This window comes from Archangium gephyra (genome assembly GCF_049060025.1).
GTDB lineage: Bacteria > Myxococcota > Myxococcia > Myxococcales > Myxococcaceae > Archangium > Archangium gephyra_A.
This window is the reverse complement of sequence record NZ_JBMEQQ010000002.1, coordinates 4,175,361-4,630,748: the sequence shown is the minus strand read 5'-3', so window position 1 is coordinate 4,630,748 and position 455,388 is coordinate 4,175,361. Positions and strand designations below refer to the sequence as shown.

The 455,388-nt window shown below is 69.7% G+C and carries 365 protein-coding genes, 13 tRNA genes, 23 pseudogenes and 1 riboswitch (2 of these 402 running past the window's edge); of the genes and pseudogenes, 198 read left to right on the top strand and 203 right to left on the bottom strand.

The window, feature by feature from the left end:
- Positions 1–1,445, bottom strand: the 5' portion of a protein-coding gene (locus tag ACN28I_RS20135) for a TIGR00730 family Rossman fold protein (RefSeq protein WP_420943591.1). It extends 268 nt beyond the left edge of the window; only the first 1,445 of its 1,713 coding nucleotides appear in the window; its start codon is at positions 1,443–1,445; its stop codon lies off the left edge, out of view.
- 43 nt (positions 1,446–1,488) lie between these two features.
- Complete coding sequence (locus ACN28I_RS20130; protein ID WP_420943590.1) at positions 1,489–2,853, bottom strand: sigma 54-interacting transcriptional regulator; 1,365 nt, start codon at positions 2,851–2,853, stop codon at positions 1,489–1,491.
- A gap of 144 nt (positions 2,854–2,997) precedes the next feature.
- Here ACN28I_RS20130 and ACN28I_RS20125 point away from each other — a divergent pair, with 144 nt between their 5' ends.
- On the top strand, positions 2,998–5,589 hold the full coding sequence (locus ACN28I_RS20125; protein ID WP_420943589.1) for an amidohydrolase family protein: 2,592 nt from the start codon (positions 2,998–3,000) through the stop codon (positions 5,587–5,589).
- A 15-nt stretch (positions 5,590–5,604) separates the two neighbouring features.
- Here ACN28I_RS20125 and ACN28I_RS20120 read toward each other — a convergent pair whose 3' ends face one another.
- On the bottom strand, positions 5,605–6,291 hold the full coding sequence (locus ACN28I_RS20120) for a DUF4240 domain-containing protein (protein WP_420948677.1): 687 nt from the start codon (positions 6,289–6,291) through the stop codon (positions 5,605–5,607).
- Between ACN28I_RS20120 and ACN28I_RS20115 the strand changes: the two genes are divergently transcribed.
- Positions 6,272–6,733 (top strand): hypothetical protein, encoded by a 462-nt coding sequence (locus tag ACN28I_RS20115; protein ID WP_420943588.1) that lies wholly within the window; start codon positions 6,272–6,274, stop codon positions 6,731–6,733. The two genes, ACN28I_RS20120 and ACN28I_RS20115, sit on opposite strands and share 20 nt — an antisense overlap.
- 123 nt (positions 6,734–6,856) lie before the next feature.
- Positions 6,857–9,166 carry a membrane dipeptidase gene (locus tag ACN28I_RS20110; protein WP_420943587.1) on the top strand — a complete coding sequence of 770 codons (2,310 nt, stop codon included), beginning with the start codon at positions 6,857–6,859 and terminating at the stop codon, positions 9,164–9,166.
- Between the two features lie 122 nt (positions 9,167–9,288).
- On the opposite strand, the gene ACN28I_RS20105 is transcribed toward ACN28I_RS20110, so the two are convergent.
- On the bottom strand, positions 9,289–10,857 hold the full coding sequence (locus tag ACN28I_RS20105) for a hypothetical protein (protein ID WP_420943586.1): 1,569 nt from the start codon (positions 10,855–10,857) through the stop codon (positions 9,289–9,291).
- Between the two features lie 442 nt (positions 10,858–11,299).
- Here ACN28I_RS20105 and ACN28I_RS20100 point away from each other — a divergent pair, with 442 nt between their 5' ends.
- Positions 11,300–11,761: a hypothetical protein gene (locus ACN28I_RS20100; RefSeq protein WP_420943585.1), complete on the top strand. Its 462-nt coding sequence runs from the start codon at positions 11,300–11,302 to the stop codon at positions 11,759–11,761.
- Between the two features lie 3 nt (positions 11,762–11,764).
- On the opposite strand, the gene ACN28I_RS20095 is transcribed toward ACN28I_RS20100, so the two are convergent.
- From ACN28I_RS20095 to ACN28I_RS20080, 4 genes are all read right to left on the bottom strand, one after another.
- Positions 11,765–13,657: a hypothetical protein gene (locus tag ACN28I_RS20095; protein WP_420943584.1), complete on the bottom strand. Its 1,893-nt coding sequence runs from the start codon at positions 13,655–13,657 to the stop codon at positions 11,765–11,767.
- A gap of 7 nt (positions 13,658–13,664) precedes the next feature.
- Complete coding sequence (locus tag ACN28I_RS20090; protein ID WP_420943583.1) at positions 13,665–14,360, bottom strand: response regulator transcription factor; 696 nt, start codon at positions 14,358–14,360, stop codon at positions 13,665–13,667.
- Positions 14,357–15,880 carry a sensor histidine kinase gene (locus ACN28I_RS20085; RefSeq protein ID WP_420943582.1) on the bottom strand — a complete coding sequence of 508 codons (1,524 nt, stop codon included), beginning with the start codon at positions 15,878–15,880 and terminating at the stop codon, positions 14,357–14,359. Before ACN28I_RS20085 ends, ACN28I_RS20090 begins: the two co-directional genes overlap by 4 nt.
- 93 nt (positions 15,881–15,973) lie before the next feature.
- Complete coding sequence (locus ACN28I_RS20080; RefSeq protein ID WP_420943581.1) at positions 15,974–16,534, bottom strand: hypothetical protein; 561 nt, start codon at positions 16,532–16,534, stop codon at positions 15,974–15,976.
- Positions 16,535–16,725: 191 nt separating this feature from the next.
- Between ACN28I_RS20080 and ACN28I_RS20075 the strand changes: the two genes are divergently transcribed.
- Positions 16,726–17,727 (top strand): NAD(P)H-dependent glycerol-3-phosphate dehydrogenase, encoded by a 1,002-nt coding sequence (locus tag ACN28I_RS20075; protein WP_420943580.1) that lies wholly within the window; start codon positions 16,726–16,728, stop codon positions 17,725–17,727.
- Between the two features lie 21 nt (positions 17,728–17,748).
- On the opposite strand, the gene ACN28I_RS20070 is transcribed toward ACN28I_RS20075, so the two are convergent.
- Together ACN28I_RS20070 and hflX are read right to left on the bottom strand one after the other, a co-directional pair.
- Positions 17,749–18,183, bottom strand: a complete 435-nt coding sequence (locus tag ACN28I_RS20070; protein WP_420943579.1) for a hypothetical protein — start codon at positions 18,181–18,183, stop codon at positions 17,749–17,751.
- A gap of 60 nt (positions 18,184–18,243) precedes the next feature.
- A complete protein-coding gene (gene hflX, locus ACN28I_RS20065) occupies positions 18,244–20,007 on the bottom strand; it encodes a GTPase HflX (protein ID WP_420943578.1) in 1,764 nt (587 codons plus the stop codon).
- 216 nt (positions 20,008–20,223) lie between these two features.
- Here hflX and proB point away from each other — a divergent pair, with 216 nt between their 5' ends.
- Positions 20,224–21,351 (top strand): glutamate 5-kinase, encoded by a 1,128-nt coding sequence (gene proB, locus ACN28I_RS20060; protein WP_420943577.1) that lies wholly within the window; start codon positions 20,224–20,226, stop codon positions 21,349–21,351.
- A gap of 10 nt (positions 21,352–21,361) precedes the next feature.
- Here the strand turns inward: proB and ACN28I_RS20055 are convergent, their stop codons facing one another.
- Complete coding sequence (locus tag ACN28I_RS20055) at positions 21,362–21,832, bottom strand: hypothetical protein (protein WP_420943576.1); 471 nt, start codon at positions 21,830–21,832, stop codon at positions 21,362–21,364.
- Positions 21,833–22,139: 307 nt separating this feature from the next.
- On the opposite strand from ACN28I_RS20055, the gene ACN28I_RS20050 reads away from it, so the two are divergent.
- The 4 genes from ACN28I_RS20050 (at position 22,140) to ACN28I_RS20035 (ending at position 27,071) form a co-directional block, all read left to right on the top strand.
- Positions 22,140–23,159: a helix-turn-helix transcriptional regulator gene (locus ACN28I_RS20050; RefSeq protein ID WP_420943575.1), complete on the top strand. Its 1,020-nt coding sequence runs from the start codon at positions 22,140–22,142 to the stop codon at positions 23,157–23,159.
- Positions 23,156–24,079 carry a helix-turn-helix transcriptional regulator gene (locus ACN28I_RS20045; protein WP_420943574.1) on the top strand — a complete coding sequence of 308 codons (924 nt, stop codon included), beginning with the start codon at positions 23,156–23,158 and terminating at the stop codon, positions 24,077–24,079. Before ACN28I_RS20050 ends, ACN28I_RS20045 begins: the two co-directional genes overlap by 4 nt.
- A gap of 7 nt (positions 24,080–24,086) precedes the next feature.
- Positions 24,087–25,697: an FHA domain-containing protein gene (locus tag ACN28I_RS20040; RefSeq protein ID WP_420943573.1), complete on the top strand. Its 1,611-nt coding sequence runs from the start codon at positions 24,087–24,089 to the stop codon at positions 25,695–25,697.
- A gap of 105 nt (positions 25,698–25,802) precedes the next feature.
- On the top strand, positions 25,803–27,071 hold the full coding sequence (locus ACN28I_RS20035; RefSeq protein ID WP_420948676.1) for a phospholipase D-like domain-containing protein: 1,269 nt from the start codon (positions 25,803–25,805) through the stop codon (positions 27,069–27,071).
- A gap of 342 nt (positions 27,072–27,413) precedes the next feature.
- Here the strand turns inward: ACN28I_RS20035 and ACN28I_RS20030 are convergent.
- From ACN28I_RS20030 to ACN28I_RS20010, 5 genes and pseudogenes are all read right to left on the bottom strand, one after another.
- Positions 27,414–29,618, bottom strand: a pseudogene (locus tag ACN28I_RS20030) (ABC transporter substrate-binding protein); the annotation flags it as partial.
- Between the two features lie 705 nt (positions 29,619–30,323).
- Positions 30,324–31,391 carry a M48 family metalloprotease gene (locus ACN28I_RS20025; RefSeq protein ID WP_420943572.1) on the bottom strand — a complete coding sequence of 356 codons (1,068 nt, stop codon included), beginning with the start codon at positions 31,389–31,391 and terminating at the stop codon, positions 30,324–30,326.
- Positions 31,391–31,975, bottom strand: coding sequence for an SH3 domain-containing protein (locus tag ACN28I_RS20020; RefSeq protein WP_420943571.1), 585 nt, complete (start codon positions 31,973–31,975; stop codon positions 31,391–31,393). The genes ACN28I_RS20025 and ACN28I_RS20020 overlap by 1 nt, the downstream gene beginning before the upstream one ends.
- Before the next feature lie 2 nt (positions 31,976–31,977).
- A complete protein-coding gene (locus ACN28I_RS20015; RefSeq protein WP_420943570.1) occupies positions 31,978–32,433 on the bottom strand; it encodes an adenylate/guanylate cyclase domain-containing protein in 456 nt (151 codons plus the stop codon).
- Between the two features lie 133 nt (positions 32,434–32,566).
- Positions 32,567–34,231 (bottom strand): annotated as a pseudogene (locus ACN28I_RS20010) (CHASE2 domain-containing protein); the annotation flags it as partial.
- Between the two features lie 313 nt (positions 34,232–34,544).
- On the opposite strand from ACN28I_RS20010, the gene acs reads away from it, so the two are divergent.
- Positions 34,545–36,488 carry an acetate--CoA ligase gene (acs, locus tag ACN28I_RS20005; RefSeq protein WP_420943569.1) on the top strand — a complete coding sequence of 648 codons (1,944 nt, stop codon included), beginning with the start codon at positions 34,545–34,547 and terminating at the stop codon, positions 36,486–36,488.
- Positions 36,489–36,540: 52 nt separating this feature from the next.
- Positions 36,541–36,702: a hypothetical protein gene (locus ACN28I_RS20000; protein ID WP_420943568.1), complete on the top strand. Its 162-nt coding sequence runs from the start codon at positions 36,541–36,543 to the stop codon at positions 36,700–36,702.
- Positions 36,703–36,720: 18 nt separating this feature from the next.
- On the opposite strand, the gene ACN28I_RS19995 is transcribed toward ACN28I_RS20000, so the two are convergent.
- The gene (locus ACN28I_RS19995; RefSeq protein WP_420943567.1) at positions 36,721–37,785 is read right to left on the bottom strand and encodes a DUF2381 family protein; all 1,065 of its coding nucleotides are present in this window, start codon (positions 37,783–37,785) and stop codon (positions 36,721–36,723) included.
- Positions 37,786–37,943: 158 nt separating this feature from the next.
- On the opposite strand from ACN28I_RS19995, the gene ACN28I_RS19990 reads away from it, so the two are divergent.
- The 3 genes from ACN28I_RS19990 (at position 37,944) to ACN28I_RS19980 (ending at position 40,951) form a co-directional block, all read left to right on the top strand.
- The gene (locus ACN28I_RS19990) at positions 37,944–38,744 is read left to right on the top strand and encodes a DUF2381 family protein (RefSeq protein WP_420948675.1); all 801 of its coding nucleotides are present in this window, start codon (positions 37,944–37,946) and stop codon (positions 38,742–38,744) included.
- The gene (locus ACN28I_RS19985) at positions 38,741–40,600 is read left to right on the top strand and encodes a serine/threonine protein kinase (protein ID WP_420943566.1); all 1,860 of its coding nucleotides are present in this window, start codon (positions 38,741–38,743) and stop codon (positions 40,598–40,600) included. Before ACN28I_RS19990 ends, ACN28I_RS19985 begins: the two co-directional genes overlap by 4 nt.
- A gap of 123 nt (positions 40,601–40,723) precedes the next feature.
- Positions 40,724–40,951, top strand: coding sequence for a hypothetical protein (locus ACN28I_RS19980; RefSeq protein ID WP_420943565.1), 228 nt, complete (start codon positions 40,724–40,726; stop codon positions 40,949–40,951).
- A gap of 12 nt (positions 40,952–40,963) precedes the next feature.
- Here ACN28I_RS19980 and ACN28I_RS19975 read toward each other — a convergent pair whose 3' ends face one another.
- Both ACN28I_RS19975 and ACN28I_RS19970 read right to left on the bottom strand, forming a co-directional pair.
- Positions 40,964–42,319, bottom strand: a complete 1,356-nt coding sequence (locus tag ACN28I_RS19975; protein ID WP_420943564.1) for a hypothetical protein — start codon at positions 42,317–42,319, stop codon at positions 40,964–40,966.
- On the bottom strand, positions 42,316–44,421 hold the full coding sequence (locus tag ACN28I_RS19970; protein WP_420943563.1) for a hypothetical protein: 2,106 nt from the start codon (positions 44,419–44,421) through the stop codon (positions 42,316–42,318). The genes ACN28I_RS19975 and ACN28I_RS19970 overlap by 4 nt, the downstream gene beginning before the upstream one ends.
- Positions 44,422–44,665: 244 nt before the next feature.
- Between ACN28I_RS19970 and ligD the strand changes: the two genes are divergently transcribed.
- The 5 genes and pseudogenes from ligD to ACN28I_RS19945 all read left to right on the top strand — a co-directional run bounded on the left by ligD (position 44,666) and on the right by ACN28I_RS19945 (position 52,126).
- Positions 44,666–47,230: a DNA ligase D gene (gene ligD / locus ACN28I_RS19965; protein WP_420943562.1), complete on the top strand. Its 2,565-nt coding sequence runs from the start codon at positions 44,666–44,668 to the stop codon at positions 47,228–47,230.
- A gap of 45 nt (positions 47,231–47,275) precedes the next feature.
- A pseudogene (locus tag ACN28I_RS19960) lies at positions 47,276–47,884 on the top strand (cyclic nucleotide-binding domain-containing protein); the annotation flags it as partial.
- A gap of 76 nt (positions 47,885–47,960) precedes the next feature.
- Positions 47,961–48,425: a Crp/Fnr family transcriptional regulator gene (locus ACN28I_RS19955; RefSeq protein WP_420943561.1), complete on the top strand. Its 465-nt coding sequence runs from the start codon at positions 47,961–47,963 to the stop codon at positions 48,423–48,425.
- Positions 48,426–48,579: 154 nt separating this feature from the next.
- A pseudogene (acnA, locus tag ACN28I_RS19950) lies at positions 48,580–51,313 on the top strand (aconitate hydratase AcnA).
- A 195-nt stretch (positions 51,314–51,508) separates the two neighbouring features.
- A complete protein-coding gene (locus ACN28I_RS19945; protein WP_420943560.1) occupies positions 51,509–52,126 on the top strand; it encodes a TIGR02265 family protein in 618 nt (205 codons plus the stop codon).
- Between the two features lie 7 nt (positions 52,127–52,133).
- On the opposite strand, the gene ACN28I_RS19940 is transcribed toward ACN28I_RS19945, so the two are convergent.
- Complete coding sequence (locus ACN28I_RS19940; protein ID WP_420943559.1) at positions 52,134–52,562, bottom strand: GTP pyrophosphokinase; 429 nt, start codon at positions 52,560–52,562, stop codon at positions 52,134–52,136.
- Positions 52,559–52,936 carry a peptide chain release factor-like protein gene (locus ACN28I_RS19935; protein WP_420943558.1) on the bottom strand — a complete coding sequence of 126 codons (378 nt, stop codon included), beginning with the start codon at positions 52,934–52,936 and terminating at the stop codon, positions 52,559–52,561. Before ACN28I_RS19935 ends, ACN28I_RS19940 begins: the two co-directional genes overlap by 4 nt.
- A gap of 268 nt (positions 52,937–53,204) precedes the next feature.
- On the opposite strand from ACN28I_RS19935, the pseudogene ACN28I_RS19930 reads away from it, so the two are divergent.
- Both ACN28I_RS19930 and ACN28I_RS19925 read left to right on the top strand, forming a co-directional pair.
- Positions 53,205–56,348: pseudogene (locus tag ACN28I_RS19930) on the top strand (RCC1 repeat-containing protein); the annotation flags it as partial.
- Positions 56,317–56,553 (top strand): hypothetical protein, encoded by a 237-nt coding sequence (locus ACN28I_RS19925; RefSeq protein ID WP_420948674.1) that lies wholly within the window; start codon positions 56,317–56,319, stop codon positions 56,551–56,553. The pseudogene ACN28I_RS19930 and the gene ACN28I_RS19925, both read left to right, overlap by 32 nt.
- A 63-nt stretch (positions 56,554–56,616) precedes the next feature.
- Here the strand turns inward: ACN28I_RS19925 and ACN28I_RS19920 are convergent, their stop codons facing one another.
- Positions 56,617–57,015 carry a GerW family sporulation protein gene (locus ACN28I_RS19920; protein ID WP_420943557.1) on the bottom strand — a complete coding sequence of 133 codons (399 nt, stop codon included), beginning with the start codon at positions 57,013–57,015 and terminating at the stop codon, positions 56,617–56,619.
- Between the two features lie 253 nt (positions 57,016–57,268).
- Between ACN28I_RS19920 and ACN28I_RS19915 the strand changes: the two genes are divergently transcribed.
- The 3 genes and pseudogenes from ACN28I_RS19915 to ACN28I_RS19905 all read left to right on the top strand — a co-directional run.
- On the top strand, positions 57,269–57,454 hold the full coding sequence (locus tag ACN28I_RS19915; RefSeq protein ID WP_420943556.1) for a YceI family protein: 186 nt from the start codon (positions 57,269–57,271) through the stop codon (positions 57,452–57,454).
- Positions 57,455–57,606: 152 nt separating this feature from the next.
- Positions 57,607–58,302: a pirin family protein gene (locus ACN28I_RS19910; RefSeq protein ID WP_420948673.1), complete on the top strand. Its 696-nt coding sequence runs from the start codon at positions 57,607–57,609 to the stop codon at positions 58,300–58,302.
- A 174-nt stretch (positions 58,303–58,476) separates the two neighbouring features.
- Positions 58,477–59,055 (top strand): annotated as a pseudogene (locus ACN28I_RS19905) (peptide-methionine (S)-S-oxide reductase); the annotation flags it as partial.
- Between the two features lie 30 nt (positions 59,056–59,085).
- On the opposite strand, the gene ACN28I_RS19900 reads toward ACN28I_RS19905, so the two are convergent.
- On the bottom strand, positions 59,086–60,714 hold the full coding sequence (locus tag ACN28I_RS19900; protein ID WP_420943555.1) for a M4 family metallopeptidase: 1,629 nt from the start codon (positions 60,712–60,714) through the stop codon (positions 59,086–59,088).
- 275 nt (positions 60,715–60,989) lie between these two features.
- On the opposite strand from ACN28I_RS19900, the gene ACN28I_RS19895 reads away from it, so the two are divergent.
- Positions 60,990–61,220 carry a hypothetical protein gene (locus tag ACN28I_RS19895; RefSeq protein ID WP_420943554.1) on the top strand — a complete coding sequence of 77 codons (231 nt, stop codon included), beginning with the start codon at positions 60,990–60,992 and terminating at the stop codon, positions 61,218–61,220.
- 632 nt (positions 61,221–61,852) lie between these two features.
- On the top strand, positions 61,853–62,773 hold the full coding sequence (locus tag ACN28I_RS19890) for an ADP-ribosylglycohydrolase family protein (protein WP_420943553.1): 921 nt from the start codon (positions 61,853–61,855) through the stop codon (positions 62,771–62,773).
- Positions 62,774–62,866: 93 nt separating this feature from the next.
- Here the strand turns inward: ACN28I_RS19890 and ACN28I_RS19885 are convergent, their stop codons facing one another.
- From ACN28I_RS19885 to ACN28I_RS19865, 5 genes are all read right to left on the bottom strand, one after another.
- A complete protein-coding gene (locus ACN28I_RS19885; protein ID WP_420943552.1) occupies positions 62,867–63,556 on the bottom strand; it encodes a molybdopterin cofactor-binding domain-containing protein in 690 nt (229 codons plus the stop codon).
- Positions 63,459–65,105 (bottom strand): molybdopterin cofactor-binding domain-containing protein, encoded by a 1,647-nt coding sequence (locus ACN28I_RS19880; protein WP_420943551.1) that lies wholly within the window; start codon positions 65,103–65,105, stop codon positions 63,459–63,461. Before ACN28I_RS19880 ends, ACN28I_RS19885 begins: the two co-directional genes overlap by 98 nt.
- 2 nt (positions 65,106–65,107) lie before the next feature.
- On the bottom strand, positions 65,108–65,587 hold the full coding sequence (locus ACN28I_RS19875) for a (2Fe-2S)-binding protein (RefSeq protein ID WP_420943550.1): 480 nt from the start codon (positions 65,585–65,587) through the stop codon (positions 65,108–65,110).
- A gap of 106 nt (positions 65,588–65,693) precedes the next feature.
- Positions 65,694–66,050 carry a galactose oxidase early set domain-containing protein gene (locus ACN28I_RS19870; RefSeq protein ID WP_420943549.1) on the bottom strand — a complete coding sequence of 119 codons (357 nt, stop codon included), beginning with the start codon at positions 66,048–66,050 and terminating at the stop codon, positions 65,694–65,696.
- A gap of 224 nt (positions 66,051–66,274) precedes the next feature.
- Positions 66,275–66,598 (bottom strand): hypothetical protein, encoded by a 324-nt coding sequence (locus tag ACN28I_RS19865; protein ID WP_420943548.1) that lies wholly within the window; start codon positions 66,596–66,598, stop codon positions 66,275–66,277.
- Between the two features lie 136 nt (positions 66,599–66,734).
- On the opposite strand from ACN28I_RS19865, the gene ACN28I_RS19860 reads away from it, so the two are divergent.
- Both ACN28I_RS19860 and ACN28I_RS19855 read left to right on the top strand, forming a co-directional pair.
- Entirely contained in the window at positions 66,735–67,004 is a 270-nt protein-coding gene (locus tag ACN28I_RS19860; protein WP_420940706.1) for a helix-turn-helix domain-containing protein, read from the top strand.
- 22 nt (positions 67,005–67,026) lie between these two features.
- Positions 67,027–67,809 carry an IS630 family transposase gene (locus ACN28I_RS19855; protein ID WP_420943547.1) on the top strand — a complete coding sequence of 261 codons (783 nt, stop codon included), beginning with the start codon at positions 67,027–67,029 and terminating at the stop codon, positions 67,807–67,809.
- 276 nt (positions 67,810–68,085) lie between these two features.
- On the opposite strand, the gene ACN28I_RS19850 is transcribed toward ACN28I_RS19855, so the two are convergent.
- Entirely contained in the window at positions 68,086–68,529 is a 444-nt protein-coding gene (locus tag ACN28I_RS19850; RefSeq protein WP_420943546.1) for an acetyltransferase, read from the bottom strand.
- Positions 68,530–69,351: 822 nt separating this feature from the next.
- Between ACN28I_RS19850 and ACN28I_RS19845 the strand changes: the two genes are divergently transcribed.
- Together ACN28I_RS19845 and ACN28I_RS19840 are read left to right on the top strand one after the other, a co-directional pair.
- On the top strand, positions 69,352–71,103 hold the full coding sequence (locus ACN28I_RS19845) for a M28 family peptidase (protein WP_420943545.1): 1,752 nt from the start codon (positions 69,352–69,354) through the stop codon (positions 71,101–71,103).
- 282 nt (positions 71,104–71,385) lie between these two features.
- A complete protein-coding gene (locus ACN28I_RS19840; protein ID WP_420943544.1) occupies positions 71,386–72,501 on the top strand; it encodes a hypothetical protein in 1,116 nt (371 codons plus the stop codon).
- Between the two features lie 332 nt (positions 72,502–72,833).
- On the opposite strand, the gene ACN28I_RS19835 is transcribed toward ACN28I_RS19840, so the two are convergent.
- The gene (locus tag ACN28I_RS19835; RefSeq protein WP_420943543.1) at positions 72,834–74,750 is read right to left on the bottom strand and encodes a LysM peptidoglycan-binding domain-containing protein; all 1,917 of its coding nucleotides are present in this window, start codon (positions 74,748–74,750) and stop codon (positions 72,834–72,836) included.
- A gap of 92 nt (positions 74,751–74,842) precedes the next feature.
- On the opposite strand from ACN28I_RS19835, the gene ACN28I_RS19830 reads away from it, so the two are divergent.
- Positions 74,843–75,844: a hypothetical protein gene (locus ACN28I_RS19830; protein WP_420943542.1), complete on the top strand. Its 1,002-nt coding sequence runs from the start codon at positions 74,843–74,845 to the stop codon at positions 75,842–75,844.
- A gap of 120 nt (positions 75,845–75,964) precedes the next feature.
- Here the strand turns inward: ACN28I_RS19830 and ACN28I_RS19825 are convergent, their stop codons facing one another.
- The 4 genes from ACN28I_RS19825 to ACN28I_RS19810 are packed head-to-tail and all read right to left on the bottom strand — an operon-like array spanning position 75,965 to position 79,673.
- Positions 75,965–76,564 carry a RecQ family zinc-binding domain-containing protein gene (locus tag ACN28I_RS19825; RefSeq protein ID WP_420943541.1) on the bottom strand — a complete coding sequence of 200 codons (600 nt, stop codon included), beginning with the start codon at positions 76,562–76,564 and terminating at the stop codon, positions 75,965–75,967.
- Positions 76,533–77,897, bottom strand: coding sequence for a RecQ family ATP-dependent DNA helicase (locus tag ACN28I_RS19820; protein WP_420943540.1), 1,365 nt, complete (start codon positions 77,895–77,897; stop codon positions 76,533–76,535). The genes ACN28I_RS19825 and ACN28I_RS19820 overlap by 32 nt, the downstream gene beginning before the upstream one ends.
- Before the next feature lie 54 nt (positions 77,898–77,951).
- Positions 77,952–78,713, bottom strand: coding sequence for a hypothetical protein (locus ACN28I_RS19815; RefSeq protein WP_420943539.1), 762 nt, complete (start codon positions 78,711–78,713; stop codon positions 77,952–77,954).
- Positions 78,714–78,773: 60 nt separating this feature from the next.
- Positions 78,774–79,673, bottom strand: coding sequence for a histone deacetylase (locus tag ACN28I_RS19810; protein WP_420943538.1), 900 nt, complete (start codon positions 79,671–79,673; stop codon positions 78,774–78,776).
- Positions 79,674–79,805: 132 nt separating this feature from the next.
- On the opposite strand from ACN28I_RS19810, the gene ACN28I_RS19805 reads away from it, so the two are divergent.
- Together ACN28I_RS19805 and ACN28I_RS19800 are read left to right on the top strand one after the other, a co-directional pair.
- A complete protein-coding gene (locus ACN28I_RS19805) occupies positions 79,806–81,020 on the top strand; it encodes a vWA domain-containing protein (protein ID WP_420943537.1) in 1,215 nt (404 codons plus the stop codon).
- 72 nt (positions 81,021–81,092) lie between these two features.
- The gene (locus ACN28I_RS19800) at positions 81,093–82,418 is read left to right on the top strand and encodes a TolB family protein (RefSeq protein WP_420943536.1); all 1,326 of its coding nucleotides are present in this window, start codon (positions 81,093–81,095) and stop codon (positions 82,416–82,418) included.
- A gap of 22 nt (positions 82,419–82,440) precedes the next feature.
- Here ACN28I_RS19800 and ACN28I_RS19795 read toward each other — a convergent pair whose 3' ends face one another.
- Positions 82,441–83,226, bottom strand: a complete 786-nt coding sequence (locus tag ACN28I_RS19795; protein ID WP_420943535.1) for an alpha/beta fold hydrolase — start codon at positions 83,224–83,226, stop codon at positions 82,441–82,443.
- Between the two features lie 96 nt (positions 83,227–83,322).
- On the opposite strand from ACN28I_RS19795, the gene ACN28I_RS19790 reads away from it, so the two are divergent.
- Positions 83,323–83,829 (top strand): hypothetical protein, encoded by a 507-nt coding sequence (locus ACN28I_RS19790; RefSeq protein WP_420943534.1) that lies wholly within the window; start codon positions 83,323–83,325, stop codon positions 83,827–83,829.
- Positions 83,830–83,845: 16 nt separating this feature from the next.
- Here ACN28I_RS19790 and ACN28I_RS19785 read toward each other — a convergent pair whose 3' ends face one another.
- The 5 genes from ACN28I_RS19785 to ACN28I_RS19765 all read right to left on the bottom strand — a co-directional run bounded on the left by ACN28I_RS19785 (position 83,846) and on the right by ACN28I_RS19765 (position 88,099).
- The gene (locus ACN28I_RS19785) at positions 83,846–85,501 is read right to left on the bottom strand and encodes a hypothetical protein (RefSeq protein ID WP_420943533.1); all 1,656 of its coding nucleotides are present in this window, start codon (positions 85,499–85,501) and stop codon (positions 83,846–83,848) included.
- The gene (locus ACN28I_RS19780; RefSeq protein WP_420943532.1) at positions 85,498–86,319 is read right to left on the bottom strand and encodes an ABC transporter ATP-binding protein; all 822 of its coding nucleotides are present in this window, start codon (positions 86,317–86,319) and stop codon (positions 85,498–85,500) included. The genes ACN28I_RS19785 and ACN28I_RS19780 overlap by 4 nt, the downstream gene beginning before the upstream one ends.
- Before the next feature lie 114 nt (positions 86,320–86,433).
- Positions 86,434–86,811: a response regulator gene (locus ACN28I_RS19775; RefSeq protein WP_043414414.1), complete on the bottom strand. Its 378-nt coding sequence runs from the start codon at positions 86,809–86,811 to the stop codon at positions 86,434–86,436.
- A gap of 96 nt (positions 86,812–86,907) precedes the next feature.
- Positions 86,908–87,852 carry an amidohydrolase family protein gene (locus tag ACN28I_RS19770; protein WP_420943531.1) on the bottom strand — a complete coding sequence of 315 codons (945 nt, stop codon included), beginning with the start codon at positions 87,850–87,852 and terminating at the stop codon, positions 86,908–86,910.
- A 13-nt stretch (positions 87,853–87,865) separates the two neighbouring features.
- On the bottom strand, positions 87,866–88,099 hold the full coding sequence (locus ACN28I_RS19765; RefSeq protein WP_420943530.1) for a hypothetical protein: 234 nt from the start codon (positions 88,097–88,099) through the stop codon (positions 87,866–87,868).
- 376 nt (positions 88,100–88,475) lie between these two features.
- Between ACN28I_RS19765 and ACN28I_RS19760 the strand changes: the two genes are divergently transcribed.
- Positions 88,476–88,745 carry a hypothetical protein gene (locus tag ACN28I_RS19760; protein WP_420943529.1) on the top strand — a complete coding sequence of 90 codons (270 nt, stop codon included), beginning with the start codon at positions 88,476–88,478 and terminating at the stop codon, positions 88,743–88,745.
- On the opposite strand, the gene ACN28I_RS19755 is transcribed toward ACN28I_RS19760, so the two are convergent.
- Together ACN28I_RS19755 and ggt are read right to left on the bottom strand one after the other, a co-directional pair.
- Positions 88,742–89,524, bottom strand: coding sequence for a TatD family hydrolase (locus ACN28I_RS19755; RefSeq protein WP_420943528.1), 783 nt, complete (start codon positions 89,522–89,524; stop codon positions 88,742–88,744). The genes ACN28I_RS19760 and ACN28I_RS19755 overlap by 4 nt on opposite strands.
- 20 nt (positions 89,525–89,544) lie before the next feature.
- Positions 89,545–91,275, bottom strand: a complete 1,731-nt coding sequence (ggt, locus tag ACN28I_RS19750) for a gamma-glutamyltransferase (RefSeq protein ID WP_420943527.1) — start codon at positions 91,273–91,275, stop codon at positions 89,545–89,547.
- 93 nt (positions 91,276–91,368) lie between these two features.
- Here ggt and ACN28I_RS19745 point away from each other — a divergent pair, with 93 nt between their 5' ends.
- The 3 genes and pseudogenes from ACN28I_RS19745 (at position 91,369) to glmS (ending at position 95,118) form a co-directional block, all read left to right on the top strand.
- Positions 91,369–91,701, top strand: a complete 333-nt coding sequence (locus ACN28I_RS19745; RefSeq protein ID WP_420943526.1) for a hypothetical protein — start codon at positions 91,369–91,371, stop codon at positions 91,699–91,701.
- 34 nt (positions 91,702–91,735) lie between these two features.
- Positions 91,736–93,174, top strand: a pseudogene (glmU, locus tag ACN28I_RS19740) (bifunctional UDP-N-acetylglucosamine diphosphorylase/glucosamine-1-phosphate N-acetyltransferase GlmU).
- 108 nt (positions 93,175–93,282) lie between these two features.
- Positions 93,283–95,118 (top strand): glutamine--fructose-6-phosphate transaminase (isomerizing), encoded by a 1,836-nt coding sequence (glmS, locus tag ACN28I_RS19735; RefSeq protein WP_420943525.1) that lies wholly within the window; start codon positions 93,283–93,285, stop codon positions 95,116–95,118.
- Positions 95,119–95,361: 243 nt separating this feature from the next.
- Here glmS and ACN28I_RS19730 read toward each other — a convergent pair whose 3' ends face one another.
- The 3 genes from ACN28I_RS19730 to ACN28I_RS19720 form a co-directional block, all read right to left on the bottom strand.
- Complete coding sequence (locus ACN28I_RS19730; RefSeq protein WP_420948672.1) at positions 95,362–96,342, bottom strand: ribonucleotide-diphosphate reductase subunit beta; 981 nt, start codon at positions 96,340–96,342, stop codon at positions 95,362–95,364.
- A 71-nt stretch (positions 96,343–96,413) separates the two neighbouring features.
- On the bottom strand, positions 96,414–98,783 hold the full coding sequence (locus ACN28I_RS19725) for a ribonucleoside-diphosphate reductase subunit alpha (protein ID WP_420948671.1): 2,370 nt from the start codon (positions 98,781–98,783) through the stop codon (positions 96,414–96,416).
- A 207-nt stretch (positions 98,784–98,990) separates the two neighbouring features.
- Positions 98,991–99,170, bottom strand: a riboswitch (cobalamin riboswitch).
- A gap of 43 nt (positions 99,171–99,213) precedes the next feature.
- The gene (locus ACN28I_RS19720) at positions 99,214–100,182 is read right to left on the bottom strand and encodes a serine/threonine-protein kinase (protein ID WP_420943524.1); all 969 of its coding nucleotides are present in this window, start codon (positions 100,180–100,182) and stop codon (positions 99,214–99,216) included.
- A 215-nt stretch (positions 100,183–100,397) separates the two neighbouring features.
- On the opposite strand from ACN28I_RS19720, the gene ACN28I_RS19715 reads away from it, so the two are divergent.
- On the top strand, positions 100,398–101,156 hold the full coding sequence (locus ACN28I_RS19715; protein WP_420943523.1) for a hypothetical protein: 759 nt from the start codon (positions 100,398–100,400) through the stop codon (positions 101,154–101,156).
- A gap of 109 nt (positions 101,157–101,265) precedes the next feature.
- Positions 101,266–102,357 carry a recombinase RecA gene (gene recA, locus ACN28I_RS19710; protein WP_420943522.1) on the top strand — a complete coding sequence of 364 codons (1,092 nt, stop codon included), beginning with the start codon at positions 101,266–101,268 and terminating at the stop codon, positions 102,355–102,357.
- A 63-nt stretch (positions 102,358–102,420) separates the two neighbouring features.
- On the opposite strand, the gene ACN28I_RS19705 is transcribed toward recA (ACN28I_RS19710), so the two are convergent.
- Positions 102,421–103,179 (bottom strand): hypothetical protein, encoded by a 759-nt coding sequence (locus ACN28I_RS19705; RefSeq protein ID WP_420943521.1) that lies wholly within the window; start codon positions 103,177–103,179, stop codon positions 102,421–102,423.
- 277 nt (positions 103,180–103,456) lie between these two features.
- Between ACN28I_RS19705 and ACN28I_RS19700 the strand changes: the two genes are divergently transcribed.
- Positions 103,457–105,715 (top strand): ATP-binding protein, encoded by a 2,259-nt coding sequence (locus ACN28I_RS19700; RefSeq protein WP_420943520.1) that lies wholly within the window; start codon positions 103,457–103,459, stop codon positions 105,713–105,715.
- 22 nt (positions 105,716–105,737) lie between these two features.
- Here ACN28I_RS19700 and ACN28I_RS19695 read toward each other — a convergent pair whose 3' ends face one another.
- A complete protein-coding gene (locus ACN28I_RS19695; RefSeq protein ID WP_420943519.1) occupies positions 105,738–106,619 on the bottom strand; it encodes a bile acid:sodium symporter family protein in 882 nt (293 codons plus the stop codon).
- A gap of 184 nt (positions 106,620–106,803) precedes the next feature.
- Here ACN28I_RS19695 and ACN28I_RS19690 point away from each other — a divergent pair, with 184 nt between their 5' ends.
- Both ACN28I_RS19690 and ACN28I_RS19685 read left to right on the top strand, forming a co-directional pair.
- A complete protein-coding gene (locus tag ACN28I_RS19690) occupies positions 106,804–109,176 on the top strand; it encodes an arylsulfatase (protein ID WP_420943518.1) in 2,373 nt (790 codons plus the stop codon).
- Between the two features lie 8 nt (positions 109,177–109,184).
- Complete coding sequence (locus tag ACN28I_RS19685; protein WP_420943517.1) at positions 109,185–109,604, top strand: MgtC/SapB family protein; 420 nt, start codon at positions 109,185–109,187, stop codon at positions 109,602–109,604.
- 146 nt (positions 109,605–109,750) lie between these two features.
- Here ACN28I_RS19685 and ACN28I_RS19680 read toward each other — a convergent pair whose 3' ends face one another.
- From ACN28I_RS19680 to ACN28I_RS19610, 15 genes and pseudogenes are all read right to left on the bottom strand, one after another.
- Entirely contained in the window at positions 109,751–110,887 is a 1,137-nt protein-coding gene (locus ACN28I_RS19680; RefSeq protein ID WP_420943516.1) for a peptidoglycan-binding domain-containing protein, read from the bottom strand.
- A gap of 160 nt (positions 110,888–111,047) precedes the next feature.
- Positions 111,048–111,548: a hypothetical protein gene (locus ACN28I_RS19675; RefSeq protein WP_420943515.1), complete on the bottom strand. Its 501-nt coding sequence runs from the start codon at positions 111,546–111,548 to the stop codon at positions 111,048–111,050.
- A gap of 144 nt (positions 111,549–111,692) precedes the next feature.
- A complete protein-coding gene (locus ACN28I_RS19670) occupies positions 111,693–112,655 on the bottom strand; it encodes a hypothetical protein (RefSeq protein ID WP_420943514.1) in 963 nt (320 codons plus the stop codon).
- A gap of 114 nt (positions 112,656–112,769) precedes the next feature.
- On the bottom strand, positions 112,770–113,423 hold the full coding sequence (locus tag ACN28I_RS19665) for a hypothetical protein (RefSeq protein ID WP_420943513.1): 654 nt from the start codon (positions 113,421–113,423) through the stop codon (positions 112,770–112,772).
- Positions 113,420–113,974, bottom strand: coding sequence for a hypothetical protein (locus ACN28I_RS19660; RefSeq protein WP_420943512.1), 555 nt, complete (start codon positions 113,972–113,974; stop codon positions 113,420–113,422). The genes ACN28I_RS19665 and ACN28I_RS19660 overlap by 4 nt, the downstream gene beginning before the upstream one ends.
- Positions 113,975–113,984: 10 nt before the next feature.
- A complete protein-coding gene (locus ACN28I_RS19655; protein WP_420943511.1) occupies positions 113,985–114,989 on the bottom strand; it encodes a hypothetical protein in 1,005 nt (334 codons plus the stop codon).
- Positions 114,928–117,192 carry a glycoside hydrolase family 2 TIM barrel-domain containing protein gene (locus ACN28I_RS19650; protein WP_420943510.1) on the bottom strand — a complete coding sequence of 755 codons (2,265 nt, stop codon included), beginning with the start codon at positions 117,190–117,192 and terminating at the stop codon, positions 114,928–114,930. The genes ACN28I_RS19655 and ACN28I_RS19650 overlap by 62 nt, the downstream gene beginning before the upstream one ends.
- Positions 117,189–118,561: pseudogene (locus ACN28I_RS19645) on the bottom strand (GH1 family beta-glucosidase). The gene ACN28I_RS19650 and the pseudogene ACN28I_RS19645 overlap by 4 nt, the downstream one beginning before the upstream one ends.
- The gene (locus ACN28I_RS19640; protein ID WP_420943509.1) at positions 118,542–119,537 is read right to left on the bottom strand and encodes an ABC transporter ATP-binding protein; all 996 of its coding nucleotides are present in this window, start codon (positions 119,535–119,537) and stop codon (positions 118,542–118,544) included. Before ACN28I_RS19640 ends, ACN28I_RS19645 begins: the two are co-directional and overlap by 20 nt.
- Positions 119,534–121,267: a dipeptide/oligopeptide/nickel ABC transporter permease/ATP-binding protein gene (locus ACN28I_RS19635; protein WP_420943508.1), complete on the bottom strand. Its 1,734-nt coding sequence runs from the start codon at positions 121,265–121,267 to the stop codon at positions 119,534–119,536. Before ACN28I_RS19635 ends, ACN28I_RS19640 begins: the two co-directional genes overlap by 4 nt.
- Positions 121,260–122,045, bottom strand: a complete 786-nt coding sequence (locus ACN28I_RS19630; protein WP_420948670.1) for an ABC transporter permease — start codon at positions 122,043–122,045, stop codon at positions 121,260–121,262. Before ACN28I_RS19630 ends, ACN28I_RS19635 begins: the two co-directional genes overlap by 8 nt.
- Before the next feature lie 197 nt (positions 122,046–122,242).
- Positions 122,243–122,815, bottom strand: coding sequence for an ABC transporter substrate-binding protein (locus ACN28I_RS19625; protein ID WP_420948669.1), 573 nt, complete (start codon positions 122,813–122,815; stop codon positions 122,243–122,245).
- A gap of 28 nt (positions 122,816–122,843) precedes the next feature.
- Positions 122,844–123,899, bottom strand: a pseudogene (locus ACN28I_RS19620) (ABC transporter substrate-binding protein); the annotation flags it as partial.
- Positions 123,896–124,744, bottom strand: a complete 849-nt coding sequence (locus tag ACN28I_RS19615; RefSeq protein ID WP_420943507.1) for a glycoside hydrolase family 16 protein — start codon at positions 124,742–124,744, stop codon at positions 123,896–123,898. The gene ACN28I_RS19615 and the pseudogene ACN28I_RS19620, both read right to left, overlap by 4 nt.
- A complete protein-coding gene (locus tag ACN28I_RS19610) occupies positions 124,741–125,967 on the bottom strand; it encodes an ROK family transcriptional regulator (RefSeq protein WP_420943506.1) in 1,227 nt (408 codons plus the stop codon). Before ACN28I_RS19610 ends, ACN28I_RS19615 begins: the two co-directional genes overlap by 4 nt.
- A gap of 677 nt (positions 125,968–126,644) precedes the next feature.
- Between ACN28I_RS19610 and ACN28I_RS19605 the strand changes: the two genes are divergently transcribed.
- The 7 genes from ACN28I_RS19605 (at position 126,645) to ACN28I_RS19575 (ending at position 134,428) form a co-directional block, all read left to right on the top strand.
- Positions 126,645–128,885, top strand: a complete 2,241-nt coding sequence (locus ACN28I_RS19605) for a di-heme oxidoredictase family protein (RefSeq protein ID WP_420943505.1) — start codon at positions 126,645–126,647, stop codon at positions 128,883–128,885.
- Between the two features lie 100 nt (positions 128,886–128,985).
- Positions 128,986–129,393 carry a hypothetical protein gene (locus ACN28I_RS19600; RefSeq protein WP_420943504.1) on the top strand — a complete coding sequence of 136 codons (408 nt, stop codon included), beginning with the start codon at positions 128,986–128,988 and terminating at the stop codon, positions 129,391–129,393.
- A 193-nt stretch (positions 129,394–129,586) separates the two neighbouring features.
- Positions 129,587–130,003: a hypothetical protein gene (locus ACN28I_RS19595; RefSeq protein ID WP_420943503.1), complete on the top strand. Its 417-nt coding sequence runs from the start codon at positions 129,587–129,589 to the stop codon at positions 130,001–130,003.
- Positions 129,927–131,348, top strand: a complete 1,422-nt coding sequence (locus ACN28I_RS19590) for a hypothetical protein (RefSeq protein WP_420943502.1) — start codon at positions 129,927–129,929, stop codon at positions 131,346–131,348. Before ACN28I_RS19595 ends, ACN28I_RS19590 begins: the two co-directional genes overlap by 77 nt.
- On the top strand, positions 131,345–132,739 hold the full coding sequence (locus ACN28I_RS19585; RefSeq protein WP_420943501.1) for a glycosyltransferase family 39 protein: 1,395 nt from the start codon (positions 131,345–131,347) through the stop codon (positions 132,737–132,739). Before ACN28I_RS19590 ends, ACN28I_RS19585 begins: the two co-directional genes overlap by 4 nt.
- A gap of 169 nt (positions 132,740–132,908) precedes the next feature.
- Complete coding sequence (locus ACN28I_RS19580) at positions 132,909–133,598, top strand: colicin E3/pyocin S6 family cytotoxin (protein ID WP_420943500.1); 690 nt, start codon at positions 132,909–132,911, stop codon at positions 133,596–133,598.
- Between the two features lie 20 nt (positions 133,599–133,618).
- Complete coding sequence (locus tag ACN28I_RS19575) at positions 133,619–134,428, top strand: DUF7683 domain-containing protein (RefSeq protein WP_420943499.1); 810 nt, start codon at positions 133,619–133,621, stop codon at positions 134,426–134,428.
- A gap of 12 nt (positions 134,429–134,440) precedes the next feature.
- On the opposite strand, the gene ACN28I_RS19570 is transcribed toward ACN28I_RS19575, so the two are convergent.
- Entirely contained in the window at positions 134,441–135,697 is a 1,257-nt protein-coding gene (locus tag ACN28I_RS19570; RefSeq protein WP_420943498.1) for a C39 family peptidase, read from the bottom strand.
- A 41-nt stretch (positions 135,698–135,738) separates the two neighbouring features.
- Entirely contained in the window at positions 135,739–137,148 is a 1,410-nt protein-coding gene (locus ACN28I_RS19565; RefSeq protein ID WP_420943497.1) for a M20/M25/M40 family metallo-hydrolase, read from the bottom strand.
- A 46-nt stretch (positions 137,149–137,194) separates the two neighbouring features.
- On the opposite strand from ACN28I_RS19565, the gene ACN28I_RS19560 reads away from it, so the two are divergent.
- The 3 genes from ACN28I_RS19560 to ACN28I_RS19550 are packed head-to-tail and all read left to right on the top strand — an operon-like array spanning position 137,195 to position 141,113.
- A complete protein-coding gene (locus ACN28I_RS19560) occupies positions 137,195–138,220 on the top strand; it encodes a dipeptide epimerase (protein WP_420943496.1) in 1,026 nt (341 codons plus the stop codon).
- On the top strand, positions 138,217–139,419 hold the full coding sequence (locus ACN28I_RS19555; RefSeq protein ID WP_420943495.1) for a DUF819 domain-containing protein: 1,203 nt from the start codon (positions 138,217–138,219) through the stop codon (positions 139,417–139,419). The genes ACN28I_RS19560 and ACN28I_RS19555 overlap by 4 nt, the downstream gene beginning before the upstream one ends.
- Before the next feature lie 26 nt (positions 139,420–139,445).
- Positions 139,446–141,113: an amidohydrolase gene (locus ACN28I_RS19550; protein ID WP_420948668.1), complete on the top strand. Its 1,668-nt coding sequence runs from the start codon at positions 139,446–139,448 to the stop codon at positions 141,111–141,113.
- 41 nt (positions 141,114–141,154) lie between these two features.
- On the opposite strand, the gene ACN28I_RS19545 is transcribed toward ACN28I_RS19550, so the two are convergent.
- Both ACN28I_RS19545 and ACN28I_RS19540 read right to left on the bottom strand, forming a co-directional pair.
- A complete protein-coding gene (locus ACN28I_RS19545; protein WP_420943494.1) occupies positions 141,155–141,343 on the bottom strand; it encodes a double-CXXCG motif protein in 189 nt (62 codons plus the stop codon).
- Between the two features lie 18 nt (positions 141,344–141,361).
- On the bottom strand, positions 141,362–142,726 hold the full coding sequence (locus ACN28I_RS19540; protein WP_420943493.1) for an alanine/glycine:cation symporter family protein: 1,365 nt from the start codon (positions 142,724–142,726) through the stop codon (positions 141,362–141,364).
- 159 nt (positions 142,727–142,885) lie between these two features.
- Between ACN28I_RS19540 and ACN28I_RS19535 the strand changes: the two genes are divergently transcribed.
- The 8 genes and pseudogenes from ACN28I_RS19535 (at position 142,886) to ACN28I_RS19500 (ending at position 156,674) form a co-directional block, all read left to right on the top strand.
- Positions 142,886–144,088 carry a M14 family metallopeptidase gene (locus ACN28I_RS19535; RefSeq protein ID WP_420943492.1) on the top strand — a complete coding sequence of 401 codons (1,203 nt, stop codon included), beginning with the start codon at positions 142,886–142,888 and terminating at the stop codon, positions 144,086–144,088.
- A 60-nt stretch (positions 144,089–144,148) separates the two neighbouring features.
- Complete coding sequence (locus ACN28I_RS19530; protein WP_420943491.1) at positions 144,149–146,602, top strand: TonB-dependent receptor; 2,454 nt, start codon at positions 144,149–144,151, stop codon at positions 146,600–146,602.
- Positions 146,603–147,427: 825 nt separating this feature from the next.
- The gene (locus ACN28I_RS19525) at positions 147,428–148,210 is read left to right on the top strand and encodes a hypothetical protein (protein ID WP_420943490.1); all 783 of its coding nucleotides are present in this window, start codon (positions 147,428–147,430) and stop codon (positions 148,208–148,210) included.
- 116 nt (positions 148,211–148,326) lie between these two features.
- Positions 148,327–150,640, top strand: a pseudogene (locus tag ACN28I_RS19520) (Tex family protein).
- 123 nt (positions 150,641–150,763) lie between these two features.
- A complete protein-coding gene (locus tag ACN28I_RS19515; RefSeq protein WP_420943489.1) occupies positions 150,764–151,897 on the top strand; it encodes an ABC transporter substrate-binding protein in 1,134 nt (377 codons plus the stop codon).
- 8 nt (positions 151,898–151,905) lie between these two features.
- The gene (locus ACN28I_RS19510) at positions 151,906–154,047 is read left to right on the top strand and encodes an ATP-binding protein (RefSeq protein ID WP_420943488.1); all 2,142 of its coding nucleotides are present in this window, start codon (positions 151,906–151,908) and stop codon (positions 154,045–154,047) included.
- Positions 154,044–155,660 (top strand): response regulator, encoded by a 1,617-nt coding sequence (locus tag ACN28I_RS19505; RefSeq protein WP_420943487.1) that lies wholly within the window; start codon positions 154,044–154,046, stop codon positions 155,658–155,660. The genes ACN28I_RS19510 and ACN28I_RS19505 overlap by 4 nt, the downstream gene beginning before the upstream one ends.
- A gap of 9 nt (positions 155,661–155,669) precedes the next feature.
- Entirely contained in the window at positions 155,670–156,674 is a 1,005-nt protein-coding gene (locus ACN28I_RS19500) for an aldo/keto reductase family protein (RefSeq protein WP_420943486.1), read from the top strand.
- Positions 156,675–156,781: 107 nt separating this feature from the next.
- On the opposite strand, the gene ACN28I_RS19495 is transcribed toward ACN28I_RS19500, so the two are convergent.
- From ACN28I_RS19495 to ACN28I_RS19485, 3 genes are all read right to left on the bottom strand, one after another.
- Positions 156,782–158,443 carry a hypothetical protein gene (locus ACN28I_RS19495; protein WP_420943485.1) on the bottom strand — a complete coding sequence of 554 codons (1,662 nt, stop codon included), beginning with the start codon at positions 158,441–158,443 and terminating at the stop codon, positions 156,782–156,784.
- Positions 158,444–158,517: 74 nt separating this feature from the next.
- Entirely contained in the window at positions 158,518–159,648 is a 1,131-nt protein-coding gene (locus ACN28I_RS19490; RefSeq protein ID WP_420943484.1) for a hypothetical protein, read from the bottom strand.
- Positions 159,645–161,474, bottom strand: coding sequence for an HSP90 family protein (locus ACN28I_RS19485; RefSeq protein ID WP_420943483.1), 1,830 nt, complete (start codon positions 161,472–161,474; stop codon positions 159,645–159,647). Before ACN28I_RS19485 ends, ACN28I_RS19490 begins: the two co-directional genes overlap by 4 nt.
- Positions 161,475–161,664: 190 nt before the next feature.
- Here ACN28I_RS19485 and ACN28I_RS19480 point away from each other — a divergent pair, with 190 nt between their 5' ends.
- Positions 161,665–162,489: a metal-dependent hydrolase gene (locus tag ACN28I_RS19480; RefSeq protein WP_420943482.1), complete on the top strand. Its 825-nt coding sequence runs from the start codon at positions 161,665–161,667 to the stop codon at positions 162,487–162,489.
- 675 nt (positions 162,490–163,164) lie between these two features.
- Here the strand turns inward: ACN28I_RS19480 and ACN28I_RS19475 are convergent.
- Entirely contained in the window at positions 163,165–163,308 is a 144-nt protein-coding gene (locus ACN28I_RS19475) for a hypothetical protein (RefSeq protein ID WP_420943481.1), read from the bottom strand.
- A gap of 62 nt (positions 163,309–163,370) precedes the next feature.
- Here ACN28I_RS19475 and ACN28I_RS19470 point away from each other — a divergent pair, with 62 nt between their 5' ends.
- A complete protein-coding gene (locus tag ACN28I_RS19470) occupies positions 163,371–164,006 on the top strand; it encodes an LETM1 domain-containing protein (protein WP_420943480.1) in 636 nt (211 codons plus the stop codon).
- Between the two features lie 34 nt (positions 164,007–164,040).
- On the opposite strand, the gene ACN28I_RS19465 is transcribed toward ACN28I_RS19470, so the two are convergent.
- Positions 164,041–164,946 carry a HEAT repeat domain-containing protein gene (locus tag ACN28I_RS19465; RefSeq protein WP_420943479.1) on the bottom strand — a complete coding sequence of 302 codons (906 nt, stop codon included), beginning with the start codon at positions 164,944–164,946 and terminating at the stop codon, positions 164,041–164,043.
- Positions 164,947–165,064: 118 nt separating this feature from the next.
- A pseudogene (locus ACN28I_RS19460) lies at positions 165,065–165,634 on the bottom strand (HEAT repeat domain-containing protein); the annotation flags it as partial.
- A gap of 305 nt (positions 165,635–165,939) precedes the next feature.
- On the opposite strand from ACN28I_RS19460, the gene ACN28I_RS19455 reads away from it, so the two are divergent.
- The 8 genes from ACN28I_RS19455 (at position 165,940) to rsmB (ending at position 175,635) form a co-directional block, all read left to right on the top strand.
- On the top strand, positions 165,940–166,329 hold the full coding sequence (locus ACN28I_RS19455; protein ID WP_420943478.1) for a hypothetical protein: 390 nt from the start codon (positions 165,940–165,942) through the stop codon (positions 166,327–166,329).
- A gap of 30 nt (positions 166,330–166,359) precedes the next feature.
- Positions 166,360–167,295, top strand: coding sequence for a methionyl-tRNA formyltransferase (gene fmt, locus ACN28I_RS19450; RefSeq protein WP_420943477.1), 936 nt, complete (start codon positions 166,360–166,362; stop codon positions 167,293–167,295).
- Positions 167,296–167,318: 23 nt separating this feature from the next.
- Positions 167,319–168,344: a type II 3-dehydroquinate dehydratase gene (locus ACN28I_RS19445; protein ID WP_420943476.1), complete on the top strand. Its 1,026-nt coding sequence runs from the start codon at positions 167,319–167,321 to the stop codon at positions 168,342–168,344.
- A gap of 151 nt (positions 168,345–168,495) precedes the next feature.
- Positions 168,496–170,622 (top strand): serine/threonine protein kinase, encoded by a 2,127-nt coding sequence (locus ACN28I_RS19440; RefSeq protein WP_420943475.1) that lies wholly within the window; start codon positions 168,496–168,498, stop codon positions 170,620–170,622.
- Positions 170,623–170,707: 85 nt separating this feature from the next.
- Positions 170,708–171,622, top strand: a complete 915-nt coding sequence (locus ACN28I_RS19435; RefSeq protein ID WP_420943474.1) for a DUF2381 family protein — start codon at positions 170,708–170,710, stop codon at positions 171,620–171,622.
- A gap of 120 nt (positions 171,623–171,742) precedes the next feature.
- Positions 171,743–173,617, top strand: a complete 1,875-nt coding sequence (locus ACN28I_RS19430) for a hypothetical protein (RefSeq protein ID WP_420943473.1) — start codon at positions 171,743–171,745, stop codon at positions 173,615–173,617.
- Between the two features lie 22 nt (positions 173,618–173,639).
- Positions 173,640–174,275 carry a hypothetical protein gene (locus ACN28I_RS19425; RefSeq protein ID WP_420943472.1) on the top strand — a complete coding sequence of 212 codons (636 nt, stop codon included), beginning with the start codon at positions 173,640–173,642 and terminating at the stop codon, positions 174,273–174,275.
- 40 nt (positions 174,276–174,315) lie between these two features.
- Entirely contained in the window at positions 174,316–175,635 is a 1,320-nt protein-coding gene (rsmB, locus tag ACN28I_RS19420; protein ID WP_420943471.1) for a 16S rRNA (cytosine(967)-C(5))-methyltransferase RsmB, read from the top strand.
- 3 nt (positions 175,636–175,638) lie between these two features.
- Here the strand turns inward: rsmB and ACN28I_RS19415 are convergent, their stop codons facing one another.
- A complete protein-coding gene (locus tag ACN28I_RS19415) occupies positions 175,639–176,475 on the bottom strand; it encodes a hypothetical protein (RefSeq protein WP_420943470.1) in 837 nt (278 codons plus the stop codon).
- Between the two features lie 212 nt (positions 176,476–176,687).
- On the opposite strand from ACN28I_RS19415, the gene ACN28I_RS19410 reads away from it, so the two are divergent.
- Positions 176,688–177,272, top strand: a complete 585-nt coding sequence (locus tag ACN28I_RS19410) for a TIGR02265 family protein (RefSeq protein ID WP_420943469.1) — start codon at positions 176,688–176,690, stop codon at positions 177,270–177,272.
- Positions 177,273–177,344: 72 nt separating this feature from the next.
- Entirely contained in the window at positions 177,345–178,103 is a 759-nt protein-coding gene (locus ACN28I_RS19405; protein WP_420943468.1) for an alpha/beta fold hydrolase, read from the top strand.
- A gap of 77 nt (positions 178,104–178,180) precedes the next feature.
- On the opposite strand, the gene ACN28I_RS19400 is transcribed toward ACN28I_RS19405, so the two are convergent.
- The gene (locus tag ACN28I_RS19400) at positions 178,181–179,080 is read right to left on the bottom strand and encodes a LysR family transcriptional regulator (protein ID WP_420943467.1); all 900 of its coding nucleotides are present in this window, start codon (positions 179,078–179,080) and stop codon (positions 178,181–178,183) included.
- Positions 179,081–179,244: 164 nt separating this feature from the next.
- On the bottom strand, positions 179,245–179,496 hold the full coding sequence (locus tag ACN28I_RS19395; protein ID WP_420943466.1) for a hypothetical protein: 252 nt from the start codon (positions 179,494–179,496) through the stop codon (positions 179,245–179,247).
- 107 nt (positions 179,497–179,603) lie between these two features.
- Between ACN28I_RS19395 and ACN28I_RS19390 the strand changes: the two genes are divergently transcribed.
- The 3 genes from ACN28I_RS19390 to ACN28I_RS19380 all read left to right on the top strand — a co-directional run bounded on the left by ACN28I_RS19390 (position 179,604) and on the right by ACN28I_RS19380 (position 183,505).
- On the top strand, positions 179,604–180,716 hold the full coding sequence (locus ACN28I_RS19390) for an MJ1255/VC2487 family glycosyltransferase (RefSeq protein WP_420943465.1): 1,113 nt from the start codon (positions 179,604–179,606) through the stop codon (positions 180,714–180,716).
- Positions 180,717–180,947: 231 nt separating this feature from the next.
- Complete coding sequence (locus ACN28I_RS19385) at positions 180,948–182,423, top strand: RAD55 family ATPase (protein WP_420943464.1); 1,476 nt, start codon at positions 180,948–180,950, stop codon at positions 182,421–182,423.
- Entirely contained in the window at positions 182,420–183,505 is a 1,086-nt protein-coding gene (locus tag ACN28I_RS19380) for an ATP-binding protein (protein WP_420943463.1), read from the top strand. Before ACN28I_RS19385 ends, ACN28I_RS19380 begins: the two co-directional genes overlap by 4 nt.
- 42 nt (positions 183,506–183,547) lie before the next feature.
- Here ACN28I_RS19380 and ACN28I_RS19375 read toward each other — a convergent pair whose 3' ends face one another.
- Together ACN28I_RS19375 and ACN28I_RS19370 are read right to left on the bottom strand one after the other, a co-directional pair.
- Positions 183,548–184,585 (bottom strand): SDR family NAD(P)-dependent oxidoreductase, encoded by a 1,038-nt coding sequence (locus ACN28I_RS19375; RefSeq protein WP_420943462.1) that lies wholly within the window; start codon positions 184,583–184,585, stop codon positions 183,548–183,550.
- 22 nt (positions 184,586–184,607) lie between these two features.
- Entirely contained in the window at positions 184,608–185,090 is a 483-nt protein-coding gene (locus ACN28I_RS19370) for a TlpA family protein disulfide reductase (RefSeq protein ID WP_420943461.1), read from the bottom strand.
- A 304-nt stretch (positions 185,091–185,394) separates the two neighbouring features.
- Between ACN28I_RS19370 and ACN28I_RS19365 the strand changes: the two genes are divergently transcribed.
- From ACN28I_RS19365 to ACN28I_RS19325, 9 genes are all read left to right on the top strand, one after another.
- On the top strand, positions 185,395–186,273 hold the full coding sequence (locus ACN28I_RS19365) for a hypothetical protein (protein ID WP_420943460.1): 879 nt from the start codon (positions 185,395–185,397) through the stop codon (positions 186,271–186,273).
- 101 nt (positions 186,274–186,374) lie between these two features.
- Entirely contained in the window at positions 186,375–187,562 is a 1,188-nt protein-coding gene (locus tag ACN28I_RS19360; protein WP_420943459.1) for a hypothetical protein, read from the top strand.
- 232 nt (positions 187,563–187,794) lie between these two features.
- Entirely contained in the window at positions 187,795–188,982 is a 1,188-nt protein-coding gene (locus ACN28I_RS19355; RefSeq protein WP_420943458.1) for a hypothetical protein, read from the top strand.
- Between the two features lie 27 nt (positions 188,983–189,009).
- Positions 189,010–189,798, top strand: a complete 789-nt coding sequence (locus ACN28I_RS19350; protein ID WP_420943457.1) for a protein kinase domain-containing protein — start codon at positions 189,010–189,012, stop codon at positions 189,796–189,798.
- Complete coding sequence (locus tag ACN28I_RS19345; RefSeq protein ID WP_420943456.1) at positions 189,719–190,051, top strand: protein kinase domain-containing protein; 333 nt, start codon at positions 189,719–189,721, stop codon at positions 190,049–190,051. Before ACN28I_RS19350 ends, ACN28I_RS19345 begins: the two co-directional genes overlap by 80 nt.
- A 523-nt stretch (positions 190,052–190,574) precedes the next feature.
- On the top strand, positions 190,575–191,294 hold the full coding sequence (locus ACN28I_RS19340; RefSeq protein ID WP_420943455.1) for a hypothetical protein: 720 nt from the start codon (positions 190,575–190,577) through the stop codon (positions 191,292–191,294).
- Between the two features lie 69 nt (positions 191,295–191,363).
- Positions 191,364–192,770 (top strand): IS66 family transposase, encoded by a 1,407-nt coding sequence (tnpC, locus tag ACN28I_RS19335; protein ID WP_420943454.1) that lies wholly within the window; start codon positions 191,364–191,366, stop codon positions 192,768–192,770.
- Between the two features lie 292 nt (positions 192,771–193,062).
- Positions 193,063–193,989, top strand: coding sequence for a DUF6310 domain-containing protein (locus tag ACN28I_RS19330; RefSeq protein ID WP_420943453.1), 927 nt, complete (start codon positions 193,063–193,065; stop codon positions 193,987–193,989).
- Positions 193,986–194,741, top strand: coding sequence for a DUF5953 family protein (locus ACN28I_RS19325; RefSeq protein WP_420943452.1), 756 nt, complete (start codon positions 193,986–193,988; stop codon positions 194,739–194,741). Before ACN28I_RS19330 ends, ACN28I_RS19325 begins: the two co-directional genes overlap by 4 nt.
- Before the next feature lie 28 nt (positions 194,742–194,769).
- On the opposite strand, the gene ACN28I_RS19320 is transcribed toward ACN28I_RS19325, so the two are convergent.
- On the bottom strand, positions 194,770–198,108 hold the full coding sequence (locus ACN28I_RS19320; protein ID WP_420943451.1) for a hypothetical protein: 3,339 nt from the start codon (positions 198,106–198,108) through the stop codon (positions 194,770–194,772).
- Positions 198,109–198,289: 181 nt separating this feature from the next.
- Between ACN28I_RS19320 and ACN28I_RS19315 the strand changes: the two genes are divergently transcribed.
- Positions 198,290–199,036: a PP2C family protein-serine/threonine phosphatase gene (locus tag ACN28I_RS19315; RefSeq protein WP_420943450.1), complete on the top strand. Its 747-nt coding sequence runs from the start codon at positions 198,290–198,292 to the stop codon at positions 199,034–199,036.
- 26 nt (positions 199,037–199,062) lie between these two features.
- Here ACN28I_RS19315 and ACN28I_RS19310 read toward each other — a convergent pair whose 3' ends face one another.
- A complete protein-coding gene (locus tag ACN28I_RS19310; RefSeq protein ID WP_420943449.1) occupies positions 199,063–200,397 on the bottom strand; it encodes a sigma 54-interacting transcriptional regulator in 1,335 nt (444 codons plus the stop codon).
- Between the two features lie 24 nt (positions 200,398–200,421).
- Between ACN28I_RS19310 and ACN28I_RS19305 the strand changes: the two genes are divergently transcribed.
- A complete protein-coding gene (locus ACN28I_RS19305; protein WP_420943448.1) occupies positions 200,422–201,363 on the top strand; it encodes a serine/threonine-protein kinase in 942 nt (313 codons plus the stop codon).
- 59 nt (positions 201,364–201,422) lie between these two features.
- Here the strand turns inward: ACN28I_RS19305 and ACN28I_RS19300 are convergent, their stop codons facing one another.
- The gene (locus ACN28I_RS19300; RefSeq protein WP_420943447.1) at positions 201,423–201,908 is read right to left on the bottom strand and encodes a hypothetical protein; all 486 of its coding nucleotides are present in this window, start codon (positions 201,906–201,908) and stop codon (positions 201,423–201,425) included.
- Positions 201,909–202,085: 177 nt separating this feature from the next.
- Positions 202,086–203,099 carry a zinc-dependent alcohol dehydrogenase family protein gene (locus ACN28I_RS19295; protein ID WP_420943446.1) on the bottom strand — a complete coding sequence of 338 codons (1,014 nt, stop codon included), beginning with the start codon at positions 203,097–203,099 and terminating at the stop codon, positions 202,086–202,088.
- A gap of 92 nt (positions 203,100–203,191) precedes the next feature.
- Between ACN28I_RS19295 and ACN28I_RS19290 the strand changes: the two genes are divergently transcribed.
- A complete protein-coding gene (locus ACN28I_RS19290) occupies positions 203,192–204,553 on the top strand; it encodes a Caspase domain-containing protein (protein ID WP_420943445.1) in 1,362 nt (453 codons plus the stop codon).
- A gap of 108 nt (positions 204,554–204,661) precedes the next feature.
- On the opposite strand, the gene ACN28I_RS19285 is transcribed toward ACN28I_RS19290, so the two are convergent.
- From ACN28I_RS19285 to ACN28I_RS19275, 3 genes are all read right to left on the bottom strand, one after another.
- Complete coding sequence (locus tag ACN28I_RS19285; RefSeq protein ID WP_420943444.1) at positions 204,662–205,033, bottom strand: DUF2019 domain-containing protein; 372 nt, start codon at positions 205,031–205,033, stop codon at positions 204,662–204,664.
- 51 nt (positions 205,034–205,084) lie between these two features.
- Positions 205,085–205,300 (bottom strand): hypothetical protein, encoded by a 216-nt coding sequence (locus ACN28I_RS19280; protein WP_420943443.1) that lies wholly within the window; start codon positions 205,298–205,300, stop codon positions 205,085–205,087.
- A gap of 134 nt (positions 205,301–205,434) precedes the next feature.
- Positions 205,435–206,196, bottom strand: coding sequence for an SDR family NAD(P)-dependent oxidoreductase (locus tag ACN28I_RS19275; protein ID WP_420943442.1), 762 nt, complete (start codon positions 206,194–206,196; stop codon positions 205,435–205,437).
- Positions 206,197–206,285: 89 nt separating this feature from the next.
- Between ACN28I_RS19275 and ACN28I_RS19270 the strand changes: the two are divergent.
- The 5 genes and pseudogenes from ACN28I_RS19270 to ACN28I_RS19250 all read left to right on the top strand — a co-directional run bounded on the left by ACN28I_RS19270 (position 206,286) and on the right by ACN28I_RS19250 (position 212,322).
- Positions 206,286–207,465, top strand: a pseudogene (locus ACN28I_RS19270) (acyl-CoA dehydrogenase family protein).
- A gap of 207 nt (positions 207,466–207,672) precedes the next feature.
- A complete protein-coding gene (locus ACN28I_RS19265; RefSeq protein ID WP_420943441.1) occupies positions 207,673–208,695 on the top strand; it encodes a DUF6310 domain-containing protein in 1,023 nt (340 codons plus the stop codon).
- Complete coding sequence (locus tag ACN28I_RS19260; RefSeq protein WP_420943440.1) at positions 208,692–209,450, top strand: DUF5953 family protein; 759 nt, start codon at positions 208,692–208,694, stop codon at positions 209,448–209,450. The genes ACN28I_RS19265 and ACN28I_RS19260 overlap by 4 nt, the downstream gene beginning before the upstream one ends.
- Before the next feature lie 91 nt (positions 209,451–209,541).
- Positions 209,542–211,290: a serine/threonine protein kinase gene (locus ACN28I_RS19255; protein ID WP_420943439.1), complete on the top strand. Its 1,749-nt coding sequence runs from the start codon at positions 209,542–209,544 to the stop codon at positions 211,288–211,290.
- 90 nt (positions 211,291–211,380) lie between these two features.
- Entirely contained in the window at positions 211,381–212,322 is a 942-nt protein-coding gene (locus ACN28I_RS19250) for a DUF2381 family protein (protein WP_420943438.1), read from the top strand.
- A gap of 7 nt (positions 212,323–212,329) precedes the next feature.
- Here the strand turns inward: ACN28I_RS19250 and ACN28I_RS19245 are convergent, their stop codons facing one another.
- Positions 212,330–212,452 (bottom strand): hypothetical protein, encoded by a 123-nt coding sequence (locus ACN28I_RS19245; RefSeq protein ID WP_420943437.1) that lies wholly within the window; start codon positions 212,450–212,452, stop codon positions 212,330–212,332.
- Between the two features lie 119 nt (positions 212,453–212,571).
- Here ACN28I_RS19245 and ACN28I_RS19240 point away from each other — a divergent pair, with 119 nt between their 5' ends.
- From ACN28I_RS19240 to ACN28I_RS19220, 5 genes are all read left to right on the top strand, one after another.
- Entirely contained in the window at positions 212,572–213,141 is a 570-nt protein-coding gene (locus ACN28I_RS19240) for a hypothetical protein (RefSeq protein ID WP_420943436.1), read from the top strand.
- Positions 213,142–213,403: 262 nt separating this feature from the next.
- A complete protein-coding gene (locus ACN28I_RS19235; protein ID WP_420943435.1) occupies positions 213,404–214,204 on the top strand; it encodes a hypothetical protein in 801 nt (266 codons plus the stop codon).
- A gap of 319 nt (positions 214,205–214,523) precedes the next feature.
- Entirely contained in the window at positions 214,524–214,889 is a 366-nt protein-coding gene (locus ACN28I_RS19230; RefSeq protein ID WP_420943434.1) for a hypothetical protein, read from the top strand.
- Positions 214,886–217,114, top strand: a complete 2,229-nt coding sequence (locus tag ACN28I_RS19225; protein ID WP_420943433.1) for an ATPase domain-containing protein — start codon at positions 214,886–214,888, stop codon at positions 217,112–217,114. The genes ACN28I_RS19230 and ACN28I_RS19225 overlap by 4 nt, the downstream gene beginning before the upstream one ends.
- A 39-nt stretch (positions 217,115–217,153) precedes the next feature.
- Positions 217,154–219,010: a GAF domain-containing sensor histidine kinase gene (locus ACN28I_RS19220; protein WP_420943432.1), complete on the top strand. Its 1,857-nt coding sequence runs from the start codon at positions 217,154–217,156 to the stop codon at positions 219,008–219,010.
- A gap of 15 nt (positions 219,011–219,025) precedes the next feature.
- Here the strand turns inward: ACN28I_RS19220 and ACN28I_RS19215 are convergent, their stop codons facing one another.
- Both ACN28I_RS19215 and ACN28I_RS19210 read right to left on the bottom strand, forming a co-directional pair.
- Positions 219,026–219,775 carry an endonuclease/exonuclease/phosphatase family protein gene (locus ACN28I_RS19215; protein WP_420943431.1) on the bottom strand — a complete coding sequence of 250 codons (750 nt, stop codon included), beginning with the start codon at positions 219,773–219,775 and terminating at the stop codon, positions 219,026–219,028.
- A gap of 31 nt (positions 219,776–219,806) precedes the next feature.
- Entirely contained in the window at positions 219,807–222,317 is a 2,511-nt protein-coding gene (locus ACN28I_RS19210; RefSeq protein WP_420943430.1) for a DUF7594 domain-containing protein, read from the bottom strand.
- Between the two features lie 252 nt (positions 222,318–222,569).
- Here ACN28I_RS19210 and ACN28I_RS19205 point away from each other — a divergent pair, with 252 nt between their 5' ends.
- Entirely contained in the window at positions 222,570–224,015 is a 1,446-nt protein-coding gene (locus tag ACN28I_RS19205; protein ID WP_420943429.1) for a M20 family metallopeptidase, read from the top strand.
- A gap of 67 nt (positions 224,016–224,082) precedes the next feature.
- On the opposite strand, the gene ACN28I_RS19200 is transcribed toward ACN28I_RS19205, so the two are convergent.
- The gene (locus ACN28I_RS19200) at positions 224,083–224,658 is read right to left on the bottom strand and encodes a hypothetical protein (RefSeq protein WP_420943428.1); all 576 of its coding nucleotides are present in this window, start codon (positions 224,656–224,658) and stop codon (positions 224,083–224,085) included.
- Positions 224,659–224,904: 246 nt separating this feature from the next.
- A complete protein-coding gene (locus ACN28I_RS19195) occupies positions 224,905–225,789 on the bottom strand; it encodes a DUF2058 family protein (protein ID WP_420943427.1) in 885 nt (294 codons plus the stop codon).
- A gap of 101 nt (positions 225,790–225,890) precedes the next feature.
- Between ACN28I_RS19195 and ACN28I_RS19190 the strand changes: the two genes are divergently transcribed.
- Together ACN28I_RS19190 and ACN28I_RS19185 are read left to right on the top strand one after the other, a co-directional pair.
- Entirely contained in the window at positions 225,891–226,931 is a 1,041-nt protein-coding gene (locus tag ACN28I_RS19190; RefSeq protein ID WP_420943426.1) for a hypothetical protein, read from the top strand.
- Between the two features lie 259 nt (positions 226,932–227,190).
- A complete protein-coding gene (locus tag ACN28I_RS19185) occupies positions 227,191–227,424 on the top strand; it encodes a hypothetical protein (RefSeq protein WP_420943425.1) in 234 nt (77 codons plus the stop codon).
- Positions 227,425–227,452: 28 nt separating this feature from the next.
- On the opposite strand, the gene ACN28I_RS19180 is transcribed toward ACN28I_RS19185, so the two are convergent.
- The 3 genes from ACN28I_RS19180 to ACN28I_RS19170 all read right to left on the bottom strand — a co-directional run bounded on the left by ACN28I_RS19180 (position 227,453) and on the right by ACN28I_RS19170 (position 230,700).
- A complete protein-coding gene (locus ACN28I_RS19180; RefSeq protein WP_420948667.1) occupies positions 227,453–228,973 on the bottom strand; it encodes a peptidase M3 in 1,521 nt (506 codons plus the stop codon).
- Between the two features lie 87 nt (positions 228,974–229,060).
- On the bottom strand, positions 229,061–229,336 hold the full coding sequence (locus tag ACN28I_RS19175) for a hypothetical protein (protein ID WP_420943424.1): 276 nt from the start codon (positions 229,334–229,336) through the stop codon (positions 229,061–229,063).
- Positions 229,337–229,518: 182 nt separating this feature from the next.
- Positions 229,519–230,700: a sensor histidine kinase gene (locus tag ACN28I_RS19170; protein ID WP_420943423.1), complete on the bottom strand. Its 1,182-nt coding sequence runs from the start codon at positions 230,698–230,700 to the stop codon at positions 229,519–229,521.
- A 92-nt stretch (positions 230,701–230,792) separates the two neighbouring features.
- Between ACN28I_RS19170 and ACN28I_RS19165 the strand changes: the two genes are divergently transcribed.
- Both ACN28I_RS19165 and ACN28I_RS19160 read left to right on the top strand, forming a co-directional pair.
- Entirely contained in the window at positions 230,793–230,969 is a 177-nt protein-coding gene (locus ACN28I_RS19165; RefSeq protein WP_420943422.1) for a hypothetical protein, read from the top strand.
- Between the two features lie 87 nt (positions 230,970–231,056).
- The gene (locus ACN28I_RS19160) at positions 231,057–231,278 is read left to right on the top strand and encodes a hypothetical protein (RefSeq protein ID WP_420943421.1); all 222 of its coding nucleotides are present in this window, start codon (positions 231,057–231,059) and stop codon (positions 231,276–231,278) included.
- A gap of 315 nt (positions 231,279–231,593) precedes the next feature.
- Here the strand turns inward: ACN28I_RS19160 and ACN28I_RS19155 are convergent, their stop codons facing one another.
- Together ACN28I_RS19155 and ACN28I_RS19150 are read right to left on the bottom strand one after the other, a co-directional pair.
- Positions 231,594–233,363, bottom strand: a complete 1,770-nt coding sequence (locus ACN28I_RS19155) for a DEAD/DEAH box helicase (RefSeq protein ID WP_420943420.1) — start codon at positions 233,361–233,363, stop codon at positions 231,594–231,596.
- 98 nt (positions 233,364–233,461) lie between these two features.
- Positions 233,462–234,028, bottom strand: a complete 567-nt coding sequence (locus ACN28I_RS19150) for a DUF2378 family protein (protein WP_420943419.1) — start codon at positions 234,026–234,028, stop codon at positions 233,462–233,464.
- Between the two features lie 158 nt (positions 234,029–234,186).
- Between ACN28I_RS19150 and ACN28I_RS19145 the strand changes: the two genes are divergently transcribed.
- Complete coding sequence (locus ACN28I_RS19145; protein ID WP_420948666.1) at positions 234,187–236,646, top strand: beta-glucosidase H; 2,460 nt, start codon at positions 234,187–234,189, stop codon at positions 236,644–236,646.
- On the opposite strand, the gene ACN28I_RS19140 is transcribed toward ACN28I_RS19145, so the two are convergent.
- The gene (locus ACN28I_RS19140) at positions 236,631–237,884 is read right to left on the bottom strand and encodes a macrolide family glycosyltransferase (protein WP_420943418.1); all 1,254 of its coding nucleotides are present in this window, start codon (positions 237,882–237,884) and stop codon (positions 236,631–236,633) included. The two genes, ACN28I_RS19145 and ACN28I_RS19140, sit on opposite strands and share 16 nt — an antisense overlap.
- A gap of 237 nt (positions 237,885–238,121) precedes the next feature.
- On the opposite strand from ACN28I_RS19140, the gene ACN28I_RS19135 reads away from it, so the two are divergent.
- The 3 genes from ACN28I_RS19135 (at position 238,122) to ACN28I_RS19125 (ending at position 241,540) form a co-directional block, all read left to right on the top strand.
- Positions 238,122–238,913 carry a phosphate ABC transporter substrate-binding protein gene (locus ACN28I_RS19135; protein WP_420943417.1) on the top strand — a complete coding sequence of 264 codons (792 nt, stop codon included), beginning with the start codon at positions 238,122–238,124 and terminating at the stop codon, positions 238,911–238,913.
- Between the two features lie 5 nt (positions 238,914–238,918).
- Positions 238,919–240,556 carry a methyl-accepting chemotaxis protein gene (locus ACN28I_RS19130; protein ID WP_420943416.1) on the top strand — a complete coding sequence of 546 codons (1,638 nt, stop codon included), beginning with the start codon at positions 238,919–238,921 and terminating at the stop codon, positions 240,554–240,556.
- 132 nt (positions 240,557–240,688) lie between these two features.
- Positions 240,689–241,540, top strand: coding sequence for a glycosyltransferase family 2 protein (locus ACN28I_RS19125; protein ID WP_420943415.1), 852 nt, complete (start codon positions 240,689–240,691; stop codon positions 241,538–241,540).
- 135 nt (positions 241,541–241,675) lie between these two features.
- Here the strand turns inward: ACN28I_RS19125 and ACN28I_RS19120 are convergent, their stop codons facing one another.
- The 4 genes and pseudogenes from ACN28I_RS19120 to ACN28I_RS19105 form a co-directional block, all read right to left on the bottom strand.
- Positions 241,676–243,427, bottom strand: a complete 1,752-nt coding sequence (locus ACN28I_RS19120) for a M4 family metallopeptidase (RefSeq protein ID WP_420943414.1) — start codon at positions 243,425–243,427, stop codon at positions 241,676–241,678.
- A 271-nt stretch (positions 243,428–243,698) separates the two neighbouring features.
- Positions 243,699–243,944, bottom strand: a complete 246-nt coding sequence (locus ACN28I_RS19115; protein WP_420948665.1) for a helix-turn-helix domain-containing protein — start codon at positions 243,942–243,944, stop codon at positions 243,699–243,701.
- A pseudogene (locus ACN28I_RS19110) lies at positions 243,928–244,980 on the bottom strand (sigma 54-interacting transcriptional regulator); the annotation flags it as partial. The pseudogene ACN28I_RS19110 and the gene ACN28I_RS19115, both read right to left, overlap by 17 nt.
- A 194-nt stretch (positions 244,981–245,174) precedes the next feature.
- Positions 245,175–247,925 (bottom strand): protein kinase domain-containing protein, encoded by a 2,751-nt coding sequence (locus tag ACN28I_RS19105; protein WP_420943413.1) that lies wholly within the window; start codon positions 247,923–247,925, stop codon positions 245,175–245,177.
- Positions 247,926–248,264: 339 nt separating this feature from the next.
- On the opposite strand from ACN28I_RS19105, the gene ACN28I_RS19100 reads away from it, so the two are divergent.
- The 7 genes from ACN28I_RS19100 to ACN28I_RS19070 all read left to right on the top strand — a co-directional run bounded on the left by ACN28I_RS19100 (position 248,265) and on the right by ACN28I_RS19070 (position 254,655).
- A complete protein-coding gene (locus tag ACN28I_RS19100; protein WP_420943412.1) occupies positions 248,265–249,002 on the top strand; it encodes a cysteine peptidase family C39 domain-containing protein in 738 nt (245 codons plus the stop codon).
- A 103-nt stretch (positions 249,003–249,105) separates the two neighbouring features.
- Positions 249,106–249,855, top strand: coding sequence for a TadE/TadG family type IV pilus assembly protein (locus tag ACN28I_RS19095; RefSeq protein ID WP_420943411.1), 750 nt, complete (start codon positions 249,106–249,108; stop codon positions 249,853–249,855).
- Entirely contained in the window at positions 249,852–251,339 is a 1,488-nt protein-coding gene (locus ACN28I_RS19090; RefSeq protein WP_420943410.1) for a pilus assembly protein TadG-related protein, read from the top strand. The genes ACN28I_RS19095 and ACN28I_RS19090 overlap by 4 nt, the downstream gene beginning before the upstream one ends.
- On the top strand, positions 251,339–252,400 hold the full coding sequence (locus tag ACN28I_RS19085; RefSeq protein ID WP_420943409.1) for a TadE family protein: 1,062 nt from the start codon (positions 251,339–251,341) through the stop codon (positions 252,398–252,400). Before ACN28I_RS19090 ends, ACN28I_RS19085 begins: the two co-directional genes overlap by 1 nt.
- A complete protein-coding gene (locus ACN28I_RS19080; RefSeq protein WP_420943408.1) occupies positions 252,394–253,074 on the top strand; it encodes a hypothetical protein in 681 nt (226 codons plus the stop codon). Before ACN28I_RS19085 ends, ACN28I_RS19080 begins: the two co-directional genes overlap by 7 nt.
- A 10-nt stretch (positions 253,075–253,084) precedes the next feature.
- Entirely contained in the window at positions 253,085–253,999 is a 915-nt protein-coding gene (locus tag ACN28I_RS19075; RefSeq protein WP_420943407.1) for an RluA family pseudouridine synthase, read from the top strand.
- Positions 253,996–254,655, top strand: a complete 660-nt coding sequence (locus ACN28I_RS19070) for a TIGR02265 family protein (RefSeq protein WP_420943406.1) — start codon at positions 253,996–253,998, stop codon at positions 254,653–254,655. Before ACN28I_RS19075 ends, ACN28I_RS19070 begins: the two co-directional genes overlap by 4 nt.
- Here the strand turns inward: ACN28I_RS19070 and ACN28I_RS19065 are convergent.
- Complete coding sequence (locus ACN28I_RS19065; protein ID WP_420943405.1) at positions 254,637–256,262, bottom strand: S28 family serine protease; 1,626 nt, start codon at positions 256,260–256,262, stop codon at positions 254,637–254,639. The two genes, ACN28I_RS19070 and ACN28I_RS19065, sit on opposite strands and share 19 nt — an antisense overlap.
- A gap of 162 nt (positions 256,263–256,424) precedes the next feature.
- The gene (locus tag ACN28I_RS19060; RefSeq protein WP_420943404.1) at positions 256,425–257,441 is read right to left on the bottom strand and encodes a glycosyltransferase; all 1,017 of its coding nucleotides are present in this window, start codon (positions 257,439–257,441) and stop codon (positions 256,425–256,427) included.
- 21 nt (positions 257,442–257,462) lie between these two features.
- Between ACN28I_RS19060 and ACN28I_RS19055 the strand changes: the two genes are divergently transcribed.
- The gene (locus ACN28I_RS19055) at positions 257,463–260,972 is read left to right on the top strand and encodes a tetratricopeptide repeat protein (RefSeq protein ID WP_420943403.1); all 3,510 of its coding nucleotides are present in this window, start codon (positions 257,463–257,465) and stop codon (positions 260,970–260,972) included.
- Between the two features lie 4 nt (positions 260,973–260,976).
- On the opposite strand, the gene ACN28I_RS19050 is transcribed toward ACN28I_RS19055, so the two are convergent.
- Positions 260,977–261,840 (bottom strand): hypothetical protein, encoded by an 864-nt coding sequence (locus tag ACN28I_RS19050; RefSeq protein WP_420943402.1) that lies wholly within the window; start codon positions 261,838–261,840, stop codon positions 260,977–260,979.
- A gap of 76 nt (positions 261,841–261,916) precedes the next feature.
- On the opposite strand from ACN28I_RS19050, the gene ACN28I_RS19045 reads away from it, so the two are divergent.
- Both ACN28I_RS19045 and ACN28I_RS19040 read left to right on the top strand, forming a co-directional pair.
- Positions 261,917–262,714, top strand: a complete 798-nt coding sequence (locus ACN28I_RS19045; protein WP_420943401.1) for a hypothetical protein — start codon at positions 261,917–261,919, stop codon at positions 262,712–262,714.
- A gap of 178 nt (positions 262,715–262,892) precedes the next feature.
- Entirely contained in the window at positions 262,893–263,462 is a 570-nt protein-coding gene (locus ACN28I_RS19040) for a class I SAM-dependent methyltransferase (RefSeq protein ID WP_420943400.1), read from the top strand.
- Here ACN28I_RS19040 and ACN28I_RS19035 read toward each other — a convergent pair.
- Genes ACN28I_RS19035 through ACN28I_RS19020 form a run of 4 tightly spaced genes read right to left on the bottom strand, consistent with a single transcriptional unit; the run spans position 263,450 to position 267,009 of the window.
- The gene (locus tag ACN28I_RS19035; protein ID WP_420943399.1) at positions 263,450–264,139 is read right to left on the bottom strand and encodes a TIGR04283 family arsenosugar biosynthesis glycosyltransferase; all 690 of its coding nucleotides are present in this window, start codon (positions 264,137–264,139) and stop codon (positions 263,450–263,452) included. The two genes, ACN28I_RS19040 and ACN28I_RS19035, sit on opposite strands and share 13 nt — an antisense overlap.
- Complete coding sequence (locus tag ACN28I_RS19030; RefSeq protein ID WP_420943398.1) at positions 264,136–264,795, bottom strand: TIGR04282 family arsenosugar biosynthesis glycosyltransferase; 660 nt, start codon at positions 264,793–264,795, stop codon at positions 264,136–264,138. Before ACN28I_RS19030 ends, ACN28I_RS19035 begins: the two co-directional genes overlap by 4 nt.
- 7 nt (positions 264,796–264,802) lie before the next feature.
- On the bottom strand, positions 264,803–266,308 hold the full coding sequence (locus ACN28I_RS19025; RefSeq protein WP_420943397.1) for a mercuric reductase: 1,506 nt from the start codon (positions 266,306–266,308) through the stop codon (positions 264,803–264,805).
- On the bottom strand, positions 266,305–267,009 hold the full coding sequence (locus tag ACN28I_RS19020; RefSeq protein ID WP_420943396.1) for a TVP38/TMEM64 family protein: 705 nt from the start codon (positions 267,007–267,009) through the stop codon (positions 266,305–266,307). Before ACN28I_RS19020 ends, ACN28I_RS19025 begins: the two co-directional genes overlap by 4 nt.
- Before the next feature lie 146 nt (positions 267,010–267,155).
- On the opposite strand from ACN28I_RS19020, the gene ACN28I_RS19015 reads away from it, so the two are divergent.
- From ACN28I_RS19015 to ACN28I_RS19005, 3 genes are read left to right on the top strand one after another with little or no spacing between them, the layout of a single operon-like run.
- Positions 267,156–267,281 carry a hypothetical protein gene (locus ACN28I_RS19015; RefSeq protein ID WP_420943395.1) on the top strand — a complete coding sequence of 42 codons (126 nt, stop codon included), beginning with the start codon at positions 267,156–267,158 and terminating at the stop codon, positions 267,279–267,281.
- A 32-nt stretch (positions 267,282–267,313) separates the two neighbouring features.
- On the top strand, positions 267,314–267,613 hold the full coding sequence (locus ACN28I_RS19010; protein ID WP_420943394.1) for a hypothetical protein: 300 nt from the start codon (positions 267,314–267,316) through the stop codon (positions 267,611–267,613).
- A gap of 13 nt (positions 267,614–267,626) precedes the next feature.
- A complete protein-coding gene (locus ACN28I_RS19005; protein ID WP_420943393.1) occupies positions 267,627–268,559 on the top strand; it encodes an RluA family pseudouridine synthase in 933 nt (310 codons plus the stop codon).
- 162 nt (positions 268,560–268,721) lie between these two features.
- On the opposite strand, the gene ACN28I_RS19000 is transcribed toward ACN28I_RS19005, so the two are convergent.
- Positions 268,722–269,306: a head protein gene (locus ACN28I_RS19000; protein ID WP_420943392.1), complete on the bottom strand. Its 585-nt coding sequence runs from the start codon at positions 269,304–269,306 to the stop codon at positions 268,722–268,724.
- A gap of 338 nt (positions 269,307–269,644) precedes the next feature.
- On the opposite strand from ACN28I_RS19000, the gene ACN28I_RS18995 reads away from it, so the two are divergent.
- Both ACN28I_RS18995 and ACN28I_RS18990 read left to right on the top strand, forming a co-directional pair.
- Positions 269,645–269,968 carry a hypothetical protein gene (locus tag ACN28I_RS18995; protein WP_420943391.1) on the top strand — a complete coding sequence of 108 codons (324 nt, stop codon included), beginning with the start codon at positions 269,645–269,647 and terminating at the stop codon, positions 269,966–269,968.
- 184 nt (positions 269,969–270,152) lie between these two features.
- Complete coding sequence (locus tag ACN28I_RS18990) at positions 270,153–271,256, top strand: protein NO VEIN domain-containing protein (protein WP_420943390.1); 1,104 nt, start codon at positions 270,153–270,155, stop codon at positions 271,254–271,256.
- Positions 271,257–271,729: 473 nt separating this feature from the next.
- Here the strand turns inward: ACN28I_RS18990 and ACN28I_RS18985 are convergent, their stop codons facing one another.
- A complete protein-coding gene (locus ACN28I_RS18985) occupies positions 271,730–272,530 on the bottom strand; it encodes a hypothetical protein (RefSeq protein ID WP_420943389.1) in 801 nt (266 codons plus the stop codon).
- Positions 272,531–272,617: 87 nt separating this feature from the next.
- The gene (locus ACN28I_RS18980) at positions 272,618–273,370 is read right to left on the bottom strand and encodes a hypothetical protein (protein WP_420943388.1); all 753 of its coding nucleotides are present in this window, start codon (positions 273,368–273,370) and stop codon (positions 272,618–272,620) included.
- 333 nt (positions 273,371–273,703) lie between these two features.
- Between ACN28I_RS18980 and ACN28I_RS18975 the strand changes: the two genes are divergently transcribed.
- Positions 273,704–274,561, top strand: coding sequence for a DUF2381 family protein (locus ACN28I_RS18975; RefSeq protein WP_420943387.1), 858 nt, complete (start codon positions 273,704–273,706; stop codon positions 274,559–274,561).
- Positions 274,562–276,253: a protein kinase domain-containing protein gene (locus ACN28I_RS18970; protein WP_420943386.1), complete on the top strand. Its 1,692-nt coding sequence runs from the start codon at positions 274,562–274,564 to the stop codon at positions 276,251–276,253.
- Positions 276,254–276,260: 7 nt separating this feature from the next.
- On the opposite strand, the gene ACN28I_RS18965 is transcribed toward ACN28I_RS18970, so the two are convergent.
- Entirely contained in the window at positions 276,261–276,716 is a 456-nt protein-coding gene (locus ACN28I_RS18965) for a PaeR7I family type II restriction endonuclease (protein ID WP_420948664.1), read from the bottom strand.
- On the bottom strand, positions 276,709–276,936 hold the full coding sequence (locus tag ACN28I_RS18960; RefSeq protein ID WP_420943385.1) for a hypothetical protein: 228 nt from the start codon (positions 276,934–276,936) through the stop codon (positions 276,709–276,711). Before ACN28I_RS18960 ends, ACN28I_RS18965 begins: the two co-directional genes overlap by 8 nt.
- Before the next feature lie 138 nt (positions 276,937–277,074).
- Between ACN28I_RS18960 and priA the strand changes: the two genes are divergently transcribed.
- Both priA and ACN28I_RS18950 read left to right on the top strand, forming a co-directional pair.
- Positions 277,075–279,405 carry a replication restart helicase PriA gene (gene priA, locus ACN28I_RS18955; RefSeq protein ID WP_420943384.1) on the top strand — a complete coding sequence of 777 codons (2,331 nt, stop codon included), beginning with the start codon at positions 277,075–277,077 and terminating at the stop codon, positions 279,403–279,405.
- Positions 279,406–279,422: 17 nt separating this feature from the next.
- Entirely contained in the window at positions 279,423–283,712 is a 4,290-nt protein-coding gene (locus ACN28I_RS18950; protein ID WP_420943383.1) for a hypothetical protein, read from the top strand.
- A 27-nt stretch (positions 283,713–283,739) separates the two neighbouring features.
- Here the strand turns inward: ACN28I_RS18950 and ACN28I_RS18945 are convergent, their stop codons facing one another.
- Positions 283,740–284,468: a hypothetical protein gene (locus tag ACN28I_RS18945; protein WP_420943382.1), complete on the bottom strand. Its 729-nt coding sequence runs from the start codon at positions 284,466–284,468 to the stop codon at positions 283,740–283,742.
- A gap of 252 nt (positions 284,469–284,720) precedes the next feature.
- Between ACN28I_RS18945 and def the strand changes: the two genes are divergently transcribed.
- A complete protein-coding gene (def, locus tag ACN28I_RS18940) occupies positions 284,721–285,242 on the top strand; it encodes a peptide deformylase (protein ID WP_420943381.1) in 522 nt (173 codons plus the stop codon).
- Here the strand turns inward: def and nth are convergent.
- Entirely contained in the window at positions 285,208–285,876 is a 669-nt protein-coding gene (gene nth, locus ACN28I_RS18935; RefSeq protein WP_420943380.1) for an endonuclease III, read from the bottom strand. The two genes, def and nth, sit on opposite strands and share 35 nt — an antisense overlap.
- A 229-nt stretch (positions 285,877–286,105) precedes the next feature.
- Between nth and ACN28I_RS18930 the strand changes: the two genes are divergently transcribed.
- Positions 286,106–287,143 (top strand): M23 family metallopeptidase, encoded by a 1,038-nt coding sequence (locus ACN28I_RS18930; protein WP_420943379.1) that lies wholly within the window; start codon positions 286,106–286,108, stop codon positions 287,141–287,143.
- A gap of 30 nt (positions 287,144–287,173) precedes the next feature.
- Here ACN28I_RS18930 and ACN28I_RS18925 read toward each other — a convergent pair whose 3' ends face one another.
- On the bottom strand, positions 287,174–287,416 hold the full coding sequence (locus tag ACN28I_RS18925; protein WP_420943378.1) for an HU family DNA-binding protein: 243 nt from the start codon (positions 287,414–287,416) through the stop codon (positions 287,174–287,176).
- 353 nt (positions 287,417–287,769) lie between these two features.
- Here ACN28I_RS18925 and ACN28I_RS18920 point away from each other — a divergent pair, with 353 nt between their 5' ends.
- Positions 287,770–289,212: a hypothetical protein gene (locus tag ACN28I_RS18920; RefSeq protein ID WP_420943377.1), complete on the top strand. Its 1,443-nt coding sequence runs from the start codon at positions 287,770–287,772 to the stop codon at positions 289,210–289,212.
- Here the strand turns inward: ACN28I_RS18920 and ACN28I_RS18915 are convergent.
- Entirely contained in the window at positions 289,152–290,303 is a 1,152-nt protein-coding gene (locus ACN28I_RS18915; protein ID WP_420943376.1) for an alpha/beta fold hydrolase, read from the bottom strand. The two genes, ACN28I_RS18920 and ACN28I_RS18915, sit on opposite strands and share 61 nt — an antisense overlap.
- 102 nt (positions 290,304–290,405) lie before the next feature.
- Between ACN28I_RS18915 and pssA the strand changes: the two genes are divergently transcribed.
- The 4 genes and pseudogenes from pssA (at position 290,406) to ACN28I_RS18895 (ending at position 294,614) form a co-directional block, all read left to right on the top strand.
- Positions 290,406–291,242, top strand: a complete 837-nt coding sequence (pssA, locus tag ACN28I_RS18910) for a CDP-diacylglycerol--serine O-phosphatidyltransferase (protein WP_420943375.1) — start codon at positions 290,406–290,408, stop codon at positions 291,240–291,242.
- A 58-nt stretch (positions 291,243–291,300) separates the two neighbouring features.
- Positions 291,301–292,568: pseudogene (locus ACN28I_RS18905) on the top strand (CinA family nicotinamide mononucleotide deamidase-related protein).
- Entirely contained in the window at positions 292,565–294,037 is a 1,473-nt protein-coding gene (locus ACN28I_RS18900) for a hypothetical protein (RefSeq protein WP_420943374.1), read from the top strand. The pseudogene ACN28I_RS18905 and the gene ACN28I_RS18900 overlap by 4 nt, the downstream one beginning before the upstream one ends.
- A 52-nt stretch (positions 294,038–294,089) precedes the next feature.
- Positions 294,090–294,614, top strand: a complete 525-nt coding sequence (locus ACN28I_RS18895; RefSeq protein ID WP_420943373.1) for a DUF1285 domain-containing protein — start codon at positions 294,090–294,092, stop codon at positions 294,612–294,614.
- Here the strand turns inward: ACN28I_RS18895 and recA (ACN28I_RS18890) are convergent.
- Positions 294,611–295,660, bottom strand: coding sequence for a recombinase RecA (recA, locus tag ACN28I_RS18890; RefSeq protein ID WP_420943372.1), 1,050 nt, complete (start codon positions 295,658–295,660; stop codon positions 294,611–294,613). The two genes, ACN28I_RS18895 and recA (ACN28I_RS18890), sit on opposite strands and share 4 nt — an antisense overlap.
- Positions 295,661–295,823: 163 nt before the next feature.
- Positions 295,824–296,615: a lysophospholipid acyltransferase family protein gene (locus ACN28I_RS18885; protein WP_420943371.1), complete on the bottom strand. Its 792-nt coding sequence runs from the start codon at positions 296,613–296,615 to the stop codon at positions 295,824–295,826.
- A gap of 100 nt (positions 296,616–296,715) precedes the next feature.
- Between ACN28I_RS18885 and ACN28I_RS18880 the strand changes: the two genes are divergently transcribed.
- The gene (locus tag ACN28I_RS18880; RefSeq protein WP_420943370.1) at positions 296,716–298,056 is read left to right on the top strand and encodes an NAD(P)/FAD-dependent oxidoreductase; all 1,341 of its coding nucleotides are present in this window, start codon (positions 296,716–296,718) and stop codon (positions 298,054–298,056) included.
- Here ACN28I_RS18880 and ACN28I_RS18875 read toward each other — a convergent pair.
- The 6 genes from ACN28I_RS18875 to ACN28I_RS18850 all read right to left on the bottom strand — a co-directional run bounded on the left by ACN28I_RS18875 (position 298,004) and on the right by ACN28I_RS18850 (position 303,048).
- On the bottom strand, positions 298,004–299,638 hold the full coding sequence (locus tag ACN28I_RS18875) for a YifB family Mg chelatase-like AAA ATPase (protein WP_420943369.1): 1,635 nt from the start codon (positions 299,636–299,638) through the stop codon (positions 298,004–298,006). The genes ACN28I_RS18880 and ACN28I_RS18875 overlap by 53 nt on opposite strands.
- A 199-nt stretch (positions 299,639–299,837) precedes the next feature.
- Positions 299,838–300,461: a DUF2378 family protein gene (locus ACN28I_RS18870; protein ID WP_420943368.1), complete on the bottom strand. Its 624-nt coding sequence runs from the start codon at positions 300,459–300,461 to the stop codon at positions 299,838–299,840.
- Between the two features lie 53 nt (positions 300,462–300,514).
- Complete coding sequence (locus tag ACN28I_RS18865; RefSeq protein ID WP_420943367.1) at positions 300,515–301,009, bottom strand: ExbD/TolR family protein; 495 nt, start codon at positions 301,007–301,009, stop codon at positions 300,515–300,517.
- A 2-nt stretch (positions 301,010–301,011) separates the two neighbouring features.
- Positions 301,012–301,437 carry an ExbD/TolR family protein gene (locus tag ACN28I_RS18860; RefSeq protein ID WP_420943366.1) on the bottom strand — a complete coding sequence of 142 codons (426 nt, stop codon included), beginning with the start codon at positions 301,435–301,437 and terminating at the stop codon, positions 301,012–301,014.
- A gap of 102 nt (positions 301,438–301,539) precedes the next feature.
- On the bottom strand, positions 301,540–302,217 hold the full coding sequence (locus ACN28I_RS18855) for a MotA/TolQ/ExbB proton channel family protein (protein ID WP_420943365.1): 678 nt from the start codon (positions 302,215–302,217) through the stop codon (positions 301,540–301,542).
- Between the two features lie 69 nt (positions 302,218–302,286).
- Complete coding sequence (locus ACN28I_RS18850; protein WP_420943364.1) at positions 302,287–303,048, bottom strand: energy transducer TonB; 762 nt, start codon at positions 303,046–303,048, stop codon at positions 302,287–302,289.
- 241 nt (positions 303,049–303,289) lie between these two features.
- Here ACN28I_RS18850 and ACN28I_RS18845 point away from each other — a divergent pair, with 241 nt between their 5' ends.
- The 4 genes from ACN28I_RS18845 (at position 303,290) to ACN28I_RS18830 (ending at position 310,105) form a co-directional block, all read left to right on the top strand.
- Entirely contained in the window at positions 303,290–306,514 is a 3,225-nt protein-coding gene (locus ACN28I_RS18845; protein WP_420943363.1) for a TonB-dependent receptor domain-containing protein, read from the top strand.
- 29 nt (positions 306,515–306,543) lie between these two features.
- Positions 306,544–307,422 carry a hypothetical protein gene (locus ACN28I_RS18840; RefSeq protein ID WP_420943362.1) on the top strand — a complete coding sequence of 293 codons (879 nt, stop codon included), beginning with the start codon at positions 306,544–306,546 and terminating at the stop codon, positions 307,420–307,422.
- Positions 307,423–307,559: 137 nt separating this feature from the next.
- Positions 307,560–309,095, top strand: a complete 1,536-nt coding sequence (locus ACN28I_RS18835; RefSeq protein ID WP_420943361.1) for a radical SAM protein — start codon at positions 307,560–307,562, stop codon at positions 309,093–309,095.
- A 353-nt stretch (positions 309,096–309,448) separates the two neighbouring features.
- A complete protein-coding gene (locus ACN28I_RS18830; RefSeq protein WP_420943360.1) occupies positions 309,449–310,105 on the top strand; it encodes a hypothetical protein in 657 nt (218 codons plus the stop codon).
- Between the two features lie 208 nt (positions 310,106–310,313).
- Here the strand turns inward: ACN28I_RS18830 and ACN28I_RS18825 are convergent, their stop codons facing one another.
- Both ACN28I_RS18825 and ACN28I_RS18820 read right to left on the bottom strand, forming a co-directional pair.
- Positions 310,314–310,913 carry a hypothetical protein gene (locus tag ACN28I_RS18825; protein WP_420943359.1) on the bottom strand — a complete coding sequence of 200 codons (600 nt, stop codon included), beginning with the start codon at positions 310,911–310,913 and terminating at the stop codon, positions 310,314–310,316.
- Positions 310,914–310,916: 3 nt separating this feature from the next.
- Positions 310,917–311,444: a DUF4920 domain-containing protein gene (locus tag ACN28I_RS18820; RefSeq protein WP_420943358.1), complete on the bottom strand. Its 528-nt coding sequence runs from the start codon at positions 311,442–311,444 to the stop codon at positions 310,917–310,919.
- Here ACN28I_RS18820 and ACN28I_RS18815 point away from each other — a divergent pair.
- Both ACN28I_RS18815 and plsY read left to right on the top strand, forming a co-directional pair.
- Positions 311,340–311,720: pseudogene (locus ACN28I_RS18815) on the top strand (DUF2752 domain-containing protein); the annotation flags it as partial. The gene ACN28I_RS18820 and the pseudogene ACN28I_RS18815 overlap by 105 nt on opposite strands.
- Positions 311,721–311,952: 232 nt before the next feature.
- Positions 311,953–312,534, top strand: coding sequence for a glycerol-3-phosphate 1-O-acyltransferase PlsY (gene plsY, locus ACN28I_RS18810; protein WP_420943357.1), 582 nt, complete (start codon positions 311,953–311,955; stop codon positions 312,532–312,534).
- On the opposite strand, the gene ACN28I_RS18805 is transcribed toward plsY, so the two are convergent.
- Together ACN28I_RS18805 and ACN28I_RS18800 are read right to left on the bottom strand one after the other, a co-directional pair.
- A complete protein-coding gene (locus ACN28I_RS18805) occupies positions 312,451–313,698 on the bottom strand; it encodes a THUMP domain-containing class I SAM-dependent RNA methyltransferase (RefSeq protein ID WP_420943356.1) in 1,248 nt (415 codons plus the stop codon). The two genes, plsY and ACN28I_RS18805, sit on opposite strands and share 84 nt — an antisense overlap.
- 24 nt (positions 313,699–313,722) lie before the next feature.
- The gene (locus ACN28I_RS18800) at positions 313,723–314,022 is read right to left on the bottom strand and encodes an antibiotic biosynthesis monooxygenase family protein (protein WP_420943355.1); all 300 of its coding nucleotides are present in this window, start codon (positions 314,020–314,022) and stop codon (positions 313,723–313,725) included.
- Positions 314,023–314,082: 60 nt separating this feature from the next.
- On the opposite strand from ACN28I_RS18800, the gene ACN28I_RS18795 reads away from it, so the two are divergent.
- A complete protein-coding gene (locus tag ACN28I_RS18795; RefSeq protein WP_420943354.1) occupies positions 314,083–314,937 on the top strand; it encodes a hypothetical protein in 855 nt (284 codons plus the stop codon).
- 145 nt (positions 314,938–315,082) lie between these two features.
- On the opposite strand, the gene ACN28I_RS18790 is transcribed toward ACN28I_RS18795, so the two are convergent.
- Entirely contained in the window at positions 315,083–316,228 is a 1,146-nt protein-coding gene (locus ACN28I_RS18790) for an FtsK/SpoIIIE domain-containing protein (RefSeq protein ID WP_420943353.1), read from the bottom strand.
- Between the two features lie 106 nt (positions 316,229–316,334).
- Positions 316,335–318,080: pseudogene (locus ACN28I_RS18785) on the bottom strand (DNA translocase FtsK 4TM domain-containing protein); the annotation flags it as partial.
- A gap of 332 nt (positions 318,081–318,412) precedes the next feature.
- Here ACN28I_RS18785 and ACN28I_RS18780 point away from each other — a divergent pair.
- The 4 genes from ACN28I_RS18780 to gatB are packed head-to-tail and all read left to right on the top strand — an operon-like array spanning position 318,413 to position 321,974.
- Positions 318,413–318,742, top strand: a complete 330-nt coding sequence (locus ACN28I_RS18780) for a zf-TFIIB domain-containing protein (RefSeq protein ID WP_420943352.1) — start codon at positions 318,413–318,415, stop codon at positions 318,740–318,742.
- A gap of 19 nt (positions 318,743–318,761) precedes the next feature.
- Positions 318,762–319,049, top strand: coding sequence for an Asp-tRNA(Asn)/Glu-tRNA(Gln) amidotransferase subunit GatC (gene gatC / locus ACN28I_RS18775; protein WP_420943351.1), 288 nt, complete (start codon positions 318,762–318,764; stop codon positions 319,047–319,049).
- Between the two features lie 4 nt (positions 319,050–319,053).
- A complete protein-coding gene (gatA, locus tag ACN28I_RS18770) occupies positions 319,054–320,514 on the top strand; it encodes an Asp-tRNA(Asn)/Glu-tRNA(Gln) amidotransferase subunit GatA (RefSeq protein ID WP_420943350.1) in 1,461 nt (486 codons plus the stop codon).
- Between the two features lie 20 nt (positions 320,515–320,534).
- Positions 320,535–321,974, top strand: coding sequence for an Asp-tRNA(Asn)/Glu-tRNA(Gln) amidotransferase subunit GatB (gene gatB / locus ACN28I_RS18765; protein WP_420943349.1), 1,440 nt, complete (start codon positions 320,535–320,537; stop codon positions 321,972–321,974).
- A 28-nt stretch (positions 321,975–322,002) separates the two neighbouring features.
- Here the strand turns inward: gatB and ACN28I_RS18760 are convergent, their stop codons facing one another.
- The gene (locus tag ACN28I_RS18760) at positions 322,003–322,371 is read right to left on the bottom strand and encodes a hypothetical protein (protein WP_420943348.1); all 369 of its coding nucleotides are present in this window, start codon (positions 322,369–322,371) and stop codon (positions 322,003–322,005) included.
- A gap of 16 nt (positions 322,372–322,387) precedes the next feature.
- Positions 322,388–323,503, bottom strand: coding sequence for a restriction endonuclease fold toxin-2 domain-containing protein (locus ACN28I_RS18755; RefSeq protein ID WP_420943347.1), 1,116 nt, complete (start codon positions 323,501–323,503; stop codon positions 322,388–322,390).
- 397 nt (positions 323,504–323,900) lie between these two features.
- Here ACN28I_RS18755 and ACN28I_RS18750 point away from each other — a divergent pair.
- Positions 323,901–326,657 (top strand): annotated as a pseudogene (locus ACN28I_RS18750) (DEAD/DEAH box helicase); the annotation flags it as partial.
- A gap of 154 nt (positions 326,658–326,811) precedes the next feature.
- Positions 326,812–327,309: a DEAD/DEAH box helicase gene (locus tag ACN28I_RS18745; RefSeq protein ID WP_420948663.1), complete on the top strand. Its 498-nt coding sequence runs from the start codon at positions 326,812–326,814 to the stop codon at positions 327,307–327,309.
- A gap of 33 nt (positions 327,310–327,342) precedes the next feature.
- Here the strand turns inward: ACN28I_RS18745 and ACN28I_RS18740 are convergent, their stop codons facing one another.
- The 3 genes from ACN28I_RS18740 to ACN28I_RS18730 all read right to left on the bottom strand — a co-directional run bounded on the left by ACN28I_RS18740 (position 327,343) and on the right by ACN28I_RS18730 (position 330,833).
- Positions 327,343–329,004, bottom strand: coding sequence for a hypothetical protein (locus ACN28I_RS18740; RefSeq protein ID WP_420943346.1), 1,662 nt, complete (start codon positions 329,002–329,004; stop codon positions 327,343–327,345).
- Between the two features lie 170 nt (positions 329,005–329,174).
- A complete protein-coding gene (locus tag ACN28I_RS18735; protein ID WP_420943345.1) occupies positions 329,175–329,837 on the bottom strand; it encodes a hypothetical protein in 663 nt (220 codons plus the stop codon).
- 33 nt (positions 329,838–329,870) lie between these two features.
- On the bottom strand, positions 329,871–330,833 hold the full coding sequence (locus tag ACN28I_RS18730) for an isopenicillin N synthase family dioxygenase (protein WP_420943344.1): 963 nt from the start codon (positions 330,831–330,833) through the stop codon (positions 329,871–329,873).
- Between the two features lie 140 nt (positions 330,834–330,973).
- On the opposite strand from ACN28I_RS18730, the gene ACN28I_RS18725 reads away from it, so the two are divergent.
- Positions 330,974–331,252, top strand: a complete 279-nt coding sequence (locus ACN28I_RS18725) for a hypothetical protein (protein WP_420943343.1) — start codon at positions 330,974–330,976, stop codon at positions 331,250–331,252.
- A gap of 75 nt (positions 331,253–331,327) precedes the next feature.
- On the opposite strand, the gene ACN28I_RS18720 is transcribed toward ACN28I_RS18725, so the two are convergent.
- Entirely contained in the window at positions 331,328–331,669 is a 342-nt protein-coding gene (locus ACN28I_RS18720) for a hypothetical protein (protein ID WP_420943342.1), read from the bottom strand.
- A gap of 242 nt (positions 331,670–331,911) precedes the next feature.
- On the opposite strand from ACN28I_RS18720, the gene rplU reads away from it, so the two are divergent.
- The 8 genes and pseudogenes from rplU to ACN28I_RS18680 all read left to right on the top strand — a co-directional run bounded on the left by rplU (position 331,912) and on the right by ACN28I_RS18680 (position 340,752).
- Positions 331,912–332,220 carry a 50S ribosomal protein L21 gene (rplU, locus tag ACN28I_RS18715; protein ID WP_047855917.1) on the top strand — a complete coding sequence of 103 codons (309 nt, stop codon included), beginning with the start codon at positions 331,912–331,914 and terminating at the stop codon, positions 332,218–332,220.
- A gap of 60 nt (positions 332,221–332,280) precedes the next feature.
- Positions 332,281–332,547 (top strand): 50S ribosomal protein L27, encoded by a 267-nt coding sequence (gene rpmA / locus ACN28I_RS18710; RefSeq protein ID WP_420943341.1) that lies wholly within the window; start codon positions 332,281–332,283, stop codon positions 332,545–332,547.
- Between the two features lie 132 nt (positions 332,548–332,679).
- The gene (gene obgE / locus ACN28I_RS18705; RefSeq protein WP_420943340.1) at positions 332,680–334,068 is read left to right on the top strand and encodes a GTPase ObgE; all 1,389 of its coding nucleotides are present in this window, start codon (positions 332,680–332,682) and stop codon (positions 334,066–334,068) included.
- A gap of 4 nt (positions 334,069–334,072) precedes the next feature.
- On the top strand, positions 334,073–334,762 hold the full coding sequence (locus ACN28I_RS18700) for a TrmH family RNA methyltransferase (RefSeq protein ID WP_420943339.1): 690 nt from the start codon (positions 334,073–334,075) through the stop codon (positions 334,760–334,762).
- 76 nt (positions 334,763–334,838) lie between these two features.
- Positions 334,839–335,613, top strand: a pseudogene (locus tag ACN28I_RS18695) (LolA family protein).
- A gap of 3 nt (positions 335,614–335,616) precedes the next feature.
- Positions 335,617–337,065, top strand: coding sequence for a hypothetical protein (locus tag ACN28I_RS18690; RefSeq protein ID WP_420943338.1), 1,449 nt, complete (start codon positions 335,617–335,619; stop codon positions 337,063–337,065).
- Between the two features lie 161 nt (positions 337,066–337,226).
- Positions 337,227–339,191 (top strand): lamin tail domain-containing protein, encoded by a 1,965-nt coding sequence (locus tag ACN28I_RS18685; RefSeq protein ID WP_420943337.1) that lies wholly within the window; start codon positions 337,227–337,229, stop codon positions 339,189–339,191.
- 109 nt (positions 339,192–339,300) lie between these two features.
- Positions 339,301–340,752: a hypothetical protein gene (locus ACN28I_RS18680; RefSeq protein WP_420943336.1), complete on the top strand. Its 1,452-nt coding sequence runs from the start codon at positions 339,301–339,303 to the stop codon at positions 340,750–340,752.
- Between the two features lie 18 nt (positions 340,753–340,770).
- Here the strand turns inward: ACN28I_RS18680 and rimO are convergent, their stop codons facing one another.
- The 8 genes and pseudogenes from rimO to ACN28I_RS18640 form a co-directional block, all read right to left on the bottom strand.
- On the bottom strand, positions 340,771–342,144 hold the full coding sequence (rimO, locus tag ACN28I_RS18675; RefSeq protein ID WP_420948662.1) for a 30S ribosomal protein S12 methylthiotransferase RimO: 1,374 nt from the start codon (positions 342,142–342,144) through the stop codon (positions 340,771–340,773).
- Positions 342,145–342,185: 41 nt separating this feature from the next.
- A complete protein-coding gene (locus ACN28I_RS18670) occupies positions 342,186–343,310 on the bottom strand; it encodes a hypothetical protein (RefSeq protein WP_420943335.1) in 1,125 nt (374 codons plus the stop codon).
- A gap of 2 nt (positions 343,311–343,312) precedes the next feature.
- Positions 343,313–343,810 (bottom strand): YajQ family cyclic di-GMP-binding protein, encoded by a 498-nt coding sequence (locus tag ACN28I_RS18665; protein ID WP_420943334.1) that lies wholly within the window; start codon positions 343,808–343,810, stop codon positions 343,313–343,315.
- 17 nt (positions 343,811–343,827) lie between these two features.
- Positions 343,828–345,471, bottom strand: a complete 1,644-nt coding sequence (locus tag ACN28I_RS18660; protein WP_420943333.1) for a ribonuclease J — start codon at positions 345,469–345,471, stop codon at positions 343,828–343,830.
- Positions 345,472–345,545: 74 nt separating this feature from the next.
- Positions 345,546–346,472, bottom strand: coding sequence for a choice-of-anchor Q domain-containing protein (locus tag ACN28I_RS18655; RefSeq protein ID WP_420943332.1), 927 nt, complete (start codon positions 346,470–346,472; stop codon positions 345,546–345,548).
- 142 nt (positions 346,473–346,614) lie between these two features.
- A pseudogene (locus ACN28I_RS18650) lies at positions 346,615–346,791 on the bottom strand (hypothetical protein); the annotation flags it as partial.
- A gap of 96 nt (positions 346,792–346,887) precedes the next feature.
- The gene (locus ACN28I_RS18645) at positions 346,888–347,088 is read right to left on the bottom strand and encodes a hypothetical protein (RefSeq protein ID WP_420943331.1); all 201 of its coding nucleotides are present in this window, start codon (positions 347,086–347,088) and stop codon (positions 346,888–346,890) included.
- Positions 347,089–347,139: 51 nt separating this feature from the next.
- The gene (locus ACN28I_RS18640; protein WP_420943330.1) at positions 347,140–347,448 is read right to left on the bottom strand and encodes a hypothetical protein; all 309 of its coding nucleotides are present in this window, start codon (positions 347,446–347,448) and stop codon (positions 347,140–347,142) included.
- A gap of 142 nt (positions 347,449–347,590) precedes the next feature.
- On the opposite strand from ACN28I_RS18640, the gene ACN28I_RS18635 reads away from it, so the two are divergent.
- From ACN28I_RS18635 to ACN28I_RS18615, 5 genes are all read left to right on the top strand, one after another.
- On the top strand, positions 347,591–348,412 hold the full coding sequence (locus ACN28I_RS18635; RefSeq protein WP_420943329.1) for an SDR family oxidoreductase: 822 nt from the start codon (positions 347,591–347,593) through the stop codon (positions 348,410–348,412).
- Positions 348,413–348,591: 179 nt separating this feature from the next.
- Complete coding sequence (locus ACN28I_RS18630; RefSeq protein ID WP_420943328.1) at positions 348,592–349,356, top strand: sterol desaturase family protein; 765 nt, start codon at positions 348,592–348,594, stop codon at positions 349,354–349,356.
- Complete coding sequence (locus tag ACN28I_RS18625; RefSeq protein WP_420943327.1) at positions 349,353–351,650, top strand: efflux RND transporter permease subunit; 2,298 nt, start codon at positions 349,353–349,355, stop codon at positions 351,648–351,650. The genes ACN28I_RS18630 and ACN28I_RS18625 overlap by 4 nt, the downstream gene beginning before the upstream one ends.
- Positions 351,651–351,735: 85 nt before the next feature.
- The gene (locus ACN28I_RS18620) at positions 351,736–353,529 is read left to right on the top strand and encodes an ATP-binding protein (protein WP_420943326.1); all 1,794 of its coding nucleotides are present in this window, start codon (positions 351,736–351,738) and stop codon (positions 353,527–353,529) included.
- 157 nt (positions 353,530–353,686) lie between these two features.
- Positions 353,687–354,133 (top strand): hypothetical protein, encoded by a 447-nt coding sequence (locus tag ACN28I_RS18615; protein WP_420943325.1) that lies wholly within the window; start codon positions 353,687–353,689, stop codon positions 354,131–354,133.
- A gap of 18 nt (positions 354,134–354,151) precedes the next feature.
- Here ACN28I_RS18615 and ACN28I_RS18610 read toward each other — a convergent pair whose 3' ends face one another.
- Positions 354,152–357,103, bottom strand: coding sequence for an ELWxxDGT repeat protein (locus ACN28I_RS18610; protein ID WP_420943324.1), 2,952 nt, complete (start codon positions 357,101–357,103; stop codon positions 354,152–354,154).
- A 112-nt stretch (positions 357,104–357,215) separates the two neighbouring features.
- The gene (locus ACN28I_RS18605) at positions 357,216–358,124 is read right to left on the bottom strand and encodes a class I SAM-dependent methyltransferase (RefSeq protein ID WP_420943323.1); all 909 of its coding nucleotides are present in this window, start codon (positions 358,122–358,124) and stop codon (positions 357,216–357,218) included.
- Between the two features lie 225 nt (positions 358,125–358,349).
- On the opposite strand from ACN28I_RS18605, the gene ACN28I_RS18600 reads away from it, so the two are divergent.
- On the top strand, positions 358,350–358,823 hold the full coding sequence (locus ACN28I_RS18600) for a hypothetical protein (RefSeq protein WP_420943322.1): 474 nt from the start codon (positions 358,350–358,352) through the stop codon (positions 358,821–358,823).
- 17 nt (positions 358,824–358,840) lie between these two features.
- On the opposite strand, the gene ACN28I_RS18595 is transcribed toward ACN28I_RS18600, so the two are convergent.
- The 3 genes from ACN28I_RS18595 to ACN28I_RS18585 all read right to left on the bottom strand — a co-directional run bounded on the left by ACN28I_RS18595 (position 358,841) and on the right by ACN28I_RS18585 (position 362,656).
- On the bottom strand, positions 358,841–361,171 hold the full coding sequence (locus ACN28I_RS18595; protein ID WP_420943321.1) for a DUF3857 domain-containing protein: 2,331 nt from the start codon (positions 361,169–361,171) through the stop codon (positions 358,841–358,843).
- A 67-nt stretch (positions 361,172–361,238) separates the two neighbouring features.
- Positions 361,239–361,700 carry a hypothetical protein gene (locus ACN28I_RS18590; protein WP_420943320.1) on the bottom strand — a complete coding sequence of 154 codons (462 nt, stop codon included), beginning with the start codon at positions 361,698–361,700 and terminating at the stop codon, positions 361,239–361,241.
- Between the two features lie 53 nt (positions 361,701–361,753).
- Entirely contained in the window at positions 361,754–362,656 is a 903-nt protein-coding gene (locus tag ACN28I_RS18585; protein ID WP_420943319.1) for a hypothetical protein, read from the bottom strand.
- A 214-nt stretch (positions 362,657–362,870) separates the two neighbouring features.
- Here ACN28I_RS18585 and coaA point away from each other — a divergent pair.
- The 5 genes and pseudogenes from coaA to ACN28I_RS18560 all read left to right on the top strand — a co-directional run bounded on the left by coaA (position 362,871) and on the right by ACN28I_RS18560 (position 368,874).
- A pseudogene (gene coaA / locus ACN28I_RS18580) lies at positions 362,871–363,825 on the top strand (type I pantothenate kinase).
- A 100-nt stretch (positions 363,826–363,925) separates the two neighbouring features.
- On the top strand, positions 363,926–364,870 hold the full coding sequence (locus ACN28I_RS18575) for a tetratricopeptide repeat protein (RefSeq protein WP_420943318.1): 945 nt from the start codon (positions 363,926–363,928) through the stop codon (positions 364,868–364,870).
- Positions 364,871–365,070: 200 nt separating this feature from the next.
- Complete coding sequence (locus ACN28I_RS18570) at positions 365,071–365,454, top strand: cupin domain-containing protein (protein ID WP_420943317.1); 384 nt, start codon at positions 365,071–365,073, stop codon at positions 365,452–365,454.
- A 76-nt stretch (positions 365,455–365,530) separates the two neighbouring features.
- Positions 365,531–368,002: a PAS domain S-box protein gene (locus ACN28I_RS18565; protein ID WP_420943316.1), complete on the top strand. Its 2,472-nt coding sequence runs from the start codon at positions 365,531–365,533 to the stop codon at positions 368,000–368,002.
- Between the two features lie 26 nt (positions 368,003–368,028).
- Positions 368,029–368,874, top strand: coding sequence for an SDR family oxidoreductase (locus ACN28I_RS18560; protein ID WP_420943315.1), 846 nt, complete (start codon positions 368,029–368,031; stop codon positions 368,872–368,874).
- A 60-nt stretch (positions 368,875–368,934) separates the two neighbouring features.
- Here ACN28I_RS18560 and argJ read toward each other — a convergent pair whose 3' ends face one another.
- Both argJ and ACN28I_RS18550 read right to left on the bottom strand, forming a co-directional pair.
- Positions 368,935–370,296 carry a bifunctional glutamate N-acetyltransferase/amino-acid acetyltransferase ArgJ gene (gene argJ, locus ACN28I_RS18555; RefSeq protein ID WP_420943314.1) on the bottom strand — a complete coding sequence of 454 codons (1,362 nt, stop codon included), beginning with the start codon at positions 370,294–370,296 and terminating at the stop codon, positions 368,935–368,937.
- 48 nt (positions 370,297–370,344) lie between these two features.
- A complete protein-coding gene (locus tag ACN28I_RS18550) occupies positions 370,345–372,660 on the bottom strand; it encodes a PQQ-dependent sugar dehydrogenase (RefSeq protein ID WP_420943313.1) in 2,316 nt (771 codons plus the stop codon).
- Between the two features lie 448 nt (positions 372,661–373,108).
- Between ACN28I_RS18550 and ACN28I_RS18545 the strand changes: the two genes are divergently transcribed.
- Together ACN28I_RS18545 and ACN28I_RS18540 are read left to right on the top strand one after the other, a co-directional pair.
- Positions 373,109–373,390, top strand: a complete 282-nt coding sequence (locus ACN28I_RS18545) for a type II toxin-antitoxin system RelE family toxin (RefSeq protein WP_420943312.1) — start codon at positions 373,109–373,111, stop codon at positions 373,388–373,390.
- 526 nt (positions 373,391–373,916) lie between these two features.
- On the top strand, positions 373,917–375,950 hold the full coding sequence (locus tag ACN28I_RS18540) for an ATP-binding protein (RefSeq protein ID WP_420943311.1): 2,034 nt from the start codon (positions 373,917–373,919) through the stop codon (positions 375,948–375,950).
- On the opposite strand, the gene ACN28I_RS18535 is transcribed toward ACN28I_RS18540, so the two are convergent.
- Entirely contained in the window at positions 375,901–376,641 is a 741-nt protein-coding gene (locus tag ACN28I_RS18535) for a lysophospholipid acyltransferase family protein (protein ID WP_420943310.1), read from the bottom strand. The two genes, ACN28I_RS18540 and ACN28I_RS18535, sit on opposite strands and share 50 nt — an antisense overlap.
- Positions 376,642–376,897: 256 nt before the next feature.
- On the opposite strand from ACN28I_RS18535, the gene ACN28I_RS18530 reads away from it, so the two are divergent.
- The 3 genes from ACN28I_RS18530 to ACN28I_RS18520 all read left to right on the top strand — a co-directional run bounded on the left by ACN28I_RS18530 (position 376,898) and on the right by ACN28I_RS18520 (position 379,090).
- Positions 376,898–377,317 carry a hypothetical protein gene (locus ACN28I_RS18530; RefSeq protein ID WP_420943309.1) on the top strand — a complete coding sequence of 140 codons (420 nt, stop codon included), beginning with the start codon at positions 376,898–376,900 and terminating at the stop codon, positions 377,315–377,317.
- A 9-nt stretch (positions 377,318–377,326) separates the two neighbouring features.
- On the top strand, positions 377,327–377,836 hold the full coding sequence (locus tag ACN28I_RS18525; RefSeq protein WP_420943308.1) for a hypothetical protein: 510 nt from the start codon (positions 377,327–377,329) through the stop codon (positions 377,834–377,836).
- A 396-nt stretch (positions 377,837–378,232) separates the two neighbouring features.
- Positions 378,233–379,090, top strand: coding sequence for an ATP-grasp domain-containing protein (locus tag ACN28I_RS18520; protein ID WP_420943307.1), 858 nt, complete (start codon positions 378,233–378,235; stop codon positions 379,088–379,090).
- An 18-nt stretch (positions 379,091–379,108) separates the two neighbouring features.
- Here the strand turns inward: ACN28I_RS18520 and ACN28I_RS18515 are convergent, their stop codons facing one another.
- A complete protein-coding gene (locus tag ACN28I_RS18515; RefSeq protein ID WP_420943306.1) occupies positions 379,109–379,657 on the bottom strand; it encodes a hypothetical protein in 549 nt (182 codons plus the stop codon).
- 84 nt (positions 379,658–379,741) lie between these two features.
- Entirely contained in the window at positions 379,742–380,533 is a 792-nt protein-coding gene (locus ACN28I_RS18510) for a ZIP family metal transporter (RefSeq protein ID WP_420943305.1), read from the bottom strand.
- Positions 380,534–380,645: 112 nt separating this feature from the next.
- Here ACN28I_RS18510 and ACN28I_RS18505 point away from each other — a divergent pair, with 112 nt between their 5' ends.
- Positions 380,646–382,871 carry a kinesin gene (locus ACN28I_RS18505; RefSeq protein WP_420943304.1) on the top strand — a complete coding sequence of 742 codons (2,226 nt, stop codon included), beginning with the start codon at positions 380,646–380,648 and terminating at the stop codon, positions 382,869–382,871.
- A gap of 9 nt (positions 382,872–382,880) precedes the next feature.
- On the opposite strand, the gene ACN28I_RS18500 is transcribed toward ACN28I_RS18505, so the two are convergent.
- Both ACN28I_RS18500 and ACN28I_RS18495 read right to left on the bottom strand, forming a co-directional pair.
- On the bottom strand, positions 382,881–383,993 hold the full coding sequence (locus tag ACN28I_RS18500) for an SGNH/GDSL hydrolase family protein (RefSeq protein WP_420943303.1): 1,113 nt from the start codon (positions 383,991–383,993) through the stop codon (positions 382,881–382,883).
- Positions 383,994–384,004: 11 nt separating this feature from the next.
- The gene (locus ACN28I_RS18495; protein WP_420943302.1) at positions 384,005–385,867 is read right to left on the bottom strand and encodes an FG-GAP-like repeat-containing protein; all 1,863 of its coding nucleotides are present in this window, start codon (positions 385,865–385,867) and stop codon (positions 384,005–384,007) included.
- Between the two features lie 302 nt (positions 385,868–386,169).
- Between ACN28I_RS18495 and ACN28I_RS18490 the strand changes: the two genes are divergently transcribed.
- Entirely contained in the window at positions 386,170–386,340 is a 171-nt protein-coding gene (locus ACN28I_RS18490) for a class I lanthipeptide (protein ID WP_420943301.1), read from the top strand.
- A 110-nt stretch (positions 386,341–386,450) separates the two neighbouring features.
- On the opposite strand, the gene ACN28I_RS18485 is transcribed toward ACN28I_RS18490, so the two are convergent.
- Both ACN28I_RS18485 and ACN28I_RS18480 read right to left on the bottom strand, forming a co-directional pair.
- Positions 386,451–388,649 carry a peptidase domain-containing ABC transporter gene (locus ACN28I_RS18485; protein WP_420943300.1) on the bottom strand — a complete coding sequence of 733 codons (2,199 nt, stop codon included), beginning with the start codon at positions 388,647–388,649 and terminating at the stop codon, positions 386,451–386,453.
- 9 nt (positions 388,650–388,658) lie between these two features.
- On the bottom strand, positions 388,659–389,591 hold the full coding sequence (locus ACN28I_RS18480) for an efflux RND transporter periplasmic adaptor subunit (RefSeq protein ID WP_420943299.1): 933 nt from the start codon (positions 389,589–389,591) through the stop codon (positions 388,659–388,661).
- 188 nt (positions 389,592–389,779) lie between these two features.
- On the opposite strand from ACN28I_RS18480, the gene ACN28I_RS18475 reads away from it, so the two are divergent.
- Both ACN28I_RS18475 and ACN28I_RS18470 read left to right on the top strand, forming a co-directional pair.
- Positions 389,780–391,021 (top strand): lanthionine synthetase C family protein, encoded by a 1,242-nt coding sequence (locus tag ACN28I_RS18475; protein WP_420943298.1) that lies wholly within the window; start codon positions 389,780–389,782, stop codon positions 391,019–391,021.
- 101 nt (positions 391,022–391,122) lie between these two features.
- Positions 391,123–394,293, top strand: coding sequence for a lantibiotic dehydratase (locus tag ACN28I_RS18470; RefSeq protein ID WP_420943297.1), 3,171 nt, complete (start codon positions 391,123–391,125; stop codon positions 394,291–394,293).
- Here the strand turns inward: ACN28I_RS18470 and ACN28I_RS18465 are convergent.
- The 18 genes and pseudogenes from ACN28I_RS18465 to ACN28I_RS18380 all read right to left on the bottom strand — a co-directional run bounded on the left by ACN28I_RS18465 (position 394,245) and on the right by ACN28I_RS18380 (position 401,757).
- The gene (locus ACN28I_RS18465) at positions 394,245–395,162 is read right to left on the bottom strand and encodes an efflux RND transporter periplasmic adaptor subunit (protein WP_420943296.1); all 918 of its coding nucleotides are present in this window, start codon (positions 395,160–395,162) and stop codon (positions 394,245–394,247) included. The genes ACN28I_RS18470 and ACN28I_RS18465 overlap by 49 nt on opposite strands.
- Before the next feature lie 108 nt (positions 395,163–395,270).
- Positions 395,271–398,100: pseudogene (locus tag ACN28I_RS18460) on the bottom strand (AAA family ATPase).
- A 94-nt stretch (positions 398,101–398,194) separates the two neighbouring features.
- Positions 398,195–398,395: a hypothetical protein gene (locus tag ACN28I_RS18455; RefSeq protein WP_420943295.1), complete on the bottom strand. Its 201-nt coding sequence runs from the start codon at positions 398,393–398,395 to the stop codon at positions 398,195–398,197.
- Between the two features lie 365 nt (positions 398,396–398,760).
- Positions 398,761–399,303 (bottom strand): HNH endonuclease, encoded by a 543-nt coding sequence (locus ACN28I_RS18450; RefSeq protein WP_420943294.1) that lies wholly within the window; start codon positions 399,301–399,303, stop codon positions 398,761–398,763.
- A gap of 27 nt (positions 399,304–399,330) precedes the next feature.
- Positions 399,331–399,405: transfer RNA gene (locus tag ACN28I_RS18445), tRNA-Leu, on the bottom strand.
- A gap of 138 nt (positions 399,406–399,543) precedes the next feature.
- Positions 399,544–400,029 (bottom strand): hypothetical protein, encoded by a 486-nt coding sequence (locus ACN28I_RS18440; protein ID WP_420943293.1) that lies wholly within the window; start codon positions 400,027–400,029, stop codon positions 399,544–399,546.
- Positions 400,030–400,638: 609 nt separating this feature from the next.
- Positions 400,639–400,712, bottom strand: a tRNA-Thr gene (locus ACN28I_RS18435).
- A 16-nt stretch (positions 400,713–400,728) separates the two neighbouring features.
- A tRNA-Phe gene (locus ACN28I_RS18430) sits at positions 400,729–400,801 on the bottom strand.
- Positions 400,802–400,810: 9 nt separating this feature from the next.
- A tRNA-Met gene (locus ACN28I_RS18425) sits at positions 400,811–400,882 on the bottom strand.
- Positions 400,883–400,892: 10 nt separating this feature from the next.
- Positions 400,893–400,967, bottom strand: a tRNA-Arg gene (locus ACN28I_RS18420).
- Between the two features lie 11 nt (positions 400,968–400,978).
- Positions 400,979–401,053 (bottom strand) — tRNA-Arg (locus ACN28I_RS18415).
- A 10-nt stretch (positions 401,054–401,063) separates the two neighbouring features.
- Positions 401,064–401,137 (bottom strand) — tRNA-Pro (locus ACN28I_RS18410).
- 44 nt (positions 401,138–401,181) lie between these two features.
- Positions 401,182–401,257, bottom strand: a tRNA-Pro gene (locus tag ACN28I_RS18405).
- 6 nt (positions 401,258–401,263) lie between these two features.
- Positions 401,264–401,335: transfer RNA gene (locus ACN28I_RS18400), tRNA-Asn, on the bottom strand.
- A 31-nt stretch (positions 401,336–401,366) separates the two neighbouring features.
- Positions 401,367–401,438, bottom strand: a tRNA-Gln gene (locus ACN28I_RS18395).
- Between the two features lie 6 nt (positions 401,439–401,444).
- Positions 401,445–401,518: transfer RNA gene (locus ACN28I_RS18390), tRNA-Gly, on the bottom strand.
- Positions 401,519–401,523: 5 nt separating this feature from the next.
- Positions 401,524–401,594 (bottom strand) — tRNA-Lys (locus ACN28I_RS18385).
- A 77-nt stretch (positions 401,595–401,671) separates the two neighbouring features.
- Positions 401,672–401,757: transfer RNA gene (locus ACN28I_RS18380), tRNA-Tyr, on the bottom strand.
- A 342-nt stretch (positions 401,758–402,099) separates the two neighbouring features.
- On the opposite strand from ACN28I_RS18380, the gene ACN28I_RS18375 reads away from it, so the two are divergent.
- The 4 genes from ACN28I_RS18375 to ACN28I_RS18360 all read left to right on the top strand — a co-directional run bounded on the left by ACN28I_RS18375 (position 402,100) and on the right by ACN28I_RS18360 (position 404,680).
- Positions 402,100–402,324, top strand: coding sequence for a hypothetical protein (locus tag ACN28I_RS18375; protein WP_420948886.1), 225 nt, complete (start codon positions 402,100–402,102; stop codon positions 402,322–402,324).
- 110 nt (positions 402,325–402,434) lie between these two features.
- Complete coding sequence (locus tag ACN28I_RS18370; RefSeq protein WP_420943292.1) at positions 402,435–402,626, top strand: microviridin/marinostatin family tricyclic proteinase inhibitor; 192 nt, start codon at positions 402,435–402,437, stop codon at positions 402,624–402,626.
- 37 nt (positions 402,627–402,663) lie between these two features.
- Entirely contained in the window at positions 402,664–403,659 is a 996-nt protein-coding gene (locus ACN28I_RS18365) for an MvdC/MvdD family ATP grasp protein (protein WP_420943291.1), read from the top strand.
- A gap of 19 nt (positions 403,660–403,678) precedes the next feature.
- The gene (locus tag ACN28I_RS18360; protein ID WP_420943290.1) at positions 403,679–404,680 is read left to right on the top strand and encodes an MvdC/MvdD family ATP grasp protein; all 1,002 of its coding nucleotides are present in this window, start codon (positions 403,679–403,681) and stop codon (positions 404,678–404,680) included.
- A gap of 58 nt (positions 404,681–404,738) precedes the next feature.
- On the opposite strand, the gene ACN28I_RS18355 is transcribed toward ACN28I_RS18360, so the two are convergent.
- From ACN28I_RS18355 to ACN28I_RS18340, 4 genes are all read right to left on the bottom strand, one after another.
- Positions 404,739–405,317, bottom strand: coding sequence for a HesA/MoeB/ThiF family protein (locus ACN28I_RS18355; protein WP_420943289.1), 579 nt, complete (start codon positions 405,315–405,317; stop codon positions 404,739–404,741).
- A 12-nt stretch (positions 405,318–405,329) separates the two neighbouring features.
- Entirely contained in the window at positions 405,330–405,575 is a 246-nt protein-coding gene (locus tag ACN28I_RS18350; RefSeq protein ID WP_420943288.1) for a hypothetical protein, read from the bottom strand.
- A gap of 98 nt (positions 405,576–405,673) precedes the next feature.
- Positions 405,674–406,627 (bottom strand): DUF1684 domain-containing protein, encoded by a 954-nt coding sequence (locus ACN28I_RS18345; RefSeq protein WP_420943287.1) that lies wholly within the window; start codon positions 406,625–406,627, stop codon positions 405,674–405,676.
- 85 nt (positions 406,628–406,712) lie between these two features.
- Positions 406,713–407,183 carry a hypothetical protein gene (locus tag ACN28I_RS18340; protein WP_420943286.1) on the bottom strand — a complete coding sequence of 157 codons (471 nt, stop codon included), beginning with the start codon at positions 407,181–407,183 and terminating at the stop codon, positions 406,713–406,715.
- 503 nt (positions 407,184–407,686) lie between these two features.
- Here ACN28I_RS18340 and ACN28I_RS18335 point away from each other — a divergent pair.
- Positions 407,687–408,343: a DUF2231 domain-containing protein gene (locus tag ACN28I_RS18335; protein WP_420943285.1), complete on the top strand. Its 657-nt coding sequence runs from the start codon at positions 407,687–407,689 to the stop codon at positions 408,341–408,343.
- 18 nt (positions 408,344–408,361) lie between these two features.
- Here ACN28I_RS18335 and ACN28I_RS18330 read toward each other — a convergent pair whose 3' ends face one another.
- Positions 408,362–408,628 carry a hypothetical protein gene (locus ACN28I_RS18330; RefSeq protein ID WP_420943284.1) on the bottom strand — a complete coding sequence of 89 codons (267 nt, stop codon included), beginning with the start codon at positions 408,626–408,628 and terminating at the stop codon, positions 408,362–408,364.
- Positions 408,629–408,649: 21 nt separating this feature from the next.
- Here ACN28I_RS18330 and ACN28I_RS18325 point away from each other — a divergent pair, with 21 nt between their 5' ends.
- On the top strand, positions 408,650–411,046 hold the full coding sequence (locus ACN28I_RS18325; protein ID WP_420943283.1) for a glycoside hydrolase family 31 protein: 2,397 nt from the start codon (positions 408,650–408,652) through the stop codon (positions 411,044–411,046).
- Between the two features lie 90 nt (positions 411,047–411,136).
- Positions 411,137–411,490 (top strand): hypothetical protein, encoded by a 354-nt coding sequence (locus ACN28I_RS18320; protein ID WP_420943282.1) that lies wholly within the window; start codon positions 411,137–411,139, stop codon positions 411,488–411,490.
- A gap of 37 nt (positions 411,491–411,527) precedes the next feature.
- Here the strand turns inward: ACN28I_RS18320 and ACN28I_RS18315 are convergent, their stop codons facing one another.
- Genes ACN28I_RS18315 through ACN28I_RS18305 form a run of 3 tightly spaced genes read right to left on the bottom strand, consistent with a single transcriptional unit; the run spans position 411,528 to position 414,722 of the window.
- Positions 411,528–411,896, bottom strand: a complete 369-nt coding sequence (locus ACN28I_RS18315) for a hypothetical protein (RefSeq protein WP_420943281.1) — start codon at positions 411,894–411,896, stop codon at positions 411,528–411,530.
- A gap of 47 nt (positions 411,897–411,943) precedes the next feature.
- Positions 411,944–412,933, bottom strand: a complete 990-nt coding sequence (locus ACN28I_RS18310) for a hypothetical protein (protein WP_420943280.1) — start codon at positions 412,931–412,933, stop codon at positions 411,944–411,946.
- 16 nt (positions 412,934–412,949) lie between these two features.
- Positions 412,950–414,722, bottom strand: a complete 1,773-nt coding sequence (locus tag ACN28I_RS18305) for a VWA domain-containing protein (protein WP_420943279.1) — start codon at positions 414,720–414,722, stop codon at positions 412,950–412,952.
- Between the two features lie 321 nt (positions 414,723–415,043).
- Here ACN28I_RS18305 and ACN28I_RS18300 point away from each other — a divergent pair, with 321 nt between their 5' ends.
- Genes ACN28I_RS18300 through ACN28I_RS18285 form a run of 4 tightly spaced genes read left to right on the top strand, consistent with a single transcriptional unit; the run spans position 415,044 to position 419,311 of the window.
- On the top strand, positions 415,044–417,335 hold the full coding sequence (locus tag ACN28I_RS18300) for an ATP-binding protein (RefSeq protein ID WP_420943278.1): 2,292 nt from the start codon (positions 415,044–415,046) through the stop codon (positions 417,333–417,335).
- Positions 417,332–417,796, top strand: a complete 465-nt coding sequence (locus ACN28I_RS18295; RefSeq protein ID WP_420943277.1) for a response regulator — start codon at positions 417,332–417,334, stop codon at positions 417,794–417,796. The genes ACN28I_RS18300 and ACN28I_RS18295 overlap by 4 nt, the downstream gene beginning before the upstream one ends.
- On the top strand, positions 417,793–417,945 hold the full coding sequence (locus tag ACN28I_RS18290; protein WP_420943276.1) for a hypothetical protein: 153 nt from the start codon (positions 417,793–417,795) through the stop codon (positions 417,943–417,945). Before ACN28I_RS18295 ends, ACN28I_RS18290 begins: the two co-directional genes overlap by 4 nt.
- A complete protein-coding gene (locus ACN28I_RS18285) occupies positions 417,938–419,311 on the top strand; it encodes an ATP-binding protein (protein WP_420943275.1) in 1,374 nt (457 codons plus the stop codon). Before ACN28I_RS18290 ends, ACN28I_RS18285 begins: the two co-directional genes overlap by 8 nt.
- 27 nt (positions 419,312–419,338) lie before the next feature.
- On the opposite strand, the gene ACN28I_RS18280 is transcribed toward ACN28I_RS18285, so the two are convergent.
- The 8 genes and pseudogenes from ACN28I_RS18280 to ACN28I_RS18245 all read right to left on the bottom strand — a co-directional run.
- A complete protein-coding gene (locus ACN28I_RS18280) occupies positions 419,339–421,678 on the bottom strand; it encodes an acyl-CoA dehydrogenase (RefSeq protein WP_420943274.1) in 2,340 nt (779 codons plus the stop codon).
- A gap of 72 nt (positions 421,679–421,750) precedes the next feature.
- Positions 421,751–422,344, bottom strand: a complete 594-nt coding sequence (locus ACN28I_RS18275; protein WP_420943273.1) for a hypothetical protein — start codon at positions 422,342–422,344, stop codon at positions 421,751–421,753.
- A 275-nt stretch (positions 422,345–422,619) separates the two neighbouring features.
- Positions 422,620–424,026, bottom strand: a complete 1,407-nt coding sequence (locus tag ACN28I_RS18270; protein ID WP_420943272.1) for a pre-toxin TG domain-containing protein — start codon at positions 424,024–424,026, stop codon at positions 422,620–422,622.
- Between the two features lie 305 nt (positions 424,027–424,331).
- On the bottom strand, positions 424,332–424,559 hold the full coding sequence (locus ACN28I_RS18265; RefSeq protein WP_420943271.1) for a VOC family protein: 228 nt from the start codon (positions 424,557–424,559) through the stop codon (positions 424,332–424,334).
- Positions 424,560–424,821: 262 nt separating this feature from the next.
- Positions 424,822–425,526: a metallophosphoesterase gene (locus ACN28I_RS18260; RefSeq protein WP_420943270.1), complete on the bottom strand. Its 705-nt coding sequence runs from the start codon at positions 425,524–425,526 to the stop codon at positions 424,822–424,824.
- A 191-nt stretch (positions 425,527–425,717) separates the two neighbouring features.
- Positions 425,718–428,120 carry an ATP-binding protein gene (locus ACN28I_RS18255; protein ID WP_420943269.1) on the bottom strand — a complete coding sequence of 801 codons (2,403 nt, stop codon included), beginning with the start codon at positions 428,118–428,120 and terminating at the stop codon, positions 425,718–425,720.
- A 336-nt stretch (positions 428,121–428,456) separates the two neighbouring features.
- A complete protein-coding gene (locus tag ACN28I_RS18250; protein WP_420948661.1) occupies positions 428,457–428,819 on the bottom strand; it encodes a sensor histidine kinase in 363 nt (120 codons plus the stop codon).
- Positions 428,820–428,955: 136 nt separating this feature from the next.
- A pseudogene (locus ACN28I_RS18245) lies at positions 428,956–429,741 on the bottom strand (GAF domain-containing protein); the annotation flags it as partial.
- A gap of 889 nt (positions 429,742–430,630) precedes the next feature.
- Here ACN28I_RS18245 and ACN28I_RS18240 point away from each other — a divergent pair.
- The 4 genes from ACN28I_RS18240 (at position 430,631) to ACN28I_RS18225 (ending at position 434,665) form a co-directional block, all read left to right on the top strand.
- The gene (locus ACN28I_RS18240) at positions 430,631–431,293 is read left to right on the top strand and encodes an RNA polymerase sigma factor (RefSeq protein WP_420943268.1); all 663 of its coding nucleotides are present in this window, start codon (positions 430,631–430,633) and stop codon (positions 431,291–431,293) included.
- Between the two features lie 29 nt (positions 431,294–431,322).
- On the top strand, positions 431,323–432,498 hold the full coding sequence (locus ACN28I_RS18235; RefSeq protein WP_420943267.1) for a hypothetical protein: 1,176 nt from the start codon (positions 431,323–431,325) through the stop codon (positions 432,496–432,498).
- Between the two features lie 239 nt (positions 432,499–432,737).
- Positions 432,738–434,225, top strand: coding sequence for an HNH endonuclease (locus ACN28I_RS18230; protein ID WP_420943266.1), 1,488 nt, complete (start codon positions 432,738–432,740; stop codon positions 434,223–434,225).
- Between the two features lie 2 nt (positions 434,226–434,227).
- A complete protein-coding gene (locus ACN28I_RS18225; RefSeq protein WP_420943265.1) occupies positions 434,228–434,665 on the top strand; it encodes an SMI1/KNR4 family protein in 438 nt (145 codons plus the stop codon).
- A gap of 19 nt (positions 434,666–434,684) precedes the next feature.
- On the opposite strand, the gene ACN28I_RS18220 is transcribed toward ACN28I_RS18225, so the two are convergent.
- From ACN28I_RS18220 to ACN28I_RS18200, 5 genes are all read right to left on the bottom strand, one after another.
- Entirely contained in the window at positions 434,685–435,344 is a 660-nt protein-coding gene (locus tag ACN28I_RS18220; protein WP_420943264.1) for an oxidoreductase, read from the bottom strand.
- Between the two features lie 51 nt (positions 435,345–435,395).
- Positions 435,396–436,499, bottom strand: coding sequence for an AraC family transcriptional regulator (locus tag ACN28I_RS18215; RefSeq protein ID WP_420943263.1), 1,104 nt, complete (start codon positions 436,497–436,499; stop codon positions 435,396–435,398).
- Positions 436,500–436,510: 11 nt separating this feature from the next.
- Positions 436,511–437,068 (bottom strand): hypothetical protein, encoded by a 558-nt coding sequence (locus ACN28I_RS18210; RefSeq protein ID WP_420943262.1) that lies wholly within the window; start codon positions 437,066–437,068, stop codon positions 436,511–436,513.
- Entirely contained in the window at positions 437,065–437,670 is a 606-nt protein-coding gene (locus ACN28I_RS18205; RefSeq protein WP_420943261.1) for an RNA polymerase sigma factor, read from the bottom strand. Before ACN28I_RS18205 ends, ACN28I_RS18210 begins: the two co-directional genes overlap by 4 nt.
- Positions 437,671–437,808: 138 nt before the next feature.
- Positions 437,809–438,279 (bottom strand): PaaI family thioesterase, encoded by a 471-nt coding sequence (locus ACN28I_RS18200; RefSeq protein ID WP_420943260.1) that lies wholly within the window; start codon positions 438,277–438,279, stop codon positions 437,809–437,811.
- A gap of 30 nt (positions 438,280–438,309) precedes the next feature.
- Here ACN28I_RS18200 and ACN28I_RS18195 point away from each other — a divergent pair, with 30 nt between their 5' ends.
- Together ACN28I_RS18195 and ACN28I_RS18190 are read left to right on the top strand one after the other, a co-directional pair.
- A complete protein-coding gene (locus ACN28I_RS18195) occupies positions 438,310–439,659 on the top strand; it encodes a hypothetical protein (protein WP_420943259.1) in 1,350 nt (449 codons plus the stop codon).
- A gap of 116 nt (positions 439,660–439,775) precedes the next feature.
- Positions 439,776–442,148: an ATP-dependent helicase gene (locus ACN28I_RS18190; RefSeq protein WP_420943258.1), complete on the top strand. Its 2,373-nt coding sequence runs from the start codon at positions 439,776–439,778 to the stop codon at positions 442,146–442,148.
- A gap of 123 nt (positions 442,149–442,271) precedes the next feature.
- On the opposite strand, the gene ACN28I_RS18185 is transcribed toward ACN28I_RS18190, so the two are convergent.
- From ACN28I_RS18185 to ACN28I_RS18175, 3 genes are all read right to left on the bottom strand, one after another.
- Positions 442,272–443,180: a DUF3396 domain-containing protein gene (locus tag ACN28I_RS18185; protein WP_420943257.1), complete on the bottom strand. Its 909-nt coding sequence runs from the start codon at positions 443,178–443,180 to the stop codon at positions 442,272–442,274.
- Complete coding sequence (locus ACN28I_RS18180; protein WP_420943256.1) at positions 443,173–443,979, bottom strand: hypothetical protein; 807 nt, start codon at positions 443,977–443,979, stop codon at positions 443,173–443,175. The genes ACN28I_RS18185 and ACN28I_RS18180 overlap by 8 nt, the downstream gene beginning before the upstream one ends.
- 153 nt (positions 443,980–444,132) lie before the next feature.
- Complete coding sequence (locus ACN28I_RS18175; RefSeq protein WP_420943255.1) at positions 444,133–445,200, bottom strand: PQQ-binding-like beta-propeller repeat protein; 1,068 nt, start codon at positions 445,198–445,200, stop codon at positions 444,133–444,135.
- A 54-nt stretch (positions 445,201–445,254) separates the two neighbouring features.
- Between ACN28I_RS18175 and add the strand changes: the two genes are divergently transcribed.
- Positions 445,255–446,415, top strand: a complete 1,161-nt coding sequence (gene add / locus ACN28I_RS18170; RefSeq protein WP_420943254.1) for an adenosine deaminase — start codon at positions 445,255–445,257, stop codon at positions 446,413–446,415.
- A 29-nt stretch (positions 446,416–446,444) separates the two neighbouring features.
- Here the strand turns inward: add and ACN28I_RS18165 are convergent, their stop codons facing one another.
- On the bottom strand, positions 446,445–448,058 hold the full coding sequence (locus tag ACN28I_RS18165) for an ATP-binding protein (RefSeq protein ID WP_420943253.1): 1,614 nt from the start codon (positions 448,056–448,058) through the stop codon (positions 446,445–446,447).
- Positions 448,059–449,068: 1,010 nt separating this feature from the next.
- Between ACN28I_RS18165 and ACN28I_RS18160 the strand changes: the two genes are divergently transcribed.
- Entirely contained in the window at positions 449,069–450,493 is a 1,425-nt protein-coding gene (locus ACN28I_RS18160; RefSeq protein WP_420943252.1) for an RtcB family protein, read from the top strand.
- Positions 450,494–450,810: 317 nt separating this feature from the next.
- Positions 450,811–451,065 (top strand): hypothetical protein, encoded by a 255-nt coding sequence (locus ACN28I_RS18155; protein WP_420943251.1) that lies wholly within the window; start codon positions 450,811–450,813, stop codon positions 451,063–451,065.
- A gap of 68 nt (positions 451,066–451,133) precedes the next feature.
- On the opposite strand, the gene glgC is transcribed toward ACN28I_RS18155, so the two are convergent.
- The gene (gene glgC / locus ACN28I_RS18150) at positions 451,134–452,363 is read right to left on the bottom strand and encodes a glucose-1-phosphate adenylyltransferase (RefSeq protein WP_420943250.1); all 1,230 of its coding nucleotides are present in this window, start codon (positions 452,361–452,363) and stop codon (positions 451,134–451,136) included.
- A gap of 133 nt (positions 452,364–452,496) precedes the next feature.
- Between glgC and ACN28I_RS18145 the strand changes: the two genes are divergently transcribed.
- Entirely contained in the window at positions 452,497–453,381 is an 885-nt protein-coding gene (locus ACN28I_RS18145; protein WP_047856001.1) for a GGDEF domain-containing protein, read from the top strand.
- 212 nt (positions 453,382–453,593) lie between these two features.
- Here the strand turns inward: ACN28I_RS18145 and ACN28I_RS18140 are convergent, their stop codons facing one another.
- Positions 453,594–454,622, bottom strand: coding sequence for an NAD-dependent epimerase/dehydratase family protein (locus ACN28I_RS18140; protein ID WP_420943249.1), 1,029 nt, complete (start codon positions 454,620–454,622; stop codon positions 453,594–453,596).
- Positions 454,619–455,388 (bottom strand): annotated as a pseudogene (locus ACN28I_RS18135) (AMP-binding protein) (it continues 3,638 nt past the right edge of the window). The gene ACN28I_RS18140 and the pseudogene ACN28I_RS18135 overlap by 4 nt, the downstream one beginning before the upstream one ends.

Genomic DNA, 455,388 nt, shown 5'->3' with positions numbered 1-455,388 from the left:
ACGAAAGCATCGGCGCGCATCTCCATGGCCGACTTGCGGGCGCGCAGGTCCCTCGTGACGACGAGCTCGGACGAGGGCTCGAAGACATAGGGCGTCCCCTTCATCACCTCGGGGATGACGCTGATGACCTGGCCTCCGTGCTCGCGCGTGGCCTGGGCCACCGCGCCCATCAGCCCCGTGTTGCTGCCGCCGAAGACGAGCCGGTCGCCGCGCTTGCCGATCTCCGCTCCCAGCGCGGACGCCAGCTCGAACCAGGACTTGTCCACGATGCCGCTCGAGGAGCAGTAGACGCAGATGGTCCGGGGCTCCTTGCGCGAGCTGTCCGTCCTCCAGGTAGGGGCCTCCCCGTCCTGTGGCGAGTCGCGGAAGCACTCCTCGAGGAGGGGGTTCAGGTCCTCGCGATCGCAGCGGCGCAGGCGGTCGATGACCGAGAGCGCCAGGTCCCGCACGAAGGGACGGATCGACGCGGGGGACTCCTGCACGCACCGGCGCATGTCTCCCACCATGTGGCGGACCGCCTCCGGGACGCCGACCTCCAGCAGGGCCTCGCGAATCCGGTCATGCAGCAGCCGCGTCCGGTCCGACACCTCGGCGTGCCGCTGCTGGAACTCGACCAGCGAGGAGTGCAGCAGCGGGCGGTAGTTGTCCCAGAGCTGCTCCACGCTCCGGGCCAGCTCGGGCTGGCGGGCGAGCGTCAGCATCAGGGGCCGGGTGATGATGCCCATCTGCAGGTCATCGTTCTCCCCCTGCTCGTCGCGGCGCTCGAGCAGGCCGACGATGTCGTCCACGTCCTGGAAGATGTAGCTGAAGCTCTCCACGGCCGCGAGCGGCAGGGGAGGCCGGCCGTTGAGGGCGAAGGAGCTGTCGATGGCGAACTGCGTGGCCACGCGCGTCTCCGCGTAGCGGTGCTCGAGCCAGCGCTCGAACAGGGCGCGCTCCGGGTAGGTGTTCTGCCGCTCCCAGAGGAACATCGAGAAGAGCTCGAGGACGTAGCGGATGGTGGCGTTGAGGAACTCGGGCGGGCAGCGGCCGTTCTGCTCGGCGATCAGCATGAGCATGGCGCCGGTGAAGGGCGTGGCGCTCACGTCGCCGAAGCGGCGGGGGAAGCTCATCCTCCCGGAGCGCATGGGCGTCCGGTCCACGGTGTCGTCGACGATGGCCGTCACCTCCATGCTCAGCAGCATCGTCGGCAGGGCGTCGATGTGCCGCTGGGTGATGCCCCCGGACGCCTCGGCGGCGGCGAGGAACATCAGCGGGATGAGCATGAAGGCGGGCTGGGTGCTCTCCACGGTGACGTGATCGAAGAAGGGCCGCAGCTCCGCGGGAATGGGAGCCTCGTGGACCTTCTTCAGCGCATCCACCAGGAGGGGGCGGTAGGTGGACTCGACACGCTGGAACATGCCCCGGAATTGATTGGGGAAGTGGATGGGAATGGCTGCGGTCATGGGCTCGGGATGCGGCTGTGGGGGGAGAGGGGAGGGGAGGAGGTCAGCCTTCCTCGGTCTGCACGAGGCCGTACTTGTGCAGCAACGAGTAGAGGTGTTTGCGGTCCAGCTCGGCCTCGCGCGCGGCGCGGGCGATGTTTCCCTTGGTGCGGTGGAGCAGGCGGGTGAGGTATTCGCGCTCGAAGGCCCGCACCAGCTCGTCCTTGCAGACCTTGAAGGGCCCGGAGTAGGCGACCGGCAGCCGCTCGCCCGGGGAGGCCGGGGGCTCGGCGGCGGGCTCGCGCAGCAGGCCTTCCGCGGCCAGCTCGGGACGGTCCTCCATGTGCCGGGCCCGCTCCAGGGCATTGCGCAGCTCGCGCACGTTGCCCGGCCAGGTGTGCCCGAGGAAGGCCTCTCGCACCTGCTCGGGCAGCCGGGCCCAGGGCCCCTGGCCCCCGAAGGCATCCACCAGCAGGGGGATGTCCTCCTGGCGATCTCTCAGCGGCGGCAGCGTCACGGTGAAGACGGACAGCCGGAAGTACAGGTCCTCGCGGAAGCGGCCGGCCTGCGTCTCGGCCCACAGGTCCTTCTTGCTGGCCACGAGGATGCGCGCGTCGAAGGACACGGGCGCGGAGGCGCCGAGCCGGTGGAACTCCCGGTCCTCGAGGGCGCGCAGCAGCTTGGGTTGCAGCTCCAGCGCCAGATCGTCGATCTCATCCAGGAAGAGCGTGCCCCCGTGGGCCCGCTCCAGACAGCCGATGCGCTGGCCCACCGCGCCGGTGAAGGCGCCCTTCTCGTGGCCGAAGAGCTCGCTCTCGATGAGGGAGTCGGACACCGAGGCGCAGTCGAAGACCACCAGCGGGCCCGGCGCCCGGGGTGACAGCTTGTGCAGCGCCTTGGCGGCGGCGCCCTTGCCGGTGCCCGTCTCGCCCACCAGCAGCACCGTGGAGTCCGTGGGGGCGATGCGCTGCAGCAGCGCGAAGATCTGCCGCATGGGCAGGCTGCGCCCCACCAGCTCGCCGAGCCTGTCCTCGTCCGAGGGGGCGATCTCCACCGGAGCCACCTGGGGGTTGAAGCGCAGCCGCACGTCGCCCACCTCGATGAGGACGCCGGGGCGCAACCAGGCCTCGCGCACCTGGGCGCCGTCGAGGAAGGTGCCGTTGGTGGAGCCGAGGTCCTGCACGAGGAAGCGATCTCCCTGCCGGCGCACCACCAGGTGGTTGCGGCTGACGGTGGGATGATCCAACACGACGTCGTTGTCCGGCGCCTTGCCGATGCGCAGCACCTCACTACCGAGTGGGTAGAGCGTTCCCGCGCGCTCGGTGTCGAGCAGCACGAGGTGGAAGTGCTGCGCCGCGAGCCGATCTCCCCGGGCCCGCTCACCGAGCACGGTATGCGTGGGAATGGGGGCGGGAGGGGCGGAGGACATGGTCGCCCGGGATTCTACCGTGATACGAGGGCCGACATGCGCTACCGCCACCTACCTTTGCTGCTGTTGACCTCCTGCGCAACCGTCGCCTCCCGCACAGTCCCGGTTGTGGACCCCCCCTCACAGGTTGCTCCCTCACCGAGCGTGCCAGCGCGGGTGTGGAAGCAGACACGCCCGGTGGTGGTGCGGCACGCGACGGTGATGCCCGCCTCGGGCCCGGCCATCGAGGACGGAGCGGTGGCCTTCGTGGACGGGAAGCTGGTGGCGGTGGGCCGGAACGCGGAGGTGGCCACCCCGCCCGGTGCCGAGGAGGTGGATGGAACAGGCCTGTATGTGACGCCGGGCATCATTGACGCGCACAGTCACCTGGGGGTGTACGCCTCGCCGGATACCTCCTCGACGAGTGACGGCAACGAGGCCACGGCGCCGGTGACGGCCGAGGTGTCCGCCGAGCACTCCTTCTGGCCGCAGGATCCGGGCCTGCGCCGCGCGGCGGCCGGAGGCATCACCTCGCTGCTGGTGCTGCCGGGCAGCGCCAACCTCATTGGAGGGCGGGCCTTCCCGGTGAAGCTGCACTTCGGGCGCTCGGCGCGGGAGATGCGGTTTCCGGGGGCGAAGGACGGCTTGAAGATGGCGTGCGGAGAGAACCCGCGCCGCGTCTACGGCATGGCGCAGCACCGGGCGCCCTCCACGCGCATGGGCAACGTGGCCGGCTACCGGCAGGCCTTCGCCAAGGCGCGCGAGTACCAGGAGCGCTGGGACACCTGGGAGAAGAAGCGCGAGAAGAAGCCGGAGGAGGCGGGGCCCGCGCCGCTGCGCGACTTGCAGCTGGAGACGCTGGCGGAGGTGATGCGCGGCAACATCCTCGTGCAGAACCACTGCTACCGGGCGGACGAGATGGCGGTGATGCTCCAGGTGGCCGAGGAATTCGGCTACGCCATCCGCGCCTTCCACCACTCGCTGGAGGCCTACAAGCTGCGAGACAGGCTGGCGGAGAAGGGCGTGGCGGTGGCCACGTGGGCGGACTGGTGGGGTTTCAAGATGGAGGCCTGGGACGGGATTCCGGAGAACGCGGGCCTGGTGTCACAGGCGGGCGGGCGCGCCGTCATCCACTCGGACTCGGCGCTGGGGATTCAGCGGCTCAACCAGGAGGCGGGCAAGGCGCTGTGGCGGGCGCGCGAGTCCGGCATTCCCGTCACCGAGGAGGAGGCGCTGCGCTGGGTGACGCTGCACGCCGCGTGGGTGATGGGGGTGGAGGACAGGACGGGCTCGCTGGAGCCGGGGAAGATGGCGGACGTGGTGCTGTGGAAGAACCACCCGCTGTCCGTCTACGCCCGCGCGCAGCGCGTCTGGGCGGATGGCGTCGTCACCTATGACGCGGACAGCGGCGCGGTGGAGGCGAGCGACTTCGAGCTGGGCGAGCGTGCCGGGGCTTCGGCGAAGCTGGTGGTGCGGCCCTCGGCCACGCCGGCGCTGAAGGACGTGGGGCTCGACGCGCGCTGCGAGCCCTCGAAGGGCGACGGGTGTGCCCGGCCGCTGGAGGTGAAGGACGGCGCGTGCACCGCGTTCCAGGACGTGGCGGTGCTGTCTCGGGGGACGTGGCAGGCGCACGCCTCGGTGCTGGTGGAGAACGGGAAGGTGACGCGGGTGCAGGCGGGGGCGCCGGGCGCGGTGCCCGCGGGGTGCCGCGTGGTGGACGGCAAGGGCCGGGTGCTGACGCCGGGCCTGGTGGATCCGCTCACGAGCCTGGGCGTGGTGGAGGTGGGGATGGAGGCGACCACGGTGGACGACTCGCTGAGGGGCGAGGCGGCCAAGGAGCCCATTCGCGCCGCGCTGCGCGCCGCGGACAGCGTCAACCCCGCGGCGGAGACGTTCCCGGTGGCGAGGCTGGGCGGTGTCACGGCGGCGGGCGTGGTGCCCGCGGGCGGGCTGGTGTCGGGGCAGAGCGCATGGGTGAGCACGGACGGGACGGTGCGCCGCGCGCCGCTGGCCATGCATCTCCACCTGGGAGTCACCGGCCGTGACGCGGTGTCCGGCTCGCGAGCGCTGGTGCTGGAGCGCCTGCGGGAGCTGCTGTCGGACGCGCGCGAGTACAACAAGCGCAAGGGGGACTTCGAGCAGAACCGCATGCGCGCGCTGGCGGCGAGCCGGTTGGATTTGGAGTCGCTGCAGCCGGTGCTGACGGGAGCGCTGCCGGTGGTGGTGACGGCGAACCGGGTGTCGGACATCCGGGCGGCGCTGGCGCTCGGGCGGGAGTTCGGGCTGAAGCTGCTGATTGCCGGGGGCCGTGAGGCGTGGATGGTGGCGCCGGAGCTGGCGGCGGCGAAGGTGCCGGTCATCGTGCAGCCCACGCAGAACCTGCCCTCGAGCTTCGACGGGTTGAACAGCCGGATGGACTCGGCGGCGCTGCTGAGCGCGGCGGGGGTGAAGGTGCTCTTCTCCACGATGGGCGAGCCGCACATGGTGCGCACGCTGGCGCAGGAGGCGGGCAACGCGGTGGCGTGGGGCCTGCCGTACGAGGAGGCGCTGCGGGCGATGACGTCCAACGTGACGGAGGCCTTCGGGCTGGAGGGCGGCCAGGTGGCGCCGGGGCAGGTGGCGGACCTGGTGCTGTGGAATGGCGAGCCGCTGGAGGTGAGCAGCCGCCCGGTGGGCATGTGGCTGGGAGGGAAGCAGGTGCCGCTCACCAGCCGCCAGCAGGCGCTGTACGAGAAGTACCGCACGCTGGTGAAGTAGGGCGGAGCGGCCGGTTCATCCCTGTTGGTATCTGGCCCAGAGCTTGGGGAACCTCTGCGCGAGGTTCCCCTCGCTCCATCTCTCTCCGGCGGGTTCCACGGGAGCCGGTCCTGCGTACTCGGGCGGCTCCTGGCCCGTCAGCTCCTCGTAGGCCTGGGCTGGCACATATTGAAACTCCTCGAAGAAGACATCTTCGACTCCAGGCGCATCGGCGACGTCGGCGAGTGATTCCGCATCCGACACCGCGGCCTCGAAGACGCGGCGCCCCATGGAGATCAACCAGCTTCGGAAGTCCGCGAAGCCATCATCCGAGCAGCCGCCCGCGATGAGGTATGCGGCCCCCCACAGGTCCCAGTGAAATGCCGCGGCCATCCGCTCGAGCAGATGGTTGCGGAAGTCCAGGATCTCTTCGGGAGACAACTGCAACAGCAGGCGCCTGAGCTCCTCGCGTTGCCGCTCCATGTTCCCGTCAATCCGCTCTGGGTCGAACCCGCTCCGGGATGACTCGATGAGCTTCCAGAACCGCTCGACGTTCATGCGAAACCTGCCACGCCGCTTCGGCATGCCGATGTTGTGGAACGGTGCGCCTCGGGTGGTTGCCAGCCGCCAACGCGTGTTGTACGAGAAATAGCGTGCCCTGTTGAAGCCGGATGGGAGAAACCTCCCGCCTCGCCGGAGCCGTATGGACCCCTCGGCCTCCATCACGATTGACGACTCCCTCTGGCCGCTGCTGCTGGTGAAATTCCCGCGCGTGTTCACGAACGCGCAGCAGGAGCAGTACCTGAGCCAGCTCCTCACCTATCTGCGCCGGGGGGAGCGGTACGTCGGCGTCCTGGACACGCACCTGTTGAAGAACCCGTCCGCCGAGCAGCGCCAGCGGCAGGCGGACTTCATCAAGGAGCACGAGGTCCTGTTCCGCCAGTGCTCGCTCGGGACGGCGGGAATCGTCACCTCGCCCCTCATGGCCCTGGGGGCGAGGATCCTCATCCACCTCAAGCCCATGCCCACGCCGTATTACGTCGCCTCCTCGCTGCCCGCGGCGGTGACGTGGGCCGCGGACCGGCTGGAGCTGGCGGGTCTGCTCGCGCCCGCCGAGCGCGTCCGGCGCCATTTCGGCCTGCTCGCCGAGCGGCGCACCGGTTAGCGGGTGCGGAACGTTTTTCTCTGAAAAAGAGAAAGAAACGGGGGATTCTTTTTTGGACCCCTCCCTTCAGTTCCAGGGGCCATCGGCGCTATCAGGGGGACTTCCTGACAAGGGAGTCCTTTCATGAAATCCCTGCCTCATTGCAGAGCCGTGCTCGTCCTGTCGTTGGCGCTCGTCTTGGCCCAGGGCTGTAGTCCCGTGCAGCAGCAGGAGCCCGAAGCGCTCCAGGTGGGCACGAACCAGCAGCGGGTGGTCAACGGCTTCGCGGAGCTGCACCACCACATGTTCGCCGAGCAGGCCTTCGCGGGTGGCTGGTTCCATGGCGGCCACACCGGCTCGCTGACGCGCTGTGATGGAGGCGCTCCGGAGAGTGACCATGCCCGCGTGCGCATGGACCTGAGCGAGCTGCTCAACCTGTGCCCCAACTCGGGCAGCGTGGACCTGAGCGGGGTTCCCCTGCTCGCGGGCCTGTTCGGCATTGGCGGCGCGGTGGGCTCGGAGTTCATCGGCAAGATTGAAGGCACGCAGGGGGACACGGGCCTGCACCTGGGCCGGCGCGAGGTGGGCTCCGAGTGGCCCCGCTGGGACACCATCGCCCACCAGCAGTCCTGGGAGGGCTGGCTGCGGCAGGCGCACCAGGGCGGCATGTCGCTGGTGGTGGTGTCGCTGGTGAGCAACGGCTTCCTGTGCAAGGCGCTGCCGTACCAGAACCTCGAGCGCCCCTGTGACGAGATGGCGGACATCGAGGTGCAGTTGCAGATGGCCCGCGCCTTCGATGCGCGCACGGACTGGGCGGAGATCGCCCTGTCGCCCGCGCATGCCCGGCAGATCATCGGGTCCGGCAGGCTGGCGATGCTGCTCTCCATCGAGACGAGCAAGCTCTTCGGCACCAAGGACTGGCGCAGCGAGCTGGACCGCTTCCACGCGCTGGGCGTGCGCTCCATCCAGCCGGTGCACCAGTTGGACAACCGCTTCGGCGGCGCGGCGCTGCACAACGTCATCTTCCAGGCGGCCCAGTTCACGGAGAACTGCCACATCGACTACGACTGCGGGGTGACGACGGGCTCCTTCACGCTCGGCTTCGACGTGGCGCGGGACGCGGCTGGCAACTGCCGCAACACCAAGGGGCTCACCGCGGACGGCAAGGCGCTGGTGCAGGCGATGATGGCCAAGGGGATGCTGGTGGACATGGCGCACCTGTCCGAGAAGAGCACCCAGGACGCCTACGCCATCGCCCAGGCGAACAACTACTACCCGCTCTACATCTCGCACGGCCACTTCCGCGAGGTGATGAACCCGAAGCTGGCAGAGGACGAGAAGACGACGCCGGCGTGGGTGGTGCGCTACCTGCGGCAGACGGGCGGCATGTTCGGCCTGCGCACGGCGCATGACGAGACGCGCGCGTACACGAAGTCCGGCATCGCCAACAACTGCCAGGGCTCCAGCCGCTCGGTGGCGCAGGCGTACGAGTTCGGCCGCCAGGGGTTGAAGGTGCCCATGGCCTTTGGCGCGGACTTCAACGGCTTCATCCAGCAGACGCGGCCGCGCTTCGGCTCGAAGGGGGCGTGCTCGGCGGGCTTCCAGGCCGAGGCGGATGCTCAGGCGCACCAGCAGGACGTGTACGGGCCGGGGCGGCTGGGCACGGCCTTCGATGAGCACGGCCTGGCGCACGTGGGCCTGCTGCCGGACCTGCTGAGGGACATGGGGAACCTGGGGGCGAACACGGCGGGGCTGTCGGGCTCGTCGGAGACGTTCCTGCGCATGTGGGAGCGGGCGAACGGGCCGCGCGCGGGCATGGCGGATCCGGCCTGGGACATCGACACGAGTGGCATCGCGGCCTACGAGGACAAGTCGGTGCGCGAGGCGCGCTACCCCACGGTGTGCGGTGCGGCGTATGCGCCGGACTCGAAGACGCTGAACCAGGGCTGCCGCTTCGACGCGGAGTGCATCAGCGACCAGTGCACCTCGGTGCTGTGCTCGACGTTCGATGGGCGCTGCGTGTGCAACGACGATGGGGACTGCGGCGCCTCGAGCTACTGCCAGGACGAGATTCCGGCGAACCCGGGGGACAACGACTGCGTGGCGAAGAAGGGCAACTGGGCCTCGTGCAGCCGGGATGGGCAGTGCCAGTCCGGGGCGTGCGGTGGCTGCGCGGACGCGGTGGGCTGGTGCTACACGCCGCGCTCCAAGGCGTACGGGCAGAGCTGCAAGGCGGATACGGAGTGCACGACGGACCGGTGCAGCGCGGACTGTTACGTGAACCCCACGGGCTCGTGCCTGTGCGACAGCGATTCGCACTGCGCGAGCAACCAGTACTGCGGATGGGGAACGAACTCGGGCAAGTGCCAGAACAAGAAGTCGCGGGGCTCGGTGTGCTCCAGCGACCGCGAGTGCGCCTCCAACAACTGCCGCTGGTCGTTCACCTGCGCCTGATCTCCCCTCTCCCCACTTCCCCTCTCCCCCCGGGAGAGGGACGGGGTGAGGGTGCCTGAAACACAGGGTTCCCCTCCGTGAGGACGGAGGGGAACCGTGAGCTCCTCTTCAACCCCGGTGTCTCAGTTCCCGGAGTAGATACCGATGGCACCGGGGATGCGGTACTCGTCGCTGCCCTTGAAGCCGACGAGGATGCGGCGTCCGCCGGTGCGGTCCACCTGGATGTCGGCGACGGTGCTCATGCACAACTGGCGTCCGAACTCGGAGCAGCCGTAGGTGAGCACCCTGCCGTCCTTGACGCGGTAGACGGAGCCGAGCCAGCGGGCGCCGGTCCACACGCTGCCGTCGGCGGGGTCCACGGCCACGCTGGAGAGGTGGGGAACCCCGACGTCGAGGTAGCGCACGTCGCCGCCTTCCGCGTTCATCCGGGCGAGGCCGCGGGTGAAGGAGCTCACCCAGACGGTGTCATCACCGGCCACGGCCATGCCGGACACGTGGTCGTCCACGCGGTCGGCGGGGCGGGGCATGTTCGGCTCGCCCACCTTGTCCGGCCAGAGGTCGAAGCGGTTCCAGGCGTAGGGCCTGTCCTCGCTCATGCTCTGGGCGCGCCAGTAGTTGTGGCTGTTGGAGCCGTAGCGGAAGCGGGTGGAGCGGTTGGAGCCGCCGAAGAAGACATCCCCGCTGGGGTGGACGGCCACGCCGTAGTAGGCGTCGGTGAGGAGCACGGTGTCCCCGTTGTCGCCCACGGCGTTGATGTGCGGGTGCACGTGCTCCATGACGCCCGAGCAGGAGAGCTGTCCGTTGCAGGTGTTGTCGCCGGTGTAGCGGGCGTCGCCGCGGGCGAAGCCGTGGTTGCCGCCGAACCAGACGCTGTGGGTGTTCTTGTCGTAGGCGATGCGGAGGATGTTGCAGAGCTTCTCTCGGCCGCGCAGCTCGTCGCGCACCACGTTGGGGCCGGAGAAGATGTCGTAGTGGACGACCTCGAGGGTGCCGTCCGGGCGCAGCGTCACCTTGTCCGCGTCACCGCTCTTGTAGCGGGAGGGATCCGGGTTGGGGCCGTCCCAGTTGCTCTCGCAGTGGTCCGAGCCCTTGCCGGGCCTGCCCTCGTAGCCCACGAAGACGGTGCCCGCGGGGCCGCCGGCCACCGAGATGACCTTCAGGTACTTCTCGCCCGGGGGCTCGCCGCCGTTGGGCATGAAGCCGTAGGGGCGCAGCCCGTCCGCCATGGTGTAGCGCTGGAGGGAGTCGGCGCCCGGACGGAGCAGGAAGAGGCCGTCCTCGCCGCCGGCCACCCAGATGTTGCCGCCCTCGTCCGAGCTGATGCCGTAGACGCGCCGGGGCCCGCCGTGCTGGGTGCCGTAGAAGCGCCAGCCCGGGGGAGAGGTGAACTGGATGTCCGCCTCGGGAGGAGGCGGCGGCGGAGGCGGAGTGCCCGCGTCGGGTGGAGGCGTGCCCGCGTCGGGCGGAGGAGTGCCCGCGTCGGGACGCTGGCCCCCACCCGTGCCCGCGTCGGGCGGAGGAGTGCCCGCGTCGGGACGCTCGCCCCCCCCCGTGCCCGCGTCGTCCCGGGGCGAGTCCAGTCCGGGGTTGTTCCGCTCGGACTCGTCAGGATGTCCCGTCTGCTGCTTGCAGCCCGCCCACACCGCGCCCGTCATGACGAGCGCCGCCGCCCACCGCCATCCACCCTTCATGTCGCTGCCCACCCGTTCTTGAGGAAACCGGGTACCCACAGGGCACCCCTGCCCCGGGACATCGCAAGCCGGGTGCCAGCCCGGTCCGTCTCGGAGACGGGGGCATGCGTCGGCTCCCGGACAGCGCCTGGGTACGCCGGTGCCCAGGAATGGCAGGGTCCTGACCCCTTTACGCCTCCAACCGTGCTAGTGCGGAAGGCGATGGCCGGAAATGACACACGCGGCGGCCGTACGCCGCTCTCCCTCGTCGGGCAGGAGCCCGACATTGCCTTCTACACCCGCCAGGCGGCCGAGCATGGGGGCCCCGTGCTGGTGCTGGGCGCGGCCAACGGGCGGGTGGCCTGGGCGCTGGCCGGGGCGGGCCTGTCCGTGCTCGGCGTGGACCCCTCCGAGCGGATGATCCAGGCCGCCGAGGAGGCTCCGGAAGCCGGAGACCCCCGAGGTGGCCGGCCGCGTGCGCTTCCTCCACGCCGACCCGCGCTCGCTGCGCCTGTCCGAGCGCTTCCCCGTGGTGCTCGCTCCCCAACATGCGATGGGGATGATGGCCACGCCGGAGGACCTGGAGGCCTTCCTGTCCACCGTGCGGCACCACCTGCGGCCCGGGGGCAGCTTCGTCTATGACGTGCTCAACCCGGCGCCCGAGCCCGTTTCCACGCGCGAGGACGAGGAGCCCGGCACCGCGGTGGAGCCGCGCCGGCCGGTGTTCGCCTTCCACCTGCGCGAGCGCCGGCAGCCCGGGGCGCCGCTGGGCATCCGCCGCCTCAAGCTGAGGCCCTTCACCGCCGAGGAGCTGGACGCGGCGATGAAGGACTGTGGGTTGACGCCCCGCGAGCGGTTCGGCCGTTTCGACGGCAAGCCGTTCGACCCCGAGGACACGCGGCACATTGGCGTGGTGGACGGCTGAAGCTCAGAACCTGAAGGCGGCGCCGCCGAGGAGGGCCGGGGTGGACAGGATGCGGTCCCTCCCGGGCTCATGGAAGGCGTCGAGCTGGCCGCGGACGAAGAGGCGGGAGAAGCGCGTCACGTCCACCTGGGCCTCGGCGTAGGCCCCGAGGTCCGAAGGGGCGGAGAATCCACCCCCGCCGCGGTCCCACCCCAGGCCGAGCCCCGCGCTCCCGCCCAGGACGAGCCCGAGCCGGAGCTGTGTTCCGAGCCGCACCTCCGCGCCGGTCTCCACCGTCAGGGTGGCGGCATGCAGGCCCCGGAAGGACGCTCCATCGGACAGGCGGAGCGCCGACTTGTAGCCGAGCCCATCCAGCGCCAGGGACGCGAACACGCCCACCTGCCGCCGTCCGCCGAAGCGCCTTCCCAGCCGTCCACGGACTCCGGCGAGGGAGGCCTCGACGCCGAGGCTCCGGTCGAGCGCGAGGAAGCGCGTGAAGTGCGCGGGAAGCAGGGCCACCCCGATGGCCAGCTCCTCGCCGGTGGCCGCGTTGTTCATCTCGAAGCGCCGTTGGACCGGGGTGAAGCGGAGGTCGGCATACGGCAGCGCGACACCCGCCGGGCCGGAGTTCAGCGCGAGGTGCCCGTCGAGCGAAGCCCAGAGCAGGTACTCCGGGGTCCGCACGGCGTCCCACTCATCTTCCGGCCCCACCGTCTCGCGGAGCACGAAGCGCGTCCGGAGCAGGGCGTTCCAGCCAGCGCCAGCGTTCTGGAAGCCGCCTCCTCCGGCCTCGAGCAGCGGCTGGAAGATGGCCCCGTCGAAACGCGGGGCCTCGTAGCGGGGTGCTGGCGTGGAGCGCCCCTCCAGTCCGTGCTCGGGCCCGGGTCCGGCGCTTCCGCTCGAGCCGCCCGCGAGCTGCGTGAAGTCCGGCGGGCTCCGGCCACAGGCGGCCCAGATGGAGAAGTCCTCCCGGCGAGGGACTTCCCCCCGGTCGATCAACTCCCGGACGTAGCGGGTGTTGAAGCCATCGGCCCTCCGCGGATAGCGCGCATAGAAGCGGTAGTGCTCCACGAAGGTGTCGCTGTCGAGCCGGGGGCAGTAATCCCGCCGCAGGTTGGCGCGGACCTCGTTCCAGCGCTTCGGCGTGTAGGCGGAGTTGTTGAAGGTCTCGTCGAACCCGGGAGAGACGTAGTCGCGCCAGTCGAAGGGCCGCGTCAGCCGCCAGCCCCCGGCGGTCTTCCGCAGCAGCGGATCCTCGTCCCGGCACAGGCTCCGGTAGAAGAGGAACCCCTGGTAGTTGGCCTCGAGATCGCCGAACGAGAAGACGCCCGTGGTCGCCATGCCGAGGGTGCTGCGCTCCGTCTGCGCGCCGTAGCGGACGATCTCCTCGAGCGCTTCGCGTTCGGGGACACCCTCGGCCATGAGCTCGCGGTAGCGCTGGTGGTACTTCCATCCCGATTGGAAGAAGTGGGAGAGCTTGTCGGCGCCCATGTGGACACCGGCGACGGTGAAGGTCGCCTTGACGCCGAAGGCGAGGCCCCAGTCCCAGAGCCGCTCATTGCGGTAGATGGAGGACTGCTTCACGAAGCGCGCATGGTCCTCTTCGGACGGCACCCGGTCGATGCGGGGGGAGTGCACCGCCCAGAGCTCGATTTTATGGAGCCCCGAGATGCGGAAGCGCTGGTAGACGCGGTGGGCGACGTCCTGGCAGGAGTGCTGGTCCCAGCTCGCACGCCGGTTGACGAGATCCACGGCTCCGAGGAGCTCCCGGTTGACCTTCTCGTTGAGGACGCCCAGGGAGTCGCGAGGCGGCTTGTCGATGGCGAAGTACTGGTCCGTCTCGGTGGCCTGGGCGCTCCCCGTGACGGTGGCACACAGGAGCAAGGCCCATGGGCTGAGGGAGCGTCCGCGAAGCATCGGAGTCTCAGCGCTCGAAGCGGTAGCCGAGCCCGCGCACGGTGAGGAAGTGCCGGGGCTGCTCGGGGTCCGGCTCCAGCTTGAGCCGGAGCTGGCGCATGAAGTTGTCCACGGTGCGGGCGCTGCCCTCGTAGTCGTAGCCCCAGGCGGCGCTGAGCAGCTCCTCGCGGCTGAAGGTGCGCCCCGCGTGCGCGAGGAAGTGGGCCAGCAGCTTGAACTCCTGGGCGGTGAGCTCCACGAGCTGTCCGCCGCGGGTGACTGTCTTGGCGCTCAGGTCCACCTGGACGTCGCCGAAGCCCACCGTGGGAGGCTGTCCCTGGGGGGTGGGGTAGCGCCGGCGCAGCACGGCCTTGATGCGGGCCAGCAGCTCCTGGAGGCCGAAGGGCTTCACCACGTAGTCGTCCGCGCCCAGGTTGAGGCCGAGGATCTTGTCCATCTCCGCGCCCTTGGCGCTGAGCACCACGACGGGGAGATCCCGTCCGCGCTGGCGCAGCTCCTTGAGCACCTCGAAGCCGTTGAGCTCGGGCAGCATGACGTCCAGCACGAGCAGGTCCGGCGACTCGTCGAGCGCGCGGGCCAGGCCCTGCCGGCCATCCTGGGCCTGGAGGACCTCGTAGCCCTCGAAGTTGAGGTTCATGGACAGGCCGGTGAGGATGGCCAGGTCGTCCTCCACCACCAGGATGCGTGTTGGCTTGTCGCTCATGCCTTCCCCACGGGGAGCTGGATGGTGAAGCGGCTGCCCTTGCCCAGCTCGCTCTTCAGGGTGATGCGCCCGCCGTGAGCCTCCACGATGTGCTTGGCGATGGCCAGTCCCAACCCGCTGCCCTCCGTCTTGCGGGTGAGCAGATTGTCCACCCGGTAGAAGCGCTCGAAGATGCGTCTGCGGTCGCGCGGGGCGATGCCCATCCCATGGTCCTCCACCGTGAGGTCCACCCATTTTCGATTGGCCCGGACGGTGAGGGTGATGTGCTTGTCCTCCCTGCTGTACTTGTAGGCATTCTGCAGCAGGTTGAGCAGGGCGCCGGCGATGGCCTCCTTGTCCACCTGGACCGTGGGGAGCTCCTCGGGCAGGTCCACGGAGAGCCGCAGCTCGCTCTCGAGGCGCTGGGCGCGGAAGGCCGTCACGGCGGCGTCCACCACGGCGGGGACGGGGAGGACTTCCGGGTGGTACACCTTGCGGCCGCTCTCGATGCGGGCCCAGTCCAGCACCCGCTCGACGAGGGTGCTCAGCCGCTCCGTCTCCTGGGTGAGGAGCTGCAGCACCTGCTGCGTCTGCGCGGGATCCTTCACGCGGCCGAGCGCGAGCGTCTCGATGAACATGCGGATGGAGGTGATGGGGGTGCGCAGCTCGTGGCTCACCAGGGAGACGAAGTCCGTCTTCATGCGGGAGAGCCGGGCCTCGCGGTAGAGGACGCGGCCGGTGTAGACGACGCCGAAGGTGAGGGTGACGTAGAAGAGGCCGAGCAGCACCACGTACACGACGCGGTTGCGGGTGGAGGCGCGGGCCACGGGATCCTCGCCGGTGGGCACCACGGCGAGCCGGAAGTCCTGGAGCGGCGGGGGCAGCACCTGCTCGGCGAGCACCTGGGGCCCGAGGGCGCTGGCGCGGGCCTGGGCCACCTCCAGGGCGAGCTTGCCCATGAGGCCCTCGCCGGTGGCCTCCTGGCGGGCGAGGAGGACGAAGCGCACGGGCTCGCTGGACGTCACGTGTCCATCGGCCCGCTCGGCGAGCATGGCTTCCAAGGCCTCCGGGGAGAGGCGGACGCCGTGCACCACGTCGCCCTGGCGCTCGGCGGCGATGAGCGTGGCGCGCCCGCCCACCATGAGGGAGAAGTACGAGGTGCCCGCGGGGAAGTCCGTGGCCGAGGACTGCACGGCCTGCAGGGTGGCGGCGAGCTCCGTGTCGGAGGAGCTGACCTGTTTGCCCTCCACCTGGAAGGAGTCCTCGGTGGACAGGCGCCGCCCCTCGGAGGTCACCAGCCGGGGCTTGCCGTCCACGAGCTCGAAGCGCGCGGCCCGCAGCTCCGCGGGCAGCTCCTGGGTGAGCGTCTCGAGCGTGCCCTGCCAGGCGGCCTCCAGCCGTTTCTCCACGGCGGCGCGCTCGTTGATGATGGCCACCACCCCGAAGCCGGAGAGCCCGGCGGAGGGCAGCACCACCAGGATGATGAGCAGCGCGAAGGTGCGCCGGAAGCTGAGGAGGACGGAGGGTTGAGGGCTTGGCACGGCCCGTCTCCTTTATCTCTCCGGTGGGCGGGGTGCTCGACTTCGTTGGGCTCACTCCCCCCGGGGGCCGCCAGGGGAGGGAGGAGGGGAGCGTCAGAGGGGGCCGGCGTCGGGAGCCGGGGCGGGCGGCGGCGTGCTGGCCTGCAGGAGGCGCTCCTGGGTGATGCCGAAGAGCGTCGTGCGGGCGAGCTCGAGCGCTCTATCCCTGTCCTTGCCCAGCCAGGTGACGACGATGCCGCAGGGGGTGTCATCGTCCCAGGTGACGACCTGCATCATGCCGGGCACGGGCTCGCGGCGGGCGGCGGCCTTGCCGAGCGCGGGCACTTCCACGCCCCCGGCGCGCAGGGTGGGGGCGAGCAGTCCGCGCACGTCCTGCCCGTCGGGGAACTTGTGGCAGTCGTAGGCGATGGAGACGGTGACGTCCTTCTGCTCGGCCGAGCGGAAGGTGCAGAGCGGCCCGCAGGTGGGGCACGTCCGCTCCTCCTGCACGGTGAAGCCGGGCAGGGCGTCGCGAATCTCGGGGGTGACGAGCCCGGCGCAGGTGAGGGCGCTCGGGGGAGGCAGCACGCCCGCGTCCGGCGTCCCCGCGTCCCGCGAGCGGCAGGCTCCGAGCGCCAGTGCCAGCACCACTCCCGCACCCCTTCCGACCCTCATCCCTGGCTCCCTCTGTGTTCGCAACCCGTGAGGCGGCGGATGGTAGACCGGTCCGCCCCCCGTGTGGCCATGAGGAAGTGTGGCCTGCCTGCTGCCCGACGCTGCGCCGCCTGCCTGTTGGGAAGCCTCGTTCCCGGGTGGGGTGTGGTCTAAGCTGCGCCACCCCCCTCGTTCCTCGGGAGAATCACCCCATGCGCGCCAGTGTCATCGGCTCCGGCTCCTTCGGTACCGCCCTCGCCAACGTGCTCGCCGTGAATTGCGAGCAGGTGGGCCTGTGGGGCCGGGACTCGGCCCTCGCCGACGCCATCAACACCCGCCACGAGAATTCCGGCTACCTGCCCGGCATCCCCATCTCCCCGCGTGTCCAGGCCACGACGAGCCTGAAGGCGGCGCTGGAGGGGGCGGAGCTGGTGGTGCTGGCCACGCCCAGCCATGCCACGCGCGAGGTCGTCTCCCACGCGCTGCCCCACCTGCCCAGGCACGCCCCCATCGTCACGGTGGCCAAGGGAATCGAAAACGAGACGCTCCTCACCATGACGGAGCTGCTCGAGGACTGCCTGCCGGAGGAGCACCACCCCTACATCGCCGTGCTCTCCGGCCCCAGCTTCGCCAAGGAGCTGGCCCAGCGCATGCCCACCGTCGTCACCATCGCCTCGCACTGGGACAAGGTGGCCGTGCGCTGCCAGAAGGCGCTGCAGACGGAGACGTTCCGCTCCTACACCTCCAATGACGTGGTGGGGGTGCAGTACGGCGGGGCGCTGAAGAACGTCATCGCCATCGCCGCCGGCATCGCGGATGGGCTGGGCATGGGCCACAACGCCCGCGCGGCCATCATCACCCGCGGCCTGGCGGAGATTACGCGCCTGGCGGTGCGCAAGGGCGGCAATCCCCTCACGCTCTCGGGGCTGTCCGGCATGGGGGACCTGGTGCTCACCTGCACGGGCGAGCTCAGCCGCAACCGGCACGTGGGCATGGAGCTGGGCCGCGGCCGCGCGCTCCAGGAGATTCTCGGCGACATGAAGCAGGTGGCCGAGGGTGTGAAGACGGCGAAGAGCGCGAGAGACCTGTCGCGCAAGGTGGGGGTGGAGCTGCCCATCTGCGATCAGGTGTACGCCATCGCCTACGAGGGCAAGAGTGCCCGCGCCGCGGTGGTGGAGCTGATGACGCGCCAGCCCAAGTCCGAGCTGGTGTGAGGAGGGGACGAGGGGCGGCGCTCAGTACGCGCGGCCGCCCACGCCCTTCACGCGCCACACGGTCTGGCGCTGGGTGGTGGTGTGCGAGATGAGCACGCCATCCTGCTGCATCTGGTGAAGCAGCCGCACCAGCTTGCTGCGGTCCAGGCCGGTGGCCGCCGCGAGGGCGGGAGTCTCCAGGCCCGCCGGGTAGCGGCGCAGCTCATCGACGATGAGCTTCTTGAACTCGGCCTTGACGGCACCATCCATGTCCTGGGCCTTGGAGGCCTGGAGGATGGCGACGGTGATGAGCCCCAGCACCACCACGGCGAGGGCCGGGTAGACGATGTGGCTGTTGCGCTCGAGCAGCTCGAAGTAGTTCGGATCGACCGACGAGGCGGGCTTTTCAGGGCCCGGATCCATGCCGGGGATGGGGAGCTGCGCCAGCAGGGACAGGGAGAGGATGGAGGGCGGCATGAGCAAGGCACCGGGACTGTAGAAGGCCCCGGTGCCCGCCCGCAACCCCTGCCCCGGGGCCTACGCCGCCCCGAGGTTGTGCGTGGGCTCCTCGTCGGCCTGGAGCTCCTCCTCGAGCGGCTCCTCGAGCGGCACCACCGGGACGAACCCGTAGGTGTGCGACGCGTCCTCGGTGACGACGCCGAGGTTGCGCGAGGCGCCCTCGGCGAAGAGGGTGGTGTCCGCCTTGGCCAGGAGGGCGGCCAGGCCCTCGCGGCTCGCGGCGCTGATGGCCACGCCGCCCTGGGTGCGCAGGAGCGAGCCCACCTCTTCCTGGGTGAGCAGGTCCGCCTTGTTCCACACCATGAGGCGCGGCTTCTGCATCAGCTCCAGCGAGTCGAGGATGTTCTCCACGGCTTCCACCTGCTCGTCACGGGACGGATCGCTCGCGTCCACCACGTGCAGCAGCAGGTCCGCGTCGTACAGCTCCTCCAGCGTGGCGCGGAAGGCGGCCACCAGGTCCTTGGGCAGGTCCCGGATGAAACCCACCGTATCGGTGATGATGACCTCGCGCTCCTGGGGGAAGCGCAGCCGGCGGCTGGTGGGGTCCAACGTGGCGAAGAGCTTGTTCTCCGCCAGCACCTCGGAGCCGGTGATGGCGTTGAGGAGTGTGGACTTGCCCGCGTTGGTGTAGCCCACGATGGAGATGACGGGCAGCTCGCGGCGGTTGCGCTGCGCCCTGCGGACCTCTCGCTCGCGGGAGAGCGCGTCGATGCGCTTCTCCAGGTGGTTGATTCTGTCCCTCGCGCGGCGGCGATCGATCTCCAGCTTCGTCTCACCGGGGCCACGCCCGCCGATACCACCGGCCAGACGGCTCAGGGAGGTGTCGCTCTGCACCAGGCGGGGCAGGCGGTACTTGAGCTGGGCCAGCTCGACCTGGAGCTTGCCCTCGGCGCTCTGCGCCCGCTGGGCGAAGATGTCGAGGATGAGCTGGCTGCGGTCGATGACCTTGAGGCTGGTGGCCTCGCTGATGTGGCGGCCCTGCGAGGGGGTGAGGTCCTTGTCGAAGATGAGGACGTCCGCCATGGCCTGCATGGAGCGCAGGTTGAGGTCCTCCAGCTTGCCGCGGCCGATGAGGTAGCGAGGGTCCGCCTCGCGGCGCATCTGCAGCACGCTGTCGATGACTTCGACGCCCGCGGTGCGCGCGAGCTCCTTGAGTTCGGCGAGGCTGGCCTCGGCGTGGGCGCGGTTGCCGTCCAGGCACACGGCCACGAGGATGGCCTTGTCGCGGCCCGAGACGGTGCGCGCGGCGGCCTTGCGGTTGAGCTCCTCCTCGAGGGCCTCGAGGGTGTCGAGCAGGTCCGGCTGGCCGTCGTGGACATCGGGCAGGGTGCTGACCTGCCAGAAGTTGCCGGTGCCGTTCTCGGGAACGAGGTGCGCGTAGTGCAGCACGCCGGGCAGACCGCTGTCGCTCACGCCCACCGCGGCGACCATGTCCAGGCGCAGCAGCGCGAGGTCCGTCAGGTCGTCCTTGGTGAGCGGCTCGCTCTTGAGGTGGGTGTGGACCAGGCGCAGACCACGCAGACGCACCTGACCGGCACGGGCGCGGCCGATGTCCGGCAGCTCCAGCTTGTGGGCGTTGCCCACCACCACGTACTCGATTTCACCCTTCCGATTGAGCAGGACGCCGACCTGGCGGTTGGTTTCCCGGGACAACTCGGTGAGGTGACGGGCGAGCTCAGGGGAGACGATTTCGTGAGGGGAGACGCGGCGGCGGTAGGTGTTGCGCAGCCGGCTCTGCTCGCTTGCCTTGAGTCCGAGGGTGTTTCCGTAGATTTCCTTCAAAAGTGTCCTTCTCCCGCGCGGAGGGGAAGGCGCCCGCGCCACGCCGTCGTCCTGCCCCTTTTCACTTCTAAGAGGATAGGTGCCTTCGTGCCCGGATTCATCTCCGGGGGTGCCGAATGCCCGACCTCATACAACACGCCTCCTCGGCGAGTGCTTCCTGGGGAGGGACGAAGTTCCGGTGTCCCTCCTGACACCGGGATGGCATAGCTTTGGTGCGTGAGCTCCTCCGGACGAGACGCGGTGCGCGCCGCGCGGCGCGTGGTGGTGAAGATCGGAACCAACGCCCTGACGAACGCCACGGGCCGCTTCAACCGGGCCCACTTCGAGGCGTTGGGCGAGGATCTGCTGTGGGCGGCCCAGGGCCGGGAGCTGGTGGTGGTGTCCAGTGGTGCCATCGCCCTCGGCGTCGAGCGGCTGGGGCTGCCCGCGCGTCCCAAGGACATTCCCGGCAAGCAGGCCTGCGCGGCCGTGGGCCAGAGCCGGCTGATGCAGGCCTACGAGGAGGCCTTCGGCAAGGCGGACCGGCGGGTGGCCCAGGTGCTCCTCACCCATGGCGACGTGCAGGACCGGCGGCGCTACCTCAACGTGAAGCACGCGCTGGAGCGCCTCATCGCGGCCAACGTGGTGCCCGTCATCAACGAGAACGACACCGTCTCGGTGGACGAGCTCAAGTTCGGTGACAACGACACCCTGGCGGGCCTGGTGGCGGGCGTGGTGGAGGCCGATGTGCTCATCGTCCTCTCGGACGTGGAGGGCCTCTTCACCGCCGACCCGCGCAAGGACCCCAACGCCCGGTTGCTCCCCCAGGTGGACGCCGTCACCCCCGAGCTGCTCGCCCTGGCCGGAGGCTCCGGCTCGCTGGTGGGCACCGGCGGCATGGCCACCAAGATTCGCGCCGCCGCCCGCGTCACCGAGCTCGGCGTCCGCTGCCTCATCACCTCCGGCGCCGTGCCCGGCCGCCTGCGCTCCGTGCTGTCCGGCGAGCCGGTGGGCACCCTCTTCGAGACCTCCGGCTCCCGGCGCAGCGCCCGCATGGCGTGGATCGCCCACGCGCTCAAGCCCAAGGGCAAGCTGGTGGTGGACTCGGGGGCGCGCGAGGCCGTCGTCGGTGGCAAGCGCAGCCTGCTGCCCTCGGGCATCCGCTCGGTGGAGGGGGACTTCGGCCGGGGAGACCCCGTGGATCTCTCCGACGAGCAGGGGCAGGTGTTCGCCCGCGGGCTCAGCGCCTACGAGCATGGCGAGCTGCGGCGCATCGCGGGGCTCAAGAGCACCGACATCGAGTCCGTGCTCGGCTACCGCTACCTCGACGAGGCCGTGCACCGCGACGACCTGGCGGTGCTGTAGGCGGACGGCTTCAGATGGGACGGCCGGAGCCGCCCACGGCGGGCTCCACGGTCAGGTCCATCAGTGCCCGGAACTCGGGCGAGTCCACCTTCATGAGGAGCAGGGAGACTTCCAGGTCGCCCGGGTAGCGGCCGAGCTGCACCCGGCGCTCCTGGCCGTGCAGCAGCGCCAGCTCCGAGTGCCCCTTGATCTCCGGCAGCATCAGATCCAGCTCCAGGCGGAACGTCTCGCCCTCGGCCGTGGGCGTGAGCACCAGCCGGTAGTCCGGCTCACTCGCGCCCGGCTTGCGCCGCTCGGCGCGCACCGTGCGGCCCGTCTCTCCGAGCAGCTTGGGCTGGGCCACCAGCCGTCCCTCGCGCCGCACCTCCAGCGCGAAGTAGAGCGGCTCGGCCTTCGCCTGGCTGGGCGCTCCGGCGATACAGGCCAGTCCCACCAGCGCCAGCCCGAGCCATGCCTTCTTGATGAGGGTGGAGCGCGTCATGTGGGTCCTCGCAGTGCATGCGGCCGGGCGAGCCCGCCCGATCAGGCATGTACGCCGTCGATTCCAAGGAATATCCCAGTTGCCCGCCGTTCGCGAGCCCGGGTCCCTCGAACGCCTGCCCGCCAACCCAGGTCGGTTCCGCTCACCCATGGACATACCTGAATGTGCGTTCAGCAAAAAGCTGTTCAGTGACAGTTCCTGCGAGTAGATCCACGGCTTCACGGAGCGTGAGCGGGCATCCGTCCGCCGACACGGCTCCCTGCCTTGACCCGGCCTGACGCTTTTGCGCATTGTCGAAAACCTTCCGATGGACCGTACCGAACGCCTCCTCGATCTCGTCGCGCTGTTCCTGGATGCTCGGGAACCAATCTCCTGGGCGGAGCTGCGCGAGCACTTCCCCGCCGACTACATGGGCATTTCCGATGACGCCGCCGAACGCAAGTTCGAGCGCGACAAGGCGGAACTGCTCGAGCTGGGTTTCCCCCTCACCTACATCCAGGGAGACGACGAGCGGAAGGACGGCTACGTCGTCGACCGCGATGCCTACTACCTGCCCGAGGTGGACCTCTCCAAGGAGGAGCTGGCCGTCCTCTACGCCGCGGGCAGCGCCGCGTTGACGTCCGGGGCCTTCCCCGGCCGGGACGATCTGTCGCACGCGCTGCGGAAGATCGGCTTCTTCGCGGGCCATGCGCTGCCCACCCCGCGCGTGCGCATGGAGCTGGGCACGGAGCAGGATGGGCCGCAGCTCGCCGCGCACCTGGAGTCGCTCTGGGAGGCGTGTGCCTCGCACAAGTGGGTGCAGATGTCCTATGGCTCGCCCAAGCGGCCGGACCTCACGGAGCGCAAGGTGGACCCGTACGGCCTGGTGCTGCGCCGGGGCATCTGGACGCTGGTGGGCTACTGCCACCTGCGCCAGGGGGTGCGGACCTTCCACGTGCACCGCATCCGCTCGCTCAAGGCGAACACCGCCCGCCCGCGCACCCCGGACTTCGAGGTGCCCGAGGGCTTCGCCTTCGACCACCACGTCGCCAGCTACCCCTGGCAGCACCGCTTCCACGAGCCCCAGACCGCGCGCCTGCGGCTCACCGGCGAGCTGATGACCCGCGGGGCCTCGCTCTTCCCGGGCGCCTCCGTGGCCCCGGCCGAGGACGGCGAGGGCGTGCTCGTGGAGCTGCCGGTGACGTTCCTGGATGGACTGTTGCGCTTCTGCCTGCAGCTCGGGCCGGAGTGCCGCGTGGAGGCTCCCGAGGATGCCCGGCAGCGGGTGACGGAGATGGCCGCGCGGATTCTCGAGAAGCACGCACCCCGTGAGGAGGTGGCGGCATGAGCGTCCACGAGCGTCTGCGCCGTCTGCTGTTCCTCGTTCCCTTCGTGTCCTCGCGCCCCGGCATCTCCGTGGAGGAGCTGGCGCGCGCCCTCAACGTCAGCCGGGAGCACCTGCTGGAGGACCTGGATCTGCTCACCTGCGTGGGCCGGCCCCCCTTCAACCCGGACGACTACATCGACATCTACGTCGAGAACGACCGCGTCTACGTGGACCTCGACCAGCGCCTGTCCGCGCCGCCGCGGCTGACGGTGGGCGAGGCCTCGGCCCTGGCCGCCTCGGCGGAGCTGCTGCGCCCCGCCGCGGGTGATGCGCTCCGCAGCGCGGTGGAGAAGCTGGAGGGCGTGCTGCCTCCGGGCGCCGGCGAGCGCTTCCGGGAGATGTACCGGAAGATCGACGCCGCGGTGGAGGCCCCGGAGGCGCTGGGGCCGCTCACCCGGGCCATCCACGAGCGGCGCGAGGTGTCCTTCGACTACGCCACCCCGGGCCGGGGCGCCCTCGAGTCGCGCCGGGTGCGGCCGCACGAGCTGCTCAGCCACCGGGGCCAGTGGTACCTCCAGGCGTGGGACCTCAACCGCCAGGACGATCGGCTCTTCCGGGTGGATCGGATGCAGGCCCTGACCGTCACCGACACCCCCTTCCAGCCCCGGGAGGATGCCCGGGCCGAGGTGCCCAACCCGGCCCGGACCAACGCGGCCGTGCGGGTGCGCTTCTCCAAGCTGGTGGCCCCCTATGTCCGGGAGCGCTTCGGCGAGGACGCTCGCCTGCTCGCGGATGGGGGAGTCGAGGTGAGGGTGGCGGGCGACAACGAGCGCTGGTTGACCCAGTGGGTGCTATCGTTCGGCGGCGAGGCCGAGGTGCTCGAGCCCGCTTCGGCCCGTGCGGCCGTGGCCCGTGCGGCGAAGGCCGTGCTAGGAGTCTGAGGTTTTCATGAGCTTTCAGCTGACGATCGCCGAGGGCAAGGAGGCCGGGAAGGAGTTCGAGTTCGAGCAGGACTCGGTTCTCATCGGCCGCGTCAACGAGTGTGACGTCGTCCTGTATGACGCGGGCATCTCCCGCCGCCACTGCCGCATCTTCGCCGAGGGAGGCCAGCACTTCGTCGAGGACCTGGGGAGCTCCAACGGCACGCAGGTGAATGGCAAGCTGGTGAAGGAGAAGCAGGCCCTGGCGGAGGGCGACAAGCTGTCGCTCGGGCCGGTGGTGTTCGTCTTCAGGCCGGTGGCGGGCGACATCGTCACGGACGCGGGCGGCGTCAGCGCAGACAGCACGCGCATCGTGTCCGTGGACACGGTGGCGCGCCAGCGCAACCGCGGCGCGGCCCTGGCCCCCGAGGGGGCCAACGAGGAGGAGCTGGAGGAGGCGCGGCTCAACACCACGCGTCCCATCCAGACGCTGCGCTCCTCCACCCGTCCCGGGACGCAGCCCGCGCTGCCCCCGGGCGGCGTTTCCCCGCGTACCTCCACCCGCTCCAGTGCTCCGGCGGCAGGGCCCGGCGCGCTGGCGCGTGCTCCGGAGTCCGCTCCCGCCGCCTCGCCCCGGCGCCCCACGTCCAACGCGGTAGCGCGTTCGGCTCCGCCGGCCCAGGGCGGGGCACTGTCCGCCGCGGAGCGCGCCCGCATCCGGCGTGAGTCTCCCGGCCTGGTGGCCCAGGCCCGGCTCTTCTGGGCCGATGCGAGCCCCGCCGTGCGCAACGGCATCATCGGCCTGGGCGTGGTGGCCGCGCTGAGCATCGTGGGCGTGGTGTACTGGCTGGTGCTCGGCGGCGAGACGAAGGTGGCGCGGGGCCCCGAGCCCATGGCGATCAGCGGCACGCCCATCGACGACTCGTTCGGTCTGGGCGAGGGCGTCATCTGGGAGAACCCGGGCCAGAAGGTCTTCGAGTGGGAGTACACCGCCGCCACCCGGGCCATGGCCATCGTGCACTTCCAGGCGCAGGGCATCTCCGAGGGCGAGGTGGTGGTGTCGATCAACGGCGTGGACCTGGGCAAGGTGCCCCCGGACACGCTGGCCAGCCAGGATCGCATCCTGGAGATCATGATCCCCTCGCAGCTCCTCAAGAAGGGCGAGGTCAACCGCATCACCTTCGACAACACGAAGAACCCGCCCGGCGAGGACGAGTGGCGCATCTGGAACATCTGGCTGGAGAAGGTGCTCCTGCCGGAGATTCCGCCCGAGCAGCTCGTCGAGGAGGCGCGCAAGTCGTACGCGCGCGCCCGCAAGAACATCGACAACAAGGAAGTGGGAGCCCGCAACCGCTACGAGGCGTGGAAGTCCTTCCGCGAGGCGTGGCTGCTGCTGGAGGCCCACCCCGAGCCCAAGCCGGACCTCTATTACGAGGCGCGCGAGCGCGTGAAGGACACGCAGGCGGAGCTGGACCGCGTCTGCTCCAAGCTGATGCTGGAGGTGGAGGGGTACGTCAACCAGAACAACTGGCAGGCGGCCTCGGCCACGCTGGACCACACGCGTGAGTACTTCCCGGGTGAGTACGACCAGCGCTGCGCCCGCATGGCGGAAATCAAGCGCGCCGACCTGGGGCTGTAGCCGCCGGGGTGTCCAACCGGTGACGCCGGGGTGGCTCGGGAGTTGACCCGGGCGCCGGGCGCACCGGTTGCCGGATGGCCGGGTCATTCCCACCCTTTCCCCACCATGGGCGAGCAGGAGGTGGGGATCGGCACGGAGCTGGAGGCGGAAGATCGGCCTGGGGAGTCACCCAGGCAGGCGGCTGGCTGCCTGCCTGCCCATGAGCCCGTGTGGAGCCCTCATGTGTCCTCCGCGCTGCTCGCCCGGTACTACCTGCCGCGCTCGCACTCGGTGCTCCGGGGCAATGGCTGCCAGCTCCTGCGCGACGGGGTGGAGGCCTACCCGGCGATGCTGACGGCCATCCGGGGGGCCCGCCGCTACATCCACCTCGAGACGTACATGTTCATCTCCGATGCGGTGGGTGAACTGTTCGGCGAGGCGCTGGCGGAGGCGGCCGAGCGGGGCGTGCATGTGCGGGTGCTCTACGACGCGCTGGGCTCCTGGACGAGCCGGCGTGATTTCTTCGAGGCCCTGCGCGCGCGCGGGGTGGACATCCGCCCCTTCAAGCCCCTCACCAGCCTGGGCCGCGGCCTGCGCCACCTGCTGCGGCGAGATCACCGGAAGATATTGGCGGTGGATGGGGACGTGGCCTTCATCGGCGGGGTGAACATCTCCGCCCACTGGGCCCCCGAGGGCGAGGGCGGCGCCTGGCGAGACGACGTGCTGCGCGTGGAAGGGCCGGCGGTGTACGAGCTGGAGCGCCGCTTCGTGGCCACCTGGCGCATGGCCTTCCAGGACCGGTTCCGCTCCTGGCGTGAGGCGCGCCGGCGTCGGAGGGCGGCGGGGTTGCGGCGGAGCGGCGACGTGAGCCTGGCGGTGCTCTCCAGCCGCCGCAGCATCCACCGCGCCTACCTGCATGCCATCTCCCGCGCGCGGCGCAGCGTGCTGGTGGCGGCCGCCTACTTCATTCCGGACCGGAAGCTGGTGGCCGTGCTGCGCGAGGCCGCCCAGCGCGGCGTGGAAGTGAGCCTGCTGCTCAACGCGAAGAGCGATCACCCCTGGCTGGTGCACGCCACGCGCGCCTTCTACGAGAAGCTGCTCACCGCGGGTGTCCGCATCTTCGAGTGGGAGCGCTGCGTGCTCCACGCGAAGACGGCCGTGGTGGACGGGGTGTGGGGCACCATCGGCTCGTTCAACCTCGAGCGGCGCTCGCTCCTCTTCAACCACGAGGTGAATGCCGTCTTCGCGGACCCACGGCTGGGGCGCAGTCTGGAGGAGTCCTTCCGCGGCGACTGCCAGAGTTGCCGCGAGGTGGACCTGGACGAGTTCCGCCGCCGCCCGCTCTGGCAGAAGCTCGTCGAGCGGGTGCTGTACGCCTTCCGCAAGGTGCTCTGAGGCGGGAGTCAGCGCGCTTCTTCGTCCCCCGTCCGGTCCAGCCAGAAGCTCCTCGTAGCGCACCTGCGGAGGCGTCTGGTGCAGCCGCAGCCCCTGCACCCGGCCGCTCGTCGCCGCGTGGACGCGGGGGTGGAAGAGGGGGACGACGGGGCAGTCCTCGTGGGCGAGCTTCTCCGCGCGCCGGTAGAGCTGCTTGCGCCGCTCCGGATCGATGGTGACGCGCGCCTCCGCCGTGAGCTGGTCCAGCTCCTCGTTGCGGTAGCCCAGCACGTACAGCTTCTGCGCCTGCGAGTTGAGCAGGAAGTGGAGGAAGTTGTCCGGGTCCGGGAAGTCGGAGATCCAGTGCAACCGGAAGACGGGCAGCCGCCCCTCGCGCCGCAGGGCCGAGTACTCCTCCGGGCCCTGCTTCACGTGCTCGAGCTCCACCAGGCCCGCCTCCACCAGCGGACGGAAGAGCAGGGCGTCCTCGGCCGAGGTGTCCCGCTCCACCGTCTGGTACAGCGTCATGCGCAACCGCCGCACCCCGGCCTCGCGCAGCAGCCGCTCGGCCAGGTCGAGGTCCAGGCGCGGCTCGGGCAGCAGGCCCCCTTCACCCAGCAGCTCCGGAGGCGTCAGCGTGCTCGCCAGCCGCGCCCCCTTGTAGAAGTGGTCCACCAGCGCCTGGACGTCCAGTCCGGCCCGGAGCGCCTTGCGGACCCGGACATCGCTGTACATCGGGTCGCGCACGTTGAAGCCGAGGAGGGACGTGGACGGCGTGACGCCCGTCGCGATCTGCCAGCCCTCCTGCTCGGGCTCCTTCACCTGGGTGGCATGCAGATAGGAGACGAACTCCACGCCTCCCTTGCGCAGCGCGGCGATGGCCTCCTCGCGTGAGTTCACCAGGTGGAACTCGAGCCGATCCAGCAACGGCTGCCCCTGGCGCCAGTAGGTGGGGTTGCGCTCGAGCACGATGCGCTCCTTCCCGAAGTCCACCTGCCGGAAGGGGCCCGTTCCCACCACCTGATTTCTCGCGTCCAGCCGCGCCACCCCCGTGGAGGACTGCGCCAGCAGTTGGAGGAAGAAGGCCTTGGGCTCCTCCAGCCGGATCTCCAGCGTCTGCTCGTTCAGCACCTCGAGGCCCTTCACCTCGCGCGCCTGGCCCGCGGCGAAGGCTCTGGCGCCCTCCACGTCCTCCAGCAGTCCCCGATCCGGCGATTTCTCGGCGGGGTTCATCAGCCGCTCGAAGTGGCGCTTCACGTCGCGCGCCGTCAGGGGTGTGCCGTCGTGGAAGGTGACGCCCTGGCGCAGGTGGAAGCGGTAGCGGCACGCCGAGGGGTCCGTCTCCCAGCGCTCGGCCAGGTCCGGCACCAGGACACCGTCCTCCAGCCTCAGCAGGTTGGAGAAGACGCAGGCGCACAGCTCGGCGATCTGGATCTCCACGCTGAAGAGGGGATCCAACCGGCCCACCGCGTTGACCATGGACGTCTGGTGGAGGCCCGCGCGCAGCGTGCCGCCCGCCTTCGGCGCCGGGAGCCGGAAGCGGAACACCTCGCCATCCAGGCTGGCCGCCTCGTGCGCCAGTTGCTCCACCGTGCGGCTCAGCCCATCGCCGATGCGGATGACCTGGAGCGCGTCCTCGTGCACCCGTGCCACCTCGTCGCCGATGGCCGCGTCGCCCCGCGTCAGCACGTCGTGCGCCGCGCGGATCTCGTCGATGGCCGTGCTCAGCCGCACCACCGCGGCGGACAGATCCCTGCCCGTGCGCGCCTGGCCCTCGGCCTTGTGCGAGGCCTCCTGCGCCAGCTTCGCCATCTGCTGCGTCTGGTGCACCAGCTCGCGCCCGTGCCCCGCCTGCTCCATGGCCGCCCGCGTCACGTCATCCACGCGCCGCGCCACCCGGTGGCTCGCCTCCACCACCGTGGAGCCCTGCGCCTCCAGCCGCTTCGTCTCGGCCAGCGTGGCCTCCACCGCCGAGAAGGTGCGCTGGGTGATGGTGCGGATCTCCATCAGCGCCTCGGCGGCCCGGTCTCCGAGCTGCACGCCCGCGCTGGCCTGCTCCCGGCCTTCCTTCACCAGCGACACCGTCGTGTCCACCTCGCGGCGGATGCCCCCCACCATGGTGGCGATCTCCCGCGTGGAGCGCGCGGTGCGCTCGGCGAGGCTGCGAATCTCGTCGGCCACCACGCCGAAGGGCCGGCCCTGCTCTCCGGCCTGGGCGGCGATGATGGCCGCGTTGAGCGCCAGCAGGTTCGTCTGGTCCGCGATCTCCTGGATGACGTCCACGATGCGGCCAATCTGTGTGGAGCGCACGCCCAGCGAGTCCACCAGCCCGGCGGCCTTGCGGACCGTCTCCTCCACCCGGTACATGCCCTGGACGCAGTCGTTGACGAGCACCTCGCCGCGCTCGGCGGTGGCCGTCACCGCGTGGGCGAGCTGGTTGGTCTCCGAGGCACGGTGGCGCACCGCATCGATGCCCGTGTGCACCACCTGCACGAAGGCCTCCGCCTCGCTGGCGAAGCGGGCCAGCTCGTCACCCGAGGAGGCGATGTGGTGCAGCCGCTCGCTCATGGACTCCACCTGCTGCGTGGTGCGGTGCGAGAAGTCGTCCAACGCGAGCAAGGCCTCGGCCACCTGCCCGAGCCGCTCGGTCATCTCCACCAGCGAGCCCTTCGTCTCCCGCGTGAAGGTATCGAGCTGCGCCACGCGCTTGCCCGCGGCCTCGAGGCTCTGGCCCATGCTGGCCGTCGACTCGCGTGAGCGCTCCACCGCTCCGCCCTGACGGCGCGCGGCCTCCAGCAACGCCCGCACCTCCTCGGACACGCCCTGGCAGGTGCGGCGCACGTTGCCCGTCATCCGCTGCACCTGGCTGAGCGCGCGGCGCAGGGAGATGAGCAACCGGCGCACCTCGCGCTGGTCCCCGATGCTCTCGTGGGCGGGGTGGGTGAGGTCTCCCTCGGCCAGCATGGAGAGGAAGCGGGTCCGCTCCTGGTCGGGCCGGGCCTCCCCGAGGAACCAGAAGGAGTAGCGCGTCAGCCCCAGCAGCACCGGAGTGCCGATCAGCAGCACGCTCCATCCGGCCGCGTCATGGGGGTGGCCGGTGACGAAGTACAGCAGTCCGCCGAGGGCGAGGGCGAAGGGAAGCCCTCCGAGGACCACGAACGCATAGAGGTTCTTTGGGGGGGGCATGGGGTCGCGAACAGGCTGGCCCCCACGCTATCCCGCTCACGCCAGCGTCCTCAAATGGTGCGGGGAGGGGAGGAGCCAGCCCCTCGTTCAGTCGGTGTGGGCGGCGGTGGCCGGTGTGCCTGCCTGGAGTGCGTCCCGCAGGGGGATGACCCGGGTCTGTGAGAGGTCCACGGAGGTGACGAAGTCGTTGTCCGGAGCGCGCTTGCGCAGCTCCGCCAGATGTGCGCGCAGCAGGCTCTGGCGCTTCTCCTTGCGGGGATGCTCGGTGGACAGCCCCTTGTCCGGCAGCTTCGACAGGAAGGCCACGTACTCCTCGGGCGCATAGCCGGCGGCCGCCATCAACTCCACGGCCTCGGTGTCGGCGGCGTACTCGTCCTGCTCGCCGAAGCCCTTCTCGGTGAGGCGGGCGATGAAGCCGTTGGTGAAGGCCTGGAGGGCCTCCTTGCCCCACTTGTCGATGCTCACCTGGCCGGCGGCCTGCTTGAACAGGCCGCGCAGCTCGCCGGCGGGCAGCAGTTGCCCGAGCCCCCCGACCGCGCGATCGAGCTCCTTCGCCGTGGTGGACGCGGCCTTCGCCAGCGGCTTGGACTTCTCGGCCCTCACCGCGTCCTCGCACTGGTCCACGAGGTAGCGCTGGTACTCCCGCATCGCGTGCTTGCGGGTGATGTGGGAAATCTCATGCGCGAGCACGCCCGCGAGCTGGGCCTCGTTGTCCAGCCGCGCCAGCAGCCCCTCGGACACGAAGACGTAGCCCCCGGGTCCACTCACCGCGTTGATGCCCTCGGACTGGAGCACGCCGAACGTCCAGGGGAGGTCCGGCCGGCTGGATTGGGCCGCGAGGTTCTTGCCAATCTTGTTGAGCTGCACGTGCAGCGCCTGGGCTCGCGGCCGGCGCGTGAGCCCTCCGCCCCGGCTCACCCAGTTGACGCTCACCGCACCACCGAAGGCGCTCTCCTCCTCGAAGGTGATGGCGCGGGCCTTCAGGGTGTCGCAGTCCTTCCGCAGCTCGGCGGCGCGGAGCTCCGCCTCCTCCGCCTCCTTCGCGTACTGCCCCAGCGTGCCACCGGACTGACCCAGGACCTGCCGCACGGCGGTGCAGCCCGGCAGGCCGAGCATCAGGCACGCCACGGCGAGGGGGACGCGGCGCGGGCTCATCACCGGCCCCCCTTCTTCGCCGGACGCGAGGCCGGGGCGGAGCGGCGTGCCACCTCGGGCCGGCCCACCACCTCGGGCAGTCCTCCCGCGCGGGCGTACTCGGACACCTGCGCCGAGTCGATGGAGGCGGCGAGCGACTCGAGCGCGATGAGCTGCTGGACGCTCTCGGGCCGGCTCAGCGTCTTGCCGTACGCGATGGCTCCGGGCCCCAGCGCCTTGACGGCGGCTCCCGAGGAGGCGAAGGCCTCGGGGGACAGCGGCTTGCCCGGGTTCTTGCTGGTGACCTCCATGGAGGGCGGCGAGACGGAGAGATTGGCCTGGTAGATGAAGCCCTGGACGGGGCCCTTCTTGTCCCCCGGCACCATCACCTTGCACCAGGGCGTGTTGCCCTGCCGGCCCTCGTACGTCACCGCCTTGCCGGGTTGCAGCACCACGAGCGTGTCCGCGGTGGGGCTGTTCGAGGCCTTCAGGTGGGTGTTCTTCGCCTTGATGTACAGCGTGCCGCCGGGCGTCACGGCCAGGGCGGTAGCGCTGGTGGCCACGCACACCAGGGCCAGCAGCGTGGGAAGTCTCTCGAGGCTCACGGTCACTTCTCCAGGCTCACCACTCCGTCGAAGGGGAGGGCGGGGGGATTCAACGCGTAACGCTCACACCGCGCAAGGAGGGCCCGGCCGGGACCCTCCTCAGGGTCCGCCGCGAGCGCCTCCTTCAGCACGCGCGCGGCCTCCTCGAAACGGGCCTCGCGGTAGAGCGCGAGGGCCCGGTGGTAGCGCTCCACGGTGGCGCGCTTCGCCGCGGGCAGCTCTCCGGCGCGCGCCAGCAACTCGTACACCGTCACCACCTCTTCCTTGCCCGCCACCCGCACCCGGTCCAGCTCCCGCGCCTCGATGTGCTCGCGCGCCATGGCGTAGGTGCGCGGGCCGATCATGATGGTGGTGTCGTAGGCCTTGTTGGCGCCCTCCAGCCGGGCGGCCAGGTTCATTCCATCCCCGATGGCGGTGTAGTCGAGCAGGTGCTCGCTGCCGAAGTTGCCCACGAACATCTCCGCCGAGTTGAGGCCGATGCGGGTGTAGACGTCCGGCAGGCCCTCCTTCTGGAAGCTCGGCGCGCAGGGCCTCCACCTCGTCGCGCACGGCGAGCGCCGCGTGGCAGGCGAGCACCGCGTGGTCCGGCATGTTGAGCGGCGCGCCGAAGAGGCACACCACCGCGTCGCCGATGTACTTGTCCAGGCAGGCCCCGTGCCGCATCAGCACCGAGCTGACCCGGGTGAGGTAGCGGTTGAGCAGGGCCGCCAGCGCCTTGGGGTCATCCTTGAAGCGCTCGCTGAAGGAGGAGAAGCCGCGGATGTCGGAGAAGAAGGCGGTGATCTCCCGCGTCTCGCCCTCCAGCGAGGGCACCTTCTGCTGCTCCACGAGCTGATCCACCAGCGTCTTGTCCAGGAAGCGGTTGAAGGCCAGACGCAGCCGCTCGCGCTCGCGGTTGGCGAACACGTGGTTGAAGGCCACCGCGGACAGCGCGGCGAGCTTCCCCGCGTAGACGGGCATGGCGTTGAGCAGGTGCACCCGGCCGTGCTCGAGGAAGAGGCCGGTGACGAGGAAGAAGCCGAAGAAGAGCAGCAGCGGCCAGGCGAGCTCCAGCATGGGCACGCGCACCAGCGTGATGAGCGCCACGGAGAAGAGCGCCACGCAGAAGGTGAGCAGCAGCGAGGCCCAGAAGGGCGCCTGGGTGATGAAGCCGCCGGACAGGAGCGCCTCCAGCATCACCGCGTGTTTGACGAGCCCGGGGGCGTCGCTCTGGAAGGGCGTGGACTTCACGTCGCTGGTGCCCACCGAGAGCCCGCCCACCAGCACCACCTTGCCGCGGAAGGTGCCCTCGGGGATGACGGGCACGTAGGGCGTGCCCTTGCGCTGGTGCTCCTGGCGGCGTGCCCAGTCCTCCAGCACCGCGTACACGCTCAGCGCCTCGAAACGGTCCTTCCACGTGCCGCCGAAGTCCAGCTCGGCGCTGCCGTCCGGGTTGATGGGCAGCTCGCGGGCGCCGAGCTTCAGCTTGCCCGGCGTCAGCTCGACCCGCTCCGCGCCGAGGATGTCCGCCACCGCGGCCAGCGACAGCGTGGCGTAGGTGTTGGCCCCGTCCGAGTAGGCGAAGCGGGTGCGGCGCAGGCGCCCGTCCTCGTCCTCCTCCTGCAGGACGAGCCCGAAGCCCGGCGTGGAGCGCACCAGGGCGGGCAGGGGAGGCACCGGGTGGCGCATGAGCCGTGCGCCCGTGTCGCCCGGCTTCTGCTCCAGCGAGGGCAGCCGCAGGCCGGGGGGGTGCACGGGGAAGGCGAGCGCCCGGGCCACCTCTTCCGGCTTCAGGGGTGGAGGGCCCTCCGTCTCGGCGAACTCGGTGAAGTCCCCGGTGGAGTCCTCGCTGCCGGCGGCGAGGCGGACGTCCGGCGTGGGCGGCGCGGGCCGGTGGGCTAGCCGGTTGACGGGCTCCACCCGGGGCAGGGCGGGCTGGCCCGCGTTGATGCTGAAGCCGAGCGTGAGGGGTATTCCGCGCTCCTCCAGCACCTGCGCGAGGGCCAGGTCATTGCTCTCATCGGTGCCGCGCTCGTCCATCACGCCGTCGAACACGATGGCGCGGGCGCCCTCGTCCACGAGGTGCTCGAAGACGCGCGCCCACAGGTTGCGCGAGTAGGGATAGACGCCGTAGTTGCGCACGTACGTCTCGTTGTCCCGGATGCCCTGCAGAGTCTTGTCGTCGATGCCGACGATGACCACGTCCTTCGAGCGCGGGTGGCCCCGGGTGAAGAAGGTGAGCCCCTGGTCATAGGCGCCGAGCTCGGCGTCGCTCATCCGCAGCAGATCGTATTTCTGACAGAGCGCCGCGCCCGCGGTGGCGAGCACGGCCACGAGCAGGATGAACTTCCAGCTATGGCGCAGCCGCAGGGCGTAGACGTGGAGGAAGGGCTTCACGGGTGGGCTCGAAGGGGCCGGCTCGTCATGTAGCCGACATGTTACGGAAGGTAACGGTCCGTTTCCGCGCGTGACGTCTCGACGCGGTGCGTCCAGTACACAAGCCACCGGAAGCACGAGATTTCCGGGTAGGCATAGCGCTTGCGTTGTAGGACTCCAACCTGAACCCGTTCCATCCCCTGGGGGAGACACCATGTTCGTTGCGCCCAAGGAGCCCATCACCGCGCGCGCGCGCGTGAAGAGCCTGGAGGAGTACCACCGCCTCTACAAGCAGAGCCTGGAGGATCCCGCCGGCTTCTGGGGCGAGCAGGCGAAGCGGCTCGAGTGGTTCCACCCGCCGTCCAACGTGCTCGACACGGACATGGAGGAGGTGGACTTCTCCTGGTACGGCGGGGGCCGGCTCAACGCCTGTCACAACGCGGTGGACCGGCACCTGCACACCCAGCCGGACAAGACGGCGATCATCTGGGCGGGCAATGAGCCCGGGCAGTACCAGCGGATCAGCTTCCGCGAGCTCAAGCACAACGTGGCCCGCGTGGCCAACGTGCTCAAGGCGCACGGGGTGAAGAAGGGGGACCGCGTCTGCATCTACATGCCCATGACGCCCGCGGTGGCCTACACCATGCTGGCGTGCGCGCGCATCGGCGCGGTGCACTCGGTGGTGTTCGCCGGCTTCTCCGCCGAGTCCCTGAGAGACCGCATCCTCGACTCGGGGGCGCGCATCGTCATCACCGCCAACGAGGCGCCGCGCGGCCCCAAGGCCGTGGCCCTCAAGTCCATTGTGGACCAGGCGCTCGAGGGCCTCACCCAGGTGGAGACGGTGCTCGTCAGCCGCCGCACCCCGAAGCCCGTGTCCATGAAGGCCGGCCGCGACAAGGTGCTCGAGGAGGAGATGGAGAAGCACCGCTCCACCTGCCCCGTGGAGTGGATGTCCAGCGAGGATCCGCTCTTCATCCTCTACACCTCGGGCAGCACCGGGAAGCCCAAGGGCGTGCTGCACACCACGGCGGGTTATCTCGTCTACGCGGCGATGACGCACGAGTACGTCTTCGACATCCGCCCGGAGGACGTCTTCTTCTGCAGCGCGGACGTGGGGTGGATCACCGGCCACAGCTATCTGATTTATGGCCCGCTGGTGAACGGCGTGACGACGGTCATGTTCGAGTCCACGCCGATGTACCCGGACGCGAGCCGGATGTGGCAGGTGGTGGATGACGTGAAGGCGACCATCCTCTACACGTCGCCCACGGCGCTGCGCGCGCTCATCCGCGAGGGAGACGAGTGGGTGAAGAAGTCCTCGCGCAAGAGCCTGCGGATTCTCGGCAGCGTGGGCGAGCCCATCAACCCCGAGGTGTGGCGCTGGTACCACGACGTGGTGGGAGAGGGCCGCTGCGACGTGGTGGACACGTGGTGGCAGACGGAGACGGGCGGCATCCTCATCACGCCGCTTCCGGGAGCCACGCCGGCGAAGCCGGGCAGCGCGACCCTGCCGTTCTTCGGCATCGAGCCGGTGCTGGTGGACGAGAAGGGCGCGGTCATCGAGGGCAATGGCGTCTCGGGCAACCTGTGCCTGAAGCGTCCGTGGCCGGGCCAGGCGCGCACCATCTGGGGAGACCACCGGCGCTTCCGCGAGACGTACTTCTCCACCTACCCGGGCATGTACTTCACGGGCGACGGCTGCCGCCGCGACGAGGACGGCTACTACTGGATTACGGGACGCGTGGATGACGTGCTCAACGTGTCGGGACACCGGCTGGGCACGGCGGAGATCGAGAGCGCGCTGGTGGCGCACGAGGCGGTGGCCGAGGCCGCCGTGGTGGGCTTTCCGCACGACATCAAGGGCACGGGCATCTGCGCCTACGTGACGGTGAAGCCGGGAGACATGGGCTCCGAGCAGTTGGTGGGCGCGCTGAAGGAGCAGGTGCGCCGCATCATCGGGCCGCTGGCCACGCCGGACCGCATCCGCGTGGTGAGTGGCCTGCCGAAGACGCGCTCGGGGAAGATCATGCGCCGCATCCTGCGCAAGGTGGCCGAGGGCCAGACGGACAGCCTCGGCGACACCTCCACGCTGGCCGAGCCGCAGGTGGTGGACGAGATCCTCCAGCTCGAGCAGAGCGAGACCTCGAAGGGGCGCTGAGGCGCGGGGGTATTCTTCTGGACTGGCCACCCATGGAGGGGTGGCCAGGACCATGAGGAATCCCCATGAAGCTGTGCTTCGAGGTGGCTGCACGCGGCACCACGAGCGGCAGCTACTGGAGCTGTTCTGCGAGGTCTCTCCCGAGGAGCGCTCAAGACCATTCGATTCCATTGAGGAAGCGATTGCCGCGTTCGATGCCGAGTTCGGCAACTGATCGTTAGACGAGGCTCTCCTACCGGGCGGGAGTGCTCTGCCCGGGTGCCTCGAACGTCATGCCCTCCACGCGAATCCGGCGCGGGCCGCCGTCCTTCTCGAGCACCTCCAACACGAAACGCTCGGTGCCGGAACTCGGCGTGTCCATGACGAAGCTCATCAACCCCACCGTGCCGAACTCCAATCCCTCCTCGGGCACCTCCACCTTCACGGCACGCAGGCGCACCGCCTCGCCCGTGGCCTCCCTCCTCAGCGCGTACTCGCCCGGCCGCCAGCGCCGCTCGGGGTCCATGTCGAGGACCCAGATGAGCACCACCGTTTGTGAATGCATCTGGTAGGCGATGCTGTTGCCCATCATGCCCACCTTGCCTCCGCCTCCGTTCTTGCCATTGACGGTGAAGCGGCCCAGGGACTCCCGCCGGTGCAGCCAGGAGGGCAACTTTCCGCACTCGTGTGGCACCGGCTCGCAGCGGAAGCGCGACTCCTGGGCGCCCTCGGGACCCACCCGTGGCCCCTCCCGCGGCTCCTCGGGAAAGCACCTCATCTGTCCCCGGCTCAGCTCGTGGTGCTCGTACGCCACGGCGAAGTCCGCCAGCGTCTCCGCGAGTTGCGCCGCGCTCTCCTCCGTCGTCGGCGGAGGCCGCCGGTACACCCGCACGTTCAGGTCCGTGCGCAGCTCGCCCCGCACCAGCGTCAGCTCCAGCCGCGTTCCGTCCTCATAGGCCACCGACAGGGGCAGGCGCTCGCCCGGCTTCAGGTCCCCCACCACATCGAGCAGCAGCAGGTTGCCGTCCTGCTGCTTCATCCGGATGCGCTCGCCGGCTCCCTCCAGCGTGCTCCGCTCCAGATCGACCCGCCCATCCATCAACTCCACCACCGAGAGGAATCTCCGCGTCACGCGCACCTCCCGCTCGGAGGCGGAGGGCCCCTCGTGCAGCCTCAGCTCGCGAGCCTCGGGCTCCCAGCCCTCGGGCAGCGAGCTGCTCCGGGCCGAGGCCACTCCCGCGGCCAGCGGAAGGACCAGCAACAACAGGTGGAGGAGGGGGCGGGCGGCGACGGCTATCTCGCGAGTAGGATGGTTCATCATATCTCCTGGGTTGGTTTCCACATACCGCAGGGGATTCCGGAAGTCACGTTTACGGACAGGACCGCCGAAGTGGACTGAAGCTTGCCCGCCCGGCGCCGCCCCGGTTAGCTTGGGCCGTCTCACGGTGAAGGGTCCGCTTGCGCTCCGTCTCCTGGGTGGCTCTCCTCGGGCCGCTCCTCTTGTCGTCCTTGTCAGCCGCCGCTCGGGAGCGGCCCGTCGAGCGCGTGTCCCGGAAGCGCACCGTTCACGCCTCCGCGGCTCCCGGCGGGGCGCTCCCCGAGGTGTCCGTCGCGGGCGGCAGCGCCACCGTCATCACCACTGGAGTCCCGCTCGGTCCCGGTGGCCCGGTGCTCCAGGACGAGCGCGGGCGCGTCCGGCTCGTCCCGGTGGATGGGACTTCCTTCATCGTCCTGCCCTCCGCTGACCTCGGGGAGGGGGATCGCCCGGTGCTCACCGTGCCGCTGCTGCCGGGCGATTCCCTCCAGCTCGCGCTCGTCACCCGCCGCGGCGAGGTGGATGGAGAGGTGCGGCTCGTCCGCCTCCAGGCGCCCGCTGCTGGCCAGGAGGGCGTGGCTGACGTGGCCCGCATCCTCCAGGCCGCACCGGCGGCACAGGTCGGACTGGCCCGGCCGAAACATTGGGTGACGCTGCGAGAAGTGATTCAGGCGAAGGTCGACTCGGTCCTCCGGATTGGCCCGCACGTCTTCATCACGCTGTCCACGCTGCCAGGCTGGAAGAGCAAGCCGTCTGCGGGGGACTGGGAGCGGCTCCAGCTCCGGGCGTCCCTGGGGAATGGCTCCTTTTTGGTGCTGCCCCTGCTCCATGTTCCACCGACCTCCCCGGGAGAGGCCGCTTCCCGGCACACCGTGGTGGCCACCCCTCCCGGAGGGACCTCGCACCTGTTGCTGTCGGTGGAAGGCTCGGCTCTCCCGGAAGCCGTTCTCGCGCTGCCATGAACAAGGCCCTGCATCCCAACCAGTTGCGCTCGGGACACAGCGTGCGGGAGTACCTCGTGGTGCGCCGTCTGGGCGTCGGTGGCTTCTCCCTCCTCTTCCTGGTGGAGCACGAAGGCAACCCGTACGTCATGAAGATGGCGTCGCAGCCGGCCTCGGATGCGGACGAGGATCGCGTCGATGGCTGGATGCGCCGGGAAGCGGTCTCGCTGGAGCACCTTTCACATCCCAACCTGCTGCCCGTGCACGAGATGGGGAGATGGCCGGACCCCCGGACGGGTTACTCCTTCTTCGTCACGGACCATGTTCCAGGTGCCACCTTCCACGACTGGCGCTGGAACAAGCGGGCCACGCCCCTCCAGTGGGTGGGCGTGCTGATCGAAATCCTGCGCGCCCTGGAGGCGATGCACGAGCGCGGGGTGTGCCACCGCGACCTCAAGGCCGACAACATCCTGGTGCGCGAGGGCGATGACTGGCCCTTTCTCATCGACCTGGGGGCCGTCCACCTGCCGTGCGCGCGCCCGCTGACGGAGGGGCTGGCCCCGGGCACGCTCTATTGCCAGCCTCCCGAGGCTGTCCGCTTCCTGTTGGGGAAGGAGGTCCTCGAGAAGGGCTCGCGTTTCGAGGCCCGGCCCACGGCGGACCTGTACGCCATCGGTATCCTCGTCTACGAGGCCCTCACGGGTCTGCGCCCCTTCGACCCGGCGCTACCGCTGGAGCAGCTACTGGTGGCCATTCTCACCGTCTCGCCCGCCGAGCCCCGGCAGCACGCTCCCGAGGTCCCCGCTTCCCTCTCCGCGCTCGCCATGCGGCTGCTGGCCAAGGAGCCCGCGCAGCGCCCCGCGAGCGTCCGGGCCGTGCGCGAGGAGCTGGAGCGGCTGCGGACGGAGGAGGGGCATCTGGCGTCCTGGCGGGTGCCGTCGGTCCCGCTCTCCGAGCGCGGGAGCACTCCGGCTCCGGAGGCCACGCAACCGGAGTCGGGCCTCCCTGGGGCGTCCGAGGACTCCGCGAGCGCGGGCCGTGCGAGGCGCTGGCCGGTGGTTCTCGTGGAGTGGGCCTTCGTGCTGGGGCTGCTCGGGTTAGGTTGGTGGCTGCTTCACTTGCACCCTCACGTGGAGTCCACCGCGCCGGCCCCGCTGGCGCTCTCCGAGCAAGGAGCACCGCCCGTGCCGTCTTCCCAGAACAGCCAGGACCCTTCCGTCACCGCTCCGTCGAGCGAGGCCTCTTCGCGCTGGTGCGCCACGATGCGCGCCGTGTGGGGGGCGGCGCTCGTGCAGCTCGCCGGATGCGCCACCACGCCCGATGTGCGTCCGTACTCGGCTGGTTTCCTCGCGCGGTGCTCACCCGAGGCCCGCGCCACTCCGCTCGAGCTGGGCTTCACGCCTGAATACCTCTATCCCACCTATATGACGTCAGGCACTCCGGCCTCATCGGCCTATCCTCGCGAGGAGGGTGGACCCCTCAACGTCAAGCCCGGGCCTGTCACGGCCATCATGGTGCCGTTCAATGATGACCGGGAGTTCAACCTGGAAGGCGAGGCGAAGGTCACGCCGATGCGTGTCTACATCCGATTCAACCGCATCCAACGCCCTGACGGCTCGTGGTTGCCGATCTGCGGAGCCGCCGTCAGCTCGATGGAGCGGGTGTACGGTATTCCGACGTATGAGGGATACGCGGCGACCGGGGCTCCGTTGGATCAGGTGGACCGGAGCGAGGGCAGCGTCATCATCAACATGCCCCGCTTCGAGACCGCCATCGAGCCGCCCGAGGGGGAGCCTCGGCCCGACGTGCCTCAGCCGGACCCCAACGAGCCCCCGGAACTCCACATCCTGAACCCGCCGAAGCGCCAGCGCTACTGAGCCCGGCTCACGCCCCACCTCGGCTTCACTCGTTGACGTCAATGAGCATCACACCTCTGGTTGCATCACTCGTTGACGTCAACGAGTGCGGGGTCCGGGGCGGACCCCGTTCTCGAGATGGACATGGAAGAGAAGATCACGACCAAGGAAGCCTACGCGGCGATGTACGCCTACCTGAAGATGCTCTACGACATGACAGGCTCGGACGACCTGGGCGTTTTCCTGGGCAGCATGTCGCTGCTCGAAGACGGCACGCCATCGGATCCCGGTGTCTGGGACGACTGGCTGGAGGCCGTAGAACAGGCAAGGCTCGGTCAAGTCGATCTGTCGCTGGCAATCCCCGATGAGTGAGGCCCTGCCGATTCACTCGGAGGGCGGCGGCTCGGGAGCGCGGTGGCGCTCGGCCTCGCGGAAGAGCTGCGTGAGGGAGAAGTCCAGCAGGGACTGGCGGGAGCGCAGGTAGTGCCAGGCGCGGATGAAGGGCAACCAGACGCGCTCACCGACGAGCACCTGGTTCTCCATGAGCTTGTCGCGCGGTATCCACTGGCCATCCAGGTGGTGCACCAGCACCTGGCCCAGGTAGGCGCCCACGGCGCGCATCACGTGCGTGTCGAGCGCCTCGCGCAGGCGGGTGCCGGGGACGTCCTCGCGCCAGAAGAAGAAGTCGATGTCGGTGAGCGACTCGGGGGGGGCCTGCATGACGGAGGGCACCTCGATGTGCAGCATGGCCACGAGGTGCTCGGCGAGGAGGCTGTAGCGCTCGAGGACGCGCTGGGGGTCGGCCACGTCCGAGGGGAGGGCGGCGCTGGCGGGCAGCCACTGCCTGCGCTCGGGGGGCTGCCAGGCGTTGAGCTCGGCGATCTTGCGTGGGCGCTCGTGGCTGGAGACGTGGTCCACGACTCGCGAGAAGAGTGAGGCGGCCTCCGGGTGGAAGTGGGGCTGCACCGGGGCGAGGGCGGCGCTGCGCTCGCGCAGGCCGTGGAGCACGGTGTCGAAATCGAGGTCCGGCCGGAGGTGGACGTGAGCGCGGGCCTGGGCGAGGCGGGCCGCGTCACTGGCGAAGTCCGCGGCGGTGGGCCACGTCACCAGGAGGATGGAGCCGTTGGGCAGCTCCTCCACCCGGTGCGCGGGCGTGGAGAGCATGCGCTCGCGGCCGACGCTCTCCACCAGCTCGGGGCCGAAGACGTTGAGCCACCACACCGCGTAGATCTTGTCGAAGCCGTCCCTTCGTGAGGTTTTCTCATCGCGGCCGAAGTAGGGGGCACCCGACAATGCCCTGTCATCAGAACTGTGAGCCGAGGCGTGGGAGACGGGGTAGCGGGAAGCCCAGGCGCGCACCATCTCCACGAAGTGCTGGCAGCGCTCGGCTTCCGCGAAGAAGGAAAGCGGCTTCACATAGCCAAAGAATCTCAGGAGAGAAGGCTGGAGCCAGAGACTGAGTACCAGGTCCAACGCGGGCCATTGGGTCCGATAGAGGCCGATGGTTTTGACTCTGTCGTCGTGCTCCTCTTCCAGGGCCTTGCAGATGGCGGCACGGGAGTATTTGCGGTGCCGCTTGCCTTTGACGACCTCCGGCATCCACCCGCCCGCGTACTGTTCGAGCGCTTGGAGAAAGGGCTCCAATTCACGCTGCCGTGCCGCCTGGTCGTCGAAGGCACCATCGAACTCGAGCCAGAGTTTGTCTTCCGGCTTCGACTTGTGAACACTCAGGGTTTTCATTGGAACATCACCTCCACCCCTGGGACCTGATTCTGGGCTTCTTTCACGGCCTGTTCCAACGCGTCTACGTCCTTGGGCTTGAGTGGACCACCCTCGTAGATGAGGCGGACCCGCTGCACCTTCACGCGCAGCTTGAGCCCGGGACGGACGATGTCCAACGTCTCACCGTAGTACGCCAAGGCTTCCCTCGCATCCGCCTTCATCCGTGCTTGTATGGACCCTAAATCCATTCCCGAGAAGTCGCGGCTCTTGAAGCTGACGGTCTCCACGCGAGGAGCCTGTGCGGCGGGCGGCTTCTGCTCGATGACGAGCACATCCGCGAAACGCAGGCCGCTCTCGGGCTTGCGCACGCCCACGTAGGTCTCGACACGCGGGGAGTCGAAGTCCTGGAGGAGCTGGCGCTGCGCCCGGGGAAGGGCCGCCTCGTCGCGCAGCAGTTGCGCCCTGCCGCGCTCGAACCTTACCCCCCGTAGGAGCAACTCACGCATCCGCTGGTAGCCGTCCCACTTGAGGGGCGGCTCGAGCTGCCCGCCTTTCTTCAACTGACTGCCCTGCCGCAAGTCGGCCAGGCGCCCCTTGCCGTACTGGAGGTACTCGCCCCAGAGCGCGTGCTCCGTGGCGCCGACCGGCGGCGCCTTCTCCAGGGCCACCAGTTGTTTCTCCAGCACCGCCACGTCCCGGGACAGGCGCGGGCCTGGGATGTCGAGCTCCAGCTCCAGGATTTTGGAGTCCAGGACCTCGCGGGAGAGCCCCGCCGCCTCGTCCGCGAGTGAGGCCACGCCGCCCGGACTCGTCCCCGCCCCGCCCCGCCTCCCGGGGGCACCGGGCCGCTCGGACTTCGCCTGGGACAACCAGGCCTGGGCCCTGGGCACGTTGCCCCGGGCCTCGTGGAGGGCCAGCGCCCCGGCTTCCCCGCCGTCGATGACGAGCAGGGCCGCCTCGGGGTCCGCCCGCAGGTAGCGGGCCACCTCTTGCAGTCCTTCGCCTCCAAGCTGCTCCCGCAGGCGCTGCGCCGTGGCCCTCAGTTCCTCCAGGCGCGGCGCCAGGGTCTGGACTCGTCCCTGGGAGAGGGCGCGCACGCCCTTGCCTCCCGCGTACAGGGCCACCATGAGCACGGCGGGGGTCAGTTCGCGCGCGGCCTGCTCGTACTGGCCCTGCGTCAGGGAGTAGGCGCCGTGGCCCACCCCGGCCGTCAGGGCGTAGAAGCCCAGCGGCACGCCGAACGTCAGCTCGTCCAGAACCCCCAGCGCCACGTTGCCCGGCTCCAGGGCCTGCCTGGCCAGCGCGTCTTCCACTTCATCCAGCGCGCGCCGGTAGGACGGAGGCAACTGCGCCTTGCGTGCGCCGTACTCCAGCCCCCCTCCCAGTTGGAAGAGCGGGGCTGAGGAGAGCATCTCCCCCATTCCCTCCCCCGCGCCCCGCAGCGCATCGCCCGGGCGCTCGGGCCGGTCCGCGTAGTCCGAGAAGGGGAGGCCCCGCTGCCGCAGGTGCTCGCGGACCGCGGCCATCTGCCCCAGTGTCTGCCCCAGCCGCTTGTCGAGGGCGAGCTGGCGCAGCACCTGCCTCACATCGTCGTCGAAAGCGGAGTGGACGACGAAGAGGGCGAACACCTCGGCGAGCGCGGGGCCGTACTCACGGGTGGTGGCGACGAGGAAGGAGGCGCGCTTGCGGTTGAGGATTCCGGTGGCCTCGGGAAGCACGGGCCCCAGGGCGCCGAGCCGCACGGCGCTCCAGTCATCCAACCGCTCCACCAGCCGGACCATGTCCACCCCGCGCTGCAACTGGACGAAGGCCGCGGGCGAGGTGCACGAGAGGAAAGGGGCGAGCAGTTCCTCGGCGTCGCTGGAGGACTGGCCGGGCCATCCCGGGGGAGGCGTTCCGCATCCATCCAGCGGAGGCGTATCCTGGCGGTACCCGGCTTGCGCGCTGGCACGGCCAGCCGGCTGGGGTGGCCCGGAGGTATAGGGGAACGAGGCAGGGGCGCGTCCAGCGGTGCACCCTCCCGGAAGCACCAGGACCGCCAAGGCCAGAAGGAGCGCGCCGCCCCTGTCCTTCGTGATGAGGGCCCTCCCCTCGAGGGGCGTGCGATTCTTCTCCGTCATGCGGGGCGCTCCGTTGGAATCACAACCGCCCCAGAGGATAGGCCGAGCGTTCGCCTACCACTCAGGGGAGCTGCTGCCCTTCACCGCTCGTGACTCTTGGGGTCATCCTGTCAGCTTGACGGGGAAGGTAGAGGAAGCGGGCGGTGGCGTGACCCCCGGATGCCTTTTGCCGGACGGGCCGAGCATGCCGACCCTTGAGGGGATGGCGACCTCGCGACGATCCAAGACTTCCGCTCGTACGCGCTTGGGTACCTACCGCGCCAAGCGTGACTTCTCCCTCACCTCGGAGCCCGCTCCGGAAGTCCCGGCTCCGCGCGGTGAAGGCGGCCCCATCTTCGTGGTGCACAAGCATGACGCCACCCGGCTGCACTACGACCTGCGGCTGGAGATCGACGGCGTGCTGGTGAGCTGGGCCATTCCCAAGGGCCCCAGCTACGACCCGGCCGACAAACGGCTCGCGGTCCAGACCGAGGACCATCCGCTGGCCTACGCCACCTTCGAGGGCCGCATCCCCGATGGTGCCTACGGAGCGGGCGATTCGCTCCTGTGGGAGGAGGGCACCTTCGACACCGTGCCGCCGGGCCAGGCCTCCGAGCAGCTCGCGCGCGGACGGCTGCACGTGGTGCTGCACGGGCAGAAGCTCGAGGGCGGGTGGCACCTCATCCGCACGCGCCCGGTGGGCAAGAAGGCGCAGTGGTTGTGCTTCAAGGCCAAGGATGGCACCGAGCGGCCCGGCTACGACGTCACGGTGGAGCACCCCGAGTCCGTGAAGTCCGGCCAGAGCGCCACCCGCGGGCCCACCCGCCGCACCCGGCGCACCGCCGCCCAGCGAGCCCCGGCCAGACCCGTGCGCGCCTCCCGCCCCTCCCGCGCCAAGGGGAGCGCCCGCACGCCCGAGGCGCTGCTCGGCAAGGTGTGGCCGCCCATGTTGGCCACGCTCGCCCAGGTGGATGCCACCGCCGACGCCGACTGGCGCTTCGAGGTGAAGTACGACGGCTTCCGCGCCATCGCCGCGCTCCAGGGCGGCCGCATCGCCCTGCAATCGCGCAACGGGAATGATCTCTCCTCGCGCTTCCCCACCATCTTCAAGGCCCTGGAGACGCTCGGCGAGCACGAGGCCGTGGTGGACGGAGAGGTCGTCGCCCTGGATCCGAAGGGCCGCTCGCGCTTCCAGTTGCTCGGCAAGGGCGTCGAGGAGCGTTACGTCATTTTCGATCTGCTGTGGCTCGATGGGGAGGACGTCCGCTCCCTGCCGCTGGAGGAGCGCCGGGCGAGGCTGGAGCGGCTGCTCGCGCGGGTGAAGCCTCCGCTGGCCATCGCCGAGCAGGTGGAGGGCAGCGCGAAGCAGTCGCTGGCGCAGGCGAAGCGGCGCGGGTTGGAAGGCGTCATGGCCAAGCGCGTGGGCAGCCCGTACTCCGCGGGCCGCGGCACCGACTGGCTCAAGCTCAAGGTACAGGCCAACCAGGAGGTCGCCATCGTGGGCTTCACGCCCATGGCCAACGAGCGGCCGGAGCTCGGCTCGCTCCTGGTGGCGGTGCGCGAGGGCAACACCTGGCAGTACGCGGGCAAGGTGGGCACGGGTTACTCCTCGAAGGTGCGGCGCGAGTTGCGCACGCGCCTGGCCCGCGACGTGGTGAAGAAGCCTCCCGTGAAGGACGCCCCGTACGTGCGCGACGCCCTGCACAACGAGGAGGCCTTCTGGGTGAAGCCCCGACTCGTGGCCCAGGTGGCCTTCACCGAGTGGACGGAGGATGGCCGGTTGCGCCACCCGTCCTTCCAGGGGCTGCGCACGGACAAGCGTCCCGAGGAGTGTGTGCGGGAGAAGCCGCGCGGCACCCCCGTGCGCGCCACGCGAGGCCCGCACCGGCGCACCGGCACGAAGGCGCGCAAGCAGACGCGGGCCGCGGGCAGGACGGCCGTGGCTCGGAAACAGGCCCCCCGGGCTCCCAGCCCCGTGGCGCCCGTGGTGCTCACCCACGGCGAGCGGGTGCTCTTCCCCAAGAAGGGGTTCACCAAGGCGGACGTGTTCGCCTACTTCCGGGACGTGGCGCCCCTGATGGTGCCGGCGCTCACGGGCCGCCCGCTCACGCTGCAGCAGTGGCCTCGCGGCGTGGACGAGCCCGGCTTCTTCCGCCAGGGAGTGCAGGGCACGCCGGAGTGGCTCACCACCGCGTGCATCCACCACGAGGCCCGCTCCCTCCCCCACGTGGTGGTGGACCGGCCCGAGTCGCTGCTGTGGCTCGCCAACCAGTCCGCCCTCACCCTGCACATCTGGTCGAGCCGCGTGGAGCACCTGAAGGAGCCGGACTGGGTGGTGTTCGACTTGGACCCGGGGCCGGCGGGAACCTTCGACGACCTCATCGAGCTGACCCTCTCGCTGCGGCGCTACCTGGAGGGGCTGGAGCTGGCCAGCGTGCCGAAGACGTCCGGCAAGCGGGGTCTGCACGTGCTGGTGCCGCTCGCTCCCGGGCACACCTACGCGCAGGCCCAGGTGTTCGCGAACAGGGCCTTCGAGGCCCTCGCCGCCGAGCACCCGCGGCTGGCCACCGTCGAGCGCTCCAAGGAGCGGCGCCAGGGCCGGCTGTACCTGGACGCGGGGCAGAACGCCTGGGGCAAGACGGTGGTGGCGCCGTACTCCCTGCGCGCCCTGCCTCATGCGCCCGTGTCCACGCCCCTCGCCTGGTCCGAGGTGACGACGCGGTTGGATCCCACGCGCTTCACCCTCGACACCGTGCGCCGGCGCCTGGACAAGGCCGGCGACCTGTTCGCCCCAGCGTTGGCTGGCGGACAGTCGCTTCCACCCGCATGAGGCCGGCGGAGTGGTAGCGTGCGGCGCCTGAGAGCGTGAGCACGGATGAATGACGGAGCCGACAACCTTCTCCGGCCGCGGGAGCTGGCCGGGCAATTGGCCGCCGGTGGGCGGGTGGATGTAGCCCTGGCCGAGCTGCGGCAGTTGGAGCAGCAGGGCCACCCCGAGGAGGCCGCCGCGGGCTTCGAGGCGCTCGCGAGGGCCTGGGCCCAGGGCAGTCAGTTGCTGCGCGCCATCGTGGCGTGCAAGGAGCTGCTGCGGCTGGAGCCCGGGCACACGCGCACGCAGGCCTTCATCGCCAACCTCTACGCGCGCTACCCGGTGCAGCCCCAGGAGGGCGCGGCGGACCAGGTTTCCGCCGAGCTCGAGCTCCTCCCGGAGCGGGAGGACCCGGTGGCGGTGCCCATCTTCTCCATGCTGTGCCGGGACGCCTTCGTCTCGCTGCTGGAGGCCGTGGAGGTGCGCACGTACGTGTCCGGCCAGCCGGTGATTCGCGAGGGGGACCCGGGCGCGTCCATGTTCTTCATGGTGGAGGGGAAGGGGGACGTCTGGCGGCTGCTGGAGGCCCGGGGGCCGCTGGAGGGGCCGGTGGTGGAGGGCGGCGTCTTCGGAGAGATGTCCCTCATCACCGAGGGGCCCCGGCTGAGCACCGTGATGCCCTCGGTGCCCTCGGTGCTGCTGGAGCTGACGCGGGCGCGGATGGTGGAGCTTCTCCCAGAAGCATCCGCTGGTGGAGCAGGTGGTGCAGGCCTTCTGCCGCAAGCGTGCGGCGGACAACCTCTTGCGCACCCACCCCATCTTCTCTCCGCTGCGCCTGGAGCAGCGGCGGGCGCTGGCCCGGGAATTCCAGCTTCAGCGGGTGGCGGCGGGCACGACGCTGCTCACCGCCGGCGCCATGGGGGATGCCCTCTACCTGCTGTTGCGCGGCCGGTGCACGCCCTACCACGTGCACCCGGACGGCCAGGAGACGCCCTACCCGGTGCTGCGCGAGGGGGACGTCTTCGGGGAGATCTCCCTGCTGATGGACAAGCCGGTGACGGCCATGGTGCGGGCGGATGTCCCCAGTGTGCTGCTGCGGCTGGACCGCTCCGCCTTCGAGAAGCACATCTTCAGCCAGCCCGGCATGCGGGACGCCCTGCTGAAGATTGGCACCGAACGCCTCCAGCGCACGGCCCGGCTGCTCGGGGACCGTTAGCCGGAGGGTTGGGCGGGGGACCCGGACGGCCGGTGAAGTCCTCTCCGACTGTCCGCCCCTGGCAGAGCCCGCAAGATCCTTTTGCAAGCCGCATTCGGCGGGCCTAGAAGACCCGCAGAGTTTTCCAGCGGATGGACGGAAGGACGGCACTCACATGACGGACAGTTTCAAGAGCAAGAGTCAGCTCAAGGTCGGCTCGGCCACTTACGACTTCTACAGCCTCGCCAAGCTGGGCAAGGACCACGCCGCCGTGGCCCGCCTGCCCTTCTCGCTGAAGATCCTGCTCGAGAACCTGCTGCGCCACGAGGATGGCCGCGTGGTGAAGCGCGAGCACGTGGAGAAGATGCTCGCCTGGAACCCCAAGGCCGAGCCGGACACGGAAATCTCCTTCCACCCGGCGCGCGTGCTGCTGCAGGACTTCACCGGCGTGCCCGCGGTGGTGGACCTGGCCGCCATGCGCGAGGCGCTCGCCGCCATGGGGGGAGACCCGGCGAAGATCAACCCGCGCAACCCGGCGGACCTGGTCATCGACCACTCCTTCCAGGTGGACGTGTTCGGCACCACGGATGCCTTCCGCGCCAACGCGGAAGCTCGAGTTCGAGCGCAACCAGGAGCGCTACGCCTTCCTGCGCTGGGGCCAGAACGCGTTCAAGAACTTCCGCGTGGTGCCCCCCGACGTGGGCATCTGCCACCAGGTGAACCTGGAGTACCTGGCCCAGGTGGCCTTCCGTCAGGGCAACGTGGTGTGCCCGGACTCGCTGGTGGGCACCGACAGCCACACCACCATGATCAACGGCCTGGGCGTGGTGGGCTGGGGCGTGGGCGGCATCGAGGCCGAGGCCTCCATGCTCGGCCAGCCCATCACCATGCTGATTCCGCAGGTGGTGGGCTTCAAGCTCACGGGCAAGCTGCCGGCGGGCGCCACCGCGACGGACCTGGTGCTCACCGTCACGCAGATGCTCCGCAAGAAGGGCGTGGTGGGCAAGTTCGTCGAGTTCTATGGCAACGGCCTCCAGAGCCTGTCGCTGCCGGACCGCGCCACCATCGCCAACATGGCGCCCGAGTACGGCGCCACCATCGGCTTCTTCCCGGTGGACGAGGAGAGCCTCAACTACCTGCGCTTCACCGGCCGCCCCGAGGAGCTCGTCTCCCTGGCCGAGGCCTACTTCAAGGAGCAGGGCCTCTTCCACACCGCCAACACCCCGGACCCCGTCTTCAGCGACACGCTGGAGCTGGACCTCTCCACCGTGGTGCCCAGCCTCGCCGGCCCCAAGCGCCCGCAGGACCGCGTCACGCTCAAGGACATGAAGTCCGGCTACGAGAAGTCGCTCGTGGAGATGCTGTCGGCGGGCAAGAGCAAGGGCGAGGACGATGAGGGCGGTGGCAAGGCCAAGGCCCCCGCGGCCCCGGTGCCTCCCGAGCGCCTCAAGCAGACCGTCACCGTGAAGGCCGGCAACCAGAGCTACGAGCTGGGCCACGGCGCCGTCGTCATCGCCTCCATCACCTCGTGCACCAACACCTCCAACCCGGCGGTGCTCCTGGGCGCGGGCCTCCTGGCCAAGAAGGCCGTGGAGCGCGGCATCAACGTGAAGCCCTGGGTGAAGACGAGCCTCGCCCCGGGCAGCCGCGTGGTGACGGACTACCTCAAGGAGGCCGGCCTCATGCCCTACCTGGAGGCGCTCGGCTTCCACGTGGTGGGCTACGGCTGCGCCACCTGCATCGGCAACTCCGGCCCCCTGCCGGACCCCGTCGCCGACGCCGTCACCTCGGGCGACCTCGTGGTGGCCGCGGTGCTCAGCGGCAACCGCAACTTCGAGGGCCGCATCAACCCGCACGTGCGCATGAACTACCTGGCCTCCCCGCCGCTCGTGGTGGCCTACGCGCTCGCCGGTGAGGTGGGCAAGGACCTGGAGAACGAGCCGGTCGGCACCGACCGCAACGGCCAGCCGGTGTACCTCAAGGACATCTGGCCCTCCTCCGAGGAGATCCAGCGCTTCATCAAGTCCGCGGTGAAGCCGGAGCAGTTCCGCAGCCAGTACTCGCGCGCCATGGAGGGCGACCAGCTCTGGCAGCAGCTCCAGTCCGGGGGTGGCAACACGTTCAAGTGGGACCCCAAGTCCACCTACGTGCGCAAGCCCACCTTCCTGGAGAACATCCCGGCCGAGCCCAAGCCCCTCGCGGACATCAAGGCCGCCCGGGTGCTCGCGCTGCTGGGGGACTCCGTCACCACGGACCACATCTCGCCCGCGGGCAACATCGCCAAGACGAGCCCGGCGGCGAAGTACCTCATGGACCAGGGCGTGCAGCCCAAGGACTTCAACTCCTACGGCGCGCGCCGCGGCAACCACGAGGTGATGGTGCGCGGCACCTTCGCCAACATCCGCCTGAAGAACCTGCTGGTGCCCGGCGTGGAGGGTGGCGTCACCGTCCACATCCCCACCCGCGAGCGGATGAGCATCTACGACGCCTCCATGAAGTACCAGCAGGACGGCACCCCGCTGGTGGTGCTGGCCGGCGCCGAGTACGGCACGGGCTCCAGCCGCGACTGGGCCGCCAAGGGCACCGCGATGCTCGGCATCAAGGCCGTCATCGCCAAGAGCTTCGAGCGCATCCACCGCTCCAACCTCATCGGCATGGGCGTGCTGCCCCTGCAGTTCGAGGCGGGCCAGGACGCGCAGAGCCTCGGCCTCACCGGCCAGGAGACGTTCGAAATCACCGGCATCTCCACGGACCTGGCGCCCCAGAAGAAGCTCACCGTGAAGGCCACGGGCGAGGGCGGCACCAAGGAGTTCACCGCGGTGTGCCGCATCGACACGCCCAACGAGCTCGACTACTACCGCCACGGCGGCATCCTGCTCTACGTGATGCGTCAGCTCGCCAAGGCGTAGTCCCGTGTAGGTCTCCCTCTTCCCTTGGGAGACCCGCCCGCTGTCCAGGCGGCCCGGCGTGCCCTTCGCGGCGCGCCGGGCCGTCTGCTTTGGGCCCAAGTGCGGTCGTGGAGCAGTGTCCTTGAATGAACCGTTGTAGTATCCGGGTCCTCTTGGCGCCGCCCCCCCCCGGCCCGAGGCCGCCGGAACACGCGAATGGGTACTGAGTCGACTCCAGACAACGACACCGTGCAGAGCGCGGAGCAGGATCTTCAGCACAGGTTGAGCCTGGCGGGGCCGCAGCACACCACGCGCGGCTTCCTGTTCACCTCCCTGCTGCGGGTGGTCCGGGATCTCGGCGGGGACGAGGCGGTGGTGAAGCGCTGCCTGGCGGCGAGCGGCGAGAAGGCCTTCGTGGAGTTCTTCAACTACCCCACGCGCTCACTGCTGCTGTTGCTCGGCGCCGCGGCCGGGGCGCTGGCGCCCAAGTTGGGCGGCTACGAGGAGGTGCTCCGGCAGATCGGCTTCAAGGCGGGCGCCAGCTACATGGAGACGCCGGTGGGGCGCACGGCGCTGCAGCAGGCCGGAGGCACGCCCCAGCAGTTCATGATCGCCCTGCAGACGCTCTACTGGGTGCTGACGACCTACGGAAAGCCCGCGCTGACGTGGCCCGGAGCCAACCAGGGCGTGCTCACCATCGAGGTCACCTTCATGCCGCTCGCCTACCATGTGGGTGGGGCGCAGGCGATCGCCAAGAAGCTGGGCGTGAAGAACGTGAACGTCACCGCGCGCAAGACGGGGGACCTGAGCATCGCGCTGGAGGTCACCTGGTAGCGGGGCGTCACGCCTCTTGCAGCCGGGCCCAGGCGGCGCGGTAGCGGGCCAGGCGCTCCGCGTCCTTCGCCGTGACGGCCGGCAGCCGCCGCACGTCCATGTTGTCCTCCAGGTCCGCGCGCTTCACCCGGCGCGCGAGCGGATGGGGGAGGAGGCGCTCGATGAAGGCCTCGTACGTCTCGCCCTCGCGCTTCGTCAGGCAGTCCAGCGCGCCCAGCACCTGCTCGGGGTAGCCGAGCCCGCGCAGCCGCTCCAGCGTCCAGGGCGAGTCCTCCACCACGTCGTGCAGGACGGCCACCATCCGCTCCGTCTCCGTCTCCAGGCGCATCATCACCCGCAGGGGGTGGAGGATGTACGTCTGGCCGGCCTTGTCGCGCTGGCCCCGGTGGGCCTCCACGGCCAGGGCGATGGCGTCCTCCAGGGTAGGTCCGCTCACCACAGCCCCTTCTTGCTGCGCTGGGCCTTCTTCTCGCCCTCGCGCTTCTTGGTGTCCAGACGACGCCGCTGGGAGCCCTTGGTGGGCTTCGTCTTGTGGCGCTTCTTGGGCACGTAGGTGAGGGCCTTGAGGCCCTCGCGCAGGCGCTCGAGCGCGGCGCCCTTGTTCTGCGACTGGCTGCGGCGCTCGGTACCGGTGACGGACAGGCCGGTGGGGGGGTGGGTCAACCGTACGCCACTGGCGGTGGTGTTGCGGTGCTGGCCGCCCGGGCCCGAGGCGATGAAGAACTCCACCTCGCAGGCGCGGAGCAGGGTGTCGTCATCCAAGGCGAGCGCTTCCAGCGCGGCCTGGCGGCGGGAGGGTTCGACGGTCATGGGGGCCTCAACGTAGTCGCAAGGGGTGGCTTCTGCACCCGGCGCCTGACGGGGCAGGTGGGATGGGCCTGACTTCGCGGAGGGTGTGGATGACGCGCCGCTCTATATCCGGGGAGCCCCTGGGACACTGGAGACACCCGGAGAGTCGTGTGTCACCCAGTTGCTTATAAGTCGGGGTTGTCTGCATATGAGTGTGCTCAGTGCCTGACTGGCGGAGTCAGGACATGGGGCGTCGAGCCCTGGGTCGGAGCGCGGGGGGGCTGTGTGGATGACGCAAGCCTTGCCTCGAAGTCCGTCGTTGCCGAGGCACGAACGAGAGGGATGCATGAGGGTAAGCACCTTGTCGAGGAGCCTGTCGGTGACGCTCCTCCTGGCCGTGACCGCGCTGGTGGTGGGATGTAGGGGAAGAGAAGGGGAGGACGATGGCGGGCTGAGCCGGCAGCGGGCGCCCGTCATCATCGTGCAAGGCATGCCCTACCGCCTGGCGGCGGGGTTGGGTCACTCGCTGTATGTGACGCCGACCGGCACGGTGTGGAGCTGGGGCAACAACGCCCAGGGGCAGCTCGGGGATGGCACCACCGCGCAGCGCCTGAATCCGGGGCAGGTGGCGGGGCTGACGGGCATGACGGCCGTGGCGGCCGGCAACAACCACTCGCTGGCCCTGGCCGAGGACGGCACGGTGTGGGCGTGGGGCGGCAATGGGGACGGCCAGGTCGGTGATGGCACCACCACGGCGCGTCCGTTGCCGGTGCAACTGCTGGGACTGTCGGGAGTGACGGCCATCTCCGCCGGCAACCTCCACTCGCTGATGCTGAAGTCGGATGGCACGGTGTGGGCGTGGGGGAACAACGCCTTCGGCCAGTTGGGGGAGGGCACCACCACGAGCCGCTCCGTCCCGACGCAGGTGCCGGGGTTGACGGAGGTGACGGCCATCTCCGCCGGGGACTCCCACTCCATGGCCCTGCGCGCGGACGGCACGGTGTGGGCCTGGGGCATCAACTCCTCCGGCCAGTTGGGGGATGGCACCACCAGCCAGCGCTCCATGCCGGTGCAGGTGTCCGGTCTCACGCGCATCGTGTCCATCGCCGGGGGCAATGCCCACGCGGTGGCGGCCGACGCCGACGGTCAGGTGTGGGCCTGGGGGGACAACTCCCGGGGCCAGCTCGGAGACGAGGGGACGGCCCCGTCCACCACGCCCGTGCTGGTGCACGGCCTGGCGAGCATCGTGGCCGTGGCCAGCGGGAGCCACCACTCCGTGGCCCGGCACATCGACGGCTCCGTCTTCGTGTGGGGTGACAACACCCAGGGACAGGCGGGCCAGAGCCTTCCCGGCCCGCTGCGCCTGCCGAAGCGGGTGCCCGACGTCATCAACGTGCAGGCCATTGCCTGTGGCAACTCCTACGTGCTGACGGGGCGCAGTGACGCCACCGTCCAGGGCTGGGGCGCCAACGCCTTTGGCCAGTTGGGCAATGGCAGCGCGAGCTGGCGCCCCGTTCCGGGCCTGGTGGGAGCGCTCTCCGGCATCTCCGCCATCGCCGCCGGGGACGTGCATGCGCTCGCCCTGCGGCCGGACGGGACGGTGTGGGCGTGGGGGGACAGCACCCAGGGGCAGCTCGGGGATGGCACCTTCTCCGTGCGTCCGCTGCCGGTGCAGCTCCCGGGGCTGTCGGGCGTGACGGCCATCTCCGTGTCCAGCTTCCACTCGCTGGCGGTGAAGTCGGATGGCACGGCGTGGGCCTGGGGTGACAACACCTACGGCCAGCTCGGGGATACGCCGGGGGGCAAGCGTCCCACGCCGGCCCAGGTGCCGGGGGTGGCGGACGTCACGGCCCTCGCCGCGGGCGGCTACCACTCGCTGGCGCTGAAGACGGATGGCACCGCGTGGGCCTGGGGCGACAACACCTATGGCCAGCTCGGCGATGGCACCACCTCCTTCACCGCGCGCACCCCGGCCCAGCAGGTGACGTCGCTCACGGGCGTCACCCGCGTGGCCGCCGGCCTCTTCCACTCGCTGGCGCTGAAGGCGGACGGCACGGTGTGGGCCTGGGGCGAGAACACCTACGGCCAGCTCGGGGATGGCACCACCACCGCGCGCAGTCTCCCCGTGCAGGTGCTGGGGCTCTCCAACGTCGTCTCCATCGAGGCCGGGCCCTACCACTCGGCGGCGCTGCTCGGGGACGGCACGGTGTGGACGTGGGGGGACAACTTCTACGGCCAGCTCGGGGATGGCACCCTCAACCCCCGCTCCCTGCCGGCCCAGGTCACGGGCCTCTCGGGCTCCATCTCGGCCCTCTCCTCCCGTGGCGGCCACATGCTGGCCCTGCGCACCGACGGCCAGCTCTTCACGTGGGGACGCAATGCGACGGGCCAGCTCGGCGTGGGGACCCACAGCGCGGTGACCACCCCGGTGCGGGTGCCGGGCTTCTCGCGCGTCACGGCCGCTTCGGCCGGTGGCCGGATGTCCGTCGCGCTGCGCGAGGACGGCTCGGTGTGGGCCTGGGGCGACAACACCTACGGCCAGCTCGGCAATGGGGCCACCAGTGCGTACCCATTCCCCGTGGGGATGCGGGGCAATCCGCCCCCCGCGCGGCTCTCCGCGGGCAACGGCCACTCCCTCTACGCGCGCAACCATGGCGCCGTGTTGAGCTGGGGCAACAACAGCGACGGGCAGCTCGGCATCGAGGACGCCGTCTTCAGTGAGACGCCCTTCGAGCTGGCGGAGCCCCGCTGCGTCGAGGTCGTGTCGGCGGGCGCCTTCTACTCGCTGGCGCTGCGCTGCGATGGGACGGTGTGGGCTTGGGGTGACAACGCCTCCGGCCAGCTCGGGGACGGCACCACCACCTCGCACACCGCTCCGGCGCGGGTGCCGGGACTCACCAACGTCGTGGCCATCTGGGCGGGTTCCCACCATGCCCTGGCGGTGCGCGTCGATGGGACGGTGTGGGCCTGGGGTGACAACACCACCGGCCAGCTCGGGGATGGCACCACCACCTCGCGCACCACTCCGGTGCAGGTGCTGGGACTCCTCGGCGTCAGGGCCGTCGCGGGTGGCTCCGGCCACTCCCTGGCCCTGCTGGACGATGGGACGGTGTGGGCCTGGGGCGACAACACCTCCGGCCAGCTCGGGGATGGCACCACCACCTCGAGCTCCCTCCCGGTGCTCGTCCCGGCGCTCACGGGCATCGAGGCCCTCGCCGCCGGTGGCGCGCACTCGCTGGCGCTGAAGCCGGACGGCACGGCGTGGGCCTGGGGTGCCAACACCACCGGCCAGCTCGGGGATGGCACCACCACCTCGCGCACCACTCCGGTGCAGGTGCAGGGCCTCGAGAACGTCACGGCCCTCGCGGCCGGCCAGGCGCACTCCCTGGCCCTGCTGGGCAATGGGACGGTGTGGGCCTGGGGCGACAACACCTACGGCCAGCTCGGGGATGGCACCGCCACGCCCAGCTCCCTGGCCTTCCAGGTGCCGGAAGCTCGCGGACGCCACGGTCATCGCCGCGGGCACCTCCCACTCCCTGGCGCTGAAGTCGGACGGCCTCATCAGCACCTGGGGCGGCAACGATTACGGGCAGCTCGGGGATGGCACCGCGGGCTACCGCGTCATCGAGCAGGACTGACGGCCACCGGAGTCCCTCGCGCGGCCCACCCGAAGCCAGGGGATGGGCCGCGCCCCCCGCGCCTCACCGCGCGAAACGCTTGCGGTGCAGGGGCTTGCCCTCCTGGAAGAGGGAGTGCGCGAGCCGCTGGCCGAACGTCAGCAGGACGATGCCCATCAGCACCTGGGCGCCGAGGATGATGCGGTTGACGTCCACCGCCGGCATCCAGCGCACCTTCCCATTGCGCAGGACGAAGGCTCCGGCGGGCCGGGCGTTCAGGCCGAAGCCGCTGCCGTAGCCCTTGCCGGTGCTCTCGGCCCCCTGCGTGCCCTCGGCGGGGCCTTCGCCGCCGCCTCCTCCTCCGCCACCCGTGACCCGGGCCGCGGGGACCAGTGTCACCTCGCCCTGCTGGATGGGATCTCCGAAGACGCGCCGGACATTGAAGGAGTCGCGGGCCCTGTCGATGACCTCGTTGACATCCATGGTGTCTACCCCCCGTGCTCGAGCTTCTCCCGGATGAGGTAGGCACCGGCGTGGGGCTCAACACCGGGCGCTCGCCCGAAGGCCCCGGAGGCCCCGGAGGGCCGGGCGGGCGGCCCCCGGATGGAAGGGGAGGCGCTCTCCCGATGATAGGTGCTCCCTCTCATTTTGAGAGCTTTGGTCTCCGATGGGAGGCCGCTGCCCATGTGATTCCAGGGGCTTGCGCGTTGGCGCGAGGGTTGCTCCAACGACTTCCATGGCCATCGAGACCTGGCGCATCGACACCACCCACTCCTCCATCGGCTTCACCGTGCGGCACATGGTGGTGGCGCGGGTGCACGGCCGCTTCACCCGCTACGAGGGGCGGCTGTTCATGAACGGCGACCTGCTCAAGGCGCAGGCGGAGCTGAAGAAGGCGGTGGCGGGGGAGAAGGCGGCGTGAGGCGAGGGCCTGGCCGGAAGCTCAGCCGGCGTCAGGTGGCTGGCGGGCTGGTGGCCGGAGTGACGGGCCTGATGGGCGTGACGCGGCTCGCCCGCGGCGAATCGCCACCGGGCCCTGGTGCATCCAAACGGATTGGAGACAAGGAGTACCCCATGATGATCGTTCGACCTTCTGAAGCACGCGGCCATGCGAACCACGGGTGGCTGGATTCGCACCACACCTTCTCGTTCTCGGACTACTACGACCCGAGCTTCATGGGCTTCCGCGCGCTGCGCGTCATCAACGAGGACCGGGTGGCGGCGCGCAGTGGCTTCGGCACGCACCCGCACCGGGACATGGAGATCATCACCTACGTGCTCTCGGGGGAGATCGAGCACCGCGACAGCATGGGCACGGTGGGATTGCTGCGGGCGGGAGACCTTCAGCGGATGACGGCGGGCACGGGCGTGCTGCACAGCGAGAAGAACCACACGAACCAGGAGCTGCACTTCCTGCAGATCTGGATCCTCCCCGAGCGCAAGGGCCTGACGCCGAGCTACGAGCAGAAGGCGTTCACGGAAGAGGAGCGCCAGGGCCGCTTCCGGCTGGTGGTGTCGCCGGAGGGCAAGGACGGGGCGCTGAAGGTGCACCAGGACCTGCGGCTGTACAGCACGCTGTTGGGCAAGGGCGAGCAGGCGGAGTACGCGCTGGCTCCGAACCGGCACGCCTGGTTGCAGGTGGCGCGCGGCACGGGCACGCTCAATGGCGTGGAACTGAAGGCCGGGGACGGGGTGGCCGTGTCCGACGAGTCGCGGTTGGTGCTCTCGGCGACAGAGCCGCTGGAGGCGCTGCTCTTCGACCTGGCGTGAGCCGGGAAGAGACGTCACGTTGGGCTGGGTTCATTCTTGGAAGCAGGTGGAGGAAACGCCATGAAGCCATCGCAGCACGCCGAAGCTCCCGCCTCCCGGTTCCTGGCCGTGGATGCGATGGCACCTGCCCGCGTGGAGACGGCCACCTTCTCGTTGGGTTGATTCTGGGGCCCTGACGCCCGGTTCGGGCGTCTCCCTGGAGTGCTCCGGACCCGTGTGGGCTACACCGGCGGCGGCCAGCCGGACCCGACGTACCATCAGCTCGGGGATCACACGGAGTCCTTCCAGCTCGACTACGACCCGGCGTGCATCTCGTACGAGACGCTGCTGGGCTGGTTCTGGAAGGAGGCCGACCCCACCGAGCGCCCCTACAGCCGCCAGTACATGGCGGCCGTGTTCTACGCGGACGAGTCGCAGAAACGGCTGGCGCTCGCGACGGCGAGGCAGGCCATGGCGGGGAGGAGCGGACCCATGCTCCTGCCCGTCCTGCCGCTGGCCACGTTCCACCGGGCCGAGGACTACCACCAGAAGTACTACCTGCGCCGCTACACGGACCTCATGCGGGAATTCAGCGGCTACGGCGAGCGCGAATTCGAGGACTCCACCGTGGCGATGTGGCTCAACGCCTGCGTGGGCGGCTACTTGAAGCGGGAGGAGCTGGAGGCCGGGCTCGAACGCCTCGGGTTGCCGGAGGCCGAGCGCCAGCGGGTGCTGAGGCTCGGCCTGGCGGCCCTGGCGCACCGCCGCCGGTGAGTCCGGACGCGGGTTCGATTCCCGCCCGGCTCAGTTCACGCTCACCGCGGACCAGGCAGCGGCCACGGCGCTGACCTCGGGGCTGCCCGCGCCATGGAGGTCCGACGCGGCATTGAGGGTGGCCGCGCGCGCCCCCGCGTAGTTGGTGGACGAGGTCATGTACACCGTGAGGGCGCGGTACCAGATCTTCCCGGCCTTGAGCCGGCCGATGCCCCCGTGCGACGAGCCATCGCAGGTGGGGCTGGCCGGGCCACTGGCGGGGTTGGAGCCCTCGGCCAGCAGGTAGAAGAAGTGGTTGGCCACGCCGCTGGAGTAGTGCACGTCGAGCGACGCGAGGCTGGGGGACCAGCAGTCCGGCGACTTGCCGTCCAGGGAGGGCTGGTGCATGTAGCGCAGCGCGTCCCCCGGCGTGCCCGGGGTGTAGATGGTCTCGCCGATGAGGTAGTCGCCCGGGTCCCGCGAGGTGTTGGCGTAGTACTCCACCAGGGAGCCGAAGATGTCGCTGGTGGCCTCGTTGAGCCCGCCGGACTCACCCTCGTACGTGAGGCCCGCCGTCTGGCTGGTGATGCCGTGGGTCATCTCGTGGCCCGCGACGTCCAGCGAGGTGAGCGGGGCGAGGATGCTGCCGTCCCCATCGCCATACGTCATGCAGAAGCAGAGGTCGTACCAGAAGGCGTTGTTGTACTTGTCGCCGTAGTGCACGCGGCTGTAGCCCATGCGGCCCGCGCCATCGATGCCGTCGCGGCCATGGACCGCGCGGTAATAGTCATACGTCGTCTGCTGGCCGAAGTGCGCATCCACCGCGGCGGACTGGCGGTTGCCCGGCGTGCCATCTCCCCAGACATTGTCGGCGTCAGTGAAGACGGTACCGGGCAGCAGGAGCGGGGGCAGTGGAAGCGTGTCGCCCACGATCGGAACCGAGCCGAGGTTGTTCATGTCCGTCGTGTAGAAGCCCCCACCGCGCGTCGTGTCGCGCAGCGCATAGCCTCCGAGCAGCGCGGAATCCGTGTGGAGGGACACCTGCCCCGAGTAGAGCGACTGGCCCGAGCCCACCGCCGCGGTCGTGTGGACGGCATCCCACTTGCCCCGGATGGCGCCCGTGGTGGCATCCACCAGCACGTGCAGCTCGGAGGGCGTCTGGTCCGGCTGGTAGCCGTCGAGCACCACCTCGTAGGCGAGCGCGGGCTCGTGGCCCTGGCGCGCGTCCACCACCAGCTTCGCGGTGCGCGGCCCACTCAGGCGCCCGACGAAGGCCGACCGGGCGCGCAGGGCGGCCCCGGACGCATCCAGCGTGGGACGGCTCGCCACGGACGCGAGCGAGGGCTGGCCCGCCAGACTGAAGCCGCGTGCGTCCGCGCCCCCGCGCTGGTGGACGACCAGATCACCGCCGATGACGCGCAGGCCCTGCCAGGTCCGCTCGAGCCGGACATGCTCCGTGCCGTCGTCATCCACCAGCACCGCGCGCGTGGACAGCGCCTCGGGAGCCGTCACCCCCAGCTTCGCGCCTTCGCGCAGCACGCGCGAGACCGCGCGCTCGACGGCCGCCGTGCGCTCCGGGCCCGCGGCCAGTTCGCGCGTGGAGGTGACACGCGTGCTCTCCGAATCGCCACAGCCCCACAGGGTCAACGTGACGAGTGTCGCGGGAAGGATACGCTTCATCGGATTCACTCCTGGAATGAAGGGCAAGAGCCCTCGAACACACCAAAACAGGACACGCTGAATATTGGTGCCAAGGAGCAATCCTGGATCGTGCGGGTATTTTTTCCGCAGCCGAGGAGCAATGTGAGTGTTTGCTCTGTCCTCCTATTCCTGCCAAGGGGCCTCCCTCCACTCCCCCGTCAAGGGCCCGGCTTGACGGATGACCCTCGCTCATTTGTTCGGTGACCCAGGGTCATCAAGTGTCGCGGGGGAGCACCGTGACGAGAGGGTGGGTCATGGGAATGCAGGAGCAGATGGTGGGCTGCTTCGCAGCGGAGAAGGCGGAGAGCTGGCTGTTCATCCTCGTGGGAGTGGGGCTGGTGATGCAGGCCTCGCTGATGCTGGTACTGGACCTGTTCGCCGAGAAGCGGGGGGACGAGTACCTGCTGGCGCTCCGTGCGCTGCCCACCGCGAGCGCCCCCGCGGCCGGCGAGGCGCCGGGGCAGGCGGCGGAAGGGCCGCGCTGAGCCGGCCCCGGTGCCCTTGCGCTACGCTGGGCCGGTGAGCTCCCCGCTCGCCGCCCCGTGTGGATGACGATCCGGGCATCCTCCAGGGCCCGTGGGGCCTGCTCTCCGAGGAGGGCTTCTGGCTGAGGCGCACGGCGGCTGCTTCAGTGCCAGGCGGTAGGTGACCTGCACGGCAAGAGATGCATCGGCCCGCGCGTCACTGGTTTCAGGAATCACTTTCCGCCAGCGCTTATATGCCTTGGTGCCATCGACGAACTGAAAATCAGACATCCCCTGCCACACACCTGGCAAGCATCCAGGACCGCTCCAGTCCAACAGCGACTCCAACGCCCCCCGTGCCCACCAGCACCGCCGGTTGCAACCGCTCGGCGTCCCGCTGGCCACCGTGCAGCGCATCCTGCGCCACTCCGACTTGGCCATTACCTCGGAGGTGTACGGCCACCTCGACGGGAGGACATGCGCAAGGGCCTCGATCTGCTCGACTTCACGGTGCCCGAGCCAACCACCCTGGCCGAGTAGTTCCCACTGTCGTTGAAGGGGCCGGGAACGGTGCTACCGCCCCGTCCATGAAGTCTCCTCCGGGGTTCGTGTTGACTTGACACTTACATGCCGGGTGTCGGAGAACGGGGAGCATGACGACGCCCGGAAAGTCCGCTGACCTCGCCACGCGCCGGGAGCGCGCCCGCCTCTCGCTGGAAGGACTGTCGGTGGGAGACGCGTTCGGGGAGTGCTTCTTCGTGTCCCCAGCCGTCGCCCAGACGATGGTGGAGGAGCGGGCCCTGCCGCGCGAGCCGTGGCGCTATACGGACGACACGGAGATGGCGCTCGCCATCGTGCGCGTGCTGGAGGAGCAGGGGCGCATCGACCAGGACGCGCTGGCGCGGCTGTTCGGCCAGCGCTACCGGAGGAACCCACGCCGGGGCTACGGCGCCACCGCGCACGACATCCTGCAGAAGATCCACCTGGGACTGCCCTGGCGAGAGGTGTCTTCCGAGGTCTTCGAGGGCACGGGCTCCATGGGCAACGGTGGGGCCATGCGCGCGGCGCCGCTGGGAGCCTGGTTCGCGGAGGACCTGGGACGGGTGGTGTCCGAGGCGCGGGCCTCGGCGGAGGTGACGCACTTCCACCCGGAGGGACAGGCAGGGGCCATCGCCATCGCCGTGGCGGCCGCGTGGGCGCACCGATGGCGGGAGACACGCCCGCCCGCGCGCCAGCTCTTCGAGGCCGTCCTGGACCACACGCCCCCGGGTGAGACCCGGGCGGGACTGGAGAAGGCGCGCGAGTGGCCGCTCGAGGCGACGCCCACGTCCGCGGCCCGGGCGCTGGGCAGCGGGCAGCGCGTCCTCTCCCAGGACACCGTGCCCTTCTCGGTGTGGTGCGCGGCCCGGCACCTGGACAGCTATGAGGAGGCGCTCTGGAGCACGGTGGCGGGGATGGGGGACCGCGATACCACCTGCGCCATCGTGGGCGGCATCGTGGCACTGAGTGCGGGGCGCGAGTCCATCCCCCGGGTGTGGCTCTCGGCGCGCGAGCCGCTCGACGCGGCCTGGTGACGTGAAGTCTCCAGCGGCGGGTCCGATCGTGCTCCCGCTCGGGAGCCGGGTGCTCGAGGGCGCGAACACGAGCGGTGTTCGCGCCCTTTCGATTCACCCTTCCGAGCCGGCTCGAACCGACTTCAGCAGGTTCAGATCGATCGGCAGCGAGCGGATCCGCTTGCCGGTTGCCGCGAAGATCGCATTGCACAGGGCGGGCAGGATCGGCGGCAACGCCGGCTCACCCAGTCCGGTCGGCGGGTACGCGTTCTGGACGAAATGCACTTCGATCGGCGGCGCCTGATACATGCGCAGAAGCGGAAAATCGTGCAGGTTCGACTGAACGACCCGGCCTTTCTCGATCGTGATGGCCTGGCCCAGCGCCTGGCCCAGCCCGTCCAGCACCGAGCCCTCGACCTGTTGCAGCGCGCCCGATGGATTGACGATCTGACTGCCGACGTCACCGGCGGCCCAGACCTTCTCGATTCGGATCGCACCGTCATCGGCGACATGAACCCGCACGACCTCGGCGAAGTAGCCGCGATGCGAGAAATAGCAGGCGATGCCCCTGCCGGTGCGTGCCGGGAGCGTGCCCTTGCCCCAACCGGACTTTTCCGCGACCAGCTTCAGCACGTCGCGCATGCGTCCGGTGTGGAAGGCGGCCGGTGGAGGGCCGTTCGGATTCGGATTGGGTGGCACCGTCAACTCACGCGGCTCGCCCAGCAGCTCGAGCTGGAACTGCAACGGATCCTTGCCGGCGGCGTGCGCCAGCTCGTCCAGGAATGACTGGTAGACAAAGGCCATCGCGTTGCTGCCCGGCGCACGCAGCGGCCCGGTCGGCACACCCAGCTTCATCACCGAAGCGCCCAGCTCGATGTTGGGCACGAGCTGCGCCGGGAAGCTCGTTGGGCGATATGCCGGCGCTGGGCGCGAAAGTCTCACCCTCGCCAAAGCTGACGAAGTGGTTGCGGAAGCCGGTGATGCGGCCGTTGGCATCCACACCCGCCTGGAGGAAATGAAAGCCGGCAGGGCGGTAGAAGTCGTGCTGGATGTCGTCTTCGCGGCTCCAGACCAGCTTGATCGGCACACCGGCCTGTTTCGAGATCGCCACCGCTTCGACCATGTAGTCGTTCTGCAGGCGCCGTCCGAAGCCGCCGCCACACCGGACCATGTGGAGGGTGATGTCGCTTTCCTTCACGCCCACCGCCTGAGCCACCAGCTTGCGCCCCGGTTCGGGATTCTGCGTCGGCGCCCAGATCTCGACCTTGCCGTCCTTGTACGACGCGGTGCAGTTCTGCGGCTCCAGGGTGGCGTGTGCCAGGAACGGATAGGAATAGGCGGCCTCCAGCCGCTTCACCGAGCCCGCCAGCGCCGCGTCGACGTCACCGTCCTTGCGCAGCCAGCGCGCTGGCGGCTGTTTCGCCAGCTCGGCGGCGCGACGCGCATGGCCCTCGCTGCTTTCGGCGGCGGCCGGACCTTCGTCCCACATCACCTGCAGCGACTTCCGCGCCTTGTGCGCCTGCCACCAGCTCTCGGCGACAATCGCGACACCATCGGAGAGCGCGTTCGGCGTCGTGCCGCGCACGATGAAGGCATGGCGCACTCCGGGTGCACGCTTCACCGCTTCCAGATCGGCACTCACCACCTTGCCGCCAAACACCGGGCACTTCTGGAACACCGCGTACAACATGCCGGGCACCTTCACATCGATGCCGAAGATCGGCTGACCGGCGACGATGCGCGGGCTGTCGACGCCCTTCGTCGGTTTGCCGATGATCTGGAACCGGGCCGGGTCCTTCAGCGTGACACTTTTCAGCTCGGGCACCGGCACCAGAGCGGCCTTGGCCGCCAAGGCACCGTAGCGCAGCGTGCGGCCGCTGGGAGTGTGCTGAACGGCTCCGCTTCGGGTCTGGCACTCGGCCTCGGGAACCTTCCACTCGGCGGCGGCGGCCGCGACCAGCATCTGCCGGCCGGCGGCGCCAACGCGGCGCAGCTCGTCGTAATGCAGCGTCGTCGCCATGCTGCCTCCAGCGACCTGCCGGCCGTATCGGGCCGCGTCGGCGAGCGCCTGCTCGATCCGGACGTCCTTCCAGTCGACGTCCAACTCCTCGGCGATCAGCATCGGCAGCGAGGTTTTGATCCCCTGCCCGATTTCGGGATACTTGGAGACGATGGTGACGATGCCGTCCGGTGCGATGCGCACATAGGTGTTCAGCACCGCGGGCGCGGCCGGCTTGCTGCCCGGCCTGGCGCCAGCGGGCAGCGGCAGGGAAACGCTGAGCAGCAGACCTCCGCCCATGGCAGCGGAAGCCTTCAGGAACGAGCGGCGCGAGGTGGGGGTCGAACCGTCCATGTTCAGCCCTCCCGCGAGTCGGTGGTCGGCAGCCCGGCGGCCTGTTTGATCGCCGCGCGGATTCGCGGATAGGTCGCGCAGCGGCAGAGATTGCCGGACATGGCCGCATCGATGTCGGCGTCGGTCGGCTTCGGCACCGACTTCAACAGCGCGGCCGCCGCCATGATCTGGCCGGCCTGACAATAGCCGCACTGGACCACGTCGACCTGCAGCCAGGCCTCCTGGACCTTCTTGCCGATGGCGGTCTGTCCGATCGCCTCGATCGTGGTGACCTTGGCCTTGCCCACGGCGGACAGCGGCGTGACGCAGGCACGCGCCGGCTTGCCATCCAGATGCACCGTGCAAGCCCCGCAGACGGCCATGCCACAGCCGAACTTGGTGCCCTTCATGTCCAGCAGATCACGCAGGACCCACAGCAAGGGAGTGTCGCCCTCGGCGTCCACCTTGTGGGTTTTCCCGTTGACCTGGATCGTCACTGACATTCTGCCTGCTCCTGTGTTGCGGCAACACCGCCGGAGAATCCGCGGCGGGACGAGGATATCAAGGCTCTCCGGTGCCTCAACAAGAGGCGCCTTCGTCAGCGGACGGTTACGCGCGGGTCATGTCGAGGTGCACGAACCGGCCCTCGGACGGCACCCCATGTTCGTCGAGGATGAACAGCAGGTACTGGCCCAGTGGCGCGATGCGGTGGTCCGGGGGCGCGACAACGTCGAGCCAATCTCCGTCGCCATGGGTGAAACGCAAGCTGACGTAGCGCGGGTCCCCATCGAGCGCGGGCGAGACCGGGTCCATATGGACCAGCGCGACCTCGTGAATGGCGGTGGTTTGGGTGATGTGGAGCTGGAAGGGCTGCCCGTAGTCCAGCCTGGCGGGCGCGGAGTTGAGCAACGGCCGGGGCTGGCGTGCGGGCCGGAGGTTATCTGGGAGGAAGGACCAACGAGCCACGGGGAGGATGTCCTTTCTGGGGGAGGATGTTCCTCCAGACAGAAGGGGCTCCGGCGGTTTGTGAGAAGGAACTCGAGCAGGAGGCTGGACAGGGCAACCGAGCAGGCCGCACGGACTCGGGGGGGACGGGTCGCAGGGTTCCCCTGGACATCCGCGGCTTCGAGGGCTACTGCACCTTCATCCTGTTGCCTGGGGAAACACCCTCAACAGGCTTCCCATTTGCCCTATGCGCTCAACACTTCCATCAACTCCTGCGTAACGTCATCCAGATTCTTGTAATGCCGCGGCTCCTTGACGGCATTTTCCTTGAGGAATTCCAAAATCATCCGGCCATAGTCAATCCAATCAGGATTGTGACACAGCCTCTTGATGACCAATCGCTTCAGCGCCACATCGCCGCTGATGAACCCGGAAAGATTTTGAACAGGCAACGACTCGATATGCTTGTTGACCTGTTCCAGTGCCTCGTACTGCTCTAAGAATGGTAGACGGGACGATATTGGACGGTGGATGACAGGATTTGCTTGAAACCACCGGGGTACTTCCATTTGGCACCTAGTGGAGTGTCCGACAAGTTTTTCAACATAATCGGGCCAGCGGGTAGGTTGGGTGGACGAAGAGACCGGGTAAGTTGGGTGGATGAGGAGACGACCGCCGCATCTCCTCCACCTTTCGCCTGGGGAAGTGGCCTACCTCAAGACGCTGGTGGAGGACGGACGTACCGAGCAGCGCGTCGCGCGTCGAGCGCGCATCCTGCTGGCCATGACCGCCCCGGACATCGTCGTGTCGGAGCTGGCCGACAGACTCGAACTGGAGCGCACCACCATTTGGAACTTGTGTCGTCGCTACGAAGCATACGGTGTCGATGTGGTGCTGGATGCACCCCGCTCCGGCCGTCCGCGGGAGCTTTCCCCCCCTGCAGCGAGTGGAGGTGGAGCAGTTGGCATGTTGTGAGCCGGCGGGCGTCGGTTTGGAGATGACGCACTGGTCCACCCGGAGCCTGGCCCTGGTGGCACGTCAGCGTGGCATTGCGCCCACCATCTCTCACTCCACGGTGGCGCTCATCCTGCACGACGCTGACTTGCAGCCGCACCGCACGCGTTACTGGAAGACACCCACCCTGGACGACACTTTCCGTCACAAAGCGGCCCAGGTGCTGTGGTGCTATGAGCAAGCGCAGCAGTTGGCCCAGAAGGGCGAAGTGGTGTTGTGCGTGGACGAGAAGCCCAACATCCAGGTGCTGCACGGCGACCAGCCCGTGCGGTCCATGCAGCCCGGCCTCATCGAGCACCGGGAGTTCGAGTACAAGCGGCACGGTACGGTGAACCTCCTGGCCAAGCTGGTAGTGCACTCCGGCCGCATGCGCAGCTGGGACCTGGAGAGAAACAACGGGGACTGCTTGCGAGCCGTACTGCCGCAACTCCTTGGGGACCATCGCGACGCCAGGCGCATCCACCTCATCTGGGACAACGGCTCCAGTCACACCGCCAGGCAGACGCTCGACTTCCTTCGCACCCACTACCCGCACGTCCGGGTGATTTTCACTCCAGCTCATGCCTCCTGGCTCAATCAGGTGGAGTTGCTGCTTCGCGCTTTCACCGAGCGCTACCTGCAACGAGGGGACTGGGCCAGCCGTGACGAGCTCATCAAGCACCTCGACGCCAGCTGGCCCGAGTACAACCGCCTCTACGCCCACCCCTTCACCTGGTCCTGGACTCGCGCCAAGATGCGTTCGTGGGTGGACCGGCACCTATCCTGACTATGTTGAAAAACTTGTCGGACACTCCACTAGAACACCTGGTCCTTTATAAAACTTGAATGCCCCTGGTAATACCCTCTCCAAATCACTTTTCACCCATTTGGCCAGATCTTCATATTCCATTGGGTTCCTCCTGTTCCCCATCTCCGCATGAAGGCGAACGGCTCGAAGCGCACGCCGGAGCGCCCCCGCGGCCTGAACGGCTGAGGCGGCCTCACCGCCGCGACGCTGCCCTGCTGCGCCGCTCGCTGCGCGGTTGCTCCCTCCCAAACGCCCTCAGACGAAGCGGCGCAGATGCAGGAGGGGGAATGGGCGGCCGGCATCGTCCGTCTCCGAGCGGCCGATGGCCTCGAAGCCGAGACGGGCGTAGAAGGCCCGCGCGCCGGGGTTCTGCTCATTGACGTCCACCGTCATCACCGGATGCAGGGCCGCGGCACGCTCGACCAGCGCCCGCCCGAGTCCCCGGCCGTGAGCGTCCGGATGCACGAACAGGCTGTCGATCTTGCTCCCCGTCATGCCCATGAAGGCCTGCACGGTCCCCTGCCCATCCACGGCCAGCTCGAACGGCGCGGCGGACACGTAGGCCCGGACCTGCGGCAGCAGGGCGTCGATGTCGGCCTCGGTCAGGAAGCCGTGGGTGGCGCGCACAGCGGCCTCCCAAATCTCCAGCAACCGGGCCGGGTCCGCGGGCGTCGAGGGGCGAAAGGTCGGGCGGCTCATACGGGTCGGCTCCGGCCTGGCAGGGTGACCGCGAAGCGGAGTCGCGAGCACCGCGGCGGCGGTCGAGAGGCTCTCCAGCTCTTAACACAGCGGTGGGAAAGACGATGCTGATGCTGCGCCCGCGGCGGGCGCTGTCTCCCGCGGGGGAACAGCTCTCCTTTCGGGAACTGCTCCCATGGCGTGCGCTGCGGGTGACGATGGGCGCCGCCGCCCTCGCCACCCTCGTGCTGCTGTCGGTGCGGGGATTCACCGCCTCCGAGTGGGCCCTCCTCGCACCCCGTGGCCTCCTCTGGCGCCTGAGCCAACTCGCGGCGCTGGGCCTGGTGTTCGGCGCGGCCTACCTGCTGGCCCCGGCCCTGAGGGATGTCGTCGGACCTGCGGGGGTGGTCCCACGCGCAGTTTCTGGCGCCAGTGCACAAACCGCGGCAGAGCCTCGTAACCGGGGCAAGCTCATTGCTACAGCAGACCCGCGCTGGAACGCTCCGGCCGGAAGCCTCCGGCGGCGGGTTCGATTCCCGCCGTTTCCAATAGAAGTTGCTTCCGCACCTGCTTGGGGGAACGGCCGTCCTCCAGAAAATCCCGAGTGAAATCAGGGCTTCAGCCCGCGAACGCCAACGGGATTCGAACCCGTCTCCGAGCCGCGAACAGATGAAGCAATCGTGCGGCCCCCTGGCGGGTAGGGCAGGCGTCCCGCTCGCGTCTTCTGGTACTACCGGGACAATGCTCTTTCCGAAGACACCAATCTTGATTGCCGTGGTGTTGTGCACGGCTTGCAGTGAGCCATCAAGCCCGACCAGAGGAGAACCGTCCCGCCCCGGTTCCATGTCCCCCCAGCCGCTGGTCGAAGCGAAGCAGGTTCCGCCGAGCTGGGTGCGGTCCCTCGCGGATGTGGATGGCGATGGCGATGGCGATCTGGTCTGGCGGCATGGAAGGGAAATCCGGGTCGCGCTCTCCACGAGAAGCAGCTTCGCTCCTGGGACGGTCTGGACGCCCTGGAACGTCCATGCCGACTTTCAGTTGGCCGACGTCAACAACGACGGGCGAGCGGACCTGATCGGCCGAGCCGATGGCGTGGGGCAAATCGAGGTTGCCCTCTCGACGGGGAGTGGATTCCTGCCTTCCACGCCATGGACCGCGTGGAACAAGGATGCGAGCTACACCCTGGCGGATGTGAATGGTGATGGAAGGGCGGACCTCATTGGACGCCTCCCGGGCTCCAGCGAGATTCACGTGGCGCTGTCGACAGGGAGCGGCTTCGTGCCGTCCGTGGCGTGGACCTACTGGCGCCCCGATGCCGAGTTCAAGTTGGCGGATGTCAACAATGACCGGAGGGCGGACCTCGTTGGGCGGGTGCCGGGCTCCACCGCTCTGCACGCCGCGCTCTCGACGGGGACGTCCTTCAATCCCTCCACCGTATGGGTCACCTGGCCTTCCGCCGCCGACTTCCAACTGGCCGACGTCAATGCGGATGGACGGGCGGACGTGGTGGGCCGGGCCGCGGGGACCATTCCCATCCAGGTCGCGCTCTCCACCGGCAGCGGCTTTTTTTCCCCCCGATCGTGGACGGTTTGGAGCGCACAAGCCGAGTACCAGCTGGGTGACGTGACGGGCGATGGCGGAGCGGATCTCGTGGCGCGAACGCCCGGTGATATCCAGGTGGCCCGCTCGACGGGCCTCGCTTTCGAGACCTCGGCTCCCTGGGCGGTGGACTCCGTCCCGGTCGCGTCGTACGTGTCCGCGGTCAGCGGCCCACTGCTGCAGTCGCACATCGAGGCCATTTGCGCCAATGGCCGGCGCATGCCGGAAACGGACGCCAACTGGAGGAGCTTGAATGCCGCCGCGAACTATGTGGCGGATCAGTTCACGCGCATGGGATACGCCGTGCGACGCGAGCGCGTTTCGTTCCAGGGCCGCTGGGTCGGAGACAACATCATCGCTACCCGGCTCGGGAGCACCTACCCCTCCAGCTATATCGAGATCACCGGCCATTATGACGGTGGTGCCGAAGGAGCGAGGACGGGCGCCAAAGACAACGCCACGGGAACCGCGACCGTCCTCGAGATGGCTCGCGTGCTCGCGAGCTATCCGAACCAGCACAGCCTGCGCTTCATCGCCTTCGCGGGGGAAGAGCTCTATGTCGATGCCCCCGGCAGCATGACCCACGTCGAGAACAGCCTGAGTGCCGGAGAGAACATCGTGGCGAACCTGAACATCGACACGACCGGAACGGGGTATCCCGTCGCGGGCGTCACCTATCGGGATTCGCGGTTCCTGACTTTGTGGTATCGCGGGACGGCCTCATACGAGCTGGCCCGGATGTATGGAATGGCTGTCCGGTACGCCGGAATCCCACTGGACGTCTATGCCGAGGACATCGGAACGGAGTGCCAATCCGACGAGCGTTCGTACTCGGTGCACGGCCTCGTGGGGCTTTCGAGCCTGGGGGAATGGCGGTACTCGCTGTATCACCAGACGGACGACGTCCCCGAGAACGTCAACATCGACAATGTGAGGTGGGCGACCCAGGCCAACGTCGCGCTCGCCCTGTTCCTCGACCACGCGGCCCGCTTCTGATCGGCGGGCCTCGTCCCTCTCGATTTCCGCATCCTGACGACAGAGGTTTCAGGCCCGCTGAAGCCTCCCTGTCAGCGGGCCTGCGAGACAGGGAACTCGAGCGTGGCGGTAGCGCCCTTGCCGGGACCTTCGCTCTCCAGCAGCAGGCGGCCCCCATCACCTGCGCCGCCAGCGCGCTCGAGTGCAGGCCAAAGCCATGCCCCTCCTTCTTGTTACGTTTATGTTATTGTGCGTAACGACCATTGAGGTTGTGAACCACATGGTCATTGGAGATCCTCACGGATGAGTGACATCATCGACATTGATGAATTGCGCGCCCTCTTCATCCAAGCCAATGGTCCGGTCGGAATGGATGACACTTTCACCCTCTATTACGATGAGACCAACAACATTCGGCGACTGCACGTAACCGAAGCGGGGTTCAACGTCGCGGACCCAGCCTGCTTCGTCCTCGGCGGTGTTTGTCACGACGGAGGCCGCCGCGAATTTGACTTGTCGCCCCTTCGTCGCGCCGTCCGAGCGCAGCCGACGATGAAGGAACTGAAATTGATGCACATCGGCAAGGGCGACTTCCTGGACGTGCTTGCATCCCCGCGATTGGAATCCTTCCTATCCTGGCTTGCCAATGAAGGACTCTTCGTTCACTACGCGGTACTTGACCCTGTTTATTGGTCAGTTGTCGATATCATCGACAGTGTCCTTCTCCCAGCAGATGCCGGTCCGCTCGAATTTCATCGTTTCGGGTTCAAAACCGCCCTGCTACTCGCCCTTCGCGACGACCTTCAAGCGACGGCTACGTTATTTCGGCGCTACGGCTATCCCGACATCAAATCTCACCAAGTTCGCCCTTTTCTAGATGAAATAATCGAGCGGGTGGTCACAAGCGCACGTCTGAAAGAATTCGATCAAGAGATGCTTAAGGGCCTCCTCCAAATGGGGTACCGCCTGCCGGAACTAGAATTTCTAAAAGATGAACCTGCGAGCGTCCTCATCCAACACTTCACCAGCGTTTACCTGAATCGAATTTGTCTGTTGAAGAACGCCGACCACGTTCTCGACATGGAAACCGAAATCACCCGCAGACTGGCTGGACTGACCTTGGTTTCCGCTGGAAGGCCTTTGCGGAATTTCAGGTTTGTAGAAAAATCCGAGGATGAGCCAGGCGTGCAAACCTCGGATGTAGTGGTAGGTCTGCTCGGAAAGTTCTTCACTTGGCTGACGACTACGGACGGCGGCGAAGTCGAGATGGCTTTGGTCGGCCTTTCGAAGCAGGCGGAGCGCAATCGATCCGCCTTGGCGCACCTTCTAGACCGTTCCGCCGAGCGGTGTCCGGCCTTCGCTCAACGCATGATTAGTCTTGAGGAAGAGCGCAAGGGCAAAATCTTCCTTCGGGCGTGATGGATCTGGCGACGAATTTTGTGTACTAGCCCAAACTTGGAGATGCGGGGGCGGGACCTCCGAGACTTCTTCACGGCATGGACGGCAGGGCGCCAATCCTGATGCCTGGGGAGCACCCGCTACGCGGTTGGGTCTTCTGCCATGTTGCACGTATGTCGCAGGAGCCTGCGGAATGAGCTGGAATGGGACGGGACAGGGCGGGACGCGGCGGGATTCCTACTTCCAAGGGTTCCAGGCGGTTACGAGGTAAGGGCGCGATTCTGCTGGGAGTTTCGCACCGCCCGGCGCGGGTTCGATTCCCGCCGCCCCCCAGACTTCACGTGGCTCGGCGGCTACTCCGCGTTGAGGCGCACCATCGAGACGTCGTAGCCGCGATCATCGACCTGGCCACCCTCCTGCCCGGACCGGTACATCATCCCCGTGCTGTCATCGATGTAGAAGCGGTTGTCCGGGTTGGTGTCCATGCCGATGTGGCTGTGGCTCGTGCCCGGGTCGTGGAACGTGTAGAAGGTGCGGCCCTGCTCGTCGACGCCGCGGCCCGTGATGGTCACGAAGTGATCCGTCAGCGCGTCCACGTTGTAGTCGGCGTCCTTGTGGCTCACGCCCACCACCACCGGCCGGCCCCGGTCGAGCTGGCCGTCGATGTATTCACGGCCCTGCTGGGCGCGCGCGGAGTCCACCGTGAGGCGGCCCTCGCCGTTCTCGCTCGTGCCGACCTGGATGATGCGATCCGAGCCCTGCACCGTCACGCCCGCGTCGCGGGCCATGGCCTTGGCTGCCTGGAAGCACTCCCGGGAGCCCGGGGTGAAGCCGTTGCCGCCCACGAACTGGCTGTACCACGGCACCTGCACCTGGGCCGTCGTGCCCGGAGGCGCCGTCACCGGAGCGGAAGACTGCGCCGTCAGGCCCTCGGGACGCGGCGGGGGAATCGGCGCGGACGCCGGCGCCGTCAGGCCGGCGGGAGTCTGCTGGGCACCCGGAGCCCCGGCGGCCGGTATCGCGCCGGCGGCTGTGAGCGCCCGCTCCCGGCTCAGCATCTCCAGCGCGTCGGCCTGCTCATTCACGAAGCGTTGGGCCACGCCCCGCTGGGTGGCGGGACTGCTGCTCTGGAAGCGCGCCAGCGTGCCGTCCGCATTGGTACGGCCGCGCTCGGCGTAGACGCCTGCGATGAGCTCCTCGTCGGTGACGGTGGCCGGGTCACGCCCCGCGAGCGCGGCCTCGAAGATATCGTCCGTCTGGTTTCTGTGCTGCACGCCGGTGGACCAGGCCACGTCGCGCAGCGCCGCCGAGCGCGTGCTCAAGTCGAGTCCCGTGGTCTCCAGGATGTTGTCGACCTGCGGCTGGTAGTGCGTGTCCACGATGAAATCGTGCTGAGCCTGGCCGAACCCCTCTGCATCGCGAGCGGCCAGATCTCTCCAGGCCTGGCCGAACTCCGGGGTGCCGGGCTGATGGGGGGACAGCGCGGCGTGGTAGTCCGGGTGGCTGGTGGCCAGCGAGTCCACGAACTCCCGCGCCGTGCCCGTGTTGGTCGCGATCTGGTACGTGCCGTAGGACACGCCGCCGGCATCTCCGGGGTTGTTGGAGACGCTGCCGACGTCTCCCCGGGACTCATACTGGCTGCTGAGCGTTCCCAGCGGCGGGAGCGAGGTGAGGTTCTCGGGCCGGGGCGTGGGCCTCAGCGAGGTGGTGGGCGCGGCCCCCGGCGTGGGCTCGGCCGGAGCCGCGGTCACGGGCTGGGTCTCGGGTGCCGGAGCGGTGGGCGCGGCCGGAGCCGCCGCGGTCACGGGCTGGGTCTCGGGCGCCGGAGCGGTGGGCGCGGCAGGAGCCGCGGTCACGGGAGTCGGCGCGGCGGACGCGGCCGGAGTCGCGGGCCGGGTCCCGGACGCCGGAGCGGTGGGCGCGGCCGGAGCCGCGGTCACGGGCCGAGCCTGGGGCCTCGGCGCGGAGGTGGGGGCGGTCGCGGTCCCGGGTCGAGCCTGGGGCCTCGGCGCGGAGGTGGGCGCGGCCGAGGCCCGGGCCTGGGGCCTCGTCGCGGGCGTGAAGGTGTCCACGGGGCGGCCGCGGGGGCGGCGGCGAGTCCCCTGCGTGGACGGGGCATCGAAACCATCCGGGATCTGGAGCCTCTCCCCGGCGCGGATCTTGTTGGGGTCCTCGATGTTGTTGGCGCGTGCCAACTCATCGACGGTGGTGTTGTGGCGCCGGGCGATGCCCGACAGCGTGTCACCCGAACGGATCCGATACGTGCTCATGGTTATGTGGTCCCCTCGGGCCCATGCACATGCGCGTACGGATGTGCCGGCCCCTGAGTTGATTATCCCGGCGGGCTGCGTTGGAGTTGCTGATGATGCCTCGAATGCGTCTGATTTGTAAAATGACGGTGGTGGTGCTGCTCACCCTCTGGCTCGGGGCGTCCACGTCCGCGAGGGCCCAGGACTCGGGGAGCGTGACAGGGCGCTACAAGAAGGAGGGGGGAGAGCTCATCATCGTCGAGGGAGAGAACGAGACGCTCGTCCATTACGAGGCGGTGTTCCCGCAGGGGGCCAGCGTGGGGAGCTGCATCTGCCCCTTCGTGGTGAAGCAGAAGAGCGGGGAGCGCTGGACCCTCCAGGCGGCCAGCAGGCCGCGGGGCACGTGGAGCCTGAAGCTCGAGCCCACGCGGCTCGTGCTCGAGGGCAGGAACCCGATGTGCTGCGGCCTGGGTTGGCCCGGCAGCGACAGCTTCGAGCGGAACGCGGTGCGAGGTCCGAGCTCGTGCCAGGTCAAGGAGGCCCGGGCGGACTTCTTCGCCTCGCAGAAGGCGTCCACCCCGAGCAAGGCGTACGTGGTGGCCGGAGACACGGTGGAGGTGTTCGTTCCCGGCTCCGAGCCGCGCCGGGTACCCGCGCGCTTCAAGGGGGCGCGCAGGACGACGGCGGGCCTGCTCGAGCGCGGCCAGTTGGACTGCTCTCGGCAGGAGGTCTCGCTCCAATCCCTGGCGGGGAAGTGGTTCGAGCTGACGCGCAAGGGCAGGGGCCTCGTCATCTTCGAGCCCTGCGCGGCGAATACCCGGAGCATCACCGTCCGCCCCGCCAGCGGCGAGCTGGAGGTCGAGCTCGGTCAGGAGAGGACGGTCACGAAGGTGACGGGGTTGAGTCCCGGCGCGGCGGTGGGGAGCTACTCGCTGGAGCTGACGTACGAGAGCGGCACCACCGAGACGGTGAGTTGGAGGGATCTGGACGTGAGCAGGGGCCTGGTGATCGTGAAGAGCCCGCGCCTCTTCTCCCAGGGCCGCGAGTACGTGCGCGAGGACCAGAAGTCCGCCTTCCCGGTCGAGGTGGAGACGGGCTGCGGAGAGGAGCGCTAGGCCAGGACATGTCTGTCAGGGGCCGCGGGGCCGCATGTGCCCCGGCGTCGTGAAATCAAGCGCTTCCGACCGAGGCAGAGCTCGCGGGCAAGCTCGCCGCGTTGATGGTGCCCTGACACTCTACGGGGAGGCCGCCTCGGCTTCCACGAAGGTGAGCACCTGCTTGAAGGGCACCTCCGACAGCAGGCCGAACAGCTTGTGTTTGGTGAGTCTGGAGCGGGTGGCGCTCGGCGAGTTGATGCCACAGAGGAACCTCGCCACCTGACGGGCGGAGGTGAGGGCCTCGTGGCGCTCGGCGCGCAGCTGCTTCAGCTTCGCGGCTTCGCTGACCCCCGGTGCCTTGACGGCCGGGGGCGGCAGCTTGCCGGGGCGCTCGCCCGCGCACCAACCGCAATGCCCGCAGCCGGCCTCCAGGTCCTCGCCGAAGTAGGTCAACAGGAAGCGGGTGCGGCAGCCTTCATGGTCGGCGAAGTCGAGGACCAGCCGCAGCCGCCGGACGTCCCGGCTCTCGCGCTCGCTGAAGCGGCCCACCATGTCCTGGGTGAGCGCGGCGACGTCGAAGCCGGTGCGCTTGAGCCGGTAGCCCTGGCGCACGCCCGTGACCTGGAGCTTCAGGGCCTCCTGCTCCTCGAGGTAGTTGAGGGCGGCGATGATGCGCTGACGCGGCTCGCCCAGCTTCCGGGAGATGTCATCGAGCTTCAGCCGCGACCAGGTCTTCATGGGCTCGGCGAGGGCGAACACCCGCCGGAGGAACTCGGCACGAGCGGTGTCGAAGCCGGCGAAGACCTCCTCGAGTGGGCGCAGGGCCTGGAACTTGTACTCGGAATAGAAGGGGCCGGTGGATTCGAGCAGGCCGTCCAGCTCGAGGTAGGTGAGCATCGTCTCGATGACGAGCGGACGGACATCGTGTTCCCCGGAGAAGCTCGTGGAGGGAGAGGTCGAAGGTCTCTCCCTGTCCGAGCACGTGCCGCAGCACCCCGGCCACGGCCTGGGGGGTGGGCGTGTCGCCGTAGGTGAAGTTCTCCAGCACGGTGACGTCTTCCATGGCGGCGAGCAGCTCGCAGGCGGAGGGCTGGCCATCCCGGCCCGCGCGGCCGATCTCCTGGGCGTAGTTCTCCAGGCTCTTGGGCAGGTTGCAGTGGTAGACGGCGCGGATGTCGCTCTTGTCGATGCCCATGCCGAAGGCAATGGTGGCGACCACCACGGCGTCGTGCGAGCCCATGAACCAGTCCTGCACCTGGTGGCGGACCTCGGGCTCCATGCCCGCGTGGTACGCCTTGGCGGAGAAGCCGTTCCCGGAGAGGAACGCGGCCGTCTCCTCGGCCATGCGCTGCAGCGTGACGTAGACGATCGTCGGGCCCCGAGGGCGGGAGCGCAGGCGCGACAGCAACAACTCCCGGCGCTCGTCGCCACCCGAGGTGGGGGTGACATGCAACGAGAGATTGGGCCGGTGGAAACCGGTCTGGATGACATCCCCGGCGGTGATGTCGAACGCGGTGGCGATGTCCCGGGCGACGGAAGGCGTGGCGGTCGCGGTCAACGCCAGCACCCGCTCCACCCCGAGCGTCTTCGCGAGTGAGGCGAGCTTCATGTAGTCGGGCCGGAAGTTGTGCCCCCACTCGCTGATGCAGTGGGCCTCGTCCACCGCGAGCATCGAGATGCGCAGGCGGCGGAGTGTCTGGAGGAAGCGCTCATTGGCCAGACGCTCCGGCGCGACGTAGAGCAGCTTGAGCGTTCCGGCGCGCAGGTCGGAATAGAGCTGGCGGATCTCCTCGGGCCCGAGCGTCGAGTCGAGCCGGGCGGCGGGGATGCCACGGCTGGTGAGGAAGTCGATCTGGTCCTTCATCAGCGCGATGAGGGGGGAGATGACCAGCGTGACACCCTCCAGCATGAGCGCGGGGAGCTGGTAGCAGAGGCTCTTGCCGGCACCGGTGGGGAAGATGGCGAGAACGGACCTGGAGTCCAACAACCGGGAGACGACGGCCTCCTGGCCCTCGCGGAAGCCGGGAAATCCGAAGACGGAGCGGAGCACATCGGGAGCGGAGGTCGTCACGGGGTCACCTTCCACCATGAACAGGGGAGGGGCAACGGGGACTTCCCCGGGTTGCTACTTGCCAGCGGTCCCGGGGCCCACGGGCCAGGGCGTGGTCCACGTGCGGATGCGGAACAGGCCGTCCGGGCCAGGAAGGTGGGCGGCCACGAGGGCCACCTCACCGTTCACGGCGGAGGAGAGGTCCGTGTTCCAACTGAATCCGTCCCCCACGAGCCGGGTGCGCACGGGCGCATCGGAATAGCGCTCCCAGGAGCTGAACATGAGCTGGCTCCGTTCGTTGACCCAGAAGACGGCGCGCTCGGAGCCACGCGCCAGCGGTTCATCGAGCAGCTCGAGCCCCATGGGACCATCGAGGACCCTTCCGAACGTGTCACAGCGCTGCTGCAGGGTGTCTATCCGCAAGCGGCACAGCGAGGCGTTTCCCTTCACCATGCGGATCCACTCCGCGTGCGTGTTGTCGCTCACGACACCGGCGGTCGTCCCATAGCCCAGGAAGATGACTCGAAGGACGTTCTGCTCCGTGTCGGCGGACATGCCCTTGGGCCTGGGCCATCGGTTGACGGTCCGCACGGGGGTGGGGAGCTTGGATGTCGGGATGACCTTTTTCCCGGCGGAGGGCTGTCCATCGAGACCGTACGGTTGGGCGTAGGCGCGGTCCTCGATCGACGAGCGGTACGTCAAGGTGAAGCCGCGGTCCGTGCGGGTGACGACGGGGTAGACATCCCCGGGAGGCGTCTGGTGCGAGTGGGCGGCGGTACCGGCCATCCAGGCGGCGAGCAGGGCGCCGCGCGTCAGGGAAACGAGCCTTCCAGTCATCGGGCTTCCTCGCTCATGGGGATGATCCAACCTCGGATCTGCATAGCCCGGAGCCGAGCCTCACCGGAAGACGGAGAGGGCCGTTTCGTAGGTACCCAGATGGGCCTCGAGGGTCGCGGTGATGGGCTTCGCGTAGCCGCCCCCGAGGGTGAGCACGAGGGGCAGACCGCGGTGCCACGCGGCCTCGAGCACCAGCCGGTCCCGCTCCCTCATGCCGGCGTGGGTGAGGGAGAGCCGTCCGAGGGCGTCCTCGGCGAGCGGATCCACACCGGCCTGGTAGAAGAGGAGGTCGACGCCAGCGGCCTTGAGCACCTCGGGCAGGTGGGTGGCGAGCACGTCGAGGTAGGCGCGGTCATCCACACCATCGGGCAGCCCCACGTCGCGGCTGGAGCGCTGCTTGCGGAAGGGGAAGTTGTGCTCGCCGTGGATGGAGAGGGTGAAGACGGAGTCATCGCCCTCGAAGACGGCGGCGGTGCCGTTGCCCTGATGGACGTCGAGGTCCACCACGACGGCGCGTTGGATGCGGCGCTCGGCCTGGAGGACGCGGATGGCGACGGCGATGTCGTTGAAGACGCAGTAGCCCTCGCCATGGTCGGGGAAGGCGTGGTGGGTGCCCCCGGCGAGGTTGCCGGAGATGCCGTCCTCGAGGGCGGCGCGGGCGGCGCCCACGGTTCCGCCCACGGAGGCGCGCGAGCGCACGAGCAGATCCTCGGACCAGGGGAAGCCGAGCCGGCGGATTTCGGCCTCGGAGAGGGTGCCCGTCCAGAGGGCGTCGAGGTAGCGCCGGGTGTGGACGCGCTCGAGGTCCTCGCGCGAGATGGGGTCGGAGGCCCGGAGCCCGCCGGGGGAGAGGACGCCGCGCTCCAGGAGGAGCTCGCGCAGCAGCCGGTACTTCTCCATGGGGAAGCGATGGCCGGGAGGGAGCGGGACGACGAACTGATCGCAGTGGAAGACGCGCACGGGTGGACACAGGCGTAGCGCCTGGGCGGAGCGGGTGCAACCGGAGGCGTTAGACCCGGCGGGCGGCTCGTCCGTTACACCAGCGAGCGCGCTGGAATTTCGACCCGGATTACCTCTCCCCGGAGCCCTGCCATGACCCTGAAGTCCTTTTCGCGCCCCGTGTTCGGGGCCGCGCTGGCCCTCGTTGCGTTCACGTCCTCCCTGGCCCTCGCCCAGGCCCCCCAGAAGCCCGCCCAGCCGCCCCTGGCGCAGGGAGCGCCGGTGTCCCAGCAGCCGCCGTCCCAGCAGCAGCAGGCGCGGCCGAGGATCGACGTGGTCTTCGTGCTGGACACGACGGGCTCGATGGCGGGGCTGATCGAGGGGGCGAAGCAGAAGATCTTCTCCATCGCGTCGCGGATCGCGCAGGGCAAGCCGACGCCGCAGGTGCGGGTGGGGCTGGTGGCGTACCGGGACGTGGGGGACGCCTACGTGACGAAGCGCTACGAGCTGACGGAGGATCTGGACGGCCTCTTCACGCACCTGCGGAAGCTGCAGGCGGACGGAGGGGGAGACACGCCGGAGCACGTGGGCCGGGGCTTGGGCGAGGCGGTGTCGAAGCTGTCGTGGGACCCGAGCCGGGAGACGATGAAGCTGATCTTCCTGGTGGGGGACGCGCCGCCAGCGCAGCGCAACGACGACTGGAACTTCAAGCACTGGGTGAAGCGGGCGGCGGAGAAGCACATCGTCGTGAACACGGTGCGCTGCGGAGGGGACCCGGAGACGGAGACGCACTGGAAGCTGGCGGCGAAGACGACGGATGGGCGGTACGAGTCGTTGGAGCAGTCGGGCGGGATGGTGGCGGTGGCGACGCCGTATGACGCGGAACTGGCGAAGGTGAACGCGGAGCTGGCGAGCAAGACGCTGTACGCGGGGAAGAAGGAGGCGCAGGCGGCGAACCGGGCGCGTGCGGAGCAGATGGCGGAGCTGGCGCCGGAGGCGGCGGCCGAGCGCATCCAGTTCCTGAAGACGACGCGTGGAGCGGGGAGGGCGCCGAGCGCACCGGCCCCGAGCAGTGCGCCGGCGGTGGTGGGGGGAGCGGTGGACCTGGCGGCGCAGCCGGAGGCGCTGGCGAGCGTGAAGGGCGAGGAGTTGCCGCAGGAGTTGCAGGGGTTGGACGCGGCGGCGAGGGAAGCGAAGGTGAAGCAGCTTGCCGGAGAGCGGAAGGCGCTGGAGGAGAAGGCGGCGAAGCTGGCGGCGGAGCGGGACACCTGGAGGACGAAGAACGTGGCGGACAAGGAGGACTCCTTCGACGCCAACGTGATGAAGGGCGTGAAGGAGAAGGCGGCGAAGCACGGCCTGACCTACTGACCCCTCTCCCCTCGGGAGAGGGACGGGGTGAGGGTATCTGGAGCACTCGGGTTGCGAGTACCTTGGGGCCGCATGTCCCTTACTCGCACTCCGGACCCCACCGTGTCGCACCGATGGGCAGTGCTGTTCCTCCTGGCCTTCCTGGAGGGCTGTACGGCGATGGGCCCGGGCCGGACGAAGCCCGAGCCGCGCGCGGGAGAGGTTCTCTACATCCGGAGCGAGCCCCAGAAGGGAACCGACCTCTGGAGCCAATCCCTGGAGAGCGGACGTCACCGCCCCCTGACGTCCAGTGGGAAGGTGGTGATCGCCCCCGCCAGGGAAATGCCGGGCCCCTGGCGGAGCGTAGCCATCTCCCCGGATGGGAAGCAGGTGGCGTATGCCGAGCTCCACCTTCCCGCTGCGCCTGACCCGGGCAGGAGTGGGGTGGAGGTCTGGAACGAGCTCTTCGTCGTCAACGCGGACGGGACGGGACGCCGCGAGCTGGTGGACCTGACGCAGCAGCGAGTGCCGGAGGGACAGCGCATCCGAGCAGGCCATTTCCACTGGTCCGATGACGGGAAGAGCCTCGCGTATGTCCTCGAGAGCCGCCCCATGAAGGCCCACCCCGAGAGCTGCGCGGACGTGACCTTCCACTCGGTGGACGTGGCCTCGGGCCGGGTCACCTCCCTGTTCGAGTCACGTCCCCTGGCTGACGTCTCGCTGCTGGGCTGGAGCCCGGCGCGCGCGGAGATCGTCTTCCATGACGAGTGCGGTTTCCGGAAGGGCGATGCCATGCCCATTCCGAAAGGCCGTGTGACCCAGGTGCGGGTGAGCGATGGGAAGATGCGTCAGCAGCGGGCACGCGCGCCCTCGCTCTCCCCGGATGGGGCTTTCCTCTTCACCTCCTTGCAACCGCACGGCCATGCTCCACCCACGCTCTACCGGACGGAGGCCCTCGATGGGCCTCCCGCCGTGACCCTCGAGCTGCCCGTCAAGACGACGCAAGGGGTTCGCATCACCTGGCTGCACCACACTCCGGCCGCACTCCTCAGCGCTACCGAGTGGGAGTTGCCTTTTCTGGATTGCGTCGGCGTCTACCCGCAGCCGCGGAGGCTGTTCCGGCTGGAGTTGGGGACGGGGACGCTCCAGCAGGTGAGGGAAGATGCCCACGCGTTGAACGTGGTGGCCATCAGCCCCGATGACACGTATGCGCTCGCCGGCATCATCACGGGCAAGGACGAGCAGTTCTACCTCCACTGCGGAGAGAAACCTGTCGAGCGGCTGTTCCTGGTGCGCCTGGATGACCTCGCGAGCGAACTGCCCATCGATGAGCTGAAGCGCCGCGGCAGGCCCCTCACACCGCCTCGTGGCTGGGGGGCCAAGCTGGCCTTTGTCGAGTACGTGGGCTGGGTGCGCTGACTACGGCCAGCGCACGCGGGACTCACGCGTGGGCGCGCAGGAACTCCACGAGGGGCGGATTCACAGCGTCGGGGTGCGTGAGGTTGGCGGCATGCGCGGCGCCGAGGACGAGGACGAGGCGCGTGCTGCCGGGGAGCGTCTTGTGGAGGTACTGGCCCTCGGAGGGAGGGATGCCGGTGTCATCGGTGCCGTGGAACACGATGGCGGGGCAGCGGATGTCACCGAGCCGGGGCTGGATGTCGTCGCGGTCGATGAGGTTGTTCATGGCGGCGACGAGGTGGTCCTTGGGAGTCTGGCGCCAGCGGTCGAGCCAGGGGGAGTGGAAGCGGGAGTCGCCGATGATGCCGCCGGCGAGGCTCTGGACGATGTTCTCGGTGGCGCCCGGGGTGCCCCACAGGTCGCGAACCTGGCGGTAGCCGGCGCGGACTTCGGGCTCGTCGATGGTGCCGCGGGTGCTCATGAGGACGAGGGCGCGGACGCGCTCGGGGTAGCGGAGGGCGACGCGGAGGGCGCAGTAGCCGCCCTGGGACATGCCGCCGACGACGGCCTGCTGGATGCCGAGGTGGTCGAGCAGGGCGATGCAGTCGGCGGCGGAGTCATAGAGGTCGAAGGGCTTGCCGTCCCAGCGGGTGCGGCCGAAGCCGCGGGCGTCCCAGCGGATGACGCGGAACGCGGGGGCGAGCGCCTGGACCTGCGCGTCGAACATGCGGCTGTCCATGAGGAAGCCGTGGCCGAGGATGAGGGCGGGGCCGGAGCCGCCGGAGTCCTCGAAGTGGATGCCTTGGTGGTTGAGCTCGGCGATGGGCATGGGGCGTTTTCTACCACGAGGCCCACTTCACAATGCCGCCCCGGGAGCGTCTTTCGAGGGAACCCCCTCGAGGGGAACCACCCAGGAAGAGAGAACATGGCTTATCGCGTCCCTGCCACCCAGTCCCTCGGAGCCAACGCCTATACCGTCTCGAGCGTCTTGCAGGCGGTCTCAGGTATCAATCCGCCGGCCAGCATTGCGTTCCCCATGCTCGGGAGTTCCACCGTCACGCTGGGGCCGTCGCAAGGCTCGCCCATCCAGGGCGGTGCCGTGACAGCGGTGGTGCGCTCCATCGGCCTCATCACGTGTGCCTCGGTTTGCTTCGTGAATGCCAACAGCACCACCGCCTATGTGTTCCACGCGAATGCGGGCAGCGTCTCGCACGGGAACTTCACGGCGGCGATGACGGCGATCGGAGCGGGGGGGGGCCCCTACAACGGCGTCTACATTGCCTATGCGCACCCGGGGGCCACCGATCCTGGCTACCAGTCCACCATCGCGGATCTGGTGAACTGGGGCGTGCCGACCCACAACATCGTCGAGATCACCCACGTGTTCGTGCCCCAATTCGGCATGAACAACGGCTTGCAGATCGGCTACTGACCGCCCTGGGCGTGGGTCACTCCCGCGTGACCGCGCGCAGCACGATTTCCCTCCGCTGTCCGAGCAGCCGCAGGGCCAGGGGGAGCAGCGCGCGGTACATGAGGACGTTCACCGTGGCGCACAGGGCGATCATCGCCAGCGTCTGCCCGGTGGGCCCGCTCTTCCCGGCGAACCGCAGGGCCCAGACGAAGGGGGCACAGCCGACGCTCGCCGCGACGATGCCGAGCATGGAGGCGGTGAGGGGCAGCTTGTCCCGGCGCTTGAGGCTCGCGTGGAACTTCACCGGGAAGTACAGGGACAGGAAGTTGCCCGCCGCGAGCAGCACGGGCACGACGGCCAGCACGGCCGCCATGGCGCACAGGAAGTCCAACGCCGAGCCCCTGCCGAAGTACACCCGGTAGAACAGGCCCACCAGCAGGGCCATGCCTCCGGCCGCCGCGCCCTGCACCACGTTCTTCGCCCGCAGCACGTCCCCCAGCTCCACCGGGGCGGCGATGAGCATGGCCAGCCCGTGCCCGTCATAGGCGAACGTGTTCTGCGAGAACGTGGACGCCATCACCACCGCGCCGTAGATGCACAGGCCGCCCATCAACCAGACATCCGCGCTCGCGCCCAGCAGGTACTCGAAGAGGGCCCGGCCCGAGGTCAGCTTCAGCAGGATGGCCAGCACGAAGGGCACGGACGCCAGCAGCCGGGCGCGCGGATTGCGCCACAGGTCCAACGCCTCGCGTGCCAGCAGCGTGGTGTACGTGGTGCGCGTCCGGGCGAACGGATCCTTGTCTCCGGACTCCTTCACGGACGGGCCGGCGCGGCCCACGTTGCGGTGGAAGCGCAGCAGCAGCGCGTAGGCGAGCCCCAGCCCCAGCAGCGCGAAGAAGACCATGCCCACGCCGTTCACCAGGGCGTTGCGCCGGTATCCATAGGTGAGCTCCAGCAGCGCGTCCCCGAAGAAGCCCGAGGGCACCCGGCCCAGCGCAATCGTCGCGTCGACGATGAGGGCCATGTCCAGCTTCTCCACGCCCCCCTCGCCCACGGCCGTGAGCCACGAGGTGTCGATGGGGGGAATCAGGGACGCGCCCACGAGGAACACCACGAAGCCGCCGCCGATGAGCTGCGCGCTGTGCTTCTCGCGCAGCACGTTGAGCACCAGGTGCAGGCCCACCCGGCTCCAGGCCGCGTTGAGCAGCGCGAACAGCACGTAGAGCAGCACCGCGAACCACTGCATGCGCACCGGGTGCACCGAGGCGAAGCCCAGCGCCGCTCCCGTCAGCGGCGCGTAGAAGACGAGCGCGCGCGGCTCGAAGAGGCTCGCCACCGTGGAGGCGATGAGCAGCCGGAAGGGCGAGATGGGGAAGGGCGCGTAGCGGCTCAGCTCCGAGTGGTCATCCACGCCCGCGCTCATCAGCGGCCACGTCACCCACACCGCCGACGTGACGAAGCACAGCAGGTTGAGGATGAAGAAGGGCCAGACGTCGCTCTCGGCGATGGGCTTCAGGCGCATCAGCCCGTAGAACGTCACGCCCAGGCCCCAGGCCGGCGCGCTCGAGAGCAGGAAGGCGGCCACCGCCATGAAGCGGCTCTTGCCCGGCCCATGGTTGAGCCCGATGTCCAGGCGCAGGCCCCACAACAACCACAGGTGCCGGAAGAAGCCCGGCGCGGCCACCCGGCTCACGCGGACCCCCGGCGCAGCGGTACGACCTCGGCGGGCGGCCCGTCCCCGTAGAAGGACAGCTTCGCGTTGCGCGCGGCCGGTACGGAGATGAGCTTCTCGAAGACGGCCTCCAGCGACGGCGCGTCATATCGCTGCATCAACTCCTGCACCGTGCCCTGATCCAACATCCTCCCGCCGCGGATGACGCCCGCGTGCGTGGCCAGCCGCTCGGCGATCTCCAGCACGTGCGTGGTGAGCAGCAGCGTCACCCCTCGCCGGCTCAGCTCGCGCAGCAGCTCGCGGATCACGCCCGCGGCCAGCACGTCGATGCCCTCGAAGGGCTCGTCCAGCAGCACCAGCTCCGGTGCGTGGATGAGCGCCGCGGCGATGGCCAGCCGCCGCCGCATGCCCTTGGAGTACTCGGCCACCAGCGCGCCCGCCTTGTACGTCAGCTCCGTGAGCTCGAGCAGCTCGGCGGCCCGCGCCGCGGCCTCGTCCCCGCTCAGCCCGTACATCCGCCCGCAGAAGGTGAGGTACTGCCGGCCGGTGAGCCGCTCGAAGAGGCTCAGCTCCTCGGGCACCACGCCGATGTGGCGTTTGACCTCCAGCGGCCGGGCCACCGTGTCCACGCCCAGCAGGGAGATGCGCCCGGCGTCCGGCGCGTACACGCCCGTCAGCAGCGCGATGGTGGTGGACTTGCCCGCTCCGTTGGGGCCGAGGAAGGCGTAGAAGGAGCCGCGGGGGATGGTCAGCTCCATCCCGTTGAGCGCGGTGAATTCGCCGAAGCGCTTCACGAGCCCGTGGGCATCGACGGCCAGGTCAGTGGGGGTGGGGGACATGCGCGGGCCGGATCAGAGCCGACTCCGCCGCCCTCCCACAATCCCCCCGATGTCCGAGGCCCGGCGGAACCCGGTCTGGCACCTGGGGAGGTGGCGTGGGGGAGGCCGTGCTGCTCAGTGCACCATGGCCACTTCGGGCGGGCCGATGATGCGCTGCACCGTCATCCGCACCTTGTCCAGGTCCACCGGCTTGGAGATGTAGCCGGCGGCGCCCACCAGCTCCGCCTCCCACTCGAAGCCGTAGCCCGAGATGATGATGATCGGCAGCCCGCGCGCCCGCGGCATCTTCTTGAGGGCGTCCAGCAGGCCCCAGCCGCTCATCACCGGCATGCGCAGGTCCAACAGCACCGCCTGGGGAATCTCTCCCTCCAGGGTGTCGAGGGCCTCTCGGCCGTTGCCGGCCTGCTCCGTGCGATAGCCCATCTCCTCTAGGGCATCGCAGATGAGCGTGCGGTGGCTCGCGTCGTCGTCGACGACCAGGATGTAGGACATGGCGGGGCCTCGGTGCTTATTCCGGCAGGGAAGGCAGATTCTATGGGGGGCAACATGCGAATGGCTTCCCGGTTCCGGAAGGGGTGTGCCCGGTTTTCAACATCCCTCGAAAAGTTGGAGGGCATTCCCCCCCAGGATGCCTGCCTCGGCCTCGTCCCCGAGCTTGAGGGCCAACAACTGCTTGAGCTCGCGGTCCCAGGCGTACGGCAGGTTGGGAAAGTCCGTGCCGTAGAGAATGCGCTCGGGGCGGACTTCCAGCAAGCGGCGGGGCACCGGAATGGGGAAATAACCGGCCACTGCCATGGTGGTGTCCAGCCAGAGGTGGTCGTACCGCTCGAGGAGCCGCTCGTACGCGTCGAACTCGTCCGCGCCCAGGTGGGGGATGCACAGCTTGAGGCCGGGGTGGTCCTTCAGCACGCGCTCCACGCGCTCGGCGGAGCAGAGGGCGTGCACGTCGCACTTGTACTGGGGGCTGGCGGGCTCGCGGCCGGCGTGCATCACCAGCGGCCGCCCGGCCCGGGCACAGGCGGCATACACCTCGTGCAGCGCGGGCGCGTCCGGGGCGAAGCACTGCACGTGGCAGTGCAGTTTCACGCCCTTGAGGCCCGCCGCGAAGGCCTCGGCGAGAATGTCCGCCGCGCCCTCTTCGCCCGGCAGCACGGTGGCCAGCCCCAACACGCGCGGCTCGGCCCGGGCCACCTCGGCGACGTAGGAGTTGAGGAAGCGCGCCATGCCCGGCTTGTGGGCGTAGTGCAGCGCCACCACCCGGTGCACCCCCCGCGACAGCAGGAAGGACACCACCTGGGGCGTGTGCAGCTTGTAGCGGATGGGCCAGCCGTATTGGTCGAACCAGCGCCAGATGGCCTCGAAGACGCCGTCCGGGAAGAGGTGGACGTGGGCATCCACCACGGGGGGCAGCCCCTCGGGCAGCCGGGGCCCCTCCTCGTCATTCAGGGCTGGCAGGGGCAGAGGCGAGCTTCCAGACGCCAGCCAGCCGGAAGCGGCGCCCAGGCAGGCCGGGGACTCGTCGGAGGGGTCCATGCGCGCTGGAGGCCTACTCCTTCTTGCGCTCCGCGTCCCCCGGCTGCTGCTTGTCCAGCCGCTGCAGGTAGGCGTTGTTCGAGTAACCGGCGCGCTCCAGCCGCTGCGTCTCGATGAGATCGGCGACCTTGGTGCACACCTGGCTGAGCAGACGGAGCGACTCGGCCAGAATCTTCTCGGCCTGGTCCTGCGCGTCCGCGCGCTTGATGACGGTCCGGTCGCGGCGGAACAACTGGGTCAACTTCATCCCCCACAATCTAAGGGAAGGCGTGCCCGCTTGCCACCGGACTGACGGGCACCGCGCCGGTGCTGTTCGCCGCTCGGGGCTCCCTCCAGGGAGGGGCCGGGCTGATCCTCCCGCGCGCGAGTGTTGGCCTGTTGACGCATCCGGCCAACGCGGAGCGGCGGGCATCAACAACTTAACAGGCCAGCAAATTTACACGCTGGTCTCCGCTCGGCTGGGGAGGGGGGCCGCCGCGAGGGAAAGCGTCGGGTAAACGACCAATATCAGGGCCCTTTCACGAATTTTCAGCAGGGGGGGTGACGCGCGGAAAATTTGTGCTTACAGTGCAGCCATTCACTTCCCGACTTCCTGTCGAGACGGTCGAAAGGGGGAACTGCGCATGGCTTACGATGGCGAGCTTGTGAAGATGGCGAATGGCCGCTGGGCGCGGTTCCAGCGCTGCCAGGTGTACCGCCCCGGCGTCGAGGACGCGGGCGAGACGATGATGTTGATCGCCGTAGAGCTGGACGAGCGCTACCAGTTGTTGCTGGACGAAGTGGCGGACTCGCTGGCGCAGTACCGGCATCGGGGCATTCCGGTGCAGGCCAGGCTGGACGAGGCGCAGCGGCTGACGCTGCACCCGGAGTCGGAGTCCAGCTCGCTTCACTAACGAGGCCGGTAGAAGCGCGCGGCGTTGTCGAAAGCCACGCGCTTCACCACTCGTTCCGACAGCTTCGCCTTGGCCAGCAGGTTGGCCACACGCGCGAGCCCGAGAATGTCCCCGGCGCCATCGCCGGCATCCGAATTGAGCACCAGCCGTTCGCTGCCAAGCCGGCGCACCAGCGCCACGGCGCGTTCGGCCTTGAGTGCTTCGGGGTGCAGGGTCAGCCCCGCCCAATGCCCACAGCCGAGGATGTTGCGCACGGTGCGGCCGTTGGCGTGGTCCACCAGCACGCGCGAGGGCCGCACGCCGGACTCCCGGAGCAGGGTGAGGATGCGCCGGGTGTGGCGCTCCTTGTCGAGCACCGGGGTGTGCACCAGCACCTTCAGCTTGAGCTGGCGCGCGAGCGCGAGCTGCTCGAGGAAGGCCTCCTCCTCCTCGATGCCGCCCGAGTGCAGGCCCGTCTCGCCCAGGGCCACCACGCGTCCGCCCCGGAAGTAGTCGGGGAGGCTCGCGAGCACCTCGGACAGGCCGCGGCGGGGGATGCAGCGCGGGTGTACCCCCAGCGCGGCCCAGGCGCGGATGCCCAGCCGCTCCAGGCGGGGCAGTTGCTTCAGCACCAGGTCGTCGAAGTGCTTGCGCAGGGCCTTGGGGGTGGGCTCGGGCAGGTGGTGGGCGACCACCAGCGCCCGCTCCACCCCGAAGAAGCGCATGGACTCCAGGTCCTGGTCATTGAGGGCCTCCGGGTGGAGGTGCGCGTCGAAGAGTTGGAGGAGAGGGGTGGCCACGGTGTGCTCTGTCCTGTCTGTCAGTCCTGGCCGAGGGCGGCGCCCTCGTTGCGGGGATCGCTCGCCGCGTAGCGCAGGTTCGTCTTCGGATCGCTGTAGACGGCCTCGGCGTCGCCCCAGGCCTCCTGCTTGCGAATCTTGTGACCCTTGGCCTCCAGCGCGGCCTGCGTGGCGGCCTCCAGGCCGAAGCGGTCCACCCACAGCTCATCCGGCAGGTACTGGTGGTGCACCCGGCCCTGTCCCACCGCGCGCGCCACGTCCATCTTGTGGTCCACGATGTTGGAGATGACCTGGATGACGGTGGTGGGGATGGTGGAGCCGCCCGGGCTGCCCACCGCCAGCATCACCTTCCTGGGGTCCTCCTTGGAGAAGACGAGGGTGGGGGACATGGAGGACAGGGGCACCTTGCCCGGGGCGATGGCGTTGGCCTCGCCCGTCACCAGCCCGTAGGCGTTGGGCACGCCGGGCAGCGCGGCGAAGTCGTCCATCTCGTCGTTGAGGAGGATGCCGGTGCCCTTGGCCACCACGCACGAGCCGAAGGCGTAGTTCACCGTGGTGGTGAGGGCCACCGCGTTGCCGTTCTTGTCGATGACGGAGATGTGCGTGGTGTTCTTCTTCTCCGGCGCGCTGGAGGGGTCGTACCAGGTGCCGTCCTGCTTCTTCAGGGTGGAGCCGCTGGCGCCCTCCACCGGGGGCAGCAGCGAGGCGCTCGGCGTGGCCTTCTTCGGGTCGATGCTGCCCGCGAGGTCCGCGAGGTAGCCGGAGGAGGTGAGGCTCTCCATGGGAATCTTCACGAAGGCCGGGTCCCCCAGGTACTTCACCCGGTCCACGTACACGCGGCGCACCGCCTCGGCGTAGAGGTGGAGCGTCTCCGGCTCGCGGAAGTCCAGGCCCTGGGGGCGCAGCCGCTCCATCGCGCCGAGCACCTGCACCACCGCCAGTCCGCCCGCGCTCGGGGGCGGCATGGTGAGGATGCGGTGGCCGCGGTAGGTGCCCTCCAGCGGCGCATGGGCGCGCGTCTTGTAGGCCTTCAGGTCCTCGAGCGACAGCGTGCCGCCGCCCGCCTTCACCGTGTCCACCATCGCCTGGGCCAGGGGGCCCGAGTAGAAGGCCTTGGGGCCGCTCTTCGCGAGCGTCTGGAGCGTCCGGGCCAGCTCCGGCTGCTTCACGAGGTGGCCGATGGGCGGCACGTCCGGTTCGCCCTTCTCGTTCTTCGCCAGGAAGATGCGCGAGGCCTCCGGGTCCTGCCGCAGGCAGTCGCGCCGCAGGGTGGCCATCCCCTGGTACTTGGGCGACACCCAGAAGCCCTTGCGGGCGGCGTCGATGGCCGGCTGCAGCACCACCGCGCGCGGCAGCTTGCCGTGCTTCTCCAGCAGCTCCAGGTAGCCGGCCACCGCGCCGGGCACCGCCACGCTCGTCGCACCGTCCGTGGACAGCCCTGGCACCACCTGTCCGTCCTTCAGGTACATGTCGCGCGTGGCCCCCTTGGGCGCCACCTCGCGGAAGTCCAGCACCTGCGTCCCGCCCGTCTTCGCGTCATGCACCAGCGCGAAGCCACCGCCGCCAATGCCCGAGTGGTACGGCCCCACCACCGCCAGGGTGAAGGCCGCCGCCACCGCCGCGTCCACCGAGTTGCCGCCCTTCTCCAGCATCCGCAGCGCGGCCTCGCTCGCCATCGGGTGCGCCGTGGCCACCGCTCCGCCCCGGTAGGGCCGCGCCGCCCACGCGGGCCACGCCATTAACAGTGCCATCAGTGCCACTGCCCACCCGTTCTGGTGAGTCCGCATCTTTACCGTCTCCACGTGAAAAGCCTCCGTCCGGGCCCTCAACAGGCGCTTCCGCGAGTGCGTGTTCTGGAGTATCCCCGGCCGCCGCTCGGACCCGCCAACAAACGTTTCGACATCGAGAAGTGTCCGGCTGACACCAGCACGTCCGGCCTGGAGTTTGACCGGGGCACAGGGGAGGGCATCCTGTGCAGGACGGTTCGTCGCGCCGGGGGAAACATGAACGCCAACCTGACGACATTGAAGCCGACGTCGACCCCGCCGGATGCCGCGGTGACGACGGTGTTCCTCAAACCGACGTTCGGTATCACCGTGCAGAGCAACACGCTGTCCGTTTCCGTGAAGGCTCGTCCGGAGGGCATCCGCCCCACGCGCCCACCTGCTCGCGGTTGACGCGCCGCTTTCCCATCCCTAGTAATCGCCGCCTATGACAGCTCCTCTGGCGGCGGTGGTGTTGTGCGCGGGCAAGGGCACGCGGATGAAGTCGGAGAAGGCCAAGGTCCTTCACCCCATCCTCGGCAAGCCCATCTGTGCCTATCCCCTCATGCGAGCGCTGGAACTGGGCGCCTCTCCCGTGGTGCCGGTGGTGGGCCACCAGGCCGAGGAGGTGGAGCGCTCCATCCGCGCCCATTTCCCCACCGCCCCCCTGCGCTTCGCGCTCCAGAAGGACCAGCGCGGCACGGCGGACGCGGTGCGCTCGGCCGAAGCGGCGCTCAAGGACTTCAACGGGCGCGTGCTCATCCTCTACGGGGACGTGCCGCTGGTGCGCCGCGAGACGCTCGAGGCGCTCTCCGCCGCGCAGGACAAGAGCGGCGGCGTGCTCTCCCTGGTGTCCACCTCTCCGGCGGACCCCACCGGCTACGGCCGCGTCATCCGCGAGATGGGCAGGGTGGTGCGCATCGTCGAGCACAAGGACGCCACGCCCGAGCAGCGCCAGGTGCGTGAGTGCAACGCCGGCATCTACCTGGTGGAGTCCTCCTTCCTCTGGAAGGCGCTGGCCAACATCCGCAGCACCAACGCGCAGGGCGAGTTCTACCTGACGGACCTGGTGGAGATGGCCGCGGCCCAGGGCCCGGTGGGCTCCATCGACGCCGAGTTCGGCGAGACGGCCGGGGTGAACGACCGGGTGGAGCTGGCCGCGCGCGCCAAGGAGCCTCCAGGCGCGCATCAACACCTGGCACATGCGCAACGGCGTCACCCTGACGGACCCGGCCACCACCTACATCGAGGAGGGCGTGGCCATCGGCTCGGACACGGAGCTTCGCCCCCATGGTGACGATCTCCGGCGCCACGGTGGTTGGCCGCAACGTCACCATCGGACAGGGCAGCGTCCTGCATGCTTCCTCGGTGGCCGACGGGACGACCATCAAGCCCTACACCGTGCTCGAGGAGGCGCGGGTGGGGGAGCGCTGCATCCTCGGCCCGTTCTCCCGGTTGCGCCCCGGCACGGACCTCGCCGAGGAGGTGCACCTGGGCAACTTCGTGGAGACGAAGAAGGCCCGCCTCGGCCGCGGCTCCAAGGCCAACCACCTGGCCTACCTGGGCGACGCGAAGATCGGCTCCAAGGTCAACGTGGGCGCCGGCACCATCACCTGTAACTACGACGGGGTGAACAAGCACGTCACCGAGCTGGGGGATGGCGTCTTCATCGGCTCGGACACCCAGCTCGTGGCCCCTGTGAAGGTCGGGGACGGTGCGTATGTCGGTGCGGGCACCACGGTGACGAAAGATGTGCCCTCCGGCAGCCTCGCTGTGTCCCGCACGCCACAGGTCAACATGGAAGGCTGGGTGGAGAGGAAGAAGGCTCGGATGGCCAAGTCCGCGGAAGCAGGCCCTTCCAAGTCGGACAAGGCCTCCGCGGGGTAGTCGGCCCGCGTTTTGCTTGTCGTCAGGGTGACAGGTGTCGCCCGATGTGGGTGGAAATACCCCCCGAATTTGCCATCGGGGGGTCGGGCGTGAGAGAGGACGGACAACATGTGCGGCATTGTTGGGTACGTTGGGGATAAGGAGTCGGCTCCCATCCTGGTGTCCGGGCTGAAGAAGCTCGAGTACCGGGGGTATGACTCCGCGGGCGTGGCGGTGGTGAACCGCAACGTCCTGAACGTGGTGCGGGCCACGGGCAAGCTGAAGAACCTGGAGAACCGCGTCCAGACTGACGTGCCCCAGGGCACCATCGGCATCGGCCACACGCGCTGGGCGACGCATGGGCGTCCCTCGGACGAGAACGCCCACCCGCACACCTACGGTGATGTGGCGGTGGTGCACAACGGCATCATCGAGAACCACCTGGCCCTCAAGGAGGAGCTGCGTGCCAGGGGGCACCACTTCTCCTCCGAGACGGACTCCGAGGTCTTCGCCCACCTCATCTCCGATGAGCTCAAGAGCGGCCTGGATCTGCCCGCGGCGGTGCGCGCGGCCATCTCCCACGTGAAGGGCACCTACGCCCTGGCGGTGGTGACGGCCAGCGACCCGAACCGGATCGTCTGCACCAAGGACTCCTCTCCCATGGTGCTCGGCCTGGGCCAGGGGCAGAACTTCGTGGCCAGTGACGTGCCGGCGCTGCTCGAGCACACGCGCGACTTCGTCTACATGGAGGAGGGTGACATGGCCGTCATCACCGCCTCCCACGTGGACATCTTCAACCGCTCGGGCACCAAGGTGAACCGGCCCACCCGCCGCATCGACTGGACGCCGATGATGGCGGAGAAGGGCGGCCACAAGCACTTCATGCACAAGGAGATCCTGGAGCAGCCTCGCGCGGTGGCGGACACGCTGCGCGGCCGCATGCTCCTCTCCGAGGGCGACGTGCACTTCGAGGGCTGGAACCTGAGCCCGGAGAAGGTGCGGGCGATCACCAAGGTGACCATCCTGGCGTGCGGCACCTCGTGGCACTCGGGCATCGCGGGCAAGGCGATGATCGAGTCCCTGGCGCGCATCCCGGTGGAGGTGGAGCTGGCCAGTGAGTTCCGCTACCGCGATCCCATCGTGGAGTCCTCGCACCTGGCCATCGCCATCAGCCAGTCGGGCGAGACGGCGGACACGCTGGCGGCCTTCAAGGAGGCCAAGGCGCGCGGCGCCACGTCGCTCGCGCTGTGCAACGTCATCGGCAGCGCCATGACGCGTGAGGCGGACATCACCATCCTCACCAACGCGGGCCCTGAGATTGGCGTGGCCTCCACCAAGGCCTTCACCACGCAGCTCGTGGGGCTCTACCTGCTGGCGGTGAAGCTCGGCCGCATGCGTGGCACGCTCACCGTCAAGGCGGCGCAGGATCACCTGACCGCGCTGACCGAGATGCCCAAGATGATCGAGGAGGTGCTCAAGTGCGAGCCCTCGGTCAAGCGCGTGGCGCGTGAGTTCATGGGCGCCCAGGACTTCCTCTTCCTCGGTCGCGGCCCCATGCACCCGGTGGCGCTCGAGGGCGCGCTCAAGCTCAAGGAGATCTCCTACATCCACGCCGAGGGCTACGCCGGCGGCGAGATGAAGCACGGTCCCATCGCGCTCATCGACGAGAAGATGCCGGTGGTGGTGATCGCGCCCAAGCAGCCGCACGTGGCCTACGAGAAGATCATCGGCAACATCGAGGAGGTGCGGGCGCGCGGCGGCAAGGTCATCGCGATCATCGACGAGGATGACGCGCACGTGGCCTCGCTGGCGGATCACGTCATCCGCATCCCCGCCGCCAGCGCGCTGCTCGCGCCGGTGGTGGCCACCATTCCCCTGCAGCTGCTCGCCTACCACGTGGCGGACATGCGCGGGAACGACGTGGATCAGCCGCGCAACCTCGCCAAGAGCGTGACGGTCGAGTAGTCCGGCCCGGATCGGTTCGCCGATCCAGCCCGCCCGGGGATGCCTCTTCGCGAGGCCCCCGGGCGTTTTCATTGATGTCCCCTCTCCCCTCGGGAGAGGGTCAGGGTGAGGGTGCCCGAGTCCGTTCTTCAACCCGTGGCCCGAAGTGGGGACAGGGGGTTCAACCCGGGTGCACCCGATACCCTCACCCCGTCCCTCTCCCGAGGGGAGAGGGGAAATGGGTCAGCGCATGTTCTCAGGGGATTAGAAGGCCTCGTCGAAGGAGACCTCTCCGACGACGCCGACCTGGTACGCCGAGACGCGGCGCTCGAAGAAGTTCGCCAGCTCCTGCACGTCCTGCAGGTCCATGAAGCCGAACGGGTTCTTCGCGCCGTAGCGCTTCGGCAGGTCCAGCATCACCAGCCGCTGATCGGCGACGAACTCCAGGTACTGCCGCATCTCGTTCACCGAGAGGCCCGCCACACCGAGCCCCAGCAGATCCTCGGCGAACTGAAGCTCGCACTGCACCGCGTCGTCGAGCATGGCGGCGACCTCCCGCTCCATCTCCGCGTCGAAGAGGCCGGGCTCCTCGCGGCGCACCGTCTTCACCACCTCGAAGGCGAAGGCCATGTGCGCGCTCTCGTCGCGGAAGACCCAGTTCGTCCCCGCGGCCAGCCCGTGCAGCAGTCCGCGCGAGCGCAGGAAGTACACGTAGGCGAAGGCCGCGAAGAAGAAGAGCCCCTCGATGCAGGCCGCGAAGCAGATGAGGTTCAGCAGGAACTTGCGCCGCTGCTCCCGCGTCTCCAGCCGCTCGAGCTCACCGATGGAGTCCATCCACTTGAAGCAGAACTCCGCCTTCTTGCGGATGCTCGGGATGGTGTCGATCGCCGCGAAGGCCTTGGCCCGCTCGGCCGGGTCCGGCACATACGTGTCGAGCAGCGTGAGGTAGAACTGCACGTGCAGCGCCTCCTCGTAGAGCTGCCGCGACAGGTACATGCGCGCCTCGGGCGCGTTCACGTGCTTGTAGAGGTTCAGCACGAGGTTGTTCGACACGATGGAGTCGCCCGTCGCGAAGAAGGCCACCAGGCGCTGGATGAGGTGGCGATCCGCCGCCGTCATCTTCGAGCGCAGGTCCCCCACGTCCGTCGAGAAGTCCACCTCCTCCACCGTCCAGGTGTTCTTGATGGCGTTGCGGTACATCTCGAAGAAGACGGGGTACTGCATCGGCCGGAGCGTGAGGTTCATGCCCGGGTCGAGCAGGCGCGCCCCCGTCTTCGGCGCCGCGTGCGAGGTCTTGTTGGACGTCGTGAAGGCAATCACTGGCAGGCCTCGCAGGCTTCGGGGTTCTCCAGGGAGCAGGCCACTGCCTGCTCGTCGGTGGGCTTCGACTCGGGGGCGGGAGCGGGAGCGGCGGTGGTCTTCGCGATGCGCGTGGCCGGCCGCGAGCGCAGGTAGTAGGTCGTCTTCAGCCCCTTCTTCCACGCGTGCATGTACATGGAGCTGAGCTGGCCGATGTTCGGCGACTCCATGAACAGGTTGAGCGACTGGCTCTGGTCGATGAAGGCACCCCGGTCCGCCGCCATGTCGATGAGCGAGCGCATCGGCAGCTCCCACGCCGTGCGGTAGATGGCCCGCACGGTGGCGGGAATCTCCTCGAGCGGCTGGATGGAGCCCTCCGCGAGCTTGATGCGGGCCCGCATCTCCTCGTTCCACATCCCGAGTCCCTTCAGCTCCTCGACGAGGTAGCGGTTGACCTGGAGGAAGTCCCCCGAGAGCGTCTCGCGCTTGAAGAGGTTGGACACCTGCGGCTCGATGCACTCGTAGCAGCCCGCGATGGACGCGATGGTCGCCGTCGGGGCGATGGCGATGAGCAGCGAGTTGCGCAGGCCCACCTGCTTCACGCGGGCGCGCAGCGTGTCCCAGCGCGCCGTGTCCTCGGGCACGACGTTCCACGCGTCGAACTGGAGCTCACCCCGGGCCGCCCGCGTCTCGGAGAAGGACGGGTGTGCCCCGCGCTCGGCCGCCAGGTCCGCCGAGGCCGAGAGGGCGTGGAAGTAGATGTCCTCTGAGATCTTCCGCGAGACGGCCCGCGCCTCGGCGCTGTCGAAGGGCAGGCGCATCTGGAAGAACACGTCCTGCAGGCCCATGACGCCCAGACCCACCGGGCGCCAGCGCAGGTTCGAGCGCTTCGCCGAGTCGATGGGGTAGTAGTTCAGGTCGATCACCCGATCCAACTGCCGCACCGCCGTCCGCACCGTCCGCGCGAGCTTCTCCCAGTCGAAGGACACCCGGCCGTTCTCGTCCACCGACGTATGCCGCGAGAGGTTGATGGAGCCGAGGTTGCACACGGCCGTCTCGTCCCTCGACGTCACCTCCAGGATCTCCGTGCAGAGATTCGACAGGTGCACGACGCGGCCCGGCAGCGCCGTCTGGTTGCAGGCCCGGTTGGACTTGTCCTTGAACGTCATCCAGCCGTTCCCGGTCTGCGCCAGCGTCCTCATCATGCGCGCGTAGAGCTCGCGCGCCTTCATCGTCCGCGCCGCCAGTCCCTGCTGCTCCGCCTGCGCGTAGGCGCGCTCGAACTCCTCGCCGTAGAGGTCCGTGAGGTGGGGCACCCCCTTCGGGTCGAAGAGGGACCAGTTCCCATCGGCCTCGACGCGCTTCATGAAGAGGTCGGGAATCCAGTTGGCGAGGTTCAGGTTGTGCGTGCGCCGCGCCTCGTCGCCGGTGTTGTCACGCAGCTCGAGGAACTCCTCCAGGTCCGCGTGCCACGTCTCCAGGTACACGCAGGCGGCGCCCTTGCGCTTCCCGCCCTGGTTCACCGCCGCCACCGAGGCATCCAGCGTCTTCAGCCACGGGACGATGCCGTTGCTGTGCCCGTTCGTGCTCCCGATGAGCGAGCCGCGCGAGCGCACCCGGTGGTACGCGAGGCCGATGCCTCCCGAGAACTTCGAGAGCATCGCGACGTCGGTGTAGCGCTGGTAGATGCTCTCCAGCTCGTCCCCGGGCGAGTCGAGCAGGAAGCACGACGAGAGCTGCTCGTGGCACGTGCCGGAGTTGAAGAGGGTGGGGAAGCTCGGCACGTACTCGAGCATCGAGAAGAGCCGGTAGAGCTCCAGGGCCTCGGGCACCGACTCTCCGAGCGCCACCGCGATGCGCATGAAGAAGTGCTGCGGCGTCTCCAGCACCTCGCGCGTCGTCGGGTGCTTGAGCAGATAGCGGTCATAGACCGTCCGCAGCCCGAAGTACTCGAAGAGCCGGTTGCGCGAGGGATCGATGGTGTCGTTCAGCTTGCGGGCATTCGTCGAGACCATCCGGGCGATGCGCTCGTTCACGAGGCCCAGCCGGTGGCCCGCGGCGATCGACTGCGAGAAGGAGTGGATCTCCTGCCCCGAGACTTCCTTGTCGATGTACGTGGCGAGCAGCCGCGCGGCGAGCTTCGCGTACTCGGGCTCCTCCAGCGTCAGCGAGGCCGCGGTCTGGATGGAGAGCTGATCCAGCTCCTGCGTCGAGGCGCCGTCATAGAGACCGGCGATCGTCTTGGTCGCCACGCGGATGGCATCGACCTGGTGCAGCCCATCGCAACAGCGGCTGATGGCCCGGACGATCTTGTTCAGGTCCGCGCCCTCGAGCGCCCCGTTGCGCTTGCGCACCCTCATGGTGGTGGGGGTCGTCTGGGCGGCCATGGGCGGCGAACCCTGCTCGCGTCCCGTGCCGTGGCTTCTGTTCAGCATTCTCCTCCTCCTCCATTCGCGACCGTGTGGGGCGACTGGAGCACCACGGGAGGAGAGGGGACGGGCCGGACGTCGTGGGGAGAGCCCGTGACGCACGGAACCTCCCGCCTCCCCACGAGGCGTCCAGGTCGATCCACCCCTGGATTTCTCCCCGGGGGCAGGTGCTGGCAGGTCTTCGGGCTCGCGAGCCCCCGGCTCATCGCCGGCTCCTACTACCGCCCCCTTCCCAGCCTCGCGGCCAGTGGTGTGGACGGGTTCGTTCTCGCTTACCGCTGCGGGGGCAGCTCCGGATTCACACCGGATTCCCTTTCAAGCCAGAGCCGAAGCTCGGGCACCAGCGACGCGCGCCACCGTAAGGGCGGTGTCCCATGGTGTCAAAGGATCAGCCCTGCCGGGGGTTGCCCTTCTCGCGCTCCCAGAGGGCGAGAGAGAGCGCCTGCTGCAGACCCGCCTGCACCTCGCGCGGGCCGAAGGGCTGGCCCGTGTCCAACGCCCATGCCAGCAGTGCTCCCGCGAACTCACCCGCGGTGCGGTAGCGCTGGTTCACATCCGGTGCCAGGGCCTTGCGCACCACCGCCGCCAGCCGCTTGTCCAGCGTGTCCGGCAGGTTCAGCTTCGCCGCCCGGATGGCCGCCATCACCAGCTCGGGATCATCGCTGCCGCGCTCGAAGGGGTGGAAGCCCAACACCAGCTCGTGCAGGACGATGCCCACCGAGAAGAGATCCGAGGCCAGCGTCACCGTGTCCCCGCGCGTCTGCTCCGGCGACAGGTAGTGCAGCTTGCCCGCCGTCACCCCGTCCTCCGGGCCCAGGTCCAACCCGCGCGCCTTGGCCACGCCGAAGTCGCCGAGCTTCACCTCGCACTGCCCGGAGAAGAAGATGTTGGAGGGGTTCACGTCCCCGTGGACGAGCTCCAGCGGCCGGCCGCTGCGCGTGCGCGCCTGGTGGAAGTAGGCAAGGGCCCGCAGCACCTCGATGCACACGTGGGCGCCCGCCGCCAACGGGATGCGCTTCCCCTGCCGCTGGTGCGCCTGGAGCATCCCCTCCAGGTCTCCGCCCACCAGGAACTCCATGGCGATGAAGTAGCGCCCGAAGGCCTCGCCAATCTCCAGCCGGCTCACCAGGTTGGGGTGCTCCAGCAGGCCCATCAGATCCGCCTCGTCGGCGAAGGCCTCGGCGGTGACGTCCTTGCGCATCAACTTCAGCGCCACCTTGAAGGGCGTTCCCTTCTCGTCCTTCGCCTCCGCGAGGAACACCTCCGCCATTCCCCCCGAGCCCAGGCGCGAACGGAGCACGTAGCGCCCGAAACGGCGCGAGGGGATTTCCACGGTCTTCGAGGGGGAGGGCTGCACGCCCGCCAGCCTACTCTTCCTTGTAGTTGCGAGGCCCTTTCGCGCCCAAGCGTACCGTGAAGGTGGGGAGAATGCCTACATGCCTCCCGGGAGGGCGGGGGCGCTGTCTTCCGGGTGCCACCGGGCGGCTCCGGCGTCGGCTGGAGGAAGCTCCGGGGGAGGGGAGGGCCCGGAAGCTTTGAAGGCGGTGGGCGCCGGTCATTAGAGTCCCGGCCGTGTCCGACACCACCCACACCCGTCCGCCCGGCTCCGGTCCCCGTCAGGGGGAGCCGGGGGAAGAGGGGCGCACGGAGCTGCCCTCGCTGGCCCCCTGGGAGGCGCCGATCATCCCCGACGTCCCCGAGGCGACGCCGGGACAGGTGCGCGCCCTCGTCGAGGAGGCACGGGTGGCGGCCAGCGACGCCGAGCGCGCCCGGGTGGCCGGGGAGCTGAACCAGCAGCTCGACGCGCTGGCGGCCGGAGGGGGCTCGCGGGAGGTGGCGGACCTGCTCCACCAGCTCCTGGAGAGCGGCCGGCTGGCGGGGCTGGCGGACGCGGGGGGCCGCTCGTGCCGGGCCGCGGCCACCGAGGCGCTGACGCGGCTCGGCTTTCCCTACGCGCTGGAGGTCCGCCCGGAGGACCTGGCCTTCCTGCGCGGCCAGGACGAGGCCCAGGGCTTCCCCTGGGTGCCCACGGCGGCCGGGGCGCTCCTGGTGGCGGGCATCGTCGCGGAGTGGGCGGGCCCCCTCCTCCAAGGGGTGAGCCGGGAGGGGCCGCTGGTGCCCCTCGTCCTCCTCATGGGACTGTCGCTGATGGCCCTGGTGCCGGGGGTGTTGGGCCCTGAACGCTCGGCGTCACAGCGGGCGGGCCTGTTGGGCCTGCTCGTCCTGTCACTCCTTCAGCTATACCTGGGCGTCTTCGGCGGTTACTACGGGACCCTCAGCGGAGGAGCTGGACTGTTGGCCTGGCTGCTCCTCATGCTGCCTCGGCGCTGAACGCCGTGGGTCATGTCAGAGGGATGGACTAGGGTTATCCCTACGCGATACTAAACGCGAGTTCAGGTGGGCCGGGGTGGCTCGCCGCATACGCAAGGAGCAAGACGAAATGGCCGTGAATCCAGAGAAGGAGAAGGCGATCGAATTGGCGATGTCCGCGGTGGAGCGCCAGTTCGGTAAGGGGTCGATCATGCGGCTCGGCAACGAGGAGCCGCTGGTCCGGGATGTTCAGGCCATTTCGACGGGAAGCGTCTCGCTCGACATCGCGCTGGGCGTTGGCGGCGTGCCCAAGGGCCGCATCGTCGAGATCTACGGGCCGGAGTCTTCCGGTAAGACGACCCTCTGCCTCCACATCGTGGCCGAGGCGCAGAAGCGCGGCGGCGTGGCCGGCTACATCGACGCCGAGCACGCGCTGGACATCGGCTACGCGCGCAAGCTGGGCGTGCGCACCGATGACCTGCTGCTGAGCCAGCCGGACACGGGTGAGCAGGCGCTGGAAATCGCCGAGATGCTGGTGCGCTCGGGCGCCATCGACGTGCTGGTGGTGGACTCGGTGGCGGCGCTCGTTCCCAAGGCCGAGCTCGAGGGCGAGATGGGCGATGCGCACATGGGTGTGCAGGCCCGCCTCATGAGCCAGGCGCTGCGCAAGCTGACGGGTACCATCAGCAAGAGCCAGACGTGCGTCATCTTCATCAACCAGATCCGCATGAAGATTGGCGTGATGTTCGGCAACCCCGAGACGACGACGGGCGGTAACGCGCTGAAGTTCTACGCGTCGCAGCGCCTGGACATCCGCCGCGTGGGCGCCATCAAGAATGGCGACAACGTGGTGGGCAGCCGCACCCGCGTGAAGGTGGTGAAGAACAAGGTGGCGCCTCCGTTCAAGGAGGTCGAGTTCGACATCATGTACGGCACGGGTATCTCGAAGGAGGGCGACCTCATCGATCTGGCGTCCAACGACGGCATCATCGAGAAGAGCGGAAGCTGGTTCTCCTTCAAGGGCGAGCGCATCGGCCAGGGCCGTGAGAACGCGAAGGACTACCTGCGCGACCACCCCGAGGTGCGCGTGGAGGTGGAGCGGCAGGTGATGGAGAAGTACGGCATCGGCAAGCCGGCCCTGGCCGCCGTCCCGGCTCCCACCGAGGAGGCTCCCGCCGAGGGCCACACCGAGAAGCGCCAGCGCGTGAAGGCCGCGAAGTAGTCCGGGCCTTTCCCGCATGAAGTACCCAGGGGCCGTCTCCCGCGAGGGGGGCGGCCCCTTCCCTTATTTTCCGCGGGGGCCGCAGCCGATCCGCTGCTTGCCGATGGCCAGGTCGTCGATCCACCAGTCCGTGGGCACCGAGAGCCCCTGGTAGAGGACGACGCCGGTTTCGAGCACCGTGAAGTCGGTGGCCTTCTCGCGTACCGGCGGCGTCGTCGTGGGCGGATCGGAGAAGACGAACCGCTCGGGCCATTCGAGCTCGGCACCATCGAGCCAGACGCGTGGCTCCGCGGCTTCCGGATGAGAGCCATTGGCCCCGTCGAAGAGCCATTCGAGACAGGCCCAGCCATCGAGCACGAGCGGTGTACCGGAGACCAGCACCCACTCCGGAAAGCCTGGAGGCTCGGGTGGATGCCAGATGGCCATGTACTTCCGCTGGTAGGTGGCGAGCTCGTACCAGTCGAGCGTGTCGAACGCGCGGCCGGCGCTTCCAGGCCGGGGATACCGGGCGCTGAAGAGCCCCGCGTGCGAGGCAGGCCGCTCGGGAGTCGTATAGACGTAGGCGCGGCCCCATAGCACGGGACCGAAGTGGGCGGGCAGGTCGAAGCGGATGGTCTTCTTGGGGCCGCCCTGCATTCCTTCCTTGCCACCCACGAGCTGCCTGGCGTGCAGCGCGTACCTGCCGGACCAGGCCCGCGTGTCATCCACGAGGAGCTGGCCGCTGAATTCATCGCGATGCACCGTCCAGCCGGTGGGGAGCGCGCCTTCCTCGAAGTCCCAGCACAGGGTCTCCGGGGCCGCGCAACCAGTGGTGGCGGTCATGCTCCCGCCCGGTTTCGGTGGGGGGTGTGCACAGGCGGCCACGAGCACCAGCACCAACATCGGACTCCACCTCACGATTCGGGCACGCGGCATGGGAACCCCTTTCCTTGGAGCTGTTGGAGCAGGCGTTTCTGAACCACTGATTCACGGCCGCTTCTGCTCGGTCGCGGCCGGGCTCGCCCGGCTGCGGTGGGCGGTACGGCCCGTCCAGCGGCCCTCCTCGGCCCCTCGGCTCCAGTCCTCATGCATTGCGTGTATACCGGAGCCAGCGAGCCTCATGTCCTCCTTCCGCTTCCTCCGCCCGAGTGCCTCCCTGGCTCATGCGACGCTCATCAAGATGGGCGTGTGCATCGCCGCGATCATCGCCCTGGCCACCTTCATCGGCTACTTCCAGCTCATCCGCTCCCTGCGTGTCGAGGCCCTGACGAACCTGGAGCGGTATGCCCGCGAGCGCGCCCATCGGGAGCAGGCCATCTTCGTCCTGGCCGAGGACAACCATGCCGCCTTGAAGAAGGTCCTGGAGGAGCGGATCCGGGCCTACCGCCAGCAGGAGCCGGCCCACCGCTTCGGCCACCTGGTCACGCGGATGCCCGATGGCACGGTGCGCCACTCCCCCGAGCACTTCGATGGCACACGGATGCCCGGCATCTTCATCTCCGGAGGGGTGCGGCTGGATGACGAGCTCCGCAGCCGGACCCTGGCCGTGTACGACGTGCTCGCCGGAAATGGTCCCCTCCTCCACACGCGCTTCACGAACACGTACATCACGCTGCCGGAGAAGTTGATCGTCATCTACTGGCCGGAGAACCCCTCCTGGAGCCACGACGCCGCGCCTGACTCGCCGCTGACCAGCCTCGAGCTCTTCACGAACAGCCTGCCCGAGAACAACCCTCGAAGGCAAACGGCGTGGTCCGGCATCTTCACGGACACGGTCATCAAGAGTTGGATGGTCTCGGTCTCCACTCCCTTGGACATGGACGGCCAGCACGTGGCGACCCTCAGCCACGACGTCCTCCTCCGGGAGTTGATGGCCCGCACCCTCAACGACTACCTGCCCGGTGCGTACAACATCATCTTCCGGGATGACGGCCTGCTCATCGCCCATCCCGAGTTGATGAAGGAGGACGCCTCCAGCGAATACAACATCCTGACCGCTGGCGAGCAGCCGGGTGCACAGGCCGTGGAGGCACATCTGGCCTCGGAGCGGGCCCGCCTGCGCGGCATCTTCGAGCAGGTGAAGCACCGTCAGGCTGGCCAGTCGGTGCTGGAGGATGAAGAGAACGACATGTACCTCGCGGTGGCCCGGCTCAAGGGCCCCGAGTGGAACTTCGTCACGGTGTTGCCCAGGAGCGTGGTGGCCCGGCCCGCCTTCCACGCGGCGCGTTACGTCCTGGTGCTTGGCGTGGTGGCGTTGCTCCTGGCGTTGACCATCATGTACTGGGTGCTGAAGCTCCAGGTCTCAGGGCCGCTGCGGACCCTCACCCAGGCCTCCGAGCGGGTGACGACGGGCGACTTCGAGGTCGGGTTGGACACGTCGCGCAACGACGAGCTGGGGCGGCTGTCCCGCGCCTTCCAAAGGATGGCCAGCGAGGTCCAGCAGCGCGAGGTGGCCCTGCGGCAGGCCAACGAGGGGCTGGAGCAGCGCGTCGAGGAGCGCACCCGGGAGTTGAGGGACATGCACGGGCGGCTGGTGGATGCCGCGCGGCAGGCGGGCATGGCGGAGATTGCGACGAACGTGCTGCACAACGTGGGCAACGTGCTCAACAGCGTCCGCACCTCGGCGACACTGGCCAAGGAGCGGCTGGCTGGCCTGCGGCTCGAACAGGTAGGCAAGGTGGCGGCCATGCTCGAGGAGCACCAGGCCGATCTCCCCACCTTCCTCACCCAGGACGAGCGCGGGCGGTGCGTGAGCCCCTTCCTGCGCCGCCTGGGGATGCACCTGCAGGACGACCGCCGTGAGATCACCATGCTGCTCGATGAGGTCGGCAAGTACACCGATCACATCGGCACCATCGTCAAGCTGCAGCAAGGCTACGCCCGGGCTCCGCTGGTGCACGAGCCCGTCTCCCTGGCGGAACTGCTCCAGGACGCCCTGCGCATCAACGCGACCGCGCTCGAGCGCCACGAGGTCCAGGTCGAGCTGGAGCTGGCCAGGCTCCCGCCGGTGGTGACGGACAAGCACAAGGTGCTCATGATCCTGGTCAACCTGATCAGCAACGCCAGGTACGCCCTGGACGCCGCCCCCCCAGAGGAGCGCCGCCTGCGGGTGAGGCTGGAGGGCCCCACCGGGGACCGCGTCCGCATCCAGGTCAGCGACAGCGGCGTGGGAATCGAGTCCGGGCTGCTCACGCGCATCTTCCAGTACGGTTTCACCACCCGCCAGGAGGGGCACGGCTTTGGCCTGCACTCCAGCGCCACGGCGGCGCAGATGCTGGGCGGCTCGCTGGTCGCGCACAGCGATGGGCCGGGGTGCGGGGCCACCTTCACACTGGAGCTACCGTTCCTCCAGAACGGACCCCCTGCACAGCATCGATGACTCCGAAGCATTCTCCAGGAGCTCAGGCGCGGACCATGCGCCCGTGCCGCAGCGGCCGCTGCCGCCGGCCGCGCCGCGCGAGGAGCCACGCAATCGGGAAGAGGACCGCGAACTCGACCAGCGAGGAGACGACGACCATCACCACGATGTTCGGGTCACCCACCCCCTGGGTGGCCACCACCATCGCCGCGGCGATGTTGCGTTGCCCGGTGCCCAGCCCCAACACCACGTGTCCTCCGCGGTACTCGCGACCGAAGACCCAGCCGATGCCGAAGGCGCCCAGAATCAGGAGCAGCGGGGCGAGGATGGCGCCTGTGTTGATGATGCGCACGACGCCCTCGAAGTTGGCGCCAAGGGTTGCAACGGCCAGCACGGCCAACGCCACCCTGGCGAGCTTGCCCGGCCAGGGACCGAGCCGCTCCGCCAGCCTCTGGTGCCGGGCCCGGACGTAGAGCCCCGCGCCCAGGGGAAGCATCATCGTCCAGAGCAGAGGCAACGCGATGGCCGCCGGACTCACCCTCGCGTCCGGCGCCACCAGCGGGGCCACCAGGGGCATGAAGAGGACGGTGGCCGGCACGAGGAGCATCGTCAGTGACGCGCTCAACGGCATGTTGCCGCCCGCGGCCGCGGTGAGCCTCATGAGGAAGGGGGCACCCGCAGCCGTGGCGATGAGCAGGAGGCCGGTGGCATAGGACCTGTCCAAGGGGACCACCTGCACCACGCCGTACGCGAGCAGCGGGACGAGCACGAAGTTCACCACCAGCGCACGGACGACCCCACGCCAGTCGAGCATCGGGCCGAGTATCTCGCGGAGCGTGTGGCCCAATCCGACAGCGAGCATGGTGCAGACGGAGAACACCACGATCGCGAGGCTCGACAGCGCCTGAAGGAACCCGCCCATCATGCCTTGAAGCTCTCCGTGCCCGCACGAAACCGCAAGCCCTCCGGGACGACCGCATCCCCTGGGCCCTATCCGTGAACCGCCTGCCTGGCGGTCGCTGAGATGCCTGGGCTCCGGCGGGCCGGACCAGGCCCGCGGCTTGCGGTCTCGCTCGTCGTCCTCATCTCTCGGAAGGAGGCGCGCGACGATGGCGAGGAAAAAGGGCCGGACTCCGGGGCGGATTGAACGGGACACCTACCCGAGGCCCGAGCACCGCTTCCCGAAGGCGAAGATCGGGATGACCTGGAAGGACTCGGAACCGGACTACCCCGACGTCCAGAGGGCACCGCCGGGCGCGCCGAACATCGTGCTCGTGCTGCTGGACGATGTGGGCTACGCGTGGCCGAGCAGCTACGGCGGACTCGTGCGCATGCCCACCTCGGAGCGGCTGGCGAAAGAGGGCCTCACCTACTGCCAGTTCCACACCACCGCGCTCTGCGCTCCCACACGGGCGGCGCTGCTCACCGGCCGCAATCACCACTCGGCCTCCTGCGGGGTGGTGGGGGAGATGGCCACCGGCTACCCGGGCTACAGCGGAATCCTCTCGCGGAGCTGCGCGACCATCGCGGAGTTGCTGGCCCCCAACGGCTACGCCACCGGCTGGTGGGGCAAGAATCACACCACCCCGCTGAACCAGGCCTCCGCCGCGGGGCCCTTCACGCACTGGCCCACCCGGCGTGGCTTCGACTACTTCTACGGGTTCCTCGGCGGAGGGACAGACCAGTTCTATCCGGCGCTCTACCGGAACACGACCCCCGTCAATCCAACGGGTACGCCGGAACAGGGCTACCAGCTCACCCGAGACCTCGCGAACGACTGCATCGCCTGGATGCGAGCGCAGAAGGCCATCGCCCCGGAGCGGCCGTTCTTCGTGCACTTCGCCCCCGCCGCGGCGCATGGCCCCCACCAGCCGCCCCTCGACTGGCGCGGGCGGAATGCCGGCCGCTTCGACATGGGCTGGGACCGCTACCGCGAAGTCGTCTACGCGCGGCAGCTCGAGTTGGGCGTGATCGCCCCGGGCACGAGGCTGACCACCCGTCCGCAAGAGCTGCCGGCCTGGGACAGCTTCGATGCCGAGGTGCAGGCGCTGCTCCGCCTCCAGGCCGAGAACTACGCGGACTACCTCGAGCACTGCGACCACGAAGTGGGCCGGCTGGTACACGTCCTCGAGGAGCTGGGAGCGTTCGAGAACACGCTCTTCATCTACATCCTCGGCGACAACGGCTCGAGCGCGGAGGGGACGCTGACCGGGACCTTCAACGAGACCGCCAGCATGCAGGGCATCCAACCGCCGATCGAGGCGAGTCTCGAGCGGATGGGGGAGTGGGGGCTGCCGGGAACCACGCCGCACTACGCGGCGGGCTGGGCCTGGGCCGGCGACACCCCGTTCCAGTGGATGAAGCAGGTGGCGTCCCATTTCGGTGGCACCCGCAACGGGATGATCGTGAGCTGGCCCGCGTGGATCGCCGACAAGGGCCAGAAGCGCTTCCAGTTCCACCACGTCATCGACGTCGTTCCCACCCTCCTCGAGGCCGTCGGAATCCGCGAGCCGGTGAGCGTCGACGGCGTGCCGCAGAAGCCGATAGAAGGCGTGAGCATGGCGTACACCTTCGACCGGGCCAATGCGGAGGCGAAGAGCACGCGCACCACGCAGTACTTCGAGATGATGGGCAACCGCGCGCTCTACCACGACGGCTGGATTGCAAGCTGCCGGCACGGGCGGCTCCCCTGGGTCACCCGGGGCGGCAGTGCCGACTTCGAGGAGGACACCTGGGAGCTGTATGACATCGATGAGGATTTCAGTCAGGCCGAGAACCTGGCGGCCCGCTACCCCGAGAAGCTGCGCGAGCTTCAGGACCTGTTCCTGCTGGAAGCGGCGAAGTACGGCGTGTTTCCCCTGGATGACCGCTTCGCGGAGCGGGCGGATGTCACCTTGCGGCCGGGCTTCTTCGTCGGTCGCAGGCGGCTGACCCTCTACCCGGGCATGGTGCGGTTGCCGGAGAGCAGCGGACCCAAGCTGGCGAACGTGGACCACGCCATCACCCTCCACGCGCGGATTCCCGAGGGGGGCGCCGAGGGCGTGCTGGTGTGCCTGGGCGGAGATACCGCGGGATGGAGCCTGTTCGTGGAAAACGGGCGGATGCGCTACCACTACAACTGGTTCGGGCTCGAGCGCTTCGACGTCCTCTCCGAGACAGCACTGCCTGGCGGCGAGGCCGAGCTGCGGATGGAGTTCCGCTGCGAGACGCCGGGGAGCCCAGGAGGGCCGGCCGTGGTGCGGCTCCTCTGCAATGGCGCCGCAGTGGGCGAGGGGAGAATCGCCAGGCAGGTGCCAGGGTACTTCGGCCTCGGCGAGACCCTCGATGTCGGAGAGGACACGCTCTCTCCGGTCTGGCCCGGCTACCGCGACCGGCTTCCCTTCCGCTTCAACGGAATCATCGACCGGGTGGAATTCGAGCTCGGCGAGGCCACGCCACGCAGCATGGCGGAGCTGCTCGAGGAACAGCTCCATCAGGACTGAGGCCACGGATGGAAGGACTCGATCAGTTTCCGGGCATGTTGCTTCGCCTCGCGGTGGCCTTCGCGCTGGCGTTGCCCGTGGGTTGGGAACGAGAACACCGGAAGTTCTCGCCCGGACTGCGCACGTTTCCGCTCGTCGCCACCGGAGCGTGTGCATTCTTGCTCATCGCCCAGCATGTCTTCCCCGGCGAGGCGCGCGCTCAGGCCTATGCCTTTCAGGCCGTGTTGAGCGGCATCGGCTTCATCGGCGGAGGCGCCATCCTCAAGGGCCAGGGAAACGTCAAGGGGATCGCGACCGCCGTGTGCATCTGGATTACCGCCGCGGTCGGGGTTGCTGTCGCCTATGGGCTCTATTTGCTCGGGGCGACTCTGTCGCTCACGACGCTGGTTGCACTGCAGCTGCTCAAGCCGCTCAAGGAAATCTGGTAGCTCAGGCGCATGAGAGGAATGGGGGCAAGCCCACCGTCGCTCCGCTCCGGCAACTGTATGGCGGGTGCCATACAGTCGCAGCAGCGCGGGAAGCCTCGGACTTCGGCCTCTTCGTGGGTGAACATCCCTCCGGCGGTTTCGTACTATTAGATCGGCATGAAGACCTTGAAGCCGCTGCGGCCGCCCGCGCCCAGGGTGTTGCTCTCCACGAAGTCGCTGTAGGAGCTGCGGCCGTCGCCCGAGGTGATGGCGGTATGGCCGTAGATGCTGCCGAGGCGGGTGGAGGTCTTCTCCCAGGTGAGCACGAGGCCGGGAATCTTCAGCGCTTCGGCAAGCGACAGGTTCACCTGCTTGAACTTGTCCCTCGGCAGGTTGTTGTCGATGTCGTTGCCGTCGCCCCACACCTTGATGCCGTAGGTGCGCTGAATGGCGCGGCTCACGCCGGTGGCGCAGAGGCCCTGGCTCGAGTAGCCACCCATGCTCAACGCCACCGAGCGGGCGTTGTTGGCGAGAGCGGAGTTGCCGCGCACGCCACCGGTGCCGGGGGGGATCGTGGGCGTGCCGCTCACCGTGATGCCGAGCTTGTTCCAGGTCTTCGGCCCGACGACGCCATCGGCGACCAGGCCCTTCGCGCTCTGGAAGGCCTTCACCGCCGCGGTGGTCTTCGGACCGAACCGGCCATCCGCCGCACCGGCATTGAAGCCGAGCTGATTGAGCCGGTTCTGAAGCGCGCTCACCGGAGCGCCACTGTGGCCCTGCTTGAGCGTGGGGCCGCTACCGCCAGTCGAAGGAGCGGGCGCCGTGGGAGCCGCCGCGCCATTCAGCTTGGCCCAGGTCTTCGGCCCGACGACGCCGTCGGCGACGAGGCCCTTCGCACGCTGGAAGGCCTTCACCGCCGCGGTGGTCTTCGGACCGAACTGGCCGTCCGCCGCGCCCGGGTTGAAGCCGTGCTGGGCGAGGCGCTTCTGCAGGTTGGTGACGGAGGCGCCCGTCGCCCCCTGCTTGAGCGTGGGGGTCGCTGCGGGAGCCGCGGTCAGCCTGGCCCAGGTCTTCGGCCCGACGACGCCGTCGGCGACGAGGCCCTTCGCGCTCTGGAAGGCCTTCACCGCCGCGGCCGTCTTCGGACCGAACTGGCCGTCGGCCGCGCCCGGGGAAAAGCCCGCGTTGGCCAGCGCCTGCTGAAGAGTCTTCACCGAAGCGCCGGACGCGCCGAGCTTCAAGGTGGGATTCGAAGGCGATCTGGCTGCGGAGAAGGTGCTGCGCGGGGCGGCAGAGACACGCATTTCGAAAACCTCGTGAAATGAGACCTTTCGAAGGTTATCGCCCCCAGGGGACTACAAGTTGCGTCCCATTTTCGCCACAGCAGTAATTCCGGCAGGTTACGACGCACGCACCGCGACAGGTTCCGTCCGTCGGGGCGTTGCTTGGAGCGCCGGTCCTCGTTCAATCCCAGCGATCCAGCCTGTAGGTAGTGACGGCGCCCTTGCTCGTGACGCGAAGCTCCAGGTCCCAGGAGGGGTTCGCGGCGGGCGTGAACATGAGCCCGCTGGCGAGCGGCTCCCCCTCGGGAATCGCCAGCTTGCGGCTGCGTGAGAACGCCTCGATGGTCGCGCGAACCCCATGCAACTCGCTGCGCAGGAACTCGGGAAACAACCCCATGTTGTCATTCCGGGTGTCGCGCGCACCCTTCAGGATGAAGAAGACGCCCACGCCCTGATGCGCGAAGCGATCGCCAAACCAGGTATTGGGCTTCATCGTCAGACCGAGGAGCTCCACGTAGCCCGGCGACAGGCACCAACTGCTCGCGGTGCTCGGTTGGTGGTAGAAATACCAGGTGACCGTGTTGCGCTGCTCCGGGCTGTCCCATTGGATGAGGGGCGGCGCATCGGGATGGACGGCCGTCACCAGGGCCGAGAACGCCGGGCTGCTGGCGGGAACCCTCAACTCCATCTTCTCGGCCGTGGGCAGGACGGTGTCGCGGAACTTGACCCAGGTCAGGGTCTTGCCAGGCAGTTGGAGGTCCTCGCTCCAAGGCGCCTCCTTGGGCTTGAGATGCCCGAAGACACTCCCGGCCTTCTCGGGCTTCTCCTACCTGGGCTTCCAGGTGAGCTGGACATCCGCGAGCGTGGCGAACCGGCGCTCCAACGCGGGGGCGAGCCCCAGCTTCGCGATGGCCTCCTCGGCCTGCTGGATGTTCCCGGCGGACGGGGCCGCCTGCGGGCGCTGGTAGCGGAGCGGGTGCATCTTGTCGTCGAACTTCCGCTTGACCGTCTCGAAGGGGAGGCCCGCCGCGAGATCCTCCAGCAGCGTGCCGACCATCGAGCTGCGCGGCGTGCAGAAGCCCGCCGGGGCCGAGGCCACCGCCTTCCAGATGAGGTTGCGGCCATGGGGCAGCGTGCGCTCGCGCTGGCGGGCGAGGAGCCACTCGACCACGCCGATGAATTTCTCGGAGCGCGTGAGTGCGTCCGCCTGAAGGACGACCCGGGCCTGTTCCAGAAGCCCGGCCTGGAACTCGCTGAGCGCCACGTTCAAGCAGCGGTGGTGCTCCTGAAGCTCGGCCATCTTCTGGCTGGCACTGAGGAGGCCCGGCTGGAAGACGTTGGCCTGGGGGACGCTCACGGCCATGTGCTTCCAGACGCCCGTCACCGGGGTGCCCCAGACAGGCTGGGACGACAGGAACACGCCGTTGACGTGCGCGTTCTCGACCATCTCCCGCAGCCGCTGCACGGCGGCGAAGTTCTCGGAGCTCGCCGAGTGCTCGCTCCAGAAGGGGCTGCGCTGAGTGCCCGTCTCGTCGAGGGTCACCAGGTGGCCGAAGCGCTCGACGAAACGGCGGCAGCTCGTGCAGTCATTGCTCTGGCGTTGGTTCTCGGGGATGGCGGCGAGGAAGGCTTCCCAGAGAGCGGAGGCATTCGTGGTGAACAGTTGCCGCTGGGCGACGTGCTCCGCGAAGTTGGCCTGGAGGCGTTCCAGGAAGCGGTGGTAGTCGGACCCGTCACGGGTGCCTTCCTGCTGGGACGGCGAGCTGACCTTGGAGTCTTTGTCGCTCATGGGGAGCCTTTCGATAGACCCCCGCAGTCTCGCAGGAACACCCTGACTCGCCTAGACGTAGAACGGCGGCGGAGGTCCGGGAAGGACCTGCCGCCGCCGGCATGCACTCCGGTGCTACTCCGCCGTGAAGTACAGGTTGTCGAGCAGCAGCTTGTCCGCCGGCGCGCCCCCGCCGGCGAGGAGCACGAACGGGGCGTCGATGACCCCCAGCTTCAGGCCGCCCGTCGTGAAGTCCGTCAGCGGAATGGACAGGTGGTGCCACGCGCCGTCGTTCACGTACCCGTACTTCTCCACGTTGATCTTCACGTCCTTGACGTCGTCGCTCATCGCCACCTCCACCACGGCGAAGCCAGGGTCGGACGAGCGCAGGCTCACGTGCAGCCGCTTCCACGTGTTCAGGTTGCGCGGCGTGTTCCAGTGCACGCCGAATCCCAGCCACGCCTTGCCCGCGTGGACGACGAGGTCCGCCGACTTGCCCTCCACACGGGTGGAGGAGGGCTCCATCGTGGCGGTACCCTCGTACAGGTAGACGAACGTGGTGGAGTTATCCACGGGGATGTCGTCGGAGCGGCCCCCCTCGTAGAACCCCACGCCCAGGCGGCGCTGCCCGGCCTCGTAGGGGAACGGGCCCGGGAGCACGTCCGGGTCCGGGTCCGTGCCGCCTCCAGGGGGAGTGACCGGTCCCTGGTTCTCGTAGTCCGAGTCCCCCGGTTCCGGCCTGCACGCGGCCAGCAGGGCCAACACGGCGTATCCAGCGATCCTCTTCATGGCTTCACCGCCCTGTCCTGACCGTTCGTCAGCTTCACCAGCGTCCAGCCGCCCTGCACCGTGCCGCCCATCTCGACGATGCCCTTGTATGCGGGCGTCACGAGGTCATAGGCAATCGTTCCCGTGGCGTCGTACGTCACCGCGTCGGGGAAGTTGTCGAGCACGGACTGGTAGGCGCGGATGGCCTGCGCCTTCACCCTGGGCAGCTCCTCCTGGCTCGCCGCGCCGCTCTGGTAGACGGCCAGCAGCGTGTTGCCCACGTAGAACTGGGCCTCGCCGCCGGGCTCCCGCGCGAGCAGGGTGGCCCACGAGTAGAACGCGGCTACGTGCGCTCCACTGGATTGGATCTTCCACTTCGTCTCCACACCCGGCGTGGTGTGCGCGAAGGGGTTGTGGGGATCCTCCAGCACCGAGTTGTCCGGGTGGATGCCCACGTTGGAGCTGTGGAATTGGAACGTGAGATCTTCCAGCGATTCGCCATACACGAAATGGGCGGGTTCGTAGCACCCGGAGATGCCCACCGCCGCGGCCAGCACAAGCCACGCCTTCATACGGCCTCCCTCAGAGCGACAGGATTGCATACGCGCCCACCTCGTATTCACGGCCCATCAGACCCTCGGCGAGGGCCGCCGTGCTGAGGCCCTCCGAGTACTGGTCCAGCATTCGCACCATTCCGCGCAGACCGAAGCGGGTGGTCACCGCGCCGAGCACGGGCCGCTTGAGGCCATAGGACAGGTCTCCTCCGGCCTGGAGCGGGTAGGTGAGGTTGAAGACGCGGTGGTAGTCGTACGGTCCCCAATCGTTCATGCGGAGCTGGGCCGTCAGCATCAACGTGTCCAGCAGCACGGAGCCGTCCACGCCGTAGCGCAGCACCTGCCGTGCGTCCTCGCCCGAGGACTGGTTGTTGCCCACCATGGCCGTGCCATACAGCTTCAGACGCTTGGTGGGATTGCCCACCATGCGCAGCGTGGCCTCCCACTCGTCCGCGGCGGGCGGCGCCTTGCCGAAGGCGATGGTGCTGCCGTTGGCGAGGATGGCGATGCCGGCGTCACGCGACGTCGGCTGGTGCCGGTAGACGAGGTCCAGGCCCGCGGCGAAGGGAGCGTCCTCGCGCATGTCCCGGTCCCAGGACCAGAACCACGTGCCGGGCGTCGGGTCGAAGGTGATCAACAGCTCGGCGCCCAGCGTCTCGCGGTTGTCCAACACGCTGAACGAGTCCGTCAGCACGCTGCGCGGCCGGACGCCCGGGTAGTACCGCCCCGTCTCCGCATCGAAGGTGTCGGCGATGGTGGGGTTCGGCCCGATGAGGGGCTTCTGGTAGAGCACGTTGGGCGCCACCTGGAGGGTGCCGAGCTGCACGGACATGCCCGCCTGGCCGGCGTAGTGGTTGCCACGGCCGCTCTCGCGCAGGCTCCAGCCCGTCAGCACCGTGCGCTGCTCGGGGCCCGCGTCCGACACCAGCCCGCGGAACGAGGCCTGGGCGAACATGCGCACCATGCCCAGGTCATAGGTGAACCGCGCCTTGGCGCCGAGCGTGTCCAGGAACTGCACCTTGTCCCGGAGCACCTCGTAGCCGCTGCCCAGGTAGCTGGCGCCGTCGGTGCGCCGCGTCCAGATGAACTCCTCGCCGATGCGCTGCGGCGCCGCGAAGATGCCACCGAGCCTCCAGGCCCATGGGGCCCCGGTTCCACTCGAGGCCCAGCGCCGTCCTGCGCGCCACGCGCTCGCGGATGACGGAGGCCGTCTGCTGCACCGCGCCCCGGGCCAGGTCCTCCTGGTGCACCAGCGTCAGCATCACCGGGCCCACGCCCTTGCGGTACTTGGCCACGATGGAGGGGTTGGCGCCCCAGAACAGCTCCGGGCCCACCGCCACCTTGAAGCCGTCCAGCGCCTTCTTGCCGCTGAACACGACGCCGAAGGGCGCGTTGCCGTGGTAGATGTCGATGTTCGGCCCGTAGTGCGCCTCGCGGTACAGGTTGAAGAAGTCGCCTTCCTCACCCCAGTGCGTGTGGCCGACGCGATAGAAGCCCTCGAGGTTGAAGTCCTCCCGGTCCAGCTTGAACTCCGCCTGGTACAGGGCGAAGCGCTCCAGCCCCAGCGGCTGGCCCACGGCACCGCTGCCCGAGCCCGGAATCGGCGTGGAGCCGACGCCCGTCGTGGGCGTGGGCTGCGTGCCCCGGTTCTCGTAGAAGAGGTTGTTGAGCCGGTTCTGCGCCACGTTGCCCACGATGTTGAACGACGCGCGCCCGTACACGCCGGAGGTGGGCTGCATCGCCAGATCGAAGAAGATGGACTCGGTGTGGTCCACCGTGTCCAGGTTGGGCCGCGTCGTGGCGATGCTCCCGCGAGACATGGAGCTGTCCATCACCAGCCGCAGGTTGGAGACCCGCACCGCGCTCAGCTCCTCCGTGCGCGCCAGCGCCATGGAGGACTCGTAGCCGCGGGACATCTCCGTGGGGCGGATGGCCGCGAAGTGCTGGCGGATGGTGTCGGTGGTGGTGGTGGCGGCGTACGGATCCAGGCGGAAGGCCGCCTGCAGGACGTAGTAGGCCGTGCGCGGCTGCACCCGGGCGATGCCCGCCTCGTCCTCGGGACCGAGGGTGCTGATGCCGAACCACTCCTCGTTCATGTTGTTCTGGCCCTCGACGTAGTCGCTCGGGTAGCCAGCGTTGGGCCAGGACGCGGTGGCGTCGTGGACGGACAGGTTGGACTCCTGCCCCATCTTCCACCAGCCATCCACCCACTGGAACACGAAGCCACCGAGCGCGTTCTGCGCGCGGCCGTGCCCGTAGCTCTGCGAGTAGATCTCCTCCCACTGCTTGCGCAGGTACTCCGCCTGCGCCAGGTGGTCCTCGCGCCCGGCCTTCGCGTCATAGGCGTCCGCGCCGAACTCGGTGAACATCACCGGCTTGTTCAGCTTCTGGAGCACCACGTCGAACAAGTCCCGCGCGGAGGCGCCGCGGTAGACGTTGGCGCCGAAGATGTCCAGCTCGGGGGCATGGCGCGCGATGAGGTCCACGTACTGGGCGTCGCCGTTGGCGATGGACACCGGGTGGTGGGTGTCCCGGGCCTTGATGGTGCGCACCGCCTCGCCCATCAGCGAGTAGAGGTGCTCGGCGCGCGCGGCGTCCTCCTGGCCGGGGAGCGCTTGAATCTCATACCCCGTCCAGTGCAGGCCGTAGTTGTTCTCGTTGCCCAGCATCCACATCAGCACGCCGGGCGTGTCGTGGTAGCGCTCCACCCGCTGCGCCAGGTCCGTGAGCAGCGCCTTGCGGTGCACCGGATTGGAGTAGTCCGTGTTCGGCACCATGACGCCGTCCACGTTGGTGCCGTAGCGGCCCATCAACGGGTTCACCACGGTGTAGATGCCGTAGTTCCGGTAGATGTACTCCACCCACTGCGGGGGGATGTCGTCGAACTGGCGGATGGCATTGACGCCCATGTCGCGCAGCAGCGTCATCTCCCGCGCCAGCACCGAGCGGATGAAGTCGTCGGTCTGGTTCCACAGCGAGTAGCGGTAGTTCTCGCCAATGGGCGTGTAGCCCCAGTTCATGCCGCGGATGGGGAAGTCCCGCCCGTCGACCTGGAGCTTGAAGCCGCGCTCGTCGCGGTGGACGCGCACGGCCTGCGTGGCCACGGGGGCAACCGCCGCCGTGGGCTGGAGGGACGGGGCCGCCGGAACGACGGGCGCGTCGGCCGCGGGCTCGGCGGGGGCGGGCGTCTGGGACAGCGTCATCGCCAGACACGTCACGAGGGTGAGGGAGCTCATGCCGCTTTCTCCACGTCCAGGCTGTTCTGCGTCACCACGGCGCGATAGAGGTGCGCGCTGTCCTTGGGAATCCGCTTCTGGGTGGCGTAGTCCACGTAGACGAGTCCGAAACGCTTCTGGTAGCCGAAGGCCCACTCGAAGTTGTCGAGCAGGGACCAGGCGAAGTAGCCGCCGAGCGGCACGCCCTGCCGGATGGCATCCAGCGACGCCTCCAGGTGCGAGCCAGGTAGCTGACGCGCTGGGTGTCACGCACGCGCCCGTCCGCGTCCGGACCGGTGGCGTAGGCGGCCCCGTTCTCGGTGATGTAGATGCGCCGCGGCTGGTAGTCCTTGTGCAGGCGCGTCAGCAGGTTGGTGAGCCCGCCCGCGTACACCTCCCAGTCCATGTCCGTGCGCTCCGGCTCGGCGTGGACGGTGCGAGGCGCGTTCTTCTCCTCGGGGATGCGGTCGCTGCGGATGATGCCGCGCGAGTAGTAGTTCACGCCCAGGAAGTCCGTGGGGGTGGCGATGGCCTTCAGGTCTCCCTCCCGGACGAAGTCCAGCGTGTCGGAGGAGATGCGGCCGGCCGCCAGGTGGTCCGCCACCACGTCCTTCGGGTAGCCGCGGCCGTGGAGCGGGTCCAGGAACCAGCGGTTGAAGCTGCCGTCGAAGGCGCGGGTGGCGTCGAGGTCCTCGGGGCTGGGCGAGGCGGGCTGCGAGGGCACGAGGTTGAGGGTGATGCCCACCTCGGCGTTCTTCACGTTGGCGCGGATGACGGACACGGCCTGCCCGTGCGACAGCAGCAGGTGGTGGGCCGTGGCGAGCATCTCGCCCCACTGGTTCTTGTGCCCGGGCGCGTGCTCGCCGTTGGCATGGCCCAGGAAGCTGATGCACCAGGGCTCGTTGTGCGTAATCCAGCGGGACACGCGGTCGCCGAGCGCCTGGCTCACCACGTCCGCGTACTCGACGAACGCGCTCACCGTGTCACGCGAGGGCCAGCCGCCCTTGTCCTGCAGGGCCTGCGGCAGGTCCCAGTGGTAGAGCGTGACGAAGGGCTCGATGCCCTTCTCCAGCAGCCCGTCCACCAAGCGCGAGTAGAAGTCCAGGCCCGCCTGGTTCACCTTGCCGCGGCCCGCCGGGAGGATGCGGGGCCAGGCGACGGAGAAGCGGTACGCCTTGACGCCCATCCAGCGCATCAGCTCCACGTCGTCGCGCCAGCGGTTGTAGTGGTCGCACGCGACCTTGCCGTCGGTGCCGTCGGCGATCTTGCCCGGCGTGGCGCAGAAGCGGTCCCAGATGGACTCGCCGCGCCCATCGGAGCTGGTGGCGCCTTCGATCTGGAAGGCGGAGGTGGCCACGCCCCAGAGAAAGTCAGGAGGGAACTGCCGCATTGTCGAGGACTCCTTTCGAGGATTCGAGGTGGCAGCGGACGAGATGGTCCGCCGCGGGGTGGTGTTCGGGAGGACGGGTGGCGTGGCATCGCTCGTCCGCGTGGGGGCAGCGGGGCGCGAAGGCACAACCCGTCAGGGGGACCGGACCGGCCGCGGCCTTCACGGGCAGGGGAGCCCGGAGGAAGTCCGCGCCGTCCGGCACGGCCGAGCGCAGCAGCCGCGTGTACGGGTGACGGGGGGCCGCGAGGACGTCGGCGGTCCGCCCCGACTCGACGACGCTGCCCGCGTACAGCACCATGACGCGATCCGCGAGGTGCCGGGCGCTCGCCAGGTCGTGGGTGATGAAGAGGATGCCGATGCCGCGCTCCTGCGTCAGGCCGCGCAGGAGCTGGAGCACCTCCCTGCGGGTGGACACGTCCAGCATGGAGGTGGGCTCGTCCGCGATGATGACGTCCGGCTCCACCGCCAGGGCGCGCGCCACGGCCACGCGCTGGCGCTGGCCGCCGGACAGCTCATGCGGGAAGCGCCGGGCGAAGGACGCCCCCGGCGTCAACCCCACCGACTCGAGCAGGGCGTGGACGCGCGTCTGGAGCTCCGCCCGCGTGGCCCGCCCGTGGCGCAGCAGGGGCCGCTCCAGGTGGTGGGCCACGGTGTGCACGGGGTTGAGGGAGGCGAACGGATCCTGGAACACCATCTGCACGCGGCCGCGGTAGGCGAGCGAGGCGCCGCCCTTCTCTCCGGCGAGCACGTCCTTGCCGCCGAGCCGCAGACTCCCGCCGTCCGGCATGTCCAGCCGTGCCAGCACCCGGGCCAGCGTGCTCTTGCCGCTTCCGGACTCGCCCACGAGCGCGACGATTTCACCCCGCTCCAGCGTGAACGACACACCATTGAGCAGCGTGCGGCGGGACCGCGAGAGGAAGCCTCCCACGGGGACGCTGCGCGACAGCCCGGTGACTTCCAGCAGGGGAGGGCTCATGAGTGGCCTCCTCCGAGCGCGGCCCGTGCGGGCGCCGGTGCATTGGACGCGAGCGCGAGGTCCGGTAGGTGGGGGAAGGACGACAGCAACAGGCGCGTGTACGGGTGGCGGGCCTCGGTGCGCAGGCGCTCCGAGGTGTCCACCTCTACCAACTTGCCGCCCTGGAGGATGCCCACGCGGTCGGAGATGGCCAGCAGCAGCGGCAGGTCATGGGTGATGAAGAGGACGGCGAAGCCCAGCCGCTCCTTCAGCTCGAGCATCCGCTGGAGCAGCTCCTTCTGCACCACCACGTCCAGCGCGGTGGTGGGCTCGTCCATCACCACCAGCTTGGGCTCCAGCACGAGCGCGAGCGCGATGCCCACCCGCTGGCGCATGCCGCCCGAGAGCTGGTGCGGCCAGGCGTTCACCAGCTCCGGCGACAGCCCCACCATGGCCAGCAGCTCCCCGGCCCGGGCGTAGGCGGCCGCCCGCGAGGTGCGCCCGTGTGCCGCCAGCGTGTCGTGGAACTGCTCGCCCAGGGTGAGCACGGGGTTGAGCGCGCTCATGGCGCTCTGGAACACCATGGACACCTGGGACCAGCGGAAGGCGCGCAGCGCGGGGGCGTCCAGGGCGGTGACGTCCGTACCGTTGAAGAGGATGCGGCCCTGCGTGATGCGCGCGGCGGGCGGCAGCAGGCGCAGCAGCCCGAAGCCGATGGTGGACTTGCCGCTGCCGGACTCGCCGGCCAGTCCCAGCACCTCGCCGGGCGCGATGTCGAACGACACGTTGTCCACGACCCGGGCGGGGCCGCGCTCCGTCGCGTATTCGATGCACAGCTCGCGCACGCTCAGCAGCACTCCGGGCGGCTGCGGCTCGGCCTGCGCGGCCGACACCACCGGGGTGATGGGAGCCACCGCCGGAGGGGCCTTGAGCGCCGGGTTGGTCAGCTCGTCGATGGCGGAGCTGAGCAGCGTCAGCGAGAAGCCGACCAGGGCGATGCACACGCCGGTGGGGACGAAGATCCACCACGAGCGCGTCAGCAGCGCCGCGTCATTGGAGGCCCAGTAGAGGTTGGTGCCCCACGTCACCGAGCCCACGTCCCCCAGTCCGAGGAACTCCAGGCCCACCTGGGCGCCCACCGCGTAGAGCGTGTTGCCGATGAACGAGGAGGCGATCAGCGACGCCATGTTCGGCAGCAGCTCCCGGGCGATGATGCGGGCCCGGCTCTCCCCGGCCACCAGCGCGGCGGCCACGAAGTCCCGGTTGCGCAGGGACAGGGCCTCGGCGCGGAAGACGCGCGCGTTCCACGCCCAGCCCGCCACCGTCAGCACGGCCACCATCCTCAGCGGCCCGGAGGGCAGGTACGCGCCCAGGACGATGGCCAGCGGCAGCCCGGGAATGACGAGGAACACGTTGGTGGTGAGCGACAGCGCGTCGTCCACCCGGCGGCCCAGGTAGCCGGCCGTCACGCCGATGAGCGCGCCCACCAGGGTGACGAGCAGGCCCACCGCGAAGCCCACCGCGAGCGTCTCGCGCGCACCCGCCACCGTCTGCGCGAGCACGTCCTGTCCCTGGCCCGTCGTCCCGAAGAGGTGGTCACGGGAAGGCGGCTGGTGGGGACGGCCCACCAGGTCGCTCGGGTCCATCACCAGCCAGGGCCCCACGAGGGCCAGGACGAGGAAGAACAACAGGATGCCGCCGCCCACCGCGGCCTTCCGGTGGCGGAACAGACGACGGATGGAATCACGCATGGGCGCGGGTCCTCGGGTCCAGCCACAGGCAGAGCAGGTCCACGGCGAAGTTGGCGGCGAGCACCGCCAGGGTGATGACCAGGAAGAGCCCCTGCATGAGCGGGTAGTCCTGGTTGCGCACCGCGAGGATGAGCAGGTAGCCGGTGCCGGGGTACGAGAAGACGATCTCCGTCAGCAGCGAGCCACCCAGCACGAAGCCCAGGGCCATGCCGAAGCTGGTGACGTTGGGCAGGAGCGCGTTTCGCGCGGCGTACCGCATCATCACCTGCCAGGGCGGCAGCCCCTTGGCGTGGGCGAGCCGGAGGGTGTCCGTGCCCAGCGTGGCCACCATGGTGTTGCGCATGCCCAGCATCCACCCGCCCAGCGTGGCCACCACGATGGAGGCCGCCGGCAGCACCGCGTGCCGGGCCACGTCCGCCGCGAAGGTGAAGGACAGCCCCGGCTCCAGGTCATGCGAGTACGCGTGGCGCAGGGGGAACCAGCCGAGCCCGAAGCCGAAGAGGTACAGCGACAGCATGGCCAGCCAGAAGTAGGGGAAGGCCCCCAGGAAGGCGAACGCGGGCGCCGCCACCGAGTCCAGCCACCCACCGCGGTTCCACGCCGCGAGCACCCCGAGGAACGAGCCCAGCACGAAGCTGATGATGACGGCGCACCCGGCCAGCCCCAGCGTCCACACCAGCCCGGTGCCGATGACCTCCGACACGCGGGACGGGTAGTACGCGTAGGACAGCCCCAGCTCCCCGGTGAACAGGTGCTGGAGGTAGGTGAGGTACTGCATGTGCAACGGGGCATCCGTGAAGCCGAAGGCGGCGCGCATCGCCTCCATGGCCTCGGGCTGCACCCGGCCCTCGAAGCGCGCGAACATCGCGGAGGCCGGGTCACCCGGGGCGAGCCGGGGGATGACGAAGTTCAACGTGAGCGAGGCCCACGCCGCGAGCAGGTAGAAGCCGAGCCGCCGGAAGACGTAGTTCATCGTCAGGGCTCCCTCGGGGCGAGCGTCGTCAGCACCAGCAGGCTGTCGGGCTCGGCATGGGGGGACAGGCGCGCGTAGGGATTCTGTGCGCTCGGAAAGCCGGTGAAGCGCTTGGAGCTGGACTCGCCCCAGGACGGGTTGGGGAAGAGGGGAATGGCCGGCGCCAGCTCGGAGAAGCGCCGCTGCACCCCGGCCATCAGCTCCTTCTGCTTCTCGGGCGAGCTCTCCGTCTCGAAGCGCGTCAGCAGGGCGTCCGCCTCCACGTCGCCGAAGCGGTGCCAGTTGGCAGCGGCCACCTCGCCCACCGGGCGCACCGTGCGCGGCGACAGCAGCCACTTGTAGAAGGTGTACGGCGTGGGCCCGTCCAACGACCAGGCGATGGCGAGCTGGAACTCCCCCTTCTGCAGGCGCGCGTACCAGGCGCCGAACTCGTACGTCTTGAGGTGCGCCTGGATGCCGAGCTTTCTCAAGTCCCGCGCCAGTACCTGCCCGGCGCGCACCCAGTCCGACCAGCCGCCCACCACCTCGAGCCTCCAGCTCCAGCGGCTGTCCGTCCGGCATCCGCCGGAGACCATCCGGGCCGCGCTTGAGCCCCGCCTCGTCCATCAGCCGGTTGGCGGCCGCCTCGTCGTGGCGCACCCACGCGCCGTTGGCGGCCTGCTCGTCCCGCCAGCCCGTATAGGAGTCATTGAGGGCCGTGGCGTCCGCCGGGCGCGTGTAGCCGTACATGGCGATGTCCACCAGCCGCTCCCGGTCCAGCGCCATGCTCAGCGCCTTGCGCACGCGCACGTCGTCGAAGGGCGGCCGACGGGTGTTCGGGTAGAGGAAGACGGTGCTGCCGTAGAGCGGGAACCAGCGCGCGTGGTGCGCCGGGTCCTTGGAGACGAAGGTGCGGTCCACCGCGGGGACGAAGTTGCCGGCCCAGTCCACCTCGCCCTCCACCAGGGCCAGGTTGGCCTGGTCATTGGTGGGGAAGGCGAGGAAGCGCAGCGCGGAGACGGCCGGCTTGCCGGGCTGCCAGTAGTGCGGGTTGCGCCCCAGCTCGTACACCTGGTTGCGGAAGACGTTCACCTGGGTGAAGGGCCCCGTGCCCACCGGCTCCGGGTTGGTGAACGTCACCGGATCCTTCACGTGCTCCCAGACATGGCGCGGGACGAGCGGCTGGTGGGCCAGCTCCGCGAAGCCGGGGATGTAGACGCGCGAGAACTGGAACGCCACCGTGTGCGTCCCTTCCGCGCGCACGTCCTCCAGGAAGCGCCACGCGCCCCCCGCGTCCAGGGCCGCGTGCTGCTTGAGCAACTGGAAGGTGAAGGCCACGTCCTCGGCCGTGAAGGGCCGCCCGTCGCTCCAGCGCACGCCCTCGCGCAGGGTGAATCGCAGCGTCCGGTGGTCCTCGGACCAGGTGTGCGCGGTGGCCAGCCACGGCGTCCACTGGCCGGTGGACGGGATGAACAGCTCCAGGCACTCATAGACGCCGGCCCGCGTGGGCCAGCGTGCCCCCGCCCCGGTGAAGAGCGGGTTGAAGTTGCGCACCCACGCGCTCTGCTGCTCCACCGAGACGAACAGTGTGCTCGGGGGCCGCGGGCGGGACTCCGAGGTGCAGGCCACCAGCAGCAGGAGCACCAGCACGAGGGGCAGCAGCCAGAGCGCGGGCTTCATGGGGCCCTCGAGTAGACGCGGACGTAGTCCACCTTCATCTGCTGCGGGAACACGGTGGAACTGTCCGGCGGCCCCAAGTAGTTCCCGCCCACCGCCACGTTGAGGATGATGAAGTGCGGATGGTCGTACACCCACCGCGTCCCGGGGGGCAGCTTCGAGGGCGTCACCTCGAAGAAGGTGACGCCGTCCAGCAGCCAGCGGATGCGGTTCGGCTCCCACTCCAAGGCGTAGATGTGGAAGTCCTCGTAGAGCTTCCCGCCGCTGACGGCGAAATCGGAGCCGATGTTGCCCCCGCCGGAGTAGCCCGGCCCGTGCAGCGAGCCGCGGGTGATGGCCGGGAGCTGGCCCCGGTACTCCATGATGTCGATCTCCCCGCACTCCGGCCAACCCACCTCGCCGATGTTCGCGCCCAGCAGCCAGAACGCCGGCCAGATGCCGCGCCCCACCGGAAGCTGGATGCGCGCCTCGAAGCGGCCGTAGGTCTGCTCGAAGCGCCCGCTCGTGTTGATGCGCGCGGACGTGTAGCTCTTGCCCTGGTAGTTCTCCTTGCGCGCGGTGATGACCAGGTTGCCGGTGCCGTCCAACGAGGCGTTCTCCGGCCTCGCGGTGTCGAACTCGAGCTGCTCGTTGCCCCAGCCGTGTCCTCCCACGTCGTGCATCCAGCGCTCGGCGGAGGGCGGGGTGCCCGCCGTGCCCTCGAACTCGTCCTGCCACACGAGCTGCCACTCCGGGCCTGGCTGCGAGGGGTTGGCCGGTGCGTCGGGCTTGGTGGTCCGGTTGGCCGCGGGGTCACACGCGAGCGTACCCAGGGCGGCGAGCCACGGGAGGAGACGGGAGCGGGTCATGCGGTCTTCCTGACGTGTTGGAGTGTGAAGAGGGAGCGGTCGCGCAGCGCCGCTTGGAGAACGAGGGTGGCCGCGCCGACGGCGATGGCCCGGGCGCCCAGCGCGGAGGTGACGATGCGCGTCTCCGCCATGGAGGTGGACAGCGCCCGCTTGCGCACCGACGCGCGCAGGGGATCCAGCAGGAGGTCTCCCACCGAGGAGATCTCCCCGCCGAGCACGACGATGGCCGGGTTGAGCAGGTTGAGCAGGCCCGCCACGGCGATGCCCAGGTAGTGCCCCAGGCTGTCGATGATCTGCCGCGCGGCCGGCTCTCCCGCGCGCGCGCCTTCCACCAGCTCGCGCACCGTGAGCGTCCGGCGGCCTCGCGGACCCATCAGCTCCCGGGCGCGCTCCATCAGCGCCGCGGTGCCAATGAGGGTGACGAGGCACCCGCGCAGCCCGCACACGCACTGCGGCCCGGACGGATCCACGGCGATGTGGCCAATCTCACCGGCGGTGCCGCCGGAGCCACGGTAGACGTCCCCGTGGATGATGAAGCCGGAGCCGATACCCGTGCCCAGCTTGATGTACGTCAGATCCTCGCCGCCGATCCCCGCGCCCCAGTAGCACTCCGAGAGCGCGCCCAGGTTGGCGTCGTTGTCCACGAACACCGGCATGCCGAAGGCGGACTTCAGCCACTCCTGCAGGTCGTAATCGCGCCACGCCGGCACGATGAGCGGGGACAGCTTGCCCGGGGCGGACGGGTGGACGGGGCTCGGCACGGCCACGCCCATGCCCACCACCGAGCGGCGGGGGACGCGCTCGGCGTCCAGGCACTCCTGCACCAGGTCCCGCACCTTCTGGAGCGTGCCCTTGGGGTCATCACGCACCGCCTGGGTCGAGTGCCGGTGGGTGCGCACGCGCCCGCGCAGGTCCGTGAGGACGGCCGTCACGTGCGTGGCACCCAGCTCCACGCCGATGATGCTGAAGGCATCATCACAGAAGCCGATGAGGGTAGGGCGGCGGCCACCCCGCGACACCCCGGCGCCGATGTTGCGCACCAGGCCGCATTGCTCCAGGTCCGCGACGATGGCGGACACCGTTGACGGGCTCAGCTCCGTCCGCCGGGCGATCTCCGCCCGGGAGAGCTGCTGCTCGCGCCAGATCATGTTCAGCAACAGGCTGCTGTTCTGCGCGCGCATGCCCGCCGCGTCGACCGTCGATTCCGCCGTTCCCACTCTCATTGTGCGCTCACGCTCCGTTCCGCCGCGTGGAAGCCATGGGGGGGCCCACCTTCCGGTCTCGGACGCGGCTGACACCGATTGTGTACTGCTTCGGCACCGTCGTGAGCGGGACTTCCTTCAACTCCCGTCGAAAGCCCTCCACGCCCGTTCCCATGCCCACCAGGAAGGTGGCCTCGGTATCGCTGCATCGCTGGCACCCCTCCTCTGCTCGGTGGCTTCGTGCGTACGCCGAAGAAACAGGATGTTGCGGAGAACCGGGTCCGCGTTGCGCGCCGCGTCACCGGGGACGCCCTGCGACAGAGGGAAAACCGCCCTGACGCACGCCCGGTGCGGCCCACCGTGACTCCGGGTCCCCTCCCCATTTCCTCGTGAACGCGCCTGAGTTCGTTCGAGTGATGAAGAAAGTACCAGCGACCTGCTAGGGATTGCAAGTATCCTGGTGGTTGCAGGTGGGGGGAGCGCGCTGGTCCGCGCATGCCGCGGTGCGGCGTTTCGTCCACCCGGCAGCGCAGAAGTTGTTACAAAGTCAACATTATTAGGTGGGTTTACCGAACTCTATAGGAATTCGGGCCTACGAGCCTAACATGGGGACTTCCTTCGGACGATGGAGTTTCTTCTGTTCCCGTGCGGAGGACTCGACTGGAGAGAAAACACATATGAGAACCAAAGCTGCAGGAATGGCAGTCGGATTAGCCGTCGCCACGATGCTGGTGAGTGCCGCCTTCGCGGCCGCCACGTTCGGGGTCCAACCCTCGGGCTCGTCGGCGATCTTCTTCATCAACACGACGTCGTGGGCGGACATCCACTACAAGGTCAACAACGGTGGCCAGCTCAACGTGCGGATGACGGTCGTCAACGGCCGCAACGAGTACACGGTGACGGGCCTGGCCGCGGGCCACTTCGTCGACTACTCCTTCACCTACTGGGACCTGGCCTGTAACTGCGCCGTGGACACGACGTGGACGCGCTACACCCATGCCGGCACGGGCGGCGGCACGGACGCGGGCACCGGTGGAGGCACGGACGCGGGCACCGGCGGCGGCACGGACGCGGGCACCGGCGGTAACACGGGCCCCATCGTTCCCCTCTTCAACAGCACCACGGCGCTGGAGCCGGCCACGGTGCAGGACACGTCCACGGCGATCATCACCCGCGTGGGTGACCGCGTTCGCGACCGTCATGCGCGCGAGGACCAGTACCAGGCCTACGACCACTACCTGTCGCGCTACTTCGAGAACCGCACGCACTACATCGAGATCGTGGACGAGGTGGCCAAGGGCGGCAGCCGGATCGTCGTCAACCTCCACTCCATCTACCCGTATGACAGCCCGGACTTCCGCGCGTTCTTCCGCGGCCTCAACACGGAGGCCGAGTACTTCCACAACGCGGACTTCATCAAGGTGAACGACTACCACCACACCGCCAGCGTCAACTTCAACGCCAAGGAAGGCCGCGCCATCCGCGTGGGTGACCGGATGGAGCTGGAGATCGGCGTGTTCCTGCGGCAGCCCGTGGAGGGCCGCTTCAACTACTACTCCACCATCATGCTGTACATGGTGGGCACCGGCGGCATCGTGCCGCTCGAGGTCTCCGGCGCCGTCCAGGACTCCTTCCCGATGCCGGCGATCGGCCAGAGCGGCGGCCGCACCACGGGCAACCAGCACCTGTCGAACGAGCCGGACAACCACTTCCTGCAGATGGCGCTGAACATGGCGCCGGCGAACGCGCAGCCCTTCGTCGAGGGCCGCCGCATCCACCACACTGATTTCGGTGATGGCAGCCACTCCGAGCCCAACAACCCCCTCTTCACGGTCCAGGCGAACAAGCTCGGGCCCAACTACATCGCGCGCTCCTGCATCTCCTGCCACGTGCAGAACGGCCGCGGCCTGCCGCCCGCCGTCAACACCTCGCTGAGCAACTACACGGTCAAGGTGGGCCGCGTCAGTGGGACCACCGTGACGGCGGATCCGTTCCTCGGCTACCGCATCCAGCCGCGCAGCACCAGCGGCACGCCCGAGGGTGACGTGCGCATCGCGAGCTGGACCACCACCAGCGGCACGTTCACGGACGGCACGCCCTACCAGCTCCGCAAGCCCAACTACAGCTTCCTGAACGTCACGCCCACGAACTACTCGGCGCGCATCACCCCGCAGCTCGTCGGCATCGGCCTGCTGGAGGCGGTGCCCGAGTCGGCCATCGCCGGCCTGGCCGATCCCACCGACAGCAACGGCGACGGCATCTCCGGGCGCATGCAGACCGTGACGGATCCGGAGACGGGCGCGGTGCGCCTGGGCCGCTTCGGCTGGAAGGCCGGCTCGGCGCGGGTGCGTCACCAGGTCGCCGAGGCGCTCCGCAATGACATCGGCGTCACCAGCCCCGTCTTCACCACGCTGGACTGTGGCACGTCGCAGACGGGCTGCTCGGGCACCAGCACGGAGCTGAGCAACACGGATCTCGACAAGCTCACCCGCTACATCGCCCTGCTCGGCGTCCCGGCGCGCCGCGACTACCGCGACACCCAGGCCCTTCAGGGCGAGACGCTGTTCCGGAACGCCGGCTGCGCGAAGTGCCACACGGAGTCGCTGACCACGAGCGCGTACGCTCCGCACACGGAGCTGCGCAACCAGGCCATCCGTCCGTACACGGACCTGCTCCTGCACGACATGGGCCCGGGCCTCGCGGACAACCTGCCGGAAGGCCAGGCCTCCGGCTCCGAGTGGCGCACGGCTCCGCTCTGGGGCATCGGCCTGACGGCCGGCGTCAGCGGCGGCGAGGCCTACCTGCACGACGGCCGCGCGCGCAACCTGACCGAGGCCATCCTGTGGCACGGCGGTGAGGCGCAGGCCGCGCAGCAGGCCTTCGTCCGGATGACCAGCACCGAGCGCAACGCGCTGCTCCGGTTCCTGAAGTCGCTCTGATGCCGCACGCGTAGGTTGCCCGAGGGGACCGCCACCGCTTGTGGGGGCGGTTCCCTCTCGCGTCTTGGCTCGGCCCCATTCACCATGCGAGCTTGAAGCGATGAAGCAGGTCTTCCAGGACGAGTACTTCACCGTTTTCGTCGATGAGCGGATGCGCATCGTCCGCACCGTTCGCAGCGAGAAACCCTTCGACTCGTTCGAGGAGCTCGACGGCATCTTCGCCCGGCTCGCCGCGGCCCTGGATGCGGTGGGGCGCTCGCGGTATGGGATTCTCGCCGATCTCCGGGCCACTCCTGGCCGGAACGATCCCCAGTTCGAAGCGGCCCTCGAGCGTCTCCGTCCCCTCTGGACCGGCGGCTTCCGGAGGATCGGCGTGCTCGTGCGGAGCAGCGTGGGCCTGCTGCAGATCCAGCGTCATGCCCGGCGCGACGGCGTCGAACGGATGATCTCCAAGGACGAGGGCGAGCTGCTGGAGTACCTCACGCGAGACGTCCAGGCACCTCGCTGAATCTATCAACACATCCCGCGCGGCACGGTGCTGGTCCCGGGGAAGGACCGGGTGCTGGATTCCCGCTCCATGCTGGAGAGCGCCCAGCAGGCGGGGCCTCGGCTGAACGTGGTAAAGCTGGAGGGTTGCAGCCACTTCGCCCTGTGGGACCGCCCTGACGCGCGCCCCCCATTGTCCCCCTTTCTCGAGCCTCATGCGCAGCAATAGCCGGACATCCGTCCTCCTCGCCGGAGTCGCCATCCTCTCCATCGTCGCGCTGCTCGGCGTGCAGACCTGGGCCACCGTGGCCCGCGACGAGATGCCCCTGTTCTCGCTGGTGCACGCGGCGCCGGACGGCCGGGTGTTCGTCCTGCTGGATGGGAACCTCTACGTGGAGAGCCCCACGGGCGAATCGCTCGAGGTCATTCCGCTCAGCCGGTTCGGCGTGCAGCACTTCGAGGGCGACTTCGCCGTGCTGTCCGACGACAGCATCATCCTCGAGCGCGGCCGGGTCCGGGGCGAGGAGCCGCTGCAACGCTGCGCGCTGAAGACCGGTGAGTGCCGGGAAGCTCGACGGGGCGGGCGGCGAATCGCTCCAGGTGGGCGTTGCGTTCCGGCTCGCGGTGGATGAGCCCCATCAGCGCATCCGGGTCGCGTATACCGCGCACCATCAGGTGCTGCTGTCGGACTTCGAAGGGCGCGTCCTGAGCAGGCAGTTCAGGAGCTGCCGGTACCCCAGCGCGATGGCGCGTATCGCGGAGGACGAGTTCCTGGTCTCCGATACCCGGGGGGCTCGCATCGTGCGCGTCAGCGGCCGGGACGAGGACTTCGGCAAGGAGCTCGGCGAGTTCAGTGTCCAGGGCTGGTCGGCGCAGCCGGGTCATACGCGCCCGAAAGGGGTCGCCATCACCGGGGACGGCACGCGCTGGATCGTGATGACGGACGAGAACATCGGCAACGGTGAGCTCTACCGGCTGGGCAGGGAGGCCAGCACGCCCACGCGCATTCCCCTGCCGGAGAACACGGACACGATGTTCCCGGAAGCGCTGGCCGATTCGGTGCTGTTGCCCGACGGCGGCGTGTACCGGATCCACCGGTTCACCCTCGACGGGACGCGCATGTCGGACTTCGGCTCGCCGGAGCTGAAGGCGAGGTTGGCCGGGTTCGCTACCCGCACCAGGACGCTCGGCTTCGTGTTCAAGGGGAGCTACATCGGACTCCTGCTCGTCTCGCTGCCCATGCTCATCGCCGCGCTGTGGATGCAGCGCAAGGCGGCCACCGCCGAGGAGTGGGTGAGCGGTCCGGTGGAGTCCCTGGCCGGTGACGGCGAGCCGTACCGCAATCCGGAGTCCCGGTCGCGGGAACTGCGGGGCGAATACCTGTTCCAGCGGCGGTTCACGGTCCTGGACGCGCGTGAGGTACGGCGCGTCGGCCTGCTGATGGCGGTGCCCTACGCGTTGTTGTGCTTGCTGCTGCCGCTCATGCTGGTGGGCTCCATGGCTGTCCTCAGGCCCTCCGGAGACTGGAATTGGGGGCCCATCGTCTGGTTCTTGGGTCTGGAGATCGTGGGGCTGGGCTGTATGGCGGTCTGGCACTTCCAGTGTCACAGGCACGAGCGCCTGTCGCTCGATGCGCGGGGCCTCCGCTATGTCTCGTCCTTCAGCGGGCTGCTCGCGCCTCTCCATCGCCTGGTTCCAAGCTGGGAACTGGCGTGGGAGGAGATCGAACACATCACGCTGAGAGCGGCGGCCGGCGGGCGGGCCGGTGCGGGGTGGTACTACGAGCTGCGGGACCGGAGCGGCAAGAAGCGGCGCATCAACGCCTTGTCCTGGCGCCTCGTGGGTGAGGATGAAACCGGGCTGACGCTGCAATCCGCGCAGCGCTTCAGCCCCGCGGAGATCCAGGCGGTGATTCGCAAGACCCGCCTCCACCGCCAGCTTGCCGAGCACCTGCCCGCGCTGACTTCATCCCGATGAAATCTTCTTCACCCTTCGAGCCCGCGTGGGAGCGGAGAATCGCCGTCGCGGGCGCGCTGCTCGCCGTCGTGGTGGTGGCGCTCAAGCGAGGCCGGCAGCATCCGGACGAGGTCTTCCAGTTCCTGGAGCCGGCGCATGGGCTGGCCTTCGGGTATTGGCTCGTGGCCTGGGAGTGGGTGGAGGGCCTGCGCAACTGGGTCGTGCCTGGGGTGCTCGGGGGCATCCTCGCGCTGTGCGGACGGATGGGGCTCGAGCACCCGTGGGCGCTGGCCACGGTGGTGTGGGTCTGCTGTGCCGCCGTGCAGGCGTGGGGCACCCTGGCGCTGTTCCGGCTCGTCGAGGAGCGGGATGGCCGCGAAGCCGCGCTCCTGGCGGCGGCCGTCCACGTCACCTGGGGCGGGTGGCTCCTCTACGCCGCGAGGCCCCTGGCGGACTCGCTGAGCGTGGCCCCGTTGCTCGGAGCGCTCCTGTGGGCCTGGCGCGCCCGTGCCCGCGACGGCCTGCGCGAGGGATTCTGGAGTGGCCTCCTGCTCGGCATGGCCTTCGTGGTGCGCTACCCCTCGGCGGTTTTTGGCGTGCCCATCGCGGTGAGCCTGCTGGCGGCGCGGCGCTGGCGCTCGCTGGCGGGCGGTGCGCTGGGCGTGGGCGCGGTGCTCCTGGGGCTCGGTCTGCTCGACTGGCTCACCTGGGGCGCGCCCTGGCACACCCTCTGGAAGTACTTCGAGTTCAATATCCTCAGCGGAGGCTCGGCGAAGTTCGGCACGAAGCCCGGGTGGTGGTACCTGCCCACGCTGGCGGGCATGGTGCCGCTGCTGCTCGTCTGGCATTTCGGGCGCGGGCTGGCGCGGTGGGATCTGCTCGGGGGCTCCTTCGTCTTCTACTTCGGGGTGATGTCCCTGCTCGCGCACAAGGAGGTCCGCTTCCTCGCGCCGCTGCTGCCGCTCTTCGTGGCCATTGCCGCGGGACCGGCCTGGCGCACGCTCTCGCAGCGGGTCCGCTCGCGCCGGGTGATGGGCGGGCTCGTGGGGGTGTACGCGCTCTCCTCGCTGGCGGCGGCCACCGTGCAGATGCCGGACGGGCTGGCCACGGATGAGATTGATGCCCTCGTCTTCGCGGGACAGGACGCCTCGCTCACCGGGCTCATCGTCGCTGGCCAGAAGGAATGGAACATCAGCGGCCGCTTCTATCTGCGCCGCGACGTGCCGCTGCTCGTGCGCCCCGAGCAGCGGGTGCGGGAACTGGACGGTGCACTCACGGAGCCTCAGTTCTCGCACGTGCTCGTGAACGGAACGGCACTCGGGGCGCCGCACGTGGAGGCGGCCGGGTTCTGCGTCCTGCGGCGGTGGGGCAGGGCGGTGCTCTGGAGACGGTGCCCCTCTCCGAGCACATGAAGCAGCCATTGGACGGCAATGAACATCCTCCCCTGGAGGATGGGTGGAGTCAGGTCCCGCTGCGATAGCTTCGTCCGGCAGTCGGTCTGAAGCGCGCAGGGGTGCACGAATGACTCGACGAGGTCTCCGGGACACATGGTGGCCCCTGTTCCTCTGTGGCCTTCTGCTCGTGGTCGCTCACGCGCACGCGGCAGGACCGACCGAGGATGAGCTGCAAGAGATACAGAAACAGCTTGCCCGGGCCCGGGCCGTACTCGAGCACCCGGATGTCCTGCTCGAGGAAGTCCACGCCCGGGCGCTCTCCAGCGGATTGGAGAAGACCGAGGCCGCCCTCCAGCGCTACCTGGAGCTTTCCAACCGGGGGAAGAAGCGTACGAGGCTCATGGTTCCCCTGGCCGCGGCCGGGGCCACGCTCGTGGCCGATGACATCACGGGAGTCGGCGTCGCCAACGACTTCCTGCTCCCTGTGGTGGGGCTCGGCCTGCTCGCCACCCAGTTGCTCACTCAGGCACCCGCGCCGGAGACGGAGGTCGACAAGGCGTGGCGCGGGGTGCTGGCTGAGATGCAGGCCGCAGCCCAGACAGCCAGACAAGTCAGCCAGTCCTCGTCCTACCTCCCTCCACCCAAATCATTGCCAGGATTTCCTGATGCCAAAGATGCGAAACGCAAGACTCCCATCAAGGATATTCCTGGCAAGCTTCGCAAGCGTTGGGTGGACAGCGACAGGATTCTCGAATGGGATAGCCGGCACGGCAGGCTCGAGGTTTATGACAAGGGGGGCAATCACCTGGGTGAGTTCGACCCGAACACCGGCGAACAGCTCAAACCTTCAGTCCCTGGCAGAACCATCGAACCCTGAGAACTGTTACAAGGAATGAAATGGTCCCAACAGGTTCGGATTGGATCATCTCCGCTCGAAGGAAAGACCTGCCAGAGAGTCTGGTCGCCAGACATGCCCTGCCCGATGCCTCCGCGGCCCAGCTCCGGGATGCGTTGGGGCTCCCCGATGATGAGAACGAGCCCGATCTGCTCCACTCCTATCCCATTCAGACGGGCGAGCAGGCTGTCCGGTTCGAACGGCTGTTGGGTATGCCGCTCCAGCTCGACACCTACGACTACTTCCTTGAAGGCGAGGTCAATACGCGTACGCCTCTTGCGGACTCTTCTCCAGGCAGACAGCCGGCGCGTTGGGAGATACTCGTCTTCCGGAAAGACGAAGATGATCTCGTCTTCGAGTATCAGCTCCCGCTCGTACCTGATGCGCAGACGCGTGCGCTCCTGGGCCCTCCGGTGGAGGACGTGGGTCACCACGTCCGATGGCGCATCACCCAGCCGGAGGTGGCTGACAGGCTGGCGCCCTACCTGCGCTTCCCGCTCGACCTCACGGCTCCTTACGATTACTCCCTCGACCACTGGGAGGCTCAAAGGACCCGGCCCTGTGTCCTGGCATACGTGAAACCGGTTCAAGCGCATCCACAAGAATTGGTGGCCGCTTATGAACTACACGGCGCCACGAAGGAGCGGCTGCGGCGCATCCTCGGTCTCGGCGAGGACAACCCGATGGCGGGCTGGTACCTCATCGAGACAGAGGCCCAGGCCGCCATGCTTTCGCCGTTTCTCGACCAACGGCTCGACCTGACGGCCTACGACTACACCGTGCAGTTCTACTTCCCCCGCAGCGGCTCCTGAGCCCCACAGGCCTCACTGCACGAAGGTGAGCGCGCCCGCGGGCAGGGGAGTGCCCGACGGCCACAGCACGTAGGCCGAGCGGCGCGAGTGGTCCCACGCCTTCAGCAGCTCCTGGCGCTTGTACGTCACGTTCACCAGCTCGTCGTTCGGGAAGGCGGGGTCATTGCAGATGACGTCCCCCTCCGGCGTGAAGCCCTTCACCACGATGAGGTGCCCGTCCGAGCGCTGCACGGGCGAGCCGCTCAGCTCCCCCTTCTCGTAGGCGATGCTGATGCTGACGGGAATCCCCTCGGCGATGAGCCGCTCCACCTGCGTGAACGAGTCGAAGCGCGCCACCAGCCCGGTCAACGCCCCGTCCCCGATGGCCGAGCCGTAGGCGGTGTTGAAGGGCCAGTTGCCCGTGCCCTCGTACACCGTGTCATACGTGTGCTCGGCCGCCACCGGTACCGGCACCACCAGCTCGTTGCGGCCCAGCTTCTTGCCCCAGTACGCCAGGATCATCGACACCGAGGTGGGCGAGCACCAGACGCCTCCATCCGGCGGGTAGAGCATCTGCGAGCGGCCCGGCACCTCCAGCACCGTTCCCCAGGCGCGCTTGTCCGAGGGCTCGTCCGCGGCCTTGCGGCCCGAGTCCGTCATCGCCGCCGTGAGCGCACGAACGCGCGGGCTCACCCCGGGCTTGGAGGAGAAGAGCCACACCTTCATCCGCAGGGCGTCGGCCTTCTTCTTGAGCACCAGCGTGTCGGTGAAGACCTTGCCGCTCTCGTCCTCCTGCCGGTCCTTGCTGTGGCGCGCCACCGTGCCCTTGTCGAAGGCCCAGACGCCGAAGTCGTAGTCCTTCGTCCACTGGCCCTCGACGCGCGCGGCGAGCGTCAGCCGCACCCACGTGCCCGGCGGCGTCAGCACGTCGAAGGAGGGCACCACGTTGTCGAAGCCGCCGGAGATGGTGTGCTCCTCCGAGGCGGCGTTGCCGAACACGTAGCTGCCCGCGGCCAGCGGCGTCTGCGCGTTGGGCGGAGTGTGGCTGGGGAAGGGATCGGCCTCGGAGCGGGCCGTCGCCGCGTCGAGCTCGAGCGCCCCTTCCGCGGTGAGCGCGGTGCCCTCGCGGATGAAACGCTCGAAGTCACGCGTCTGCGCGCTCTTCCTCCAGATCTTCGCCACGGGGCCTTGCTCCTCGGGTGTGGGCCTTGCCTGCCACGCGCACGCCGTCAGCGTGGAGGCCAGCAGGACCAGATACAGCGGAACTCGGGTCTTTGTCGGGGTCTTCATGGGGGCTCGCTCGGGTGCTGCTGGGGAAGGGGTCCGGGCGCTTACTTCGTCAGCTCGGACAGGAGTTGGTAGACGAACTCGGCGCCGGGCTGGAGCGAGGCCGCGGGAATCCGCTCGTTGGGAGCGTGGGCCGTGCGGGCGTCGTCCGGCGTGAGGGCGAAGAGATCGATGCCATAGGCGTGGATGCCCGCCCGGCGCAGCTCGCTGGACTCGGTGGTGCCGGTGGACATGCGGGGGAAGACGGGAGCGCCCGGCCACACCTTCTTCGCGGCGGCGGTGGCGGCCCGGAACATCGCGTTGTCGCCCACCGGCGAGGCGGGCGAGTCCGGCGGCGTCATGTTCAGCTCCACCTGGATGCCGCTGTCACCCACCGCCTCGACGAGCCGGGCGCGGAAGGCCTGGATGTCCTCGTCCGGGAGCAGCCGGCAGTTGACGGTGGCCTCGGCGGTGGCGGGGATGACGTTGGACCGGGTGCCGGCGTTGAAGATGGTGGGCACGCAGGTGGTGCGCAGCACGGCGGCCAGGGCCGGCTCCAGCCGGGCGATGGCGTCCACCGCCTCCTGGGGCGGGTTGTCCGGTGAGGCCGCGAGCTGCTTGAGGGCCTCGCCCAGCTCGCCGCCCGTCACCTTCACGCGGCCCTCCACGTTCAGCCGGGTGACGGGGGTGAGCCGCGTGGGGAAGGTGAGCGCTCCGACGCGGGCCACCGCCGCCGCCAGGCGCACCATGGGGTTGGGCGCGGCCGGCGGGACGGAGGAGTGTCCGCCGGGGCCGGTGGCCTTCAGCGTCACGTTGCGCGACACGCGCTCCGCGGCCTGGAGGTTGACGAAGCGCACCCGGCTCCGGTCCTCGGTCAGCTCCGTGAGGCCGCCCTCGTTGATGGCGAGCTCCGCCTCGCGCAGCTCGGGGTGGTGCTCCAGCAGCTTGTCGATGCCGGCCTTGCCGCCCGCCTCCTCGTCCGCGCTGAGCACCAGCACCACGTCGCGCTTCAGCTTCACCCCGTCGCGCTTGAGCCGCCGCAGCGCCAGCACGCTGGCCGAGGCCATGCCCTTGTTGTCCTGGACGCCGCGCCCGTAGAGGAAGCCGTCGCGCTCGGTGAGCGTCCACGGGTCCGAGGCCCACTCCTCCCTGCGGGCGGGGACCGTGTCCAGGTGGGCGAGCACCAGCACGGGGCGGGCGCCGCCGGTGCCCTTCAGGCGGGCGATCAGGTGGGCGCGTCCGGGCACGGGCTCGAAGAGCTGGGACTCGATGCCGGCCTCGCGCAGCCACCGCGCGGCCACCTGGGCGGCGGCGGTTTCGTTGCCCGGCGGGTTGGAGGTATCCACGGCGATGAGCTCGGTGAGCAGCGTGCGCATCTCCTCGGCCGCCCGGGGCGGGGCGCTTCGGGACGGGGCTGCGGCATGGCCACAACCCGGCACGGCCAGGAGGGCGAGAGCGAAGAACAGGGGGCGCATGCCGCCAGTCTATGGTAATGGCGGCTCTCCCTGGGAGGCTCATCGCATGTCACTTCCGATGGATGTCCGAGTCATCGAGCTACCCCTCCGCCACGCCTGGACGATCGCGCGGGGGACCAGCACCTCGAAGCGCAACGTCATCGTCGAGCTCCGCGAAGGGGGCCTGGTCGGCCGGGGCGAGGCCGCCCCCAACGTCCGCTACGGCGAGTCCGCCGAGACGGTAACCGCCGCGATGGAGAAGCTCGCCCCGGCGCTCGATGGCGACCCGCGTCATTTCCGCGTCCTGTCCGAGCGTATCGAGGAGGCCCTGCCGGGCAACCACGCGGCGAAGGCGGCGCTGGACATCGCGCTACATGACCTGGCCGGCAAGCGCCTCGGGGTGCCGCTCTACCGGATGCTGGGGTTGGACCCGTCGCGGATGCCCATCACGTCGTTCTCCATCGGCATCGACGACCCGGCGGCCATGGCCCAGAAGGTGCGCGACGCCGAGCCGTACCCCATCCTGAAGATCAAGCTCGGCGCGCAGTCGGTGCGCGAGATGTTCGGCGCGGTGCGGGCCGCCACCCCCAAGACGGTGCGGGTGGATGCCAATGAGGCCTGGACGCCGGACGAGGCGCTGAAGCACATCGAGTGGCTGGCGACGCAGGGCGTCGAGCTGGTGGAGCAGCCGCTCCCGGCGGCGGACGTCGAGGGCGCGAAGTGGCTGCGCCAGCGCTCGCCGCTGCCGCTGGTGGCGGACGAGGCGTTGATGATGGCCTCGGACGTGCCGAAGCTGGCCGAGGGCTACCACGGCATCAACGTGAAGCTGCAGAAGTGCGGCGGCATCCGCGAGGCGCTGCGCATCATCGAGACGGCGCGCTCCTGCGGGCTGAAGATCATGCTGGGGTGCATGGTGGAGACGTCGGTGGGCATCGCCGCGGGCGCGCACCTGGGGCCCCTGGTGGACTGGCTGGACCTGGACGGCAACCTGCTCATCTCGGCGGACCCCTTCCGGGGGCACCCGGTGGTGGAGGGGCGCATCCGGTTGGGTGACGGGCCCGGGCTCGGCGTGGAGCCGCAGTCCACTCCATGACGGAGCCGCTCATCCAGAGTCCGGTGGCGGTGCTCGCGGTGCTGTTGGCCGTGCTGGCGCTGCTGTTCTACGCCGAGCGGCACCCGGTGGTGGGGCGCGTCTTCAAGGTCCTGCCCATCCTCGTGCTCGTCTATTTCGTGCCCACGCTGCTGTCGAACACGGGCATCATCCCCACGAAGTCGGACCTCTACGGCTTCGTGTCGGCGTACCTGCTGCCGACGAGCCTGGTGCTCCAGGTGCTGTCGATGGATCTGCCGGCCATCTCCCGGCTGGGGCGCAGCGCGGTGGTGCTCTTCCTGGCGGGCACGGCGGGCATCGTGCTCGGAGGGCCCATCGCCTACCTGCTGCTGGGCTGGCTGGTGCCGGCGGACCTCGGGGAGCAGGCCTGGAAGGGACTGGCGGCGCTCAGCGGCTCGTGGATCGGCGGCAGTGCCAACTTCGTGGCCATCGGGCAGAGCGTCGGCACGCGGGAAGACGTCCTGAGCATGATGGTGGTCGTGGACGTGGGCGTGTCGAACATGTGGACGGCGGTGCTGCTCTACTTCGCGGGCCGCGAGCTGGCGATGGACACGCGCATGGGCGCGGATCGGCGGGCCATCGACGTGGTGCGCGGGCAGATGGAGCGCTTCCAGGCCTCGGTGCTCCGGCCCGCGAGCCTCACGGACCTGGTGTGGATCCTCACCCTCGGGTTCGGCACCACGGTGGCGTGCACGGCGCTGGCGAAGGCCCTGCCGGACATCGGCACCATCATCACGGGTTTCACCTGGGTGGTGCTGCTGGTGACGACGGTGGGCGTCGCGATGTCGTTCACCCCCCTGCGCAAGCTGGAGGGCGCCGGAGCCAGCCGGGTGGGCATGCTGTTCCTCTACGTGCTGGTGATGACCATTGGCGCGAAGGCCGACTTCCGGCGGCTGCTGGACGCGCCCGCGCTGGTGGCGGTGGGCATGGTGTGGATGGCCATCCACGCCGCCTTCATCCTGGGGACGCGGCGGCTGCTGCGGGCGCCCGTCTTCTTCGCGGCCGTGGGCTCGCAGGCCAACGTGGGCGGAGCGGCCTCGGCGTCGGTGGTGGCGGCGGCCTTCCACCCATCGCTCGCGCCCGTGGGGGTCATGCTGGCGGTGGCCGGTTACGTGCTGGGCACCTACGGCGGGCTGGTGTGCGCGCTGCTGCTGGAGCAGGTGCACCGAATCATCCACTGAGACTCGCGACAAAGGAGCTGCCGGTGATGCGTCCGATGGTGATGATCCTCCTCGTGCTCACCCTGGTGGGGTGCGCCACGTCGCCTCGAACGGCTCCTGGCTCCGGGGAGCCGGCGACCCTGGCCGTCCTGAATGCCCGGGTGTGGACCGGGAACCCGCGCCAGCCCTGGGCCGAGGCCGTGGCCATCCGGGGCGAGCGGCTCGCCGCCGTGGGTTCCACCGCCGAGGTGCGGGGACTCGTGGGCGCCGGCACGCGCGTCATCGATGCGAAGGGGCAGTTCCTCGTCCCTGGCTTCAACAACGCGCACGTGCACTTCATCGATGGTGGCCACCGGCTCGCCTCCGTGCAGCTTCGCGAAGCGAAGACGCCCGCCGAGTTCACCGCGCGCCTGAAGGCCTTCGTCGCCGCCGTCCCGAAAGGCACGTGGATTACCGGTGGTGACTGGGACCACGAGCTGTGGGGCGGGGAGCTGCCGCGCCGCGAGTGGATCGACGCCGTGACGCCGGACCACCCGGTGTGGGTCAACCGCCTGGACGGGCACATGAGCCTGGCCAACAGCGCGGCGCTCCGGGCGGCGGGGGTGACGGCCGCGACGCAGGAGGTGCCCGGCGGCACCATCGTGCGAGGCCCCCAGGGCGAGCCCACCGGAATCCTCAAGGACAACGCCCAGGCGCTCGTGGACCGGGTGAGGCCTCCGCCCCCGGCGGAGCTGAGCGACCGCGCGCTGGAGGCCGCCATGCGCTACGTGGCCGAGCAGGGTGTCACCTCGGTGCAGAACATGGGCACCTGGGAGGAGCTGGCCATCTTCGAGCGCGCGCACGCGGCCGGCCGGTTGCGCACCCGCATCTACGCCGCCGTTCCACTCGAGACCTGGGAGCGCCTGCGGGACACCGTGGCCGGGCGCGGGCGGGGCGACACGTGGCTGCGCATCGGTGGGCTCAAGGGGTACGTGGACGGCTCGCTCGGCTCACACACCGCCGCCTTCCACCAGCCCTTCACCGACGCACCGGCGGACAAGGGACTGCTCGTCAACACGCCCGAGGACCTCTACCGCTGGGTCTCCGGCGCGGACAAGGCGGGGCTGCACGTGATGGTCCACGCCATCGGGGACCGGGCCATCGGGCTCCAGCTCGACACCTTCGCCCGGGTGGCGGCGGAGAACGGGCCGAGAGACCGGCGCTTCCGCATCGAGCACGCGCAGCACATCGCGCCCGGGGACGTGAAGCGCTTCGCGGAGCTGGGAGTCATCGCGAGCATGCAGCCCTACCACGCCATCGACGATGGCCGCTGGGCGGAGCGCGTCATCGGCCCCGAGCGGGCGAAGACGACCTATGCCTTCAAGTCCCTGCTGGACGCGGAGGCGAGGGTGGCCTTCGGCAGTGATTGGTACGTGGCGCCGCCCACGCCGCTGGAGGGCATCTACGCCGCGGTGACCCGGCGCACGCTGGATGACCGGAACCCCGGCGGCTGGGTGCCCGAGCAGCGCATCGGCGTGGAGGACGCGCTGCGGGCCTACACGCTCGGCGGGGCCCATGCCTCCTTCGAGGAGCAGGAGAAGGGCACGCTGGAGCCGGGCAAGCTGGCGGACCTCGTCCTCATCGACCGGGACCTGACCCGCGTGCCGCCGGAGACGATTCGTGATGCGAAGGTGGTGCTGACGGTGGTGGGCGGGCAGGCCGTCTTCGAGCGCTGAGCCTGTCGCTGATCACGTTCTCCTCCTGAGTGGAGAGGTGTTCACGCCCTGGCTGGCAGGGGATGGAAGACCACGCCGTCCAGGCCCAGGCGCTTGCAGGCGTCGACGAAGCGCTCGGTGCAGACGATGACGGAGGAGAGGTCCTCGAGGCGGAACAGGTCCAATGTGACACAGGCGCTCAGCAGCACACCGAGGAGCGCCCACCCCTTCATGGAAGCCGGAAGGCTCATGTCTCCGAGGCTACCCCCTCAGGCTTGCGGAGGCGTGGCGGTGCCCACCTGTGATGCCTGCGTCTTGGGCTTGCGCAGCACCGAGGCGGCCACGCCGCTCAAGCCAATCAGGCCCACGATGTTGGGGAACACCTGCAGGCCATTCATCAGATCGCCCCAGGCCCAGATGGTCTCCACCTTGCCGATGGCGCCGAAGACGACCAGGCCGCAGTAGATCCACCGGTACGGTTTGGTGATGCGCAGGCCGAAGGCGTACTCGAGGAACTGCTCGCCGTAGTACGCCCAGCCAATCAGCGTGGTGTAGCCAAACAGGAAGGCGCAGAAGGCCACCACCCACCCGCCCACCGTGGGAATCGCCGTGTTGAAGGCCTGCGCCACCACCGCCGTGCTCGTCAGCCCGGACGTCCACGCACCGCTCGCCAGAATCACCAGCGCGCTGATGGTCGAGGTGACGCACGAGACGATGAACACCTCCATCACCGCCTGGAGTCCCTGCTTCACCGGTGCATCCGTCTGCGCCGTGCCGTACGCCACCGCCGCCGTGCCGTACCCCGCCTCGTTGGCGTAGATGCCCCGGGCGAGCCCGTAGCGCATGGCCGTCATCATTCCCACCCCGAGCGCACCTCCTCCAATCGCCTCCGTGGCGAACGCCTCGCGCAAGATGAGCGCGAACACCGACGGCAGCTGCGCGGCGTGCGTGACGATGACGATGAGTCCTCCCACCAGGTACAGCCCCACCTTCAGCGGCGCGAGCTTCTCGGCCGCACGGCCGATGCTCTTCACGCCGCCAATCACCACCAGCCACGTGAGCACCGCGAGGCCCAGGCCCGAGTACAGCGGGGGAATCGCGAACTGGCTCTGCAGCACCACGGCGATGGAGTTGGGCTGGGTGAAGGGCGTCGTCGTGAGCGCGGCCACACCCGCGATGGCCGCGTAGAGCCAGGCGAGCTTCGGCGAGCCGAGCCCGTCCTTCAGGTAGTGCATGGGGCCCGCCGACAGCCGGTCTCCTTCCACCTTGCGGTACTGGATGCCCAGCACGGCCTCGCAGAACTTGATGGCCGTGGCGAAGAAGCCGTACACCCAGATCCAGAACAACGCGCCCGGTCCGCCGCTCACGATGGCCGTGGCCACGCCCGCGATGTTGCCCGTACCAATCGACGCGCCGAGCGCCGTCATGAAGGCCTGGAAGGGACTCAGCGTTCCAGCGCCGCTCGCCCGGGCCGGGACCATGGCCCGCAGTCCCTCGCGGAAGTGCGTCACCTGTACGAACCGCAGCCGGACCGTCAGGAACACACCAGTTCCCAACAAGAGGGCCATCGTCCAGGGCCCCCAGACGGCATTACTGGCTACGTCGATCGCGTTGCGGATGGGTTCGGGCAGCATGGGTTCCCGTCATAATCCCATCCGCGCCTCCGGGGCACCCACCGGATAAAGAGAGGATCATCGTGACCGCCCCCTCCACCCCCCAGGCAGCTCTTCGCCCTCTGGGCCGACGTCCGCCTCCAGGGCCTGCCGCCCCCCGCGCTCGTCCGCCACCCGCACGTGCAGGCGCAGCTCCGCCGTCTCCACCAGTCGGCGCCGGACCTCTTCCAGGTGGAAGAGGTAGGACGCTCCGTGGAAGACCGCCCGCTCCACCTCGTCCGCGTGGGCTCCGGTCCCCGGCACATCCTCCTCTGGTCCCAGATGCACGGGGACGAGCCCACCGCCACCACGGCCCTGTTGGACCTCTTCGAGTACCTCCGCCGCCACCGCGAGCACCCCCGGGTGGCCCGGTTGCTCTCCGCGCTCACTCTGCACGCCGTACCCATGCTCAACCCCGACGGCGCCGAGCGCTTCCAACGGCGCAACGCGCAAGGCATCGACGTCAACCGCGACGCCCTGGCGCTCCAGACGCCCGAGGGCCGCACCCTCAAGGCGCTCCGCGACAGGCTCCAGCCGTCGCTCGGCTTCAACCTCCACAACCAGAGCTGGCGCACGGCGGTGGGGGAGGGCTCGCGCCGGCCCGCCTCCATCTCCCTGCTCGCCCCGCCTTTCGACGCATCGCGTAGCGACAACCCGGGACGGGTGCTCGCCAAGAAGGTCTGCGCCGTCATCCGGGATGCCCTCGAGCCGCTCGCGCCCGGGCAGATCGGCCGCTACGACGACTCCTTCGAGGTCCGCGCCTTCGGCGACAACCTGGTGCGCTGGGGCACCCCGACCGTGCTCATCGAGACCGGCCCGTGGCCCTCGGCCGAGCCCGACGAGCCGCTGCTCCGGCTCAACTTCGTGGCCCTGGTGTCCGCCCTGGAGGCACTCGCCAGCGGCGCGGTGGAGCACGCGGACCTCCAGCGCTACGAGTCCATTCCCCTCAATGACAGCAAGGGCATGCTGCACCTCGTCATCCGGGGCGCGCATGTCTTCGGCGAGGCGGGGGACGCCTTCCTCGCGGACGTGGGCGTGGCCGCGGCCCAGGCGGTGCGCACCCACGAGGGCACGGCCTCCGTCGTGCTCGCGGGCGTCATCGAGGAGCTGGGAGACCTGCGCGTCTACGGCGCCGTGGAGGAGGTGGACGGCACCGGGCTCACCGCCGTGCCGCTGCCCTCCGGGGACAGCTCCAGGGACATCAACGTGGGGGACACGCTGCCCCTGCCGCACCGCGGCGAGCGCGCCCTGCGGGTGGGCCTGCCCGCGGAGCTGATGTTGCTGCGGCCGGTGGAACCGCCGGGCCATTACCGCGTGGAGCGAATCCTGCGCTACGCGCGTTGAATTCCCAACTTTCGAAAATGTGACTAAGGTGTGACCCACTTCCCAGGAGGGGTCTTCATCTTGTCTTCGCACGTACGACTTGCTCGCGCGTGGTGTGTCCTGCTGTTGCTCGCCGGGACCAGCACATGGGCCGGCACCGCGGTCATCACCGGCAAAATCATCAACTCGGCCGACAAGAAGCCACTGCAGGACGCGGTGGTGACGGCCACCTCTCCGAGCCTTCAGGGCGAGCAGACGGTGGTCTCCGATGGCAGCGGCCAGTACCGGATTCCGCAGTTGCCGCCGGGCAACTACACGATTCGCGTGGACGCCCAGGGCTTCCGTCCCTTCTCGCGCGGTGACATCCAGCTCCGCATCGACCGCACCATCCGCTTCAACGTGGAGCTGCTGCCGGAGGGGGGCCTGAGCGAGGAAGTGACCGTCACGGCCTCTGCGCCGACGGTGGACGTGGCCTCGAGCACCTCGGGCATGAGCGTGGACGCCACCATGCTGAGGAACCTCGCGGTGAGCCGTCCGGGTTCGAAGGGCTCGGCCTCGCGCTCCTTCGAGTCCCTGGCCGAGATGGCGCCGGGTGCCCAGGAGGACACCTACGGCGTGAGCATCAACGGTGGCACCTCGCCGGAGAACCAGTTCGTGGTGGATGGCCTGTCGGTGAACGACCCGTCCGTGGGCACCATCGGCACGCCGCTCTCGGTGGAGTTCGTCAAGGAGGTCAACGTCATCACCGGTGGCTACATGCCCGAGTACGGCCGCTCCACGGGCGGCGTGATGAACGTGGTCACCAAGTCCGGCTCCAACGAGTTCCATGGCTCCGTGTTCGGCAACGTGGCCCCGGGCATCCTGCAGACGGCGGGTCCGGAGATCCAGCAGGCCGGCAGCGTCATCTCCGCCAAGGGCACGCCGTGGAACCAGGGGGACTTCGGCTTCGAGCTGGGTGGCCCCATCGTGAAGGACAAGCTGTGGTTCTTCGCGGGTGTGGCTCCGGCGTTCAACCGCATCCAGGTGGCGCGGCAGCTCAGCGTCCTGGACATCTGCACGGAGAAGAACGACGACATCGGCTGCTCGGACATTGGCGTGCCGCGCAAGGACACCGCCACGGGCTACCAGATCGCCACGCCCATCGCGGGCGCCCGGACGGAGCGCTTCGCGGACGAGCGGACCATCCAGTACATCGGCAAGCTCACCTACCTCTTCAACCAGGACCACAGCCTGTCGCTGTCGGTGTACGGCACGCCGACCTGGTCGGGCGGGGCCAACCGCTACGCCTTCAGCCGCGATGGCGCCCCCGAGGTGTGCGAGGGCTTGTCGTGCACGGCCTACGTCCAGGGGGCCTATGACTCCATCGCCACGCGCCGCACGAGCAGCGCGATGGACGTGGTGGCCAAGCAGAGCTCCTCCTTCTTCAACAAGTCGCTGCTGATCGACGCGATGGCCGGCTGGCACCGTCAGGACGCCACCACCCTCCCGTCCGATGGCTCGGGCCTCTCCTCGGACAGGGGGCTCTCCGCGATGCCCAACGTCACCTGGCGGCGCTCGCGCAACGTGTCGGGTGGGGTGACGCGGCGCGACTGGCACAGCATCACCGAGTACGAGCAGCTTGCGGACCCATCCGTCTGTGACTCTCCGGCGGGGATGCCCGCGGGGATGTACGCCACCCGCTGCCCCGTCACCTCGTACGTGGGCGGTGGGTCCGGCACCATCAACATCTCGAAGATGGACCGCTACCAGGGCAAGGTGCTGGGCACCTACCTGCTCGAGGCGCTCGGCCACCACGTCATCAAGGCCGGCGTGGACGCCGAGGGCGCCAGCTTCTTCCTCGACCGCGCGCGCACCGGGCTGACCACCTTCCGCGAGACCCTGGACGGCACCGGCTTCGAGAGCCGGGTCCAGTACGGCTACCTCGAGGCGCCGGACCAGCCCGTGCCCCTCCGCAGCCTGCGGGGCACCACCACCTCGATGACGATCGGTGGCTTCGTCCAGGATAGCTGGTCCATCCTCGACAAGGTGACGGTCAACGCGGGCGTGCGCTACGACACGCAGACCATCTGGGGCCTGGATGGCAAGGTGGGCCTGCATCTGCCCCACCAGTGGTCGCCCCGCATCGGCGTCATCTACGACTTCACCCAGCAGGGACGCTCCAAGCTCTTCGTCAACTACGCGCGCTTCTACGAGAACATCCCGCTCGACATGGCCGTCCTGTCGTTCCCCCAGCAGCAGCTCCTGTCGGCCACCTACAACGCGCCCCGGTGCAATCCCCTGGAGGCCGCCGACCTGCAGCCGGGTGGGGACTGCAACACGGACGACAACCGGCGGGTCGTCGGTGGCCCGGAGAAGCTCCAGCCAGAAGTGGCTCTCCGAGGGCGGAGATCGCGTGCCGGTGGATCCGAGGATTCGCGCCCAGTCCAGCGACGAGTTCGTCGTGGGCGGCGAGTACGAGGTGCTGCTCGGGCGCGTGGGCCTGATGTACACCCGGCGCTACCTCAACGACGTCATCGAGGACATGAGCCGCGATGACGGCACCACCTTCTTCCTGGGCAACCCGGGCAAGGGCTACTCGGGGGACTTCCCGGTGGCGCGCCGCGACTACGACGCGGTGAACGTCTACTACACCAAGGCCTTCTCCAATCAGTGGCTGGCCCAGGTCAGCTACACCTGGTCCTCGCTGCAGGGCAACTACTCGGGCCTGTTCCGCGCGGATACCGGCCAGCTCTCGCCCAACCTGACGCGCGACTTCGATCTGCTGTCGCTCACCGTCAACCGTGACGGCCCGCTGCCCGGCAACCGCACGCATGCCTTCAAGGCCTTCGGCGCCAAGGAGTTCCAGCTCGGCAAGGACCTGAGCCTCAACGTGGGGGGGGGCTACCGGGTCCGCTCGGGCGCGCCGCTCAACTACCTGGGCTACCACCCGCGGCGCAGCGGCTCGGAGACGTTCATCCTGCCGCGTGGCAGCGCGGGCGAGCTGCCGTGGATCCACAACCTGGACACGCACGTGGGCATCAACCGCAAGCTGTTCGGCAACTACACGCTCAGCCTCACCCTGGACGTCTTCAACGTCTTCAACTTCCAGGGCGTGACGGGCATGGACCAGACGTTCACCTTCACCCAGGTGCACCCCATCGAGGGGGGCGGCTCGGCGGCGGATGTGGAGGCCTGCCGGCAGCCGGAGGGCGATTGCAAGGTCAAGGTCTACGCCGCCAACACGCCGGTGGAGAAGCCCGCGCGTCTCCCCTCGGGCGATATCAACCCCAACTTCAAGAAGCCGACCTCATACCAGGCGCCTCGGTCCATCCGCTTCGGGATGAAGCTGAGCTTCTAGTGCGAGCACCTGGGAGAAACGCCATGAACCTTCGATTGATTGGATTGGGCACGGGCGCGGTGCTGGCCGTCTCCACCCTGGGTGCCTGTGGCACCTATCAGCAGGATCCGCAGTGCGTGGTGGCCAAGGGGACCTTCGCCACCGTCTACACGCTCAAGGAGGGGCAGGACGCGAGCCAGGCGTGCGCCCAGCTCAAGCCGGAGCGCGTGGGCCTGGAGAAGTACTTCAGCGAGGACCCCAGCGCCCCGGACTCGGTGACCATGCGCCCCCAGAAGATCGGCGGCGAGCTGGCGCACAAGGACACGCTGCTCGATCCAGACGCTCCCCTACAGCCGAACTCGGTGGGCGAGCTGATGACGGACGCCCCGGGTGAGGACAACTTCTGCGAGGTGCCCACGCTCACCGCGGCGCGGCTGGAGTCGCGGTACGGCGGCGTCAGCAAGGCTCCCGTCAGCCTCACCTACGCGTGGTCCAACCTGCGCATCTACAACACGCCGGAAATCCCGGGCACGCAGTTCACCGCCGAGCTGCACTACTCCGAGAACGGCTGCACCGCCGAGTACACGGTCAAGGGCATCTGGCCGGTGGTGAGCTGCTCGAAGGAAATCGAGCTCGACACCGATGCCAATGGCGATGGCAAGAAGGACAAGGTGAATGTGCCCGACGAGACCAAGTGCGATCCGAACCCGGATCCGTCCGTGGGCCGTTACCGCGGCTCGGGCATCAACCCCACCTTCCCGGTGAAGTGCGACCCGGTGGCGCTCTTCTGCGTGCTCACCGGTGAAGTGCCGTCCGACAAGCCCTGAGGCTCGCGTCAGGGCCTCCGCGTCCCCGCCTGGCCGGTGGGGGCGCGGAGGGGCTGTCAGAGGCGCCGGAGGGGGGCTCGCCTTTTCATGTGGGATGGTGTAGGGTTTGTGTCGCCATGCACGCCTACGCCATCGAGCTGTCGAAGGAACTGGGCCTCAAGCCCGAGCAGGTGGACCGGACCCTCGCCCTGAGCGAGGAGGGGGCGACCGTCCCCTTCATCGCCCGTTACCGCAAGGAGGCCACCGGCGGCCTCGACGAGGTCCAGATCCAGGCCATCCTGGACCGGGCCGCCGAGCGCGCCGAGCTGGACTCACGCCGGGAAACCATCCTGCGCACCATCGAGGGGCAGGGGAAGCTCACCCCGGAGCTGAGCCAGGCGCTCCAGCGGGCCAGGACGCGCACGGAACTGGAGGACCTGTACCTCCCCTACAAGCCCAAGCGGCGCACCCGCGCGGCCATCGCCCGGGAGCGGGGCCTGGAGCCGCTCGCGGACCTGCTCTGGAAGCAGGAGGCCGGGAAGAAGGACGACGTGGCCGCCCGTGCGCGCGCGTTCGTCGACGCGGGCAAGGAGGTGCCGGACCTGGAGACGGCGCTCGCCGGGGCGCGGGACATCTGCGCCGAGCGCGTGGCCGATGACGCGGGCCTGCGCCGCACCGCCCGCGAGATGTGCGTGCAGAAGGGCCGCCTGCGCTCGGCCGTCGTCGCCAAGAAGAAGGGCGAGGCCACCAAGTTCGACAACTACGCGGACCACGAGGAGGACCTGTCCAAGGCGCCCTCGCACCGGATTCTCGCGCTGCTGCGCGGCGAGGCCGAGGAGGTGCTGCGCATCCAGCTCGCCCTCCCGGATGATGAGGTGAAGGGGACGCTGTCCTCGCGCGTGGTGACGAAGCCCCAGTCGCCGTTCGCCCCCGAGCTGCGCGCCGCGGTGGAGGACTCGTGGGACCGGCTCATGGGCCCCTCGCTGGAGTCCGAGCTGCGCAACGAGCTCAAGGAGCGCGCGGACCGCGAGGCCATCAGCGTCTTCGGGCAGAACCTGCGCCACCTGCTGCTCACCGCGCCCGCGGGCAGCCGCCCCGTGCTCGCGCTGGACCCCGGCCTGCGCACCGGCATCAAGGCCGCCATGATGGATGGCACCGGCAAGCTGGTGGACACCGCCACGCTCTACTCCGAGAAGAGCGGCAGTGAGCGCGCCGCCGCCGCCAGGCAGTGCGGGGCCATCATCCTCAAGCACAAGCCCGAGCTGCATCGCCGTGGGCAACGGCACCGGCAGCCGCGAGGCGGAGACCTTCGTGCGCGAGGTGCTCAAGGCGCTCGGCTCGCAGGTGCCCGTGGTGTCCGTGAGCGAGCAGGGCGCCTCCATCTACTCGGCCTCCGAGGTGGCCCGCGACGAGTTCCCCGACCTGGACGTGTCGCTGCGCGGCGCGGTGTCCATCGGCCGCCGGTTGCAGGATCCGCTCGCCGAGCTGGTGAAGATCGACCCCAAGAGCATCGGCGTGGGGCAGTACCAGCACGACGTGGACCAGGGCATGCTCAAGAAGAAGCTGGGCGAGGTGGTGGACTCGTGCGTCAACGCCGTGGGCGTGGACGTCAACACCGCGTCGCCGCAGCTCCTGGAGCACGTGTCCGGCATCGGCCCCACGCTGGCCAAGAAGATCGTCTCGCACCGCGCGGCCAAGGGCCGCTTCACCACGCGCCGCGAGATCCTCAAGGTGAGCGGACTGGGCCCGAAGACGTTCGAGCAGGCCGCCGGCTTCCTGCGCGTCCATGGCCCCGAGCCCCTCGACGCGAGCGCCGTGCACCCCGAGCGCTACGGCGTCGTGGAGCGCATGGCGAAGGACCTGGGCGTGGACGTGAAGCAGCTCGTGGGCAACGCCGCGCTGGTGCGGAAGATCGACCCCAAGCGCTACCTGGGGCCGGACCTGGGCGAGCTGACGCTCAAGGACATCCTCGCCGAGCTGGAGAAGCCCAGCAGGGATCCGCGTGGCGACTTCACCGCGCCCTCCTACCGCGAGGACCTGCAGAAGCTGGAGGACGTGAAGGAGGGGATGGTGCTCCAGGGCGTCGTCACCAACGTCACCGCCTTCGGGGCCTTCGTGGACGTGGGCGTGCACCAGGACGGGCTCGTCCACGTGTCCCAGCTCTCCACCCGCTTCATCAAGGACCCCAGCGAGGCGGCGAAGGTGGGTGACCGGGTGACCGTGAAGGTGTTGAGCGTGGACCTCGTCCGCAAGCGCCTCGCCTTGTCCGTGCGCGCCGTCACGGAGGGCACCTCGGGGGCGGCGGCCGTCGGGGCTCCTCGCTCTTCCGGGAACCAGGCACGCCCAGCGCCCGCTCCGGCGGCCGACAAGCAGGGGAGCGGCAAGGCTCCGGCCGCGCAGAAGCCCTCGGCCGAGCCCTTCAACAACCCCTTCCGCAATCTCAAGCGCTGAGAGAGCGCCGGGACGCCGGGCGGCGTGGCTCCAGGGCGCCGGGCGCATATAGTCTGGCCTCCCAGGATTCTCCGGGGGCGCCATGAGACGACTGCTGCCAGGACTGTTCGGCCTCGCGCTGCTGTGCTGCGGCGTGGCCGTGGCACAGGAGAAGGCGCCCATCGTCCTGGCGCTGCACGCGGACATGAGCCCGGCTCGGCGCTGGCGGGTGAGGCCATCCGCCGGGGGGCGCTGCTCGCCATTTCGGAGATCAACGCCCAGGGAGGGCTGCTGGGGGGGCGGAAGCTGGAGCTGGTGGTGAGGGACCACCACGGCGTGCCCGCGCGGGCGACGGAGCAGTTGCCGGAGCTCGCGCGCATGCCCCACCTGGTGGCCATCCTCACGGGGCTGCACAGCCCTCCGGTCATCCAGAACCTGGGCTTCATCCATGAGCACCAGCTCATCATCGTGAGCCCCTGGGCGGCGGCCACCGGCGTGGTCCAGCACGAGCTGACGCCCAACTACACCTTCCGGATCTCCCTGGACGACGAGCGCGTGGGGGATTTCCTGGTCGCGCGGGCATTCGCGCGGGGTCACGAGCGGCTCGCCGTCATCCTGGAGAAGACCGCCTGGGGCCGCAGCAACGAGAAGGCCATCACCGCGGCCCTGGCCCGGCGCGGGAGGAAGCCCGTGTCCGTGCAGTGGTTCAACTGGGCGGATGCGGACATGGAGCCGCAGGTGGCCGCGGTGGAGCGGGCGGGCGCCGAGGCCCTCCTCCTGGTGGCCAACGCGCCCGAGGGGGCGGCCCTCGTGAAGACGGTGGCGCGCAGGCCTCCGGGCCACCGGCTTCCCCTCTATGCGCACTCGGGCATCACCGGAGGGGACTTCGCGCAGCGGGCGGGTGAGGCCCTCTCCGCGGTGGACCTGCGGGTGGTGCAGACCTTCTCCTTCGTGGGCAACCGGAGCGCGCGCGCCAGGGCGGCCGCCGCGAAGTACCACGCGATGTTCGGTACCCGCTCCGAGGAGGACATCTTCAGCGCGGCGGGGACGGCCCAGGCCCATGACGCCGTCTGGCTGCTCGCGCTCGCCATCCAGAAGGCGAAGTCCACCGAGCGTGCCCGGGTGCGCGACGCGCTGGAGCATCTGGGCCCCTACGAAGGCCTGGTGCGCACCTATCGCCCCGCCTTCACTCCATCCCGCCACGAGGCGCTGAGCCCCTCGGACTTCAGGATGGTCACCTTCAACCCACGCGGCGTGCTGGTGCCCGCCCAGCCGTAGGAACCACCGTGAACCTCCTCCGGAGCTTCCAAGGCAAGCTCCTCCTCTTCTTCCTGCTCATCGATCTGGTCATGGTGGGCGTCCTCGTCGCCACCGTGTCCCGCGGAGCGCATGGGGCACTCGAGACGGCGAGCCGGGAGCATCTGCTCGAGCTGGCCCGCTTCGCCTCGGACACCCTCGACGAGCAGCTCCAACTGCGGTGGAACGCGGCGCAGTCGCTCGCCTCCAACCCGTTCATGACCAACAGCGTCATCGATACGTTGGGCCGGAGCGACTACCTCGAGCCCCTCATGCAGCGGCTGAGCCTGCCCGGCCAGGGCAGCGAGGAGGGCGATCTCTGGCTGCTGGACTTCATGGGGCGCGTCATCGCCCGCAATGGCCGGAGCGAGAGCGTCGAGTCCTTCGCGGAGGCGTCCTGGTGGCCCGGGGTCCGCGACGGCCAGCCCCAGGCCCTGGTCATCTCCGAGGGCAGTGGGCCGCGCGTGCTCTTCGCCTTCCCCGTCCTCTACCAGCAGCACACCGAAGGGGCCCTGGTCGCCCGGTTCGATCTCTCGTTCGTGGGAGGGGGCGCCGCGCGCCAGGGGCTCGGGGTGGTGCTGCTGGAGGGGGAGCGGGCGCTGACCGGTGAGCTGCCCGCGCGGGTGATTGGCGAGCTGAAGGCGTTGTCCACCGGGCCCGGCGGACACAACACGGCGCTCATCGACGGGATGTTCTACCTGGTGGTCCCGGTGGAGGGCTTCGCGCGGGAGCATGGCTTCGGCTGGTCCCTGGTCCTCTCCGTGCCGGCCGAGCGCATCTCCGGCCCGGTGGAGGTGCTGCGCCAGCGGATGATCCAGGGCGGGGTGGTGACGGCGGTGCTGCTGCTGCTGCTGATCTTCTGGCGCACCCGGCTCCTCATGCGCCCGCTCCATCAGCTCCAGGTCTCCATGCGGCGCATCATCGACGGAGGAGACCTGAGCGAGCGCATCCAGGTCCGCACCGGGGACGAGCTGGGCGCCATCGCGGGCACCTTCAACCTGATGCTCGAGCGGCTCGCCCACCGCGGCGCCGAGCTGGAGCGCTCGCGCGAGCACCTCTCGCTGCTGGCGCAGATCACCTCCTCCTCGCCCAACGCCATCCTCATGGTGGGCGCGGAGGGCTGGGTGCTCGTGTGCAACGAGGCGGCGGAGAAGCTCTTCGGGTGGCCGCGGATGGAGATGCTGGGGATGTCCTTCCTGGAGCGGGTGGTGCCCGAGGCGTCGCGCGAGCTCGTCACCGGGCTGTTCGCCCGCGCGGGGGGCGGCGAGCCCGTGGAGGCGGAGCTCTCGCTCCTCACGCGGCAGGCGGGGGACATCCCCGTGCAGCTCACCCTGTCGCGTGTCCTCGACGCGGCGGGAGCGGTGCTGGGGCACGTCTGCATCGCGAGGGATTTGCGCGAGGTGCAGCGGCTGCGCGAGTCGTTGGTGCAGTCGGAGAAGATGGCGGCGGTGGGCACGCTCGTGGCCGGCCTGTCGCACGAGCTCAACAACCCCCTGGGCATCATCCTCGGCTTCGCGCAGGCCCAGTTGATGAGGCCCACGCTGGACGAGGCGTCGCGCTCGGCCTTCACGTACATCGAGACGCATACCCAGCGCTGTGCCCGGCTGGTGCGCACGCTGCTGGACTTCTCGCGCAGGAGCGGGCCTTCGCGCGAGCGCATCGAGGTGGGGTGCATGCTCGAGCGCGTGCGCGAGCTGGCCAGCGGCGAGGCCCAGCGCGGCCAGGTGCTGCTGAAGATCATCGAATCCCCGGCGGACCTTCCCGGGCTGGAGGGCAACGTGCCGGAGATGGAGTCCGCATTGCTGAACCTGGTGGGCAACGCCGTGGATGCCACGCTTCCGGGAGGAACGGTGTCCATCGGGGCGCGTGTCACCCCGGCGCGCGACGGCCTGGAGCTGTTCGTGACGGACACCGGGAGCGGCATGTCCCCGGACGTGCGCCAGCGCATCTTCGATCCCTTCTTCACCACCAAGCCGGAGGGGAAGGGGACGGGGCTGGGACTGTCCATCACCCGCAGCATCGTCGAGTCGCACGGTGGCCGCATCGGCGTGGAGACGGCCCCCGGTGCCGGCACCACGATGCGGCTGTGGTTCCCGGTGGCGCCGTCGCACCCCACGGAGGTCTCCGCGTGAGTTCCCCTCTGCCTGAACAGATCCTCGTCGTGGATGATGAGCGGGACATGCGCCTGCTGCTGCGCTACCAGCTCGAGCAGGAGGGCTACGCCGTCACCGAGGCGTCCGACGGCCAGGCCGCCCTGAAGCTCCTGCGCGAGTGCTCGCCCAGCCTGATCATCACCGATGTGCGCATGCCCTTCATGAGTGGGCTGGAATTGCTGCGCCAGGTCAAGCAGGTGCTGCCGGCCACCGAGGTCATCGTCGCCACCGGCTATGCCGAGGTGGAGACGGCCATCGAGTGCATGCGGGCCGGTGCGTTCGACCTCCTCCGCAAGCCCTTCAACATCCGGGAGATGTACGCGTGCGTCACGCGCGCGCTCGACCGCTACCGGCTCAACGCCTCGGCGGACCTGGTGCGGGCCAGCCAGTCCTTCTTCGAGACGAACGAGTTCGATCGGATTCCCCAGACCATCGTGGAGGGGAGCCGGACCCTGATGGCGGCGGACGCGGTGGTGTTGCTGATGCAGGACGTGCAGGGGCGGCTCCAGGTGGCGCACGCGTGCGGCCTGGAGTCCGAGGCCGAGGGCGGCGTGCTGAGCGAACTCGGCGAGCGGGTGGTCCAATCGCTGCCCTCGGACAGGACGCCGGCGCTGGCGGCTCCCGGCCTGGAGGACCGGCGGCTCGGCTCCCTGCAGGCACTGGGGAGGGGGGCGTCGGTCATCCTCCATCCCCTGACGGTGGGGGAGCGGGTGCTGGGCGTGCTGGGCCTGATGCGCAGGGACGGGCTGCGCATGTTCAGCAGGAAGGAGCTGGATCGCGCGGCGATGCTGGCGAGCCACGTGGTGCTCGCGCTGGAGAACGGGCGCCTGGCGTGCCAGCTCGCGTCCTCCGAGCGGCTGGCGACGCTGGGCCAGGTGGCGGCCGGCATCGGGCATGAGATCAACAACCCGGCGGCCTACGTCCTCAGCAACCTGAGCTACATCCAGGAGCAGGTGGTGGCGCTGCGCCAGGGCGAGCCGGTGGACCTCGAGGAGTTGGAGCAGGCGGTGCTGGACGCGCGAGAGGGAGCGCTGCGCATCAGCGACATCGTCCGCGACATGCGTTCGCTGGGGAAGTCGGACGAGGAGGCCGGCGGGTGGTTCGAGCTCAACGAGGCCATCCGCTCGGCGCTGCGCATCGCCCAGATGGACACGATGAAGCAGGCGAGCGTCCAGACGGAGCTGCCCGGGGGCCTGGAGGTGCGGGGGAGCCCGGGGCCCGTCTCGCAGGTCTTCGTCAACCTGCTCGTCAACGCGGCCCAGGCGCTCGAGGCGGGGACGGGGGCGCGCAAGGAGATCCGCGTCACGGCCCGGCGCGAGGCGGACATGGCCGTCATCGAGGTCAGCGACACGGGACCCGGCATCCCGTCCGAGGTGCTGTCCCGGCTCTTCCAGCCCTTCTTCACCACGAAGGGCTCGACGGGGACGGGACTGGGACTGTCCATCAGCCGAAACATCGTGCGCCGGCTCGGGGGAGAGATCGCCGTGCGCAGCGTGCCGGGAGATGGGACGGTGTTCACCGTTTCATTGCCGGCGCGTCCACGGGTGGAGGAGGGACAGGTTCCGGTGGTGCCGTCGCGTTCAGCCGGTTAATGCTGGCGCATGAACTTCCGGCATCTCGGCAGCAGCGGTCTGATGGTCAGCGAGATCTCCTACGGGAATTGGCTGACCCATGGCTCCCAGGTCGAAGAGGCGGCGGCGCTCGCGTGCGTCCGCGCCGCGCTCGACGAGGGCATCACCACCTTCGACACCGCGGACGTCTACGCGGCCACGCGCGCCGAGGAGGTGCTCGGCCGCGCGCTCCATGGCCAGCGCCGCGAGGGCCTGGAGATCTTCACCAAGGTGTACTGGCCGACGGGCCCGGGTCCCAATGACCGGGGCCTGTCGCGTAAGCACATCCTGGAGTCCATCAACGGCTCGCTGCGGCGGCTGAAGACGGACTACGTGGACCTGTACCAGGCGCACCGCTACGACACGGAGACGCCGCTCGAGGAGACGATGCAGGCCTTCGCGGACGTGGTCCGCCAGGGCAAGGCGCTCTACATCGGGGTGTCCGAGTGGACGGCAGAGCAGATTCGCGCGGGCGTGACGCTGGCGAGGCAGCTGGGCTTCCAGCTCATCTCCAGCCAGCCACAGTATTCGATGCTGTGGCGGGTCATCGAGGGCCAGGTGGTGCCCACGTCGCAGGAGCTGGGGGTGGGGCAGATCGTCTGGTCGCCGATCGCGCAGGGCGTGCTGACGGGCAAGTACAAGCCGGGGCAGAAGCCGCCGGAGGGGAGCCGGGCGACGGACGAGAAGGGGGGCTCGCGGTTCATCCAGCGCTTCATGACGGATGACGTGCTGACGCGCGTGCAGCAGTTGAAGCCGGTGGCGGACGGGGTGGGGCTGTCGCTGGCGCAGCTCGCGGTGGCGTGGGTGCTGCAGAACCCGAACGTGGCCTCGGCGATCATCGGCGCGTCGCGGCCGGATCAGGTGAAGGAGAACGTGAAGGCGGCGGGGGTGAAGCTGAGCGGGGACGTGATGCGCCGCATCGACGAGATCCTCGGGCCGGCCGTGGAGAAGGATCCGGCGAAGACGCATCAGATGGCCCCGGACAAGCGGCCGTAGACGGTGCACCCCCCACACCGTCAACCCACGGTGCACCCCCTCCCTCGCCCTCCGGGAGAGGGTCGGGGTGAGGGTGCCCGTCACGGTGCTCCAACCCGCGGAGCAATTCAGTGCTTCATCAGGAGCTGCTCACGCATGAGGTACTGGCGGGTGGGCTTGATGCCAAGCTCGGGCTCGAAGGACGGCTCCGGCGCGGCCTGGAGGTCCGGCGCGAGACCCGCGAACACCGGGGTGGTGAGGATGCTGCTCACCGTGGTGGCGCTGGCGATGTCGACGAGGGACTCGAGCGCGTAGGGCCGTACGGCGAAGGAGACGCCAGGAGTGACGTAGGCATAGACCGTGATGGCGTACTTCTGGCCGGACTGCAGCACACCCGGAGGCACGTCAACGGACGTCTCGGTCGTGTGGATCGTGCCCACGGCGCTCGCGACGGTCCGAGTCCCGCTCACGGACAGCCGGGAGAGACGGACCCGGTAGGCGGAGGGGGTGCCCACCAGGGGGGCCTTCCAGGTGATGCGCGGCGTGAGGGAGCTGAGCGTGAGCTCCTGGTGGGCCTTGAGCCCGTTCACGGCGAGGTCCCACGGCGGGGTGATGCGCGGGGCGATGGGCCCGGCGGTGGCGACACTCAACTTCCGCGTGTCGGACAGGCTGGCGGTGATGCCGCCGGACGTCGTCCCGGGCAGGAGCGTGGGGGTGCTGAAGTTGTGGGAGAAGCTGGCCACGGCGCCCCAGCTGAAGGGGTAGGGATTGCCGTAGGTGACGTTCGCGACGAGGTCGGTGATGCCGGAGAGGCTGCCATACATCAGGTCCGCCGAGTAGCCGTACCAGGACTCCGAGGTCCAGGGCGTGGGCGAGATGCTGAGCCACTGGGCGGTGGGGCGCGACTGGGGGTGCACCTGGACCTGATAGGCCTCGAAACGGGAGCGCCACCACTCGAAGCTCGCCGTGTACTGGGGCGCCGCCTGGAAGGTGCCGCTCAGGTCGGTGCTGACGGTGGGGCTCATGGTGACGGGACCCGGGGTGAAGAACCGGTCGATGGTGGTGTAGCTGAAGGCGCCGGCATCACGGGTGGTGGAGTGATTGACGTACAGGCGGTCGCCTCGTGACGCGTCCACGATCTGCTCGTCCGGGGAGGTCATCGAGTAGTGGCCCACGGGGAGCTTGTCCACGGACGTCGCGCCCGCGGGCACGGGGGCATTGGCGTACAGGGATGCCGCCGCGCCGAGGTTGGAGCTGACGGCCTCGAAGCCCGGGTAGTCCTCGTACGGCTGGGGCTCGAGGTTGGACGCGGAGATCGTCAACGGCACGGAGGGGGCGGTGGCCCGATCGCGGCGGCCGAGGTCATAGCGATCCAGGTTCATCGTGCGCGAGTCCGACACGACGTAGAAGGTGCCGAGCTGCAGGTAGTAACGGCCGGCGGGGGCGTCGGTGACGCGGAAGGTGCCGTTCGGCGACGACTGCACCGTGAGCGCGCGCGTGCCGCCATCCTGGAGCGTGAAGGCCTTCAGCTCGGACGCGAGGGGATCCGCGGTCACGGGCTGGGTGAAGTCGCCGATGTCGAGGCGGTAGTGCATGACCCGGCTGCCGCTCACCTCATACGGGTTGCCGGCATCGACACCGCCGTCCGCGACGAGGCTCGTGCCCTCGGGGAAGACGATGGGGTCCCGCCCATCGTTGAAATCATCCGGCTGCCCATCCACTCCGGATCCGCAGCCAGCCAGCGCCAGCGATGACAGCAGGACGGAGAACAACGACCTTTTGAAAGACACGACGCACCCCTCGGGAGCATGAGTGAAGCTCCCGAGCCTACTACAAGCGGCGCGGCTTTTTCCTGAACTGCCTCTTATCCCGGGAGAGGGCTGTCGATGGGAAAGGGCACCACCTCATGGGCGAGCCGCCTGGTGCGCGCGAGCAGCTGGTGGAAGCGGGCCGTGCCGTTGCGCGAGTCGAACTTCGCCGCGATGCCCTCGGCCTGGGAGGCGAGCCAGCCCCGCAGGGTCCGGGTTTCGTACGTGTCCCCGGGCGAGTACAGCGCGAAGGCGCGAGGCAGGCAGAGCGCCACCCGCTCCCGTCCCTCCGCCAGGGCCCGCTCCATGAGGGCGAGCGCGGCGCAGTGGAAGGTGAAGCGGTCGCGGTGGCTGGCGTGCTCCAGCGCCCACCCCACGTGGCGCTCGAAGAGCTTCAGCCCCCGCTCCACGTTGCCCGTCAGCGTGAGGAATTCCAGGTGCTCGCCCACGGTGGCGAGGAACTCGCGGTTGCGCTGAACCAGGGCATAGCCGCGCAGGTGGAGGTCGCGCGCCTGCTCCAGCCGTTCCAGGTGGAAGAGCGGGTAGAGCACGGTGCCCAGCGTGAGGTGCGGTACCTCGGCGCACGCGGTGCGCCCCTCCAGCAGGGGCCTCGCCTTCTCCAGCACCTGGGCGTACTCGCCCCGGTCGAGGTGGTGGTCCAGCTCGTCATCCAGCTCGCAGGCCCGGCAGTCCGTGAGGTGGTCGCGCGGCTCGCGCACCCACTGCGCCCAGAAGTCCGCCGCCACCGCGTCGTCGCCCATGTCCCGGGCGGCCTGGTAGCGCAGCTTCAGCACGGCCCGCCGTCCCGCCCCCGCCTTCGCGAAGCACTGCTCCACGTCATCCAGGGCGCCCGCTATCTGCTTGCGGCTGATGTGGGGGAACTCGTCCAGCCGTCCCACCACCCACTTCTGCTTCCAGAGGAGGGGCTCCGGCGGATAGCGCTCCGGGTCGCGCTGCTGCTGCCCCCGGCACCAGGCGAAGGCCACCAGCGCCCGGTCCGGGAAGCCGCCGAAGATGGCCGCGTCGATGAGCGCGTCCCGCGTCTCGTAGGCCAATGGCATGTCCGCGTGTGCGTCCGCGAGCCGCGCTGCTTCCTCGAGCGCCATCACCTTGGCCTCGCCCGGCTCCAGCCTCTGCGCGCGTCCGAGCAGGTTCCGCACCTGCTCGCGCCAGTCCCGCTCCGTCAATGCATGCCTCCTGTGCCCTCGTCATCGTCCAGGCGCGCGGCGATGAGGCCGAGCAGCCCCTGGTTCAGCAGCGTCATCTCCCGCGCGTTGAGCGGGCGGTGCCCCAGCAGCAGTGCCTGCACGTACAGCATCTCCACCGACAGCTTGAGCTGCGCGGCGTCCCGCACCCGGGCCAGCCGGCGCACCACCGGGTTGCGGAGGTTGAAGCAGAGCTGCGGCCGCTCCTCCTCGGGGGCGCCGGCCAGCGCTCCCTCCAGCATCGAGGCGTACAGCTCGTCCGTCCCCTCGCGGGCGCGCTCCACGTCCCGCCGGAAGGCCCCGTCGTCCACGTCCCCGTAGAGCGTGGGCACCTCGGGAGGGAGGAATTTCTTGATGCTCACCTCGCAGCGGAACGGCTCCAGCGCCTGCGTGGCCACCTGCCGCAGCCGCGCCACGTCCTGCCGCTCCTCCGCCGTCAGCTCCTCGAAACCCTGGGGAAGCTGCGCCGCGGAGAAGAGCTCCACCGGGGTGTCCGGCAGCACGCGCGGCAGCTTCTCCAGCAGCGCGGTGTCATGCGTGTAGGCCCCGTTGAGGATGCACAGCCCCTGCGCCGCGGCCACGCGCGCCACCTGCCGGAAGGCATCCAGGTTGTTGACGTAGCGCACCGTGGGGAAGGACTGCCGGTACTGCCCCAGCGTCATCATTCCCAGCGTCGTCTCGAAGGGCAGCCAGTGGATGACGAGCCGGAAGAAGTCGTCGTCATCCAGGGCGAGCGCCTTCACCGACAGGCCATGCAGGGCGATGAGCCGCTGCAGGTTGCGCGGGTCGTCGTGGGCCAGGTCCACCAGGTACTGGCGCAGCGACTGGCCGAGCGACTCGCGGGCGTGCGCCAGCGTGGCGTCCTCGTAGAAGGCCTCGCGGCTGGCGGTGGGGCGCAGGCCCTGGGCATTCACCACGCACTTGACGAAGAAGGCCCACTCCGGGAGCAGGTTCTCCGCGCTCTCGGACAGCAGCATGTCCTTGAGGTAGACGCGGTGCTTCTGGCGCGCGTTGAAGTGGGGCGAGAAGGGCAGCACGAAGGCCACTCCTTCCACCCGGCCCGCCTCCGCGCGCAGGGGGATGCAGTCCACGAAGTCCTGGCCGAACACCTCGCGTCCGTAGGCCAGCAGCGCCGCACGGCGCTCGGCCACGCTCTCGTACTCGCGGCGCCAGGGCGGAGGGGCCGGGTTGAGGTGCTCGGTGCGGCCCTCCGAGGTGAGGTGGATGGGGAAGGGCAGCAGGCCCCCGTAGTGCACCGCGAGCTGCCGCACCCGCTCGGCGGTGAAGTGCTCGGCCGCGTCCGCCCGGGCGACGAGGAAGACCTGGGTGCCGGGATGCTCCAGTGGGTGCTCGGATGGCCGCACGGCGTACGTGCCGTCATGCCGGCCCCGCCACTCCATGGTGCGCCCGTCTCCCTTCGCCGAACGCGTCACCACCAGCAGCTCGTCGCATGCCATGAAGCAGGACAGCAGGCCGATGCCGAACTGGCCGATGAAGTCGTCGCGGCGCGCCTCCAGCGTCTCGCGCTTGGAGCTCTCGCCGATGGTGGCCAGGAAGCGGTGCAGCTCCTCCTCCGTCAGCCCCACGCCGTCATCGCTGAAGAGCAGGGTGGGCAGGCCACCGTCCTGCTTCTCGATGAGCTCCATCCGCACCGTGCCCTCATGGGCGGGCTCCAGATGCCGCCGGGCGCGGATGGCGTCGGTGGCGTTCTGCAGCAGCTCGCGCACGAACACGCCGGGCGTGCTGTAGAGGTGGTGGGAGAGAAGCTCGATGACTCCTCGGAGATTGACCTGGAAGCGATGGTCCACGGGCGGCGCAGCCTATAGCGGGTATGCCGCGACGCGTACGCCCTCACTGGTAGTGCTGTCCACCGGACTGTGGACAGCCGCCAGATTTGCCGCTGGACGATTGCCTGCTCGCCGAATATGCGGCCCCTCGACCGCGGGGCGCCCGGGTGGCACCGCGGGAGACCTGTCTCGTTTCGAGGAGGAGTACGCAATGCGCAACAAGCTCATGGCAGTGACGGTGGGAGCGCTCCTGGGGTTGTCCGGAACGGCGGCCGCGCAGCCGCCTCCCGGGAAGGGTCCGGCGAAGAAGGCGGCCGCGGCCACGGCGGGCAAGACGGAGCTCACCTGGTGGGGCCACGCGGCCTTCGTCATCCGCACCCCCGGGGGCGCCACGCTGGCCATCGACCCCTGGTTCACCAACCCCAAGGCCCCGCAGGGCGCCCAGTGGCCCGAGCAGGTGGACGCCATCCTCGTCTCCCACGGGCACTTCGACCACGTGGGCGAGGCCAAGGCGCTGCAGCAGAAGACGGGCGCCCAGGTGTTCGGCTGCTACGAGCTCGTGAGCCTCCTGGGCGTGCCCCAGGACAAGGCCGTGGGCGGCAACGTCGGCGGCACCTTCAAGGTGAAGGACGCCACCATCCACTTCGTGGAGGCGGTGCACTCCAGCAGCTACGCCGCGGACGAGAAGAGCCCCCCTCAGTACGCGGGTGCTCCCCTGGGCTTCGTCATCCAGATCGACAACGGCCCCACCCTGTACCACGGCGGTGACACGGGCCTCTTCGGCGGGATGAGCCAGATCGCCGAGCGCTTCAAGCCCACCTACGCCCTGCTGCCCATCGGTGGCCACTTCACGCTGGATCCCACCGGAGCCGCACAGGCCGCCCGGCTGCTCGGCAACCCCACCGTGGTGCCCATGCACTACGGCACGTTCCCCCTGCTCGCCGGCACGCCCGACAAGCTGGAGGCGGACCTGAAGAAGGCGAAGAGCGCCGCGAAGGTGAAGTCGCTGGAGATCGGCAAGGCCACCGCGCTGTAGGCCCTCGACGTACCGGCCCTGCCCCCCTCGGGGGTGGGGCCGTTGGCGCTGGGACGGTAAGTGGGGTATCTCCTGGCTGGCTGCCTGGTGCGGCATCTGGGGTGGATTTCCGATGGATCTTGGCAAGGCGGGTTGGCTCTCCTCGATGCTCGAGGAGTCGGTCGCGGCCCATGCGCGCGTGCCAGCCCCGTTGGTGCCCCCGGGACTCTCCGAGTCCAGCTCCGGCCGGGCCCGCGCCCGCTCGTACCTGCGCCGGATGTTGCGCGCCAGCGGACTGCTCTACGGCACACCCGCGGACGATGGGGTTCCCACGGAGGGTGCGTCCTCCGAGTCCACGGGGACGGCGGCTCCCGAGGAGGTGCTCTTCCGCGCGGTGGTGCGGACCTTCGCGCGCATGGCCCTGGACATCGCGGCCCTGGCCGGTATGCCCCCGGGTCCCCGCCGCGAGCAATTGCTGCTTCTCTTCGCCGTCCTCACCGGACAGCTCGACGAGGCCCAGGCCCTCGAGGAGAAGCTGCGCCTGGGGCACGAGGCCCCGAAGCGGCTGTGGGGCCGGGTGGAGGACGCGCTGGAGCGCCGCGCCCTCTCGCTGTCGGGAGACCCGGCGTATGGGCTCGTCCTGCACAACGGGGCCCTCTACGCGGACGCGCACATGTTCGGCCGTCAGGCGCTCGACTACTTCTCGCGCGGAGGGTTGAACCGCGAGATGGCCCGGCGGCGCATCGACTTCGCGGCCCGGCAGAAGGCGTTGCTCGTGGAGGTGCTCACGGGCCTGGCCTGCGTGGACCGGAAGCCGACGTTCTCCGCGCGCCGGGCCATCCTCCGGCAGGTGGAGGATCTGGGATTGCCGGGAGAAGCTCGAGAGCGAGCTGCGCGGCGCCGTGCGGCAGTCCTTCGAGCGGCGCCGCTCCTTGAGTGCGGCGGTGAAGGACGTGCGCAGCGTGGATTTGCGGCGGTTCATCCTGGAGCAGACGCTGCTGGCCTCGCTCGTGGATGGCCGGCGGACGCGGGGCGAGCGGGTCTTCATCGATCAGCTCGCGCGGGCGCTCCGGGTGCCGGAGAGCACGGTGCACCAGTTGGAGCTGGAGGTGGCCGAGTTCTACGCGAAGAACCGCTCCGTGGTGGATGTCTTCACGGTGTCCTCCGCCGCGAACCTGCTGGGCGAGGACATGGTGTCCCGCATGCAGAACACGCTGGAGCGGAACTTCCACCGGCTGATGCAGGAGGTGCGGGAGACGGGCGAGCTGTACCACCTGCTGACGAAGGTCGCGCGAGGCCAGACGCTGACGGCCGATGAGCGCCAGCGGATGCGGGCGCAATTGATTGACGTGGCGAAAGCGATTCCGGCGCTCGCCATCTTCGCGGCGCCGGGAGGCATGTTGTTGCTGGTGGCCCTGGCGAAGGTGCTGCCCTTCAATCTCCTGCCGAGCTCCTTCCAGGATGAGCCCGAGCCCGCGAGTCCCGATGAGGATGGCACGGGCGGCGGGGACGAGCCCCCGGTCCGCAAGGTGGGCTGACGGCCCGTCCAGCGGCCAGGGGCGACAATCCCTCTCACTTCTGTCGCTGAAGCCTCGCCACCAGCCGCCGAAGGTCCTCGTTCGACCTCACGTACTCGGTGCTGCTCTTCTCCTCCGAGAGCTGCTTCTCCAGCGTGGGCAGCGCGCTGCGTGCCAGGGCCGCGGCGTCCTTCGCGTCCTCCACCAGCCACTCCGTCCCGAGGATGAGCGCCATCCGCGTGTCCGGGTCCTTCTCCGTCATCCGCGCCAGCAGCACCCCCACGTGCGCCGCCGACCTGCCTCGCCCCACCTCCATCGCCGCGCGCGACACCACGCCCTTGTCCGCGTCCTCCAGCTTCTTCACCCAGCAGCCCGTGTCCGTCCCGCACGCCTTCGCCGCCTCCAGCCGCTTGCCGTGCCGCGCAATCATCTCCACCCGCTTCTTCGCCAGCGCCTCCGGGTCTCCACACCCCTCGCCTCCCAGCGCCTCGCACTCGGCCGCCGTCTTCGCCGGCTCCGCCGCCGCCAGCTTCTCCAGCACCGGCTGCTCCCGCGCGTCTCCCAGCATCGTCAGCGCCTCGAGCGCCGCCTCCCGGGCGTACCAGTGCCCCTGTCCCGCCGCCTTCTCCAGCGCCGGCAGTGCGTCTCGTCCGCCCAGCCGCGCCAGCGCGTGCGTGTACTCCCCGCGCACCCCCGCATCCGGCTCGGACACCAGCGCCGCCAGGGGCTTCACCGCCGCCGCCGAGCGCATCCTCGCCAGCGCATCCGCCGCCCGCGTCCGGACGACGGCCTGGATTCTCGGGTCCTCGTGCTTGAACTCGAGCTGCTTCACCAGCGCCGCCTCCGCCCGGCGCTCCCGCATGTCTCCCATCAGCTGCGCCGCCTTGAAGGAGTAGCTCGCGGGATTGATGCCGTTGCGCTGCGCCCAGCTCGACAGCTCCGTGTCCTTGCCCTCCAGCACCGCGAGCAGCGCGTCCGACGCCGGCTGGCCCAGTTGGAAGAGCGAGAACGAGCTTCTCCACGTAGAAGGACACGCCCCGGCGCTCCTTCGTCAGCATCCGCACCAGCGTCGGCACCGCCCGCGCGTCCCCGATACGGCCCAGCGCCTCGATCGCCTTCTTGTTCAGGAAGAGCTTCGCCCCCTCATCCGTGGCCAGCGCCATGAGCGGCTCCACCGCCTCCTTCACACGCATCTGCCCCAGGGCCTCCACGGCTTCGATCCGCGTGTAGTCGTCCCGGGCCTTCAGCAGCTTCATCAGCACGGGCACGGCCTTGGGGTCGCCAATCTCTCCCAGTGCGGACGCCAATTCCTTGTTCAACTGGTTGCCCGCCGAGTCCGTCGCGCTCAGGTCCACCGCGTTGCCCAGCGGCTCCACCGAGGCCGGGTTCCTCACGTCGGAGAGCGCCCGCGCCACCGCGGCCCTCACCTCGGGCTTCTGGTCCGAGGCGAGCTGCCCGTGCAGGAAGGGCAGGAAGCTCGCGTTGAGGTGGCCCGAGCTGCGCAGCGTCTCCACCACCCGGACCTTGTCCTGGGCCCGTCGTGCCTTGCCCAGTGTCTTTTCCCAGTACTCCGGGGAGGCCGGGTCCACCTTGCACCCGGAGAGAAGGAGCACGAGCGCCAGGCTCGTTGCGGCAAGTAGGCGAGACATAGGACCCCCCAGTGGGTTGTAGGTGCTTTCCCTGTAAACCCATCTTGTCGGAAGGAGCAAACCAACCCGGGAGATTGGAGTACGCTCCTCAACGCCATGTCCGTCGATACTCAACCTTCCACCCGTCCTCATGTCGTGCGCCGGAAATACCTGGTCGATGCCGGGTTCCAACTCCGGTACATGCTCCGGCTCGCCGCGCTCGGCGGAGGCGGGGTGCTGCTCGTGGGCGTGCTGGCGTACCGGGCGCACCAGGCCGCGGTGGACAGCGGCGCCTCCCCCTGTCCCTCGCCGCCAGTGGCGAGACCATGCTGTGGCTCACCGGGCTCGGGGCGCTGTGCATGGCCGGACTGTTGGCCCTCATGGGGCTCGTGCTCACCCACCGCGTGGCCGGCCCCGTGTATGTGATGAGCCTCTACATCGCGACGCTCGCCGCCGGCCGCTACCCGCGCATGCGCCCGCTGCGCAAGAAGGACGAGCTGCGCGGCTTCTTCGACCGCTTCAGCGAGGCCGTGGATCGCATCCGCGAGCGCGAGGCCGAGGAGGCTCGGCTCCTCTCCGAGGTCATCGAGGCCCTGGAGCCGCTGGCCACCACCCAGGACGCCCAGGCGGCCATCAGCATCCTCGGCTCCCTCCGGGCCCGGAAACGTCAGGCCACCGAAGGTCCCACCTCGGGCGCGCTGAAGTCCGTTGCCTGAAGCGCCCGGGTGCAGCAGAACGCGTTCTCCATGACCCGTCCCCGCATCGTCTTCATGGGCACGCCCGAGTTCGCCGTGTCCTCCCTGGCCGCCCTCTTCGACATCGGAGACGTGGTGGCCGTCGTCACCCAGCCGGACAAACCCAAGGGCCGTGGACAGGCGCTCGCCATTTCCCCGGTGAAGGCCTACGCGCTCGAGCGCGGCGTGCCCGTGCTGCAGCCCCAGAAGCTGCGCACCCCTCCCTTCTCCGAGGAGCTGCGCAAGCTCGCCCCGGACGTCGCCGTGGTGACGGCCTACGGCAAGATTCTCCCCAAGGATCTGCTGGAGACACCCGCCAAGGGGTGCCTCAACGTGCATGCCTCGCTGCTGCCGCGCTTCCGGGGCGCCGCCCCCATCCAGTGGGCCATCGCCCATGGTGACCAGGAGACGGGCGTGGCGCTGATGGTGATGGACGAGGGCCTCGACACCGGCCCGGTGCTGGCCGAGAAGCGCCTGCCCATCGCCCCGGACGAGACGAGCGCCACGCTGCACGACAAGCTCTCCAAGCTGGGCGGAGCGCTGCTGCGCGAGTGCCTCCCCGCGTACCTGCGTGGCGAGCTGAAGCCGAGGCCGCAGCCCTCGGAGGGGGTGGTGCTCGCCCCCATCATCGAGAAGGAAGAAGGGAAGCTCGACTTCTCGCGGCCGGCGGTGGAACTGGAGCGGCGCCTGCGGGCCTTCACCCCGTGGCCCGGGGCCTTCACCACGCTGGAGGGCAAGCTGTTCAAGGTGCACCGGGCGCAGGTGGGGCAGGGGAGTGGCGCGCCGGGCACGGTGGTGTCCGTGAGTCCGCAGGGGCTGGAGGTGGCGTGTGGCGAGGGCTCCCTGGTGCTGCTGGAGGTGCAGCCCGAGGGCAAGCGGGTGATGACGGCGGGCGAGTTCCTCGCGGGCCGGAAACTGGCGCCGGGCAGCCGGCCCTTCGAGACGTAGGACGTAGGAAGAGGACACGCGACATGGGCAAGAGGCTGTTGGTACTGCACGGGCCGAACCTGAACCTGCTGGGCGAGCGGGAGGGCAGGCAGGGAGGACGGCTCGCGGACCTCGATGCCGCCCTGACGGCCAGGGCCGCGGAGCTGGGGTTGGAGGTGAAGGTGGTGCAGTCCAACCACGAGGGCGTCCTCATCGACACCCTGCATGCCGAGCGCTCCCGGCTGGACGGCGTGGTGGTGAGCCCCGCGGGACTCTTCGGCTCCTACCCGCTCATGGAGGCGCTCGAGGCGGTGGGCGTGCCCGCCATCGAGGTGTACCTGGAGCGGCTCGGTGAGCGGGAGTCCGTGGTGGCCGAGGTCTGCGCCGCCACCATCGAGGGCCAGGGCTTCCACTCGTACCTCGAGGCGCTCGAGCGCTTCGCCAGTGGCGACCTCGCCGGGGAGCTGACGGAGGAGGACGAGGCGGCGGAGGACGAGGACGAGGCCTCCGAGGAGGACGAAGAGGTGGAGGCGGAGGACGACGGGGTGGTGGATGCCGCCTGGTCCGGAGACGACGAGGAGGCCGGGGAGCCGGAGGGGAAGGCGAAGACGCTCGGCCGCCGCGGGAAGGACATTCCCCGGGAGAAGTCCCTGGCGGTAAGGCCATCGGGGGCCCTGGCGCGTGCCGCCGATGCACCCGCGAAGGCCCCGGCCCGTTCGGACGGAGGCCGCAAGACGCTGGGCCGCAAGGTGGAGGCACCGGCCGCGTCCGCCGCGCCCTCGAAGACGCTGGGCCGTAAGGTGCAGGGCGGGCAGGGGACGCCCGCGGCGGACTTCCTCACCCGGGCGCTGGTGCGGCAGAAGATCGCCGACCGGCTGGCGGGCAGGCTGACTCCGGCGGAACTGGCGGCGTGGGCGCGCTCGAAGTGGTCGGAGGTGCAGCGCGGAGGCCCGGCGGAGAACGGCTACCGGGACATGCTGGAGGACTCCCTGCTCACCCTCTCCACCCTGCCCGCGAGCAAGCTGTCGGATTCACAGTTGGTGGACATGATGACCCGGTTGGAAGGCTGAGAGGGGCCCTTACTTCTAGTTGACTGGAAGTGGTGTGTAAATGCGTGATGCTTCCAGTTGACTGGAAGTGGAGCCCGCCAGAGGGCCTGTCCGCGCGCGGCCGGTGACGGGGGGCGTCATGCTACGCTGCCCCACCCCGGAGGTGGTGCGCATGGAGCAGGCAGCGGTGGGGAGCACGGAGCGACGGCGTCAGGCCCTGGCCCGTTTCCGGTGGCGGCAGGTGCGCAGGCGGCTGTGCCGGGAAGGGGCGCAAGAGGAATTCCTGCCCAAGGTGGGGGAAGTGGTGGGGGGCTTCACCCTGGAGGCGCGCCTGGGGGCGGGCAGCTACGGCACGGTGTTCCGCGCCCGGCGCGGCACGCGGCTGTACGCGCTCAAGCTGCTGTACCTGCCGCACGCGGGCGCGTGGGCGTGGCGCGAGCTGGAGGTGCTGCTGCGGCTGCACCAGGCGCGGCTGGTGGAGGTGGACTGCCATGGCCAGTACGGCGAGCACCCGGAGGCCGGGCCGCTCTTCCTCTACCTCGTCACCGGCTACGTGCCCGGCCTGCCCATGGACACGTACGTGGAGCGCCACAACCCCGGGGCGGCGTGGGCGGCCAGGGCGGTGCTGGCGCTGGCGTGGCAGCTGGTGGTGGCGCACTCGGTGGGCGTGGTGCACCGCGACCTCAAGCCGGACAACGTGGTGGTGGTGGAGGAGGACGGCTACGCGGTGCTGGTGGACTTTGGGGTGGGCACCTTCCCCGGGGCCCTCAAGGTGTCCGGAGGAAAGCTGCCCAACGTGGCCCGGCTGCGCGCTCCGGAGGCGTGGCGCTTCCAGCGCGGGCGCAAGCCGAACGAGGCGTACGAGGCGAGCGCCCGGGACGACCTGTGGGCGTTGGGTGTGCTGCTGTACTGGCTGCTGACGGGCACCTGGCCTTTCGAGGGCGACACGGAGGAAGAGGTGGAGGACGCGGTGCTGCACACCGCGCAGGTGCCGCCGCACGAGCGCAACACCCGTGTGCCCCGGGCGCTCTCCGAGGTGTGCCTGCGCCTGCTGGAGAAGGCGCCCGAGGCGCGCTACCCGGACGCGCGGGCGGTGTGCGCGGCGCTGGAGGAGGTGCTGGCCGGGGCGGACGCGGGCTGGGAGGTGGCGCTGTGCGAGCCGTGGGTGCCAGACAACGCCACCACGCGCGACCAGGAGGAGATGGACTGGGAGCAGGCGCGGGCGCGCGGGCGGCGGGTGCTGGCGTACGAGCGCGAGCTCCCCCGGCGTGGCAAGCCCACGCCCACCCAGAGGGAGCCGTGCTTGTCCTCACCCGGTGGGGAGGAGCCGCTCGAGGAGGCGGTGGACACCCGGACGGGAGCGGCGCCGCAAGGGGCACCCGCCACCGGGCCCACCCCGAGGGAGGACACCCGCGCGGTGCCCGAGGTGGTGGCGGCCGGGCTGGAGGCGGTCACGCGGGAGCCCGCGCTGGCACCAGGGCTGGTGGTCTCCTGGCGCGGGTGGGGCCGGGCCCTGGCACTGGGAACGGCGGCCCTGCTGGCCAGCGCGCACGTGCACGCCCCGCCCGCTCCGTCCGCGGTGCACGCCCTGCCCGGACGCTTCGCCACGCCCGTATCGTGGGTGGCCTGGGCCCTGTCCGGCCAGGAAGTGGCGCCCGCGTGGTGCCCGCTCGAAGGTGGACGAGGCGCGGCGCCCGCGTGGGCGGCCACCCCCGCGCCCGTCGCCCAGGCGGCGCTCCCCGAGGACACAACGCGCGTGAAGACTTCACGGAAGGACGCCAGCACGCAGCACAAGAAGCAGCAGGGCCCGGTGCGCACCGCCGTGGCCACCACCCTGTGCACCGCCGCCGTGGGCGCGCTCGCCGCCGGGTGCCCCGGTGCCCAGGTGCGCGCCACGCCCCCGCCCGAGGCGTGCCCGCCCGGCGCCCTGGAGACCATGCAGCGCCTGGGCATCCGCACCGGGGACGAGGCTGGGGCCAAGTTCGCGGGTGTGGTGGAGCCGGGCTGGATCACCGTGCGCGAGGGGCCGGGCGCCCGGCTCGTGCTGAGAGGCGACATGGGCCAGTTGGAGGCGGGCACCGTGCTGACGGGGCGGCTGCTCTTCGGCAAGGAGCGCGTGTACGGTCGCTTCACCGAGGCCCAGCGTCCGGGTGGGGAAACCTACCGCGTCTGCCTGGAGGTCCGGAGTGCCTGGCAGGGCGTTCCCATTCGGGGCCTCGTCCCCAAGCTCGATGGCAGCGCGGACACCACAGAAGTCATCCCCTCCCCGGACGTCCGTGCGGTGGAGCGCTTCGAGTAGGAGGGCGCCGACGCGAGCGGCCGGGTGAAGCGGGCAGAGACCAACGCGGGAGGTTCCTGTTAGGGTGCACCACTCCGGAGGTCTCATGCCCACTCCTTCTCCCGCCGCCCTCGCGTTGCTCCTGCTCCTCGCCACCCCTTCCGCCGCTGCACAGCCCGCCACCCCAGGCGGTGAAGCGCCGGGAGAGCCTCGCGCCGTGGTGCTGTCACCGGCGGGCCAGGGGGAGGTACCCGAGGTGCGCATCCGCCCGGACCATCTCACCACGCTGCTCTTCGGCGCGCCCCTGCGGCTGGCCGGGGTGGAGCTGGAGGAGCGCGAGCGCTTCTCCCGGGTGAAGGTGTTGGAGGACATGCTCGCGCTCGTGCCCTCCGGCGCGCTCGGGGCGGGAAAGCGGCTGCGGCTGAAGGTGCGCTTCGTGGAGGGGACGCGGCCCGCGAGCGCGGACTTCCTTCTGGTGGTGGACGCTTCCCGCGCCGAGCCCCAGGTGAACGTGGAGTTGCGCCCGCCCGTGCCGGACGCCTGCTGGACGCAGGCCGAGGCGGAGCGCGTCATGGCCCGGCAGTGCCAGTCGGAGTTGGCGCGGGTGCGGCAACGCCCGGACGGCATCACGGGCCTGCTCGCCACCGGGCAACTGGACTCCACGGGCGTCACCGCCCGCGTCCTCTTTCCGCACCAGGACTTCACCCAGCGCCCCGGCGAGCCCCTCAAGGTGTGGAAGGCGACGGGCTACCGCGCCCGGGACACGGTGGCGCTGGACATGGAGGTGGAAAACCTCTCTGCCCGGCCCTGGACGGCGGCGGGAGCGGTGCTGGTGGGTGAGGACGGCGTGCGGTGGAAGGTGCTGCGGGTGTGGCAACTGGAGGCCATTGCCCCGGGTGCGACGGAGCAGCGCGTGGTGGTGGAGGCCGAGGCCCCGGAGGCGCGGGGCCGTTTCACCCTCCTGCTGTGGCAGGACGGCGAGCCCCCGAGCGTTTCGCTGGAAGGGGTGACGTTCCCGTAGGGGATGGCTCCCCGGCACATCCTCCCCCTCGCCACCTTCTTGTCGGGTGCTGTGCAGACAGGTTCCTCCGTGGTGCCGGATCCTGGTTTCCAGGTTCCACGCCTTGCTTGGATGCGTGCCATGTCCACTCGTCCAGGCAATGCGTGCTCGGCGGGTCCACCCCCCTTGTGGGTGGGGTGGGTGCTGCTCGTGTTCGTGTTGCAGGCCGGGTGCGCCACGGGGGTCCCCAGGCGTGGCACGCTGATGGGCCTGGGCCATCGGCCGCCCACCCCTCAGTTCTTCAACGCAGCAGTGCCCGCGCGCGGTCCCGCGGCCTCCGCGAGCGGTGGGGGCGCGGGAGTGCCCCCCGCTTCGGCGGACACCTCGGAGGAGGTGTGGGCGGGCGGGCCGGGGGGCATGGCCAGCTCCGAGGAGGTGAGGGCACGGGCGCGCCGGGTGGAGGAGGAGCGGGCGGAAGCGCTGGTGCGGGCGGCGCAGCGGGAAGGGAGGAATCCGGAAGCGGCGCGGGGGGCGGAGGCGGACAGGGCACTGGCGCGCGTGGAGGGCCTGTGCAGCGGGGTGGAGGAGGTGGGGGCGGTGCTGGCCTTCACCTTCTGGGTGGAGGGGCGCGCGCTGACGCTGGTGGGCTACGAGGAGGAGCGTGGAGGCGGGCGTGAGGGGCGGCCGGTGGAGGCGCAAGAGCTGGCGCGGGTGCTGCGCCTCGTCCTCACCCAGTACGCGGGAGGGCGCACCGGAGAGGTGGTGTTGCGGCTGCGGCGCGAGGAGGCGCGCTGGGCGGTGGACTACGACGCCGCGCGTACGGTGGCCCGGCCTTCCGAGGCCAGGAGACTCCCGGTACGCATGCCGGGCACGCCGGCCGGCACCTTCCTCACCTTCCATGAGCTGGCCGGCAGGTGGATGCGTGCCGTGCAGGTGCCGGCCGGTGGCGCGGCGCGGGTGGAGCTCGAGGTGCGGCTGGAGGACGGCCGGCTCGCCGGAGGGGAGCTGAGGGAGGTGCGGCGCACGCGCGAGGGGCCGGGAGGCAGCCCTCTCTCTCTGTCACCGGAAGTGGCGGGGCACCTCGTCCAGGTGCTGCTGCCCTTCACAGAGGGGTTGGGCCCGCGCACGGTGCGCATGGTGCTGCGGGCCGAGCACCGGATGGGAGAGGCGCGGGCGCGAGGCCGGGTGGAGTCTGCGCGGGTGGAGCGCCCGCCACCTCGGCCGGGGCAGAGCTGGTACCTGTCCATGCACGAGGCCACCCTGCTGCGCTGGCGGGAGGGTGTGGTGGAGGGCTCGGCCTGGCTGGCACAGCGGGGGGGGGAGGAACTGGCGCTGTGGTTCGCGTTGGGAATCATCGCCAAGGGCCTGGGCTTCTTCGCCACCGAGGGGCTGGAGTGGGTGACGAAGGCGCTGGGGCGCGAGCCCGAGGTGGTGGCCGGGTGGTTGCGCACCGCGCTCAAGCGGCTGACTCCGGAAGAAAGCAAAACCTTCGGGCAGCTCTGGCGGAAGGTGTCGCTGGAGGGCGAGCAGGCCCTCAGCCGCAGCGAGCGCAAGACGCTGCGAGGACTCTTCGTCCGCCTCGAGCAGGCCATCCGGGAGCCACTCGATACTAATTTGAAAGACACACTTCGAGCGGATGCTCGCGGTTATTACGCGGAGTTGTATCCGCAGTTCAAGAAGCTCCTCTCGGAGCAGGGGATTTTGCTTCCCGTCCATCATCGGCGCCCGCTCCAGTATGCACACCTCTTTCCGGATGAAAACATCAATGCTGCGGAGAACCTGGCGATGCTGCAGAAGTACGTTCACGAGGAGATCAACTTCTTGTGGGGGAGGTTTCGAAAGGCCCGGCCAGACCCGACAGCGGACGAAGTGAGACGGGCCACCGAAATCATCGATAAGCAATTCGAGCCCTGGTACCACTGTGCCAAGGATCCTTCAGGACTGTTGAAAACTACCCAGCAAGCCAGGGATGCTGCACTCCGCGATTTGCGGAACCAATTCCCTGGTCTCAATTAAAATCAGAAGGAGTGATGGAATCATGAATTTGCCGGGTTTGGAGCGGCTGTTGGGCGTATGCCAGCGGTTGAACCTGGGTCTGGAGACCTCTCCGCCCACCCGCGAGCCGTTGAAGGTTGGGACTTTGTTGGAGGGCGTTTCCTTCGATCCTGTACTGGCGAGTGTGTATTCGCGCTTGGGGCATGCGGTGTTCGCTGACAGGTTGAGTACCCTGGCACTCTATGGAGATGATGAAGAGTCGCGAGATTTTGAGAAGATCAATAAAATAGGGCGGGATAGATGGTGGGAGGAGTTGGGTGCGCCCGTGATTGTCTTTGGCGGTGACGTCCATGCTTACGCCACTGTGCCGGGCCTCGCGGATGAACAGGGAAGGCAGCCCGTGGTGCAGATAGATACCTACGAGCCCGATTTTCGGGTCATGCCCATCGCCTCGAACGTAGACCGCTTTTTCGATAGTTACTCACGCTACTTGGAAGCTGCGGACTCGCACTACCAGCAGACGGGCGAGAGGGACCTCTACTTCCCCTGGCACGCGACCGAGATCCTCGCGCGGGACGAGCGGTTGGTGGAGTTGATGCGCGCGGGGCGCTTCGACGCATTGATGAAGAACGTGGATGACACGACGCGCCGCTGGGCCACCAAGGTGATGGGCAGGTAGGGCACCAGGGACGGGGGAAGTGTGGTACGGGGAGGGAAGGATGAATGCACGCGCCATCGCCATCCAGGTCCTGAGCCGAGTCCGGGCCACGGAGGCGTACCTCAACGTTGTTCTCGACACGGTGCTCTCGGAAGCGCCGCCGGCCGATCCCCGGGACGCGGGGCTCATCACCGAGCTGACCTACGGCGCCACCCGCCGCCAGCTCGCGTTGGACTACGCCATCACCCGCTTCGCGGATCGCAAGCTGGACGCGCTCGAGGACAAGGTCCTGGCCGCGCTGCGCGTGGGGGCCTACCAGATCTTCTACACGCGGGTCCCGGCCCGCGCGGCGGTAGCCGAGACGGTGCAGGCGCTCAAGGAGGTGGGGCTGTCGCGCGCGGCGGGCTTCACCAACGCCATCCTGCGCAAGCTGGCCTCGCTGCCCTCGCCGCCGCTGCCGCCGGAGGATGATTTCATCGAGCACCTGTCGGTGCGCGAGAGCCACCCGAAGTGGATGGTGGAGCGCTGGGTGCGCCAGTTCGGCCGCGAGCGCGCCGAGTCGATGCTCGTCGCCAACAACCAGACGCCGGCGGTGGTCATCCGCGCCAACAGCGCGAAGGTGACGCGCGACGCGCTGCTGGAGCAACTGCGCGAGACGGGGATGGAGGTGCGGCCCACGGCGGTGTCTCCGGTGGGCATCGTCCTGCCGCCGGTGGGCCGGTTGGAGGACGTGTACGGCTACGCCGAGGGCCTGTGGCAGGTGCAGGACGAGGCGGCTCAGCTGGTGGGCGTGTACGGGGACATCCCGGAGACGGCGCGGGTGCTGGATGCGTGCGCGGCGCCGGGCGGCAAGGCGTGCCACCAGGCCGAGAAGCACGAGGTGGTGGCCACGGACCTCCACGCCAACAAGCTGCGCAAGATCGAGTCCGAGGCGAAGCGGCTGGGCCTCTCCGAGCGGCTACAGGCCAAGGCCCATGACGCGTCGCAGCCCTGGCCGGAGGAGTGGGGCGAGTTCCACGCGTTCCTGGTGGATGCGCCGTGCTCGGGCCTGGGGACGCTGCGGCGGCACCCGGAGCTGCGCTACCGGCGCAAGCCGGAGGACATCGGGCGGCTGGCGGTGTTGCAGCGGCGCATCCTGGAGAACTGTCAGGAGGCGGTGCCGCCCGGAGGCCTGCTGGTGTACGCGGTGTGCACGTTGGATCCGCAGGAGGGACAGGATCAGGTGGAGATGTTCCTGCGCAGCCACCCCGAGTGGACGGCGGAGCCGCCGGTGCTGCACGAGGCGGTGAAGCTCCCGCTCACCCAGGCGTACCTGCGCACGCTGCCGGGCCCCGAGAGCTGGGACGGCTTCTTCGCCGCGCGCCTGCGCAAGATGTACTGAGCGCTAGGCGGTAGGGGGCTCGGGCTCGTAGTTCGACGGAGGGGGCGGCGGGAGATCCGGCAGGGTCTTCAGCACCGGCACCAGCGTCTTCATGGCCTCGGTGAGGCAGCCGAACCGCCTGCCCGCCTCCGGGGACGTGGCCTGCTCCACCCAGTGCTCCCAGCGCCCCTGCCACGCCCCATCCCGCCGCGTGGCCAGCATGTCCCGCACGATGAGCCCGAAGGAGAAGACATCGGCGGAGGCCGGGACGGGACCCGTCTCCCCCAGCTCGGGGGCCATATAGGCCGCACCCATCTGGGGCGCCCTCAGCCAGGTGGGGGCGTGGTCGCGCCGGAAGACCTCCAGCCCCAGGTCGAGGATGCACAGCCGCACGCCCTTGCTGCCCCCGGGCGCGACGAGCAACCGCGTGGGCCGCAACCGGCCATGGGCGAGCCCCGCGGCCTGGGCGGCGCCGAGCGCCTGCGCCAACTGGTCCGCGAGCGAGTGCAGGTAGGGCAGATCGAGCCCTACCGGATGGAGTCCCCCCAGCATCGACGGCAGCGACTCGCCATTCCACCAGGGGCGCACCATCCACAGCGCCTCGAGGGCCGGGTCGTACCCCACGGCCTCCACCGGCTGGAAGGCGGGGTGCCGGGTCCGCTCGCCCGCTCGCACGAGCACCTCGAAGCGTTTCAGCTCGACGGACGTGGGGGCCCGCAGCGTGCGCCCCAGCGTGAGCCGCCGGGCTCCTCCTCCTTCCAGGGGCTCCACCCGGTACTCCGAGCCGGGCTCGTCCCCGATGGCCGGACGGACGATGCGCCACTTCCCTCCGAGGACGTCACCTGCGGTCAGCGCGCTCATGACCCTAAAGTGTAGACCGGAGGCCCCTCGTGCACGGGAGGGGGCCTTCCCCGCTGACGTCCATCCCCGAACACGCGTCTGCTCCCATGGGCGACCTGCTCCCACGTGTTCTCCAGCTCGGGATTTCCTCGTGCACCCGGTTTCCCGCGACGCGTCTTGATTCCATCCAGGCAGGTCCAATATTCGCGATGCGAAAGGACGGCCGGGACGCGATGGAGAAGGGTTCACCGCAGGAACTGGAGCAACGGCTGGCCTTGAGCAGGCCGGAAGACACCCTGCGCGGTTTCTTCTTCACGGGCGCGCTGGAGGTGGTGCGCGGCCTGGACGACGACATGGCGCTGAGGCGCTGCATCGAGGCGGCCGGAGGCAGCAGGTTCATGGCCTTCTTCAGCTATCCCGTCGGCGCGCTGAACCGGCTGCTCTACGCCGCGGCGTGGGTGCTGAGCGAGCGGCATGGAGGATTCGAGCCCGCGATGCAGCGCCTGGGGCACCGGGTCGCGCCGGAGTACCTGGAGTCCGGCGCGGGGCGGGTGTTGATGATGCTGGCCGGGGGCGAGCCGAGGCGGATGCTCAACGGTTTCCCCTCGGCCTGGCGGACGTCCGTGCGGCATGGCGAGTGCTCGGTGAGATGGACCGGACCGGGCAGCGGCGTCGTCGTCATCAAGGGCAGCACCCTGCCTTGCGACTACCTCGTGGGCGCGGTGCAGGGCCTCTTCGAAACCAGCCAGGTGGCGGATGTGAAGGCCACCGGACGGCAGGTGAGCCTGAGCGAGACGGAGGTCGAGGTCTCCTGGTAGGCAGGGAAGCGTGCACGGGCGGGCAGAAGCGGCGCGCGAGCGGTGTTCGGAGCGCGTTCGTGAAGGAGGCACATGCGCCGGTTCGTTGAGCTGACGGAGATGGGTCGAGGCACGGGGCCCCGGGTGTTGCTGTTGCCCGGGTTGGGAGCACGGGGCGCGGGGTTCCGGGCCCTGGCCGAGCGGCTCTCCTTCGTGGCGCGTCCCGTCCTCGTCGAGTACCCGGAAGGCAGCCACGCCGCCTGTGGGGCAGGCGAACTCGCGAGCCAGGTGCTGAAGGCGGCCGGGCAGGTGGACGCGGTGGTGGCCAGCTCCTACGGGGGCATGGTGGCCGGACACCTGGCCGCCGCGGGCGCCGTGCGCGCGGTGGCCTTCATCAGCTCCTTCTCCCGGCCCGAGCACCTGGGGTTGCGCGGCCACCTCATCCCCATGATGGGGCCCATCGCCCTCCTGGGACGCCCCGGCCCGCTCACGGCGGCCCTGGCCTCGTGGAAGCACGTTCCCACGGAGCAGGTGCCCGACGTGGTGCCCACCACGGCGCTGGAGCGGATGACCACGCTCCACCGCGCCTTCGCCAGCCGCCGAGAGCCCCCTCCTCCCGAGCTGCGCCCGCTGCCCGTCTCGTGCCTGTGCATCCAGGGGGACCGGGACGTGCTGGTGCCCGCGTCCACGATGGCGCGGCTGGCGGCCTCGCTGCCTCCGGGCACGCCCCAGCTTCTCCTGCGCGGCGCGGGCCACGTGCCCTACTTCACCCACCCCGGTGAGTGCGCGCGGCTGCTGACGCCCTGGCTGCACGCGCTGGCGCCCGCCCCGGGTGTCGAGACCGCCGCCTGAGCAAAGAAAAGGCCCCATGCCACCCGGAAGGGGCGGCACGGGGCCGGATGCCGGTACCGGGACAATACCGGGACGGGTCAGTGCTCCTCGGTCGTGGCCTCGGCCAGCTTGAAGGCCTCGAGCACTGCGGCGGACGAGCGATCCAGGTACTTGCCCTTGCGGATGAGCAGGCCGATGGGCCGCGACACCGGACCCTCGGCGAAGGGCTTGGACACGACCGAGCCCTGCGCCACCTCGGCCGCCACCGTGGCCATGGGGAGGATGGCCACGCCGATGCCCATCTCCACCGCGCGCTTGATGGTCTCGACGTTGTCGATCTCCATCACCGGGTTCAGGTCCAGGTTCTTCTCCCGGAAGAGCCGGTCCAGCGCCTTGCGCGTGGGGGCCTCGCGATCGAAGGCGATGAAGGGCACGCCCGAGAGCGCCGTGAGGCTCACCTTCGCCTTGCTGGCGAACGGGTGGGTGGGCGCGCACACCACCGCCAGCTTGTCGTCGCGGAACGGGTGGATGTCCACGCCCGCGCGCGGCTGCGGGTACGCGACGATGCCAATCTCCGCCGCCCCGAGGATCACGTCGTCATAGACCTGATCATTGCGCCGGTAGTTCAGGCGCATGTTCACCTTGGGGTGCGTCTTCAGGAGCTGCTTCTGCACGTTGCGCAGCTCGTGCAGACCCACCGAGTAGATGGTGGACACCGTCGTGGTGCCCTGCACCTCGGTGGACTGCTCGCGGATCTCATTCTCCACTTCGGCGAACCGGGCGAGGATCTCCTTGCACCCACGGAACAGCCGCTCGCCCGCGGGCGTCGGCGTCACCTGGCGCGCGCTGCGCGATAGGAGCTTCTGCTCGTAGCGATTCTCCAGGGCGCGGATCTGCTGGCTCACCGCTGACTGCGTCACGTGGTTGAGCTGCGCGGCCCGCGAGAAGGAGCCCGTCTCCACCACGTCACAAAACATCTTCAAGGATTCAAGCTGCATAAGAGGGGGCCTCTCCTAACCGAAGCCTAATGTCGAGGCTAGAGCTAATTAGCCGGTCTACGCCGCACCGGCAAAAGCGCTTACCCCGCCTGTTCGTCCGGTCGCTTGACGGAGGAGGGGCTTGTCGGAGGAGGGGAGGGGCCTCGTTGGAGGGCGAAACGTCCTCAGCTCGAGGCCGGACGCGCCTTCGAGCGGAGCAGCACCACCACGGCTGCCCCGAGTGCCAGCAGGCCACAGCCCACGATGACCTGCATGCGGCCCATCTCCTGGTCCGCATCCCGCCGGAAGCTGCACTCCACCTCGGACAGGTCGGTGCAGTCCGCCGGTGACAGGCTCGTCTTGATTCCGACGCCCAGCAGGAAGAGGCCTCCCAGCAGGATGCCGCCGCACAGCCCCAGCAGGGCCGCCCGCGTCAAGGCCTCCGTGCCCTTCGGGCTCCTGGTATCCGTTCCTTGGTGTTGCATGGCGGAGACGCTACCGCCGCATGGGCTCGCGCGCCACATCCCGCGTATGCTTTCGCCCCATGCGAATCCTCTACGGTGTCGTTGGCGAAGGCATGGGGCACGCTACCCGCTCCCGCGTGCTCCTCGAGGAACTGGCCAAGGAGCATGAAGTCCACATCGTCGTCTCGGGGCGCGCCAAGGACTACCTGGCCAGGCGCTTCGAGAACGTGCATGGCATCTGGGGCTTCACCATCGCCTATGAAGGCAACTCGGTGAAGAAGTGGCAGACGGTGCTGCAGAACCTCACCGGGGCCGTCAAGGGCTGGCCGCAGAACGTGCGCCAGTACTTCGACCTCGTCGAGGAGTTCAAGCCGGACGTCGTGGTGAGCGACTTCGAGAGCTTCAGCTACCTCTTCGCCCGCAACCACCGCCTGCCGGTGATCAGCGTGGACAACATGCAGATCATCAACCGCGCGAAGCACGATGCCTCGCTGCTCGCCGGCTTCGAGGACGACTTCGAGGCCACCCGTGCCCTGGTGAAGTCCAAGCTGCCCGGGTGCTTCCACTACCTCGTCACCACCTTCTTCTATCCGCCCGTCCGCAAGGAGCGCACCACGCTGCTGCCCTCCATCCTCCGGCCGGAGATCATCGCCGCGAAGTCCGAGCCCGGTGAGCACCTGCTCGTCTACCAGACCTCCACCACCAACACGCGGTTGCCGGAGATCCTCAAGCAGAGCGGCCTGCCCTGCCACATCTACGGCCTGCGCCGCGACCTCACCGAGGACGTGCGCGACGGCAACCTCCTCTACCGCCCCTTCAGCGAGAAGGGCTTCATCGACGACCTGCGCACCGCCCGGGCCGTCGTCGCCGGGGGCGGCTACACGCTCATGAGCGAGGCCGTCTACCTCCACAAGCCCGTGCTCTCCCTGCCCGTGAAGGGCCAGTTCGAGCAGGTGCTCAACGCCCTCTACCTGGAGCGGCTGGGCTACGGGATGTACGCGCCCGAGCTCACCCTGGAGCGCCTGCGCGACTTCCTCCAGCGCGTGCCCCGGTGCCAGGAGGCCCTCGAGGGCTATGAGCAGGACGGGAACGTGAAGATGATCGCGGCCCTGCGCGAGCAGATCACCCGCGCCGCCGAGTACAAGGGCCGCTGGTGGGAGGAGCCCGGTCTGGGCCAGCCCTCCAAGGCGTGAGCCTCACCCCAGGCCGCCAGGAGCCCAGGCGGCCGGGCGGCGAATCGTTGGGTTGTCATCGGAGTGCGCGGCCGGCGGGAGCCCTCCGGAAGAGGCTCCGCTGGCCGCCGTCCTGACGGGCGGGTTCCATGTTAGGAGGCGCGTACCGGCACATGCGTCTGGAGCCTGTTCTCCAGAGAGCGCGCCTTCGCCAGGGCTCGCGCATGGTCCCCTCCTTTCGCACCGAGCCCCATGATGGACAGCCGCAGCCCCCCGAAGTTGTTCGAGTCCGGCATCCAGAGCTTCGACCTGTTGCTGGGCGGTGGCATCCCCAGGCGCCAGACCCTCATCGTGGCGGGCAACCCCGGCTGCGGGAAGACCATCCTCAGCAGCCAGATCGCCTTCCTCGCCGCCGCTCGCGGGCTGCCCGTGGTGCTCGCCACCGTCACCTCCGAGCCTCACGACAAGCTGGTGGACGCGCTCTCCGGCTTCTCCTTCTTCCGCCACGAGTTGCTGGGGGACAAGCTCTTCCTCGTGAGCGCCTACGCCTCGCTGAAGAAGGGTGCCAAGGAGGCGCGCGACACCCTCCTGCACACCGTGCGCGAGCGCGGCGCGAAGATGCTCTTCATCGACGGGCTGCGCTCCATCCGCGACCTGTGGCAGGACGAGGCCCGGCTGCGCGAGTTCCTCTATGAGCTGGGCATCGGGCTGTCCACCATGGATTGCATCGGGCTCTTCACCACCGAGTACCCCATCGAGAAGTTGATGACGCTGCCGGAAGCCACGACGGTGGATGGCATCGTCTCGCTGTGGGTGAGCCACCAGGGAGGGCGTCGCCATCGCCGGGTGGAGGTGGTCAAGCTGCGCGGCCGGCCCCACCTGCAAGGCGAGCACCTCTTCCAGATTGGTGGCGAGGGGGTGGAGATCATCCCGCGGCTCGAGGCCCGTGTTCCCTCCGACAAGGACTTCGTCCCGCCTCGTACCCGGGCCAGCTTCGGCCTGCCCGAGTTCGACGGGTTGATGGATGGCGGGTTGCCTCTCCAGAGCACCACCCTGCTGGCGGGCAGCATGGGCATCGGCAAGACGCTGCTCGCCGCGCACTTCGCGGCGGAAGGGGCCCGCCAGGGGGAGAAGACGCTCTTCGTCTCCTTCTTCGAGCCTCCCTCCGCGCTGTTGGCCCGGGCCCAGCGCATCGGTCTGGACGTGCGGGAAGCACTGGGGAGCGGGGCGCTGGCGTTGATGCACCTGCCTCCCTCCGAGCTGGAGGCGGATGTCCTGGTGGACCGCATCCTGCGGGAGGTGGACCGGCAGGGAGTCCGGAGGCTGGTGATCGACGGGCTGACGGATCTCGAGCTCGCCATCGTGGACCCGGAGCGGCGGCGCACCTTCCTGGGCGCCTTCAGCGTGCACCTGCGGGCCGCGGGGGTGACGTCCCTGTTCACCAAGGAGGTGTCGAAGATCGCCGGCACCGAGCTGGACTTCAGCGACACCCCCATCGCCATCCTCGGCGAGAACCTGCTGCTGCTGCGCTACGTGGAGCTGCGCGGCCGCATCCACCGCGTCATGTCCATCCTCAAGATGCGCGACAGCAAGTACGACGGGGACCTGCGCGAGTTCGAGATCAACGACGCGGGGATCCGCGTGCTCAGTCCCATGCGTTCGGCCGCGGGCCTGCTGACGGGCCTGGCCCAGCCCATCGGCTCACGCACCGGCGGGGGGGATGAATGAGCCTCGTCCTCATCGCGGAGGACGAGGAGGCGATGCTGGAGATCTTCGCCCAGGTGGTGGAGGAGCTGGGTCATCGGACCCTGCGGGCCCACAACGGGGAGGAGGCCCTGATGCTGGCCCGGACCGAGCGGCCGGACCTGGTGGTGAGCGACCACATGATGCCCCGGCGCACCGGGGTGGAGCTGCTCCGGACGCTGCGGGCCGACCCTCGCCTCGACAATGTGCCCTTCCTGCTGCTGAGCGCCGCGCAGCCCAAGGGGTTGGAGGAGGCCGATGCCTTCCTCTCCAAGCCGGTGGACCTGGACACCTTCGAGGCCGCCGTGCAGCAGGTGCTGCGCTCGCGCCCCGCCGCTCCGGAGTCCCGCGAGGAGGCCATGACCGCGGGGGACCGCGCGGGCCACGCCGGCGGCGCCGTGCGCGAGGAGATGCTCAACTGGGTGGCCCATGAGATCAAGACGCCCCTGAGCTCCGCGCGGCTCAATGCCCAGCTGCTGCTGCGCAAGCACGGGGAGCGCGGCGCCGACGAGGAGCGCAAGTGCTCCGAGGCCATCCTCCGCCAGCTCGACCGGATGAACTCGCTCGTCACCTCCATCCTCGATGCCGCGCGCCTGTCCGAGGGCAAGGTGGCGCTGCATCGTGAGCCCGGTGAGCTCTCCTCCTTCCTCCAGGATGTGGTCCAGGAGTGGCGCGAGCTCCAGCCCCAGGTGGACTTCTCCCTGACGGGGGCGGCGCAGCGGGTGGCGCTGTCCTTCGATGCCGAGCGCGTGCGGTACATCCTCAACAACCTGCTCTCCAACGCGGTGAAGTACGGCGGAGAGCAGCGGCGCGTCGAGGTGACGCTCTCCGTCTCGCCGGGTCTGGCCATCGTCCAGGTGCGCGACTGGGGCGTGGGCATCCCCGCCTCCGAGCTGCGCAACATCTTCGAGCGCTTCCATCGCGCCGACGGCGCGGGCGGGCACGGGCACGGGCTGGGCCTGTACATCGCCGCGGCGCTCGCGAGGCTCCACGGCGGCTCCCTGAGCGCGCAGTCGGAGCTGGGCCTCGGCTCCACCTTCAGCCTCCGGCTTCCCCTCCCGACCTGACGGATGTTCCCTCTCCCAGAGGGAGAGGGAGCCTGCGCGGGCTCAGTGCAGCAGATCCTCGTTGTTCTTCTGCGCCGCCTGCCGCGTCAGCCGCGTCACCCAGGAGCGGGTGAGGGGCGTCTCGCTGTCCCTCCCCCGGTACCGGTCCGTGCTGCTGTCCTGCGGCATCATCCGGTTCACCTGCGCCATCACCGCCGCCGTCAGGCCCGGGGCCAGCGTCCTCGCCAGGGCCGCCAGCTTCGCCGGCATGCCCACCAGCGCCTCCGCGTCACCCCGGCGGCACGCCTCGAGGATCTTTCGCGCCGCCCGCTCCGCGTTCATCGACATCCCCGGCAGCGAGTCTCCCAGCACGAACCACGCGTACTCCGCCTCGTGGTCGCCCTTGAAGAACGCGTTGGGCGGACTGCCCGTGCGCATCAGCCCCGGGCACACCGTCGTCACCAGGATGCCGTCCTGCTCCAGCTCCGCCCTCATCCCGTCCGACAGGCCCACCAGGGCGAACTTGCTCGCGCTGTAGGGCACCAGGTGCGGGATGCTCACCTTCCCGCCAATGGACGAGATGTTCACGATGCGTCCCCAGCCCCGCCGCTTCATCTCCGGCAGCACCGCCAGTGACGTGTAGAGCGCGGCCCAGAAGTGCACCTTCATCGCCTCGGCGAAGTCCTCCTCCGTCATCGACTCGAGCGGACCCACCTGGATGCCTCCGGCGTTGTTCACCAGGACGTCCACCGCGCCGAAACGCTCGTGCACCTGGGCCACCATCGCCTCCACCTGCACCCGGTCACTCACGTCGCAGGGGATGGCCAGCACCTCGCCCCCCATGCCCTCCAGCTCGTCGCGCGCCCGCGACAGCTCCACCTCCTCGCGGGCGCAGAGGATGACGCGCGCCCCCTCGGCCAGGAACTGCCGGGCCATCACCAATCCCAGTCCCCGCGAGCCGCCCGTCAGCAACACCGTGCGGCCCTCGAAGCTCACCTTCTCCCGGAGCAGCGCCCGGAGCCCCATCACCGCCCCCATTCCCGCGGCGGTCAGGGCTCCCAGTGACACCCGGGAGGCCTCCTTCTTGTTCCGGCCTGCCATGTCGTGCCTCGTGTGCGGAGGTTCAGGGCGCGAACGCGCCAGAGGTGGCCTCGGGGCCGGTGAGCCGCTCCAACAGCCGTCGCAACTCGGGGTTCCCTACCGCCTCGCCCGCCACGCGCAAGCGCAGGATGCCGAAGGCGTCGTACACGAGGAACGTCGGCACGTCCTCCACCCCGTACGCCTTCTCCATCGAGCCGTCGTCCACCGCCACCGGGTGACGGAAGCCCATCCGCTTCACGATGGCCTCGATGTCGTTGGTATCCAGCGCATGGCCCAGGTCCTCGCCTTCCATCGGCACGTGCACGCCGATGACCTGCAGGCCCTTGGGGATGAACTCGTCCAGCAGCGTCTTCACCAGCGGCAACTGCTCCTGGTTCGTCTTGCTCAGCTCCGACCAGAAGTAGAGCAGCGTGGGCCGGCCCCGCAGATCGTGCACGTGCACGGGGGCATTGATCCAACCGCCTTCGGGATCCAACAGCGTCAGGGGAACATCCATCGAGGACATGGGCAGGGCCTCCTCAAAGGGTGGAGAGGACGCGATTCAAGCTAGGCATCCACGCCCCGCGCCCCGGACGCCCCCCCTCCACCCGTCCCCTCCCCATCCGGTGCACACGGCGCCTGCTTCCCCGCCCGGTCCCTGACATGCTGCGTCGAGGAATCCGGTTCTGACTCGTTGTGTCAGGATTCTGTCTTTCAATGAGAATGGAGGGTTTTCGTTTTGTGAGAATGCGCGAGTAGAGTGGCCTCACCTGCCCGGCAGCCAGCCGGGCGGGTACTCCCTTGGAAGCAAGAGCAGGAGGCTCTCTCTCATGAAGAAGCTTTTGAGCACGGCCATCATCGCCGCCACCGCCCTGGTGGGCGCGGAGGCGTCGGCCACCAACTACACGCTGTGGATCCACGGCCGTAACGGCGGCAGCACCCAGCGCGGCAACTACGCCGACTTCAGCTACTGGGGCCCGAGCAGCACCGCGGCCGGCATCAACAAGAAGGCCGTGAACTGGAACGGCACGCAGCGCATCTCCGTGGAGAACTTCCGCGTGCGTGACGCGCTGGACTGCTTCTGCACCGGCGCCAACTGGTGCTACATCGCGGCGCACAGCGCGGGTAACCTGCAGATCGGCTACGCGCTGTCCATGTACGGCGGCTCGGCGCGCTACAAGAAGAACGCCGTCCCCAACTCCTCGGGTGTGTGCGGCAACACGGACGGCACCACGCAGGTGGGCTGGAACATCAAGTGGGTGGACGTGGCCTCGGGCGCCGGCGGCGGCAGCGAGCTGGCCAACTACGGCGACTGGGCGACGAGCGAGCCGCTCACCAGCGACCTGGTCACCTCCACGGCGCGCGGCATGTACAACCACAACACCACGCGCTCCATCTGGTTCTACATGTTCGCCGGCTCCAGGGGCACGGCCTACTCCGGCGTGCTCCCCGGCCAGGATGACGAGGCCGTGGCCTACCACTCCACCGGCGGCGTCTCGGCCACCGGCGGCTTCTGCAACCCCGGCGACTGGTTCTGCGACGGCACGCTGAACACCGGCACCGCGGCCACCAGCAACGGCAAGGCCAAGTGGAGCTACCACACCGTCGAGCTGCGCGATGACGGCGAGGCCTACGATCACTACGCCGCCGGCAACTGGGCGGGCATCGTCGGGCCCGTGCGCACCGACATGGTCAACTACGCCAGGTAAGCGGTTTCTGGCAGCATTGGATGTACCCCATGACTCAGCGCCCTTCTCGCCGTGGCCGTTGGCTTCTCCTGCTCGTTCCTCTCGTGTTGGGAGTGGGAGGGTTGCTGCTCTCCGTGGGGCTCATCCGTCCCGGGCCGGGTGCGGCGGATTCGTCCGCGCCCGGTCCGCGGTCCCCGGACAGCCCGGCCGAGCCACCGTCTCGCGGTCCGGTCCGCTCTTCCGCGGGCGTCCCCGCGCGGCAGCCCCCCGGGCCCGCCCTGTCGCCCGAGGAGGCCGAGCGCGAGGCGCAGCGGCAGTTGTGGGAGAAGCGCCTGGAGCGCGCCCGCTTCACGCTCGACTCCTACCGGCAGTCCACGCGCTACCCGCACGAGTCGCGGCCCATCTCGGAGCACCCGGACCTGGTGTACCCGGCCTCGCCCGAGCGCAAGCAGCCGCTCAACAAGGAGCAGAGGGACATCGCGCTGAAGTTGAAGCAGGAGAAGATCTACGTCGTGGGCGACGAGGTGGTGCGCTTCTTCGTGGGCTGTGAGAACGCGAGCACCAGCCAGCCCCTGCCCTGCGAGGTGTACTCCGCCGTGGCCCGCGAGGCGCCGCACCTGACACAGGCCGGGGGGGCCGGCGCGGTGCCGCTGGACTTCAACGACCTGGGCCGCGGCGGCGACGAGGTGGCCGGTGACGGCACGTGGACGGGGAGCTTCCAGCCCTCGCGCCAGGGCTTCGCCATGTACGAGGGCACGCTGCGCGTCGACTTCCGCGTGCGCGCCAACGGCAGCGCCGAGGGCGGTGCCTTCTTCGACATCGTCTTCACCCCGGCCGCGCCCGCCGCCTTCACCGGCAAGGTGCGCGAGGTGGTGGAGAAGGGCTCCCTGCAGCTCTACGTGGGCCTCCAGGTGCGCAAGCCCGGCCGCTATGTCATGGCCGGCCGCGTGGATGACGAGGGGGGTATTCCGTTTGCTTATGTGGAGTTCAACGAGGAGTTGGAGGCCGGTGCACGCGAGGTGAAGTTCACCGTCTTCGGGTTGCTGCTCCACGACGAGAACCCGGACTTCCCCCTCCGGCTGCGCGACGTGGAGGGCTTCCTCCTCCGCGAGCAGGGAGATCCGGACCGCGAGCTGGTGAAGGCGCTCTACGGCCCCGTGCACATCACCCAGCCGTACACACTGGACCGGTTCTCCCCCGACGAGTGGACGAGCGAGGAGCGCCAGCGCTACCTGGACGAGTACGCCAAGGACGTGGCGCAGGCCGAGGATGCGCTCGGCGGGCTGTCCGGACAGCCCAAGGGCCCCTAGAAGCCGGACTGCTCGAATGCGCCCGCCCGGCTCATGGGCGGGCGCACGATTTGCGGTCCCGTGACGCGGGGCGACGCAGCGGTTGCGTGCGCGGGCACACGGCGTCTTCCGGCTCCGAGCGGAGAGACAGGGGAGTCAGAGCGCCGGGGAGGTCGGCCCGCACCTTGCTATGGCCTGAGGGTGTTCGCGCCCCTCACCGAGGGGCCCATATCCCCCAGGTCTGAGTGCCCGTATGAGCAGCGTCCAGGCGTCCCCGAATCGCAACACCCCCCCGAGCAACGTCCGTCCGTCCGACAGCCAGAGCAATGATCTGCGGCTGGTTCCCGTGGAGATCGCTCCGGATACCTTCTGGGTGGGCAAGCGGGATCCCGGCAACATCTTCTACGCCAACCCGTACCTGCGCCGCTTCCGGGGCACGGATCCGAAGACGGGCCGCGCCAACGAGTTCAACCTGCTCATCGACCCGGGCTCGAGCAGTGACTTCGCCCAGGTGTCCACCAAGGTGACGTCGCTCATCGGCGGGTTGGACCGGCTCAGCGCCGTCTTCATCAACCACCAGGACCCGGACGTGGGCTCGTCGGCGAGCATCATCTCGGCGCGCTACGCGCCCAAGGCCGGCATCCTCTGCTCCGAGGACACCTGGCGGCTCATCGTCCACCAGAACCTGCCGCGCGGCCGCTTCATCGCCACGGAGAAGTTCAGCCACGGGCTCAACGTGCCCACCGGCCACAAGCTGCTGCCGGTGCCCTCGCCCTTCTGCCACTTCCGCGGCGCGGTGATGCTCTACGACCCGGAGACGCGGGTGCTCTTCACCGGCGACCTGTTCGGCGGCGTCACGGACGTCAACGCGCAGGGCCTGTGGGCGGATGAGTCGGACTGGACGGGCATCCGCGCCTTCCACCAAATCTACATGCCGGTGAACCTGGCCCTGCAGCGCGTGGTGGCCGTCATCCGCAAGCTGGAGCCGGCGGTGGAGATCATCGCGCCGCAGCACGGGCGGCTCATCCGCGGGCCGCTCATCCAGACGTTCCTGGACCGGATGGAGAAGCTGCCGGTGGGCCTGGACATCATGGACGAGGCCCAGGACCGCTCGCACCTGCAGGCGTGGAACGTGGTGCTGGATCGGGTGCTGACGCTGGCGCGCGGCTACCTGGGCAACTCGGCGGACGAGAAGCTGATGGGCAGCACGGAGCTGGCCGAGACGGCGAAGGTGCAGAACGGCCAGGTGTCCATCCAGCGGCTGGGGCGCTGGACGGTGGAGCACGTGGTGGAGCTGCTGTGCCACGGCGAGCCGCCGGAGATCGCCGGTCCCATCATGATGGAGGCCACCACCGCCGCCGCCGAGTACAACCTGCCCACGCCCCACCTGGACATCGAGGGCAATGGCATGGCGTCCAACGTGTCGCTGCTCGCCGGCTGAGGCCGGGTGAGGGGAGGGGAGGCTGCCGTGACGGACGAGGAGCACGACAGCGGGGTGGCGTACCTGAATCCCGAGGAGGGGGCGGTGGTGCCGCCTCCCGTGGCCAGGCCACCTCCCGCGAGTGATTCGCGGGGGAGCGGGCCGGCGCGCACGTTGCTGCTGGGCAGCAGTGAGCACCCGGTGGGCGAGCAGGGCCACGCGGCGGTGCGCGGCCTCATTCCGGGGCAGGTGGTGGCCGGGCGCTACCAGGTGGAGCGCTGGCTGGGCTCCGGCGGCAGCGCCATGGTGCACGAGGTGATGGACCTCACCACGGGCGCGCACCTGGCGCTCAAGGTGTTGGCCGTGCCGGGTGCGGATGCGTCCCAGATCGCCCGCTTCCGCCAGGAGGTGGAGCACGCGCGGGGGCTGGACCATCCCAACATCGTGCGCGTCCACGACGTGGGAGTGGATGGAGACCGGCACTTCATCACCACGGAGCTGCTGGTGGGGATGGACCTCAAGCGCCGGCTGATGGGCAACCGCCCGACGCTGGCCGAGGCGCTGCGGTGGCTCACCCACGCGGCCGCCGCGCTGGAGCACGCGCACGGGCGCGGCGTGCTGCACCGCGATGTGAAGCCGGGCAACCTCTTCCTCACGAAGCCGGGCATCCTCAAGCTGATGGATTTCGGGCTCGCCAAGAGGCTCGCACGTGGCCGGCGTGACGGCGCAGGGCGCGGTGCTCGGCACTCCCGAGTACATGGCGCCCGAGCAGATCTCCGGTGCGCACGCCGTCTCACCCGCGACCGATCTCTACTCGCTGGGCGTGGTGGCGTATGAGCTGCTCACCGGGCAGTTGCCCTTCCGCCACCCGCAGCCCGTGCCGCTCATGTTCCTGCACGTGCAACAGCCCCCCGTGCCTCCGCGCACGCTCACCCCGAGCCTGCCCGAGCCCTTCGAGCGCGTGGTGCTCAAGCTGATGCAGAAGCACCCGGAGCAGCGTTATCCGAGCGCCGCCGCGCTGCGCGGCGACCTCGCCCGGCTGTGGCCCCTCGCGTTGCCGCCGAAGACGGGGGCGAGACCCTCACCCTGACTCCCTTTTTGGTTCCCGCAGGCGATCCGCGCCTCCTCGTTCGGAGGGGGTTCAACTCAAGGCGGCGGGCAACCTTTATTGGAGGCGGCGGGAATCGAACCCGTGGGCAGGGCGATAGAAAACCCCAAGCAGGACGCGCTGTTACCCACTATCGCCTTGATTCTCCTCGGGTTCGTCATCCCGCCGCGTCCCACGCCGTTCCCCCGGGTGCAGCCTCTAACCCCGCTGGAGGGGCACACTGGGGGCACATGCGCCCCACCTCCCCGCCAGCGGCCCGCCCCACGCCGGGCGGTGTGTGACTGGCGGGGCCCTCCCGGACTTGCAGCCCGCTCCCCCGCTGCCGGGTTCCTGTGCCGGAGCTGCTGCGGCAGGGGGCATCGGTTCTGACGGCTGCGGGGGCTCAACCGGAGCGATGACGGCGACGGCAAGCGAGGCGGGAGCGGCCTGAATGCCCTCCCTCGGAACGAAGGTGGATTCCGCAGCGCACCTGACGACATGAGGTCGCGCTCGGCCGTCTTGGTTGGTGACGCTGCACTATGGGACACTGTGGCTCGAGAACCAGAGACAAGCCAAGAAAGACAGGGAACAGGAGCACCTCGATCGTTTTCTTGCTCTACAGGGCATCAGATCAGAAGCGATTAGGGCGGGCGATCCCCTCGATTTCATTCTCGACCTTGGGGGTGGCTGTCGCGTGGGGGTGGAGTTGGTCGATGTAGACGACGAGGCCCAGAGGAAGAACAACGCGATGGCCGATCGGCATATAGCGCAGAAGGTCGATGCGGCTCTTCGTGAGCAGGGATACGTCCTCCAGGTTCAGTTGATTTGGAAGTTCGACCTCACCCAGTTCTCGGAAAACCCTAAGAGGCTCAGGGTGTTCCTCGACAAGCTCATGGCAGTAATCAACAAGGAGGCTCCCTCCTTGGGTGACGACGAATTCGTTCTCAGTGACGAGGAAGATCATCAACTCCAGGACCTTGACTTGGCCGAGTTGTCCGATCTGGTGCTTCGGAAGATGGACCACCTCACTGAACCCGAGGTTCTCTCGATTCCAATGGCGTGGGCACAGGGAGCATCCGGAATCATGACAGCTCTTCGGGACAAGGAAGACAAGCTACCCGAATACAGAAGGATTCTCGGAGATGGTGATGTATGGCTCCTCTTCGTGACAGGCGCGCGATTCGAGCAGAACGTCTATGCTTCTTTGGTAGTAAGCGTTCACGCGTCTGGGTTGGTTGAGGGGTGAGCAGGGGCGAACTGACCGGAGAAGTGGTGCTGGACAGGGTGACGGCTGACGTGGTGTACCAGCCATCGCGTGAGCGAGATTGACCCCAGAGATGCGCGTATCGCCCAGCTCGAAGCCGAAGTCGCTGAGCTGAAGAAGCAGTTGGCCGAGGCGCTGGCCACAATCGCCGGGCTGCGGGCGCGGTTGGGGCAGAATTCGCGCAACTCCAACAAGCCGCCCTCCTCTGATGGGCCAGCAGTGAAGCGGGAGCGCAAGGAGCCCAGCGGGAGGAAGCCGGGAGGACAGCCCGGGCACAAGGGGCACCGGCGTGAGTTGTTGCCGCCCGAGAAGGTGGACGAGGTGGTGGCGGTGCAGCCCAAGGGGTGCAGCCGGTGCGGCGGAGAGCTCGAGCAGAGGGAAGAGGGGCCGGCAGCGTGGCGGCACCAGGTGGTGGAGCTGCCCGAGGTGAAGCCGCGCGTCACCGAGTACCAGCTGCGCTCCGGGCATTGTGCGAGGTGTGAGGTGTGGACGCAGGCCCAGTTGCCACCGGGAGTGCCGAGCGGAGCCTTTGGTCCCAGGCTCACCGCGGTGGTGGCGTTGCTGACAGGCCGGCTGCGGCTGACGAAGCGGCTGGTGCAGGAGTTTGCCTCCAGCGTGCTGGGGGTGGAGGTGGCCCTGGGGAGCATCTCCAAGTTGGAGCGGAGCATGAGCGCCGCGCTGCAAGCGCCCGTGGAAGAGGCGCGCGCGTACGTGCGCGAGGCCTTGAGTGTGAATGCGGATGAAACCAGCTGGCGCGAGAAGCTCAAGAAGGCGTGGTTGTGGGTGGCCGCCACGGCACTGGTAACCGTGTTCTCCATCAACCGAGAGCGCAGCGGCGAGGCCGCCCGGCAATTGCTGGGCGAGGACTTCGTGGGCTTCGTGGGTAGCGACAGGTGGAGCGGTTACAACTGGGTGGACATCAACCTGAGGCAGCTGTGCTGGGCGCATCTGCGGCGCGACTTCCAGAAGTGGGTGGACAGGGGCGGAGCGGCAAAGCCCCTGGGCCGGGCCCTGCTGGGGCAGACCAAGAAGCTCTTCGCGCTCTACCACCAGTGGCGAGACGGGACTCTGCCGCGTCCTGCATTCCAGGCGCACATGGGCGAGGTAGAGGCGGCGGTGGCTCGACTGCTGCGCAAGGCACGCGTGTGCCCGGACCAGAAGGTAGCCGGTATGGCCGAGGCCATCCTCAAGCTGGAGCCAGCCCTGTGGGCATTCGTGCATATGGAGGAGGTGGAGCCCACCAACAACCGGGCTGAGCGTGCGCTGCGCCCCGCCGTCTGCATGCGCAAGGGCAGCTTCGGCACCCACAGCCCCGAGGGCAGCCGCTACATCGAGCGGATGCTGACAGCAGTCACCACGCTCAAGCAGCAGCAGCGCCATGTGCTCGATTACCTGACCGAGGCCATGCATGCGCACCTGCATGGACATGCTGCTCCCTCTCTTCTGCCTGTCTCTTGAATGGCGACCACCGCCCGGCCTCTCCGAGGCGGTGAACGCTTACCTTTGGTAAAGGAGCGGAACATGCAGTCGAAGTTTGACCGCGTCTTCCTACTGGACCTCCGGGATGAGACGGTCGTCACATTGAAATGAAGACTCCACGTCCCTACGTCCAGATTCTCACTCCGAAGCAGCATCAAGCCAATATCAGGCACTATTCCATTCGGCAGAATTTCCGAAGAGTCAGGAGGGAAGGGCCTTTGTGGACTTACCTGAAGGGGATGAGGTCCTGACTTGATTGGAGGATGTAGCCATGCGTTTCCGAGCGTGCATCGCACTTCTGTTCTATGTCTCAGCCTGCGCTACGTCAGTGCCCAGCCCAAGAGAGCCAGCAGCCCGGGACCAGAGGCTCGCCAACCTCCAACGAGCGGCGGAGCTGCCCTGGACGGACGGGGGGCGGTGCGCCGTCGAAGAGGCTTCCCAGCCCTGGCCCGTGCTGGCGGAGCGGTGCTTTTATGCCCTCGACCATGACCGGGTTCGGTTTCGGGACATCACGGGCAGATGCGCCGTCGCCTCCGCAGGTGCGGCAGTGGGCGTCGGACTCTGTGTCTTGGCGGCACCGGAGATCGTCGTGGGAGCGGTGATCGTCGCGGGCGTGGTGGTGGTGGGCTTCGCCATCAAAGAGGCGTTGGATACCTACGCGGAGAAGAGGGGCCGTCCCCAGGTCCAGGTAAGGCCCGCGCCTGAAACGCGGCCCGTGCCTGAAACAGCGCCCGCCCCGCAGAAGCCCTCGCCGAAAAAACGGCCCAAGCCGGAGCCAAAAGGGCCGGATTTTCCTCCTCTGGAGCCACCCGAAGTCACGGAGCGAGATCGCCACAGGTGCGAGCCCGTCCCAGTGCCGCACGCGGGCAAGGATGACGCGCATAACAAGTGCGCCGATCAGTTTCCTCCCAACCGTTATCCCGGAATGGATGTGCTCGTGGGCGGTGTGAGCTTCGATGCGCTGCAAGTCGGCGTTCGTGTGCTGTGGGAAATCAAGACCCATCAATTTGACACGTATCCTGATTTTATCCGGGATCGGGAGATTGAGAAGGAGTTGGAGCAAATAGAAAAAGAGCGAAAAGCTGCGGCGGCGTGTGGGTATGATTTCATCATTGGGGTGAGCACCCAAGGGCACAAAGAAGCGCTGCTCGCTGTTGTTCCCTCCCTCAAGATCGTCGTCACGGGATGCAAACGATGACCACCCAGAATCGCCTCGTTCTGACCGTCTACGCGCCTGCGCTCGTGGGTGACGACAAACGCACAATCGCTGCCGTTCATGGGATGGAAAAGGCGCTCCCCGGCTTGCGTCTAGAGTGGAGAGTTACCGGGGGGCGACGGCTTGCTGCGTTGCCACAGCGCGACGCGTGGATCGTAGAAAAGATTAAGGACGGGGGCTTCCCCCTTGTGTGCAACGGGGACGAGAGTTACCCCGTGACGGTTATGGGGAGGGGAAGCTCGGGACTCTTCAGCCCTGGCGGTCAGGCCCTGTTTGAAGTCCATGCGAAGTTGCCGCTAGATGCGGCGGTTATTGCTGCAGCGGGGGAGATGCTGGAGCGTGTAGCGGAGGGCACACGCGCGTTCTGGGGGCGTGCGACGCCACACGACGCTGCGGTGGACATCGCGTATCAGACGGCACCCACGCTTGAAGGGCCGCCGTCCCCACGCCGGGGGTTGCCCGCCCTGAAGCTCTTCGAGCACATCCGCTCGCCAGAGATTCCCTATTACCTCGGGTGGCTGAACTACTGGTCGCCCGCTGCCGCAGAAGCCATAGGGTTTCCGGACCCGGCCCGCGACGCGGAGCTGCTGTCACGCTCACGGCGTACCGCGTCGGGCGGGTGGGTTGTGCAGCTCACCGATGCGCCGCTCGACCTGGACAACCCCGCCCACCTGGACGCACTCAAACGGGCCTACGAGCGCTTCCCAGAGATTGGCGGGCGCACAGCCCCTTGATGCGCGGCACGGCTCGCGGTGGCCGTGCTCACTCTCTCTCGGTGACGGTGGCGTAGGCGGCCGCGCGGACGGCGGCGCTTGGGTGCTGCCGCAGGGCTCGCAGGCGCCTCGCCGCGTCCTCGCGCCAGTGCAGGCGCTGCCCGGCCACCGAGATGAGCTCCACCGCCGTCAGCGGCAGCTCGGGGCCCACCTGGTCCGCGACCTCCAGCAGCAACTCGGGCGTCCACCCGGCGCTGGCGTCCTCCAGCTCCGTGGCCACCCCGTCCGCGAGGGTTCGCGCGAAGAGGGGCTCCTCCCGCGTCTCCGCCGCCAGTCCCCGCAGCACCTCCGAGACGGCCCGGGCCTCGCGCCACTCCAGGCTGGCCAACCGGAGCGCGGCGCTCTCGGGCCACAGCGAGGCGTCCCGGGCGAGCACCCGCGCTACCTCATCGAAGCGCGCCTTCAGGCCCACGCGGACCGGCCGGGGCAACTCGAGCAGCACCTGGTGCAATACCCTGAGGCGCTGGCGCGCGGGCACGTCCCGCTCGGGCGTGGCGTCAGGGGCCGGGGGTTCGGAGACGAGCCGCGAGGCGCAGGCCACCACCTGCTCGAAGGCCTTCCCCTCGCGCGTGGCTTCCACCAACGCCCAGGCGGCCTCGCGCCACTCGGCGCCACCGGAGAGGTCCAGCACGCGCCCGGCCGCCTCTTGTGCCACCTGCTCCTCCATTCCGGCGGACCAGCCCGGGAGCACCGTGAAGGCCCTCCGGCGCACGGTGAGGTCCGGGTGGCGGGACACCTGGAGCACGAGCGCCGCGTAACGGGGGCGGGTCTCCAGGGGCATCTGTCCGGGGTGCGCGTCGAGGAGGCTCGTGGCCACGTACTCGTCCGGGCTCCGGGCCATGCTCTCCAGCAACTCCCAGGCGGCCGGCTCGTCGAGCAACTGGCGCGCGGCGTGGCCCACGGCGATGCGGACGTCCCGGTGGAGCTGGGGCCTGTCCCACTGCTGGCGGAGCAGCGCCAGGCTGCGCGGGGAGCGGAAGGTGCCGAGCAGCCGCAGGGCCTCCTTGTGCACCGTCACCTTGAGCTTCTCGCGCGAGAGCAACGCGCCGAGCGTGGAGGCGAGCGTCTCGGAGGAGACGCGCTTCGCCACGCGGGGCACCGCGTACATGGCCACCCGGGCGCGGTCTCCGTCGAGGTTCTCCAGCAGCAGGGGCAGCGCCGGCTCCGGCTTGTCCAGCCACACCAGCGCCCCGAGCGCGGCCTCCACCGTGGGCACGTCCGGCGAGCCGAGGAAGGGCTTCAGGGTGTCCACCTCCACCACCTGCAGGCGGGGGAGGATCCGCAGCACGCTCATCCGCTCGAAGGCGCTGCGCTCGGTGTCCCGGGCCATGCGCAGCAGCAGGTCCCGGTAGCGGAGCTGCTGGCGCGGCAGCCAGCGGTGGAAGCCGCGTTGGACCGAGGGCACCCAGCCCGTCTTCCCCGTGCTGAAGAGCCCCTTCAGGCCGCGCCCCTCGAGGTAGGGGTCCAACCACTCCTGCCGGCGCCGGTGCAGGTGCGCGAAGACGGGGGCCAGGGTGACGGTGCTCTCGTCGCGGTCGAGCAGCTTGCGCACCCGGACGTCCTTCGTGCGCGGCGGGGCGAGCCAGAGCCCGATGGCCTGCTGCGCCAGCCACGTGGGCGTGGCCTCGGTGATGGGCTCGAGCATCGCCTGGAGCATGTCCACGTTCCACGCGCGCCGGCCGAGCGCCTGGGTGAGCGCGAGGATGAGGTCGTAGCTCTCGCGCTGCCCGGCGGAGCGGATCATCGGCAGCAGGGCCGTGAAGAGGTGGTGCTCGGTGCCGCGCGGCAGATCCCTCTCCAGCGGAGGCAGGGCGAGCGTCCCGGACTGTCCGGCCAGCCGCTTCAGCGTGTCGAGGGCGAAGCGGAAGAGGGGATTTTCAGGCGCGGTGGCGTGGGCGCGGATGAGCCGGAAGGCCAGTTCCTGCAGCGCCAGATGGGTGCCGCGCGAGCTGTCCCGGGCCTCGACGACGTACGTCACCAACGCCTCGAGGGCGGGAATGTGCCCGGGCTCGAAGACGGACGGGGGCACCTTCGCGAGCGCGCTCAGGGCCTCCTGGCGCACCGGATCCTGCTCGTTCTTCAGCCGGGCGAGGGACGTGAGCGTCTCCGTCAGGCCCCGGCGGGACAGGCCCGTGCTGGACACCAGCAGCGAGAGCGCCCGGGCCCGGTCCTCGGCCTTGCTCGCGAAGGCCGCCTTCTGGAGGGGCTCGCGCGCGTGCTCGATGGTGCGCAGCGCCTGGAGGGCGAGCTGCCGGTCCCGGTTCTCCCGCACCTCGCGCAGGCCGAGCTGGCGCGCGGTCTCGGCATCCCGCAGCTCATGGGGGAGGACGCGCAGCAGGTCCTCGGACAACTCGCGGGGCGGTGCTCCCTCGAAGGCGTGGGCGAAGAACCCGGCGCGCCGGGAGGGGGGCAGGGCGTCCAGGAAGCGGGCGAGGTGGTAGGGGTTGTTCGCCAGGGCCCGTGCGAGGCCGAGGAGCTGGTCGCGGGAGAAGAAGCGGAGCTGGCGCAGCAGGCCGGCCGTCAGCTCCGAGACGTCGGCGAGCCGCGCGGCGCGGTAGGCGGGACGGTGGAGGAGCGCGAAGAGTTGCTCGGGGTGTTTGCGCGCGAGCCGCGGGAGCGTGTCCCTCACGAAGCGCGGAAGCTCATCCGGAGGCGAGAAGTCGCGCGCGAGGACGAGCACGGCCTCGCCATGGGAGTGGGTCAGCTCCATCAGCGCGATGCGGTAGGTGGACAGGAGGGCACTGCGCTCGCGCTCCGGGGCGTGGGTGAGGCGCGAGCGGAGGAAGACCAGCACCTCGTCCGGGTGGCGGCGCACCAGCGGGCGCCAGGCGTGGAAGGTGTGCTCGAGCCCGGGGAGCAGGCGGCGCACGGTGTCCGCGTCGAGCGCGGGGAGCAGCAGGGCCGCCTCCGCGGCGCCGTGGCGGGTGAGGACGAGCGGGAGGAGCCGGGCCGCCAGCGCGTTCCTCCGGGCCAGGGCCACGCCCTTGAGGACGCGGCGGCGGATGAAGGGGCTCAGCTCCGGCAGCACCCGCTCGAGGGCGGCGTCGTCCTGGATGAAGCTCCCGGCCAGGGCGGCGGCCTGGCCACGCACGAGGCCGGAGGGGTGGGCGAGGGCTCGCAGCACACGGGACTCGTCTCGCGCGCCACGGGCCAGCGCGAGTGCGAGGCTCGCCTCGTAGGCCTCGCCGGACAGGAGCGCGTCCATGAGCTGCGTCAGGGCGGGGCTGTCCCGGCCATCGCGGCCCAGCCTGGCGGCCCGCGCGACGCGTGCGCCGTAGCCCAACGAGTCCAGCTCCGACAGCAGTGCTTCGCGCGATGGGATCCGCATGGGTGCTCCCTCCCTGGGGCTGGCGACGTTAGACCAGACCGTGGGGTGGGGTCTGGAGTCCCCGGTGTGTGGACTCCCGGGCGGGGGAGGTGGGGATGCGAGACCCCAGGCGCCCGAGTCCTTTCGCGGGGTTGGCGTCGGCCCCCGCCTTGCTCCTGTCCGGGGCGGGGAGGAAGAGCCGATGCGAATCGACAGCGCGGGATGGACGCACGTGGGACGCCGCTCCCACAACGAGGATGCCTGGGTGGCCCGGGCGGAGCTGGGCCTGTTCGTGGTGGCCGATGGGATTGGCGGCTACGAGGGCGGTGAGGTGGCCAGCCGGTGCGTGGTGGAAGCCTTCTCCGGCTTCTGCGAGCGCGTGGCCAGGGATCCCGAGGCCACCTGGCCCCACCATCCGCGGCCGGGCCACTGCCACGAGGAGGCGTTGCTGCTCAACTGCACCGTGCTCGCCCAGCGTGCGGTGCTCTCGCGCCGCGTGGGACAGTTGCGTGAGATGGGCTCCACCGTGGTGGCGCTCGCCCTGGGGCCCCGGGGCGCGGCCGTGGCGCACGTGGGGGACAGCCGGCTCTACCGGCTGCGCGACGGGCGGCTGGAGGCGCTGACCCGCGACCACTCCGTGCTCGAGGAGATGCGCGAGGCCGGTGTCGAGACGCCCGGGCGCGGGGAGAGTCCTTACGGGCACGTCATCACCCGCGCGCTGGGGACCCAGAACGCGGAGCCCACCGTGCGGCGGCTCGAGGTGCGGCCGGGGGATGTGTACCTGCTGTGCTCGGATGGGTTGTACGAGCCGCTCGGGCCGGAGCGGTTGGCTTCCCGGTTGGGGCAGGGGCGGGCCGCGGGGGTGGCTGAGCGGCTGGTGCAGGAGGCCTATGCGGCGGGGGGCCGGGACAACATCACGGCCATCGTGGTGGGCGTGGGCACGGAGTAGGGGACACGGGTGCAACCCGGGGGGATTCAGTCGGGCTCCTCGGGGAGCAGGCCATGGCGCCGGGCCAGGGCCCGCAGGTGTTTGCGATCCACGCCCGCCTGCCGCGCCGCCTCCGAGAGGTTGCCGCCCGCCCGTGCCAACACGTCCCGGAGGTAGTGCCGCTCGAAGGACTCCACCAGCGCCTGTTTCGCCTCCGCGAAGGGCAGGTCCGTGCGCAGCGGCACCTCCGGCCCCGTCCCCTGTGGTTGGAGCGACAGGCGCAGCTCCTCGAAACCCCGCGCCCCTCGCGAGAGCACCAGCGTCCGCTCCAGCACATTGCGCAACTCGCGCACGTTGCCCGGCCAGTCGTGCCCCGAGAGCACCTCCAGCCCGGGGCCCCGGATGGGTCCGGGCTCGAAGCCCCGGCGGCGCAGCAGCTCCGCCACCAGCAACGGCAGATCCTCCCGGCGCTGCCGCAACGGGGGCAGGGGCAGCGTCACCACCGCCAGCCGGTAGTAGAGGTCCGGCCGGAAGGTGCCCTCGGCCACCGCCAGCGAGAGGTCCACCCGCGAGGCCGCCACCACCCGCACGTCCACGGCCTGCTCGACGTCTCCGCCCACCGGGCGCACCCGGCGCTCCTCCAGCACGCGCAAGAGCCGCGCCTGCACCGACGGCGGAATGCCCGCCAGCTCGTCGAGGAAGAGCGTGCCTCCCTGGGCCCGCACGAAGGCACCCGAGCGCGCCGCCAGCGCTCCCGTGAAGGCTCCGCGCACATGGCCGAAGAGCTCGCTCTCCACCAGCCCCTCCGGCAGCGCGCCGCAGTCCACCGCCACGAAGGGCCCCTTGCGCCGCGCGCTCGCCTCGTGGAGCGCGCGCGCCACCACCTCCTTGCCCGTCCCCGTCTCGCCCTGGATGAGCACCGTCGTGTCCGTGGGCGCCACGTGCTCCAGCACCGCGAACAGCTCGCGCATGGCCAGGCTCTCGCCCACCAACTCTCCGAAGCGCCGTGCCTGACTCGGCGCCACTTCCCACGGCTGGCCCTCGGCCTGGATGCGCAGGAAGCTCCGCCCCACCTTGAGCGTGGCCCCCACCCGCACCCGTGCCTCGCCAATCCGCGAGCCCTCGTACAGCGTGCCGTTGCGGCTGCCGAGGTCCCTCACCACGAAGTCCACCCCCTCCGAGTGGATCTCCAGGTGCTCGCCCGAGACGCGTGGGTCGCTCAGCCGCAGCGCGCACCCCTCGCGCGTGCCCACCCGCATGGGGGACTTCCCGAGCGCCACCGCGCGCCCCGCGTCGGGCCCATCGATGACGACGAGCTGACAGCGCCGGGCGGTGGTGCTGCCGGAGGACTCATTCTGGGTGGAGAGGGCGGTCTTGGACACGGTGGCCAGGCTAGTCTAGGGCGGGTGAGGGAGTTGCCGCGACAGCTCGGTCCCTATCGTCTCGTGCGCCGGCTCGGTGCGGGGGGCATGGCCGAGGTGTTCCTCGCGCTGGCCTTCGGCGCCAGCGGCTTCGAGAAGCGCGTGGTGCTCAAGGTGTTGCGTCCCGAGCACGTGGGCAATGCCACCTATGAGCGCATGTTCCTCGAGGAGGGCCGGCTGGGGGCGAGGCTGAGCCACCGCAACCTCGTGGGGGTGCACGACCTGGGGTACGCGGACGGGGCCTACTACGTGCGGCTGGACTACGTGGAGGGCGCGGACCTGGCGAGCCTCCTGGCGCGCGGGCGGCCCGGGTCGGCGCTGGCGCTCTTCGTGGCGGACGAGCTCGCGCTGGCGCTCGCCGCGGTGCACGGGCTGGAGGACGAGGCGGGGCGGCCACTCGGGTTGGTGCACCGGGACGTCACTCCGTCCAACGTGCTGGTGTCCCGGCTGGGCGAAGTGAAGCTGGCCGACTTCGGCATCGCCAAGGCCACGCTGCTGCGGGAGCAGACGCGCGCCGGGGTGCGCAAGGGAACCTACGCGTACATGTCCCCCGAGCAGGTGCGAGGCGGCGCGCTGGGGCCGGCAAGCGATCTCTTCTCGCTGGGCACCACCCTGCACGAGCTGCTCACCGGGCGCCGGCCCTTCGACGGGGAGACGCCTTTCGAGACGATGGAGCGCATCCGCGAGGCGGACGTGGGGCCGCTCGCGGACGTGGAGGAGGACCTTCGCCCGGTGCTCCGGGCCTGTCTGGCGCGGCGGCCGGAGGACAGGCCGGGCTCGGCCGAGGCGTTGCGCCGGATGCTCTCCCCGCCGCGCCGCGCACGCGCCGAGGCCGGGCCGCCGGAGCTGGCCCGGTGGGTTGTCGAGGGGCTGGAGCAGGGCGGCGCGGGTGGCTCCACGGGCGGGACGGTGCTGGAAGACACGTGAGGCGCGGTCAGCCCGGAGTGGCGCGGATCTCCGCACCAGAAGCGCGAGCCCTCTTCGCCTCAGTAGTCGTAGCGGGTGTTGGCGTCGAGACTTCCAGAGAAGGTATAGCCGACCTTGTCGTTGTAGACGGAGCCCTTGAGGTGCTCGCCCCCCGACTTCAGATCGCCCCAGACGTAGAGGAAACCCTTGCATCCGGCGCACGTGGGATCGCCATTCTTGAACACGTCCCACTCGCCGTTGAGCTCATCCGCGTCGGAGGAGGTGATGCGCACCAGCTTGAACTCGTACGTGTCGCCGGTCGCCACCTTCGCGCGCGCGTTGCCGAATCCCTGGAGCGTGTTCTCCTGCCAGCTGAACGTCGCGAAGCCCGCCGTGACCGTGTGGCTGGTGTTCTGGCCCTGGACGTAGTTGGTCTCGCTGAAATAGTTGAGGGCCGACGAGCGCACGTTGTGGACCGGCAGGATGTTGCTCCAGGCCAGGATGGGGAGCGCCACCGTCAGGGCCGCCAGACCGTTGAAGACAGACTTGGGCATGTTGCTCAGCATGGATTCTCCTCGAGGTTGAGATGAGTGCCGGCGGGTTCCCGCCAGCGGCCATGCCCTGAGCACCCGGCGTGCCAGGAGTTGAAATCCGCCAAACCGCTGAAATCGCTGGACGCCTGCCTGCCTGCTCTCCATGCCGTGACAAGTCTGGGCAGGGGAGTGACCAGAATTTGTCGGTCCTCACGCCACGCGGATGACGACCTTGCCGAAGTGCGCCCCGCTCTTGAGGTGCTCGAAGGCGGCGCGCGTCTCGGCGAACGGGAAGACGCGGTCCACCACCGGGCGCACCGCGTGCAGGGTCAGCGCGCGGTTGAGGGCCTCGAAGGACTGGCGGTGCCCCACCAGGATGCCCTGCACGCGCAGGTTCCCCATGAGGATGGGGGTGAGCGGCATGGCTCCCGCGCCACCGCTGAGCACGCCGATGACGGACACGGTGCCCCCCACGCGCACGGCGCGCAGGGACTTCTCGAAGGTCCCGGCGCCGCCCACCTCCACGACATGGTCCACGCCCGTGCCGCCGGTGAGGGTGCGCGCCGCCTTGTCCCAGTCCGGCGTCGTCACGTAGTTGATGCCCTCGTGGGCGCCCAGCGCACGGGCCCGCTCCAGCTTGTCGTCCCGGCTGGAGGTGATGAGGACGCGAGCCCCCATCATCCGGGCGATCTGCAGCGCGAAGATGGAGACACCCCCGGTGCCCTGCAGCAGCACGGTGTCTCCCGCCTGGAGCCCGCCGTGCGTGACGAGCGCGCTCCACGCGGTGACGGCCGCGCACGGCAGAGTGGAGGCCTCCTCGTCCGTCAGGTGCGCGGGGGTGGGGACCACGCCGTCCTCGTGCAGCACCATCGTGTCCGCGAGCGCCCCATCCAGGGGCCCGCCCAGCGTGCTGCCCTGCACGGCGCGCGAGGGCTCTCCGGCGAGCCACGCCTGCGCGAAGAGGCTCATCACCCGGTCCCCGGGCTTCACCCGGGTGACGCCCGGTCCCACCGCGTCCACCACGCCCGCTCCATCCGAGTTGGGTACCAGCGGCAGCTTCTGCCGCGGGTTGTAGCGCCCCTCCACCATCATCAGATCGCGGTAGTTGAGGCTCGTGGCCTTCACCCGCACCCGCACCTGCAGGGGTCCCGGCACGGGGTCCGGCCGCTCGGCGGCCACCAGCTTGTCCAGCCCGAATCCGTCACGAATCTCGTAGACCTTCATGGGGCGGGTTCTAACGCGCCCCATGCTTCGCGGAGAACGGTTTCGGCGGCACGGGCGGGAAGCGTTGACTCCCCTGCGGTAGACTCTCCGGCATGACGCGGCGATTCTGGGCCAGGAGTGGCGCGGTGGTGCTGTTGTGGATGGGCGCACAGGGATGTGCCCGGGTTCCCGTTGTCCAGGACGCGGATGTGGACGCGCTCGCCGACTGGCCCGAGCCCGCCCCCGAGGACGAGAAGAAGATCGAGTCCGCCGAGCCCGTGACGCCCCACGCGCCGCTCCCGGCGCCTCCCCGCGCCTCCAACCTCCTGGTGCTGGGCGGTGGCGGCGAGCCCTCCAGCAATGAGATCGCCCTGGAGAAGAATGTCCGCTACTTCCAGCGGACGCTCGAGGCGCAGGGCCTCGCGCCCGCTTCCGCCTCCGTCTATTTCGCCAATGGGAATGATGGACAGGCCACCGTGCGCTACCTCGGGGAAGGCGCGCGCGAGCAATTCAAGGCCCTGGAGATTCCCCACCTGAAGGGACCGGCGACCCTGGAGCACTTCCTGGAGTGGGTGGACCGGAGCGCGCGGGACACGCCCCATCAACCGGCCTTCATCTACTTCACGGGGCACGGAGGCTTGAACAGCCGGCACCGCAACAACAACCACCTGGCGCTCTGGGAGGGGGACACGCTGACGGTGCGGGCCTTTGGCCTCTTCCTGAACCGGCTCCCGAGCACCACGCCCGTGGTCACGGTGATGGCCCAGTGCTACGCCGGCTCGTTCGCCAACTTCATCTACCAGGACGCCAATCCCAAACGGCCGGTGGTGGCCCAGCCCCGCTGTGGCTTCTTCGCCACCACGGACTTCCTCCCCTCCGTCGGCTGCACGCCGGAGGTGGATGAGGCGGACTACAAGGATTACAGCTCCAGCTTCTTCGCGGGCCTCAGTGGGCGGGACCGGATGGGCAAGGCGGTGGCCTCGGCCGATCATGACGGGGATGGTCGGGTGAGCTACGCGGAGGCCCACGCGTTCGCGAAGGTGGATGGCGAGACCACGGATCTGCCCATCTCCACCTCGGAGGCATGGTTGCAGCGGCGCGCCACGCGGCGCGACCGGCGACGGTTCCTCTCCGCGCCCATCCTGGAGGTGCTGCGCGGCGGGCGCCCGGAGCAGCGGTATGTCGTGGAGTCGCTCGTGGCCCGGCTGGGTTTCCTCCCCGAGCTGTCCGTGCGCGACAACCTCAAGACCACGATGCCTCGCACGGAGGAGGCCGTGGCCTATGTCGAGCGCCTCTACATGGAGCTGATCAACATCGGCATGCAGGAGAAGCTCCGGGCCTCGGCGTCTCCCCAGGCGCTCTCCGTCCTCGATCGGCTGCTCCAGTGCGAGAATGGCTCCTGGGATACGCCGCCCGGCGCGGTGCCGGTACCGGTGCAAGCTTCCGAGGCTGAAGCGGCGGCCGGTGAGCCATGAGCAAGGCTCGTGCATGAGGTGAGCGGCGCGGCGGAGACGGCCCACCCGGGCCCCGCCGTGTCCGTCGACTACCACCTGCGGCAGATGGTGCTCGCGGCGCGGGCGTAGTTAACGAGGGTTGAAGGTTCCTGCCTTCCATTGCTCCAGCGATCTCTCCGCGGAGAAACCGACCAGCCCGTCAACATGCGCGGCGATGTCTGTCAGCACCCGCTCCCCTTCGCCTGGTGCGAACTCCAATACCGAGACCGCAGCCCAGCAACGGGTTCCCGGGTCTGGGTCATCGAGCAACTTCAACAACTGGCGCTGCGCTTCAATACCTCTCGCTTTGAGTTCCTTTTCGATTGCAACGAGAAGATCATACATGCGGTTCGCTTCTCTCGGTTTGCCCGCGTAGATCGCGGGCCACCTCTCGGCGGATAGGGTCCTGATTCTTTCGATCAACTCTTCCGTTGGAAGCTTCTTGATCTGGGTCTTCTTCATGGGATGATTCCAAAGCGTCTCAGGATCAGCAGTCCGAAGGTGCGCTGTTCTTCATACCTGCACCGGCTGAAAGTCCGTGGGCAGGTTGGAAAAGACGGTTTCACCCTCGAGCGTGGACGTGTGGTGCGGGGACGTCGTCAGTGCTCCGCCCGTGGGTACCCCGGTGGTGCAAGCCGTCACCAGCATCAACGCCGCCAGCGCCAGTGCACCCGCTCGCAAGGGCCGCCGCGTGCCCTTCGGGCGTGAGTTGACACAATTCCTGGTCATTTACTCCCTCACCCCAGCCCTCTCCCAGTGGGAGAGGGAGCATTCACAGTGGGAACCTGGGGACCGTGGCACCCTCACCCCGTCCCTCTCCCGAAGGGAGAGGGGATATTGGGGGATGTTGGGGGGTATGGGGCTCAACCCGCCTCGCCACCGTCGATGTTGTAGGCCGCCCCGGTGATGGTGGCCGCCGCGTCCGAGCTCAGGAAGAGGCACAGCGCCGCCACCTCCTCCGGCTGGATGACCCGCCCCATCGCGTTCATGTTCGCCAGCGCCGCGTGCGCCTCCTGCTCCGTGCGGCCCGTGCTCTTCGAGATCGCCGCTTTCGCGTTCGTGAGCATGTCCGTCTCCACCCAGCCCGGATTCACGATGTTCACCGTCACCTGCTTGCGCGCCCACTCCACCGCCAGCGACTTCGTCAGCCCCAGCAGCGCGTGCTTCGACGCGCAATACGCCGACGTGTATTTCACTCCCCTCGTCGCCGCCATGCTCCCGATGTTGATCACCCGGCCCCCTCCCGCCGCCGCCATCGCCGGAATCAGCTCCCGGCTGAACAGGAACGGCGCCGTCACGTTCACCGTCATCACCCGCTGGAAGTCCTGCGTCGTCGTCTTGTTCAGCGGCGCCGACACCGAAATCCCCGCGTTGTTCACCAGCACCCGCGGCGTCCCCGCCTCCAATATCTTCTTGCTCGCCGCCAGCACCGCCGCCTCGTCCGCCACGTCCACCGCCAGCGGGCGCACCGCTCCTCCCGACTCGCGCGCCAACTCCTCCAGCGCCTCCGCCGCCCTCGCCAGCGCCCACACCTGGTAGCCCTCCTTCACGTACGCCTGCACCAGCGCCTTGCCGATTCCCCGGCTCGCGCCCGTCACTACCGCCGTCTTCTGGGTCGTCGTCATGGTCCCCGACCTTACCCGGACCTCGTTCCCCTCGCCCCCCCGGTGATACAAGCCCCCAGCCCCGTCCCACCCCCCTGGAGGCCCCTCCCATGTCTCGCGCGGACATCACCGACCTCTTCCGCATCGACGACCTCCTCTCCCCCGAGGAGAAGGCCGCCCGCGACACCGTCGCCCGCTTCGTCGACTCCGAGGTCCTCCCCATCATCGGCAAGCACTTCCGCGAGGGCTCCTTCCCCTCCCACCTCGTGCCCCGCCTCGGTGAAATGGGCGTGTTCGGCGCCAACCTCCAGGGCTACGGCTGCGCCGGGTTGAACACCGTCAGCTACGGCCTCATCCTCCAGGAGCCTCGAGCGCGGCGACTCGGGCCTGCGCTCCTTCGCCTCCGTGCAGGGCTCGCTCTGCATGTTCCCCATCCACGCCTACGGCAGCGAGGCGCAGAAGCAGCGCTTCCTCCCCGCCATGGCCCGCGGCGAGCTCATCGGCTGCTTCGGGCTCACCGAGGCCGACTTCGGCTCCAACCCCGGCGGCATGCGCACCCGCGCCCGCCGCGACGGCGACTCCTGGGTCCTCAACGGCTCCAAGACGTGGATTACCAACGGCTCCATCGCCCACGTCGCCGTCGTCTGGGCCAAGACGGACGAGGGCGGCCCCGAGTCCATCCGCGGCTTCCTCGTGGAGCAGGGCATGCCCGGTTTCTCCGCCCGCGAGATTCCCGGCAAGTTCTCCATGCGCGCCTCCACCACCAGCGAGCTGTCCTTCCAGGACGTGCGCGTGCCCGACGCCAACGTGCTCCCCGGCGTCACCGGCCTGCGCGGCCCCCTGTCCTGTCTCAACACCGCCCGGATGACGATCGCCTTCGCCGTCACCGGCGCCGCCATCGCCTGTTTCGAGGGTGCTCGCGAGTACTCGCTCTCCCGCGGCCAGTTCGACAAGCCCATCGCCGCCTACCAGCTCACCCAGGAGAAGCTGGCGGACATGCTGCAAGAGATTGTGAAGGCGCAGCTCCTCTCCCTGCGGCTGGCGCGCCTCAAGGACGAGGGCAAGGCCACCCCCGTCATGGTGAGCCTCGCCAAGCGCAACAACGTGAAGGCCGCGCTGGAGATCGCCCGCGTGGCCCGGAGCATCTACGGCGCCAACGGCGTCACCGACGCCTACCCGCCCATCCGCCACCTGCTCAACCTGGAAAGTGTATACACCTACGAGGGCACCCACGAGGTGCACACGCTGGTGCTCGGCAAGGCCATCACCGGCCATGACGCGTTCGGGTGAGAGGGTTTGTCAGCCGGGCCTGTGCGGGCCCGCCACCCCTTTAGGGTTGGCCGTCCCGCACCCTATCTTTCAGGACTGCTACACTTGGGGGAGGCCCGCGCCATGTCGAAGAAGCACCGGAGTCCCGTTGTGGGGGAGGGCGGCGGCACGCAGCGTGAGGTTCGGCGGAGCGCGCGGGGTAGGCCGTGGCCTGGCCCGCGAGCCGTGGTGCTTCTCGTTCTCTCGCTGCAGGCCGCGTGCGCGACGAGCTACCCCATGGGCGGGACGCTCACCGGAACGGCGCGCCGCTGGCAGCGGGGCGGTGAGGCCCAGGGGGCGGCCGCGGTGTGGTCCGAGGGGTCCAGCGAGGACCAGGTGCTCGCCAACCTCCGGCGAGCGGCGAAGCTGCCCTGGACGGACGGAGGGCGGTGTGTCGTGGAGGAGGCCTCCCAACCCTGGCCCGTGCTGGCGGAGCGGTGCTACCAGGTGCTCGACCATGAGCGTGTCCGCTTCAACGAGCGTACCGGGCGGTGCGCGGTCGCCTCTGCTGGGGCGGGTGCTGTGGGAGTCGGGCTGTGCGTCCTGGCGGCACCGGAGATCATCGTCGGAGCGATAGTCGTCGCCGGTGTGGTGGTGGTGGGCTTGGCGATTTCGGAGGCGCTGGAGGCGTACGAGAAGCGTGGGCGTCCCCAGGTTCGGCCGCCGCCTTCGCGGCCGCCGCCTTCGCGGCCGGTGCCGGAGACGCGGCCGGTGCCAGAAGCGCGACCGGTGACCGAGACGAAGCCCGTCCCTCAGCAGCTCAAGAAGAAGCGGCGGCCCAAGCCGGAGCCGGAGGGAGAGGGCGGGCGGCCCCCGCTGCCACCCGAGCCCACGGACAGGGAGCGCAACCGCAGGTGCGAGGCCATGCCGGTGCCGCACTCAGGCGGCAACAAGGCGCACAACACGTGCGCCGACTGGTATCCGCCAAACCGCTGGCCCGGGATGGATGCACGTGTAGATGGCAGGGACTTCGACGCGCTTCAGGTGGGAGTGCGTGTGCTGTGGGAGATCAAGGTCGAGAAGTTCGACGAATACAGTGACTTCTTGAAGAAGATTACGGTCGCGAAGGAGATGAGGGAGTTCACCAAATACCGGGACATCGCGCTGGCCTGTGGCTATGCCTTCAAGGTTGGGGTGATCAGCGAGGCCCACAAGGCCGCGCTCCTGAAGGAAGACGCCAGCTTTGATATCGTCGTCACAGGGTGCAAATGATGACCGCTCGAGCCGAGTTGTATCTACACGTTTACGCGCCAGCTCTCACGAGCGACGACGGGCGCCCGCTCGCGGCTGTTGAAGGGATGGAGCGGGCAATTCCCGGGTTGCAGTTGGCGTGGCGGCTCTCGGACGCGGGGCGCCCCATCGCGCTTCCGCAACGGGCGGCGTGGCTGGCCAGGTCGGCCGCGGATGGCGAGTTTGGGTTGTTGTGCAATGGCAATGAGAGCTACCCGGTGACGATGGGGGGCCGACGCGGGAGCGCGATTTCGAGTCCGGGGGGGGAGCCGCTGCTGACTGTTCACGCGAATCTCCCGCAGGACGAGCCCATTGTGGCTGCGGCAGTGGACATGCTGGAGAATGTCGCGGAAGGCGTGCGTGCCCGGTGGGGCGTCGTGGCGCCCGGCCCCGTGAGGTTGGTCATCGCGGCGCAGACGGGCCCGAAGTCGAGGGGACCGGAACGTCCTCCTCACGGGCTGCCCATGCTCAAGCTCCCGTGGAACATCCGCTCGCCCACGGTCCCCCAGTATCTGGGGTGGATCAACTACTGGTCCGCGGCCGCCGCGGAGGCCATCGGCTTTCCGGAGCCCTCCCGCGATGCCGAGCTGCTGGCGCGGGCCCGGCGGACGGCGTCGGGAGGGTGGGTGGTGAGCCTCACCGATGCGCCGCTCGACCTGGACAAGCCCGTCCACCTCGAGGCGCTCAAACAGGCCTACGAGCGATTCCCGCAGATCGGTGGGCGTGCGGAGACATGACCTACCGGCCATGACGCGTTCGGCTGAGAGGGTTTGCCAGACTGCCGGCACGCGCGACCTGCTACGTTGAGGTCCTCCGAGGTAGGCCCGCGTGTCCACACAGACGCAGTCCCCCAGGCCCGAGCACCCCGTCCCCCTTCACGGCGAGGGCGCCCTGCATCCGCCCGACGAGTCCCCGCTGCCTGTCGGCACCCGGATTGGCGGGGACGTGGTGGAGGGGGTGCTGGGCAGCGGCGGCTTCGCCACCGTGTACCGGGTGCGCGGCCCCGAGGGCCACCTGTCCGCCCTCAAGCTGCTGCCGCTGGACCAGGGCCCCGAGCGCGCCGCGCGCGCCTGGCGGGAGATGTCCCTGGGCACGCGCCTGCGCCACCCCAACCTCGTGCGCCAGCTCGGCGCGGGGCAGTGGCCTCCGGACAACCCGCGCTTCGTGTGGCTGAAGCTGGAGCTGATTGACGGCCCCACGCTGGACGAGTGGGCGCCGGGGCGCACCCTGGGCGAGGTGGTGGAGCGGGTGCTGGAGGTGGCGCGCGCCCTGGCGGTGTCGCACGAGGCCGGCGTCCTCCACCGGGATGTGAAGGAAGCCAACATCCTGGTGCGCGAGCGCACCGGGCAGGCGGTGCTGGTGGACTTCGGGGTGGGCTACCACCCGGCCTACCCCACGCTGACGAAAGGCATGTTTCCCCCCGGCACGCTGCCCTACCGCGCCCCCGAGGCGTGGGCCTATGGCCGTGCGCACGCGGGCGAGCCGGGCGCGCACTACCGGGCCGGAGTGGGGGACGACCTGTACGCGCTGGGCGTCGTCTTCTACCGGCTGCTGACGGGCCGCTTCCCCTTCCGGCCCGCCGAGCACGGGGGCGAGGACGTGGACGCGGTGCTGCACCGGGCGCCGCTGCCGCCGCACCTCGTCAACCCGCGCGTGCCCCTGGCGGTGGAGGCGGTGTGCCTGCGGCTGCTGGCCAAGACGCCCGAGGCGCGCTACCCGGACGCCGTGGCGCTGTATGGGGCGCTGGAGGCGCTGAAGGCCGGAGCGGACGCGTCCTGGTCGGTGCCGCTGCTCCCGGAGCGGCGGCCCGCCGTGAAGCCGTGGTTCCACAAGGCCCGGGTGCTGGCAGCGGTGGGCGTGGGGTTGGCCGTGGCACTGGCGGCCTGGTGGCTCACTCCTGGCCAGGAAGTGGCGACAGGAAGGGGCGCGCCGGAACCTGTGCGGGCCGTGGCCGCGCCTCGCCCCGAGGCGCCCCGAAAGGACAGTGCCCCCGTGAAGCAGCAGCCGCAGACGTCTGGCCCCCAGCCCGAAGCCGTCCCCACGCGCCGGAAGGCCGCCGTGCGCGCCGCGTGTCTGGGCCTCACCGGCGCCGCCCTCCAGGCGTGCATGAGCGCCCCGCAGCAGGTGCCCCCCGAGCGCCCCGCCCCGCCTCCCCAGGCATGTCCCGCCGGGGCCGTGGAGACCATGACGGACATGCTCGGCCTGCGCCTCGGGGAGCGCAAAAGCATGGCGTGGGCCGAGCCCAACATCATGAACAAGAAGCCCGTGCGCGTGGACGCGGACACGCCCCTCTTCATACCGGGCGACTGGGAGGCAAATCGGGATGTGCGGGGCCGGGGCGACAAGGTCGCGCTGCCAGACTGGACCTGGATTTCCGGGAGGCTCTACGTCCACGAGGGGCGGGTGTACGGCCGCTTCACCGAGGCGCGCACGCCCCTCGGAGTGACGTACCCGGTGTGCCTGGAGTTGCTGGATACGAGGGGCAACGTCGGCGTGGAGCTGCTGCCCGGCAGCGCGCCGGGGAAGATGATGGTGAACGCTGTCGTGGAGCTGCGGGTGGTGGACCGCTTCCGGTAGGGGCGTCCCGCGGGCGGGACGGACACGACCGGGCAGGAGGTGTGGTAGAGCCCCACCCCTCCGGTTCTGTCCACGTGAGGTGCCCGCCCCATGCCCGTGCTGTCCTCCGCTGCCCTGTTGCGGCTCGTGCTGCTCACCGCTCCCGTGGAAGCCCCCGTGCCCTCCGCGCCTCTTGCCTGTGAGGCGGGGACGCACCACCTGGCGCTGACGGCGGACACGCCCGGCGAGGCGCTCGCGGTGTGCATCCACCCGGGGAAGCCCACCCACTTCTTCTTCGACGCGAAGCTGGCGCACGTGGAGCTGCCCGGGCGGGAGCGTTTCCTGGTGACGCGGGACGACACGGGGCTCGCCCTCGTCCCCACCCAGGCCCTGGAGAAGGGCGAGCGCGTGCGTCTGACCTTCTCCTTCCAGGAGGGCACGGAGCCGGCGGGCGTCACCTTCACCCTGGTGGTGCACCCCTCCGAGGCGGCGGGACTGGTGCGGGTGACACGCCGGCCGCGCTCGCTCGACTCCTACCGGGAGGGAGAGCGGCAGGCGCGGGCGGACGCACAGGCGTGCAGGGCGGACAAGGCCCGCCTGGAGGCTCAGTGCGGCGGGCAGCGGGGACTGCTCGGCCTGCGTGCCCAGGGGTTGTTGGGGGAGGACGGTATCCCCAGCAAGGACATCACCCCGGGCGTCACCTCGCGTCCGGGCAACACGCTCGCCAGTATGAAGGCCCTCAGCTACCGCTCGGACACCACGCCTACGGAGGGCGGGCGCGAGGTGGTGCGGCTGGCCGTGGAGCAGTTGTTGAAAAACCTCGGGAGCACGCCTTGGACCCCCGCGGGGGCGGTGCTGCGGGGGCCCAGGGGTGAGGAGTGGAAGGCCCTCGGTGTGTGGCCGCTGGAGGCGATTGCCCCGGGCAAGGAGCACCCCGTCATGATGGAGGTGGAGGTGACGGAGGAGGAGGCGCGCGGCACCTTCACCCTGAAGTGGTGGGGCCAGGAGGCAGGCAGCGGGGGCGATTTCTTCGACGGAGTGACGTTCCCGTAGCCAGCGCTCAGATGATGTCGTTGGGCAGGAAGACGACATGGTCCGCAGGTAGTTGGCCCGAGCCCGCCAGCTTCATCCACGAGTCCACGACCTCGTCCCCCGAGTACCTCGATGGTCCCGGGTTCCGCATGGAAGATGGCCCAGAACGCCGCCCGCTCCTCGGGCGTCGGCTCTGCCCCCCTATACTCGCTCTCGGCCAAACGATGCCGCTTTCCATCCCCAACCGCACCGGGCAAGAGCATGTCGGACATGAAGAACAGTGGAACCAGGACGAGGCGCACCTGGGAGTTGGCGGGTTTTCTCCTGGTGCTCGTGGCGGCCCTCGGTGCCCAGGCGCAGCCGCCCTCCGCCAAGCTCCCTGGCCGTCAGCTGGACTCCAAGGAGCCCTGGGGCGCTTTCCTTGGCAAGGCCGCACATGAGGTCATTGGCCTGGAGTACACTTTGCAGCACCCCACGAACGCCGTCTTCCTCAACACCATCAGCCTCTACAGAATCGTGGGGGAGGGGAAGTTGGGGAATCCCAAGCGTCTTCCAGAGTTCGTGAGGCGCTTGCGCCCGGACATCACCGATACCGACGCCCTCGTGCTGTTCGAGATCAAGCCGGACAATGAGGAGTCACGCGAGAAAGGGAGAGCCGAGGCGGGGCGCTACCTGGCGGCTCTGAACAAGGCTGTCGAGCCTGACAAGAAGCTGGCGGGAGGCACCGGCTTCGAGGGGTCGCTCTTCCTCGAATTCGAGAACGGGGGAGCACTCTGGCAGTTGTCCTGGCGCACGCCCGAGCCCGGAGTGACGCTGTACCGCTGGAGCTTCCCGGCGTAAGAAACCCGGTGCTTCCTGGAAGGAGCGGGCGGCCCAGAAGGAAGAGGAGTTGCCCTGGGAAGAAATAGAGCAGCGCGGTGAGTTGGCCGAGCAGGCGATCCGGGCTGCCTATGAAGGGAGTGAACGCCCCAAGGGCTTCCAGGGTCAGGTCTACCTGCCTGTGGACTGCCGCTGAGCGGGAGGGAGGAGTCCGCCGCCCTCGGAGCGCGCGAAGTGCCTGGCGCTTGAGGAGCATCTGACCGCTGTGGTAGGGCGAAAAGCCATGACCCCGGAACAATCGCCGGTGCTCGAGTTCCCAGCGTGGCTCTACGGCACCACCGCCGCCATCCGCCGCAAGGCGAGAGCCGAGGGACGCTGGTGGGCCCGGGAATACCGCAAGACCGGTGCCTTTCCCCAGCCCCGGCAGATGCGCCAGGTGCCGCACGAGGAGGTACTGGTGATGCGCTCGGGGGGTGAATTCGACTTGGGCCGCACTCGCTGGTGGGTGCACATGTTCGGCGATGTCTTCATGGACCTGGATGAAGGCGTCCCGGAGGAGGACTCCCTGCGCATGAGAGACGCCTTCGAGTCCTTCTGCCTGAGCACCCCGTGGGGCGCTCTCTACCATGCCGTATCCCCACCCCCTCCGCGGAGCGCGGAGCGCATGGCGAACCGGCTCGCCTCGGTGCTCCGCTTCTGGGAGGTGCTCCAGGTCCCTCGCTACGCGTTCTGGTTCGGGAAGAAGTACACGCTGGAAGAGCTCCTGGACGATATGTACCGCAACACCCTGGAAGCCTGGTGTCCCGGAGGCCCTGCCTCGGTCCGCGAGCACCTGGCCCTGACGGTGGAGCGCATGGCTCGCGCGACCCGAGAGGACTGCCTGGAGGCCGTGCTCCGGGTGATGCCTCTCGTGGTGGAGGCGAACACCGATCTCAAACACCGCGAGGTGCTCAGCGACCCGGACTTCCTGCGCGAGCGCCTCTCCGCGCTTCCCCCGGAGAGGTTCGAGGATTTCTCCAGCGCTAGCAAATACGCGGTGAACGGGCAGTTGTACGCATGGGACAGGGAGTTGGGGCGGCATTAGCAACGGACAGGGCCCACGGTCGTCATCGGGAGGTCGACCGTTGCGCATCCTCGGATGCACTGACGGTGCCCCTCTAAGTGGTGGGGCCAGGAGGCAGGCAGCGGGGGCGAGTTCTTCGACGGAGTGAGGTTTCCGTGAAGCGCCGTCCTGGTGGGCACCCGACAGGCCGCCCTCCTGCATCGTGGACTTATGAAGTCACAGTGACTAAATGTGTGCCGGGGGGGGCCCGCTTCCTCCATCAGGCCCGTGACCCCAGATGCCCGAGCGGAACATCCATAAAAAGACCGTGAAGGCCTGGCGCGACGGCTGGGGGGGGACCATGTCGCCTGAAGCGCTGGTCAATGTCTACGAGCGTGCGCTGGATGCGCTCTGGCGCCGCGCCCACCTGAGCCTGGGGGAGATCACCCTGATGGCCATCGTGGACCGGGTGCTCCACGATGGAACCGGGAAGTTCCCCCACCTCGCGGCGCTCAAGGTCGAGACGAGCGGGGTGCAATTCGGAGCGCTGCGCGTGGCCGCGCAGGGAGTCGACCCGGCGCTCCTGGATGAGTCGCTCGCGTTTCTGGTCGTCGAACTGCTGCGGGTGTTCGGGACTCTCACCGGAGAGATCCTCACGCCGGGCCTCCATGCGGAGTTGAGCAAGGTGCGTGTCCATCCCATGGATGACGAGGGGGGCAAGGTATGAGCGGCCCAGCTGACCATCCGATCCTCCCCCGGCTGGAGACGGGCATCTCCAATCTGGATGCCATCTTCCACGGCGGACTGCCCAAGGGGAGTGTGTCGGTCATCGCCGGTCCTCCGGGCTCGGGAAAGACGACCCTCACCCAGCAGATGTGCTTCCACCACGCGGCCAAGGGCGGCCGGGTCCTCTACTTCAACACCCTCTCCGAGCCGACCGCGAAGACGCTGCTCTACCTGCGGCCTTTCGCCTTCTTCGACCCGAAGCTGATCGAGGAGCACATCCGCTTCATCGACCTCGGCGTGATTCTCCGGAACAAGGGCCTGGAGCTGACGGCCAACCTGGTGATGGAGCATCTCAAGCAGTTCAAGCCCTCGATGCTGGTCATCGACAGCTACAAGGTCTTCGACGATCTGGCCAAGTCGGCCGAGGAGCTGCGCAAGTTCACCTACGAACTCACCGTCCGGCTGATGGCCTGGGAGTGCACCACCTTCCTGCTCGGGGAGTACAACCCGGCTCAGTTCGAGCACCCGGCCTACTCCGCCATCGACGGCATCATCACCCTCAAGCAGAGCGTGCTGTCCGGGGAGCAGCAGCGGCTCTTGCAGGTCATCAAGATGCGCGGCACCTCGCACAGCCGCGACGAGCACCCCTTCATCGTCACCTCCGACGGAGTCGACGTCTACGCGCCGAGCGTCACCCTGCGGCGCAACCGCGTCACCGGGCAGCGCCCGGCGGAGGTGCGCCGCATGAAGACGGGGGTCTCCAAGCTCGATGAACTCCTGGGCGAGGGCATTCCCCTCGGTTCGAGCATCATCGTCTCGGGCGTGGCGGGCACCGGCAAGACGGTCTCGGGGCTGGAGTTCCTCTACCGGGGCGCCCGGGACTTCGGCGAGAAGGGCATCTACTTCTCCTTCGAGGAGACCGACGAGCGCCTGCGCTCCACCGCCCGGGGGATGGGCTGGGAGCTGGACCGGGAGATCGACCGGGGGATGGTGCGGATCGTCTTCATCCCCCAGCCGGACATCCTGGTGGACCGGCACCTGCTGGAGATGCAGCGGCACGTCGAGGACTTCGGGGCCCGGCGCATCGTGGTCGACTCGATGTCGGTCTTCCTCCACAAGATCGACGACAAGCGCATCGTGCGCGACAAGGTGTTCTGGCTGGCCAACATCGTGCAGAACCAGGAGGCGGTGGGCTTCTTCGCCAACGACGTCCCCGCCGGCTCGTCGCAGCACACCCGCTTCGGCGTGGAGGAGACGGTGATGGACGGGCTCATCCTGCTCTCCATGGAGCAGGAGGGGCTCGAGCGCCATCGCTATATCGAGGTCAACAAGCTGCGCAACACCGGGCATGCCCGGGGCAAGCACTCGATGGCCATTCGCCCCGGGGGCATCTGCATCTTCCCGCGCGTGGACGAGGCGCTGCCCGAGGTGGAGACCGTTCCGCTCGCGCCTGGCCGGCGGCGTATCTCCTCCGGCGTGCCCCAGTTGGATGCGCTGGTGGGTGGCGGGCTGTTCGATGGCAGCGTGACGCTGGTGTCGGGAAGCCCCGGGACGGGCAAGAGCACCCTCGGCCTGCAGTTCGCGCTGGAGGCGGGGCGCACCGGGGGGCGTGCGCTCTACATCAGCCTGGAGGAAGGCCCCAGCCAACTGCTGCATGAGGCCGAGTCGCTGGGGCTGCCGTTGCGCGAGGCGCTCGATTCCGGAAAGGTGGAGGTCCTCTTCCTGCCCCGCGAGCACCTGCACGCGGCGCGCTTCCTCAGCGTGGTGGAGGACAACATCTCCCGCCTCGAGCCCACCCGGGTGGTGCTGGATAGCGCCAGCGACATCGAGGTGCTGGGCCTGGTGTCCGAGGAGCTGCGGCTGCTGCTTTACGGCCTGGTCATCCGCCTGCGCACCCTGGGGGTGACGAGCTTCTTCACGCTGGAGGCGCGCTCGCTCTTCATGTCCGACATCGTCAGCGAGCGCGGGTTGTCTCCGCTGGCGGACAACATCCTCATGTTCCGCTACGTCCAGGAGGCGGAGGGGCTCGTCCCGATGCTGACCGTGGTGAAGACGCGCGGCAGCGCCCACGACCGGGCGAGCCATCGCATCCGCATCGGCGAGGGGGGCATGCGGCTGGGTGGCGTGCCCGAGGCCGCGCCCCCATCTTCCAAGGACGCGACGAAGAAGAAGCGCACCCCCAGCCCCAAGCGGGGGCCCGGCCCCAAGAAGGGGCGCCGGAAGTAGGGCAGGGGGGCGAGCGGGCTACCGTCAGGAGGTCGTGCCGTGGAGGAAGGCAGCCCAGCGAATGTCGAGGCAGTCCCGTCCCCTTCCTTCCAGGGACGCGAGCCTGCCTGGCGTCACCTCGACCACCTGTATGAGATCAGCAAGCGGCTCGCGGCTTTCGAGGGGGTGGAGCGCACCTTTCCGGAGGTGATGACGCTCGCCTCCAAGGCACACCCCCTGCGCACCGCGCTGCTGCTCATGGGGTTGGATTCAGGCGGTGATGCCCAGCCGGAACGTCCCGTCCTGACAGGCTGGCACGCGGAGGGCGTGTCGGCCGCGCGGCTCACCGTGGCCGCCGAGCAGGCCGCCTCCACGTATGCCTGGATGGTGGGAGAGGAGGCGGTGGAGCCCCAGCACGACATGGGGGAGGAGCTGGACGGGTCGGGCTCTTGGGTCCTTCCCGAGCCTCCCATGAAGGCCAAGGCGGCGTTCATCACCCTGCCGCTGGTGGCCAAGGGGCTCACCTTCGGCACGCTCCAGGTGGAGCCGGAAGGGGTGTTGGCCGAGGAGGGGCTCGCCTTCCTCGACGCGGTGGCCAACCAGCTCGCGCTGGCCCTGGACCGGCACTACGCGTTGCGGCGCGAGGTGCGCCTGCGCGAGCGCGCGGAGCTGTTCGAGCGGGTGCAGCGCGACCTGTTGCAGCGCGAGCGGCTGGCGCACCAGGCGGCGGAGGAGGCCCACCGGCGCCAGGCCTTCATGGCCGAGGCGAGCGCCATGCTGGCCGGCTCGCTGGACTACCGCACCTCGCTTCCCAACCTCGCGCGCCTGCTGGTGCCCGCGTGGGCGGACTGCTGCGCCATCGATCTGCTGGGTTCCAACGGGGCCGAGCGCATCGCCATGATGGCCGTGGAGCCCGCGGGCCACCCGCTCGGCAGCGGGTCCTTCGTGGCCCAGGTGTTCTCGTCCCATCCCTGGGTGGCCTTCCCGGCCAGCCCCGAGAACCTGCCGGAGGCGCAGACCCCGGTGGAGCGGGCCGAGTGGACCGGCTTTCCCTCCAACCTGCGGCTGCTCATCCGCGTGCGGGGCCGCACGCTCGGGGCGCTGAGCCTCATCTCCGCCCGGCCGGAGCGCTATGGCCCCGCCGACGTCACCCTCTTCGAGACGCTGGCCCAGCGCATCGCGGCGGCGGTGGACTCCGCGCTGCTCTTCCAGCAGGCGCAGGAGGCGGTGCGCTGGCGCGAGGAGCTGCTCGCCGTCGTCTCCCACGACATCAAGACGCCGCTGCTGGTGGTGCGGATGAACGCGGAGATGCTCCTGCATGCCGCGCGGCCGCCCGCGGACGAGCGCCGGCGCCAGGGCCGCCGCCACCTGGAGAACATCCTGCTGGCGGCGGGGCAGATGCGAGATCTCATCGGCGGCCTCCTCGACCGGGCGCGCATGCAGGGAATGCCCATGCCGCTGGCGCCCCAGCCCTGGGCGGTGGACGAGCTCTTCCGGGAGGCGGCGGAGGTGCTCCGGCCGCTGGCCTTGAACAAGTCGCAGGATCTGGTGATGGAGGTATGCCCGGGACTGCCGCGCGTGCGCGCCGACCGGGAGCGCGTGCTGCAGGTGCTCTCCAACCTGGTGGGCAACGCCATCAAGTTCACCCCCTCGAGCGGCACCGTCACCCTGCGGGCCCGGAAGGTGGATGGGATGGTGCGCATCTCGGTGAAGGACAACGGGCCGGGCATCGCGCCCGACGACGTGCCGCATCTGTTCGAGCGCTTCTGGCGGGCCTCCGGGGTGAACGAGCGGGGAACCGGGCTCGGGCTGAGCATCGTCAAGAGCATCGTGCAGGCGCACGGCGGCACCCTCTGGGTGGAGACCCAGGTGGGGGTGGGCAGCACCTTCTTCTTCACCCTGCCCGCCGACTCCTGAGCGGGTGCCGGGGGTTCAGCCGGTCCACTCCAGCACCGCCTCCACCGCGAGGTGGTCGGAGACGGGCTCGGCGAGCGTGTGGTGGCGCGTGAAGCGCAGCTCGGGGGAGGCGAGAATCCAGTCCAGCCGCAGCCTGGGCGCGTGGGCCTTGTAGGTGGGCTCGCCGCCGCCCGGCGCGTGGGTGTGCAGCGACAGCGTCTCCATCATCCGCTCGAGGCCCACGCCCGGGTTGCCCCGGCGCGAGTTCATGTCTCCCATCACCACGCGCGGCCGGCGGGGGCGGCGCTGGAGGGCCTCGGTGATGCGCAGCGCCTGCTGCTGGCGCCGGGGCTCGGAGGAGAAGTCCAGGTGCGCCGACACCACGTCCACGAGCCGGCCGCCGCCCAGGTCCACGGCCGCCAGCACATAGCCCTTGTCCACGGGCCGGACGCCCTCGAAGCGCCAGGACGCCGTCTCCGCCAGCGGCCGGTGGGAGAGCAGCGCGGTGCCCCGGGTGCAGAAGCCCCGGAGGTGCAGGTGGGGGCCGTGAAACACGTGCGCGTAGCCCGCGCGTTCCGCCAGCCGCTCCAGCGGATCCACCTTCCCGCTGAGCAGCCCGGCCCGGTCCACCTCCTGGAGCGCCACCACGTCCGCGTTCTCCCGCGCGAGCAGCCCGGCCATCTGGTCCAGGTGGCCCAGCAGCCGGTGGCGCGGGAGCAGGAAGGGCAGGGGGACGGGAAGCGTGGGCGCGCCCTGCGCGATGTTCAGCGTGAGCACCTTGAGCATGACGCGCCCTCCTCCCGCTCCGTGCGTGGGCCTACGGCTTGAGCTGGAAGTAGAGCAGGTCGCTGGAGCCGCGCGGCGTGTAGTCGCGCCCGTCCAGGTGGACGGGGAAGGCGAAGTCACCACCCACCAGCACCGAGCCCCCCGGCTGTGGCGCCAGGTGGAGGGTGGGGTAGTAGTCCCCGCCCAGGAAGTCCCGGTCGAAGGAGCGGGACCAGAGGTGCGCGCCGCCCGACGCGGAGTAGCGCGCCACGAAGGGCGTGAGCCCGAAGCCGGCCGGAGCGCCCAGGGGGCCACCGCCCACGTTGTAGCTGTAGCCGTACCCGGTGACGGTGAGCGCTCCACTGGCGTCCGTGACGAGCCCCCGGGCCACGGCGTCGATGCCACGAATCCATCCGTCCGCCCCCGAGGCGCTCAGCGTGCCGGTGAAGCCGCTGACGTTGTCCGGGCCGCCCGGGTCGCTCGGACTGCCCCCGGTGTACGAGGTGCCGCCGAAGGTGAAGCTGTCGCCGAGGTTGGCGGTGAAGGCCACGCCGCTCGTGCCCAGCGGTTGGATACCGACGACCTCGCCGTAGGCGCCGGAGAACAGCCGCTTCCACACGAAGGCACCCGAGGCGTCGTACTTCGCGATGAAGGGCGCGCGCGTGCCGGTCTGCCCATCCCCGAGGTCGGCGTTGTTGTTCATGTGGCCGCCCACGAGGACGTTGCCCGAGGCGTCGGTGGCCACGGTCCGGACCCAGCCCTGCAACGCATAGTTGCCCGCCTCGAAGGATCTGGACCAGAGGTGCTGGCCGCTCCAGGAGAACTTCGCGACGAAGCCGCCCGGGAAGGGATCCTCCGGGTAGACGCTGGCAGAGCCCGCGAAGAGCGGCCCGCCTCCGAGGTCCATCTGGCCGTGGTAGCCACCGCCGACGATGAGGCTGCCGTTGGCATCGGTGGCCACCGACATGGGAATCACCGCCCAGTGCTCGAGCTCGCCCTCGGGCGGACGCACGTAGGTGGCGGAGAAGCCGCGGGCCCACTCGGTCTGCCCGGAGGGGGAGAACTTCGCGATGAAGAGCGCGGGATTGAAGCTCGTGGGCACGTAGGGCAGGGGGCCGGTGCCGAGGTCCGGCGCCCCGCCGTAGTTGCCCACCACGAGGATGTTGCCCAGGGGCGTCACGGTGATGGCGCGCACCCGCGCGTTGCCGGTGGTCACCTGGCGGGTCCACACGGGCGTCCCGTCCGCGGTGTAGCGCGCGAGGGCGAAGCCCTTCTCATTGGGGAAGGGCGCGTCACCGAAGAGGCCCGCCGCCACGAAGTGGCCCTGTGCGTCGGTGGCCAGGGCGTGCAGCCGTTCGGGGCCCGCGCCGCCGTAGTGCCGCGTCCACCCGGTGAGGCCGCCCCCCGTCCCGCGGTAGGTGCAGTAGGGCTCCGACTCGACGGTGATGAGCAGGTGCGGGCGCAGCGGGTACTGCGTCCAGTCCGTGTCCACCGAATGGAAGTCCACTCCGTTGGTGGACTCGGGCAGGAGGCCGAAGCTGTAGATGCCGTCATCCGTCACGATGGACGACACGTCGTACTCCGCCCAGGTGCCCACCTCGACGACGCCGAGGTTGCCCACCGGGCCGCCGACGAGGGTGGGCCGGGTGTTCCAATCGAAGTCGAGGACAGGGGGCGTGGGCCAGTCATCGCTGGCGCGGTAGAGCACCGGGCCGTCCGGGGTGTAGTCGGTGGCGTGGAGCCGCAGCTTCGCCTGGCGCACGTTCCACTCCTCGGGAAGGCTGAAGCGGAACTGGAGGAAGGCCTCCAGCCGCTCGGGCGCCGCGTCCACCCGCAGCACCGGCTCGCTCCCGGTGCGGCGCGTGGGCTGGCTCTGGGATGCATACCCGTCGTAGGTCGCCTGGATGTCGAGGGTGGTCGTCTCCGTCCGGGGCATGCAGCCGGGCCCGGACTCCGCGGTGAGGACGAGCTGGGGCCGCAAGTCCGTCCGGCTGTGCTCGCGCGAGGCGAAGTCCGTCCCGTTGCCCGAGGTGCCTCTCAGGAGGAAGTCGACCTGGCCATTGCCGTGCACGACGCTCGACACGTCGTACTCCACCCAGGTGCCGTTGGGGATGGCCCCCTTGTCCGCCAGGATGCCGCTGATGGGCCCGGGATGGTTGTCCCAGGTGAGGCCCGCCTCCGTCCAGCCGCTGCCGGCGCGCTGGAGCTGCGGCCCGTCCGCGGTGCCGTCGAGCGCGTACAGCCGCAGCACCGCACGGCTCACCGGGCCCGTCACCCCGCTCACGTGGAAGCGCAGGTAGCTGTCCGCCCACGGGGAGGTGTCCGCCACCAGCCTGCTCTCGCCGCCGAAGTTCAGCGTGGGGTGGTCCCGCTCCACGCGGGCATCGGCGCTCGCCGGGAACGTCAGGGTCGTGGCCACGGCCTGCCGCAGGACCGCCGGAGACTCGGGGCTCACCTCCTGCGTGGACCGCTCCTCCGTCTGCTCACCACCGCAGTGGGCGAGCAGTGCCACCGCCGCGAGCCCTCCCATGCACCGTCTGCCCCACGACCCGTTGTGTCTCATCCCGCCTCCCGGGGGTTGGTTGTCCGCGCGTGGGCCGTGTGCACCCGGTGTGCCCCCGGGATGTACGTCCGGTGGAGGGGTGGGCGTGACGAAGTGGGTACGGGCGTGGCCCGGGGTGGGAAGAAGCTTTCCCGGGTTGGGCAGCGGGCGGCCTACCTGCGATGGCGCTTTGCGTCATGTCCGCGCCCGCACATTGTGGCCCGGGGTGGTGTAGATGGGGGGAGCCTTCCGTCTCGACCCGGAGCCATGTCCATGAGCACCAGCCCCCGGCTGAACACCACCACCGCCGCCACCTCGTCCGAGCGCATCTGGGAGGAGGAGATCCTCCCCCGGCTGCACGAGTACATCCGCATCCCCAACAAGTCCCCGGCCTTCGAGCCGGACTGGGCGAAGAAGGGGCACATGGACAAGGCGGTGAAGCTCATCGCCGGCTGGTGCGAGTCCCAGGCGAAGCACATCCCCGGGCTGAAGGTGGAGGTGGTGACGCTCAAGAACGAGAAGGGCGAGGAGCGCACCCCCGTCATCTACATGGACATCCCGGGCACCGGGGATGAGACCGTGGTGCTCTACGGCCACCTGGACAAGCAGCCCGAGATGACGGGCTGGCGCGCGGGCCTCTCCCCCTGGGAGCCGGTGCGCGAGGGCGACAAGCTCTACGGCCGCGGTGGCGCCGATGACGGTTACTCGGCCTTCGGCTCGCTCGCCGCCATCCGGCTGCTCAAGGAGCAGGGGATTCCCCACGCGCGCTGCGTGGTGCTCATCGAGGCCTGCGAGGAGAGCGGCAGCTATGACCTGCCCGCGTACATCGAGCACCTGGCGCCGCGCATCGGCAAGGCGTCGCTCGTGGTGTGCCTGGACTCCGGCTGCGCCAACTACGAGCAGCTGTGGATGACCACCTCGCTGCGCGGGCTCGTCTCCGGCAACCTGCGCGTGGACATCCTCGGCGAGGGCGTGCACTCGGGGGATGCGAGCGGCATCGTGCCCTCGTCCTTCCGGATCCTGCGGCAGCTCCTCTCGCGCGTGGAGGAAGAGCACACGGGCCGCATCCGCGTGGACGGCCTCCACGTCCACATCCCCCAGGCGCGCCGCGAGCAGGCCGCCGCCGTGGCCGAGGTGCTGGGCGAGGAGGTGTACTCGAAGTTCCCCTGGGTGCCCGGCTCCCGTCCGATGGTGACCGACCGCGCCGAGCAGATCCTCAACCGCACCTGGCGCCCGGCGCTCTCCGTCACGGGCGTGGAGGGCATGCCCACCCTGGGCAGCGCGGGCAACGTGCTGCGCCCCTTCACCGCGGTGAAGCTGTCCATGCGGATTCCTCCGCGCCTGGACCCGAAGGCGGCCATCGAGGCCCTCAAGCAGACGCTGGAGGCGGATCCCCCCTACGGCGCCAAGGTGAGCTTCGAGGGTGAGAAGGCCAGCGCCGGCTGGGACGCGCCGCCGCTCGAGAAGTGGCTGGAGCAGGCCACGCACGAGGCCTCGCGCTCCTTCTTCGGCAAGCCCTTCATGGCCATGGGCGAGGGCGGCACCATCCCGTTCATGGAGATGCTCGGCAAGCGCTTCCCCGAGGCCCAGTTCCTCATCACCGGCGTGCTCGGCCCCAACAGCAACGCGCACGGGCCCAACGAGTTCCTCCACATCCCCACCGGCAAGAAGCTCACCTGCTGCGTGGCCAGCGTCATCGCCTCGCACTTCAACCGCTAGGCACTGGCTTCACACGCGGGCCCTGGTCCTCTCCTGGGGCCAGGGCCTTCGTGTGTCCGCCGCATGCTCAGGAGAGGGCCACGGGCGCGCGGGGCGCGGCGGCCTGGAACTGGCTGATGCCGGCGAGCTCCGGCGGGGCGCCCGAGAGCAGCGACTGCAGCGCCTGGGGATTCTGCGCGAGCTGCTGGAGCATCTCGGGGTTCTGCGCGAGTTGCTGGAGCAGCTCGGGATTCTGCATGAGCTGCTTGGCCAGCTCCGGGTTCTGCTGCAGCAGCTTCTTCAGCAGCTCGAGCAGGCTGCTCGCGCCCTGGGCGCCACCGGCACCCTCGGCGCCACCGCCCTTGGCCCCACCGGCACCCTCGGCGCCACCGCCCTTGGCACCCTCGGCGCCGCCCTTGGCTCCGGCGCCCTCCAGGCCCAGCGCGCCGAGCAGCTTCTTGGAGTCCACGCCCAGGGTCTCACACAGCTTCTTGATGCCCTCCACCGCGCCCTTGAGGTCACCCGAGGTCAGCTTCTGGGTGATGTCCGAGACGAGGCTGTCCAGCTTCGCCGCGCCCGCCTGCGGGGCTCCGCCCACCGGCGACGAACGGGAGATGTTGGAGAAGGAACCGACCGCGCTGCCCTTGATGGAGGAGATGCTCATGGCTTGGACCCCGAGAGGTGGTGAGGGAGGCGCCCATTTGTGGGCGGCGTGCTCACCCCAGAGCAGGAGGTGTGCCAGCCACCTCCACGCCCCTCGGGGGCCCGGCAACTGCCCGGAATTCCTCGGGAAGGGCCCGAGGAGCCGTCTCTCCGGGTGTCACCGGGCTCCACCGGGAGGCCCGGGAGCCTGGTGACCGCCGTCATCAGGTGGTGACGGCGGTCATCACCCGGAGGGGGGGCCGCGAGCTCAGGACTGCGTGGGCTCGGTGCCGCCGCCCTCGGGGGCCGGAGTGCCCTCGGCGGCGGCCTCGGCGGGAGCGGACTCCTCGCCCTCGGCGGCTTCCTCGTCGCCGCCCTCGTCCACCGGCGCGTCACCGCGGGCCTCGGCCTCCTGCTGCTCCTTCACCTGGTCGTCGCTCATGAAGCCGACGGGCGCGTCCTTGCGGTTGAGGAAGCGCACGGACTTCTTCGAGATGGCGTACATCTGCTCGGCCACCGCGGCGGGCACCAGCGAGTGCTCGATTTGAGCCGGCTCCGGACGCTCCACCACGCCCAGCGCGCCTTCCTCGAGCTGCTTGGCCTGCGTCTCCGTCAGCTCCAGGCGGCGCAGCTTCCCCTTGCGCGTCATGAAGTAGAAGACGGTGGCGCCCACGTCCACGGGCACCTGTCCGTTGAGCACCAGCTCGCGCAGCTTGCGGTCCAGCTCCACCTGCTTCTTGGACTCCATCCGCTGGGCGGCCTTCGAGCCGGGCAGCGGCGGCAGCTTGGGAACGATGCCGCCCGTGGGCTCACCGCCCGGCCGGCCACCCTGGGGACGTCCACCCTGCGGGCGGCCTCCACCGGGGCCCTGGGGACGGCCACCCTGGGGCCGGCCTCCCGCGCCCTGCGGACGGCCACCGCCCTGCGGAGGACGGGCACCGCCGCGGTCATCACGGCGGGGCGGACGATCGTCACGCCCCCGTGCCTCACGGGGTTCACGGGGCTCCCTGTCCTGACGGGCAGGCGGGCCCTCGCGCCGGGCCTCCTGCGACGGGGCGGGACGGCGAGCAGTCGGGGCGGTGGTGTCCGCCTTCTTGGCCTGGTCCTCGGAGACCAGGCCAGCCTTCAAGAGCTTGTCACGCAGGTTCTGCATAGATGGCGTTGTATCCCGTACATTGGCGCGCGCAAGCCGTCCCTTGCCGCTCCATCACCCACCCCGTAATTTGGGCAACCCCGTATGGAGCCGGAGGAGTCGTGACCCGTTTCCCCAAGTTCGCCCTCGCCGCCACCCTGGCCCTGGCCACCGTGGCCTGCCAGGACCCCGTCGACAAGGCGGCCAAGGCTCGCATCTTCTCGCCCGAGGACCCGCCCAAGGTGGTGGCCTCGGCCGCCGAGAAGCTTCCGCCCGAGGACGTGGCGGACAACCCCCGGGTGGCCCGCCGCATCCTCTCCATGGACGCCGCCGAGGTGACCGAGCGTCTGGGGCCCCACGCCTTCAAGGCCACCGTCAGCTACGAGTGGACGGGCGCCCAGGGCACCGTGCCCACCAAGCTCACCGAGACGCGCACCTTCCGCGCCGGCCGGGGTGGTGTGAGCGGAGATTTCCACGGTGTGCTGGAGAACAGCCGGGACCAGGGCCTGGAGGTGATGCGGGTGGAGGGCCAGGTGTACGCCCGCAACCGCTACGGCACCTTCCGCCAGCGGCTGCGCGACCGCGGCATGGCCGAGCGCACCCGCGCCGAGCTCACCGGCGCCATCCGCGACCTGGACACGCTCTTCCGGGGCCGGCTGCTGCTGTCGCCCCAGGGCACCGTCACCCACGAGGGGCGGACGGCCTGGCGCTACAACGTGTCGCTCGGCCCCGAGGGCGACACCGGCACCGCGCCGGCCGTGCTGCCCGCCCTCTTCGAGCCCAAGGGCGGCCGGGACGACACCACCAAGCGCCGCCTGGCCTTCTTCGAGAACCGCACCCCCAAGTCGCTCAGCGGCGAGGTGCTGGTGGACCAGGAGACGTCCGTCGTCCTCAAGACGCGCCTGGACGGGCGCATCGTCGTCCCCGCCAATGACGCCGGGGGCGCCGCCGAGCTGCGCATGGTGCTCGAGTCCGCGCTGAGTGAAATCGGCCAGGACCCCCAGCTCAAGCCGCCGGAGAACTTCCTGCCGGACGCGGACAAGCCGCAGGGCATCGCCGACGCGCTGGACCGCTTCGGCATCCCCCGCAACAAGCCCGAGGGCGCCACCCCGCCGGGGGCCGCGCAGCCCTCCGACGAGCCCGCGGACGAAGAGGGCAACTGAACCTGGCAGGTGTTGCAAGGGAGTCAGGCCGCTACAGGGAGGCAGCGGCCTGTTGGAAGAAAATTTGACCCGCTACTTGCGATCTCTAGAATCCTCTACGGTTGCGGACCGGACGCATCCGACATGAGCGGATGTTCAGGTACCCACTGCAAGGGAGCGGAGATGGAGCGCAAGGTCGGTAGCAGCACGACGGTGACGTCCAAGGAGGTCAAGGCCGCGTTGGAGAAGACGCAGAACCCTGACGTCCGAGGAGGAGAAGGTGCTGCGGCTGCGGCACGGAGCCGGTGCTCCCAGCAAGAGCGCGCCGCTCCCGCGTGCCGCGGGCAACAACGAGCAGCTCGGTGACGAGCTGCTGCTCATCGAGATGCAGCTGATGAAGGCCATGCGCGAGCGCACGGGCCAGGCGCGCTCGGCGAGCAAGCCGAAGGCGGCGGCCACCGGCACCAACGCGACGAAGGACAAGATCGTCCGCGCGCTGCGCAAGAAGAAGTAGTCCCCCGGCAACTCCCAGGGGACTGCGCTCATCGGTCGAGCAGAGCCACGAGGCGGGCACCCGCCTCGGGGAGCGTGAGTCCTTTTGCCGAAATCTCCGTGGCGAGCGCCTCGGCGTCGTCGGTGCCGCCCCTGGCGAAGAGCCCCTGGAGCCAGCGGCCGGCGGTGGGGTTGCGCCACCAGTCCTCGTTGAAGCGGCCGGTGAGGTGCGCGGTGAGGCGCGTCTCCAGGGCCCAGGCGCGCAGGTAGCGCGTGACGTAGAGCTGGGGGTCCACGTCGAAGAGGAAGAAGCCCGGGTGCGCCTCGACGAAGAGGGCACGCCGCTGGGCATCGGCGTACTCCTCGGCCCGCTCGGGCGAGGGGCCGTGCTCGTACAGGGACAGCTCGTAGGGCAGCTTGGCGCAGTGCCGGCGCAGCACGGTGAGGGCCTGGAAGGCGGCCATGCGCGAGGCATCGCGCGCGGTGGCCGAGGGCTGGCGCAGGTAGCGCTTGAGCCACTCCTCGTCCGTGAGGAGCCGCTCGAGGAGGGTGGCGTAGGCCTCCGTCACCGAGGCGTCCTCCAGCCGGCGCAGCTCCAGCGGCAACTGGTCCGACACATGGGCGTGGTGCAGGGCGTGGCCGTACTCGTGCAGGAGGCTGCCGAGGGCGTCCATTCCCGCGCGCCGCTGGAAGACGAGGCGCACTTCGCCGGGCACGCGCACCGCGGCGGTGAAGGGACGGGAGGCCTTGCCGGGCCGCTCCTCGTCATCCAGGCGGATGCGGCCCTCGGCGGACGGGTGGAAGCCCCACTCGCCGAGCCAGCGGACGACGGCGGGCAGGGTGTCCTCGCGGCGGAAGAAGCCGCTGAGCCAGGGCACCTGGGTGGCGGCCTGCAGGTCATGCCTGCGCGCGTGCCCCGAGGGGAGGGGACGCAGGTGGGGCTCCACCTTCCTGAGGACGTAGGCGAGCACGTCGCGGTAGGCGTCCTCGGTGAGGCGCAGCGTCTGCGCGGCGGCCTCGGCGAGGGGCTCGAGCGCGATGCCGGAGACGTCCTCGCGCAGGGCGGTGTAGCTCGGGGCGCGGAGCTGCTCGGTGACGCGGAAGGAGGCCTCGCGGCGATCGCCGTAGCGGCCCCGGTTGTCCCAGAGGAAGCCGCCCGTGGCGCCCTCGAGCAGGGCGCGCCGGCCACGCTCCGGCTCCTGGGGGAGCTGGCCGAGCGCCTCGCCGAAGGAGAGGGTCTGGTCGTCGATGGAGAGGCGGGAGCGGGCCTCGAGCTGGGCGACGGCCTCGGCGGCGGGGGCGGCGAGGGCCTCCTCTATCTGGGTGGCGATGAAGTCACGCAGCAGCCGCAGGCGGCGCACGCCGAGCAGGTCGCCCTTGGCCTGGGCCTTGGGAATGGACTCGGTGACGGCGGCGAAGGCCTCGGGGGAGGCGATCTCGGGCGAGTCCTCGTAGAGCGCGCGCAGGGGGAGATCCTGGGCGAAGCCGGCGGCGTGGCGGTACTGGAGGGTGGCCAGCTCGGCGAGGAAGTCGTCCAGGCTCGCGCGCAGGGCGGGGATGGGGCGGTCCATGGCGTGACGGAAGGTAGACACTTCGGCCACGGGGGAAAAGAGCCGAGTCGGCGGAGCGTGCCGCGCTGGACCCTCTCTTCCGAAAAGCTACCGCGCCTTCTTTCCGCCCATCAGTTCGCGGAGTGCCTTCGTCGGCTTGCGAGGGTGCCTGGTCAGGTCCGCCACACGCTCGAATGTTTCCTGACCCACCACGATTCGAGGAGGGGTGAGCAGGTCGGCGGGCAACTCACGCAGCGCCTGAAGGTGGTGCAGCAAAGCCTGCTCGATGAAGTGGCCCCTCTTCACCCCATGGGCCTCTACATATCGCTCGACGAGTTCCTTGGTGGTCTCGGAGACAGATGCGGAGAGCTGGGTTTCGGCCATGGCCGTGCCGTTCTACCTCACCCCGTCAAGGTTTCCAGGTCAGCAGGCGATGCCTTGGCCGCGGTCCCAAGCCAGTGGAGGCGCCTTCCGGCCGCGCGGCGTGCCGGCTGGTCCAACAATCGGACCAGTTGCTCCCCATCGCCGCCGGAACCTCCCCCCTGTCAGGACCTACCCCTCCTGGTTCAAGCGCCCTCGCCCTTCACGGGCAGCTCGAGCGAGAAGGTGGCGCCCTGGCCGGGGCCGGGGCTGGTGCAGGTGAGCCGGCCCTTCATCTCCTCGGCGGCCAGGGCACTGATGTGCAGGCCAAAGCCGTGCCCCGACTTCTTGGTGGTGAAGCCCTGGGTGAACAGGCGCGCCACGTTCTCCTCGGCGATGCCCACCCCGTTGTCCGTCACGTGGATGCGCAGCCGCTCTCCACCGTTCGCGCGCTGGACGTGGATGCTCAGGCACTTGTCCTCTTGCGCGCTGTCCACCAGCGCATGGCGCGCGTTGCTCAGCAGGTTGATGAGGATCTGCAGCAGCTTGTGCCGGTCCACGAAGATGAGGGGCACGTCCGCGTAGTCCCGCACGATGCGGATGGCCAGCCGCTCGAAGGAGACGGCGTGCAGGCGCAGGGCCTCGTCGATGAGCTGCGGCACGTCCACCTGCTCCACCGCCCCCGCCGAGCGCGCGTGCTTCTGCTGCATGCTGACGATGGACTTGATGTGCTCGACGCTCTGGGCGAGCGACTGCATCTCCTTGAGCATGGCGTCCCGCTCCTCCACCAGCTGCTCCGACACCGCGATGAGATAGGGCGGGAGCTGCTGGCCCTGGGAGTCGCGGGTGAGGAAGGAGGCGAGATTCGTGGCGTGCGTGCGCAGGAGGTTCGTGGCCTTGGCCAGCCCGCTGACGCGCGAGCGGCGGAGCTGGTCGGTGACGAGCGTGGTGGAGATGTTGACGCTGTTGAGGGTGTTGCCCACGTTGTGCAGCACGCCGGTGGCCACCTCGGCCATGCCCGTCTGGCGCGAGACATCCACCAGGGTGCGGTGCATCTCCCCCAGCCGGGTCTCGGCCTCCTTGCGCACGGTGATGTCGCGGGCGAAGAGCGTCACCCCCACCGGCTGTCCGCTCTCGGCCAGGATGGGGTGGAGGCTGACGTCCAGCACGAGGCGGGAGTCTCCCTGCTCGTACGTCTCCTCGTAGCGCTGACGCTGGCCTTCGAGCACCCGGGCGAGCCGGCCCTGCCAGAGTTGGATCCGCTCCGGCTTCGAGTGGCGGAAGAGCGGCTGCCCCAGCTCGAGCTCCGTGCCGAGCAGCCGCCGGTAGAAGCGCCTCATCGCGGAGTTGGCCACGATCAGGCGCCCCTCGGGATCCAGCGAGGCCACGATGTCGTCGGTGCTCTCGATGATGCTGCCCAGCTTGCTCTCGCTGCCCCGGAAGCTCCTTCAAGGCCCGCTCGAGCGACTGGTGGGCCGCGTTGCGCGCGGTGCTGTGCAACGCGCTGATGCCCCAGATGGCCAGGAAGGAGACGCCCGACATGAAGTGCCGGACCCAGAAGCGCGACAGGGAGATGTTCTGGGCGGAGAGGTCGGCGTGGTGCGTGACGACGAGGGGATGGACGACGTTCATGAGCACGACGATGAAGATCGTGTAGATCAGCGCCTGGCGCGGCCTCAGCAGGTACACGGCGAAGGCGGGGAGCAGCAGGTTCATGGCGTGCACGCCACCCTGGAGGTCCGCCGTGTTCGCGAAGATGCCTCCCACGAAGCCGGCCGTGAGGGTCGCCAACATGACCACCGCGGGAACGGTGATCGTCGTGGCCCTGCGCGTGGCCACCAGGGTCGACACGTACAGCACGCCCGCGATGCCCGGGATGGGGGAGTACGGCGCGAACAGCGTGCTCACCAGGTACAGCGAGGCGAGCAGGAGCATGAAACACGTCGAGGCGACGAGTACCCGGTGACGGACGAGCTCCGCGGGAGGCGCGTTGCGCAGGGCATCCGAGAGGAAGAAGTCCAGCCAGCCCAGGAGCCCCGGGGTTCTCTCGGAGCCCGGAGCGGCCACGGCTCGGGGCTCGTGGGGGTTGGGAACGTCCTGGCTTGTCTCGGAAGAGGAAGGGAGCGCCATGTCAGGGGAGCCATCGCGAGGGAGGGGGAGGCCCTCGACGGCTCAGGGTGACATTTTGATCCGGATCCGGGCTTCTCAATAAGGAGAAACCAGGCAGGCGAGGGGCATATCGCCCTGCCGTGGCGCTCCGCTGGGGAATGGACCTGCTCGCCTACCGGCCCCGGCGTCCCCCGCCGCCACGGCCTCGCGGAGCGGCGCCCGCCCCACGCGAGGGACCGCCCTTGCGGCCTCCCGCCCTGCCACCCGGGCGCTCGGTACCACGGGGACCACTCCTCCCCGGGCCCGCGCTCCTCCCCGGGCCCGCGCTCCTCCCGCGAGGCTCCTTCGCGCCCCGGGCACCCTCCCGGCCGCTCCCACCTTCACCGCGGCGCGCGGGCGGCCCCCGGCGGGTGCCCTCCCGGTCGAATGCGCGCGCTCCTCGCGGAGCCTCCTCCCTCCCACGGCGGGGAGCCGAGCCCCGGCCGGGGCCCCGCTCACGCGTTTCCTCTCGCTCGGACCCGCGCTCCTTCCCACGGGCGGGAGCCCTGCCTCGGCCCGGAGCCTCCCGGCGGCGGGTGTCCCCACCGCGGCGCTCCTGCCCCTCACGCCGGGGGCCCGCACCACGGGAGCCCGCACCACGGGGGCCCGCACCACGGGGGCCCGCACCACGGGAGCCCGCACCACGGGTCTCGCTCCGCTCTCCGCTCGCGCGGGCGGGGCGGGCACGGGCCTTCTCCGGCGCGCGGGGAAGCGGGATGGCCCCGGACTTCTTCACCTCCGCCTCTTCCTGCCCGCTCCGGTAGCTCTCCATCTCCTCGCGGAAGACGGGGTCCGTGCGCGGCACCTCGGCGCGCGGCACGGGCATGCGGATGATGCGCTCGATGGCGCGCAGCGTCTCCTCGTCCCGCGCGGTGACGAAGGTCGAGGCACGCCCGCTGGCCCCGGCCCGCGCCGTGCGGCCGATCCGGTGCACGTAGTCCTCGGGCGAGTGCGGCAGGTCGAAGTTGATGACGTGCCCCACGTCCTCCACGTCCAGCCCGCGCGAGGCGATGTCGGTGGCCACCAGGCAGCGGTATTGCCCCCGCCGGAAGCCCTCGAGCGCCTGGCGGCGCTGTCCCTGCGTCCGGTCGGAGTGGATGATGGAGGCCTTGTGGCCCCCGGCCTTGAGGATCTCCTGCACCTTCTCGGCGCGCTCGCGGGTGCGGGTGAAGACGAGCGCGCTGAGCTGATCCTTCGCGAGCAGGCTGAGCAGCAGCGGGTACTTCTCGTCCGCGTCGACCTCGTACATCCGCTGCACGGCGCGCGCGGCGGGCGTGCCGCTGGGCGTGACTTCCACCTTGACGGGCCGGCGCAGCAGCTCCTGGGCGAAGAGCGTCACGTTGTGGCCGAGCGTGGCGGAGAAGAGGAGCGTCTGGCGCTCGCGGGGCAGGGCGGCGAGGATCTGCTGCAGCTCGGGCAGGAAGCCCATCTCCAGCATCCGGTCCGCCTCGTCCAGCACGAGCATGCGCACCGCCGAGAGGTTCGCCGTGCGGCTCTTGATGAGATCGGCCAGCCGGCCCGGGGTGGCGAGCACCAGGGTGGGACGCTGGCCGAGCGCCTCCGCCTGGGCGCTCATGTCCGTGCCGCCGATGACCACCGCCCGGGTGACACCGCGCGGCTCGCCGAAGAAGGCGGCCTCCTCGGCGATCTGCTGCACCAGCTCGCGCGTGGGGGCGAGCACCAGGCCCACCGGGCCCTTCTCACCGGCCGAGCGCTCGATGAGGGGCAACAGGTAGGCCGCTGTCTTGCCCGTGCCGGTGGCCGCGCAGCCGATGACGTCACGCCCGGCGAGCGCCGGGGGGATGGCCTGGGCCTGGATGGGGGTGGGCGCGGTGAAGCGGGCGCGCCGCACCGCACCGAGTGACTCAGGAGAAAGGCCGAGGGTCTTGAAGGAATTGCTCACACCCCAGGGGCTATCACGCCCGGACGCGCGGGGCGACCTACAATGTCATACCGGAGACTTTGTGCTCCCGGGCGTCCGGCCTCTCCCTCGCCTGAACGCTACCAGCGCACGTCGAAGCTCATGTCCTCGGGGCCCGTCTGCTCCCAGTGCGTCTGGGGCTCGTTCACCCCGGTGGCGCGCAGGGCGGCGTGGAGGATGCCGTTGTAGTAGTCGCCGGGCAGGGGCACGCCGCGGAAATCCATCCGGTAGTGGCTCGGGCCGAGCTGCTCCACCGTGCGCACGCCGAAGTTGCTGCTGCGGCCCACGAAATCGGGCGCCTTGCGCATCAGGCGATCCGGCCCGAGCAGGTGCAGCGCGGCGAGCTGGATCTGCCCCAGCAGCGTCTTGCGGTAGCCCTCGAAGAGACACGCGCCCACGCGGAAGAGCCCCTCGGACGAGGCCCACGACGAGAAGCGGGTGCGCGCGAGGAAGTGGAGCACCTCGGCGAAGTTCTCCACCGGAATTTCCGAGGGCACGTAGTCCGTCCCACCGCTCAGCCGGACGATCTCCTTCATCTCGGCGGAGCGCTCGGAGATGTCGAGGCTCCGCAACAGCCCTTCCAGGGGGGCGTAACGCATCCGCCGGGGGGCGGGGTGCGGCGACGAGGCCGCGGCGGCAGGGGGCATGCAACACCTCGTGAGCGACTGACACCCGAGAGGTGAGAGTGACACAGCCCCGGACTCGAAAGCCATTCGCGGCCGGTCCACGCGCGAGCCCCCTCCTGACGCACTGCGCAGAAGCAGTGGCCTCGCCGTGCGCATTCCGGGATATGAGCGTGTCCACCATGAACGAGCAGCGCATCGACACGCTCCTGAACGCCATGACGCTCGAGGAGCAGGTCTCTCTTCTGGCCGGAGCCTCCTTCTGGACGACCGTTCCCGTGGAGCGGCTCGGCATTCCCTCCCTCAAGGTCAGTGACGGCCCCAACGGCGTCCGGGGCGCCGGCAGCCTCGTGGGCAGCGTGAAGGCCGCCTCCTTCCCCGTGGCCATCTCCCTCGCGTCCACCTGGAACACCGGGCTCGTCACGCGGGTGGGCGAGGCGCTCGCCCAGGAAGCGCAATCCAAGGGCGCGCAGGTGCTGCTCGCGCCCACCGTCAACCTGCACCGCTCCACCCAGAACGGCCGCAACTTCGAGTGCTACTCGGAGGACCCCTTCCTGTCCGCCCGGCTCTGCGTCGCGTACATCCAGGGCGTGCAGAGCCAGGGCGTGGGCGCCACCGTGAAGCACTACGTGGGCAACGAGTCGGAGTTCGAGCGCATGTCCATCAGCTCCGACATCGACGAGCGTGCGCTGCGCGAGCTGTACCTCGTGCCCTTCGAGGCGGCCGTGAAGGAGGCGGGCACCTGGGCCGTCATGTGCTCCTACAACAAGCTGAACGGCACGTACGCCAGCGAGAACCGGCGCCTGCTGACGGACATCCTCAAGCGAGAGTGGGGCTTCGACGGCGTGCTGATGTCCGACTGGTTCGCCACGCACTCCACGGCGGAGTCCCTGAACGCGGGCCTGGACCTGGAGATGCCCGGCCCGGCGAAGTACCGGGGCCAGAAGCTGCTCGAGGCCGTCCGCTCGGGCGAGGTCCGCGCCGAGGCCATCCAGGACAGCGCCCGGCGCATGTTGCGTCTCCTCACCCGCGTGGGCGCCTTCGAGCGTCCCGCGCCCGCCGAGGAGCAGGCCATCGACCGGCCCGAGCACCGCGCCCTCATCCGCCGCGCCGGCGCGGAAGGCACCGTGCTGCTCAAGAACGAGGGGGTGCTGCCGCTCGACCCGAAGCGCCTGAAGAAGGTGGCCCTCATCGGCCCGAATGCGAAGACGGCGCAAATCATGGGGGGCGGCAGCGCGCAGGTGAACGCGCACTACCGCGTCAGTCCCCACGAGGGCATCCAGGCTCAGCTCGGCGGGAGCGTCGTGCTCGGATACGAGCTCGGCTGCTCGAACCACAAGCTGCTGCCCCTGCTCCAGGAGCCGCTCAGCGCCGAGTACTTCAACAACCGCGGCCTATCGGGCCAGGGGGTATCGGGCGCCGGCCTGGCCCAGGCGGAGGTCATGTGGAACGACGAGCCCGCACCGGGCATCACCGCCGAGACCTTCTCCGCGCGCCTCTCCACGCGCTTCACGCCGGACGAGGACGGCGTGCACCACTTCGGCCTGGTCAGCGCGGGCCTCAGCCGTCTGTACATGGACGGGCGGCTCATCGTGGACAACTGGAGCGCGTGGAAGCAGGGCGACACCTACTTCGGGAGTGGCAGCGATGAAGTCACCGGGACGCTCGACCTCCAGGCCGGCCGTGCGTACGAGGTGACCATCGAGTACGCCAGCCCCGCGGAGGGGATGCGGGCCGTGCGTGTGGGCGTCACCCGGCCGCTGGGCGACGCGCACCTCGAGCGTGCCGTGCGGCTCGCCGCCGGGTGTGACGTGGCCCTGGTGTTCGTCGGCCACAACGGGGAGTGGGACACGGAAGCGGTGGATCGTCCCCACATGGACCTGGTGGGCCGCCAGAACGAGCTGGTCTCGCGGGTGGCGAGCGCCAACCCCCGCACCGTGGTGGTGTTGCAGACGGGCGCGCCCGTGGCCATGCCCTGGTTGGACGCGGTCGCGGGCGTGTTGCAGGCCTGGTACCCCGGACAGGAGGCCGGCAACGCCATCGCCGATGTGCTCTTCGGCGCCGCGGAGCCCTCCGGCCGGCTCCCGCAGACCTTCCCCGTGCGGCTCGAGGACAACGCCGCCCACGGCAACTACCCCGGTGCGAGTGGCAGGGTGCGCTACGGCGAGGGCATCTTCGCCGGGTACCGTCACCACGACACGAAGCACCTCCCTCCGCTGTTCCCGTTTGGCTTTGGCCTGTCCTACACGTCCTTCGCGTACGGGAATCTCCGGCTGAGCGCCGAGGCCCTTCAGCCGGAGGAGACGCTGACGGTGACGCTCGACGTGACGAACACCGGGCAGCGCGCGGGGCAGGAGGTGGTGCAGCTCTACGTGCGCGACGAGCAGTCGAGCCTGCCGCGCCCCGAGAAGGAGCTGAAGGGCTTCCTCAAGGTGGACCTGGCGCCGGGCGAGACGAAGAGCGTCACCCTGACGCTCGGGATGCGGGCGCTCGCGTACTTCGATGACGCGAGAGCCGCCTGGGTCGCCGAGGCGGGCCGCTTCGAGGTGCTCGTGGGAAGCTCCTCGCGAGACATCCGCGCCCGCGCCGCCTTCACCCTCCAGCGCGAGTGGGTGCGGCCGCCGGCTCAGGCCGCCTTCTGACGCGGGCCTCCCCGGCGGGCGGCGGCGAACTGCTGGAGTGCATCCGCCCCGCGGCGGTGCCCTCCCGCCTCCCGGAGCTCCTTCTGGTACTCCGAGAGGCGCGTGCGGTAGCCCGGGTCCGTGTCGAGGCGCTCGATGGTCTCGCGCAGCACCTTCGGGTCCAGGGCCTGCTGGGCCGACAGCGTGACGCCCAGCCCGAGCTCGCTCACGCGTGAGGCATTGACCGGCTGATCCCCGAACTGCGGGAAGACGGCCAGCGGCACGCCGTGCCAGAGGCCCTCCATGGTGGAGTTCATGCCGCCGTGGGTGAGGAAGACGCGGGCGCGCTCGAGCACCTCGAGCTGGGGCACGCGCTGGCGCACGAGGACGTTGGACGGTGCCGGTCCGAGCGTGGCCGGGTCCAGGCCCATGCCGCAGGCCATCACCACCTGCCAGCGGGTGTCGCGGAAGGCCTCGAAGCAGGCCTTGTAGAAGTCGGGCCGCAGGTTCATGGGCGTGGTGCCCAGCGAGATGAGCAGCACGGGCTTGCCCTCGAGCTGCTCCAGCGGGAAGTCTCCCCGGTCATTGCGCGGCAGCACCGACGGGCCCATGAAGAGGAAGCGCTCATCGAAGGCCTCGGCATCGGGCTGGTACTTCCGGGTGACGGGGATGAGATTGAGCTCCTCGAGGGTCGTGAACGCCGCCCCGAGGCTCATGCGCGGGAGCCCGTGGCGCCAGTGAAGCACCTCGGAAGTCCACAGCATCCGGAGAATGGCCAGCAGGGCGCGCGGGGAGGGAAGGCCCTTCATGTTCGCGCGCAGCGCGCGCTGGAGCGTGGGGGAGTGGGTCAGCGCGAAGCTCGTCTGGAAGATGGCCGCCGGCAGTTGCAGCTTCGCGGCGGCGGCGCGGCCCCAGAAGGCCATCGGATCGTAGACGATGCAGTCCGCCTGCTCCGCCCGGGCCTGCTCCACCACCCGGGGGGCCTCGCGCAGGCTCCGGCGCATGATGCTCAGCAGCACCGGCAGCATCTCCTTCATCGCCTGTCCGCTCCCCACGCCTTGCAGACCCGGGAAGGAGGGAGGAATGGCGAGCGCGTCATCCAGCAACCGGAGCGAGGCCCCGGTGTTGCGGACCGCCGCCTCGAACTCGCGCGTCGTGTAGACGACGGCCTCCTCCCCGCGCGAGACCAGCTCCTGGATGAGCGGAAGCATCGGGTTGACGTGGCCGTGGGCCTGCATGGGGAAGAAGAGGAATTTCATGGGGGCTGTCTACTGTCGTGGCGGCGGGTGCGCCGTGACTTTTGCTCCATCTCCCGGCCGTGAGAAAGGCGGCGGGGGGGCAGGCGTGCCCTGTGCCCTCCGCCCGTACTCCGCGTATGCACCGCGGCCGGTTCCCATTCGTTACACTCCCCGGCTGTCTTGCTCGTCTCCAATCTCCAGACTCCCCAGCCTCGGGGGGCTCGCCTCCGGGTGGGAGCCCGCGCGTGGGTGCTCGGGATGGCGCTGCTCCTCGGGGGCGGCTCGGGCTGTCAGCGGCAGGCCGCGGTGGATACCCCCCTCGTCTACGTGGGCTCCGGCAGCATCAGCGACACCGTCCTGCCTCCGCTCAGCGAGGGCTTCGTCCGCGGGGGAGGGCGGCCCGTCGAGGTGAAGCAGTACGTCGGCTCCGCGGAGGGCTTCAAGCTCCTGATGGAGGGGCACGCGGACCTGAGCGGCCTGGCGCGCTCGCTCAAGAGCACGGAGAAGGCCCAGCACCCCTATTACGTCATCATCGGGTACGCCGCGCTCGCGGTGTACGTCCACCCGGACAATCCGGTCCCGGCCCTCAGCCGCGCCCAGTTCAAGGCGTTCTTCACCGGCCAGTTGAAGAACTGGAAGGAGGTGGGCGGGCCGGATGCTCCCGTGGAGCTCGTGACGGTGGAGCTGTCCACGGGCTCGGGCACGACGGACTTCTTCGCGGATGCGGTGATGGAGAGCGCTCCGTTCGCGCCCACGCGTGCCTTCAAGCATCCGAAGGAGGTCCTGTCCTACGTGGCCTCGCATCCGCACGCGCTGTCGTTCGGGACGCTGGCACCGGGCGTCCAGGGGATTCGGGTGCTGCCGCTGGAGGGCGTGGCGCCGGAGCCCGAGGCGATCCGCACGGCGGACTACCCGCTGTCCCGGCCGCTGGTGCTGGCGACCCGGGGCGTGCCCGAGGGGCCGCTGAAGGCCTTCCTCGACTACGTGATGTCGCCCGAGGGCCAGGCCATCGTCGCGCGCTCCTTCATTCCCGTCCGGGAGGCCCGCTGAGCGCCATGTCCTTCCTGCGCCGCCTGAAGGTCCGCCACAAGCTCTCGCTGCTCATCATCCTCCTCCTCGCGGTGTTCGTGGCGAGCCACGCGGTCCACGTGTACGCGCTGAATCAGTTCCAGGTCGGCGGTCCCGTGCACCGGCAGCTCAAGCTGCAGTCGGAGACGTACGGCACGGTCCAGTCGCTGCTGGGGGAGCTGCACGCCGCCCGCGCGGTTCTGCACCTGATGCTCGCGCCTGCCAGCGAGGACCGGGCGCGGCTGCTGCGCCGGCAATGGGAGGAGATCGCCGCGGGCGTGGACGTGCGCTTCGAGCGGGCCCTGGCGGTGACGGATGCCCCGGATGCGCGCCTGTACGTGGAGGACGCGCGCGGGGCCTGGGACGGCTACGCCCGGGCGGTGCGCGCGCGCGTCTTCGCCGCCCCCGAGGCCGAGCGGAGCCGGGTGCTCGCGGACTTCCTGGAGGGGGCCCACACACGCCGGTATGCGCGCCTGGCCGAGCTCCTCGAAGCGGCGGCCAACAGCCTGCGGCTGCGCTCGAGCGAGCTGGAGCTCGAGGTGGGACGCACGCTGCGGGACGCCTGGTGGGGGCTCGCGGCGGCGGGCGTGGGGCTCGGGCTCTTCCTGCTGCTGTTCCTCATCGGGGTGGGGCGCTCCATCACCGAGCCCCTGCGGGCCTTGATGGTGGCGGCGCGGCAGGTGGAGAAGGGGGACCTGTCCCTGCAGCTCGCCACCCCGGGCGAGGACGAGATCGGCCAGCTCTCACGGATTCTCGGGCAGATGGTGTCGCAGTTGCGCGAGCTGATGCGGGCGGTGCGCCAGGCGGGCCTGGAGATGGCGGAGGAGGTGGAGCGGCTGGCGAAGGCGGCGGACGAGCAGGGGCGCAGCATCGAGCGGCAGGCTTCGGCGGTGACGCAGACGAACGCGGTGGCCGAGGAGATCAGCCAGACGTCCGAGCTGGCGGCGAGCCAGGCGGCGGGAGTGCTGAGCGCGGCCGAGCGGGCCGACGAGGTGGGGCGCTCGGGCATGGAGGTGCTGGCCGAGAGCCTGCGGGGCATCCAGGAGCTGCGCGGCCAGTTCGACGCCATTGCGCAGCACGTGGTGGAGCTGGCCGAGCACAGCGTGAAGGTGTCCACCCTCACGGAGACGGTGAGGGATCTGGCAGAGCAGAGTCACGTGCTCGCGCTGAGCGCGGGCATCGAGGCGGCGCGAGCGGGGCAGGAAGGGCAGGGCTTCCGGGTGGTGGCGGTGGAGATCCGCTCGCTGGCGGACCGCTCGGTGAAGGAGACGGTGGCGGTGCGCGAGCAGTTGAGGCGCTCCAGTGGGGCCATGCGCAACACGGTGGCCATCACCACGAAGGGGCGGGCGCGGATGGAGGAGGAGCTCGAGCAGGTGCGCACGGGAGGCGAGCGCCTGGAGGAGCTCACCCGGATGCTCCAGGAGTCGAGCACCAGCCTGCGGCGCATCGTGAAGGTGGTGAAGCAACAGCACGAGGGCGTGGGGCAGATCTTCTCGGCGGTGAACGAGCTGTCACGCACGACGGACAAGGCGGTGGTGTCGGTGGACGCCATGCGCCAGTCCGCCGAGCAACTGCGCAGCACGACGGCGCGGCTGACCGAGGCCCTCTCCGGCTTCCGGCTGTGAGCGGCCCCGGTGGAGCCTGCTCGCTGAGTGGCTTCAATTCCCTGGTTGGATCAGGTAATCAGCCGCCCCCTCAGTGGTGCCGTGGTCGGCGGCGCACTGAAAACGAGGCCGATGGCCTCCGGAGCTGGAGCCATGAAGCTCGGCGGCTACGTCATCCACGGAAACAACCGCGACACACTCGGAGCGTGCCTGGAGAGCCTGCGCGCCGTTTGCGACGAGGTCGTGGCCCTGGACTCGCAATCCACGGATGGCTCGGTGGAGCTCGCGCGGAGCATGGGCGTCCGCTCGGTCTCCCACTCCTGGCGGGGGTACGGGGCCGCACGGGCCGCCGCCGTGGAGGCGTTGGGCCCTTGTGACTACGTCTTGTATCTCGACTCGGACGAGCGTCTGGCGCCGGAGGCCCTGCCCGTCATCCGGGCCTGGCGCGACTCCCACCCGGCGGAGCCCGCCTACCGCCTGCCCTGCCGCGACTGGGCCGAGCTGAAGGAGCACCGCTTCCGCTACCGCACCCACTGGCGTGCGCGCCTGGTCCGCCGGGACGTCGCCATCTGGCGCCCGGAGATGATCGTTCACGAGGCGCTGCCCCGGATGCCTGCCCCCCGCCTGCATGCGCCCATCGATCACCGTTTCGCCACCTCGATCGAGGGGCGCGCGGAGAAGGAGGAGCGCTATGCCCTGCTCTGGGCCGTGCGCGCCTTCGCGGAAGGCAGGCGGCTCAAGCCCGCCGCCCTCCAGCGCCCGGCACACCTGATACGCGACTGCCTGATCCATGGTGCGCTCTGGCGTGGAGGGCTGACCGCGCTGCGGCTGGCCTGGGCCGTGTCCACCTACCACTCCGCCAAGTACCGCCACCTCCGCGCGCTGCGGCAGGGCGGCTTTCCCGAGCTGAGGAAGGCCTTCGGCGAGGGCCGCTACGGGGAGGTGTTCGCCCTCGTGCGGGAGGCGCGCACGCCGGAGACCGAAGCCAGGAGGGGTCGGTCCTGACAGGGGGGAGGTTCCGGACGCGAGGGGGAGCAACTGGTCCAACAATCGGACCAGTTGGCACGCCGCGCGGCCGGAAGGCGCCCCGTGCTTTCCCGCGGGAGCACCCCTGAAGAACTGACTTCCACTGGCTTGGGCTCAGTTCACGCCCACCGCGGTCCAGCTCTCCTGGACCTTCTTCAGCTCGGCCGAGTTGGCGCCGTACAGGTCCGTGGCGGCCCGCACCGTGGCCTCGCGGGCCTGGGCGAAGGTGGTCTTCGGCGTCATGTAGTGCTCCAGGGCGCGAGCGAAGATCTTCAGGCCCTTTTCCATCCCGACGCCGTCCTTCACCTCGAGGCCCGAGGTGCGGTTCTTCCCGCCGTTGGCCAGCAGGTAGAAGGCGTTGTTGGCGATGCCGCTGGAGCCGTGCACCTCCGTCTGCTTCGGGTAGTTCTTGTAGTTGTCCACGGAGTAGCCGTCCTTCGTCGGGTCATCCATGTAGCGCAGCGCGTCCCCGTTGCCGTTGGCCGGCGTCCACGCGTCCTCGCCCACCTTCCAGTCGAACTCCACGGCGGAGTTCTTCTGCGCCGCGTACCACTCCACGCCCGAGCCGATGATGTCGCTCATCGCCTCGTTGAGGCCGCCGGACTCGCCCTCGTAGATGAGGCCCGCGGTGCGCTCGGTGAGGCCGTGGGCGATCTCATGCCCGGCGATGTCCAGCGTGGTGAGCGGGCCGGCCGTCTTCCCGTCGCCATCGCCGTAGTTCATCTGCGTGCCGTCCCAGTACGCGTTCACGAAGTTGTTGCCGATGTGCACGTTGGACACGAGCTTCTCGCCCTTGCCGTCCAGCGAGTCGCGGCCGAGCACGTCCTTGAGGAAGTCGTACGTCATCTGCGCGCCGTAGTGCGCGTCCACCGCGGCCCGGTTGCGCGTGGGATCCGTCGCCTCGCCCCACACGTCGTTCTTGTCGGTGATCTTCACCGGCCGGCTGGCCTGCTCCTTGTTCTGCGCGTCGTACGTCACCACTCCCTTGCCGCGGCTGGCGTCCTCCAGGCTGAAGGTGCCGTCCGTGTTCTTCTTCGTGGAGAGCTCCACCTTGCCGCTGTACAGGGTGGTGTCATCCGCCTTGCCCGTCGTGGGCGGGGTGGGCTTGCCGGGCACGGGCACGGGCACGGGCGCCTGCGTGGCGCCACCCGGGGTGGTGCCGGCCTTCGCGTGGGGCAGCTCGATGCCGCCCATCTGGTTGAAGCTCGTGAGCATTTCGCCGTTGTGGGCGTCCACGAGGTAGTTCATCCGGCGGGGGCGCTCGTTGCCCTCGAGGCCCTTCGTGTGGGTGAGCTCCACGTGGTAGGCCGCGTGGTAGTTGCCGTCCTTGCCCTGGAAGACGACGCGCTCGGCGGTGGGCGCGCGGTCCGTCCTGCCCGCGAAGTCCTTCTGCGCGATGGCCAGCGCGTCCTGCGCCGTCAGCTTCACCGGCTGCGAGCCCAGTCCGGCGGGGATGGTGGAGACGCTGCCGGTGAGGCCCGACACCTTGCCCTGCGGGTCGAGGTGGCTGATGAGCTGCTCGCCGAAAACCTTCACGCCCTCGTGCTTGCGGTCCAGACGCACGTGCGTCATGCCGAGCGCATCACGCTCGACGGAGCGGGGCGTGACGGACTGGGAGATGCCGGCGCCGGGCGCCACGCCGCGGGCCAGCGAGCCCGTCTGCTGCTGGAGGAAGTCGAGCGACTTCCGGATGGCGGACTGGGCCTGGGGGCTGCTCAGCGCCAGCGGGCCGGTGGTGGGGGAGGCGGCCTGCTGCGCGGTGAGCGCCACCGCGGTGCGCCCGGTGGACGGCGCGAAGCTCGAGGCGGACTCGAAACCCGAGGCGGCACGGCCCTGGCCCTTCGGCGAGGACGCCGGGAAGCTCACGGGGGGTGGAGGGCGTCACGGCAACGGACGGCTTCTGGAGGCGGTTGGAGATCTGCATGGCGGGAGTCTTTCTGTGAGTAGGTCTCGTGCGCAGTGCAGAGCAGGTTGTGTGCCAACGCGTTGCGTTATGGCACTCGAACCCGAAGCTCTTGAATTCACACGACCTGCCCACGGGACTCGCACCGGGGCTGATGACTCGCGTCACCATGCCGCACCGGTCTCCCCCTGGTGACTGCCGTCACGGGGTGGTGACGGCTGTCACCACCTCACTTCACGCGCCGCCGTCGCGGTCCTCGAGCCCGTGCTTGCGCAGCAGCTTGCGCAGGTAGACGCGGTCGATGCCGGCCTCGCGCGAGGCCCGGGAGATGTTGCCCTCGCAGCGCTCGATGAGGCTCTTGAGATAGTCGCGCTCGAAGCCCTCGATGAGCCGCTCCTTGGCTTCCTTGAAGGGCAGCTCCAGCTCGGCCGTGGTGGTGCGAGGCCCGTCTCCGCCGCCCTCACCGGGGTGCGGGGGCATGTCCGGGAGGGCCTCCTCGCCCAGGTTCACCACCTGCTCCACCACGTTGCGCAGCTCGCGCACGTTGCCCGGCCACGGGTACTGGGTGAGCATCGCCCGCGTCTGGGCCGAGAGCGTGCTGGGCGGCTTGCCCATCCGCTCCAGCACGTTGTCGACGAGCAGGGGAATGTCCTCGGGCCGCTCGCGCAGGGACGGCAGCGTGACGCGCAGCACGGCGAGCCGGTGGAACAGGTCGCGGCGGAACTTCCCCTCCTTCACCGCGTTCTCCAGGTCCACGTGCGTCGCCGCCACCACCCGCATGTCCACCGTGCGGTAGTCGTTGGCGCCCACCCGCTTCACCTGCCGGCGCTCCAGCACGCGCAGCAGTCTCGGCTGCAAATCCAACGGCAGCTCGCCCACCTCGTCGAGGAAGACGGTGCCGCCGCCGGCGCGCTCGAAGGCCCCGGCCCGGTCGCTCTGCGCGCCGGTGAAGGCCCCTTTCACGTGGCCGAAGAGCTTCCGACTCGATGAGCGAGGGGGCGATGCCCGCCAGGTCCACGATGACGAAGGGGCCCTTGCCGCGCTTGCTCTCCTGGTGGAGCGCCTCGGCGCACAGCTCCTTGCCCGTGCCCGTCTCTCCCTGGATGAGCACGTCCGAGCCGCCGGGCGCCATGCGCTCCAGCAGGGTGAAGACCTCGCGCATCTTGCGGCTGCTGCCCACCAGGGCGCCGAAGTGATCGCGCGCCGAGAGCAGCAGGGAGCGCTCCCGCGTGTCCTCCGGCACCAGCTTGAGCTCGGTGGTGCCCAGGGTGATGACGCTGCCCGCGCGCAGCTCCAGTTGGGAGAAGCGCAGCCCCTCGCAGAAGGAGCCGTTGCGCGATTCGAGGTCGACCGCCAGCACGTGCTCCTCGCGGACCTGCAGCTTCAGGTGCTGCCGCGAGATGGTCTTGTCAGTGAGGACGATGTCGCACGAGGGCGCCTTGCCCACCGTGTACTCGCCATGCTCGAGCGAATGACTGCGCCCGGCTTCCGCTCCAGAGAGCACCAGCAGCTTCATCCGCACCCGTCCTGGACCGGCCCGGTGCAGGGTCGCTGTCGCGCCCGAGGTCTCTTCGTCTTCGTGCGACGCCACGGGCGGACGCTACCACGCTCCGTATTCCCGTGACACGGCTTGTCACCGATATCCCCTCTCCCGGCGACGACCCTCACCCCCCGCCCTCTCCCAGAGGGAGAGGGGGCATGCGGAACCCACTACAGGCGCGTCGGGCGGCGCGAGGGCTTCGTCGGGCGGCGCTTGGACTTCTCCTTCTTCTTGGGCGCCTCCTCCTTCGGCAGCGACTCGAGCCACGCGTCCACTTCGGACACGCGCGGTGCCAGCTCGGCCTGGGCGAAGCGCTCGCGGGCCCGCGCCGCCTCGGCACGCGCCTCCGGCTGCTGGCCCGTCACCCAGAGCGCACGCGCCAGCGCGAAGCCCGATACCGCCAGCACGTCCGGCGGTGCCGAGGCGAAGGCGACGGCCTGCCGCAGCGGCTCGACCGCCTCCTCCTCCCGGCCCAGTCCCAGCAACGCCTGGCCCACGCCGTCATACGAGTATTGGAGTTGCTCGTCCCCGGGGGGCAGCGCCTTGCGCTTGGCCGCGAGCGCCTGCTCGAACGCGGCGAGCGCCTCGTCGTGGCGCTTCAAGTCCAGCAGGCACATGCCCACTTCGTCCACGGCCTCCGCGGCCTGCGCACTGTCCTTGCCGAAGAGGGCCTCGCGGATGCCAGCCGCCGCGCGCGCGTGCTCCAGGGCCCGGGCGTGCTGTCCCATCTCGCGCAGGCTGTAGGAGAGCATCAGGTGGCGCCGCGCCATGTCCGGGTGCTGCGCGCCCACCGAGGCCTCCGTCTGCTTCAGGGCCTCCTCCAACAGCTCCACCGCCTTCGGGCCCTCGCCCAGCTCCAGCATCACGCGCCCCAGCAGGAAGGTGGTGCGCGCGCGCTTCGGATGGCCCGCCGCCAGCGCCTTCCCCTGAAGCACCCGCGCCTGCTCCAGCAGCGCACGCGCCTGGGGCAGGTGCCCCTGGGACATCTCCAGGTTGGCCCGGTTCACCAGCACGTCACTCTCCAGCACGGGCTCACCGCCCAGGCGCCGCAGCGTGGCCTCGGCCAGTCCGCCCCAGCCCTCCGCCTGCCCGAAGTGCTTCTGCCCGTCCTCCACGAAGAGCAGCTTGTTGAGGATGGAGACCTTCAGCCGGTCCGCCCGTCCCGCCTCGGCGTCGTAGACGGCCTGGGACAGCAGCTTCGAGGCCTCGGTGGACTCGCCCATCTGCTCCTGGAGCCAGCCCAGGTGGAAGCGCAGCTCGGCCACCAGGGGCAGGTGGTGGGTGGCCAGCACCGGGGCCTCCAACTGGCGCGCCTTCTCCAGCGCCGCCGGGTAGCGGCCCGCGTCCACCATCGCCTTCACCTCGGCGAGCCGCTCCTCCAGCCGCGCGATGTCGGCGCGTTTCGCCGGGTCCGACGGCAGCCGCTGCTGCTCGGAGAGCGACTCCGCGTCCGCGCACTCCTGCAACGCGGGAAGTGCGTGCGCCGCGTCCATCGCCTTCTCCACCAGCGCCCCGTCCGCCTCGGCCAGCAGCCCCACCAGGGCGCCCAGGTCCTTGCGCCGCCGCTCCAGGCACACCACGCGCCGTGACAGCAACTCCTCGGGCTGCGTCCCGTGCACGCGCGTGGCTTCACACGCCTCGGTGCGCTGCCGCGTCCACCCGGCCGCGTACTCCTCCAATACGCCCGAGACGCGCGAGGCCGTCTCCTTCGCGAAGGGCTTGCCGGTGGCGAGGAAGGCCGCCTCCAGCTTGCCGCGCGCCGCCGGCTCCCACACTCCGGCCATCAACCCTCCCGCGCCCGCGCACACCTGGGACTGCCGGTACGCCGTGCCGCCCACCACCGCCAGCACCGCCGCCGCCGTGCACGCCGCCACCACCCACCGCTGCCGCTTCACGCGCCGCTGCTCCTGCGACAGCGCCGCCAGCAGCTCCTTCATCGACGGGAAGCGCGCCGCCGGGTCGAGCGCCAGCCCGCGCATCAGCGCCTGCCGCACCCACGTGGGCACCTTCTTGTCCTTCGGCGGCTCCTGGATGAGATCCGCGGGGAGCGCCTCCGGCTCCATGGGCTCGGTGCGATCCGTCATGTCCGGCCGCGAGCGCGACGTCGCGAACGCCCGCATGCGCGAGGTCTCGAAGGCCCGCTTGCGGTAGAGGCCCCAGTACAGCGCCGCGCAGAAGCTGAACTGATCCGAGCGCGCGTCCACCTCTCGCCCCTGGTACTGCTCCGGGGACATGTAGTTGGGCGTGCCCAGCACCACGCCCGTCTGGGTGAGGGTGGCCTCCAGCATCCGGCGCTCGGGCGGCAGAAGCTGCCGGGCCTCCTCGGACAGGGTGTCCTCCGCCTGCTCGGGTGCCCCCACCTGGAGGGCCAGGCCGAAGTCGGTGACGTAGACGCGCCCGGCGCGGCTCACCAGCACGTTGGCGGGCTTGAAGTCCCGGTGCACCAGCCCCGCCTCATGCGCCGCCTGCAGGCCCCGGCCCGCGGCCAGGAAGTACTCCAGCACCTCGCGCCAGGAGCGCTCCTCCTCCAACCAGCCGCTCAGCGTGCCCCCGTCCGCCAGCTCCATGGCGAGGAACACCTGATCCCCGAACACGCCCACGTCGAAGACGGGAATGACGTTGGGGTGGGACACCCGGGCCATGGCCTGCGCCTCGCGCAGCAGCCGCGCCCGCGACGTCTCCGAGATGCTCTGCCCGTCCGGCTGCAGCAACTTCAGGGCCACCTTGCGATCCAGATCCGGATCAAACGCGGCGTACACCACCCCCATGCCGCCCTGGCCCAGCCGCTCCAATAAGAGGTAGCGCCCCACCTGCGAGACAGGCGGCACGTCCTCCGGCGCCCGGCCCCGCTGGGAACGGCCCGTGTTCGGCGCGGACCGCTGCGTGCTCTTCCCCTTGCTCCGGCTCTTCGGCTCTTTCATGGGATTCGAAACATTCTACCTGGACGGTTTCGGTCCAAAAAGGCTACATTGTGCGCTACGCGAAGAAACTTTTGACGGCGTGCGTCGATAAATACGCAAGATTCGCGATTTTCCAAAGTCAGGTGGGGTTCGAGATGAGCGTGAAACTGTCCTCGCTGGTGGGTAGTGCCCTTTCCCGGTCGCTGGAGAGCGCCTCTCCGTCCAGGGTCCAGGCGCCTCCGTCAGCCACGCCCACCCCGGCCTGCACGCCGAGCCCGGCCCTTCCGGGGGGCTCCGACGTCTTCGAGCAGCTCTCCAAGGTCCAGCAGGAGTGGGAGTCGAAGTTCGCGGATGCCATCCATGCGATCGCCCCGGAAGCTCGAGCAGCTCGCCCCCGTGGAGACGAAGTCCCTGAAGGACCTGGTCAACTCGGTGAACGAGAAGCGCAACGTGGTGGCCGACGAGCAGGTCCAGAAGGGGAAGTGGAGCAGCGCCACCCCCGTGCTCCAGCAGACCGAGGACGCCAACTGCGGCGCGGCGGCCGTGGCCATGCTGACGAAGGCCAAGGGCGGCAAGGAGGCGGTGTCCGACGAGCAGCTCATGGGTGAGCTGGGCTCGCGCTTCGCCACCAAGGAGGGCACCACGCCCAAGCAGCTCGCCAACATGCTGGCGAACGAGGGCATCGCGGTGAAGAAGGGCGCCACCAGCCTCGACAAGGACGCGCTGGATGGGGCGCTGCAGAACGGCGGCAAGGCCGTGGCCATGGTGGACTCCAAGAAGATCGCCACCCGCGGCGAGGCGCAGGAGACCGGCAAGGCGCACTGGGTCGTCATCGACGGCATGGACGACAAGGGCCGCTACATGGTGAAGGATCCGGGCACCGCCTCCAGCTACTTCGTGAAGCCCGAGGAGCTGACGAAGGCGATCGACTCCGGCCGCAACCAGCACCAGTCCGGCGGCATGCTCATCGTGGAGAACACGGAGACCCCGGCGCCCGCGCCCGTGCTGGCCCAGGAGGCCGAGAAGAACGCGGAGGCCCTCGGCAACACCCCGGGCGGTGGCTCCAACTGGCGCAGGTTCGGCCGGGAGTCCTCCTAGGCCGGACTGCAATCCATTCCACATTCTGGGAAACCGGAAGCTCACGGTTTCGTCTGGATGTCGTATGGAGTTCGTGACAGGGGAGGGTACGGAGTACGCCGCCATGTGCCGTCGCAACCGCCTCGAGGGCAGACAGTCTGGCCAGGCGACGGTGGAGGCGGCACTCACCCTGCCGTTGACGATCTTCCTCATGCTGGGGACGCTGCAGCTCTTCCTGCTGCTGCAGGCCCGGGCGCTGACGGAGTACGCGGCGTTCCGAGCCGTGCGCACGGGCAGCGTCAAGCACGGGGACTGCGAGGCCATGACGCATGCGGCGCTCGGCGTGCTGCTGCCCTCGTTCGCCCGGACGGACTCGCCGGCGGCGCTCGGGGCGGCTTTCCGCACCCACCGCGACAACCGCTACCACTCCGGAGGGCACACCGGCACCATCGTGTGGATTGCCCGGGAGCGCCCGCTGGGCAGCACCCTCCGCTCGGACGAGGAGGAGTCCTTCGACGACGTCAACCGCTACGCCGGCGTGGAGGACGTGGTGCGGCTGGAGGCGCGGCTCGTCTTCTGGTTTCCCATGCGCATCCCCTTCGCCAACTGGGTGCTGGGCCGCATGTTCCTGGCCCAGTTGGGGTTGCGTGAATACTCCTCCACGGATCCGCTCCAACCGGCCCGCCCGGCGCACTGGGTGGGCCGGACGCCTCCCGCGCTGGACATCGCCATCCGCGAGGAGCTGCTCGAGCGCGCCGCCCGCCGCGAGTATGTCTTTCCGCTCCAGGCCACCTACGCCATGCGGATGATGACGCCGGCGCGGCCCCGCTACTTCCGCCAACAGAACTGCCCCCTCACCCCGGAGGGCGTATGAGCCGTCCCCCCCCGCGCGGCCAGGCGATGGTGCTCTTCTGCCTGACGCTGCTGCTCGTCACCGTCATGGTGTGCCTCACGCTCTCGTTCTCCATGAAGGTGCGCGAGAAGATGGAGACGCAGAGCGTGGCGGACCTGGCGGCCTACAGCAGTGCCGTGGCCACCGCGCGCACCTTCAACAGCATCGCCCTCATGCGCCGCGCCCAGACGGCCCACCTGGTGGCCATGTCCGGGGTGCTGAGCCTCACCAGTTGGACGAGCATGATGCGCGCCAACCTCAACGCCGCCCGGATGGCCGCGCAGGGCTGCCCGGCCGCCGCCGAGGCCCTGGTGGCGTTGGACGAGCAGAACGCGGCGATCGAGCGCAAGTGGCACGAGCTGGACGCCCGGGCCGGGGTGCAGGCCTACAACATCCAGACGCTGGGCGGCCACCTGTCGAGCATGCAGGGCGAGATGTTCGGCCGGCTGCGGGAGGGGGTCGCCGGAGGGGATGCCTCGTTCGTCGCGCAGCTCGCATCCATGGCGAGCAAGGGCAGCCGCTTCCACGAGGAGCTGCGCGCGGGGCCCACGCAGGTGTCGGTGAACGAGCTGGTGCATGCCACCTCCGGGGGCAACAGCCACGGGCTGGACATGGCCATGGCCACCCGGGGTTATGTGTTCACGACGAGCCGGCAGGGGCTTCCGGCCTTCGCGGGGGACAAGGGGATATTGGGCGCGCTGGGGGCGGCGGGAGGCCGTGCGCGCATCATCGGTGGCGGCGGGAGCTCCTATTGGGGCTCGGCCCTCGGACACGGCGGGCGGGCGGACAAGGCGTGGTTCACCTGGGCCGAGGATCATGCCCTGGTGGAGGTCACCTTCCCCGGCTGCGCCCCCTTCCGCGTGAGGGCCACGGCGGGCATCAAGGCCACCGACCTCGAGGATGGCAGCGACAACCATTGGTGGACGCCCGCCTCCCCGACGCTCGGCGCGGAAGACCCGGGCATGGAGAAGCAGTACCGGCACTCGCTCCAGTCCTGCTGGCCCCGCATCTACTGCCCGAGCACCTTCATCGGCGGCATGACGTACAACACGGCCGACGACTCGAACGGCAACCTCTGGGCCCAGCCGAAGCTCTTCGCGCTCGCCCACCGGGACTACAAGGTGAGGGGATTGCGGAGCGATCCCTGGAACCTCCTCTTCCGCTTCCGCTTCACCCCCGAGAGCAACGGCACCTTCGACAGCCACGGCCTGCACCTGGCGGACGGCACGGACATCAGCGTGCAGGCCGCGCTCGCCACGGGGCTGGCCTACTACCACCGGCGCGGACGCTGGAACGAGCCGCCCAACCTCTGGAATCCCTTCTGGCGCGCCACGCTCGTGGCCGCGGACATCGACACCGGGGGAGATCTGCGGCGCGGCGGCACCGACATCCCGGACACGGTGGGAGGCCCCGCGGCCGAGGCCTACCGTCAGCTCATCTCGGCGGGCTACAAGGGGGTGCACTGATGAGGGCAGCGCGGCGGGCCCCCCGGGGACAGTCCACGGCGGAGCTGGCGTTGTGCCTGCTCGTCTTCGTCACCGTGGTGATGTTCGGCATCCACTTCGCCGAGGTGGGTTACCTCTCGCTCAAGGTGCACGAGGCGGCTGTTTCTCCGCTCTGGGACAGCACGGCGTTCCGGGTGCACCGGATGCTCGAGAACCGGGAGACCATCGGCGACTTCAGCGCCTTCCCCTCCATCGCCCCCCGGGTGATGGCCAATGCCCGCGAGCGCTACCGCGACTTCGACGGACGCAGCTCCACCCGGGGGCCTCGCACCCAGGTCACCCAGGTCTTCACCCGCGTGAGGGACATGCAGGTGCGGTGCGCCCGGGACGAGGAGGTGGAGTTCGACCTTCCCCGGAGCCGGCGCCCCGCGCTGCGCTCACCGCTGCCCGGCAGTTGGGGCACCTACCCGCCCGGGCAGGATGTGGGGGAGCCCACGGACAGCGTGCTCGATGGCATCTACGACAACGTGGGCGGCATCAGCTGCGCCGCGGAGGCCCACCTGGAGGGGCTGCCCACGCTGCCCACCCGCTTCATGGAAGGGGAGGGGGGCTTCTTCGGGGAGAAGCACGCCACGCTGCTGAAGATGAAGGTGTGCGCGGCGGGCCGGGCCGTGGGAGGCACCTGCCAGGGCCGCTACGGCCTCCTGCTGGGGGACTACGGCTTCTCGGATCCCGAGGTGAGCGAGCACTGCCCCCTTCAGCCCGAGCAGCCGGACGTGCCCTGCTCGGAGAATCGGGCCTTCTATTACGCGGCCCGGAAGGTATTCGACGCCAACGGGCGCTCCGCCGGACGCGATGCCTCCGAGTTCGCCGAGTTCTTCGTGGGCCACAGCCCCATCGACGAGAGCGGTTTCTTCATGAGCTACCGCGGCGAGGAGGACGACTACATCGAGCGGGACACTCCCCGCGGTGAGTCCCAGGACGAGATCGATCGGCCGAGGAACACCGGCGGCGTGGATCACAAACCGTCGCCCAAGCGCCGCCCGTCCAACAAGTGCTTCCTGGGGCTGCGGGAATGCTGAGCTGCCTGCTGGTGCTCGAGCTGTTGTTGGCGGCGGCGCCCGCGGAGTCCTCCCGCGAGCCCTTCCGCTGGGACGTGCCAGGGCTGGTGTCCACGGTGGACGTGCCGGACCGGATGAACGTGGGCGGCATCCCCGTCCGCATCCGGGTGTACACCTCCCGCGAGAAGCTGGAGCGCCTCCTCCAATACTTCGCCACCGCCTTCGACGAGGCCGGCTTCTACCTCCAGCGGCACCAGCCCCGGCTGGCCGCCGAGCCCCACCTCACCGCGTTGGATACGCGGACCTTCACCTCGTACACCGTCATCCTCACGCCCGAGCCGGGAGGGCTGACGACGGTGGTGCTCGGCCGGGCGAGGCTGGGGGAGGCGCAACCGGCCGCGCTCCCCAGCTCGTTGCCCGTGTACGCCGGGGCGATGAATGTCCTCTCCGCGGACCTCGAGGGCGCGCGGACGCTCACCTACCGGGCGCCCGCGAAGGAGGCCGACGTGCGGGCCTGGTATCGCGAACGGCTCACGCGCGCCGGGTTCAAGGAGGAGTCGCCCCTGCTCTTCCGGCGGCGGGAGCAGGAGCTCCGGTTGTCGCTCTCGCAAGAGGGGGGATGGGTCGAGGCCGTGGTCTTCCTCAAGACGGCCGGAGAGTTCCCCCCGCTGGAGCCCGGGCCGGAAACGCGGTAGTCACCCGCGGATGAAGCGCCGCACCTTCCGAGTCGAAGCCGCCCACACGGGCCGTCCCCTGGGAGAGGCACTGGCGGGGGAGCTGGGCGTGCCACGCGAGGAGGCCGAGCGTCTGGTGGGCGTGGGCGCGGTGTACGTGGCCGGGCGCCGGAGCCGGGACGCGGGGACGCGACTGGCGGCGGGGCAGGTGGTGACGGTGGTGCTGGAGGAGGGCGGACAGAGCCCGCTCGCGGCGCCCCCGGCCTCGGCACCGGCGTTGCGCATCCTGCACGAGGACGCCGAGCTCATCGCGGTGGACAAGCCCGCGGGGATGACGGCGCAGCCCACGGAGGGGCGGGTCGGCGACAGCCTGGTGGACCGGGTGGGCGAGTACCTGAAGCGCCCGGCGGGCCTGGTGCACCGGTTGGACCGGGAGACGTCCGGGGTGACGGTGTTCGGGAAGACGCCCCAGGCGACGACGGCGCTCGCGGAGGAGTTCCGCGAGGGCCGGGCGCGCAAGCGTTACCTGGCGGCGGTGGGGCCGGTGGAGCTGCCCTCGACGGGCACCATCGACTTGCCGTTGTCGAAGGATCCCTCCCGTCCGGGACGCTGGCGGGCAACCCGCGCGGCGAATGGGATTCCCGCGCTCACGGAGTACCGCGTGCTGCACGCGGGGGCGGACTTCTCTCTGGTGGAGCTGCTGCCCCAGACGGGGCGGACGCATCAACTCCGCGCGCACTTGACGGCACTGGGCGCGCCCATCCTCGGGGACAAGCGTTACGGCGGCGCCGCGCAGGCGGGAGGGCTTGCCGCGCCGCGGTGCCTGCTGCATGCCCAGGCGTTGGCGCTGGGGCACCCGAGCACGGGCAGGCCGGTGCGGTTCGAGGCTCCCATTCCCGAGGATCTCGCGCGCTTCTTCGCGGCGGCGGGTGTCGCCGGGTCATGACGGGGGAGCGCATGGGGAGCACGGAGCAGCCCCTGGAGTTCTGGCTCGAGGACCTGGCGCGGCGCAGGACCTTCGTGAAGCCGGAGCACACCATCCGCGGCTTCTTCTTCAAGGGCCTGCTGGAGAACCTCCGGACGCTGGGGGACGAGGCGCTGGTGAGCCGTTGCCTGGAGGCGTGTGGCCAGGAGCGCTTCGTGGACTTCTTCAGCTACCCCATGGATTTGATGTTTCCCATCCTGTTCACCGCGCTGCCCACGCTCGCCGAGCGGCATGGGGGCGCGGAGGCCGCACTGCGGCAGATCGGTCGTCAGTCCTCCATCGACTTCCTGGCCTCGGTGGCTGGCAGGGCGATGCTGCTGCTGGCGAAGGGGAGTCCCAAGCCGTTGATCAGCAGCCTGCCGGCCGCCTTCCGCGTGGCGATGAGCTACGGAAGCTCGCAGGTGGAATGGCTGGGGCCACGCGAGGGACGTCTCAGCACGCGGGGAGGCTTCATGCCCCCTCCGGTCCACGAGGGGCTGGTGCTGAAGATGCTCGAGGCGGCGGGGGCCCGGGGAAGCCAGGCCACCGCGCGCTCGGAGGGAGAAGCTCGATATCGTGTGCGACTTCTCCTGGCAGTGAGTTGCCCCCGTCCGGCCGCCTACGGGGCGGTGCGCTGACGCAGGCGCGGCGGCAGGTGCGGGGCGAACTCCTCGAACTGGGGCTCCACCCGGGCCGGGGGCGCGTGCTTGAGCCCGGTGGTGGCGATACCCGCCCAGCGGCGCACCGTCTCGTAAGCCTGGGAGAACTGCTCGTCGGGGAGCCGGCTGATGTTGCTGCCGTGGTTTCCACCCGGCACCTCGTACAGGTACGAGTCCCTGGCGCCTCCGAGCGAGTAGGCCGCCGCGCTCCATGGATCCAACTCGCCGTAGATGAACATCAACCGCTCGCCCTGCGTGGACACCCAGTCCTGGATGTCCTGCATGGCTTGATCGCGGAAGACGAGCGGCAGGCCGGGCGGTGAATAGACCGGCGCGGTGTCCGTGTCCGGGAAGTGGATGAGGCTTCCCAGGAAGGCCTCGTACGGCCGGGGCCAGCCCAGCTCCACCGCCGCTTGATAGTAGTAGGGCGCGTAGTGGCCGAGGCCGCTGGTGCCATTGTCGGCGAACGTGGCCAGGCCCACCTCCTCGTTCATCCGCGTCAGCAGCTCCGCCCCCGTCGCCTCGCTCCCCGGGAACAGGTCGCAATTGGCCGGTGAGTTGTACTGCCAGAAGGCGAAATAGGTCTCGATGACGGCGTGCTCCAGCGCCTTCTCGAAGCCGAGCTGCGTGTACGTCAGCCCCTTCTCCTGTGCGTAGGCTCGCAACAGCCCCAGCATCTCCTCGCGCCGCTCCAGCACCGTCCGCTGGAAGGTGTGGATGCGCTCGCGGCAGGCGGCCTGGGCGGTGCCACCGACAGCGTCCTGGAAGGCGGGGAAGCGCGCGTCGTCCTTGCGCGCGATGGGCGCCACGTACGCCACCGTCGCGTCCACGTCGTCCGGGTAGAAGCGCCGGAAGAACACCACCGTCTCACCGCCCTTGCTGGCTCCCGTGGACAGCCAGCGCCCTCCGTAGAGGGGCTTGAAGGCCTGCACGATGCGGTGGAAGTCCGCGGCCGACTGCTGGAGGGTGAGCTGGCTCCAGTCCGCCGGCTCCGGGCGGCTCGGCAGGAAGAAGCGGTGCTCGACGGAGAGTTGGTTGGCGCTCAGCAGCGAGGTCAGCTCGCGGCGGCCCGGGCTCACGGAGACGTAGTAGCCGCCGGTGTAGAGGACCATGGGCGCCGTGTCCGACGTGTGCAGCAACGTCAGGCGCTGCTGGAAGCGCTGGCACTCCGGACGGGAGTGATCCGCCGGCTGGTCGTACTGCATGATGAAGAAGCGGTAGCCCGTGGGCACCCGCGCCCCGTTGGGATTCTCCTGCACGGTGAGCCCGGGGATGGCGCGCAGCCGCTCCAGGATGTCCACCGACGTGTCCTGGAGGAGGGCCTTGTTCGCCACCGCCTCCGCGAACGGCAGCAGGCTGGTGCCACACTGATTCGTGCCAGCGTCCGGCTGCTCGGTGCCAGCGTCCGGCTGCTCCGTGCCGGAGTCCGGTTGCTCGGTGCCAGCGTCCGGCTGCTCCGTGCCGCCATCGCCGATGCCTGCATCCGCGGTGGGCTTGGGGTTGTCGCCGCAGGCTCCCAGGGCGAGCAGGAGCAGCAGGGGAGCAAGGTGGAGGGGGGACCGGGTGACTCGGCCGGTGGGGGTCATGGGTTCCTCTATTGATTCGCTCGGGCCCTGGGTGAAGGGCCGCGCGCGCGATGTTACCGCACGGGAGGGACACTCCTCACACAGCCTGGACTCAGTGCGTGGGTGCAACCCGGGTTCATCCGATACCCTCACCCCGTCCCTCTCCCGAGGGGAGAGGGGTGGTTACGCGGCGCAGGTGAAGTGCACGCCTTCGACCCAGCCCAGAGTGGTGAGGGCGGTTCGGATCTCGTCGCGGATGCCTCGCACTCCCACCGCCGCGATGAGGTGCGTGTCCTCGGGCGGCGCTCCCAGTGACTCCGGCGCGTCCACCGGAATCCCGTGGATGCGTGTGCCCACCTTGCGCGGGTGCACGTCGATGAAGCGCTCCACCCGCGCTCCCTCCGCCAGCAGGAAGCGCGTGAGGATGAGCCCTCCCGGGCCCGTGCCCCATACCGTCAGCGGACGCCCCGCCACCTCGCGGCTGCGCGCCAGATAGCGCGCCTTCACCCAGATGAACCGTTTGTGCGCGTACCTCGGGTCCGTGCGCGTCATCCGCTCCGAGCTGTCCCTCCAGCGGAACAGCACCTCGGGCAGGTTGTGCATCCCGTGGCCCTGGTGGATGAGCTTCAGCCACAGGTCGTAGTCCTCCGGGAAGTCGCCGTGCTCCCACCCTCCCACCGCCACCACCGCCTCCCGCCTCAGGCACACCGACGGGTGGCAGATGGGGCTCTCCACGAAGCGCTCACGGTGCAGCCGCTCGGGCGTGGTGAGCCCGTTGAGCCACGCCGCGTAATCCCTCATCGCGGGGCTCACCGGTTGATCCTCCCGGAACATCTCCACCCCGGTGCCCACCCCGCCCAGGCTGGGGTCCGCCTCCAGCGCCGCGACGCTCGCCTCCAGGCGCCTCGGTAGCGCCTCGTCATCCGCGTCCATCCGCGCCACGTAGGGGGAGGTGGCATGCGAGAGCGCCAGGTTGAGCGCCGCCACCAGCCCCCGGCCCCCTCCCTCCAGCACTTCCACCCGGGCGTCCCTTGCCGCCAGCCCCTCGAGCACCCCGCGCGTCCCGTCCGTCGAGCCGTCGTCCACCGCGAGCACCCGGATTTCACGCAGAGTGCCTTCCAGGACGCTCTCCACCGCGCGCGCCACGGTGCGCTCGGCGTTTCGGGCGGGCAGGAGGACGGTGACGACCGGAGGCGGCATCCTGTGTAGACTGCCCCACCCATGGGTGTCGTGAGAAACGGCAATGACGCCGGTTCGCCGGAGTCCGGGCCGGGTACCGGCGTGCCCGAGCTCGTGGAGCGTCACCGCCAGAGCGCCGCCCGCCTGCTGAAGGAGGGTCACGCCGCCCACGCCTTCGGCGAGCTGGTGCGGGCCAGCCGCGCCCTGCCCATGACGCCGCGTCTCGCCTCCGCGCTCGTCACCTTCTCCCTTCGCGCGGGCACCGAGGCCGCCGTCATCGCGCTGCTCTCGTCCGCCCTCGGCAATACCCGGGGCGAGGTCCGCCGGGCCGTGCGGCTGCAGCTCGCCCGCGTGCTGCGCCGGGTGGGCCAGCTCCCCAGGGCCGTCGAGTCGCTCCAGGCACTCGTCGACGAGTCCCCCGAGGACCGCCGCGCCCGCAGGCTGCTCGACGTCCTCTTCCGCCGTCTCCGCCACGCCGCCGAGCGCGACGAGGAGGCCGAGGCCCTCTCCGTCCCCATCGTGCAGGGCCAGGCCCTCGTGGAGGAACCGGCGCCCGAGGAGACGCGCGCCGCCGAGGACCGGAGCGAGACCGTCGAGTTCTCCTCGCCCTGGCTGGAGGAGGAGCACACCGTGGAGGCCTCGGGCCCGCCGGACGCGCGCTTCGTGACGCGTGCCTCCCCACCCCGGGCCGGGACCGCCCCCGCGCCCGCTGCCCCAGCGGCTCCCGTTGATGACCGGCACAGGACCGTCCTCGAGCTGGAGCTGCCCGCGATCTGGCCCCACGTCGAGGAGGAGGAGGCCACCTCCGAGGCGTCCGGTCTGCCCTTCGCGGTCTCCGGGACTCCCGCCGCGCCTCCCCGGGACGACTTCGCCGGGGACGCCTCCAGCCACCGGCGCACGACCCTCGAGATCACCGAGCGTTTTCCGGAGGACGAGGACACCTCCGCCGGGGCGCCTGTCTCCCGGTCCGAGTCCCCGCTCATCCCTCCACCGGCCGGGGTGAAGACGGAGGGCCCCGTTCCCTGGAGCAGCGACGAGGACACCGAGCCGTCCCGGCGCCTGGTGCCCCGGCGGGAGGATCCGGAGGAGACGCGCCAGGAGGCCCAGCTCATCGCGCGCCGGGCCTGGCCAGAGCTGGCGCAGTTCTACCTGGATCGCGCCGATGGCTCGAAGGACCTGGACGTCCGCGCCGAGACCCTCACCCGGCTCGCCGAGCTGCTGGAGAACGAGCTGCAGGACCTGGCGGGCGCCGCCCGGGTGTACGGGCAGATCGTCGCCCTCACCGGAGACCATGCCGCGCTCGCCGAGCAGGTGCGGCTCGTGTCCCAGCGCGCCGATGGTGATGACTGGGTGGTGTGGCGCGTGCTCGACGAGGCGGTGCAGCGCGCGAGCAACCCCCGGGCCCGTGCCGCCGCCTTCCTGGCTCGCGGCGAGCGGCTGCTGTCCACCGGGGAGACCGCCCGGGCCCGCGCGGATTTCGAGGCCGCGGTGGCCATCTCCCCCCACTCGCTGCCGGGGTTGATGGGGCTCGCCCGGTGCGTCTCCGGGGAGGACCGGGCCGGGGCCGCCGAGCGTCTGCGCGCCGCGCTCGCCGCCGTGCCCCGCCGTACGCCCCACCGTGCCGAGGGCCTGCGGCGTCTCGCGGAGGTCGCGGGAGGGCCCCTGGCCGATGCGCGGCTCGCCCACTGGGCCTGGTCGGAAGTGCTCGCGGAGAACCCCGAGGACATGCTCGCGCAGGACCAGCTCGTGGAGGTGACGCGGCAGCTCGGCGACAAGGTGGGGTTGAGCCGCCTGCTGCGCTCCCGCATCGCCCGTGAGCCGCGGGGACTGGCCACGCGCAAGGTCCGCCTGGAGCTGGTGGCCACGCTGGAGTCCGGAGGGGAGCGCGACGCCGCCCTCACCGAGCTGCGCCAGGCGGTGCGCTTCGAGCCCGGCCACAAGGAGGCGTGGCTGCTGCTGGTGGAGCGCCTCATCGCGCTCGGGCAGAACGGCGAGGCCGCGTGGGCGATGGAGCACGCCGCCACCGCCACGGAGGATGATGACGAGCGCCTCGGCACCTGGGAGCGGCTGGCGCGCTTCTGCCGCGAGGTGCTCGGAGACGCGGCGCGCGCGCAGGTGTACGCCAACCGGGCGGAGAATCTGCGCAAGGCCATCGCCGAGCGCGTGGCGCCCGCCCTGCACCCCGAGCCGCCGCGCAGCGCCGTCCCCAAGCGGGAGTCGACCGGCTCGCGCACGGGCATCCTCATCCCGCCGCCGGGTGGCGTGGAGCTCACGCCCACTCCCGCCGCGGCGTCGCCCTCGGCCGGCCCCGAGTCCGCGCCCACGGTCCTCGAGATGCCCGCGGTGGTCCTGCCCGCTCCCGCGAGTCCGGCGAAGACGCCGGCTCCGGCCGCGCCCGAGGAGCCTCCCGACGCTCCGATGCCCGTGGAGAGCACCCGGTTCATCGCCTGGGAGGCGCCCCCGGGGAAGATGGTCCCCGGGCGCCGCCGGGCCCGGGGGAGCGGCTCCGTCAACTCGCCCGAGCCGCTCACGCCCTCCGCTTCCTCCCTCAGGCCCGCGCTGACTCCGGCCCCGGCCGTTGCTCCGGCTCCACCACCTCCGGCTCCGGTTCCAGCCCCGGCTCCGGTTCCAGCCCAGATGGAGAGCGCCCGGCCGGGGGCCATCGAGCGCGTGCGGGAGCGGCCCCTCGACGCGGCGGCCTACCGGGAGCTCTCGGCCTTCTTCACGAACCGTGGAGACGCGGCGCGAGGCTCGCTGATGGCGGAAGTGGCCGCGGCGCTCCTGGGGGAGAAGGACACCGGCTCGATGCCTCCGCGCCGCAAGCTCACCCCGGAGGAGCGCGCGGGCCTGCGCCACCCCGGCCTGCGCAACCCGGCGGGCGAGCTGCTCGCCTCCGTGGGCCAGGCCCTCGTCCGCCTCTTTCCCACCTTTGGCCGGGCCTCGGGCTCCAACGAGCCGCTCCGGCCGGACTCGGGCCCTGGCGCCCGCGCCGCCCTGGAAGTGCTGCAGTCCGTGGCGCGCCTGCTCGACGTGCGGCTCCCGGAGCTCTACCTCTCCGAGGATGACGGTCCGCCCTTCTCGCTCGTGCACCCGGGAGCCCCGCGCCTGCTGGTGGGACGGCTCGCGGTGCGCCAGGTGCTGCCGGAGACGGAGCTGCGCTTCTTCGCGGGACGGGCCCTGTCCTGCCTGGGGCCGGACCTGCTCGCGCTGCGCTGCCTGAAGAAGGACCAGTTGCTGCGCGCGGTGGCCATCCTCGCCTCGGTGCTGCGGGGCGGGACGGAGTTCGGCCCCGAGTCCCGGGTGGTGCGCGAGGCGCTGCACCCCAACGCGCGGGCCCGGGCCCTGGCGCTGCTGGAGTCGGCCCAGCGGGAGTTCGATGCCGCGGCGCTCGCGGAGGCGGCGCGCCACTCGGCCAACCGCGCGGGGCTCGTCGCGTGTGGAGGCCCGGGGCCGGCGGTGGCGGCGCTGAGGGTGCTCAAGTCCAGCGAGCAGGAGCTGGTGGAGCTGGTGCGCTTCTCCGCCTCCGAGCGCTACCTCCCGCTGCGCGGCTGAGGGCTCACTGCACCTGCACCTTGAGGGTGAGGGCGACGAGCCGCCCGTTCTCTCCGCCGAAGTCGTGACGGTACGCCAGGTCGATGCCGCCTCCGGGCGTCATCACGCCGATGCCCACGCCGAGCTGGGAGGAGCGGGTGAAACCATCCCAGGTGTAACCGGCGCGCAGCGGGAAGGTCTGCCCGAGCAGGTACTCCAGGCCGCCGCTGTAGGTGAGCGTGGTCCGGCCGTGAGTCTCGAAATCGGCGCGCACGTCGGCGGCGAGGGTGAGCAGGCCGGCGAACACTCCGGCGTGGGCCGAGTAGTACCGGGTGAGCTCGGCGTTGCCGGTGCCGATGAGGTTATGGCCGGAGATGCCGAGGGAGATGATGGGGGCGGGGCGGAAGATGATGCCGGCGTCACCGGTGATGGCGTTGGCCTGGCGGGCGCCGCGCAGCAGCAGATAGCGCGAGGAGACGCCGACCATCAGACTGTTGCCGAAGGGGATGGCCAGGCCCACGGTGTTGAGGTGGCCGGTGGCGCGCTCGACGCCCTGGCCGAGGGAGATGAGCTGATAGCTCACGCCAGCGGCGAGCGGGCTGGTGGCCGAGTCGGCGAGGGCGACCATGCCGAAGGCGTCCTTGCCCGCCCAGTCCCAGGCGCCGGTGAGCTCGACGCGGTAGGTGCGGAAGGCGGCGAGGGCGGCGGGGTTGCCGGTGCCGGACTCGGCTCCGACGCCGAGGGCCCGCCAGGCGCCGCCCATGCCATGGGCGCGAGCGCTGAGGATTTCGCGCAGGTCCTCGGCGCGCGGCTGGCGCGAGGTATCGGGCCCGGAGGCCTCCTGGGCCTGGGAGAGGGGAGCGAGCAGGAGGACGAACAGGAGCGTCAAGCGGTGCCACATCCACATGGAAGGGCATCCTAACTGCCTTGATGGAGGGGAGGGCCATCACTAGATTCGCCGCCCCATGAAAGAGCCATTGAACCGCAAGAACGTGAAGCCCGCCGGAGCGGCCGTGATGAAGCGCGCGGTCTTCGCGCTGGGAGTCCTGGCGGCGATGAGCGCGGGCGCGTACGTGCTGCCCGGCGGAGCCATCCTGCGCCGGATGGTGGCGGCGCGTGAGGAGATGCCGTACTCGGCGCTGAAGGCGGACGGCTCGCTGCACTTCTACGGGCCGGTGGTGAACGAGGCGGGAGGGGCGCTGGGCCTGCCGACGGACCGGCCGGAGCTGCAGGCGGACGGCACGGTGTACCTGAAGCTGCCGGGCCGCTGCCGTTTCGAGGCGAAGGCGCGGGAGGGCAACACAGTGGCCTCGGTGTCCTCCGGAGGCCGCAAGCGGGTGGAGGGAGCGGAGATTCCGGCGCTGTCGGAAGCGGTGCAGCAGGTGTGCGCGGTGCTGGGCGTGCGTGCGGCGTCGGCGGTGGAGGGGCGCGAGGCGGTGGAGGCGCACCTGCGCTCGCTGGGCATCGATCCGCGCACGACGTCGCTGGCGCGCTTTGGCGGCGACGTGGTGTACGTGCTGGGGCAGCAGGGCGAGGGCAAGCCGCAGTTCTGGGTGTACAAGGAAGGCTTCCTGCCGGCGCGGCTGAAGTACAAGGACGGGAAGGGGACGGCGTGGGACGTGCGTTTCCTGGACTACACCTCACCGGCGACGGGCGAGATGTTGCCGCGGAGCATCGAGGTCTGGCGTGGGGCGGACCGGGTGATGCGCTTCACGGTGCTCACGGGCGACACGAGGGCGAAGCTCGCCGACACGCTCTTCTGAGCCCAATCATCACCAAGAACCCCCAAGAACCACCAAGAACCCCCACTCTCCCCCAAGAACCCCTCTCCCCTCGGGAGAGGGACGGGGTGAGGGTGCCACGTATCCCAGGTTGAGCCCGTGCATGCTCCCTCTCCCTCTGGGAGAGGGCTGGGGTGAGGGTGTTCGCGCTGGAGGAGCCATGTCCGAGGAAGACCGGCAGAGGTGGAACATCCGCTACAGCGAGCAGCAGGGGACGCGGGAGCCCGCGCCGTTCCTCCGCACCCTGGCGGACCGGCTGCCGAAGACGGGCCGAGCGCTCGACGTGGCGGGAGGCGCCGGACACGACGCCCTGTGGCTCGCGAGGCGGGGCCTGGACGTCACCCTGACGGACATCTCGGATGTCGCGCTCGAGAGGGCGGCGGAAGGAGCGCGAGATGCCGGAGTGCCCTTGCGGCGCCAGCGGCTGGACGTGGAAACAGAGCCACTGCCACCCGGGCCCTTCGACGTCGTGCTCTGCCTGAACTTCCTCTGGAGGCCGCTGTTCGCCGGTGTCTCGAAGGTCCTCGCGCCGGGCGGGCTGTTCATCTTCGCCCAACCGACGCGGAGCAACCTCCAGAGGCACGCACATCCCTCGGCGCGCTTCCTGTTGGAGGACGGCGAGCTGCCCGGGCTGCTCCAGGGGCTGGAGATCGCCTCGTACACGGAGGGGTGGACGGAGGAAGGGCGGCACGAGGCCCGCCTGGTGGCGAGGGTGGCTCAGCGCACGTGAGCGTAGAGGCGCAGCAGCGTGGCGGGTGACACGCCCAGCCGGTACAGCAGCGGAAAGCCATTCACCGCGAGGAAGTAGAACACCGGCCGAGCGAGGAACCGCCGGCCGGACACCGTGACGCACGCCTCCACCGTGCGGATGCGGCCCTCGCGCCATAGCCGAGTGGACAGCTCCAGGTCCTCCATCAGCGGCTGTGCGGGGAAACCGCCCACGAGGCGGAACACACGGGCGCGGATGAACATCGCCTGATCCCCGTAGGGCAGCCGCGTGTACCGCGAGCGCAGGTCCGCCAGGTGCAGCAGCGGACCGAGCCACGAGCGGCGGCCGGTGTCGTTCACGGTCCACGTCTTGAACGCTCCGGCCACGACGCGCGGATCTTCCAGTGCGTCGCGCACGTGCCGGAGCGCATCGGGGGGCAGGGCGACGTCGGCGTGGAGGAACCACAGCACGTCGCCTCGGGCCGCGGCGGCGCCCGCGTTCATCTGCGAGGCCCGCCCCCGAGGCGCGGAGAGCACGGTGACACCAGGGTACTCGCGGGCCCGAGCCACGGTGGCATCCGTGCTCCCGCCATCCACCACGAGCACTTCGCCAATCTCCGGCCCGAGCGCCGCCAGCTCCGCGAGCCGCTGGCCGATGCGCTGCTCCTCGTTGAGCACGGGGAGGATGAGGGAGATCACCGCCGCAGCTCCCGGAGCGCGGCCTCGGTGGCGGGAGCCCGCAGCCGCCCCGAGGCCAGCTCCGACTCCAGGCGCGAGAGATCCTCGGGAACATCCACGTCGAAGAACGGCGCCACGCGCGCCACGGTGAGCCCGAGCGACACCAGCCGCTCCTCGGTGCGCACGAGCGTCTCGGCCTGGCTCCAGGGCAGGTTCACGAAGGCACCCACGGGCAGGCGCCGCAGCGCGAGCAGGTAGAATCCCCCGTCCTCGCTCGGTCCGAACACCGCGTCCGCGTGCGCGAGGCCCGCCCGGGCCGCTTCCAGGTGCCCGGGAGACAGGCCCGGACTGTCAGCGCCCAGGGCAATCGCCGCCGGGTAGCGCTCCAGGGCCCGCAGGAGGACACGCTCCATCCGCGCGCCCAGGTCCCCCTCTCCCTGGGGCCACACCTCCACCGGACCGGGCAGCAGGCCCTCGGGCCAGGGTGACGGCGAGGCCAGCACCGGCGCGGCCCACGGCACCTGCGTCACCAGGGCCCACGTGTCTTGAATGAAAGCGCGGGCGAGCCGGGCGGCCCCTTCCGCTCCGAGCGCGGGAGTCAGGCGTGTCTTGGCCTCTCCGGCGCGGGGCGGCTTGGCGAAGACACAGAGGGCGGCTTCGGGAGTCATCGGCGCCATGCGCGCATCATCGCCGCCAGGCGAGCAACCCGGAGAGGAAACCCTTCGCCCGGGGCGTGAGCCGGCGCCGGTTCCACGCATCTCCGAGCCGTTTCAGCACCTCGCCCCGGGTGGGGTAGGGGAGCACGGTGTTGGCCAGGGCTCCCACGGTGAGGCCCTCCGTCATCGCCAGCGAGAGCTCGCCGATGTTCTCCCCGGCGTGCGAGCCCACGAGGGTGCCGCCGAGCAACCGGCCCGACTTCGCGTCCACGTGGATGCGCCCGAAACCCTTGGTGTCGCCCTCGAGGATGGCGCGGTCCATCGAGGACATGGGCACGGTGAGGGTGACGGCGCCGAGGGCCTCGGCCTCGTGCGAGGTGAGGCCCACGTGGGCCACCTCGGGGTCCGTGTACGTGCACCAGGGAATCACCAGCGCGCTGGCCTTCTTGCGGCCGAAGAAGAGGGCGTTCTGCAGCGCCACCCGGGCGAGCGCATCCGCGGCATGGGTGAACTTGAAGCGCGAGCAGATGTCCCCCGCCGCGTAGATGCGCGGATGGGAGGTGCGCAGGTGCTCATCCACCTCGACACCGTGAGGGCCATGACGGACGCCAGCGGCCTCGAGTCCCAGGCCGCCCACCTCGGGGGCGCGGCCGGTGGCCACCAAGAGCGCCTCGCCCTCCACCGAGCCCTCCACACCGTCACGCTCGAAGCGCACACGCTTCACCGAGCCCTGTGACTCCACCCGGGTGGCCCGGGCACCGAGGTGCAGGGCAATGCCCTCGGCCTCGAAACGCCGGGCCAGACACTCGCTCACGTCCGGGTCTTCCCTGGGGAGCAGGCGGTCCTCCTGGCTGACGAGCGCCACGCGGGCCCCGAGCCGCCGGAAGGCCTGGGCCAGCTCGCAGCCGATGGGGCCTCCGCCGAGCACCACCAGCCGCGGAGGCAGCGCGGTGAGGGTGAAGACGCTCTCGTGGGTGAGGTAGCCCGCCTCGGCGAGCCCCGGAAGCTCCGGCACGGCGGGGCGGCCCCCGGTGGCGATGAGGGCACGCGAGAAGGTGAGGCGCTGGCCGGCCACCTCCACCGCATCGGGCGCGACGAAGCGGCCCTCGCCGAGGAACACGTCCACGCCCAGCCCGCGGAAGCGCTCGGCCGAGTCATGGGGGGCGATGCCCGCGCGCAGCGAGCGCACCCGCTCCATCACCCGAGCGAAGTCCACCCGGGGCTCGCCGGCCTCCACGCCCCAGGAGCCCGCGCCGCGCACGGTGGCGGCCACGCGCGCCGAGGCGAGGAGGGCCTTGGAGGGCACGCAGCCGAAGTGGAGGCAGTCGCCGCCCAGCAGCCGCCGCTCGATGAGGGCCACCTTGCCGCCGAGCCCGGCCGCGCCCGCGGCGGCCACGAGGCCCGCGGTGCCCGCGCCGATGACGACGAGGTTGTAGCGCCCCGAGGGGGTGGGGTTCTTCCAGTCCGCCGGGTGGGTGAGCGCGGTGAGCGCGGCGTCGTGCGCATCACCTTCGAGCAGGTGCGGGACGGTCACGTCGGAGTCTCCTTCAGCGTGGCGGCGAGGGCCCGGCGCGCGAGGCGGGTGACGTACACGGTGACGAGGGCGGTGGCGGCCAGCCCGCCCCAGAAGAGGAGCTGCCCGGAGAGGCCGGCGTCGGGGCGCTCGCCGCGGGAGAGCTGGGCCACGCTCGTCACGAGGGAGCCCAGGTACACGTAGAGCACCGTGGCGGGCAGCATGCCGAGGAAGGTCGCGGGGAGGTAATCGCGCAGACGCACGCGGGTGAGCGACAGGGAGTAGTTGAGCACGCTGAAGGGGAAGATGGGCGAGAGGCGCAGCAGCAACACCACCTTGAAGCCCTGAGCGGCCACGGCGGAGTCCACGGCGGTGAACCTCGGCTGGCCCACGAGGCGGCGGCCCACCCGCTCGCGCAGGACGGTGCGCCCGAGCAGGAAGGAGACGAGGGCGGAGAGGTTGCTCGCGAGCACCACCAGCAGCGAGCCGTACACCGGCCCGTAGGCGAAGCCCGCGCCCAGCGTCAGCACCGAGGCGGGCATCATCAGCACCGTCGCCACCGTGTACAGGACGATGTAGAGCACCGAGCCGGCCATCCCCATGCCACGGATGTGCTCGACGACGCCCAGCAGCCACGTGTCCACGGGCAGCAGCTTGAAGGCGAGCACCCCTGCCGCCACCGCCACCATCGCCGCTGCCCATCGCCCGATGCCGCGTGCCATGCCCTGCTCCTGACGCCCGTTGAGGCCCCAGTCGTAGCCCGGAAGCCGGGCCGCCGGACCTTCTTTCGTCCATTCCCACGCGTCGCGTGGGATGCCCGGAGGTCCCGGTGGTTTCCCGGACGGCTCCACCGTAGAAGAGGGGCTCCATGCCGCCCCAGAAGATCTCCGTCCCCCGCGAGGCCGCCGGCGAGCGGCTCGACAAGTTCCTTTCGGCCCAGGTGCCCGGGCTCTCGGTGGAGCGCGCGCGCGCGGCGGTGTTTCCGAGGCCATGAGCGTTTTATTTACCGAAGATCAGGCGTGGTTGGTGAGCAACTGGATCTCCCGTGGGTTCTTCGAAGACTGCTTGCCTCATCTGAAGCGTGCTCCGCTGCTAGCCGGAGAAATACGATTCTGTATTGACGCGGGTGTGGACACACTCGACTTGCGTGACAAGGGGCGGGCTGAGCTTCAGGAACTGCGGTCTCTTGTGGAGTGGATCATTCGCGACAACGAGCTTTCGAGAGGCCGGAACTTCCATTCACCTGAGCAGTTTCCTCTCTATGAATTGAAGTTGAAGGAACTGGCGGCGCTCAACGAGCAGGTGCTGGTAGGTCCTCGGCCATAGAATGCGACCTCCCATGCCGCCCCAGAAGATTCCCGTCCCCCGCGAGGCCGCCGGCGAGCGGCTCGACAAGTTCCTTTCGGCCCAGGTGCCCGGGCTCTCGGTGGAGCGCGCGCGCGCGCTCATCGAGAAGGGCCATGTGCTCATCCGCGGGAAGAAGTGCCAGTCCTCGCGCAAGCTGTGGGGAGGAGAGGAGATCGAGCTCAGCCGGCCCCCGCCGCGCGCCCCGACTCGCGCCGCGGTGAGCCGCTCGGCCGAGGGACCCGAGCTGCCCGTGCTTCATGATGACGCCGCGCTGGTCATCGTGAACAAGCCGGCGGGGCTGGTGGTGGAGCCCGCGGGGGGAACCGTGCCCTCGGTGGTGGAGCTGCTGGCGGCGAGGCTGCCGCCGTTCGACGTGGAGGGCCTCGCGCAGCCCGGCGTGGTGCACCGGCTGGACCGGGAGACGAGCGGGTGCCTCGCGCTGGCGCGCACCGACGCGGGTGTGGCGGCGCTGGACCGGGCGTTCCAGGAGAAGCAGGTGGACAAGCGCTATTGGGCGATCGTGCTGGGCGAGACGCCCGAGCGAGACCGGCTCGAGGCGCCGTATGGAAGGGATCCGAGGAACCCGAGGCTGTTCACGACGAAGGTGCGCTCGGCTCGGCGCGCGGCGCTCTCGTACGAGGTGCGCGAGCGGTTGAAGGGGGCGACGCTGGTGGAGGTGAAGCTGGAGACGGGACGGACGCACCAGATTCGCGTGCAGATGGCGGAGGCGGGGTACCCGGTGCTCGCGGACTCGCTGTACGGCCCGGAGGAACTGCGCGCGCACCCGGCGGCGAAGGAGATCGGCCGTCATGCGCTGCACGCGGTGCGGCTGGCCCTGCCGAGCCTCGCCACGGGGGGCGTGGTGAGCGTCGAGGCGCCGCTGCCCGAGGACTTCCAGCGCGCGCTCGCGATGCTCCGGGGCTAAGCCAGTTGGAGTCAGTCCTGTCAGGGGGTGCTCCCGCAGGAAAGCACGGGGCGCCTTCCGGCCGCGCGGCGTGCCGACTGGTCCGACCATCGGACCAGTTGCTCCCCCTCGCGGCCGGAACCTCTCCCCTGACAGGACTTACCCCTCCTGGCTTAGGGGGCGTCAGGCGCCGTCCTCTCCCTGCGCCTCTTCATCGAGGGCCATGGCGAACGGGTAGAGCGCGCGGTGATTGACGTTGCGATGGCACACTGCGAGGTAGTCGTCGCCTGCGATCTGGATGAAGGTCTGCTCGGGCGGCTCGGCCTGGTTCATGAGCCAGTCCTCCGCCTCCGCGCGTGTATTGAACGAGGCTGCGGCTGGAGGGAGACCTTCGCGCTTGAGCCGGCCGAGATGGAATTCGATCACGGTGAGGGGGAGCAGGCGGCGGTGGTTCAGCTCGCGGATGTACGCGACGGTGTGGTACTGGCCCGCGATCAGCACGAGCGTCGAATCGGGTGGTTCCGGGTGGCTGTGCAGCCAGGATTCCGCCTCCTCGCGTGTCTTGAACGAGGCGACCACGGGCGGGGGAGCGTTGGACTCGAGGTACTCAAGGAAGTCCGAGAACGCGTACCGCCGACCCGTCGACGTGATGAAGAGAAGCGCGTTGATGGCGGTCTCGAGGAGCGCTTTTTCTTCCGCGGAGGGCGTGTTGGCGCGAATCCGCGCGAGAAGGTCCATGACGTCCGAGGTGCGATTGCGCGTGTTCATGGCGATACCCTCGCGAGGTAGTGTGGGACTACCACGTCACGGATGACGTGTCCGGCCAGTGCTCTGGGGGTCGGGTGTTGGACTCCGGGCACCGTCAGGCAAATGACGATGACATGACCGCTGGAGTGGGTCGATATGATCCCGCCCTCTTGGGCTGGATCGTAAGTGCCTGAAACCACAGGGGGTGGGACATGTGTCTTCCCCTGGGAGGGAGTGGCTCCACCGTGCTGGATGCGCCGTGGGATGTCAGACCCGGCGAGTAGTTTGCGTCCTTGCCGCTGAACCGGAACCGACGCGCCATCGGCGTGAAGGAGGGTGTCAGCCGGCAAGGGGGTTCCATGCGAACGAAGCTGTGCGTGCTGGGGGCGGTGTTGGGGACGGCGTCGGTACTGCCGGTGGTGTGCATGCCGGAGGTTTCGACGCAGCAGACGAAGGAGGAGCAGTCGCGAGGAAGCGTGTCGCGGCAGGCGAGCCAGCCTTTCAAGGGCCACGGAGCCGAGCCGCTCTCGCCGGTCGAGGTGCCCGCGAGCCCGGTGTTCGACGCGCCGAAGCACCCGTGCGAGCTCGTCACGGTGATGCGGGTGCCGTGCGATCCCGCGTCGGCCACGTGCGAGTACACCTATTGGGAGTGCCCGCTGAGCGTGAAGCCGCTGAGGGCATGACGAAGTGAAAGCGCGGCCTGTGCGCGGGCCGTCAGGGGCGCGGCGGGTCGGGTTCTTCGGAGCCTGGCTCGCCGCGCGGCCGTTTTCAGGCCCTGGGGACAACCCGTGAGGACCCAGCAGGTCTCACGCGGTTTTGCAGCACTGGCGGGTCGGGATAAGGTCAGGCCCGATTTCCACCAGGAACATGGCCAGGAACGAATTCTTCAAGCCGCGCGAGCGCTACCGGAACCGGGGCTCCCCGAGCGCGCCTGACGACCAGTTCATGCGGTGGATCAATCGTGACGGCAGCGGGATGGAGAACGGACCGGGGATCCGGCCGCTCCGCTACTTTTCCCAACCGTCGTTCACGGAGCTGCCCGCCTTCCTGGTCCTGCTGACAACGCATGTCTCCCAGGGCGGTAGTTACAAACCCTGGGAGGACATCGTCGAGCCGAAGCAGGGGTGGGTCCTCTACTGGGGCGATGCCAAGTTGAAACCCGGGAAGCACTACACGGAATTTCGTGGCAACCGCATCCTTGAGAGCGTCTGGAAGGCTGTCAAAGCTGGCAAGCGAGACGAGGTGCCGCCGATCCTCCATTTCGTGAAGGATGAAATGGGTTGGGTCCGCTTCACGGGCCTCTGCGCGCTGACGGCGCTGTGGTCTGACCGCTTTGATGAGGACGGACAGCGCGTCGAGAACTACCGCTGCCGGCTTCGTATCCTGGGTTCGGATCCGGTCCCGGTCGAATGGTTGCACGCGCGCCGCGAGGCTCGGACGCTTCTGGAGGCCCAGCGTGGTGCCCCCGAGATGTGGACCGCATGGCTCAGTGGCTCCAGACCCGCGCCCCCCGTGGAACTGGATGCGGAGGCCATGGACGTTCCCGCGGCGGCCGATGCCAGCAGGCCCTCGGGACAGGGGTTTTCTACTGACTCAAGGACTCGCAAGGCCGTTGAGCTCCACGCCATGCAGCGGGCCAGGGAGTACTTTCAGTCGCAAGGCTTTACCTCGATCGAAGATGTCTCAAGCAAGAGGCCCTTCGACCTTCTCGCGAGAAACAGCACGAGCGAGGTTTTCATCGAGGTCAAAGGCACACAATCCGCGGGCTCCAGTGTCTTCCTGACCAGCGGCGAGGTGGAGTTCGCGAGACGCAACAAGGGCAGGATGGCCCTGTACGTCCTTCACTCCATCCAGGTACAAGACGTGGCTGGAGATCCGCTCCCCCAGGGAGGCGTGCACACGGTGTTCTGGCCGTGGGACGTGGATGGCGGAGCCCTTGCTCCCATCAAGTACGTCTATGGGCTTCCCTGACGGCTCAGCGGGGGAACGTCACGGGAGGCGGCCGTTCCTGGAGGTGGTGCTCGCGCAGGGACAGACCCGTACCCGGCTGCTCTTCCAACTCGTCTCGCACCCCGGTGAAGTGGACGCGCGGGTAGATGTGGAGCTGCGCCCGCGCTCGGCCCGGCCGGAACCGGGACCGGGACCGGATGCTGCCTCTCCCCGGCGCCAGGTGGGCCCGTTCTCCCAAATGGTGTTCTCGGGGGTGATTCCGGGGAGGAACCGTTGGGAGCGGGGTTCTCGCGAAGGAGTCGAGGGAGTTCCGGGCGGAGCGTGGACGGGCCATCGTCTTCTTCGTCCACAACCCCGTGGGTGCGCGGCCCTGGTTTGCCTCGGAGGTCGTGCAACCGATGGCTGGAACGATCAGCCGTTTTGGGCACCAACGCGAGTGCTTCCCTCTCGCCGATTCGTGTTCATGTTCAGCAATGGGAATGGGACAGCGGATGCTAATGCCGCCCCAACTCCCTGGACCAGGCCCACAATCGCCCGCTCACCGCGTATCGGTCGGCGCTGGAAACATCCTCGAAGTCCTCCGGGGGAAGCGTGCGGAGGCGCTCGCGCAGGAAGTCCGGGTCACTGAGCACCTCGCGGTGCTTCAAGTCGGCGTCCATTTCCACCACGACAGGCATCACCCGGAGCACGGCCTCCGTGCACTCTTCCCGGGTAGCGCGAGCCATGCGCTCCACCGTCAGGGCCAGGTGCTCGCGGACCGATGCCGGGCCTTCGGGGCACCAGGCCTCCAGGGTCTTGCCGTAGATATCCTCCATGAGCTCTTCCAGCGTGTACTTCCTACCGGGCCAGAACGCGTAGCGAGGGCTCTGGAGCACGTCCCAGAAGCGGAGCAGCGAGGCGAGCCGGTTCGCCATGCGCTCCGCGCTCCGCGGAGGGTGCGGAGACGCGGCATGGTAGAGCGCCCCCCACGGAGTGCTCAGGCAGAAGGACTCGAAGGACTCTTCCGTGCGTGGACGCTCCTCCTTCGGGACGCCTTCATCCAAGCCCATGAAGACGTCGCCAAACATGTGCACCCACCAGCGCGTGCGGCCCAGGTCGAAGTCGCCTCCCGAGCGCATGACCAGCACCTCGCCGGGCAGCACCTGGCGCATCTGCCGGGGCTGGGGAAAGGCACCGGTCTCGAGGTACTCCCGGGCCCACCAGCGTCCCTCGGCTCTCCCCTTGCGGAGGATGGCAGCGGTGGTGCCGTGGAGCCACGCTGGAAACTCGAGCACAGGGGACTGTTCCGTGTTCATGGCCTTGCGCGCTACCACAGCGGTCTGATGCGCCTCAAGCGCCAGGCACTTCGCTCGTTCCGAGGGCGGCGGACTCCTCCCGCCCGCTCAGCGGCAGTCCCCAGACAGGTAGACCTGGCCCTGGAAGCCCTTGGGGCGTTCGCCCCCTTCATAGGCAGCCCGGATCGCCTGCTCGGCCAACTCGCCGCGCTGTTCTATTTCTTCCCGGGGTAACTCCTCTGCCTTCTGGGCCGCCCGCTCCTTCCAGGAAGCACCGGGTTTCTTGCGCCGGTAGCTCCAGCGGTAGAGCGTCACTCCGGGCTCTGGCGTGCGCCAGGACAACTGCCAGAGTGCTCCCCCGTTCTCGAATTCGAGGAAGAGCGACCCCTCGAAGCCGGTGCCTCCCGCGAGCTTCTTGTCAGGCGTGACAACCTCATTGAGCGCCGCCAGGTAGCGCCCCGCCTGTTCTCTCCCTTCCAAGCGCGACTCCTCATTGTCCGGCTTGATCTCGAACAGCACGAGGGCGTCGATATCGGTGATGTCCGGGCGCAAGAGCCTCACGAGTTCCGAAAGACGCTCGGGATCCCCCAACTTCCCCACCTTCACGATTCTGTAGAGATTGACGGGGTCAAGGAAGACGGCGTGGGAGGGATGCCGCACGCGGTACTCCAGGCCAATGACCTCATGCGCGGCCTTGCCAAGAAAAGCGTCCCAGGGCTCCTTGGAGTCCGGGTGACGGCCAGGGATCTTGTAGGAGGGCGGCTGCGCCTGGGCACCGAGGGCCGTCACGAGCACCAGGAGAAAACCCGCCAGCCCCAAGGTGCTCCTCAACCTGGTTCCACTGTTCTTCATGTCCAACATGCTCCTCCCCGGTGCGGTCGGGGAGGAAGCCATGTGGGGCTGACATGCCGATCAAGGCCGTGGGCCCTGCCCGTGTCTTCGCCATGGGATGGGGCCGCATCTCAGTGGCTGATCGGGGGGCGGGCAGAGGCCAAGGAAAGCGGCGGGGATTCGTCGTGCAACCCAAGCGCTGGCGCGGGGTGCGAACTCTCGGCTGGCGCCGTCGGCTCGCCTGACTGATCCTGTTCAACACCCTCTTGGCCGCTTTCGCCTGGGATGAATAAATCGCCCCCGGCCCTTCGCCGCTCAACGGCTCCGGTCATGGTATACGCATGAACCTCCGAGGTCATGCGCATGCCATCCCTTCTCTCCCGGGCCGCCGTGACGGCCCTGCTCGCCTGTGCCACCGTCGCGCAGGCCCAGCAACAGCCCGTGGTCCGTGTGCGCCGCGAGCAGCAGCTCGTGCTCGCCCAGATACCCGCTGGGAGCGAGCCGGAGCTGCGGGTGGCTCCCGGCATCCCCACCCTCGTGCGTTTCGATACGGAACTGGTTCACGCCGAGCTGAAGCGCGAGGGCGCCGGGCGCTCCGTCTCGGTGGACCCGGCCGGGCACTCCTTGCTCATCGAGGCGCAGCGGGAGTTGGCCGCTGGCGAGCGGTTGCCCCTGGAGGTGGTGCTCGCGCAGGGACAAACCCGTACCCGGCTGGTCTTCCAACTCGTCTCTCATCCCGGTGAAGTGGACGCGCGGGTGGACGTGGAGCTGCGCCCGCGCTCGGCCCGGTCGGAACCGGAGCCGGACGCTGTCTCCCCCGGGCGCCAGGTGGGCCCGTTCTCCCGAATGGTGTTCTCGGGGGTGATGGGCGAGGCGGGCGTCACCCCCAGCATGTTCCGGGGAAGTCTCGTCGGCACTGGGGTCGTCGTGAAGAGTCCGAGGGTGTACCGGGCGGAACGTGGGCGGGCCATCATTTTTCACGTCCACAATCTCGCGGGAGCGCGGCCGTGGCTCGCGACGGAGGCCGTGCAGCTCCCGCTGACGGGTGAAGGACGGGAGGGGAATGGGCGGTGGACGGTCGCCATGGAGCGCCCCATCGAGCCTGGAGGCAGTGGGTGGGTGGTGGTGGAGTCGGCAGGGCAGGGGGCCGATGCGCCCGTGGTACTGGAGGTACGCGAGGAGGGCGGAAGTCGTGGCGTGCGGGTGGAGGAGTCGCGCTGAATGGATGCCCAGGCCGCGTGGAAGTTGGACCCGATCGACCTGCCCGCGGGCACTCGCGTGGGCAACTGGCGCATCATCGGCCGACTGGGCTGGGGAGGCTATGGGGCGGTGTACCTCGTGCGTGGGGAGCACGGGTTGCGGCGTCAGGCCGCGCTGAAGCTGGCGCTGCGGCCGGGCACGGTCTCCCTCCGGCTGGAGCGGGAGGTGGAGCTGCTGTCACGCGTGAAGCACTCCAACGTGGCGCGGCTCATCGATGCGGGTCACTGGCTCGTGCCGGGTGCTCGTGAGCGTCTGCCCTTCCTCGTCATGGAGTACGTCCCGGGCCCCTGCCTGTATGCATTGCTCTCCCTGCGCGACGTCCAGGTGCGCGAGGCGCTGGACCTCTTCAAGCAGTCGGCACTGGCGCTCCACGCGGTGCATGGGGCAGGGGCGCTGCACCGGGATGTGAAGGGGGAGAACCTGCTCGTCCGAGAGGACGGGCGGCTCGTGTTGGTGGACCTGGGCGTGGGGGACTACGAGGGAGCGGCCTCGCTCACCGGCACCCAGCTCCCGCCGGGCACGTCGCTCTACCGCAGCCCCGAGGCCCTGCGCTTCCAGCGGGAGCACCTGGGCGACTTCGAGTTGCGCTACGAGTTCCGCCACGCGGACGACCTGTACGCGCTGGGCGTCACCTGGTACCGGGCCTTCACCCTCTCGTTTCCCTTCGGAGCCGAGCGGCCCGAGGACTCCTACCGGGCGCTCCTGGAAGGCCGGGCGCCCGAGGCTCCCGCCGCCCTCAATCCGCGCGTCCCCCAGGAGGTGAGCGAGCTGTTGTCCCGGCTGGTGTCGCCCCGGCCCGAGGAGCGTCCAGCCGGTGCGAGGGAGGTGACCGAGGCCGTGGACGCGCTCCTTCGCCGTGGAGGGCCCGGGCTGGCGGAGCCCCTCTTCGTCCAGGGCGAGGCCGCCACGCCGCACTCGCGTGCCACGGAAGCGTCCACGCCGAGCCCTCCTGCCCGCGAGAAGGTGCCACGGCTGAAGAGGCCCGGCGCGCTCCTCCTGGTGGCCGTCCTGATGGCCGCGCTCACGGTGGGACGCGCTACCTGCCTCGGCCTACCCTTTGAATCGAATCACCCGACACAGGAACATCCCTCCATGCGCGAATCGAAGACTCCCGCCAGCTCCTCGCCGGCTTCCCAGGTACAGCCCTCCACACCGGACATGGCATTCATGAAGTCGCTCGCGGCCGCCGTGTGCCTGGTGACGGCGGGATGCGTGGGCGTTCCCGTGAATCCCACGTGGCCTCAGGACTGTCCCCAGGAGGCGCTCAGGGCCATGAGCATCCGGGGCTTCGGGCCGGGCAAGTGGGGCCATCTCACGCTCGACATCAACCGTCCTCTGACCGCCTACAGCCCGTACGCCGACTTCCGCGCGGGCCCCATCGTGAGCTTCATCGAGGAGGGGGACAGTGCGGACAGCATGCTGCCCGTGGGCACGAAGCTGTACGGGCAGATGTGGACGGGCGGCGAGAGGATTCAAGTCTACTGGACGCGGGCAGAGATGCCCGGGGGCGTAGAGATGCCGGTGTGCATGCTGCTCGGCGCCGACGAGCGGGGGGGGTGGTTCTGGAAGGAGCCGGGGACGGAGCCGGGCACCTTCAAGATCACCAGGCAGGTTCCCGTGATGGTGACGCGCCGCTTCGAGCGGCCCGAGTGAGCGTGGTTCAAAGACAGGCCGCGAACGCTCCGGCATGGCTGGCCAGATGCGCGAGGAACCGCTTGCCGCCGAGATCGCGAGCGGGCTCGCGGTAGTGGGCGGAAGGTTTCCGCTCCTCGGGGCACAGGAGGAGTGCGCAGGCGTCGAAGAGCCGCTCGCGTTCGAGCTTGCGCAGCAGCAGCTCGTACCACTGGGCATGGGTGCTGTGGCGATACTCAGGGACGACCTGGAGGAGGGTCGGGGCCACGGCCGCTGGCCGCGTGAGGGCTGAGCCTTCCTCCAGGAGCACCAGCCATCCGAACCACGGCCGGAGCCCGGGCCCGAAGGCCTGTTTCCGGCACAGGGCCTCCATCTCCTTGCCCGTGGTGATGGCCTCCTCGCCCAGGGCGACGAAGCCGCTCTCCAGCGACCGCGCCGTCCGCGACCTGATGGCGAGGGCGGCGACGAGCCTTCCCTCATGCATCACGACGAGGTCCCAGGGCCGCGTGGGCAGGAAGAAGCCGGGGGAGCTCCAGCCCCTGGCGCGTGTGGACACGGGCCTCGGGCAGGCCGTTGTCCGCCAGAATCCGGCTCACGAGCGCGTGGAAGCCCTCCAACCGGCTGGTGGGCTGGTTCCGAGCCCTCCAGTACCAGGCGATGGCCTCACCCAGGCGGGCCTCGTCATCCGTCAGTGCTGCTCCCATGGCAAACGGGCTCCGGGGTGATGTGTCAGGTCAAGTCCTCTGGGGTGACCTGGGAAATCATCACCACGGACTTCCCTCTTGGCAAGAGGTGCCATTCGAGTCTCGTGATGCGCTGCCCCCCACTGGGGGTGTGGCCCGATGTGTCCACGGATGTGTCCACGGCGGACACTCCGGTCAGAAACTACCGGTGTCAGGGAGCGCCGCTACAGTGGTTCACAGGTCGCCGTGAGCCCCTCGAACCTCGCCTCCGTCGCAGTCGGCCGTCCCGTCCGGGGCGAGTTCACCTATGTCGTCCCCGAGGGTCTCACCGGGAGGCTGTCGCCGGGCCAGCGCATCCTCGTGCCCTTCGGCCGCAGCATGTCGCTCGGCTTCTTCCTCGGGCCCGCCACGCCGCCTCCCGAGGCCGAGAGCGTCAAGCTCAAGCCCATCATGAAGGTGCTGGAGGACTCGCCCTCCCTCCCGCCGGACCTCATCGCGCTCCTGCGCTTCGCCGCCGAGCACTACCGCTACCCGCTCGGCGAGGTCATCAAGAGCGCGCTGCCTCCCGGCCTCACCAAGACCGAGATGGAGAAGGAGGCGAAGCCCGACGTGCAGGAGTTCGCCGTGGCGCTCGTCACCGAGGCGCCCGCGATTCTCCGCCGTGCTCCCGCGCAATCCGCCGCGCTGGCCTATCTCCTCGCGGTGGGAGGCCGGGCCCCCCTGGAGGAGGTGGCCCACGCCATCCCCGGGGCCCGCGAGACGCTGCGCAAGCTGGTGGAGCGGGGCCTCGTGCGCATCGACGAGGAGGTCATCGCCCCCGGGGTGAAGGAAGGGCTCGCCCAGGGCCGTCCCGCGCAGCTCACCCCCGAGCAGGACGTGGCGGTGAAGGAGCTCCACACGGCCATCGACACCGGCGGTTTCCAACCCTTCCTCCTCCACGGCGTCACCGGCAGCGGCAAGACCGAGGTGTACCTGCGGGCCGTGGAGCGCGCGCTGTCGCACGGCAAGGGCAGCCTCGTGCTGGTGCCGGAGATCGCCCTCACGCCGCAGCTCGTGGGTCGCTTCCGCAGCCGCTTCGGCGCGGACGTGGCCGTGCTGCACTCGGGCCTCAAGGATCGCGAGCGCCTCTTCCACTGGCAGGCCCTGCGCAAGGGCACGGTGCGCATCGCCGTCGGGGTGCGCTCGGCGGTGTTCGCCCCCGTGGAGAACCTCGGCCTCGTGGTGGTGGACGAGGAGCACGACCCCTCCTTCAAGCAGGAGGACAAGTTGCGCTACCAGGCGAGAGACCTGGCCGTGGTGCGCGCCAAGCAGGCCGGGGCGGTGGTGGTGCTCGGCTCGGCCACGCCCTCGCTCGAGACGCTGGAGAACACCCGCCGCGGGCGCTACCGCAAGCTGATGCTCGAGAACCGCGTGGATGACCGGCCCATGCCCACCATTTCGCTGGTGGACCTGCGCCAGGAGCGTCCCCGCGAGCCGCTCGTGCAGGAGGAGGCGCCCATCCTCTCGGCGCCGCTGCTCGATGCCATGGCGGAGACCATCGCCAAGGGCCAGCAGGTCATCCTCTTCCTCAACCGCCGCGGGCACAGCACCTTCCTCATCTGCGAGGTGTGCGGCAACTCGGTGAAGTGCGCCGATTGCGACGTGTGCCTCACCTACCACCGCTCGCAGAACCGGGTGGTGTGTCACTACTGTGGCGTGGCCCACCCCCTGCCCGACCATTGCCGCGAGTGCACCGGGCCGCTGCTCAAGATGGGCGTCGGCACCGAGCGCGTGGAGGCGGAGGTCGCCGAGCGGATTCCCCAGGGCCGCGTGGCCCGGCTGGACCGGGACTCGGCCACCAGTGCCGAGCGCCTCACCGAGATGCTCGCCTCGTTCGCCCGCCGGGAGATCGACGTGCTGGTGGGCACGCAGATGGTGGCCAAGGGGCACGACTTCCCCGGGGTGACGTTGGTGTGCGTGGTGATGGCGGACACCTCGCTGGCCATCCCGGACTTCCGCGCCGCCGAGCGTACCTTCCACCTCCTCACCCAGGTGGCGGGGCGGGCCGGACGCGGGAAGGACCCGGGGCGGGTGCTCGTGCAGACGTACAACCCCGAGGCGGATCCGGTGAAGCGCATGCTCGTCCATGACTTCGACGGCTTCGCCCAGCGGGAGCTGGAGCGGCGCAAGGTGCTCGCCTGGCCGCCCTACACCCGCATGGCGGCGGTGCGCCTGGAGGGTGAGAGCGCCGAGCAGACGGCCAGCGTGGCCCGGCAGCTCGGGGACTTCATCGCCCGCCAGATGCCTCCGGCCTCCTGGGGGGTGCGCCTGCTGGGGCCCGCCGTGGCGCCCATCTCGCGGATTCGTGGCCGCACCCGGTGGCAGTTGCTCCTCAAGGCCCCCACCCATGCGGCGCTCGCCCCGCTGCTTGCCCGCCTGGAGGCGAAGCTGGTCGACATTCCGTCCGCCGTGCGTGTCACGATCGACGTGGATCCGGCGGCCATGCTGTAGACTCGCCCGCGATTCCAATGGCCGAATCGGTCCTCCTCGTTCACGACGACATCGCCACCATCGCCACCGTGCGCCGTCTGCTCGCGCGCGAGGGGTATGAGGTCATTCTCGCGACCTCCGTGGCGGATGCCCTCATTGCCTTTGGCCACCACCTGCCCGCGCTCATGATTCTGGCGCCCGGCATGGAGGGCGGGCGCGGCCACCTCGTGCTGGATGAGCTCGGCCAGCATCCGGACATGCGGCTCGCCCGCGTGCTGCTGCTCGGCGAGTCCGTCCCCGGCAGTGCCGCGCCGATGGCGCCGCTGCCCCTGGATGGCTCGGGTTTCGTGGAGCAGGTGTCCACGGTCCTCCGTTCGCCCGCGGGCCCGGAGGCCTGGTTCGCGGTGAAGGAGGAGGTGGAGGTGGTGTCACCGGCCCCCATGCTGTCCGGGCCGCCGGGACTCGTCCACAAGTCCTCCGCGCCGGGCCGCAACGCCGCGCTGGAGCACGCGCTCTTCGATGACCTGCCGAAGGGGGACGAGTCGCGGCGCTCCCCGTCCTCCCTCGATGCCGAGGATCTCTTCTCCCAGACGGAGCAGGCGGTGGCCACCGTCCCGGCGCCCACACCCGGGGTGGAGGCGCCGGCCCCGAAGGCCCCGGTGGTGACCGAGCCGGACCCGGGCGCCGAGGCGGAGTCGCTCTTCGGTGCGACGGAGCAGGCGGTGGCCGGCTCCGCCCAGGTGCTGCCGCAGGCGCCCTCCAGCCCTGACGAGAACGAGATGCGGCGCGTGGAGGACGAGGTGCGCCGCGAGGCCGCCTCCCGGCGCCGGATGAGGCAGGACGAGTCCTCGCTGCCCGAGTCGTCATCGGCGGGGCTCTTCGCGCGGACGCCCGCGATGGGCATGGCGATTCCCATCATCACGGCGCCGACTCCGGTCGAGCTGGGGCCGGTGGTAGGGCCAGCGCCGGAGCCGGTGGTGCCCCTGGCTTCGCTGCCTCCGCTGCCCGCGGTGAAGGTCGTCGATGTCGAGGCGCAGGCCCGCGAGGAAGCCGAGCGCCTCGCCCAGCAGGAGATCGAAGCGGCACTGGCGCGCGAGCGGGCGTCGCCGGGTGCGCCCGAGGCGATGCCTTCCGCCGAGCCGCCCAGGAAGGCTGGGCCTCAGCTCGGGGAGGAGGGCTTCTTCGATGTCCCGAAGACGCCCATGTCCGTGCGGCCCCTGGATGGCTCGGACCTGGAGCCCGTGCCCGAGGATGCGCCGCTGCCGTCCGAAGGCGACGCGCCAGAAGGGTGGGAGGAACCGCACCAGGAGAGCGTGGGCTCGGACTGGTTCGACTCCGGGGCCGGGCCTGCGAAGGCCGGGCCGACGAAGGCCGGGCCGGTGGATGCCGGACCCGTGAAGGCCTCGCCGGCACCGGACGCGGCACCGGGACAGGAGCCGGAGGACGGGGAGGGTGCCCGGTCCGAGTCGAAGAAGACTCTCGAGACCACGGCGAAGTTCCCGCTGAGGCCCGTGCCGGGGGCGGCGGATGCGCCGGATGTGACGTCGCTGCCGGCGGATGACGCGGTGGCGGTCCTGGAAGTGCGCCTGATGCGGGCGGAGCGCCGGATTTCGCAGGTGCTGTCCGAGAGGGACGGCGCGGTGGCGCGCCGGCGCGAGGCGGAGCGCAAGAGCACGGAGCTCGAGGAGGAGGTGGCACGGCTGCGCTCCTCGCTGGAGACGCGGCAGGAGGCCTCGAGCGCGGGAGAGGAGTCGCTGCGGCGCGAGGCCGGCGAGGTCCGGGCGCGGCTGGAGTCGCTGCAGCGGGAGATGGAGGCGGCGCGGGCGCGGGTGGCGGATCTCGAGCAGCGCGAGGCCCAACAGCAGCCGAGGCAGGAGGAGCAGCTCTCCCGGCTGGGCCAGAAGATCGAGGCCCTCGAGCAGCAGCTCACGGAGTGGCGGGAGAAGGCCGGGGAGCAGGAGCGGGGGCGGGCCGAGGCGGAGCAGCGCGCCACGTCCGAGGCGGAGGCCCGGGCGCGGGTGGACGCGCGGCTCGAGGAGGTGGAGGCGAGGGCCCAGGCGGAGACGAAGTCCCGCGAGCAGTGGGAGGCCCGGGCGCATGGGGAGGCGAAGGCGCGCAAGGAGGTCACGGCGCGCGCCGAGAAGGAGGCGAAGGCCCGGGCGGAAGCGGAGGCGCGAGCCGAGGCGGAGCACCAGGCGCGCACCCAGGCCGAGTCCCGAGTGGAGGCCGAGTCGCGGGCGCGGGTGGCGGCCGAGGAGCGTCTGGCCGCCGCGGAGAAGGCCCTGGCCGAGGCGGAGGCGCGGGTCAACGCCGAGAAGAAGGCGAGGGCCGAGGTGGAGGCCCGTGCGCGCACCAGCGCGGATGCGCGCGTGCAGTCGGAGATGAAGGCCCGCACGGACGCGGAGGCGCGAGCCGAGGCGGCGGAGCAGGCGCGGTCCGAGGCGGAGGCGCGCGCCGAGGCGGAGTCGCGGACGCGGGCCAAGGCGGAGCAGAGCGCCGAGGGGATGGAGAAGGCCCGGGCGCGGGCGGAGGCGCGGGCCGTCGAGGCGGAGCAGGAGCGGGCCGAGGCGCTCGCGCGGGCCGAGGCGCAGGAGCGGGAGCGGGCCGCGGCGGAGACGCGCGCGGAGACGGCGGAGCGCTCGCGCGCCGAGCTGGAGTCCCGCCTCGAGCGCCTGGAGAAGGCGCGCGCCACGTCGGACGGGTACGCCGGGGAGCTGGAGCAGGCGCGGGCCGACGCGGAGGCTCGGGCCGTGACGGTGGAGCGGCTGCGCGTGGAGCTGGAGGCCCGCGTCGAGCGCGCGGAGAAGGCGCGTGCCGCCGCGCAGGCGAAGGCCGCGGAGGAGAAGCAGGCCCGGACGGAGGCGGAAGCCCGTGCCGAGGCGGGGTCCCAGGCGCGCGAGGAACTGTCCGGCGTGCGCTCCGAGCTGGAGGCCCGGCTGTCCGGGCTCGAGGAGACGGTGGCGCGCCAGGTGTCCCAGGTGCGCGAGGCCCGGGAGGAAGTGGAGCGGCTCACGCAGACGCTGGCGCAGGAGCGGGAGGAGCGGGAGTTCCTCGCCCACGAGGTGGAGCGGCTCGAGGCGACGAGGGCCCAGGCCGAGGCGGAGATGGCCGAGCGCGTCGCCCGCGCCGAGCAGGCCCGCCACGAGGCCGAGGAGAAGGCGCTGCGCGAGGCCGAGCAGACCGTCACCCGGGTGCGCGCGGAGACGGATGCGGCCCTCGCGAAGGCCCGTGCCGAGGCCGAGGAGCTGGCGGCCCGGGCCCGGGCGGCGATCGTCTCCCTCCAGGTGCCCGGCAGGTTCGAGGTGGACATCCCCCGCGCGGGCAGCGTCAACCAGGAGGGGCTGGCACGGCTCGTCACCCGTCTCCAGGAGGCGCGTGCCCAGGTCCGCCTGGAGCTCAAGGTGGCCGGGGCCCTGCGCATCCTCTGGTTGAAGGATGGGGCGCTGGTGGGCGCGGTGTCCTCCGCCCCGGAGGAGTCGCTCGTGGACCGGGCGCGGGCGGATGGGCTCATCGACGCGCGCCAGGAGAACGAGCTGCGGCTGGTGCGCAGCGCCTCCACGGGGGCGCTCCTCGACGCCATGCGCAGCCGCGGCTACCTGCGCGAGAACGAGTTCGTCCCGCTCGTGCAGCGCTACACGGAGCAGGTGGCCCTGGACGCGCTCTCCGAGTCCTCGTCGCTGTACCGGCTCGCCGAGGAGCCGCCTCCGCACGAGGTGGCCCTCGCCGCCTCCACGCGGCCGCTGCTGCACCTGCTGGCCGAGTCCCTGCGCAACGGTGTCTCCAGTGAGTCCCTCGTCGAGGCCGCCGGAGGGCTGCGGGCCGTGGTCGTCCGCGGCGAGCCCGAGCCGGCCCCGGAGGCCTTCGGGCTCTCCTCGCGCGAGCTGCGGCTCCTCGAGGAGATCGACGGCGAGCAGACGCTCGAGCAACTCCTGCTGGGCGCGGGCATGCCCCAGGACACCGCGCTCAAGGTGTTCGCGGTGGCCCGGGCCCTGGGCCTCCTCACCCTGCGTCCCGCCTCCAGGTCCTCCGGCTCCGAGCAGGAGGCTCCGGGCGAGCTGGACGTGCGCCGGCTCGAGTCCAAGTTCGAGGAGATCCAGGAGGCGGACTACTTCACCGTGCTCGGGCTCTCGCGCTCCGCGGGCAGCGAGGAGGTGAAGCGCGCCTACACGCTGCTCACCACCGAGTTCCACCCGCTGCGTTTCGCGGGGCACCCGGATCCCGCGCTCCAGCACCGGGCCCAGCAGATCTCCACCGCCCTGGCCGAGGCGGCCCGGGCGCTCGCGGATGATCGGCTGCGCGAGGAGTACGCCCGCAGCCTGCTGGACTGAGCGGCGGCCGCGTGCCGCCGGCCCGTCCTACTTCACCGAGACCTTGAAGGGATTGGACTGGGCGGTGATCGTCTTGCCGGCGCGCACGGTGAGCACGACGTTGCCGCCCTGCTTGTCGATGACGACCTGCTCCTGCCGCACGCCCTGGCGGAAGGGGTTGCTCAGGTTCGGGCTGACGTGCCCCTTGTTGGCGTAGAGCAGCACCTGGCCTTCGAAGAGGGCCGCCTCCGGGCCCTCGGCGCGCAGGGTGATGGAGAACGGAACGCCGCGGACCTGATCCGGGATGGGATCGATGCGCACACCCGTGACGAGCAGGTCCCTGCCCCCGGCTGGATCGGCCTCGGGGTCCGCCGGGCCGCCATCCGCGCTCCGGGGCGTCATCACCGGAGGCGTCGGGAGTACCGTGAGGCCCTGCTCGCTGACGGACTCGCTTCCGTCCCCCATCTCCAGCCGGACATCCTGCTGCCCGGCCGACAGGCTCCCGGGCACGCTGGCCTGCAGCGTCCCATCCTGTTCCACGCGGAGGATGGTCACCGTCTGCCCGCCGATCAGCAGCGTGGGAGTCAGCAGGGTCGCCGTCCCGTGGCCGTAGTCCACCTTCACCGGCAGTGGGGCGTCCAGCTTGAGCGAGATCTCCGCCGTCTCGCCGCTCACCACCTCCTCGGGCTCGATGGAGACGATGTTCGGCGGAGGCGACGCGTAGGGCTCGCAAGCGCACAGCACCAGGCTCGACAGCAGCGCGATCTTCCGGAGCACGGCGAAACCCTCCTGTACCGGTCTACCGGGGAATGCAGACTGACGCCAGTGTGCCCTTCCTCATGCCGGGTGGAAAGCGGCCCGGGGGCTTTTCGTCGTCGCGCCTTCCCCACCGCACCCATGGTACTGGAAAATTGAACTCCTGGTGGAGGAAGGTATGAAGGTTGTCCGGTAGATGGAAGGCCGCCCTCCGCCCGGACGGGCCCTCCGGGCGGGTTGCCCGTCCGGGGCCACGGAGTTAAGAGGGGCGCCATGGTTCGCCAAATCCTCATCTGGCCTGATCCCATCCTGAAGCAGAAAGCCCGGCCGGTGGCCCGGGTGGATGACTCCCTCCGCACCCTGGTCCAGGACATGTTCGAGACCATGTACGCCGCCGAGGGCGTGGGGCTCGCCGCGCCGCAGGTGGGCGTGCTGCAGCGGGTCATCGTGCTGGACACCCGGCCGCGCCAGCCCGAGTCCCAGCCGCTGGCGATGATCAACCCGGAGATCATCGCGCTGGAGGGGAAGACGACCTACACCGAGGGCTGCCTGTCCATCCCCGGCGAGGCCGAGGACGTGGACCGCGCCGCGGTGGTGACGGTGAAGTTCCTGGACCCCGAGGGCCGGGAGCAGACGCTGACGTGCGACGGGCTGCTGGCCATCGCGGTGCAGCACGAGACGGACCACCTCAATGGCACCGTCTTCGTGGACCACGTCTCCACGCTCAAGCGGGAGCTCATCCGCAAGCGGATGAAGCGCGTCAAGGCTTCGCGCGAGGAGCGGGCGTCGGTCTAGTCCGCACGCCCTTCTTGGGGCAGAGGTCCGCCACGGGGCAGCGCTCGCACGCGGGCGCCCGCGCGAAGCAGGTCCTCCGCCCATGCCAGACCAGGAGCTGGTGGCCCTTGGCCCACCGCTCCGGCGGCAGCAGCGCCTGCATGTCCAGCTCCACCTTGTCCGGGTCCTCGTGGCGGGAGAAGCCGAGCCTGTAGGCCAGGCGCTTCACGTGGGTGTCCACGGGGAAGGCATCGTCGCCGCCCAGGTGGATGCACACCACGCCCGCCGTCTTCCGGCCCACGCCCGGCAGCTCCTCCAGCGCGGCGCGCGAGCGCGGCACCTCGCCCCCGTGCTCGTCCACCAGGGCCCGGGCCGCGGCGATGATGTTCTTCGCCTTGGCGCGGTACAGGCCGCACGACTGGATGAACGGCTCCAGCTCCTCCACGCTCGCCCGGGCGTACGAGTACGGATCCGGGAAGCGCAGGAAGAGCGCCGGGGTGACCAGGTTCACCCGCTTGTCCGTGCACTGGGCGGAGAGGATGACCGCCACCAGCAGCTCCATGGGGGTGCGATAATCCAGCTCGATGCGCACGTCCGGCATGGCTTCCTCCAGCCGGTCCATCACGTCCACCGCCCGCTTCCGCTTCGATTCCATCGACTCGCGCGACACGGGGGTGCTCTATGACAGTCCGACCTCGGACGTAAAGCGGTTTCCACTACCTCTCAGGACAGCTCACCCGACCTTCCGGGGGGCGGCCCCTCGGGCGCCGGGCTCCGCTCCGTCCGCTGGGGGACACCCCCGGCGGGTCCTGGCGAGGGGCCGGGCCGCCCCTTCGGGGCGTTGGCTGGCCGATTCCCGGAAGGTTGGTAGACTGGGCGGCGCCTTGCGTCGTCTTGCCGCCCTCATGCTGCTCATCCTGTCGGCGTGTGCCGCTCCTCGCGCGCGGCAGAAGATGAGCTTCGACGAGCTGTACTCCAAGAAGCCCGCGCCAGCCCGGGTGGCCGCGGAGGCTCCCGGTGCGTCCCCGGGTGGGACGTCCAAGCGGATGCCCCAGGCCCGGAGGAAGGGCGCGCGGTTGGAGGATGCCCCGGCCTCCCAGGCGCTGCGGGACGCGCTGGCCACCTTCGCCACGCAGGCGCGCGCCGCGCGGGCGCAGGTGCAGCGGGGCAGCGCCATGCCGGACGCCCAGGTGCTCAACTGGCGGGAGATGAACGCCACCCTGGACGCCTTCCTGAGCCAGTCCGCGCGCAAGACGTCCTCGCTGGACGTGGTGCGCGCCCGGGTGACGCTGGAGGCCGAGCTGGAGGAGGACGCGCGCACCTACGGGGACATGCCCGCGGACCTGGCCGACGCGGTGCTCGCCCGGATGGACCAGCTCGCGGGGCGCATGGCCGAGCTGCGCATGTTGCAGCTCAAGCCCTCGAAGAAGCCCCTCCAGTTCGTCTGGCCGGTGGACCCGGTCGTCATCACCAGTGTCTACGGCAGCCGGGTGCACCCCATCACCGGTGAGGAGCGGGAGCACCAGGGCCTGGACCTGGGCGCCAAACGGGGCCAGCTCGTCACGGCCGCGGCCAAGGGCGTGGTGGTGCGCGCCGGGTGGAATGGGGGCCACGGCAACCAGGTGGTCCTCCAGCACGACGGGAACGTCACCACCCGCTACAGCCACCTGTCGCGTGTGCTGGTGACGCCCGGCGAGGTGCTCGAGGAGGGGGACGTGGTGGGCGCGGCCGGCAGGACGGGCCAGGCCACCGGCGTGCACCTGCACTTCGAGCTGTGGCGGGACGGCCAGCCGTGTGATCCGCTCGACGAGCTGGGCCCCACGGATTCCGGCGAGGAGCCCTCCTTCGTGCAGCGGGAGGCGGTGCCGGCCGGGGCCTCCAAACGCGAGGGGCGCCGTCCTGTGGGACGACGCCCCCGGTGAGGCCGGAGCGCGCTCGCGGGCTCCCGCGGACTACAGCGAGTTCTTCAGCTCCTTGGCGGGCCGGAAGCCGACCGTCTTCGAGGCCTTGAGCTTCATCATCTCGTTGGTCTGCGGGTTGCGGATCTTCCGCGCCTTGCGAGAGCGGACCGACCAGGTGCCGAAGCCGGGGTAGCTGAAGCGCTGGTCCTTCTTCACCGCCTTGCCGATGTTGGCGAAGACGATGTCGAGAATCTCCGCCGCTGACTTCTTCGTCAGCCGCGACTGCGCCGCCACCGCCTCCACGAGCCTCTGCCTTGGTCATCCGCGCTCTCCTCCGTCAGCGTTGAAATTCGAAAGTCCGAGGTTGGTAACAAATCGCTCTTTTGTCTGTCAATGCTGGCAACCATTGCGAGGCCGGTAGATCGGCCTCCGCGCGATCCGCGAGGAATTTGACGGAGCACGCGGCTCCTCTAGAGAGGAGGAATGCGTCCGGCGCTCGTCGCGCCCTCGCGCCGCGGGGCTCCGGGCCCTCGAGGCGAGGATGTGATCGATTGAGAGGGTTTTCCTTTGTCATTTCGATCATTTGCGTGGCGTCCGCTGATCCGGACGGGCACGAAAGGCTGGCAGGTAATAGAGTGTGCGATCGAATGCTCCGCTGCCTGCTGATGATCTTCTTCCTGACGTTTCCGGCCTGCCGTGCAACCGCCGGGGTGATCGCCCCCGGGGAGTCCGCCGGGCCGGACGGGGTGTGGGTGGACGGGGCGTGGAGCGGGGCGGGTGACGGCTCGCGGGCGAGGCCCTTCGGCACCCTGTCCGAGGCCCTGGCGCGGGTTCCGGGAGGGGGTTCTTCCCGCCGGGTGCACCTGGCGCCGGGGCGCTATCCGGGCCCCTTCGTGCTGCCCGCCGGGCTGGAGCTGGTGGGGGCGGGGGCGGTCCTGCATGGCGGGGGGACGGAGCCGGTGATTCGCGCGCCCGGGGGCGGCCTCTTGAAGGACCTGGTGCTCGAGGGAGGGAGCTGGGGCCTGGAGGCCTCTGGCCCGGTGCGGCTGGAGGCGGTGCGCTTCCGGGGGCAGGGCACGGGGGCGGTGCGGGTGGAGGCGGGACAGCTCACGGTGGTGGGAGGCGGCTTCGAGGCGGGGGGCACGGGAGCGGTGGGGGTGCTGCTGGTGGGCGGCTCGCGCGCGGAGGTGCGTGAGGCCACGTTCACCGGCGCCTTCCGGCGGGCCATGGAGGCACGGGACTCGGAGGCGGAGCTGGAGTCCGTGCGTTTCCGAGGGCCCCTGACGGCGCTCTACCAGGAGGCGGGACGGGTGCGGCTGCGGGACGTGTCGGTGGAGGGCGGGAGCGAGGTGGGGCTCTTCGTCCAGCGGGGCACGCTGCGGCTCGAGGACGTCACGGTCACCGGGCACGAGTATGGCCTCCAGTCCATGAAGGCCACGCTGGAGGGGCGGGGCTTCACCTCGGTGCGGGCGGTGCGGGCGGGCCTGGCGCTCGTGGGCTCCCAGGCGGAGCTGGAGGACACGGTGGTGCTGGGCAGCGGCGGCTTCGGTGGGGTGTCGCTGGTGGCCTCGGAGACGGTGCTGCGCGGCCTCCGGGTGGATGGGGCGGAGGAGTATGGCCTCACGGCCACGCGCGGGCGGCTCCGGCTGGAGCGGGCGGTCCTCACCCGCCTGACGACGCGCGACGGGGACGCGGGGGACGGGCTGCACCTGCGTGACACCCGGGTGGAGGCGGAGGGCCTCGTGGTGCGCGAGGCCGCGGGCGTGGGCGTCCTGGCGGCGCAGGGCTCGCAGGTGGTGCTGCGCGAGGCGTCGCTGGAGTCATGCCGGGAGGCCGGGGTGTGGGCCGAGACGCTGGCGCGCGTCACGGCCGTGGGCCTGGAGGTGCGAGGCTCGGGCGGGCCCGCGCTGGTGGCCCTGGAGGACGGGGTGCTGCGGGTGGACGCGCTCCTGGCGCGGGACAACGCCGCGGGGCTCGTGATGGCCGATTGCCAGGGCGCGACCCGGGTGACGCTGGGCCGCGTGTCGGGTCAGGGCGTGCCGAGGGAGACGGGGGCCGGGCTGGCCTGTGTCTCGAGCTCCTCGCCCTGACGCAGGGGCGTGGCGCGGGCCGCCAGCCAGTCGCGGATCTCCGGATGGACCTCGATCGGCGCGCCCGTGCCGAAGAGCAGATCTCCATGCCCGTAGTTCATCTTGTCGCCGCGCTCGCAGCCGAAGACGTGGAGCTTCTTGTCGGTCGAGCCGACCAGCTCGTACTGCGCGCGCAGGTTCTTCGGCGAGGCGAGCCGGTCCGCGCTCCCGCCCATCACCATCACCGGCAGCTCCAGCTTCGCCAGTCCCGCGCGCCAGTCCACGCTCCCGTCGTAGGAGCGGAAGGCGTCGTGGTCGATCCAATCCTGGAACTGCCGCAGCACGTTGCGGCTCATCGACGCCATCATGTTCGCGTAGACCTTGCGCTGGATGGGCGGGAGGATGTGCTTCGGGTTGATGATGACGTCGGACAGGGGGAGGGTGAGGTAGCCGAGGTAGGGCGCCAGCGAGCGGCTCAGCCACTCGTTGCGGAAACCGCGCGGCCAGGCGGCCATGGTGCCCACGGAGATGAGCCGGCGCAGGAGCGGATCCGGCGGGAAGAAGACGGGCGAGCCCAGGGCGAGCAGTCCCGCGAGCTTCGTCCCCGCGGGGCCCTGCGCCACCGCATAGCCCACCAGTCCTCCCAGCGAGTGGCCCACCCAGAACGCGCGCCGGGCGCCCGTCTGGGCCAGGGCCAGCTCGATGAGCGCGGGCCCGTCCTGGGCGATGAGCTCATCCACCGTGACGTCGGCCCAGCGGCGGCCCGGGGGCGGGGGACGCGAGTGGCCGATGCCGCGCCACTCCACGCTGAAGCAGTCGAAGCCGGCCTCGGACAGGAAGTGGGCCAGGGAGTAGGGCGGCTCGAAATCGAAGGTGCACCGGTTGGCGGCGAGCCCATGGCACAGCAGCACGGGCTCCTCGAAGCGCCGGTGTGCGGCGCGCCGCACGTGCACGGTCAGCTCCCAACCATCCTGGCAGCGGACCTTCACGCGCTCGGGCTCGTCCGTGCGCAGCCGGTACCACCCGCGCACGGCGAGCACCCACAGGACGTTCACCGCCAACAGGGCGAGTCCGGCGAGCAAGATCCACAATGTCCAACGCACTGCGTCCATCGGCCCTCCGCGAAGCCCGGGCAAATAAAACCTTGATATGATTCGTTCTCCCCCGGCTTTCACCGGAACGGCCAGTGGCCGACACATGGAGTCAGGAGAACGATGAGACCCCACAAGTTGATGTTCGTTCTGCCCAACCTGTTCACGGTCTCCTCCATCCTCTGCGGCTTCTACGCGATGATCCTCTGTGCGGGGCAGCCGGGCCCGGCGCAGTTCAATCAGGCGGCCCTGTCCATCCTCTTCGCCATGTTCTTCGACGGGTTCGACGGCCGCGTCGCCCGGATGACGAGGACCCAGAGCGACTTCGGGATGCAGCTCGACAGCCTGGCGGACGTCATCTCGTTCGGGGCCGCGCCCGCCCTCCTGGCCTACAAGTGGGCGCTCGAGCCCCTGGGCTTCCTCGGCCTCTTCCTCTCCTTCGCCTTCGTCGCCTGCGGCGCGCTGCGGCTCGCGCGTTTCAACGTGCTGGCCATGCGCAGCCCCCAGGGCGGTGGCGGGAGCTTCTTCGTGGGCCTGCCCATCCCGCTGGCCGCCGGTGTGCTCGTCTCGATGATCATCGCCCACCACGCCGCCACGGCCGGTGAGGCGCTCGAGGACGCGGCCCGGGGCCCCGTGGCGGTGGCGTCGACGCTGCTCGCGCTGCTGATGGTGTCCACCGTCCGCTACCGGACCTTCAAGGACCTGCGCCTGTCCCGCCGTTCGGCGTTCGTCCTCATGCTGATGCTCGCCAGTGGCGTCGTCATCGGCACCCGCTTCCACCCGGCCTATGTGCTGGTGGCCTATTCGTTCGCCTACCTCGCCTTCGGGCTCGTCGAGTCCGCCTTCCTGGTGCGCAACCGCCTCGTGGCCCGGAAGATGGGGCCGGGGGCCGGTGTCGCGGCCGTCCTCGAGGAGGAGGACGAGGAGCTGGACGACGAGGACGAGCAGAAGATGGCGTAACCGCGCCGCTCTCCTGGAACGTGCCGGGGACGCCGCATGCGGCTAGGATGCGCCGCCCATGCGCGTCGAGCTGCTGTGCACCGGTGACGAGCTCGTCACCGGACTGACCCCCGATACCAACAGCCCGTACCTGGAGGCGCGGCTCTTCGAGCTGGGCATCAAGGTGGCGCGGGTGGTGCTGGTGGGGGACGTTCGCGAGGACATCACCGGGGCCTTGAAAGAGGCCGCCACCCGCTCGGATGTGGTCATCGTCTCGGGAGGGCTGGGTCCCACGGCGGACGACTTCACCGTCGAGTGTGCCGCCCAGGCCGCCGGTGTGCCGCTGGTCGAGGACGCCGGGACGCTCCAGTTCCTGCGCGAGCGCGCCGCGAAGCGGGGCCGGGAGCTGACGCCCAACGTGGCGCGCATGGCGCTGGTGCCCGGGGGCTCGGAGGTGGTGCCCAACCCGGTGGGGGCCGCGCCCCTGTTCATCGTCCGGATGGGAGACTGCCGCCTCTTCTTCCTGCCCGGTGTGCCGCGCGAGTACCGGGCGCTGGTGGACGGCGAGGTGCTGCCGCGCGTGCGCGAGGCGCTGGAGAAGCGGCCGGGGCGCACGTACCGCGCCTTCCGCCTGCTGCGCACGGTGGGCATCCCCGAGTCCGTGCTGGACGCGCGCGTGGCCCCGTTGGCGGCGGCGCACCCTCGGGTGGTGTTCGGCTTCCGCACGCATGCCCCGGAGAACCAGCTCAAGCTGATGGCGGAGGCTCCCTCGCAGGCCGAGGCCGATACGGCCCTGGCCGCCGCCGAGGCCGCCGCCCGCCGGGAAGCCTCGGGCTGGCGGTGTACGGCGCGGATGGGGACTCCTATCCCGTGGTGCTGGGGAAGCTGCTGACGGAGGCGCGGGCCACGCTGTCGCTCGCCGAGAGCTGCACCGGAGGGCTCATCGCGGCGCAGCTCACCGGGGTGTCCGGTGCGAGCGGCTTCCTGTTGGGCGGAGCGGTCGTCTACACCGAGCCGATGAAGACGGAGTGGGCGGGAGTGTCGCCCGAGCTGCTGGCTCGCCATGGAGCGGTGTCGGCCCCGGTGGCGGTGGCCATGGCCGAGGGCATCCGCGCCGCCTGCAAGACGACCTATGGCCTGTCCGTGACGGGCTTCGCGGGCCCGACGGGGGGCACCCCCGAGGATCCCGTGGGAACCGTCTACTGTGCGCTCGCCGGGGAGGGGATTCCCACCCGTTGCGAGCGTTTTTCCATCGCAGGCGATCGGGACCTCGTGCGCCTGTTCGCCGCCTCCTACGCGCTCGAGCTGCTGCGTGAGCGCCTGTTGACCTCGCCTTCCGCCCCATGAGCCGCTCCAAGTCCAAGCGTCCCAAGCAGTCCTCCGCCCAGGCCTCCGGCTCCGCGCCGTCTCCCGAGCCGGCCAGCGAACCTCGGACGACCCCGCCGGAGTCCACCCCTTCCGAGCGGCCCGTGGAGCCCTCCGTGTCCACGGGAGCGCGAGGCGGGGTGGCGGGAGCCGCGTTGCGCATCTGGTTCTCGGCGTACCGGGTGGAGGTGGTGCTCTTTCTGGTGAGCTTCGTGGTGCTGGCCAGCTTCAGCTCGCAGCGTTTCCTGCGGCAGAGCGAGGCGCCGCACTTCGTGTACCAGTCGAAGGCGTGGCTGGAGGGGCGGCTGGACCTGGACCCCGAGGTGTTGCCCAACCTGGAGGACTGGGCGTGCGTGCGCGAGGTGGCGGGGGCGAAGCTCCGGTGCGAGGGCCGGGTGCGGCCCGGGGACCGCTGGTTCGTGAGCTTCCCGTCGTTCCCCGCGGTGGTGATGCTGCCCTTCGTGGCGCTGCACGGCTACCAGTTCAACGACACCTCGTTCGGGGTCATCGTCGGGGCGTTGGCGGTGGCGCTCTTCTACTCGCTGCTGCGCTTCCTCGCGAAGGAGGGGGAGACGGAGCGGGACCGCACGGAGAACATCGTCCTGGCGCTGGTGCTGGCCTTCGGCACGCTCTTCTTCTACGCGGCCATCCGCGGCGAGGTGTGGTTCAGCGCGGAAGTGATGGGCGTGGCCTTCACGTGCCTCTACGTGCGCAACGCGGTGCGGGCGCACCGCCCGGTGCTCGCGGGCCTCTTCTTCTCCATGGCCACGCTCACCCGCACGCCGCTGCTGTTCACCGGGCTCTTCTTCGTGCTGGAGGTGCTGTGCCCCGGTCCGGACCGGCTCGGGCAGCTCAAGACGCTGGGCGAGCACTGGAAGCCCGTGCTGCGCAAGCTGGGCCTGTTCGCCCTGGGGGCCGCGCCGCTCGCGCTGCTGGCGGCGGCCTACAACTTCTACCGCTTCGGCAGCCCGGGCGAGTTCGGCCACTCGTTCCTCTACAACAACCGTGTCAACGTGGACATCGACCGCTTTGGCCTGTTCGACCCGGTGTACCTGTCGCGCAACCTGGAGGCGGCCTTCCTCAAGTTGCCGAGTCTCTCCTTCAACCCGCTGCGGCTGGGCTACGATCCGCATGGCCTGTCGCTGCTGCTGACGTTGCCGCTGCTCGTCTTCCTGGTGGTGCCGAAGCGGAGGCCGCGCCTGCACTGGCCGCTGTGGCTCACCGTGGCCGTGACGGCGCTGCCCGGGCTCTTCTACCAGAACACCGGCTACATGCAGTTCGGCTTCCGGTTCAGCATCGACTACACGCCCTACCTGCTGCTCCTCTTCGCCATCGGCGGCTGGTCCCTGCGCAACCGCGCGGTGCAGGCCGCGGTGGTGCTCGGGGTGCTGGTGAACTTCTGGGGCGCGGTGGCCTTCCGCGGCTACACCGAGCTTGTCCGGAACTGGTAGGGCCGGGCGTGTTGGCTTGACCGGCCGTCCCGGGGCGAGCAGATAACGGGATGTGACACAACCGCCCTCAGGACCCACTCCTCCGTCGGGACCGCCGCCTCCCGGCAAGCGCTGGCACACCCGCGAGGACAGCGGCATCCGGCTCGATGCGCGGCTGCGCTGGTGGCACGACGACGAGCCCATCGAGCACCCGCGCATCATCGAGCTCTTCAACGCCTCGCTGGTGCTCGACGAGCAGGGCCGCTACCAGCTCCAGATTGGCCAGGACTGGTGCTACGTCCAGGTGGAGGGCCCCGCCTACGAGGTCCGCACCGTGGACGTCACCCCGGACGAGCGGGTGTCCGTGCGCCTGAGCGACCGCACCGCCGAGGCGCTCGACCCCGCCACCCTCGCCGTGGACGCGGAGGGCGTCCTCACCTGCCAGGTGAAGCGTGGCCGGGCGAAGGCGCGCTTCTCCCGGGACGCCCAATACCAGCTCGGCGAGCTGATGGAGCAGGACGAGGGCGGCCAGCTCTACCTTCGCGCCGGCCAGCGCCGTCTCGCGGTGCCGGTGCCGCTCGACACCCTGGGCACCTAGGCCATCGCCGCCGGCGCTTCCATCTCTGCGGCCGCCGGGCCCGGAGCGGGGACGGGGAGGGACATCCCCACCACTTCACGGGCGAGCGCCTCCATGGCCTCCGGGTGCTCGCGCAGCCACTCCGAGGCCCGCTCCCGGCCCTGGCCGATGCGCTCCCCGCGCAGGCTGAAGTGGCTGCCCGCCTTGTCCACCAGCCCCGACTGCACCCCCAGGTCCAGCACCTCGCCCGGGCGGTTGATGCCCACGCCGTACAGCAGATCGAACTCGGTCTCCTGGAAGGGCGGGGCCACCTTGTTCTTCACCACCTTCACCTTCGCCCGCGTCCCCACCACGCTCTCGCCGTCCTTGAGGTTGCTCGTGCGGCGGATCTCCAGGCGCACCGAGGAGTAGAACTTCAGCGCGTTGCCGCCCGTCGTCGTCTCCGGGTTGCCGAACACCACGCCGATCTTCATGCGGATCTGATTGATGAAGATGATGCAGCACCCCGAGCGGCTCACCGCGCCCGTCAGCTTGCGCAGCGCCTGGCTCATCAGCCGCGCCTGCACGCCCATGTGCGCGTCCCCCATCTCGCCCTCGATCTCCGCGCGCGGCACCAGCGCCGCCACCGAGTCCACCACGATGAGGTCCACCGCCCCCGAGCGCACGAGCTGCTCGGTGATCTCCAGCGCCTGCTCACCGGTGTCGGGCTGGGAGATGAGCAGCTCCTCCACGCGCACGCCCAGCTTGCGCGCGTAGTTGACGTCCAGCGCGTGCTCCGCGTCGATGAAGGCCGCCACGCCGCCCTGCGCCTGCACCTGGGCAATCGCGTGCAGGGTGAGCGTCGTCTTGCCCGAGGACTCGTTGCCGAACAGCTCCACCACGCGCCCGCGCGGGTAGCCGCCCACCCCGAGCGCCCGGTCCAGCCCCACCGAGCCCGTGGGGATGACCGCCACGCGCTGCTCGCGCACCTCGCCGCCCAGGGGCATCACCGCGCCCTTGCCGAACTGCTTCTCGATCGCCGCCACCGCCGCCGCCACCGCCTTCAGCTTCTCCGTCAGCTTGTTCATCGTCGCTCCTCGCCGCCCTTGTTGAGTGGCGCCTCGCCTCGGAGCCGGAATGGCCCGGGCGCGCCGCGAGGAGCATGAGCAACGGCCGTGCCGTGCCCGGCTCACTCGGGCGGCGTGGAGCGCGGGTGTCTCGTTTGGCGCGAGGTGTCCCGCACGGCGGAGCTCAGGCGGGAGTCTCGAGCTCCTTGTCGTTTCCGGCGGTGAGCGCGTCCTGGGGCACGCCGCCCTGGCCGCCGATGTCCCGGTGGAGCTGGAGGATGGCGTCGCGCACCTCGTTCAGGAGGGCGTCGCGCTGGGCCCCCTTGCGTCCGGCGGTGGAGATGGGCGGGCCCACCTTCACCCGGAGGGGATGGCGCCGCAGCCGGATGCTGCCCCGGGGGAGCATCTCGCGCGTGCCCTCGATGGCCATGGGGATGATGGGCACGCCGGCCTCCACGGCCAGCGCGAAGGAGCCCTTCTTGAAGGGGAGGATGCGCCCGTCCATCGAGCGGGTCCCCTCGGGGAAGACGAGGAGGTTGGAGCCGGCGCGGATGCGCTCGCCCGCCAGCTTGAGGCTGCGGATGGCCTCGCGCGGGCTGGAGCGGTTGAGGAAGATCATCCCCGTACCCGCCATGTACCAGCCGAGGAAGGGAATCCACTTGAGCACGTGCTTGGCGATGAAGCGGATGTTCACGGGAATCACCGCGAACGCCACGGGGATGTCGAAGGCGGACTGGTGATTCATCAGGAAGATGTGGGGCTTGCTCCAGTCGACATCCGGCAGGGGCTCCACTAGCAGGGGCGAGCCGGTGATGCGCCAGTGCATGGGGGCCCAGAAGCGCCGCGCCATCATCAGCGGCACCTCTCCGTTGAGGGTGAGGATGGCCGCCAGCCCGGACACGGTAATCCAGAACACCAGCCACAGAACCAGGAAGACGGCCTGGAAGAGTGCGATGAGGGGTGACAGGAGCATCATCACCCGGCCTTCTAGCTCGCCCAACCGCGAGCGGGTACGGGGTAGACGCGGGGACGTCGATTGCATTGAAGTTCCCCGGGCCGGGAGGAACATCCTGAACATGACAGGCCCACGCGACACGCTTCCCCATGTCGTCATCCTGGGTGGTGGTTTTGGCGGTCTGTACGCGGCGCGTTCGCTGCGCAACGCCCCGGTGCGCATCACCGTGGTGGACCGGCAGAACCACCATCTCTTCCAGCCCCTGCTGTACCAGGTGGCCACGGCCACCCTCAGCCCGGGAGAGATCGCCTCGCCCATCCGGGGCCTGTTGGGCAGGGACGTGACGGTGCTGCTCGCCGAGGTGACGGGCGTGGACGTGGCGGGCAAGCGCGTGCTGCTGGCGGACGGGGAGCTGTCCTACGACTACCTCGTCATCGCCACGGGGGCGACGCACTCGTACTTCGGTCACGACGAGTGGGCGAAGCACGCCCTGGGTCTGAAGACGATCGACGACGCGCTGGAGATCCGCCGCCGGGTGTTGCTGGCCTTCGAAATGGCCGAGCGCGAGCCGGATCCGGTCCGCCGCCGCGAGCTGCTCACCTTCGTCATCATCGGGGCGGGGCCCACGGGGGTGGAGATGGCCGGGGCGCTCGCGGAGATCTCCCGCCACTCGTTGGCGCGGGACTTCCACAACATCGACCCCTCACAGGCGCGCATCCTCCTGTTGGAGGGGTTGCCGCGCGTGCTGCCCGTCTACCCGGAGCACCTCTCGGAGAAGGCCCGCCGCTCGTTGGAGAAGCTGGGGGTGGAGGTCCGCACGGACACGCGGGTGACCCACATCGACGAGACGGGCGTTTTCATCGGCGAGGAGCACCTCCGGGCGAGGAGCATCATCTGGGCCGCGGGAGTGGCGGCGTCGCCGGTGGCGCGCTCGTTGGGGGTGGAGCTGGACCGGGCGGGGCGCGTGAAGGTGGCGCCCGAGCTCACGCTTCCCGGCCGGCAGGACGTCTTCGTCATCGGCGACCTGGCGCACTTCGTCCAGGACGGCCAGCCCATTGCGGGGGTGGCGCCCGCGGCCATGCAGCAGGGCAAGCATGCCGCGCGCAACATCCGCCAGCAGCTCCAGGGCAAGCCGATGGAGGCCTTCCGTTACTGGGATCGAGGCACCTACGCGGTCATCGGGCGCGGCAAGGCGGTGGGGGTGGCCTTCCAGCGCTTCGAGTCCTCGGGCTTCAGTGCATGGCTGGCGTGGCTGGGCATCCACGTCCTCTTCCTCATCGGCTTCCGCAGCAAGCTGGCCGTGCTCATCAACTGGGCGTACTCGTTCATCGCCTTCAAGCGCTCGGCCCGCCTCATCACCGGCCCTTTGCCCGTGCTGGTACGGCCGGAGAGGGCAGGGGAGGGCCCGCTCAAGAGTCGTCCGGGGACTGAGGCGCCCGCCCGGGACGCGGCGGTGGGTTGACGCCCTCCTGCCAGGGCGGCGGGCCTCCCAGGGTGTTGGTGTGCAGCCAGGTGCGCCGGTCGATCTGCCGGCAGTCGATGGCCAGGTGCACGTCGGCGTCCTCGATGCGCTCGTGACCTTCCAGGTCCGCCCGGGTCAGCGCCAGCTTGAGGATGCGGTCATGGGCGCGCGCGGACAGGCCGTACTGCTCCATGGCCTTCTCCAGCTTCCTCCCGGCCTTCTGGGACAGCTTGCAGTAGCGGTGCAGCAGCCGCGTGGGCATCTGCGCGTTGCAGTACACCCCGGGCTCGTCGCGGAAGCGGAACCGCTGCCGCGCGCGAGCGGCCTCCACGCGCTCGCGGTAGTACGCGCTCGTCGGCTCTTCCCCATCATTCCGGGCGATGTGGTGGTACTCCACGGGGCGCGTCTGCAGGGTGATGTCGATGCGGTCCATCAGCGGTCCGCTCACCCGCGAGTGGTAGTCATGGACGCGGAACTCCTGGCACGAGCATCTGCGTCCGGGAACGTTGAAGAAGCCGCACGGGCACGGGTTCATCGCCGCCACGAGCATCACCCGGCAGGGGTAGGTCACGTGCTGGACGGCCCGGGCCAGATGGATGGTGCCCTCCTCCAGCGGTTGCCGGAGCACCTCCAGCACGTTCTTGCGGAACTCGGGCAGCTCATCGAGGAAGAGCACCCCGTGGTGTGCCAGGGACAACTCCCCGGGCCTCGTGGCCGGGCCGCCGCCCACCAGCCCCGCGTCGGAGATGGTGTGGTGGGGAGCGCGGAAGGGCCGCTCGCGCATCATCGTCTGCTCGTCTCCCAGCAGTCCGAGCACGGAGTAGATTTTCGTCACCTCCAGCGCCTCGTCGAACGTCATCGCCGGAAGGATGCCGGGCAGCCGCCGGGCCAGCATCGTCTTGCCCGAGCCCGGTGGACCGCACATCAGGATGTTGTGGCCCCCGGCGGCGGCCAGCTCCAGCGCCGTCTTGACGTCCGCCTGTCCCCGGACGTCGGACATGTCCAGAGCGGTCTGGCGCCCGCGAGAGGGGGGAGGGGAGCAATCCTCGCGCGTGAAGGGGGCCAGGGGCCGCTCCCCGGTGAGGTGGTCCACGGCTTCACGCAGGTGGTGGACGGCCAGCACGTGGATGCCCGCGACCAGGGCCGCCTCGGCCGCGTTGGCCGCTGGCACCATCACCCCCTGGTAGCCCCCATCCCGCGCCGCCACCGCGAGCGGCAGCACGCCCTTGATGGGCTTCACCCCTCCGTCCAGCGACAGCTCCCCGCCGAAGAGGTAGCGCGACAGGGGCTCCTCCTCCATCAGCTTCGCGGCCGCCAGCACCCCCAGCGCGATGGGCAGCTCGAAGGCCGCCCCTTCCTTGCGGATGTCCGCTGGAGCCAGGTTCACGGTGATCCGCTTCGAGGGCAGCTCGAAGCCGCAGTTCTTCAGTGCGGAGATGACGCGCACCTTGGACTCACGCACCGCTCCCTCCGGCAGCCCGACGACGTTGAAATAGGGCAACCCGAGGGCCATATCCACCTCGCACTCCACCACCACCGCGTCGATTCCCATCAACGCGCCCGACCGCACCCGCGCCAGCATGTCCCGCCCTCCGAATGGTCCTCGCCACGCAGGAGCAATGCGCGTACCGGCCTTTCTCCGAGGGGCACCGCGCGCCTCCGGGTCCCCGGACCTGGATGGCTCGTCTCACGGCGGAGGACTCCACGCTCCCCGCCTGGGAGGTGACGTCGCGCTACGTCCTGCCCATCTGGAGGGTGACGGGGCTGATCGCGGAGTTCATCTACAGGGAGTGGATGGAGCCGGACCTGGTGGCGGCCTTGGAGTCGCCCTTGCCGGCCACGCCCGAGGAGTCGGAGGCCTCGCTCCAACTGATGCAGTAGGTGCAGGCGTGGCCGTCATGGCCGGACAGATCGATGCGGATGTCCTCCGCGCCGGCCGTCCGCAGGCCCGCGTGGATGATGCCGGCGGTGAACGTGGGCAGCGGGCCCACTTCGTTCATCCACAGCTCGAACTGGCGCGGGCCCAGCTCCTTGAGACGTGACTCGGTGTAGTTGTTGCCCGCCCGGAAGTTCTGCGTGGCCCGCATCAGGGACCTCCGGGGCCCCAGCACGCGCAGCAGCGACAGCACGGCGCGCCCCAGCATCGTCTCGCGGAAGCCGTGGATGCAGGCCTCGCCCATCTTGAAGGCGCCCTGCTCCAGCGGCTCGTCGGGGTAGAGCTCCTGGGCCGTGATGCGCAGGAACGTCATCCACGCGTCGAAGGCGTAGGAGGGGCGGAGTTTCTGATCCAGGTCCAGGCCCGCCTGGCGCAGGCGCGCCTTGCAGGCCGGCGTGAGGCGCCCGTGCAGGCCGCGCACGAAGACCGCCTCGAGGGTCTGCTCAAATACCAGGAGCTCGTCGGCCATAGAGGGGTGTCCACTCTAGCCGACGAGCTCCCTGGTTGTGAATCGCACTAGGACTACGGGGCCGGGGCCGGGGCAGCGCCCGGATCCACCGGATCACCCGGGACGCCCGCGGGGGCGGCAGGGATGTCCTCGGTGGCCATGCCCAGCACGAAGGCTCCAGCCTGCTTGGCGCCGTCGAAGGCACCCACGAGCAGACCGTAGTTCGCCTTGTCGTCCGCCACGAAGAAGACGATGCGGTCCTCCTTCTTCTTGGCGGCCAGCATGCGCTTGAGCTTGTTGACGTACTCGTCCTTCTGCACCGGCTCGGTGTTGATGGAGTAGGTGCCGTCGACGTCCAGCTTGACGATGAGCTGGCTGTTGTCCTGCGGCATCTGCTCCACCGGCACGTCTTCCGTCTCCGGAATGCGCACCTCGATGTCCTTCTCGAGGAGCGGCGTGACGACCATGAAGATGATGAGCAGAACGAGCACCACGTCCACCAGCGGCGTGACGTTGATGTCGGAGTTGGGCGGCGTCGAGGCCTTGACCCACTTGCGCTTGGTGCTCATGGCTAGTTCTTCAACTCCTCGACGCCAAGGAAGATCTTCTTGGCCTTCGCCTTGCGGGTGACCTCCATCACCTGGCGCACATCGCCCACGGTGAGGGCGCTGTCACCCTTGAGGAGGATCTTCTTGTTGGGCAGGAAGGAGAGCGTGTCCTTCAGCTTCGCCTCCAGCCCGGCCGCGTCATACTCGTCCTGCTCCACGAACATCTTCTTGTCCGTGGTGATGGAGAGGATGATCGGATCCGGGTCGGTCGTCCCTTCCTTTTCGGCCTCCACCTTGGCCGCCTTGGGAAGGGTGACGGACTTGCCACGCTGGAGCATGGGCGTGACGACCATGAAGATGATGAGGAGTACCAGCACCACGTCTACCAGCGGCGTGACGTTGATATCGCTCTTGGGCCCCCCTTGGGAGCCGCCTGCGGACATTCCCATGCGTGCACCTGTTCCTGGAGAGGAGAGCGCCCGCCCCACGTGAGGTCTCCGGTTCGCGGAGACCCGTTACACGCGGAGGCGGGCCTTTGGCTCTCGGGGGGACTAGGCCTGAGGGGCGTGCGAACCACCCAGGTTGCGCGCGACCACGTCCAGGAACTCGTTGGAGGACTCGGAGATGTCCACCGAGCGGGCGTCCACCCAGCCCTGCAGGAAGTTGTAGGCCATCACCGCGGGGATGGCCACCAACAGACCGAAGGCCGTGGTGATGAGCGCCTCGGCGATACCGGCGGAGATGGTCCCCAGACCACCGGAGCCCGCGGCCGCCATGAGCTGGAAGGCGTTCACGATACCCATCGTGGTGCCCAGCAGACCCACGAACGGGGCCGTGGAGCCCACCGTGGCCAGGATGCCCAGGCCGCGCTTGAGGCTCTGCACCTCACGCTGCGCCTGGCGCTCCAGGGCGCGCGCCACCGACTCGACCGCCACTTCCTTGTCGGAAGGGCTGATCCGGTACGCGGTCAGGCCGGAGCCGATCACGCGGCCCAGGTGGCCGACCTCCTTGCCCATGTTGGTGTTGGCGGCCTGCTGCAGATCGCCCTTGGCCAGGATGGCCCCCATCTTGGCCGCGAAGTTGCGCGAGTCCTTGCGGGTCTTGCGGAAGACGATCATGCGCTCCGCCATGACCACCAACGACGCGACGGACATGATCGCCAGAGTGAAGATAACACTACGGGCGAACAGACCCGTGTGCGCCCAGATTTCGGCAAGCGTGAATTGCATGGTTGGGGGAAGCGCTCCTCCTCGAGCGCGGTTGGGGTACGGCGATTACGACAAACGGCGGTGCCCTGACTAGTGGGGCAGGCTCAGACGGATGTTGAAGGTGTAGTCGACCTGGACGGGCCGACCCTGGAACGTCACCGGCTTGTACCGCTGAGCATACAACGAGTTCAACACGGCCTGCTCCATATGGGCCAGCGGCTTGATGATGCGGCAGCGCTCGATCGCTCCCTCGGTCGTGATGACGCACTTGACGATCATCAGGCCCTGAACGCGCGCCTCGAGGGCCTCGCGGGTGTACTGAGGCTGCGGACCCGACAGCTTCTCCGGGCGGGTCATTCCCGCGCCGAACGGAAGCACGTCCGTGCCGGTGCCACCTACCTGGCCGCCGAGCACACCGCCGACCACGCCACCCACCACGCCGCCGATCACACCGCCGGGCACGCCTCCCTCGACACCACCCTCCACCTCCTCCTCGCTGGCCTCTTCCTCCTCGCCGGCGTTCGGATCAGGCTCCACCTCCGCCGGCTTCTCCTGGGGGATCTCCTTGGGCTGGACGATGACGTCCGGCTTCTTCACCACCGGCTTCTTGGTGGGGTTGCTCTTCTTCGCCGGAGGCGGAGGAGGCGGAGGAGGCGGAGGCGCGGCCGTCATCGGCGGAGCCATCGCCTGCTTGAAGGTCACCTCGACCTCCTTCTCCTTCTCCTTCGGGGGGTTCGCCGAAATCCACACGGCGAACACGAAGAGACCGACGTGCAGGACGACCGAGATGACGGTCCCCACGCCGAAACGCGTCTTGGGGCCTTGTCCGCGGTCAAGGACAGAGTCGAACATGCGCTACGCTCCTGAACTCCGGTGGACACCCACCACGTCCCGTCCGGATCGCAAAAGGCGAGCTACATTACAAAAACCGGGGACGGGTGCAAGTGACCCCACCCTGGAAGGCCACCTGCGTGATCGGCCAATGCCCCACAAGTCACCAAAAAGCAACGGCATATTGACAACTGGTGGACCCCAGGTATTTTCCCGTACCATTTTAGTTGCAGTGCAAGCCCACCTTGGAGGGGTTCTCAGCATGCAAGTAAGACGGATGCTCCGGGCAACCGGAGTGGTTGTGGTCGCGAGCCTGTCGTACGGGACCGCAGCTTACGCCGACAGCGTGATCATTGGTACGGTTGTCGGTGCGGATAACAAGAAGCCTGTCGCTGACGTGGTCGTCACGGCGACCTCGCCCAACCTTCAGGGCGAGCAGGTCGTGGTGACGGACGCTCAGGGCCAGTATCGTATTCCCCAGCTCCCGCCGGGTGTGTACACCCTGCGGTTCGACAAGGAGTCGTTCCGGCCGTTCTCGCGCTCGGAGATCCAGCTGCGCCTGGATCGCACCATCCGCGTGAACGTGGAGCTGCTGCCCGACAGCCTCGGCGAGACCATCGAGATCACGGCCGCGCCGCCGACGATCGACGTGGGCTCGACCAGCGTCGGCATGAACGTCGATCAGGACTTCATCAAGCGCATTTCGGTGAACCGCCCCGGCGGCAAGGCCGGTGCGACCCGCTCCTTCGAGTCCCTGGCCGAGCTGGCCCCGGGCGCGCAGAGCGACGCGTACGGCGTGTCCATCAACGGCACCACGTCTCCGGAGAACGGGTACGTGGTGGACGGTCTGTCCACGAACGATCCGGCCTTCGGCATCAACGCCAGCCCGCTGAGCGTGGAGTTCGTGGGTGACGTCAACATCATCACCGGTGGTTACATGCCGGAGTACGGCCGCTCCACGGGCGGCGTGCTCAACGCGGTGACGAAGTCGGGTTCCAACGAGTTCCACGGCTCCGTCTATGGCACCGTCACCCCGGGTCTCTTCGAGGGCCGGCGCCAGCAGGTGGTGAGCGCCCAGTCGGTGGTCAGCGGCCGCAATGCGCTGGACGTCATGGGTGATGTCGGCGCCACGCTCGGTGGTCCGATCATCAAGGACAAGCTCTGGTTCTTCGCCGGTGTGGCCCCGTCCTACAGCCGCTACACCCACACGCGTACCCTCAACCGCTACGACACCGAGCTCTACACCGACCTGGGTGCGGACAAGGTGGAGGGCACCGCGGACGACTCGATCAAGGCCCGGGTCCTCAAGGACGCCAACGGCTTCAACCGGTACACCACGATCCCGGGATCCGAGCGCACGTTCGGGGCGTCGGCTCAGAGCCTGCAGTACATGGGCAAGCTGACCTACCTCATCAACCAGGACCACAACGTGTCCGTGTCCGTCGCGGGCACGCCGAGCACGTCCGGTTCCACGGGCGTCCTGTCGATCGACCCGCAGACGGGCGGTCTGTTCGCCACGCTCAACGGCAACCCCAACAGCCTGGCCAACATCGTGGAGAGCTCTGGCTCCACGTCCGTGGCCATGAAGTACGCGGGCTCGTTCTCGGACAAGAAGTTCCTGGTCGACGCGAACGTCGGCTGGTTCCACCAGGATGTGTCCACGCTGCCGTCGGACGGCTCCGAGCTGGGCTCCCAGGATGGCCTGGCGGGTCTGGCGGCCGTGCAGTACCGCCAGCGGCGCGCCATCTGGTCCTACGATTACGAGCGCGACGTCGAGGGCATCCGGGCGTACTGCAACGAGAACGTCCCGGGCGTCTCGGAGGCGAACTCCGGAACGGTCGCCTGCCCGACCACGAACTACCGGGATGGTGGCCCGGGCCTCATCTCCGTGGGCAACCTGGATCGCCTCCAGATGAACGCCAAGGGCACGTACCTGCTGGATCTGCTCGGCAGCCACGTGATCAAGGCGGGTGCCGACGTTGAGCTGCTCGGCTACCAGCTGCAGAAGGCCTACACCAACCGGGTGTTCCTGCGCGAGGCGACCAACGGCGCCTACTGGCAGGACTACCGCCGTTACGGCTACCAGAACGGACCGGACGCCGCCGTCTCCGAGTTCTCGCAGAGCTCCTCCACCACGAGCACCACGGTGGGTGGCTTCATCCAGGACAGCTGGACGATCGCCAACCGGGTGACGCTCAACGTGGGCGTCCGGTACGACACCCAGTGGCTGTACGGCGCCGACAAGAGCCTGGCGTTCGTGCTGGGCAACCAGCTCTCCCCGCGCCTGGGTGTGATCGTCGACCCGCTCGCCAACGGCCGCATGAAGGTGTTCGCGAACTTCGCTCGCTACTACGAGCAGGTTCCGCTCAACCTCCTGGACCGTCAGTTCCCGGGTGAGCGCAGCTACTACGTCCAGCGCAACCCCGGCGCCGGCGCTTGCGATCCGGCCACCATCGACACGCGCGAGGGTCAGCAGCAGTGCCTCGGCGAGGGCAACCAGGAGGCCAACCTCCAGGAGGTCCACGCGCCGGGCGATCTCAACCCGAGCTTCCTGCACGCGGGTGGCAAGGTGGACCGCTCGCCGGTCGACCCCAACATCCAGGCCCAGTCCTCGGACGAGCTGCTGCTCGGCGCCGAGTACGAGGTGCTGGCCAACGTCCGGGTGGGTGCCAACTACACGCACCGCTACATGAACTCGGTCATCGAGGACATGAGCCGCGACGACGGCAACACGTACTTCCTGGGCAACCCGGGTCAGGGCTTCGCCAAGGAGTTCCCGAAGCCGGTGCGTAACTACGACGCGGTCACGGTGTTCCTCAACCGCACCTTCGGCGACGGCTGGCTGGCCCAGGCGAGCTACACCTGGTCCCGCCTCGAGGGTAACTACCCCGGCCTGTTCCGTCCGGAGAACTCCCAGCTCGATCCGAACATCCTCTCGGACTTCGACCTGATCTCCCTGCTGAAGAACCGCCGTGGTCTGCTGCCCTACGACCGGACCCACGCCATCAAGGTCTTCGGCGCCAAGGAGTTCAGCTTCTCCAACGATCTGAGCGCGAGCATCGGTCTGTCCTACCGCGGCAACTCCGGTACTCCCATCAGCGCCATCGGTGCCCACGAAATCTATGGCCCGAGCGAGGCGTTCATCGTGGACCGCGGCAGCCTGGGCCGCACCCCCTGGGTCAACAACATCGACAGCAACGTGGGTGTGAACTACCGCCTGTCCAAGACGAACGTGATCTCGCTCACGATGGACGTGTTCAACATCTTCAACTTCCAGGGCATCACCGCGGTCGATCAGATCTACACCAACGTGGCCGTGCTCCCGATCGAGGGTGGCAAGGCCAATGGTGAGCTGACGGCGGATCAGGTCACCCGGGCGGCGGACGGCAAGCCGCTGGCCGATGTTGATCGCAACCTGAACTACGGGAAGCCGACCCAGTACCAGCAGCCGCGGCAGATCCGCCTCGGACTCAAGTACACGTTCTAAGACCTCCAGCCGGATTGGGATTTCAAGAAATGAGCAAGCGCATTGCAACTGCGGTAGCCGTCCTCGGCGCTGCCGGTTTCATCTCCGGTTGTGCCCTCGAGCAGCCCTCCCCCGGGTGCCAGGTCCAGGATTCGGACCACCCCTGGCAGGCGGCCTACACCCTGAAGAACCCCGCTGACGCGTCCAAGTCGTGCGGCAATCTGAAGGGTGAGATGATTGGTGTGTGGAAGTTCGTGAAGGATCCCCTCACGAACCCCACCAACCAGTTCGTCGTCCGGCCGTACGGGACCGCGTCCCGGTTCGCCTACACCTACGAGGTGCAGGAGAAGAACGAGGACGGCACGCCCAAGGTGGATGAAGACGGCGAGCCGGTGATGGAAGAGGTCACGGTCGAGCGCATCGACCCGGAGCAGCTCACGTCGACCAGTGATGGCCAGTCGATCACCGCGAAGGAAGCCGCCACCTCGGGTGTGGCTTCGCTCGCGAAGGCGCCGGACGAGAATGGCCTGTGCCTGGCCGAGGGCTTCACCCGTGAGGCCACGGTGACGGCCTCGGAGGTCATCCACCAGGAGACCGACGAGGTGCTGGTGCCCGCGGAGACGGCCACCTACAAGTACAACAAGGTGGAGATCTACTCGGCGGCCCAGGCCCCGGGTACCCAGCTCCAGGGCGAGTTCACCTACTCGGACGGCACGGGCTGCGAGGCGGAGTACACGATGCTGGCCCTGTGGCCGCAGGTGACGTGCAAGCCCGAGGCCTTCGCCAACCCGACCGAGGAGAACTCGGCGGATCGCTGCGGCGAGGGTTCCGGACTCAACCCGGACTTCGACGCGGTGTGCGTGGCGGGCATCGGTCCTGGTGGCGCGGCTGGCTGCGTGCCCAACGGCAAGGCTGGCGCGCTGAAGTAATCCTCACTCGGCCTCTCCGAGGCTGAGCTGAAGTGAATCGCGGCCCCGGTTGCTCCTCCCCCACGTGGGAGTAGCATCCCGGGGCCGCGGTGTTTATGGACGTTTGAACCCCGTTTCGAGTCTTTCCGGGAAGGTGCATGGAGGGTCGGTACTCACTGGTGGAAGGTGTCGCGGCGCTGCTGGCCGATGAGCAGGGGACGCTCCGCAAGGAGGCCCCCTACCGGGTGGCCCTCTGCTACCCGAGCCCCTACCACGTAGGCATGAGCTCGCTCGGCTACCAGGCCATGTACGGGGAGATCCACGCCCATCCGGGGGCCACCGCCGAGCGCGCCTTCCTGCCCGATGACGTGGAGGCGTACCGCCGCACGCGCACGCCCCTCTTCACCTTCGAGACGCAGGCCCCCGTCTCCAGCTTCCACATGCTGGCCTTCTCCGTGGCCTACGAGCTGGAGCTGAGCGGTCTGTTCTCCATGCTGGAACTGTCCGGCATCCCCCTCCTCAAGGAGGAGCGCGGCGAGCGCCACCCCCTGGTGGTGGCCGGCGGGCCGCTCACCTTCTCCAATCCGGATCCGCTCGAGCCCTTCGTGGACGTGCTCGTGCAGGGCGAGGCCGACGACCTCATCCACGTCCTGCTCGAGGCGGCGGCGTCCATGGAGAAGGATGCCCTGCTGACGCACCTCGCGGGCATCCCGGGCTTCCGGGTGGCCGGGCGGGGAGGGAAGCGCTACCACGTCGCCAAGGCGACGGACTCCCGGCTGCCGGCGCGCTCCGTCATCGTCACCCCGCACACGGAGCTGCGCTCGATGTTCCTCATCGAGCCCGAGCGCGGCTGCTCGCGCGGATGCCACTACTGCGTCATGCGGCGCACCACCAACGGCGGCATGCGCACCGTGCCCCCCGAGCGGGTGCTCTCGCTCATCCCCGCGCATGCGAAGCGCGTGGGACTGGTGGGCGCCGCCGTGACGGATCACCCCCGCATCGTCGAGCTGCTGCGCACCCTGGTGGACTCGGGCCGCGAGGTGGGCGTGTCCTCGCTGCGCGCGGACCGGCTCACTCAGGAACTGGTGGATCAGCTCCGGCGCGGAGGCGCCACCAACCTCACCGTGGCCGCGGATGGGGCCTCGCAGCGCATGCGGGACCTGGTGGACCGCAAGCACTCGGAGGAGCAGATCATCCGCGCGGCGAACTTCGCCAAGACGGCCGGCATGCGGCAGCTCAAGGTGTACAACGTCGTCGGCCTGCCGCTGGAGGAAGACGCGGACGTCGACGAGCTGGCCCGCTTCACCACGGAGCTGTCGAAGATCCTCCCGGTGGCCCTGGGCGTGGCGCCCTTCGTGGCCAAGCGCAACACGCCCCTGGATGGGGCTCCCTTCGCCGGCATCCGCGAGGTGGAGGGCCGGTTGGAGCGGCTGCGCAAGGGCCTGCGGGGACGCGCCGAGGTGCGGCCCACCTCGGCCCGGTGGGCCTGGGTGGAGTACATGCTGGCCCAGTGCGGCCCCGAGGCGGGCCTGGCCGCCATGGACGCCTGGAAGGCCGGTGGGAGCTTCGCCGCCTTCAAGCGCGCCTTCCAGGAGCGCGATTGCCAACCCTTCGTCGCCCGCCGGGTGGAGGATGGACGGCGCCGCCCCACCGAGTGGCCCAAGGTGGAGAACGTCGCTCCACCCTACGTCTGACACTGGCCCGGTCAGACCTTGCCCCGGGCCGCCCGCTCTCTGCTAGAAGGCCGCACGCGCCGCTTCCAGGCGCCAGGAGGCTTCTGCTGCAGTGAGCACGGATCGCGTGGACAAGGCGTGGCAGCGCAAGGGGCTGAAGGACTACTCGACGGAGGCCATTGTCGGGACGCTCGGGCATTACGGCGTGACGGTGAGCGAGGCGGATTTCCGCCAGCTCGCCGAGAAGCAGTACCCGGCCGGGATCGCCGAGAGCTGGATGCCCAAGTGGAAGGGCACCGGCCAGTTCGCCCCCTACCCGTATGCCGCCGCCGGGGAGTTGTGGAAGCGCTGGCTGGGCGACCGGCTCGCCCCCTATGAGCTTCTCCGAGAGCCTCGCCCAGTTGATGGGCGCCCTCGGCCAGCTCCTCCAGGGCGTGCAGCAGGCCCCCGTGGCCTCCTCCTTCGAGCGGATGAACGAGGTGCGCAAGCGCGTGCCCGTCAACGACAAGGGCGAGCCCGACACCGGCTTCATGCAGGAGGCCCTGCGCGTGTTCGACGAGCGCGCCGCCCGCGCCTTCGACGACCTGGCCGAGATGCTCGCCAAGGCCGGCCACGGCGAGCACGCCGATGCCTTCGCCGACCTGGAGGAATTTCTCCTGCCGGATCGCCGCGGCATCGCCAAGCCCATCATCCGCGCCTCGCGCGGTGAGCGGGATGCGGCCCTCGAGGATCTGCAGAAGGCCGCCACCGACAGCGCGCGCACGCCCATCTCGCGCGTGCTCGCCCTGGATGGCCTGCTGCACCTCAAGGCCAATGACAAGGTCGCCGCCGTGGGCCGCCCCCTCCTCGAGGAGGCCGAGCGCACCCAGGACTGGCACCTCGCGCTGGATCTCGTCGCCCGCCTGGAGCACGCCAACAAGCAGCTCGGCGATCGCACCGCGCTCGCGGCCCTCGAGAAGGACCGCGCCCGCATCGAGAAGGCCCACGACGAGGCCCACCCGGGCCACCGCCGTCACCAGCACCAGCACTGAGTCAATACCCCTCTCCCCTCGGGAGAGGGTCAGGGTGAGGGTTCCCGTCACGGTGTTCCCTCCCCCTGGTCCCCCCGTGGAGCCACGGGTTCAACCCTGGTGTCCCGGCACCCTCACCCCGTCCCTCTCCCGAGGGGAGAGGGGAAATGCGCGCGGGGAAATGCGCGCGGGGACATGCGCGCGGGGACATGCGCGCGGGTAGAGGGGCTCAGTAGGGGACGTCTTCCTCGGGGGGCGGCTGCTGGGCCGCCTGTGCGGCCTGTGCCTCCCCTGCTGCCTGGATGTCCTCCTCCGTCTGTCCCCGGCGGGGCAGGGGGATGTACTTCACCTCCGGCACCCCCTCCTGCACGTCCTTCACCGGTACCACCGCCCCCACCGTCGTGTAGCGGATGGCCCCCGTCTGCGTGAAGGTGTGCCGCAGCTCGTACGACTTCGCCCTCGGCAGGAACCACTCGCGCACCGCCTTCAGCGGCAGCACGTGCAGCTCTCCCTGCGCCAGGAAGACGTACACCATCAGGTCCGCGCCGCTGTAGAGGAAGCACCCCGGCGTGTCCCGCTCCAGGTTCGAGACCAGCTCGAAGAAGTAGCGCCGGCGGCGTGGCTGCCGGTCACCCTTCACCTCGATGCCGCGCACCTCTCCCGAGGGCAGCTCCCAGAGCAGGTCCACCCCCCGGTGCTGGAAACGCGGGTCGTCCTGCACGTCATGGACGCGCGAGCCGGGCTCGGTCGCCAGCAACCAGTTCCGGGCGTATTGCACGGCCCGATCGGCCGCGCCCATCACGCCCCTCATGCTGAAGCCGCGCGCCATCGCTCAGCGGCGCAGCTCGACGCCCGTGGCCACGAGCTGCACCTCGCGCGGCTTGCCGTCCGTACCGCGGGGAACGATGGCGCCCTCGGCCTCGTAGTGCTTCGCCATGGACTCGCTCAGCTCCGTCACCTTCACCACGCCCTCCACCCGCGCCGCCGAGCCCGCCGAGTCCAGCGGCACGAAGAAGCCGTAGTCCTTGAACGTCACCCGCACCCCGGCGCCCTTCGCGCCCTCGGCGAGCTCCATCCAGCAGCCCTTCTTCTCGCACGCCTTGCGCACCTGGCCCTCCACGCGCACCGTCTTGCCCTCGTGCACCTGCGGCTTCGCCAGCAGCTCGGCGAGCTTCACCGCCGGAGCCCCCTTCAGGGCCTCGCCGCGCGTCAGCGTCCAGCCCGCGTTGGGCTTCGCCTCGGCCGGAGGCGGCGGGTGGGGGCAGTCCTCTTGAACGGCTGGTTTCGAGGCGGGGGCCTCGGCGAGCGCCACGAGGGGAAGGGCCAACAGCGTCAGCAGGGCGGAGCGGAAGGTCTTCATCCCTCACGGATAGCCCGAAGCCTTTGTCCGGGCAAGGAGCCCGCCATCCCGGTTACACTACCGGACGTGAAGGTCACCCTCCCCAAGCCCAACCGCACCTTCGGCCCCGCCGACGTGCTCGGTCTCGTGGGCCTCGTCGGATTGCTCATCGCCCGCTACATCCCCGTGGCCCGGCTCGTCCCCTTCTGGGGCTGTGCCCTGCGAGAGACGACCGGCTGGCCTTGTCTCGGTTGTGGACTGACGCGCGTGGCCGACCGGGTGGCCCACTTCAACCTCGCGGGGGCCTGGGACGCCAACCCGCTCGGCACGGTGGCCGCCCTCTTCTTCGCCCTCATGGTCGTGGTCATGGTGCTGCACCTCGTCTTCGCCATGCCCATCCCCGAGCTTCCACCTGTCTCCCACCGAGTGGCACTGGGCCCGTATCGCCACCGCCACCGTCGTCCTGCTCAACTACGCCTGGGTGGTGGTGAAGGCGAAGTTCCCCCACCTGCTCACCTAGGACGCTCCCGTGCACGCCGCCGCCCTCCTGCTGCTCGGCTACCTGGCGGGCTCCGTGCCCTTCGGCGTGCTGCTCACCCGCTGGTTCCGGGGCGTGGACGTCCGCCAGAGCGGCAGCGGCAACATCGGCGCCACCAACGTCACCCGCGTGGCCGGCAAGAAGCTCGGAGCCGTGGTGCTGCTGTTGGATGCGCTCAAGGGCGCCCTGGCCGTGGTCCTGGCCCTCTGGCTGGTGCCCGAGGCGCCCCGCCTGCACGCGGCCGTGGGGCTCGCCGCCTTCCTCGGCCACGTCTACCCCGTCTGGCTCAAGCTCCACGGTGGCAAGGGCGTGGCCACCGCGCTGGGGGTGCTCGTCGTGCTTGTACCGCTGGGGGCGCTCGCCGGGGCCCTCGTCTACGCCGGGCTCGTGGCCGCCTGGCGCGTCAGCTCCGTCGGCTCCCTGGCCGGTGGGGTGACGGCCGTGGCCGTCGCCTCCCTCACCGCCCGCGCTCCCGAGTACGCGTGGCTCTCAGCCCTGCTCTTCGCCCTCATCGTCTGGACGCACCGGAGCAACATCCAGCGCCTCCTCCGGCACACCGAGCGGCGCTTCTGACTTCAGCTCGACTCCGCGCACTGGCACCGCCGAATAACCCAGCAGCGTGCAGGCGATGGGGCCGTTCCACAGGTCCCTCCGGCTCCGCGGGCGCGCATGGAAGGCGCTCTCGAAGGCCGGGTTGCCCGAGAGCACCCAGACACGCCAGCCCGACTGCGCCCGCAGGCTGTCGCCCAGCTTGAAGTAGAAGCTCTTCATGCCCTTCTGCCCCCCCGAGCCCAGCCGGTCTCCATAGGGCGGGTTGGTGAGCAGCAGGCCGCCCGAGGCGGGCAGGGGAGGCAGCTTCGTCGCGTCCCCCTCTTCGAGGAGGATCTCCTCGGCCAGCTTCGCCGCCTTCACGTTGCGCCGCGCCGCCTCCAGCGCCTCGGGGTCCTTGTCGAAGCCGACAATCGGGACGGCCACCTTGCGCTCGTTGCGGCGGGCATCCGCGCGCAGATCCTCGAGCAGCTCCCGGGCCCGCGCGCCCAGGTGCGGCCACTTCTCCACCGCGAAATCCCGGGCAATGCCGGGCGCACGCCGCCGGGCGATGAGGCCGCCCTCGATGAGGATGGTCCCCGAGCCGCACATCGGGTCCACCAGCGCCTCCTCGCCCGTGTAGCCCGCCGCGCGCAGCAGGGCCGCCGCCAGCGTCTCCTTCAAGGGGGCCGGGGTGGGGCGCACGCGGTAGCCGCGGCGGTGCAGGGGCTCGCCGCACAGGTCCAACGAGAGCGACAGCCGCTCGCGCACCAGATGGGCGACCACGCGCACGTCCGGGTTCCTGGGGTCCACGTCCGGCCGCGCTCCCAGCTTGTCGCGCATCCGGTCCACCACCGCGTCCTTCACCTTCAGCGCCACGAAGCCCGTGTGGCTGTGCTCGCTGTCCTTGAGCGTGGCCTCCACCGCGAAGGTGGTGTCCGGCGTCAGGTGCTCCTCCCACGGAACGCTGGCCACCGCCTCGTACAGGCCCTCGGCGCCGTGGGCCTCGAACTCGCCCAGCGGGTAGAGCACGCGCATGGCGATGCGCGACCAGAGGCACACCTTGAGCGCCTCATCGAGCGAGGCCATGAAGCGCACCCCGCCCCGGTCCTGCCGGATGCGGCGCGCTCCGAGCTCCTTCAGCTCCTCGGCCAGGAGGTCCTCGGTACCGCGGGCGGTGGTGGCGAAAAGGGCGAGACGTTCAGCCATAGGGCGCTCGCCTTATCAAGCTGCTCACTGGGCTACCACCTCGTACATGCTGAAGGTGGCATCCTGCCGGGCGCTGGCCGCCTTGGTCGCCTTGAAGTCCTCCGACTGGAAGTAGGCCTTCAGGCACTCCCGGTCCCTCCAGCGCGTCACCAGCAGGAACTCGGGCTCCGGCTCGAAGGAGCGCATGACCTCCAGTCCGAGGAACCCCTCGTACTGGTCCACCCGGCGCGAGCGCTCCCGGAACGAGGCCTCCAGGCGCTCGGCCTCCTCGGCGGAGGTCCGGAAGCGGTTGATGGTGACGATCATCGTGGGGGCAACGGTCATGGCGGGATGTGTCCTCTTCCTATACTCCTCCCGCGCATGAGCCTCCATGTCCTCCCTCCGATGACCCGCGTGCAGGGCACGCACGTCTGGTTGCCCCGGCCGGACGGGTTCGTCGAGACCACCCAGTTTCCCGGTCTGGGGGACCCGCGGAGCGGCGCCGTCATCGCCGTGACGGAGCTGCCCGATCCGTACCCGGCGCTCGCCCGGGGGCTCACCGCCGAGCAGTTGGCGCCTCAGGGCATCCGGCTGCTCTCCCGTGAGCCGCTGCGGGCAGGGCCCCACGAGGGCACGCTCCTCCACGTCGAGCAGGAGCAGCGGGGCATCCTCTTCGACAAGTGGATGGCTGTTTTCGGGGACTCGCGCAGCTCGGTGATGGTGGTGGCGAGCTGCCGTGCCGAGCGGGCCTCGGAGCTGTCCTCGCGGCTGCGCACCCTGGTGATGGCCGCCCGCTGGGAGCCCGATGCGGAACAGCCCGACCTTCCGCCCTTCCTGCTCGACTCGCCCTCCGGATTTCAACCCGCCCAGCGCATCCAGCACGGCGTGCTTTTCACCGAGACAGGACGGGTTCCTGGTCCCGGCAGTGAAGCGCCCTACCTCATCGTCACCCCGCTGCCCGGGGCCTCGGAGTCGATCTCTCCACGCGAGCTGTCGGAGGTGTCGCTGGAGCGCATGCCCGGCGTCGATGCGGTGGAGCTCGAGTCGTCGGGACCGGTGCTCGTGGGGGGAATGCGCGGGTACGAGCTGGTGGCTCACGCCACGCAGCGCGACACGGGCCGGGCGCTCTTCATCTATCAACTGCTGCTGGCGGGCCCCGGCGGGTTCGTGCTCGTCCAGGGCCGGGCCAGCGCGGTCGCGAGGGAAGATCTCCTGCCCCGCATGCGGTCCGCCGCTCGCAGTGTGCGCAGGACGGGGTAGGAATACTGACCCTCACCCCAGCCCTCTCCCAGAGGGAGAGGGGGCTTTACACAGGGGCAACCTGGGGTCTTGGCACCCTCACCCCGTCCCTCTCCCGGTGGGAGAGGGGATATTGGAGGGAGTGGGGGCTTGGGACCCCTGAGGTTCAGGCGGCTCCGGCTCCGGGCATGTCGCCCACTCCGCGGATGAGCACCTCGCGCGGCTTGGCTCCGTCCGCCGCGCCCACCACTCCGTCGCGCTCCATCCGCTCGATCATTCGCGCCGCTCGGTTGTAGCCGATGCGCATCTTGCGCTGCAGCATCGAGATCGACACCGCCCTCATCTCGCTCACCGTCGCCAGCGCCTGGTCGTACAGCTCGTCGGACAGCTCGTCCTCCTCGCCACCACCGCCCTCGCCCTCCTCGTCGCGCGGCTTGAGGATGGACTCGTCGTAGACCGGCTTGCCCTGCGCCTTGAGGTGATCCACCGCCTTCTTGATCTCGTTCTCCGAGACGAACGCGCCGTGCACACGCTGCAGGTGCGCGCTCGTGGGCGGCATGATGAGCATGTCGCCCATGCCCAGCAGGGCCTCCGCGCCCACCGTACCCAGAATCGTCATCGAGTCCGGCTTCGAGCGCAGCATGAAGCTGATACGCGTGGGGAAGTTGGCCTTGATGATGCCCGTGACGACGTCCGTGGACGGGCGCTGCGTGGCCACCATCAGGTGGATGCCGGCCGCGCGAGCCATCTGCGCCAGGCGCGCCACGTACGTCTCCACCTCGCGGCTCGCCACCATCATCAGGTCCGCCAGCTCATCGATGATGACCACGATGTAGGGCAGCTTCTTCCACTCGCGCTTCTCTTCCTTCGACGACTCCGACTCCCCGGCGGCCTCGAGCGCGGCCTCCACGGCATCGGACATCCCGTCGTCGTCCTCGTCCTCGCTCGCGGCCTGGACGCTCTCGGGAGCCTCCTCGGGCTCGGGCAGGGCCTCGCGCAGGTCCTCCATGTCCTCCCTGGGCGCGGCGACCCCAGGGCCCGTGCTCGCGCTGGCCGGATGCGACTCCTCGAAGGCCGCGTCCTCGGGCGTGGCCACGTCCACCACGACCACCTTCTTGGGCTTCTTCGGCGCGGCCTTCTTCGCGGACTCCTCGGCGGGCTTCGCCGAGCCCTTCTCCGCGTCCTGCGTCTCCACGAACTTGTTGAAGCCGGCGATGTTGCGCACGCCCGCCTCGGACAGCATCTGGTAGCGCCGCTCCATCTCCTCCACGGCCCAGCGCAGCGCGAGCGCCGCCTTCTTCGGATCCGTCACCACCGGCAACAGCAGGTGCGGAATGCCCTCGTACACGGAGAAGCTCGAGCATCTTCGGGTCCACCATGATGAAGCGGACCTCCTCCGGCGTGGACTTCAGGAGGATGCTCATGATCATCGAGTTCACCGCCACGGACTTACCCGAGCCGGTGGTGCCTGCGATGAGCAGGTGGGGCGCCTTGGCCAGGTCGAAGACGTACGGCATGCCCTCGATGTCCTTGCCCACGCACATGGTGAGCCGGCTGCCGGCCTTCTGGAACACGTCCTGCTCGGCGATCTCCTTGAGGTACACCGTCTCGCGGTCGCGGTTGGGCACCTCGATGCCCACCACGCCCTTGCCGGGGATGGGCGCCACGATGCGCACCCGCATGGCCTCCATGGCCATGGCGAGGTCATCCTGGAGCGCGGCGATCTTGCTCACCTTGATGCCGGGCCCCGGGAGGAACTCGTACATGGTGACCACGGGGCCGGGGCGGATCTCCACCACCTCGCCGGAGATGCCGAAGTCGGCCAGCTTGGCGCGCAGCTTCTCCGCCGTGGTGAGGAAGGCGTCCTTGTCGAGCGCCGAGCGCTCCTTCTTCTCGATCTCCAGCACGTCCAGCGGAGGCAGCGAGAAGCTGGTGCGGCCACCGACGAACTGGAACTGCTCCTGGTCCTTCTTCTTGACGGCGACGGCGGTGGGCTTGGGCGGGGCCTTGGGCTCCACGATGAGCGGCGTGCGCGCCAGCGCCGAGGGCGGAGCCGGCACGATGGCCGAGGGCGAGGCCGGAGCCTGGGCCGCCAGCGCGGGTGCCGCGGCCATGGGCGGAGCGGCCACCAGGGGCTCGGAGTCGTGCGCGTCGGCGGACAGCTCGGAGGCCGGGCCGGCGACGATGTTCGGCGTCTTGCCGCGCCTGCCCTTCGCGGCGTCGGCCGGAGGGGCGGCGGGCACGTTGGGCACCGCGTTGGCGGCGGGCGAGGGCGACAGGAAGGACGCCCACACCGGATCCGCTCCCTGCGCCGGGCGCGCGGGCGCGGACGGAGGCGTCACGATGACGGGCTGCTGGCCAGCGGGAAGCTCGGGCCGCTTCTCCCGGGCCTCGCGGGCGGTCTGCTTCGCGGTCTCGCGCGCATCCTTGGCGGCCTGCTTCGCGGCGGCGGCGCGCTCCTTCTCCTCCTGACGGGCCAGGCGCACGGCCTCCTCGGCCATGGCCTCCTGCTCGGCCTCCTCCGCCTCGAGGGCCAGACGCTCGGCCTCCTCCAGCTCGGCCTCCTCCTCCTCGAGCTGCGCGAGGAAGGCGTCCTCCTCCTCCTTGTCCTTGGCGGCGCGCTCCTGGCGCTCCTTGTAGGCCTCCTTCTGCTGCTCCCAGAAGAGCAGGGCGTTCTCCTGCACCCGGCGGCCGAGCACGCACGCCCCGGCCCACGCCAGCGAGCACAGCTTGAGGAAGGTGTACTGGGTGCCGACGATGAGCGCGGCGGCGCACACCGTGGTCACCAGGATGATGGTGCCCACGGTGGAGAAGAGTCCCACCAGGATGCCGCCGAGCGTGGCGCCCACGTAGCCCCCGGGCGGGTGGGCCTGGCCGGGCTGGTTGCCGAGGAAGAGCTGGGCCAGCACCGCGCCGCTCAGGGTGAGCAGCACGAAGGCCACGAGCTGCGGCCAGCGGCGCCGCTCCCGGTTGCCCACGAAGACGACCATGGCGGCATAGACGCCACACAGGGGGAGCAGGTAGGCCCACACCCCGAGCATGCCTCGCAGGCCCTCGGCGATGAGGTGGCCCATGGGTCCCACCGCGTTCTCGAAGCCGGGCCCCTTGCGATCCTTCGCGCTGAAGGTCGCCACCGACACCAACGACAGGATGGAGACGGCCATCAGGAACAGGCCCAGCAGTGCCCGTTGTCCGGGTCCCGCCTCCGCCACTCCCTTTTGCGCCTTCTTCTCCGCCAGTGCCCTGCGGCGCGTGGCGATCTCCTGCCGCGAAAGGACCGTCTTCTCCGCTCTGGCCTTCCGTTCCGCCATGACTTCCTCACACTCCCCGTAGCGGGCTGTAGCAGCCGTCCGCGGAGTGTAGGGAGGGAGGGGGTCCGGTCAATTTTCCGGCGGGCCGTCCGGCGGTACACGGCACGGCCACTTTGAGGCACCAGCCGGGGGCGGAGCATGTATGTTGCTTTCGCCGCGTAGCGGAACCAAAGGAGACCTACATCATGGCCACCCCGGACAAGCCGTCGTCGACTGAAGAAGAGTACTTCGCGCGCGAGGAGATCGAAAAGAAGCGCAAGCTGGCCATCGAGCAGTCGCACTCCATGGCCGCCCAGCAGCGCGAGGACCTCAAGAAGCTGCACTACATGAAGTGCCCCAAGTGCGGCATGGACCTGCAGTCGCTCAAGCGGGGCGACATCGAGATCGACACCTGCTTCAACTGCCAGGGCATCTTCCTGGACGCGGGAGAGCTGGACGCGCTCATGAAGCAGTCGGGCACCGAGAACAGCGGCAAGTGGATGGGCGCCGTCCTCAACCTCTTCAAGAACAAGTAGCCCGCTGGAGGTTCGCTCCATGAAGCTCACCGTCGAGCAGGTCCGGCATGTGGCCACCCTGGCCCGGCTGTCGCTCTCGTCCGAGGAGGAGGAGCGCTACGCCACGCAGCTCTCCGCCATCCTGGACGCGGTGGCACAGCTCCAGGAGCTCGACGTGAGCGGAGTGGAGCCCACCTCGCACGCCACGCTCGCGTCCTCGCTGCTGCGCGAGGACGTGATGCGGCCCTCGCTGCCTCCCGAGAAGTCGCTGGCCAACGCACCGGCCAGGGTGGGCACGAGCTTCGCCGTCCCGAAAATCCTGGAGTGACGCCATGCCGCTGACCGACCTCACCCTGCTGGAGCTGGCGGCGAAGCTGGCCTCGGGGGAAACCACCTCCGTGGAGGCCACCCGGGCGTGCCTGGCACGCATCGCCCAGGTGGACGGGAAGGTGAAGGCCTTCCTGCGGCTGGACGAGACCGGCGCGCTCGCGGCCGCCGAGGCGAGCGATGCCCGGCGCAAGAAGGGCAACCCGCTCGGGCCGCTGGATGGCGTGCCGGTGGCCGTCAAGGACATCTTCCTCACCGAGGGCGTGGAGACGACGTGTGCCTCGCGCGTCCTCCAGGGCTTCGTCCCCCCGTACGACGCCACCGCGGTGCAACTGTTGAAGGAGGCGGGGACGCCCATCCTGGGCAAGCTCAACCAGGACGAGTTCGCGATGGGCTCGTCCAACGAGTCGAGCGCCCATGGCCCCTGCCACAACCCGTGGGACGTGACGCGCACGCCGGGAGGCTCCTCGGGAGGCTCGGCGGCGGCGCTGGCGGCGCGCGAGGTGTTCGGCACGCTGGGCACGGACACGGGCGGCTCCATCCGCCAGCCGGCGGCACTCACCAACACCGTGGGCCTCAAGCCCACCTACGGGCGCGTGTCGCGCTACGGCGTCATCGCCTACGCCTCCTCGCTGGATGCGCCGGGCCCCATGGCTCGCACGGTGGGGGACGTGGCGGCGCTGCTGCAGGTGCTGGCGCGGCATGACCCGAGGGACTCCACCTCGGCACCGGCGGACGTGCCGGACTACCTGGCGGACCTGGAGCACGGGGTGGCCGGGCTGAAGCTGGGCGTGCCGCGCGAGTACTTCGTCGAGGGCATGGACCCCGAGGTGGAGGCGTCGGTCCGCGAGGCCCTGAAGGCCTACGAGCGGCTGGGCGCCACGCTGGTGGACGTGTCCCTGCCGCACACGAAGTACGCGCTGGCCACCTACTACCTGCTGGCCCCGGCGGAGGCGTCGAGCAACCTGGCCCGCTACGACGGCGTGCGCTACGGCCTGCGGGCGCGCGACGCCAAGGGCCTCAAGGACATGTACGGCCTGACGCGCGACCAGGGCTTCGGCCCCGAGGTGAAGCGCCGCATCATGCTGGGCACGTACGCGCTGAGCGCGGGCTACTACGACGCCTACTACCTGAAGGCCCAGAAGGTGCGGACGCTCATCCGCGAGGACTTCGCCAAGGCCTTCACCCAGGTGGACGCGCTGGTGACGCCCACCTCGCCGGTGCCCGCCTTCAAGCTGGGCGAGAAGGTGAATGACCCGCTGTCCATGTACCTCATGGACGTGTGCACGCTGCCGTGCAACCTGGCGGGACTGCCCGGCCTGTCGCTGCCGTGCGGCTTCACGAAGGCGGGACTGCCCATGGGATTGCAGCTCATGGGCCGTCCGTTCGATGAAGCGAAGCTGCTGCGCATCGCCCGGGCCTTCGAGCGCGAGCACGACTACGTGCGCCGCCAGGCCCCCATCTAGAGAGGACTTCCGGAGACGCCATGCCCCTGAGCGATTTCCAGCCGGTGATCGGGCTCGAGGTCCACGCCCAACAGCTCACGCACACGAAGATCTTCTGCGGCTGCTCCACCAGCTTCGGCGCCGAGCCCAACCACAACACCTGCCCGGTGTGCCTGGGCCTGCCCGGGGTGCTGCCGGTGCTCAACGCGCGGGTGGTGGAGTTCGCCATCCGCACGGGACTGGCGCTCGGCTGCACCATCAAGAAGACGAGCGTGTGGAGCCGGAAGAACTACTTCTATCCGGACCTGCCCAAGGGCTACCAGATTACGCAGTTCGACCAGCCCATCTGCGAGTGGGGGCAGTTGGCCATCGACACGGCCGAGGGCGAGAAGGTCATCCGCGTGCGCCGCATCCACATGGAGGAGGACGCGGGCAAGAGCGTGCACGACGCCTCGGCGGCCGAGAGCCTGGTGGACCTGAACCGCGCGGGCGTGCCGTTGCTGGAGATCGTCAGCGAGCCGGACCTGCGCAGCGCGGACGAGGCGGTGGAGTACCTCCGGTCCCTGCGGGACGTGCTGGTGTACCTCGGGGTGAACGACGGGAACATGGAGGAGGGCTCGCTGCGCTGTGACGTGAACGTCTCGGTGATGCGCAAGGGCAGCACGGCGTACGGCCAGCGGGTGGAGCTGAAGAACATCAACTCGTTCCGGTTCATCAAGCAGGCCACCGAGTATGAGATCTCCCGGCAGGTGGACCTGCTCGAGTCGGGCGGGAAGGTGGATCAGGAGACGCGGCTGTATGATCCGAACAAGGGCGTGACGCGCTCGATGCGCTCGAAGGAGGAGGCGCACGACTACCGCTACTTCCCGGAGCCGGACCTGCCGCCGCTGCACCTGACGGACGCGCAGATCGACGACGTGGCGAAGTCCCTGCCGGAGCTGCCGCGGGCGAAGGTGTCGCGCTTCACGAGCCAGTACGGGCTGCCGGCGTATGACGCGAAGATTTTGTGCGCGGAGCGCCCGCTGGCGGACTACTTCGAGGCGGTGGCGCAGCACTTCAAGGACTACAAGCGGCTATCGAACTGGTTCCTCGGAGAGCTGCTGCGGCTGCTGAAGGAGGAGGGCGGGAGCGTCACCACGCTGCGCTTCTCCACGGTGCAGTTCGCCAACCTGCTGACGGCGGTGGAGAAGGGGAGCATCTCGGCGAACGCGGGCAAGGACGTGTTCGGGGAGATGTTCCGCACGGGGAAGGACCCGGAGGCCATCATCTCGGAGAAGGGCCTGGCGCAGGTGAGCGACACGGGCGCCATCGAGGCGGTGGTGGACGAGGTGCTCGCGAAGAACGCGGGCGAGGTGGAGAAGTACAAGGCCGGGAAGAAGCACATCTTCGGCTTCTTCGTGGGCCAGGTGATGCGGGCGATGAAGGGCAAGGGCAACCCGGCCCTGGTCAACGAGCTGCTCAAGAAGAAGATCGGGGAGTAGTCCTCCTGAAGAGACGCGCCCGGGGGGCTCACCCCCCGCTCGCGTAGAATGACTGAAGGATGTCCGCGGCTGTCATTGGCGGAGTCACCTTGACCTCCCCATTCATTCCCTCATCGCAGAAAATGAGGCGGAGGTGAGGCGGTATGAGGGAGCGGCACCATTGAACGAACTCGGACATATCCCGGAGGTCTCCCTCGAAGTTGATGGAACTCCCGGTCCGGTCGAGCAGACCCTCTACATGGGAATGAGCCATGGGGACTTGGAACTCCAGGGCGTAGCGACTCTCAGGATTGGAAATCTGCTCCACCGTGGTCCCAGGCCATCGCGCAATCAGCCTGGAAGTAAAATCAGACGCCGACGGAAGCCCCGCTGTCTCAGTGATGATGTAGTACTTCATGTACTTTCTCCTCGCATCAGGGGCGAACGAGAACCTCGCCAGGGATGGCAAACCTCACGAGGAGGGACTCGAAGAAGGGAACAGCCATCCCATCGTTGACGATGACCTCGAGCGCAACAATCGGGTTGTTGGGGTCTTTGATGACAGCGGCGTAGCGTTCAAACTCCGCGATGACGCCCCCTTGGATGGCGAGGCGGACGCCCTCCTCGCACTTCGAACCGGGTATGAACGGGCTCCTGTCAGGAGTACCGATGTGCTTGACCTCTACTATCCTCGCGCTGTCCGGGCGGGCACCGTCTGCCCAGACCTGTTTTCCACCTCCAGAAACCTGCATTTCCTCCAGGCCTGCGTGCTTTCGCTGGTATTGGAAGGCCTCCGAATCCGCGCGGGCAGGCCGCCGCTTGACCTTCTGCAGCCACGCCTTGAATGCCTTGAGGTCCACCTTCTTGGGCTTCGCGTGCTCCGGTGGCACCTGCTCGCCTCCCGAGCGTCCCCCGGCGACGGCCAGCGAGGGCGCTACACCAGTCCCAGGCACGACACCCGGCGTGGTTCCCACTGAACTGCCCACGTACCCGGCTCCGGACACCGGCACGAGTTCAGGCCGCAGGTTGAAGGGAGGCTCGGGTGGCCGTGGCTGTTTCTGTGCCTTGCCCGACACCTTCTTCATCAAGATGAAGGTCACGACACTCACGCCCACCGTTGCCACAGCCCTCGCAAGGTACGCCGCCGCCGTGTCGAGGCCCGCCTCATCGCGCGCTTCGCTTGCGTACCTGGCGTAGTTCCACAGCGAGTCCTTCACCGCGGCCGTTTGCGCTGCGGCCATCGTGACTCCCAGTGCGAGCAGCGCCGCGTCCACTGTCTGGCCGAGCACGGGAATGCCTTGGCTGCCAATCCATGCCGTGGTCAGCGTTCCCATGAGTGTCAGGCTCTCGGGAGACACCATCGCCTGCACTTCCTTCATCGTCTCCCCCGGTAGCCTCTCCATGGCGCGTACGAAGGCGCGGCAGAGCTTCTCTGGCTTCTCCATCTTCTCGACGGGCTGGGGCCGCGCATGGCACAGCCCATCCTCCACCGAGTCGGCGAATGAGGGCGCCGCGAATAGAAGCCCCAAACAACAGAGAATGATTCTCATGGATGAGGTCCTTGACCGATTGCCGAGGCGGCTCCGATCTGGGGCACGGTAGGGTCCATGCTACTCCACAGGAGTCCCCTCCCGCCCGTGCCCTATGGGGTCCATCTTCTCTTCGAGTGTCCTTGCTTACTCGCTGCCCAGGCGTCAGAACCGAGGCTGAACCGGCGTTCCTCCGCGATTACACTCCGCCGCCTCCGTGTCCCTCCCCACGCCTCGAATTCCCGCTGCCCCCGGACCCTTCGTTCCCCCTCCGCCTTTCGGGACCCGGAAGGAACTGGAGCAATGGGCGGAGTCCCACTCGCTCCAGGACGCCCTGGCGACCGCGGCGGAGGTGTTGCTGCCCGCGCTCGCGGTCGATGAGGCGCAGAAGAACAGCCTGCGTTACGCGCTCAGCGGCATGTCGGTCCGGGACGTCGGTTCTCACGAGGGCGCCTCGCGCTATCTGGGTGCGCGCGCTCGCGGCGTCCTCGTGGAGGCGGTTCCCCTGGCGACGGCCGCGTTCCTGGCCGATGAAGCGGAGTCCATCCGGCTCGGAGTGCTCGAGGAGGCGTCGCGCCCGGAGTCCCACGAGGACCCCGCACTCGCGGTGTTCTGGACGAAGCTGCTGCAACTCCGGCGGGGCCTGCGCGTGCGTGCGCTTCCCCGGTCCCGTGCCGCGCGAGCCTCGGGCTCCTGGTCGTTTCTCGCCGAGCCCTGTGCCGTCGCCTGGAAGGAGCGCTGGCGGCGCGTTCGCGGTGGGCCGTCGTACGGCTCCTTCGCGGCCGAATCGAGGCTGTCGTTTCCGACTGACGGCGAGCCCCGGCTCGAGTGTAGCTGCGAGGCCCGGGCAGGGGGCTGCGCGCACGCCCTCGCGCTGGTGGATGCCACGTTGGATCTTCTCGAGGACCCGTCGCGGCGCGACGAGGCGCGTGTGCTCGCCGATGAGCTCCTGAGGCCGTCCTGGGCCCGCGCACTCAAGGCGCTCGAGGTATTCGAGGCGAAGCTCGCCGAGCCGCGCGCCTTCATCGAGGTGTGGTGGCGCATCGAGCACGAACTCGGGATGCTCACCGCGGTGCCATCGGTGAAGAAGCGGAACCGCCGGGGCGTGCTGACGTCGGGTGCGCGCACGACACCGGCGCGCCTGCTCGACGAGCACCGCGACTCCCTCTCCGAGCAAGACCTGCGCGTCGCCGAGCTGCTGTCCTCCTGGTCGGCCCGCGCGGGAGCCCGGGGCAGCACGTACGCGGCACGGGCCTTTCTCGCGCTGGTGGGGCATCCGCGGGTGGCGCTTGACGTCTCGCCCGATGAGCCGCTCGAGCTGAAGCGGGTGCGGCTGGGCTTCATCGCGGTCCCCGCTGGCGATCACATCCGGCTGGAGCCCTCCGTCGACGGCGAGGTCTTCGACGCACGCCTCCTGTCCTCGTTGATGAAGTCCTTCGCCCCGGGCGAGCCGCTCTTCACCTCCGAGGAGCAGCGGGGCCGGTGTCTGCTGATCGACGTGAGCGACGAGGCCCGTCAGCTCTTCGAGCTGCTCCAGAAGCACGGCGCGCGGTTTCCACCCGAGGCGCAGCAGCCATTGCTGGAGCGGCTCTCGCGTCTGGAGGCCCGCCTCCCGCTGGTCGTCCCGGAGTCACTCAAGGGCCGGGAGATCTCCTCCGAGCCCGAGACGGTGGTGCGGCTGCGGCTGTTGCCGGACGTGTCGCTCGAGTTCGAGCTGTTCGTGCGTCCGGGTCCGGGTGCGCCGCTCTTCCATCCGGGAGTCGGCCCACGGGACGTCCTGCTGCTGCGGGGCGCCGAGCGTGCGTACGTGCGGCGTTCCCTCCTCACCGAGGATGAGCGGGCGCGCGCGATGATGTCGACGCTTCCGCTCGCCGGCGCGGAAGAAGGCCCCCCGTATTGCTTCCGGATGAGGGACACCGACTCGGCGCTGGAGCTGGTCGCCGCCCTGCAGAATCCCCCGCGCGGACTCGCCGTCGAATGGCTCGATGAGAAGCCGCGGATCCTGTCCTCCGTGGGCCCCGAGGCGCTCAAGGTCCACATCGACCGGAAGCGGGATTGGTTTGGCATCAATGGCCAGCTCAAGGTCGAGACCGGCCGGCTCGAGCTCGCGGTGCTGTTGGATGCGGCGCGGCGGCAGCAGCGGTTCGTGCGGGTCGACGAGCGGCGCTGGGTCGAGCTCAGCGATACGTTGCGCTACCGGCTCCAGGCCATCGCGGATCACACCTTCATTCGCAATGGACGGGCGGAGCTGTCGCCCGGAGCGGTCCCGGCCATCGACGCGCTCGGCGGGGCGGGGGCGGAGGTGGAGGCGGCTCCCTCCTGGCAACTGCTCACCGAGCGCCTCGCGGCCTCGCTGTCGCTCCGGCCGAAACCGCCCGCGGCACTCAAGGCGACCCTCCGCGACTACCAGGTGGAGGGGCATGCGTGGCTCAGCCGGGTCGCCGCCTGGGGCGCCGGAGCCTGTCTCGCCGACGACATGGGCCTCGGGAAGACGCTGCAGGCCATCGCGGTGCTGTTGGACCGGACGCGCATCGGGCCCGCGCTCGTGCTCGTCCCCACGTCGGTCGGCTTCAACTGGGTGGAGGAGATCCGCCGGTTCGCGCCGGACCTCCGCCCCCTGCTCTACGCCGAGCAGCCGGATCGCACGGCGTGTCTCGCGAAGCTCACGAAGAAGGACGTGCTGATCGTCAGCTATGGCCTGCTCACGCGCGACATCGCGAGCCTGAGCGCGGTCACCTTCGCCACCCTCATCATCGACGAGGCGCAGGCGCTGAAGAATCCGATCACGCACCGGGCTCGCGCCGCACGGAAGCTGAATGCCGGTTTCCGGCTCGCGATGTCGGGCACGCCCCTGGAGAACCACCTCGGGGAGCTGTGGAGCCTCTTCTCGATCGTCTTCCCCGGCCTGCTCGGAAGCTGGGAGCAGTACCGCGAGCGCTTCGCCGGGCCCATCGAGCGCAGCAAGGATCCCGAGGCGCGCGCGGCGCTCTACCGGGTGCTCAAGCCCTTCCTGCTCCGGCGCACGAAGCGGGAAGTGGCGCGCGAGCTGCCCTCTCGCACGGAGGTCCAGGTCCCCATCGCCCTCTCCGAGGAGGAGTGGACGCTCTATGAGGATGCGCGCCTGGCCGCCGTGGCCGAGGTCACGAAGGACGGCAAGGGCGTGCGCAACGAGCAGCAGCAGTTCCAGGTGCTCGCGGCCCTGACGCGCCTGCGGCTGCTGGCCTCCCATCCGCGGCTCTACGACTCGAAATCGAGCGTCAGCTCCTCCAAGATGCGCCGCCTGCTCGAGCTGCTCGAGGAAGCTCCGGGGCGCGGGGCACCGCGCGCTCGTGTTCAGCCAGTTCACCTCGCACCTCGCCCTGGTGCGGGAAGAGCTCGACCGGGCGGGGTTCCACTACCAGTACCTCGATGGCGCGACCCCGGCGGGTGCCCGGGCCAAGCGGGTGGAGGCGTTCCAGCGTGGGGAGGGAGACCTGTTCCTCATCTCGCTGAAGGCGGGCGGAACGGGGCTCAACCTGACCGCGGCCGACTACGTCATCCACCTGGATCCATGGTGGAACCCGGCGGTGGAGGATCAGGCCACGGACCGGGCCCATCGCATCGGGCAGGAGCGGCCCGTCACGGTGTACCGGCTCGTCACCCGCGGAACGATCGAGGAGCAGATCCTCTCGCTTCACGCGGACAAGCGCGCCCTGGTGGCCGGCATTCTCGAGGGGACGGACGCCGCGGCGCGGCTGACGACGAAGGATCTCCTCCAGTTGCTGGAGGCGGGCGGTGCTCCCGTGCGCGAGGAGACGTCCTCCGCGCCCGGGAGACTCGTGCACTGAGGCGCGGGGGAGGACGCGGAGGTCCTGCCGGGCCTACCGGTTGACGTTCTTGTCGGCCTGGTTGAGCTTGGTGAAGACCTCGCCCCAGACGTCGTCCTCGCTGCCGCCCTTCTTGGAGATCGTCGCGGCCTCGTTGCGCCAGGCGGTGTACTCATTGGCGCTGAGCCGGCGGCCAAAGGTCTGCTGCACGTGCTCCATCACGCGGTCGAGCGCCTTGGAGCTGAGGGTCTCGCCCTCCTTGGGCGTCTCGGAGGCGGCGCTCGGCAACACGTTCTGGTCACGAGGCGTGTTCTTGCCGGCCGAGTTGACCTTGGTGAAGACCTCGCCCCAGACGTCGTCCTCGCTGCCGCCCTTCTTGGAGATCGTCGCGGCCTCATTGCGCCAGGCGGCGTACTCGGTGCTGTTGAACCAGCGGCCGGCGGTTTGCTGCACGTGCTCCATCACGCGGTCGAGCGCTTTGGCGCTGAGGGTCTCGCCCTCCTTGGGCGTCTCGGAGGCGGCGCTCGGCAGCACGTTCTGGTCACGAGGTGTGTTCTTGCCGGCCGAGTTGAGCTTGGTGAAGACCTCGCCCCAGACGTCGTCCTCGCTGCCGCCCTTCTTGGAGATCGTCGCGGCCTCGTTGCGCCAGGCGGCGTACTCGGTGCTGTTGAACTGGCGGCCGGCGGTCTGCTGCACGTGCTCCATCACGCGGTCGAGCGCCTTGGAGCTGAGGGTCTCGCCCTCCTTGGGCGTCTCGGAGGCGGCGCTCGGCAGCACGTTCTGGTCACGAGGCGTGTTCTTGCCGGCCGAGTTGACCTTGGTGAAGACCTCGCCCCAGACGTCGTCCTCGCTGCCGCCCTTCTTGGAGATCGTCGCGGCCTCGTTGCGCCAGGCGGCGTACTCGGTGCTGTTGAACTGGCGGCCGGCGGTCTGCTGCACGTGCTCCATCACGCGGTCGAGCGCTTTGGCGCTGAGGGTCTCGCCCTCCTTGGGCGTCTCGGAGGCGGCGCTCGGCAGCACGTTCTGGTCACGAGGCGTGTTCTTGCCGGCCGAGTGGAGCTTGGTGAAGACCTCACCCCAGACGTCGTCCTCGCTGCCGCCCTTCTTGGAGATCGTCGCGGCCTCATTGCGCCAGGCGGCGTACTCGGTGCTGTTGAACTGGCGGCCGGCGGTCTGCTGCACGTGCTCCATCACGCGGTCGAGCGCTTTGGAGCTGAGGGTTTCGCCCTCCTTGGGCGTCTCGGAGGCGGCGCTCGGCAGCACGTTCTGGTCACGAGGCGTGTTCTTGCCGGCCGAGTTGAGCCTGGTGAAGACCGCGCCCCAGGTGTCGTCCTCGCTGCCGCCCTTCTTGGATGTTTCCCAGGCCTCGTGGAACCAGGCGGCGCGCTCGACGTCGTTGAACTTGCGGCCGGAACTCTGCTCCAGGTGGGCGACCACGCGGTCCAGCGCGGCCTTGCCCAGGGGGACGCCCGCCGTGGTCGTCTGGGAGGCGTGCTGGGGGAGGACTTCCCGGAAGGTCTGGGCCTGAGGCGCGGCGAGGGCCACGGGAGCGGCCCGGGCGGCCTGGAAGCCATCCGTGAACGCGGCGGTACGCGTCGTCGCCGCAGCCGGCTGCTGCTTCGAGGTCGGCGGGGTCTGCGTCCCCCCCGTGGCAGCCGTGGTGGTGCGCTGCGTCGGGATGTTGGGAGTGTTCTGCCCGGTGCGAGTGATGCTCATGGCATTGGCCTCGAAGCTGGGGCCGTCCGGCTCCACACGGACGGCACTCCATGGGATTTTCGCACGCACCGGCCCAGAGTTGCGCCCGGGGGCGTGGTTTCCGGCAAGGCGGGGGAGGGCTCCATGACGCACCGGGTCATCATCACCCGTGCGCCACGGGGAGCGGCCGATCAGAAGAGGCGGACCCCTACGAAGAAGGCGGTACTGAGGCCGAGCCGAAGCCACCGGAGATCACCCGGGGTGAAGTCGTAGGTGCCCCGGGTGAGGGTGAGGTCATAGGTGCCGGTGGAGAAGCGCAGCCGGGCCTCGGCGCCCAGGAAGAAGCGGGAAGAGGGGAAGTAGTTGCCCCCCACGCCCAGGCCGAAGACGGCTCCCCGGCCGCGGCCTTCGTAGCGGTAGGAGGGGGTGGTGACGGTGGTGCGCGGCTCCATCACTCCGCCGAGCACGAAGGTGAAGAGGTCGAATCGGCTGTAGTGCCGGTTGGCCAGGGTGAAGTGGTAGCCCAGCCGGCCCGCGGCGGAGAGGTCCCAGCGCGAGGTGTCCCGCTCGAGGAAGAGATTGGGGATCCAGCAGGCGAGCGCGCACAGGTTGGCGCTGAGCTCCACGCCCAGGGAGAGCGTGCCGGTGGCGATCGGCAGCACGCCCACCTCCACGGTGGCACCGGCCTCGAGGGAGAGCGGGAGGAGGGAAGCCGCTCCTTCGACGCGCAGATCGACGTTGCCCGGGCGCAGGAGGGGACGGGGCTGCTCCTGGGCCTCGGCCGCACCGGAGGCCACTGCCAACCCTCCGAGCAGGAGCAGGGCGCGGAGGTGGGAGCGGGCGGGAAGGGTCATGTCCGGGTGGCTCCTGACCCTCGAAGGTGCGTCCTACTTGATGAGGCCGATCTCCCGCAGGCGCTGCTTGAGGAAGGCGTCGGCGGTGATGGGGGGCAGGCCCGGCTTCTCCGGCGTCACGGTGCCCGGCAGGGCCTCGAGCACGCACTCCGGATAGGGGTGCACGAAGAAGGGCATGGAGTAGCGCGTGTTGTCCTCGGCGGCCGAGGGCGGGTTGACCACGCGGTGGGTGGTGGCGGGGATGACGCCGTTGGTCACCCGGCTCATCATGTCGCCCGAGTCCACGACGATCTGCCCGCGCAGCGTGTCCACGGGAATCCACTCGCCATCGCGGGTGAGGATCTCCAGGCCCGAGGCGGTGCCCTCGCACAGCAGGGTGAGCAGGTTGATGTCCTCGTGCTCGGCGGCGCGCACCGCGCCGGGGATGAACTTCTCCTTCAGGGGCGGGTAGTGGATGACGCGGAGCACGGAGGTGCCGTCCTGCGCCATGTCGCTGAAGGTGTTGCGCTCGATGCCGAAGTACTCGGCCACGGCCTGCAGCATCAGCCCCGCGGCCTCATCCAGCGCGGTGAAGAGCGAGAGCGTGTGGGTGCGGAAGGAGGGCACCTCCTCCGGCCAGACGTTGTAGGCGGCGGTGTCCGGGCGGCGCGGATGGCCCTCGGGGAGATCCCGGCCCACGTGCCAGAACTCCTTGAGGTCGCCCACGGTGCGGTTCTTCGCGTGCTCCTTGCCGAAGGGGGTGTAGGCGCGCTGTCCGCCGAACTCGGGCACGTGGTAGCGGTGCTTCACCTGCTCCGGCAGGCGGAAGAAGGCCTCCACGTCCGCGTAGGTGCGGCGGATGAGCCCATCGTCGATGCCGTGGCCCTCGACGGAGACGAAACCGAACTCCTTGAGGGCCTCTCCGAACACCCGGACGAAGCGGGCACGCTCCTCGGGGTTGCCGGAGCGGTAGTGGGACAGGTTGACGAGGGGGATGCGGCGAGTCGTGCGGGACATGGCGGGTGCACTCTATCCGTCATCCCGGTGGGACGGGAACTGCCCCCGCTACCAGGGGCGTGGCCCCCTCCGGTTGACAGGCGAACCTTTCTCCGGCAGTCACGCGCCCCACACGAAGTGTGTTGAGGGAGGGAAGACCCATGAGGACGTTCCGGATTCGGATGGCCGTGGCCCTGGCCTGCTGCGGGCTCGTCGTTGGTTGCAGCTCCACCGAGGCGCAGTTCTGCGATCGCGCGGATGAGTGCAACATCCTCCCGGCGGGCCTGAGCGCGGATGAGTGCACGGACAGGATCACCCAGTGCACGGAGGACCTCACGTCCTCGGATCGCGCGGACTGGTACAACATCATGGGTGACTGCCTGGAGCTGAAGTCCTGCACGAACTTCGCGAACTGCTACGGCAACGTCCCGAACTGCTGAGCGGACGCTCCGCTCCCGTCTCGAGCGGAGTCCGTTCCGAGCCCGGTTGGCTCCCCGTCCAGGAGCCGCCGGGGCCTAGAAGATGGCCGCCTCACACGTATTGCTGACGGCGTTGCTGTCACAGGCGCTGAGGGCCTGGAAGAAGGACGTCCGCTGCTCGGGCTGGCAGGTGCCGAGCCGCTCGTAGCACTCCACCTGGGCCTCGAGCTGCTCCAGGTCCGCCCCGCCGCACTCCTGGAGGTTCTGCTCGCACCGGGCCGGATCGAAGGCGGGCAGGGGGGTACGCTCCACGCAGGGCTGGGACTTCCGGTCCACCCCGGCATAGGCCGCCGCCAGATCCTCACAGGCCGTGCTCCGGCACCCGCCGAGGACCGCCGCGGCCGCCAGGGGGGCGAGCATCCATGGGGACTTCCGCATCGGGAGCGCTCCTTGTAGAAGGGGAAGGGTCCAGCCTAGCGGCCGGGCAGGCGGCCGGGCAGGCGGGGAGCACCGCCTGTCCACGGGTGGGCAGCTCGACAGCTTGCTATCTGCCTTGACTCCCCCGTCCTTCTCCCGTAGATCGGGCGACCTTTGCATCGTAGGACGGTTTTTCACGTCCGAAATGCACGCCGGCCTTTCACGGGTTGAATCAACCCGGAACAAAACTCAGGGGTTCAACGATGTACGCAGTCATTCGCACGGGCGGGAAGCAGTACCGCGTGGCCGAGGGCGACGTGCTCCGGATCGAGAAGGTCACGGGAGACGTCGGCGCTGAGGTGACCTTCAACGACGTTCTGATGCTCGGTGGGACCGACAGCCCGAAGGTGGGGCGTCCGACCGTGTCGGGCGCCAGGGTCGTGGGCAAGATTCTCGCCCAGGACAAGCACCGCAAGGTGCTGCACTTCCGCAAGGAGAAGGAGGGCTGGACGCGCCGCCGTGGCCACCGTCAGCCCTACACCGAGGTCAAGGTGACCTCCATCTCCGGCTAGTCCGGGTTACCACTTCCCGGAGCGCTGCGAGGCGCGCCGGCAGCATCAGGAATCGGTGTCATGGCTCATAAAAAAGGTCAGGGTTCGTCGCGCAACGGTCGCGATTCCAATCCGAAGTACCGCGGCGTGAAGGTGTTCGCGGGCGAGACCGTCAGCGCGGGGAGCATCCTCGTGCGGCAGGTCGGCACGGTCATCCACCCGGGCTCCAACGTGAAGCTCGGTCGTGACTTCACGCTCTTCGCCACGGTGGACGGAGTGGTGAAGTACGAGCGCCAGGGCCGGGACCGCAAGAAGGTCTCCGTGTTCCCGGCCCAGCCGAGCGCCTAGTCCGCGTCTCGTCTGAAAGGGGACTCGGCCTCGTCCGGTTCCCTGTTTGCCTCGTGAGCGGGTCGCTCCCGGTCCACACGCCCTCCGGCGTGGGACATGGAGGCGGCCCGTTCCGCATTTCTGGGGTCTGGGATGAAATTCGTCGATGAAGTCCGCATCTTCGTGAAGGCCGGGGACGGGGGCAACGGGGCCGTTGCCTTCCGCCGGGAGAAGTACGTCGATCGCGGCGGCCCCAACGGTGGGGATGGAGGAAACGGCGGCTCGGTCATCTTCGAGGCCGATCCCCAGCTCACCACGCTGCTGGACTACCGCTACCAGCAGCACCACCGGGCGAGGAGTGGCGAGAACGGGATGGGCAGCGACTGCAATGGCCGCTCGTCCGAGGATCTGATCCTCAAGGTACCGCTGGGGACGATCATCCGCGACGTGGACACCGAGGAGGTGTTGGCGGACCTGAACACGGCCGGCGAGCGCAAGGTGGTGTGCAAGGGCGGCCGGGGCGGGTTGGGCAACATGAACTTCGCCACCTCCACGCGGCAGACGCCGCGCTTCGCCCAGGACGGCACCCAGGGCGAGGAGCGCACCCTGCGGCTGGAGCTGAAGCTGCTGGCGGACGTGGGGCTGCTGGGCTACCCCAACGCGGGCAAGAGCACGCTCATCTCCGTCGTGAGCCGGGCGCGGCCGAAGATCGCCGACTATCCGTTCACCACGCTGGTGCCCAACCTGGGCCTGGTCCAGTACAAGGACGGCCTGTCCTTCGTGATGGCGGACATCCCCGGCATCATCGAGGGCGCCAGCGAGGGCGTGGGGCTGGGGCACCAGTTCCTGCGGCACGTGGAGCGCTGCAAGGTGCTCATCCACCTGCTGGACATGGGCACCGAGGTCGAGGAGCGGGAGCCGCTCAAGGACTTCGACGTCCTCAACGAGGAGCTGCGCAAGTACAGCGACGAGCTGTCGAGCAAGCCCCAGGTGGTGGCCGCCAACAAGCTGGATCTGCCGCACGCGCAGGAGCGGCTCGGGAAGCTGACGGAGGAGATGCGCAAGCGCGGCATCGCCGTGTTCCCCGTCTCGTGCGCCACGGGCATGGGCATGCAGCCGCTGCTGGACGCGGTGGCCGAGGTGCTCTTCACTGGCCGCACGGACAAGCTGCACGTGGAGCCGCCGCCCAAGCCCCGGGTGGAGAAGAAGACGGCTCCGGCTCCCGCGAAGAAGGCCGCGGTGGTGGTGAAGACGGCCCCCGCGAAGAAGGCTCCCGCCAAGAAGGCGGCCGCGGCGGCGAAGAAGGCCCCCGTGAAGAAGGCCGTGGCGGTGGCGAAGAAGGCGCCCGCGAAGAAGGTTCCCGCGAAGAAGGCCGTGGCGGCGAAGAAGGCCCCCATGAAGAAGGCCGCGGCGAAGAAGGCTCCCGTGAAGAAGGCGGCGGCCAAGCGGGTGGTCACGAAGAAGGCGGCGGCGAAGAAGGCCCCGGCGCGCAGGGCGGCGGCGGCGAAGAAGGCCGCGCCGAAGCGGGCCCGGAGGTCCTGACGCGATGGCGGGTGGCGGCCCTCGTTACGAGAAGCTCGAGAAGGCTCCGATCGACCCGGAGTCCCTCCTGCTCGACGTGCGCAAGGAGAAGATCGACAAGGTCATCTCCCATCGCACGCGCACCTTCACCATCGTGCTGGACCGGCTGGAGGACAGCTTCAACATGGCGGCGGTGCTGCGCACCTGCGAGGCCAATGGCCTCCAGGAGGTGCACATCATCGTCAACCCCGCGGCGCCCTTCATGCCCAACTCACGGGTGGGGCAGGGGTGCGACAAGTGGCTCGACGTGAAGCTCTACAAGGACTTCGCCTCGTGCCGCGAGCACCTCAAGTCGCGCGGCTTCTCGTTGTATGCCTCGGCCATCCGCGAGGACGCCACCAGCCTGTACTCGATGCGCTTCGATTCGAAGATCGCCCTCATCTTCGGCAACGAGCGGGACGGGGTGAGCCAGGAGGTGCTGGACGGCGCGGACGGCACCTTCTGGATTCCGATGCGCGGCTTCAGCCAGAGCCTGAACATCTCCGCGGCCGCCTCGGCCTGCGTCACCCGGGCCATCTCCTGGCGCGAGGAGCACCTCGGGCGGGTGGGAGACCTCACCGAGGCCGAGGCCCAGGTGCTGCGTGATCGCTTCTATATGCTCGCCGTGAAACAGCGGAAGCGCATCTTCAAGAAGCAGCCCCCCGCCAGGCCTTGAATGCCGGGCCGGGCGGCCCGTCTGTAGGTACAGTTGGAACCGAAGGCGGCTCGCCCGCCTGGAGAGAACTCAAGCCATGTACCTCGAGAAGCTGCTCGTGACCCTGCTCGCCGCGCCGGTGATTGCTCCGGTGCCCACCACGGTGACCCACCAGGTGGTCGCCCAGGCGCCCGCTCAGCAGGCGCCCGCTCCCGCGGCTCCCAAGGCGGAAGCACCGAAGGCCGCCGAGGCTCCCAAGACCGCCGAGAAGAAGCTCGCTCCGGAGGTGAAGGAGCTGGTGGAGCGGATGCAGGCCTTCTACGAGAAGACGCAGGACTTCTCGTCCGACTTCAAGCAGGACTACAAGTACAAGGCCCTGCGGCGCACGCAGAGGCTCGACGGGCACGGTCATCTACAAGAAGCCGGGCCTGATGCGCTGGGAGTACCAGAAGCCCTCCGCGCGCACCTTCGTGCTGGCCGGCGAGAAGGTGTACGCGTACGACCCCGAGGCGCAGACGCTGAGCGTGGGCCGCATCGACACCAGCCAGCTCTCCGCGTCGGTGACGTTCCTCTTCGGCCAGGGGAAGCTGGCGGACGAGTTCTCCATCAGCAAGGGCGCGTGCAAGGACTGCAAGGGCACGCTGCTGGTGCTGGATCCGCTCAAGCCGGACCCGCGCTTCCGCCAGGTGCGCCTGGAGGTGGACCCGAAGACGGCGCAGGTGCTGAAGAGCACGGTGGTGGATCCGGACGGCAGCGAGAACGCCATCGCCTTCCTCAACCTGAAGACGAACGTGGGCGTCGGGGCGGATGCCTTCAAGATCAATCCCCCCGAGGGCACGCGCATCGACGACTACACCAAGCCGCGGAAGTAGGCCGTGCGGAGCGCGCGTCTCGGGGCCCTGCTGTTGTTGCTCGCCGGGTGTCACCGGGGGGCGGGCCCCGCCGCGCCCGAGGCTCCGGGCAGCCTCGCGGGAAAGACGTTGCCCCTGCTGCCCTCGCCCAACCTGCGGCTCGTGGTGGAGGGCCAGTTGAACGGGCGCCCGGTGCCGGTGGTGCTGGATGTGGCCCGGGCGCTCTCCGCGGTGTCCTCGGCCTGCTGGGATGCGAAGAAGCCTCCTCCGCCCGTGATGGGCTCGGCGCGTGTTCCGGATGTGTACGGTGTGCCCGGGGCCCTGCGTGACTGGCCGCTGGTGCGCCTGCCGGGCCTGCGCGTGGGCGGCGTGGCCCTGGGGCCTCGCGGCATGGGGCTCACCGACGAGCGGGTCTGCTCGGTGACGCTGGGGGCCGACGTGCTCGCCCCCTATGCCTTCACGGTGGACCCGCTGCGCCGGGAAGTCACTTTCGAGAAGTCGCGTCCGCGCGCGGAGTACCTCGCCGAGGCGGCTGCTCCTGGCGCGGACCCGGCCGAGGAGGTGCATCGGATCGAGCTCGCGAGAGACCCGGTGGGCGACTGGCCGCTGCTGGCGGCGCGGGTGACGCAGGGGGAGGCCACTCTCACGGGCCCCTTCGTGCTGGGCTCGCGCGAGCCCTTCTCGCGGCTCGCGATGGGGGCCTCGGAGGCGCAAGGACTCCAGCCACTGGAGACGGCCTCCAATCTGCCGCCGAGGGCCTACCTGCTGGACGCGGTGGAGGTGACGTCGGGCGTGGGGGTGAATCCCCTGGTGATGGAGGCCGGGGTGGGGTGGAGGAACCCGATGACGCTGGGCCGGCTGGGGCCGGACGTCTGGGGCCGCTTCCGCACCACGGTGGATGTGCAGGGGGACACGCTGGTGCTGCGCCGGCCGCGCGTGCAGGCCGTCGAGGGCCGCCAGCGTTGCGCGCGTCCGGGCTCCCAGAATCCGGAGGAGGCGCGTGAGGAGGCCTGCTTCGGGCTGCACGTGCGGCGGGGCGGGGACGGGCGGATGGCCGTCACGGGGGCGGCGTTCCGGGACCTGCCCGAGGGCGGCCGTGTGCACCTGGAGCCGCTGGGCGAGGACGGCAAGCCGCTGACGATGGACTGCCAGGTGGGTTTCTCGTTCGCGCCCACGAGCCGGGGCGTGACGACACAGCACCTGGTGCCGTGGCCGAGGCTGCTGCAGGCGATGCCCGAGTGCGCCGAGGCCCTGAAGTCGGTGCGGGGGTACGCGCTGGCGTTGTTCGAGGAAGGGCAGCTCCAGGAGTGCCCGAACGCCTGCATCTTCGTGCACCAGGGGAGCACGAGGCGCACGGTCTGCGAGTGCCAGCCGACGCCGTTGGGAGACGCGGTGGCCACGCCGCAGCGAAGCAAGACGTCGAAGCCGCCGACGAAGAAGGAACGCGAGCAGGAGCCCGAGGACCCACGGTAACCCCACGGGGCCGCCATCTCCCCTCGCCCTCCGCTTTCCTCCGGCTTCAGGGCAACAGCTCACCAAAAAGCAGGGACACGGCAAGACTCCAGCCGGACTGTGCGGCAATGATGGGGCACAACACCGCTCATCGTTCCGCCACAGGCGGGCAGGAGACGTACATGCGACAGAACCCACCTCCCTCGACCCGGGCCAGCCGCTGGCTGCGCTTGAAGGCCTCAGTGCTCGCCCTGGGGCTCGCCGCGTGCGGTGAGGGCGCCCTGGAGCAGCAGCCCGAGGCAGATGCGCTCGACGTCAACGGCTCCTCGCTCTCCAGCGTCCGGGTGCGGCTGATGGCGGCCAATATCACCAGCGGCAATTATCAGAGCTACGACCCGGGCCACGGCATCCGCATCATGCAGGGCACGCAGCCGGACGTGGTGGCCATCCAGGAGTTCAGCTACGGGGACAACTCGGCGAGCGCCATCCGGCAGTTCGTGGATACGACGTTCGGGCCGGGGTTCGACTACTATCGCGAGGGCGGGGCGCAGATTCCGAACGGCGTCATCAGCCGCTGGCCCATCATCGCCGCGGGCGAGTGGGACGACCCGTACGTCTCCAACCGCGATTTCGCCTATGCGCGCATCGACATCCCGGGCCCGAGGGATCTCTGGGTGGTGAGCGTGCACCTGCTCACCTCGGATGCCACCACGCGCAACAACGAGGCGAGGAGCCTGGTGCAGCGCATCCAGGAGAACATCCCCGCGGGGGACTACCTGTCCATCAGCGGTGACTTCAACACCAACAGCCGCTCGGAGAGCGCCTTCAGCACCTTCAGCCAGGTCGTGACCACCAGCGGGCCCTACCCGGTGGATCAGAACGGCAACGGCAACACCAATGCCAGCCGCGGCAAGCCTTACGACCACGTGCTGGTGGATGCCGACCTGAGGGCGTACCAGACGGCCACCGTCATCGGCTCCAGCTCCTACTCCTCGGGCCTGGTGGTCGATACCCGCGTGTACTCGCCCCTCTCCGAGATTCATCCCGCGCAGTCCGGCGACAGCGCTTCCACCAACATGCAGCACATGGCCGTCATCAAGGACTTCCTCATCCCGGGCGACACGTCCACGGACGCGGGCACGCCCACGGACGCGGGAACGTCCACGGACGCGGGAACGGGCACCGACGCGGGCACGGGCACCGACGCGGGAACGGGCACCGACGCGGGCACCGACGCGGGAACGGGTACTCCGCAGGTCATCATCAATGAGATCCTGGCCAACGAGCCGGGCTCGGACACGAGCGGCGAGTTCGTGGAACTGCTGAACGTGGGGAGTGGGCCGGCGGACCTGGGTGGGTGGACGCTCTCGGATGGGGCGGGCCTGCGCCACGCCTTCGCGAGCGGCACGAGCCTGCCAGCCGGAACGGCGCTGGTGGTCTTCGGAGGCGCGGCGGGAATCCCCTCGAGCCTGACGAACGCGGTGGCGGCCTCGACGGGCTCCCTGGTGCTGGGCAACGGTGGGGACACGGTGACGGTGAAGAACGCGTCCGGCACCCTGGTGGACAGCTTCACCTATCCCTCGTCGCTGTCGGGCACGGACGGCGTGTCGATGAACCGCGCCCCGGATGCCAGCGCCAGCGGCTCCTTCGCGTTGCACACGAGCCTGTCGAGTCTCTCCTCCTCGCCGGGCAAGAGGGTGGATGGAGCGGACTTCGGTGGCGGCACGGGGGGCGGAGACACGGACGGCGGCACGGGCAGTGACGGGGGGACGCCGAGCGACGTCATCACCTCGGAGTCCGAGACCAACGACACCGCGGCGGCCGTCAACGGGCGGGTGGGGCGGAGCATCGACGTGAGCGGCACCATCTCCACGAGCACGGACGTGGACTGGTTCGCCTTCACGACGGACGCGGCGGGCACCGTCACGGTGAAGCTGTCCATGCCGGGCAGCGCGGACCTGGACTGGCACCTGTACAGCGCGTCCAACACCAGCTCGTACCTGGCACGCGGCTACACCACGAGCAACCCCGAGCAGGGCAGCTACACCGTCTCGCAGGCGGGGACGTACTACGTGAAGGTGGATGGCTACTCGGGCGCGACGAGCAGCTACACGCTCAATGTGTCTGGCTCGGCCGTCACACCGTAGCGGCACACGTACCGGAGGGGGCTCGCGCCGCTGACGCGCGGGTCCTCCTCCGGGCCGTGGTTCCCAGGGAGTTCGCCAGGCGGAGAGGAGCGGTATAAGGCGAGCGGAAATGTCCCGAGAGCCGCTGGCCGCACCCATCTCCCCGCGCGAGCCCTGGAAGACGATCGCCCTGCTGGTGGCCTGGGGAGGCTTCGCCGCCTGGTGCGTGAGCGGCATTCCTCCCTCCGTGGATCTACCGGCCCACGCGGCGCAGATGCAGACGCTCGCGGAGCTCGTCCGGGGCAATCCCCAGGTGTCCGCGTACTACGAGGCCCACGTCCCGCTCGGCTACGGGCTGCCCATCTGGCTCTTCCTGCCGGTGACGCTGCTGACGAATGGGGCCTTCGCGGCGCGGCTGGCCGCCTGGACGGCCCTGATGCTCTTCCCCGTGGCCCACCTGGCGTTCACGCGCATCCTGCACCGGCCCTCGTGGACGGTGGTGTTCGGGCTCCCGCTCGCCTTCAACATCTCCTACTGGTACGGCTTCCTGCCGAGCCTCTTCTCCCTGCCGCTCGCCCTGCTCTCGCTCGCGCTCTACCTGCACGCGCTGCGCGGCACCGGACGCATGGTGGGCGCGGTGGTGGGGCTCGCGCTCCTGTCCACGGCGACGATGCTCTCGCACCTCGTGGCCTTTGGGGCCCTCTGTGTCGGCGTGGCCGCGCTCGCGCTCACCTCCGAGTCCCGGAGACGGGCGATAGGTCTCGCCGCCGCGGGCCTCGCGCTCCCCCTGGCCCTCTGTGCGGCCCGTGTGGTGACGCTCGCGTCCAGGGCCGTCACGCCCGGCAACCACATGGCCACGGACTACGGGTGGGGCTCCCACTTCAACTGGCTCCTGCGCAACTACCGCCCCGAAGGCCGCTTCGCCGTCATCGGCCCCGTGCTGGTGACGCTCGTCTTCGTGGTGGCGTACCTGCGCCATCGGTGCGAGGAGCCCCGGGCGCCCTGGGTGCTCTTCCTCGCGCTGGGCGCTCTCTTCCTGGTGACGCCCAAGGCGCTCTCGGGAGCGTGGCTCATCCACGTGCGCTTGCCCGTGCTCGCGGGCATTGTCGCCCTCGTGCTGGTGGACCCGGCGCGCATCGCCCGGCGGCTGCGGCTCCTGCTGCTGCTCGTGGTGGTGGCCTCGCTCGCCGAGACGGCGCGCTACCACTGGCGCTTCAAACAGGAGGTGGCGGGACTCGAGACGCTGGTGGCGAGCCCTCCGCCGCCGGGGGTGCACGGCTACCTGTCGCTCGTGGGGAACCGGGCCCAGGGGAGCCGCCTCGTCTACCTGGAGCACCTGGGCCAGTGGTGGACGGCGACGCAGGGCGGGGTGGGGCACCACTTCTTCGCCGATGCGGACCACCAGCCGGTGCGCTTCCGCCCGGGCCAGTCGCTGCCGCAGTGGCTGGACGCTGGCTCCGCGGAGCAACTGGCTCCGTTCAACACGCTGCTGGTGTACGGGGAGGGACCGCTGCCCGGCAGCCTCGCGGGTTTCGAGGAGACCGGGCGCGCGGGCTCATGGCGCCGCCTGGAGCGGCGCTGAGGCTCTACCGCGGGGACGTCAGCGCTGCGACGTCACCACGGGCATGGGGAAGGAGTCGCGCGGCTTGTGCACGCGGTCCTTCGGGTTGGGGCGCTCGACCACCTTGGCGATCAGGTCGTAGTCGTGCGCCTCCGTCACCTCCACGGTGACGAACTCGCCCGGGTAGGCCAGACCGTCGTTGATGTAGACCAGACCGTCGATCTCCGGCGCCTGGCCCTCGTGGCGGCCCACCAGCAGGTGCTCGGACTCCTCGCTCGGACCCTCCACCAGCACTTCAATGCGCTGTCCCACGAGCTTCTTGTTCTGCTCGCGGTTGATGCGCTTCTGGATGGCCATCACCTCGCGCCAGCGGCGCTCGATGGTCTGCTTCGGCACCTTGTTCTCGTAGTCGTACGCCGCCGTGCCTTCCTCGTCCGAGTACTGGAACACGCCGAGCCGCTCGAAGCGCTGCTCCTTCACGAACTCCTTGAGCATCTCGAAGTCCTCCTCGGTCTCGCCGGGCAGGCCGACGATCATCGAGGTGCGCATCACCAGCCCCGGCACCCGGGCGCGCAGCTTCGTCAGCAGCTCCTTGAGGAACTTGCTGTCCCGGCCCCGCTTCATCGACAGCAGCAGCTTGTCGCTCGCGTGCTGCAGCGGCATGTCCAGGTAGCGGGCGATCTTCTTCTCCGTCGCCATCAGCTCGATGAGCTCGTCGGTGAAGACGCGCGGGTAGGCGTAGTGCAGGCGGATCCACTTCACGTCCACCTTCACCAGCTCGCGCAGCAAGTCGTGCAGCTTGGGCTTGCCGGGCAGATCGTGCCCGTAGGCCGTCAGGTCCTGCGCGACGAGGTTGAGCTCCTGCACGCCCTGCTCGGACAGCCGCTGGGCCTCGGCGATGATGTCCGCGATGGGCCGCGAGCGCTGGCCACCGCGCAGCGTGGGGATGATGCAGAAGGCGCACGCGTTGTCGCAGCCCTCGGAGATCTTCAGGTATGCCGTGTAGGACGGCATCGAGTTCTCACGCGGCGTCTGCGCGTCGTGGATGTAGTCCGGATCCGGAATCACCTGGCGCGGGCTGGCCTCGGCGGCGAGCAGATCGCCAATCTGGGCGTAGGCGCTCGTGCCGAGGAAGTGGTCCACCTCGGGCATCTCCTTGGAGAGCTCGGCGCCGTAGCGCTGCGAGAGGCAACCGGTGACGACGAGGGTGCTGCACTCCCCCGACTTCTTGTACTCGGCCATCTCCAGGATGGAGTCCACGGACTCCTGCTTGGCGGGCCCGATGAAGGCACAGGTATTGACGACGATGACCTGGGCCGCGGCGGGATCCTGCACCAGCGAGTAACCCCGCTGCTTGAGGGTGCCGAGCATCACCTCGGAGTCCACCCGGTTCTTCGGGCAGCCGAGGGTCATCATGTAGAGGCTCTTGGTCTCTGGGGGATTCTGCACAGCGCTTACCGCTTTCCGAGTTCGGTCCGCTCGAAGTGGTCGCCACTCCAAGCAAAGTTGATGGTCGGGCCGTTCGAGTAACCGATGCTCAACGCACCCTCTTCATCTAGCACCACAGAGGTGGCTCGTCCCAGCGCACAGGTAGCGGCCGGCCATTCGAGCACCCGTTGCGCCGTCTTCCCCTTCACCAGGTAGAGGCCGAGGCGCAATTCCTTGTCCGAGTCACACGTGCCGTTGGCGAGGTAGGGACTCTCGCCCGACAACACCGCGAGCAGGGGCGTTCCATTCGGCAGGGAGAGGGTTTCCGGGACATTCACCCCGGCCGACTCCGCCTCCACCGCGTCGGGGGTGACCAGCACCTTGAGCAGGCCGGGCGTCAGGCGCGCGTCCGCCTCCACCCAGGACGGGTAATGGAGGATGCCGTAGCCCAGCCATCCGTCCGGCTGTCCCTCGAGCGCGATGAGGCCCTTGGGCGGCTTCAGCTTCAGGCCCTTGCGGAAGTCGTCCGGCAACCGGAGCGCCTCGCCCAGCATGCCGCCGTCCTTGCAGTTGGAGATGGCCGGGGGCTTGGAGTCCGCCGCGTCCACGTCCTCGTAGGTGAGGCACAGGTCGAAGGTGAGCGGCTCCTCGGCGGGGAAGCGCGGCAGGGCCCGGGCGGGGATGGCCACCTCGAGCGCCAGCGCGTTGTCCTGGCGCTTCACCCCCACGTCCACCAGCTTCTGGGCGAACTCGGAGGTGCCGCTGTCCGCGGGCGAGGCGCGCTTGCCATCGAAGGCAAAGCGGAAGACGTGGCCGGTGGCGGTGGCGCCGGCGTCCGGGAAGAACAGGGTCAGGGTGATGACGTCCCCGGCCTGGAGCTGATCATCCGTGGCCTCCACCCCCACGAAGAGGGTGTCCTTGCGCCACCCGGCACGGGCGGTGAAGGAGGCGCTCGCGTCCACGGAGGCCGGCGGCTTGAGGGTGAGCGTGGCGGGGAAGTCCTTGAGGTTGCCGTCGAGCTTGGGTGCGCGCGGCAGCGAGGGCACGGACTTCACCGGGCGGGGCTTCGCGGGGGCCTGCGCCTTCTCCTGGGCGGAGGCAGCCCCCGGGACGAGCGCCGCGAGGAGGGCGGAAACGACGAGTGAGCGCACGGCTAGTCCCGGAAGTTGGTGAACTGCATGTCGAGCTGCAGCTTGTCGGCTTCCTTGCGGAAGAGGGCCATGGCGGCCTGCAGGTCATCCTTGTTCTTGCCCGTCACCCGGAGCTGATCCGCCTGGATGGAGCCCTGCACCTTCAGCTTGGAGTCCTTGAGCAGCTTCACCAGCTCCTTGGACTTCTCCACCGGAATGCCCTGCTGCAGCTTGATGAGCTGCTTCACGTTGGCCAGGCCCGTCTTCTCGATGGGCTCGTACTCCAGCGCCAGCAGGGAGATGCCGCGCTTGGCCAGCTTGTTCAGGAGAACCTCCTTGGCGGCCTGGACCTTCTCCTCACTGTTGGCCTTCACGGTGATGGAGGTCCTGTCCGGCGCGAGCACGACATCCCCGTTGACGCCCTGGAAGTCGTAGCGCGTGGAGATCTCCTTCTTGGTCTGGTTGACCGCGTTGTCCAGCTCGGCAATGTCGATTTTGGAGACGACGTCGAAGGAAGGCATGGCAGTTCGCGCCCTTATCACACCTTGATGACCATCGGCACCACGACGGGCCGCTTGTTTGTATACAGCTTGAAGGCCCGGCGCACTGCCCGTGCCAGTTCCTCCCGCACCCGGGCGTCATCCCCCCGGAGCTGCTGGGACATTTCCAGGAAGAAGGCCCGGGCATCCTCGGCCACCCGGGGCAGTAGCACCTGCTCGTCCAGGTTGAGCCCCTGTCCCGTGAGCTGGGGGCCCCCCAGGAGGGACAGGCTGGCCCGCTCGATGACGAGGGCCGCCACGATGATGCCCGTCTCGGCGATCCGGGTGCGCTCCTGGAGGATGTCGGGCGTCACCACCCCCTGGCCGAAGCGGTCCTGGTAGATGCGGCCCGTGGGGACGCTGCCGGAGAAGCGGCCCTGGCCCTCCTCGAAGACGAGCAGATCCCCATCCTGGGCCAGCAGGAGCTGCGCCGGGGACAGCCCGGACTCCTTGGCGGTGGCCAGGTGTCGGTGGAGGTGGTGCAGCTCGCCATGGATGGGGACGAAGTTCTTGGGGCGCACCAGGTCCAGCACGCGCCGTTGCTGGGGCTGGCTGGCGTGGCCGGACACGTGCACCCCGGGCTCCAGGTCCGGGTAGACGACGCGGGCGCCGCGCCAGAGGAGCTGGTCGATGAGGCCGGACACGGCGCGCTCGTTGCCGGGAATGGCGCGGGCACTGAGGACGACGAGATCCCCGGGGCCCAGGCGCAGGGGGCCGTCCCCGGAGGCGAGCTGCGAGAGGCCGGCCCGGGGCTCGGCCTGGGAGCCGGTGGCGAGCACCAGCAGGCGCTCCGGGGGGAGGCTGGCCGCGCTCTCGACGGGGACGAAGAGCCCGTCGGTGACGGAGGGGAGGAAGCCGAGCTCGCGGGCCATCTCGATGTTGCGCACCAGGCTGCGCCCCATCATCACCACCTTGCGCTCCAGCGTCCGGGCCAGGTCCAGCACGTGGCGGATGCGGTGCAGGTGGGAGGCGAACATGCTCACCACGATGCGGCCGGACACGTCCTGGAAGAGCCGCTCGAAGGTCTGCTCCACCAGCCGCTCGCTGCCCGTCTCGTGGGTGCGCTCGGAGTTGGTGGAGTCGGACAGGAGGCAGAGCACGCCCTGGTCGCCGAGCTCGCCCCAGCGCTCCAGGTCGGTGCGCTGGCCGTCGATGGGGTCCGGGTCCAGCTTGAAGTCCCCGGTGTGGATGACGGGGCCCTCGGGGGTGTGGACGATGTAGCCCACCGCGTCGGGCACGGTGTGGGTGACGCGGGTGGCCTCGACCTTGAAGTGGGCGCCCACTTTGAAGGGGTTGCGGGGCTCTATCTCGCGGAGGTCCGCCTCCACGCCCAGCTCCCGGAGCCGGTGGCGCACCATGGCGAGCGTGAAGCGGGTGCCGTAGACGGGGACGGGCACCTCGTTGAGCAGGAAGGGCAGGGCGCCGACATGGTCCTCGTGGCCGTGGGTGAGGACGATGCCCTTGAGCAGGGAGGCGTTGCGCCGCAGGTAGGTGAAGTCCGGGAGGATGATGTCCACGCCCAGCGTGCCGATGGGGGGGAACATCAGCCCGCAGTCGATGAGGAGCATCTCCCCACGGCAGGCGATGACCATCGCGTTGAGGCCGATCTCGCCCAGTCCTCCGAGGGGAATCACATGGAGCATGCTCTACATATATGGGCACGGAGGGGCAGGCGGCCTCAGGAATCGCCCGCCCGCCCCCTCACCCCTGGCGGGAGCTACTCCCGTTCGAAGGCGCCGATGTCGCAGCGCGCCCCCTGGGGACGGCTCACGCTCCGTTGATCCGTCGTCCGGCAGGCCGTGGAGGAGGAGCCGGGGACGGCGGGGTTGCCGGCCTCGCGCGCGGGGCTCGTGGCGCCGATCGCGTGCGTACGGGTGGGCCCCCCATTGTTGGCGAGCGGCCCCAGCAGCGGGTTCACCCCCAGCTTGTTGCCCGTCGCCGTTCCCACGAGGGTGCAGCCCGTCGTGTCCTGGATGAGGTTGTGGCCTTGCGAGGTGAGCGTGCCCGCGCAGTCAGGGCTTCCCCCCGCGGTGTTGTGATTGCCGGCGATGAGGGTGTTGCGGAGGTTGAGCACGCCTCCATTGCCGGAGATGCCGCCCGCGCGGCCCGCGCTCTCCTCGTCCGAGGTGTTGTTCGTGATGGTGACGTTGTTCAGGTCCATCGTTCCCACGTTGATGATGCCGCCGGTGCCCGCGCTGCCCGAGTTGCCGCTCACCGTGCTGTTCTCCATGGTGAGGGTGCCGAAGCTCTGGATGGCACCGCCGAGCGTGGACTGGTTGTTGCTGAAGGTGCTGCGCGTGATGCCAATGTTCGTGTCGGCCGAGGCGTAGAGGCCACCCCCGCGGCTCGTCACGCGGTTGGCGTCGATCGTCGAGTCGGTGATCGATAGCAGCCCGGCGAGCAGGGCGATGGCTCCTCCGTTCGAGAAGGCCTCGTTGCCGGTCATCACCACGCGCGTGAGGAAGACGGAGCCCGCGTCGACCCGGATGCCTCCTCCGGCCCCGACGCTGATGCTGCCTCCGTTCCGGAGGGTGACGTCCTGCACCTGCAGGCTGCCGGACTGCACCTGGAAGATGCGGGTGTTCAGCCGGGCACCATTGCCGTCGATGCGGGTGTTGGCGACCCCCCCACCGAGGATCCGCACGGAGCCGGTGATGTTGAGATCTCCCTGCGCGGCCCCCCCGCTCCCTGGCAGCGTGAGCAGGTAGGTGCCGGCGGGGGAGCTCGATGGTGTTGTCCCCCGCCATCGCGTTGCTCTCCTGGATGGCGGCGCGCAACGTGCAGGCGCCGGAGGAGGTGGCACACACACTGTTGCCGGGGAACGCATCCACGCTGTCGATGGTGCTGTTCACGACGAAGTAGCCGGGCTCTCCCGGCTCGGGAAAGTCGCATCCCCCGCTCGTGGCCAGGAGCGTGAGCAGCAAGGACGGAAGGATGAAGCGCCTGAAGGTGGAAACACGCATGAGCCGGCTCTCCCTGGGTGGGTGCGAAGGCTCGCAAGGTTGGTGGCGACCTCCTGACGCGCCACCTGCACCCAGGGGAGGGGTGCGGCCCGGCTGTCACTGGGGGGGCCGTTCCTCCTGCCGGAGCACCTCGGCGGGCACGTTGCGGCGCAGCGGCTCCAGGATGATGACCACCCAGGCCGTCAGGGGCGCGGGCAGGATCACCAGCCCGAGGATGAAGAGGAAGCGGACGATACGAAAGGCGAAGCGCAGGCTGGCGCGCACGAAGGTGCGCACGGCCTTGGGAAGCAAGGGCATGGCGTACTCCTCAAGCTGAAGGACTCTCCAGGAACGGGACCCCGGAGAGGCTCAGCGGAGGAGCGCGCGATGCGTGAGGAAGAGGCGGCGCGGTGGCCCCGGTGCACGGGCCTCGCGGATGCCGCCCGTGGAGGGCGGACGCGAGGCGGGCCGCAGCATCCCCTCCGAGGCCTCCTGCCCGCGATGCACGGGCGCCTGGGCCACCGTGCGAGGCTTCTCGGGCTCGTGCCGCTCGACCCAGACCGCCACCACGGCCGCGGCGGTCGGGAGCGCGTGCGCCGACGCGCTGGCCCCGAGGAGCGCGAGGCACGCCATCGCCAGCCTCAGCCAGCGAGCCATGTGGTGCAGAGGGCCGGACATCGGGCCTCAACGTAGCCATGAAGGCGCTGCCGTCAAACCGCCCTCGCCGCGTCCCCCCTCCGAGTCGCTGGCGCTCCCCCCCGGGACGCAGTACGCAAGGGACGGAATGGCCCGCTCCTCCGGGCGGGAGAAAGGATCCTCTGTGAACACGCTGAAGGGGAAGACCCTGTTCATCACCGGCGCGAGCCGGGGTATCGGCCTGGCCATCGCGAAGCGCGCGGCCCGGGACGGCGCCAACGTCGTCATCGCCGCCAAGACGGCCGAGCCCCACCCGAAGCTGCCCGGCACCATCTACTCGGCCGCCGAGGAGATCGAGAAGGAGGGTGGCAAGGCGCTGCCCCTGATGGTGGACATCCGTTTCGAGGACCTGCTCCAGACCGCGGTGAAGCAGACGGTGGAGCGCTTCGGCGGCATCGACATCCTCGTGAACAACGCCAGCGCCATCAGCCTGACGGGCACGCTGGAGACGCCGATGAAGAAGTTCGACCTGATGTTCGGCGTCAACGTGCGCGGCACCTACGCCACCACCCAGGCCTGTCTGCCCGAGCTGCTGAAGGCGAAGAACCCGCACGTCCTCACCCTCTCGCCGCCGCTCAACATGAAGCCCAAGTGGTTCGAGAACCACGTGGCCTACACCATGGCCAAGTACGGCATGAGCATGTGCGTGCTCGGCATGGCGGAGGAGTTCCGGGACCGGGGCGTGGCCTTCAACGCGCTCTGGCCGCGCACCGTCATCGCCACCGCCGCCATCAACATGATCGGCGGCCAGGACATGATGGAGGCCAGCCGCACCCCGGAGATCATGGCCGACGCGGCCCACCTCATCCTCACCCGCGACAGCCGCTCGAGCACCGGCAACTTCTTCATCGACGAGGACCTGCTCCGCGAGAGCGGCGTGACGGACTTCTCCAAGTATCTGGTGAAGCCCGGCACGGAGCCGATGCAGGACTTCTTCCTCGACTGAGCGGGGAAGTACGGACGGGCGAGCGCTCTGCCGTGTAGGGGCCCTGATGGATTCGAGACCGTGCCCGCCCGTGCACGGCTCCGTACAGCCTCCTGCACAGGTCCTACCCCCTGCCAGCCGGGAAGCAGGGGCGGGGGGTACTGGGCGGCCCGGCCCGGCTCGTGCAATTCTGTTGGCGGATGAACACGTTGGGACTGATTCACACCGGAACGGCGCTGGCGATGATGGCGCTGGTGCTCCTGGAACTGCGCGACCCGCAGTTCCGCGCGGACAGCTTCGCGGCGGGACCGAGGCGGCGGCGCAACTGGGCCTTCTTCGTCACCAGCTTCGTCCCGACGATACTGGTTCAGTCCGCGGGGGCGTGGTTCCACACCCACCTGCCCACGTTGATGCGGCCGGGGACGCTTCCCCCCGTGCTGGACTTCGTCGCCTGCATGCTCGTGGCCGAGCTGGTGAGCTGGACGAGCCACTGGATCAAGCACCAGCACCCCTTCTTGTGGCGCTTCCACTTCCAGCACCACCGCGAGGAGCACTTCAGCGTCTGGATGGTGACGCACACGCACGCGCTGGAGGTGGTGCTGTCGGGCTCGGCGCTCGTCGCGCTGCTGGCCGCCCTGGGCTTCTCCCCGCTGTCGGTGCAGCTCTACTTCGCCGTGTACTCGGTGGGGCTCACGTACCACCACTCGGCGCTGGGGTACTCGCTGGGATGGTTGGACTGGCTCATCATCAGCCCGGCCTACCACCGCCACCACCACCGCCGGGTCGGCAAGGGCAACTACGGCGGAACGTTGACGGTGTGGGACGTCGTCTTCGGCACCGTGCACTGGCCCGAGCCCGAGACGGCCACCGCCCCCGTCGGGCTGCCGCCGCAGTCCCGCGAGCCCTTCGGCTACCGCAAGGAGATGCTGTACTTCCTCTCGGGTTGGCGTAGGCAGCGCTCGTGACCTGGCTCGCCTTCTTCGAGCGTCTGCTGGCGCACCGGTGGCGCCTCGGCCTGGGGCTGCTCGCGCTCTGTGTGCTGGCCGGCCTCGGCGCCGCCCGCGTGCCGATGGACCCCTCCATCGAGCGGATGCACCCCATCGGCGACACGGCCAAGGCGGACTTCGATCGCTACCGGCGCGCCTTCCCCGGCGAGGACTCCCAGGTCTTCGTCATCGTCGAGGGCCCCGGTGTCTTCACGCCCGGCGGGCTCGTCTCCCTCTCGAAGCTGGAGGAGGAGCTGCGCGGCCTGCCCCGGGTTCAGCACGTGGTGGGGCCCGCCTCGGCCCGGACGGCGGAGGGGCTCCTCTTCCCCGAGGAATCCCGCGAGGCGCTGGCGTCCCTCAAGGAGGCGCTCGCTCGCGCCCGGAAGGATCCGCTGGCCCGCGTGCTGGTGCACCCCACGCGGGAGCTCTCCGTGGTGCAGGTGTCGCTCGCGTCGGGCGCGGGGGCCGAGCGCATCCTCGCCGAGCGCACCTTCTCCCTCCAGGCCGGGGCGCTGCTGGCCCGCCACGCGGGGCCGGAGCTGAAGCTGACGCTCTCGGGGGCGCCGGCGGTGCGCGCCACGCTGGCCCTCATGGTGGAGGAGGACATGGGGCGGCTGCTGCCCCTGGCGCTGCTCGTCATCCTCGGGCTCGTGGCGTTCGCCTACCGCGACGTGTGGTCCGTGCTCGCCACGGCGGCGACGCTGGTGGTGTCGTGGGTGTGGATGGTGGGCGCCATGGGCTGGGTGGGGGTGCCCTTCGGCATCCTCACCTCGTTCGCGCCCATCGTCATCCTCATCGTGTCGCTGACGGACACGGTGCACGTGCTGTCGGACCTGGAGGAGCGCCGCCGCGCGGGGACGCCGTACGCGCGGGCCCTCACCGAGGCCATGGCGGGCGCGGCGGGCCCGTGTCTCGCCACCGAGCTCGTCATCGCCGCGGGCTTCCTGTCCATGGGCTTCATCGGCCTCACCGCCGTGTGGGAGTTCGGCCTGGCCACCGCCATGGGCGTGATGATGGCGTGGGCGGCCAACATGCTGGTGCTGCCGTGGGTGATGACGTTGCGCTCGCGGGCCTCGGCGGCCCGGGCGCGGCGGGAGCTGCGGGCCTCGCGGACGCGGCCCCTGGACTCGGTGCTGGGGTGGGTGGAGCGGCAGGTGGTGCACCGTCCCCGGCGCGTCATGGCGGTGGCGGCGGTGGTGGCGCTGCTGAGCCTGCTGTCCATGACGCGGCTGCGGCATGAGTTCCGGGTCTTCGACGACCTGCGCCAGGACTCGCCGCTGGCGGCCGAGCTGACGTACGCGGAGGGCGCGCTCGGCGGCCTGGTGCCGCTCGCCATCTTCCTGGAGCCGGAGGGGGCTCGCGCGGGAGCGGCGCTGTCCCCGGAGGCCATGGCCTTCCAGGAGCGGGCGGACACGTACCTCTCGGCGCTGCCCGAGCACCCGCCGGTGGTGAGCCTGCCCCGGCTGGTGGACCCGGTGCACGAGGCGCTCTTCGGGCCGGGGCTGCTGCTGCGGACGGAGGAGACAACGGAGAAGGCGGTGACGCGGCTGGCGCGCTACCAGCCGTTGGACACGGTGCTGTCGGAGGACCGGAGCGCGGCGGGCGTGGTGGCGCTGCTGCCCAACGTGGGGGCGGGGCGGATGCAGGAGCTGGTGGAGTCGGCGCGGGCGTTCGTGTCGCGCGAGGCACCGGCGGGGTACCGGGCGACGGTGACGGGCAACCTGGCGATGACCGAGCACGTGACGGGAATGCTGACGCGGGGGTTGCTCCAGAGCTTCCTGTCCGCGCTCGCGGTGAGCTTCCTGGCGATCTTCCTGGTGCTGCGCAGCGCGAAGCTGGCGCTCATCGGCTTGATTCCCAACGTGCTGCCGGTGGGCGTGCTGTTCGGCGTGATGCCGCTGCTGGGCATCAGCCTCAAGCCCTCCACGGTCATCATCGCGAGCATGGCGCTGGTCATCGCCGACGACGACACGCTGCAGTACCTGGTGCGCTTCAAGCGGCGCTACCTGCGGCTGAAGGAGGACGGTGTCTCCGAGCCGCACAAGCAGGCGGCGCTGGAGTCGCTGGGCGAGTGCGGGCGGGCGATGTTCGTCACCTCGGCGGCGGTGGCCGGTGGCTTCCTGCTGTTGCAGTTCTCGCGCTTCGAGGGCATCGCCCACCTGGGCCTGCTGACCGGGCTGACGCTGTGGGTGGCGGGCCTGGCGGATGCATTCCTGAGCCCGGTGCTGTTGATGGCCTTGAAGCCGGAGTTCGGCCCGCCTCGCGCACGCTGAGCCGTGGCGGGGGCTCGTGCGCTCCGCACTCCCGCTGCCCGCAATCCGCTCCATCCGGATGCTGTTCCTCCTTTCAGGAGGGGACGTGTCGCACTCTCATATGGAGGAGCAGGAGGCCAGCAGGGAGGACGTGCTGCGGGAGATTCAGCGGGCCCTCCACCGCCAGCGCCGGCTGGAAGCCCTGCACCGCACGGCCCTCATGGACACTCCCGCCGAGGAGGCGTTCGATCGGCTCTCCCGGCTGGCCACCCGGGTGATTGGGGTCCCCGTGGGGCTCGTCACCCTGGTGGACCGGGACCGCCAGTTCTTCAAGAGCTGCGTGGGCCTGCCCGCTCCCTGGTGCGACATGCGCCAGACGCCCCTGACGCATTCCTTCTGCATGCACGTGGTGGCCACCGGAGAGCCGCTCATCATCGAGGACGCGCGTCTGCACCCCGTGCTCCGGGACAACCTCGCCGTGGATCAACTCGGGGTGGTGGCCTACGCCGGCATGCCCCTCACCGCGTCCGAGGGTGAGACGATCGGCACCTTCTGCGTCATCGACACCCAGCCGCGTGTCTGGTCGGACGAGGACCTGTACGTCCTGGAGGAGCTGGGGGCCTCGGTGATGACGGAAATCGAGCTGCGCGCCACCCGCGAGATGGAGGCGCAGGCCCGGGCGGCCCAGGCGGCCCAGGCCGAGTCGGAGGCCGCGCGTCAGCGCTTCGCCCTGCTGGCCGAGCTGAGTGCCGTGCTCGCCGAGGGATTCGATCTCCAGGCCGTGCTCGCCCGGGCCGTGCGGCGGGTGGTTCCCCTGGTGGCGGATGGCTGCTCGGTGGAGCTGCTCGATGCGGATGGCCGGCTGCACCGGGCGGCGGTGGCGCACAGGGACCCGCGAGAGGAGGACCGGCTGCGCTCCCTGCCCGAGCCGTCCGCCCTGCTCGCGCCCGAGGGGAAGGATGCACGCTCGGTGGCAGGGCACCTCCGCCTCACCGGACCCGAGGGCGCCTCGATCCGGCTGCCCTTGACGGGTCACAGCCGGGTGCTCGGCGCCGTGACCTTCACCCTGCGGCCCGTGCGCCCCCTGGGCGACATCGAGATGGCCCTGGCGCGGGATGTGGCGCGCCGCATGGCGCTGGCGGTGGAGAACGCCCGGCTGTACGAGGAGTCCCGCGAGGCGATCCTCTTGAGGGACAAGTTCCTCTCCATCGCCTCGCACGAGCTGCGCACGCCCCTGACGGCGTTGAGGCTGCAGGCGCAGACGCTGTTGCGCGATGCGAGCCGCGCGGCGCAGCCGGTCGCGCCGGAGGAGCTCGCTCGCAAGGCGCGGCTCGTCTCCCGGCAGGTGGCCCGGTTGGGACAGCTCGTGGACGAGCTGCTGGACATCTCCCGGCTGACGCAAGGGTACCTGTCCTTCCAGCTCGAGGACGTGGACCTGGCGGAGCTGGTGCGCGAGGTGGTGGCGCGTTTCCGCGAGGAGCTGCTGCGTCCGGGCATCCGGCTGGTGCTGTCCGGGCTGGACGCTCCCGTGGTGGGGCGGTGGAACCGGCTGCGGCTGGAGCAGGTGGTCATCAACCTGCTGACCAATGCCATCAAGTACGGACGGGGCCGGCCCATCTCGCTGGAGCTGAGGCACGACGAGGAGCACGTGTGGCTCACCGTGCGCGACGAGGGAATCGGCATCGCGCCGGGAGACCAGGAGCGCATCTTCGAGCGTTTCGAGCGCGCCGTGTCCGAGCAGCACTACAGCGGCTTCGGGCTGGGGTTGTGGATCGTCCGGGAGATCGTCCACCGGTTGGGCGGCAGCATCTCCGTGAACAGCACCCCGGGCGCCGGCTCGGCCTTCACGGTGGCGCTGCCCCGCCGCTCCTCGCAGATGCCCTCGTCCCTGCTGCACTGAGGCGCGAGCCGTTCCGCTGGCGCGATGCCCATCCCGCTTCTTGGATGGGCGGTGGCGCGTCCCGGCGGGCGTGTCCCTCGGAACAGGCCTCGCGGTGGGAGTGGCAGGGCCTCTGCACAGGGCGCCGCGCATGCGTCCCATCCCACGAAGCACCTTCATGAAGCGCCCGTGCGCCTTTCCCTTCCTCCTGCTCGCCCTCCTGGGCTGTGGCTCCGCCGGCCAGGAGCTCCACGGCGTCTACGCGGTGACGGGCACCGCCCACTACAGCATCCAGGACATCGGCCACTATTCCTCCCAGGTCTCGGACACCTTCCGCGTCTCGGAGGGCACGGTCTCGGAGCTCCTCCTCACCGATGCGGCGGGACGGTGCTTCCTGCTCGCGGATGTCGAGGGGGAGGCGGTGGTCCTCAGGCGAGGCTCCTCCTGCACGTACCCGGGTGACAACGGCCTCACCCTCACCGTAACGCTCGAACGTGGCACGCTCTCGCTCTCGGGCGGGAGCGGCCGGTTCGACATGGCGGGCACGGTGACGGCCACGGCGTGGGGGAGGATGTACCCGGGCTCCTTCTTCCAGAACGCCACGCTCACCCGGGTGGAGCCGTAGACCCGGCTTCGCTTTGACCTAGCTCCAGTGCGAGTCGCACTGGGGGCACAGCGTGGCGCGCTCGTAATCGGCGCTCCGGCCCTCGAAGCCGCAGGCGTAGCAGGTGCGCGTGGCCTTGCCCCCGGGCGTCTGCGCGGCCGGGGGCTGCTGCCAGACGGGAGACACGGTGGCCTCGGGCAGGGGCATGCCCGGTGTCCAGAGGGTCTCGACGTGGGGCTCGGACAGCACCTGCACCGTGCCCTCGACCACCGCGGCGGTGAAGAAGTCCGGGGCCGGTGCCGCCGCGTGCAGCTTGCCGGCCGTGGCGCTCGTGAGGCGCGGCGATTGGGAGGAGCCGAAGCCCACCGAGAAGGAGAGGGACAGCCCTCCCGACAGGACCGAGCCCAGCACCGATTCGGTGACGTTGACCCCGATCTCGGGCGAGGTGTTCACCGTCTTCATCTCGCTCTCCTTGGGAATCTCGAAGGTATCGAAGAGCTTCCAGGCGGGGCGGACGCGCTCGGCCTTGGGGTGGAGCTTCGCGCTCACCTGGAAGTGAATCTCGTCGATCTCCGGAGGGAGCGAGAAGGGCAGTCGCCAGCGCACCACGCGGCCTCCCTCCAGGGACGGCAGGGGAAACTGGCCGAGCATCCGCTGCGCGGAGCCCTGTTTCTGCCGGCCCATCACCAGGAGGGAGTGGCCGCTGGAGGCCAGGGGCTCGAAGGCGCTCTGCAGCCACAGGACGGCGACGGCATCCCCGAGGGGCCCGCGCGTGACGGGCTCCACGTGGAGGTGGATGGCGCCGAACTCCCGGGGAGTCCGCCCGGTGTGGTCGAGCACGTCTGCGTAGTAGTCCATGGGCCCCGGATGCTGGCCCATCCCGCCGGGGATGGCGAGGGCCGTGGCCGCACGCTCCGCACGTGTCATACCTGTCCACCACGGGCCCCTGCTCGCCTCCAGGACTCCGGCAGCGGGCCCGCGCCATGTCCACATTCCCCGGGCCGGGACGATCCGGAATCGAGGAGGTGCGGCATGGAGAACTGGACGCTGGGTTATGGCTCGCTGCTGACGACGCTCGGCCTGGGGGGATTCCTCGCGACGGGCAGGCAACACAAGACGGCGCTCATCCCCGCGGGCTTCGGCTCGGCGGCGCTGGGGTTGGGCCTGCTGTCGCGCCGCGTGTCCTCCCAGCGGTGGGTACTGGGAGGCTCGGCGCTCGTCGGGCTGCTTGGTTTCCTGGGGGCCGCACGAGGCCTCCGTCTGCTGCCCGCCCTGCTGCGTGGGGAGAAGCTCGAGCGGCCCGCCGCCGTCATCTCCCAATCGGTGATGGCGGGAGTGTCGGCGGCGTACACGGTGCTCGGCGTGCGAAGCCTGCTGCGCGCGTAGGCCCGGGCCGCTGACCAGGTCCCGGGCCTCTTCACGCGAGATGCCCGGGACTACTGCACGGCCAGGGAGCCTCCGCGGCGGGAGCACCCACAGCTCGCTCCCATGCGCGGGGTCCTGCGCGACGAAGAAGACGGAGGTGCCCACGCGGGTGAAGCCGTGCGGGTACGAGGAGCCCGGCCCCGGATGGAGGTCCTGCAGCATGCGCGTGCCCGGCACCGTCCCGTCACTCACCCAGAGCTCCAGCCCCGTGCCCTCGCCGATGCCGCTGAAGAGGATGCGGTCGTCCAGGGTGTAGAGCTGCGACTCGAACTCGTCGGACAGGCTCAGCGGCCGGTGCAGCAGCTTCGTCCCGGCGCCCGTCCCATTCGTCACCCAGAGCTGGACGTCGCGCGGGGCGGGGCCCGAGGTGGAGATGCCGAGCCCGAAGAAGAGCTTGCTGCCCGCGACGGTGAAGGTGGTGATGTACGGGTCCGCGTCGGGCTCTCCGGCGAAGGGATTGGGCAGCGCCGAGACGAGCCGCTTGGACACGCCGCCCGCCTCGTCCACCTTCAGCCGGTACAGGTACAGCCGGTGATCGGACAGGTTGGTGAGGGTGAGGTACAGGCAGCGTCCTCCCACCACCCCGAGGAGCCGCGGATTGTAGGTGCCCGGGCCCGGAGGGAAGGCCTCGACGAGCACCGTGCCGCTCCCGGAGCCATCGGTCCTCCACAGCTCGCTCATCCCATCGGAGGTCTGGGCGAGGAAGAAGACGTACCGGCCCACGGCGCGCAGGTAGAACGGATTCGAGCTGTCGGGGCCCGGCCGCAGATCCCTGACGAGCGCCGTGCCGGCCCCGGTTCCATCCGTCTTCCACAGCTCGGTGCCGTGCACCGGATCCGTGAAGACGAAGAAGAGCGTGCCGCCCACGAGCACCTGCGAGAAGATCAGCGACGAGTCGGGCCCCATGTCCCGCACCCGCACCGTGCCGGCCGCGGTGCCATCACTGCGCCACAGCTCCGTGCTCCCGGGCGCACCTGGCGTGCCGGGGACGTAGCGGAAGAAGAGCAGCGTCTTCCCCACGGCCGTGAGGTTGTACGGGAGCGTGTCACCCCGTCCGGGGGTGATGTCCTTCACGAGCCGCGTGCCCCCGGAGGTGCCATCGCTGACCCACAACTCACCGCCGTGCGCCTCGTCACCCGCCACGAAGAAGAGCCGGGTGTCCACGCGCGTCGGCTCCGACACGGGGACCGGGGCGGCGGGACTCGGGGGCGCGGGGAACGCCTTCACCGGGACGGTGCCCGTGCCGCTTCCATCGCTCCTCCACAAGCCCCCGCTGCCGCCCTCGAAGTTGGCGGCGAAGTAGAGCTTCCCGCGCAGCTCCACCAGGCTGGAGGGGCCCGGAGCGAACCACGGCGGCACGTCGCCTGGCGGTGGGAAGATGTCCTTGACGAGGCTCGCCGTCCCCAGCTCCACGCGGCCCCACTGCGCCTCGGGTGCTTCGTCCCCTTCCTCCCCGGGTGAGCGGGCTTCCGGCCGCTCGTCCTCCTGGATGGATTCTTCCGGGAGCCCTCCGCCACACCCCACCGCCAGCGAGCAGAGCAGTACCGCGCTACGCCACACACGCATCCCCGACCTCCCATGTCTTCGTTGGTACGGGAGGGTGGGGAGAGTGAGGCGATTCGTCCAGTGGTGCCCGGGGAGGGGCGAGTGCTCGCCGCTGCTCCGCGTGCGGAGGGCTTCACTCCCTGTCGGCGACGACGGGGAACTCGAATTCGGACACCGGCACCTCGGGCAGGCCCGCGGGGACCAGATAGCGGCGATGGAGCTCCACGCGCTCCGGTGTGGCGTCCTGCCGGAAGCCATGCCGCGCCAGGAAGGGGCCCAGCTCTCCGTCCTGGACGATCCACAGGAGCGGCTCGCCCGCGAGCCGGAGCGAGGTCTCATAGAACCGCCGCGTGCCCGCACCCGCGATGGGCCTCCCATCCACCTCCCAGCGGAAGCCGGTGAACAGCAGCCGGCTTCCAGGTCCGGTGCACCGGTGCAGCGCCTCGAGGAAGGCCGAGACGTGGGCCTTCTCCAGGTACATCAGCACGGCCTCGGCGATGACGACGCTCGGTGCGTCCTTCCGCCACACCGCGAGCTGGGAGAGGCCTTCCTCCAGGGGCGTGCGGGCCAGGTCCATGCCCACCAGGTGCAGGTTGGGTGGCAGGGGTCCCATGCCCTCCAGTGCCTCGCGTTTCATCGCCTGGGAGGCGGGATGGTCCAGCTCGATGAACGTGACCTCCGGGTACTCGGAGGCCAGCCTCCAGCAGAGCGTGTCGAGCCCCGCTCCGACGACGAGCACCTGCCGCTTTCCCTCCGCCAGGGCGGCGCGGGTCTCGTCATCCATGAAGCGCTTGCGCAGCCCGATGCTCAGCAACTGGCCCGGGACGGTCCACTGCTCGATGGAGGCGATGAGGCGCTTGTACCAGGAGGCGCCATAGAGCCGGAGCATCCAGGGCTTCAGCAGCCCCGTGTGCAACATGAGCCGCTCCATGGACTCCGCGGCTCCCCTCGGTATCAGGGGCGCGAGCCGGGGCTGGCGGGCGAGCGCCGCCAGGAACCGGCCCACCTTCACGGCTGTTCGACTGGCTTGATGGGTGCGCATGCGCCAGGAGCAAACCACGGATTCCACCCAGGAGTCCGCTTCATGTCTGACACGCTTGTCACGGGGAAGCCGCGTCACCTCGCGACACGCGCGTCACGGCCGGGCGTGCTCGCGGCGCCCCTTCGAGCGCCTCCGAGAGGGAACGGGGTGCGGCACGTGATTTGCGAAGCTCCGGGCCTGCCACGGCAATCCCAGCCGTGAGCTTCTTCTCTCGGAGGAACACCCATGACGAAGGCTCTCTGCCGTCTCCTGATCCCCCTGGCCGCCGTGTCGTGCCTCGCCGCCTGTGACGCGTCCTTCACGGTGCCGGTGGAGGTCACCTTCTCCAAGCAATTCCAGACGGACTGGGACAAGGGCTTCCCGGCGGAGGTGGGCCTCCGCTACGCGTCGAAGTCGGTGAACCTGCCGCTCCACAATGACAAACGGCTGGGCTACTTCTGCGAGGCCGCCGATGCCGCCGTGACGTTCGAGGGCCTCGTGGATGAGCTGGGCTGCCTGCCGGAGGATCTCGAGGTGACGGTGTGGATCGCTCCGGCGCCCGGGCTCGCGGAGAGCCAGTGCCAGGTGCAGGGCGGCACGGTAGGGAATGCCGGCATGCCCCCGGCGCCAGTGACCACGCCCGAGCAGGGCGTGTCCAAGACGATCAAGGTCCCGGCTGGAAGGTGCGCGGGCGGGGAGACCTCGTACGCTACCTTCTGAGGCGCGGGCCCTCCCGCTCAGTTGGGCCGCACGTCGAAGGAGAGGAACTGGGGCGCCCGGCAGGACGTGCAGCGCACGCGCAGGACGGTGATGGACCGGCCGTCACTCCCCGTGTGCCGCAGTTGCAGGGCGTCCGGTACGCGCTCGAAGGTGCCGCCGCAGGAGCACCGCTCGCCGCGGATGCGCTGATCGGCCTGGTCCAGGCTCTCCACGACCATCACGGTCGCGCCCTGTTCCTGCTCGCGCAGGTGCCGCACGGGACGGAGCGGCGCGGCCTTGCGGACCTTGCGCTCGTGCATGAACTGGCGGAGCCGCCGGGGGATGCCCAGCGCCAGGGCACCCACCACCACCAGGAACACGCCGCTGATGGCGAGGCTGGTGTTGCGCGAGAGCTGCGGGTCCCTGGACGTGAAAGAAGAGGGGACGACGCCCACCGGTGCGGCGAAGGAGATGCCGAGCTGCGAGCTCATCTCCTTCACCGCCTCGACATGCCGGGCCAGCGCGTCCGGCGCCACCCGGTCCGCCAGACTCCGGTACTCCACCTGATAGGTGAAGCCGCCGAACCTGGGGACCACGGACATCTCCAGGCGTGAGGCCGGGCCCTCCACCGTCTTCTCCGAGGGGGCGACGTTCAGCAGGGAGTCCGCGTGGACCTCCCAACGCACGCGGAGGTGCGTCGGGTGGTCGACCTCCACGGGGTGGATACGCCCCTCGGTGCGGCGGGGGAGGACCATCTCTCCGCCGATCCGCGTGGCGGCGACGCGCAGTCCGCCGCCGGCCCAGGCGTCCGTGAGCGTGTAGCGCTCCTCCAGCGTGACCGTGTTGGCGTCCGTGTCGTCCTGCACGCGCGGTGTGCCCTCGGGCTCGAGCTTGGGGAAGAGGGCACGGCGCAGGTCGCGGGATTGGGTGGTGAGCTGCTCCGCGGACAGACCGGCCAGCCACGAGCGGGCCCTGTCCGCCTCCGAGCGGGTGTAGCGGTTGGTGACGGTGAGCGTCCCGGTGCCATCGTCCTTCACCGAGAGCACGTAATGGGCGTCCACCTCCGGCCCCTCGGGGAGCGGCTGGGGAATGGACTCCAGGGCGGTGGTGCCGGGAGCGAGCACGAGTGCCCGGGCGTAGGGGAGCGGGCCTCGCGCGCCGAGCCGGCCCCGCCGATGGGTCATGGTGGCATCCACCCACTCGGTCCGCCCGGCCACCCGGGCGCGCACGATGGCGTGGTTGAAGGCGTAGGGCGAGGGGAGCTTGGAGGCCACGCCCCCCCGCAGGCGGGAGTGCACCAGGGCCACGTGGGCGGGGATGCCCAGGGGGCGCAGCAGCGTGGCCAGCAGGAGTGCCTTGTCCTTGCAGTCGCCGAAGCGCTGGGCGAGCACCTGGCCCGGTGCATGGGGCTGGTGGGTGTTGGGGCCGAGCTCGATGCCCAGGTAGCGCACCTCGTCCTGGACGAAGCGCACCGCGGCGAGGAAGCGCGCCTCCTCGGTGGGCAGCGAGCGCCAGGACTCGGCCAGCGCCGTCAGCTCGGGCGAGCCGGGCAGTCCCTCATACAGCGGGAGCCCCCAGGTGGACACCGCTTCCCAGCTCTGGAAGCTGCTCACCTGGACGTGGGGCCAGACCTCCAGGTCGTCGGGGACGCCGTCCTCCCCGGTGAAGGTGGGCATGTCCTTGCGCTCCCACCGGTACTCGCGCAGGCCTCCCACGTCGCGCATCGTGGGCTCCGCCGCCGCCACGCCGTGGGTCTTGAAGTGAAGCTTCAGGTCCGCCGGGACGAGCAGCCGGTGGACGAAGTGGGCCACGGGCGCCTTGTCCGCCAGGGAGATCGCATCCAGGTGGTGTCCCCGGAAGAGCGGGTGGGCCTCTTCCACCGTCCAGGACTCGTCGAGGAGGTCTCCCGCGCGCACGTCCTGGAGGAAGGCGAGGGCGGTGCGCTCGTCGCTGTAGATGCCCATGTCCAGCTCGCGCTCCTGCTGGATGACCTTCACGTCCTCGGCGCGCAGGAGCTGGGTGCGCACGCCGTCGCGGGTGCGCCAGACGCCGTGCAGGCGCAGGCGCTCGTGGGTGTTGGAGAACTCCACCTTGAGCTGGGAGCCCGTCTCCACGCCGCGGCTGCTGACCACGCGGCGCACCTGGCGGACGAAGCGCTCGGTCATCTCCGGCGAGACGCGGACCTGCTCCTCGGACAGCAGCACGTGGAGGCCCGAGACGGCGTCCTGCTCGCGCAGCGGGCGCTCCGTGTCCGCCCGGGTGGGCTCGACCCAGGAGGGAGGATCGGTCAGCGGGACACGGGCCTCCTCGGCGCGGGCGGGCAGCGTGGCGAGAGCGGTCAGCAGCAGGAGGAATCGCGGGAGGAACATGACGGGCGCATACTCCCAGGAGGGAGGACGGGGAGGGAAGTCCGTGCTACCCGTTTCCGAGGCAGCCTCAGCGCGTGGGCTTCAGCGTGGAGAGCGAGCGCTCCACCCGGGCCGAGCCGGGCCCGTAGTCGCGCTCCGGCGCGGTGTAGAGGACGAGCACGGACCGGTCCGCGAGGGGTAGGAAGTACACGAGGGTCCGTGACGTGCCCTGCTGGAACTCGTAGCGCGCCACCGGTCCCGCGGGGAGCGTCCCACTCGTGGCGTTCAGCCGCTTGTCCGGCATCGGGACACCGGCGGCACCCAGCACCTCCTCCGGTGGCGCATCCACCTTGGGCGGCGTGCCCTGCACCGAGCGCAGCTCCAGGCCTCCTTCGAAGCGGGCCACGGCCGGTGGGCCGGGCTCCTCGCCACGCAGGGCCATCCCGGAGGGAGGCTCGTACTGGACACCGAGCGTGTTGAGCTCCGTCTTGCGCGAGCAGGCCACGGCACAGGACAGGAGCAGCCACAGGAGGAGCGTGGAGCGGTTCACGTGCGCGACTGTGCCACAGGTGCGAGGGGAGGTGGCGAGGCTCGGCCGGGGGTTCAGAAGAGACAGATGCCGCAGTCCAGGGTGCACTGCACGGTGGCGAGCCCGAGGCCGCAGGACTCGGTGAACTGGCACTTGAGGTCACCGCACCTGTAGATGTCCCGGGGGTGGAGGCGGGTGGTGATGGGGACGTAGCTGATGCCGTTGCGCGTGCACTGCGTGTAGTACGTGTTCGTGGCGTCGCGCGTGCAGCTCTCGGCACAGCTTCCCGTCTGGACGATGGGCGCGCAGGCTCCGGGCTTGCCCAGCGCGCACACCCGCACGCTGCTCTCGTGGTTGCCCAACGGCCTGTCGTCGTAGCCGGCGAAGATGCCCTCGTTCGTGAAGAGGTTGCCGAAGAAGCAGCCCTCCCGCTGCGAGAACTCCTGGAGCTCCGCCGACGTGGTGGCGATGGGCTCCCCATGGGCGTTCCTGCCCTGGACGGAGATGGCGACGGTGCGCCCGAACTTGTTGACGTGGGCGGCCAGACACGCGGAGACGAGTTGCTGCTCGGTCTCGCTCGCCGGCTGCCCGCTGGCCCAGTCCGGTGTCAGGCCCAGCGAGCCCGCCCAGACGTAGGTCCTCCCCTTGCCATCCGTGTACGTGCGCGTCTCTCCGCCGCGCACGGCACAGGCGACGATGTACCGCATGACCGTCTCGGCCAGCGTGTCGTTCTGCTCGAACCAGGACGAGAACTCGGGGCTGCTCAGCCCGTTGAAGGCGAGGCCATTGAAGGCCAGCCCGTTGAAGGCGAGGCCATTGAAGGCCAGCCCGTTGAGCGTCTCCCCGTTGGTGGCCTCGAGCTCCTGGCGCTGGCGGGTGGGCTCGTCCTGGCGTTCGGAGGCTTCGTCCACCGGGTTACAGGCCATGGTGGCGAGCAGCAGCAGCACCGAGGTGCCTCGACGGATGGTGGTCTCCATACACTTCCCCCCTGTGGTGGCCGGGTGTTTTCGGAAACGGGCCCCAGGACTAAATGCCGCCATTCGAGCAATTCATGTAAGGCCTATTCGTCAGTGCGCCGCCCAACCGTTGGTCCTGGATGGAGAAGGCGTGGAGCGGCGGACAGTTCAAGAGGATGCCGTCAGCGGCCGGACACTTGGGTAGGATGGGGATGCCGTCACGGAGGACGGCCCCATGTCCGCACCCAAGCCCCAGACCGCGTCCATGTTCGTCGACTTCGAGCGTGAGGCCTGGCGGGCCCTTCGCGCCGCGACGCCGCTTCCCCTCAGCGCGGAGGAGGTCGAGGGGCTGCGCGGGCTCGGCGAGCACCTGGACCTCGAGGAGGTGGCGGACGTCTACCTGCCGCTCTCCCGGCTGCTCAACCTGCACGTGGCCGCGACGCAGAGCCTCTGGGCGGCGCAGCAGGCGTTCCTCGGCGGCTTCACCCAGAAGGTGCCCTTCATCATCGGCATCGCGGGCAGCGTCGCGGTGGGCAAGAGCACCACGGCGCGCATCCTCCAGGCACTGCTCTCCCGGTGGCCGGACCATCCGCACGTGGAGCTCGTCACCACGGATGGGTTCCTGTTCCCCAACCGTGTGCTCACCGAGCGCGACCTCATGCACCGCAAGGGCTTCCCGGAGAGCTACGACCGGCGCGCCCTGGTGCGCTTCCTCGCCGAGCTCAAGTCCGGACGCGCCGAGGTGTTCGCGCCCGTCTACTCGCACCTCGTCTACGACATCGTCCCCGGCGAGGCGGTGCGGCTGCGCCGGCCGGACATCGTCATCCTCGAGGGGCTCAACGTGCTGCAGACGGGGCCGGTGGAGGGCGGGAAGCTGCCGCACACCTTCCTGTCGGACTTCTTCGACTTCTCCATCTACGTGGACGCGAGCGAGCAGGACATCCGCCGCTGGTACGTGGACCGCTTCCTGAGCCTGCGGCAGACGGCGTTCCGCGACGAGCGCTCCTTCTTCCGGCGCTTCGCCGAGCTGCACCGAGGAGCAGGCCATCGCCCGCGCCGAGTCCGTGTGGGGGGAGATCAACGGCCCCAACCTGGCGCAGAACATCGCGCCCACCCGCTCGCGCGCACGGCTCATCCTCATGAAGGGCGCGGACCACAAGGTGCGCCGCGTCCGCCTGCGGAAGACCTAGCGAAGGAGGGCACTTCCCTCCCGTTGCCAGGGAGTACCGGGACGGGCGCCCGCGGTTGCGGGGGGGATTTTTTTTCCGGTCCGGATTTAAGGTGGGCGCCATGAAACCGCTGCGTGCTCTCCTTTTCGCCGCCGTCCTGCTGGCCGTCCCTCCTGCCCTCGCATGCCTGTGGGACAGTGACACCCTCAAGGAGGAGTCCATTGGCCTCGACGAGGTGGCCAACGTGCTTCGCGGGAGGATCCTCAAGCACTCGGCCACCTTCTATGAGCGCAAGGTGGCCTACACGCTGCCGCTGCTGGAGCAGGCGGACGTGAAGCCCGAGCGGTACGACGATCTCGCGGTGGCGTACGAGAAGCTCGGCCGCACCCAGGAGGCCATCGCGACGATGGAGGCCAAGGAGAAGCGCTTTCCCGGCCTGTACACCACGGCGGCCAACCTCGGCACCTTCCACGCCCACGCGGGCGACTACCCGCGTGCGCTCGAGGAGTTGCGCCGCGCCCTGGTCCTCAACCCGGACGCCCACTTCGGCCGCGAGAAGTACCAGGTGAAGGCCATCGAGTACCTGCAGCGCCTGGCCACGGCTCCCGAGCTCGTCCAGAAGGAGGAGTTCCTCGGCCTGCCGCTCGAGCCGGACCGCTACCTCTTCGTCATGAATCCGAAGAAGACCATTCTTCGGAAGGAGGTCCCCGAGCTTCCCAAGGACGTGCTGCAAGGCCTGGTGGGGATGATCCGCTTCGGCAGCGGCGAGAAGAGCCGGCACCTGTGGTTCAGCCTGGGCATCTCGCTGGCATGGAGCGGCCACAAGAACCTCGCCATCCGCGCGATGCGCCGCGCCGAGCAGCTCGGCCATCCCCTGGCGCGGGAGCATGGCGAGGAGCTGCTTCGCACCATCAAGGCCTACGCCGACAAGGCGAGGGACTGGGAGAAGGTCGCTGCCGAGCTCGACGCGGAGTGGGCCAAGGGGCAGGCCTGGGTCCGGCAGAAGCAGCGCCAGGAGGATGCGCTGCTCGCCAAGGGCAAGGAGAAGCAGGTCTTCGGCTACTGAGCCAGGGTGGCACCGCTTCCCACGCGCAGCACGCGCCCGAAGTCCCGCTCCTTGCCAGACGCGAGCGTCCCCGCGTCCAGCCCCAGGCCTCCCTGGTGCCTGCTTCCAGCCTGGAGCCGCCCCTACCTTCCCCTGAATGGCGGCCGCCCGGGTCCACAGGCGCCTACCGCGTCTCGCCCGCGGCCGCGGAGGCGCATGCCATGAGCCAGCTCGTCATCAAGAAGTTCGCGCAGCCCGATGAGCGGCGGTCCTTCCTCTCGCACGGGCATCTGGACCTCCTCCACCTCGGCGGCAGCAACATCGGGATGGGGGTCTTCGAGCCGGGGTGGAAGTGGTCGAAGGACGTCCAACCCATCGCCGGTACCCGGAGCTGCCAGGCGGCCCACTCCTGCTACATCGTCTCCGGGAGCATGGAGATCCTCATGGACGATGGCACCCGGGCCCTGCTCACCGCGGGCGACGTGGCCTACATCCCTCCAGGGCATGACGCGTGGGTGCTGGGTGACAAGACGTGCCTGATGTTGGATTTCGAGGGCATGGCCGACTACGCGCGGCGCGAGGCCCAACAGTCCGCCCTCCAGTAGGAGGGGGCCGCCGAGCGGGCGGCATGGCGCACCCCCGCGCGAAGGTGTGCATCTTATCCCTCTTAGGAGGGTGCACATGGTCTCGCCAGCGCATCCTGGAACGGAGCAGGGGCGTGTCCCCGCGGCAGTCGCCCACCTTCAGCAGGCGGCACAGCAGGCCCAGCTCCGGCGGTACGGCGTGCTGGCGAGCCTCGGCCAGCTCGCCCTTCGAGACCTCTCCCTCCCGTGTTTCGCCCGCGAGTCGCTCGCCCAACTCCTCGAGACCCTGGAGCTGTCCCAGGGCGCGCTGTGGGAGCTGCTCGACGGGGGCCGCTTCCGGTGTGTCGCCAGCTTCGGAGCATCCCCGCGGCCCGGGCAGCTCGTGGAGCCCGCGGAGGCCAGCGAGTGGCATGCGCTCCTCGCGACGCCCTCCCTCACCGCGAAGGTGTTTGGAGAGGAAGCGCCCGTTCCCCTCACGCCGCTCGCTCCGGGCTCCCAGGGGTTGTTGGTGCGGCTGCCCGGTTCCTCGGGAGAGGCCGTGGCCGTGCTCGCGCTCGGCATGCTGCCGGAGCGGCGATGCGACGCGGATGCCCTGTCCTTCCTCCAGGCGGTTGCCCACCTCCTGGGGGCGGCCATCTCCCGCGAGCACCAGACGCGCACGCGGCGCGCGGAGGTGGAGCGGCTCCAGGCCCTCTTCGAGGGCTCCCCCCTCGTCATCGGCTTGAAGGGCCCGGACGGACGCTACGCCTACGTGAACCGCCGCTTCGCCACCTACCTGCGCAAGCCCGTGGAGGAGGTGCTCGGACATACCGACGAGGAGCTCTTCCCCGCGGACACCGCCCGGATGATGCACGCCCATGACGACACCGTGCGCGCCACGGGCGAGCCGCGGGAGTTCGAGGAGGAGCTCGCGCTTCCCGAGGGGCGGCTGCTCTTCCTGGCCGAGCGCTTCCCGCTCCGCGAGCCGGGTGGGACGCCGTACGCCACGGGGCTCATGGCGCTCGACATCTCCGCCCTGAAGCGGACCGAGCGCGAGCTGCGGCGCCGCGAGGGGGAGCTGCGCCAGATGGTGGATGGGCTCGAGGACCAGGGCATCATCGGGCTGGATACCCAGGGGCGGGTGACGGGGTGGAGCCGCGGCGCGGAGCGGCTCAAGGGCTACAAGGCGGAGGAGATCATCGGCCGGGAGGTGGCCTTCATCCACGAGGGGGAACTCGCGCGCCCCGGCATGCTGCGCGAGGCGCTCGCGAAGGCCGCGCGAGAGGGCCGCGTCGAGGCGGAGAGCTGGTGCGTGCGCAAGGACGGCTCGCGCTTCCTGTCCGAGGACACGGTGTTCCCGCTGTGGATGGAGGAGGGCGGGCTCCGGGGCTTCTCGGTGGTGAGCCGGGACGTCACCGAGCGCTACGAGGCGCAGATGGAATTGCAGCGCAGCGAGGCGCGCTACCGCCTGGTGAGCCGTGCCACGGGGGAGTCCATCTGGGATTGGGATCTCGTCGAGAACCGGGTGGAGTGGGGAGAGCAGGCGCTGGAGCGTTTCGGTTACCCGGCGCGGGAGTCGGCCAGTGACCCGAGCTGGTGGGAGGCGCGCATCCACCCGGAGGACCGGGCGGCGGTGCTGTCCTCGCTGGTGCGCGCCATCGAGCACGGGGAGGAGCGGTGGTACGCCGAGTACCGCTTCCTGCGCGCGGATGGGGACCAGGTCTGGGTGAGGGATCACGGCTACGTGTTGCGCGAGGGCGGCCGTCCCGTGCGGATGATCGGCGCCATGGCGGACATCACCCGGCGGCGGCGCGCCGAGGAAGAACGGAGCCGTCTCTACCGCGAGGCGCAGGAGGCCATCCGCCTGCGCGACGAGTTCCTGTCGGTGGCCTCGCACGAGCTGAAGACGCCCCTCACCACGCTCCAGCTCCACTTGCAGATGCTGCGCATGCTGGCCACCAAGGGGGGGAGTGCCTTCTCCCCGGAGCGCGCCACGAAGAAGCTCTCGCTCGCCGAGTACCAGGTGCAGCGTCTGGTCACGCTGGTCAGTGATCTGCTCGACATCTCCCGGCTCAACTCGGGGCGGATGGAGTTCCGCTTCGAGACCGTGGACGTGGCCCGCATGGTGCGCGAGCTGCTGGAGCGGCAGAGGCAGCTCCTGCGGCACTGTGGCTCCGAGCTGCGGGTGCAGCTCCGCGGCGGGTACGCGGCCCGCGTGGACCCGATGCGGCTGGAGCAGATCCTCACCAACCTGCTCTCCAACGCGGGGAAGTACGGCCAGGGCAAGCCCATCGACGTCTCCATCGAGGGGGACGAGGACGAGTATTTCATCCGCGTGCGGGACCGGGGCATCGGCATCGCCCCCGAGGACCAGCAGCGGATTTTCGAGCGTTTCGAGCGCGCGGTGTCCGAGCGCCACTATGGGGGGCTCGGCCTGGGGCTGTGGATCTCCCGGCGGATCGCCGAGCGGCTCGGGGGGACGCTCACGGTCCGGAGCCGGCCGGGGGAGGGCTCCACCTTCGAGTTGCGCCTGCCACGCTTTCCCTCCGAGACTCGCCCCTCCGAACCGGTGGATGAAGCCCACTGGTGAATGGGCCTGGGAGGCGGGGCCGCCAGATGAACGAGAAGACCGTGGTCGTGACCGGAGCGAATTCAGGCGTGGGGCTCGCCACCGCGACGGAGCTGGCGCGAAGGGGCGCCACCGTCGTCATGGTCTGCCGCAGTCCCGAGCGGGGCGAGCAGGCGCTGAAGGAGGCCCGGCAGCGCAGCGGCTCGGACAAGCTCGAGCTCATGCGGTGTGACCTCGGCTCGCTCGAGAGCATCCGCACCTTCGCTCGCGAGTTCCAGGCCCGGCACTCCGCCCTGGACGTGTTGATCAACAACGCGGGCGTCATCACCACGAAGCGGGAGACGACGCGGGACGGGTTCGAGTCCCAGTTGGGGGTCAATCACCTCGGCCACTTCCTGCTGACGAACCTGCTGCTGGAGCAGCTCCGGCGGGCGCCCCAGGGGCGGATCATCAATGTGTCCTCGGGGGCGCACAAGACGGGGGCCATCCATTGGGAGGATCCGCACCTGACGCAGGGCTTTGGCGTGTGGAAGGCGTATTCGCAGTCCAAGCTCGCCAACATCCTGTTCACGAAGGCGCTCGCGGAGCGGCTCCGGGGAACGGCCATCACCGCCAACAGCCTGCACCCGGGCGCGGTCGGGACGAGCCTCGGCGTGGACCGGCAGACGGGGTTCGGCAAGCCCATCATGAAGTTCCTCGGGCTCTTCTTCCTGACGCCGGAGCAGGGCGCCGAGACGTCCGTGTATCTGGCGGCGAGCGACGAGGTCACCTCGGTCTCGGGCGAGTACTTCTACAAGAAGAAGCGCGCGCCCGTGTCGAAGAGGGCCCAGGACCGGGAGCTCGCGGAGCGGCTGTGGACCTGGAGTGAGAAGCAGGTCGGGTGGGCCGCATAGCGGAGACATTGGGTTCCGCATGCTCCCTCTCCCAGAGGGAGAGGGGACGTCCGCGGCGAGTCAGCTCCGGTAGTCCGCGTTCTCGCTGATGTACTCGTGGCTGCGGTCCGCGCCGAGCACCGTGCAGGCCGCCGTGCCAGCGCCGACGTCCACTTCAATCTCCACCGAGCGCTCGTGCGGAGGGAACGTCACCTGCGGGCGGAAGGTGAGCCCGTCCGCGGGCGGCACGCTGGTGTACAGCTCGGCGCCCTTCATGTGCGCCACCAGGGCCTTCTCCGCCTCGTTGTCGAGCCGGAAGGCACCGTTCTCCATGATGACGCGACCTCCCATGCGCAGCGTGCAGCGCGAGAGGTCCACCTCGGGGTGGTGCGCTCCCACGTACTTGCCAATCGCCATCACCAGCCGGCCCACGTTCGGATCGTTCCCGTTCACCGCGCACTGGAACAGCGGCGAGTTCACCACCGACTTGCCGATGCCCCGCGCCACGTCCTCGCTCGGGGCCCCGTGCACCCGCACGCGCATGACGTGGTGCACGCCCTCGCCGTTGCGCACGATGTCCTCGGCCAGGTCGGCGCACACCTGCTCCAGCGCGGCCTCGAACTCCTTCAAGCTGGGGCAGGGCACCTTGCGCGACGACACCAGCGCCACCGTGTCCGACGTGCTCGTGTCGCTGTCCACGCTGATGCAGCCGAACGTCTTCGCGGACACCGAGCGCAGCGCCGCGCGCAGGGCCTCGCGAGGCACGTCCACGTCCGTCATCAGGAAGACGAGCATCGTGGCCAGGTTGGGCTCGATCATCCCCGCGCCCTTGGCGATGCCCACGATGCTCCCCGTGCCCACCTGGGCCCGGCGGACCTTGGGGTACAGGTCCGTCGTCATGATGCCCTCGGCGGCGGGCATCACCGACTTGTCCGCGAGCGCCGAGACGGCCTGGGGCACCGCCCCCACCAGGGCGTCCACCGGCAGCCGCCAGCCGATAACGCCCGTCGAGCAGGGCAGCACCTGCGAGGCGCTCAGCCCCAGCGAGCCCGCCACCGCCGCGCACAGCCGCTCGGAGGCCTCGACGCCTCCGGGCGCGCACACGTTGCTCACCTTGTTGTTCACCACCACCGCGCCCAGCGTGGGCTCCTCCAGCCGCTTGCGGCCGATGAGCACCGGCGCTCCCGGGAAGGCGTTCTTTGTGAACACCGCCGCGAACGCCGGCGTCGGCTCGTCGAGCACCAGCAGCGTGAGGTTCATCTTCGCCGGTTTGGCCACCTCGGCGGGCATGAACTCGAGGCGCGTGCGCCCGACGCGGAAGCCGCGGGGCAGGGCGGACTGCTGCTCCAGCCAGCTCTGGTGGGCCTCGGCGGACGGGAAGGTCAGGTGCGTGCTGGGAATGGCGGTACCTCGCTGCGAGGAGAAAGGGACTTGGTGCCGCAATCCGGGGCGCGAATCAATGACGGAGATGCCCGTCCGCCCGCTTCGCCGTCAGGGAAGCACCGGCCGGAGCTGCTCGGTGGGGATGATCTGCTTGCGCTGGCGGGGGCTCGACCAGTGCAGCCGCATGAGGGCCAGGCCCGTCTGCTCGAAGAACTCCAGCCGGAGCGAGTAGGCCCGGCCCGCCTCCAGCGTGACGGTGCCGCGGTTCTCCTTGGTGGCGTGGATCGTCCAGTCGTCGATGAGCAGCTTGCCGTCCACCCAGAGCCGGACCCCGTCATTGGACTGGGTATGGAAGGTGTACGTCTCCGAGTACCGGGGCACCACGCTTCCCGTCCAGCGCGCCGAGAAGGTGTTGATGTCCAGGACCGGGTCCGGCGAGCCGCTTTCCCACCGGAAGTCCACGGTGGGGTCCACCCGCTCCACCTTCAGGCCCTTGAAGTCCAGCTCATTGAAGTACTCTGCCCGCAGGCCGTTGCCCGGGCCGCTCACGTCCCGGAACACCGCTGTGTATTGCGAGTTCCCGGTGGGACGGACCTCCTGGGTCATGGCCCCCCCGTGCGCCCAGCGGTCGAAGACGTACGTCTTCCCGTCCTTCGCCTGGGGAGAGACGGTGCCCAGCGCGCGCACCACCCCCGCCACGGTCTCCACCTCCAGCGGAGCCGGCTGGGGTTGCCCGTCGAGCGTCACCTGCAGCCCCGTGGGCTCGGTGCTCAGCCGCAGCTTCACCTTCCGGGGCCGCACGTCCCGGAAGAGCTCGTGGGTGGCCCCGCTGGAGTCCTCCACCCGCAGGTGGATGCGGTACCACACGTTGGCGGCCGTCTCGCCCCGCTCCGGCACGGTGAACCTGCCGCTCTTCCCCCCGCGCGTGGACGGCACGAAGGGGTGCAGGTGGTCGTCATGGTGGAAGTCCACCCGCCAGGTGAAGGCGCTGTCCGGCAGCGTCCCCTCCTCGGCGTCCGTGCCCCGGCCCTCGTAGGCGATGACGTTCCCCGCGCTGTAGAGCGTCCCCTCCACGGGCAGGAAGAAGGTGGCGGTGGGGGGGGTGTTGTTCCGCACGGTGACGGTGGCCTCGTTGCTCAGCACCGAGCCGTAGTCGTTGAACACCCGCACCCGGAAGCGGGTCCCCGAGTCCGAGAGCTGCACCGAGGCCAGCGTGAGGCTCGGGGACGTCTGCCCCGCCAGGTCGCTGCCATTGCGCTGCCACTGGTAGCGCAGCGACGGCGTCCCGGTGGCGCCCACCGTGAAGGTGGCGGACTGGCCGGGCCGTACCGTCAGGCTCTCGGGTTGGCTCGCGACGGTGGGCGCTTCGGCGGCCCCCGCGTAGCGGATGCGGCGCACCGTGTCCTCCGTCCGGTCCAGGTAGTAGAGGCTGCCGTCCGGTCCGACGTCGAGGTCCACCGGCGCCTTCAATCCCGTGGCGAAGACGGCGACGGCGCCATCCCTCGGGTCATAGGTGCGGATCCACCCGCCGCAGTAGTCCGAGAAGAAGTAGCGCCCGGTGTACTCCGCGGGGAAGTGGGGCTGAGCCGGGTTGTAGAAGACGCCCGCGGAGATGGCGCAGCCGCTGCTGGTGCCCGAGCCGTGCGGATAGGCGAACAGCGGGGCGCGGTAGCGGGAATCCGTCGTGGGGCCCTCGGTGTCCGGCCAGCCGTAGTTGGCGCCGGCGACGCCCTCGTTGAGCTCCTCCCACTTGTTCGCCCCGACGTCGTTGATGAAGAGGCGGCCGGTGCCCGGCTGCACGGCGAAGCTGAAGGGGTTGCGCAGGCCGAGCGCCCAGATGGCCCGGTAGCTGCCCGTGGTGCGCGTGTAGAAGGGGTTGTCCGTGGGGAGGGTGCCGTCCTTCTCCAGCCGCAGCATCTTGCCCAGCAACGAGGTGAGGCTCTGCGCCCGGTCCGAGCGCGTGTTCTCCCCCACGGCCACGAAGAGCTTGCCGCCGGGCCCGAAGTGGAGGGCGCCTCCATTGTGGTTGTTGGCCCCCAGCGCCTCGAGCTCGAGCAGGACGCGCTCGCTGCCGGGCACGGCCAGGTTGCCGTTGGCGGTGAAGCGGCTGACGCGGTTGTGCACCTGGGGCGTGGTGGCCGTGTAATAGACGTACACGTAGGGCTGGCGGGGGAAGTCTGGATCCAACGCCACGCCGAGCAGGCCCCGCTCCCCGCTGCGATCCGTGGTGACCGTCAGGAACGGCGCGCTCAGCAGCTTCCCGTCCTGGATGAGCCGGAGCCGGCCGTCCTGCTCGCACACGAAGATGCGTCCATCCGGTGCGATGGCCATGGAGGTCGCCGCGTCGAGCCCGTCGACGACCAGCGTGTCCGTGAAGCGGGTGGGCACCGCGGCCGCTTCCGTGCGTTGCCGCTGCGGGCTCATGGAGGGTTCCTCCTCCGCGCAGCCCCACAGCAAGAGAAAGCAGGCGAATGCCCGAAGAGCATCGATTCGCATGGCGCACGCTCCAATCAACCGCCCCCCCCTCATGGAAGGTGGCGCGAAGCTGTAGCGGGGCGTGCGTACTGCTCAGCAGCACACGAGGGCAGCGCTTCCACGTCCGTCCGCTGGTGGATGGTGCGGGCGGGGAGTTGGGCTTCAGCGGGCAGGTGCCCTGGCCCTGGGGGCGGTGGGTCTCACGGCGCTTCCTGAGGGCTTCTCACCGTCCGTGTGGGTGCACACGCGCAGGGAGGAGAACGGAAAATCCTTTCGTCCAGTGGTGGTGGCCAGGACCGTTCGCCACTGAACAGCCCCCACGTAAGTGCCGGACTTCACGGGAATTTGACGGGTCTGCTTTGTGCTCAAATGATAAACGACGAACCTCTCCCTAGGCTTGCGCACCGTGTACACCGTCGAAATCAGCCCCCCCGCCTGGAATCAACTCGCCCACCTGTCGCTGGAGACCTATCGGCGCATCCGGGACGAGTTGGATGCCGTCGCCACGGCCCTGGGCGAGGGCGGCCAGGTCCTTCCTGGGACGGTGAAGGCCTCCGGGCGCCCGGCCTCCACCCCCTCGGTGGTGGTGGATGATGCGATCGCCGTCTACGACGTGGACCACGAGCTCCAGCGTGTGCTGCTGCTGGAGGTGGCGCGCCGTCTCCCCCGGGATCTCTAGGGGAGGGCGGGGCGCCAGGCGGATCGGCCGTAGGGCGGGCGGGGGAGCGATGGAGGGTGCCTGGAGCCGGGCTCCGGCGCCCGAGGACGTTCACATTTTCCGGATATGGCGACGTACGAGCCAGTGTCCGGGAGGGAGGGGCGGCTTCGCCTCTGCGACTTCATCCGGGAGCAGCACACGCTGATCCTCGAGGAGTGGGAGCGCGCGGTGCGGGTCATGCCCGAGGCACGGCGGCTGTCCCAATCCCGGCTGCTGGACCATCTGCCGCCCCTGTTGGCGCGGATGGCGGACCGGGTGGAGGACGTCCACACCGGAGTCCTGGGCTCGCTGGAGGACTGGCCGGAGATCCACGCGTTGCAGCGGCTGGACGTGGGGTTCGACCTGGAGCAGGTGACGCACGAGTACGCGCTGCTGCGCGCCTGCATCCTGCGGCTCTACGGCCAGCACCTGGGGCGCGAGGGAGGAGGGGACGCGGAGATGCTGCTGCGGGAAGCTCGAGCGCCTCAACCAGCTGTTCGACGAGGCGGTGGCCACCGCGGTGTTCCGCTACTCACGGGCCCGCGAGCGCACCCTGGTGGCGCTCGACCGGATCTCCGAGGCGGCGCTTGGCACGGAGGACCTGGACACCTTCCTGGAGCGGCTGCTGCGCGTGGTGCTGGAGACGACCGAGTCGGTGGACTCCGTCACGCTGCTGCTGCGCGAGGGAGAGGTGCTGCGGGCGCGCGCCTCGGTGGGCCTGGAGCAGGAGGTGACCGCCGGTTTCCAGCTCCGGGTGGGCGAGGGCTTCGCCGGGAAGATCGCCGCCGAGCGGCGGCCGCTGGAGGTGCGCTCGGCGGCGGCGGAGCCGCTGGTGAAGAGCGAGGCACTGCGGCGGCGGGGCACCCGCGCCCTGTACGGGGTGCCGCTCATCGCCGGGGAGGAGGTGGTGGGCGTGGCGCACATGGGCAGCATCACCGCCTTCGAGTTCTCCAACGAGGACAAGCTGCTCTTCCGGGCGATGGTGAGCCGGGCCTCGGCGCTGCTGGTGCAGACGCGGCTGGCCAGCCGTGAGCGCGAGGCGCGCGAGGCGATGCGCACGCACGAGGAGATGCTGCGCCTGGTCATCGAGCAGAGCCGGGCCGCCATCATCGTGACGGACGAGCGGGGCGTGCTGCGCATCTTCAACGCGGAGGCCGAGCGCCAGCACGGCGTCACCCGCCAGCAGGTGGCCGCGCCCGAGTGGACGGCGACCTATGGGCTGCTCGACCTGGAGGAGCGGCCCCTGGCGCTGGAGGCGACGCCCCTGTACCGGGCGCTCCACGGAGAGACGGTCACCGAGGCGCGCTGGAAGGTGCGGCGCCCGGATGGCTCGGTGCGCATCCTCAGCGGCACCGCCTCGCCCGTGCTCCTTCCGGACGGCACTCCGGCCGGCGCGGTGCTCTCCGCCCGGGACGAGACGGAGCGGCTGCGGCACGAGGTGGAGCAGTCCGAGACGCTCGCGCTGCTGGACTCGCTGCTGTCCACCGCGCCCATCGGCCTGGCCTTCGTGGGCCGGGAGCTGCGCTATGTGCGCGTCAACCGCATGCTCGCGGAGATGAACGGGGCGCCCATGGAGGCGATGTTGGGGCGCGCCGTGCGCGAGGTGCTCCCCGGCGAGTCCGGCGCCTCCCTGGAGCCCCTGCTGCGCCACGTCTTCGAGACGGGCGAGCCCCTGCGGGAGCGGGAGGTGGCCATCGCCACGGCGGCCGACGAGGGCCGGATCCACCACTACCTGTTGAGCGTCTACCCGGTGCGGGACATCCGGAACGTGGTGCGCTGGGTGGGCACGGTGGTGGTGGACATCACCGAGCGCCAGCGCACCGAGGAGGAGCTGCGCCGGGCGGCGGAGTTCCGCGAGCGCTTCCTGGGCATCGTCTCGCACGACTTGCGCAACCCGCTCAATGCCATCCTCCTGTCCGCCAACGCGTTGATGCGGGCGGAGGACCTGGCTCCCCGCCACCTCAAGCCCGTGCGCCGCATCATCACCAGCGCCGAGCGCATGGCGCGGATGATTGGCGAGCTGCTGGACTTCACGCGCGGGCGGCTGGGCGGAGGCATCCCCGTGTCACCCCAGCACCTCAACCTGCGGCACCTGGTGCGGCATGTGATGGAGGAGCTGGAGGCGGGCCATCCCGGGCGCGAGCTGCGGCTGGAGGGCACGGGACGCTTCGAGGGGGAGTGGGATCCGGACCGGCTCTCCCAGGTGATGGGGAACCTGGTCAAGAACGCGCTCGACTACAGCCCCGAGGGGACGCCCGTGCGCCTGCGGTTGCGCGACGAGGGGGAGAGCGTCGTCCTGGAGGTGAACAACGCCGGCCCGCCCATCCCGGCCGAGCTGCTGCCCACCATCTTCGAGCCCTTCCGGCGGCTCTCGCGGGACAGCCCGCACCCGGCCTCGGGCCTGGGGCTGGGGCTCTACATCGTGGAGCAGATCGTCCGCGCCCACGGGGGCACCCTCTCGGTGTGCTCCACCGCGGAGGAGGGCACCACCTTCACGGTGCGGCTGCCCCGGACTCGAGGCGCGCTTTCTCCCGCTCCATGAGGGCCCGCACGTGGTCGCGCAGCGCGGCCGGGTCCGGGAAGGCGCGCGGGTCCACGGGCTCGAGGACGCTCACCCGGCAGTCCGCCCGGAAGTGGATCAGCAGCCCGTGCTTGGGCAGGGTGTCCCCCGTGCCGGTGAGCACCATGGGGATGAGCGGGCAGCCCTTGGCATGGGCCAGCCGGAAGGCGCCGTCCTTGAAGGGCCGCATCTCGTTGTCCGGCGAGCGCGTGCCCTCGGGGAAGATGAGCACCGGCACGCCCCGGTCCAGCCAGCGCTCGCACGCGGCCATCATCTTCGCGATGCTCTCCTTGTCCCCGCGCACCAGCGACACGTAGCGGTTGAGGTGCATGTTCCAGCCGAGGAACGGCAGCCGGAAGTTGCTGGCCTTGGAGACCCACTTGAAGGGCCGGTAGAGGCCGAAGAGCACGAGGATGTCGCCCAGGGACTGGTGGTTGGCCACCAGCACCGCGGGCCCGTGCCAGGGCAGGCGCTCGCGGCCTTCGATTCGCAGGCTCCAGCCGGGGCTGACCCAGAAGTAGAGCTGCGCCCAGCCGCAGGAGAACAGGTGCAGCACCCGCCCGTTGCGGTCGAAGGGCCATGTCACCACGAAGATGATGACCGCGACGCAGAAGAGGACGGCGAAGCTCGCCGCGAAGAACGACCAGAAGAGCACCGAGAGGAGCCAGCGCATATCACCCTGCTCCGGTGGGCCGGAGGTAAGGCACCATCATCGCACGCCGGGTGAAGAATGGCTGGCCCATGGGGCAAGACATGGGACTCGGGGGGAGGAGGGGCGCGGCAGGGACACGGTGGCGCACTCCACCTGGAAGTGGGGTGGCCCGCCTGTCCGCGCCCGGTGCCAGGCGGTCTTGAGCTGATAGCGCCCGTTGACCTTGCTACGCTCCGCCGCTTCGTGTTGAACAGGCAGTCAAGAAGAGAGTGAGCCCATGACGAGGTTGCTCGCGGTAATTTGGATACTGTGGTGTAGCCTCGCTCTCGCTGCTCCACCCCGCCCCAAAGCTGCGTCCAGGAGCGCCACCGTCAAGAGCGCGAAAATCCCCAATCCCAATGGAAGGAAGGGGGGGACGGAGCACCAGGCCAAGGTGAAGGAAGTGGAGGCGGACGTCAAAGACCGTGGACTGGTTCCCAAGCGGGAGCACATGGTTCAGACGCCCCAAGGCTCCAGGAGCAAGCGGTTCGTTGATGTGGCGGGCGTGGAGCCGTCGACAGGGACTGTCGAGGAAATGCATCAGGTGGGTCGCCAAACGAAGGATGGCCAGCCAGTGGCGCGCGAAAGAAAAGCCCTGGATGATATCCAGGAAGCGACAGGCGACCGTCCGAAGTTCCACCCATACACAGATAAATAGCCGATTCACATGGGACACCAGCTCAGGTTCTTCCTGACTCCCGCGGACCTTCAGCTCCTCGAGCAGCGGCTGAAGGCGCACTGTCCAGTGGTCTATTTGGACTACAGGTCGGAACAGCCTGCTCCAAGATTGCTCTCCACGCTCGCTGTGGCGGAGTTCAGCAAAACGTGGCTGACGATATTCCTGGCACCGCCAGAATCATTGCAGGCTCTCAGATTCGAGCATGTCGTGAAGCAGGGCTACTGGACAGTGGATCTGCTGCGGTCCCCCATCATCGAATTGAGCCGCTGTTTCTACGACGGAAAGCTCCTTCGCGTCGGACGCCTGTTTTATGACCGGGGCTTCCATGATGAGACGGGCAACTGGGTTGAGAAGCCCGCCTCCTTTCAGACCTGGGCGAAGAAGATACTCTCCGTAGCTCGCAAGGGGATCCAGCGGGATGCCGCATTGGAGGCCTATGTCGGAGAGAACGCCCAGGCGGAACGTCAGCGGGGAGGGCTCACGCTGGTGTCGTCGTGAGCCATGAGCCCCCCTGTGGAGCCAGCCTCACCCCTTGGGCATGGCTACCAGGTCGAAGTCCGGAATCTACTCGCGCATGTACTCGCGCATCCGCTTGATGAGCCCGGCCTCTAGAAGAGGGCTGCACCCCCGCTCCACCGGCCCGGCGCACAGCCCTGTCGGCGCCCGGCAGTGGTCTTCCACTCCCTCCCTCTCCCTCACCAAGCTACGTCACCACGAAGAGGACGAGCGCGACGCAGAAGAGGACGGCGAAGCTCGCCGCGAAGAACGACCAGGTCACCCTGCTCCGGTGGGCCGGAGGTAAGGCGCCATCATCGCACGCCGGGTGAAGAATGGCTGGCTCGCGGTATAGGTCCCTTGGCAGACAGTCCACGGTAGGAGAGAAGCAGACCGCACATGGACATCGCGCTCATCACCTACTGGGGTCTGCCCGAGATGACGGAGGACGACCAGCGGCTGCTCGAGCCGCTGCGCGCCCGGGGGCTGCGGCCCCACGTCGTGCGGTGGGACGACCCGGAGGTGGAGTGGGCGCGCTACCGGCTCGCCCTGGTTCGCACCACCTGGGACTATTTTCTCAAACCGGTGGAATTCCTGGCGTGGCTGGAGCGGGTGCCCCCGCTCGTGGACGTGCTCAACCCCCCGGGCGTGCTGCGCTGGAACAGCCACAAGTCCTATCTGCTGGAGCTGGCCGGGAAGGGCGTCCCCGTCACCCCCACGGCGCTCTGCCCCCGGGGCCGGGCGGCCTCGCTGCCGGCGCTCGTGGCGGAGCGGGGATGGGGTGAGGTGGTGGTGAAGCCCGCGGTGTCCGGCGGCGGGCGGCTCACCCGGCGCTTCGAGCCCGCGCGGCTCGCGGACGAGGGGCAGGCCCACCTGGACGCGGTGCTCGCCGAGGGCGATGCGCTGGTGCAGCCCTTCCTGCCCGCGCTGCACGAGGGCGGCGAGCGCTCCTACATCTTCTTCGACGGAGTCTTCTCGCACGCGGTGGTGCGGGCGCGCACCATGGAGGCCGAGGGCGGCACCCTGCCGGATGGGGTGGCCCTGGCGCCGCGCGCGGACGAGGTGGCGCTCTCGGAGCGCGTGCTGGCCGCCACGCCCGGACGGACCCTCTATGCGCGGGTGGACGTGGCCACCGGTCCGGAGGGCACGCCCCTGCTGCAGGAACTGGAGGTCATCGAGCCGCGGCTCTTCTTCGGCGCATCCGAGGGCGCCTCCGCACGCTTCGCGGACGCGCTCGTCCGGTACCTCTCGCGCTGAGGCGGGCGGCGCGGGGGGTTACGGGGGGTTCTGACCGGCGACGCCCGGCGCGCCGGGGCTGGCCGGATCCGCGGGCTTCTCCTCGTCCGTGAGCTCGTACTCGAGCGGGGCGGGGGAGATGGCCATGTCGTTGGTGACGACCCAGGAGTTGTAGCGCTTCTCGGACACCTCGATGAGCTTGCCGTCCTCGTAGCAGACGACGTGCAGCACGAAGGTGGGCGCGTTGATGGTGGGCTTGCCGTACTGGTAGCACTCCTGGTTGCCGCGGCGCTCCTTGCTGGTGGGCTGGCCGAGGATGCCGGAGACGTCCTGCGGCGACATGCCCTTGTTCACCTGCCGGAGGCCCCAGGCCGTGTCCACGCGGAAGGGCATGGCCTCGGGCTGCATGGCCACGAACCACTTGCCGACCACGAAGAGGAACAGCGCCGCGGCGGGGTACAGCAGGAGCATGCGCTTGGGGCGGCGAGGTTGCTTCTTCGAATAGGCGCTGAAGAAGTCATCCTGCTCGGCCGCGTCCATTTCACCCTGCCCGGTCTGCTGGTGCTGTTGGCTCACACCCCGAGACATGCCCCGTGGCGCCGCCAGATGCAAGCAGGTCGAGGCATGGGCCAGAGGGGCGCGCCCTCCTCTCGCGGCCAGGAGAGCAGGCACTCAGGCGAGCGAAACGTCCAGGGCCAGGGCGAGTGCGAAACCCCACATCAGGCTGTTGGTCGCCTCGCGGTGGAAGCCACTGCGGCGGCTCTCGGGGATGACGTCGCGGGTGACGACGTAGAGCATGGCGCCGGCCGCGAAGGTGAGGCCCCAGGGGAGCAGGCGGGTGCTGATGGACAGTGCGCTCACGCCGAGCAGGCCGCCGAGCGGCTCGACGAGCCCCGTCAGCAGCGCGAGGACGGCGGAGCGGCCGGCCTTCATGCCCGAGCCCCGCAGCGCCACCGCCACCACCAGGCCCTCGATGATGTTGTGCACGCCGATGCCGAGCGCGACGGCCAGGCCCAGCCGCGCCTCGGGGCCGGAGAAGCTGACGCCCACGGCCAGGCCCTCGGGGAAGTTGTGGAGGGTGATGGCGAGCACGAACAGGATGACCCGGCTCCGGTTCAAGCCGGCCTGGGCGGGAAGGTCCTCGGGGACGTGCGCATGGGGCATGAGGGCGTGCCAGCCGCGCACGAAGAGGGCGCCGAGCAGCATGCCCAGGCCCACCTTCAGCAGGGCCCCGCCCGGCGCGGTGCCCCCCTGGAGGAGCAGGCCGAGCGCGGGGAGGATGAGGGAGAAACCCGTGGCCGCGAGCATCACGCCCGCGCTGAAGCCGAGCATCCGGTCCAGCGCCTTGCGTCCGAAGTCCGGGGAGAGGAGGATGGGGAGGGCGCCCAGGCCCGTGGCCGCTCCCGCGCCCAGGCTGGCCAGCAACCCCGTCCCCAACAACCCCGTTCCGATCGCGTCCACCATGTTCTCCCACCTCCTTTGAGTGTCTGGACGGAGTGGGCGTTGCCCGGTTCGTCATGGCGGAAGTTGAAACCGCTACCCCACCGGGCGGGCGGCTGTGCTCTGGTGGGCCGTCATGACGCGCCCTCTCGTGTACCGCCGTTATGGAGGCTCGCTGCAGGTCTCCATTCCCTCCTTCGACGTGCTGGTGGAAGCCGTGCGCATTCCGGAGACCCAGTGGCTGGCCACGGCCTGCCCACTCGAGGGGCTCCACTGCGACCCGCGCTTCCTCGCCTTCGTCGACGCGGATGGAAACAAGCGCATCCGCGTGGCCGAGCTCCGCGCCGCCGTCGAGCACACGGCGAAGTTGCTGAAGTCGCACCAGGGCGCGGACGCGGCGAGCGACGTGCTCGCGCTGGACGAGCTCTCCGAGGCGGGAGGGAAGCTCCGGGACGTGGCGGGCATCCTGCTGGAGACGCTGAAGGCCGGGGACCGGACGCGCATTTCGCTGGAGCAGGTGCGCACCAGCGAGAAGGCGCTGCGGGAGGCGGGGCAGAACGGGGATGGCATTGTCGCCCCGGCCTTCCTGCCCGAGCCGTCGCGGTCGCTGGCCGAGAAGCTCATGGCCTGCTTCCCCGAGGTGAAGAACCGGGCGGGGCAGGCGGGCGTGGACTTGCCCCTGCTCCAGCGCTTCCGGGAGGAGCGGAGCGCGCTGCTGGTGCACCTGGCGGACAAGGCGTCGGTGCTGGTGTGGGGCGAGCGGAGCGTGGAGCACGCCCGGCGCATCCAGGAGATCCGGCCGCTGCTGGACACGTACTTCCTGCAGTGCCGGTTGGTGGCGGCGCAGCCCGAGGCCGTGTCGAGCCTCAAGCTGGAGGCGGGCCGGGTGCAGGGGGCGCTGGGGGACACGCAGGCGCTGGCGCGGGTGGTGTCGGAGCTGCCGGTGGCGCCTCCGGAGCCCGGGGGCGCGCTGCGGTGGTCGCGGCTGTACCGGGGCCAGGCCTTCGAGCGGCTCGAGGCCTTCCGGAAGGACGTGGCGGTGCCGCTCACGGGGGACATGGCGACGCTGGTGGACGCGGCCTGGCGCGAGCTGTGCGCGAGAGCCGATGCCATCCTGGCGTGGCAGTCGCGGCTGGAGGCGAGCCCCCTGCGCGGGCTGGTGGAGACGTTGGCGGGCATTCCCGAGTCCGAGCTGGAGGCCCTCGAGGCGGCGTGCCGGGCGGACCTGGCGCTGAAGGACAAGCTGGACGCGGTGGACGAGCTGGAGCGGCTGATTCTCTACCAGCGCTGGCTGCTGACGTTCGCCAACAACTTCATCAGCATGCCGGACCTGTACCAGACGAAGCGGCGCGCGCTGATGGAGAAGGGGACGCTCATCCTCGGGGGCCGGAGGTACAGGCTGTCGGTGCTGGTGACGAACCGGGCCGCACACGCCGCGCTGACGGGCCAGGGCACCACCTGCACCCTCTACGTGCAGGTGGCGGCGAAGGACGGCGGGGAGAGCTACGAGGTGGCGGTGCCCGCCACGCGCGGGCGGAGCGCGGACCTGGTGGTGGGCAAGCGCGGCGTCTTCTACGACGTGGAGGGCCGTGAGTTCGACGCGGTGGTGACGCAGATCATCCGCCAGCCCGTGTCGCTGTGGGAGGCGATGACGATGCCCTTCGGGCGGATCGGCCAGTTCATCTCCAAGAAGATCGAGGGGATGGCGGCGGCCGGGGAGAAGTCGCTCGATGAGTCACTGGAGAAGAGCTACGGGCAGGGGACCCTGGCGCCTCCGGCCGTGCCGGCTCCGGCGGCACCCGCGGCCCCCGCGGCGGCGGGACCGGGCGGCTTCATCGCGGCGACGGGCATCGCGTTCGCGGCCGTGGGCTCGTCGCTGGCCTTCATCGTGACGCAGGTGCGGTCGCTCACCGTCTTCGACGTCATCTCGGCGGCGATGATTGTCGCCGCGGTGGTGATGCTGCCCTCGGGCCTGCTGGGGTGGCTCAAGCTGCGCAAGCGCAACCTGGCGCTGCTGCTGGAGGGCTCGGGCTGGGCGCTCAACGACCGGTTGAGGCTCACGCCGGACCTGGCGGCGCTCATCACCCGCCGGCCGAGGCTGCCGAAGAACGCCAAGGTGGACCGGACCGATGTGTTGCGCTCGGTCCTCGTGAGGGTGCGCGAGGACGACGAGGAGGAGCCGCGCTCGCCGGGCCTGTGGCTGGCCATCGGGCTCGGGGTCCTCTTCGTGCTGCTCTGGCAGTTCCGCGAGCCGCTCGTCCGCGAGGCCTGCAAGCGCCAGTGGATGGCGGGCGCCACGTGCGACGCGCTGGTGACACCGGGCAGCTCTCCGGCCGTGCCGCCCGCGCCACCGGCTCCGTGAGGCTCTGAGCTACTTCCAGCCGAGCAGCTCGCGCAGCAGGGGCGTCATCTGCTCGGCCGTCCGCTGGTGGGTCTTCCGGCTGGGATGCCAGAGGCAGCCGAGTCCCTCGTCCCCGGGATTGGGCGGCACCTCGGCGAAGTGCACGCGGGAATCTCCGGCCTGACGCAGGGTCTCCACCACGCTGGAGATGAGGGCTCGGGCATGGCGGCGTGCCTTGACGTCCTTGGGGTGGCTGTCGGTGATGCCGGAGCCCAGGACGCAGACGATGTGGGCCTGGGGGTAGTGGCCGCGGATGCCGTCCACCAGGGCGCGGTAGGCGTCGCGGAAACGCTCCTCTCCAGGGTGCTCCTTCCAGAAGTCGTTGGCGCCGAGCTGGATGACGACCGCGTCGGGCACCCAGGAGGTGAAGTCCCAGCGGCTGTCCTCTCGATGGGGAAGGGTGCGCGTGTAGAGCTGGGGCAGGGTGGGCGTGGGGTCGTTGGCGTAGTTGACGGCCACGCCCTTGCCGGAGAAGGCGACGATGGAGGACTCGGCGCCGAGGGCTTGTGACGTGAGGGCGGCCCAGGTGAGGGAGCTGCGCTGGGTCTCCACGTTGAAGCTGCACGCCTCGTTCTTGCCCTCGATGCCAAAGCCGGTGAGGCCCGAGTCACCGATGAATTCCAGGCGGCGCGTGGGTCCCGGAGGCGCGGGCAGCAACCGGGCGCCCGGGTCGAGCTCGATCCCGAGGAACTGGGTCTCTCCGACGACGGACTCGGTCTCCTTCTCCAGCCGGAGCACGTGCTCGCCCTCGGAGAGCCCCTCGGCGATGCGGTAGAGCATGCGGCCCTCGCCCACGTAGAGGTCACGGAAGGGCGCACCGTCCACGCTGAAGCGGAAGCGGTTGGGCGCGAGCTCCTCGACCTTGGGCAGGTCGAGCAGGCGCAGACCGAGGGAGGTGCCGGTGAAGCGCACGGTGAGGGACGTGCCACCCCAGGCGAGGCGGGGACCCTGGGCGTCTCCACGGTCTACCCGGCCACCGAATCGCAGCTCGCGGGCCTGGGGAGACACCTGGACGGGAAGGGTGCGGCAGCCGCTGAGCGCGGCCAGCAGGACGGCCACGCCCATTGATTTCAGAGGGCTCATGCCCCCGGGTTCTACCTGACGACGTACCAGTTCACATCGGAGAACCCCTGACGCACCACGCTCGAGAGCAGGGTGCCACCCTTCATGAACCAGAAGGCGAGTTGCCCGTTCGTCCGGTGGTGCCACAGGACATCCAGGTTCCCGTCCCTGTCGAGGTCCCCCGCCGACACCGGACGCCAGTTCACGTTGGGATAGCCCTGCACCCTCACGCTCGAGAGCACGGCGCCTGCCCGCATGAACCAGAAGTCGAGCTGTCCCCGGGTGCGGTGGTGCCACAGGACGTCGAGGTCCCCGTCCCGATTGAAGTCTCCCGCCGTCACCGGCTGCCAGTTCACATCGGGATGGCCCTGGAGCGTCACCTGGGACAGCACGGTGCCCGCGCGCATGAACCAGAAGGCGAGCTGTCCCCGGGTACGGTGGTGCCAGAGGAGGTCCAGGTCCCCGTCACCGTTGAAGTCCGCCGTGGTCACCGGCTGCCAGTTCACATCGGGGTAGCCCTGGAACGTCACCTGGGACAGCACGGTGCCCGCGCGCATGAACCAGAGGGCGAGCTGCCCCTGGGTGCGGTGGTGCCAGAGGACGTCCAGGTTGCCGTCGCTGTCGAGGTCCGCCGCGGCCACCGGGCGCCAGTTCACATCGGTGGGGCCCTGGAGCACCACCTCCGAGACCCGGGTGCCTCCCTGCATGAGCCAGAGGGCGAGCTGGCCCCGGGTGCGATGGTGCCGCAGGAGGTCCAGGTTCCCATCGCTGTCGAAGTCGCCCGTCGACACCGGGTACCAGTTCACGTCCTGGGTGCCCGGGACCTCCGCCTGGGAGAGCTGCGTGCCATCCTTCATGAACCAGATGGAGGACTTGTCCTCGGTGCGGTTCTGCCACAGCACGTCGAGGCTCCCATCTCCGTTGAAGTCCGCGCTCTTGTTTCCACAGAGCCTGGCGCTGGCATTGCCCGTCGCGCGGCAGAAGGCCTCGATGGCCGGGTAGACGTAGGTGACGTCCTCGCCGCGGCAGCCCGCCTGGGGGCACACATTCACCACGTTGCAGCCGCCATTGGCGACGTAATCCGTATCCCCGCGCACGAGGATGCCCGCCACCGAGTACCCGCTCGTCTCGTAGACGCCCGAGCCCGAGTTGCCGGCGAAGGTGTCCGTGGTGCCCACGAAGTAGTCCAGCGTGCCCGCGCGCGGGTCGCGCACCGAGCCGCCCGTGTCGGCCTTGAAGGGAATGCCACTGCCGCTGCCAATGATGCCCAGGTTCTGGCCGCTGGCCATGGCGGCGTTGCCCGTCTTCACCGGCGCTGGCGTGAAGCGTGGCGTGGCGGGCCGGTCCAGCCGCACCAGGGCGAAATCCACCGAGCCCTGTTTGCGGGCCACGACGGAGGCGCAACTGAAGACGTCCGCCGTGGTGACCGTCTGCAGCGCGCCCTCGGAGGGCCGGTAGTAGTTGAAGACGAAGCGGATGTTGGCGCAGTCCGACGAGGTGCTGACGCAGTGGCCCGCGGTGAGCACCACGTCATCGTCGATGAGCGTGCCGGAGCAGATGGCCGCCGCCGGATCCTCCCGGAAGCGCTCCGTGGCGCAGAGGTTGTGGCGCACCCCCAGCGTCGGGGCGTTGAAGGTGATGTCGTTGGGATCCACCGTGTTGAGGACTCCCGCGAACATCAGGGCCACCGTCGACTGCTGCGCGCGCGCCCTCATCGTGGCGTCCGGGTGCGCGTACACGTCCTGCCGGTTGTCCGTGCCGTAGACGACCTCGCCTCTCGTCCGGTGGAGGGATTCACCCTCCTCCGGTTCCATGGAGGTACAGGCCATGGAGGAGAGCAGTGCCAGCAGGGGCCAGGAGCGATGGGGGCGCGGCGGTGAGTGGGTCTCTCTCATGGGGGTGGGGAAATGCGCATGGGAGACGCATGACGCATCCGGCCTCTCGGGAGGGTTGGCGCCAGGGTGATGATGATGGGTTTGGACAAACCCTGTCGCGGCGGCATGGACAATCCCTGGTGGAGCAGTGGATGATTGACTTTGGGTTGGTGGGATGGTGTGAAAGTATTTGCATGTGGGATGCATGATTTGATTGTTCTCAGATTCTTAGCCATCCCTGGGCGCGATGGGCGTCCGTGGCCGTGCGGCCTAAATCGTTGGTGCCGCCAATTCCGGCGGCAGCACCAGCAAGGAGCAGCGTCATGGACGAGAAGAAGGAGAAGAAGCTCCGCCTCAACAAGGAGACCATCCGCAACCTCTCGGATGAGAGCCTCGAGCAGGTTGCCGGTGGCAAGAAGAAGGGCCAGACCGGCTTGATCTGTGTCTCGCAGGTCAAGTTCACGGCGTGCGTCGGCTGCTCGATCATCTGCTAGCCGGCCGCGAGCCGATGCAATGACACTCCCCGGCTGAGAACAGACAAAGGGGGGGCGCCGTTTGTTGAGGGGGGCCTCCGAACGTCACCCGGCGTTCGGAGGCATGGGCGTCAGTTCAACTGCGCCGCCACCAGCCTGGAGTAGAACCCTCCGCGGGCGAGCAGTTCCTCGTGCGTCCCCGCTTCCACCAGGGCCCCATCCTCCAGGGTGAGGATCAGGTCCGCGCGGGCCACCGTGCTCAGCCGGTGGGCGATCACGATCCGCGTGCACTGGATGGCCGCCAGGGCCTGGTGGACCTTGCTCTCGGTGATGGCATCCAGGGCGCTGGTCGCCTCGTCCAGCAGCAGGAGCGCGGGTTTGCGGACCAGGGCCCGGGCCAGCGCGAGCCGCTGCCGCTGCCCACCGGAGAGCGAGGTGCCGCGATCCATCAGCAGGCTCTCGTAGCCCATGGGCATGGCGACGATCTCCTCGTGGAGGTGCGCCAGCCTGGCGGCCTCCACCACGGCATCCAGGGGAAGGGTGGGATCCGCCAGCGTGATGTTGGAGCGGATGCTCGCGCTGAACAGGGCCGGAGCCTGGAGGACCATGCCCACCTGCTGGCGGACCGAGCGCAGGTCCAGCTCGCGCAGATCCACCCCGTCATAGAGGATGCGCCCCGAGCAGGGCAGGTACATGCCCAGCAGCAGGTTGGCGAGGGTGGACTTGCCCGCGCCCGAGCGGCCCACGATCGCCACGAGCTGTCCGGGTTGGATCTCCACGGAGACCTCGCGCGTCACCAGGGGAGCGTCGGAGCCGTAGCGGAACGAGACGTTCTCGAGGGTGATCCTCCCCGTGAGGGCATGCGCCCGGCGCGCCTTTCCCACCTCCTGTTCGCGGGGCGTATCCAGCACGTCGTTGAGGCGGTCGAGGTAGCTGCCCAGCAACTGCAACTGCATCATGGTGGTGACCAGGTTGGAGAGCGGCCCCAGGAAGCCCACCGCCACGGCGTTGAGCGCGAGCATGCTGCCCAGGCTGAGCGCTCCATGGAGCACCTGCCAGGCGCCGAAGCACAGGATGACCAGGGGCGCCCCCGCGCGCAGGGTGCTCATCAGCGACTCGACGATGGCATTGAGCCGGCCGCGCTCGAGCGAGACGTTGAGCACGTCCACGAACAGCCCCGACCAGCGGTCCACCGCCCGGTGCTCGCCGCCCATCGCCTTCAAGGTCTCCATCCCGGTGAGGAACTCGACCTGGTAGGCCTCGGATCTCGCATCCGCCTCGAGGTTGCGGGCCATCAGCTCGGCCTGCCGCCGGTACGTCCAGCAGAACACGCCCACCTGCAGCGCTCCGAGCCCCAGCACCAGCAACCCCAGGGGCACGTTCACGATGAACAACACCAGCAGGTACACCACCACCATGGAGCCGTCCAACAGGCCGGAGAGCGCGCCCGAGGTGAGCATCTCGCGGATGGTGGTGTTGCTGTTGAGGCGATTCATGAGATCGCCCGCCGAGCGCCGCTGGAAGAACACATACGGCAGCTCCACCAGGTGCTCCACGAAGCCGAGCGTCATCCGTGCATCCAGCTCGGTGCGCAGGTGCAGCAGCAGGAAGGCCCGCAGCATCGCCGCCAGGAATTGGAAGACGATCAGCGAGGCCATCGCCACGCACAGCACGAGCAACAGCCGGTAATCGCCCCGGGGCACGACCCGGTCCGTGAGGGCTCCGGTGAGCGCTGGCAGCCCCAGGGCGAACAGTTGCACCAACACGGAGGTGAGGAGGATGCGCGGCAGCAGCCCCGACTGGAACAGCAACTGCTTCAGGTGGCGGACGATGGGCCGCCCCTGGCCCTTCTCCCGCACGAACGTGTCACCGGGCTCGAGCAGCAGGGCCACGCCCGTGAAGGACCGGCGGAACTGCTCGAGCGGCACCCGCCGCCGGCCCAACGCGGGGTCCACCAGATCGACCCAGCCCGGGCCCTGGCGCTCGAAGACCATGAAGTGGCGGAACTCCCAGTGGAGGATGGAGCCCGGCGGGAGATAGCCGAGATCCTCCACCTCCAGGGACACCCCACGGCCGCGGAGCCCATACCAGCGGGCGGCCTCGAGGATGCGCAGCGCGGTCGCGCCGTCCCGGCCGAGGCCGAGGACCTTGCGGATGTCTTCCAGGCGCACGGCCTTGCCATGGTAGGCGAGCACCATGGCCAGACAGGCCGCGCCGCAATCACTGGCATCCAACTGCTGGATGTAGGGAATCCGCCTGAGTCTCCCGGGGAGGCCCAGCCGGAGCAGCTCCGGAAAGCGTTTCAACAGGGATTGGAGTGTGCTGGCCATGGAGTTGTTTCAGGGGAACAGGGCTTTCAAACCGGGGACGATGGTCGTCACGATGCGCTCCGACTTCACCCGCGCATGGGCCGTGCCCAGCATTCCGTCGACGTACGCGAGCCGCTTGCCATCCGCCTCGAAGAACCGGGAGGGCGTGTGGGCGCGCACCAGCACCACCGCCCCGTTGACCGTCAGGCTCTCCGCCAGCTCGGGGCCGAGGTACCGGCGCACCTCGCCAGGTCCCACCAGCTCATCCCCGACCTCGTCGATGACCAGCTCCTGGTATTGATAGGAGAAGCCTTGCAGCTCCAGGCGGATCGTCCCTCCCTTGGCGAGGAGCGGGCGGGAGCCTCCGGGAAGCATCGCGATGATCTCCAGCGGCGAGTCCTCCTGGACGAGGGAGACCACCACCTCGCCCTCGGTGAGGTGCTGGCCCCGCCGGATGCGCACGTCGCTCACCACTCCCGCCTGGGGCGCCCGCACCACCCGCTGCTCGAGCTGGAACTGCGCCAGCTCCTTCTCGGCGCGCAGCGTGCTCAGCGCCTGGCTCGCGCCCTCGTCCGAGAGGTCCCTCATCCGACGCAGCAGATGCAGCTCGAACTCCTGATTGAAGCGCTCCAGGCTGGCCTGCTCCATTCCGGCGAAGAAGCGCACCAGGATCTGCCCCTCCTTCACCCGCTGCCCGGGCTGGACCTCCACCGAGGTGACCCGCCCGGACGCGAGCGCCGTCACCTCCACCCGGGACTCCGCCCGTACCACCGCCGGACCAGTCGCGTATTCGGAGATCCATCCCAACACCCCGAACGCGCCGTAGAACCCGACCACCGTCAACAGCAGCCAGAACGCCCAGCGTGTCCAGGACGGAGTCAGCCGCAGCACGTCTCCGTGCTCCTGGGCTCCGGCGTAGTAGTCGAGTGCCTCTCTTCGGAATATCTGCTCGGGATCTTCCATCAGAGATGTCCCCACTTCGAAGCTGGGAGGGAAAACCTGTGTAACCGATGCAGGTTTTCGGTGCCTTCGTCCCCCGGGCGTAGATCCGTGTCGTGGACGCGACGGTGTTGAAAAGGCTGGCAATGCCTGCCCTGGCGCCGCATCGCTCGCGCGAGGGGTGCGTGGTACGGGAGGTGGAGGAGGTCTCCATGGCGGAATGGACAGCACTCCTCGAAGGTGCCCTGCGTGAGCAGGCATTGCGGACCGTGGAGGAGATCGCCGACGCGCTCCGGGAAGGCCAGGGGGTGGAGGGAGCCGCGCTCGCGGGAGGCCTCGCGGGGCTGGCCTTCCTGTTCGCCGAGCTGGAGCGGGGGCAGCCCCGGAAGGGCCACCGGGCCCGGGCGGAGCGGCTCCTCCAGGAGGCCGCGGAGGCCATCGAGCAGCAGCCGCTCCCACCCTGGTTCTACGCGGGCTTCTCGGGCATCGCCTGGTCCATGGAACGGCTCGGAGCCCTGGGAGTGCCCTCCATCGACGGGCTCGAGGAGATCGACGAGGCGTTGCTGGGCCTGGTCTCCCGGCGGCCGTGGAACGCCGACTATGACTTGATCGCCGGGCTGGTGGGCCTGGGCGTCTACGCGCTCGAGCGGCTGCCGCGTCCGGCGGCCGGGCGGTGTCTCGAGGAGATCGTGGCCCGCCTGGAGGAGCGTGCCATCCCCGCCGGACCGGGGCTCTCCTGGTGGACCCCGCCCCAGCTTCTGCCGGAGCATCAGCGGGCGGTGTACCCGGATGGGTACTTCAACCTCGGCGCGGCGCATGGAGTCCCCGCGGTGGTGGCCCTGCTGGCCCTGTGCGCCCGGGCGGGAGTGGCGGGAGCGAAGGCGCGTGAGCTCGCCGCGGGTGGGGCGCGCTGGCTGCTGGCGAATGCCTCACCTGACAGCCCGGGAGCCCGCTTCCTCCCGTGCATCGCGCCGGGCGTTCCCCCCCGTTTCTCCCGCTCCGCCTGGTGCTATGGCGACCCCGGCGTCGTCCTCTGTCTGCTCGTCGCCGCCCGGGCCCTGCCGGACCGCGAGCTCGAACGCGCGGCGCTGGAGCTCGCGCGCGAGGCCGCCCGGCGCCCGGCGGAGGACTGCGGCGTGAAGGACGCCGGGGTTTGCCACGGGGCCGCGGGCCTCGGCCACCTCTACAACCGGCTCTACCAGGTCACCCGGGAGCCGCTGTTCAAGGAGGTGGCCACGTCGTGGTTCTCCCGGACGCTGGAGCTGCGGCGTCCGGGAGAGGGCGTGGCCGGGTACTTCTCCTGGTCCGCGGTGCCCGGCCTGGAGGAGGTCGGCTGGGTGCCGGATGGAACGCTGCTCACCGGTGCCGCGGGAATCGCGCTGGCCCTGCTGGCGGCGTGTCACCCCTTCCCACCCTCGTGGGACGGCATGTTCATGGCCTCCATTCCCGCCTGACCCCGCCCGCCCATGGCCCACAGTCTTTCCGAGGAGCAGTTCTCCCCAGCGGGGTTCTTCGCGCTCCGCACGCCCTTGTTGCCCTTCCAGGAGCTGAGCAGGTGGAGCGAGGGGTTGCGGGCTCCACGGTGTCCGTCGGACTCGCCGGAAGCTTCGAGCCGGCGCTGCGCGAGGATCGCACGGCCCTGCGGGCGCGCCTGGGCGAACTGCTCCGGCAACCGGAGGTGCATGAGGCCCTCTTCGTGGCCTCGCCGAGCCTCCACGCGTGTCTGGGCCTCTGGCAGCGGGAGCCGGAGAGCGAGCGCGGACAGAAGATCGAGCGCAGCCTCGTGCGCTACGTGCTGCGCATGGTGGGGCGGCCCACGCCCTTCGGCCTGTTCGCGGGTTGCTCCGTGGGGACGCTCGGCGAGCGGACGCGGCTGCGGCTCGGCCCCCGCTCCAGCTACCAGCGCCACACTCGTCTGGACATGGACTACGCCTGCCTCCTCACGGAGGCCCTCGCGCGCACGCCGGAGCTGCGCCAGCACATCTCCTACCGGCCCAACACGAGCCTGTACCGCGCGAGCGGCCGGCTGCGCTACGCCGAGGGCCGGTTGCGGGAGAAGGTCCGCTCGTACCACCTGGTGGCCGTCGAGCCGTCCGAGTACCTCGAGGCCACGTTGGCCCGGGCCCGGGAGGGGGCCTCGCCCGAGGCGCTGGCGCGCGCGTTGGCCGAGGCGGATCCGGAGATCGGCCTCGAGGAAGCGGCGGAGTACGTCACGGAGCTCATCGACAGCCAGCTCCTGGTGCCCGAGTTCGAGCCCCCGGTCACGGGACCGGAGGCACTCCCCGAGCTGATCTCCCAGCTCCAGCGGCTTCCCGGCGGGGCGCTCTTCGTCGACGCGCTGCTCCCGGTGCGGGCCGCGCTCGAGCAGTTGGATGCGGGTGGGCTCGGTGCATCGAGCGAGCACTACCTGGAGGTGTCCCGGATGCTCTCGGGGCTCCCCGCTCCCGTCGAGTTGCCACGGCTGTTCCAGGTGGACATGGTCAAGCCCGCCCCCGAGGCCGTGCTGGGACGGGAGGTGGTCCGGGAGCTGGAGCGCGGCGTGCGGCTGCTGCACCGGCTCACCCCCAGGCCAAGGCGGGATGCCCTGGAGCACTTCCGCGAGGCCTTCACCCAACGGTACGAGGCGCGCGAGGTTCCCCTGCTGGAGGCGCTGGACGCGGAGGCCGGCATCGGATTCGACGCCTCCAACGCCTCCAGTGCCGAGGCGGCGCCGCTCCTGGCCGGGATGGCGCTGGGCGGGGCGGCCGACGGCGGCACGGGCGAGGGCTTCGGGGAGCGAGAGAGCCTCCTCCTGCGCAAGCTGGAGGAGACCGTGCGCACGGGGAGCCAGGTGCTCGAGCTGGATGATGCGCTCGTCGAGTGCCTGGAGAACAAGGAGCGCCAGCCCCTTCCGGACTCCTTCGCGGTGATGGCGTCGGTGGCGGCGGAGTCCGAGGCGGCGATTGCCCAGGGCCGCTTCCAGCTCAAGCTCTCCGCGGCGGCCGCTTCCGGTGCCAACCTCCTGGGCCGCTTCTGTCATGGAGACTCCCTGCTCCACCGCGAGGTGGAGGGGCTGCTGCGTGCCGAGGAGTCGCTCCAGCGTGACGCGGTGTTCGCGGAGATCGTCCACCTGCCCCAGGGCCGGGTTGGCAACATCCTCGCCCGCCCGGTGCTGCGCGAGTACGAGATTCCCTTCCTGGGGCGGTCCGGGGCTCCGCCCGAGCGGCAGCTCGAGCCCTCTGACCTGAGGGTCTCCGTCCAGGGTTCCCGGATCGTCCTGCGCTCGGCGCGGTTGGGGCGCGAGGTCATTCCCCGGATGACCAACGCGCACAACTTCCAGTTCCAGAACCTCGGTCTCTACCGGTTCCTCTGCTCGCTGCAGTACCAGCAACGCTGTGGAGGCCTGATGTGGAGCTGGGGACCGCTGGCCCACCTCAGCTTCCTGCCGAGGGTCACCCAGGGTCGGCTGGTGCTCAGTCCGGCCATGTGGAACCTCTGGCGCGAGACGCTGGAGGAGCTCGGCGAGGCGGGTGGGGCGCGAGGTTTCGCCATGCTCCAGGCGCTCCGGGCCGAGCGGCGCATGCCGCGCTTCGTCGCGCTGGAGGACGGGGACAACCTGCTCCCCGTCGACCTGGACAACGTGCTCGGCGTGGAGACGTTGATCCACCTCATCAAGGATCGGCCCGGGGCGACCCTGGTGGAGATGTTCCCGGGGCCGGACGCGCTGTGTGCGGAGGGCCCCGAGGGCCGCTTCGTGCAGGAGCTGGTGGTGCCCTTCCTCCGCACCCGTCCCGCGGAGCCGGAGCGGCTTTCCGTGGCTCCCCGCCTCTCCCTGGAGGAGCCCCGGCCGTCCACCCCGGTGCGCAGCTTCCTGCCCGGGTCGGAGTGGCTGTACCTCAAGCTCTACACCGGGTCCGCCACGGCGGATCGCCTCCTTTCCAGGGCGGTGGCCCCGCTGGTGAAGACCGCGCTGGGCTCGGGAGCGGCGGACAGATGGTTCTTCATCCGCTATGGCGATCCGGACTGGCACCTGCGGTTGCGCTTCCACGGCTCCCCCGAGTGGCTGAGGGCGCTGGCCGGTGGGCTGTCCGAAATGCTCGCTTCGCTTCATGAGGAGCAGTTGCTGTGGAAGGTGCAGCTCGACACCTATGAGCGCGAGGTGGAGCGTTACGGGGGACCAGCGGCCATCCTCCTCGCCGAGCGGTTGTTCCAGGTGGACAGCGAGGCGGTGCTGGAACTGCTCGAGCTGCTTCCGGGAGACGAGGGCGCGGATGCACGCTGGCGCCTGCTGCTGTGCGGGATGGACCAACTGCTCCTGGACCTGGGGCTCGGGTTGGAGGCGAGGCTCCAGGTGGTCACCGCGTTGCGCGAGGGCTTCGGCCGGGAGTTCCAGGTCGATCGCACCCTCGAGCGGCAGATGAACGAGCGTTTCCGCCAGGAGCGCCGGAGCCTGGAGGAGCTGCTGGGGGCCAGGAGGGCGAGGTCCCCGGTCCTGGCCGAGGGGCTGGCGGTGCTCCAGCGGCGCTCCGACAGACTGGCGCCCATCGCCGCCGGGTTGAAGGCGCTGGAGGCGGCGGGGAAGCTGAGCGTCTCCCTCCCCGGGCTGGCCGGGAGTTTCCTGCACATGCATGCCAACCGCATGGCACGCTCGGCGGCGCGCGCGCAGGAGCTGGTCCTCTACGAGCTACTCACTCGCCACTATTCTTCCCAGGTTGCCCGCCAGCGGAAGACGGAGCGGGAGGGCTGAGCCCGTCGCCTCCCAGTGACACGCGCGCCACCATGCCCGCCCGGACGGTGTCTCCGGGGGAGAGCAGGGTGGCCAGGGCGAACACCATTCGAGATGGCGAGTCCACCTCGGGGGAGATGCTCTCGAGCTTGCCCGGGAAGCTCCTTGCCCAGGGCGGGGAGGAAGACGCGGACGGGGAGGCCGACGGTGGCCCTGCCGCTGAGCTCTTCCGGAAGCGCGAAGCGCACCCGGAATCCGCCCGCCTGGATGAGCCGGAGGATGGGCCTTCCGGCCTGCACCCGGGTGCCGGCATCCAGGTAGCGCATGGCCACCACACAGTCGAAGGGCGCGCGGAACTCCGCCTCCGCGAGCCGCTGGCGGATCTGCGCGAGCGCCGCTCGCCGCTCCCGGATGCGCGCCCGGGCGGAGGCCAGCTCGGTGAGCGCCGTCTTCTCCCGGTAGCGCGCCTCGGAGAGCTCATCGGTCGAGAGCGCACCCGAGGGCGGCTTCACGTAGCGCTGGAGCCGTTCCGCGGCCTCGCTCGCCTCCAGCGCGGCCCGGTGCTGCGCGGCCTCGGCCTGCTCGAGCTGGGCCTGGGCGATCCGCTCCTCGTTGCGCAACGGCTCCAGCGACATGCTCGCCAGCACCGTTCCCGCCTTGACGCGATCCCCGGGCTGGACGCCCACGCGGGCCAGCAGACCCTCGAACGGGGTGCTGATCTCCACCGCCTCGTTGGCGAGCACCACCCCCAGGAAGCGCTCGCTCTGGGAGGCTCCTTCGGGAGAAGGCCCGGCGCTGGGGGCAGGTGGCACCGTGGGAGCCGCTTCGCTCCGCTGCTCCACCCGGCCGGAGCACCCGGCCAGGACCGATAGACCCAGCAATGCAGCCATGGCGCGCATGCCGGGGAGGTTCTGCCTCCCCAGCGCGGGGCGTCAACCCGCGCTCCCCTCGCGAGCACGGCCCACGTCGAGCCCTGGACGGAGGGCGGCCGGGGCTGCTCAGCTCGTGACGGAGGTAGCGGACCCGGGGGGCGGGCGGGAGATCCACGCGGCGATGAAGACGTCCAGCTCGCCGCGCAGCACGTCCTTCACGCGCGGAGTGCCGGCGCCGGTGCGCGGGTCCTCCACGCGGGCGCCACGGCCCAGGTGGTAGCGCCGGGCCTCGTCCGCGGTGTTGCTGCCGCCCTGGCCCTTCACCACCCGCGAGGCGATGTCCTTCGTCTCGTCCAGCTCGCCCGCGCCCGCCAGCGTCATCATCCGGCCCGTGGTCTCGTCCTTCACCGTCACTTCCGTCTTCACCCGCTCGAGGTAGGTGCCCTCGTGCCGCCTCACCTCGCGGCCGTCCACGTCCAGGCTCTCCTCTTCCTCCACCGGCCCGCCCCGGTGCACCCGCACGTAGGCCCGCTGGCGCTTCTCCTCGTCGATGCGCCGGTGCAGGCCCGCCTCGCCCGCCAGGTAGCCGTAGGCCCCCGGTCCGGCGATTCGCACCACCACCCGGAAGGGCTCCTCCGCCTCCGCCACCGCCATGCCCTCGTAGCCGCGCCGCTCCGCCCAGCCCAGGTACATGGTCGCCAGCTCCTGCACCCAGGCGTCCTGCCCCTCGCCCGTCTCGCTCGCGCAGATGTCCACCAGCGCCTCGTCGCCGTGGTCCGAGGCCCCCGCGGCGCCCAGCACCTTGGCCATCTGCACCTCGCGTGCGACCTCCTCCACCTGCTTCGCCGCCGACGAGAGCTGCGCCTCGCCCTTCGCCTCGCGCACCAGCCGCCGCGCGAAGGTGGTCCGCTCCTCCATCCGGTCCAGCTCGTTGAGCTGCGCCTCCACCGTCCGGAAGGCCCTCAGCGTCGATGCCGCGCGCTGCGGCTCGTCCCACAGGTTGGGCGCCTGCGTCGCCGCCAGCAGCTCCGCGCGCCGCTCCTCCAGCCGCGGCCGGTTCGCCGACACCGCCAGCGCCCGCGCCCGTCCCACCAGCCGGTCCATCTCGTTGAGCAGCGACTTCTTGTCCAGCCGCCGCTTCACCGCCGACACGGACTTCTCCGTGGGCAGCGCGAGCTGGGCCGTCTCCTCACGTGGGCGCGGTGCGAGCTCGGCCACCGCCACCACCTTGCCGCCCGGCCGGGTCTCCACCCGCACCGGCGCTCCCGGAGGCAGCGGCCGGCGGGCGATCTCCACCGCCAGCGCCGCGGTGAGCGTCTTCTCGATCTCACGCTGCAGGTAGCGCGCGCCGAACTGCGGCGAGTAGCCCCGCTCCACCAGCAGGTCCACCACCGCCGGCGTCACTTCCACGTCCAGCGCGCGCGCACGGATGCCCTCGCGCTCCAGCACCCGGCCCACCTCGCGCTGGGCAATCTTGCGGATCTCCACCTTTGTCAGCGGCTGGAAGTGGCAGATGGCGTCGAAGCGGTTGAGGAACTCGGGGCGGAAGGCCTCGGCGATGCGCCGGTCCACCTCGGTGATGCAGCTCCTCGGCACGGCGCGAGCCCATGAAGCCGATGGCCGGCTCGCGGTACACCTCGGCGCCCACGTTGGACGTGGCCACGATGACGGTGTTGTTGCAGGAGATGGTTTCCCCCGCCCCGTTCACGAAGGTGCCCTCGTCGAAGAGCTGCAGGAAGCGGTCGTGCACACTGCGCGCGGCCTTCTCGAACTCGTCGAGCAGCAGCACGGTGAACACCTTCCCCTCCAACAGCGCCGTCAGCTCGCCGCGCTTCGTCTCGATGGCGGGCGCCCACGAGGCCCCGAAAGGCACGCTCTCGTCGCCGTCATTGGGGAAGTCCGCCATGTTGAGGCGGACGAGCCTGTCCTGTGAGCCGAAGAGGTACTCGGCCAGCAGCTTGGCGAGCTGCGTCTTGCCCACGCCCGTGGGGCCGGCGAAGAGGAACACGCCCAGCGGCCGGCGCGGGTCGTTCAATCCCGCCTTGAGCAGCGCCACCGAGCGCAGCACGGCCTGCACCGCGTCCGTCTGCCCGAGCAGCCGCTCGCCGAAGAAGCGCTCCGTCTCCTCCAGATCCAACGCCATCGCGTCGTCCACGACGAAGCGCGGCAGCCGGGTGGTGGCGCAGAAGCGGGTGAGGACGTCCTCGGGACCCACGCGGTCCTTGGCGCCTCCGGCGGCCTCCGCGGCCGTCTCCTTGAGCAGTTCAATCGCCTTGCGCGGCAGTCTCTGGGCCAGCAGGAACTTGGAGGCCAGCCGCAGCGTCAGGTCGCACGCCGCGGGATCGATGGGCAGGTGCAGCTCGCGCTCCAGCTCCTCGGCCACGCGGCCCAGTATCCACCGGGCCCGCTCGGCGGGCGGCTCGTTGAGAGGCACCAGGTGGAGCCGTTCGGAGAAGGCCTCGTCCGCGCGCAGCAACTCCTGCACGCGCTTGGGCTCGGTCTCGAAGATGAAGCGGATGCCCCCGGTGCGCAGGGCCCGGAAGGCCACGGGGGCCAGCGGCCCGCCGATGACCGCGGGCAGGTCGCGGATGTAGACGATGGGGCAGGGGTGGCGGCTGAGCCAGGCGAGCAGCTCCTCGAACGTCTCCGCCGCCTGCCGCTGGGTGCTGCGCGCCAGGATGTTGGCGACGGACACCTCCACCATCCGCGCGTTGGCGAGCTCCGCGTCCACGCGGCCCTCGATGATGCGGCGCGCCACCTCCTGCACCAGGGCGGACTTGCCCACGCCCGGTTCCCCGGAGAGCAGCGGGTGCTTGCCCCCTCGTGACAGGAGGCCCAGCACCTCCATCACCGCGCCGTCCACGCCGTGCGCGGCCGGGAGCTTCCCTTCCCGCGCCAGCGCGGTCAGGTCTCGGTCGATGAGCCTCTCGTTGTCCTCGCTCTTCCTGGTGGCCATGGTCGGGATCGCCTCGGAGGGCGCGGTGGCACTCTAACGTGCTGAACCGCAGTGGTGGACCCCGTTGCTCCGTCCATGGCCGCCCAGGCCGGAATCAGCACTCGGCGACCGGGTGCCCCCAGGGGTTGTAGGCGGGCGTCTGCCGCAGCAGGGCCTCGAGCCGCTGGGCCCGGGCGCTGGCGTTCTCGTGCTTCGGGGAAACGGGGGGCTGCACCGTGGCGCTCAGGCGGGCCGCCTGGAGCGCCAGGAGCTGCGCCACTTCCGGAGACAAACGATCGAACTCGAGCCACTCCATGTGGATCCTCCTCGTGGGGATGGTGTGAGCGCGCATCCATGCGCCCACCGCCCGTGTGGATTCACTACGCCGCGCGTCAGCGGAGGGCCCGAATGACAGGTTCCCAACTTTTCCAGGTTTACGGGCTCTTTACAGAACGGAAGGCGGAGGACTCGAACCCCAGACCGGGAGCCGGTCCGCACCCGCTAGCAACGGGGCCTGGCGCCATCGCCAGTTCACACTTCCAGGAGAGACGGAATACGGAAGGAAAGGGGCGCGCGGGGCGTACGGGCCGGGGACGCCTCCGGCCTCCCCTTTCATGCACCCGCTCCTGTCACGGAGCGGGGCCGGGGTGCCCCCTCAGGAGGCGCCCCTGTGCCCGCCGCTCACTCCTCGAGCTCCGTGTGCCAGTACGCGACGTCACGGAGGAACTTGCGCCACGAGACGGGCATGCCCTTCTCGTAGGAGAACGTGAGCTGCACCGAGCCGGGGAGCTTGCGCGGCTTCTCCGGCGTGGAGAGCAGCTCGAGCCCCGCCTGCAGCGGCGTGCGGCCCCCCTTCTTCTGGTTGCAGGGGACACACGCGATCACGATGTTCTCCCAGGTGGTGCGGCCGCCCTGGGCCCGGGGCACGACGTGGTCGTACGTGGCCTCGGGGCGCGACACCTTCCGGCCGCAGTACTGGCACTTGCAGCCATCGCGCATGTACACGTTGTCGCGGCTGAACTTGATGCCGCGCCCCTTGCGCCGCTCGCCGCGCAGGAAGCGGATGACAGAGGGCATCCGGATCTCGAGGGTGACGGAGCGGACGAGGCGGTCATCGTACTCCTCGACCACCTCGACCTTCCCCTGCCACAGCAGCATCATCGCGCGCTGCCAGGAGATCCGTGCCACGGGTTCATACGACTGGTTGAGGACCAGCGTCTCCATGACTCGGGTTTCCTTCTTGGGGTTCTATGTCCGCGGCGAGAGTCGAACTCGCACCTGAGCTGGGTTTGAGCCAGCCGCCTCTCCCGATTGGGCCACGCGGACGGGTTGGGGAGCCTGTTGCAGTACACGCCCTGGGGATCGAACCCAGCAGACCTGGTGTGTGGGACCAGTGCCGTCTCCAGCTGGCTCGGCGTGCGGAAGAAAGATGAAAGGTGAGGAAGGTGAGGCCGACTGCTCACGTCATTGGGGAGGGGGGCGCGGAACCCTGGCCACCTTCTTCGCGTGCGCGATCGACTCCAGATGTTCCTGCCGCAGGGGACGATCGCGACGAAGCCGGAGCGCTCTCTGCTCCGCGTCCTCCAACATGTCCCATGCCTGGCGGGCTTGACGAGGGAATCGGTGAAGTGACTGCACGTAGAGGCAGGCGACGTGAACTCGCATCCCTAGATCCCGGAAGCCGAGTTGCTGGAAACGGCGAATCCACCGGCCGAACTCCTTCCACGGCATCCTCTCGCCGTAGGCCTCGGTGAGAATGGTGCTTGTGATGATGCGCTGCACCGCGAGGCGCTGGTGGGTGGTCTTCGCTTTTTGAACCCAGCGTTTCTCCAGCTTCAGGAACTCGCGCTTGCAGTCCTCGTATGGCGCATTCGCCTTGATCAACTCCAGGTAGAGAAGATCGAGCTCCTCACCGAACGTCGGGGCGCGCTCCTTGCGTGAAGTCACCATGATCACGCTCCTGGACACGGCTTTTCGTTAGCACGCAACGGCCAGAACCCATGCCGCATGCAGGCGGCGAAGCATGCCTTACACTGGGACTCACCCCAGACCCGTCCATTGTGTCTTCCGCCTGTTTCCATGCACTTTACATAATGTGGTCGGCAGATGTCCCGATCCCACCGTTCCCTCTCCTCTTGTGTTGGAAGCTCGGGGATCGGCACAGCTTCTAATTCGGGCTGCGGTGTGGCTGCTGACTCTGGTAACACCCGGTTCGGTTGTGACTGCGGATTCGGTGGAGCCACAGCCGTGCACCGTTCATACTGGCCGGGGTTTTCCTTCAGGCAGCAGGAGACCGTGCTATCGGTCGGATTGCACTCCCCAACGTGTGCACATCCAGAAGATAGAAGGGCCACACCTACGGCGAGACAGATCGAGGGGCACAAGTGGCCCCTACCGGCGACACGGGCGTGTTGCATGACCGGCTCCTGGGGCCGGGTGGGGGGACGGCCGCCTGGGGTTATCGGGCGGAGGCTCGACGTAGTTGCTTCTCCCCAGGTTGCGCTCGACGCAGCGCGTCGCTCACTTTTCCCCAGTGGTTCTGAAAGGTAAGGTGAGGAGTGCCCCCGGTCGGGATCGAACCGACGACCCCCGGTTTACGAAACCGGTGCTGCTGCCATCTGAGCTACAGGGGCAAAACGGTGCTGCGAGTGCCGGCCCCAGGAATCGAACCTGGTCCTCCCGTTCTTCAGACGGGCGCGCGGACCACCTACGCCAGGACGGCATGAAACAGTTGCGGAGCAGGGAGTCGAACCCTGCGGCCCAGGCTTATGAGGCCCGGTGGGACGTCCGGTCCCACTCCGCATCGAGACGGGTGCCCCTGGCAGGACTCGAACCTGCGGCCTCTCGGTTCGGAACCGAGCGCTCTGCTCCAACTGAGCTACGGGGGCGAAGGAAGTAGCGGCTCCGGCAGGACTTGAACCTGCGGCCTCCCGGTTCGTAGCCGAGCGCTCTGATCCAACTGAGCTACGGAGCCATGAAACACATCTGGGTGACAGGATTTGAACCTGCAACCTCGCGGACCCGAACCGCGCGCTCTACCAAATTGAGCCACACCCAGGCACGGCAACGGCAACGGCTTCACTGCGACTGCGACAGACAGAGTCGGGATGGCCGGATTCGAACCGACGGCCTCGTGCACCCCAAGCACGCGCTCTCGTCCAGGCTGAGCTACATCCCGAGGAAGCTCCACAGGAGGGATTCGAACCCCCAACCTGACGCTTAACAGGCGCCCGCTCTTCCCTTGAGCTACTGTGGAATGTGTTGCATTGAAGTATTGCATCGAAGAGCTCCGGGAGCAGGGTTCGAACCTGCATTGGCGGGGTCAGAGCCCGCCGTCCTGCCGATTGGACGATCCCGGAATGAAGTGGAGCGGGTGACGGGATTCGAACCCGTGTTTCCGGTATGGGAGACCGGCGTCCTGCCACTGGACGACACCCGCGTGAGTACCTCCGGAGGGATTCGAACCCTCGCCACCCGCTTAAGAGGCGGGTGCTCTACCGATGAGCTACGGAGGCGTGTGCCGCCTCTCATGAGGGCAGGCGGCGCTTCACCACTGCGATTCAGTTGTCAGAGAGCTGCTGCGCACTGCGAGTGGGGACGCTGGGAGTCGAACCCAGAAGGGCCCTGTCGGGCTCCGGCTCTACAGGCCGGCGCGTCTCCGTAACGCTCTACGTCCCCAGATGGATGAGGCTGGAAATGCGAGAGGCCGGGAACCCTTTCGGGAGCCCGGCCTCGTCGCGCCGCCTCACGTCTGGAGGCGGAGCATCAGAAGAGGCTCGGGTATGGCACGCGGAACTGGCGATACCGCGGCTGCGAGGAGGGTGCCGGCAAGCGACTGACGCGCACGTTGCGAAAACCGGCAGGGCTGTTGTGCTGCTTCGGATTCATCATTCCCGGCTTCATCGTCGTGGTCCGCATCGTCACCGCTCCTTTCAAGAGGAAGAGACGCCGGGCCCCGGGTTTCCTGACGGGGTATTTTCCGGTGATTTTCCTTCCCGCTTCCGGCGTGCGGGGGTGGAGGTGGGCCACACGACGCTCGTCTCGGGAGAGGGCAGGCTCGTGACTGGCAAGGGGCCGGTGCGCACGGGCGTCACCGCGGTGCTGCCCCGGGGGCGCGAGCGCAGGGCCGACACCATGACGGGCGCCGACGGCATCCGCGTCTTTTCCCTACCCGATGACCGGCTCGTCCAGGCCCTGCGCAAGTACGGCCGCGTCCCCGCACCGGCCCAGGCCCCGGCGGAGTGAATTCCACCGGTATGTCTTGAACTTGGTAAGCGGGAATTCCATAGTGTGCTGGGCTGTTCGGGCCCCCCCCCCCTCGTTGTCAGGCCCGGCAACCCCTAAGGAGGCTGCACATGAAGAAGGACACGACCAAGAAGCCGTTCTTCGCGCGTCTGCTCGAGGACCAGGAGCTGGAGCAGGCCACGGGTGGTGCGAACGTGACCATGAAGTACCCCTCGGATGGTGATGACACCAACCTGAAGGAGCCCCTGGACGGCACCCTGAAGTACCCCTCGGACTCCGACGATCTCGACAGAGGCATCTAACCACTGCCTGGCGCGCGGTTGAGCGCCTCGTCCTCCCATGCCCCCCGCCCGCGACATCGTCCTGCTCCTCACTCACAGCGCCGACTTCTACACGGTCGACCGGGTGGTGGAGGAGCTGTCGCGGCGGGGGGTTCGTTCTGTGCGGGTGAACACGGACGGCTTTCCGGCGGAGCTGGAGCTGACGTCCACCCTGGGGCCCGGTGGAGACGAGGTGGTGCTGCGCACGGCGGCGGGCGAGCTGCGCGGCGAGGACGTGCGGTCGGTGTGGGTGCGCCGGCTGGTGTCCCCCCGGCTCGATGAGTCACTGGAGGAGGACTGGCGCGAGAGCTGCGTGCGCGAGTCGCAGGCGGCGTTGGAGGGGTTCCTCGACGGGCTCCAGGCCGCGGGCTGCCGCTTCATCAATCCGCTCGGCGTGGAGCAGGCAGGCAACAAGCTGCGCCAGTTGCGCCTGGCCGTCGCACAGGGGCTGGAGGTGCCGCCCACGCTGGTCACCAATGACGAGGCCCGTGTCCGGTCCTTCTTCGAGCAGGTGCGGGGCCGCATGGTGGCCAAGATGCAGACGCCCCTGACGCAGTCCATGTCGGGCGGGCAGCCCTTCGTCTACACGAGCGCGATTGGCCCCGAGCACCTCGATGAGCTGGAGGGGCTGCGCCACAGTCCCATGATGTTCCAGGAGCGCATCGACAAGTCGCACGAGCTGCGGGTGGCCGTGGTGGGCGGGCGTTGCTTCGTGGGGGCCATCAACGCGTCGCGCTCGGCGGAGGGGCAGGTGGACTGGCGGCGCTCGCGGCCGGACGAGGTCCACTGGGAGAAGGGCGAGCTGCCAGCGGAAGTGGCGGAGCGCCTGGTTCGGCTGGTCGCGGCGCTGGGGCTGGTGTACGGCGCCGCGGATTTCATCGTCACACCCGAGGGACGGCACGTCTTCCTCGAGGTCAACCCCGGGGGCGAGTGGGGCATGCTGGAGAAGGATCTCGGCCTGCCCATCGCCGCGGCCCTGGCCGGCGCGCTCGCGTCCGAGGGCGGCACCCCCTGACGGCATACGCAGGAGCGTCATGGCCATCCTCATCGTCACCCATTCCAACGACAACGAGGCGCCCCGCGCCGTGCGGCGTGCCCTCGAGGCGCGCGGCGAGCGGGTCTACCGGTTCGACTCGGACTTGTTCCCCACCCAGCTCCAGCTCTCGCTCGACGAGGCGGGGGAAGGGCGGCTGTCCGGGCCCGACGGGGTGCTCACGCTCTCGGAGGTCTCCGCCGTCTGGTACCGCCGCAACGCCACCGGGGCCGGCATTCCCAAGGACCTGGATGCGCAGTTGCGCAAGCCCTCGGTGGAGGAGAGCCGGCGCCTGGTGTTCGGGATGATGACGGCGCTGGGGGTGTTCCAGCTGGACGCGCTCGAGGTCGTCCGGCGCGCGGAGCACAAGCCGCTGCAGCTCAAGCTGGCCCGGGCGCTGGGCATGGAGGTGCCGCGCACGCTGATGACGAACGACCCCGGGGCGGTGCGCGCCTTCGCCGCGAGCTGCCCCGGCGGCGTGGTGACGAAGATGATGTCGTCCTTCGCCGTCTACGACGAGCGGGGCCGGGAGCAGGTGGTCTTCACCACGCCGCTGGAGGCGCGCGAGCTGGAGGACCTGGAGGGACTGGACCTGTGTCCGATGACCTTCCAGGAGCGGCTGGCGAAGGCGGTGGAGCTGCGGGTGACGGTGGTGGGGGAGAAGGTGATGGCGGCGGCCATCGACTCGCAGGCGCTGCCCAAGGCCCGGGAGGACTGGCGGCGCGAGGGCGCGGCGCTCATCGACGCGTGGAAGGCCTACACGCTGCCCGCGCCGTTGGAGGCGCAGGTGCTGCGCCTGATGGATGCGCTGGGGCTCAACTACGGCGCGTTCGACTTCATCGTCACGCCCGAGGGCCGGCACGTCTTCCTCGAGGTGAACCCGGCGGGCGAGTTCATGTGGTTGATGCGCAACCCGGGGCTGCCCGTGGACGAGGCGTTGGCGGACGTGCTCTCCGGACGCGCGGCCCGCCGGCTCGGGCCCAAGCCGCTGCCGGTGCCGTGAGGCCGGGCCTCGCACATGACGGTGGTGGGTTCGAAGGAAGCCGCCCGGGAGTGGGCTCCTAGGCAGTGGTGGGCGTCACCGCGACGAGGCTCACCATCGCGTCGCGGCGGGCGCCATGCTTGGCGAAGTCCTGCACCACCCGCGCGAGCGTGGCGCCGAGCTGGCCGATGAGGGGCAGGTGGGCCCCTCCCTCGCAGGTGGCCTGGCCCGCGGTGTCCTCGGCGTCCGGGACGAAACGCTCGTCCCAGCGCACCAGGCCGAAGGTGCCATCCGCCGCCAGCGCCCCATGCACCAGCGGCTTGCCCGCCGTGCGCGCGAAGTCGCTCAGGAGCACCCGGCTCGCCTGGTTGTCGAAGCAGTCGACGAGCAGGTCCGCGCTCCCGCACAGCGCCGCCACGTTGTCGCGCGTCACCCGCACGCCGAAGGCCTCGGACTTCACCCCGTGCAGGTTGAGGAGCTGGAGCTTCAGCGCCTCGGCCTTGTTCTTCCCCACCGAGGGCTTCACGAAGGCCTGCGCGAGCAGGTTCTTGGACTCCACCCGGTCGAAGTCGATGAAGACGAGCGTGGCCTCCAGGTTGCGGCACAGCACCGCCGCCGTGGAGCCGATGGCCCCCACGCCACAGAAGAGGATGCGCATGGCGGGCCCTCCTCACGCCCCGAAGGGCACCTTGGGCCGCAGGTAGATGCGCTCCTCGCCCCGGGGGCCGCGGAACCGGTCCACCACGTAGTGGACGAAGGCGTCCTCGCGCAGGTTCGCGATGTGCAGTCCCGGCGCCCCGCCCGCGCGCACCACCTCCACGGCGATGCGCCGCACGTCCACGTCCGACACGTGGCCGTCCAGCTCCAGGGGCAGGTCCGAGGACAGGCCGTTGTAGGTGATGTTCAGCGTCGCCATCTCACGCCTCCTTGGGCGGCCCGGCCCGGGCCTCGTGGAGAGGCACCCGAGCCGGGCTCATGGCCCTGGGGACGTGGGCGGGCGGCGCTTCCTGACGCTCAGTGGTCGCCGTAGCGCTTCTCGCCGGCCTCCACGCGCAGCTTCAGCCGGTTCTGCGGCGGCGGCAGCGGGCACGTCGCGTAGGGCGAGAAGGCGCACGGGGGGTTGTAGGCCCGGTTGAAATCCAGCACCACCTTCCCGTCCTTTGGCGGGTCCGCGTAGAGGAAGCGCCCCGCTCCGTACGACTCCGTGCGGTTGGTCTGGTCCGCGAAGATGATGAAGAGCGGCTCCGTGCTGCTCTCCTGCACCGGGTCCAACCGGTACTCCTCGCCGTTCACCTTGAAGACGATGGTGCCCGGCGAGGTCATCTCGTCCACCGTGCCGAGCACGTTGGGCACCGGCACCTTGCGCGGGTTGGCCGCCGGCTCGAAACGGCCCTCGACACGCCAGGCCGCGTTCACCGGCCAGGTGGGAATGCCGTGGAACCGCTTGCGCGCGGGGGCCTCCGAGTCCTTCACCCGGATGCCCAGCCGCTCACCCCGGCGGATGAGGTAGAAGCGCAGCGAGTCCAGCGCGAGCACGTCCTTCTCGCTCTCGGTGTCGCCCAGCTCCCCTCCCGTGAAGGGCTGGCCCGCCCGGGTGAGGGAGAGCCCCGGCTGGACGGCCAGCGTCACCGTGCCGCCCTTGCGCGTGAGCGTGCCCAGGTGCGCCGGCGTTCCGGCGGGGAAGACGACCTCGCTGTCCTCGGCGGAGCCCACGCGGTTGTCGCCTTCCTTCAGCCAGTGCAGGCCCACGAGGCTGAGCCAGCCGTCCTCGGAGGTGAGGTTGGCGATGCGCTTCTGGTGCCAGGCGCGCGTCTCCGCCTCGAGGTCGAAAGGCTTGTCGTCGGTGGGCTTCACGTCGGTGGGCTTCGTGTTCACGGGCTTCTTCATGGCGGGTTTGGACGGGGGCGCGGCGAGCGTGGGGGCCGCGAACGCCAGCGTCGAGAGGGTGAGCAGCCGTGCAATGCGCATGGCCCGACCATGACAAGACCTCCGGGGCCCGTCCATCACCTGGGAGGCGGGGGAGCGAGGAGGCGCACGGGGCTCCCTCCCGGGATTAGCGGCGGCCGGTGGCGCGCTTCGCGGTGCGCTTGGCGGCGGCCGGAGCGCGCTTGGCGGCGGTGGCCGTCTTCGTGGCGGCGCGCTTGGCCAGGGTCTTCCGGGCCGGGCCGGCCTTCTTGGTGGGGCCTTTCTTCTGATCCGCCGAGGGCTTGCGGCCTCCCACCTTGGGCCCGGTGTCCCAGCCCGCCTTCTCGCGGAAGGTCTTGGTGGTGGCCCGCGTGTTCTTGGCGCGTGCCTTCTTCGCGGGAGCTGGGCGCTTCTTCTCCGGCTTGCGCTTCGCGACGGTGCGGCCCTTGGCGGCCGGCCCCGGCGGGCCCGACTTGCCCATCTTGCGGCGGCCACCGGCCTGACCCGTGGGCGTCACGGACGCGGGGGCCTGCCCGGGCGGGTTGGCGGTGGGGGCCATCATCTCGGCGGTGTTCTCATGCTCCGCTTCCTGCGGCGGGCGATTCGATTCGATCGACATGCGGTGCTCCTCCTTCGAGAGCGCTCCAATCGTAGCCACTGGGTGTCAGTGCCCAAGCATTGGATGGGCGGAGTGAACTCCACCCGACGAATGCGTAAGCATCGTGCGGCGATGATGCTCGAACGCGCGGAGGCGCAACGCGAAGGAGCGCGGTGCGAAGTGGCATCGCGCCGCGCGCGTGAGCGCATGGCGGTGCGTGGACACGGTGCCGTGCCGCCGCGCCGGGCCGCTGCGGGAGCTGGAGCCGCGGCGCTCGAGGGGGTGAAGCGCTGAGCGCGCGAGGCGCGGGTGGGGGACGAAGGCGCGCGGCGCGAGCGGCACCGGGCGCGAGCGGCCGAGAGGCCTGCGCATTCCTGGCGGCTTCGACAAGGAGGACGCCTCCTCGTCCGCCCCTCCCCGGCGGACGTGTGCTGCCTGGGGGTGGAGCATCCAGGAGTCCGGAGGGGCGGGTTGTCCGCCGGGCGATGCGCCCCAAGCTTCCCAGGACGAAGGGGAGGAATTTCATGGAAATGCGCGTACACGAGCTGCACCCGACGTTGATTCACGCGCCGCTGGCCCTGCTGCCGTCGACGGTGGTGGTCGACCTGGCGGCGGCGTTCACCGGCAACCGGAAGCTGGACGACGCGGCCCGGACGCTGTGGTGGGCCACGGCGGCGAGCGGGCTGATGGCCGGGTTCGCCGGGATGGCCGCCTCGCAGGAGGTGAAGGCGGACAAGCACTCGCGCGACATGATGTTCCTGCACGGCCTGGGCAACGTGGGCATCGTGCTGGGCGCCTTCGGCGTCGCCGTGTGGCGCACCGGGCACCGCTCGTCGCCCGTCTCCAGCTTCGTGGGGCTGGGCGCGTTCGCCCTGGCCGCCTATACCGGCTGGCTGGGCGGTGAGATGGTCTACACGCACGGCGTGGGGGTGAAGGAGCTGACCATGAAGGGGGAGGAGCTCGACCAGCTCAGCCCCTCGCTGGCCTCGCGCCAGGCGCCCGCGCGGTTGGTGCGCGATGCGGTGAAGGGCCTCGGGTGGCTGCTGGGCCGCGCCCGCCAGGTCTTCTCCGGCCGCGAGCGGTTGGATCCCAGCGCGTTCGGCGTGACGGCCATCGAACAGAAGCTGGAGCAGCCCGCGGTCAAGCCGGGAGAGGCCCGTCCCGAGCTCCGTCCGGTGTAGCGCCTCCGTCCGGAGCGCTCAGCGGCCGCCCTGTTGCTCCAGGGCGCGCCGCAGGGCGAGCACCATCCGCCGCACGGCGTAGCCCTCGAAGTCCTCCACTGGGTCCACACTCGAGGGGAACACCTCGAGCAGGCTGTCCAGGTAGAGCTGGGCGTGAGCGGCCGCTCCCGAGCCATCGCCGGAGCCCTCCTTGGACCCCAGGGCCTCATCGAGCTGGAAGGCTCCGACCACCAATCGCTGCCAGCGATCCGTCCGTCCGCCGTCTTCAGTGTTGTCCGTGCTCACGGACCCCATCCTAGCCCGACCATGCGCCTCGAAGACCTGTCCGTTGAGCCAACCCGTGTCACCTTCTGGGGCCCGCGTGCCGCACTGGAGGTGAGCTGCCCCCTGCCCGGAGTGTTGCGGCTTCGACATCTGCCGGCCTTCCAGCACACCGCGCCCGGGCCTCGCGAGCTGCCGCCCAAACACTCCTGGGCCGTGGTGGAGCACCGGGAGCTGCCGCTCTCGGTCCGCCGCGAGGCGCAGGGTGGGGTGGCGGTGGTGGTGACGGAGGAGCTTTCACTGGAGGTATCGCTGGCCCGAGGCACCTGGCGCTTGCTCGACGCCGCGGGCCGGGAGCTCGCCCGGTGCGAGGACTTCTCCGGCGAGGTCATGCCGGACTACCCCGTCGACCGCTTCCGCTCGCGGCTCGCCCTGCACGCGCCACCGGACGAGGCCTGGCTGGGTTTCGGCGAGAAGGTGGGGGCGCTCGACAAGCGCGGCCTGCACTTCGTCTTCTGGAACACGGACGTGATGCCGCACCACCCGGACACGGACCCGCTCTACCAGTCCATTCCCTTCTGCCTCGGCCTGCGCGAGGGGCTCGCCTGGGGCTTCTTCCTCGACGAGTCGTGGCGCATGGAGGTGGACGTGGGCGCCGAGGACGCCTCGCTCGTGCAGTGGGAGTCCGCCGGGCCGGAGCTGGACACGTACCTCTTCGCCGGGCCGCTGCCCGGGGACGTGGTGCGCCGCTACACCGCCCTCACCGGGCGCCCCCCGCTGCCGCCGCTGTGGAGCCTGGGCGCGCAGCAGTCCCGCTGGGGCTACGAGAACGCGGGCGACATCCGCTCGGTCATCCACGGCTACCGGGCCCACGGGCTGCCGTTGGACTGCGTGTACCTCGATATCGACTACATGGAGGGCTACAAGGTCTGGACGTGGGACCGCACCCGCTACCCGGACCCCGCGGGCCTGGCGCGCGAGGCGGCCGCGCAGGGGGTGAAGCTGGTCACCATCATCGACCCGGCGGTGAAGGCCGAGCCGGGCTACCGCGTCTATGACGAGGCACTCGAGCGGGACTTCCTCGTGCGCAACGACCGGGGCAGCGTGCTGCTCGGCGAGGTGTGGCCCAAGCCCGCCACCTTCCCGGACTTCACCCGCGAGGAGGTGCGCACGTGGTGGGGCCGCTGGCACCAGGGCTTCCTGGAGGCGGGCATCGCCGGCTTCTGGAACGACATGAACGAGCCGGCCTGCTTCTCGCTGCTCAACGGCCGGGAGACCTTCGACATCAAGACGGCCCCGGCGGCGCACCTGGGGAAGGTGGAGGGGCCCACGCTGCCGCACGACGCGCGGCACGGACACAGGCGCCACCTGGAGGTGCACAACGTCTACGCGCTCGGCATGGCACGGGCGGCCTACGAGGGCATGCGCGAGTTGGCCCCCGAGCGGAGGCCCTTCATCCTGACGCGCGCGGGCTCGGCCGGCATCCAGCGCTACGCGGCGGTGTGGACGGGAGACAACTCCAGCTACTGGGCGCACCTGGAGCTTTCGCTCACCATGCTGCTGGGACTGGGCCTGTCCGGTGTGTCCTTCGCGGGCGTGGACGTGCCCGGCTTCCTCGGCCGTGCGAATGGGGAGTTGCTCGTGCGCTGGATGCAGGCGGGCACCTTCTACCCGTTGATGCGCAACCACTCGGGAAAGGGGACACCCCCGCAGGAGCCCTGGCGCTTTGGCGAGCCGTACCTCTCCCTCACGCGCGAGTGCCTGGAGCGGCGCTACCGGCTGCTGCCCACGCTCTACACGCTGTCACACGAGGCGTCCGTGGAGGGGCTGCCGGTGCTGCGCCCGCTCGTCATGTACGCGCCGGGGGACGAGGAGGCACTGCGCACGGACGATGCGTTCCTCTTCGGGAAGGACCTGCTCGTGGCCCCGGTGGTGCGCCAGGGCCAGACGCGGCGGCTGGTGTATTTGCCCGAAGGGCGGTGGCTCCCGCTCTTCAACCTCGGCGCTCCGGAGGAGGCGGTCCAGGGCGGCCAGCATGTCATCGCCCTGGCGTCCTTGGGCACGGTGCCGCTGTGGCTGCGCGCGGGAGGTGCGCTGGCCCTCACCGAGCCCGCGTTGCACACCACCTCGGCCAACTGGTCCCAGCTCACCTGGCACGTGCACGTGGCGGAGCGGGTGGAGGCGCGCCTGTACGAGGACGCGGGCGAGGGCTACGGCGAGTCGCGCCTGACGCGCCTGTCCGGAGGGCTCACCGGGGACCGCTTCGTGCTGGAGCGGAGCACGGAGGGCGCGCTGCCGCTGGCGCGTGACACGGAGACGCTGCGCCTCTACGGATTGCTGGCGCCGCGAGAGGTGGTGGGCGCGCGGGAGCACCGCATGCGGGATGGGGTGCTCGAACTCACGGTGGACGCAGGGTGGCGGCGGCTGGAGGTGCGGCGCTGAGCCCCACCACTTTCAATGTGCAAATTACCTCCAAAGCATCATCATGGCTGGTGAGCCCATCATCAAGACGGTCGTGTCCCCTTGAGTCACATGCGTCCACCCATGGATTGGAGAGGCCGCCACGTCAGCACTCTCGACATCCTGCTGTTCATCCGGGATGAGCTTCGCAATGGAACCATGCTCGAGATGTTCATCGGGGCCGTGGACATCCATCGCTTCAACGCCTTCGTCCAAGGTAGCGAGCTCACCCTGTACTACAACCGTGTTCCCAATGACTCCTACCAGGAGTTTCTCGCCTGGCTTCGCGACGTGAAGCAGGAGTTTCCGCAGGGAGGCGGCTGGGCCAGGAAATGTCTTGAGGATTGTGACGGAGACCACCTGCGCGCCATCCAGAAGTTCCTTGAGTTCGCCGCTGAGTTCGCGTCACAGCACAAGGTGGCCTGACCTTCGGAGCAACGTCACTACTTTCCGGCAAAGAGAGCTAGCGAGGAGCATCTCGCGCGGGCATGCCGGATTCCACGCGGAGACGCCCGGTCCAGCAAGGCTCCTCGGTGACGCGCACGTCCCGGCCGTTCTCGCGCACCACCATGCCGTCCGGTGCCACCACCGAGAAGCGCATGGGCCTCCCGAGCGCCTCGGTGAGCGCGGCCATCGTCGTCTCGTCCTCGGCGCTGAAGCCCAGCGGCCCCACCGGGTGGCTGTGCGCGATCTCCTCCAACTCCCCACGCAGCCGCCAGATGGCCTCCCAGCGTGCGCGCGAGTCCGGCAGCCACACCGGGCTGTCCGAGGCATCGCTCCACAGCACCGTCCCGCCCCGGCCGATGAGCAGACAGACCTCTCGCAGTCGCATGGGAAGACCCTCACCCCCGCCCCTCTCCCAGGGGGGAGAGGGGAGTCTCAGGCGTGCCGCGTGATGACCAGCACGTCGTCCTCGATGGCCTCGCGGATGACCGACGGCAGGCTCTCCAGGTTCACCTCCCGGTCCGACCCCGCGAGGCAGATGCCCGCGTCCACCACCTGCAAGGTGTCCGCCTCCACGATGCTGATGAAGCGTTCGCCCATGAAGCCAAACGTCACCTCGAGCCGTTCGATCCCCAGTCGCCGCGTGTCGAGCAGCCGCGCTCCCGCCGACTCCAGCGCCCGCTCCACCCGCGTGACACCCTGGGCCTGCCGCTCCAGATGCCGCGGACGGCCCCTCAGCCGCGCCACTTCCGCGTCGAGCCGGGCCGCTTCCTCCAGCCGCTGCCGCTGCGCCTCCAGGGCCAACAGCCGCGCTTCCACTGCTCGCACGTGCGCCTCTCGCTCGGAGACCAGTGCCCGCAGCCGGGCCTCGGCCTCGGGACGGCCTCCCTCGGACACGGACAGCACCTGACTCCGCACCTCGACGGGGGAGAAGCGGATGCCGAGCGCGCGCGAGGCACCCTCCAGCACCGCGTAACCAAAGGCTGCCCGCAGCGACGCCGGCACGGCCTTCACCTCCGCGAGCGTCCGGCTCTCCTCCAGCATGAGCCGCGCGGTGCCCTCGGCCTCACCCTCGAACTCGAGCTCCTCGAAGACGAGCGAGCCGTCATGCCAGCGCCGGGCGCGCACCGGTGAGAAGCGCGGCGGCTCCTCCTCGGGGAGTAGATGCACCGGCTCGGCCACCGCGCCCTCGCGCACCAGGCGCGTGCCCCACAGATGTCCACGAATCAGCGGGAGCCCGCCGAGCCCCTCTGGCCCGGCCGGCTCCCGCGCGGTGGCGGTGCGCCCCTGCACGTCGAAGCGCCACCAGCCCGGAGCGGGCGGCGTGGACACGCGGAGGCGCCGCGAGGGCGCGTCGACCGAGGCCCCACCGAAGTAGGGCAACACCGCCGACTCCACCTTCCCGAGGAACTTCCGGTAGTCCACGACACCCACTCCTCTCTCACGCCACCTTCAGCAGCGGCGTGCGCATCACCCGCTCGACCCAGCCGGACTGGCTGGCCCCGGCCGCCGTCGGCGCGTCCATCAGCGCCTTCAGCGCCCGGGGGACCTGGTACGGGTCCTCGAACTGGTCCACCGACACTTCACTGAACGGCACCCGGAGCTGCCCCGCGCAGGTGCGCACGGTGTTGCCCCGGTTGGCGGTGTTGGCCACACTCACCAGCATCGCCATGGCGGCCACGGTGTAGCCGCACTCGCGGAAGGCCCGGGCGAACTGGTCCCCCGCCTCACCCGCCTCGTCACCCACGACGATGCAGATGAGCTTCGCCTCCTCCGGCACCCGCACTCCCGCCCGGTGCAGCGCATGCACACCGGCCGCGTGCGTCGTGCCGCCCGACGCCTGGATGCCCTGCAGCATGTGCTGCACCGCCGCCCGGCTCGCCGCCTTGGGCTTGAGCACCGTGCCCATCGTGTCGAACGACGCGATGTGCAGCTTCTCCAGCGGGAAGCCCGCGAGGATTCGCGACAGCGCCTCCTTGGACTTCTCGATGGCGCCCTCCATGGAGCCGGACTTGTCGATGAGGAACATCACCCTCACGTCCATCTCCGCCGTCGCCTCCGCCACCGCCGCCTTCGCCGCGTTGTCGCTCGCCTCCTCCAGCTTCGCCTTCAGCTCCTGGCTGCGGACGTTCTTCACGATGTGGAGCGACCGCTGGTCGGTCGCCGTCTGCACCGCCTTCTCCCACCGCCCGCGGATGGCCGGGTCCGTCATCAACCCCAGCTCCTCGAGCGTCGGCGTCAGGATGCGCAAGTCACGGTCCGACAGCGAGGGCAGCAGCGCCGCCATGATGGCCGGCGTCAGGCCCAGGTCCTTGGGCAGCCGGCCCACCACCTCCTTGTAGGAGAGGCGCTCCAGCTCGATCCACTCGCAGATCTCCGCCTCCGAGAGCCCATCGAAGCGCTCCCGCTTGACGAGGTTGAGACCCTCCAGGCCCACCGAGCGGTGGCCCGCGGCCGCCTGCTTCTGCTTCCAGCCGAGCACCTCGAAGAAGGCCTGCGTCACCGGCTTGTAACCGGCCTTGCGGGCAATCCTCTTCAGCGTCTCCTTGTAGCCGGCCTTCACCAGGCCCTGGAACATGGGCAGGTTCTGCTCACGCAGCCGCAGCCACTTCGTCGCCACGCTCTTCCACCGGCCCAGCGGCGGCTTGCGGGACGCGGGGTCACCGAAACCGGCCTCGCGATTGAGGCGGGCGATCTCCGGGGTCTCGAGCAGCTCGGCCACCCGCAGCACCGCCTTGGGCGTGAGCATGCGCGTGGACTTGCGCTCGTAGTGGAGGATCATCGCCTCACCGATGACGCGGAAGTCGTCGTCGTGGAACGCGATGGTGCCGTCGTCCTCGCGCACGGGCTGGCCGGAGTGGCTCTGCACGAGCATGAGCGCGCACGTGGCCACCTTCAGGTCACGCCAGTCCGTCTGGGTGAGCGCGTAGGACGCGAAGTGCGCCATCAGGTCCGTGTTGAGCCGGTAGATGTCCAGGAGCTGGCGGTAGAGCTTCACCGCGGCGGGCACGAAGAGGCCGGGCTTCACCGGGGTGCCGCGGCGGACGAGGTCCGCGCCGGCGCCCTGGGCCGGATGCCAGACGCCATTCACGTCCAGGCCCGGACGGTTGTGCCACAGGTGGGCCGAGCCCCCGAGGACCAGGTCCAGGAGCTTCTCCGCCGGGCCGCGCTGGGCCTCGGGGAGCGTGGGGGTGGTCTGGTTGTGCGTCGTCATGTGCCCCTCCAAAAAGGTCGCGCCCGAGTGACCTGGCCGTCTTGCTGACGGATTCGAACCCGCATCTCGTGCGTGTAGGGCCGGGTCGGCCGGGCGCGATGGTTCGTTCTGCCCGGATGGACGCCGCGCCCCGGGGTTCCTGACGGGGGACCATGCCAGGGGAGCCGGCGAGCTGATGGGAGATGAACATTCCGAATGCGAGCGGGTGCCGGAGCGAAAGGCAGGCAGGCGGCTCGGCCCGCGGGCCTATACGTTGCGCCGGCCCGGCAGGTTGGGAAGGGATGTGGCTCCCGGCCGGTGTGCCGCGAGGGAGAAAGTGCGATGCAGACGGACGGGGCCAGGCCCGGGCAAGTGGTGGACCTGACCAATTGCGACAAGGAGCCCATTCACATCCCCGGAGGCATCCAGCCGCACGGCGTGCTGCTGGTGCTCCAGGAGCCGGACCTGACCATCCGCCAGGTCAGTGAGAACGCCGAGGCGCTGCTGGGCGTGCCCGCCCGCGCCCTGCTGGGGACGGCGCTCGAGTCCCTCCTGGTGGCGTCACAGGCCGCGAACATCCGCGCGTGCCTCCTCTCGGAGCGGCTCGAGGACAACAACCCCCTCAAGCTCACCACGCGCGCGGGCGGCCGGGAGCACTTCTTCAACGGCATCGCGCACCGGCACCAGGGGCGGCTCATCCTCGAGCTGGAGCCCACGTCCGAGCAGGAGTCACGGCCCTTCTTCGGCTTCTACCATCAGGCTCGCAGCTCCATGTCTCGCCTGCGTGACGCGAAGGATTTGAGCGCCCTGTGCCTGGAGGCCGTGCGCGAGGTGCGGCGGCTCACCGGCTTCGACCGCGTCATCGCCTACCGCTTCGACGAGGAGTGGAACGGCGCGGTGCTCGCCGAGGACCGGCTGGAGACGGCCGATTCGTACCTGGGCCTGTGGTTCCCCGCCTCGGACATCCCCCGCCAGGCGCGCGAGCTCTACACCCTCAACTGGCTGCGCATCATTCCCTCCGTCGACTACGTACCCGCGCGCATCCTCTCGTTACCGGAGGACGCCGGCCAGGGGCCACTCGACATGTCCTTCTGCGTGCTGCGCAGCGTGTCGCCCGTCCATCTGGAGTACCTGCGCAACATGGGGGCGCCCGCCTCGATGAGCATCTCGCTCATCAAGGACGGCCGCCTCTGGGGCCTCATCTCCTGCACCCACGTGTCGGGCGCCAGATACGTCCCCTACGAGGTGCGCAAGGCGTGCGAGTTCGTCGGCGAGTTCATGTCCTCGCTCCTCGTCACCAAGGAGGGCCACGAGCACTACGATCAGCGCATCCGGGCCCAGTCCATCCAGGTCCGGCTGCTGGAGCGCATGACGCGCCACCCCGACTTCGCCGTGGGGCTCACCCAGCCCCCGCCGGAGCTGCTCGAGCTCACCGGGGCCACGGGGGCGGCCGTCTACTTCAACGGCAGGACCACCATCATCGGGCAGGCCCCCGGCGACGAGCAGCTCCAGGGGCTCCTCGCCTGGCTCGCCGCGAAGCCGGATCCGCAGGAGCTGTTCTGCACCGCGTGCCTGTCCAACCACTACCCCGAGGCGGCGGAGTTCAAGGACGTCGCGGCGGGCCTCATCGCGGCCTCCATGTCACGCGGCCGCCACAACTACGTGCTGTGGTTCCGCCCCGAGGTGGTGCAGACGGTGGAGTGGGGTGGCAACCCGAACAAGCCGGTGGACATCCAGGACGACCAACCGCGGCTGCACCCGCGCAAGTCCTTCGCGCTCTGGAAGGAGACGGTGCGCGGCAAGTCCCTGCCCTGGAAGGACTACGAGGTGGAGGCGGCGCGCGAGCTGCGCAGGAGCGTCATCGACATCGTCCTGCAGCGCAGCGAGGAGCTGCTCCAGCTCAACATGGAGCTGGAGCGCAGCAACGTGGAGCTGGACTCCTTCGCCTACGCCGCCAGCCATGACCTCAAGGAGCCGCTGCGCGGCATCCACAACTACACCAGCCTGGTGTTGCGCGAGCAGTCCGAGAGTCTCTCGCCCACCAACCTCAAGCGCATGGACACGGTGGTGCGGCTCACCCAGCGCATGGAGAGCCTCATCAACTCGCTGCTGCACTACGCCCAGGTGGGCCGCACCGAGCTGTCCGTGCGGGAGACGGACCTCAACGAGGTCCTCGCGTCGGTGCTGGAGGTGCTCAAGCCGCGCATCGACGAGGCCCAGGTGGAGGTCCGCGTCCCCAGGCCCCTGCCTCCCGCCCGGTGTGACCGGGTGCGGATGGCCGAGGTCTTCACCAACCTCCTCACCAACGCCATCAAGTACAACGACAAGGAGAAGAAGTGGGTGGAGATAGGCACCACGAGCACGCCTGACGGCGGCACCGCGTATTACGTGCGCGACAACGGGATTGGCATCAAGCCCGAGTACCACGACACCATCTTCCGCATCTTCAAGCGCCTGCATGGACGCGACAAGTACGGCGGCGGCACCGGCACGGGACTGACCATCGTCAAGCGGCTCATCGAGCGGCACAACGGCCGCCTCTGGCTGGAGTCCCAGCCGGGCGCGGGCACCACCTTCCTCTTCACCCTGGGCAGCGAGAAGGCGGAGCCCGTCACCGGGGTGGGCTCCAAGTGAACCGCGCCCTGCCCATCCTCGTCGTGGAGGACAACGACGAGGACTTCGACATGCTCCAGATGACCTTCCAGCGTGTGTCCATCCCCAATCCCCTCCATCGCTGCACCGAGGGCGAGGAGGCCCTGGAGTTCCTCCATCAGACCGGCCGCTACGCCGAGCCGGAGCGGGCCCCTCGCCCGGGCCTCGTCCTGCTGGATTTGAACCTCGCCGGCCTGGACGGCAGGCAGGTGCTCGAGCACATGAAGAATGAGCCCCACCTCAAAAGCATCCCCGTCCTGGTGTTCTCCACCTCTGACAACCCGAAGGACGTGCAGAGCGCCTACGCCCACGGAGCGAGCGGCTACCTCCTCAAGCCGGTGGACCTGCCCAGGTTCGAGAGAATGATTCAGCTCTTCAAGGATTTCTGGCTGGACCACATCGTGCTCCCCGGAAGCGAGGGCCGGGAGGGTGCCGCGAGATGAGCCGCCGCGCCCTGACGGTGCTGCTCGTCGAGGACAGCCCCGAGGACCGCCATGTCTTCCAGACGTACCTGGAGGAGACGGGGGAGTACGACTTCCGCTTCCTGGAGGAGGAGGACGCGGACAAGGCGCTCGAGCTTCTGCGTGCGTGAGCACGTGGACTGCGTCCTGCTGGACTACGACCTCCCCGGCATGAACGGGCTGCAGTTCCTCCGCCGGCTGGAGGACGAGGAGGGCTACCTCACCCCGCCCGTGGTGATGGTGACCGGCCGGGGGAGCGAGCGCATCGCCGTCCAGGCCCTCAAGAGCGGGGCGTCCGACTATCTGGTGAAGTCCGAGGTGACACCCGTCAGCCTCTACCGGGCCGTGCGCAACGCGGTGGAGAAGGAAGACATCCGCCGGCGCTTCACCGAGCAGCGCACGCGGGCGGGGCGCGCGGAGGAGCGGCTCCGGCTGGCCCTGGAGGTGTTGGAGCACGGGGATGCCCTGCTCATCCTCGACAAGGACTTCCGCGTCGTCTTCGCCAACAAGAGCCAGGAGCGCCTCTCGGAGAAGCCGATCCGGGAGACCCTGGACCGCAACTTCTGGGAGCTGTGGCCCGAGGCCGCGGATCCGAGCCGCAAGTATTGGAGCGAGTACCACCGGGCCATGCGCGAGCGGGTGCCGGTGCACTTCGAGGAATACTACCCGCCCCTGAACCGCTGGACGGACGTCGGCGTCTACCCCACGCAGGACGGGGGCATCGCCGTCCTCTACCGGGACGTCAGCGAGAAGAAGCGGAGCGAGGAGCTGGCCCGAGCCGAGGAGCGGCGGCGCGCCGAGTTCGAGCAGCAGCTCATCGGCATCGTCAGCCACGACTTGCGCAACCCCATCACCGCCATCTCCCTGGGGACCGCGAGCCTGTTGCGCCGCGAGGACCTGGATGAGCGTGCCCTCAAGACGCTCGTGCGGATACAGTCCTCGGCGGAGCGGGTGACGCGGATGATCCGCGACCTGCTCGACTTCACGAAGGCCCGGCTGGGGGGAGGAATCGACTTGCTCAGGATGCCCATGGACCTGCATCACCTCACCCGGCTCGTCGTGGACGAGGTCCAGATGTCCTTCCCCGAGCGGGAGGTGCAGGTCCTCTCGGACGGAAATGGCGAGGGGGAGTGGGACGGGGACCGGATGGCGCAGGTGCTCACCAACCTGATCACCAACGCCCTGAAGTACAGCCCGGCGGAGACGCCCGTGCTGGTGCGGACGTTCGGCGGGCCCGCCAGTGTGCAGCTGGAGGTCCACAACCAGGGGCCACCTATTCCGCCCGCCGTGCTCGCCCACCTCTTCGAGCCCATGCGGCGCGGCGAGGTCCAGGCCCGGGCCGACCGGTCGGCCCGCAGCATCGGCCTCGGCCTCTTCATCGTGGACCACATCGTCCGGGCGCACGGGGGCAGCATCCACGTGCGCTCCACGGACGCCGACGGCACCCTCTTCGGCATCCGGCTGCCTCGAAAGCCCCCGGCCGCGCTGGGCCCGTGAGCCCTGGAGCGGCCGGAGGCCCGTGCCTCACGGAGACGGTCTGCCCAGCCCGATGGGGGCGGCGAGGCACGTGTCCGGGATGCCGAAGGCCTTCGTGAGCGCCACCGCATCGGGGCGGAGCTCGGCGCACAGCCGCGTCACCTCCTTGCGGATGGCCTTGGCCTTGGCGCCCTCGATGTGATCGTTCTCCAGGAACCAGCCGCTCGCGTCCTGCAGGCAGCCCAGGCCGTACAGGTCGCACAGACGGCCGAGCACCGTCTTGAGCGCCGGATCCTCCACCTCGGCGACGCCCAGGAGGAACTGCTCCAGCACCACGCGCTCCACGTGGGCGTGCGCGAGCGCCAGCAGGTGGTCCTGGCACTGGTTGAAGGCCTCGAAGGAGTCCACCCCCGCGCTCAGCCGCTTGCGCAGCCGCCGCGCCGCCGAGGCCAGCAGGTCCGACTCCCGGAAGCGCAGCGCGCGAAGCTGGAAGTCTCCGTCGCGCAGGTGCTCGCTGCCGGTGCGCCGCACCGCGAAGGGATTGCGGTCCCCGAGCGCGCTCGACGCCCGGTCCACGATGAGCCGCATGACGGTGAAGACCCGGTCGTCCTCGAACTGCTGCCGGTAGCCGGTGAGCAGGCTCTTGGCCACCAGTTGCAGCAGCACGGTGTTGTCGCCCTCGAAGGTGGAGAAGACGTCCGTGTCCGCCTTGAGCGAGGGCAGCCGGTTGGCCACGAGGTAGCCCTGGCCACCGCACGCCTCGCGCGCCACCTGGAGCGTGCGCGTGGTGTGCCAGGAGGCATACGCCTTGAGGCCCGCCGCCAGGGACTCCACCTCCAGCGCGTCCTCCTCGGTGCGTCCCACGTAGCGCTTCACGAGGTACTTGAGCGCGAAGTCCAGGGCGTACGTGGTGGCCAGCGGACGCAGCAGCCGGAGCTGGTGCGCCTGGTAGTCGAGCAGCCGCACCTCCTGCGCACCGGCCGGGCCGAACTGACGGCGCTCGTCACCGTACGAGATGGCGATGTCCAACCCGCTCTTGGCCGCGCTCAGCGCCGCGCACGCCACGCTCACCCGGCCCGCCACCAGCGTGCCCAGCATGGTGAAGAAGCGCTTGGAGACACCGGTGATGGCACTGGTGTACTTGCCCTCGGGGCTCACCTGAGAGAAGCGGTCCAGCAGGTTCTCGCGAGGCACGCGCACGCCGTCGAACCACAGCCGCCCGTTGTCCACGCCGTTCAGCCCCATCTTCAGGCCGCAGTCCTCCACGCGCACTCCGGGCAGCAGTTGACCCTGCTCGTCACGGAGGGGAACGAGCAGCGCGTGGACGCCGTGGCGCTCTCCGTTCACCTCGAGCTGCGCGAACACCGTGGCCAGACGCGCGTGCTGCGCCGCGTTGCCGATCCACTCCTTGCGCGCCGCATCCGAGGGGGTGTGCACCACGAACTCGCCGCGCTCGGCGTCGTAGCGGGCCAGCGTCTCCACGTCCCGCACGTTGGAGCCGTGGCCGAGCTCGCTCATGGCGAAGCAGCCGGGCAGCTCCACCGAAGCCACACGCGGCAGGTACTCCCGGTGGTGCCGCTCGGTGCCCAGGAAGTAGATGCTTCCGCCGAAGAGCCCGAAGTGCACGCCCGCCTTCACCACGAGGCTCAGGTCGAAGAAGGCCAGCGTCTCGAAGGCGGCGATGAAGCGGCCCAGGTCCACCTTCTCGAGATTGTCCGGGTACGCGAGACTGCCCAGACCGCGTCCGGCCAGTTGCTTCAGCCAGGCCAGCACCTGGGCGCGGTAGGCGGCCGTGTCCCGCTCGTCCAGGTAGCGGAAGCTCGGGTCGGCGAGCCACTCGCGGACGCTGGCGCGCTCGGCGGTGTACGTGCGCTCCAGCACGGCGCGCAGCGCGTCCACGCTGAAGGAGTGGGGCTCGGCCGGCTTGACGAGGTGGAGCTTGGGGCCGGGGACGAGTGTGCGCACGGCCTCGGCGCCGGACACGCCGAGCGCCGTCTCCACGGGGGCCAGGCTACGGGCCAGCTCGGGCATGGGAGCGGGCAGGGCGTCCTTGCCGCCGATGACTTCGGCCAGTTGGGCTCCCAGCTCGACGAGGCTCTTCTGGTCGCTGCGGGAGAGGCGCTCGGCGGTGCGGCGGATGTGCTCACCGACCTGGGCCAGGGCGCTGGGGCTGGGCGGGTTGAGGGGGTCCAACCAGTTCGCCAGCACGGCGGCGGAGCGCAGATCCAACCAGTGTTGCGAGCGGGCCGCGGCGCCCAGGGCGCGGATTTCCGCGGGTGTCAGCTCGCCGTCGGTCCAGGCCACGTAGAGCATGGGGACGAGGGGAGCGAGGCGGGGGAGGGCCAGCAGTTCCTGCGCGGATGGTCCCTGCACATCGTCGATGGCCATGAGCGTCTCTCCAGGGGGTCGGGCGGGGGGCAGCTTGCACGCGGGACCGCCCCGGCGTCGAGGGTTGTCGGCTCAGTGAAGGGGCTGGCCGAGAGTGTCGAGGACTGGGCGGCGGGCCGGGAGGGTGCGGCGCTCGTGGTCGTAGAAGCACTCGGGACCGAGCAGGGAGATGAGCTCGCGCTCGCGGGCGGTGCCCGCTTCGGTGCCGGCCTCGGTGGGCAGCTCGTAGGGCTGAACGAGGACGATGTCCTCACCGAAGACATTGCGGCACCCGGGAGGCAGCGCGTCGAAGCGCTCGCCGAACATGCGGACGAAGGGCGGCCCGTAGAAGTTGCGCCAGACGAGGCCCGGGAGCCCCTCGCTGTAGTCGCGCACGGTGAACTCCTCCTCCGACCAGGTGAAGTCCTTTCCTGTGTCGGTGGGAATGCTTTTGTGAACGAGCCGCCATTGCTTGCCGTGGAGATCCGGCTCCAATCCGGCCAGCGCCAGGGGAGACTGGACGAGACGCATCAGCTCAGTCACCTGCTGGGCATGCGCCGCGCGCCAGGCGGCTTTCGAGGCGGAAGTGACGGACGTCTGCCAGTAAATGGAGCCCACGTAGGGATGAGTGCCACGAGGGGTGGGCTGAATCGAGAGGAAGTCCCGATCCGTTCTGGCGGCAACCATCAGGTGGTTGTGCTCCTCGTAATAGGCAACGAGTGGCGCAAATTCCGTGGGGACCGGGTCCATCTCGCGGTCAGGCGAGGCGGAACTGTAGCGCCTGGGCTCGAACCATCGGTATCTGCGAAAGATGAGGTCGAGGAACTCTCCTACGACTTCGCCCGAGGGACGGCCAGGAGGAAGATTTATCTGGAGGTCGAGGTGTTTGACGGGCATGGCCAGGCGAGGGCAGAGACTGCCGGGATACTTGAGTGTTTCATGGATGGTGTTTCAGGATGGCGTTACCAGTACGTCTCAAGCTCGCCAATCGTCTGAGAAGTGGCTTTGAAAGATATGTGGGTCCATCGGCATGGTGACTGGAGCGGACCCAGAAGCTCGAGGTGGCCGTCGTACTTCTCCACATACTCAATCATCGCCTCGAGGTTTCCGGAGAGAGACAACTCCTTGCGTGCCTTGGCCTCGACGAAGGAGTAGGGCTGGCCCCACACCAGCTCCGACGGGTTGCCCTTCACCGAGTCGGGGATGAATCCCTGGGCCCGGCTGCCCGGCGGCGGCATCATCATCGCTGCATTGCGCTCGTACCTTCCCGTCTGGAGGATGGCATCCTCGAAGGCGTTGCCCGCTTGCCGGTTCTTGAGAATGGATTCATACATCCGCTCCCAGTCGGAGTCCGGCTGGAAGGAGAAGCGGCGGTATTTCTCCGGGTGGCGGAACTGGTAGTCCACCCAGCGCTGCGCCTTGTGCATGGGTGTGCCGGGTAGCAGCCGGCTGCCATCCGGAAGTGTTCGCACACCCAGCAGTGCGACCTTCTGCCCCGCATTCAGTGCCCCGGCTGCCTCACGCAGCGGCGCCTCCAACCCGCGCGCCACCCGCTGGAGGAATTGAAGTTCCTCCTCGGTGAAGGTGTGGCCTCGGGAGGCCGCCGCCATCAAGCGCTCGATCTCCTTCGTGTCTCCCGATGACAGATGCGAGGCCACGCGCGAGAGCACCCGCACCTCGTCCAGGCTGCGGCCGGTGAGCAGCGCCAGTTGCTCCGCTCCCTTGTCACCACCTCGTATCAGCACGGCGCCGGCCACGAAGGGCACCAGCACTCCCAGCGCGCACACCACTCGCTCGGTGCGCGTGAGTTGATGGCCGGTGAGGCTCTTGCCCGTGGCGGCCGCATTCGCGTCCACCACCTCACCTGCCCCCGGTGTCAGGCCCACCAGCAGTTCCAGCACCAGCTCGTCAGCGGTGTACACCTCCGGGTCGAAGGCCTCGTTGTAGTCCAACTGCACCGGTGCCATCCGGCCCAGATGCACGGCGGAGGCCAGTGCCGAGCGGCTTGCCAGCAGGTAGAGCGCCACTTCGTCGGGTGTGCGCCTGAGGAAGTCCGGATCCTCCGTGTGCGCGTACGCCCAGGCCAGCGTGGCACTCCCCAGTGCTCGCAACGACTGCTCGCGCAGGGGCGACTCGCTCAGCAGGTAGCCCGGTGCGAGGCGGCGTGGAGGCGGGGCGTAGGTGTCCAGCAGCTTCATTCCCCACGCCTCGTACTCGGCCAGCTTGCGTTGCACGGCCCGCCAGCGCACCTCTCGCTGCTGCTCCTCCTCCAGCAGCGTGACGTACTTCTCCAGGGGAGAAGGGGCCTCTTTCAGCGTCCCCTCCGGCTGCAGCAGGAGCCACTGCTCCAGTCTCTTGAGCGCGGCCATTCCTTCGCCGCGCTCCTCCTGGGAATGGCCCGGGGGTGGTGGCTTCTCCCAGTGGCGGCGCAGGAAGACCTCATAAGGCGCTTGAGGCAGGGCCGCCGAGCGCACCGGGCCGGTGGACTCCACTCGGGAGTGGAGTGTCCACACCCGGTGCCCTCATGGCGAAGTCCGGGCGCGAGCCCCCGACGCTGTCCGTGTGGCTCCGGCACGCGGCCATTGCCACCACCAGCAGGATGAAGAGGAGAGGGGGAGTCCTCATGTGGAACGCACCAGGGGAGCCCAGTCTGCCCGCTCCCGGGCGAGGTGCCTCAGCCCTCGCCGCTCCACTCGTTGGCGCGCGACTCCAGGGGGCCGCGCTGAGGGCGGACGACACAGAAGCGCTGGCCCGTCGGCGCTTCCATCACCCACCAACGCTTGATGAACTCCACCCGCTTCGCTCCGAGCGCCTCGAGCCGCTTCACCTCGGCCTCGAGGTCATCGGACTCGATGTCCAGGTGGATGCGGCCCGGGTGGTCCACCTTCTGCACGAGGACCATCGGCTCCTCGGCCTTCGCCGAGAAGCTCGCGGTAGTTGGGATCCTCGGGTGTATGCGGCACGACGGGCCTGCCGAGGGCCTTGCTCCAGAAGGCGGTGGCCGCTTCGATATCCTCGCTCTTGCAGTCAATGACGAAGGCCGCGAGCCGGCTGCGATGCATGAAGTCCTCCCAGGGGTTCAGGAAAGGACCGCATCATCCCCGATGACCCGCTCCGCCGTCCGGACGTTTCGCGCTCGGGCGGGGGCGGGTGTTGGCTGGGGTTCACGAGAACACGTTCACGTCGCCGTGGACGGGGAGCAGGGCCACGTCCTTGCCGCCCCGGTACGCATGCCGCGCGGGCACCGAGACGAGCTCCCACGTGGGGAGCACCACCGCCGTGAGCGAGCGGCCGTAGACGCACCCGGTGTCGATGCCCACCGCGTACTCGGTGACGAGCGGCCGGTCGAACACGGTGTGTCCGAAGATGACGCGCTCGGGCCCCTTCCAGTGGTGCGTCCAGAAGCGGTAGTTGGCCGGCGCTTTCGAGGGCCAGAAGCTCTTGCGCTCCGGGGGCCGCACGCACTGGGCATGCAGCAGGTGGTAGGAGTCCTGGTTCTCGAGGGGCTTGCCGGGCAGCACGCCCGCGTGGACCACGGCGGCGTTGTGCTCGGGCAGGCGGATGAAGTGGGGCAGGGTGGCGAAGTAGTCGAGGTGCTCGGGGCCGAGGACCTGCCGCGTCTCCAGGTGGTCCGGAACGAGGTCGGCGTCCTTGCGGCGGCGCTGCTGCAGGTGTTTCTCCTCGTGGTTGCCGAGGATGGACTCGTGCCGCATGGCCAGCTCGACGCACTCGCGGCGCTTGGGGCCGCGGTCGACCAGGTCACCCGTGAAGATGATCCGGTCACTCGAGGTGGCGCCCACCTTGTCGAGCAGCTCCAGGGCCTCGTCGTAGCACCCGTGGAGGTCTCCGATGACGATGGTACGGGACATGATGATGCTTCTTTCTAAAGGGTGGGCACCCGAGTGGAGAAGCCGGTTTGGCTGAATCCGGAGTTCAGTGCCGGCCGCCGGCGTCACCCCCATGGAGCGGGGGTGGGTGGAGTCGAACCACCAAGGCTTGTAGGGCCTCTCCGGCCGGGTGCCCGAAAATTCGTTTCGCCTCCAGGGACGTGGGGCCTCCCTCATTCCTGACGGGAGCGGGGCAGCTCGACGGTGAAGGTGGAGCCCTCGCCCGGGCGGCTCTCCACGCGGATGATGCCGCCCATGGCCTCCACGATGCTGCGGGTGATGTAGAGCCCCAGCCCCAGGCCCCCATAGTGACGGTCCGAGACGGCCCGCTCGAACTTGCCGAAGATGCGCTCCTGGGCCTCCGGCGAGATGCCGATGCCCTCGTCGCGCACCACCAGCCGTGCCCGGTCCCCTTCGCTCTCCACGCGGGCGTGGATGGGGCGGCCGGCGCCGTAGCGGATGGCGTTGGAGATGAGGTTGGTGAGGATCTGCTCCAGCCGCAGCCGGTCCCACCGGCCGGGCACGTGCGGTTCTCCCTCCACCCACAGCTTCGAGCCCACCCGGGCCGCCTCCGGCGCGAACCAGGCCACCACCTCGCCCAGCACCTCGCCCAGGTCCGTCTCGGCCGTCTCCAGTGTCAATCTCCCCTGGGTGATGCGGCTGACGTCGAACAGGGCGTTGATGAGCGTGGACAGCTTCCGCAGCTGGCGCCGGGCCATGTCCACGTGGCGCTGGAGCGACTCGGAGCGGGCATCCCCGGCGCAGCACCGGGGAATCTCACGCGACAGGGCGGAGAGCTTGAGGTGCAGAGGCGTGAGCGGCGTCTTCAGCTCATGCGAGGCCACCGAGAGGAACTCGTCGCGCACCCGCACCGCGAGCTGGGCCTCCCGGTACAGGCGTGCGTTGTCCACCGCGAGCGCGGCCCGGCGCCCCAGCTCCTCGGCCAGCCGTTGCTCCTCCGGGCCGTAGTGGCGGCTCGCGCGAGGCAGGCCCCCCCGGCAGTAGAAGAAGGACAGGGCTCCGAAGGTGCGGTCGCGGGCGTGCAAGGGGACGATCAGCGAGGAGGTGACTCCCGTGCCGCGCAGCAGCTCCAGGTGCCGGGCGTCGCTCGCGTACCCGACGAGCATCTCGTCGGTGAGCTCGGGCCGCAGCTCGGTGTGTCCGGTGCGGATGACGGCTCCCGGTCCGGAGGGATCCTCGAGCCGCAAGGGATGGTGGTGGGCCAGCTCCCGGGAGATCTCCTTGCGGATCGAATCCACATGGGCCACCTCCAGCCGGCGCAGGCTGCCGTCCGGCTCGAGCATGTCCAGCGTACAGCCATCCCCCAGGGCGGGCACGGCCCGCTGCACCACGTGGGCGAGCGTGGTCTCGTAGTCCAGCGAGCTGGCCAGCGTCTCGCTCACCGAGGCGAGGAAGCTCTGGCGGGTCTCGGCGCGCTTGAGCGCGGTGATGTCCATGAAGCTGGCCACCACCGCTTGCAACGCTCCCTGTGCATCGAAGATGGGCCCGGCATTGATGAGGATGACCCGCACGGAGCCATCGGGCCGGTCGTAGAGCAGCTCCTCCTGGGGCTGGGGCTTGCCGGTGGCCAGCACCCGGGCGATGGGATACTCCTCCGCCGCCAGGCGCCGCCCATCCGGATGGATGGCGTGGTACTGGGCGTAGTCCCGCACGCACGTGCACGCGATCATGGCGTGGCCCAGGATGTGCTCGGCCTGGGCGTTGAAGTTCAGGGTCCGCCCGGAGGGCGCCTCGGCGATGTGCACCGCGACGGGGAGTTGCTGGAGGATCGTCTCCAGGCGCTGGTGCTGGAACTCCAACTGCTCATGGAGCCGCTCCTGCTCCCGCTGCGCCCCCCGGAAGTCGGTGATGTCGAAGATGAAGCCCTCCAGCGCCTGCACCTGCTCGTCCGGCCCGAGGATGCCCACGCCGCGCTCCCACACCCAGCGTTCCTCCCCCGTGCGGGTGCGGATGCGGTAGGTCAGCGTGAAGGGTGAACGGACGGCGAGCGCCTCCTTTCTCTCCTGCTGGACGCGGAGGGAATCCTCGGGGTGGATCAACTCCGCCCACGTCACGCGCCGCTCCATGAGCTCCTCGGGGAGATAGCCGCTGAGGGCCAGGGCGGCCTGGCTGGCATAGCTCAGGGTCCACGGCTCCTGGGGGGCGCTGCGGTAGACCATCCCCGGCACGTTTCCCAGGAGGGTGCGCAGCATGCGCTCGCTTTCGCGCGCGGCCGCTTCGGCGTGCTCGGCCCGCTCGAGCGCCGCCCGCATCAGCGCCTGGCGCTGGTGCTGCTCGAGGTACATTCCCACCTTGAGGCGGAGGCTGTCCGGGGAGAGCGGCTCCAGGATGCAGTCCACCGTCCCCAGGGTGTAGCCACGCAGCAGGTCCGCCTCCTCACAGGAGCTCGCTCCGAGGAAGAGCACGGGGATGTAGGGGGCATGCGGGTGCGCGAGCAGGCGCCGGGCCGTTTCGATGCCCACGGCCCAGCTCCGCCGCGCGTCGACGACGATGCAGGCGAGTGACTCGTGGAGCAGGTCCCCCAGGTCCTCGCTCCAGGGGAACGCCTTGTGCACGGGATGCACCAGGGGCGCGAGGAGATCCTCCAATCCCGCCAGGTCCTCCCACTGCTCCCCCACGAGCAGCAGCGAGCTGGCCGTCTCCTCCGAGAGCTCCCCCGCTTCCGTCCGGCTTGCGCGCGAGAGCGGGTGGGGTTTGTGACTCCGGATGCGTTCCCCACATACCCCTGTCCTCCTTCCCGTTCCCGGGTCCATGCCAGGGGTTGTCATGGGACAACGTTGTACACACTCCGCGCCGTCCGCACTTCCTCCCGTCCGGTGTGAGTCCGGCCCGGGGGCCCAGGAGCCCCCGGCAGGTCTCCATGCGGGCGGGAGGGCCGCACCGCCGTGCAGCTAGCGCCGGGTCTCCGGGGGAGGGGAGCGGGGCAGCTCGACGGTGAAGGTGGAGCCCTGGCCCGGGCGGCTCTCCACCCGGATGGTGCCGCCCATGGCCTCCACGATGCTGTGGGTGATGTAGAGCCCCAGCCCCAGGCCCCCGGAGTGGCGCTCCGAGACGGCCCGCTCGAACTTGCCGAAGATGCGCTCCAGGGCCTCCGGCGGGATGCCGATGCCCTCGTCGCGCACCACCAGGCGCGCGTTCTCTCCCACCACCTCCACGCGGGCGTGGATGGGGCGGCCGGCACCGTAGCGGATGGCATTGGAGACGAGGTTGGTGACGACCTGCTCCAGCCGCAGCCGGTCCCACCAGCCGTGCACCTTCGGCGGGGCATCCACCCGGAAGCTCCGAGCCCGCGCGGGCCGCCTCGGGGGCGAACCAGGCCGCCACCTCCTCCAGCACCTCGCCCAGGTCCGTGTCCGCGGGCTCCAGCTTCAGCTTCCCGCGCGAGAGGCGGCTGACGTCCAGCAGCGCGTTGATGAGCGTGGACATCTTGTGCACCTGGCGTTTGGCCACCTCCACGTGGCGCTGGAGCCCCTGGGAGCGGGCATCCCCGGCGCAGCACCGCGGCAGCTCGCGCGACAGGGCGGTGAGCTTGAGGTGCAGGGGCGTGAGCGGCGTCTTCAGCTCGTGGGAGGCCACCGAGAGGAACTCGTCGCGTAGCTGCACCGCGAGCTGGGCCTCGCGGTAGAGCCGGGCGTTGTCCACCGCGAGCGCGGCCCGGCGCGCCAGATCCTCGGCCAGGAGCTGGTCCTCCGCGTCGTAGCGGCGCCTGGCGTCGCAGGAGAGGAAGGTGAGCGCTCCGAGCGTGCGGCCCCGGGCGCGCAGGGGCACCGTCAGCATGGCGGTGACGCCGGTCTTGCGCAGCAGCTCCAGGTGCCGGGCGTCCTTGGCGTACCGGACGAACTGCTCGTCGGAGAAGCTCTCCAGCAGCTCGGTCTTCCCGGTGCGGAAGACGGCCCCGGCCCCGGCCGGGTCATCGAGCTGCTGGGGGTAGCTCCGGGCCAGCTCCCACGCCAGCTCCGCCCGGGCCGGGTCCACGTGGGCCACCGCCAGCCGGCGCATGGGGCCCTCCGGCTCGGCCATGTCCAGCAGGCACCCCTCTCCGAGCTCCGGCACGGCCCGCTGCACCACGTGCGCCAGCGTGTCCTCGTAATCGAGCGAGCTGGCCAGGGTCTCGCTCACCGAGGAGAGGAAGGCCTGGTGGCGCTCCGCGCGTTTGAAGGCGGTGATGTTTCCCATCAGGGTGTGCAGCATGCGCTCGCTCTCGCGCGTGGCCGCCTCGGCCTTCTCCGCCCGCTCGAGCGCCGCCCGCAGCATCTGTTCCCGCCGTTTCAGCTCGAGGAACATCCCCACCTTGGCGCGCAGGACCTCCGGGGGAAAGGGCGCGAGGAGGCAGTCCACCGTCCCCAGCCCGTAGCCGCGCAACAGGTCCGCCTCCTCGCAGGCGCTGTCCCCGAGGAGGAGCAGGGGGATGTGGCGGGAGCGCTCGTGGCCGCGCAGCCGCTGGGCCGTCTCGAAGCCCACGGACCAACCCGGGCGCGCGTCCACGAGGATGCAGGCCACGTCCTCCTCGAGCAGGGCGGCGAGCTCCTCGCTCCAGGGAGCGGCCTCGCGCACGGGCTGGCCGAGGGGCGCCAGCATGGCCTCGAGGTCCGCCAGGTCCGAGCCCGGCGCTCCCACCACCAGCAGGGGGGTGATGGGAGGAGGCGTGGCATCACGGGGCCGGTCGGGAACGGGTGGGGGTTCGGCTTCAGGCTGGGTTCCCCACATCCCCTGTCCTCCTCCCCCTTGCCGGGCTTTCAAGGGGTGACATCTGGGCAACCCCCAGGGCGTCCCCCGTCGTTCCGGGCCGCCTGGCACCCGGGGCGAAGCCCGCCCGGCCGCGGGCCGGAAGCCGGAAAACCGGCCGGAAAATGGGCCGGAAAATCCCCGCCGTCAGGAATCTCGACGCGGTTCCGTCGCTGTCCTCCAGTACCCCTCGTGTGCCTGCTGTCGGACATTCGGGGGCCGTGTCATCGGGAGACCGCCTTCGGATGCCGTCGTGCTACCTTGACCCGCCGTTTCACCGAACCCCACCCTGCCCAGGTGGGAGGCTCGTGCCTCCTGGCGGCGTTCCGAGGACCTTCCGGTGTTCGACGATCTCACGGATGACGAACTGTTCGCAGAGGTGCTCCAGCGCCGCGCCGGAGGCGAGGCCGTGGGGGCGCCGCTTGGTGCGCTGTGTGAGCGCTGGGCCCGTCCGGCCCGTTACGTCATCTCCAAGATTCAGGCCAGCTATGGCCGTGGCTCTCCGGCGGACGCGGACGAGCTCTATCAGGACGCCGTCGGCAAGTTCCTCGACCGCGGCCTGGAGCAGTTCCGGGGAGTGTCCGAGCAGATGCCCGGACGCAGCGCGTCTCCCAAGACGTTCTTCCTGCGCATCGTCAAGCACGTGGCCATCGACTTCTACCGGCGCCAGCGCGAGGACCTCGCGCCCGCGTCGTCGGACCCCGATGAGGCCATGGAGGAGCCGGCCTCCGAGGTCGCTCGCGCGGTGGAGCTGTCCCGCCGCGGCGAGGAGCGCTCCGAGGCCCAGGAGCTCTACTGGCGTGCCTTCGAGCGCCTGCAGCAGGAGCACCCCAAGGAAGCTGGTGCGTGGGAGCTGTACCACCACCAGGACGTAGAGGACCACGAGGAATGCGCCAGGCGCCTGAACATCAGCGTGGTCAACTCGTACAAGCGCGTCAGCCGCGCACAAGCCTACCTACGGCTCTATCTGCTCGACCTCCAACAGGAGGGCGGGCACGAGTGAGCCCCACGTACCCGGAGGAGGGTACTCGCATGGTCGTCGACGCACTCTCTCGTTATCAAGCCCGGCGTGAGCAGCTCGTCCGGGGTGGCGGTTCCAACGGCGATTCGCTCGAGGCGATTGGAGACATCCTCCGGCGCGCCGAGCGGTTGGGCCGAGAGGGCGTCGAGCAGGCCCTGCGGGGGTTGTCCCGCGCGGACATCGACGGTTGGCTCCGGGCGCAGAAGCCCGAGGCACTTCAGCCGGCGCTGCTGCGGGCCGCGGAGGAAGCCGCCGAGGCCGCGCTGGGAGAAGAGGGCGAGGAAGCCGAGGTGTGGCGCACGTCCTCGCTGGACGGACTTGCCGCGCGTGACCGGGCCGAGTCCGCCGCGCGTGCCATCGGCGAGTGGGAATCACTTCATGGAGCGCTCGACGGAGACGCGGCGGCGCGCTTGAAGTCATTTCGCGAGGGCCTGGGACGTCTGGACACCATGCTCCGCCCCAAGGCCCGCTGGTTCATACCGCTCAACCCACAGCGCAGAGCAGAGCGCGACATTCTCGATACGGCCGAGCGGACCCGGGCCTGGTGGTTCACGGACCGGGCGGATTGTGACGACTTCCTGGCCGCGCTGAGCACCCGGCCCGAGCGGTCGAGTCCCCATCTGCAAAGCTGTTCCGATTGCCGCGCGGACCTGACGAATAGCGAGACGGTCGAAGTTCCCCCCAAGCGGCACCTGAGCGCGGATGATTTGTGGCGCTTCGACATGGGGATGATGTCGGCCACGGAGTTGAAGTGGGTGGATGCGCATACGGAGAAATGCATCGAGTGTGCACAGGCCATCTGGGCGTTGGAGGAGGGGGACGAGGCCATCGAGAAGGCGCTGGACGAGCAGTTCGCCCCCGCGGCCCGCACCGCGCGCACCGCCGAGTCCACCGCGCGCAGGCCTGGAGCGGCGCGCCACCCCGAGCAGCGTGAAGTGCTGGAGGAGCGGCGGGAGTTCCGCGTGGTGCTCGTGAGAGAGCGTCAGCGGGCCCGGCTCCTGGTTCAACCCCTCGCGGGGCGTGCCGTGACGGCGGCCGTCTTCCTGGCTCCCGGCAAGCCCTCGCTCAAGCCTCAGCAAGGCCCCGAAGGTCTCCAGTTCGATCTGGGCACCGGGGGCGGTCGCACCGCCCACCTGATGGTGCGGGTGGGCAACAGCGAGATCTTCGAGCGCGACTTCTCCTTCTAGGTCCGCACGCCCTACCGGCCGAGCTGCTGCAGCTCTCCCGACGGAGCCACGCTGGCCTCGATGGGGCGCTCAGTCCGTTCGTTCCCTCGGGTGCTCGTTCCGGGCATGATCTTCGGCCAATGCCGAGGAGCCGAGAGAAACAGGAGACGCACAAGCCCGGTGATGGAGCCCGTGGAGCGTCTCCTCTCCTGATTCGTTCCAAGAGGATCTCACGTGGAGGGAGGGCATGGCTACCAGTCGTGCTCCTGCTGGCCATGGCCTGCGCCACGGATGACGGGCGGCGTGTCCGCAACGAACTCACGGAGGACATATCGCTGGCGGCATCTTGCGAGGCCGCCAACACACCGCGGGTCTTTCTGGATGACGGCCAGGGTCGCCTCTTCGCCCTGCCTCCGCTGCCGCGCCATGCGACTGTAGAGGTGTCTCAAGCCCGGTTCGAGCTGGCCATGGCCGGACTGGCTGCTGGATTGTCCCCGCCCCTGCGTCCTCTGCTGCCCAGGTTGACGCTCTCCTGGGCACCTCCTCTCTCCAGCGGCGAGCAGGCCGCTCTCATCAGGGAGTATCGGAACTGGTGCACCCGCCGTCCCGGCGACTGTCTTCCCTGGGCCGAGGAGGGGCTCTCCCTGGAGCCTGACGAGAAGGTGGACATGGCCCTGTCCTTCGCCGTGGACGGAGTGTGGGCCGGAGCCCATGCCACCGTGCAGGACTTCGTGGACCCTGCGCAGCTCTACACCGCGGTCATCTCCTCCCTGTCGATGTATCTCACGCTCCTGCTACTGCCCGAGCCCGTCTCGAAAGTCATCGCGATCACCCTCACCGCTTGGATGGTGGCGTATCTGGGGACGGATACCGTCAAGAGCCTGCTTGGAGGCTGGCGGCAGATGCGGGCTGTGGCGCTCCGGGCACACTCCTTCGCTCAGCTTCGCGCAGCCGGCGAGCACTTTGGTTCGCTGATCGGGGCACAGACGGCGCGCGTGCTCGTCATGCTGACCACCATGGCGCTTGGTTCCACGAGCCACGCCGCCATGAGGGGGCCGCCGGGGCCAGGCTTGCCTGCGCTTGGCGAATTGAAAGCCGGAGCCAGCCTCCTGGTCCTCCTCCGGGCGCGAGCGATAGCGCTCTCCGAGGCCGGCATCATCGCGTCCTTCGCTCCCAATGCATTGGCCATGGTGTCCACGGGTGATGGTGGTGGTGCTCGCCACGAGGATGAGGCTTCCCCGGCCTCTCCTGTCTCGGACAAGTACCGGATCCAATCCGTCGAGTCCTGGCGCAAGCCCCAGTTCACCGAGGATGGAAGGATCGTGCCCTACAAGGGGTCGAGGAGCCCTCCCGAGCCCATCACTAACCTGGGCCGCAATCGCGCCGGGCAGACCGTCACCGACGGGCAGAGGACCATTCGCTTCGACGAGAACGGCTTCCCCGCGTTCAAGACGAAATTCGAAACCCTTCTGGACGCCATCCACATCGGCAGTCGCTCGCGGCCCGGGCACTACAGAGCCGCGAACCAGAAGCTTCTCCAGGCAATCGAGGCTGATCCTTCCCTGGCACGGGAGCTGGGCCTTTCCCGGAGCAGTATCGAGGCTCTGCGGACTTCCGCCCGGGCTCCGGACGGCTACGCCTGGCATCACCACCAGGACGTCGGCAGGATGCAACTCGTGCCGGACGGAGACCATCTGCTGGCCAATTCCCATACGGGAGGGATGGCCATCTGGGGTGGAGGCCGGTGACCATGGCGATTCGCTGGAAGCCTTACCTTCGAGATGAGTCTCACCCCATCGACGCCGACAGGCTCCAGCCTGTCGAGCAGGCCTGGGGAGTCCGGCTCCCTGACGCGTACAAGCAGCTCGTCTGCTGCTACCAGGGCATGGCCCCTGAGCCTTGTGTCTTCGATGTCGACGGAGCCGAGGATGTCTTCAACGACCTCCTGACCATCACTCCCATCGAGGGGAGGGAATCGTACTCGGTCATGCGGGTCCACGAAGTGCTCGCGCCCCATCTCCCGCCAGGAATCTTCCCATTCGGGAGAACCCCCGGCGGCGAGTATCTGTGCTTCGATTTCAGGGACGCTCCTGACTCGCCGAGGGTCGTTCTCGTGACCAGCGATCTGTCCATCTACCCCGTCGCGAACAGCTTTCAGGAGTTCCTGGAGGGGCTTCACGACGGATGAAGGCCGTTCCAGGTCCGCCCTACCGGCCGAGCTCCTGCAGTTCTCCCGACGGAGCCACGCGCACACCCTGGGGCGCGGCCTGGGCCAGGGCGACCATGGCCCGTGCGACGGTGCGGGCCTCGATGGGGCGGCTGGCCAGCGGGCGCAGCAACGGCGCGAGCACGCGCGAGGCGATGATGGCGGCGCGCTCGCCCGGGCGGCTCTCGGCACGCTCTCCCAGCAGCAGTGACGGCTGGAGGATGACGAGCGATTCGAAGCCCATGGCCTTCAGGGCCTCCTCCGTCTCGCCCTTCACTCGGTTGTAGAAGACGCGCGAGCGCGCATCCGAGCCGAGCGCCGTCACCACGAGGAAGCGCTGCACACCCGCCTTCTTCGCGGCGCTCGCGAAGGCCAGCACGGCGTCATGATCCACGGCGCGGAAGGCCTCCTGGCTGCCGGCCTTCTTGATGGTGGTGCCCAGGCAGCAGAAGGCCTCCTGGGCGGGCGGCAGGGCCTCGCCGCCGAGCCGGGCGAAGTCCACGGTGTGCTGCACGAGCTTCGGGTGCTGCCGGGGCAGCGGGCGGCGGCCCAGCGAGTGCACTTCCCGGTACTGCGGCGCCTCGAGCAGCGCGTCGAGGAGGAAGCCTCCGACGAGCCCGCTCGCGCCAGCCACGAGCGCGGTGCGTGTTTGCGTGTCCATGCGCGGGATGCTCAGCACAACCCGCGTGCTGGCGCCAGGGGGGACGCTGGCCTATCGCATCGGCTGGGAGAGCCGATCCACGGGCGCCCGGGGAGGGATGACGCCGCCGCGCTGGGCGGAGACCGGGCGGAAGTCATTGGTGAGGAAGGCGAGCACCAGGGGCAGTGGCGGCGGGCTCTTGCTGAGCGCCAGGCCGCACACGTCGAGGTAGTCACTCACGTAGATGCCTCCGGCGTCCCGGTAGCGGATGCAGCGCCCGTCGTCGCGGGGACGCTCGTCCTCGCGCACCAGGTCGCGCGAGTGGATGCCCCTCTTCATGACGAGCTTCTCGGCGCCCAGCTCGATGAACACCTGATCCGGACCCCACTGGCCCTGGATGACGGTGGAGGGCCCGCCCGTCTTGATGGTGACGTTGACCTCCAGGTTGCCCAGGGTGCCCTTCACCCGGTTGCCGTCCACGAGCGTGAGCACTTGGGAGCGGTTGTCCTTCCAGGAGCCGTCCGGCTGCGGCAGGGAGCGGTACACGGGCGAGTCCACCTTCTCCGCGCTGAACCAGACATCCCCGATGCGGCCAGCGGGCAGGCGCTGGGGCCGCTCGGCGATGAGGTTGGTGACGGGCACCGAGGCGTCCACCGGCTCGAAGCGCACGGCGCCCATCCACGCCTTGCCCGTGCCGCTGAGCATCAGCCCGGCCATGATGGCCTTGGCCTCCTGGGGCACGTCCAGCACCACCTCGTAGCGCTTGCACTGCGTGGTGCCCACCAGCGCGCGCGACTGCATGTTGTCGAAGGCGAGCGGCTCCTTGGGGTCCTCGCCCTCCACCCGCATCCACAGGCCGGCCCAGCCCCGCACGTTCTCGGTGCGCACCACCGCGGAGAAGCGCAGCCGCTTGCCCCGGAAGGTCTGCGCGCCAAAGGCTTGCATGAAGGTGCCGTAGCCCGAGGGAACCGCGTGCAGCGAGCGCAGGTACGCGCTGCGGTTGCCCTCGCACGGGCTCTCCGTGTCCAGGCCCGCCTCGTAGAGCTTGGGAGTGCTCTCGGTGACGAACCACCCCGGGGGCAGGGTCTTCTTGCCCTCGGCGGCCGAGGCGGAGCCCCCCAGGGCGAGCGCCGCCACCCACAGGAGCGTCAGGATCTGCTTCATCCGGTCGGTCATGGCGGTGCCTTTCACAGCGAATAGGGCCCGGCGGCGCTCAGCGCGTCCGGTGGGATTCCCGAGTGGCCCTCGTAGCGGGGCACTTCGCCCACACCCTGGGGGTACTGCACCAGCAGCCCGCGCGCCAGCGCCTCCGAGGCGCACGTCTCCTGGCTCGTCAGATCCGGGCAGGCGACCAGCCGCTCGGGGACTTCCGGCAGTTCCAGCGGCAGCGCCATCACGGGGAAGTCCTCGTCCTGGATGGGCGGCTGCACGGCCTGCTCGGGGCGGAGGACGAGGAGCGTCACCGCCGCCGCGGCCGCCATCATCACCCCCACGGCGGCGGAGGCGGACACCCGGGGCCGGTTCCACCGGGCCGGGCGGATGATTTTCGCCTCGCTCCGAGCCTCCTGCGCGGGGGCCTGGGCCACCTCGCGCAGCTGCTCCTCCAGCAGGGCCTCGCGCTGGAGGAGGAGGGCGCAGGGCGAGCAGGCGAGGGTGTGGGCCTCGAGGGCCGCCGCGGCTCCTGGCTCCATCGCGCCCAGCACGTACTGCTCGGCGTCGGCCGGATGGATGTGCGGCTGGTTCATGATGCTTCCTCCTCGAGGACGCCCCGCAGCTTCTTGCGGACCTCGCACAAGATTTGACGGACGCGCTGCACGGACAAGCCGGCGCGCGCGGCCACTTCGGCGTGCGGCAGCTCCTGGCCGTCGCACGCCAGTTGAAAGACACGCTGGGCGCTCGTCGAGCACTCGCGCAGGGCCGCCTGGGCCCGGGACAGCTGTTCCTCGGACAGCAGGCGCCGCTCGGCGGACACCGAGGGGTCCACCGGGTGGTGGGCCTCGGGCAGCTCCTCCACGGGTCCGGCGAGGGACTCGCGGCGGGCGCGGCGCGCCTCGTCGGCGGCGAGGAAGGCCGCCTGGGTGAGGGCGAGGTTGGGCAGGCGCAGCTCGGTGAGCAACCCCTTCTGTTGCTGCTGGATGAGGCGCGCCCACGTCTCCTGGGCGAGCTCATGCGCCCGGTCCACCCGGACTCCCCGGGCCAGCAGCGAGACCACGATCCGGTGGTGGTAGCGGGAGATGAGGACGTTCCAGGCGGCACGGTCTCCGTCCAGGGCGCGTCTCGCGAGCCCGGCCTCGTCCTCCAGCGCACTCCCCCCCGGTCGCGCGCTGTCCTCCGGCTGTCGCACCACGCTCCGAATCGGTTGCACCAAGGCCACACCCATCGTGTCTTCCCGAGCTTCCACGGGCCCGCCGGGGTCTCGCTGCTGCCCGGTGCCTGGGAAACGTCCCGTGTCGGAGGACATATCGGAGGGGGGTGGCGGAAGGCGTCAGTTGACGGCCGGGCTCTCGCCCGAGGCCCACTTCATCTGGGAAATCTTGACCACCCCCTGGCAGCGGGCACACACCTGCCCCTTCTCGTCGTACATCCGGGCGGAGGCGAAGAGGGTGGAGGTGCCGACGCTGTCGATGATGGCCTCGGCGCGCACGGTGTTGCCCCGGAGGGGCCGCTCGAAGCTGACGGAGAGCTGCATGGTGGCGCAGCGGCGGGAGGGATCCACCAGGGCGGGGGTGCAGCCGATGGCGTAGTCGAACATGGCGGAGATGATGCCGCCGTTGATGGCCGCGGTGCCCAGGCCCCCCCGGTGCTCGGGACGGACCTCGGGGAGGGTGATGACGGCCTTTTCACCCTGGGGGAAGCTCAACCGTACACCCAGCAGACGCATGGTCTGACTCTGGTTGAACTGTTCGGCGTAGCGATCGAGCTGCTCCTGGGTGGGACGGGTGCCGGCTTCGGACATGGCGTGGACTCTACTGGTAGAAAGGCGTCCATGCCTCGCCTGTCGCGACTGCTCGTCCTTGTCCTGCTGGCCGTCTCGGGATGCACGTGCGGGACTTCCGAGCCGGAGCCCGTCCAGGCCGCCGTGGTTCCGGACGCGGGGGCGCCGGACGCCTCCACTCCGGGTGTGGCTCCGCCTCCGCCGGAGGCACGCTACGCGAAGAAGTGGCTGGTCATCGTTCATTCCTCGTCCATGCCGGGGGAGGGGAGCGGGGTGCTGGAGGCGCTGCGGCGGACGGGGCTGGCCGCGGAGCCGCTGCGGCTGTCCACCAACGCCTTCAAGGATTTGCGGCCGTGCCTGGAGGTGGTGGTGGCCAAGGTGTTCGGGACGAGGGCGGAGGCGGAGGGCTTCCGCGAGCAGCTCTCCCAGGCGGGGGTGGTGGCGTACGTGAAGAACGCCGGGCCGCTGGCGCCCGAGCGCGAGCGCAAGGACGCCACCTGCCGAGCCGGGGCCGAGGCCGAAGCCGCCCGGGCCGGGGCCCTGAGCCGGCGGACGGTGCCGCGTTTCGTGGAGTCGCACGCCGGGCGCACCTTCATGTTGTTGGGCGAGGGGACGACGAGTGTCGTGCTCGAGCCGGTGGACGTGCGCCGGAGCGTGTGGATGGCCCCGGCCGGGGAGGACCCCACGGGCCTGTTCGTGAAGGGCGACACGGTGGACCTCTACGGCGCGGCCGGGCTCGTCCATGCGGGCTGCACGGTGAAGGGGTTCGCGTGGATCAACCGGGGCGTGCCGCACTTCGGCTACTTCCAGCAGGAGCCCCCTCCCGAGGCACCGGGCTGTGGCCGGCCCTGGGCCTTCGCCGAGCTGGACTGCGAGGTGGCGCCGGACGCGCTGGCGTTCGCCCTGCCCGCGGGCACGAAGGCGCCGGTGTTCTTCGCGGCCGGTGAGGGGCCCCCCGCGGAGGTGCTGGCGGCCCAGGAGGAAGCGCTCCGGCGCTCCGCGCGCTTCTCCGCGTTGCGTGCCGAGGGCGCCATCCAGGCGGAGCAGGTGCAGGAGCGGCTGCGCCAGGAGGTGAAGTCGTTCCGCTATGCCTCCGGGAGCACGCACGCCGTCTTCACGGTGGCGCGCTTCCGCACGGGCGAGGGCAACTCGTTGTGCGGGGGCGACTACGACCAGCAGGTCACCCGGGCCGTGGTGCTGGGGCCGGGCGGCGGGGAGCGCGGCCTCCCGCTCGAGAACCTGGCGGGAGAGGACGTGGTGGGGGTGCTGGACCTGGAGGGAGACGGGAAGGTGGAGCTGCTCGTGCAGGAGTCCTGGCCCGCGCAGGCGGTGCGGCTGCTGCACGAGGACGGCTCCGAGCTGGCCGGGGCGGTGGTGGCGAACTGCGACTGCGGGTGTTGAAGGGCCTCGGGGAGGCTCCCTCGCAGGGCAGGCATGGGGGCCCCGGCGTGGAACGTCCTTCCAGTCGGACGGAAACTCGTTAGAAGCAAGGTTTGCCTCTAGAAAAGCACCTTGCCTTGAACGCCGACGAACTCCTCAAAGACCTGAACGAGCCCCAGAAGGAAGCAGTCCTCCACGGGGATGGTCCGCTCCTCGTCCTGTCGGGCGCGGGCAGCGGCAAGACGCGCGTCATCACCCGCCGGGTGGCGCACCTAGTGCGGGTACGTAACGTACCCCACTGGCGGATCTTGGCTGTTACCTTCACCAACAAGGCTGCACGCGAGATGAGGGAGCGGCTTAACCAGCTCCTCATTCCTGAGGCCTTCGATATGGCAGTGGGTACCTTCCACGGCATTGCAGCCAAGATGCTGCGGCGAGTGATGAAGGACCTGACCATGGCTGGGTCGCTACCCGACGAGCTGAAGGGGCTGTCGTCCTCATTCGTCATCTACGACGACGGAGACCAGCTCCAGCTCATCAAACGCGCCATGCGCGAGGCGGCTGTGGAGCCCCTCATGCAGCCACGGGAAATTCTCCATCGCATCGATCAGGAGAAGAACTCAGCCCGTCTTCCAGACGACATGAAGGTGGACTCGGAGGATCTGCGCGGGATGGTGGTGCAGAAGACCTACCGGGCCTACCAGCGGCTTTTGCGTGCGGCCAATGCGGTGGATTTTGGCGACCTGCTCCTGCTGCTAGTCACCCTCCTGCGTAAGCATTCGGGCGTATTGGACCTGTACCAGCGGCGCTTTCAGCACGTCTTGGTAGACGAGTTCCAGGACACCAACCCCGTGCAGTACGAAATGCTGCGCCTGCTGGCCCCGCCGGAACGGCGTCCCAACCTGGTGGTGGTGGGCGATGACGACCAGTCCATCTACCGCTGGCGCGGCGCGAGTGTGGACAACATCATCGGTTTCCCGGAGGCGTACGCGGGCGCGCGGGTGGTGAAGCTGGAGCAGAACTACCGCTCGGACCAGACCATCCTTGACGCGGCCCATGCGGTTATCTCGCAGAACAGGCGGCGCATGCCGAAGAAGCTGTGGAGCGATCGGCCCAAGGGCGAGAACCTCCAGTTGATGATGAACCGGGACGAGCGCGCCGAGGCCCAGGACGTGGCGCGCCGCATCCACGAGCTGCAGCGCGAGGGCTTCATCAAGTACTCGGGGATGGCGGTCTTCTACCGCACGAACGCGCAGAGCCGCGTGGTGGAAGAGGGGCTGCGGCTGGCGCGGGTGCCGTACACGCTGGTGAGCGGGCGCAGCTTCTACGACCGGGCCGAGGTGCGGGACGCGGCGGCCTACCTGCGGCTGATGGTGAATCCGCGCTCGGACGCGGATCTGCTGCGCATCATCAACACGCCGGCGCGAGGCATTGGCGACACGACGGTGGAGCGGCTGCAGGACTGGGCCAACCAGGCGGGAGTGAGCCTGTACGAGGCCACGGCGGCGCCCGAGCGGATTCCGGGGCTCAACACGGCGGCGGTGAGGCGGCTGACGGGGTTCCACGCGGTGGTGTCCTCGCTGCATGCGTGCGCGCAGGAGGCGAAGGACGCGGCGAGCGCGGTGGACCAGATGTTGAAGGAGTCGCTGCTGGTGGAGTCGCTCGTCACGGAGGGAAGTGACGAGTCGCTGACGCGCGCGGAGAACCTGCGCGAGTTCCTGGGCGCGGCGCAGGAGTTCGACCTGAACCGGGCGGCGGCGGCGGTGGCGGCGGCGGTGGCCGGGGACGACGAGGAGGGGGAGGAGACCCCACCGGTCGCGCCGGAGGAGGAGGGGCTGGACTCGTCGCCGCTGACGGCGGACGTGCCGGCGCTCAACGCCTTCCTGGAGCAGATCAGCCTGGTGGGCGAGGCGGACGCGGACGTAGGGGAGGGCCGGGTGGCGCTGATGACGCTGCACGCGGCGAAGGGGCTCGAGTTCGACGCGGTGTTCATCACGGGGATGGAGGACGGAGTCTTCCCGCACTCGCGCTCGCTGGCGGCGGATGACCCGGACGGGGAGGAGATGGCCGAGGAGCGGCGGCTCTGCTACGTGGGCTTCACGCGGGCGCGGAAGCGGCTGTTCGTGAGCCTGGCGCAGTGCCGCTCGCTGTTCGGCGAGCTGCGCTACAACCCGCCTTCGCGCTTCCTGCGGGAGGTGCCGCAGTCGCTCTTCGGCTTCGCGGAGCAGGAGCTGGAGACACCGGCGCCGAAGTCGTCACCGATGATGACGCGCAAGCGGAACTGGGCGGAGGAGGACGACGGGCCGCGCATCGACCGTTCCTATTCGCAGGCATCGGACATGGACGGCATCAGCGGGGACGTGCGGGGGATGCGGGTGCGCCACGAGCAGTTCGGGATGGGGAAGATCATCTCGACGGACGGCAGCGGACCCAACGCGAAGGTGACGGTGGAGTTCGGTGGGGGAGTGGGCCTCAAGCGCGTCATCGCCCGCTTCCTGATGCCGGGCTGAGCAGCCCAAGCCTCACTGCGCCCGAACCCTGCCCCAATTTCCCCCAACATCCCCTCTCCCTTCGGGAGAGGGACGGGGTGAGGGTATCCGGCCCTCGGGTTGGCTCACCTGCGGAGCCGTGAATCAATCGAGGAACCGGCGCTCCCACCGCCGTGTGTCCTCCATGCTCTGGACGGTATGGAGCTGCGGCTCATGGTAGAGCCAGGGCTCCAGCACGCGCGCCAGTTCCCGATAGGCGGGGAGGACATTTCCCTGCTCGGTGTCCCCTGCCTCGGGCCAGGGACCCAGGCAGACAACGGCCCTGTCCCCCTCCATCTCCTGGACGGTGGTTTCCGGATGGCGCAACTGGGCGCGCAGTCCGGACACACCGCCCAACTCTCCCAGCACGGGTTGTCCGAGGAAGGTGAGCCAGGAGGGGCCCCGCACCTGGGTGCCGATGTGTAACGAGACCCAGCTCATGTCGGGAACATCCATGCCCGGGTAGCGGAAGCGCAGCTTGGGAGTGTCCCCCTGCATATGTTCCAGCTTGGTAGCGCAGTTGAGGGAGAGCCCCGCGTAGCCAGTGCAGAATGGCAGGGGCGAGGCCAACTCCATCGCGAGCTCGCGTACCCGCTCAGGGCCATGCCCCTCGAGGTATTCGGTAGGTAGCCAGAAGGAGATTGCGGAGACCGCGCCCGGTTTGTTCTTGAGGGATGGACCTTCCAGGAACCTGCCGCGGTAGATGACCCGATAGCTTTGCTGGTTGTTCCCCGCCCCCGAAAGGTCAACCATGGCCATACGAGGGTGTTGCATGGTGCCATGGACGCGTACCCAGCCAGCACCATCGAGGGATTGATGATCACCATCTTCGTCTGCGTACAACGTGAGTGCGGAGGGGCCAACTGCACGGAGGTACGCCTCGAGCGAGCGATGCACACCTTGCGAGATTTTCGCGTGGGAATGGCGCATGAAGAACGTCAGCGCCAGTCCATCTCTGACCAGCAGGTACCCGTTCTCGGCATGGATTCGTATCCGAGGAGGGTTCTCAACCATAGACAACTCCAAGCCGGGGGATGATTCGCGCCACAAGAAAGGCAATGAAATTCTGGTACATCTCTCCTTGGCTGAACCCCGCGAACGGATGTCCATCGGGGTATTGAGTCCACTCAGGTATCGAGTCGGAGCTCACACAGGGAAACTTGAAGTCATAGACGGCGAGTGCATTGAGCGGGTCGCCCTGGTGGATGACCACATCGGGCTTCAGCGTCCCCTTCAACTCTCCGCCATTTCCGGACTCTTCGAGCGCTTGCTCCTCTTGGGCGCTGACCAGTTCCTTCTCCCCTGTTTCCATGTCAGGGCGATAGCGCTGTTCCAAGCTGAACCCTCCTGGCCTCATCTTGCCCAGTGCTTCTTCGGCGCAGTTCCGGGCGACTTCATGCATCTCGATACCGAGCCGCATGGCCCACGTGATTCGCCTCCCCCTGGGCTTTGTTTCCTGCTTGCACTCGCTTGCGTCAGGAGCAGGGCCTTTGAACTGCTTCGGATACCGGAGGAGAACTTCCGAACGCGCCAGTTCGGCGCATTTCTTGGGCTCCTCCTCGATGGATTTCATTACCGTCGTGTCGAGCACCACCTTCAGCACGGCTGTGGTGGACGCCATCTCCTTGCCGTAAAGCGCGACGCATGCGGAGGGGCTGTTGCGACAGGTGGCCGACGGGGAGTCGATGCCAACAGGCGCGTTGCTGTAGCCGTAGTATCCCCGTGTGCTGCCGGGCGCGGTGGTGACACACGCGCATTGCGCCACGAGCACGGCCAGCGCCAACACGTTCAGGCCAACGAGACGGGTGAACACGCAGCACCTCGTAGTTCAAAACGCGGGCTTCATCCCCGCCCAGGTGTAGACGCCTACACTCGGTGTAGGTGAAAATGACACCCCAGGTGTAGACGTCTACACCTGAAGCCCACCTCGGCTCGTCGTGAGGAAATCCGCTCCGGGACGCCGGACTCACGGCTTCGGCGGCTGGAGCCGCCACGAGAGCACCCGTCCATCCTGTCCCAGCACGAAGAGCTGGTCCCCGAGCACCACGGGCCGGGTGAGCAGCGGCGTATCCAGCCGCAGGGTGAACACGGGCGGCCCCTCGCGGGGCTTGAGCGCGAGCAACCAGCCCTGGCTGTCGCGGGTGGGCACCAACAACCACTCGTGGAACCCGGCCACCTGCGTCACCAGGGGCGCGGGCAGGGCCAGCCGGAAGGACTCCCGCCCGTCCTGGGGCGACAGGGCCAGCAGCAGCTTGTCCTCGGTGCCCACCCACACCTGACCCTGGACGAGGCTCGGGGGGCTCGAGAGCGCGGAGGCGGGGGTCTGCCGCCAGCGCACCTGTCCGTCGGCGAGCCCGAGCGCGAGCACCTCGCCCTTCTGGGTGGAGACGTACAGCACCTCCCCCTGGGCCTCCATTCCGAGCACCCGGGCCAGGGGCCGTCGCCAGCGCACGGTGCCGTCCTGGGGGGACAGTGCGAACAGCCCCGCGTCCCCGAGCACCACCACCAGGAGTCCCTTGGCGAGCACCGGGGGGGGCTGGGGCCGGGTGGCCTCGGGACGGGGGACGCCCGTGGGGAGGGCCCGGCGCCAACGCAGCTCCCCCGAGTCCGCGGCGAGGGCCCGCACCGCCCCATCCGGGGCCACGACGTAGACGAAGCCCTCATCCGAGACGAGCGGGGTGAGCACGGGTGGCTGCCCGGTGAGGCGCCAGCGCTCCGAGCCATCGGCGAGCGCGAGGCTGACGAGAGTCCCGCCAACCGTTCCCACGATGACACTGTCTCCCGAGACCGTGGGGCGCGCGGCGACCTCGCGGCCCAGCTCCACCCGCCAGACGGGCTCCCCTTGGGGGTCCAGCCGCAGGAACCGGCCGGCCTCGTTGCCCATCAGGACGCCGTTTTCCAGGGGTAGCAGCCCCACGCGAGAGGGCGCGTCCGAGGAGAAGGTGAAGAGCGGGTGGGTGGGCTGCCGGCAGGCGGCCATCAGCACCGCCATGGCGAGCGGTAAGACGAGGCGCTGATAGAGGGGTGGCGGCATGGTTGAGGGAGGATCTTCAGGACCCTAGGATGGTTGGCAAGGAAGGAACCTGACATGGCTTCGATTCGCGACGACGAGCTCCCCAGCTCGACTGGTATTCCCTCATCCGCCCGCCGGGCCGATTGGGCCCCGCCCCCGGCCATCCCCGTCACCATGGAGCTGCTCCACGCGCTCCCCAAGACGGACCTGCACTGCCACCTCGATGGCTCCATGCGGCTCAAGACGATCCTCGAGCTGGCCGAGCAGCAGAAGGTGAAGCTGCCCGCGGACTCCGAGGACACCCTGGCCAAGGCCATCCACATGGGCGAGGTGTGCAAGAACCTCGAGGACTACCTGGTGGCCTTCGACGTGACGCTCTCGGTGCTGCAGACGGCCGAGGCCCTCTACCGCTCGGCCTATGAGCTGGCGGTGGACGCGGCGGCCGAGAACGTGCGCTACCTCGAGGTGCGCTACTCCCCGGCCCTGCACCTGCAGAAGGGCCTGAAGATGACCACCGTCATCGACTCGGTGCTCGAGGGACTGCGCGTGGCCAAGCGCGAGACGGGCATCAAGTACGGCGTCATCATCTGCGGCATCCGCCACATCAACCCGCAGACGTCCATGCGGCTGGCGGAGCTGTCGGTGGCCTACAAGAACCGGGGCGTCATCGGCTTCGACCTGGCGGGCGCCGAGGCGAACTTCCCGGCCAAGGACCACAAGGACGCCTTCCAGCTCATCCTCAAGAACAACGTGAACTGCACGGCGCACGCGGGCGAGGCCTTCGGGCCCGAGTCCATCTCCCAGGCCATCCACTACCTGGGCGCGCACCGCATCGGCCACGGCACGCGGCTGCGCGAGGATGGGGATCTGCTCAACTACGTGAACGATCACCGCATCCCCCTGGAGGTGTGCCCCACCTCCAACGTGCAGACGGGCGCGGTGCCGAGCCTGGAGGCGCACCCGCTCAAGTTCTACTTCGACTACGGCCTGCGCGTGACGATCAACACCGACAACCGCCTCATCACCGACACCACGGTGACGAAGGAGCTGTGGGTGGCGCACAAGGAGCTGGGGCTGGCGCTGGAGGACCTGACCACCATCCTCGTCTCCGGCTTCAAGAGCGCCTTCCTGCCGTTCCGCGAGAAGCAGGACCTGTTGCGCCAGGTGAACCAGGAGATCGCCCAGACGCTGGCGGCCTTCGAGAAGCGGCCGCACGCGGTGAAGCAGCCGGCCTGAGCCGGGAGGGAACGTGACGGGCACGGCCCTCAACGTGGATGGGGGGCTGTCTCCGGCGGTATAGCCGCGAGGCCGGTGGGCGCGTGCGCCTCGGCCTCCAGCACCGGGAGGGTGAAGCGGAACGTGGAGCCGTGGCCCACCTCGCTCTCCACCCAGATGCGGCCGCCGTGGCGCTCGACGATGTCGCGGCAGATGTAGAGGCCGAGGCCCAGCCCGCCGAAGCCGGAGATGGGGGCGTTGCGTGCCCGGAAGAAGCGCTCGAAGAGGTGGGCCTTCTGGTCCGGTGGGATGCCGATGCCCGAGTCCGACACCGAGACGAGGGCCTGGGCCCCCTCCTGCTCCACGTGCACGCGGATGGTGCCGCCCGTGGGGCTGTACTTGAGGGCGTTCTCCAGCAGGTTCACCAGCACCTGTGCGAGCCGGCTCCTGTCTCCCTCGATGAGGAGCGGCTCGCCGGGCTCCTCGTACTCGAGCGTGTGCTGGGGGCTGACGGTGCGCAGGTCCGCCAGCACCTCGTGGGTGAGCTCCCGGAGTGACACGGGCTCGTGCCGCAGCTCCAGCCGTCCCGCCTGGATGCGCGAGGTGTCCAGCAGGTCATTGATGAGCCCGGAGAGCCGCGCCACCTGGGCGAGCGCCTTCTCCGCGTGCTGGGCCGGGACGGGCTGTCCGGACGCCATCCGGTGTTTCAGCACCTGCAGGTGCAGCTTGAGCGGGGTGAGCGGCGTCTTCAGCTCGTGGGAGGCGATGGACAGGAAGTCGTCCCTCACGCGGATGGCCTCCTGGGCCTCGCGCAGCAGCCGCTCGCTCTCCGCCTGGGCGCGGCGCTCCACCGTCACGTCCCGGTAGCTCCAGACGCGGCCGACGATGGTGTCTCCCACCCGCTGGGGGCGCGAGTAGCGCTCGAGGATGCGCCCGTCCCGGAGCTCCAGGACGTCGATTCCCTCCTGCTCGGGGGATGCGAGCAGTTGCTGGGTCCGCAGGTGTATCTGCTCCGCGTTCTCCATCTGCGGGCGCATGTGCTCACTCAGCGCCTTGCCATCCCGGCCTTCCAGCAGGGCGGCGGGGATGTTCCAGAGCTCCTGGAACCGCCCGTTGAAGGCGGTGACACGCCAGTCCGGGGTCATGACGATGACGCCATCCGCGGTCGAGTCCAGGGTGGCGCGCAGCAGCGAGACGGTCTGCTCCAGGTCCTCCCGGGCCCGGCGCTGCGCGGTGATGTCCACCATGATGCCCCGGAGCTGGCGGGGGATGCCGCCCTCGGAGACGACGGTGACGATGTCGCGCAGCCACACGCTGCTCCCGTCGGCCGCCACCATCCGGTACTCGAACTCGTGGGCCCTGCACTCCATGGCGGACTTCAGGCAGTAGGCGGAGGCCCAGTCCCGGTCGTCGGGGTAGATGTGCTTCAGCCAGAAGTCCGGCTCCTGCATCCATTGTTGGACGGGGTAGCCCAGGAGGCGCTCGGCCTGCTTGCTGACGAAGGTGAAGCGGAAGCTCGCGTCGGTCTCCCAGAACGATGCCGTCGATGGCGTCGATGAGCTCCTCGTGCAGGCGCTGGGTGCGGCTGAGCTCCCGGGCCACCTCGTCGAGGTCCGAGACGTCGGTGGCGACCCCGAGGGCCGCGACGATGGTGCCCTGGGCATCCCTCACGGGCCCCACCTGGCAGCGCCAGGCGCGCCCGCAGGTGGCGAAGTCGAAGCCCACCGTCTCCCCGGTGAGCGCCCGGCGGTGGGCCGAGGCCCAGCCCCGTGGATCCGCGGCGCGTGCCGCGGCGCACAGCATGGCCTCGGCGCCGTGTCCGTGCTGGGTCGGGCTGCACCAGGTGATGGACAGGTCTCCCCCCACCATCCAGGCGGGGCCGGGCAGTCCGTCCAGCGTCTCGCGCGGCTCCTCCGGGGGGGGCTCCCCTTGGGGAGGGGTGGGCCCGGCCAGCTTCAGGCAGAGACAGGACACCGGAGTCTGTTCCAGGCCCTGCGCGCTTCCGGCCGCGCGCTCCAGCCACTCGGGCCGCGGCGAGGGCGAGAGGACGCGGACGGTGCCGACGAGCTCTCCGGCCCCATCCGGCGAGGGCTCGATCGCGTTCAGCTCGACTGCCAGGCAGACGAGCCGTCCCTCGGCGGAGACCGCGCGCACCTCGACGGTCCGGGTCTTCTCCGTCCTGGCCACCTCGCCCCAGGTCTCCAGCAACCGGTCGAGATCTTCCGGGTGCACGAGCTGGGAGAGGAAGCCCCGCGTCCTCCACGCCTCGAGGGGATGGCCGAGGGCGTGGAGCAGGGCGGGGCTCACCCAGCGGAATCGCGGTGGGAGGCCTCCCCCTATCCAGAGCAGCGGTGAGGGGCTCGCCAGACCGGGTATGTCCAGCCGCTCCGCACTCCTCTGTGTGTGGGCCATGGCGCTCCCTTTCCCTTGCCAGCCAGCGTAGCGCGAGTGCCCCCCGGCCGCGGTACAGGGGGCCCTCGGAAATCAACACGGGTGGAGTCCCGGGGAATCTCGGCCCCCTCGGAGACCACCCTGTCAGGCGCGGGCGGTGCGTCCGTCCCTGGGGCAGCGGGCGCTCCGGCGTCCACGGCCGCGGCTGCTGACCCGAGGTCTCGAATCCATTCGCACACGTCCCCCGTGCCCTTCCGGGCGCGGGCCAGATTCCGAGAAGGTCATGCAGCCGAAACTGAACCGGCTCCTGCGGGCACTCGCCCGTGAGGGGCTCGATGTGACGTACGACGGTCGTGTCTACACCGTGCGCCTCCAGGGCGATTCCAACGCGCCGCCCGCCGAGGTGCTCCTCCCACCCGAACTGCCCGTGGAGGGCAAGGCCTTCCAGCAGCTCGCCGCGCTCGCCGCGCTGAAGCACCCGGGCGGTGGCCGCGTGAAGCGTGTGCGCGCCACGCCGGACTTCCACCCGGGGGACTCCGGGGTGGCCATCGGCTCGGTGGTGCACACGGAGGGCCTGGTGGTGCCCGCCGCGGTGGGCACCGACATCAACTGCGGCATGCGCCTGCACGTCGCGGAGCTCCCCGTGGAGACCTTCCTCGCCCGGCGGGACGCCTTCGTCGAGCGGATGAAGGGCCACTACTTCTTCGGCACGCGGGACGTGGCGGTGGGCTCGCGCGCGGTGGAGGCGCTGCTGCGCGACGGCCTGCCCGGCTGGCTCCTGGAGACGAGGGAGGCGCCGCTGGGCCTGGTGGCCCGGGCGGACCTGGCGCAGCTCGGCCGGGAGTCGGCGCGGGTGTACCTGGGCGGGGCGTTGGAGGGAGACCCGGCGTGGGCGCCCACGGGGCTGCGCCGGGAGGGCGTGGTGCGAGACCCGGGGCTGGCCACCATCGGCGGGGGCAACCACTTCGTCGAGGTGCAGCGGGTGGAGGCGGTGGTGGACCGGGCGCGGGCGTGGGAGTGGGGTGTGCGCGAGGGACAGCTCGCGTTCATGATCCACTCGGGCTCGCGGGACATGGGCCTGCACGTGGGGAACACGTGGCGGGAGCGGGTGAGGGCGGCCTGGCCGGTGGGGACGCCGCTGCCGGAGAGCGGAATCCTGCCGCTGGTGGAGCCGGAGCAGGTGCGCGAGTACCTGCGGGCCGAGGCGACGGCGGCCAACTACGCCTTCCTCAACCGGCTGCTGCTGGCGGAGCTGCTGCGGCAGACGCTGCGGGAGCTGTTCGGGGACGTGGAGGCGCCGCTCGTCTACGACGTGCCGCACAACCTCACCCTGCCGTGGGAGGGCGGGTGGCTGGCGCGCAAGGGGGCGTGTCCGGCGGAGGCGGAGCAGCCGGTCATCATCCCCGGCTCCATGGGGGCGGCATCCTACCTGATGGTGGGGCAGGGGAACGCGGAGGCGCTGGCGTCGGCGTCGCATGGGGCGGGGCGGGCGCGCTCGCGCTTCTCCATGGCGCGGGGAGGGGCGGACCGGCGCGAGGAGGCGCTGGGCCTCACGGGGGTGGACTGCATCACCCTCCGGGCCGAGCGCCGCATCGAGGAGGCGCCGGCGGCCTACAAGCCCATTGGCCCGGTGGTGGCCTCGCAGGTGGAGGCGGGCATCGTCCGGGAGGTGGCGCGGATGGCCCCGCTGATGACCTTCAAGGCCTGAGAAACCCCTGATTCTCCAGGGGGGAGCGTCAATTCCCTGGCGCTCCTCCCCGCCACCGGATGGAATCGGCCGGCGAAGGGGAATCACACACATGGACCACATTCCAGAGAACCCGCCGGGAGTGCCGGACAGGGCGATACGGGAGGCCGTGAGCATCCCGGCCTACCTGCTGATGGGAACGGGGGCCCTGGTCGCCCTCTTCTGGCTGTTCAACCTGCTGTCGGCGGTCACCGGCGTCGGGAGCGGCCCGAGCGAGCTTCCGCCCCAGTTCTACAGCGACCCGAACCTGGCGCCGTTCCGGGAAGCTCCTCGAGGGGATGATGCGCTCCCAGGCCGAGGGCCCGGGCGTGGGGAGCATCCTCTTCAGCTTGCTGGGGGTGGGGCTGGGAGGGCTGATCGCCTTCGGCGGCCTGCAGATGACGAAGCTCAGGATGTACGGCCTGGCCATCGCCGCCTCCATCGTCGCGACGATTCCGTGCTTCTCCTGCTGCTGCTGCGTCATCGGCCTGCCGGTGGGCATCTGGGCCCTGGTGGTGCTGAGCCGGCAGGAAGTGCGGAACGCCTTCCACTGAGGTGAAGGGCGCGTTTCACGAGGGCCCGGGTAGACAGCGCCCGGGCCTTCCACGGCCGAGCCGGGGGCTCAGGCCACCTTCATGCCCTTGGGGATGACGACCACGCCGTCCGGGGTGACGTGGAAGCGGCGGCGGTCCTCCTCCAGGTCGTACCCGATGGTCATTCCCGGGGGGATCTCCACGTTCTTGTCGATGATGGCGCGGCGGATGCGGCAGCGCCGCCCGATGGTGACGTTCTCGAAGAGGATGGAGTCCTGCACCTCGGAGAACGAGTTGACGCGCACCTTGGGGGAGAGCACCGAGCGGTGCACATGGCCGCCGGAGATGATGCAGCCCTCGCTCACCAGCGAGTCCGTGGAGTTGCCCACGCGGTTGTGCTCCCGGTCGGCGAAGACGAACTTGGCCGGCGGGAAGTTGTTGGGCTGGGTGTAGATGGGCCAGCGGTCGTTGTAGAGGTTGAAGATGGGGTCCACCTCCACCAGGTCCATGTTGGACTGGTAGTAGGTGTCGATGTTCCCCACATCCCGCCAGTAGCCGCGCTCCTTCTCCTCCTGGCCGACGATGGCGTTCTGCGCGAAGTCGTACACGTACACCGGCTCGCGCTTGTAGAGCTCGCTGATGATGGACTTGCCGAAGTCGTGGGCGCTGGCCTCGTCCGCGGCGTCGCGCACCACCTCCTTCACCAGCAGGTCGGTGGAGAAGAGGTAGTTGCCCATGGAGGCCAGGCACATCTTCGGGTTGCCAGGCATGGGGGGCGGGTTCTTGGGCTTCTCCACGAAGCCCTTCATCCGCCCGTCCGGGCCCACGTCGATGATGCCGAAGTCCTTGCCCTCCTCGAGGGGGACCGGGATGGCGGCCACCGTGCAGGCGGCCTTCCGGGAGACGTGGAAGTCCAGCATCTGCTGGCAGTCCATCCGGTAGACGTGGTCCGCCCCGAAGACGAAGATCTGGTCCGGCTCCTCGTCGGTGATGATGTTGAGGTTCTGGTAGATGGCGTCGACGCTGCCCTTGTACCAGTCCATGCCGGTCCGCATCTGGGCGGGGACGGTCTCCACGTAGTGTCCGAGGAAGGCCGACATCCTCCAGGCCCGGGACAGGTGCTTGTTGAGCGAGTCGCTCTTGTACTGCGTCAGCACCTTCACCCGGTAGATGCCCGAGTTGGCGAAGTTGGACAGCACGAAATCGATGATGCGGTAGCGCCCGCCGAAGGGCACCGCGGGCTTGGCGCGTTCACGAGTGAGGGGTTCCAGCCGGGTTCCGGCGCCCCCTGCGAGGATCATTGCCAGCAGTTTGGCCATATGACCGGGCACGTTACCCCCGGTTCCGAGCCCTTCAAGGCCGTTGGAGGGGCATCGTTGAGTAGCCAAACCGGGGGGGAGGGCCGGGCCCTCGTGGCTTCCACCGGGCAAGCCGTGCTATGTCTTCTAATCGATGGCTGGCGACGAAACCCGAGTAACCAAGATCTCCTCGATCAAGGAACTGGCGACCCCCGTCGAGGCGGAATGCTGCATCGTCCAGATCCATGGGCCGGAGCTGGGGAAGAAGTACGCGCTCCAGGAAACCGAGTTCACCATCGGGCGGGAAGAGGGCAACCACATCGTGGTGGACCTCGACAACGTGTCTCGCAGACACGCGATGATCATCCGCAAGCAGGGGCGGATGCTGGTGAAGGACCTGGGCTCCACCAACGGCACCTACCTGAACGATCAGGAGGTGACGCAGGAGACGGCGCTGCGCAGCGGCGATCTCATCAAGGTGGGCGGCTCCATCTTCAAGTTCCTCACCGGTGACAACGTGGAGCTGCAGTACCACGAGACCATCTACACGCTGACGATCGTGGACGGGCTCACCGGGGTGAACAACAAGCGTTACTTCCTCGAGTACCTGGAGAGGGAGATGGGGCGGTGCCACCGCTACGGGCGCCCCCTGACGCTGATGATGTTCGACATCGACTTCTTCAAGAAGATCAACGACGTGCACGGGCACCTGGCGGGGGACTACGTGCTGCGCGAGCTGTCGCAGACCATCAAGCGGATGGTGCGCAAGGAGCAGTGCTTCGCGCGCTACGGCGGCGAGGAGTTCGCGCTGGTGGTGCCCGAGGACGGCCTGGAGAAGGCGCGCATCTTCGCGGAGAAGATCCGCCAGACGATCGAGAAGAAGCAGTTCGTCTTCGAGAACCAGGAGATTCCGGTCACCCTGTCGTTGGGGGTGGCGGACATGACGCCGGACATGGTGGAGCCGCTGCAGTTCATCAAGGTGGCGGACGCGAACCTGTACAAGGCGAAGAAGACGGGCCGCAACCGGGTGGTCTGGTAGCCCCGTCAACCCAACCGCCCCTTCCTCCCTCTCCGCCGACTCCTCCCTCTCCCCTCGGGAGAGGGTTGGGGTGAGGGTGCCTGTCCCTGTCCTTCAACCCGTGAGCCGGAGTGGGGGCGCGGGTTTCAACCCGAGTTCACCCGAAACCCTCACCCCGTCCCTCTCCCGGAGGGAGAGGGGAAATTGGGGGAAAGGGGCGCTGGTGACTTCGCTCAGGTCCCCTCGCGCAGCTCCTCGAGCCGGCCCTTGGTGCCCGGCAGGTGGCCCGGGGCCATCCGCGTGTACAGGTACTGCACCGTGTCGTGCAGCGTCTCGTGGACGTCCCGTGCCTTGAAGCCCAGCTCGCGCTCGGCCTTCGAGGCGTCCAGCCAGAACCAGTGCTCGCCGATGTCCACTTCCTGCGGATCCAACGTGGGCTTCGTCCCACGCCACTTCGCCACCTGCTCCAGCACCTTCGCCCCGAGCACGTTCACCTGTGAGGGCAGCTTCAGCCGCGGTGCCTTCACGCCCGACAGGCGCTCCAGCCGCTCGAAGAAGTCCGGCATGGACAGGTTCACGCCCATCAGGTGGCGCCCGTACACCTCGCCCCGCGTCAGCGCGTTCACGAACGCATCCGCCGCGTCGCGCACGTCCACGAAGGACATGCCGCCCCCCGGCATGGCGGGAATCTCGCCCTGCAGGAACTTCATCACCGTCCACGTGGAGCTCAGCCGGTCATCCCCCGGGCCCATCAGCAGGCTGGGGTTGAGCACCACCAGGGGAATCGCGTGCTGGCGGCAGTACTCCAGCGCGAGCTTCTCCTCGTAGATTTTCGACAGGTAGTACGGCCAGCGCCCCACCACCTCGATGGGGTAGCCGTCGTCCTCCGTGCCCACGCGCTCCTCCTTGGACACGGCGATGGTGCCCGAGGTGGAGGCGAGGATGACGCGCTGGACGCCGGACTCGCGCACGTCGCGCAGCAGCTCGCGCGTGGAGTCCACGTGCAGCTCGTACATGCGCCGCGCGTCCTTGTCCTGGAAGGAGACGAGCCCCGCCAGGTGGTAGACGGCCTGCACGCCCTCGAGCGCCCGCCGCACCACCTCGCGGTTCTTCAGGTCTCCCTGGACGTACTCCGCCTTCTCCAACCCCGGGCCCGCCGGCTTGGAGCGGCCGATGATGCGCACCTCATGGCCCGCGGCGACCAGCCGCGGCACCAGGTGCGCGCCCAGGAAACCAGTACCTCCGGTGACGAGCAGCTTCACGACTCACCCCCTCCCGAGGACAGCGCGCGGCGCTGATCCTCGACCGTCGCCGATTCATCGAAGCTCAGCACCCGGCCGGCGGCCAGGGCCTGGATGGAGTCCTCCGCCAGCCGCGTGGCGTAGCGGTAGCTCTCCGAGCGCGCCATGCCCTGCGTCTTGGTGCGCAGCATCTCGTACGTCAGCGCGGGGCCGATGTGGGCCTCCAGCTCGCGCGACTTGGGCACCATGCGGCCCTTGGGCAGCGCCTCGAAGGCGCCCTTCAGGTAGATGGGCAGCACGTCCACCCCGTAGGTGAGTGCCAGGTAGCCCAGCGTGGGCTTGAACTCGAGCAGCTCGCCCGTCACCGAGCGCGTGCCCTCGGGGAAGATGAGCAGGTTGAAGCCCTGGCGCAGCGCATTGCCGGCCAGCCGCAGCGACTCGCGCAGCGAGCCGTGCCGGTCCATCGGGATGAGGTCCGTGAAGTTCTCGAAGTACGCGCGCTTGAGCGGCGTATCGAAGAAGTAGTCACGGGCCGCCAGCGTGGTGAGCCGCTCCCCCTGCTCGCCGAGCACCACCTTCACGAGCCCCATGTCCAGGTGGCTCGTGTGGTTGGCGATGACGAGGAAGTTGCGGTTCATCGGGATGAAGGGCTTGCCCGTCACCTTCACGTCGAAGAGGCCGCCGAAGATCGCCTGCTGGCCCAGCCGCACCAGTTGCCGGCCCACGGTGATGACGGGCTCCGGCACGGGAATCTCCGTCTCCTCGGCCTTCTCCGTCTCGCGGCTGA

Bases quoted from the DNA above. Each gene is read 5' to 3' on its own strand.
- ACN28I_RS20130 (WP_420943590.1), bottom strand. From the start codon at position 2,853: ATGTCCTCCGCCCCTCCCGCCCCCATTCCCACGCATACCGTGCTCGGT.
- ACN28I_RS20115 (WP_420943588.1), top strand. From the start codon at position 6,272: ATGGACCCCTCGGCCTCCATCACGATTGACGACTCCCTCTGGCCGCTG.
- ACN28I_RS20120 (WP_420948677.1), bottom strand. From the start codon at position 6,291: ATGGAGGCCGAGGGGTCCATACGGCTCCGGCGAGGCGGGAGGTTTCTC.
- ACN28I_RS20110 (WP_420943587.1), top strand. From the start codon at position 6,857: ATGAAATCCCTGCCTCATTGCAGAGCCGTGCTCGTCCTGTCGTTGGCG.
- ACN28I_RS20105 (WP_420943586.1), bottom strand. From the start codon at position 10,857: ATGAAGGGTGGATGGCGGTGGGCGGCGGCGCTCGTCATGACGGGCGCG.
- ACN28I_RS20095 (WP_420943584.1), bottom strand. From the start codon at position 13,657: ATGCTTCGCGGACGCTCCCTCAGCCCATGGGCCTTGCTCCTGTGTGCC.
- ACN28I_RS20090 (WP_420943583.1), bottom strand. From the start codon at position 14,360: ATGAGCGACAAGCCAACACGCATCCTGGTGGTGGAGGACGACCTGGCC.
- ACN28I_RS20080 (WP_420943581.1), bottom strand. From the start codon at position 16,534: ATGAGGGTCGGAAGGGGTGCGGGAGTGGTGCTGGCACTGGCGCTCGGA.
- ACN28I_RS20075 (WP_420943580.1), top strand. From the start codon at position 16,726: ATGCGCGCCAGTGTCATCGGCTCCGGCTCCTTCGGTACCGCCCTCGCC.
- ACN28I_RS20070 (WP_420943579.1), bottom strand. From the start codon at position 18,183: ATGCCGCCCTCCATCCTCTCCCTGTCCCTGCTGGCGCAGCTCCCCATC.
- ACN28I_RS20055 (WP_420943576.1), bottom strand. From the start codon at position 21,832: ATGACGCGCTCCACCCTCATCAAGAAGGCATGGCTCGGGCTGGCGCTG.
- ACN28I_RS20050 (WP_420943575.1), top strand. From the start codon at position 22,140: ATGGACCGTACCGAACGCCTCCTCGATCTCGTCGCGCTGTTCCTGGAT.
- ACN28I_RS20045 (WP_420943574.1), top strand. From the start codon at position 23,156: ATGAGCGTCCACGAGCGTCTGCGCCGTCTGCTGTTCCTCGTTCCCTTC.
- ACN28I_RS20040 (WP_420943573.1), top strand. From the start codon at position 24,087: ATGAGCTTTCAGCTGACGATCGCCGAGGGCAAGGAGGCCGGGAAGGAG.
- ACN28I_RS20035 (WP_420948676.1), top strand. From the start codon at position 25,803: ATGGGCGAGCAGGAGGTGGGGATCGGCACGGAGCTGGAGGCGGAAGAT.
- ACN28I_RS20025 (WP_420943572.1), bottom strand. From the start codon at position 31,391: ATGAGCCCGCGCCGCGTCCCCCTCGCCGTGGCGTGCCTGATGCTCGGC.
- ACN28I_RS20015 (WP_420943570.1), bottom strand. From the start codon at position 32,433: ATGTTCGTGGGCAACTTCGGCAGCGAGCACCTGCTCGACTACACCGCC.
- acs (WP_420943569.1), top strand. From the start codon at position 34,545: ATGTTCGTTGCGCCCAAGGAGCCCATCACCGCGCGCGCGCGCGTGAAG.
- ACN28I_RS20000 (WP_420943568.1), top strand. From the start codon at position 36,541: ATGAGGAATCCCCATGAAGCTGTGCTTCGAGGTGGCTGCACGCGGCAC.
- ACN28I_RS19995 (WP_420943567.1), bottom strand. From the start codon at position 37,785: ATGAACCATCCTACTCGCGAGATAGCCGTCGCCGCCCGCCCCCTCCTC.
- ACN28I_RS19985 (WP_420943566.1), top strand. From the start codon at position 38,741: ATGAACAAGGCCCTGCATCCCAACCAGTTGCGCTCGGGACACAGCGTG.
- ACN28I_RS19980 (WP_420943565.1), top strand. From the start codon at position 40,724: ATGGAAGAGAAGATCACGACCAAGGAAGCCTACGCGGCGATGTACGCC.
- ACN28I_RS19975 (WP_420943564.1), bottom strand. From the start codon at position 42,319: ATGAAAACCCTGAGTGTTCACAAGTCGAAGCCGGAAGACAAACTCTGG.
- ACN28I_RS19970 (WP_420943563.1), bottom strand. From the start codon at position 44,421: ATGACGGAGAAGAATCGCACGCCCCTCGAGGGGAGGGCCCTCATCACG.
- ACN28I_RS19945 (WP_420943560.1), top strand. From the start codon at position 51,509: ATGGGTACTGAGTCGACTCCAGACAACGACACCGTGCAGAGCGCGGAG.
- ACN28I_RS19935 (WP_420943558.1), bottom strand. From the start codon at position 52,936: ATGACCGTCGAACCCTCCCGCCGCCAGGCCGCGCTGGAAGCGCTCGCC.
- ACN28I_RS19925 (WP_420948674.1), top strand. From the start codon at position 56,317: ATGGGACGGTGTGGGCCTGGGGCGACAACACCTACGGCCAGCTCGGGG.
- ACN28I_RS19920 (WP_420943557.1), bottom strand. From the start codon at position 57,015: ATGGATGTCAACGAGGTCATCGACAGGGCCCGCGACTCCTTCAATGTC.
- ACN28I_RS19915 (WP_420943556.1), top strand. From the start codon at position 57,269: ATGGCCATCGAGACCTGGCGCATCGACACCACCCACTCCTCCATCGGC.
- ACN28I_RS19910 (WP_420948673.1), top strand. From the start codon at position 57,607: ATGATGATCGTTCGACCTTCTGAAGCACGCGGCCATGCGAACCACGGG.
- ACN28I_RS19900 (WP_420943555.1), bottom strand. From the start codon at position 60,714: ATGAAGCGTATCCTTCCCGCGACACTCGTCACGTTGACCCTGTGGGGC.
- ACN28I_RS19895 (WP_420943554.1), top strand. From the start codon at position 60,990: ATGGGAATGCAGGAGCAGATGGTGGGCTGCTTCGCAGCGGAGAAGGCG.
- ACN28I_RS19890 (WP_420943553.1), top strand. From the start codon at position 61,853: ATGACGACGCCCGGAAAGTCCGCTGACCTCGCCACGCGCCGGGAGCGC.
- ACN28I_RS19885 (WP_420943552.1), bottom strand. From the start codon at position 63,556: ATGGCCTTTGTCTACCAGTCATTCCTGGACGAGCTGGCGCACGCCGCC.
- ACN28I_RS19880 (WP_420943551.1), bottom strand. From the start codon at position 65,105: ATGGACGGTTCGACCCCCACCTCGCGCCGCTCGTTCCTGAAGGCTTCC.
- ACN28I_RS19875 (WP_420943550.1), bottom strand. From the start codon at position 65,587: ATGTCAGTGACGATCCAGGTCAACGGGAAAACCCACAAGGTGGACGCC.
- ACN28I_RS19865 (WP_420943548.1), bottom strand. From the start codon at position 66,598: ATGGAAGTACCCCGGTGGTTTCAAGCAAATCCTGTCATCCACCGTCCA.
- ACN28I_RS19855 (WP_420943547.1), top strand. From the start codon at position 67,027: ATGACGCACTGGTCCACCCGGAGCCTGGCCCTGGTGGCACGTCAGCGT.
- ACN28I_RS19850 (WP_420943546.1), bottom strand. From the start codon at position 68,529: ATGAGCCGCCCGACCTTTCGCCCCTCGACGCCCGCGGACCCGGCCCGG.
- ACN28I_RS19845 (WP_420943545.1), top strand. From the start codon at position 69,352: ATGTCCCCCCAGCCGCTGGTCGAAGCGAAGCAGGTTCCGCCGAGCTGG.
- ACN28I_RS19840 (WP_420943544.1), top strand. From the start codon at position 71,386: ATGAGTGACATCATCGACATTGATGAATTGCGCGCCCTCTTCATCCAA.
- ACN28I_RS19835 (WP_420943543.1), bottom strand. From the start codon at position 74,750: ATGAGCACGTATCGGATCCGTTCGGGTGACACGCTGTCGGGCATCGCC.
- ACN28I_RS19830 (WP_420943542.1), top strand. From the start codon at position 74,843: ATGATGCCTCGAATGCGTCTGATTTGTAAAATGACGGTGGTGGTGCTG.
- ACN28I_RS19825 (WP_420943541.1), bottom strand. From the start codon at position 76,564: ATGAAGACCTGGTCGCGGCTGAAGCTCGATGACATCTCCCGGAAGCTG.
- ACN28I_RS19815 (WP_420943539.1), bottom strand. From the start codon at position 78,713: ATGACTGGAAGGCTCGTTTCCCTGACGCGCGGCGCCCTGCTCGCCGCC.
- ACN28I_RS19805 (WP_420943537.1), top strand. From the start codon at position 79,806: ATGACCCTGAAGTCCTTTTCGCGCCCCGTGTTCGGGGCCGCGCTGGCC.
- ACN28I_RS19800 (WP_420943536.1), top strand. From the start codon at position 81,093: ATGTCCCTTACTCGCACTCCGGACCCCACCGTGTCGCACCGATGGGCA.
- ACN28I_RS19795 (WP_420943535.1), bottom strand. From the start codon at position 83,226: ATGCCCATCGCCGAGCTCAACCACCAAGGCATCCACTTCGAGGACTCC.
- ACN28I_RS19790 (WP_420943534.1), top strand. From the start codon at position 83,323: ATGGCTTATCGCGTCCCTGCCACCCAGTCCCTCGGAGCCAACGCCTAT.
- ACN28I_RS19780 (WP_420943532.1), bottom strand. From the start codon at position 86,319: ATGTCCCCCACCCCCACTGACCTGGCCGTCGATGCCCACGGGCTCGTG.
- ACN28I_RS19775 (WP_043414414.1), bottom strand. From the start codon at position 86,811: ATGTCCTACATCCTGGTCGTCGACGACGACGCGAGCCACCGCACGCTC.
- ACN28I_RS19770 (WP_420943531.1), bottom strand. From the start codon at position 87,852: ATGGACCCCTCCGACGAGTCCCCGGCCTGCCTGGGCGCCGCTTCCGGC.
- ACN28I_RS19765 (WP_420943530.1), bottom strand. From the start codon at position 88,099: ATGAAGTTGACCCAGTTGTTCCGCCGCGACCGGACCGTCATCAAGCGC.
- ACN28I_RS19760 (WP_420943529.1), top strand. From the start codon at position 88,476: ATGGCTTACGATGGCGAGCTTGTGAAGATGGCGAATGGCCGCTGGGCG.
- ggt (WP_420943527.1), bottom strand. From the start codon at position 91,275: ATGGCACTGTTAATGGCGTGGCCCGCGTGGGCGGCGCGGCCCTACCGG.
- glmS (WP_420943525.1), top strand. From the start codon at position 93,283: ATGTGCGGCATTGTTGGGTACGTTGGGGATAAGGAGTCGGCTCCCATC.
- ACN28I_RS19730 (WP_420948672.1), bottom strand. From the start codon at position 96,342: ATGAACCTCACGCTCCGGCCGATGCAGTACCCCGTCTTCTTCGAGATG.
- ACN28I_RS19725 (WP_420948671.1), bottom strand. From the start codon at position 98,783: ATGGCCGCCCAGACGACCCCCACCACCATGAGGGTGCGCAAGCGCAAC.
- recA (WP_420943522.1), top strand. From the start codon at position 101,266: ATGGCCGTGAATCCAGAGAAGGAGAAGGCGATCGAATTGGCGATGTCC.
- ACN28I_RS19705 (WP_420943521.1), bottom strand. From the start codon at position 103,179: ATGACCGCCACCACTGGTTGCGCGGCCCCGGAGACCCTGTGCTGGGAC.
- ACN28I_RS19700 (WP_420943520.1), top strand. From the start codon at position 103,457: ATGTCCTCCTTCCGCTTCCTCCGCCCGAGTGCCTCCCTGGCTCATGCG.
- ACN28I_RS19695 (WP_420943519.1), bottom strand. From the start codon at position 106,619: ATGATGGGCGGGTTCCTTCAGGCGCTGTCGAGCCTCGCGATCGTGGTG.
- ACN28I_RS19690 (WP_420943518.1), top strand. From the start codon at position 106,804: ATGGCGAGGAAAAAGGGCCGGACTCCGGGGCGGATTGAACGGGACACC.
- ACN28I_RS19685 (WP_420943517.1), top strand. From the start codon at position 109,185: ATGGAAGGACTCGATCAGTTTCCGGGCATGTTGCTTCGCCTCGCGGTG.
- ACN28I_RS19680 (WP_420943516.1), bottom strand. From the start codon at position 110,887: ATGCGTGTCTCTGCCGCCCCGCGCAGCACCTTCTCCGCAGCCAGATCG.
- ACN28I_RS19670 (WP_420943514.1), bottom strand. From the start codon at position 112,655: ATGAGCGACAAAGACTCCAAGGTCAGCTCGCCGTCCCAGCAGGAAGGC.
- ACN28I_RS19665 (WP_420943513.1), bottom strand. From the start codon at position 113,423: ATGAAGAGGATCGCTGGATACGCCGTGTTGGCCCTGCTGGCCGCGTGC.
- ACN28I_RS19660 (WP_420943512.1), bottom strand. From the start codon at position 113,974: ATGAAGGCGTGGCTTGTGCTGGCCGCGGCGGTGGGCATCTCCGGGTGC.
- ACN28I_RS19650 (WP_420943510.1), bottom strand. From the start codon at position 117,192: ATGAGCTCCCTCACCCTCGTGACGTGTCTGGCGATGACGCTGTCCCAG.
- ACN28I_RS19640 (WP_420943509.1), bottom strand. From the start codon at position 119,537: ATGAGCCCTCCCCTGCTGGAAGTCACCGGGCTGTCGCGCAGCGTCCCC.
- ACN28I_RS19635 (WP_420943508.1), bottom strand. From the start codon at position 121,267: ATGCGTGATTCCATCCGTCGTCTGTTCCGCCACCGGAAGGCCGCGGTG.
- ACN28I_RS19630 (WP_420948670.1), bottom strand. From the start codon at position 122,045: ATGCAGTACCTCACCTACCTCCAGCACCTGTTCACCGGGGAGCTGGGG.
- ACN28I_RS19625 (WP_420948669.1), bottom strand. From the start codon at position 122,815: ATGGTCTCCGGCGGATGCCGGACGGACAGCCGCTGGAGCTGGAGGCTC.
- ACN28I_RS19615 (WP_420943507.1), bottom strand. From the start codon at position 124,744: ATGACCCGCTCCCGTCTCCTCCCGTGGCTCGCCGCCCTGGGTACGCTC.
- ACN28I_RS19610 (WP_420943506.1), bottom strand. From the start codon at position 125,967: ATGAGAGTGGGAACGGCGGAATCGACGGTCGACGCGGCGGGCATGCGC.
- ACN28I_RS19605 (WP_420943505.1), top strand. From the start codon at position 126,645: ATGGCAGTCGGATTAGCCGTCGCCACGATGCTGGTGAGTGCCGCCTTC.
- ACN28I_RS19600 (WP_420943504.1), top strand. From the start codon at position 128,986: ATGAAGCAGGTCTTCCAGGACGAGTACTTCACCGTTTTCGTCGATGAG.
- ACN28I_RS19595 (WP_420943503.1), top strand. From the start codon at position 129,587: ATGCGCAGCAATAGCCGGACATCCGTCCTCCTCGCCGGAGTCGCCATC.
- ACN28I_RS19585 (WP_420943501.1), top strand. From the start codon at position 131,345: ATGAAATCTTCTTCACCCTTCGAGCCCGCGTGGGAGCGGAGAATCGCC.
- ACN28I_RS19575 (WP_420943499.1), top strand. From the start codon at position 133,619: ATGGTCCCAACAGGTTCGGATTGGATCATCTCCGCTCGAAGGAAAGAC.
- ACN28I_RS19570 (WP_420943498.1), bottom strand. From the start codon at position 135,697: ATGAAGACCCCGACAAAGACCCGAGTTCCGCTGTATCTGGTCCTGCTG.
- ACN28I_RS19565 (WP_420943497.1), bottom strand. From the start codon at position 137,148: ATGCGCCCCCTGTTCTTCGCTCTCGCCCTCCTGGCCGTGCCGGGTTGT.
- ACN28I_RS19560 (WP_420943496.1), top strand. From the start codon at position 137,195: ATGTCACTTCCGATGGATGTCCGAGTCATCGAGCTACCCCTCCGCCAC.
- ACN28I_RS19555 (WP_420943495.1), top strand. From the start codon at position 138,217: ATGACGGAGCCGCTCATCCAGAGTCCGGTGGCGGTGCTCGCGGTGCTG.
- ACN28I_RS19550 (WP_420948668.1), top strand. From the start codon at position 139,446: ATGCGTCCGATGGTGATGATCCTCCTCGTGCTCACCCTGGTGGGGTGC.
- ACN28I_RS19545 (WP_420943494.1), bottom strand. From the start codon at position 141,343: ATGAGCCTTCCGGCTTCCATGAAGGGGTGGGCGCTCCTCGGTGTGCTG.
- ACN28I_RS19540 (WP_420943493.1), bottom strand. From the start codon at position 142,726: ATGCTGCCCGAACCCATCCGCAACGCGATCGACGTAGCCAGTAATGCC.
- ACN28I_RS19525 (WP_420943490.1), top strand. From the start codon at position 147,428: ATGAACCTTCGATTGATTGGATTGGGCACGGGCGCGGTGCTGGCCGTC.
- ACN28I_RS19500 (WP_420943486.1), top strand. From the start codon at position 155,670: ATGAACTTCCGGCATCTCGGCAGCAGCGGTCTGATGGTCAGCGAGATC.
- ACN28I_RS19480 (WP_420943482.1), top strand. From the start codon at position 161,665: ATGCGCAACAAGCTCATGGCAGTGACGGTGGGAGCGCTCCTGGGGTTG.
- ACN28I_RS19475 (WP_420943481.1), bottom strand. From the start codon at position 163,308: ATGGCCCGGCGCGCGGAGAACGTCGGCTTCCGGTCCACGCAGGCCAGG.
- ACN28I_RS19455 (WP_420943478.1), top strand. From the start codon at position 165,940: ATGCTGTGGCTCACCGGGCTCGGGGCGCTGTGCATGGCCGGACTGTTG.
- fmt (WP_420943477.1), top strand. From the start codon at position 166,360: ATGACCCGTCCCCGCATCGTCTTCATGGGCACGCCCGAGTTCGCCGTG.
- ACN28I_RS19445 (WP_420943476.1), top strand. From the start codon at position 167,319: ATGGGCAAGAGGCTGTTGGTACTGCACGGGCCGAACCTGAACCTGCTG.
- ACN28I_RS19440 (WP_420943475.1), top strand. From the start codon at position 168,496: ATGGAGCAGGCAGCGGTGGGGAGCACGGAGCGACGGCGTCAGGCCCTG.
- ACN28I_RS19435 (WP_420943474.1), top strand. From the start codon at position 170,708: ATGCCCACTCCTTCTCCCGCCGCCCTCGCGTTGCTCCTGCTCCTCGCC.
- ACN28I_RS19430 (WP_420943473.1), top strand. From the start codon at position 171,743: ATGTCCACTCGTCCAGGCAATGCGTGCTCGGCGGGTCCACCCCCCTTG.
- ACN28I_RS19425 (WP_420943472.1), top strand. From the start codon at position 173,640: ATGAATTTGCCGGGTTTGGAGCGGCTGTTGGGCGTATGCCAGCGGTTG.
- rsmB (WP_420943471.1), top strand. From the start codon at position 174,316: ATGAATGCACGCGCCATCGCCATCCAGGTCCTGAGCCGAGTCCGGGCC.
- ACN28I_RS19415 (WP_420943470.1), bottom strand. From the start codon at position 176,475: ATGAGCGCGCTGACCGCAGGTGACGTCCTCGGAGGGAAGTGGCGCATC.
- ACN28I_RS19410 (WP_420943469.1), top strand. From the start codon at position 176,688: ATGGAGAAGGGTTCACCGCAGGAACTGGAGCAACGGCTGGCCTTGAGC.
- ACN28I_RS19405 (WP_420943468.1), top strand. From the start codon at position 177,345: ATGCGCCGGTTCGTTGAGCTGACGGAGATGGGTCGAGGCACGGGGCCC.
- ACN28I_RS19400 (WP_420943467.1), bottom strand. From the start codon at position 179,080: ATGCAGCTTGAATCCTTGAAGATGTTTTGTGACGTGGTGGAGACGGGC.
- ACN28I_RS19390 (WP_420943465.1), top strand. From the start codon at position 179,604: ATGCGAATCCTCTACGGTGTCGTTGGCGAAGGCATGGGGCACGCTACC.
- ACN28I_RS19385 (WP_420943464.1), top strand. From the start codon at position 180,948: ATGATGGACAGCCGCAGCCCCCCGAAGTTGTTCGAGTCCGGCATCCAG.
- ACN28I_RS19380 (WP_420943463.1), top strand. From the start codon at position 182,420: ATGAGCCTCGTCCTCATCGCGGAGGACGAGGAGGCGATGCTGGAGATC.
- ACN28I_RS19375 (WP_420943462.1), bottom strand. From the start codon at position 184,585: ATGGCAGGCCGGAACAAGAAGGAGGCCTCCCGGGTGTCACTGGGAGCC.
- ACN28I_RS19370 (WP_420943461.1), bottom strand. From the start codon at position 185,090: ATGTCCTCGATGGATGTTCCCCTGACGCTGTTGGATCCCGAAGGCGGT.
- ACN28I_RS19365 (WP_420943460.1), top strand. From the start codon at position 185,395: ATGAAGAAGCTTTTGAGCACGGCCATCATCGCCGCCACCGCCCTGGTG.
- ACN28I_RS19355 (WP_420943458.1), top strand. From the start codon at position 187,795: ATGAGCAGCGTCCAGGCGTCCCCGAATCGCAACACCCCCCCGAGCAAC.
- ACN28I_RS19345 (WP_420943456.1), top strand. From the start codon at position 189,719: ATGGCGCCCGAGCAGATCTCCGGTGCGCACGCCGTCTCACCCGCGACC.
- ACN28I_RS19330 (WP_420943453.1), top strand. From the start codon at position 193,063: ATGCGTTTCCGAGCGTGCATCGCACTTCTGTTCTATGTCTCAGCCTGC.
- ACN28I_RS19325 (WP_420943452.1), top strand. From the start codon at position 193,986: ATGACCACCCAGAATCGCCTCGTTCTGACCGTCTACGCGCCTGCGCTC.
- ACN28I_RS19320 (WP_420943451.1), bottom strand. From the start codon at position 198,108: ATGCGGATCCCATCGCGCGAAGCACTGCTGTCGGAGCTGGACTCGTTG.
- ACN28I_RS19315 (WP_420943450.1), top strand. From the start codon at position 198,290: ATGCGAATCGACAGCGCGGGATGGACGCACGTGGGACGCCGCTCCCAC.
- ACN28I_RS19300 (WP_420943447.1), bottom strand. From the start codon at position 201,908: ATGCTGAGCAACATGCCCAAGTCTGTCTTCAACGGTCTGGCGGCCCTG.
- ACN28I_RS19295 (WP_420943446.1), bottom strand. From the start codon at position 203,099: ATGAAGGTCTACGAGATTCGTGACGGATTCGGGCTGGACAAGCTGGTG.
- ACN28I_RS19290 (WP_420943445.1), top strand. From the start codon at position 203,192: ATGACGCGGCGATTCTGGGCCAGGAGTGGCGCGGTGGTGCTGTTGTGG.
- ACN28I_RS19285 (WP_420943444.1), bottom strand. From the start codon at position 205,033: ATGAAGAAGACCCAGATCAAGAAGCTTCCAACGGAAGAGTTGATCGAA.
- ACN28I_RS19280 (WP_420943443.1), bottom strand. From the start codon at position 205,300: ATGACCAGGAATTGTGTCAACTCACGCCCGAAGGGCACGCGGCGGCCC.
- ACN28I_RS19275 (WP_420943442.1), bottom strand. From the start codon at position 206,196: ATGACGACGACCCAGAAGACGGCGGTAGTGACGGGCGCGAGCCGGGGA.
- ACN28I_RS19260 (WP_420943440.1), top strand. From the start codon at position 208,692: ATGATGACCGCTCGAGCCGAGTTGTATCTACACGTTTACGCGCCAGCT.
- ACN28I_RS19250 (WP_420943438.1), top strand. From the start codon at position 211,381: ATGCCCGTGCTGTCCTCCGCTGCCCTGTTGCGGCTCGTGCTGCTCACC.
- ACN28I_RS19245 (WP_420943437.1), bottom strand. From the start codon at position 212,452: ATGCGGAACCCGGGACCATCGAGGTACTCGGGGGACGAGGTCGTGGAC.
- ACN28I_RS19240 (WP_420943436.1), top strand. From the start codon at position 212,572: ATGAAGAACAGTGGAACCAGGACGAGGCGCACCTGGGAGTTGGCGGGT.
- ACN28I_RS19235 (WP_420943435.1), top strand. From the start codon at position 213,404: ATGACCCCGGAACAATCGCCGGTGCTCGAGTTCCCAGCGTGGCTCTAC.
- ACN28I_RS19230 (WP_420943434.1), top strand. From the start codon at position 214,524: ATGTCGCCTGAAGCGCTGGTCAATGTCTACGAGCGTGCGCTGGATGCG.
- ACN28I_RS19225 (WP_420943433.1), top strand. From the start codon at position 214,886: ATGAGCGGCCCAGCTGACCATCCGATCCTCCCCCGGCTGGAGACGGGC.
- ACN28I_RS19215 (WP_420943431.1), bottom strand. From the start codon at position 219,775: ATGCTCAAGGTGCTCACGCTGAACATCGCGCAGGGCGCGCCCACGCTT.
- ACN28I_RS19210 (WP_420943430.1), bottom strand. From the start codon at position 222,317: ATGAGACACAACGGGTCGTGGGGCAGACGGTGCATGGGAGGGCTCGCG.
- ACN28I_RS19205 (WP_420943429.1), top strand. From the start codon at position 222,570: ATGAGCACCAGCCCCCGGCTGAACACCACCACCGCCGCCACCTCGTCC.
- ACN28I_RS19200 (WP_420943428.1), bottom strand. From the start codon at position 224,658: ATGAGCATCTCCTCCATCAAGGGCAGCGCGGTCGGTTCCTTCTCCAAC.
- ACN28I_RS19195 (WP_420943427.1), bottom strand. From the start codon at position 225,789: ATGCAGAACCTGCGTGACAAGCTCTTGAAGGCTGGCCTGGTCTCCGAG.
- ACN28I_RS19180 (WP_420948667.1), bottom strand. From the start codon at position 228,973: ATGGACCGCCCCATCCCCGCCCTGCGCGCGAGCCTGGACGACTTCCTC.
- ACN28I_RS19175 (WP_420943424.1), bottom strand. From the start codon at position 229,336: ATGGCCGAAACCCAGCTCTCCGCATCTGTCTCCGAGACCACCAAGGAA.
- ACN28I_RS19150 (WP_420943419.1), bottom strand. From the start codon at position 234,028: ATGCCCCCTGCCGCCGCGGCCTCGTCGCCGCACCCCGCCCCCCGGCGG.
- ACN28I_RS19145 (WP_420948666.1), top strand. From the start codon at position 234,187: ATGAACGAGCAGCGCATCGACACGCTCCTGAACGCCATGACGCTCGAG.
- ACN28I_RS19140 (WP_420943418.1), bottom strand. From the start codon at position 237,884: ATGAAATTCCTCTTCTTCCCCATGCAGGCCCACGGCCACGTCAACCCG.
- ACN28I_RS19135 (WP_420943417.1), top strand. From the start codon at position 238,122: ATGGCGCTGCTCCTCGGGGGCGGCTCGGGCTGTCAGCGGCAGGCCGCG.
- ACN28I_RS19130 (WP_420943416.1), top strand. From the start codon at position 238,919: ATGTCCTTCCTGCGCCGCCTGAAGGTCCGCCACAAGCTCTCGCTGCTC.
- ACN28I_RS19125 (WP_420943415.1), top strand. From the start codon at position 240,689: ATGAAGCTCGGCGGCTACGTCATCCACGGAAACAACCGCGACACACTC.
- ACN28I_RS19115 (WP_420948665.1), bottom strand. From the start codon at position 243,944: ATGCCCCCGCACCCCGGTGAGGGCGGCGGAGACGGGCCTCGCACCACC.
- ACN28I_RS19105 (WP_420943413.1), bottom strand. From the start codon at position 247,925: ATGAAAGAGCCGAAGAGCCGGAGCAAGGGGAAGAGCACGCAGCGGTCC.
- ACN28I_RS19100 (WP_420943412.1), top strand. From the start codon at position 248,265: ATGCGATCGCCCCGGAAGCTCGAGCAGCTCGCCCCCGTGGAGACGAAG.
- ACN28I_RS19095 (WP_420943411.1), top strand. From the start codon at position 249,106: ATGTGCCGTCGCAACCGCCTCGAGGGCAGACAGTCTGGCCAGGCGACG.
- ACN28I_RS19090 (WP_420943410.1), top strand. From the start codon at position 249,852: ATGAGCCGTCCCCCCCCGCGCGGCCAGGCGATGGTGCTCTTCTGCCTG.
- ACN28I_RS19085 (WP_420943409.1), top strand. From the start codon at position 251,339: ATGAGGGCAGCGCGGCGGGCCCCCCGGGGACAGTCCACGGCGGAGCTG.
- ACN28I_RS19080 (WP_420943408.1), top strand. From the start codon at position 252,394: ATGCTGAGCTGCCTGCTGGTGCTCGAGCTGTTGTTGGCGGCGGCGCCC.
- ACN28I_RS19075 (WP_420943407.1), top strand. From the start codon at position 253,085: ATGAAGCGCCGCACCTTCCGAGTCGAAGCCGCCCACACGGGCCGTCCC.
- ACN28I_RS19070 (WP_420943406.1), top strand. From the start codon at position 253,996: ATGACGGGGGAGCGCATGGGGAGCACGGAGCAGCCCCTGGAGTTCTGG.
- ACN28I_RS19065 (WP_420943405.1), bottom strand. From the start codon at position 256,262: ATGACCCCCACCGGCCGAGTCACCCGGTCCCCCCTCCACCTTGCTCCC.
- ACN28I_RS19060 (WP_420943404.1), bottom strand. From the start codon at position 257,441: ATGCCGCCTCCGGTCGTCACCGTCCTCCTGCCCGCCCGAAACGCCGAG.
- ACN28I_RS19055 (WP_420943403.1), top strand. From the start codon at position 257,463: ATGGGTGTCGTGAGAAACGGCAATGACGCCGGTTCGCCGGAGTCCGGG.
- ACN28I_RS19045 (WP_420943401.1), top strand. From the start codon at position 261,917: ATGAAAGAGCCATTGAACCGCAAGAACGTGAAGCCCGCCGGAGCGGCC.
- ACN28I_RS19040 (WP_420943400.1), top strand. From the start codon at position 262,893: ATGTCCGAGGAAGACCGGCAGAGGTGGAACATCCGCTACAGCGAGCAG.
- ACN28I_RS19030 (WP_420943398.1), bottom strand. From the start codon at position 264,795: ATGGCGCCGATGACTCCCGAAGCCGCCCTCTGTGTCTTCGCCAAGCCG.
- ACN28I_RS19020 (WP_420943396.1), bottom strand. From the start codon at position 267,009: ATGGCACGCGGCATCGGGCGATGGGCAGCGGCGATGGTGGCGGTGGCG.
- ACN28I_RS19015 (WP_420943395.1), top strand. From the start codon at position 267,156: ATGCCGCCCCAGAAGATCTCCGTCCCCCGCGAGGCCGCCGGCGAGCGG.
- ACN28I_RS19005 (WP_420943393.1), top strand. From the start codon at position 267,627: ATGCCGCCCCAGAAGATTCCCGTCCCCCGCGAGGCCGCCGGCGAGCGG.
- ACN28I_RS19000 (WP_420943392.1), bottom strand. From the start codon at position 269,306: ATGAACACGCGCAATCGCACCTCGGACGTCATGGACCTTCTCGCGCGG.
- ACN28I_RS18995 (WP_420943391.1), top strand. From the start codon at position 269,645: ATGCGAACGAAGCTGTGCGTGCTGGGGGCGGTGTTGGGGACGGCGTCG.
- ACN28I_RS18990 (WP_420943390.1), top strand. From the start codon at position 270,153: ATGGCCAGGAACGAATTCTTCAAGCCGCGCGAGCGCTACCGGAACCGG.
- ACN28I_RS18985 (WP_420943389.1), bottom strand. From the start codon at position 272,530: ATGAACACGGAACAGTCCCCTGTGCTCGAGTTTCCAGCGTGGCTCCAC.
- ACN28I_RS18980 (WP_420943388.1), bottom strand. From the start codon at position 273,370: ATGTTGGACATGAAGAACAGTGGAACCAGGTTGAGGAGCACCTTGGGG.
- ACN28I_RS18975 (WP_420943387.1), top strand. From the start codon at position 273,704: ATGCCATCCCTTCTCTCCCGGGCCGCCGTGACGGCCCTGCTCGCCTGT.
- ACN28I_RS18970 (WP_420943386.1), top strand. From the start codon at position 274,562: ATGGATGCCCAGGCCGCGTGGAAGTTGGACCCGATCGACCTGCCCGCG.
- ACN28I_RS18965 (WP_420948664.1), bottom strand. From the start codon at position 276,716: ATGCATGAGGGAAGGCTCGTCGCCGCCCTCGCCATCAGGTCGCGGACG.
- ACN28I_RS18960 (WP_420943385.1), bottom strand. From the start codon at position 276,936: ATGGGAGCAGCACTGACGGATGACGAGGCCCGCCTGGGTGAGGCCATC.
- priA (WP_420943384.1), top strand. From the start codon at position 277,075: ATGTGTCCACGGATGTGTCCACGGCGGACACTCCGGTCAGAAACTACC.
- ACN28I_RS18950 (WP_420943383.1), top strand. From the start codon at position 279,423: ATGGCCGAATCGGTCCTCCTCGTTCACGACGACATCGCCACCATCGCC.
- def (WP_420943381.1), top strand. From the start codon at position 284,721: ATGGTTCGCCAAATCCTCATCTGGCCTGATCCCATCCTGAAGCAGAAA.
- nth (WP_420943380.1), bottom strand. From the start codon at position 285,876: ATGGAATCGAAGCGGAAGCGGGCGGTGGACGTGATGGACCGGCTGGAG.
- ACN28I_RS18920 (WP_420943377.1), top strand. From the start codon at position 287,770: ATGCTCCGCTGCCTGCTGATGATCTTCTTCCTGACGTTTCCGGCCTGC.
- ACN28I_RS18915 (WP_420943376.1), bottom strand. From the start codon at position 290,303: ATGGACGCAGTGCGTTGGACATTGTGGATCTTGCTCGCCGGACTCGCC.
- pssA (WP_420943375.1), top strand. From the start codon at position 290,406: ATGAGACCCCACAAGTTGATGTTCGTTCTGCCCAACCTGTTCACGGTC.
- ACN28I_RS18900 (WP_420943374.1), top strand. From the start codon at position 292,565: ATGAGCCGCTCCAAGTCCAAGCGTCCCAAGCAGTCCTCCGCCCAGGCC.
- recA (WP_420943372.1), bottom strand. From the start codon at position 295,660: ATGAACAAGCTGACGGAGAAGCTGAAGGCGGTGGCGGCGGCGGTGGCG.
- ACN28I_RS18885 (WP_420943371.1), bottom strand. From the start codon at position 296,615: ATGATGCTCCTGTCACCCCTCATCGCACTCTTCCAGGCCGTCTTCCTG.
- ACN28I_RS18880 (WP_420943370.1), top strand. From the start codon at position 296,716: ATGACAGGCCCACGCGACACGCTTCCCCATGTCGTCATCCTGGGTGGT.
- ACN28I_RS18875 (WP_420943369.1), bottom strand. From the start codon at position 299,638: ATGCTGGCGCGGGTGCGGTCGGGCGCGTTGATGGGAATCGACGCGGTG.
- ACN28I_RS18870 (WP_420943368.1), bottom strand. From the start codon at position 300,461: ATGGCCGACGAGCTCCTGGTATTTGAGCAGACCCTCGAGGCGGTCTTC.
- ACN28I_RS18865 (WP_420943367.1), bottom strand. From the start codon at position 301,009: ATGAGCACCAAGCGCAAGTGGGTCAAGGCCTCGACGCCGCCCAACTCC.
- ACN28I_RS18860 (WP_420943366.1), bottom strand. From the start codon at position 301,437: ATGGGAATGTCCGCAGGCGGCTCCCAAGGGGGGCCCAAGAGCGATATC.
- ACN28I_RS18855 (WP_420943365.1), bottom strand. From the start codon at position 302,217: ATGCAATTCACGCTTGCCGAAATCTGGGCGCACACGGGTCTGTTCGCC.
- ACN28I_RS18850 (WP_420943364.1), bottom strand. From the start codon at position 303,048: ATGTTCGACTCTGTCCTTGACCGCGGACAAGGCCCCAAGACGCGTTTC.
- ACN28I_RS18845 (WP_420943363.1), top strand. From the start codon at position 303,290: ATGCAAGTAAGACGGATGCTCCGGGCAACCGGAGTGGTTGTGGTCGCG.
- ACN28I_RS18840 (WP_420943362.1), top strand. From the start codon at position 306,544: ATGAGCAAGCGCATTGCAACTGCGGTAGCCGTCCTCGGCGCTGCCGGT.
- ACN28I_RS18835 (WP_420943361.1), top strand. From the start codon at position 307,560: ATGGAGGGTCGGTACTCACTGGTGGAAGGTGTCGCGGCGCTGCTGGCC.
- ACN28I_RS18830 (WP_420943360.1), top strand. From the start codon at position 309,449: ATGAGCTTCTCCGAGAGCCTCGCCCAGTTGATGGGCGCCCTCGGCCAG.
- ACN28I_RS18825 (WP_420943359.1), bottom strand. From the start codon at position 310,913: ATGGCGCGCGGCTTCAGCATGAGGGGCGTGATGGGCGCGGCCGATCGG.
- ACN28I_RS18820 (WP_420943358.1), bottom strand. From the start codon at position 311,444: ATGAAGACCTTCCGCTCCGCCCTGCTGACGCTGTTGGCCCTTCCCCTC.
- ACN28I_RS18805 (WP_420943356.1), bottom strand. From the start codon at position 313,698: ATGGCTGAACGTCTCGCCCTTTTCGCCACCACCGCCCGCGGTACCGAG.
- ACN28I_RS18800 (WP_420943355.1), bottom strand. From the start codon at position 314,022: ATGACCGTTGCCCCCACGATGATCGTCACCATCAACCGCTTCCGGACC.
- ACN28I_RS18795 (WP_420943354.1), top strand. From the start codon at position 314,083: ATGACCCGCGTGCAGGGCACGCACGTCTGGTTGCCCCGGCCGGACGGG.
- ACN28I_RS18780 (WP_420943352.1), top strand. From the start codon at position 318,413: ATGGCCACCCCGGACAAGCCGTCGTCGACTGAAGAAGAGTACTTCGCG.
- gatC (WP_420943351.1), top strand. From the start codon at position 318,762: ATGAAGCTCACCGTCGAGCAGGTCCGGCATGTGGCCACCCTGGCCCGG.
- gatA (WP_420943350.1), top strand. From the start codon at position 319,054: ATGCCGCTGACCGACCTCACCCTGCTGGAGCTGGCGGCGAAGCTGGCC.
- gatB (WP_420943349.1), top strand. From the start codon at position 320,535: ATGCCCCTGAGCGATTTCCAGCCGGTGATCGGGCTCGAGGTCCACGCC.
- ACN28I_RS18760 (WP_420943348.1), bottom strand. From the start codon at position 322,371: ATGAAGTACTACATCATCACTGAGACAGCGGGGCTTCCGTCGGCGTCT.
- ACN28I_RS18755 (WP_420943347.1), bottom strand. From the start codon at position 323,503: ATGAGAATCATTCTCTGTTGTTTGGGGCTTCTATTCGCGGCGCCCTCA.
- ACN28I_RS18740 (WP_420943346.1), bottom strand. From the start codon at position 329,004: ATGAGCATCACTCGCACCGGGCAGAACACTCCCAACATCCCGACGCAG.
- ACN28I_RS18735 (WP_420943345.1), bottom strand. From the start codon at position 329,837: ATGACCCTTCCCGCCCGCTCCCACCTCCGCGCCCTGCTCCTGCTCGGA.
- ACN28I_RS18730 (WP_420943344.1), bottom strand. From the start codon at position 330,833: ATGTCCCGCACGACTCGCCGCATCCCCCTCGTCAACCTGTCCCACTAC.
- ACN28I_RS18725 (WP_420943343.1), top strand. From the start codon at position 330,974: ATGAGGACGTTCCGGATTCGGATGGCCGTGGCCCTGGCCTGCTGCGGG.
- ACN28I_RS18720 (WP_420943342.1), bottom strand. From the start codon at position 331,669: ATGCGGAAGTCCCCATGGATGCTCGCCCCCCTGGCGGCCGCGGCGGTC.
- rplU (WP_047855917.1), top strand. From the start codon at position 331,912: ATGTACGCAGTCATTCGCACGGGCGGGAAGCAGTACCGCGTGGCCGAG.
- rpmA (WP_420943341.1), top strand. From the start codon at position 332,281: ATGGCTCATAAAAAAGGTCAGGGTTCGTCGCGCAACGGTCGCGATTCC.
- obgE (WP_420943340.1), top strand. From the start codon at position 332,680: ATGAAATTCGTCGATGAAGTCCGCATCTTCGTGAAGGCCGGGGACGGG.
- ACN28I_RS18700 (WP_420943339.1), top strand. From the start codon at position 334,073: ATGGCGGGTGGCGGCCCTCGTTACGAGAAGCTCGAGAAGGCTCCGATC.
- ACN28I_RS18685 (WP_420943337.1), top strand. From the start codon at position 337,227: ATGCGACAGAACCCACCTCCCTCGACCCGGGCCAGCCGCTGGCTGCGC.
- ACN28I_RS18680 (WP_420943336.1), top strand. From the start codon at position 339,301: ATGTCCCGAGAGCCGCTGGCCGCACCCATCTCCCCGCGCGAGCCCTGG.
- rimO (WP_420948662.1), bottom strand. From the start codon at position 342,144: ATGACCCTCGGCTGCCCGAAGAACCGGGTGGACTCCGAGGTGATGCTC.
- ACN28I_RS18665 (WP_420943334.1), bottom strand. From the start codon at position 343,810: ATGCCTTCCTTCGACGTCGTCTCCAAAATCGACATTGCCGAGCTGGAC.
- ACN28I_RS18660 (WP_420943333.1), bottom strand. From the start codon at position 345,471: ATGCTCCATGTGATTCCCCTCGGAGGACTGGGCGAGATCGGCCTCAAC.
- ACN28I_RS18645 (WP_420943331.1), bottom strand. From the start codon at position 347,088: ATGCCCTTGCTTCCCAAGGCCGTGCGCACCTTCGTGCGCGCCAGCCTG.
- ACN28I_RS18640 (WP_420943330.1), bottom strand. From the start codon at position 347,448: ATGTCCGGCCCTCTGCACCACATGGCTCGCTGGCTGAGGCTGGCGATG.
- ACN28I_RS18630 (WP_420943328.1), top strand. From the start codon at position 348,592: ATGAACACGTTGGGACTGATTCACACCGGAACGGCGCTGGCGATGATG.
- ACN28I_RS18615 (WP_420943325.1), top strand. From the start codon at position 353,687: ATGAAGCGCCCGTGCGCCTTTCCCTTCCTCCTGCTCGCCCTCCTGGGC.
- ACN28I_RS18610 (WP_420943324.1), bottom strand. From the start codon at position 357,103: ATGCGTGTGTGGCGTAGCGCGGTACTGCTCTGCTCGCTGGCGGTGGGG.
- ACN28I_RS18605 (WP_420943323.1), bottom strand. From the start codon at position 358,124: ATGCGCACCCATCAAGCCAGTCGAACAGCCGTGAAGGTGGGCCGGTTC.
- ACN28I_RS18600 (WP_420943322.1), top strand. From the start codon at position 358,350: ATGACGAAGGCTCTCTGCCGTCTCCTGATCCCCCTGGCCGCCGTGTCG.
- ACN28I_RS18595 (WP_420943321.1), bottom strand. From the start codon at position 361,171: ATGTTCCTCCCGCGATTCCTCCTGCTGCTGACCGCTCTCGCCACGCTG.
- ACN28I_RS18585 (WP_420943319.1), bottom strand. From the start codon at position 362,656: ATGGAGACCACCATCCGTCGAGGCACCTCGGTGCTGCTGCTGCTCGCC.
- ACN28I_RS18575 (WP_420943318.1), top strand. From the start codon at position 363,926: ATGAAACCGCTGCGTGCTCTCCTTTTCGCCGCCGTCCTGCTGGCCGTC.
- ACN28I_RS18570 (WP_420943317.1), top strand. From the start codon at position 365,071: ATGAGCCAGCTCGTCATCAAGAAGTTCGCGCAGCCCGATGAGCGGCGG.
- ACN28I_RS18565 (WP_420943316.1), top strand. From the start codon at position 365,531: ATGGTCTCGCCAGCGCATCCTGGAACGGAGCAGGGGCGTGTCCCCGCG.
- ACN28I_RS18560 (WP_420943315.1), top strand. From the start codon at position 368,029: ATGAACGAGAAGACCGTGGTCGTGACCGGAGCGAATTCAGGCGTGGGG.
- ACN28I_RS18550 (WP_420943313.1), bottom strand. From the start codon at position 372,660: ATGAGCCCGCAGCGGCAACGCACGGAAGCGGCCGCGGTGCCCACCCGC.
- ACN28I_RS18535 (WP_420943310.1), bottom strand. From the start codon at position 376,641: ATGCGCTGGCTCCTCTCGGTGCTCTTCTGGTCGTTCTTCGCGGCGAGC.
- ACN28I_RS18530 (WP_420943309.1), top strand. From the start codon at position 376,898: ATGACGAGGTTGCTCGCGGTAATTTGGATACTGTGGTGTAGCCTCGCT.
- ACN28I_RS18525 (WP_420943308.1), top strand. From the start codon at position 377,327: ATGGGACACCAGCTCAGGTTCTTCCTGACTCCCGCGGACCTTCAGCTC.
- ACN28I_RS18520 (WP_420943307.1), top strand. From the start codon at position 378,233: ATGGACATCGCGCTCATCACCTACTGGGGTCTGCCCGAGATGACGGAG.
- ACN28I_RS18515 (WP_420943306.1), bottom strand. From the start codon at position 379,657: ATGTCTCGGGGTGTGAGCCAACAGCACCAGCAGACCGGGCAGGGTGAA.
- ACN28I_RS18510 (WP_420943305.1), bottom strand. From the start codon at position 380,533: ATGGTGGACGCGATCGGAACGGGGTTGTTGGGGACGGGGTTGCTGGCC.
- ACN28I_RS18505 (WP_420943304.1), top strand. From the start codon at position 380,646: ATGACGCGCCCTCTCGTGTACCGCCGTTATGGAGGCTCGCTGCAGGTC.
- ACN28I_RS18500 (WP_420943303.1), bottom strand. From the start codon at position 383,993: ATGAGCCCTCTGAAATCAATGGGCGTGGCCGTCCTGCTGGCCGCGCTC.
- ACN28I_RS18495 (WP_420943302.1), bottom strand. From the start codon at position 385,867: ATGAGAGAGACCCACTCACCGCCGCGCCCCCATCGCTCCTGGCCCCTG.
- ACN28I_RS18490 (WP_420943301.1), top strand. From the start codon at position 386,170: ATGGACGAGAAGAAGGAGAAGAAGCTCCGCCTCAACAAGGAGACCATC.
- ACN28I_RS18485 (WP_420943300.1), bottom strand. From the start codon at position 388,649: ATGGCCAGCACACTCCAATCCCTGTTGAAACGCTTTCCGGAGCTGCTC.
- ACN28I_RS18480 (WP_420943299.1), bottom strand. From the start codon at position 389,591: ATGGAAGATCCCGAGCAGATATTCCGAAGAGAGGCACTCGACTACTAC.
- ACN28I_RS18475 (WP_420943298.1), top strand. From the start codon at position 389,780: ATGGCGGAATGGACAGCACTCCTCGAAGGTGCCCTGCGTGAGCAGGCA.
- ACN28I_RS18465 (WP_420943296.1), bottom strand. From the start codon at position 395,162: ATGGCTGCATTGCTGGGTCTATCGGTCCTGGCCGGGTGCTCCGGCCGG.
- ACN28I_RS18455 (WP_420943295.1), bottom strand. From the start codon at position 398,395: ATGGAGTGGCTCGAGTTCGATCGTTTGTCTCCGGAAGTGGCGCAGCTC.
- ACN28I_RS18450 (WP_420943294.1), bottom strand. From the start codon at position 399,303: ATGGAGACGCTGGTCCTCAACCAGTCGTATGAACCCGTGGCACGGATC.
- ACN28I_RS18440 (WP_420943293.1), bottom strand. From the start codon at position 400,029: ATGGTGACTTCACGCAAGGAGCGCGCCCCGACGTTCGGTGAGGAGCTC.
- ACN28I_RS18370 (WP_420943292.1), top strand. From the start codon at position 402,435: ATGAAGAAGGACACGACCAAGAAGCCGTTCTTCGCGCGTCTGCTCGAG.
- ACN28I_RS18365 (WP_420943291.1), top strand. From the start codon at position 402,664: ATGCCCCCCGCCCGCGACATCGTCCTGCTCCTCACTCACAGCGCCGAC.
- ACN28I_RS18360 (WP_420943290.1), top strand. From the start codon at position 403,679: ATGGCCATCCTCATCGTCACCCATTCCAACGACAACGAGGCGCCCCGC.
- ACN28I_RS18355 (WP_420943289.1), bottom strand. From the start codon at position 405,317: ATGCGCATCCTCTTCTGTGGCGTGGGGGCCATCGGCTCCACGGCGGCG.
- ACN28I_RS18350 (WP_420943288.1), bottom strand. From the start codon at position 405,575: ATGGCGACGCTGAACATCACCTACAACGGCCTGTCCTCGGACCTGCCC.
- ACN28I_RS18345 (WP_420943287.1), bottom strand. From the start codon at position 406,627: ATGCGCATTGCACGGCTGCTCACCCTCTCGACGCTGGCGTTCGCGGCC.
- ACN28I_RS18340 (WP_420943286.1), bottom strand. From the start codon at position 407,183: ATGTCGATCGAATCGAATCGCCCGCCGCAGGAAGCGGAGCATGAGAAC.
- ACN28I_RS18335 (WP_420943285.1), top strand. From the start codon at position 407,687: ATGGAAATGCGCGTACACGAGCTGCACCCGACGTTGATTCACGCGCCG.
- ACN28I_RS18325 (WP_420943283.1), top strand. From the start codon at position 408,650: ATGCGCCTCGAAGACCTGTCCGTTGAGCCAACCCGTGTCACCTTCTGG.
- ACN28I_RS18320 (WP_420943282.1), top strand. From the start codon at position 411,137: ATGCGTCCACCCATGGATTGGAGAGGCCGCCACGTCAGCACTCTCGAC.
- ACN28I_RS18315 (WP_420943281.1), bottom strand. From the start codon at position 411,896: ATGCGACTGCGAGAGGTCTGTCTGCTCATCGGCCGGGGCGGGACGGTG.
- ACN28I_RS18305 (WP_420943279.1), bottom strand. From the start codon at position 414,722: ATGACGACGCACAACCAGACCACCCCCACGCTCCCCGAGGCCCAGCGC.
- ACN28I_RS18300 (WP_420943278.1), top strand. From the start codon at position 415,044: ATGCAGACGGACGGGGCCAGGCCCGGGCAAGTGGTGGACCTGACCAAT.
- ACN28I_RS18290 (WP_420943276.1), top strand. From the start codon at position 417,793: ATGAGCCGCCGCGCCCTGACGGTGCTGCTCGTCGAGGACAGCCCCGAG.
- ACN28I_RS18280 (WP_420943274.1), bottom strand. From the start codon at position 421,678: ATGGCCATCGACGATGTGCAGGGACCATCCGCGCAGGAACTGCTGGCC.
- ACN28I_RS18275 (WP_420943273.1), bottom strand. From the start codon at position 422,344: ATGGTTGCCGCCAGAACGGATCGGGACTTCCTCTCGATTCAGCCCACC.
- ACN28I_RS18270 (WP_420943272.1), bottom strand. From the start codon at position 424,026: ATGGCCGCGCTCAAGAGACTGGAGCAGTGGCTCCTGCTGCAGCCGGAG.
- ACN28I_RS18265 (WP_420943271.1), bottom strand. From the start codon at position 424,559: ATGGTCCTCGTGCAGAAGGTGGACCACCCGGGCCGCATCCACCTGGAC.
- ACN28I_RS18260 (WP_420943270.1), bottom strand. From the start codon at position 425,526: ATGTCCCGTACCATCGTCATCGGAGACCTCCACGGGTGCTACGACGAG.
- ACN28I_RS18235 (WP_420943267.1), top strand. From the start codon at position 431,323: ATGGTCGTCGACGCACTCTCTCGTTATCAAGCCCGGCGTGAGCAGCTC.
- ACN28I_RS18225 (WP_420943265.1), top strand. From the start codon at position 434,228: ATGGCGATTCGCTGGAAGCCTTACCTTCGAGATGAGTCTCACCCCATC.
- ACN28I_RS18220 (WP_420943264.1), bottom strand. From the start codon at position 435,344: ATGGACACGCAAACACGCACCGCGCTCGTGGCTGGCGCGAGCGGGCTC.
- ACN28I_RS18215 (WP_420943263.1), bottom strand. From the start codon at position 436,499: ATGACCGACCGGATGAAGCAGATCCTGACGCTCCTGTGGGTGGCGGCG.
- ACN28I_RS18210 (WP_420943262.1), bottom strand. From the start codon at position 437,068: ATGAACCAGCCGCACATCCATCCGGCCGACGCCGAGCAGTACGTGCTG.
- ACN28I_RS18200 (WP_420943260.1), bottom strand. From the start codon at position 438,279: ATGTCCGAAGCCGGCACCCGTCCCACCCAGGAGCAGCTCGATCGCTAC.
- ACN28I_RS18195 (WP_420943259.1), top strand. From the start codon at position 438,310: ATGCCTCGCCTGTCGCGACTGCTCGTCCTTGTCCTGCTGGCCGTCTCG.
- ACN28I_RS18185 (WP_420943257.1), bottom strand. From the start codon at position 443,180: ATGGTTGAGAACCCTCCTCGGATACGAATCCATGCCGAGAACGGGTAC.
- ACN28I_RS18175 (WP_420943255.1), bottom strand. From the start codon at position 445,200: ATGCCGCCACCCCTCTATCAGCGCCTCGTCTTACCGCTCGCCATGGCG.
- add (WP_420943254.1), top strand. From the start codon at position 445,255: ATGGCTTCGATTCGCGACGACGAGCTCCCCAGCTCGACTGGTATTCCC.
- ACN28I_RS18165 (WP_420943253.1), bottom strand. From the start codon at position 448,058: ATGCCCAGGGCACCATCGTCGCGGCCCTCGGGGTCGCCACCGACGTCT.
- ACN28I_RS18160 (WP_420943252.1), top strand. From the start codon at position 449,069: ATGCAGCCGAAACTGAACCGGCTCCTGCGGGCACTCGCCCGTGAGGGG.
- ACN28I_RS18155 (WP_420943251.1), top strand. From the start codon at position 450,811: ATGATGCGCTCCCAGGCCGAGGGCCCGGGCGTGGGGAGCATCCTCTTC.
- glgC (WP_420943250.1), bottom strand. From the start codon at position 452,363: ATGGCCAAACTGCTGGCAATGATCCTCGCAGGGGGCGCCGGAACCCGG.
- ACN28I_RS18145 (WP_047856001.1), top strand. From the start codon at position 452,497: ATGGCTGGCGACGAAACCCGAGTAACCAAGATCTCCTCGATCAAGGAA.